This is a genomic window from Lysinibacillus fusiformis (assembly GCF_002845985.1).
GTDB lineage: Bacteria > Bacillota > Bacilli > Bacillales_A > Planococcaceae > Lysinibacillus > Lysinibacillus fusiformis_D.
Genome location: NZ_PDFK01000002.1, coordinates 1 through 461,373 on the forward strand (window position 1 = coordinate 1; position 461,373 = coordinate 461,373).

Here is a 461,373-nt window from a genome sequence, read left to right on the forward strand (position 1 = left end):
CATGCAGAATCGTATTGCCATCCCATACAAAATGGGTAGCCTTTCCTTCCGAACACTTCTCTATCCGTCTACCTAGTGCGTCATACTTGAACGTAATCTCTGTCTTATCTGGCTTCATGACCTTCGCCATCATGCCATTGCCATAGAACTCGTACTTCCATGTATCTCCGTTATGTTCGACTTTCTCTACGAGATTTCCTTCTTCATCATAAGAGAATTGGGCATCTTTCGTTTCTAGTAATCTACTACCAGCGCCATAGACACGATCTTTTTTGTCTTTTGTTTCATATAAATTGCCGACATCATCGACGCTACGGTATAAGAAATCAAATTGACGACTATCTTGATTGGCCCACACGAGGTTACTAAATTCGTCGTAACCATAAGTCACTTTTACACCCGTTAGCTCGTTGACCATACTTCGTAATTGATGATTGACGTCCCAATTGTAGGCGCGTCTTCGCGCATCGCGGTTTTGACTACTTACGCGATGGTGTGTTGGTCTACCTGTGATATCATATTGCCATTTACTAATGACATCCCCTGGCAGGATACGCTCAATCTCTTGCCCAAGTTCATTGTACTGCATCGAGGCTGTCCATTGAGCTTGCTCGGAGCTTTGTCTATGTCATTACGCGCAAAAATTTGAGAATGAATTCTGTACTTGCGATATTACTTCTTCATATTAAAAAAATTATCAAAATAGAAAATAAATGCACTTTAATAATTCCATATACAATAAATAAACATATGTAAAGAAAAAGCTTAAGACAATTTCTTTACATATGTTGCGACAACTTAATTAAGGCAGTAATAAGAAAAGACTGTATTACAACTGTTTTGGTTTATGATAATAGCACTAAATATTATTAGTAATACCCTACATTTCAACGAACTCAGGTCTTTGTGTACTCCCCTCTTTAACAAATATTACTCCTTTTATCTTTTCTTCTTTACATGCTTTTATAAATAAACCATCAACAATGATTTTTCCTGTATGCCCTTTCATCCTTACAATATGATACCCTTCTAAAGAATTGGGAATATATTTTACTGTCAGTAGTTTGATTGGTCCATCTGGTAAGGATTTTAATAATAGTCTATATTCCGATTTCTTCATATCTAAACAAGGTACTAGATTTACTACATTCATGACGAAAAACAATTCATTGATTTCACCAGTGTTTGTAGACGTTATTATTTCAGGAATGAACTGACAATCTGATCCTCAGTGCTCAACTAGCTTCTTAGAGAAGATTAAAGTAGCTCTTCTAAAGAGTATGAAGATGCCATTAGTTCAATATAACTGTCATATCCTTTAACAATATAATGTTTCAAATTCAACCTATTTCTGGGGTCGTACTTCTTTATATTTTTCTGTAAATACTCTGAATCTACCACTTCATAAAATCCCGAATCTGGATGATGAAACCTTTCTTCATCATTCTCCAAATGATTTCCAATGGACACTTCCTCTGAAATACAAAAACCATTATAGTTGGATTCATCGAAATTTAACGTTACACATTTAACTTCCGCTACAATTGAAAAAATAATTGCTATGCTAACACATTTATTGTCTATGCTCTTTAATGGGATAGCACCAACTTCAATTCTTACGCCACCTGATTCTGTATACACTAACTCTAAATCAGTAGTAGATATTTTGAAATTAAAATTTACTGGCTTTAAAATGAACATCTTAATTCCTCCCAATTTTTAGCTTAGACAATTTGTAACATTCTTAACAAGACCAGAACCATCTTTATTCTTTGTAATAGATATTGTTTTTGATGGTGGTCTATTTTTTATATCAGCAACTAGATGACTAGGAACTTTATCATATGGAACAAAAATTGCGTGTTCTGGAAATTTGCCTCCTTCAGCTAATGCAGCTAATCCTCTATTATTTAATGTTACTACTTTACTTGTTGCAGGATCGATTGTGTATGAAATTAAAAAATCATTAGGATTGATGCTACCCAGACTAATATCTTTAGCAACCTCAAGTATTGGCCTACCAACAATCGAGTCATTAGCTTGGGATCCAATTGTACTAAAATTAGGTGCTATTCTATTTTGACCAAAATGTATGTCTCTTGGAAATGGGGTTATTTCACCAAATTCAAAAGGGTCAAAACTACTTAAACCTAGCGGATCAACCGTAATATTGGGATTTCCAACATACCCATACAATGTTGGATTATTTCCTGCCAGCCCAATCGGATCAACTTGCGTATAATTCCCTTGTTCTGGGTCATAGTATCGGAATCGGTTATAATACAATCCAATCGCTACATCTTCATACTGCCCTTGATAACGGAATGGAATAAAGTCTTTCTCACCTGTAAATTCCTTCACTCGTCCATAAACATCAAGCTCAGCCGACCAAACCTTATTTCCTTGCTCATCATAGGCTTCAACAGGCGTTCCAAGATAATCACTTATAATACTGTAATGACCTTCACTCGTAATCTTTGCAGAAGGGACAAAACCATCATTGAACACCCATGTCACTAGATTATCAGCTATAGCAGTATCAGCCTGTGAAGATTTCAGATTTTCTAAAGTATCCGCAACATTCTGGGTGGAATACTCATGCAGAATCGTATTGCCATCCCATACAAAATGGGTAGCCTTTCCTTCCGAACACTTCTCTATCCGTCTACCTAGTGCGTCATACTTGAACGTAATCTCTGTCTTATCTGGCCTCATGACCTTCGCCATCATGCCATTGCCATAGAACTCGTACTTCCATGTATCTCCGTTATGTTCGACTTTCTCTACGAGATTTCCTTCTTCATCATAAGAGAATCTGGCATCTTTCGTTTCTAGTAATCTACTACCAGCGCCATAGACACGGTCTTTTTTCTCTTTTGTTTCATATAAATTGCCGACATCATCGACACTACGATATAAGGAATCAAATTGGCGACTGACAATAGACATCATGTTTTTTCTCTGATAACTTAAATGACCTTTAATATTATGAGAATTTGTAAAATTAACCAAACAGAAAGAGTAGCAAAAAATCCCTCAAATAGGGATTCTTGCCACTCTTTATTTTTCCTGATACATAATCACTCTTCAAATTTGAAACCTCGATTTTAAATGAAACTATAGTTAATAATAGGATTTACATTCTCTATCCTTTCTTCACTTCTTTCAAGAATATACATTGGAATTAATTCATTTCCGAGTTCACCTGACCAAGTACATAAAGAAAGATCAATTTTTTCACCAGTACCCTCCAAACGAATGATTGGCCATTTTTTTTCAAGACATGCAGGCCATGTAAGTAATTCGTCACCAGGAATTACAGATAACTCCTTTATCTCATTTTTTATTTTGTAGGTTCCTCTAACTATGCATTCATCAAGTAGAATTGAATTATTCATTGCTTGAATATAATAATGCCAAGGCTTAATCCCCCAAGTAATAATTAATATTCCCTCTTCAAAACATTTATCAACTAAATTGGTTGTAGTAAATAACTCAACAAGATTTAATGGCTCATCGCCAACTTCAGTTCTTATTAATTCACTAAAAAGTTTTAAATCCACCATAAAAAACCCCAGACTTCCCAAACTTCCATAAACTGAAGAATCAAAAACTTTATTGTTCTTTTTAATATCAGTTGTGTTTTTGAATATTAGCACATAGACAGTGACTGTTTCAATTTTTTGTTCATAATCCGTTAGAAACGGTGGAGATTCCGAGGATAAAAATTCAGGCTTATGAACTCCATGTCTAAAAACTTGAATTTTAATATTGTATTCCCCATATAATTCTATACAATCCTTTCGATAAGAAATTTTTTTAAGTAATACATTATCTCTAAGAGCTTGTTGAATAGTCTCATTTTTATTTTTTTTTATTAATTCCAAATTATTTTCATGTGTATAACAAATAAAATCTTGTTCAAAGAAAGATACATCTTTATATATTTTTTCTGTTATTTTTTTACCTAATATAGCAGAATCCAACAATAGCTGATCTTCATTTTTCACTTCTTCAACAATTAGTTTAAATCTACAAATATCGTATTCGCTTATAGTTTCATTAATAGGGATTTCTAGTGCTAAATTTTTAGTTTTCAAATGTGCATCTTTTATATGGCTAGTACAATAACCTTCTTCAAACCATAAAGCTGTATTTTTCATTAATTTCACCCCTGACAATTTATTGGATATCCTTTTTGAGACGCCCATTCCTTTGTTTCTTCCCAAGCTAGTGCAGGTGTGACATCCGCCTTTAATAACTTCCCTTTTGTGCCATCTGAATTAATAACATGCAAATCTCCTTTAAATTTCTGAATTTCTGAATTATTATAGTGATTTTGCAGACTATCTATCCATTCTTGATTTGTTAAACCTGACTTTTTAAATTGATTTTCTGTAAGTACAGGTTTTGTTCCTGCACCAAGCTCATTATAGCCATGCATCGCAGAATGATTAAGTCCTTCACCTTCTAACCATTGCTCTGATGAGAAATATAAAGCAGGCACACCTGTTTGAGAATTAAATGGTTGGATGCCTAATTTAGTGGCAAGTGTATGTGGAACCATGTGATGTCCTTGATTTACAGGGTTCGATAAAGGCATTAACCCAAAAACATCTATCTGTCTATTCGTGTCACTAACATACCCATACAATGTTGGATTATTTCCTGCCAGTCCAATCGGATCAGATTGGGTATATATCCCCTCACTTGCCGAGTAATAACGGAATCGATTATAGTAGAGTCCTGTTTCTTCATCTTCATACTGTCCTTGATAACGGAATGGAATAAAATCTTTTTCCCCAATGAACTTCTTAACTCGTCCATAAATATCAAGCTCACAAGTCCAAATTTTCTTTCCTTGTGTATCATATGCTTCAACAGGGGTACCAAGGTAATCTCTGATAATACTAAAAACACCTTCTCTTGTGATTTTAGCTATTGGATTAAATGATTTATTATCGTATACCCATGTTATCAAGGATTCATGTATATTTGATAAGTCTTCTGAACAATTGTTCCACTCATGCAGAGTCGTATTCCCATCCCATACAAAATGAGTAACCTTATCTTCAGAACGCTTCTCTATCCGCCTACCTAGCGAATCATACTTGAACGTAACTTCTACCTTATCTGGCTTCATGACCTTCGCCATCATTCCATTGCCATAGTACTCATACTTCCACGTATCCCCATTCTTTTCGACTTTCTCTACGAGATTTCCTTCTTCGTCATAGGAGAATTTGGCATCTTTTGTTTCTAATAATCTACTGCCTGCGCCATAGATACGATCTTTTTTGTCTTTTGTTTCATACAAATTCCCGACATCGTCCACGCTACGGTATAAGAAATCAAATTGACCGCCTTGATTAGACCATACGAGGTTACTAAATTCGTCGTAACCATACGTCACTTTTATACCCGTTAGCTCATTGACCATGCTGCGTAATTGGTGATTCACATCCCAATTATACACGCGTCTTCGCGTATCGCGGTTTTGACTACTTACGCGATGGTGTGTCGGTCTACCAGTTATATCATATTGCCATTTACTAATAACATCCCCTGGTAGGATTCTTTCAATCTCTTGACCAAGTTCATTGTACTGCATCGAGGCTGTCCACTGGGCTTGCTCGGAGCGAGAGGCAGTCATTTGTAAGATATTGCCCAGCTCATTACGCGTGACATCGATTTTGGCACCGAGGCTACTTGTTATTTGGGAGCGATTGCCTAATTCGTCATAGCTACTGGCAATCCAATGGTCATTTTGCCACTCTTTGATGACTTGCCCAGATGGGTCTCGCTCTAGCTTGACGGTTACATGCTCGTTTTCCGTTTCTAGTAGCGAACCGTTTTTGTCATAGGCAAACGTTTCCCAGGTGCCATCGTAGTAATCTGATCGAATGACATTCCCTAGATTGTCGTGCTGATACGCTGTCCAGCGATTTCCTGGACGTTGAATGCGCTGAACCAATCCTGCCAGACTACGCTCATACATTTTTTCCATGTCATCAAAGCCAATTTCCTTGATGATATGGCCTTTTGTATCACGTTCAAACGTATACGCTTCGCCTTTTTCATTGATCACAGCGGTTAATTGCTCCTCTGTATCATAGGTGAATTGGACTTTCTTGCCACCTTGTTTTCGAGACGTTAGGCTACCTAGAATCGTGTAATCGAAGGCAACTTGCGTATGGTTATCCTTCGCAAAAATAATATCGTCATAGGCATTATACTTTAATTGAACGTCGTTACCATCGGAAAGGTTGGCTCGTACAAGGCGATTTAAGTGGTCATAACGGAACTTCTCTGTGGCCCCTAGAGGATTGGTCGTGCTAATGCAGTTACCTCGACGATCATATGTCCAGGTTGAACTTGTCCCGTCTGGCAATGTCACTTGGCTCAAGTTCAGATCAGCATCATAAGCTAAGCTTACCATATGACCTTGCGCATTTGTCACTGTTTCAATCAAACGATGCTCATTATAGGAAAATTCCGTCTTTGTACCATCCTCTAAAATAGTTGTCTGTAATGTACTGTCCTCATTATAGATCCATTGACGACTTCCACCCTCTGCATTCACTGCCTGAATCAATCGATCCTTGTCATCATGCTGCGAGGATAATGTACTGCCATCTGCAAAAGTCACCTTTATCGGGTTTGCCCATTCATCATAGCTGAATGTTGTTGTGCGGCCATCTTCATCCACTTCTTGCAGTAATTCAAAGTCCTCATTATAGTCATAGCTGATCTCACTGCCATCTGGATGAACAATTTTTGTACAGAGATTATCTTCATTAAAATAATAATAACTTTTATGGCCTAAGCTATTTGTAATTTCGTTATAGCCCTCGTGGTATGTAAGCTCACCTGCAAGAACATTGCCATCTCCCCATGTTTTGACTACTCGTGCCCCTGTCGTTGGACCATCATAGCGCCAGAAGAAGCTATTTTTATTGCGATCTATTTTTTGCACCATAAGATGATTCACATATTGTATATGCGTACTTTGCCCTAATGCATCTTGGACTTCGATTAAATCTTGGCCATCGTTGTAAACATAGCGAACTAAAACTTCACGACTCATCTGGTTACGTAGGGCGACTTCTGTCATTCTGCCCGCTTCATTGGTCATAACGTCTAATACTCGCCCTACACTATCCGTTACTTGAGATAAGAAGCCTTTCAGGTTATATGCAAATTGAATATGATGCTCTTGCTCATTTCTTACTTCTTTTAATCGGTATGTTGTCTCTGTTGTTTGTTCAAATACATAAGTCAGCCGTGTGTCATGCTCAAATAAATGATATTCCTCACCTGTATTTTTCAGGGTCATTTTATCTTTTTTATTAAAATATGACAAATTTATTGGTAAAATTGGAAATCCTACTGCGCGACCATCTGTCACAACAATCCCAATCAGGTCTTCTTCCTCAAATATCTCTAAGGCTAAATCATATATAAAGTGCATACCATGACCTGACAAGCCAACACGACTACTATCACTGTACCAAGCACGTTCCCATGATAGTGGGATAGGTCCAGGTAGTTCAAAATCGACACCTTCATAAATCATACGCCCTGTGATTAAATCAACAGGTTCAAAGCCCTTTTTACAGAATTTATCACTTAATCCTTTTGTACAATTAAACTTCTTTAATACCCCATGATTAAATTTCGTCAGCTCTGTTTTGGCCATAGCCTTCATACCGTCTACTGCCTTCGAAACAGCAAGTACTTCATCCATCGAGGCGATAACTTTATCCGCGGCTGTCTTCACACCTTTAGAGCCTTTGTTGGCTAATGCCGAAACTGTATCTAGCGTTTGTGATACTTTTGTATAGGCCGCTTTCATCCCTTTTACTGCTTTTGAGGCATCCACTGCCTTATCCGCAGCCTTGGCGGTTTTACTTGCTGCCTCTGCCACTTTTGCGGCTTTATTGACCTTGTAAGCAGTTTTCGCTGCATCGCCCACTATTGGAACTGCGCCCACTAAGTTCATGGCTGCTCCCATATAGTCTCCTCTTGCCAAGCTAATACCTGCATTCGCAATATCTGCAATGGTCCCGATACCCGGAATAAATCCAGCGACATCTAACGCTAAACTAACATTATCAAGCAGCTTACTAAAGAAGCCTTTTTTCTCTTTCTTCTGCTCTGCTTTTTGTGGGAAAATGACGTCCACTTTTGTTGTAGCTTCGATTGCTTCTTCATTTAGCTTCGGTGGTTGGCTTTGCTTCTCCGTACCCTCTTGATCAATAAGTGTACTAATTAACTGCGTGTCAGCTGCAAGGATTACATGACTTTGCTCCTTCGCTGAAATAGCAATCCATTCCTCCGCCTCTACAGATAGCTCTTTCATTCCACTTATTTCAAGTGTTTCATCTGCCGCTAGCATGATGGTACTGTTACTTTGAAATGTTACACCTTCTCCATCATCCATCTTAAGGTCCAAAACGCCATCTACTGCACTAAAGGTAATATCTCCAACACCTAATGTCATATCTTTTCCCGCGTTGGTCGCTAATGATTTCACGGTCGTGTCTGCCATTTTCTTCGTTTGTTTTTGTCCACCCTCAGGTGTGGCTGGATTAACGCGTACCGAGCTAATCACAATGGCATCTTCTTCCACAGCACTTGGAAAATGTAATTGGGCACGTGCACCTTTTTGCGGCATTAAATACATCACACCGTTAGCATCTGCTGAATAAGCAAACCAGTGCGCTTTTTCTTTATCCTGTTTTTTATCGATATCTAAATGAATTTTAACGGTGTTTTGCGTGACATCAATAATCTTTCCTGTAAAAGCTGCCCCAATCAAATCTAAATTGCGTACCAATCGTTGGCGAATACTTTTCTCTGGTTGTGCAGTATATTGAAACTTTAATACACCATCATCAAGATGGACTTCTCGAACCGTTATAATATAGGGCCTTCCCTTTAATTGCACCGAAGTGCCTAGCTCAAAGGCCTCTGTGCTTTCAAACTCACAAAATGTATAATCAGCTTCGCTTACATCCGAACCATCATTTTCTGTAATCAACCGATACGTATCGACATCCATACGTAATATGGAAGGAAGATGATCAATCGTTATGCTTTTCCTGCTTTGAGGTGTACCAAACCAGAATCGTGGACCCTTCCCTTTTAGATCAGGAAAAACAACCGCATGTAGATTGGAGGCCATTCTTTTAATAAATGCCCAATCCGTTTCCAAATATTGAATCGCAATATGACCAATGGTTTGACTATTAGAGGCATGGTCAATGTAATCTCCATGAGGATAGACTCCCACAATGTTATCCATTAACTCCACATATGTCATATTTGCATCTTGAAAAGAACGTGAGCGCTTCTCAATATCCAGATTTGCTGTAAATGACACTGCCTCTACTGTGACCGTGTGCACACCTTGAGATGCCTGTAACTCTGCATTTTCAATTCTTCCTGAGAACAATATGCTCTTATCTCGTCCAAATTTCACAACAATCTCATCTGTATGACTAACTCGCTGAATATACTTTTGCGCTTGCTCTTCAGCAATCATTCCGGTAAAGGACAACCTCGCATGATCATTACCTTTATGTTTTATTGTTAGTTTGTCTAAATGAATAAGTGGATACGGCCATTCGACTACAAGATCCTCATACGTACTAATCATGTGGACTTCTTTTTCTCCTAGCGCTTTCATTGCTTACCTCCTTTCAATCAATCTATTCTTTAAAAACCTTGTTTCGGTATTTCTAAGTCCTCTTGCCCATCATGAACAATATCGATTTTGCCTCCGCCTGCAGAGCATTGCGTATGACAACGATTAAGTAACGCTTGCTTCCCCTCGATATTGACATTTTCCATCCCTTCCATCCAGTCGATGGAGCATACAGGTGTACATGGTTTTTTCAACTTTAAGCAAACACCAAAGGTTGGGATGTTATCAGGGTTTCGATCCCCAACATTCATTACAGCTTTCTCTTTAATATAAACACCATGATCTTGCGGCAAATTTAAATAATTGAGGTGGCTACCATGCTCACAGGCAATGATTGCGCCATGTACTACATAACTAAATTGCTCTTGTTCCGAACCTTCTGTCTCCAAATTTTCTACAACTTGAGCCATTAAATATCCTTCCCTTCCTATCATTTGTAATAAATTTCCGCTTTAACAGTACATAGCAACAAATGATTTATTAAAATTACTTACTTTCCAATCTTACTCGCTGCAACTGAATCCCAAGAAAGGGGCGTCGCAATATACTTTCTGCTACATCTAAATTGATGACGGTGAAAGCTTCCTTTTGGCCTGCGACTTCAAAAATACAATCCAGTTCCACTTTCTTGGGGTCTATCACTAGCTCTTTTATTCCTCCGTCAGGATAATAAGCGGTTTCATGAGAAATACAGTCCTTTTTCACTATATCCATAAGCCAATACACGCGCTGTGTCCCTTTCTTGACATCCGTAAAGACAATAGCTGTAAAACCTAAGTTATCCTCGTATTTCATTAACAGCGCTTTTAAATCATCAGACACGATTCTTCGAGGCTTGTCTAAATAATCTAGATATACCGCATTCTCTTTTTCTACCACTTCCCCGAATACAGAAGAACAGACAAAGTTTTCATCGAGGTCCGTTTTCAAAGGGATGATTGGATTGAGAATGCTTAGATCTTGCCGAAGAATAAAATATTCCATCTTTTCCTCCTGTATCTATCAGTGCTAATAAATCCAATGAACATCTTTCATCTGTTCTGCGCTAAATTGATACTTCTCTTGATCACGTTTAAAGAAGGTAGCCCCCTTTAAATTAGCACCTGTAAAATTGGCACCTTCAATCTGCGCAAAGTCAAATCTCGCATTTTCCAAATTGGCATTACTGAAATCAGTACCGAGGTAGCATGCCACTTCCCCTCCGGAAAGCCTTAGCGTTTTTCCTTGAGCATAACTAAAATTAGCGCCTACCAAATTGGCATTTCGAAAATCAGTATCTTGAATAGCTGCATAGGAAAAGTCAACATTCTCTAAACCACAATCTACAAAGCTAGTACCAACACAAATACTTTGCTTCAATGAAGACCCTGCTAAATCACAACTGTTAAAAATTGCGTAGGAAAAATCCATCTGGTTAAAATTTTTCTGTTGTAATGGTAGGTTTGAGAAGTTTTCGAATGTATACGATTTGTCCATCTCTTTTTGCTCTAACCATGAGAGAAGGTTTTTATCCACCCGTTCTCGTTCGTCAATGATAGCAACATCCTCACTAACCCCTTTGTACTCACCAACACGAAATCGCAAGCACTCTGCTCGTTGAAAATGGAGTTCAGGTACGCTTTCCTTTTGATAACGAAAAAGATAGCGAACCAATTGAATGATATACTGATGAAATAGAACTACTATCTTTTGAATAATCCCTCTAACATCAGCTGCTTGAATCATGAGATACGGTTTTCTTTCTTTCTCAAGTATCTTTTGTAAATCAACCATTGCCTCACTAAGCCATGTTGCTTCATAATGTGCTGTACATTCGACCCAATCGAAGTACCATGCTTCACCATATGCCTCTAGCAAATACGTACACTTGTTTTCTAGTAATGAGGTTCGCAGCAAAGAGAGATGAATAAAGGCAATTGGTGCTAACTTTCCCTGTCTTTGCTGATCTCTAATATTCGCAAACAGCTGTTCAAGTGAGTAAATGATTGGCTGTAGCAAAATTTCCTTGTTTTGGCGAAACTGTCGATCAACTTTCTCTTGCAATCGGCTGACATGAACTGAAACGCATTCATCCATAAAATGCTGTAATGCTTCTTCTCGTTTCATACATTCACATCCTCACTAATTTGCTCGCACTTCTGTTCCTTTAATTTCCATTTTATCTTCCATCTTGATTGAATTTTCTTTACAGGTCATCTCAATTTTCTCGTTCGCATTAATCATTATTTGTTTGGCATTAATGACCACTTTATCTGTAGCTTTTAAGTTAATATTCTTATCACTTATTATCGAAATACCATTATCATCCATCAGTGAAATCATCAATCCTCCACCCGATATGACGATCCGATCAGGTGCAAGTAGAATTTGTTTTCCATGCTTTGTTCTGAGTGTTTTTACATCTGGATCAGCCATACGTCCTGGATCTTGGCGACTATCCTCTGGTGGTGTGGCACTTGACCCGCCACCCCCATCTTGACTAGTTGGATTAGTTGCTGCTAACATCGTATTTGATTGTGGAGGCGCTTTTGAAACAGAGCTAATCGCAATCCCTTCATCCTCATGATTGCTTGGAAAATAGATTCTTACATTATCAGATAGCTCCGGCATAAAATACCATCCTGTGTTATCTTCTGATGCATAAATTGTTGAATATGGAAACCAATAGGCCGTATCCTTTTCTTGCCCCTCATCGAAATCGACATGAATACGAATTTTGTCCCCGGCAACATCAATTACCTTTCCTTGAATGGAAGCACCAATAATAGCTTGATTATAGGTAGTGTGGACACTGAAACCGTTCCGAGGTGTTAACGTATAAATATGCTTGAACAGGCCATCTTTTAAAGTTGAAAAAATTTTATAAACATACAATTTTTTAGATTGGAAAGTAACTTCATTGCCTATTTTGAAGGATTGCAGCGATTCTACTTCATAATACATGTAGTCACTATCAGTAATACTTTCGAGATGATTTTTACTTGAGATAAGAAAATTGCCAATAGCCTTTTTAACCCGATAATTAATGGCCTCCATTTTCTTTGTGCTTCCAGCTTGAAATGGAATACCAAAATAAAATTTTGCAGATGAATGAACTGTATCTGGCACTAGACCTGTATGAAAACGCGAGGCCATTCGTTTAAGAAACTCCCAATCTGTCTCTATATATTGCATTGTAAAACGACCAATACTAGCTCCCTTTGTGACATGATCTATGAAATCTGCACCTTTTTGATCGGCAATACACACATCGATTAATTCACTGTATGGCATACTAGCATTTTGATAGGTTTGATTTTTTTTCTTAACATCTAGTAAATACGTATGTGAAACTGCTTTAACTTCCAAATAGTAAGTGCCCATCACCGATTTCACTTGTACATCTAACGCTAACCCATTAAAAATAGGCTTCGATTGGCCATTACTATCTATTTGCAATACCTCTATAGATGTTTCTGCATCTGTCATATATACATAGGAATCTTCGAGTTCATCTGGAATTACACCCGTTAAATGCAATGTAGCATGATCGTTCATTTGTTGCGTAATTTCGATTTGATGGACGCGAATGTTATAGGGCATCACGATCATATCTTTATATGTTAAGGCTGTTTCTTTTTTTATCCGATCCATCAAACAACACCCTCTCCATCTAATTTATTTTGGATTGAGATAGTTTCCATCATCCCATAAGCAATAGGTTTCCAAATATTCATCTCTTTCTTCAAACAATTTATAGAGCCCATCGTCACATTTTCGCCTACTATAAACAAAAACATTAAATTATAAATCTTGTTATCTAGTGCAGGTGTTATGAAATCAAAGTAACCAATTTGGACATCGTTCACTTCATTAAAGCCGATATCCAACATTTTTGTTGTTGGCTGCATTTTTTGAAGTATCTCCATCATAGTCTGTGTGAAATCTTCTAATTCCTCTGCTTTTATTTGTTGTTCCATGATTTTCAGCGTGACATTAATAGATGTACTTTCACTTGTATAGATGTAATCGGGTCTTCGGCTGGACGGATATTTAATATCCATTAAATCAGATTCCATTACTTCAAAAGCGGCTGGAATACGCATTTGGATTTGACCATCATAAAAGTCCATTTTCGTAAATTCGATTGTTTCATCTTCGATTATTAGCTGACCATCTTTAATCGCTTGAACAAGGTCCGTATGTAACAATTGTTTTTCTATGTTTTCCAATCGTTTCTTCTGCCTTGCTTGTTTCGTCATCTCAATGACTTCTTCATCCATGAAATTCATCTTTTACCACTCCTTTTCGTTCAACTCCTGTTTATGCCTAAACGTTGTTCAACTGGATTTTAGTTAATCGACTATCATACGCTTTGGTCGGTCTGGACTATGTCCTCCTCGACGACCACCACTCTTTGATTCAGATAATATACGGTATAAATATTTATGAATTTGACTATTGGAAAACGCTTGAAATTCTAACTCTAATCGATTGCAAATATACATTTCAATGACATCTCGCTGTACCCGCTCCTGATTCAAACACTCAAAAGCAAAGGTAATATCATATACATTGGTTGGGCGATTTTTTAATAATTCCTTTGCGTAAAACTGTAAAACTTTAGGGTGGTATGTGCTCTCTTGTATACCTGCATACTGACAGTGCAGATAATTCACTGTATTGTATTCCGTGGCAAAATCTAAAAAATTATTTGGCTCGGATCGCAGCCTTGCTCCAGCCTTTAATTTAAAGCGGGCTATTTCTAATTCGTTTAGGGCAAGATTCAGAGACTCATCGAGAAAAATAGTGGCTGTAAAATCCGTGAAGTCTAATTTATTCACCGCTTCAGCAAATTTTATTTTTATAATGGTTTCTTGCCCTGTTGCCTCATATGGAAGTTCATAGCTATTATGCAGTAGATAAAGCCTATTATTATGTTTAACGATCCCTTTTGTAATATGGATAATAGTATCTGCAATCGTAATATTGGCACCTGCTATAATGCCATTTGAATAATCCTGGAAATATAAATCTAAAAATTCCCTTGGATAATCGCGCAAGTTTTCCAGCATTTCTCTTTTTAAAATTCTGCCTTTTTGAAAATGTGGATATTGATTGGTAAACATCTGTCACTCACCTCTTTTATTTTTTGGCAGATGCCTACTTACTTTAATCCATCAAAGAAATCTAGCTCTGATAAATCTGTTTCAAAGGCAAAGAATTCCTTGCTCCCGATCATTAGCTGCTCCTCTTTCCTAGCCACTGGCACGACATGGAAGCCCCAATGATCCTCTCCTGCAAAGACAAAGAATTTAACCTCCCCATTGACGATTGAATCTGTTTCATCCTGTGGAATTTTATCAAAATAATTCGATGCAATACGCTCATATAGCACAGGGACAAAATCCTCTTGACGATTAATATAAGTATACTTATGTGCTGCTTGAGGATCGCTTCCAGTTAGGAAAAATTCAACCTCTGTGACGCCCCATGGACGGGAGATAGTTCCATGAATTTGATTCAGTCTCTCCAGACTACTAATCAGAAGCTTTTCCTGACGATTATGAGTAAATGCACTAACCGTATACGGTACAATAGGTGCAGCATTTGTTACTTCCGTTTCGATCATGCCAATCTTTTTCGCATTTAAGTAGCGTAATGCGCCTCTTAAACAAGCGAGCTTTAATTCTGGCACTTTTCCAACGTTTTCAGCCTTTTGTCTAAATTCAATGCTACGACCTGGTACAAATTCCTTTAAAGCCTCTCGAAAAGCGTCAATTCTACAGGATTGTCCTGTCAGCTTAATAATGGAATATTCCCCAAGCATGCCACTTTCATAAAAACCTTCTAAAAACTCTCGTACAATATCATAAATATCCGCCTTGATTAGGTGGTTAATTTCTTTAATATTGAAATAAACGTTTGGATAGTCATAAACATCTTTAAATTGGTGGTTTTCTAATAGAGATAAACACCAGCGATCTACCGTTGTGATATTCAAATCACTATCTTGCTGTATATCGCTTTCTGAGTAAAAGCGACTCCTAAGAATGCCGGTTTTTCGGAAAAATTCTTTCTTCATTTCCTCGGCCATTTCCCATAAGAAATAATGATTATTACGAACCCTTAAATACTCATCACGTGTATGATTTTCATATTCTTTAAAACGTGTTGGGATAATAGACTCAGCATCCTCAAATGCCTTTTCAAATTGCTTGTACACCGCCTCGACCCCATAATCATCCACATACTGATAAATATCCTTCCCTGGAATATCAATTAACGCATCGATGTCATAGGCATTTTTCCCACGACTATAATAATTCGCAAAGACAATTTTCATAAATTGAAAAATTCGATACGTAATATTATTACCACCAAAATTGGTATCCCCATTTTCATAGGTTGTATGAATATCAATTTTGTAGGAAATATGTCCGTCCTCTATTCGAAACTTACAGGATGAGAGGTCTGTTGTTCCCCCTCCACAATCGATTACTAGAGCCTTGTATTCCTTGCCATCCATAAAGCTCTGATTCTCTATTTGATTGGCTATCGTATTATAGAGCACTGCCATTCCTTCATCGAGAGCATGCTCAATTTCAATTTGATATTCAGGTAAAATAGCGTGAAACATATCTAAAAATTGAGTTTTCAGCTTAACAGGGCTTGAAATATGCAAATGTTGAAAGCGACATTTAAATTGATGCTCAGCCATTTGAATGATATAGAGTAAAAATTCTCTTAGGATTTGACTGCGTGGGATAACCGCTGTATTCCCATTCGCATCCATTATTTCCTCCAATTTTGCATAATTACTAACCCAACGTTTGATGCCCTGAAATTTAGTGGCTAATGATGTATAGCTATTTTTTTTCATAACCTTCAAGGCTTCATAGCCGAAATGATAGTTTATGTGATCAGCGTTTGAGCAATCTGCAACCGCAACCACTGTAGGCACAACTTCAATCCATTCATTTTGGTGTAGTGGGTCTGGGAATTGTACAAAATTGATGCTATTGAGTGTAATTCTCTTATTTAAAAGATCATGGCTACAAGGTGATGAGACATAATCGCTATCCAAAAATACACCAGCTGTTGTATTGGTTGTGCCAAAATCAATGGCAAGAATGGCATTGGTTGTCTCTAACTGTTTCATCTCTAAATCTGGTATTGGCACTTTGTAGTAATGTAGATTTGTTGGTGGGAGTGGCGTCTCCTGATAATATGTTTTATAGATATACTCTGAGTCTTGCTTTCGCAAAAAAATAAAGCTATAGTTCTTATTCTTTGTCTCGCGTATTCCTAGCGCTTGATCTGCCACTAAGTAATAGCAATTCGCTTTTTCATCGTCTTTTACGATATTTAGAATGCCACATAACTCAAAATGCTCATTTACTAGTAGCACATTGGATTCTACAAGAAAGCCACCTGTTTCAATGAGGTATTGATCTGGCTTATCTATTTTCATGCCTTTATAGAGATTCATTTTGGCAGGTATTTTAATATCACCATTATCTGAAAGTGGTGTTTTTAAATACTTCTGCAGTGCCTCCTCGACTCTTTCAAAGCCCCCATCTTGATTTTCTTTAATCAATAGATGTTCTTCCGCTCCACGGTATCTTAAAATCTTCTCGATTAGTTCGTCCCTAGTTAGCGTATTAATTAACCCTGTTATGAGCTTTTCTTTATAACAAATATTTCTAAGCTGAAAAGTGGTCATCTCCATCAACTCTACACGTGTATAGGTCATATATTTCTTTTCTGTATAACGCTTATTCGCATAAAGCTTATATGAATATTTAGTCGTCAATTTATACCCCTCCCCACTTTTTAATAAAGAGCTATCCGATCTAGCTTCATCGTCTCTTCTACGTCAATAATGCCAAAATGGTATTGCCAGTAAACCTCCATCTGAAAGCCAATAGGTAAAAAGATTTCTTGGATTAGCTGAACTTTATTGATATTTTCTATTGTCTTTTTTTGATGAATGTAAAGCAGTAATTCATCATTTTCCTCTGATTTCACATAAATAAAACAATTTCTAAATATATTTTTCAGCGTGTCCTTTATCAGATATAATGCTTCTCCTGTTTGATAGAGTCTGAGCATATTAAGCGCAATAATTTCTTGCTCTTTCTTTGAAAAAGATTTGATTTTATCGCGAACCAGTTTTCCAAATACATTTGCTTCAATGTCTCTCAGCATAAAGCGAATATAATATTCCTTTTTATTCAAGCCTTGCATTCGATCAATTTCAGCTAAAAAATGCAATGTAATATCTAATAAAGCGTCTCTAAATGCTTCATCAGTCGTATGATCAGGATGAAAGAGATCTTTAAAAATATCGAAGTACCGATAATAGGGGTTTACTTCCACATGTTGCTCTATTGCCTGTGAATTTAATAGTTGTGGACTAAGCTCCATATAAGGTGAATAGATTTTGGCAAGATGAAAGTAAATATCCTTTGTTAAAAAGCCCTCTTCTTCAGCTTGTATAAGTAAATCCCAAATATAGTTCATAACCATTTACCTACACATTTATATTCAGTGAAATGCCTTTGGACTTCAGCAAGGAGAAAGCTTAAGACATCATTCGTCATAAAATCTCGCTCTTGTTTTGATAGGAATTGTAATAGCATCGTCTTTTTATGACTGGCATCTTCTGTTGCGTCTTTTAAAAATGGATGCACGAAGTGACGATTATCTAAAAGCCCTTCCAAAATATCTATTCTCAAAAGTTCAAGATTGTCTGCTGCCTGAAAGGAGTTTATCAGTCTAATTATTTCTCCTTTTGTTGAAACATTGACATTATATTTACTAGAAAGCTTGTGCATAAAGTGTTCATTTCGCCGATTAGAGACTAGTTCATAAGTCAATTTACCTACTTGTTCTTTTTCTACTTTAGCAACTTTAAGTAGCTGCCATACTCCTGATTGATCCTGAGGTGAAACAATGGTTAATTCGCTATCTGAACGTTTTATATATCTAATATTGTCTTCTTCCGCATCAATGAGATAACCATGTTGAGTACCTGTTTTTCGTAACGATAAGACATGCTCATAATTTATTCGATCGATGGCCGGAAATGGAAAACCGCTATTCTTAACCTCGTGACGCTGAACATTCCAAAGCGGAACCATATTCAATCGTTTTTGCTGCTCATATTCCTCTAAATCAATCGTAACCTCGAAAATTTCTACATCCTCATTTAATGGTGGACAGCCTATCAGTATGACATCAATGAACTTACTCACAAAAGGATGATTGATTGTTTTCCAAGGTAGGCCATTTCTTTGGAAGATTGAATAAAGGTCTTTAATTTTTTGCAAATAGCGATTATTTTTGGTAAGACTCAGCTTTATTTCGACCAATCCCTGCGATGTAGCAAGATGACCATTGAAAATTCGTTGCTGTGCAAGTAAATGCTGTATTTCGATAGAATCACACTCTAAAAATAATGTCATGAGTATTGCAGGTTCATTATTTTTAATGGATTCAAGAAGCTTCTCCATGTCTATTTTTGTCTCTTCCAAATCTGTTGGACATATCGGAAACAAACAATCATGAATGGGGTCGACATCTTCTCGGGCACTAAGCGTTGTGTAAATGTCATATCTATTCTCGTAATCATCGATTTCATTAAAAATACGTTCTTCAAGCTTTTTGTTCATATCTTCTTGATAATCAATTAGATTTACAAAAACGCCACTTACAATATCCTTTAGTAATTGACGTTGCTCTAGATTTTCTATTTTTCGTAAACGTTCAAACATGAGCTCTTTTAACAATTTACTTTCCTTCTTTCATGACTCAGGATTTGAATGCTAACTGGCATCAGTTACTTCATCTACTGGAGGTTCTGCTTCATTAGGAAGTGCATTATCTGCTGGTTGAACCTGTGGAACAGGGTTTAATTTATCATTTGCATTCATAATCTTTCTCTCTAGTCCAAGAACTTTTGCCAGTAATTCTGTTTCTTGATAAATCTCCTGCGCAAGCGTATAGGACTCTATCGCTTGAACGTATTCCTGACGGGCATAGCTCTGATCCCCACTTTTTTCTAACCCTTCTGCCTTTAATTCTTTTTGAACCTTCTTCAATTCATTTATTTTTTCTTGTGTATCTTCAATTTTTGTTTTAATTTGTGTCTCTCCAGTAAATGAAATGGCGAGTGCTTTTTTTCTAGCTTTCTCATAAATGGCTAAAGCCCCATTGTAGTCCTCTGCCTCAAAACGAAAATCTGCATCTTTTATAGCATCAACAATCTCCACAACGGAATCCATGTTGGCAATTCTTTGCTCTACTTCTTCCTTACCAAATCCATTAATGAGTTTGCCCTCTTTTTTAGCTTTTTCATAATGTTCTAATGCCTCTGTAAATTTTCCAGTTTCCGCTGATTTATCACCATTGATAATTAGTTGTGTCACTCTTAATTTTCTAGCTAGTAAATTTCTATGTATAGGATCTTTTAATTTTTTTGCTGCATTTCTTCCCTCACTATATGCAAGTAACGCTTCATCATAATTTCCGTCTTGAAAGTAAACATTTCCACTCTTTTCATGGTCCTTCATCTCGACTGTTAACTCTGCTAATTTTTTTGCTTGTTTTACTTGATAAAAAATCGTGCCGCCACCTACAACCAAGGCTAAAACTAATGCAGCAGCAATCATTTTTATATACTTCATCTTGTTTTTGTTTGTTTCTTGATACACTTTGTTCACAAATATGGCAGCAACCGTATAATTTTCTACAACTTTTCTTTGCCTACTCAACAATATTTCTTCCAACAAATCTGTATATTGTTCAGAATCTTTGACACCTTCCAAAGCGTCAGCCATCTCAATCTCACTGACATCTCCCCAAAAGCCAGCTGTACAAAGTAATAGGACATCACCATCAGTAAGCTTCATTTTTTTAGACACAAAGGGTTGAAATTTGTTTGGTTTACCTAGATAATTCAACAAATTCCCTCTTTCTTCATGCTGGCTAATATCTAATGAACGGTTCTGACTGTTTACTATTTCCTGTGCTAAACTTTGGTCTGTACTTTTGTAGGTTAATGTACCGTTTCGGAAGTGATACAGTCGCGAATTCCCCGCTACTCCAACAATCATTTTTGAGTAGTCGGAAACAACTATGACAATACTAGCCTTTAATCTTACTCGTAAGCTTTGCGCTTGTAGTATATTTTGTGCATGTCTAAGGTATTTATTGATAGCTCTCCTTGACATAGCTGGCTTTTCCATAAACTTCTCCAAAATAGCCTTTACGGCAAGCTCTGCACTACTAATTTCCTGATCTGCATCCAAGCCCTTGACAGCTACCCAACAAGCTACATCGTCGAGTTCTGTATAGGCAAAATAGTCTTTATTTTGCAGAAAGGACCCTGCTTCAGATAAAAAGCCCGTTTTAAAGTCGCAATTTTCCTTTCTCATACGTCTCCTCCTTCTCTATTCCCTATTCATCGTCACCAAGTTTTTTCTAAAATCACGATGGTAGCATTATCTTGATTTTTTAAGCGTTTTTGTTCAACGGCTTTTATCATGCTTTGTGCTAAATCATAGGGTGGAGCTTGTTGAGAGAGAATTTTTTCCATTTCAACCTCCGTTAAAGCATCATAGATTCCATCACTAAAAAGACATACCTTGTCCCCTCTATTTAGCTGAATCGGATTATTTCCTGTATCCAAATTTTTAAAGCCTGCATATCCTAAATAATTGATTAATCTCTTTTTTAGAGGATTTTCCTGAACCTCAAGTTGCGAAATTTCACCTGAAATATATCTTTCGGTTAAAACTGACTCAAAAATATGTTTTTGGTTAATCTTTAGAAATTCACCATTTCTAAAGATCGTGAGAACACTATCCCCTACTGCCCCCCAATGAAGATAGCCTTCACTATCAATAACGGCTGTGACTAATGTTGTTCCTCCATTGGAGCCATTTAAGTTTTCCACAATCATATGATTGCTTGCTATAGCAGCTTCCTTAAAAAAGTTTTGTAGATTATTTAAGCTACTAAGCTTTTTAAATTCTTCTATGAAGGTTGTCACTGCAATCGTGCTAGCCATCCGCCCATTGGCTAAGCCGCTAATTCCATCTGCAAGCACCGCGATTGTGCCATATGTCGTTTCGGCAGTTGAGAAATAATCATCCTGCTCATCACGTCTTCCGATTGTTTGACCATTTCCAATATAAATTTTCCCTTTATCCATTTTTTGAGCAAGTATACTTCTTATTAGCAGTAACAAGATAAGGACAATGATAAAGATTAAGGTAATTATGTACGGCAATAACTTTTGGTCCATATGTCATCATTCCTCACTTTGATTGTTTTCCCATTCAAAGTGAACACCACAAAGTGGAATAAATAAAAATATACTTCTCCCTAGCTGTATCACATCATAGGCTGCTAATTCCGTTGGTGTATAAACGGCCTCATTATTTAGATAGGCTAATCCTGATGCATCTCCTGGCAGTAAGTAAAAATTACGTTTTTTAGGATCATACACAATGACTGCATGATTTCGCTTAGAGATGGAATTGTCCCCTGCAATGCGGATATGCATATCTTCTGCTCTACCTATAAAATTCTTTTCAGATAAGATACGATAATCTCTACCCATTTGCGGCCCTTCAATACAAACTAACCATCCTGTTACAGGATCTATCCCATCCATTTCTCCTAAGTAAGGCAATGTTTTATCATCTGCTTCAATGACAGGTGAGGAAGGACTATTTTGTCTTTGCTCCTGTTCCACCATCACGTTACAGTAAGGACAAATATTGCGATGTCTCCTTGAACTAAACATATGACCATTTGTACATCTAATCAAACTCATTTCGATATCCCCCATCTTTGTTACGAATTTTTTTCTCTATTTAACCAAAATTCGCGTATTCGCTATGTATATTGTGTCTCCATTACCTAATGGGTAAGGAATCTCATGTTTTAATCTATTTTTTACGCGCTTATTAGCTTTTTTTAAGCCAACACCATTAACCGAATCTATATCCTCTAAATACCAAATTCCAGCTACACAATTTAGTACAGCATGCTCATAATTCACAAGAGATTCATACTCTGTTCCACTTAAATCAATATCCGCCTTGTGTTCAGCTGAACTTTTTCCAATAAGCAATGAAATTTGATCGCCAAGTTCCCATTCATCTATTTCTACTCCACGTTCATTAAGAAGAACAAGCTTTGAAATGTCCTTCTTAGCCATCACTTGAGTGATTGCCTTTGCTTCGTATTTAAGCGATACATATATAATGGCGAGTATGACTATTACCGTCCCAATAACGAATTTCAAAAGGACATCCTGATTCATCACAAAAACATATAAAATGAAAAAGAAGGCGATTGTGACAATAATGATATCGATAATTTTTATAAACATTTTTTTTCGTGTATTTCCACTGTAAGCATCAGCTGAAAATGGCTCATACATATAATCACACTCCTCTCTTTTTGCCATAGCTTATTTATTAAAAAAACGTTCAAATAAATCCGTTGTATCCAATGGATTTTTCTTCGTTTTTTTATGAAGCGTTGAGGACATCTCCTTTGTTTTAGGATTGAAGCCAAAGAAATGTTCAAAGTTTTTTTCAATATTATTCATATTAAAATCTGGCTTTTTCTCTGTAGACTGATGTCCGTTTGAATGCTTTTCATTTTGTTGTTCATTTTGCCAGCTGGTACCTTTGCCATCGAGACGGGCATCGTAAGTCTCTTTCAGCGCTGGATCTTTAAGCACCTTATATGCCTCTTGAACCTCTAAAAAAATTTTCTCTGACTCTTGATTTCCACCACTCACATCAGGGTGATGCTTTTTGGAAAGCTTTCGATAAGCTAATTTTATTTGCTCTTGTGTTGCATTTCGGTCTATACCCAATGTTTCATAATGCGTTTTCATGTTTTCAACCCCAATTTAGGATTATTAAAAATAATCTAAGGAACTATAAAAGTTCCTTAGATATAGTAGTGTTTTATCGTGCTGCAATCTTAGACAGCGTAGCCGCCTTCGATTTTTGCCAATTCTGTTTTGTCTTTCTTTTGCTTAATAAATAAGAAGAACTCACCAATACCTTCAGTGTCACCATATCTTTCTGTATAGTCCACAACGAAAGCATTTGGGAAATGAATTTTTCTTACTACTTGATCAGCTGAGATCACTTCAAGTGTCACTTTGCGGTAGCAATCAGCTTTTTCAGCTGGTACTAATGACCATAATCCTAATTTCATCGTATCATCAGAATTATCACCATCAGTGGCAGTTAAAATTTTACCTTTTACTTTTAAAGTTGCCCCAACATCTGTAGAGCGCGCGTTAGAATCATTCGGTGTATCTGTCTCGTATTCGACAGTCATGATGCTTTCTAACCCTAATTCAATTGCTTCTGATCCTTCTACTTTTAATACAAAACCCATTTTTAGTACCTCCTAAATTTTGTTGAATCGTAACTTCTGACTGTTCTAATGAAATAAATTTAAGTACAGCTATTCATTTCACAGTGCCATGTTTCATACCGACACGATGAAATATGTAATATTTTTCATTTTAGCAATTAGTCGTTCGATTCATATTTATGTTAAAAGATTTATGAATGATAAATCTTAAACACCCTACTTAAATAATTGAAAATGGTGATAAATAAATTGTTAGGCTTTAACAGCACTTGTCCCTTTAGTAATCGTGACCTCAAGATTTTTAACATTACCGTTAAATACAAGATCGATCTGACATAAGCTTGTTTTCTCATCAATGATATAGCCAATATCATCTCCGTCATGAATGATAGAGTTTACATGACCTTTATCATTCAGCCACTTACTTTTTTGACTACTTGGATTATTACTAAAGAAGCGAACGATATTCTCGTGCTTAAAGTCACCAGATTGGAATCGAAGTATTCTTTCAATATACGTACTAACTTGCGTTTTATAGATTGAATCGAATCCATCTTCTTCCATTGCTAGACTTCTTGCTTTATAAACAGTAATACGTCTAATATCTTTATCCTGTAGTTGGGCATTTTCGGAAGAGAATACAAAACCGAAGCTTCTGCTGTTAATAGCGTCTTTAATATTATTCGTAAAACCTGAAATTTCCTTCGCCATCGTAGTTACAGCTCTAAGTGAGTTGTCTCCGGCTTCAATATCAAATCGAACTCCAGGGTAATTACGTTTTACATTTTTAAATGATTCCTTTAAATACTCTGGGCATTGGTAGGCGGAAACGATACCTGCTGCTACATAGCTAGCACCTACATAAACGCCTTCTATCCAAAGCTTTAAAATATCTTCCTTTTCTTTCGATAGACGAGCTCCATTTTCGGTAGTATGCATTCTCGTATCAATAACTACGCCTGATTTATCTTTTGGAATAATCGTAAAGTTTGGTAGGCATGGTATCGCGAACTCACTAAATTCTTTTCTGACAAGAACTGAGCATTTATCGATCAGGCGATCAATCCCAGCAGTTGCGATGCCGTTGAAGGTAGTTTCTTCTTCAGCCATAAAGTTAAAGAAAATTTGAACCTTGTAATCTTTTACCGTATCTAAGAGGATTGATAAAGATTCCATTGTGTTACCCTCTTGCTTTGTAACCTTTTCATTCCCTTTGAATCTTGATCGGCTAACTTTCATTTTTCCAGAAGATTCTAATTCTAGAGCAGGTACAATGCCATACCATACAGTATCTGTAAAATCATTTTTAGCGTTAACCGTATTTAAATACGTGCGTAATCTTGGTAGATTATTACTTTTCACAAGCATATCGAGCTTCGTGTTTGTCACTAATAATGACGGCTGCATACCTTTATTTTTCGTAGCATATTGATCGAAGTACATTTTGACACCTAATAGCTTTTCGACTAAAGGCTTGACCGTTTTTACAAATTCATCCTTTGCATCCTTATAGAACTCCAGGTATGTATTGTAATTTTGAACTTCTGTTTCAACATCAAATTCGGCTTTTACAGCTGGTAGAGGTGAGAACGTTCTCACAACTAAATCTTTTACATAGGAAGACGGCGATTCTGTAATAGCCTCATAGTCTTCTTCGAAAACTGTACTCAAGCCGTAATTACTATTTTCTTCAATGACCATCAGTTCTGAACTATTCGTTTGAGGTGCCTCAATAATTTTCAATTCACCATTATCACCAATAGTAAGCGTACCTATTTGTAATTTTTCGGACTCATCCTCATCTTGACTAGCACCTAATAATAATCTTGTTTTAATATCTTCAATTGCTAAAGGCAGCATCGCCATTACATTGTTGTAGTTTCTACTAGCTACTTCAAACATAAGATTTAGCTTGTCACCAGTATCTAATTTTTTCGGATCTCCCTCATCCAGCTTGTCATACTCACTGTATAGGTAATGAATTTCCTTACGAACTTGGCGAATATCATCCATGACTTTTTTAGGAGAAATCATGTCTAGTAAATTTTCAAATTTAAAATCTACATTCGTGATGCCCTGACTTCTTTTTGTATCAATGAGCGTAAATAGCATCTTTAAAAAATCGTTATTTTGGTCGATTGCTATTTCAGATATACAATCATCTTGAATTCCTTCAGGCTTTTTCAAGGTATACATAACCTTTTGATTTGCCGCGTTATAAAATGAATACACAGTAGGTGAAAACTTATCTAAAAATTCGTCGAAGCTTTTTACAAGAAGATGTTGACTAATTTCTTTGATCTTTTCATCACTTAGACTGTCGATTCCTTTTACATCGCCAACAAGCGTAATTAAATCCAATTTCTCTGGGTTTATTTCTTCAAAGAGCATTGTTCTGTTCGTTTGACTAATAATCTCCATTCATTTGGCTGTATATTACTACAGCCATCCCTCCTTTAGATAACGAATTTCGAGTAAGCATAAACATTAGTGCGTAAAAAATACAGAATTAGAATTGTATAACTACTTGAATCGAGCATCTTAAAAGAACATTTAGACACTTAAATTAAGTCGATATATACATTTAAGATAAAATTTTACAATAAAAACAATAATGTACTGAACTATGTACGAGAAGCTCTAATTCAACTTTATGCATTTTTTATACAAAACTCACTAATGGTTTTATGTATCACAAAAGTAACTATACAATACCTAAAATCAATGTCAATATTTTCTATAGAATATATTGTAAGCAAAAACATTTTAAGGACAGTTTATTAAAAATATTACATGGTAATAATTATGATATTTTTTAGGGAAATAGTGGATAAATCCTATTTTTTTATAAAAAAAACAACTAAAGGTCCGATTGCTATTAGGCCCTAAGTTGTTCTTTTGAATATCATACTTTTAAGACTAAAATGAGTAAAAAGTATTAAAAATATAGTAATTTTGGTCTTTTAGAATTAATTTATTTAAAATAGTTCTTTATACATTTGAATTTTCTTTCCAAAATAATCATGTATTTAATAAAAGAAAGGGAAGAACATCTTTTTTTATGCTGCACTTGCAAGCCCCATAAAATAGTCAATGCCATAGGAATGCTCACTTTTCTATTATATTTTCTCACATTTGCAAGTTTATCCTCGATTACTCTTTGTGAAACATCTAGTGGGACTTCGTTTGTTAATGCGAAGTATAAAGTTGCCATCAAACTATAAATATCTGTATAAATGCCTTGCTCTCCTTTAACGGAATACTGCTCAATAGGTGAGTATCCCGGTGTAGTAAATATTGGATATTTTTCCACCGTTTTATAATAAATTGCTGAACCGAAATCTAATAAGCAAGGTTTCCCTTGCGTATCAATTATAATATTATTCGGCTTTATATCCCGATGAATAATGCCTTTACTATGTAAATACGAGATGGCATCAATTAAGGGAAGGAATACTTCTTCATATAGATGATGCCTTTCATGAATAGCATATTTATGTATATATTGGTCCAGTAATATCCCTTCATAATAATCTGTAATCATATATATAGAACCGTTTTCAGTAAAATGATGTCTATACTTAACAATATTTTGATGGTTCAATTGTTGGATCATCAATGCTTCACTTAGAAATCTTTCCTTTAATTCCTGAAATTTTTCCTTTGTTGAGGGTACACGATTGATTACTGATTTGTTATCCAAATCTCGTAACGCTATTTCCATTGGGAAAAATTCCTTAATGATTAGTTGCTCTCCAGTATTTATATGTTCAGACATATACACAAAGGATAATTTACTAGTGGCAAGAACTTGCGTTATTTTATATGTATTATGTAATAGACTGTTTATTGGTAAGCTCAATTCAAATATTGCTGCCTGCATTTTAATCTCCCTTCAAAAATCAAATATACAAATTAATGTAATTATATCAATTACTATATTTTTATGTATAGTTTGTACTAGCCTAAAGTGCGTAAACAAAAAACCGTTCAATATGAAGTGAACGGTTTTTTGTGGATTATGCTTTTTGATAGCGCAGCACTGGTGTACGAGCAGCGCGTGTTTCATCAAGACGAGATACGACAGTTGTATGTGGTGCTTCTTGCACGATAGATGGATTTTCTTCTGCTTCTTTCGCAATTTGAATCATCACATCACAGAATGCATCTAATGTTTCTTTTGATTCTGTTTCTGTTGGCTCGATCATTAATGCCTCTTCCACGTTTAATGGGAAGTAGGTTGTTGGTGGATGGTAGCCAAAGTCTAACAGACGTTTTGCAATATCTAATGTGCGAACGCCCAATTTCTTTTGACGACGACCTGATAAGACAAATTCATGTTTGCAGTGACGGTTATATGGTAAATCAAAGAACGGCTCTAAACGACGCATCATATAGTTTGCGTTTAATACAGCGTATTCTGTAACAGCTTTTAAGCCATCTGGACCCATTGTACGAATGTACGTATAAGCACGAACATTGATACCAAAGTTACCAAAGTAAGGTTTTACACGTCCAATTGATTGTGGACGATCGTAGTCGAAGTGGTATGTGCCTTCTTCTGTTCTCACTAGTACTGGTTTTGGTAGGAATGGAATTAAATCTGCTTTTACGCCTACTGGACCAGAACCTGGACCACCGCCACCATGTGGGCCTGTAAATGTTTTATGCAAGTTTAAATGCACGCAGTCAAAGCCCATATCGCCAGGACGTGCTTTACTCATAACGGCATTTAAGTTCGCGCCATCATAGTAAACTTTCCCGCCTACAGAGTGAATAAGCTCCGCCATTTCAATAATGTTTTCTTCAAATAGACCGAGTGTATTCGGGTTTGTTAGCATTAATGCAGCTGTATCAGCACCAACGACTTTACGAAGGTCTTCGATATCAACTAAGCCATTTTCATCGGATTTCACAGTGATTGTTTCAAAGCCTGCTACTGTTGCTGAGGCTGGATTTGTACCGTGAGCTGAGTCAGGAACAATAACTTTGTTACGGTGACCTTCACCATTTGCCTCATGGAATGCGCGAATCATCATTAATGCTGTCCATTCACCATGGGCACCTGCTGCTGGTTGTAATGTTACTTCATCCATTCCTGTAATTTCTACTAAAGAAGTTTGTAAATCATAGAGAAGCTCCATCGCACCTTGTACTGTCGATTCATCCTGTAATGGGTGAACATTCGCGAAGCCTGAAAGACGTGCAACTGCTTCATTAATTTTTGGATTATATTTCATCGTACAAGAGCCGAGTGGATAGAAGCCAGAGTCTACCCCATGGTTTCTACGAGAAAGTGCTGTGTAATGACGCATAATATCAAGCTCAGACACTTCAGGTAACTCTGCAGCTTCCGTACGAACTAAGCTTGCAGGCAGTAAATCTGCTAGGTCTACTTCAGGTACATCAAGTGCTTCTAAGCTATAGCCAACGCGACCTTCTTTTGAAATTTCAAAAATGAGTGATTGATTTTCGTTATGCATTAAGAGCCCCCATTTCTGCAACAAGTGCATCAATTTCTTCTTTTGTGCGTAATTCAGTTACTGCAATAAGCACATGATTTTTCAGAGAGTCATAATTTTGCCCTAGAGGATATCCACCGATTATACCCTTTTCGATTAAGCCTTTATTGATTTCCTTCACACATTTATTCGTTTTCACAACGATCTCGTTAAAGTGCGCACCTTGGAATGCTACTGTAAAGCCAGCTGCTTCAAAGGCATTTTTTGCATAACGTGTTTTGGCAATATTTTGCGTAGCCATTTCACGAATACCTTGTTTACCTAAAGCTGTCATCGCTACAGATGCAGCAAGTGCTAAAAGTGCTTGGTTCGAACAAATATTAGATGTTGCTTTATCACGACGGATATGTTGTTCACGTGCTTGTAATGTTAATACATAACCACGGCGCCCTTCACCATCCACTGTTTCACCAACAAGACGACCTGGCACTTTACGCATTAATTTCGTTGTCACTGCAAAGAAACCACAGTGTGGCCCACCAAATGCTTCAGAGATACCGAATACTTGCGCATCCCCTACACAAATATCAGCACCTAGCTTACCAGGAGGCGTTAAAATGCCTAATGAAAGTGGGTTAGAAGAAACAACAAATAAGCTTTTCGCTTCATGTGCAATATCACTAATAACTTGAATATCCTCCACTTGACCGAAGAAGTTTGGATATTGAGCAATAACAGCTGCTGTGTTGTCATCGATTAACTCTTTTAATGCTTCGACATCTGTCACACCATCTTTTTGTGGGATTGTCACGATTTCAATGGATTGACCATAGGCATATGTAGCAACAACATCGCGATATTCTGGGTGCACTGCTTCAGACACTAATATTTTCTTACGACGCGTATGACCTGCTGCTAGCATACCTGCTTCTGCTAATGCTGTACCACCGTCATACATAGAAGAGTTTGCAAGATCCATGCCAGTTAGCTCGGCAATCATCGTTTGGAATTCAAAGATTGCTTGTAGCTCACCTTGTGAAATCTCTGGTTGATAAGGTGTGTACGCTGTATAGAACTCTGAACGAGAAATGACATGGTCCACGATTACTGGTTTATAGTGATTGTAAACACCTGCACCTAAAAACGATACATTAGCATTTGTGTCCTTATTTTTTGCAGAGAGTGCTGTTAATTCTTTTAATAAAGCAGATTCTGATTTTGCTTCCTTAATATCATAAAGGCCTTTAAAACGGACTTTCTCAGGAATATCCCCGAATAATTCATCAACTGAGGATACACCGATTACGTCTAACATTTCTTTTTGATCTTGCTCCGTCATTGGTAAATAACGATGTTTCATAAATGTAGGTCCCTCTTTTCAACTATTATTTTGAACGCTTGTAAAACGGTGTTTCTACTGTTACTACCTTTAAGTGTTTCCCACGAATTTCGATTTCTAGCTCAGTTCCGATTGTTGTGAATTGACTGTCAATTAAAGCGTGACCAACATTACGTTTAGATGAAGGAAGCTGTGTACCCGTTGTCACTTCACCGATTTCCTTACCGTCCTTGAACACTTTGTAGCCATGACGTGGAATGCCTTTATCAATCATTTCAATGCCTACCAATTTGCGTGTAAGACCATTTTCCTTCTGCGCTACTAATGCTTCATGACCAATGAAGTCTTCTTTATTTAATTTCACAGCAAAGCCAATCCCAGCCTCAAGTGGAGAAATTGTTGCCGATAGCTCTTGACCGTATAATGGTAGCCCTGCTTCAAAACGTAGTGTATCGCGGCATCCTAAACCTGCCGGTACTACGCCTTTATCATGACCAGCATCTAAAATTTTACCCCATAGTGCTTTAATATCTTCTGGAGCACCGTAAAGTTCAAAGCCATCTTCTCCTGTATAGCCACTACGAGAAACTAATACTTGATGACCCGCAACTTCAACGCCCTCTTGGAAGCGGAAAAATTTAATGGCACGAACATCAGTCGAAGTAAGGGATTGAAGAACTTCCTCTGCTAATGGTCCTTGAAGAGCAATTTGTGCATAAGCATCGGACTGGTTATCAATCGTCACATCATATTGATGTTGATTTTCCATCATCCAATCATAGTCTTTTTCAATATTGGCTGCATTGACACATAATAAATAGTGATTATCAGCTAATTTATACGTTAATAAATCGTCAACAACGCCTCCATCTTCATAACACATGGCTGTGTATTGCGCTTGGCCATTAACAATTTTAGATACATCATTTGATAAAAGATTTTGTAAAAAACCTAATGCATCGGGACCTGTTACTAAAATTTCTCCCATATGTGATACATCAAATAAGCCTGCACGATGACGCACTGCATCATGTTCTTCTTTAATGGAAGTAAATTGAACAGGTAGTTCCCAGCCACCGAAGTCTACTGTTTTTGCACCGTATTTCGCGTATTCTTCAAATAGAGGTGTACGTTTTAATTCATTCGTCATTCTTTTTTGCCCCCTTATTGTTCGTTACATTTTTACTGGTAGTAGTTCGTCTGCTTTTGTATTAATACAGTCAGTGCGTATCGTTTCCAATCTTTAAAGCACCTGTGGACATAAAAAAAGACAGACGAACCCCTTTTCGGGATTCTCTGTCCTTGCACCTGAAAGTTACACCAGACTGGCTCGCAAGCTTTCACACTGCCAATCAGCCGGCTTTCCCCTTTGGTGGCTGTTATTGTTATACTACAGCTCTCTCCAGAGTTGCGTCTTGTACGAGTCCTTTTACCTGAGAGATTCATAGCCATTTACTACTTGCTCCTTCGGTGGCGTCTACACGCGCTCTCCCCGCACAATCATCCGCCCAAGATAGTTCTTGGTACTATTTAGTAGTCAATGAACATTTAGTTACTTATTTGTCTATATCCTAACATTAAATGCATTGAAAAGGCAATCATTTTTTAAAAGATAATAAAACACGAACATAATTTATCAATAACACAATCATCGTTCGTTTTTTAATCTTTTCACTTGAAATACTAAATACTCTAGAATATGACGGATAGTTCTACCTTCTGTCAATACTTGGATATGTCCTACCTCACGGTAAAACTTCCTTCTGTAATGATACAGGCTTTCTAGCTCTTCCTTTGTAGAGCTCTGTACAATGGGTCTGTTTGGATCATGCTGTATTCGTTTATAAATATCTTCAAAAGACGCATCTAAAAAAAACACTAATCCACTACGTCTCATAATTTTTCGATTCTCAGCATTAATGGCAACGCCACCACCTGTAGAAATAATACAAGCCTCATCTCTGAAATTTTTCAAAAATTCTGTTTCTATTTCTCGAAAATGGGCCTCTCCGTATTTTTCAAAAATCTGTGGAATTGTCATTCCCTGCTGGCGCACAATCTCACGATCCATATCATAATATGGCATCTTTAATAAATAACTTAAACGTCTTCCTAACGCACTTTTCCCACTGCCCATAAAGCCAACTAAATATATTTTTCGCAATTCGGATCACCTTCTTATAACTACGATTCTACACTGTCTGACAAAATTTGTCCTAATAAATTTATCGTAGTTTGAACATTTAATTTTTCTAGCCCATCATATGTTCGAAACTGCATTTCATAAGACATACAATACGCAAGAACAAAAGTAGTTACAAAAAATAATAATGCAATTGCGATCAAAAAAATAGCCCCTCTGTCATTTTTCAATAATTGGCACATAGAAGCTTCGCTCCTTTTGAATACCGCTAGTCATTTCAACAGCTACCGTCAGCATGTTTTCTGTATAATTAAATTGGCATTTATTAATTCCGATTAGCATGGGAACATGTCCACCATTTATTTGCTCACGAATAATATTAGGATAGCAATCAATATGATGGATTGTATTTGCAGTTTGAAAGCTCACTCTTTTTCGATCTTCCCGAATAGCAAACGCAGAGACATTCTGTAGAGAATGATTTACATCATAAACAAATAGCTCCCACTTTGTTTGTTCATCTGTTAGCATGGTTGATTTCATTTCAGCAAACCACAGCATAATAAGAACAACAAGTTGAGATACAAGCACAAAAACAACCAATTGAAATATGGCTTCTATTAATGTATAGCCTTTGTCATTCACGGACTTCACCTGTATCTTGTATACATTTTTGGCGCAGTTCACGCATGTTTTGAAAACGGACACAAATTTGTTGTCCATCAAATTCCCAATGATACTCTACTTGTTCAATGGTCCTAGAGCCTTCTGTTTGCTGTACTGCCTGATATTGCTTTAAACCTTCATAGGCAGTTTCAGCTGCGATGAGTTCTAGTTTTTTATTTGTAAGATTCGTCTTCATCGTATAGGTAAGCGGTATTAACGACATACACAATATTGTTAAAATCCCCATAGCTAAAATGGTTTCTACAAAAGAATAGCCTGACTCATTCAACTCTAGCTCTCCCTCGTCCTAATGTAATAACGACCTTTTTCTTTCCTTGAGGGGTTTTAAAGGCAATGGTTCCAGCTGACATAACATTTCCTTTAGTATTATAACTAAGTGTATGAATAGAACTTTCTGCGTTCAAAAACTCCACTCCTTTTGGAAAAGGACGTTCATATAAAATGGTATAAAAATCTTTTTGAATAACATAACGATTACTGGGACTTATTATTTTCATTGCTATATATTGCCGTTCATTCATGCTATAGGTTTGAATATACTGAATATCTAGTTGCATTTGCGTAAAAAATCGTTCCAATTCCTTTGCTTCTGCTATTTTGAATGAAAATTTACTAACAATCGCTGTTAAACTCATAACAAGAAACAAAACAATCAGTATTTCAAGAATTGTAAAACCACCATTTTTATTATGTTCATCAGCTATTTGACCCTGTTTCCAAATCTGCATTGGCTAGTCGTACCTCTCCCTCATTCGTGATGACTATTTCGGCTTTATTTGGGCAAGTCGTTTCATGTTCTTTTAAATAGCCTTTCATCACTAGATCATCTAATGTTGGATAGGTCATAAAATCTACTCGATAGGCCTCGACCTGCCCTTGTACCATAGATATATAAGCCTTACAGCCCTTCTCATCAATGGTAGCAAAATGCTTCGTAACATTTGGAATCGTAATTAAAATAAGGATTGAAATGATTAATAAAACAATTAGCATCTCGATTAAAGTGAACCCTGCTTGTTCGTTGATACGTTTCATCTTTTCCCTCCTAAACTAATTCAATCATGTGATAGATGGGTAATAATAAACTGACATAGGCAGCTACTATACAGACTGCTATGAGGATAAAGAAGGTTGGTTGTACAAATGCTAATACTTTTTGCAGAAGTTGTTCCTGTTTTTCCAGTAATAATTCGCTATACAACACTAATTCTTTTCCTAAATAGCCGCTTTGCTCACCGTGCTCTACAAAAACAGGAAAATCCTTTTGAAAAACAGCTAGTCTCATTACGGCAAGTGTTAGTGACTCTCCAAAAATAACCCTTTCTTTTATGCGCTGCGAAAGAATTTGCAGAAAAGGTTGAAGTTGTTGCTCTTCTAAAAGTTGGAGGCTGGCTTGTAATGAAAATCCACTTTGCAGTAAGCTTCCTAAATAAGCAGCAAACTGTCTTGTTAATATCAGTCGCATATAGCGTTGAATAAAAGGAATCTTGAATAGGATGGTGAGTTGATGTGCAGTAGGCTGTCGATTGAGATAGAGACGAACAATAAATAAACTGCCTGTTGCGATGAAAATGGTGAGGATGACTACATCAGGAACATGTAATAACGTAGTGGACAACGTAATACTTGTTTCTGTTTCTGCGGTTCGGCCGGCTACCAGTCTTTCGATGTTTGGTAAAAAGATGGTACGAAACACCAAAAATAATAACAGCAAAAATACGATCAGCGTGACAGGATAGATCAGCAGCTTTATGAGCTTTTTCTTGGTCATTTCACTTACCTTTATTTGCTTAGCTACACCTTGTAAAGCTTCTATCATATGACCATTATTTTCTGCTACCTTGATGGCCATTAAATAATGCTTGCTCAGCTGTAAAGTTTCAAGTATCCCTGCAACCCCTTCCCCTTGCTTCAGTTTTTCATCAATTTGCTGCTGCATATCTTCATGCGCCTTTATATGATGAGGCAATAGCATTGAAATGGCCTGAGGAAATAAATATCCTTCTTGCATTAACACACATAATCGATTAAAAAATTGTGCCTGCTCCCTTACTCGCCATTTTGTCGCCCTACTATAATAAAGCAAAACATTATGGATATATGTTTGTAGGTGCATAAAAGCTCTCCACTAATTCTTTTTGTCCCATTAATGTTAATTCATAAGGGAGTTCATAGTTGACCTTTTCTTTAATCGCAGAAATGGCTCTTGTTAAATGAACATCCTGTAAAATTTCATATACCGCACGGCGTTCATCTTGTACTGCTGAAGTCTGAACAAGTATTTGTGCCACAATACCGATAATCGTTTGATGAAGCTCCTCTATCGACACATCTAAGTCCATTAAACGATACAGGCAACGAATGGTATCTTTTGCATGAATGGTTGAGACAACTAAGTGTCCTGTTAAGGCAGCTTGGATAGCAATTTTTGCTGTCTCTTTATCTCGAATTTCACCAATCATGATAACATCAGGAGAGTGACGTAAAATGGCTTTTAGTCCCATAGCATATGTAACGCCCGCTCGCTCGTTCACTTGAATTTGAAGTAAATTTGCTTGGCTATTTTCTACAGGATCTTCTAAAGAAATCACATGCCGATTTAATTCTGTGGAACAATAGTGGATTAAGGAATAGAGTGATGTAGATTTGCCAGAGCCTGTTGCGCCTGTAAAAAACAGAAGACCTTGACGATGTTGCACAAGCTCCATTAAATTGTGTGCTGCACTTTTGGAATAGCTTAATGACGTTAGTGGGAATGTATGATTTTGGAGAAGTAAACGGATAATCAGGCTTTCTTTTAAAAAGACGGAAGGCAGTGTGGATACTCGAAAGGCGTATGGATTATGTTCCATTGCTTTTTGAAAGGAGCCGCTTTGAGGTTTTCGTCGTTCACTGATATCTAATGCCGCAAGAAATTTATAGTAGGAAATCATTCTTTCTGCAAGTTCATTTGGGAGCTCACCAGCTTGGAGTAGCTTATCATATTTTCGAAAATAAACCTGATATCTTTTATTACCTGGAACGAGTAATAAATCGGATGCACCAAAATGATAGGCCTTTAGTAAAAGTTGCTCACATTTTTGTTCGACAACTGTTTCAAAATTCTGCATATATGCACCTCACTTCTAGTTCATTCGAATATGACCGCTCTATTCGTTATTTCCTAGTATAAAGATGAAAATGCCACGAGAAAAGCCCTTTTCTGAAAATAAAAATTTGTTGTACATTTTCCTGTCAATCATGTTTTTTGCTATAAAAATGTGGATAAAGTGCAGTTTCCCACTAAAAAAGAAGATAAATGCATGAAAAAATTAATATTTATGCCGAAATGAACTGTACCTTTTTCAATAATACAATATAATAGAATGAACATGATTATTTTCCTAACACTTGGTAGGCGAACATAATTTTTTAAAAAAATTTAAAGAGGTGAAGCGCATGATCCATCCATTGAAAATTACTAGTACATTAGCCGATGAAACAAGGTACTCTATTTATGAGTACATATTGCAAGAGAAAAAAACAGTCACAGTACAACATATTGCTGATCAATTCGGCATCCATCCAAACGTTGCTCGGCTTCATTTAACAAAGCTTTCAGAAATCAATATTATTTCTGCGGACTATGTCAAAACAGGCAAAGGTGGTAGACCTGGACGTGTTTATAAAGCTTCAGAGAAAGGCGTATCTCTAACATTTCCAAGACGCGATGAAGATCGTTTATTAAAATGGACGATCCAATTAATTGAAGACATTGGACCATCTGCCTTAACGAAGTGCCAAGAAATTAGCTACCAAGACGGATACCAGCAAATGAAAAATTATATCAGCGCTGAATTAACATTAAATAATTCTCTATCCTTCGATGAAAAGCTTCAGCTGTTAACGGACAATGCCGCTTTAATTGGCTATATTCCACAAATTCAACAAACCGAACATGGCAAAAAAGTGACCTTCTCCATCTTCAATTGTCCTTTCCAGGAGCAACTTACTTCGCATTCTGATATTGTTTGTTCATTACATGAATCCTATTTAAAAGGTCAATTAGATGCATTGTTTACGAACAATGAATTTGTGCAAATTGAAAGTATGATACATAATTGCGATTTATGTAAATATGAAATAAACGTGACAGAAATCGAAAGCTAGATTAAAAATCCATTTGTTTGTCACAAAGACGGAGAAGTTCCAGTTTACAGACACCTTTCATATCATTTATAATGAGTAAGAGATTATTGTGTCGTGGGCAAAAGGAGGGGAAATCTTCATGGATAATATGTATAAAGTTATGGCATTCTGGACAGGTATTTTTGCCGTTATGTTCTACCTTGGTGGTATGAACGAGGTATCGCTATTATTCTTAGGTAATACAGGTTTATTCTTATTATTAGGCTTCTTAAACCTTTCAGAACGTATGTACATGTACATTTTCGGAGCATATTTAACTGTATTCTTCGCTGGCTTCACGTACTATACAACATTCATTCACGTACCTGGTGGCGGTCATTAATACAAAAAAAATCGCGTATCTCACAACTGCTGAGATACGCTTTTTTATGCGCTTTGGTTATTCCTTTTTAAAATCCATTTAAGAAAGGATTTGTCTCCATTTCTGCGCCTACTGTTGTATAATTTCCGTGTCCAGGATAAATAATAGTATCCTCGGGTAATGTCAACAATTTGTGATGAATGGATGCTAATAATACTTTTGTTGAGCCACCTACTAAATCTGTACGTCCCACACCTTGTTCAAATAACGTATCTCCAACAATGGCAAAACCGTCATTATCAAAAACATAAGAAATACTACCAGGTGAATGTCCAGGCGTAAAAACAGCTTGGAAAGCAAAATTACTGATCTCAAATAGCTGTTCTTCTTTAATAATTGTGTCTTGCGCTGGTGCTGCTACCCTATAATCTGGTAATGCAGCATATTTACTAGAGCCATTCTTCGTTGGATCTCCTAGCCAGCTAACTTCCTTTTCATGAATCCATACAGGAATATCAAACACTTCGCGTACAGCATCTACAGCCCCTATATGATCAAAATGGGCATGTGTTAAAAAGATAGCAAGTGGTTTTAAGCCATTGCTACGAATTGTTTTAATAAGACGCTCTGCTTCCTCACCTGGATCAAATATAATACATTCTTTTTCTTTATTCGATACGATATAGCAATTCGTTTGAACAGGTCCAAGAGAATAACTTCGTACGTTCATCATAGTGATCACCTCAACTTTCTATTATACAGGCTTTGCCACAATTTGACGATAAATGTTCATAGTTTACGCTATTTTAGTTCTCGACAAAAACAAACAGAACGTTTACAATTAAGGAGGAATATTGTTTGCGACATTCATTTTCTGATGTCGAAAGGAGTGTCTATTTTTAATGAACTTATTAATGGTTATTTTTGGTCTAGTAGCGATTTTAGCTGTAGTTGGTACATTCCAAGCAATTAAAGAAAAGAACCTATTAAGCGTTGTTTTCAACTTATTAAGTGCCGCTGTATTTGGATGGTTCGTCATCATGACGATTGTTCACAGTGGGTATCCACCACAATTACACTAAAATTCAGACAAAAAGGAGCAGTCTCCCTAGAGATTGCTCTTTTTTTGTATTTATTATTTATTTAATTTAAGAAATCGTTTCTTACCAATTTGAATGACATCATCATTCATTAGTACAAGTGATAAATCATCCATCACTATTTTTTCTCCATTCAAGGATACTCCATTTTGCTTGATTAACCGCAGAAATTCACTCTTACTATGAATATAATCCATTGCCACTAGTTGTGGGATAATATCCACTATTCTTTCCTTATCAATTTCTAGGAGCAGTATAGGAATATTTTTTGGTATTTCCTTTCTTTGAAATGCAGCTTGGAAATAGGATTTAGCTTCCTCCATTGCTGTAGTCCCATGGTATAATGCCGTTATAATTTCTGCTAACTGTAATTTTACATCACGGGGATTCTCTCCCATTTGCAGTCTATCTTGAATGGTTTGCACTTGTAGTGGATGCTCATCTGTTGCTAGTTCAAAATATTTGATGAGTAAGGCATCTGGTACTTCCATTACCTTTTTAAACATGACCTCTGGCGCTTCACTGACACCAATATAATTGCCAAGGCTCTTACTCATTTTTTCAATGCCATCTAAACCTTCGAGTAATGGCATAAAAATGGCAATTTGTTTTTCTAACCGCCGTTGCTTTTGTAAGGTGCGGCCCATTAAAATATTGAATGTTTGATCTGTTCCCCCTAATTCAATATCGGCCTGTAGCTCTACCGAATCATATGCTTGCATAAGCGGGTAGAAAAATTCGTGGATGCCAATTGGTATTTGCTGACGGTACCGTTTTTGAAAGTCCTCACGTTCTAACAGTCGAGCAACGGATGTCGTGGCTGCCAGCTGAATGACTTCTTCAAATGACAGCTTTGCTAACCATTCACTATTGAAACGAATAGTTGTCTTGTTCATATCTATCACTTTAAAAATTTGCTCACAGTATGTTTTAGCGTTTTGCTTGACCATGTCATCACTTAACGCGACACGGCCTTTTGCTTTACCCGTTGGATCACCAATACGCCCTGTAAAATCACCGATAACAATGACCGCCTGATGCCCTAAATCCTGCATTTGCTTTATTTTCCGTAGAACGACTGCATGCCCTAAATGAATATCCGGCGCGGACGGATCAAGCCCTAACTTAATGATTAAAGGCTTCTGCTCCTTATAGGATCGCTCTAATTTTTCGAGTAATTCCTGCTCATCAACGATTTGATGAGCCCCCTTCTTAATTATCGCTAATTGCTCTTTTGGTGTTAAAAACATATGAAACATCTCCTTGTAATATTAAATATTAATATTGCAAGCTCTATAAGAGTTCACTAATCAACTACGCCTCAGCGTAAGAGGACGGCCAAATCAAGATAAACACTTGGGCTGTAAAGGCATAAAAAAAGCCCTTAGGACTAATCCTAAGGACGTTCATGAACGTGTTACCACCTTTTTTCGAGAGCTATTCACACAGCCCTCCTCAATAAGTACAGCCATAGCGATACTTTTGCAATGATTACGGATGCAACCCCGTCGTAGCCTACTAAAATTTCGGTACGCAGCTCCAAGATGTATTCACTTTAATATCCCTTGCGCCTCTCAGCAACCGGCTACTCTCTGTCAGTTCGATTAAAGCTACTCGTTCTTTTCCATGCCTTTCACTCTTATACTCCGAAATGCAAAAACAAATCTTCGTTATGCAGATATTTAAATTTATTATAATTGCTTATAGTAATTTGTCAATCAAAAAAGAAAAGAGAGACCTCAACTTGAGATCTCTCTTTTGTTATTTGACGGAATCCTGTTTTAAATTACCTGTCTTTTCATCATAGAAACGTAGCAGGTCTCCATTTATGATAGCATCGGAATTTTCCAGCTCCATTGTCGCACGATCAGCATATGACTGGCATGGCTCACCATCTATTTCTTCACCAGTTGCTTTGTCATAGCAAGCTTCTCCAGCATAAACATATTTATCTGTTATAAAGCGTCCATCACGGAAGACAACAAAATCCTCATGCTCTGGAGAGAATAAATCTGCACCCATTTGCATGTCTTTTGACGTTTCAACGCCAAGAAGATGTAAGATTGTTGGACGTAAATCCATTTGCCCTGAAATCTCTTTCATTTCTTTACCATCGTCAGATCCTGGGATATGGATGAATAAAGGCACTTCTTGAAGCAATGCATTGTCCATTGGTGTAATTTGTTCTTTTCCTAAATATTGTGCCATCGCTTTATTATGGTTTTCAGAAATACCATAATGGTCTCCATACATTACGATAATAGAGTTATCATAAACACCTTGATCTTTTAACTCTTGGAAGAAGTCTTTTAAAGCTTCATCCATATAACGTACTGTTTGGAAGTAACGATTTAATGTACCTGAATTTGAATCATATTCAGGAATCATAATATCTTCAGGATCCAAAGTGAATGGATAGTGGTTCGTTAACGTAATTAATCTTGAATAGAATGGCTGTGGCATGTCTTTCATTAAAGCAGCAGATTGCTCTAAGAATGGTGTATCTTTCATACCCCAGTTGACAGCTTGCCCTTCTTCAACCGTATATGAATCTATATCGTAGAATTTATTAATTTTTAACGATTGATACATGATATCACGGTTCCAGAATGATTTATTATTCGGGTGCATGACATTTGTAAAGTAGCCATTTTCTCCAAGGCGTTCAGCCATTGAATTATACGTATTTCCACCATGCGTGAAGAATACAGCGCCACGACCTAATCCAAACAATGAGTTTTCAACAATAAACTCTGAGTCAGATGTTTTTCCTAAGCCTGTTTGGTGATAGAAGTTACTGAAATAATACGTATCTTTATCTTTTGTTAAAGAGTTTAAGAATGGCGTAATTTCATGACCATTCATATCATTATTGATGACAAAGTTTTGTAAAGACTCCATCGACACAACAATTAAGTTGCGACCTTTATATTTCCCAAACATCTCTGGGTTAACGGCAGCCTGATTAGAACGCACATAGTTGTTTACTTCAACTAATTCACTGCCATCCGCTAATGCACGTTGAGCAGATGATTTAGTTTGAATATAAATATCATACAAATGGTAATTGTACGTACCAATATTTTTCACTAATAATTCGCGGTCAAAACTACGTGTTAATAATTGTGGACGCTCTGTTTCAGCTAATCCTAAGTTTAAAAATGAAATTGCGACTGCTAATACAAAAAATGCACGTCGGAATTCAATATTCACTTTAAATGCTTCTTTCATTTTCGGTAAAAATTTATTCGCTAAGATTAAAATAGCGACATCAACGAAATATAATACATCCCATGGCTCAACAATGGCTGCTACTGATGTTCCTAAGTCACTGAAATTACTTGTTTGGAATAATACTGGTAGCGTAATAAAGTCATTGTAGAATCGATAGAACGCTACATTTCCGTATAAAACAATGGATAAAATAACGCTGACCGTAATCAGATAACGATTTCTAGCTTTTGCTGATTTAAAGAATAGTGATAAACCATACGTAAATAGCAAGAAGCTTAATGGATTAATAAACAAAATAAATTGTTGCATTGCATTTTCAATTTTCATCTCAAAGCTTGTGTGGTAAACAATGACCGTTTTGATCCATGTTGCTATAATTGCTAGTATCATAAATGAATGTTTAGGCCACTTTATTGATTTCATTCCTAACATCCTCCCTACTTCCTTACAAAAAAATAATAATTTTTTACATTTTGTTACGGAAACAAAATATATCTTAATCCTTTTTTAACAGATAATCAACACATATCTTTTGGAAATTTTTTTCTCCGCGCTCTTTTTATGCACCAGACATCTATATATACGTTTTGGAATGTAAAAAGTTTCTTAAAAACATAAAAACAGCGGAAATCCACTGTTTTTAAGAATATTACATACTTGTTACATTATTTTCACAATACTCCATTACATTATATTTTAAACATTACTTTTTATTTTCTTCCATACGAAGTTTTGTTGTTTCTTGTCGAATGAGTAACAATGCCATTTGATAGTCTTTTATGTCTAGTACATTTGCTTTATAGAGCTCACGTATTTCATCCTCCATTAACATCAAATCGCCAATGGGATCACGTGTATAAATAAAAGTACCATATGTTTTCAAAAGTTCATAAATATCTAACATTTTATCCATTTTCGCTCGCTCCTCGTTGTGCTAGACAATCAATACGATCTGTCGGTGTCATAATGATGTCTACTGGGCAATCATGCTCCTCGGCTGGGACACAATCAATGATTTGCTCATCAAAGAGCAGCGACATCAGCTTCCCTTTTTTATAGTTTAATACATAGCGGTCATAATAACCACCGCCATAGCCGATTCGATAGCCATTACGGTCAAAAACAACGCCAGGCACAAGGATGACATCCATGTCATTTGCGTCAACTAACTCACATCTTGCTGGAATAGGCTCACGCAAATGCATATATACAGTTTCAAGCTGGGCAAATGAATCAATAATGTAAAATGACATTGCTCTTGTTTTTGGATGACATTTCGGAACAGCGACCTTTTTACCAAGTCGCCATAATTCTTCAATTAAAAGAATGGTGTCGACTTCTGGCTTATTTGAAATGGTCATGCCAATTATATTTGCTTCTATTATATATGATTCCTGTAGCACCTTTTTTACGATAGCTAATGATTGATATTGATAAGCTTCATCAGTCATTGTCGCAAGAGCTTGTCGCATCTTATTTCGTAATGTTGTTTTATCCATCCAGGCTACCTCCTATATCATCATACTTCGTATCCTTATACCCGAAATGATTTCATAAAATGTAGAAAGCCAAAACCACTTGTGGTTTTGGCTTAATGAGCGATTACTTAGTTTCACGGTGAAGAGTGTATTTCTTCTCGCGAGAGCAATATTTTTTAAGTTCAAGACGCTCTGGATTGTTACGCTTGTTCTTTTTAGAAATGTAGTTACGTTCGCCGCAATCTGTGCAAGCTAAAGTAATGTTTACGCGCATCATTAACCCTCCCACTCTATATCAAGAATTAAAATTTGAGCATGATTTATACGACTAACCTATTATAACATAAACTGAAAAAAAATCTACCTTCATTTCATATTAAGTTTGCATATGGTAAAATATCTTATAATTACATACTACATTGAGGTGAAACTATTGGATTTATCCATCTTACTAATGAGTATCGGCATAATTTTAATCATCCTATCGTTCTTTTTCAAAAATAGCTCGAAAAAAATCGAAAAAGATGTCGAAGAATTATCCATCTCGATCTTCCAAGAAACAAATAATTTAAAGCGTCGCCTAAAAATTGTCGAGGAAGAACTTTTATTAGAGCCTGAATTCCAAGTGAAATCAACATCAGCTCCGAGTCAAAAAGGACAAAACCCTAAAGTTCAACAAGTCATGCAAGCTGTTCAACAGGCTGCACAAGCGTCAAAAATTGCACAAACGACAACCCAAGTCAAACCGATTCATCAAATTATTGTTAGTCAGGTGCTCGAATTAAATAAACAAGGTCTTTCTGTAGCTGATATCAGTATTCGTTCTAATTTAACAGAAGAGCAAGTTCGTCAAGTCATTGCAAATGGAGGTCGATAAGTGATGAACAAGTCCGCCATCCGCGCATTTGGCATTGCCATTTTTCTTGTCGGAGCTTTGCTAGCACTCTCCAGTCGCTTTGATGTAAATATTGGTCTCCCTACTAAAGAAGCTGGCAATCTGCAACAGGTAGAACAACTGCAAGATAAGCTAAACAAGGCCAACCAAGAAATTGCCTCGTTAAAGGGACAATTAAAGCCAGTACATACAACAGAAGAAACGTCTACGACAGATTCTGATGAACAAGCCGTTGAAGAAACAAACGGTGATGTGACAAAGATGACATTGCAATTATACAGTGGAATCACACCCTATATTGTGGCACAAAAGCTTGAAGACGGCGGCATTATTACCAATAGTGTTGAAATGGAGTTACTACTCGCTAACGCAAAATATGCCCGCAGCTTACAAATCGGCTCCTATGAAGTCAATTCTTCCATGTCTTTAGAAGAAATTGCTAAGTTAATTACAGGCAAAAAGCAGTAACCTAAAAAGCTGTCGTCACATTAGACGACAGCTTTTTTGCGGCCATTACGCTATACTATCGAGGAAGGCTTGCATCATGATATTGCCTTCTTTTGTGCCGATTGATTCTGGGTGAAACTGCAGACCATAAAGAGGATAATTCTTATGTTGAATGGCCATAATCTCCCCATCATCACCGGCTGTTGCAATTATGTTAAAATCCTTATGCAATGTCCTTGCTTCAATAATTAAAGAATGATAACGCATTACTTCAATATCACCCTTTATTCGCTTAAATAAACCTGTTTGCTCGTATTGTAATGGTGACAGCTTTCCATGCATAATATTTTGGGCCTGCACAATATTGGAGCCAAAAGCCTGCCCAATCGATTGATGGCCAAGGCATATACCTAAAATGGGGAAATTTTGATACAGTTCCTTGATGACAGCTACCGTGATACCTGCTTCAGCAGGTGTTCCTGGTCCAGGAGATAAAATGATGGCTTCAGGCGACATTTCTTGAATTTCTTCTATTGTAATAGCATCATTTCGCACGACTTTAACGTTTTTTCCCAGCACGCTGATTTGTTGAAATAGGTTATAAGTAAAGGAATCATAATTATCGATTAATAAAATCATTTTTTGACCTCCAATAGCGCACGGGCTTTATTGAGCGTTTCCTCGTATTCCGACAATGGGATGGAGTCATAAACAATTCCCGCCCCTGCCTGTACATGGGCTTTTTGATCCTTAATGAGCATTGTCCGAATAGCGAGTGCTAAGTCCATATCACCTGTTGTTGAAATATAGCCCACCGCTCCCGCGTACACGCCCCGCTTCACTGGTTCCAATTCATTAATCAGTTGCATGGCTCGAATTTTAGGTGCTCCTGACACAGTCCCAGCTGGTAGACAAGCACGCAGTACATCCAGAACATGGAGGTCGTCTCGTAATTCTGCCATTACCTCTGACACCATATGCATCACATATTTATACCGTTCAATATTCATGTATTTCATTAGCTTTACAGAACCGACTTTGGCAATGCGTCCAAGATCATTGCGACCTAAATCTACTAACATACGATGCTCCGCTATTTCCTTTTCATCTGCTAATAGAGCATTTGCAATTGCTTCATCCTGTTCTGTTGTCGCGCCACGCGGCTTTGTACCAGCTATTGGATTGGTTGTCACCTGACGATTTTTTACCTTTACCAGACTTTCCGGAGATGTTCCTAAAATAACATAGGATCCAAAATCCATATAGAACATATAGGGTGACGGATTCGATGTGCGTAATTGACGATAAAGTGAGAATGGTGAACCTGTGAACGGTGCTGAAAAGCGTTGTGATAATACGATTTGAAAAATATCTCCTCTTAAAATATGCTGCTTAGCACGTTCCACCAAAGAAACAAATCGCTCCTTTGTCATCATTGGTGTAAAATGTAGTTCATCTACCTTCAATGCCTCAAAGGTCGTACCTGCACAAAGCTGTTGCTCTATTGTCGCAATAGCAGCCTCCATCTCCTCTATTGAACGCCCCTCCTGAAATAGATCAATCGAGGCTAGTGTGATTTCCTGTGTTACATGATCAAAAACAATAAAGGTATCATAGAAAAAAACATGCACATCAGGCATGGCTAAATCATCCTGTAAATAGTTTCCGATTTTTTCTGTATAAAAAGCTGTTTCATAGCCAAAGAAACCTATGATCCCACCAAAAAAGGCGAATGGATAGTGCTCCTCATGAAATGGCATAACTTGCTTTAATTGATCGAGCACATTCCCACTAATTGTGTCCTTTTCCATTCCTCTTGAAAAGATGAATTCTTCCTTGTTCCCTTTCAATTCAGCCACTGGATTGATGGCGATAAAGGAATATCGCCCACTTTCCTCATGCTTGGCTGATGATTCGAACAACATTTTATGCTGCCCGCTCAGTGATTGATACACAGAGATAGGGGTCATCATATCCCCCTGTAATACTTTCATGGCATACTTTCTAAGCTCAACTGTCATACTCTTCTCTCCTTCTCTAAGCTCTTCTCTGCTCTTCTACACCTATCTATCGCCTCCTCCTCAGCGTATGTGTGTTCAGATTTTTTCAAGTTACTAACATAGCATCTCTTCAAAATCTGTGACATCCGATGGAGGGGCTTTCTCTTGCTTCAGCGGGTGTTTGAATCTGCTAAAAAAGTAAAACAAGCATCTATCTCCCCTACACAAGAGGAAAATTTCTGCACCTCACGCTTCACTTTCAGACAAAAACATGACTGAATCAAGATAAAAAAAGGCCTTTCCATCACAAAAGGACGGAAAAGCCGTGGTGCCACCTTCATTGGTCTCCAATTTAGAAGACCCTCTTGAAGCCTTATAACGTAGGCATACGCTAATCCCTACTGTCGTTCAGGATTAGAGCTCCGAAGTCCATTCACCATTCATTTGTACTAGTTTCCACCAACCACTAGCTCTCTATGACAAATTTAAATAGCTACTACTCTTCATCAACGCTGATTTGTAAGTTATATTGTAATGCAAACTATCTCACAATTCAATTTATTTTTTATTTCGTAGACTGTCATCCTCGTAAGGGGTAGCTAACGTAATGGATAACTCCTCCATTATTTGACGAATAGCAAATAAAATATCCTGACGCACTTCTAGCATAACAGCTGTATCATTTGTAGCAATAAAGAAACGAACAAGTACACGATATGAATCATGATGAAATTCATCAATAAAAACATGGATCATCTCTTTCTCCGTTTTGGCATGCAAATAAATTTCCTTATGAATGGCTGTTAAAGCACTACGTAAATGGTCCTCCTCATTTTCGGCTGCTACATAGATAAATTGCTCACATTTCCGTTTTTCTCGTTTTGATAAATTATAAATAGGGCGGTTGACTAAATAGGAATTCGGCACATAGACAAGCCCCTTATCCCCTGTTTGAATTAAGGTACTTCGCAGATTGATATCTTCAATTGTGCCTTCAATTTTTTGATCTTCCGTTGCGATCCAATCTCCTATTTGGAATGGATTATCCAACGCGACAGACATACCACCAAATACATGTGCTAAAGTATCACGAATCCCAAAGGCAATCGCCACACCAGTTAAACCGATCCCTGTTAAAAAGCCATTGAGGTTAAAATCCCAAAACGAAGCAATCGTGAACATAGCAAAAATCATAATGATTACTTTACCGATTCGTAGAAAAAACGGTAATAAGACATTCTGATCCTCTTCACTCGTTAATTCGAATGGTTGTTTCGTATAAAAATTTAATACATCATAAATCCCTTTAAACGCAAAAAACACCAGAATTGACAATACAAAATTTTTCGTTGATTTATGTGTAAATAAAGGAACTTCTATTAAATAAGATAAACTCAGGACAATGACTGTCGTCATAAATGCATAGCCAATTGCTTTACTGAATTGGGCAAGTACATTCGCCTGGAATTTCCGCTGGCGATTTCTTAAAAAAGTCACTACACAATGAATGATTTTTTTTATGATGAAACGTTGAATAAGCCAACCAACTAAACAAATAATGGCGGCAATCAAGACATCCATCCAAGTTGGGACTGTAAATTTAGGTAATAACCAAAGTAATGAATCCATGTATTTCTCCTTTAAAAAACCTATGTATCTCCACCAAAAAGGAGCAAACCTTCAGAAACGGTTAGCCCCTATTTTTTTATTGTATAGCATCATCCGCAAAAAAAGCCTTATTGGCAAACCAAAACTGCTGTTTATTAAAATTATGTTCGTGCATGGCGATCACTGAAAATTCAGCATGGTATTTCCGCTTCATTTCCTCTAGCATCGTTCTTGCTTGTTTAGTTACGAGATGCTGTCCATCAATAGGCGCTCCTTCTGTAAAAATAATGACATCCGCTTCAGCATCGAGTTGATTTTCCTGTAGTAATGCTTTAACAAACTGTAAAACAGGCAATATTGCGGCTTCTCCTTGTGCCTTATATTCGATAAAACTCTTAAAATCAGCTAAATTTAAATGACCATTTTCAAAGCGATAGTGAACATGAATTTGACGATCATATGGAACAATATATAAATCGCGACCTTCACGATGAGCATTCATAAATAACGGTAAAATCATACTTTTACAAAGATCAGAGTAAGCAGCCATCCCCGTCGTTTGTTCTAAACAAATAATCATAGGCCCAGGTTCCTGTTGATATTCATGAAATGGCACATAAAAAATATTACCACTTTTTGTTGTCTGTTGCTTGAGCTTTTGACGTCTCAGCTCTGACCATTTTCGTTCATAATATAGGTATTGCTCATGGCCGTTTGCTAAGCGTTCAGCTTTTTCAATAGCAGGGATATTTTCTCGAATTTCATGCATAATATCTGCCAATTCTAGTGCAAATGCTGCCATATTTCGTAATGGCTCGCTCTTGAAAAAATAGTCGATAAAATAATGTTGTTCTCCTTCACTTAACTCCTCTAAATGTAAGTTTTTATAGAGAAAACGTAAATAGTCTAGTTGTTCGTTTGACATCTGCTGGTCAAATTGCTCAATGAATGTTTCGATTGCATCTTTCACGTAGCAGCACCTCCTAAGCATCACATTTTTCGGATAATGTCTATAGTATAGCCAAAAAAAATTTTTGACAATACAATAGTGCTCGTTATAAAGACGCTAGGGAAAAAGACAATGTTGCTGCTACATAAAATTTTTTTATCCAAATGAAAAGAAGAGCTAAAAGTAGCTCTTCCTCATTAATTATTTAATTCATAATGCTTGCCTTTGACTAAGTAAAATAGATGTTCTGCAATATTTGTCGCATGATCGGCAGAGCGTTCTAGATATCGGCAAATAAATGTGAGATGGGTTATCTGCGAAATATGTGCAGGATTTTCTACACCCGCGCGAAGTAAAAGTGTAATTGTTGCCCCGTATAAATCGTCTACATAATCATCTAATTCTGCGATTTCTTTGGCACGTACCGTATCTTCCTCTGTAAAGGCCTTCATGATACTCTCTAGCATTTCGACTGTTTTATTACACATCGTTTGTAGATTGGTTATCGGAAACACTATTGGTTCTTTGCCAATTCGAATCGCTTCCTTAGCAATATTAACCGCATAGTCGCCCACTCTTTCCATATCTGCTGCTGCTTTTACAAGGACCATAAGGCGACGCAAATCTGTTGCCACTGGTTGTTGCTTAGCAATCATTAAAATCACATGGTCATTAATTTCCTCTTCAAGACGATTAATGACTAAATCATCTTCTAAAATTTTCAAGGCTTTTTCTAAGTCCTGCTCTACTAATGCTTCAAAAGCCGTTTGTAGCGCTAGAATACTGCTGTTGGCAAGGGCAATAAATTGACCCTGTACCTCTTGTAACTCTTGTTCAAAACGCTCACGAACTACCATCTATTGCTCCTCCTTAGCCGAAACGTCCTGAAATATAATCTTCTGTGCGTTGATCCGCTGGTGTTTGGAAAATAATATCTGTTTTATCGTATTCAACAACCTCTCCACTTAGGAAGAATGCTGTGCGATCAGAAATACGAGCCGCTTGCTGCATATTATGTGTCACGATGATGATGGAATAATCTTTTTTCAGCTCTTGCACAAGCTCTTCCACCTTCAACGTAGAAATTGGGTCCAAAGCAGATGTTGGCTCATCCATTAAGATGACATCTGGTTCAATCGCTAAGCAACGTGCAATACAAATACGCTGTTGCTGACCACCCGATAACCCATAGGCATTTTGATTTAAACGATCTTTTACCTCATCCCAAATCGCTGCCCCTCTTAGTGACTTCTCCACAATCTCATCCAAAATCTTTTTATTTTTAATCCCATGGATTCTTGGTCCATAGGCAATATTATCATAAATAGATTTTGGGAATGGGTTCGGCTTTTGGAACACCATCCCTACACGTGTCCTTAATTCCTCTACTGTATAGCTTTTATCTAAAATATTTCGCTCACGATAGACGATTTCACCTGATGTTCGAACGCTTGGTACAAGTTCTACCATTCTATTTAATGTTTTTAGATACGTAGATTTACCACAGCCAGATGGCCCAATAATAGCCGTTACTTCATTTTCATAAATACTTAAATTAATATCTTTTAAACCATGGTGATCACCATACCATAAATTTAAGTTTCGTGTATCGTAGACAATATTCTTCGCTCTATCATCTGAAGACTTAGTTGCCATTTGATTCAACTTGACAATCGTTTTTTCCTCTTTTAAATCTAGCACCATAAGGTCACCTCATTAATAACGTTTTTGGAATTTATTTCGTATAAAGATAGCAATAGAGTTCATTAATAGCAGAACCGTCATAAGCACTAAAATACCTGCGGCCGCCACATACTGAAAGGCTTCTTGTGGTCGCTTTGCCCAATCATAAATTTGCATCGGTAATGCAGTGAATTGACTTAATAAACTATTCGGTAAAAACTGTAGAATAACTGGAATCCCGATGACAACAAGTGGAGCTGTTTCTCCAATGGCACGAGACATGGCTAAAATACTTCCTGTTAAAATACCCGGAATGGCAGCTGGTAGCACCACGCGTAAAATGGTTTGCCATTTCGTTGCACCCATACCATATGATGCTTCTCGTTGTTCATTTGGTACGGCACGAATAGCCTCCTGTGCGGCTACAATGATAACAGGCAGTATTAATAAACTCATCGTAAACCCTGCGGCTAAAATACTTTTGCCTAGCCCCATCATACGGACAAAAATTGTTAACCCAAGTAATCCAAAAACGATGGAAGGTACACCTGCTAGATTCGATATGTTCATTCGAATAAAGTCGTTAATTCTATTTTTCTTAGCATACTCCTCTAAATAAATCGCAGTACCTACACCTAAAATAATAGATACTGGCGCAACAACTGCCATTAACCACAGTGACCCAATTAAGGCAGCTTTAATCCCTGCCTTATCTGCAAATCGTGATGCAAAATTAGTTAAGAAATCGATATTTAAATAACCAATTCCCTGTGACACTATGCGATATAACAAAATAGCTAAAGTCACAAGCGCAAACATAGTTGCTAAGAAAAATAAGGTTTTCCAAACTTTATTAAATGTAATACGCTTGGTCAATCGTTTCATGACGACCGTGTCATCCATATAGCGCATGCTAGTAAACCTCCCTGAAGCGTTTCGAAATATAGTGAGCAAGTAAATTCATGATTAGTGTAAAGATAAATAATGTAAATCCTACTGAATAGATAGAGTAGTAGATTGTTGTACCATAACCTGCATCACCTGTTGAAACTTGTACAATGTACGCCGTCATTGTTTGAATGGAATCCGTTACATTTAAATCAAATTTCGGTGTAGATCCTCCAGCAAGTGAAACAATCATTGTTTCTCCAATTGCCCGGGAAATAGCTAACACGATTGAAGCAATAATTCCCGATAGTGCAGCTGGTAATACTACTTTAATAGCTACCTCGAATTTCGTCGCACCTAGAGCTAAAGCTCCTTCACGCATACTATTTGGTACGGATGACATCGCATCCTCTGATAGAGATGTAATCATAGGTAAAATCATGATACCTACAACAATCCCAGGACTTAATGCATTAAATAATTTGAGTCCAGGTACAATTTCTTGTAAAACAGGTGTGACAAACGTTAATGCAAAGAAACCATAGACGATTGTTGGTACACCGGCTAATACCTCTAAAATCGGTTTCACTGTACGTCTTGTTTTCTCACTTGCATATTCACTTAAATAGATAGCTGAAGCAATTCCAAATGGTACGGCTACTACAACTGCAATAAGTGTCACTTTTAATGTACCTGCGATTAATGGCAAAATTCCAAATAACGGTTCATTTCCTGAAAACGGTAACCACTTTGTCCCAAATAGGAAATCCGTAATCGACACACGTTTAAAGAACTCAAACGTTTCAAAAATAAGGGTGAAAACAATGCCAAACGTTGTTAAAATCGAAATAATAGCGGCAGAAAATAATAGAGCTGGCATTGCTTTTTCCACTATTTTCTTTGTTTTTTGATTGCGAGAATTTGCAATTAATTGCTGCACAGATGATGTCTTATTTTCCTTTTGAGAAACCATTGGGAGCTCCTTTCAAATAAGTGAGGGAAAGAGCATACATCTCTTTCCCTCTATGCATGTCTACTTATTTTAAGCCTTCTAAAGTTTTTAAGCCTTCAGTATATTTTTCTTCTGGTAAACGAACATAGCCAACTGCCTCAGCCATATCGCCTGCATTTTCAAGTGTAAATTGAATGAAGTCATATGCTGCTTCATTATCTTTCATAGCACTATTTTTCACGTAAGTGAATAGTGGGCGTGAAAGTGGTGTATATTCGCCACCCTCTATTGTTTCATTTGTTGGTTCAACACCATTTACTTTGACAATGTTTAATTTATCTTTATTTTCAAGATAGTAAGCATAGCCGAAGAAACCGATTGCGTTTTTGTCACCAGCTACACCTTGCACTAGCATATTATCATCCTCTGATAATGTTGCTGAGCTTACTAGATCCGCACCATCTAAAATGACTTCATCGAAGTAATCGTATGTGCCTGAATCAGTACCTGGTGAATAGTAAACGATTTTTTCATCTGGCCATGATGGATCAATATCAGACCATTTTTTCTCTTTTCCATCTTCAACCCAAATTTTTTGTAATTGTTCTACTGTTAAATCCTTCGCCCAATCATTTTCTGGGTTCACCACTACAGATAAACCGTCATATGCTAAAGCTAGCTCTGTAAAATCAATACCCGCTTCTTCTAATTTCGATTTCTCTTCATCTTTTATATTACGAGATGCATTTGAAAAGTCTGTTTCACCTGCGATGAATTTTTCAAAACCACCACCAGTACCAGAAACCCCCACTGATACTTTGACATCTGGTTGTGCGCCTGCATACTCTTCAACAACTGCCTCAATGATTGGTGCTACTGTTGATGAGCCATCTCCAGCTACAGATCCTTGTAGCTTTTCATCAGCAGCTTCTTGTCCTGAACTAGCTGGTGCGTTCGTTTCTGCATTGTTTCCATTTTGTGCAGAATCGCTACCACATGCACCTAGCATTAATGCAGAACCCATTACTGCTGTCATCGTTAAGTACTTCCACTTTTTCATCTCATTTGCCTCCGTCGTGAACTGTTTTATAGTTATTTGTCTTACAATCTTTACTATAATGACTGATTGTTGAAGTCGTATAAACGGTTCGTAAAAGAGATGTAAATGAATGTAATGCTTTGTAAACGATTGTAAAGACGCATTTACAATCGTCACGGTAAAATGGCGTCCTGAGAGTAGATGATTCGACACCTAACGAAAAGAGACCACCCCCTCATTCATTTCACTATCTTAAGGCGCGAGGGTCTTCTTCTACTTGCTTCCTATAGGAAAGATGCTATAATAAGCACTTGTGTCAGGAAATATTTTATGTTGATGCAGTGTTGAAGGCCCCCTCCTTAATCGCGGGAGATCAATACTTGTTTTGCTTTTTAGCAGGTGTTCAAACGTCCACTGCATCGAAATAAAGTTTCCGGCGATTGTTACAAATGGCAGGCACGAAAAAATCTAGACGTATTGTTTTCTGAGCAAAAACGAAGAATCAGCGACAATCACGTTGAGGCTAATGGATGAGGAGAGTTTGACCTTTGTCATGAAACATGCAAAAGTACAAAATGCCGATTATTTTAAAACCTATCTATTACTAGTAATGGAACATCGGGAATATTCACTTCAGGAGGCGATCGATTTTATGATAGCTTCTTATTTCTATCACAATATAGAGCTTTATGGGGTAAAGCCAAGAGAGCAGTTTGAATTGGCTATTCAGCAATTATCTGTGTAAAGCTTGCTTACTTTAATAGAAAAAACCGCTAGGCATTCTCATGCCTAGCGGTTTCATAGTGTTGAAAAACAAAACCATCCATAGAATTTATGTGAAAGGTGAAAAAGGATTTCCGTTGCAGGCTACTTGCTTTCCTGTGGGCGAGCGCCGAGCCGCTTCCTCCGTGCAGGGGCTCGCCTGTCTCGCTATTCCCACGGGAGTCAAGTAGCCTTCCACTCCAATCCATAAAATAAAAATGTTCACTTTTTAGCAAAAAAGTGAAGGTATTCACTACTCTTTTATGGAGGGGTGTTGTCACACATCACTTTAAATAATGGGCTATTTTGTTCAGGAAAAGACACTTTTGCAGAATGGTTGATTGGAGTGGAGCCAGCGTCACTCCTAGGGGATTTAGTGAGCTGCACCCAAAATATTGGACTTAAAAATGTACTATAGGGGGTGCAGGTAGTGATTTCTGATGAACAAAAATTAGCCGCAGTTCTAGCTTACTTTGAAGAAAAAGAAAGTACGTATCAGATTGCCAATCGATTACAGAGGGATCGACAGTACATTCGATTATGGATTGAATTATATCGCTATCATGGCATCGAAGGAATTATTCGTCCTCAAGGGTTCACGAATTACGAAGATTCTTTTAAAATAAAAGTAATTCAACACCTGATAGAGACGGGCGATTCGCTCCTTCAGACTGCTGCGAAGTTTAATATTCCTTCCCGTGAAACCGTTCGGAGATGGAAAAAACAATGGATGTCAACGGCTGGTGAGGTGCTCTATCAAGTAGAAAAGGAGCGCCAATCAATGCCAAAAAAACAACCACCTTCGTCCGATTTAAATGGAAAAACAACGGATGAGTTAAAAGCCGAAATTGAGTATTTACGGATGGAAAATGCCTATTTAAAAAAGTTGAAAGCCTTAGTTCAAGAAAAGGATGCCTTCAAATCCAAGAAAAAGTAAGAGCTGTCTATGAGCTAAGGTTGGATTTTCCTCTTCAAGCTCTATTAAAAGTCGCGAAACTTAAGAAAAGTACGTATTATTATCATCTCCAAAAATGGGTAAAACCAGATAAATATCAGGCGATCAAAGAACGAATTCAGACGCTTTTTCATTACCATAAGGGGCGTTATGGCTATCGTCGTATTTGTTTAGCCCTCCGAAATGAAGGGTTTTTCATCAACCATAAAACGGTCCAACGATTGATGCAAGAATTGGGCTTAAAAGGGACGGTACGCCCTAAAAAATACCGTTCGTATAAAGGGACAGTCGGCTATGTCGCAGAGAATGTCATCCAACGTGATTTTGAAGCCACTGCACCCAATCAGAAATGGGTAACCGATGTAACGGAGTTTAAAATAAACGGTCAAAAAATCTATATATCCGCTGTATTAGATTTATTCAATCGAGAAATCGTTGGGTATGAGGTATCAAAATCACCTAATTTTGAGTTAGTTCAACAGTCTTTTAAGAAGGCGTTTACGTATACAAAGTTATCGAAAAAGAGTGGCTTAATCGTCCATTCTGATCAAGGATGGTTATATCAAATACCACGTTTTAAAGCGTTATTGGCAACACATGAAATCAAGCAAAGTATGTCACGGAAAGGAAATTGTTTAGATAATGCCGTGATAGAAAGCTTTTTTGGCATTATGAAATCAGAATTTCTATACGCAACAACGTTTAAGAACTACGAAGCATTCAAAAAAGCGTTAGTAGACTATATCCACTACTACAATCATGAACGGATAAAAATAAAACTCAACGGAAAAAGTCCAGTTGAGTTTCGAAGAGTTTCTTAAAAGTTCAAATTTTTGGGGTCAGTTCATAGCGTCACAGAGGAGACCCTGGAGCGAACGCAGTGAGTGAAGCGGCTCATCAGACGCCCCCTGGAAAGGACGCTGGCGGAACGGAAATCAACCCCTCGCCTTACAAAATTGCTTATTATGCCGTTGACATTACCTTTTTTCAACAACATGAAACCGCTAGGCATTCTCATGCCTAGCGGTTTTCTTATTGTTGCTCATCCTCACCAATTTTCTCTTGTGTAACGGCAGGTAAAATTGGTTGTTTTACATTGCTATCTGTCACTTTTTCAGCTTGATATTTTGCTTTTAATTCAAAATACTTGTCTAAAGCACGTCTAGCAATGACATTATTTTGATAGTAGTGTGGAGCTAAGTTTGTATTAACCCATGGGATAACAACTGCATAGGCAATTTCAGGGTTTTCATATGGTGCAAAACCGACATGTGTTAAGTTAATCGTGTTTGTACCATAGTACTCTCGTAATGGACCATAATAAACTACCTCTGCTGTCCCTGTTTTCCCAGCAGCTGTATATGGAATATCCGCAAATTGAGCTCGTGCTGTACCGTGTTTACCAGTGTATACACGACGCAATCCTTGCTTTACATAATCGATCTCTTCTTTGGAATTATCAATTTGATTCAAAATAGTTGGTCCTACTTCTGTTACTAACTGGCCTAATTGTTTACCATCTTGAGATGGATCACGAACCTCTTTCACGACATGTGGCTGAATACGATAGCCACCATTGGCAACTGTTGAAATATATTGTGCTAATTGCAGAGGTGTATAAGTGTCATACTGACCAATGGCCAAGTCAAGCGTTTTCCCTCCCATCGTTGCACCTGATGGACCACGCACCCCACTAAATTCATTTGGTAAATCAATGCCTGTTTTCACACCTAAACCAAATTGTGCATAATTATTACGCATTCTGGGGAACGTATCGTCCTTTAAGCGTAATGGCATACCATAGCTATAAGGTGTTCCATTAAGCAGCAACGCAATCTTAAACATATAGGAGTTGGAAGAACGTTCTAAAGCCATTAAATCATCCATTGGAATATATCCACTACGGTTAAAAATAGACGTTTTAGGGTCTGTACCAGCTAATACAATAGGCTCATCTCCCATAGAAGTACCCATCGATATAACACCTTGATTGTATCCAGTAAGAACAGTTGCTGCCTTTACAGATGAACCTGCCTCATAAGCTGTTGTAAATGATCCATATGCATAGTCAATGACTTCATTTTTCCCTGTCTCAGGATTTTTTTCTATTTTCTTACCAGTCATGGATAGGACATCCCCTGTATTCGGGTCCATCATGATTAAGAAGGCGCGATCTAATAAATACGAGCCTGGGAGTGCTTTTAGGTTAAGCAGCTCTTCTTCCAAAATTTTCTCTGTTTCCGCCTGTAGCTCACTATCCATTGACAGGATTAAGTCTTTACCTGGTTCACCTTCATAGGTTGTCACCGTATCGACGACCTGCCCTTTTTTATTGGTAATATTTTTGACAACTGTTTTTTGACCTTGTAGTAACTCTTCATATTGAGCTTCGATATAACTTTCCCCTACTCGATCATTTCGTGAATAATCACGGGCTAAATAATAATTCAGCTTCTCTTTTGGTATCCCTTTTGTTGGGACCGTTGTACGACCAAGAATCGATAGAGAAGATAATTTTACGCGTTTCCAATCTGTCGTTGTGTTAACTCCTGGCAGTTCCGTTAAACGCTCGGAGACACGTGCAAATTCTTCTGCCGAGACATTTTCACTTTTTATAATTTGAGGTGATAAATTATAACCAGATGTCATCTCTCTAAAGATTGCTAATACTTCTAAATCTTTCTCTGACAATTGCAAAAGTTCTTCATTCGTAATGCGTTCACGTACTAGTTTATCAATCTCTGCATTGATTTGACTTGTCGTAATATTTTCTTTCGCTCGAATTTCAGCTTCTTCTGCCTTTGTCACTTTTTCATAAGCCGCATCATGATTTTTGATAATCCAAAAATCTTGTTTATCACGCAATGTGACGCGTTTTGTTGGTTGTTCAATTAATTGCGCCAGCTTTTCAGCTATATTTAGCATTTCATCTGTTGTAGTCGTTTGCATTTTCGTATAGGTAATGGCATTTTCAGGGTGATTATCGACTAAAATACGCCCGTAACGATCATACATGCGGCCCCTTGGCACACTTGTATTAACAGGAACTTCCTCTTTACTCTCTAAAAGTCGTACATACTCTTCCCCTTTGACGATTTGCATATAACCCAGTCTAAAAATTAACATTGAAAATACGATAAATATTGCAAAGAAAAGGATATTCATACGAAATGTTAAATTAGAATGATGTTTTGCTTTAACACTCGCCGCGCGATTTTTTCCGGGTGCTTTGCGCATATGTATTCCCCTCCTCATCTTCTGATCATTTCAATACACGATACTTAGTATACCATTCGAAGGTATGACAGAAAAGCACGCACTTACGAAATCTTATGTAAAACATCATTTATTTGACGGCACTTTCTGAGGAAAGGTTGCTTTTTTTTATACTTTCCCTCACGCTTACTTTTCTATCCAATAAAAAAGGCTATGCCTTGGTGATTACTCACCTTTGGCATAGCCGAAGATTCATCATTATTTTGCAGCTTGGAATTTAGCTTCTACTACGTCCCAGTTTACTACATTCCAGAAAGAACCGATGTAATCTGGACGACGGTTTTGGTAGTTTAAGTAATATGCATGTTCCCAAACATCTAAGCCTAGAATTGGAGTTTTACCTTCCATTACTGGAGAGTCTTGGTTAGGAGTAGACGTAACAGCCACTGAGTCACCATCAACGATTAACCAAGCCCAACCAGAACCGAAGCGAGTTGTAGCAGCTTTAGCAAATTCTTCTTTGAAAGCATCGAAAGAACCGAATTTAGCATCGATTGCTTTTGCTACTTCGCCAACTGGTGTATTTGAACCGCCTGGAGCGATAACTTCCCAGAATAATGTATGGTTAGCATGTCCGCCACCGTTGTTGCGTACAGCAGTTTGTTTGTCAGCTGGAAGAGCGTCAAGGTTTGCGATTAAGTCGTTAATGTTCTTTTCTGCAAATTCAGTACCTTCTACTGCTGCGTTTAAGTTTGTTACATAAGTATTGTGGTGTTTAGAATGGTGAATTTCCATTGTTTTTGCATCGATATGTGGTTCTAATGCATCATAAGCGTAAGTTAATTGTGGTAATTCGTAAGCCATTGTTAAGTTCCTCCCTAAAATAAGAAATAAATAGTACATCCTTAGATTATCAAAATTGGTCAAACCATTCAATGAAAAATACTTCAAATTGAAGATTTCAGCCTTTTGACTGAAATATCAATACGTTTACTATCTTACCCTTTCATCATAAACACTAAACCTTAAAAGTGAAGCATTAAATCGCGATAAAAAATACAATAATCATCACGATTTGAATGACAGCCTTTGCAATGGTAGATGTTAAAAAGCCTATTAGAGAGCCCACACCACTTTTCACAGCCTCATTAAAGGTACGTTTCTCAACAATAAGTTCTGCAATCACCGCGCCTAAAAATGGACCAATTAATATCCCTGCAACGGGAATAACAAATGGACCAATTAATAAACCGATAGTACTTCCCCACATTCCTGCGTTAGAACCACCAAACTTTTTAATGCCGAACGCATTTGCCACTGTATCGGCACCAAATAATAGCACTACAAATAGGATTTCAATCACCCAGAACCACCAGCTCAGCTCTGCGAATGAGAAAAATACACCATAAAGCAAAAATCCGCCAACTAAAAATAGTACACCCGGAATAATCGGATACACTAAACCAATAAACGAAATAATAAAGCAGGCAATCACTAAGATCCAGCCAATAACTTCCATAAAGTTTCTCTCCTTTTACCGTGCATTGCCTTTCATACGGAATAACAAAGTGAAAAGTTTCATCTCGCTAATGACGAATGCCTAAAATCGAGTCGGCAATGTTTACTGCATGGTCTCCTATACGTTCTAGATTGCTTACAATATCCATATAAACAATTCCCGCTGCTCCACTGCATTCATTAGTGTTCAAGCGAGCGATATGTTTTTGACGGAGTTTATCTTCCATATCATCTATTAAGCTTTCTAGCTCCGTTACCTCCTGAGCTAAACTTAAGCTCGCCGTATCTAAAGCTTCAATGCTTTTCCGTACTGCTTCAATGGCTAAACTAAACATACCAATTAAATCTTGTCGTGCTGATTTACTTAAACTCACTTCATGATGATCTTTGTATTGTAGAAGCTCTAATATATTTTCAAAATGGTCTCCAATCCGTTCAAAATCTCGCACATTTGTTAATAAGGTATGGTGTCTTACTGAGTCTGCTCGAGATAGCGGCTGCTTAGACACCATGACTAAATAATCCGTAATTTCATTGTCGAGATGATTGAGGCCGACCTCTAATTGCAAAACCGTTGGAATATGTTCTGCTTCCCCCGTTTTCATATATAAAAACGTTTCTTCCAGCCCTCGCAATGCATGTTCACCCATTCGTAACACTTCCTCTTTCGCTTGACCAAGGGCAATGGCAGGAGAGGAATCAATAAAGGATGGGTCCAGATGCTTAGTTGTCACATTGATATGACCGTCATTTCCTGGCAGCAACTTCGTAACTAATGTTGCAAGTCCAGCGATAAATGGAAGTTGAATCATCATATTAAATACGTTGAATGAACCATGTGCAAGAGCAATTTGCATGCGAGGCTCTAAATGAAATAACTCACTTACCCACTGGACAAACTGTATAAATGGTGTAAAGAATAGCATGAAAATGATCGTGCCGATGACATTAAAAAGGACATGTGCGGCAGCTGCACGCTTTGCATAAATAGAAGCACCAAGGGAAGCTAATACCGCTGTAATGGTCGTGCCAATATTTTCACCAAACAAAATAGGTAATGCACTATTTAAACCAATTAAATGTTCAGCATATAACCCTTGCAGCACACCAACCGTCGCAGTAGAACTTTGCACCAATAATGTGAATACGGTTCCTAAAAATATGCCTAAAATCGGTTGATTACTTAAATGAAGCGTTAATGATGCAAAGTCTGCCAATTGATGTAGTGCCTGCATACTTGCACTCATTAGCTCTAGCCCTAAAAATAAACCACCAAAGCCAAAAAGAATCTGGCCAATATGTTGATACGTTGCTTTTTTCAAGAAAAACAAACAACCTGCACCGATTGCCAACAAAGGGTAAAAATAGATACCAATATTAATGCCAATAATAAATGCTGTAATGGTTGTACCGATATTTGCCCCCATGATGACGCCAATGGCTTGACGCAATGTTAAAAAACCAGCACTCACTAAACCTACAGTTATGACTGTTGTTGCAGAACTTGACTGAATACAAATCGTTACAAATATACCCACTAAGACACCCATAATCGGGTTTGTAGTAAAGCGATTTAACCATTCACGTAATCGATCATCCGCTGATTTCTGAAGTCCATCACCCATAAATTTAATGGAAAATAAAAATACCCCTAACCCACCTAAAAATTGAAAGAGTATGCTTTGCCAATCTATTGTCAATTGTTTTCGCTCCAATTCCTACATCTCTACTACTCTATTTGTAATCATTAAATGATTACCAACAAAAAGTAAAGAAATCCTTTAACTTCTTTACATAATGTTAACATTTTATCATCTAGTTCCTCTTCATTTATACTTCTTTCATATCCTGTCCTCTTTGAACATGTTAAAATATCGATTGGAGGAGATATAGTATGAAACACTCACAGCTTTTTATCGATAGTCTCATTCATCCTAAAAAACTAGCAGCCTATCGTTTATTACCTATTGGAAAGGTTATTCAATATACTTTTCTACTCATTACCATTGTGTCCGTATTTTCTTTAGGTCGCTTTGCAGCAGGTATGTCTGTTGATACATTTGATATGGATAGTTTAACTGGTTTAACGGAATATATAGAAGGCATTAAATGGCTCTTATATCCATTCACCTTCCTCATGCTTTTTGTTGTGACAACCATGCTCATATTTGCACAAATTGCTCTCTATGCTTTAGCTGGTTTATTTATCTTAAAGGCAATGAAGCGTCGAGGTGAATATCGTCACATCTGGCGAACAGCTACCTTTGCCATCACTTGGGCAACTTTGCTATCAATGCTAGCAGACTATTTACCAATTAACAGTACCATTATCACTGTATTCTCTTTATTGTTAACCATTACTCTATTAATTGTGGCCTTTACAAAATATCCAAAACAACCAATTACAAAATAATGTGCATGAATCCCCTCTCTTCTCAATATAGTGTAGAAAAGGAGGGGATTTTTTGCGCGCATTCATCTTAACAGCCATCATCATTGTGATCGCCTTTGTCGTCAAAGTAGATTTAACCGAAGGATCTATCCCACTGGCAGCTTTATCTACCAAAAATACAGAAAATAGTCTTTGTGAAAAACAGCGTGAGCCAAATTATATTACAGTACAAACGATTGAAGGTGACACTATCCATAGTTTATTTGCCCTACATCCTGCAAAAGTTCCTATGACCTTTCCAGAGCGCTTACAACTTTTTTACAACTTAAACCCACACTTACAATTACAAGCTCTCATTCCAGGTGAAAATATCAAGCTTCCACTGTCGTTTGAGCTTGAAAACAAATGTGGAAAATGAAAAGTTAGCGTTTCTTCCTTGTCCTTATTTTCCTACACTGCTAAAATAAATGACAGTGACGGCTGAAAATAGTGGCCCGAAAAGGAGAGAAAGTTAATGAGTGAAATTTGTCACCGTTCAAATACGCGTCCCGTACGTGTCGGTAACTTAACAATTGGTGGTAGTAATGAATTATTCATTCAAAGTATGTGTACAACCAAAACACATGATGTAGAAGCAACAGTTGCGGAAATTCTTCGTCTTGAGGAAGCGGGCTGTCAGGTTGTTCGTGTTGCTGTACCAGATGAGCGTGCAGCGGATGCGATTGCCGAAATTAAAAAACGTATTCATATTCCATTAGTAGCTGATATTCATTTTGACTATAGATTAGCATTAAAAGCCATTGAAAATGGTATTGATAAAGTACGTATTAACCCAGGTAATATTGGCCGTAAAGAAAAAGTGGAAGCTGTTGTTAATGCTGCCAAAGCGAAAGGTATCCCCATTCGTATTGGTGTTAATGCCGGCTCATTAGAGCGTCATATTTTAGAAAAATACGGCTATCCTACAGCTGATGGTATGGTTGAATCAGCTCTACACCATATTAAAATTTTGGAAGACTTGGACTTCCACGATATTATCGTGTCAATGAAGGCATCTGATGTTAATCTTGCTATTGAAGCTTATGAAAAGGCGGCGAAAGCCTTTAATTACCCGCTTCATTTAGGGATTACAGAATCAGGGACACTGTTTGCTGGTACAGTAAAATCAGCAGCTGGTCTTGGAGCCATCCTTTCAAAAGGCATTGGGAACACATTGCGTATCTCCCTTTCAGCTGACCCTGTAGAAGAAATAAAAGTAGCAAGAGAATTATTAAAATCATTTGGTCTAGCCTCTAATATGGCCACACTTATTTCTTGTCCTACATGTGGGCGCATTGAAATTGATTTAATTTCGATCGCAAATGAAGTGGAAGAATATATTTCAAAATTAAAGGTTCCTTTAAAAGTAGCTGTGTTGGGCTGTGCCGTAAACGGTCCAGGTGAAGCACGAGAAGCGGATATCGGAATTGCTGGTGCTCGTGGTGAAGGCTTACTTTTCATGAAGGGAAAAACAGTTCGTAAAGTACCTGAAGAAACGATGGTGGAAGAACTGAAAAAAGAAATTGATAAATTAGCAGCAGAAATGGAAGAAAAGCAAGCAGCAGAAGCAGCACAAAAAGCGAATGCTTAAGGAGGTGCTAGCATGAAAAAGCCTCGTTTTGGTATTGATATCGATGGGACTGTGACATGTCCAAGTACACTCATTCCACATATTAATAAGCAATACAATGTAAATATTACACTTGATGATGTTTGTGAATATGATTTTTTATCCGCCTTTCCACACCCTGTTGACCGCAGTGCATTTAATACATGGTTTAAGGAAAATGAGCCTTATATGTATGAAGTCTCTGAAGTGGCAAAAGATGCAAAAAATATTCTAACCGCTTGGAAAAATAATTTCGAGCTGTATTATATTTCTGCACGAGGTGAAAATGTAGCAAACATCACTGTCAATTGGTTTAAAACGCAAGCTATACCATACGATCATATCGAACTTCTAGGTAGCCACGATAAACTAGCTGCCGCGAAAAAGCATCATGTAGAAGCTTTCTTTGAGGATAAGCACGATAATGCGGTAATGCTGGCGGAGGAACTAAAAATCCCTGTTGTGTTATTTGACACACCATATAACCGCCTCACTGTTCCTGATAATGTTATACGAGTATATAATTGGCAGGAAGCCAATCAGTTTATTACAGATTATTTCAAATAAAGCAGAGTCGTGTTCAAACTTGGACACGACTCTTTTGTTTAACTTGTCTACTAAATCGAGTGTTACCGTTTTTTCAATTTTTCAGAGCATGCTCAAAAAATTCGGACATCATTATCAAGGCGGCATTGATGATTGCTATACCTCAAGAATTCCTCGTAGCCAACGATCCACAAAGTTTTCAAAGGTAATACCATAATTATCATAAACAGCATGATAGACAAAATAAGTTCCTAATCGATCAAGCATTTCATCATTAATTTTCATCCAAACCGCTCCCTTTCTCTCATCATTTTACTAAATCTTCAGACTTATATACTTTCCAAATGCCGAACAATCAAGTGGAGATCGCATCGTTGCAAAACCGTCACAAACTGCCGCCTTCATGCCCTTTCTTCGTATTTTTCTTTTCGTTAAGATAGTAATAACAACTTACTAGACTGGAGGGACTACTTGTGAAATGGATGACGAAGGTAGCTTGTATAACATGCATCTGTGCTTTACTAACAGGCTGTGGTGATCGATTAGCAGAAATTAGAGATGCTGCTTCAGGCATCAATTCAGCGGCCAATTCCGCAGCTAGTGCAGTTAGTCGAGATGTCCATGCCATGCGCGCTATAGACATTAACTATCAAGATACATCTTTTACAGTTAATGACCTATTTAAAACTATTTTACGTGACATCCGCTGGGATTATGACCTTGAAAAAAATGAGCTACATGTGAGAGGCACTTGGCAGCCCCCACTATTTTCTGACCAGCCCTGGGATGGAGATATGAAAGAAAAGCTAGCGGAAGCGGGCTTTGTCACGGTAACGTGTAAATTCATTGATGATAAAATCGATAGTAAGCACACAAACGTCATACTTACATATAATGAGGAAATTCTCTTACAAGAAAATGGTGAAGAAGCACTCCATCACCTATACGATACCTATTTACTTCCCTAATCTTAGTAACGTTTCTACCAGTTAACAATGGCAGAAACGTTATTTTTTTATTAAAAAAATCTTACAATTTTGAAATATTGACGCCTATCATTTGAATATATTTAGACCATCACGTTATAATCAAAGTATCACGTGATGGTTTGGAGGTGTTTGCATTGGGACAGAGAAATTAAAAATTGGCGAACTTGCAGAAAAAACAGGCATTACTAAACGAACAATCGATTATTATACCAATATTGGTTTGTTGGATGCAGAACGTTCTGCAACAAATTATCGCTTCTATGATCCAATAATGATTGAACGACTTCAATTTATTGAACAACGCAAACAACAGGGGCTCTCACTCGTAGCAATCCAACATGAATTGAACATCACACCCTATGAAGAAATCGATGTACAAATGCTTCGTTTAAAAATGCAAGATTTAGAGCATGATGTAGCTTCATTGCTAGAGCAAATGAACAAACAAGATGATAAAAAAATTGAAACCATTAAGAAAAACGTTTCACCCGAAAGTATTGCATTAATGCAATCCTTACTATTACTTATTCATAATTAGGAGGTGACGTTCTGTTTTTACAGAACGACTATTTGGAGACCATTATAAACCTATCGATTTTTACCATTTTATTAGCTTTAACAGGCTTTTTCGTAGCAACAGAATTTGCCATTGTCAAGGTGCGCTCCTCAAGACTCGATCAGCTGGTTGCAGAGGGCAATAAAAAAGCAATTGCTGCTAAGCATGTTGTCCATCATTTAGATGAATACTTATCTGCCTGCCAATTAGGTATTACAGTAACCGCACTTGGTATCGGGATGGTTGGTGAAAAAACCTTTGAATTTATGCTTCACCCACTTTTTGAAATGGTCGGCATTTCTGATAAATATATGACGATCTTTACAATTGGTACAGCCTTCGCTATCGCAACGTTTTTACATGTAGTAGTTGGCGAACTAGCTCCAAAAACGGCAGCTATTCAAAAGGCTGAAGCTATTACACTTCTTTTCGCAAAGCCAATTATGTTTTTCTACAAAATCATGTACCCATTTATTTGGTTTTTGAACGGTTCTGCACGTGTTTTAATTGGACTATTCGGCATGAAGCCCGCTAGTGAACATGAGCTTTCTCATACAGAGGAAGAATTGCGATTATTAATGTCTGAAAGCTTTAAAAGTGGTGAAATCAATAAATCTGAGCTTAAATATGTGAACAATGTCTTTGAATTTGATGAACGTATTGCTCGTGAAATTATGGTTCCCCGAACAGAAATAGTTGGTATTGAACAAAATGAATCGTTTACCCATATCATTCATACCATTGCCGAGGAAAAATATACGCGCTACCCTGTATACGATGGTGACCGCGATAATATTCTAGGCTTTATCAATGCCAAGGAGCTATTTACGCATGGGTTACTTGAACAACTTACAGACGACACATTAGTTTTAGAGGATTTCATTAATCCTGTCATTCGTGTTATTGAAACAATTCCTATTCAGGAATTACTTGTACGCATGCAAAAAGAACGAATCCATATGGCCATTTTAATGGACGAATATGGTGGTACATCTGGACTAGTAACTGTTGAAGACATTTTAGAAGAAATTGTTGGTGAAATTCGGGATGAATTTGACGGTGATGAAATTGCTGATATTCGAAAAATCACAGATCATCACTATATTTTAAATGCCAAAATGCTTGTGGAAGATGTTGAAAATCTATTAAACATTACGCTGGATGCAGAGGAAGTAGAAACATTAGGTGGTTGGTTCTTAACAGTGAATAATGGCATTAAAGCTTCAAGAAATATTGAATTAGACACCTATCTCTTTAGCATCTATGAGCAACAAGGGCATCAAATTCATTATATTGAGGTTCGACCTCTACGAAAAAGTGCACCAGTTATCACAGAAGTACAATCAACATAACAGAATGAAACTGGTATTTATTATTCCATTATTAGCCATTCCACTATATAATGGATAACGTAATAAGATTCTAGTTTCAGGGGGCAATACACATGACATTGTTTAAGCTATATCATTCAGATGGTATTCACATTATTACCGACGTAAAAAAACACAAAACAAATATTGAATTAAAAACGGTTACAGGAGAAATTTTATATATTATCGTTGTAACAGACGAAAATTACACAGTCTATGACGATCGTTTTGCAGGAGCTTCTAAGCAATTAAATTCTGTGGAAGCCTTCGATATTGATGGTAGTTTCCGCAGTTTAGATTTCGATAATATGCGTGCCTTATTTAAGGAGGCTTTTACAAACCTATTACATGAGATTGCCTTATGTGTCAAAAATAAAGAAGAACTGGTGGATATTGATACGCTCCGCCATAAAGTAAGTGCACAGATTAAAGGCATCCATTTCCGTGTAATCTCTGATACGAAAAAATATGAGATTTAATCATCCAACAGACTGTTCCATTATGGGCAGTCTGTTTCATTTTTAATTCCACTATCGAAAGAAAAACACGTATCTTTACTTTCATGTATAATGGAACATAACAATCTGAAAAAAGGGGTGTTAGGATGAATCGTGAACAATTAATCACACTCATTTCAGAAAAACTGAAATTAATCCGTACAGAAAAAGCTTTTACACAGGATCAAATGAGTGATTTATTAGGACTATCTAAGAAAACACTTGTACAAATTGAAAAAGGCCGTATCCTAGCTGGTTGGACAACTACTGTTGCCATTTGCACTTTGTGTCGTGACAGCTCGATTTTACAGCATGAGCTTGGCGGTGATCCATTGGAGGTAGTAGATTTAATCGCGAATAATGGAACATTGCAGCCAAAGGAAAAAACAATGGGTGGATACATATGGTGGAAAAATATTCATGAGCACGATGGTTATAAACTACAGCAAAACGTTATCAGTCAGCATTTCCGCATTTTAGACAATAATAACTTTCGCCTTATTTCAACATTTGATGAACAGATCGTTAAACAAGCTTGGGACGAATTAATGATTTAATCTAATAGGTTAACAGTATAAGTATTCTAACCTGCTTCTGCTGTTAACCTTCAGCCCCTCCCCTCTCGCAAAACCCCCACCCCTGACAAATGAATAAGGAAATAAAATCTCCTTTCATATGATAAAGAAAAATAGTAGGAAGTGAATTATTTCTTCGACCATTCTATGTAAAAGCTGGAAAAGTCGAAATTTGTAGAAGAATTCTCTATACTGAATAGTAATGCTTTACTATTAGAAAGGATGCTCGAAAATGAATCGAATACTAGCAATTAGTGATATACATGGAGAATTAGGGCTGTTAGAAGAATTACTTTTAAAAGCAAACTACGATCCACCGAATGACCAACTTTTTTTACTTGGTGATTACGTAGACAGAGGTCCCGCTTCTAGTGGTGTATTAAATTTGGTTAATGAATTACAAGCAAAGGGTGCACGTGTTTTGCTAGGTAACCACGAGGCAATCATGCTCAATGCCTGTCGTTCTGGCCTTGCTAAGCCATGGAACCATTGGGTCGGACTATGTGGTGGAGAGGCCACACTGGCAAGCTATGGCTACCAGTTGGAAGATTTTGAGGAAGCTATTGAAAACAATACATTGCCTAGCTTTATTCAAACATTACCGAAGCTTGAAGAACATTTACAACTAATTGAAACATTTGAAATATATATTGAGTTAGAGGATGCTATTTTTGTCCACGGGGGCGTTGTTCCTGGTGTCGCTATCGCAGACACTGACCCCATGCGTTTACTGTGGATTCGTGAGGAATTTCATGCAGGTTATAATGGGGATAAAACGGTGATCTTTGGACATACCCCTACGTATAATCTTCACCAAAATCCAACGGACTATCGTGTCTATTTCGGAGAAAATAACATCATAGGCATTGATGGTGGCGCAGTTTTTGGCGGACAGCTACATGCATTAGAGTGGCCAAGTCGCCAAATTATTTCAGTAGCTAATAAAAAACCAACAAGTAACGAATAACTTGTTGGTTTTTATTTTGAAGATTGTTTTTTCAAGCGAGCTCTATAAATCTGGACGCCATGACGTCTAGTCATCATTGATTGAATCAATATAACTTAAAGATAACCCCTACTAATGAGTATACAATGACAGTTGAAAATAGTATTGTCATATGGAAAAGTGAAAAGACAAACATTTTAGTAGCCCATTTCACTTGATCCGTATTACTATGATAGCCGTAAATACTCATCACTAACCAAGCAACACTTAAAATCAATGCCACAAGCATAATTCCAACACTTAACGAGCCAAATAAAAAGCTTGATAGAATCAATAAAACTAAATAAAAATTGGTTTGATAATACGTACGGCGCATTCCTTTGACAACGGGCAGCATAGGTACGCTGGCTGCTTCATAGTCTACACGTTTGCGGATCGCAATGGCATAAAAATGGGGCATTTGCCAAATCACCATGACAAAAAATAAACCAAGTATCGCAGGATGTGTAATATCTGTTGATACCGCAGACCAACCAATTAATGGCGGCACTGCCCCACTAATACTACCAATTTCCGTATTATAAATCGTACGACGTTTTGTCCACATTGTATAAGGGACTACATATAAAAACACACCTAATAGACCAAACGCAGCTGCTAATGGTGAAGCCAGTGCCAACACAGCTACCCCGATGATCAACATCGCAACGGCTAAAGATAGCGTCGTTTTTGCTGACATTTCCCCTGTTACAGTTGGTCGGCTTTGTGTACGAGGCATAATCGCATCAATATCACGATCATAGACATTATTAAATGCCCCTGCTGCTCCAATTACAAGGGCAGAACCGATTGTTGAAAAAATAATTTCTGGTATATTGTCCATTAACGTCATTTTATTTTTGTACATGCCTAGCGTTAAACCAGCCCACATCGGTATTAAATTGGATTTGATAATGCCAGTTTTGACCGTTTGCGCTAAAATAGCAGAGCGTGATGACTTCCCTCGTGATTTTTCGGAGGATTGCGGTTTATGCTCCGTTTTCAGATTTTGTTCCATTCATCTTAATTCCTTTTCTCCATAATTTCTACCCGCTTCCATCGATAGAAAGCGACAAAATTTGCATCTAGCACATCAAATTATTATTTTACCCCTTTTAGATTGGTTCTGTCTCTATGTTCACATAAAGTACATGTTTTCATCTAACCAACCACGCTCATTCACAACATCTTCTATGATACCACCGACTGACATGAATTTGAACCTTCTTGCCTCGATTCTTCTAATCACTATTGGAGAAAAATAATTTGATAAGTGATCTTTTTTCCATAGCAAAAAAAACCGAGACATTTATTTGCCTCGGTTGTCATTTTATTGAAGATCTTCTTGTAATTGCTGTGCTAAAAATGCTACAAGGTCACGAAGATTATCAGGTGTGACACCATGTCCATCTGGATATTGCTTAAAGGTTACCTTTGCACCAAATTGTTCAAAAATCTCCTTACTCTCCATGCCCCATTGAGAAGGAATGACATAATCATAATCACCATGAGAAATAAAAGCATGTAAATGCTCTACTGAGCGAATGGCATATTCCTCCGTTACAAATTTAGGGGTATAGCCACTTAAAGCAACGATTCCTGTCACTAAATTCCCCATGACAAAGGCAAGTGATTGTGCTAATACGGCGCCTTGGCTAAAGCCTAAGACGAATACTTTATGAGGATCGATTTGATATTCATCGATCGCTTCTAATATAAAACGTTGAAGCGCCATTAATACTTTATCAAAAATTGCGCGATCTGGTTGTCCCACCTCTTGAATCGTGAAAAAAGCATAGCCAGGATTCTGTGTAATCGGCCCTCGTAAGCTAAATATATGACATTGCTCTTGAAAATCTTGCACTAATTGTGGTAAGTCCTCTTCATGACTACCCATACCATGCAATAAAAAAATAGCAGGATATTTTTTCGTAGAATCCATTTCAGTTGGTTGTGTATGTTTAAAAGTAAATGGTGTATTCATTCAATTAAATTCCTTTCACGTAAAACTTCGTAACAAAGTTAGCATAATTTTGTTTTATTAATCAAACCATCTGTATGATAAGCAATATACCCATTTACAATACGAATTGTTTCTTCTGGGTCTGCATCAAAAAGTACTTTTGATTGCTCTGGCGTTGATACAAAAACAGTTAATAAATCCATCCGCATTGAATGACCGGCTGAGCTATATGCATAGTCATAAATGATGGCTTCCTCTGTCATGTTTTCCGTCTCATACTGCTTATGGAATAATTCCTTCGCTGCCTCCATTTGCTCTGCTACTTGCTGACGAATTCGCATCTGGTGCATTAATAACTCTTCCTCCAGCGCTGCAGGCTTTAGCCAATTTTTTGCATGAAGCATTTTTAAAAATTGTTGCTCCCAAGCCTGTTCATTCTCAGTAAAAAAGAGCATATTGACCATCAGCATATCCCAAAAGTCCTTAGTGGATGCGGCTGATTGTCGCTGCACGGCAATGGTTTCTTTAAAATGCTCTTCCACCTTCGTTATATTCATATTGCGAACTAAATGATTACATACGTTTTCAATAAATTTATTTGCCACTTCTTGTGCCATAAAAAAATCCGTCCTTTATATCTACAAATCATTTTCTTTCTTATCATACCATGATTGTGGAATATGGCAACGAACCTCTCTCAGCCGAAAAAAGATGCCTCCATTTACAGTTGGAGACATCCTACATAAATTAAGAGAACACATAGCTATCCATAGTATCCATTGTATTTTGAATGGCATCTTTCAATGATCGTTGCTGTTCTCCGCAAGAGGCTAGTGCATCCTCCAAAGCGAGTGCGGCATTCGCCATAAATGGAGCCATTTGTAAATCCTTCGCCAATTGAATAAGGACTAGTGCTTTATTCCATTTCCAACGAGGATTTATAGGATCTAGTTGAATCGCTTGCTCTAAATAACCAAGTGCATCAAAAGGCATCCAACCAAAGCGATGCATTGTCTGCCCCGTAATCCCCCAGTAGACAGCCTTATTTGGGTTTTCCTTTACTGCTTGTTGAAAGCAGTGAACACTCTCATTGTAGTGGTGAGCAAATAAAAACAGCTCCCCTTGTGTAAAAAAGGATTGAGCCCTATCGGATGGTGTGCCTGTTTTCGCAGCTTCCTCTAATTGCTGAATACGCTTGGCAAATGCCTCTTCCTCTTCTATTGCACGTATTTCCACCACCAAATCCGATTCAGGGTAGCTTTCATCAGCTCTTTCTGCATGCTGTACTTCCCCATGTGCTGTAGGCTTTGGGTAGCGATCAAGATCATATTGTTCGAATAAAGCCATGTATTTTTGTGCCCGTGCTTTTTCTTCTTCGCTTGTCACCTGCTTCGCCAATTCATAGCATTTCATCAGTTCACCGTTATAAAAATAATCATCCATTGACATTGTCGATTCCTCCAGTGTACAACTTTTCAGTATTTTTAGTATACACTACAAAAACCAAAAGAGACTGTATCAAAAGTTATTTTGATACAGTCTCTTAATGTGGAAAAGAAAACCATCCATAATAGCATTTTTGTGAAAGGTAAAAAAGGATTTCTGTTGTAGGCTACTTGCTTTCCTGTGGGCGAGCGCCGAGCCGCTTCCTCTGCTACCGCTCCGTTTAGAGGCTCGCCTGTCTCGCTATCCCACGGGACTCAAGTAGCCTTCCACCCCATAAAATAAAAATGTTAACTTTTTAGCAAAGGTTCAAGTGAAGGCATTCACTACTCTTTTATGGAGGGGTGTTGTCACACATCACTTCTCCACATTGAAAATAAGAGGCTATCCTCTCTTATAATATAAATAATGGTCTATTTTGTTCAGGAAAAGACACTTTTGCAGAAAGGTTGATTGGAGTGGAGCCAGCGTCACTCCTAGGGAATTTAGCGTCATAGAGGAGACCCTGGAGCGAACGCAGTGAGTGAAGCGGCTCATCGGACGGCCCCCCTGGAAAGGACGCTGGCGGAACGGAAATCAACCTCTTACCTTGTTAAAAAGTCTTGTTCTGCTATTAACATCATCTTTTTCAACAACATGAGACTGTATCAAAAGTTATTTTGATACAGTCTCTACTTCTCTATTTCTTTAACACGACGGTATTTAAAAAAGTACGTAAATCCTCTTCTTTAAGAGCTCCTACAAAGCGATTTACTTCTTTACCACCTTCGAAATGAATAAATGTCGGTGTTGCTTCAATATTATACTTATTCCATAAATCTTCATATTCATAGACATTCAATTGTGCAACATCAACACCTAGCTCATCGGCAACTGGCATTAATACTGGTGTAAATGCTTGGCAGTGAACACAAATTGGACTGAAGAAGTAAGCATTAACCGCTTCACCAGCTTCAATTTTAGCTTCTAGTTCATCTGGTAACATAATGTTTTGATAGTTTTTATCGTCTAATTGATCGATTGTTTCTTGTTTTAGCTTTTTATCGCCGTAAGGGTTGTTTGCGCTTTCTAATTTACTCTTGTTTGAGACATTGGTAAGCACAATAATTGCTGCAAATAATACAACAATCACTGAGCCAATAATTAATAATTTTTTCACTAAAATAGTGACCTCCTTTTTTACACTAAAAGCCTAATTTTAGTGTATTCGCGTTTGATTATAAAGTGTTTTGAAAACCTAGTAAACTAATTTGCCTTTAAATGAAGATATTTCACATTTATAACATAATTTTAAGTATATTTGGGAACATACATAATGAGAGATCATGCAAATTTTGAAATGTGGGGTGATTTAGATGAAAAACTCGTTCCAGCATGTTTTTCAAATTTATACAAAGGATATCCGAAATATTGTTACCAATTGGGTCGTAGCTGTCATTATAGGTGGACTTATTTTCCTGCCTTCTCTTTACGCATGGTTGAATATTTATGCTTCCATGGACCCGTACGCCCACACAGCTAATATGAAGATCGCAATAGTCAATGAAGATAAGGGAACTACTGTTAGAGATGATGCCATCAATGTTGGAAAAGAGGTCATAGAGAATTTACGTACTAATAATAGCTTTACATGGGAGCTAGAGACGGAGAAACAAGCGCTGGCACAATTAAAAAATGGCGAATACTTTGCTGCCATTGTCATCCCCCATGATTTTTCCGAAAAGCTAACTTCCATTCTAACCGATCAACCAACGAAAGCTCATATCGATTATTATGTAAATGAAAAAAAGAATCCTATTGCCCCTAAAATTACAAGTAAAGGTGCAAGTGTCCTTACACAGCAAGTTTCGAATGAATTTGTGTCGACTGTCAATGGCACTCTTTTTTCCATTTTTAATACAATTGGCGTTGAAATGGAGCGTGACATTCCTGATTTTCGCAAATTTGAAAACTATGTCTTTACAATCGAACAGCATTTACCTGATATCAATTCATTTTTGACTCAAGCCTCTACGCAAGGGCAGGATGCAAATCAATTACTGAATCAAGCACTTACACAAATACCTCAAGTAGAACAACTTACAACAGATGGTTTAACGACCATTCAGAAGGGTTTACATTTAGTGAATGAAGCGGATGTTCTGTTTAATGAGCTGTCACCTGTTATCAAACAAGATGTAGCCACTGTCCAAACTATCGCACAACACTTTTCAGATATCATAAATAAGCTCAATAATATCGACTTAGATCCATCCTCCTTTGCTCAAACGAAGGAAGCATTGCAACAGCAATTGACAACCGCCAAAGATAACATCACTAATAGTATTCAAACGCTTGAAGCTTTGCAAAAATTAATTCAAGCTGATGCCTTAACACGACAGCAATTAGAGAAGTCTTTGACAACTATTATCAATTCTTTACAGGAAAATAATGCCGAAGAGAATCAGTCACTCATTGAACAGCTTACAACGATCCGTGAAGCCTTACAGCATCAACCAAGCTTCATTGATTCCACGACAAACGCTCTTAGCGCATTACAACAGTTACATGCTTTACATGACGATGTACTAAATAAACTGGCACAAGTAAAGCCAATTGATAAGGAAGTCATCAAGCAGGATATTGTCGCTATTCAAAACATGGCACAAAACGCAACGACTAATTTGCAGAAATTTTTATCCTATTATAATGATAGTCTAGAGCCACAAATTCGATCCACCTTAGCTAGTGCTAAACAAACATTAACAAATGCTTCGGCTATGCTGACGGATGTAAAGCAATTCATTCCACAAGCAACAGCTAAATTGTCACAGGCTAAAAATACACTAGGAACGGCTAATAATGCTATTCAAAAAATACAAACAGAATTTCCGACTTTAAGCTCAAAAATTAAGGAATTAGCGACTAAACTGCGGACACTAGAAGAGGAAGCCGATATTGCAGAGATTGTGCAATTACTGAAAAATGACGTCAATGCTGAACGCGATTTCTTTGAGGAACCTATTAAACTGCAGGAGCATCGCTTATTCCCTATTGCAAATTATGGAACAGCTATGACACCGTTTTACACTGTGCTATCTATTTGGGTAGGTTGTTTACTGTTAATTTCATTATTATCTGTGAATCTTCATGGCAATTCATCTTACAGTATTCGTGATATATACTTTGGTCGACTTTTAACATTTGGAACTTTTTCTTTTATCCAAACATTGATTATTACCATCGGCGATACATTTTTAGTAGACGGCTCTATTCAAGCACCCGTTTACTTTATCTTATTTGGTCTTTTCATTAGTCTCGTATTTATAACCGTTGTGTATACACTCGTATCCGTCTTTGGAAATGTAGGGAAAGCATTAGCTATCGTGATGCTTGTGCTACAAATTGCAGGGTCTGGTGGGACATATCCTGTCGAATTATTACCAAGGTTTTTCCAAATAATCAATCCATTTTTACCTTTTACGTATGCTATAGAATTGATGCGTGAAGCTGTAGGAGGGATAATTTGGTCCACAGTTTGGGTGGATCTCCTCTTCTTAGCAGGTTTCTGGTTCATTTTTATCCTGTTCGGCTTTTTCTTAAAGAAATTATTGAGCGAGAAAATGGAACATTTCATGAACAAAACACGTGGATTAGATATATTTCATTGATTTTCAAATAGACTGCCTGTAAATGTTTACGGAAACGATGTTATAATGGAAGTATTGTAAACATGTAGGAGGCGCTATTTTTGAAGAAAACGATTTCTATTTTTGTTGTATTGGCGTTATTATTATTAAGTGCATGTGGTAAAGATAAAAACAGTGTTGAATCGAACCATGAAGCTAATGACGCTTCACATGAAGGACATACACAAGCTTCAGGTGATATACAGGAAGAAACCGCTTCGGCTGATGTCCTTCCATCCTTTTTAGACGATAAACAGGAAAATATTCGTTTAGTCTATCAGCTTGCAGGACAATCGACAGAGGTTCTAGAATGGATGCCATGCTATTGCGGTTGTGGCGAATCAGTAGGCCATAAAAGTAATTTAAACTGCTTTATTCAGGACAAACGAGAAGACGGATCCATCGTCTGGGATGATCATGGAACACGTTGTTTAGTATGCTTGGAGATTGCTGTACAGTCCGCACAAATGCATAAAGAAGGAAAAAGCCTAAAAGAAATTCGTCAGGTCATTGATGATACTTATAAAGAAGGCTATGCAAAGCCAACACCAACTGATATGCCTGCATAAAAAAGCAAAGTCGCGTGCGACTTTGCTTTTATTTTTTCAATTGATTTTTCTTCCTTTTGCGAAGAATGATATATAGAATTACTGCGATGACAATAATCAGCCCCACAAATTCCGCAATTAAGACATAGGAGATCTCACCTTTTTTATCTACGTTTATAACGCCGTTATTAGCATGCTGATTCACTGCCACTACAAATTGTCCTTCTTTTGTTTCAATCGCAGCAGCTATCTGTGAATCCGTCTCTTTTAAATGGCTATAAAAGTCTCCCGTTATGGGAGTATCTCCAAATGAATGAATCCATAGTAAAGGCTCATTAACCTGCCAGAAATTTTTTGTTATAAATGCATATTGACCAATAGCCTCAGGTAAAAATCCTTGTTTGATGAACTGCTCAGTTGTATGCGGAATCGTGGTAGCATGTTGTGACAGCCATGTCAGATGCTCCATATCTCCCGTAAAAATAACTGCATGCTTTTGTAACTTTTCCTTTGTGACATTTTTGTCCTTCATCAGTGTGATTTGCGCCATTTTTCCATTCATCATTAATGCTTTATAAAGCGACACCATTTTTGTATCATCCATATTTTCGTTACTAGGGATGACCATTAACGTATTTTCATGAAAGGCATTGGGGAAATCACGTAATGTAAAGGTTGGCTCTGCTGTATCTTTTACAATGGACAATGTGCTGTCACTATCAATATACAGCCAGTATCGCTCATTAGTTGTTTCACACGGATCTTCAAGTTGGAAGCCCGTTACCTCAAATTGAAGATCTGTCATTGATTGCTTGTTAAGCACGTTGGTTTGGATCGGTATGATCGCCTCGTACATATCTGATGTTGTTTGTTCTAATTTTCGTAAATCTACAGCATGTGGCACATTATTAATATAAGCAATCAATTCTAATTTTCGATCCTCGTCCTCTTTACTGCTCGGTATAGTAGCAGATTTTTTTAAGATCAATCGCATCGTCGCTTCTTTATTTGCCTCTAGTTGCGGCAAGGAAACATAATAATGAGGTGTCATTGTGACTTGACTAGATAAAAGTCGGTCCTCAAAGCCAAATTGCTGGAATGGAATCGTTGTGTCGGATGTCTGTTCCACTGTCGGTACATCTTTAATCGCTACTGTATTACCGATTAATTGCTCGAATAGTCTTGCTTCGGTTAAAAATGATAGTCGATCCTGTATCGCTTGAGCATTCGAAGAGGTTACCACTAAAAGTTGAACTTTTCGATTAGAGTCTGTATTCAAAAGTTCCTGCATTGTCAGTGTCATTGCATCATCCGTAACACTTATGTTGTTTACTATTTTTTTCAATAGGCTTGTACTAAATTCGGTTTTCGCCCCGACGATAATGATTGGACCTGACGCTTTACTAACAGCATCTTCTCGTTTAATCTGTACATCTATATCACCATGTTCGGATAAAAAAGCAGCAAGCTGATAGCCACTGTTTAATGTGGCTTCAGAGGCCTGCTTCGGTAAAACAACCGTCGTGACATAGCCCTCATAACCTAAAAATGCAGCAGGATAACTTGTTAAGGACCCTGCCTGACTTTCCTCGCTGAATGCTGAAATAGATGATAATATTTCGATGCGTAACCAATTCCCTGCATTGCCTGGAGCGACGCAAATTCCTTCTTTCAGAATGCCATAAAAACTAGCTGTTATTTTATGTGAGCCTTGTAACAGTGCTTCTTTTGGAAGATTGACCGTAACAGTTTGTTTTAATAAATCGGCTCTCAATGGCACTGTTTTAAGTGCTACATCATCCACTTTCACCGTGAAGGAGGACGGTGCTATCAGTAGTTCTGAATGCTGAATTTGAAATGTCACTTGTTGATTATTTGAGGGAACATCCTCAGTTAAATTGTAGTAAAAATCTCTGGACGAAGAAGGCCCCTGTAATTCGATTGGCTGTGCTAATAACGGCTTTTTCTGCTGTTGATTGCCCTCTATTGCAATTATGTTGTCATCCACGGTAATGGTTGCCGCAACTGCATCGTTAGCAAAACATAAAAAACCAATACAAAATAACAATGAATAGAAGAATTTGGTTCTCATTATTCTGCTCCTTTATCTGATTGCTTGGAAAAACGCTCTGTTTTATACCATTGAACTTCCTGCCCTGTAAACATGCGTTTTATTTCTAATAGTAATGACCAAACGACTAGCACGATCCACATTTGCGAATAGGTAAAATACATAAGTATGACATAGAAGAAATTTTTTCGATTCATTTCTGTTTTTTCAATACTTAAAGTAATCATAACTTCGCCTAGGAAAAGTAAAAAGGCTAATACCCATAAAACAAGGGCAATATCGCCAACGGTCAAACCAATATCATAAAATAAATTAATGATAAACAAAGTATTGGATAGTATAACGCCAAAGAAAAATAAGAAATACGTAAAGAAGAAGTAAAATAAATCAAACATAATACTTTTTCTTTTTAAGGTAAAAAATTGACTCAAGAACTTTAGCACTACATATTGATTGCCCCTTGCCCACCTTGTGCGTTGCTTCCACCATACTTTTAATGTTTCTGGCTCTTGCTCCCATGTAATTGCCTTTGGGAAAAAGCGGATGTGGTAGCCTAAATTATAAACACGAATGGTCAGCTCTGTATCTTCTGCTAATGCTTTTACATCCCAACCACCTAATTGCTCTAAAACAGTGCGCCGGATAGCAAAATTAGTGCCAGGTATGGTAGCCACCTTAAACCATTTCCAACGCCCTCCCTGAGCCATCCATTGGAAACATATCGTTTCAATATTAATAAAGCGTGTCAACCACGTTTCCGCTGCGTTGATAACACGAAACTTCCCTACCGTAGCAGCTGCTTTCGGATCATTTATTAATCCCATCACTAAATACCAAACTGCCATCCGTTCAGGAGTATTATCAGCATCATAGACCACTACGATATCGCCTGTTGAATCAGCAAGTGCCGAATTTAACGCAGAGGATTTCCCTTTCCCCTTGTTCGGCTCTACTGTTTCAATCACACGAATAAATGGAAATTTCTTAGCGTATTGCTCTGCAATCGCACCTGTTTCATCAGAGGAATTATCATTAATGACAATCACCTCTAGTTGATCTTTAGGATAATATAAACGAGACATGGCCCTTAGTGTCTGGTCGATCACGAGCGCTTCATTGTGAGCAGGGATAAAGATACTAACAGAAGGAACTTTGTCCATTTTTTTAGCCCATTCATCAATCGGTTTTTCAAATGTACGAAAGTGTAAATAACCACCCTCCATTAAAAACATATGATAAAGTAACATGATCCAAATGAGGAAAAGTGAAATAAAAAATAATGTATTAGCCATTTGTTTTCCTCTCCTCAAATAATCTCTTACGTAATGTGATACGTAAACGTAAGGTACTTATAAAAAATAATGTAACAAATAGGGAAACAATGAAAACGAGCGCCCATAATATTAACTCAAATGGTCGTTCATCAAATGAAATTTTTAATCGTTCTAAGTTCGAAAACGATAAGTGAATAGTTTGTTTACCCTTTTCATCCTGCACAATCGAAACGTTCTCTGATGTTACTTGCTGTTTCGTATGACGGAAATCGAAAAATTCGATTTGTGGATGTTCCCTTAAATAAGCTACAAGATCCTCTACATAGGAAGCATTTAAATAGGCTGGATATTGAATACCAATGATGGAGCTAGGCACTTTTAATAATCGATCTATTTCCTGTTGGACAGGATATAGAGGAAGATTGTCCGTACTGTCAATAGACCCAACCGTCATCGGGTAAATGATGCGATTGTCAATTTTCGATAGATATAATTGTTGATTTCCTTGTTGTATACTCCCTTTAAATAAGGGGCTATCACCATTGATGACTGTAGGATAAATTTTACGAAGTACTAAATAATCAAGACTTCTTTCAGTTGGAATAGTAGTGGATGATGAAAGAATAAATGGATAATTTTCCTTTTGCAATTGTTGCAAATAACTTAATAATTTTTTATTGTCGTGCAAGTGATAGGATTTTTTTTCATGCTCATCCATGAAAATGGGTGTGACTTCAAGAGCAATGGGTATTTTTTTTTCAGAAAATCCCATCACTACCTCTTTTAACTTTTGCACATCTGTTTTCATATTAATATCTGTTAACACAATATAGCCAGGATGTATCTGTGGCTTGGGTAATTGTAAAAGCTCGCCTATAATAGCAGGCCATTGATAGGACCATGTATCTTTATTGATGAATTCTCCAATAAATGACCATTTGTCCTTGCTGATGATAAAAGGATAGGATTGGTTTACTGATAAAGCCCTCTGGATTATTTTTGAATCATCGGTTGGTAGTAAACTGTTCCACCGCACAGGGCTGTGTAAACTTTCTTCTCCTATCGCTCTAAGTTCCACTACTGGACCTTCCTGCCATTTGGAAAAGGGTGCAAATTGAAGCGCATTGTCACCTATCAACAGTACGAACCCTTTGAATTGATTCAGTGCAGACAGTGCTTGTGGAGGAAGTTTTGTTGGGTAGGCGTTCATTACAACGACGCGTTTGTATGGTTGCAGCTTTTGTTTGTTGATATCTTCTATCGAAACAACATCTACTGATGTGTAACTCTGCAATATGGCTTGCAATGCGATTACATCCTCATTTGGCTGTTGGTTACTTGTGACATAGATCAAAGCTACGTCCTTATCAGAATCGGCTGCAAAGACCAACTCTTGGTTGATGAAAGTATAAAAACAAAGCATGCCAATGGCGAACCATAAACGATAGTTAGAGCGCACTTGTTTTCATCTCTCTTTCCAGTTCTTCTAGTAATTCATCAAATGTTGATTCCTTCAGTGGATGATAGGTAAAAAAGCTTGTTTTATAACGGAGCGTCACCCATTTTTCATTTAACAATTGGTGATTTTTTAAAGCCTGGTCCAATTTGTCATAAATAACTTCCATATGCTCATCCGTCGTATCAATTAGCAGTAAGCCGATATGGTCTTCACGAAATCGAAATTTTTTATCTGTCTGCCTAACAGTTTGTTGAATCCTTTGAGAGAGCTGTTGCCATAAATGTTGGACTTCTTTCGCTCCATAAAGTTGTTGGAACTTGCGATAATTTTCAATCTTCAACACCATAAAAACAAAGGTATGCTTATGTCGATCCGCTCGTCGCATTTCCTCATTGACACTAATATACATACGTGTCTCATTATCAAATCCAGTTTCAACATCAATCGCTACATATTTTCTAACATCTTCTTGCAACTTTTTTAAATAGTTTTCCTGTTCTTTCATTAATTCATGCATCTTACCAGCACAAAGAATGAGCAGCAGCAATATGATGCCATATATGAAAAATATCTGCATAGAGAAGGTAGAATTTAAAAATGTCATGGATCCAGATATTCCTGTATAGAGAAGTGTTGATCCTGTAATAAAAATAAAGACAAGGCTACTGATAAGCCCAAATACCGTCCCTCTCCAAAGGGTGAGAACAAGTAAGAGCATTAAAAACATGTATAGTAATAAGCCTTCAACATCCTGTCGCAATAAAAAATAAGCAGGTATTTGCAAGAGTAAAATAAGAATGGTCCCATATACCAAAATTGCTCTATTTTTAGTCATTGTTGTACGCATTTTCTACCTCCCTTTCTGCTAATAGTGGTAGTAAATTATCAAAACTATGCGTTGACTGCGTTTTTTTATCAACATAGCCTGTTGTAGGGTCTTTCAAAGCTGACATTTTTTCGATGAACTGTTGTGCTAATTGCTTCTCGTTTAAGGCAATCATATAACGAGCTGCCATTGCATAAACGGCTGGTGATTCATAGCTAACTGTTGATTCGTTTGTTTGTGCATTGTATCGACCATACAATTTATCGTCTCTTTTTAGAAGGTTTAACAGCCAGTTTTTAAATGCGGCTGTATCTCCATTCATTGAAGCCAGATGATAAGCCGTATACAACTGATCAATCATGTGTAGTTCCTCGTCAAACACATAGCTTTTAGAAGGAATATCATAATATTTTGGAAAGAACCCTGCCTCAGTAAGTGGCGCATTTTGCAAAATTGCTAACTGATGCTGAACTTGTTGTTGTGATAACACATCATATTTTTCCATTTCTTTGAAAGCAGAAGGCATAATATAGCTAATTGTTAGTGTCTGGGCTTTATCATGAGTATAAACATCCACATAATCGACAAATAGATTTTGATTCATCCCATATTGAACTAACTGATCTCCCATGTTTTTACCCAATTGTATGTAAGACGAATCATGCCATTTTTCACCTGCTTCCAGTAAAACACGAATGATTCGTAAATCATCAATCAGGGCGTTTACCGTAGCTTTTTTTGAGCCCTCTATTCTCCAGACAATCATATCATTTGTTAAAAAATAGGATTTCATGACATTCACCTGGTCATTGAAACGAGCTTGATCGTCTTTTTCTAATAGGTACGCAAGCCATAACCCTACTGATTCTGATAAAAATAAATCCTTTTGGTTTGTTAAATCTGTGCTTAACAACCCTTTATCATTTAGTAAATCTTGAATAACAAACTGTTCCGTTGGTGAAAGAGGTTCTTTTTGAACAGTCATTTCTTTGGCCGTACAACTAATCAAAAAAAGAACAACACTACCTATAAACAGCAACCATTTATTATTTTTACGCATTGTCATCATCCTCATTAATCGTTATTTCCCTATAATGAAATCCCGCCTTTTTATTATAGTATACAATAATTAGAATGGCGAAGCTTTTATAAGAGTAGTGTCCTACGCGTATCTGTTTCCATAAAAAAAAGATGTCCGAAAAAGGTCTATAGACCCATCGAACACCTACCATATTTATATAAAATCATTATATTTTTGTACATTATTATTAAAAGCAAAAATTATTATTACAAAGATTGCATGTTCCAGACCAATTGTTTCAATTTTAGTTTCCTTTTACTTCACTAACTGTAAAATTGTTTTAAAATGTTCATGGTCTGCACGTTGTAACAGCTCGTATAAAATCATCTCTGTGCTCGTTGGATAAATACCAAGTGCATTCATCTTAGTTAGCCCGATTTCTTTATTTGCCTTTGTTCGAGAAGACACAGCATCTACCACGACTTCCACTTCAAATCCTTGTTCCTTCAATTGTCTCGCCGTTTGGTACACACATATATGTGTTTCGATACCCGTGACAATAAATTGTGAACGTCCGCTTTCCTTCATCGCCTCCACAAATGCCTCTTCCTGGCAAGCACTAAAAGCCATTTTAGCAATGGGTTGCCCTTGTAAATGCTGGGCTATATCCAGTGCTGTTCCACCTAAGCGACTTGGATTTTGTTCGAGCCATAAAATAGGTACTTCAAGTGCTTGCATGGCTTGTACCAACTTTGCTACATTGTCAATCATCGCTTCACTGTCATCCACAATTGTCGCTAACTTTCCTTGTACGTCCACAACCACTAAACAAGCTTTCTCTACTGTAAACATTTTGAACACCTCTTTTTCCTATTCTCTCTTATGATTATACAAAATCTTGCTTTACCTGTCGTAAAGTAAGAAGTCCCTTTCTTCAAAAATAGAGAGTACTGCAATCGATTTTGCTTGTTTTGGTGCTTTTTATACATTTTATCTATAATAGTAGAATAATTCACATAACTTTAAACACGAACATTGAATGAATTAAATCACAACAATATGTATAAATCACGAAATATATAACTTATTTATTTGACCAAAACTTCTTTTCATTCGTATTTAACCTTCAAAACAGACTTAAATGTGACCATTTTGTTGCGAGTCTGTCGCTATTCTGCTCAAATATTAAGAATTTTATTTTTTCTCTTGAAAATTGGGGTATAATCCAGTAAAGTTCTGTTATTAACCAAACAAGGAGTGTACCACTTTGACACAACGTGCATACAATTTCAACGCAGGTCCATCTGCACTACCACAAGAAGTATTAGAAAAAGCTCAAGAGCAATTAGTAAACTTCCGTGATTCAGGTATGTCCATTATGGAAATGAGTCACCGTAGTGCTATTTTCGACGAAGTACATAACGAAGCCATTGCTTTATTAAAAAAACTTTATGCCATTCCAGAAAACTATGAGGTGCTATTTTTACAAGGTGGCGCAAGTCTTCAATTTACTATGATCCCTATGAACTTCTTAACAACTGAGCAAAAAGCTAGCTATGTATTATCAGGCTCATGGTCTGAAAAAGCTTTTAAGGAAGCGAAATTGTTTGGTACACCTGTTGAAGCTGCAAGCACAAAAGAAAACCAATACCGCAATATTCCTGCTTTAGCAGACATTCAATTCAATGAAGATGATGCCTATGTACACATCACATCGAATAATACGATCTACGGTACACAATGGAGTAATTACCCTGACACAGGAAATGTTCCATTAATTGCCGATATGTCTAGTGATATTCTGTCAAAACCAGTGGATATTGAAAAATTCGGAATCATCTATGCAGGCGCTCAAAAAAACCTTGGTCCATCAGGGGTAACGGTCGTCATTATTCGCAAAGATCTGCTTGAGAAAGCCAATAAAAATATCCCAACAATGCTGAAATACACTACACACGCTGATAGTAATTCACTATATAATACGCCACCGACATTTGGTATCTATATGCTAGGAGAGGTGTTAAAGTGGGTAGAAGCTAAAGGTGGCGTAGCTGCAATTGAAAAACACAATGAATTAAAGGCCAAAGTGATTTATGATGCCATTGACAATAGTAATGGCTTCTACAAAGGTCATGCGGCTTCAGATAGCCGTTCTTTAATGAACATTACATTCCGTGTTGCAGATGAGGAGCTTGAAAAGCAATTCCTTGCAGAGGCGAAGGCAGCAGGCTTTGTAGGGCTAAACGGGCATCGATCTGTAGGTGGCTGTCGTGCTTCCACTTACAATGCAGTGCCTCTTGAGGCTTGTGAGGCTTTACGAGATTTCATGGTAGCGTTCCAACAAAAACATCAATAGACTTATACTAAACGACGACGAATTACGTTTCTGTAATGACTCGTCGTTTTTTGTTTAAAAAAATCATGCAAATCTATCCCCCTACAAATCATTTGAATTAGATATTTATAGCAATTTTTCAGCTTAGGGCTTTACACAATGCAAAAGATTTTGAGAAAAATATAGATTTTTAAGCTGCCTATCGGACATATCGCCAGCCTCTAGTTATGCACCAAACATAGATTATTAGTGTAAGGGTTACCCTTACGAAACTAGAGGAAGGGAGGTCTAGACGATGGAAGATAAACGATATACGACACAGATGAACTGGCAAGGCTGTAAATGTCCTAAAAAGGTTGAAAAATGCTGTCAACGTAAAGTTGAGAAATGTCCTTGTCAAAAAGAGGAAAAATGTACACCAAGAATGAGCAGCAACTGTAGAAGTTGTATTTGTCAACAATTAAGAAAATTAGAGCTTGCTACTACACTAGATATCTTCTTATCTGGAGGTATTAGCTTCTTAGGTGTGACTTTCATTTCTTTCGATCCACGAACTTGCTGTGCATACTTCCTTGAGCCAGGTGCAGCACCTGCTTCTCCTTTAATTGTAGATTGTAATAAAATTGTTGCGATCCGTAGAGTAGCAGTAGCTTAATAAGTTAAGAGGGTAGCCCTATATAGGTACTACCCTCTTTCTACATAGAAAAAACGCTGTCGTCTTTTAATTTGACAGCGTTTCATGCTTACAATCTGGACATTTGCCATATATTTCGAACTTATGATTTTCAATTTCATAGTCAGGCAATTTTTCTCCTAGCATTTCCATTGGGCAAAGATTCAGCTCTTTGACGTTGCCACAGTCCATACAGATGAAATGATGGTGATGATGGGCAGATTCACAGTGCATACGGAAGTTACGTTCTCCTGATAGCTCCGTTTCTTCTAAAATCCCCAGCTTCACAAAAGTAGCAAGGTTGCGATAAATAGTATCAAAACTCATTCCTGGAAAATCTTTTTTTAAAACGTCCAATAAATCGCGGGCCGTCAGATATTTATCTGTTGCAGCAAACATATCTAATAGTAACTCCCGTTTATCTGTTTTTTTATAGCCATTTTCTTTTAATATTTCCCACGCTCTTGAAACATTCATTGCGCTACCTCCCCCTGCTTTGCAGCCATTTTAAACGCTACTTTCTTTCCTAGGATTACCAGTAACAAAATCAAAATCGAAGTGACAACAATCGTACCACCCGGCGCTAAATCCATATAAAAGGCACTAATTAGACCAATTAAGACAGCCGTTTCTCCAAAGAGGATAGCATAGATGATCGTTTGCTTAAAGCCTTTTGCCAAGCGCATTGCAGCTGCAACAGGTAACGTCATTAATGATGACACAAGTAAAATCCCTACTATGCGCATACTTGCTGCAATGACAAGTGCTGTCACAATCATAAATAAAAGATGAACCCAACGTGCCGGCAGTCCACTAGCTTTTGCATATTCCTCATCGAAAGATAAAACAAATAATTCTTTAAAAAATAAAAACAAAAAGACAATGACAACAGCTGCAATTCCGATTACAACCCATAAGTCTTGGCGTGACACTGCAGATACCGAGCCAAATAAATAGCTCATTAAATCTGTGCTAAAGCCACTAGCCAGCGAGATGAAGATGGCACTTATGCCGATACCACCTGACATAATGATGGGAATGGCCAACTCCTCATAGTGTTTATACAAACGTCTTAGACGCTCAATTAAAATAGAGCCACTAACAGAGGCTAGTATTCCTAGATAAATAGGATTGAGCATGGCTAAGGCTGTTACAGACTGGCTGATATATAAGCTCCCCGCAATTCCTGCAAGTGTTACATGTGACAAAGCGTCCGCAATTAAGGATAACCTTCGTACAACAATAAACACACCTAATAATGGAGCAAGAATGCCAATTAATAATCCAGAGAAAAAGGCATTTTGTAAAAATTCATAGTTTAAAATTGCTTCAATCATGGTGCCTACTCCTTCTAATGAATCTTTCTCACGGAATGACCATACCAAGCGTCTAGCGCATCCTGGGAGATATTATCAAAGTCATTTTTATAGCCGTGGAAGTGAATGGTTTGATTTAAACATGCCACATGGCTAATGCGATTCGATACCGTATCGACATCGTGTGTGACAAGAATCATGGTAATTCCTTGTTCCCGATTCAATTTCGCCAGCATATCATAAAATGACTGCACATTCTCATGATCAATGCCGACAGTTGGCTCATCTAAAATGAGTAGTTTTGGATCACTAACTAAAGCTCTTGCAATAAAGACGCGTTGTTGTTGTCCACCAGATAGCTCGCCAATGTTACGATGCATAAAAGCATCCATGCCAACTGCTTTTAAAGCTGCTTGAACTTTCCCTTTAGCATCTCGCCCTGGTCTTTTAAAGAGCCCTATTTTTTTCGTTAATCCACTTTTCACGACCTCTTGCACAGTTGCTGGGAATCCGGAATTAAAGGCATTAGATTTTTGAGAAACATAGCCAATCCATTCACGATGCTTGAAGGTTGCACTTGGTTCACCAAATAATTTTATTTCTCCAGACAAAGGCTTTAATAAACCTAAAATGATTTTTAATAGCGTTGATTTCCCAGAACCATTCGGACCGAGAAGTGCTAAAAAATCACCCTCTTCTACACGAAAAGAGATGTTTTTTAAAACGTGTGTATAGTCATATTGAAATGACACATTTTCAATATCAATAAGTGTTGTTTTCATGCATGATCGCTTCTTTCTAATTCAAAATCATTACGATTTACAAATTGTAAGTATAAAGGAAAGTGCAGTTTTTGTAAAGAAAAGAAGACAGATGCTTTTTCGAATGGGCTGATTGCGCGTGTGTACATGATGTCATGAAAATAAAACGCGATAAAGGAGGATTGACTTTGAGTATTCAATTTTTACAGCAATTGTCACAAAGCACAGATAAGGAAATTGTCGCGATTGCTCGTGAAGAAGGCTTTAACATTACGACTTCGGAAGTCAAAAAACTTCGACCTTATTTGGAGCAATTCTCATTTTCTTGGCTTTTTTTAGGCATTCCAAAGGACATTCTAGTAGAAGTTGAGGCGGTTTTAGGAAGAAAGCGCTCTCGTCAACTCATCGCATTGTTTACAAAGTAAAAAGAAGCCCGAAATCAGTGTACTATACTGATTTCGGGCTTCTTTATCTTGCTCCATATCGGGTATTAGCCTTTTAACGCTTCAATATGCTCAGGCTTAAATGTACCACTTCGTAGCATTTCAATTTCAACTTTATACGGAGCTACCTTAGATTTTCCATCACTATTTAGCGGCACAAATGGTGTTTCTAAAATTTTAGGAACATTCATCAATTGCGGATGGTGCACCACATAGTTTAGGGCATCAAAGCCAATATGACCAAAGCCAATATTTTCGTGACGGTCTTTACCAGCACCTCGCACATTTTTTGAATCATTAATATGCAAGACTTTAATGCGATCCACACCGATAATTTTATCAAATTCGTTTAATACACCATCAAAATCTTCCACAATATTATAGCCAGCATCATGTGTATGACAAGTATCAAAGCAGACAGAAAGACGTTCGTTATGAGTGACGCCATCTATAATTTTCGCAAGCTCTTCAAAGGAGCGTCCACATTCTGTCCCTTTCCCTGCCATTGTTTCTAAAGCAATTTGAACGGGATAGTCTTGTGTTAATACCTCATTTAAGCCTTCAATAATTTTCGCAATCCCAGCGTCAGCACCAGCACCGACGTGAGCACCAGGATGCAAAACAATTTGCGTTGCTTCCAGTGCCGCTGTACGTTCAATTTCAGATTGTAGAAAATCAACCCCAAGGCGGAATGTTTCTGGTTTTTCTGTGTTGCCGATATTAATAATATAAGGTGCATGCACAACAATATTCGTCATGCCGTGCTCTTTCATATGCAGGAGACCATTCATAATGTTTAAATCCGCAATGGCTTTACGACGCGTATTTTGCGGAGCTCCTGTATAAATCATAAATGTATTAGCACCGTAAGATAGTGCCTCTTTACTAGAGCCAAGCAGCATTTCTTTCCCACTCATCGAAACATGTGAGCCAAGTAACATGTAAAAGCCCCCTTATTTTTTACCTCGTGCTTTTAAGCGACGTTCACGTTTTTTTATTTTTTCCATTTCCCATTTCATATTACGTTTATAGCCAGGTTTAACTTTTTTAGGCTTACGCACTAACGCTTTCGCTTTCACATCGATTTCATTCTCTTGCTTCACGCGATTTTTACGTGCGTGACGTTCTTTTAACTCAGACCATTCGCCATCTTTTACGTCTTTTTGCACAAATGGAATGCCCATTTTTTCGACACGAACTACTGCATCCTCATCAGACGGTTCAAATAAAGTAATGGCTGTTCCTTTATTGCCTGCACGTGCTGTACGTCCAACTCGGTGAATGAAGAATTCCAAGTCCTCTGGAATTTCATAGTTAATAACATGAGAAATTCCTTGAATATCAATACCACGTGCCGCTAAATCAGTAGCAACAATGTATTGATAGTCGAGTTCACGAATTTGCTTCATCATCTTTTTACGATCACGTGGACTTAAATCACCATGAATTTGGCCACAACGGATGCCATGCTCATTTAAATAACCAGCAACATGCTCTGCCGTTTTACGTGTGTTAGTAAAAATAACGGCTAAAAACGGATTGATACCTTCAATGACTTCTAATAAACGTTTGTTACGAGATTTTGAGCGCACTGGCACAAGTACAAAATCGATACCTTCTGCCACTGGTCGTTTATCATTCATATGGATGTGCACTGGAGCTTCCATATATTTCTTTAAAAATGGCTGAAGTTTTTCTGGAATCGTTGCAGAAAAAACATACATTTCAAGCTTTTCTGGCATCTGTGAAGCAAATCCATCAATCTCTTCTATGAAGCCCATATCGAAAGCTAAATCTGCTTCATCGACAACTAACATTGGTGCCGTATGCACAAATAACGCTTGTGCTGAAACAAGATCACGAATACGTCCAGGTGTTCCAACAACAATTTGAGGTTGTGTTTTTAATTTATCAATGGAGCGTTGTTTGTCCGTACCCCCAATAAATAGTTTCGCTTGAATAGCAGTTCCTTCTATTAATTGATTTAAAGCATCAAAAATTTGCTGTGCCAGCTCTCGTGTAGGGGAAGTAATAACGGCCTGTACTTCCTGTTTTTCTGCATCAATACGTTGAACAATTGGAATTAAAAAACTATGTGTTTTCCCTGTTCCCGTATGTGCCTGTCCAATGGCACTCTTCCCTTTTAATAAAAGTGGAATAATTTCTTTTTGAATTGGTGTCGGTTCTGTAAAGCCAAGTTTTGCAATGGCGTCCTGCAAAAATGGCTGAAAATTATAATCAGTATATTTTGACATCATTCGTTCCTCCTAACATCTTTTTCATTGTACCATGATTCGAACTTTAAGGTATATTTACGTCCTATTTCTTACAAGCATAAACATAATTTTAGTGTTTTATAATCACCGTAACAAAGCCCTTATCAAAGGTACTTGAAATACGCAGAATATGCAATCAAAAAAGCGCTGTAACAATGTTCGAAAACGCTAGTAATATGTAATTTTTATGTCAATTTATAGTGAACTAATGATTAGCATATTTCCCACATGTTATGATGGTGCTGTAAGATATTATAGGAGGTTGATAGATTATGAAAGCAGCAAGATGGTATAAAGCAAAAGACATCCGTGTAGAAAACATTGAAGAACCAGTCATCACACCTGGAAAAGTAAAGATTAAAGTACATTGGACAGGCATTTGTGGTAGTGATTTACATGAATACGCAGCTGGGCCAATCTTTATTCCAGTGGAGCAACCTCACTATGTAAGTAAAGATATCGCACCAATTGTTATGGGACATGAATTCTCAGGAGAAGTCGTAGAAATTGGCGATGGTGTAACATCCGTTAAAGTGGGAGATCCTGTCGTTGTTGAACCGATCCTTGCATGTGGTGAATGTGCAGCGTGTAAAAAAGGGAAATACAATATTTGTAAACACCTAGGTTTCCACGGTTTATCAGGCGGTGGCGGAGGATTCTCTGAATATACAATGGTAGATGAAAAAATGGTTCACAAAATGCCAGAAGGTCTTTCTTATGAACAAGGGGCACTTGTAGAGCCAGCAGCAGTTGCCTTACATGCAGTACGTCAAAGTAAATTGAAAGCTGGCGACAAAGCGGCTGTATTTGGAACAGGTCCAATCGGGCTTCTTGTGATCGAAGCATTACGTGCAGCAGGCGCAGCAGAAATATATGCTGTAGAGCTTTCAGCAGAGCGTGCCGCAAAAGCTTTAGAACTTGGTGCAACAGCCGTAATTAACCCTAAAGACGAAGATGCAGTAGCTCGTCTACATGAATTAACAAACGGCGGCGTAGACGTTGCCTTTGAAGTAACAGGTGTTCCAGTGGTATTACAACAAGCCATTGATTCCACAACTTTTGAAGGCGAAACAATCATCGTATCTATTTGGGAGTCTACTGCATCTATTCAACCAAACAATCTTGTTCTATCAGAGCGTTCAGTCAAAGGAATTATCGCGTACCGTGATATTTTCCCAGCAGTAATGGAGCTCATGACACAAGGTTACTTCCCTGCGGACAAGCTTGTCACAAAACGCATTGCACTTGATGAAGTGGTGACAGAGGGTTTCGAGGCATTAATGAAAGAGCGAAATCATATTAAAATCCTTGTAAATTCACAAGCTTAATATAGAGAGACAGGTAGAGAGGCTTCCTCTACCTGTTTTTTAATCTTTAACTTTATCCATTTTCCCCTTAATTTCCAGATTCGCCATAAGGAAGTTCACCTTATTTTCTCCAAATACTCCTAATGTACGTTTTTGTATATTTGCCTCTATAATTTTATTAATTTCTTCCTTTGAAAGCCCACTTGCTTGGGCAATTCGGTCCACTTGTATTTGTGCCGCCTTCACACTAATATGTGGGTCTAATCCTGAACCTGAGGCAGTCATTAAATCAGAAGGTATATCTTGTCGTTGTACGGATGGATTTGCAAGTAAAAACTTCTCGATATCTGCCTCTATCCGTTTCTTCAATTCTGGATTCGTTGATGCATAGTTAAATGTACCTGAGCTAACACCACTGTAGCTCACTTCGCCATTGTCATCTGGTAGCATATCCTCTTTCGTATAAATATTATAGTTAACAGATGAAACACGCCCCCAGAAATATTCTGGAGCAGTAAAATTTTGACCGATTAATTCAGAACCAACCGCTTGACCGTCCATTTCGATTAAACTGCCATTTGCTTGTTGATGAAACACCCCTTGGGCTAAAGCTGTCACGGCAAACGGGTATATTAAACCACATATAATGAACATGGCGATTGTTATAAGTAATGCCTGCTTAGAACTATCAAAAATTTTTCGCATATAGCTTCCTCCCTATAATCCAACTATACGAAATAATGGTCCTACTAGTAGATCAATGATTTTAATGCCAATAAACGGTGCTATTATTCCGCCAACACCGTACACAAGCAAATTTTTATTCAATAATTTCGCGGCACTCATTGGCTTATACTTAACGCCTCTCATGGCGATTGGAATAAGCAATGGAATAATGATCGCATTAAAAATTAAGGCAGAAATAATGGCACTAGTAGGTGAATTGAGATTCATAATATTTAATGCTTTCATCTCAGGTACAGCAACCATTAGCATAGCTGGAATAATAGCAAAATATTTTGCGATATCGTTTGCAATACTAAATGTAGTTAAAGCACCGCGAGTCATTAGCAACTGCTTGCCAATTTCGACAACTTCAATAATTTTAGTTGGATTTGAATCTAAATCAACCATATTCGCAGCTTCCTTTGCTGCATTGGTTCCTGAATTCATGGCAAGCCCTACATTCGCCTGTGCCAGTGCTGGCGCATCATTCGTACCATCACCCGTCATCGCTACAACTTTACCTTGTGCCTGCTCGTCTTTAATCACTTGGATTTTATCTTCTGGCTTACTTTCTGCAATAAAGCTATCTACGCCCGCTTCCTTTGCGATTGCTGCTGCAGTAAGTGGATTATCACCCGTACACATAATCGTTTTAATGCCCATTGCACGAAGTTGTTCAAAGCGTTCCTTCAGTCCAGCCTTGACGACATCCTTTAAATAAATGACCCCTAAAATTTTATCGTTTAACGCTACTAACAGTGGTGTCCCACCAACAGAAGACACTTGTTGAACCAATTGATCCAAATTGCTAGGAATGCTATGACCTGCTTTCATACATTCTTTTTTTATCGTATCAGTGGCTCCCTTTCGAACTTTAGTGCCATCTAGTGTATCTAAACCACTCATTCGTGTCTGTGCGGTAAATGGAATATGCTCACTTGACTTAATCATGTTTTCTTCACTGTCCGTATTTACCCCTAATTGGGTGGCCAATGATAAAATAGATTTCCCCTCTGGTGTATCGTCTGTTAGAGAACTTAGCCATGCAGCTCGAATTAAATCCTTAGTTTCCACCCCTTTTACTGGTAAAAACTCAGCTGCCATGCGATTTCCATACGTGATCGTTCCTGTTTTATCTAGGATTAATGTATCTACATCTCCACATGCCTCTACCGCTCTACCAGACATCGCAATAACATTAAATTGTGTTACTCTATCCATTCCTGCAATTCCGATCGCCGACAATAATCCACCAATTGTTGTCGGAATTAGACAAACTGTCAGGGCAATTAATGTAGCGATAGAAATCGGCACATTTAAATAAGTTGTCATTGGGTAGAGTGACACCACAACTAATAGAAAAATAATCGTTAAACTTACAAGAAGTGTGTTAAGTGCTATTTCATTTGGTGTTTTCTTGCGACTAGCTCCTTCAATAAGCGTTATCATTTTATCTAGAAATGATTCACCAGACATGGAAGTAATTTCGATTATCAACCAATCACTTGTCACCGTCGTCCCGCCCGTAACTGACGAAAAATCTCCGCCCCGTTCTTTCACTACAGGAGCAGATTCACCTGTAATTGCGGATTCATCTACAGTAGCAATTCCGTCAATGACCTCCCCGTCATTGGGAATGATCTCTCCAGCTTGAACTAACGCCATATCGCCTTTTTTTAATTCATGTGCCAGTTTAAAAATTTCAGAACCATCATTTAGCAAAACACGTGCCTGTGTCACTGTCTTTGTTTTTTTTAATGTTTGGACCTGTGCTTTCCCTCTTCCTTCTGCAATCGACTCTGCAAAATTGGCAAATAGAATCGTAACAAATAGAATAATAGCTACAATACCATTATATAATCGTGCATGTTCTCCACTCTCATTACCAAACAAATTTGGAAAAAGAACTAATAGTAACACGAACAAAAATCCTACCTCCACAACAAACATAACAGGATTCTTCAGCATATATATGAGGCTAAATTTCTTAAAAGCATCTATTAATGCTCTTTTTAGTATGACGCCAGTCATAAAACTTTTTCTTGCTGTTTCCATATGTGTCTCTCCTCATTAAGAATAAAGTTGTAAGTGCTCTGTAATTGGACCAAGTGCTAAAGCTGGTAAAAATGTCAGCGCACCAATCATCAAAACGACAGCCACAAGTAAAAAAGTAAAAGTTGTCGTATCCGTTTTTAATGTCCCTACTGAATCGCTATGCCTTACTTTATTAGCAAGTAAAGAAGCGATAGCTAATTGAATAATTATAGTTACATAACGACCAAAGAACATAGCAAAACCTGTTGTTATATTCCAAAAGGTTGAATTATCCGCTAAACCTTCGAAGCCAGAGCCATTGTTGGCAGAGGCAGAGGCAAATTCATATAGAACTTGTGATAATCCATGTGCCCCTGGATTCGTTATTCCAGCTATTCCAGATGGTGTTGCAACCGCAAGTGCTGAAAAGAGCAAAATAATAGCAGGATGAATTAGAATACAAAGAGCAATTAATTTCATTTCTTTTTCTTCGATTTTTTTACCTAAAAATTGTGGAGATCGACCAATCATTAGACAGGCAATGAAAATGGTCAGCAGGACATACATCATCATGTTCATCAGGCCAACTCCTTTGCCTCCGAACACAACATTGAGCATCATATTAAACATAGGTACTAGACCACCAAGTGGCGTTAAAGTATCATGCATATTGTTAATAGACCCTGTAGTAAATGCAGTCGTTACAGTCGTAAATAATGCCGATTGTGCTACCCCAAAGCGTATTTCTTTTCCTTCCATACTCCCAAGCTCCTGTGTAATGCCGAGTTCACTAATGAATGGATTACCAGCCTTCTCTGCAATGTACACAGTCACTAATCCTACGAGGAACAATATACTCATTGCCGTAAAAATAGCTAACCCCTGTTTTCCAAAAATAGTTTTCTCTTTTCTGTAGGCAACCATCAGACTAAAAGCGACGACACATGCCCCTGGTAATAACATCATAGATAACATCTCTACTATATTTGAAAGAACGGTCGGATTTTCAAAAGGTGTGGTTGAATTGGCTCCGTTAAAACCACCACCATTTGTCCCTATATGTTTAATAGATTCAAGAGAAGCAATAGGTCCAAGTGCAATATCTTGCAATTTACCCTCTATTGTTTGTACTGTTTGATTGCCATTGAAGGTTTGGGGTGATCCTTGAGATACTAAAATAAGAGCCACAACAATGGAAAAAGGCATTAAAATACGAGTAATAACACGAACAAAATCGACAAAAAAATTCCCTATCGTATCTGTTTTAGCTACTAATCTACGACAGAAAGCCATACAAGCGGCATAACCTGTAGCTGCTGATGTAAACATCATAAAAGTAATGACTAGCATCTGTGATAGATAGCTGAGTCCAGATTCACCACTATAGTGTTGAAGATTTGTATTCGTTATAAAAGAAATAATTGTGTTAAACGAAAGAGTAGCTTCCATGTTGTCAATATTATTTGGATTTAAAAATAGTAATGCTTGAATGCGTAGTATTATATATCCCACAAACACCATCATGGCATTTGAAATAATTAATGAAAGTACATATTCTTTGCCCGTCATATCAAGTCGTTTAATGCCGCAAACTTTATAAATTGCTGCGTCGACTTTATCTAATAGAGGATCAAGCCAAGTTTTTTGTTGTAATGTTACTCGATATAAATAATGACCCGTTAAAATAACGAGCGGTAGATAGATAATGAGTACGATGGCTATTTGCCACATAGTGTGTCCCCCCAGCCTTTAATAATTTTCTGGATAAAGTAATGCATGCCCTAAATAACCAAATAGAAATACTAGTACTACTCCCATAAAAATCCACAAATTGACTTCCTCCTCGTTACTCTTCTACTAGTTTGTAGCACCATACTGTTAACGCCAAAACACAAGCAAAGCTTATGATTAGTAAGCCCAGCATAAAAAAATCCATCAATCGTAACACCTCTTCTCCTTAAGGATGCTCTCATCATACTGACTTTCAAATTAATGTAGTGTTAGGAAATCCTTTTTTCTATTAAGAAAGGATAAAGAAGCAAAATCTTTACACTTTCTTAATGGAAGTTAACGCTATAATACAAATGAGGTGAAAGAGGATGGAAGATAAACGCCCAACTCCAGAGATGTTTCTTGCGAGGCTTCAACAGGAGGAACAAACTAAAGGGAAATTAAAAATCTTTCTCGGCTATGCTGCAGGGGTAGGTAAAACTTATGCCATGTTAGATGCGGCACATCAGGCACAAAAACTCGGTAAAGATGTAGTGGTTGGCTATGTGGAGCCGCATCCTCGTCCAGAAACGTTAGCATTACTAGAAGGACTTGAGCAAATTCCTACAAAGATAATAGCCTACAAGGGAAAAATATTTCAGGAATTGGATATAGATGCCGTATTGCAGCGCCAACCAGAAATTGTCCTGATCGATGAATTGGCCCATTCTAACGTGCCAACGATGCGGCACAAGAAGCGTTTTGGAGATGTTGAAGAACTACTTGCTAAAGGGATACATGTTTTTACAACTGTAAATATTCAGCATATTGAAAGTCTTCATGATTTAGTAGAAGAAATCACTGAGATTAAAGTGCGAGAACGTATTCCTGATTATTTAATTGATCAAGCTGCACAAATAAAAGTGGTCGATATTGAACCAGACGAATTAATTCAACGTCTGCAAGATGGAAAGGTATATGTCAAGCAACAGGCAGAGAAAGCTTTACATTCTTTTTTCCGCAGACAAAATTTAGTATCACTACGGGAAATCGCATTACGACGAACAGCCGATACAATCAACTATCAACAATTAAACAGTAACGAATCTGTCAGAAATTATGTACAAATTGAAGAACACTTACTTGTAGGAATCAGTAGTTCTCCTACAAATGCAAAAGTGATTCGAACTACTGCAAGGCTTGCACAAGCCTTACATGGCAAATTTACCGCTCTCTATGTTCAAAACATGCAGGCACATGAAAGAAATCACGCCGATTCAGAACGCTTACAACAGCACATCAAACTTGTTGAACAGCTTGGCGGTCATGTTGTCATTGTTCAAGAAGATGACGTAGCCGCAGCCCTTGCCAACTATGCTCAAGTTAGTGGTGTCACTAAACTTGTCATCGGTCGAACAAGTATGAGAAAAAAATGGTGGCAGCCAAACACCAAAATTAGTGATCGCCTTAACGAATATGTGCCGAATTTATCTATACACATAGTGCCAGATCAAGAAAATGAACAATTCTACTTTCCTAGTATCAAAAATAAACTGGCATTTGAATGGCTTGATCTATTTAAAATGTTTATCGTATTTAGCGTAATATCCATAGTCGGCTTATATTTGTATTCCATTGATATTAGTGAGCCTAATATTATAACCATTTATATTCTAGGTGTTCTCATTCTTGCTATTTGGTCATCAGGATGGATAATGAGCATTATTAGCTCTATCGTTGCTGTTTTACTTTTTAATTATTTGTTTACAGAGCCACGGTTTTCATTTGATGCGTATCATCGTGACTATCCTATGACTTTTTTTATCATGTTTCTCTCTGGTGTAATTACAAGTAGTTTAACGAAAAAGATCAAGGCGCAAACTACTATAGCCATACGGAAATCTTATCGAATGGAAGTACTCCTTGAAACGAATCGGAGACTGCAACACGCAAAGTCTATCGAAGAAATTATTACGGAAGGTATGACTCAAATTGTCAAATTAGTAGAAAAACCTGTGCAATTTTTTGAAATAGACAATCAGGTAATTGGGAAATCTACTTTTTTCCGAACGGAGAAAATATCTGCAATAGAAAATCAAAAAATAGCTACACTTTTCAATAATCCAAACGAGCATGGCGTCGTGAGCTGGGTGACGAATAATAAGCATGTAGCTGGTGTATCAACAGATATATTTCCTGAAGTGAGTGCTTACTATATACCTGTTATTTCTAATAGTCATGTTAAGGGGGTTATTGGTATTGCACTGTCTAAATTATTGCCTCTACCTGCATTTGAACGCAATATTTTGCACGCCATCATTAATGATTTTTCATTCGCAATGGATAAATGGTATTTACAGAAGCTCAATGAAGAAGTAGCGCGAGAGGCTGAAATGGAGCAGATGCGAGCTAACCTGTTACGGGCCATATCCCATGACCTTCGAACACCGCTTACTGCTATTTCTGGAAATGCGGATATCTTACTGAATAATGCATCATTAATACCTGATAGTGAAAAAAACAAATTATATGAGGATATTTTTAATAATTCAAAATGGCTTGTCCAAATGGTAGAAAACTTACTAGCTGTTTCTAAGCTAGAGGATGGACAATTTGCTTTAGAAATGCAAATGGAATTAGTAGAAGATATTATTCAAGAGGCTCTTTCCCATGTTGTTCACCAAAACAATTCTCATAAAATATCCTATCAAATAGAACCAGAATTTTTATTGAGCCTAATGGATGCTAGATTGATTATACAGGTTTTCGTCAATATCATTGATAATGCATTGACTTACACCCCTCCAGGCAGTGACATTACTATCTCGGTGAAGGAATGTGATGGTTTAGTAAATTTCAGCATTTCGGATAATGGGCCAGGAATTGATGATTCCTTAAAAGGTAGCTTATTTGAGCCGTTTACGACTGGCAAGGTCCAACGCAGTGATAGTAGACGAGGACTGGGGCTAGGCTTAGCACTGTGTCAAACAATTTTAAAGTTACATGGTAGTCACATAACTGTTTCAGATAATAAACCGCAAGGAACAATTTTTAACTTTTCACTGAAAAAGGAGTAAAGAAATTTGATGAATAAACGAATTCTAGTAGTAGAAGATGATGTGGCCATTGCCAATTTAATTAAAATGACATTATCTACCCAGCATTATGAATTCGACATTGCTCAAGATGGGAACAGTGCACTTCAAAAAGCTATTACCATGAAACCAGATGTTTATATTTTAGATTTAGGACTACCGGACATGGATGGTGTAGAGCTTATTACAAAAATTAGAAGTTGGACTCAAACGCCCATTATTGTCGTCAGTGCGCGTGGGGAAGAATATGATAAAATTAACGCTTTGGATGCAGGTGCAGATGATTATGTCACGAAGCCCTTTAGTGTGGAAGAATTATTAGCAAGAATTCGTGTAGCATTGCGCAGAGCAGCCTATGAACATCCACCTGAACAGGAAAGTTCAACATTTACCAATGGTTATCTTCAAATCAATTATGTCAATCAAACAGTATTAGTGAATGGAAAAGAAATACATGTCACACCTATTGAATATAAACTTTTAGTTGTTTTATCCAAGCATGTTGGAAAGGTTCTAACCCATAATTTTATTTTAAAAGAAATCTGGCATAATGCCCTTCAATCAGATATTCCAAGTTTACGAGTTTTTATGGCAACACTTCGAAAAAAAATAGAAGCCGACCCAGCACAGCCTAAACTTATACAGACACATGTGCGAGTCGGCTATCGAATGCTTCGCTATCATGAAGATGAATAAAATAAGAAGATCGAAGCAGAAGGTTTATTTGCACTTCTGCTCTTTCATTGATGAATTCGCCTTAGAAATTATCGCACCCCACCATTAGCCTTTGCATATCATAGCTATAGTCAGGTATGTCATCAATGAAAAACAAGTAGAAAGGAGATCATTATGGTATTTCGACAACCTTATCCATACCCTATGTATCCGGGTGGCATGAGAATGCCCATGCCCATGCCAACACCTTCACAGATGTCGCCACAGTCCTTTTTTCCGCCTGGAGGCTTCCCTGTTCCACCACGAATTCCAGGCGGCTTTCCAATGGCTAATGGAATAGGTTCCTTTGGAGGGCAAATGCCGATGCCACCTGTGCAAGAAGCTTCGAAAGTCGGTTCGTTTTTACAGCAAGCCAACAGTTTATTCAATACGGCTAAAACCTATACCCCTTATATCCAACAAGCCATGCCGATGGTGAAAAATATTCCATCTCTTTTAAAATTGTACAAAGGATTCCAAGGACTTCCTTCCGCTGGAGCTGGCGCTGAAGCAGCAGGTAGTGATAGTAAGGCCGCTACTGGAAGTAGACGATCATCTAGGCAAAGTGCATCATTTACGCCAGCTGAACCACTTCCATCCAAACCACGTATTTTCCAACCACCTATGTAAATGAACGTTTCTTTGTATTCACCGTCCCTGTCCGTTATAATGTAGATAGGTAAGCTTGAAAGGAGTCACAACCATGCAAGTATTGAAAATTAATCCACGTGGCTATTGCTACGGTGTTGTCGATGCGATGGTGATCGCACGTAATGCCGCACTTGATAAAACATTACCAAGACCTATCTACATCTTAGGGATGATTGTGCATAATAAACATGTCACAGACGCGTTTGAAGAGGATGGTATCATCACGTTAGATGGTGAAAACCGCCAAGAAATTATTGAGCAAGTTGAAACAGGTACGGTCATTTTCACAGCACACGGTGTTTCACCAGAAATTCGTGAAATTGCGAAGCGAAAAGGCTTAGTGTCCATTGATGCTACATGTCCTGATGTAACAGTTACTCACGATTTAATTCGCGAAAAATCTGCAGAAGGCTATGATATTATTTACATTGGTAAAAAAGGACATCCCGAGCCAGAGGGTGCCATTGGCGTTGCTCCGGATCATGTCCACTTAGTGCAGTCCTCTATTGATATTGATGCGTTACAATTAACGAACGATAAATTACTTGTCACAAATCAAACGACAATGAGTCAATGGGATGTCGCCCATCTAATGGATAGTTTAAAAGAAAAGTTCCCACATATAGAGGTACACAAAGAGATTTGTTTAGCTACACAGGTTCGTCAAGAAGCTGTTGCTCAGCAAGCAGGAGAAGCGGATTTACTAATTGTTGTAGGTGATCCTAAATCAAATAACTCCAACCGTTTAACACAAGTCTCTGTAGAAATTGCAGGAACACCATCCTATCGAATTGCTGACGTTTCAGAGCTAAAAGTAGAATGGTTAAAAGGCATTAACATTGTAGCTGTCACAGCAGGTGCTTCTACGCCAACACCGATTGTAAAAGAGGTTATTTCCTTCCTTGATCAATTTGATGAAAATGACCCTTCTACACACGAGATTAAGCGTACGGTAACATTAAATAAAATCCTGCCGAAAATTAAAACACCAACACCTGTTGATAAAATTTTGCCTTATTAATTAACAGCTAAAAAATCCTGGTTGCCATGATGACAATCAGGATTTTCTCTATTTACTAAAATAATAGTTGATAGGGCGACCAATGCCTCCATAATGGACATCCATTGTAATTTCCTCTTGCTTCTCTAAATAATCCAAATATCTTCTGGCCGTTACACGGGCAATTCCTATTCCACTTGCTACCTCTTCAGCCGATGCACCATCTACCGATTGTAAAAAGTGCACCACCTTTTCGAGTGTTGTACGATTAAAACCTTTTGGAAGATTTTTCTCTGATTGTAGTGTATGTGATAGCTCTATGTTATTTTTTTCATCACGATAATGAAATAACTGATCCAATTCTCCCTGTGTAAGCTCTCGTTCTATTTGTGTTTGCTTCTTAAAGCGTAAATAATTGTCAAGTGTCCCTTTGACTCGTTCAAATGAAAATGGCTTCATAATATAATCAAAGACACCTAGATGCAGTACCTGTTTCACCGTCTCCATATCATTCGCAGCCGTTACAGTGATGACATCCACTGGTAAATCCAGCTCGCGTATTTTGCGTAAACTCGTAATACCATCTTGCTCGGGCATAAAAATATCCATAAAGACTAAATCAGGCTGATGATGACGAATTTGTGTAATGCCCTCTAAGCCATTAGATGCCTGTCCAATCACTTGAAAATGTTCTACCTTTTCAATAAATTGACGATTTACCTCTCGCACCATTGGATCATCCTCAATTAATAATACTTTGATTTGTGCCACTGTCTGCCCTCCATCCAATTATGAATAATAAAAGGTGATTAAAAAACTTGTCCCTTTGTTGGGTTCACTGATGACTTCAATATCACCCTGTCCTTTTTCAACGATTTCTTTTATTAGGAACAACCCTATTCCACGGTAGTTTTTCTCTTTTGTAGAATAACCATTGTCAAATATGTGCTGTTTGACCTCTTCCGTCATGCCAACACCGTTATCCGTTACTAAAATCGCAAGGACATCCTCATCTTCATCTACTGAAACATGAATCACTTTCTCCTCAACCTGTACATCTTTTAATGCATCAAATGCATTCTCGATTAAATTACCAAATAGAATAACGAAATCATGATGATCCAAATTAGGTGGGAAGGATGTTAATCGACTTTCACGATCAATCTCTAGTCGAATTCCTTGTTCTTTAGCATAAGAAATTTTACTAAGCAATAGCCCAGAAATATTTTCATTTTTTATACGTTCATTTAAAAAATTCGTGATTTCATCATGTTCTTCCTTCACTTGCGTTATATAAGTGAGTGCCTGTTCATGATGACCGAGCTGTAAAAGACCTGCTATCGTATGCAGTTTATTTTTATGCTCATGCGTTTGTACGCGCAGAGCTTGGACAAAAGCTCGAACGCCCGTTAGTTCTTCTGCAAGCTTTTTCACTTCCGTACGGTCTTTAAACATGGCTACTGCCCCGACGGTTTCCCCATTAACCTGTATCGGAATTCGGTTACTCATAATACTGTGATTATTAATATATAGCTCACGATTAAATAATGGCTGATCTAGCTCTAAAATTTCTGGAAGTCGTGTATCAGGCAGGACATGAAAGATTTTCTGACCAATTAGTACAGAGGGTTTTTCATGAACACCTAATATATCACAAGCTTTTTCATTAAAAATTGTGATGGTCAAATCATTGTCGATGGCAATGATGCCTTCATGCATGGCATTAAATGTTTCTGTACGCTCCACATACATTTTGGCAATTTCATGAGGCTCTAATCCAAACATTTGCTTCTTCATATGAAGCCCTAAAGTTCGTGCACCCCATACACTAAAGATTAAAGATAATAGAACAGTAATCATCAGCTCTGTTTCCATTGATTGTAGTAATTCCACTACTGTAAGTACACTGAACCCCACTACCGTAACACCGATTTGTTGACCTTCTTGATTCATAATCGGTACAAATGCACGCACCATATCACCATGCTCTCCACGAGCGATCGACGTATAATAATGCTCAGAAAACGCAGCGTTTAAATCACCCGATTGCGATATTCGACCAAGTTCCTGGCTATTGGGGTGAGAATATTTTCGACGTTCCATATCAAGAACAACAATATACTTTGCTCCATTGATATCACGAATTTCTTCTACTACAGGGTTAATATGTTGAATGGCCTCGAGGTGATTTTCGCTAGCAATATACGTTTTTATTTCAGGAAGCTGTGAGACGGTTTTGGCCACTAGTAGTGCTTGATCACTTAGTTTTGTTTTCTGTTCATTCATTACAAACCCTAATAAGAAAGTACCACCAATACTAAAGGAAAGCATCAGAATAAAAAACGTCAGTGACATGATTTTTCTCTGCATCGATAACTTTTGAAATTTCAAGATGACCGCCTCCCTCCTACTATATTTTAGCGTACTCCATATGTTAGAATAACAAAAACATCAGAAAATACGAATAAATTGGGTGTATTCAATGAAAAAATTTATTATAGGAACGATGATTACTGTCTTTGCTTTAATCGTTACCATTAGTATTCAGCAAGGATTACTCTTTGCCAAGCCACTTCCCTATGATGATGAGCAAAATGGGTTAGACACACAAATAACGATTCATTTGAGTCATGTAGTTGCTGAGAATACGCCTAAAGGACAAGCGGCCAATAAATTTGCTGAGCTAGTAGAAGAAAAAACAAATGGGAAAGTTAAAGTACATGTCTACTCAAATTCTTCTTTATTCAATGATGAAAATGAGTTCCAGGCTTTACAAAAGGGAGACGTAGAAATGATTATTCCTACTTTTTCGAAGATGACCGCTTATGTTCCTAATTGGCAGGTATTGGATTTACCTTATTTATTTAAGACAGATGATGAAGTCAAGGAGGTTCTGACGGGTTCTATAGGTGAACAATTAGTCAACGAACTAGAGCCGTTTCATATTAAGGGACTTGGCTTTTGGTACAATGGCTTTAAGCATTTAACCTCTTCTGATCATCCTATCCATACATTTAAGGATTTACAGGGCTTACGTGTGCGAACGATGCCTAGTAAAACATTGGAAAAGCAATTTGAAGTGGTCAAAGCAACGCCTATGCCCATTTCCTTTAGCGAGGTTTTTACAGATTTAGAGAAGCATGCGATTGACGCGCAGGAAAATACAGCATCGAATATTTACTCAAAAGGTTTTTACAAAGTACAGAAACATATGACCATCACCCAGCATGGTATTTTGGGCTATGCTGTGTTAATGAACGAAACCTTTTGGAATTCCTTGCCTGTAAAAATTCAACACCAATTGTTGGATGCCATGAAAGAAACAACAGATTGGCAATTTGAACAGGCTGCACTGATGAATGAAAAAGATATGCAGAAGCTTAAACAGCAAGATGACTTTGATGTTTATACAATGAGTCCACTAGAAAGACAGCGCTTTAAAGAGCAGCTTGCGCCTGTCTACGATTTTTATAAAGCCCATATTCAAAATGATCGCATCTTAACAGAGATTGAAAAAATCGTTGCGCCTTAATACTTTTGTTCATTAATGAAAGATCCTTACTAACCGTAAGGATTTTTTCTTTTGTATTATAATAGATTAGATAATCTCAAATCTACTATAAAACAGCCTGAAACCCCTGTTATTACTAGCTTTATCTCTCCCCTCCCTAAAAAATGAACAAAATGAACAATACAAACATTACGGTCATAAACACTATTGTCGGAAAATTTCAGCTATGATAACCACATGAAAGCGTTCACACAATATTCATAGATGTTGTAGGGGGAGAACTATTATGCGGATAAATTTTAAAAACTTAACAGTACAAGTGTTGATTGCCATTGTACTAGGGATCATTGTCGGGGCAACATTCCCTGAGTTCGGGGCAAAGCTAAAAATATTAGCGGACATCTTTATTAAACTAATTAAAATGTTAATAGCACCGATTATTTTCTTAACAGTCGTCATCGGTATTGGTAGTATGGGGGATGTCAAAAAGGTTGGGAAAATTGGTGGGAAGGCTTTAATTTATTTTGAAATTGTCTCAACATTTGCACTTGCGATTGGCTTAATTGTTGTCAATATTGTTCAACCAGGAAAAGGCTTTAATACAGATGCTGCCAGCGGTGCTGATGTTTCACAATATACAGATGCGGCGGCTGCAGAACATGGCTTAGGTGCTTTTATCATGCAAATTATCCCTGAAAATGTGGTAGGTGCATTAGCGAATGGTGAATTATTACCTGTCTTATTCTCAGCTGTTTTATTTGGACTAGCTGCAGCAGCGATTGGAGAACCAGCAAAACCTGTTATTAAATTTTTTGAACAAGTAGCAGATATTTTCTTTAAAATTGTTAACATGGTAATGAAAATTTCTCCTATTGGTGCGTTCGGTGCCATGAGTTATACAATCGGAAACTTCGGACTTAAATCACTTGGAAATTTAGGATTTTTAATGTTATCCGTCTATACTACAATGTTTATTTTTATTGTTGTGATTATCGGATTAATTACACGCTACTTCGGCTTTAGTATTTTTAAATTTATTAAATACATTAAAGATGAAATTTTTATCGTTATTGGGACATCTTCATCTGAATCTGCACTACCTTCCATGATGCGTAAACTTGAAAACTATGGTTGTTCTAAGCAAGTAGTAGGGCTCGTTATCCCAACTGGTTACTCGTTTAATTTAGATGGCACTTCCATTTATTTATCAATGGCTGCTATCTTTATTGCACAGGCATATGGGGTGGATTTAGATGTTTGGCATCAAATTACGTTACTAGCCATCTTAATGCTTACCTCTAAAGGAGCAGCTGGTGTAACAGGCTCTGGCTTTATTACACTTGCCGCAACATTGGCAGCCTTTCCTATGATTCCAGTAGAAGGAATTGCCCTATTAATTGGCGTAGATCGCTTTATGTCAGAGGCACGTGCAGTGACAAATCTAATTGGAAACGGCGTGGCAACAGTGGTCGTGTCAAAAATGGAAAAAGAATTTGATACGGAGCAAGAAAAACGTGCTCTTGCAGGACATACTTCAATGCCATAACAACAAAAAGGCTACTGAAAGCGAAATATTCGCCATTTCAGCAGCCTCTTTGTTTGGAAATAAAGTGATTATGTTACATTGCTCGGCTTGTTCTTTAGTAAGTAAATTTTCTTGAAACCTCCTCGACTGCTTACTCGTATAGATAATGACTGGAGGTTTCTTTATGGCAACATTTACACTTACCTATCCAAAAGCTTTTAAAAGCTTTACGGATATCCCAATCGTGAATGAACACAACGAAACAATATGTATGCTTCAAAAAGTAGATCGTTCCTCTACTGGTAAAATACTGAATGCCGTCCTGCTAGTAGCGGCTCAGCAAACATTACCGTATCGTTATGAAACGCGAACTACGTCAGGAGCACCACTTTTTCAAGTACAATCTACCCTATTAGCAAAAGGGGTCAGCCATCAAATTAGGATGCCTGATGGTAGCTCGATACCGATTCAGCGAAAAACAGTCCAATTATTAGAATCCTCTTATGCATTCAAAATGGACGATTTACATTTTCGATTTGAAAAGGATTTTACCTCTACAGCTTATTTATATTGCAATGATGAAAAGATTGCCAGTGCAAATCCTATTGAAAACGAACTAGTACGAACAGGCATACTATTTAAGCTTTTCCAAACAGACGATATGCACTTCGTTGCACTCCTAGCAACCCTTTATCAAGCACTCTTTGCATTCACTACATAGCCATGACAAAGGCATCGAGCGTTATTTCTCGATGCCTTTGTCATGACTTAAGATAGCTAATTTAGTTTTTCCCGCTGTGTATTTAATATGTTAATGACATAGGACTGATTTGGTGATGCATTTGTTTGTAAAATCTTTTTAATGGCTTGTTCCATCCTCATAGCTAACTGTAAATCTTCATGAGTGGCACTCTTTATCGTTGTTTGAATCGTAATGGTTGTTCGATTTTCAATGACTAAATATTCGTATACATCAAAAGTCTCTAAGCCTTTGATTAAATCTTCCATCAACAGGTTAATATCAGCCCCCAGCATTTTGTTGTCATCAAGCAATGAAGTAAACTCCCATCTTTCAAAAACAATCGAATAGTCCTTTAATGCGGAGGTTTTAATCACATTTTTTGCAATGGATTCCATATCTTTTTTGACGGACTGGAAATAGTCTTCTTCGCCTACAACCTGGATCACCAATTCCTTTTCTGCAGTCGTTTTGACATCAATGCCAACATACTTTTCAAGAAGCTTATCCTTCAATCTAGATAGGCTCAACTCTTCATTCGTAATAAGCGGTTGTCCCTCTTTTGTTGTTTCTGATTTATTATCTATTTTTATTTTATCAAACAGGATCAATAGAGATATGATGACGACTAACAATCCTATAACAAGCCCAAACCGTTTGACCATTGAATCCCTCCTGTTACGAAGGTATGACCCCATTCAAAACAATATTCACTGTTTTCATGGTCCTGTTCTATCAAATTTATCTCATCGAATAGCTTGTCATTGGATTGCTTATTTTTACCCACATATTCCGGGACACGAAATAAATTTGCTTGTTTTTGTCCATTCTGTGTTACGCTTTTCAAAAAGGAGTACACTAAAGGGGTAGTAATTCTATCATTTTGGAGGGTTTTATATGGGGACAAAAGCAGCGGAAATTAAAAATATGCTAACATTGAATCTACTTATACAAATTTTAGAGGAACGTGGCATTATGACTGATAAAGAATTAAAGGAACGCCTCACAAATACAGTAAAACTATCTTCTATGGAGAATGATTTAAAAGAAAAAGTCATTGAAGAAATCAAACATTAATGGTAGCTGTCTCAACCAAAGGGCCACTTTCATGTTGATCGTATTACTGAAAGTGGCCGTTCTATTAATTTGAAACTCATAGGAAAAATCTCTACTCCTGTTACGATTTCCATTGTAAAGTTGCATTTTATTTTAATATGGAACTACCTTCAAAAATGATCCTCCAGTATCCTTTGATTAATCCCTAATCCGATAGATTATTTCCTGTAAATTGATCAGGGGCCACTTGTTTCTTTACTTTCATTGCGATTAAATAAACAACGATCGAAACAAATAAAGATAGTACTGCAGGTAAACCCATTGGATTTACATATTGGAAATAGTACCCAATCATAACAGCTGTAACGACAGCAATCGTAGCCATCCAATTCCATCCTTTTATTTCAACCCATTGTCTTTTACGGATTAAAAAGAAGTCAGCAAACATAACACCTGCTATTGCTGGATAGAGCAAAGCCGTTAAATACAGGAAGTCTGTAAAGTAATCTAGAATGCCCATTAACGCAATGATTATGGCAATTATGGTACCAATAAATGTGAGTAATGCACGTCCCTTACCTGATGTCACATTTAAAACATTAGCTAACGCTAATCCCATACTGTAATTGTTAACCAATTGAGATGTCCAAGTAGCTAACCATAAGATGAGAAAGCCCCAAACTGGAAAACCTAAATTCATCATAACATTCACGATATCAGGATCTCCCACACCCACAGACATGATGGCTCCTACAATAAATAGAGGGAATCCAATTAAAACTATCCCACTTGGAATAATAAAATTGTCTTTCCAAGTCGGCTTTGCGTAACGAGTGTAGTCAGAAGCAATTACCCATTGTGACACATTGACACCAATTACAAGGCTAATAGCTGCCATTATGGTCATCGATGGTTCAGGACTCCAAGATGCAATTGTCTGCCAGCCCGTATTTTTTAATGCTAAATAAATACCACCAACAATTAACAATAAACCCGATGGGACAGCTAAATAATCTGTCCACTTCATTGAACCATAGCCAATAATTGAAGGTGCAGCAAAAAGAAGACCTGCCACTGTCGTGACTATTGCCCAAGCTAACCAGTCATGTTTATAGTCAATCCCAAACATAGCAGCAATAGCATTTCCAGCAACAGCCGTTTGTAATGCCCACCAGCCAAGTGAAACAATAAATATTGTCAATCCAACTATTAACTTAGCTTGAACCGTTCCAAAGCTTGTTTTGGCAATAACTGAAGAAGGTAGCCCTGTTTTTGCACCGATATATCCTTGTAATGCATTACCAAGCCATTGAAAAACAAATAAAGCAATGATCAATATTAAAAAAATCTTACCTAATCCGAAACTAGCTGATAAACTTGCTCCTACCATTAAAACAGGAATGGTAAATTCAAGCCCACCAAATATCATTGTTGGTGTAATCCAATGTTGACGATCATTCTCTGGTATTGGCGTTAATGCAGGATCTTTCCCAAGCATAGATGTTTTTTCTGTGTTGACTTCATTTTTCATTTTACTTAACCCCCTTACTGTTTGTGTTTATTCGTAGCTTGTTTTCTATTATTTCTCTTTATCTTATATCCAATAGCGCATAGACAAGTTCAACCACTTCATCACTATCATTTTTACACCAATGAGGTTCTCCAGCAGGAATATAGGAAGCTTCTCCTTGTGAAATTCGGTAATTTTCTCCACCGGATTCTCCAGTTAAAGTACCTTTTACAATAAAGGAGTACTCATTTTCTAAATGAGAAGTTGTCCCTTCTAATGGTAACCGCTCCCCTGGTTTTATTTGGACAAAGCCAAACTTTATTTGGCTATCGTTGTATTTGTCTTGAAATAGGTTCTGTTGAACAATATCTTTCTGTGATACTTCTTTAATAATCATAGTTATTCTCCCTTTACTACTCGATTTCTTTCTGGCATTTCTTTAAAGCTGTAGTCTGACTCATCTACAAGAACATGAAAAATAGCTTCTGCTTCTTTTCTTGAAAAATAGCCATTTTTCACATCATGTGCTACCTGTTCCGCTGGACGTTTAAGTGGATTGCCATAGCCTCCACCCGTGCCAGTCATTAATTGAACCACATCATTTTTATCTAGTTTATATCTTGGATAGACCCCGAATGGTCCATCTACCTGGCCATTCGCTTTTTTTACATAAAATTCATTCGGCGAACCTTCATGTCCATTGTCAATCCCCCATGGTAAAAACTTATTCCTACCAAAGGTCACTGTTACTGCTTGATTGTCCGTCATGGCTCTATAGGATCTGATTACTCCTTTGCCACCAATGTATTCTCCAGCCCCTGCTCCATTTCTATCTTCTCTTAAACAATATTCATCAATTAACACACCATAGCGAGTTTCCGCTACCTCAATTGGCACATTATATGTCTCACCATCCGAAAAACAGAATTGACCAGAGGCTCCATCAGCATCGTTTCCGCCACCCCATCCACCTACTGATGGTTCAACAATTAAAAATGGCTCTCCTGTATCATGATGTGTACCACTTAACGTTACAGCACAAACGGATAAAAACTGACCAGCAGTTAATCGACTCGGTATATGTGGTGCCAAGGCTTTCCATACTAAATCTAAGCTGCCAAGCAAGGTTTCAAAATAATTGGACACAGGTACTGGTCTTTCCGCAGACATAATTGATTGAGGATCAACAATTATTTTTAGTGGTCTAAACACACCATCATTTACATCCTGCGCTGGATTTGTAATAGCTAAGAAGATTGCACGTACAGCTGATGCTAAACCTGTATAGGAACAATTCATTGGTCCAGGTACTTGAGGAGAACTTCCCCTAAAATCACAAATAAATTCATCATCTGATATTGTCACTTTCACTTTTATTGGAAATGGTCCGTTACCAATCCCATCTGTATCAATAAAATCTTCTGCGTAAAATTCTCCTTTAGGTAATCTAGCAAGCTCCTGCTTGGCCATCGCTTCGCCATGATCTAAATGATATTCAATTGCTGCCAATATGGTAGCTAATGTGTATTTATCACACAATTCCCTTACTCGTTTTTCTCCTGTTCGAAGAGCTGCAACTTGTGCAAACATATCTCCTAAAGATAGATCTGGGAATCGCACATTTGAACGTATTATTTCAACAAGTGCTTCATTCAATTTACCTTCGTCATAAAGTTTGATACATGAAAACTGTAGTCCCTCTTGAAATATGTCAACAGAATCGTTAGTAAATGAACCCGGATCCTTCCCTCCAACTTCAGTCCAATGAGCTTTATTAGCTGAAAAGGCAATTAATTGACCTTTATAAAAAATTGGCATTACGAGTCCAACATCTGAAAGGTGTGAACCGCCGCCTTGATAAGGATCATTAATTATAATGATATCTCCTTCTTTTAATTTATCTCCTGGATATTTTTTTAACGTTTCTTTTACCATAAAAGTGAGCATGCCGATAAAACCTGTCACACCATTACCCTGAGTTAATAAATTACCTGCTGAATCTGTTAAGCCACTCGCATAATCTAATACTTCATAAATAATGGGACTCATTGAAGTTCGTGCTAAAGCTACAAACATTTCATCTCCAGCAGATAGCAGTGCATCCTTCACAATTTCTAAAGTAAATGGATCAATTTGCGGATTGATTGCAGTCATTACGCTTCCTCCTTTTCAATAACAATATTTCCATAAGCATCTATATAGAGTGATTGCTTATGATAGATTACGGTAGCTGCAGCTCTTTCTTCCACAATAGCAGGACCACTTATCTTCATTTCAATAGGTAATAGCTCACGATCATATATATTTGTTCTCACCCAGCCATCATTTTCAAAATAAACATTGCGTTGTTCTATTAATGCGTCTTGTAAGCTAGTATGGCGCTCAATCGTTTTTAATTTAGGTTTACCAACCTTCCCAAAGGCCGTCACATGAATATTAACGATTTCTGTCTCTGCTTCTGGTAGTTTAAATGTAAAATTCTTTTCATGTAATAAATTAAAATCTGCAATCGCTTTATCTAACACTCGTTGATTCCATTCACCGCCCTCTACAGGTACCTTCACAGTATGCTCCTGGCCTAGATAACGCATATCTGCATAGCGTTGGAAAAATACATTATCTTTGTCCATACCTTCTTCTTGGAAATGTTGGAATGCCTGACGCTCAATATTTGCCCATATTGAGTTCATTTTTGTTAAATCAAGATTATTCATTCGTTTAATGTATGTTTGAATATAATCATGACGTAAATCTGTCATGAGCATCCCCCATGCGGAAAACACCGGTGATGCGATTGGAATAATAACCTTTTTAACACCTAATTCCAATGCTAACGCAGGTGCATGCATCGAACCTCCCCCACCAAATGCAATCAAGGTAAAGTCTTGAGGGTTATGACCTTTACGAATAGAAATCAACTTTAGAGCATTTAACATATTGGAATTGGCGATACGAATAATTCCAAGTGCCGCTTCTTCAGCAGACATATGAAAATGTTTCCCAATTTTTTCTTCAATTGCATTTTTCACATTGTTCAAATTCACCTCGTAATCAAAGTTCTTCGGTGATAATCTACCAGTTAATAAATTTGCATCCGTTGTGGTCGGCTCTGTTCCACCTTGACCATACGCAACTGGGCCTGGTCGAGCACCCGCTGACTGCGGCCCTACTTTTAATGAACCTGCACCATCAATCCATGCAATGGAACCACCACCGTTACCAATCTCAACAATATCAACAACTGGTGTTTTAATTGGATAACCTGCGCGTCGAGTATCTTTTTCGATATAGTAATCTGTAGAAACTTTTACTTCGCCATTTTCAATCAATGAACATTTTGCTGTTGTTCCACCAATGTCGAAAGCAATAATATTTTTTTCTCCTAGTAATTCACCGAGTACCGCTGCACCTAAAATACCAGCAACTGGGCCTGATTCTACCATATTAATTGGTAAACGCTTCGCATTATCAAATTTAGTGGTACCACCATTTGACTGCATAATATAACTTTGCTCTATATCAATAGTATCTTGTAATTTTTGCTCAAGTCGATCAATATAAGTTGTTGCAGTTGGTTGTACATAAGCATTTAAAACCGCTGTATTAGTGCGTTCATATTCACGCCACTCTTGTGTAATTTCACTGGAAGCGGTTACCTGAACTTCTGGCCACAATTCCTTTATTTTTTCTACAGCTGCTTTTTCATGCTCGTTATTAACATAGGAGTGTAAAAAAGAGATTGCAATGGCCTCAACCTGTTCCTTCTTGAAATATTCAACTATTTCTTCTAGTTCATTCATTTCCAGAGCTGCTAATACTTGTCCCTTATAATTAAGTCTTTCAGTTACTTCTCTGCGTAAATATCGTTCTACAAATGGCTGTGGTTTTTGATACTTAACATTAAATAAATCAGGTCGATTTCCACGAGCAATTTCCAACACATCCCTAAACCCCTTAGTTGTAATTAGACCCGTCTTTGCTCCTTTACGCTCAGTTAAAGCATTGATAATAACCGTTGTGCCATGGATAAACATTTCTAAATGCTGTTGATCCACTCCACTTTTCTTAATAACATCAATGACTCCTTGTTCAAAATTTGGAGGAGTTGTATTACTTTTTTCATAGCCGAAGTTTCCATGTTCATCAACATACACTAAATCTGTAAATGTACCCCCAATATCTGTTGCGACTCTCATTCCATCCACCCAACCTTCCTTTTTTTTAGAAAATCACTGGCGTTAACACACTTAAAACAATACTTTCTTCATTCAAAGGATTTTCCCATGAATGTGGAACTTCAGAAGGATAATGAATTGTTTCACCTTCTCTAAGAAAATATTCTTGCCCATCAACCTTAAATAGGACAGCACCCTTTAATACGTAATAAAACTCTTCCCCTGGATGACTCGATTCTTGATTTTTGTCCATTTGACCCGGGGCCAGCTTCACAAGCAACGGTTCAAGATTTCTTCCACTAAAATGTCCATTAAGTCGCGTATATTCTATCGAAGATGCTTCTAATTTAAATGGTTTGCGATCAGTTTCTTTTACGACATACGTATTATTTGAATCGGACTCAAAAAAGTAGGTGATCGGAACTCCAAATGCATCAGCTATTTTTTTTAGAGATGTAATAGCCAGTGAAGATGACCCCCTTTCTATTTGTGAAAGAAAACTAATCGATAAGTTTGTTTTTTCACTTAAATTCTTTAATGTCATGCCTTGATCAATCCTTGTTTTTTTTATGGTTTGATGAATATCTTCCAAATTGCCACCTCTTTTTTGATTACACTGTATTTTTTGAAGTATAACTATAATTTTTTTAATAGTATCATATTATTTTCTGAATTGAAAGAATATTTTTAAATATTAGTATTTTATTAAAAATAAAAAAACTCCATTCACCGTACTAGTGAATGAAGAAGAGTAATTTTATCAACACATTTAAATAAAAAAACAATATGCACATAGGGAGTGCATATTGCCATGAAATTATGATCGAATTGTTTTTAAAGCGGTTGCCCACGGTACGAGCTGATCTAACATTTGATGAACAGAATCTGCTTGCACCTCTTTTGGTTTAAAGACAGAGCCATTTTCAAAATCAGTAAATAAAGATAGTGCTGGATGCACACGGACATCGGCAACTAGTAATTCTCCAAGAATACCTCGTAAATGCTCAGCTGCACGAGCACCTCCAACAGAACCATAAGAAACGATTCCAGCAGCTTTATTATTCCATTCCACTCGTAAATAATCTAATGCATTTTTTAATGCACCTGTAATGGAGTGATTGTACTCAGCAACAATAAAGACAAAGCCGTCGCATGCTCCGACTTTTTCTGACCAGGCCGCTACTCCTGAAGCATCTCCGCCCGGCTCCCCTAAAAGCGGTAATTTAAAATCAGCGATATCAATTATTTCATATTCCGCATCACGACGTTTTTCTGCCACTTCCTTTACCCATGTGCCAACCTGTGGGCTTACACGACTCTCTCGCGTACTTCCTAAAATAATGCCGATTTTTAACATATGACGCCTCCTCTTTTTCATCCGTTCTTGTGACTCCATCATCGTTCATTGTACGCGATCGCCACTCGTAACCATTTTGGTCAGGAACATACCCCTTTATTCATCACTAATTTGTCAGCCTAGAATAATCAGAATTAAATTAACATAATTTTTTATTTTCTGTCACTTATTTAAACTAGAGGGACGATTATTTCATTTTAATAGGTTGCTCCAATGCCTCCAATTCCTCCTCAATAGAGGCATATTGTCTTTCCACTACATATTTGGCATCGGATAGAGCGGCATTATAAATATGAGGAGCAATATGTTCCTTGATAAAATCGAATACACGCTCTGCTTCAAATTCACTAATATCTTCATCACGCTGATTATAGAAAAACCGTTGAATATCAGCCAGTATCATTTCTTGCTGATCTTTTGATAATCGAATAAACAAGTCAAATCTCCCCATTCCTATTCTTTGATTTCTCCTCCATCTTATCACTACCTATAGATTCTTTGCCTATTAAAAAGGCTGAATACTAGTTCTACTAGCATTCAGCCCATAGTGTTGAAAAGCAAAACCATCCATAGAATTTATGTGAAAGGTGAAAAAGGATTTCCGTTGCAGGCTACTTGCTTTCCTGTGGGCGAGCGCCGAGCCGCTCCGTTTAGAGGCTCGCCTGTCTCGCTATCCCACAGGAGCCAAGTGGCCTTCCACTCCATAAATTTAGCAAAGGTTCAAGTGAAGGTATTCACTCCTCTTTTATGGAGGGGTGTTGTCACACATCACTTCTCCACATTGAAAATAAGAAGCTATCTTTTGCAGAATGGTTGATTGGAGTGGAGCCAGCGTCACTCCTAGGGGATTTAGCGTCACAGAGGAGACGCTGGAGCGAACGCAGTGAGTGAAGCGGCTCATCGGACGTCCCCTGGAAAGGACGCTGGCGGAATGGAAATCAACCCCTCGCCTTTCAAAATTGCTTATTCTGCCGTTGACATTACCTTTTTTCAACAACATAGGCTGAATACTAGTTCCACTAGCATTCAGCCACCATCTTATTGTTTACATTCAAATGAATAGCTAGTGGATAAAAAGTTTTTTTCCTTTGATACAATCGCTTGTCCACCATCATTTTCACATTGCTGTGTCATCGCATCTATTTTCTTGTCATTGATCGTATTTGTCATCACCGTCATACCAATGCCAAAAACAGCAATGAATAAACCAATTATAATCCATAACTTACCCGTCTTATTGCCTCCAGGTCTATCATTCGCCACATTTGTTCCCCTCGCTTATACAAATAAAAATGGTTCTGTATTGATGGTTGATTGTACAAATTCAACATGGTATTTTTTATCCTCACATAGTTCAGCCATTTTTTTGGCTACCCCTGCAATCATCACCTTTTCTACATGATGACCCGGATCTACAATTTGCAAATCAATGGCTTGTGCGTCCTGTGCTGTATGGAAGTACATATCACCCGTTAAGAAAACATCTGCTCCAGCGCGTTTTGCCGCATAAATATATTTATTGCCGTCTCCACCAACAAGCGCCACTCTGTTAATCTTCGATTGTAAATCACCAACCACACGAACTGCTGGAACTTCTAACTGCTGCTTTACAAATTCTGCAAATTGTTGTAGCGTCATTTCTTGTGGCAAGTATCCTACTCGCCCCAACCCCATAACATTAGTTTGCTGCTCAAGACGTATCACATCATAAGCGGGTTCCTCATAAGGATGACTAGTAAGCATCGCCTTTAATACGCGGTTTTTGATGGATTCAGGAAATACGACCTCGATCTTTACCTCTTCCTCCACATGTAATTCATCAATAGTGCCAACGAATGGATTTGCTCCTGCTAATGCACGGAATCGTCCTTCTCCAGTCGTCGTATAACTGCATGCTTCATAGTCACCAATACGACCTGCCCCAGCCTTTGCTAGAGCCTCACGTAATACTTCTGCATTGGCAGTAGGTATAAAGACAGCTAGCTTGAACAGATTTTCAGCATACGTTTCTTCTAATATGGAACAATTTTTTAGCTGTAGGGCATCTGCTAGTAGATCATTGACCCCACCTTCAGCTACATCTAAATTAGTATGGGCCGCATAAACAGCGATATCGTGTTTAATCAGCTTTTCATATAGGCGTCCCGCTGGTTGATCTGTGCGGATATTCGACAGACGTCTAAAGATTGGTGGATGGTGCGCGATAATCAGCTCACAGCCCTTTTCTATTGCCTCGTTTGCAACAGCATCATTAACATCTAACGTCACCAATACTCTATGGACAGGTTTATTGAGTGTCCCTATAGCTAACCCAATTGGATCATTGTCCATGCAAGCAAGTTTCTTGGGCGACCATGCTTCGAACACTTGAATGATTTCTTGACCATTCACGGTTTTCATCTTACAAAACTCCTTCCACTAAATGTATCAGAGCCATTAACTCTGCACGCTTTTCTTCAATTTCAGGTGTTTGTTCTGCCTCTTCAATGGATTGTAGCACTCGTTGCCAGTTGTCTTTTTCGCGTAACCATTTTTTCATAAATGCTGGTGATTTGCGCTGGCTTAGTTTAGGACCAAATAAAATCTCTGCTGTAGATAGCTTCATTTGTCCTCTTTGCAATACAAGGATTTCATAGATTTTATCATCTTCCTCTAAGATCTCTTCATCCAGAATCGCCCACTGATGTGCTAACGCCCACTCACGAATGACCTTAGCATGAATATTGGGCTGTAAAATAAGACGTGTGACACCTTGAAGCTTTTCAGGATACTTATCTAGGATGGAAACAATCAAAGGTCCACCCATCCCAGCAATTGTGACTGTGTCCACATGGTCAGTCATTTCAATCGCTGCTAATCCATCTGCAAGACGTACGGTAATCTTCTCCGTTAAGCCTTCCTTTTGTACTTGTCCTACAGCTGATTCATAGGGTCCTTTTACAACCTCTCCTGCGATGGCACGAGAAGCAGTTCCCTGATGAATCAAATAGCATGGTAGATAGGCATGGTCACTACCGATATCTGCCATAATAGCTCCTGTGGGAACAAATTTTGCTACTGTTTCTAATCGTTTTGAAAGTTTTTGTGCGTTCATTTTATACCGCCTATCTTCAATAGAGTCCATTAATAGTATGGATGATGTCGTGAAAAAAAACAAATGGAGTTGCCCCACATTTTTTGTGGACAACCCCATTTTTATTATGTAGCTGAAGATAAAAGTAGCTGTACTATGTCAGTACAGCTACTTGTCAGTCATACTATTCTAAAGTAGAAATGTATTCAGCGATTGCTTTTGCTTCCTCTTCAGTTTTCATGTTCGGTTGCATTGGAGTACCTTCGATACCCTTTGTTAAAACTTCAACGATATGGGCTTCATCTAAGCCATGTAGGTTTGGACCCATACTACCACTTAAATCATTACCGTGACAACCGATACAAGATTGTACTAGTGCTGCACCATCATCGTTTGCATCTGTAGTTTCAGTAGTTTCGCCACCGCCCTCATGTTCAGCAGCAATTTCTTTCTTGTTATCTGCACCTTGTAAAGACATGAAGAAAATAAGACCAATACCAAATGCCAGAATTAAGATGTAAGGAACGACTGGATTGTTTTTCATAAGTTTCCCCTCCTCATTTTAAGTCTACTTCTATTATAATATAGAATCAGTCAACATCTAATATTGTACTTCATTAACAAAGAAACGAAAAGCCCTATTCGCTAAGTTTTCCTTTGTTTGTAACAAATTCGACATTTCTGTATCTATTGGATAAAATATGTCTTGCCAACCCCAAAATTTGGTCATATTTATCCTTTTCCATACCATTGTTTTCATTACGATTCTGTTGTTATCATACCCTTTGCACACGTACATATACCAAAAAATTAAAAAATCTGTATGTCTTGTATCAACATACAGATTCTCATGTAATAATAATTTCAATATAATATTTGCTGTATCAAGATAGATTTATGATATAATATCCAATCAGTGCTACTAACCCTAAAACACCTGAGACTGTGAAATATAGCAGTTTCATTTTAATACCCGACCAAAGCCAAATTATACAATTCGCTGCAATCAAACAAAACAAAACCGTATTATTTCCACTAAAATATGTAGTGCAAATACGAATAGACATACTAAATAGCAGAATGGCTGCCAGTACATGAAAAATAGGCGCCAGTAGATGTTTTTTTTGTGCCATTTGCCATGCAGCAATAAATAAGATGCATGCCCCTAATCCCACAACCACAGTTAATATCAAAGTCAAAGATTGCATTGTAAAATAGAGTGTCAAAACAGCCATGATGGCGATACATAGACCCACTACTAATAGGACCATTTTTCTTTTTTCTGATGGCAAAATCGCTTGTTTAGGATGTTGCACTGGCTCTAACTCCTCTATATCAGCCCCTTCTGTATAAAGAGCTGCTAAAAAGTCACAATAGTGCTCTGGTAAAAGTTTATTTTGCTTCCAAAATAAAATTTCATTAAGGATTATTTTCTTTCGAGGATTTGTCATAATGATAGCTCCAAACATTGCTTAATAATGGTTGTATTACAATTTTATCTCACAATTTTGGAAAACACATCTGTATAAAGTCGCAAATCTTTCATTTCCTTCATTCTAATTATCTATTATTGTCGAAAATAAGAAAGTCGAGTAGCGGGCTTATTACCTTTTCAGTATATAAAAAAGGAGCTATCCCAACTAATTCACACTAGTCGGATAGCTCCATCTATTTAAATTTATTCTAAGAAATCTTTTAAACGTTTACTGCGAGAAGGATGACGTAATTTTCTTAATGCTTTCGCCTCGATTTGACGAATACGCTCACGAGTTACGCCAAAGACTTTTCCTACCTCTTCTAATGTACGTGTGCGACCATCATCTAATCCAAAACGTAAACGAAGTACGTTTTCTTCACGGTCTGTTAACGTATCTAGTACATCTTCTAATTGCTCTTTTAACAGTTCATAGGCTGCATGGTCAGATGGAGATTGTGCTTCAGAATCCTCAATAAAGTCTCCTAAATGTGAATCATCTTCTTCTCCAATTGGTGTTTCAAGAGATACTGGTTCTTGTGCAATTTTTAAAATTTCACGAACTTTTTCAGGTGTTAAATCCATTTCCTCTCCAATTTCTTCTGGAGAAGGCTCACGACCCAAATCTTGTAAAAGTTGACGTTGTACACGTATTAATTTATTAATGGTTTCGACCATATGAACAGGAATACGAATCGTACGAGCTTGGTCAGCAATCGCGCGTGTAATTGCCTGACGAATCCACCATGTAGCGTAAGTAGAGAATTTAAATCCTTTACGGTAATCGAATTTTTCAACAGCCTTAATCAGACCCATATTCCCTTCTTGGATTAAATCAAGGAATAGCATACCACGACCAACATAACGTTTTGCAATCGATACAACTAAACGTAAGTTCGCCTCTGCTAAACGTTTACGTGCTTCCTCGTCTCCTTGCTCAATACGCTCTGCAAGTGCAATTTCCTGCTCAGCAGATAGTAAATCTACTCGGCCAATTTCTTTTAAATACATACGTACAGGGTCATTTATTTTAACACCTGGTGGTACACTCAAATCGTTTAAGTCGAAAGTTTCTTCATTTGCTTCTTCTTTCATTAGACTTTCTTCTTCAAATTCTTCTTTTCCAATGATTTGAATGTCTTTATGCTTTTCAAGATCCTCAGCAAAATGGAAAATTTCTTCATTTTCCAATTCATAAGGTGTTAGTTTCTCTGAAATTTCTTTCATCGAAATTTCACCTTCTGTTTTCGCTTTTTCTTGTAGGAATTTTTTTGCATCATCTAATGTAATTTCTACTTCTATCTCTTTTGAACGTTCTGACTTGTCCGCCATAAACCTTCCTCCTTCTAAACAACCGAATCGGGTTAAATCGCCGATAACGATTTTCTTAAATGAATAATCTGTTGGGCGATTTCAAGTGCACGTGCATACTCATGCATCTTCTCCGCTTCCTTTGACTCATGCATCTTTTGATAAATTTCTTGCTCAATTCTATATTTTTGAAGCTGACGGATGGAGTCCATTACCTCTGCCTCTGCTTGATCAGGATCTCGCTCAACTAAAGCTGCTTCCATGACAATTTTTCGTAATTCAGCGTCATCCAAAATTTCCACAAAGCGTTGATAATCAGGATGACCATATTCCTCATAAAACCCTACTAAGCGAACAAAAACAGCCATATAAGCATCTCGTACAAATGGCTCCTTTTGCTCACTACGTAATACCCTGTCCACTACATCTATATTATGAAGCATATGAGCCAGTAATAAACGTTCGGCACGTTCGGCTGCGTCCATAGGCTTTTGCTGCTGCGTGACTGGCATTGAAGGCATCTGTGTAGGCATTTCTGATTTTGCAGAACGTACCTGATTAGCCTCCAACTTTCGGAATTGAGCATAAATGGCTTCTTCCGATATATTGGTTTCATTTGATAACTGTCGTATATACAAATCTCGTTCAACTGGTGAGGATCTCCCTACTAGTTGTTCAAGGACTTCTTGAATATACTGAAGCGTATCATTTTCAAATTGAAAGTTCTTATTGCGTCTAGCATGCATCATCATAAAAGCAATATACGCATGAGGATTTTCCAAAATTTGTTCCTTAAATGCTTGTCCACCTAAAGAGTGAATGTATTCATCAGGATCTAATTTTTCTGGCAATACAGCAATATCGACTTTCATGCGCTCCGTATGCAGTAATTGCGCCGCTCGTTTCGCTGCATCAAATCCAGCATTATCACCATCATAGCAAATCGTAATTTGCTCTACTAAGCGTTTTAGCTTTGTGATATGCTGATTTGTTAGCGAAGTTCCCATTGTCGCAACCACATTCATGACACCTACAGAGTTGGCCGCTAAAACATCCATAAAACCTTCCATCAATACTACTTGACGATTTTTTCTGATAGAAGTTCGTGCTTTATCTAGGTTATAAAGCACTTCACTTTTTTGAAATATTGGTGATTCTGGACTATTTAAATATTTCGCTTCTTCACCAGTTGATGTAAGTATTCGACCTGAGAAGGCAATAATTTTACCATTCTCATCTCGAATCGGAAACATAATACGTCCTCTAAAGCGATCAAAGTAGCGTTCTTCTCCCTCTCGCTTAATGATGAGGCCACTTTCCGCAATTTCTTGTAAGTTATAACCTTTTCTTTCAAGCAATATTGTTAATGCTTCAAAGCTTGGGAGAGACCAACCAATGTTATTAGATTCTATAAGTTCCCTTGTAAATCCTCTTTCTAGCAAATAATTTAAAGGTTCTTCGCCATCCTCTGTATTCAACAGTAGATGATGAAAAAAATCTGCTGCAAAAGCGTGTGCTTCTTTCATCCTTTCTTCTGCTTTAGATATCTTTTTTGTTCCCTCTGGAAAGCTTGGCTCAACATCTAAGTGTATGCCAGCACGTTCCCCAAGTTTCACAACGGCATCAGGAAAAGAAATGCCTTCTATATCCATTACAAAAGTAATAGCATTCCCCCCTGCACCACAACCAAAGCAATGAAAGATTTGCTTGTCTGTTGATACAGAAAAAGACGGTGTTTGCTCTCCATGAAATGGACAGAGGCCAAACCAATTTCGCCCACGCTTGGTCAGCTGCATGTATTCACTAATCACATCAACGATATCCGATTGTGTACGAATCTGTTCAATTACTTCTTCTGGAATCTTCCCTGCCAAATCCATCACCATCTTTAATATTTGCGTTCTAGAAACACAATTCGCTATTCGTTTTAAAATTCCTTTATTTCTCGACAAAAAATTAGGATTTTTCTCTTATAAATATTTTTACCACAATTTTATTATTATAAAACAAAAATTAGTTTTTATCTATACTATTTTCAAAATACACTCAAAAAAACCGCCTCTACTAACCGAGGTGGTTTAAATTTCCATCTTATTTACGAGTAAAAATATGTTCAATGATTGTATTTGCAGTCTCTTCGACAGCTTTATTAGTCACATCAATAACTTGACAACCTATTTTACTGACAATTTTTTCAAAATGTTGTATCTCATCTAAAATCCGTTCATGTTGTGCATAGATAGCATCATCATTTAATCCGAGTGACATTAATCTTTCTCTTCTGATAAAGTTTAACTTTTCAGGTGAAATGATTAAGCCAAAGCATTTTTTCGGATCTATTTGTAAAAGCTCTTCCGGTGGCTCTACCTCTGGTACTAAAGGAACATTTGCCACCTTATATTTTTTATGGGCTAAATACTGTGAAAGTGGTGTTTTGGATGTTCTTGATACGCCTACGAGTACGATATCAGCCTGTAATAACCCACGTGGATCTCTGCCATCATCATATTTTACCGCAAATTCAATGGCTTCAATTTTTTTAAAATAATCATCATCCAACATATGAACAATCCCTGGCGTTTCTAATGGGTTTTCTTCCATAAAGGTTGCCATAGTTTGTAAGGCTGGTCCTAAAATATCTACTGCCTGAATTTTTTCTTGCTCACATAAATCATGTAATAATTTACGCATTTCTTGACGAACTAATGTATAGACGATAAATGCTCGTTGTTGGGCTGCAAGGAAAACAATTTTACGGATTAGCTCCTCGGACTGAATGTGAGGAAACCGACGAATCACAGTATTTTCTAAACCCGGTCGGAACTGGCTAATAACCGCTTTGGCAACTTGATCACCAGTTTCGCCGACAGAATCAGATACAACAAATACGCGTAGTTTTTTCATGCAGCTCTCCTTCTAATTTAGACCTTTTGTGCAAGAGATAAGAAAGCTCGTGTAATCGTTGTTTTTGTAAGACGACCTACTATGGTTAAACCACCCTCCTGTGGTTCAACTACTGGTAGCGAATCAACTTCTCGTTCAATAAGCTTGTTCGCTGCAACAACTAATGAATCTGATCTTTCACAGTACGAAATATTTGGCATACGTGTCATAATAATATGTACTGGAATTTTATTTAAATCCTGCGTACCAATACTTGTACGTAGTAAATCTTTGCGAGATAGTACGCCTGTCAAAAACTCATTCTTATCTACGACAAAGAGTGTACCAACATCTTCTGAAAACATAAAGCAAATTGCATCATAAACCGTCATTGTTTCCGGGACCACGACAGGACCTGAATGAAAGTCTTTCACTTTTAAATTGTGAATACTATCCAATAAATTAATGGATGTTTTTTTACCTGAATAAAAATAACCAACTCTTGGTCTCGCATCTAAAAATCCTGCCATCGTTAGAATCGCTAAATCTGGTCTTAAAGTTGCTCGTGTCAGATTGAGACGTTCCGCAATATGTTCCCCGGTAATAGGGCCATTTTCTTTCACAATCTGTAAAATGTCTTCCTGACGTTTATTGAGTTCGATTGGACTCACCGCCTCAAATCTAATAGTGTTATACTTATGCTCAATTATTATATACTATTTTAATAATTATTGCGAATTAAAGAACTGCATGCTACAATATTGACACATACGCTTGCTCTATCTGTATTTTCGAGCAAAATTGCGTTATACAGGCGATGATGGGAAAAAAGTATCTGTTCCATTCAATAGCGAGTAGAAGATGGTGAAAGTCTACACAGCAACAGAGAAAAGGCACTCCTTGAGCTAACTTTTTGAAAAGAGGTTTTAAACATTCGTTTAAAACAATCAGGGTGGAACCGCGGGTCTTAGCACTCGTCCCTGGGCATGCATTGTGCCCGGAGACGGGTGCTATTTTCATTTAGTTACTACTAGATGAAATAACTTTAGCGTTTTACCGCTAAAAGAACAATAAGAAAAACTTAGAAGGAGGCTATTTTTATGGCTAACAAATCAATGGAAACCATCGTATCATTAGCAAAACATCGAGGCTTTGTCTTCCCTGGTTCTGAAATCTATGGTGGTTTAGCAAACACTTGGGATTACGGTCCACTAGGTGTCGAATTAAAAAACAATATAAAAAAAGCATGGTGGCAAAAATTCGTTCAAGAATCAGAACACAATGTAGGTATTGATGCTGCGATCTTAATGAACCCAAAAGCATGGGTTGCTTCTGGTCATGTTGGTAACTTCAACGACCCAATGATCGACTGTAAATCATGTAAGGCTCGTCATCGCGCAGATAAAATTATCGAGGATGCTGCATTAGCAAAAGGCGATGAAATCATTGTGGATGGTATGACATTCGATCAAATGAAAGAAACAATGATTAAATATGACGTAGTATGTCCGGATTGCGGAAAAGCGGATTTTACAGATATTCGTCAATTCAACCTAATGTTTAAAACGTTCCAAGGTGTGACGGAATCTTCTACAAACGAAATTTATTTACGTCCCGAAACGGCACAAGGTATTTTCGTGAACTTCAAAAACGTTCAACGTTCTATGCGTAAACGTACACCATTTGGTATCGCACAAATCGGTAAATCTTTCCGTAACGAAATTACACCTGGTAACTTCACATTCCGTACACGTGAATTCGAGCAAATGGAGCTAGAATTCTTCTGCAAACCTGGCGAAGATCTCCAATGGCACGCCTATTGGAAAGAATTCTGTAAAAATTGGTTACTAAACTTAGGCATGAAAGAAGAATCTATGCGTCTTCGTGACCATGAAGATGATGAGCTATCTCACTACTCAAATGCTACAACAGATATCGAATTCAAATTCCCATTCGGTTGGGGAGAGCTTTGGGGCGTAGCTGATCGTACAGATTATGACTTAAAACAACATATGGAACACTCAGGTGAAGATTTCACTTATATCGATCCTGTATCAAACGAACGTTATGTTCCTTATTGTATTGAGCCATCTTTAGGGGCTGACCGTGTCACATTAGCATTCCTATGTGATGCCTATGATGAAGAAGAGCTAGAAGGTGACGATAAACGTACAGTTTTACGTTTCCACCCTGCACTAGCACCATTTAAAGCTGCTGTTCTACCGCTTTCTAAAAAATTATCTGATGAAGCGGCAGATGTTTGGGCAGAGCTCCGCAAAGCGTTCCCTGTTGATTTTGATGAATCACAATCAATCGGTAAACGTTACCGCCGTCAGGATGAAATTGGTACACCATTCTGTATCACATACGATTTTGACTCAAAAGAGGATGGCCAAGTAACAGTACGTCATCGCGATTCTATGACGCAAGTTCGTATGCCAATTGCAGAAGTAAAAGCATATATCGAAAAACATCTTCAATTCTAATCGTTTTGCTGAACAAAAGAGGGAGTAGCCAGTCTGGCAACTCCCTCTTTTTATGCTTTATATGTGGAAAATAAGCGCTCTTGCATTTTTTCCTCGAATGAAAACTTTTTCATGCTCATCCCTACTAAGCTCACTAGTATCTCTTCAATATCAGCTAATGAATAATAAAGAAAGGCACCTTCTCGCATTGGACGAACTCGTTTGTCAACAGTTTGTTCCTCTTCAATAAAATAGGCGACATTGACATCACAATGCCCCATCAATTGTGTAATACGTTGATCATCACCTGGATTGATAAAGAAAGGTACTATTTTATCGATATACAAAATACTTTGCACAAGTTTAATGAAGAAATTTTCACGTAAGGAAGACTCCACCACTAAAATGGTCGTTTGTTCATGCTGATAATCCATATATAATACATTTAATTGCTCTTCTAATAGCTTTTTTAAGATACTAATAGAATTTCTATATTTCGTCATATCTGTTTGTATTTCTCGTGTTAGCAAACGTAGTATACGAAACGCTGGTAAGAAAATTTTTAAGACAATTTCTTTAGGATGTAAATGATCAATTAATTTACTAAAATGAATTCTCAGATTATTCTCATCGCAGCGGATTAATTGCTCCACAAATAAGTTAAAAATCTCTTCGAAGCTATTCGCCCTGTAGTCAATCATCTTCGTAATTTTCACACTATAGTTTAAAGGCAAGTTCATAGATTTTTGCTCATCTAGCAACCTCACCTTTGGTAATGTCGGAAATAAATCATAAACTAGCTCTACTTGTGCACTACGATTATCCGATAGCATAACAACCGAGTTGACTGGGTAAATGCCTAAACATTCAACAAACTTATGCATAAAGTTCTCATTATATAAATGACGATCCCTGTATAAAACAGCTAATGCATCTGTAGCACCGTAGCCAACATGGTAGACTCTTTTCGATGTCATGGCTGAATACACATCAATAATTTGTAATAATTGCACACCATCAGTCATTTCATCTGCACAAAGTTGATTTGGATAACCCTTCCCTGCAAAGCGTTCATGATGATCTCTCGCTAAATAGGCAATGTCTTCCTCCTGATATTCTATTAGTAAGTCATAACCTTTTGTTGTATGCGTTTTGACGATTTCAAACTCATCTTCAGAGAGTTTGCGCTTTAAATTTAATATTTCCTGCGGTATAAAGACCTTCCCAATATCGTGGAACAAATAACCTCTTGCTAATATTTCGATATCCGTTAAACCTAGATATCTAGCAAAGATTGTCCCTAACACAAATACATCAAATGAGTGGACAAATGAATATTCATCCCATTCCTTTAAGCGCATAAGTAGCTCATAGCGATGTTTTTTTTCTAAAATTTTTTCAAAAACACCTCGTACATAAGCCGTATCTTGCATGCTTTTCAGTATTTGTCCATATCGTAATTCATGCACAACATTCTCCAACGTTGTCATAAAAAGCTGACTTACCGTTTCTTTATATTCATCTACTGGTTCAGTTTTTTCAATTAATGGAGCAAATAAATCTTCATATTCTCTTGTTCGTTGAATACTTAAATCATGAACAACTCGAACTGAATCAGATGGTAAATAGACTGACAATTCATCTACTTTTCGAAGTTTAAGTAAGGCAATAATTCGCTCCGTTAAAACTAAATCTTTTTTTGCTAATAGACGATAGTCTGAGAAAATATCTTCAGCTAATATATCATTCGCTTCAACTTCCTGAATATTTAAGGTTACTTTTCGTAGCATATTTTCTGCCACATACGCAATGTACTAAGCACTATGTGACTCCCTCCTTCTTCCATAGGACTGCGTTATTCTGATAACGTATCAATGACTCCTCGCTTTCGCACAGATGAATATGTCCTGATTTTTCCAAGCGTGCTTGAAAAGCTTCTTTTTTAAAACCGTGACATCTAGCGGAGGCTTTATCTTGATTCAACCAGTGTTTAAACACCCGTTAAAAAAAGCAAAACAAGCATTTATTTTTCCCTATAGAGAGGGAGGCTTTTGTACCTAATGTTGTGCTTTTGATACAAAAAAACATTTGCTGAATCAAGATAAAATACGTTTTGCTGATAGAGGCTTCCATTTCATAGGCATGTCTAAATTGATCTAGCGTACATTTGTGTCGATGGGGATGAAACGACTAAATTATATTTTTAAAATATAAATACGATTATCTATATTTATTACAATATCATAGGTTAAAATACCTTTTCAACTAGTATATGGGACTCAAGTGATCGGTTTCTACTATTAATATATTGAAAACTAAAGAAAAACACAAAACCTTTTACCTATTATTTTTCATTTATCATCGAAATAAAAATTAATAAAAAGTCAAATAGACCCTTTACTCAAATTTCACAATCATAACTTTATTATATAAAACTAATTTTCTATAATCATTTTAATTTGTAAAAATTGAAATTTTATTCATTTACAATCCGCCTCTCATTCCCTTAAAGTATAACCAACGATGCTACTATTGACCTATCCAACTCTCTCCATATAGATGTATAGTTCAAGAGGCAAATCAAGTTTTTTCGTTGCTGTTAAACATTTAATTACCAGTAATGTCATGCTCAAGGATGATATTTCCTCTATTCGCAGTTCCAACTTTTTGGTATAAATAAGGTATTATAGTTAGTATTAGCTGTTAAATAATGAATAATTAACATGCTAAAGACATCCCCCTTTTTAACATTCAATCGTCCGGAAGTTTGAACTGATACATAGGAAGGTCTGAACGAAACATTCATACTATAAAATTTTATATTGTACTATTTGGAGGAATTCAATTGAAGTCTCAACGTTTATTTCAACTAGCCATGGCATCTGCCTTAGTAACAAGTGCGATTGTTATCGCACCACCAGCACATGCAGCATTTTTTCCTGATGTTAATCCATCCACTGAAGAAGGAAAAGCTATCATTCAGTTAGCAGAGCGTGGCATTATTTCTGGCTATATGGACGGAACGTTTAAACCTGCAAACCCCATTACACGCACACAAGCTGCGAAAATTTTAGCAGGTATTTTAAAGTTAGATACAGTTCATGTAAAAAATCCTCAATTTAAGGACATTAAACCTGGCGATGAAAATTACGGAGCGATTGCCGCATTAGCCAATGCAGGAATAATTAATGGGGCAAATGGTTACTTCTACCCAAATCAAAATATTACACGCGAACAAATGTCAAAAATGATTGCTAAGGGCTTTGGATTAACGAGTCCAAGTAATACACAATTGCCATTTACAGATGTCAAAAAAGGAACTGAATTCGAGCCTCATATTAAAGCTTTATTTGCCAATGGCATTACAAAAGGAACGTCAGCCACTACATACGGTCCAAAGAGTCCTGTGAAGCGTTCCCAATTGGCTGCTTTCGTTGTACGTGCTGAAAAAATGTTAAGCAATGCAACCGTTTATGCAAGTCAATTTAAACAGGACTATATCTTTGCTTCTTATGGTGGTCTTGAGCCAGCAGAGGATATTTTCACATGGACTGAAGAGGAAGATATGACAGAGTCTATCACGATTACCCCTATAAAAGAAGGTACGGGCAAATTAGTGATTACTGGATTTACTGATGATTCAGAGGACTTTACAACTATTTTTTATTTAGTTCATGTGAAAAATGTCAATGGAAAGCTGAAGGTAACGCTTGAGGAAGTAAAGGAAGAGGATTATACAGAAAATTCACCACTTGATTTAGCAGAAAGTAATTTACCATTCGTGCCAACTGAGGTAACAGTTCAAAATATGAACGGGCAGGCACTTGCATCGAATTTATACAGCTTTAATCAGGATGATCAAACATTAACTATCTCGAAAAATGGACAGTTCATTGTTACATTTTCAGATGGGACACAGCAACAAAAGATGGCGGCTGATGTGTATGCCTATGACTTTGTTCGCGGTATTGATTTGTACCATTTAACTGACGAATTAACACTATCAACGCCAGTATTACCTTTCGAGCCAGCTAGTGTAGCTCTTGAAGTTTTTGACTTTGAGCCAGCGCCTGTAAAAGCAACTATTCTTAATGGACAACTACATGTTACACCAAAAACAGAAGGTATTGCCATTCTTCATCTAACAGGTAAAAACGAGGAAACAGTCTATCTCTATGTGGAAAGTAAAAAAATTGCTGGACAATGGGCTTTTCTATATGAATTTGATATCTGAAATAATTTTTTAATAGCACAAAATGCCAGAAGAACATTATGAGTCTTCTGGCATTTCATTTTTAGATCGTATTTGCAATTCAGGCGTTCGCTCTAGTTGCTCAATAAATTTTTTCGTCTTAAAGCGGATACCTGTTTGTTCTTCATAGATGGTTGTAATAATTTTTTTGATGAAATATTTTGTTTCTTTTTTTAGCTCTATTTTTCCGATTTGATCGATTGGAACAGTATAAAACATACGTATAAGCTTCAGTTGTGTTGGTGTTAAACGAATGATATAGGGGTCATACTGATAACAGCGATGACATAAAAACCCTCCTTGTGCAAAGGAAAAAGCAAATTCCCCATCGACAGCACCACACGCAGCACAGGCATGTAAAATAGGTTGCACACCTGTATAGGGTAACATTTTCCACTCAACAAATAGTGTGATAGCTTCGGGATCATAGCCTTCCTCAATTGCTTGTAATGCGTGTAATAATACATCAAAAGCAAATGGCTCTGGTTTCCCTTCTTCCACGACACGTTCCACCAGTTCCATGATATAGCTAGCATAGGCAGTGGCCATAATATCTTCACGAATATGACGCATCGAGTTCAAATGCTCTCCTTGTTGTAATGTCCCCATACCAGTATGATGTTGCACCATAAACATGCCATAGGTAAAGGGTTGTGTGACGGACGCCAATCGACTAGAAGGCTTTTTTGCCCCCCTAGCCATTGTAGCCACTTTGCCAGCTTCTCGTGTTAGCAGAGTGACAATTTTATTGGATTCCCCATAAGCACGTACCTTTAATACAATGCCTTCCCATTTATGAAGCATAGTTCTCCTCCTTTCCTAAAAGAGCTATCCAAGAAAAGAGAGCTATCCAAAATGCTTTGGACAGCTCAAAGTAATACCTCTCAATTACACTCAGATTTTACTGAGCAGACGATTTGAAAAAAGACCTCCAGGAGGCAATCTATAACATCTGCTGAAGTCTATATTTTTAATTCAGCAGGCGTTTGAACATCTGCTAAGAAATTCACCCGATAAACACTGCTGGATTAGGATCACAACAGCTTAATATTCATCATCACGGAATCCAAAATCGCGTAAATGTGTAGATTTATTACGCCAATCTTTTTGTACCTTAACCCATAGCTCTAAATAGACTTTTGAGCCTAACAGCATTTCAATATCCTTTCGTGCACGTGTCCCTACTTCTTTCAGCAAGGCTCCACGTTTCCCAATGACAATGCCTTTTTGAGAATCGCGCTCCACAATAATCGTCGCGGCCACATGAATTTTGTCAGCATTTTCTTCATCACGGCGAATTTTATCAATCACCACTGCAATCGAGTGGGGAATTTCTTCACGTGTTAAATGTAAAACTTTTTCGCGTATCAGCTCTGAGATGATAAATCGCTCAGGATGATCCGTCACTTGATCTGCTGGGTAATATTGTGGTCCTTCTGGTAAATATTTTGCTAACGTCGCTAATAAATTTTCTACATTATTCCCTTGTAGTGCTGAAATCGGTACAATTTCTGCAAAATTATAGCGCTCTTTATAGTTCTCAATAATCCCTATTAATTCGTCTGGATGAATGGCATCAATTTTATTGATGACCAAAAAGACAGGCGTCGGATTCCCCGCCAACAATTCTAAAATGAATTCATCGCCTTTACCAAGTTTTTGCTCAGCATTGACCATAAACATAATAACATCCACTTCACGCAATGTATTTTTAGAAACTTTCAGCATGAAATCGCCTAGTTTATGTTTTGGTTTGTGAATACCTGGTGTATCAATAAAAACCATTTGGCTATCATCTGTTGTCAGTACACCTTGTACTTTATTTCGTGTTGTTTGTGGCTTATCACTCATGATCGCAATTTTTTGGCCAATGACACGATTTAAAAATGTCGATTTTCCTACATTTGGACGACCAATAATGGAGATAAAGCCTGACTTGTAGCCATTGTTAGTTTCCTGCATTCTCTAAATCCTCCGTCGTAAATGCAAACGGTAGTAATTCGCCTACCGACGTTACCGTCACATCACCTTTTAAGTTCGTTAAATAAACAGGCATAGTTGGCGCACAAAACTCCATCATTACCTGACGACATGCTCCACACGGTGCGCATGGCCCGTCCGTATCAGCAACAATGGCAATGGCTTCGAATTCATAAATGCCCTCTGATACAGCTTTAAAGAACGCTGTACGCTCCGCACAATTCGTCATACTATAGCCTGCATTTTCAATATTGCAGCCGTGAATGACCTCTCCCTCTTTTGTTAAAAGAGCTGCACCTACTTTAAATTTCGAGTATGGAACATAGGCTTTTTCACGTGCTTTTTTTGATTCCTCTAATAATCCTTGCATATCCACTGTCATCTATACAAATTCTCCCTCACATTATGGTTTATTTTCATTAAGAAGACACTCATTTCCATTAAAACCATTTTGGCAGAAAGATGAGTAATCCGATTATAGCACTGAATAGCGCAAATACAAGCACTGCACCTGCCGCAATATCTTTCGCCTGCTTAGCAAGTGGATGTATCTCTGGGGAAGCTAAATCAACCGCCCGTTCGATAGCTGTATTGATCATTTCCAGCGCAAACATTAGTGCTATTAATAGTAGCACAATATACCATTCCATACGAGATAAACCTGTCCAATAACCAGCCATTATAACAATGATTGCACTAATTATATGTGATTTTAAATTTTGTTCTTTACTTGCTGTGATAATGCCTTCCAATGCATAGCCAAAAGATCGCAAGTATTTGCGCAAATCCATTTAGTCTCGCCCTAAGCCGAAAGTTTGTAAAATTTCATCTTGCTTTGTAAACATTTTTTTCTCTTCTTCTGGCTCCATATGGTCATAACCAAGCAAATGTAAAAAGCCATGTACAGCTAAAAAACCTAATTCTCGTTCAAAGGAATGATTGTATTCCTCAGCCTGCTCTTTGGCACGGTCTGTAGAAATGATAATATCACCTAGTACACGTGGCATTCCTTCAAAAGTTACCTCGATTTCCCCTTCCCCTAGCTCCTCTAACGCAAAGGAAATGACATCTGTAGGCTGATCCTTGCCACGATACTCACGGTTAATATCTTGAATCGTCTCATTCGTTACAAACGTCACTGAAACCTCAGTTTCTGGCTCAATATTTTCAATACTCGCTGCATGCTGTAAAAGCTTTTCAACAAGCTCTGTATGTGGTGTAGCCACTTCATTTGTTTCATCTGTAAAATCAATTGTTAAAATCATAGATCCTCCTACTTATCTGCCTTTGGATATTCAATACGTGAGTGGAAAATACCATTCAACGTTTCACAAAGAACTCTCTCTATACATTTTAACTCTTTTATCGAAATATCGCATTCATCAAACTGATTATCCTGTACACGATCATCAATGATCGCTCGTACTAGCTTATGAATTTTTTCAGCATTCGGCTCTTTCATTGAACGAACTGCTGCCTCAACACTGTCAGCAACACTAATAACCGCTGCTTCCTTAGTTTGTGGTTTTGGACCTGGATAACGGAGCTTTGCCTCATCAATGCTTTTTCCTTGTTCCTTCGCTTTAAACAAGAAGAACTTTAATAAACTTGTACCATGATGTTGTAAAGCGATATCGATAATTTCTTGCGGCATTTTATAGCGTTTTAACATGTCGGCTCCATCTGTTGTATGGGCGATAATAATTTCTGCACTTGTCTCAGGCGGTAAAGAATCATGCGGATTAATACCTGACATTTGATTTTCAATGAAAAAGGCAGGACGCTTTGTTTTACCTATATCATGATAATAACAACCAACACGCGCTAGTAAACCATCTGCACCAATTTCTTCACAGGCAGCTTCTGCTAAATTCGCTACCATTACACTATGATGATATGTCCCTGGTGCTTCCATTAGTAATTTTTTTAATAAAGGATGATTAGGATTGGATAGCTCAATTAAACGCAGCGACGATAATAAGCTAAATGCTGACTCAAAGAATGGTAAAAGTCCCATTGTTAATGCCCCTGAAAGCAAGGCAGATAACATAGCTGCAATCAAGTAAAACACTAATTCTGGCAAGCCGTAGGATGATTGTGTCATGAGTAAATAAAAGGCGATAAATGCCATGTTGACAAGGGAAATCACACCAACTGCATGTAAAATATGTGAGCGTTTTTCCACACTGCGCAAAAAGAACAGGCTTGCAAGCCCTCCAAAAATAATATACAACGTAATTTCCATTTGCATAACAGATGAATAGCCTTCTTGAAAAATAACACCTGCTGAGGCTGCGGTCATAACGGTAATGAGCACAGCTGCTCGTTCATCCGCTAATAATCGTACAAGCATTGTAGCTAATGCCGTCGGGAACAGAAAGGCAATCGTTACATCAAAGCCACCAGACACTAAGCTAATAAATTTCATGAGCAGGATTGACAACGTATAAACAATCACTGTCACTAATAAGGCATTGCGTTTTTTTCGTTCGTCAGCATCCCAACGCTCAAATAAAATATACATAAACATCATTTGCAGTAGCGTTAAAATAATAAGTCCAGCAATTGGCTTCAAGGATGCTTTATTACTTACCATACCCAATAGCTCTAATTGTCGGTAAGCCTCATTATCAATAATTTGACCTTCCTGCACAATGATTTGTCCTTGTAAGATTCGTGTCGGCTCGACGCTTTCCTTCGCCTGCTCTTTGCGAATTTTCGTTTGGTCTTCGTTAATTGTTTCATTTTCAATAATACTTGTACGCCCTATTAACACGACTGTATTGAATATTTTATCAGGATACCCTCGTTGCCCTCGAATCTTTGTCTCAAAATCATTTTGAGCAACAAAGACATTTTCAGGTCGGATAGACTTTTGTAAATAGTCCTCTACAAATTTGGATAATTGCGTACTAGTTCTGTTTAAATCTTCATCACTTTGCACTAACAGACCTTCCAACTGTGAATCTGTAAAGATTAATGGCATCTGGTCTTCATCTATTGATTCGAATTTTTTGCGAAGCTGTGCAACTTGATCGGCAATAGGTATAGGTTCCTTACTGTTTGCAACATCCTTTTTCACTTCTAGTACATAATCAAACAATGATGTTACAATCGCTGCTCTTTGCTTGGCGACATCCTCCGAAAATTGATAGACTGAATCCACTGCATTGGCGGCTTTTTCCCGCTCTAGCTGCGTCTTATAAGTGTCTTCAATCGTTTTGGTAGATCGTACGGTTTCAGGCGCAAGCTGTAGTGGTTTGAAATCATATGTAACTCCCTTAACATTGCCATACATAAACGCAAACTGTAGGCCGCCTGTTAAAATGAGAATGATGATAATAAAGTAGCGAAAACCGATAAGCTCTGTAAATTTTCGAAGTTGTTTCTCCATTTGGCACCTCCTCTATCTACCTACTATCATACCAATTCAACATACATTTTTCTCGAAAAATGTATAAGAAAGCAAAAAACAGCTATACAATTTTGCATAGCCGTCACATTTTTTCCCATATTTTGATTAATTTCGTAGTTTAGCTATTTGCTTTGTAATGATGATTTTAAAACACTATCACATCTGGCGCTTCGCTTGCCGGGCAGACTTTTTAAACCTTGTTGCCCCTGGCGCTTCGCTTGCCGGGCAGATTTTTTAAACCTCGTTGCCCCTGGCGCTTCGCTTGCCGGGCAGATTTTTTAAACCTCGTTGCCCCTGGCGCTTCGCTTGCCGGGCAGACTTTTTAAACCTTGTTGCCCCTGGCGCTTCGCTTGCCGGGCAGATTTTTTAAACCTCGTTGCCCCTGACGCTTCGCTTACGGGGCAGACTTTTTAAACCTCGTTGCCCCTGACGCTTCGCTTACGGGGCAGACTTTTTAAACCTCGTTGCCCCTGACGCTTCGCTTACGGGGCAGACTTTAGAATTGCTTCGCAATTCTAAAGTTGCTGTTCTTCGTAGGCTTGGATGATTTTGGCTACGATTGGGTGGCGTACGACATCGCCTTGTTCTAATACTTGGAAATGTATGGATTTTACATATTTTAATGTACGCTCTGCTACAATCAAGCCAGATTCCGTATTTTTAGGTAGGTCAATTTGCGTTTTATCACCTGTAATGACCATTTTAGAACCGAAGCCTAGACGTGTTAAAAACATTTTCATTTGCTGATGTGTTGTATTTTGAGCCTCATCCAAAATAACAAAGGCATCATCTAATGTACGACCACGCATATAAGCTAATGGCGCGATTTCTATTGTTCCGCGTTCAATCAGTCTTTGTGTTTGTTCAGCCCCGTAAATGTCGTTTAAAGCGTCGTAGAGAGGTCTAAGATAAGGATCTACCTTTTCCTTTAAATCTCCTGGCAGAAATCCTAGAGACTCTCCTGCTTCAACAGCAGGGCGAGTTAAAATAATTCGCTTTACATGCCCATTTTTAAGTGCCTGTGTTGCCATGACTACCGCTAAATACGTTTTCCCAGTACCGGCTGGACCAATACCAAAAACAACGTCTTTATGACGGATTGCTTGTATGTATTCTCGTTGACCAATTGTTTTTGCACGGATTGGCTTGCCTTTCGTCGTGCGTGCTATTTCTTCATCATAAAGTTCTGCAAAATATTCAATCGTGCCTTTTTGTATCATTTCAATCGCTGTTGTAACATCCCGTTGATCAATATTAATTCCTTTGCGAATGACCTTCAATAGTGCATGCAGAAGTAAGGTTGCCTGCTCCTTAGCATTTTCTTCACCAGCCAGCTGAATTTGCTCACCGCGCGTAATGATATGAACATTTAGTGCTTCTTCGACTAATTTCATATTTGCATCTGAAATACCGAGTAGCATAACCGCTTCGTTTGGATTATCCACCTGTAATACAGTTAACTGTTCTGACATAATCATTCTCCTTGTAGGCCTTGTATTGGACTTGCAATGTTTTCATTGACTAAAAATAGAACTTTCCCTTCAACTGTACCATTCCCCCACTTTGCCTGTAAAAGGTTTTCTTTCTTGATCATTGTTTTTGCAGGTAACGAACGTAACACTTTTTCATGCAGTAGAGGGATTAGCAATGACTCTATTTTCGATTCATCAAGCTCCACTTGCATCGTATTTGTCTGTTGTTCCTCTACAATCGAAACATAGGGGTCTAACCAATTCGGTAAATCCTTCTTTTGTACATAATCTACTTTTTCTTTGTGTATCCCCTTTAGCAATACTCGCCACTGCTTTTGCTGCACAGTTTCCATTGTAATCGTTGTTGGGATTTTGAACGAGCATTCAAGCCAATAGTCTGCAAATACCTCTCCCTTAGCCCCAACATAAACTTGATCTGTACCACTTTCAATAACACCACTCACAAGGACGTCTCCCTCATAGGCTGTATCATTTATTGAAATCTTCCGTTCACCATTTTGTATATTAAAATGAGTAATGACACCACTTTTCGTTGCGACTAAATGCGAAGCTAATTTGTCATTCGATTGCTCTGTTTGCTTCGGTGATTCCTGAGGTCTCAGTATTACTCGTCCGCCATGTTTATCAATATGCACCCATGATAGCTCTCGATGTTGCTCTAACAGCTTTTGACGTATGATGGTATTGGAAGGTAAACTTTTTTTAGAGAGCGGTGTTTCTAGTTGAAAGGTCTCTTGAAAGGTTTTGCCTAGCCGCTGCTCCAGTTCGGGTGTCGCTGCCTCAATGTCCACTCGCCAAATGACTTGTGCGCAGATAATAGGAATGACAATCATCAAGGTTAAGCCAAGCAAAGTCCAAAGCTGTGCTCGGAAAACTTGCAGCTCATCTGCATAAAAAACAGCCATTTTCAAACGAAACTGTCTTCGAGCACGGCGAATTTTTGGTAAGTAATGCATAGTTGTTTCAAAGGAAACTTCTTGCTCACGAAAGACTACACGCTTTAACGGAACATGCTGGGCGTGCAATGCTTGAATAAAAGGATGAACATTTTCATGGCGCTTTATACGTATAATGATAGGCCGATTATTCCACATTTTAGCTCACATCCATATTCTTTGCCTTTTTCATCTGAAGCTCCTGTAGATTATCAACAGAGAGATGAAGCATTTCTTCTTTTAGAGCATTAATCTTCACGGAATCTGCATTGACAGTAATATGATAATCTGCATAAACAAACGAACAGGTCGTAGCATCTGCATGGATAAACCGATAAGGTCCAATAATTTTTAATGATTCGTATTCTAACAATTCGAGTAGTGGCGTTAATTGAAATAATTTTTTCATAAAAAATGCCTCCTTCTTCGGCAATATATGCATCGAAAAAGGAGGACATGCTAGTTATTTTCTTTTTGCTTTAGGTGGTCCTAATATTTCAGCCATTACGATCGCTTGCATGAGATCGTTTTTCGATTGAGGTAATTGAAAAGTCGATGGCGCACCGACTGTTTGCACCTCTTTTTTCCCAGCAGCTAGACGTCCTCTACTTTCTCGAATAGAAGTACGACTAGGAACATCCGTTGGCATAACTGGCGGGGCCATATAGCTTGGTATTTCCTGCTTCACCTGTTCTTCGACCAACTTTTTAGGCTCTTCGGCTTTCTCATTTTCAGGAATCCAATCACCAATAAACTCTCGTGCAAAATCTTCAAAACTTTGCGCTCTCCCTGCACGATGCGGCGTTGTTTCCGCCATAACTGGAGGCTCTGCCGCTGTATCTTTATTAAAAGGAGGCATCTGTTTCTGAGGCTTTTTATTTTTTGATTTTCCGAAAATAGAGCTGGCTATGGCAATTAAGGCAAGAATTATTAATTGTTCCATATGTTAGTTCCGCTCCTTTCCGTTTTTAAGCATTTGGATCATTCGTGTCTGGCTTATCAGTGCTTACTTTTGAAATCGAGTCGCGCATCGCCGTATCCGCTTGAATGTTACGATAATTCATGTAATCCATAATGCCAAGATTACCAGAACGTAATGCTTCAGCCATAGCCTGTGGTACTTCTGCTTCAGCCTCTACTACTTTCGCCTTCATTTCTTGAACACGGGCAATCATTTCCTGCTCATTCGCTACAGCCATTGCACGGCGTTCTTCAGCTTTTGCCTGAGCAATGTTTTTATCCGCCTGTGCTTGTTCAATCTGTAATTCTGCACCGATGTTTTTACCGATATCTACGTCGGCAATATCAATGGATAAGATTTCAAAGGCTGTTCCTGAGTCCAAACCTTTTGATAATACTGTTTGTGAAATCATATCAGGATTTTCTAATACTTCTGTATGGTGCACAGCCGAACCGATTGTCGAAACAATCCCTTCACCAACACGGGCAATAACTGTTTCTTCACCAGCACCACCGACTAAACGCTCGATATTTGCACGCACTGTAATACGTGCCTTTGCTTTAACTTCAATCCCGTTCATTGCTACACCTGAAATAAATGGTGTTTCAATAACTTTTGGATTAACAGACATTTGAACCGCTTCTAATACATCTCGACCAGCTAAATCAATCGCTGCACAACGTTCAAAAGATAGTTCAATATTGGCACGGTGAGCTGCAATTAATGCATTGACAACACGGTCAACATTACCACCTGCTAAATAGTGACTCTCTAACTGATTAATCGTAACAGGTAAACCTGCTTTATGTGCTTTAATCAACGGATTGACAATTCGAGAAGGGATAACTCGACGTAAACGCATCCCAATTAATGTGAAAATACTAACACGAACGCCTGCTGCTAATGCAGAAATCCACAGTGCTACCGGTACAAAGGTAAAGAATACCGCAAGAACAATGAATAAAATAACCAGTCCAGCAATTGGACCAATTAAAGCTAAATCAAAACCCATTTTCTATTCCTCCATCTCTTTATCTGTTTGTCTCACAACAATACGTGAGCCTTCAACTTTAATAATTTCTACATGTTGATTGGCATCGATATAGCCACCTTCTGATACAATATCAATGCGTTCACTACCAAGTACCATTGTACCTGATGGACGTAGTGGTGTAAGCGTTTTCCCAATTTTTCCTAACAGTTCTGTGCGATTGACATTGGACACATACCCTTCTTCTGTCGTAGTTGCATCCATTAACACGAGCCTGTTTAAGACATGCATTTTTTTTCCGAAAAATTTCATCAGAATCACCATTCCTATCATCGCTATCACAAGCGCAATGAGAATTGCTACTATCATTTGCATCATATTTGCACCTGCCAGTATCAGACTTAGTAATATGAGCACGCCACCTAAAATTCCCACAATTCCTCCGGGGACAAAAAACTCTGCAATTACAAGTGCTAAACCAACTATAAATAACAATAATGTTTCATAACCAGCGAAGCCTGCAACCATATGTCCAAAGAAAAATAAACCAAGAGCTGATAGCCCCATTATACCTGGAACGCCAAATCCTGGCGAATATAGCTCCATCACCAGCCCTAAACTTGCGATAGACAATAAAATGGGTACAATGATTGGATTTGTAATAAAACGAGCCAATTTTTCAGAAAATGTTGGTTCGATGGGAATAATATCACTACCCTTAAGGTTTGTTTTCGCTAAAAGCTCCTGAAAATTTTTAACCGTTCCTTCAGAATAGCGAACCTCCAATGCCTCCGAAGCAGATAAGGTTAACAAATTCTTTCCGCCAGCACGGTATTCTGGTAGTTCATAGTTGGTATCTGCCATTGCTAATGCATACTTAGGATCGCGACCTGATGTTTCTGCCGCTGCCTGCATTTGAGCAAGCCAGGCACTATTAGCTTTTAAATCTGCTGCATTACCTGCTGAATCAATGACCGCTGCTGCACCGATTGTTCCATTCGGCACCATGTAAATCTCATCCGCATGTAAGGCTAAAAAAGCACCAGCTGAATGCGCATCCTTATTAATATAAGCAATTGTACGTATCTCCGTTGCATCCATAAGCATGGCGATATCACTTGCAGCATTCACAAATCCGCCAGGCGTATGTATATCTAAGATAATCGCCTCTGCATAGTTTTCTTCAGCCTCTTTAAAAGCTCGTTCTAAAAATGCATGAAGCCCTCGCTCTACTTCATTATGAATTGGAACATGGTAGACCTTACTACTTGCAAAAGCTGACGTTAATGGAAACGCTAACAAAAAAGTCATCCATATTACTAGTAAATAGCTGAGGATTCTCCGTCTTCGCATCTTTTTCCCTCCCTTCTAACATGCTTCTCCCTTGTATATACGGTCAATCATGCGAAAAGTTTCACAAATCTTAAAATTTTTTAAGTTTATTTAAGATTCATTTCCTTTGAATGATTGACACTTAGTATGCTACAAAAAAAGCCGAATGAATCAATAAGATATCATTCGGCTTTTTCATATGTACGTAAGCGTGAGCAATGTAAAATACCTGAAATCAATCCTCCATGTGATTAATTTCAGGTATAATTTTGTCTGCTCAGTGAATCATACAATTGCGTGTTATGAACGTAGGGATTTTTAATGGGAAATTAAATTACCACTTACGTTTACGTGCAGCTTCTGATTTCTTTTTACGTTTTACGCTAGGTTTTTCGTAGAACTCGCGCTTTCTAACTTCTTGAATTGTACCACTTTTTGATACAGTACGTTTGAAGCGGCGAAGAGCATCTTCAAGCGATTCGTTTTTGCGAACGACAGTTTTTGACATCTCTCTTTCCCTCCCTCCGAACACACGTCAATACACAATTAGGCAAATTACCTTCTGTTGTGTACTAAAAAATTATATCGTATTGTCTAATAATGGTCAATAGAAAGTGTGCGAAATTATCAAGTGAATTTTTGGTTTTATTTTTGTTAACTTATTCAAATTGTATTTAGCTAGCAATATATCCAATATTTATTCTTCCTTCTAGTAAAACATGATTTATTGACAAACAAAAAGGCTGTTTCAAGTCCCCCTTGATCCAGCCAGCCACTTTTTAGAAAACTTTCTTCTGATCTCTATCATCTTTTAAAATTTCAACAGCCTCTCTAAAACGCTGGGAATGGACAATTTCCCGTTCACGTAAAAACTTTAAGCTATCATTTAAATCTGTGTCATCTGATAAATCAATAATCCATTGATAGGTGGCACGCGCCTTTTCCTCAGCAGCTATATCCTCATACAAATCTGCAATAGGATCACCCTTAGCCTGAATATAGGATGCTGTAAATGGTACCCCTGAAGCATTCTGATAAAATAAAGCACGATCATGATTTACATAATGGTCGCCTAGACCAGCCTCCTTGAGCATTTCAGGTGTCGCATCTTTTGTTAGCTTATAGATCATCGTGGCAATCATTTCTAAATGTGAAAATTCCTCCGTTGCTATATCAGTTAAGAGCCCTACCACTTTGTCTGGTATGGTATAGCGCTGATTCATATAGCGAAGGGCTGCTGCCAGTTCCCCATCTGCTCCTCCATATTGCTCAATTAAAAACTTAGCAAGCATTGGATTGCATGTACTAACTTTTACCGGATACTGGAGCTTTTTTTCGTAATACCACAAAAATTATTCCTCCTAGTTCTTTTGATTAGACCTGCCATGGCCACGGCGTATCAATCCAATTAAACGGGTAATTCGAATAGCTTCTTCCAAAATTCATGAGCGGTCCATATTTCTGTTCGAAATCAACTTTAAGCTTCATGCTTTTCTCTGTATTTTCATTAAATTGCTGGATGGCATCATAATCGTGTGGATGGGTGTCTAAATAGAGGTTTAATTCCACAATGACGAAATCAATTGCCTGTATTTCTTCTAATTGCTTATAAAATTCAGGCGGCATCTTTTTAGTCATGCTTCACCCCTCCTTTTTAGGGGAAATGGATACGGGCTAAATAACTGTGGCCAAAGTGTTCCTGCCATTAGAGCTTCTCGTGGGGTTGGGAATTGTGGTAGTCCAGGTGGTTGAAAACCCATATATAATTGTGGTGGTGTAGCAAAGTATTTTACTTCGATAGGCTTACAAGGATCAAAAGGGCTAATATACGGTCTCCAAGCCTTATACTGTGTAAACATGGCATCCTCCTTTCTGTCTTCACATTCATCAGTGGAGTATATGTGCGGAAAAAAATATTATGTTTATTCAACACAAAGAAGCCATAAGCTCATGCAAATCTGTGCAAGAGCTTATGGCTTTAAAATTAGTAATTGGAATCAGCAATTAAGCCATTCATAATGGCAACACCAGAGCTTGCTCCAATACGTGTAGCACCAGCTTCTACCATTTTTTTCATATCCTCTAGGCTACGAACGCCACCTGAAGCTTTTACGCCCAATTCAGGACCTACTGTTTTACGCATAAGAGCAATATCTTCTGCTGTTGCACCACCAGTTGAAAAACCTGTTGATGTTTTCACATAGTCAGCACCTGCTGCCACAGCTAGCTCACATGCCTTCACTTTTTCTTCATCTGTTAATAAACATGCTTCAATAATCACTTTCACAAGTGCGCTGCCTTTAGCCGCTTCTACAACTGCTGCAATATCAGCTTGTACATGCTCATAGTTTTTATCTTTTAACGCACCGATATTAATGACCATATCTACTTCTTTTGCACCGTTAGCAATCGCATCTTTTGCTTCAAATGCTTTCACTGCTGGTGTGTTGGCACCGAGTGGGAAGCCAATAACCGTACAAACTAAAACATCTGACCCTTGCAATAATTCGCTACTACGCTTCACCCATGTTGGATTGACACATACTGAAGCAAAGTTAAATTGCTTAGCTTCTGCACATAATTTTTCAATTTGTTCCTTTGTTGCCTCAGCCTTTAATAATGTATGATCAATCATACGCGCAAAATTTTGTTCCATTGTTAAACGCTCCTTCATTAAGCAAGATGTACGTACCTCTTCGAATCATACCATTTTTTCTCGTTGCCGTCTAATTTCTTTCTTAGCCAATTATTCATTAAATGCTATGTCATTGTTTTTTGAAACTCTACTAAATGAAAATCCGCAGTGAATGGCTTTTCTGACCCTTCCTTATGCCAGTCGTGATAAACGCTCAGTAAGCTTAGAAATGACTGATATATCCTCTTCTATTTCTTCTCTCGTCACATTCATTTCTACTCTCTCAGTTTGATTTTCTTCATTATAACAAGAAAAGTGGAATATTCATCCAATAAAAAAGGATTGCCTCAAAAGCAGGCAACCCTTTGCATATTAATTAACTGTTTCTAAAACACGTACAAATTGTCCTTGTGAGTGTGGATAGCCTGCTTGTGTAATTTTTACTTTTACAAGCTGTCCAATCAGACTTTCTGGACCTTCAAATACGATTTTCAAGTAATTATCAGTATAACCTGTTAGAAGACCTTGCTCTTCACTGCCATCATGCACAAATTCTTCAGGAATCACTTCTAATACTTGATCTTCAAAACGAGATGCATATTCTTTTGCCAGTTGGTCATTTAAAGAGATCAGACGGTGTACACGCTCATTTTTAATGTCTTCATCAATTTGATCCTCCATGCGGGCAGCTGGTGTACCTGTACGTGGAGAGAATGGGAAGACGTGTAGTTCAGAGAATTTATGATCACGAATAAAGTTGAACGTTTCCATAAACTCTTCCTCTGTCTCACCTGGGAAACCAACAATAACATCAGATGTTACAGCTAAATCTGGTAAAGCTTCATGTAATTTCGTTAAACGTTCCCCGAAAAATTCCATTGTATATTTACGACGCATACGTTTTAACACCGTATCAGAACCCGATTGGATTGGAATGTGTAAATGATTAACGACAATCTTCGACTCACGAAGGACTTCGATGACTTCATCAGTCAATTGACTAGCTTCAATGGACGAAATACGAAGACGCTTTAAGCCTTTTACATTAGCCTCTAAATCACGTAGTAACTGAGCAAGATTATAATCTTTTAAGTCTTGTCCATAGCCACCCGTATGAATACCCGTTAAAACAATTTCAAGATAGCCAGCCTCAACTAATTGCTGGGCTTGATGTAATACTTCTTGGGGATCACGAGAACGCATTAAGCCACGTGCCCATGGGATAATACAAAATGTACAGAAGTTGTTACAGCCTTCTTGTATTTTTAAGGAAGCACGTGTACGGTCTGTAAATGCTGGTACATCTAATTCCTCATAAACGCGATTTTTCATAATATTACGTACGGCATTAATCGGTTGTCGTTCTGAACGATATTGATCGATATAGCCTAATAATTTCGTACGATCCTGTGTTCCTACAACAATATCTACGCCAGGAATCGCCATAATTTCAGCTGGGGATGTCTGTGCATAGCATCCCGTTACACAAATAACAGCATCAGGATTTTGTCGAACTGCGCGACGAATCACCTGACGAGATTTCTTATCTCCAGTATTGGTAACTGTACATGTATTAATGACATAAACGTCTGCTTGATGATCAAACTCTGTACGATCATAGCCATCTTCTTTGAACAGTTGCCAGATTGCTTCTGTTTCGTAATGATTTACTTTACAGCCAAGTGTGTGAAAAGCCACTTTTGACAAGGCTGAACACCTCTTTCATTCAAATTCATAGGATATGGCAGACAGTGCATATAATGGCGCTGTTTCTGCTCGTAAAATTCTTGGTCCTAATGACATAGTTTGAGCGCCTGCATGTAACAGCGCTTCTGACTCTTGACGAGAAATGCCCCCCTCTGGACCAAAGATTATAAGCATTGATTTCGACTTCTTATCATACACGTTTTTTAGCTTCTCCGCAAACCTTGTGCGCTTTTCAGCCTTTGCATCCTCTTCATCTGCAATAAAAACGGCATCGAATTGATCTATTTGTTGTAGGAGCTGTTTAAAGGTAATTGGTTCAAAAACCTCTGGGATATGTGTGCGATGGGCTTGTTCTGCGGCCTCTTTAGCAATTTTTTGTAATCTTTCTTGCTTTTTTGCCCCTTTTTTCTTGTCCCACTTCACAATGGAACGTTCAGCTTCAAATGGCCGTAACGCAAACATCCCAAGCTCCGTCGCTTTTTGTGTAATTAGCTCTAGCTTATCGCCCTTTGGCAAGCCACAAGCTACTGTTACATAAATAGGTAGCTCTGGTGAAGGTATTGTTTGACCAGTCGTTTCAATCACGACCTCATCCCCTTCAAACCCTTCGATTGTACATATATGAGCGGTGTTTTGTGCAACAACAACGATTTTGTCGCCCTGCTTCATCCGCATTACTCGCTCAATATGGCGTGCATCTTCTCCGCTAATACGTGCATTTTCTATGGCTGTTTCAATAAAATAACGTTGCATGCTACACAGTCCTTTCTAGCAAGACAGGAAAACGCCAAATCACAAGCACACGGCTTACGATTTGGCGCTTCTTCAGTCAGGTTATAGCGGTCGACGAGCAATAATAGCTACCCAATCTTCCATTAATAATACTTCTTCAATCACAAAGCCTGAAGCTTCTAGTGCTGCTTTGACATCATCACGTTTTGCCCCGATAATGCCTGAAGTGACATATAATCCACCTGGTTTCACAATTGTAAATGCGTCGTCAGTGAAGGACATAATGATTTCGGCCAAAATATTAGCCACCACCACGTCTGCTGGTTCTTTGACAGTATCTAATAAGTTACCATGGAATACCTCTACCTTATCTTCTACTTTATTCAACGCCACATTTTCTTGTGCCGAACGTACAGCTACCTCGTCTAAATCGAGAGCATGCACACTTTTAGCACCAAGTAATGCTGCACCAATAGATAATACACCGGATCCTGTACCGATATCGACAACTGTATCCTCTTCTTTAATGACCTTTTCAAGTCCTTGTAAACACATCACCGTCGTTGGATGTGTACCTGTACCAAAAGCCATACCAGGATCTAATTCAATAATCAGTTCATCTGTTGAAACAGGTGTATAATCCTCCCATGTTGGTACGATTGTAAAGCGTTCAGAAATTTTGACAGGATGGTAGTATTGCTTCCAGGCAGTTGCCCAATCTTCCTCATTGACTTCAACAATGGAGACAACATTTTCACCGATATCAATGTTAAAGTTCGTCAAGTTTGTGATGGCTGCTTTAATTTCTTCGACCGTTTCATTTAAAAAACTAGACTCTGATAAATAAGCTTTGACAATGACGCCATCTTTCGGAAAATCATCTTCATTTAGCGCATAAATTTCACCATATTGATCTTCACGTGGCTTCGCAAATTCTGCAGAATCTTCGATGACAACACCACTTGCACCTGCTTCATGCAAAATATTCGAAATTGCTTCTACCGCTTCATTTTTTGTATGAATGGATAATTCAGACCACTTCACGTAGCTCTTCAGCTCCCTCTAATTATTCACCTTGGAATTTTTTCTTAATTTTATCGAATAGTGAACTACCTTGTTCTTCAGGGATATCGCCACTAATTTCAGCAAATTCTCGTAGTAATTGCTTTTGCTTTTCTGTTAATTTCTCAGGTGTCATGACTTTGACCGTTACATACTGATTCCCCATACCATAGCCATGAACATTTTTAACGCCTTTATCTTTAAGACGGAATTGGGCACCTGACTGTGTGCCAGCTGGGATACGTAATTTGACTTTACCATGCACTGTAGGCACTTCAATTTCATCTCCAAGTGCGGCTTGAGGGAATGTCAACTTCAACTCGAAGTAAATATCGTCCCCATCACGTTCAAATTCTTTATGCCCTTGAACACGGAACATAATATATAAATCCCCTGCAGGACCACCGTTAATACCTGGTTCACCTTGACCCGATACACGAATTTGTTGTCCATCATCCACACCTGCTGGAATCGTCACTTTAATTTTCTTGCGTTTTTGAACTTTTCCTTCTCCACGACAAGTTGAACATTTTTCTTTAATGATTTTACCTGTACCATGGCAAGTCGTACATGCACGACGGTTCATCATGCGACCAAACGGTGTATCCACTGCTTGGTTGATTTGTCCAGCCCCATTACATGTCGAACATGTTTCTGGCTGTGTGCCTGGCTTCGCTCCTGAGCCATGACATGTTTCACACGTTTCATCTTTCGGAATTTCTATTTCTGTTTCTTTCCCAAAAATAGCTTCCTCAAATTTAATATTCATGCGATATTGTAGATCATCGCCTTTACGTGGCGCATTTGGGTCTTGACGGCGACCACTACCACCGAAGAAAGAGCTGAAAATATCCTCGAAGCCGCCAAAGCCGCCGCCTCCAAAGCCACCACCAAAGCCCGCATTCGGGTCTTCATGACCAAATTGGTCGTAGCGTGCTTTTTTCTGGTCGTCGCTTAATACTTCATATGCTTCAGCGATTTCTTTGAATTTTTCATCTGCACCCGGCTCTTTATTAAGATCAGGGTGATATTGTTTTGATAATTTACGGTATGCTTTTTTAATTTCATCTTTAGAAGCTGATTTTGTTAAACCAAGCACCTCGTAATAATCGCGTTTCTCCATGATTCACACTCCGCTCTGTTTGCATAAAATCTATTGTAACATGCAGTTGTTAAAACTGCCTTATTTTTTCGATTAATCATCCCATAAAATTGAGGTTTTCACTTCCTAGCAGCTAACGTATGCAACTATTCCATAAATGGTGTCATTTACGTGAAGCGATCACAACATCATGACAAAAGCCAAAGCCGCAAGCGGTCTTTGGCTTTTTCACTTAACTGTGTTACTTCCTATTTATCATCTTTTACTTCTTCGAAATCAGCGTCTACAACACCGTCATCTTTTTTACCAGCGCCAGTGTCTGCACCTGCGTCGCCACCTTGAGCCGCTTGAGCTGCCGCTGCCGCTTGCTCATAAACTTTCATCACTAGTGGCTGTAATACGCCTTCTAATTTTTCTTTTGCTGCTTTAATGCCTTCTAATTCACCAGCTTCAAGCGCTTTTTTCAATTCATCACGAGCGTCTTCAACAGATTTTTTCTCATCTTCTGTAATTTGCTCGCCTAAGTCAGCAATTGTTTTATCCACTTGGAATACTAATTGGTCTGCTTCGTTGCGAAGATCTGCTTCTTCTTTACGTTTAGCATCCGCTTCAGCATTAGACTCTGCGTCTTTTACCATGCGTTCAATTTCTTCCTCTGATAAACCAGAATCAGATTGAATCACAATTGTTTGCTCTTTGTTTGTACCAAGGTCTTTCGCTTTGACAGATACGATACCGTTTTTATCAATATCGAATGTTACTTCGATTTGAGGTACACCACGTGGTGCTGGTGGAATATCTGCTAATTGGAAGCGACCTAATGTTTTATTGTCAGCTGCCATTGAACGCTCACCTTGTAGAACATGAATATCTACTGCTGGTTGGTTATCAGCTGCTGTAGAGAATACTTGTGATTTAGAAGTAGGAATTGTTGTGTTACGGTCGATTAATTTTGTGAACACGCCACCCATTGTTTCAATACCAAGTGAAAGTGGTGTTACGTCAAGTAATACTACGTCTTTTACATCACCTGTTAATACGCCACCTTGTACAGCAGCACCCATAGCTACTACTTCGTCAGGGTTTACACCACGGTGAGGCTCTTTACCAGTTTCTTTACGTACCGCTTCTTGTACTGCTGGAATACGCGTAGAACCACCAACTAAAATAACTTGGTCGATTTCAGAAGTTGAAAGACCTGCATCAGATAATGCTTGACGTACTGGTCCAACTGTACGATTTACTAATGGTAATGTAATTTCGTCAAATTTTGCACGAGTTAAAGAAATTTCTAAGTGTAAAGGACCTGCTTCACCAGCTGTAATGAATGGTAAAGAGATTTGTGTTGATGTTACACCAGATAAATCTTTTTTCGCTTTTTCAGCGGCATCTTTTAAACGTTGCATCGCCATTTTATCTTTTGATAAATCAATACCGTTTTCTTTTTTGAATTCAGCTACTAGATATTCAATAACCGCGTCATCGAAATCATCCCCACCCAGTTTGTTATCACCAGCTGTAGCTAATACTTCAAAGACACCGTCACCTAACTCAAGGATAGATACATCAAACGTACCGCCACCAAGGTCAAATACTAATACTTTTTGGTCTTGGTCTTGTTTGTCTAAACCATAAGCAAGTGCAGCGGCAGTTGGTTCGTTGATGATACGCTCTACTTCTAGACCTGCGATTTTACCAGCATCTTTTGTAGCTTGGCGTTGTGCATCATTAAAGTAAGCAGGAACTGTAATAACTGCTTTTGTTACTTTTTCCCCTAAGTAATCTTCTGCATAACCTTTTAAGTATTGAAGAATCATAGCCGATACTTCTTGTGGTGTGTAATCTTTATCTTCTACTGTTACTTTATCAGCTGTACCCATTTTTGATTTAATAGACATAATTGTATTAGGGTTTGTTACAGATTGACGTTTCGCTACTTCACCAACTTGACGTTCACCATTTTTAAATGCAACAACAGATGGTGTCGTACGGTTACCTTCTGGATTTGGAATTACTTTTGGTTCTCCACCTTCAAGTACAGAAACGCAAGAGTTTGTTGTTCCTAAGTCAATACCAATAATTTTGCTCATTAAAATTTCCTCCTATTATGTCAACGCAAGGGATGCGTTTTCTAACTAATTTTAATTGACTAAATAGTACAAGGACTATTCGTTCACAGATACCATTGTTGGGCGTAAAACACGATCCTTTAAGATATACCCTTTTTGGAGCTCGCGTAAGACAACACCCGTCTCTTTTTCACTATCTTGTTCTTGCATAACAGCTTGGTGAATAGTTGGATCAAATTGCTCACCTTCAGCTTTAATGACTTGTAGACCTTCTTTTTCTGTCGCTTCAATTAAAGAGCGGTACACCATTTCAATCCCTTTAATGATGGATGCAGTTTCTTCAGAAGTTGTCTCTACTTGTAGAGCACGCTCAAAATTATCAAGAACTGGCAATAAGTCAGATAGTAGGTTTTGCGCACGGTACTTCTCAGCAGCCTCACTGTCTAACTGATGACGACGACGCATATTATCGAAGTCAGCACGTAGACGTAGGTGACGATTTTCCTCGTCATCTAGCTTTGCTTGTAGCTCAGCCAGCTTCGCCTCATACTGTTCTTCAATAGATAATTCTACTTCTTCTTGAACTTCTGATTGTGTTACTTCCTCTGCTGTCGTTTCAGCTTGTACATCTTCTTGTACTAAATCTTTGTTTTCCGTTGTTTCCGTCACTTGAATCCTCCTCATTATCATTCACTACGATTTTTCATAAAGGCTTGTGTTAAATCCAAGCGCATTATGTCTAATAAAGCCACGACACGCTTATAATCCATACGTGTTGGGCCAATGATAGCAATGGCTCCCTGTTGGTCATCACCAATGGAATAGGTAGTGGTAATGACACTGCAATTTTCCATTTCTAATTGTTTATTTTCTGAGCCTATCCGAATATGAATACCTGATTCGTTCGGATGGAAAAGGGACTGCACTTGGCTAGTCGTCTCCATCAAGTCCAAAATCATGCGAACTTTATTTAAATCATGGAATTCTGGTTGGTTGAACATATTCGTTTTCCCACCATAGAAAATTTTACTTTCTGAATTATGCATTGTTGCTGTTACGAGCGCGCGAATAAAATCATCCGCTGATCTAATATGTTGCTGTAACACGGCTAGCACTTCAGCTTCAAGGCTTTTATGGAGATCTTCTAAGGATACACCAATCAGGCGATCATTTAAGATATTGACCATTTTCTCTAAATCAGAAGCGGTAAAATCTGGCGGTAAGTTGAACATGCGATTTTCAACATGCCCATTATTCGTTACGATAATTGCTACTGCTGTATCGCTAGAAAGAGGGACAATTGAAAATCGTTTGACACGATGCCTTTGAACATCAGGTCCTAAAAGTATGGAAGTATACGATGTCAGCTCCGATAGAATGTTGGCTGACTTTCGGATAATATGCTCTACTTCTACTAGTCGATCATTAAAAATTGATTGGATTTGTTGAATGTCCTTCGAATTAATGCCTTGAGGACTCAACAAATGATCTACATAAAATCTGTAACCCTTTTCTGAAGGCACTCGACCAGAGGAAGTATGTGTTTTCTCTAAGAAGCCTAATTCCTCTAAATCCGCCATTTCATTTCGAATAGTGGCTGGACTAAATGTAATCCCTTGTTTTTTGGAGATTTGGCGAGAACCTACCGGCTGTGCAGACACAATAAAGTCGTCTACAATGACTTGCAATATCTGTAACTGCCGATTTGTTAGCATGATTATCACCTCTGTTAGCACTCGACTAAGAGGAGTGCTAATACTATTATTAAGTTATCAAATCCCACATTTTATGTCAACGATATCGCTCAATCTTCTAGCAAAAATTGTTGAAAAACTTCATTGCCCACAAAACGTCCTTTTCTAGTTAGACGAACACCCACCTTATCTTGTTCTAAAAGATCTTTTGAAACTAAATCTTTTATAACAGTCTCATAATGAGCAGCCATTGGTGTTTTAAATTTTTCTTCATATATAGTGTGCATAACCCCCGCTGTTTTTCGCAGCCCTAAAAACATTTGTTCTTCTCTTTTTTCCGCTGGAGATACTTCATGTTCATGAACAATAGGTAGCTCATTTACAAAAACAGCATCCATATATTTTCTTAATGGACCATGATTGGAGTAACGTATGCCCTTTAAATAACCATGGGCACCCGCCCCAAACCCTGCATATTCATCATTATCCCAATAAATCTTGTTATGCTCTGAATGGAAGCCTGGTTTTGCAAAATTACTAATTTCGTATTGTTGAAGTCCATGTAAAGCCATTTGCTGCATCAACACATCATACATATCTGCTTCGAGATCTTCCGTTGGTAAATACAACTTGCCTTTTGTGTATTGATTATAAAAAATCGTTTTTGGCTCTACAATAAGAGAGTAGGCAGAGAAATGGGGTAAATCAAGGGCAAAAGCTTTGTCTAATGAGTCCTTCCATTGAGCCATCGTTTGCCCAGGTAAACCATACATTAAATCAATGCTAATGTTTTGAAAGCCAATTTTTCTAGCCAAAGCGATTGTTTCATAAACATGGTCATTACTATGAGTGCGTCCAATCTTCTGTAACAGCCCTTGGTCAAAAGATTGCACACCCATGCTTAGACGATTGACACCACCATCAAACAACACTCGCAATTTTGCCGCAGACAATTCATCCGGATTAGCCTCTGATGTAAATTCTGTCACACTCTCCATCGGAATATACGTATGAATATACGTTAGTAGTTTGTCCAATTGCTCCGGTGATAAAGCAGTTGGTGTCCCACCTCCAAGAAAAATCGTTTCGATATTACGAAAATTGTCCGGATATTTTTGTGTGGCAAGAGCCATCTCTTTACCAAGTGCTTCTATATATTCATCCACTGGTTGGTTTTTAAAGTAAAATTTATTGAAATCACAATAATTACAAATTTGATGACAGAAAGGAATATGAATGTAAACACCTCGTGCCATAGCAATCCCTTCTTTCTCGTTAAGTCTTTTCCATTTCTACATTATAACGAATCAATAGAAGGAACGCTATGAAACCATCTAGCGAGTTTTCCATACATATCTGCAAGGTTAGCTTCTTTTTCATTTAGTTCTAGAAAAAACTGCACTCCGATTGTTAGCACGTTGGTGCTGCACCCCAAAAGTTAGAGTAAAAAACTTTTGGGGTGTTTTTTTATGGCAAAATATAGCGATGAATTTAAGTTAAAGGTTGTGAAAGAGTATTTAACAGGAAAAATAGGTCTTAAACGATTAGCTAAAAAATATTCCATTCCATCTAATACAGCAATTAGAACATGGGTAGCTGCCTACAAAGCATATGGGAATAATGGTATTAAACGAAAAAGAAGTAAGGAAGTCTATTCTGTTCAATTTAAAGTAGAAGTATTACACTTTATGAAACAAACAGGTGCTTCCTATCAAGAGACAGCGATTCAATTTAAGATGAACAATCCACGTTTAATCGCTAAATGGAACCAAAAATTTCTGGAAGAAGGGATAGAGGGCCTGCAAGAAAAAGCAAAGGGGCGCCCATCTATGTCGAAAAAATCAAAACCAACTAAACAAGAAAAAGAAATGTCACGTGAGGAGCAGTTAGAACGTGAAAATGAACTGCTTCGTCTAGAGGTGGCATACTTAAAAAAGTTGAAGGCTTTTCGAGAGAACCCGGAAGCATTCCTCGGAAAGCACAAGCAGTCATTGCCTTTGAACTCAAAGAAGAAGGATTCCGATTAAAAGACATTTTAATGCATGTAGATATTCCAGAAGCTACGTATCATTATCACATCAAGCAACTGCATCAGGAAGATCCAGATAAGGGATGGCAAACGTTGATTTTAGAGACGTTTAAGAAACATGAAGGACGATATGGCTATCGTCGTATACATACGGAGTTAAAAGCGCAAGGCTACATCATTAATCACAAAAAAGTACAGCGCATTATGCAGGAATTAGATTTGAAATGTGAGAAATTCGTCCGCAAGTCGCGCTATAAATCGTATAAAGGTACGGTTGGAAAAGTGGCGAAAAATCGTTTAAATCGCCGTTTCTATACGCATTACGCCGTACAAAAAGTGGTGACAGACGTAACTGAATTCAAATGTACAGATGATGAAAAACTATATCTGAGCCCAATTATGGACTTATATAACGGAGAGGTTATTGGGTTCAGTATGTCTAAACGGCCTACAATGGATTTTGTGCTGGACTCATTGAAACAAGCCCTTCCAGTCATTCGAGAACGTGCAGAATATCGAACAACAATCCATTCAGATCAAGGCTGGCACTATCAACATAATAAATGGGTGAAAACATTAAAGCAGAACAAGATTTTCCAAAGCATGTCTCGCAAAGCAACGTGTGCAGACAATGCAGCAATGGAAAACTTCTTTGGCTTACTCAAACAAGAAATGTATTACGGGGAAGAATTAGTCTCATATGACGTGTTAAAAAAGAAAATTGAAAAATATATCCACTACTATAACAACGAACGTATTAAACAAAAATTGGCCGGCATGAGTCCGGTAAAATACCGAACTCATGCCAGCCAATTAGCTGCATAAATAAAAACTCTAACTTTAAGGGGTCACTACCTTTCTAACAAATCGGAAGTGCAGTTTTTCATATATAACAAATGACTACAACTTTATTCTTTTTTTATTTTGATGCCGTCAGCAACTTTACTGCCATCCTTCTTGACAGGAATTAATGTATATTTTTTTTCTGTTAAATAAAGTGCATCTACGCGACTTCCCCACTTTGTCCCCTCTTTATTTAATGGATAGGGTGTAGCAAAGTTCCATGATTGTCCTGCCTTTGATTGGATTTTAAAATAAACTGCATCATTGACAATGCTTTGATCGGCATGAAAATAAATCGTTGTTGAGATGGGTGTGGAGACAACTTTATCAATCGTTATTTCCTGTTGATTGACATGATTGACTTTTTTATTAATCACAAAGATTTTTCGATCTTCTTGTAATTGTTCCTGAGAAGCCTCTACCTGAAATTCCCAAGGTTTATCAATCGGTGTTTCTACATTCCAATCTTTATAACGAATAGCTAATGCTAAATCTTCGTCTGACGGAAAATCATCCATTTTGATACTATTGTATATGGTATATACATTTTTAGACTGGACAATGGATTGACCTCCATTACGAACCATATAATCTTTCCCATTGACGAGTATTTGAGGGAAGAAAAATATTTGGTGTTTTGGTGTAAATGCTTTCACAGGCTCAAAGGTAGCATTCAGTAAAATTTGATTGTCATCAATAATCACTTCATTTAACGTTAAACGCCCTAAGCTATTGCTTGCTGTCTTCCCTACCTCTGTTTTATAGGCTTCGAAATCCACATCTCGATTGCACCACAAATACAGCAATGATCCACTAACGACCATCAATAAAAAGATAACAACTATTCCTCGTTTTTTTCTGCGTCCTCGATTTTCCTTATCCAAATCCACTACTCGCAGTATATCATTGGACAACCGTACACCTCATTTTTATAAATATCGTTATAATTCATTGTAGTTTGTAACAAAGCATTATATAACCTTGTTTAAAAGCAAGACAGGACGAATCCATTATGTATAAAAGGAATTTTTACATTCCTTTATGCTGATGACGAACTTTATTGGCTATTTGCATTAAATAGTCCACAAAGAGATCATCTCTTACTAACCACACCTGATAATTTCGCTTTAAAAACCACTCCGCTTCATGAAAGCTAGCAAAGTTTTGCGCTAATGGCGTGTTATTCTTTTCAATCCCCCAGTCAATATCGTCGCTTGAAAAAAGAATAAACACATCCTCTTGCTGATTTTTATAAAATGTTCCAAATGAAGAAGCCTTTAAATTATAACGATTCCTTTTCGCATCCTCTGGAATAGGCTCTATGTGGAAGGTTGCCAATACAAACTGTTTGTAGGCTTCCATCGTTAAAGAGCAGCCCGCAGCCTTTTGATGTCCGCCTCCACCATAAACAGCGGCAATAGCTGACACATCTATATGGTCATGAACCGTTCGAAAGGATATTCTTTTACTGCCCATATTGATCATCGCAATATAATCAAGATGCATGTTTTCCTTACCTAATTCATTACCAAGCTCAGAATGATAGGATTCCGCATAAACAACGCCAGCATAAAAGTCGCCCAAATTGGTTTGCACAAGTTCTCGTTTCTTCCGCCGAATATAACGCTCTATTTTTTCTTCTTCCATACTTAAAATTTTCTTTTCAAATTCATCAAAATCAAAGCGATCACTTATTTTTAAACGATCCAGCATTTTCTCTTCAAATTCTTCAATGGATACTAGAAAAAACAGTGCATTTAATCGTTGCGCTTGAAAATTGCCGTTCTTTTCCCATTCCCATGTATCATATTGTCTTACTAACTCTACGAATTCTGAAATGGCGGCTGTTTTTTCTAATAAACCATGGGTCACCAAGTACTGATACAATAAAGAAGTAGCGGACGTTAAATAGCCATGCTCATCTTCAATTAAAACCTTTCCCCATTCATACTGATTGAAATGCAGCGCTGTTTTATGATGGTCCAGCAATTGTACATTCCCAGTTGCCTGATAATAGTCCTGAATCCTTTTTTCATTTTCTTCGTTTGGAGAAAGATCTGTAATAAACAAAAATGTTTTCTGTTGATCATTCTCCAAAAAGAATTCTATTTCACGGTCAAGTGCCGTAATAGAATTGTAGCGTATCCTTACCTTATCGTTAAAAGCAAGCTTTGCTAAAATCCCACACCCTACTCCATCTAAATCATTATGTGATAATAATTTATACATCTCTTCACCTCCCATGTAGTATGGTTATTTTTTTGTGATTCAAACAGAAAGTGGTAGCTAAAAATTGCAGTACGGACAAAGCGTCATTGAAATTGGATTCAAGTTAACATACATTTAAAACATGATATCGATTTGGACAAAGAGAGGAGTCTGTTCATGAAACGGAAACTAATTACTATTGGCATAGTTCTTCTACTAATGTGTGCTTTCGCATTTTCAGCTTATAAACTAATGAACGCTCGTAACTATCAATTGTTTGGCAATATTACTTCTCATGTTGACACACAGGAAAAGGTGGCTGCCCTGACATTCGATGATGGACCAACTGACAAGACAGACGCTATTTTAGCGTTACTAGAAGACTACCAAGTAAAAGCAACGTTTTTTCTAATTGGACAGGATATTGAGAAGCATCCAGAAGAAGCAAAGAAAATTGCAGTAGCAGGCCATCAAATTGGCAACCATACGTATTCGCATAAGCGTATGGTATTGAAAAGCCCTTCCTTTATTAAAAATGAAATAGAAAAAACAGATGCACTCATTGCTAGCATTGGCTATCAACAAACACCTTTCGTCAGACCACCCTATGGTAAAAAACTAATCGGCTTTCCCCATTATTTACATAAACATCAACGTGAGACCATTACATGGAACTTAGAGCCCGATACGTTCTTTACAAAGGCAGAGGAAAAAATAAATTATGTGAAAGAAAATATTCAACCAGGTTCTATTATTTTAATGCACCCTATGTACGACCATACAGACAATGAATTACAGGCAATAGAAGGCATTCTTCAAACGCTTATTGATGAAGGCTATACATTTGTTACGATAGAAGAACTTTTACAATATCAAAAATAATCACCCCTGTTGCCAAGAATCTGCATCACCTTTCATGCAGATTTTTTTAGTTAGAAAGGATTAGATTCCCTCTCTTTTTCTATGACCTAAACATTATCTAATTTATAATTTCTAATCTTCCTCTCAATCTCCATATCCAATAGCATGTTCAGCTTATAAACCCCATGGCATAAAGGAAAACAACTTATTTAGAATTTATAAATTGAAGTTGGATTTTTCAGAAATGTTAATAAATATTTTTTCAGTAAAATATAATCACCATCTCTGCTAAAATATGCTATTATACCTTTAGTATAATGTCCTATTTTTATTATATTAAAAATAGAGGAAATATGAACTATAAAAGGATGATGATTATGCAAAATATCCAACAATTATTCCAGAGCGAAGATGGAAATATCCAACAAAGAGAGAATTTTTTATCCCTATTAGAGAAAATTGTTTCCTCATTAGATGAATTAAAAAATCCACATAAGACAACACTTGGTCCAATGAAAGAGCGTTCTGCTAATTTCTATCAAGAGCTGATGCAAGAACATCAAGTGCCAACTACAGGGGTTGGGCTCGATCAAGTTGTAAAAGAAATGACACAATTAATGCAAGGACATCCTTATCATACACGTAACTTTGTAACCAATGTTTTACCAATGGCAAGCATCCCAGGTGTATTAGGTCAATTTACAAATGCCCTACTAAATGGCAACAACTTATGGGATGTTTATGGTCCTGCTGCCGCTGAGTGTGAGGTCAAAGTAGTGGCTATGATGTCTAAATTAGTTGGCTATGATTATACGAAGAGCTTTGGTTATACAACATGGGGTGGACAAGGTGCCGTTTTCAGTGGACTTCGCCTTGCCATCGCCAAACAATTTCCACATGCCAAAGAAGATGGTGTTCCGAATAACTTATATTGCTTTGCTTCAGAAAACGCACATTATAGCCTTTTAAAATCTGTTGAGGCCGTGGGCATTGGCAGTAAACATTTAGTACGTGTAAAAGCTGGCAAAGACCACTCAATGGATGTGGAAGACCTACGTATTCGTATGACAGAAGTAATCGAAAATGGCGGTATCCCTGTCTATGTAGTGGCTACTACAGGAGCGACTGATCAATTTGGTATTGATGATATACAAGCTATTAAAGAGGTTACTACAACGCTTGAGAAGAAGTACAATTTACAGCCAGTACATATTCATGCTGATTCGGCTTTAGGTGGTTTTTATGCCTTCTTCAATGATTATGATTTCGAAAAAAACCCTCTACAATTTGAAGGCGATGTCGTACAAGGCTTACGACATATCCATGACCGCATGCAACATCTAGCTATGGCAGATAGCCTTTGCTTTGACTTCCAAAAGCTTGGACAAACACCTTATTTAACTAGCTTATTCTTAATTAAAGAAGGTAACAGTTTACAGCTATTAGATATTGAGGACTTCGATACACCTTATGTGGGCAATCGTGGTTATGGTTCATACCATACTGGTTATACATTAGAGTGCTCTCGTATGGGTAGCTCCATTGCTATTTTTGCTGCTCTCCAAGCATTCGGTAAGGAAGGTTATCAGCAACTATTAGCCAACTATGTACGTGTGAATTTAGCGTTCCGCACACAATTAGCTGAGAAAACACCAATGCTACAGGTCGTTAATGACACAAATATTGGTCCAGTTACAGCCTTTCGCTTGTATCCTGATGGCTTTAATTGGCAGGCTGAGCAAGCTGGTCATTATACACAGGATCAAATTGAACACATTAATGGTATCAATGCATCATTCTTTGAAATTATAGGTGAAGGTCGTGATGATGTATTCTTTGGTGATACAACACGAGTTTGTACGGTTAGCACGAGTGATACAACACAGCATGTTCCCGTTGCAGCGGCAAAATTCTTCTCTATTTCACCATACACAGAGACAGATCATATCCCAAACATGATTCATTTCTTACAGCAAAAGCTAACAGTATTGGAGGCGTCTCACATTGCGTATCGTCACTAAATTTAAAAGTTCTTTACTCTATAAATATATAGCCAGTTTCACCATTCCAATAGCCATTATTTCATTGCTATTTAGTGTTGTATTATTCGCGGTTTCTTACCGTATTATCGACAATTTTGTCATTAAACAATTCGAAACTACTTTAGAGATCACATCGAATACGATTTTTGAAGATCTTGAGAAAAATGATGTAAAAGCGGCGGATAACGGTAGCTCTGACAATTATAAAAAACTATTAGATCAATTAAACGCTACGGTTAAAAAGTTTGATATAGAAAACGCCTATGTGCTTTCAAAAGCCAATGGTAAGGAGCATATCGTGGCATTAAGTAATACTGACAATCATCAGCAAGACTATGAATTTAGTGATGAAATGCGAAAAGCCGTCGACACGCAAACCATTCAAACAAGTGATATATACAAAGATGAATATGGTATCCATAAATCTATTTTCATCCCATTTAAAGATACTGATATTATTTTTGGTTTAGATATGGATGCTTCCTTCATTTCTAAGCTACAAACAGAAACACTTTGGATTTGTATTATTCTAACCGTTGTTTTTGTGATTTTTGGTATTATCGTTGCTTACTTTATTAGTGTAGGTATTACGAAACCAATTAAAAAAATGACCCGCTATGTCGGTCAGGTTGCACAGGGAGATTTAGCCGTCGAGCCTCTCCAAATAAAAGGTTCCAATGAAATTGCCCAGCTATCATCAGGCATTGAAAATATGACGGAAGATTTACGTACATTAATTCAGCAAATAGCTCAAAATGCTGAACAAGTGGCGGCCATGTCAGAGGAATTAACTGCAAGCTCCGAGCAAACAAGTGCTTCCATACAGCAAATTACATCTTCTATGCAAGAGGTTGCAGTGGGCTCAGAAAAACAAACCTCTTCGATTGAAGAAGTGGAAAGCCATATTACAACCATCTCTAGCAAAATGACAGAGGTTGTCACAAGCGTAACTGGTGTGACAGAAAAGGCATTCCAGGCATCTGCGATCTCAGAAAAAGGCAATACAACGATTCAAGATGCTACAGAAAAAATGGCCGTAACATCCCAAGCCATTCAAGAATCAGCAACTGTCGTTGAACGTTTAAGCACATACACGAATGAAATCGGGGATATTGTAGCATTGATTACCCAAATTACGGATCAAACCAACTTACTTGCGTTAAATGCTTCCATTGAAGCAGCGCGTGCAGGTGAGCATGGCAAAGGCTTTGCAGTAGTAGCTGAGGAAGTACGTAAGCTGGCCGATCAATCTTTAGATGCTACAAACAGTATTCGAACACGTATCGAAACCATTAAGGAAGAATCGGCTCAAGCCGTAAAATCGATGGCTATTAGCAGCAGTAATCTTGCGGAAAGCTCCACAACATTTAATGCATCAGGAGAAGCATTTGCTGACATCTATAGCCACGTCACATCACTTACGCAGGAAATGGACCATGTCAATAACATAATGTCCAATATCAATGAAGGCGTGAGCAGCATCGCGATCTCTGTTGAACAAGTGGGCGTAGTAGCTGTGCAAGCCTCAGGCAATATTCAAAACGTTGCTGCTGCTTCTGAGGAGCAATCTGCAAGTATCGAGGAAATCACAGCTTCTTCGAATAACTTAGCAGAAATGGCTCAACAGCTTCGCAATATCACTCAAAAATTTAAGTTATAAAATTAAGAATCCGCTATGCTCCTTTTCGGCATAGCGGATTTTTCTCTGCATAAAAAATCTCCTACCAAAATGGTAGAAGATTAGGCAATAATATTTTTCACAACTTTTGAGATAACTGCACCTTCCGCTTGGCCTGTAAGCAATGGCTTCGCAATTTTCATGGCTTCTCCCATGTTCATTCCTTTACCAACACCTGCCGCTACTAATTTCTCAGCAATCGCTTCTTCGGATAATTGCTTCGGTAAGAAAGATTTCAAAAGTGTCAATTTGGCTTCCTCTTTTTCAATCAAATCTGCTCGTCCAGCCGTCTGTGCGCCTTCTAACGCTTGATTCGTTTGTTTGACCTCTCGATGAATAATGGCTATCTCTTCTTCAGCGGTTAATGCTGCTCCCTTTTCTTTTTCAGCAGAATCTAAAGCTGATTTCAAAAGAGATAATACACCCTTTGCTAAAGTATCTTTCTCTCTCATTGCCGTTTTTAATTGTTCAAATACTTCTGTTTTTAACAATGATCTCACTCCTTCAAGCCATCTATATTAGAAAACATTATACCATAAAATACCTCAGAGCATGACAGTCAGTGCCTCAGTCAAGCAAATAAGCATCTGCTAATTTTACTTGATAATGCAACATCCCTTTTAACTCACCTCGATAAGAAAAGACCCCTTGCTGAATTAATTGACGCAGGCGATATTCAATCCATTCCGCTTCTCTATACTGTTCCATATGCCCTAGCACTTCCCCAATGAGTCTAGCCGCCATTAGATATGGAGCTTCTTCTTGGTCTTCATGTAATCGTTTAGCACAGGCAATGATCCAGTCATCATCTACATTTTCATTGTGATGACTCCAAAGTTCATTGTATTCCCAGGTATGTATACAGTAGTCATCCATTAACATCTTTAATCCTTCTTTAGATAAAGTCTGCTGTACTGATTTTTTTAATGGGCGTCCCTGGTATTGCTCATAAATATGAAGTACATTCTCTACACTGACCTCTCCAGAGGATCTTGGATAATTGTCCTCTGCTAACTGGGGGAATATATGCAACTCATGGAATAATTGAAAAGTATCTAATACATAGATATCATTTGGTTTCTTTTCTAGCATCGCTAAGACAAGTCGAAGCCCTATTTGTTCATGGGCATTTTGACAAGTCCATATGATTATATCTTGATGTGGCGGAATAGATTTTATTTTCTCTACGGCTTCCTTCACCTCGCGCTCAAAAATGGCCAATCCATCGTCTTCTATAAAATAGCGCTCTTGTAGCCATTGAAAACGAGCTTCAATCCCTTCACATAGATGTAAATCTTTCAAAGGACCAACAGAAAAATTACCAGGCATAACGATGATTTCTTCCGTTTTCACGTAGTTACTATTGCGAAATGCAGCCTTCAAACTCCCTCCAGGTGAATGACCAAACACAATATGAACCGTTTCGATCGTTGAAACATCCTGCTCCTCATTTTGCTGCAATAAAAACTGTACCATATCGTCCTTCGACTGTTCATTCATTAAAGTCAAAAAGAGCATAGACTTCGCATCAGCCTCACTCATTCGCTTTATCGCCTTTTTTAATTTGTTGACATGTTCCATTATCTAAACTCCTTTGCACAATGGCCTGTATCTTAAATTCCCTTTCCATAAAAACAGTTAATTCCATCATACCGCAATTTCCGATTACCTTAAATTACTAATTTAGTTTTTTATGGAAAGAAAGGATAAAGAATTGCTCTATTTATGTAAAGGTTCTATTCTTTTAAGCGAGGGAGACTTCTTTAGGTAGATTATTTACTTGTTGGAGCGAGGTCATCCTCTTTATGAGCGGATTAACGATTTTCTCATTGTTGGAGCGCATTCCCCCTCAATAGAAAGAAAAAAACTACTACCATCAATAAGAGCTTACAATAAGTTCTTTAACACTGAAGGTAGTAGGGTTCTTAATCAAAATTCGTTAAAAAAATCTTTCCTTTATTAGTAGCTTCAACGGCAGCTATTGCCTGGTGTATGTTCACTAGTGGGAAATGGTCCTGTACCTGCATCATTTTTAACGAATCCGTATGTACCATATTGACGAGCTGTTGCATAGTTTGCTGCCATTTTTCGATTGGTGTTTGGCGTTGCCAGTGGCGCAAATGAAACATCATCGCTTGTACCTTTGCTTCCCTTACAATGTTTGTCCAATTTACCTGTATTCCCGATAAAAGACCGATGGCTAAAAATTTCCCACCAGGCTTCACACAGTATGCAAGTTGATTGCCCGCCTCCCCACCAATCGAATCAATCGCTGCATCAGCACCTCTGCCATTTGTTAAAGCCATTATCGTTTCATGAAGTGGCATCTTAGAAGTATCTATGACAAAGCGGGCCCCAAGCCGCTGTAATTCGTCTGTATGCTGATGACTTCGTGTGACAGCAATAAGCTGAAAACCTAGTAATTTGGCAAATTGAGCATAGATATGTCCAATAGCAGAGCCACATGCATTCACTACTAGTACATCATTTGATTGTAATTTGAGAACTTCTGTACAGGTGACGAAGGCTGTTATCGGATTAATATACATTTGTGCTGCAGTAAAATGATCCATCGTAGAAGGAATAGCTACAGCAAAGTCCGCCTGAGTCTTCACCATTTCCTGCCACGTGCCCTCTCCTCGTAGTGGCAAGACTCGCTGACCAATGAGCTTTGAAGAGATAAGTGGTCCAACATCTTCAACGATTCCAACGCCCTCATAACCCGGAACAGTTGGTAAAGTGATTCGGTGGGCATATTTTCCCCAAATCGGTATTAAATCCGAAGGGTTGATGGGTCTTGCTAGCATACGCACAAGAATTTCTTGACCTTGTGGAGGTGTAATCGTTTTATTTTCAATCCTTAACACCTCATGTGGATTTCCAAATTCATATAGTTTAAGGCATTTTGCTTTCAACGATTCTTGCTCCTTTTTCTGATTAATTCTAGCTCTGTATAATCGTTCTGATACTCGCTCCACTTAGGTATGCCCATCTTATCTTTTTTGACTGATGGTCAATTGACCTTTTTCATCTACAAATAATTGTAACATATCGTTTATTTCGATACAGATTGGACTGATTACTGCTTTCTTATCAGAGAAATACCAAAGTCGTTCACTTGGTCCTAATAGAATATTGGCTCCATCTTCGTAGTTACCTAAAAAATGAAGAGCATCTGGTTGGATTTTCTGATCATTAATAGGTTTAATAGCATATTCATTTAATTTTCTAGCGGCTGCTAGAATGTCGTCGGTCGTTACATTGATTTCACCAATCTGTAGCACTTGCTCCATAGAAAAATAGGCTGTATCCTGTTCTGGATTTACTTCCTGCCTCGCAATAAATTCTAGTATATTGCCTTCAGGATCGTAAAAATAACAAGAGTAAGCTTTTAAAAAATCAAAATACACTTCATCCTGCCCCTCTGAAGTAAGCAAGCCAACACGTTCTTTGGCCCAAATTTTTGCCTGATAAAATAAATTTCTTGGAATATTTAATGCAATATGATATTGCTTTTGAATCGTAGTGGGCACTTTTTCAAAAGTCATCTTACTTTCACCAACTGCTATTGTAAAATAGTCACCTGTACTTTCTAATAAGGCAAAGCCTAGCTGGTCGCTATAAAATTTCTGCATCTTTTGTAAATCGTGAACAAATAGTTGAACCTTCGTAATTTTCATCTTCAAGCACCCCTTTGCTACTCCCCACTATACAAGCAAATATATGATATGGCGTCATGCAAAAGAATGAAGTTCCCTTCGGTCCATTTTAAGTAATTCGTTATCCCTATTATTTACAAAAATCATGTAATGGTTCATTCGATAAATTCAGCTAAGCTAATTTTCTTTTTTTGATAGTTTGCACGAATATGCTGGAGCTCGTCTTCTAACCTTAAAGCACCCGCTTCAACTCCTCTATAAATTAATAGTGGAGGCTGTTCTAACATCTCTCTTGCTCGCGAATAATCACAAGAGAATATTTTCTTAAGTAACAATAATGTCTTTAGCTTATTTTCCCCATCTCCTGTTATAGTCAGTTCATAGTAAGTAGTAGAGTTGTCTTCAGGCAACATCTCCTCTAAACCAGGCGGAATTAGCACACTCTCAAGAAACATGATTAGATTGTCATAGGCCATTGTGAAATCCCAACAGCCTGTCCCATGAAGAGCAGAAAAAATTGCCGTATCCCCTCTTGATAAATCCAAACAATATGGATCTCCTTTATCTGTTGCGATGACCAAATAATTGTGCGGCCAATCCAGAATCACCTCTTCTGTCACTGGATTATAATGATAGCCTTCCTGCCCACGCATTAAATCTCTTGCTCCATAGATTTGTAGATTTATATAATCACCCGTATTCCATGTAACCCTTTCAACGACATAACGCCTTAAAAAATAGACATATTCCGTTGGTAATGACCACTGACTGTCTACAAATTGGCTAATATCCTCCTCGATTTGATTGTGAAAAAACATAGGGTAAGCTGAATCCCTCTCTTGAATACCTTGGATAAAACTGCGCATTTGCTCTAATACTGCATCTAGTTTCTCCTGCAACTCTTTCAACTGCATTCCCTCCTTTAGTTACCTAGTGTCTTTCTTTATATTTTAACATATTCCATCATTAACCAATTAAGGTGAACATGTTATAATCATTAAAATAGACTGGTAGTATGCATAACGTGCACAACAATAACGGATGGGGGCTATCTATCATGTCACAATATGCGAACGAACAGACAGTACAATAAACCAAGGTGGCACAAGGAGAACAATGTCTCAAAAAATTAGCTCATCTGGTGAATATCCAAACCTCTATTTGCTATAGAGAGTTGCTTTGGCATACTGAAAAATATGATGCCTCCTATTATTGGCTACAGCTTGCACTTGATCGATTAACCGCAGTACAGGCAGATATAGATGTTGACGTGCAAAGAGCTCATACCTTATTAAGCAAAAAATCACCAAATACGAAGGAGCGTAAGAAAATTTGAAATTACTCATAAGACGTCCCGAACAATCGGACATACAGACATTACATCAATTCTTTTTCCACGTCATTCAAGATACTTATGCAAAAGAAGGGATTGCCGAGCTAGTGGACGATCAACAGCGTGAATGGGCAATGAAAAAGCAGTATGTCGCAATGGACATAGAGAGCCAAGGCAAAAAAAGATTTTTCTGGGTAGCTGTGGACGAAGCAACAAATGACATAATAGGAACGATCGAATATGGGGAAGCCAACGAGATCATTCAACAAACGATTAAAGAAGATCTTTCCCATTGTCCAGAAATCGGTACCGTATTTGTTCATCCGGACTATCAAAATCGTGGTATTGGCACCAGGCTATTACAGAAAATGCTAACGACGTTGGAAAAACAAAAGGTGCATAGCTTTTGTTTAGATAGTGGATATAAACAGGCACAAGTCATCTGGCAGAAAAAATTTGGACAGCCTGACTATATACTTGAGCACTTTTGGGGAACGAATAGCCATCATATGATTTGGCAACGAGTACTACCATTGCGAGAAAAGAAGTAAAAGATGTCTTATCAAATCACACAAGAACGACATAAGAAGAACAAAGCTTATGTCAATAACATGCTTTATGAATACAATGTAAAACACTTTCCAAAAGATTTACAAGGTCGATATCAGGAAATTAATTTATTTCTAACTGATAGCAATTGTCACGTTTATGGTGGCATACTGGGTGAAATTTGCTGGAATTGGTTAGAAATACACACGCTAATGGTAGACAAAAAGCTTCGTGGGTTAGGGTATGGATCAAAGTTGTAGCAAACAATTGAACAAATTGCCTTCAACCATGAATGTGATTTCATTAAAGTTGACACGCTTAGCTTTCAAGCGTTAACATTTTATGAAAATCATCATTATGAAATTTACGGGACTCTCGACCATGTTGGCAGAGATTTTAAACATGATTATTTAAAAAAGACGCTACAATCTGATCTTTAAAGGGGAGATATTATGAAGGTCCATCAACGATTTTTTTGGATTAGTATTTTACTACCTGTATCTCTCTATTTTTCGTGACCTATCAACAGACAACTTTTGGAGGACCGATTCCATGGGTACGTTATATCGGAGAAGAAGAAGTCTCAGCCCTTTCCTATTTCAACCCCGCCGTCCTAGTGAAAAGCCATTATCATATGTTTCATTTTTTATGAATGTCTGTATAATCTATCTCACTTTAGCTTTAAGTAAAAACTTTCTGCAATCCGTTAAAGAATAAATCGTTTGTAGTGCCCATACTTATTATGTTTGGAGGGAAATGAAATGTTAAAATTCATTGATGATTTAGCCGGTGCGGTTTTCGATGTTTTTATGTTATTTTGTTATTTCTTTGCAGGCGTAATAATTGTAGGAGTCCCTATTTTTTTATTGGCTAAGTTCTTCCTATTGTTTCATTAAATTGCATACAAAGAGTATTACAATAAAAGGGATCTCTATTTCAATAGCGATTCCTTTTATTGTTTATGGCGCTTCAGCTTTCTCAGCAGACGCTTTCTCAGCAGACAATAAAAATGGTCAGGATTTTTTTAAAATGTAGAAAATCTATTTATCTTTTACTAAAATTTTCCCAAAATGTACATGACAGCTACAAAATATAAAAATCGCCAAGAAGCAAACTACTTAGGTGCAGTTTAACTAGAGAAAAAAACAGGGAATGCTACAAAAAAATAGCATTCCCTGTTTTTGAATAGTTGTGTCTTACTTCGAATCATCCATCTTCAGCACAGCCATGAATGCCTCTTGAGGGACTTCGACGGAGCCTACTTGTTTCATACGTTTTTTACCTTCTTTTTGTTTATCAAGAAGTTTGCGCTTACGAGAAATATCCCCACCGTAACATTTCGCTAAAACGTTTTTACGGATGGCTTTAATTGTTGAACGTGCCACAATTTTTTGACCAACTGCTGCTTGAATTGGTACTTCAAATTGTTGGCGTGGAATTAATTCTTTTAATTTTTCTACGATGATTTTGCCTCGATCATAGGCAAAGTCACGGTGTACGATAAAGCTTAGTGCATCGACCTGCTCACCATTTAGTAAAATATCCATTTTCACTAATTTCGATGGCTGGTAACCGATAAGTTCATAGTCGAAGGATGCATAGCCCTTCGTATTTGATTTTAAATAGTCAAAGAAATCATAGACAATTTCGGATAAAGGCATTTCATAAATAATGCTTACACGGGATGTATCAATATAATCCATCGTCATGAAATTACCACGCTTCAATTGACAAAGCTCCATAACCGCTCCCACATAATCATTTGGCACCATAATGGTTGCCTTTACATAAGGTTCCTCAACACGCTCGATTTTTTGTGGGTCTGGCATAAAGGATGGGTTATCTACTTTAATATCAGTGCCATCTGTCATATGAACATTGTAAATTACAGAAGGTGCTGTTGTAATTAAATCAATATTAAATTCACGCTCAATACGCTCCTGAATAATTTCCATATGGAGTAATCCTAAGAAACCGCAGCGGAAACCAAAGCCAAGTGCTTGAGATGTCTCTGGCTCATATTGTAGAGCAGAGTCATTTAGCTCTAGTTTTTCTAACGCTTCACGTAAATCATTGTATTTCGCTGTATCAATTGGGTATAAACCACAATAAACCATTGGGTTCAAGCGACGATAACCTGCTAATGGCTCGGCTGCTGGACGATTTGCATAGGTTACAGTATCACCTACGCGTGTGTCACCTACGTTTTTAATAGATGCTGTTAAATAACCTACATCACCAACTGTTAATTCAGCCTGTGGCACAACCTTTGGTGTATGTACCCCAACTTCAATAACCTCGAATTCCGCACCTGTTGCCATCATACGGATTTTGTCGCCAGGCTTGACAGTCCCGTTGATTACACGAATTGAAATGATAACACCTTTATAGGCATCATACACAGAGTCAAAAATTAAAGCTTGTAGTGGAGCATCAGGATCACCCGTTGGTGCTGGTACCTTCTCCACGATTTGCTCTAAAATATCCTCAATACCAATACCTGCTTTCGCAGAAGCTAATACCGCTTCAGATGCATCCAGCCCGATGACATCCTCTACTTCTTGACGCACACGCTCAGGATCAGCTGCAGGTAAGTCAATTTTATTAATAACAGGTAAAATTTCTAAATCATTATCAAGTGCTAAGTAAACATTTGCTAGTGTTTGCGCTTCAATACCTTGTGCGGCGTCCACAACTAAAATGGCACCCTCACAAGCAGCTAAACTACGGGATACTTCATATGTGAAATCGACGTGTCCTGGTGTGTCGATTAAATGGAATGTATACACTTCGCCGTCTTTTGCTTCGTACTTTAATTGAACTGCATTTAATTTAATCGTTATCCCTCGCTCACGCTCTAAATCCATTGAGTCGAGGAGCTGTGCTTTCATTTCACGGGAAGTTAAAGATTTTGTTTGCTCTAAAATACGGTCAGCAAGCGTTGATTTCCCATGGTCAATATGTGCAATAATAGAGAAATTTCGTATATTCTCTTGTCGTTTTAAACGTGCATCTCGGTTCATCTTTTCCACTCCTAATTAAACTATAATGAATTATACTATGAACATAACGCAAAGTACAACAGCAACTAGACTAGAAAGCCTATAATATCAATACTTTCAGTGTTTAATGCTGTTTTTAGATTTTACAGTATTAAGTATATAAATGCAGAGAAATTAAGGGCGCATTTGTCCAAATTCAACTTTAGCCCATATATTTGCACAGAAAAAGTCAGTCAACAGACAAAGCTGTGTAGACTGACTTTTTTCATTAATTTTTCTTGTTTAAGGATTGTTGAATCAGGTTTGTTAAAACTTCTACCCCTTTTTTCTCTAAATGAACGCCATCTGGGGCGAAGTATTCTGGATGATTGAGTGCTGCAGCATGCCAGTCAATGAGTGTAATATGTTCATGCTCCTGGGCTTTTTGCTGTAATGCTTCATTCACTTTTGCCTCCCATGAACGGGGCACACGTGTATTCACTAAATAAATATCAGCATTTGAAAAAGCGGCAAGGAGTGTGTCCATTTGGTCATTTGTAAAATAACCATTTGTCCCCAATTGAAGAATGACTGCATGATTGGGTTGATTAAAACTTGCATAATTTGGTGCTAGTTTGACAGCTTGTGAAACTTGACGACCTATTTTTCCATCGATTGTAATAGTTGGGTAAATAGTATGTAAGCTCGGGCCAATATCAATCATAAGTGAATCACCAATCGCTACTATTCCACGATAAAACTCATCCCGTTCAGGCACTTTATTTACATCATTTTCTTCTTGCTTTGGTGTTTCTATCTGCTGAACATCCTCCACTTTCTCTTCCTTGGAAGGTTCGTTAGTTGGTAGCTCTGATTGCTGGTCATGCTCGTTTAAATTAGTTGTAGGTTCATCACCATTAATTTTGATGTTTGTTGGATATGAACTCGAAGTGCTTTGCTGACCTTCCCCTACTACTCCTGTCATTCCTGTGAAAAACATAAGAAGGAAAAGTGGAGCCATTACCGTTGAAATTTTTCGTGAGAATGAAAGACTCCCCCATTTATTTTTGTTAAAGACAAAGTATTTCCCATAATAGGCTCGGAATCCTTCTTTACGGATAGGCATTTCAATGAAGCGATAGGATAGCTCTGCTATCATAACAATAAGTATGATTTGAAGTGCAACCCGCCAATAAGATGGGTTGCCAATTTCATGAATAGGTGTACCTAGTACCATGACAGGATAATGCCATAGATATATGCCGTAGGATCGAGAGCCAATCCAACAAAGCGGCCTCCATGCTAGTAGTTTTCCTAAAATGCTGACGGGGTGACAGATACATGCAATCAAAACTGCTGCATTTAAGCAAAATAAGAACATGCCACCTCTATAAAGGAAGGGTTGATATTCATCTACATAAACAATACTAACTAGAAAAATCATAAGCGTAATGAAACTCAAACTATTTAGTTTCTTCACATGGTTTGTTGATAATTTTTGTGCAGATAGCCTTTTCATTGGCCAAACAAGAGCTAGCCAACAGCCAATTAATAGTTCAAAACAGCGTGTGTCCGTTCCATAATAGATACGGCTTGGATCTGCACCTGGCTCATAAAGAATCGCCATTACTAGAGCCGAACAAACCGCTCCGATAAAGACAACTTTAGCCAGTTTACTTTGTTTTTGAAAAATATAAAGGCCAATCATTAAGAGCAAGGGCCAAATCAGATAAAATTGTTCTTCAATAGCTAGCGACCATAAATTTTTTAAAGGTGACGGGGAGCCAAAACTATCAAAATAAGAAAGTTTATGAAAAATGAACCACCAATTACTTGAATAAAAAATAGAGGACAACGCATCTCCACGTAATGTATGAAGAAGTTCTTTATGAAAGAGCGTTGCCCAGACAAATGATATAACAATCATCACGTAGGCCGCTGGTAGTAACCGCCTAAATCGTCCAATCCAAAATTTCTTTAGACTGACTGTTAATTGATTGCCCTTTACAGGCAAAATGGTAGAGGTGATTAAATAGCCTGATAATACAAAAAAGATATCTACTCCTAAAAAGCCACCTCTAGCCCAATTGAAGTTAAAATGATAAGCAATAACTGCTAATACGGCTAATGCTCGAATCCCGTCTAGTCCAGGAATATAACGATGATTTAATGACTTGCCTGACATACTATTCCTTCCTTCAATAATCTATCAATTTCCTTTTGCATAATGGCCTTATAGCTACTATATCAAGATAAAACCTGTTATCCCTTAATAGCACCTGTGATTTGAACATCATCTCCTCTTTATACTTTTTCATTTGTGCACTTATATGTTTGACGTTTGAAATACGATAAAAGTTTTAGAGAAAAATGAAACGTGATCACTCTTTGTCTTTTTAAAATTCATATGTATGTTTGCTATTGTCTTAAAAGGCATTCCCAAAAATGGTAGATGCTTCAAAAGCACATTTTGCCTTACTTGCATATGCCTTCATTAACGTTTTATCATGAAAATCGAAAGCCAACTTGAAAATTATAAGACAAGAATGAAGCAATGGAAAGACAAATAATTAGATTTTGTTCTGGAAATTTTTATGCTAGAATAGCAAAAAAGTGAGCCTGTAACAGACTCACTTTTTTCATCCTTGTTCTATTGTTTTGAATCATTTACAAATGCTTTTGATATGGCCTTGCCAATTACAGCAATCGTACGATTAACCTCTTCCTCCGTATTGCCAATTCCACCAATCTCAACAATCATCATTTGCTTTGCCAAATCCTGATTATATCGCCCATCAACACCATCACCACTTTTGGAAATAACACCTTTTGATATTTTTGGAACGATGGCATTTAATGTGGAGGATAAACTTTCTGCATACGCTGTATTCCAGCGGTAATTTGCATGCTCTGCACCAACCACAATAGCAATTTTTGCATAGTTTTCCCCATTATATGAGATCGTTGTAAGATCATGTTTTAATGAGTCACGATGTAAATCTAGTATTAAATCATAATTATTTGTTTCTAAATGCTTACTTAAATAAGGTCTCATGACATTATAGGATTCATGATATCCCTTACCCTCAGCTTGTAATTTCTTCATAATATCTACATCGAGGATATTTGTCTTCAAGCCATTTACATTAAAATGATTCACAATCTTATCCTTTAGACTCATAATATTGACTGTTTCATGAGAAGTCGCTACCTTACCACTCACAGCTTTCACCATTGGTTCGTATGCTTCATGTGAATGAGTAAATAACACTAACACTTTAAATGGGTCCGGGTCTAGGGCTTGATCTGGTTCAGGCTCTTTCGTTTGTTCCAGTACACTTTGTTCAGCTAAATTGGTAGCGGCAAACACGACTTGCTTATCTTCTGATTGTTTAATCGGAGTCGATGCTTGCTTGTTGAACGGAAGTTGCCCAGCAATGACAGGTAATACGAAAAAGAACAATAATATACCAAATGACCATTGTAGTTTTTTTAGCAAAGTCACACCCTCCTCCCCATATCGTATGGAGAGGGGGTGTCATTTAGAACGAAAATAATTTTCTTGTTTTACGCATAAATCTGAGTGTTTTAGAAGGTCTATCAAGAACATTTTTTTAGCCTTTATTATAAATCACTTGCCCAGTTCATTAGCATGGAAGCCACTAGTTTTGCATAGCGATCAATCCAATAGTCTGCTTCCTTTGGTGTAACCATCAATTGTGTATGTGAGCCAGCGAAGGTTTCTTCAAACAGCTGCTGACGTTCCTCCTTCGTCCATGTCGCCCATTCTCCAAAAATAGGTTGTACTAACGTCATATCAAGCTCTTTATTGATATCGGGTTGCCAAGAGGACAATGAGAGCTTCGATGATGGTTTACTGCGCTCAGCTACACGAGCAGCTATCGAGCGAAGCATCGTTTCTACCGCATCAGCAATTAATACAGGTGCATCTACTACTGTTGGGATACCAATTGCCGTTACAGGAATCCCTAGCATCTCATAGGAAATTTCTTGCCGTTGATTGCCTACACCTGAGCCAGGATGGATGCCCGTATCTGTTAATTGAATTGTTTTACAAAGACGATTACTCGCCCTTGTAGCAAGCGCATCAACCACAATAATTAATTTTGGTTGTAGACGCTCAGCAATCGCAGCCACAAACTCCCCTGTTTCATAGCCCGTTTGCCCTGTAACACCTGGCGCATACATGACAAACTTTTCATCTATCACATCTAAGCTATGCAGATGATCAATTAAATAAGGACCTATGGCATCAGGTGTAATGGTACGATTGCCCAAACCAACAATTAAAATTTTATCATCTTCTTGCCAAGAAAGTGATTCATGCATGTTTTTAAAATTCACAAGTAATTCTTGCTCAAGCTGTGCAAAGCCATCTTGGTCTTCTAATGTCAGTGTTGGGACAGAAAGTGTAATATACTGCCCTTCTTTTTTGCCAATTTGCTTTTCACCCTCAGCATCTACAAGGACATCTGTAATTTTCACTCGACCAGCATTCCGATCTTCTATTTGAACGCCACTCGATTGTTCTAGCTTTTCTTTTTGTTCTTTGGTCTGATGGACAACTACCTCTTCAGATTCATCGATTAAATCTGTTCGTTGCCAATTAAAATTTTGCATACAGTTCACCTCAAGCTGTAGTTTGTTCAAACTGTCAAGTAAATATTCTTTGCATTTATCTATTGCAATTTGGTCAAGCGTTTGTTAAAATGATTTTTGTTGTATTAACACAAGAAATCAATGAGAAGATATCATCTCGTACCTAATTTAGGAGGTGAAATATATGCCAAACATTAAATCTGCGATTAAACGCGTAAAAGTTAACGAAAAAGCAAACATTGCTAATTCTCAAGCTAAATCTGCAATGCGTACTACAGTGAAAAAAGCTGAAAACGCTGTTGTTGCAAACGCTGAAAACAAACAAGAACTTTTACAAGCAGCTTTCAAATCATTAGATAAAGCAGCTTCAAAAGGACTTATCCACAAAAACGCGGCGGCTCGTAAAAAGTCTCGCCTTGCTAAAAAAGCGTAATTGTTTAAAGGATCAGATACTCTATTAGGAGTAGCTGATCTTTTTCATTTTGATAGATAACACAAAAGCTGCCCTTTATTGGACAGCTTTTTATGTTACAGTTGACGTAATAGAAATAATTCTAAATGTCTCTCTCGATTACCACCAGTCGATTTCAGCTGTAAATCAACCTCAGCTAGTTGATATAATGCTCTCAATAAACTTTCTTCTGATGGGCGATGATGCTGCTCAGTCATGAGTTTGACACGATACGGGTGAATTTTTAAATTTTTGGCGATTTGTTGTGGATGATATCCTTTCTTCAACAAATAAAAAACATTGGACATGGTACGAACATTGGATGCAAGCAAGCCAACTAACATAATAGGCTCTTGTTTTTGTCGTAATAAATCATGATAAATGGACAAAGCGCTGACCGAATCATTAGCCAAATAAGCATTGAGCATTTTAAATGCATCTTGCTCCAATGTTTTTGCTACTAGATCCTCCACTAACGAAGCTGTAATTTCTCCACCCTCACCTAAATAGAGGGTAAGCTTGTCAATTTCCATCTGCAATTGCAGCATGTTGGCGCCCACCATCGTTACAAGCAGCTCAATAGCCTCTTGTGTGATGCTGTTGCCCTGTGCCTTGACAACGCCTTGAATCCATACGGCTAAATCCTGCTCTTTTGGGGTTTCGGCTTGTACAAGTAATGCATGCTCTTTGAGCATTTTGGTCACTTTTTTACGTTCATCTAATTTTTCATAAGGGGCAATAAAAACCGTTACGGAGAAATCAGATGGATTCGATAACCACGTTTCCAAACGTTTTACATCATGATCGATTTTTTCTTTCCCTTTCTCAGTTGCTTTTAAAAACGAAGCGTTTTTAGCAATAATAAGCTTACGTTCTGAGAAAAAAGGAATCGTATCTGCTTCATCCATAACCACATCTACTGGCACCTCTTCTAAATCAAATGCGGTCATTTCCAGCTCTTCTTCTGACCCCATCGCTTCTTTTAAACGTTTAATGGTTTCATCTATAAAATAGCTTTCTTCACCAACAAGTAAATAAACCGGTGCCAGCTCACCTTTTTTTATTGTATTCCAAACCTTTGAAATCATAATTTTCCCTCCATCTAGCAATACTATTAGTATACATGATTTCATGGTCCTTTGTGACTTTGACCGAATTGTGTCTATTCCTTGCCAGACTGGGAATTCTCCTTTTCGATATAGCTTTTATGACCATGTTGTCTTATAATAAATAACAGAATTGGAGGGATAACAATGAATCCATTTGAAGGAAAGAACATACAATGTCGACGTAACGATGCCATCGATTCTGGTGTTGGCTTCGGTGTATCATTTGGCGTTTTCACAATTATGTTTATTATTGCAACTATAGTAGAATTCGTATCACAGTAATTGGACTTATGCAGGAAAAAGGCCTTGGTCATTGGACAAGGCCTTTTTCATTTACTGCAGCAGACCAACCATTAGCACGAATACGTATTTCAATGGTTCCATCCACCCCTGTTGTCAAAGTCGCTAAATTGCGACTGACAAAACGTTGTACTACTTCTTCATGTGGATGACCATAGCGATTATGGAGACCTGCACTGAAAACCGTTAATTCGGGCTGGAGCAGCTCAACAAAGGCTTCTGAACTAGATGTCTTACTGCCATGATGTCCCGCTTTCAGCAATGTTAGATTGGCTAATAGATGCCCATAACGCTTGATTAGCTGTTGTTCACCATATTGTTCCAAGTCACCTGTAAATAACGCTGTAAAGTCGTTCTGTTGCATGTACAATACGAGGGAATCATCGTTCCCTTCATAAAGGGTGTCATCAGGCGATAAATAATAAAAATTTGTCCCACCACTATGCCATGCTGTCCCCATCATCTTTTCTTTAACAGGTACATTGTGCTTATTTGCTTCTAGCAATAATTCTTGCATTAAAGGCTGCTGTAAAGAACTTGGTGTCACGTGTATTTCCTTCATCTTAATTTCTTGTAAAACCTCTTCGGCACCTTCTATATGATCTGCATCCGCATGGGTGGCGATAAAAATATCGATGGTGCGTATTCCTTTAGCTTTTAAAAATGGCACTACAACTTGCTTCCCTACCTCATAAGGACTATCTGCTTTTTTCCACTGCTCCTGTTCAAAGCGTAGTATCCCACCCGCATCAATGACATAGACAGCTTTTCTAAAAGGCAATTCAATAACGATACTATCTCCCTGTCCTACATTTAAAAATGTGATCTGTGTTTCGTTAGACAGCATGGGTGACAGATGAATCCAAATGGCGGGAATAACAAGTGCGACAATAGCCTTCCTGAACCGTCTTGTTTCTAAGTAATATAAGCTTGCTAAAACACTTAGCAGCGCTACACAGCTAAGCCAGATCATTGGCTTACCCGGTGACCATAATTGAAATGGTAGCTCCTGCATCACCATAATCATACGGGTCAGCCCATTACGTAGCGGTTCGTAGCCAGCAAATAGCATATTGGCAAGCGGTAAGGAAATATAGGATAACATAAACACTACAATATTAAATGGTAATATAACAAAGGAAAACAATGGAACAAACAGAATATTGACAAAAAACGAGGACATAGATAATTCATAAAAATGATGAAGTAATAGAGGATAAACGAGCAGCTGGCAGACAAATGTGACGAAAAAAGAACGACTGAGCCAATTCTCCGTCTGTTTGAAAATGATACCTGAATAAACCAAACTAGCGGCAGCTAAATAGGACAGTTGAAAGCCAATTTGAAAAATGACACCTGGTTCAAGCATAACGAAGCCTATAAAGCTAATGGCTAGTGCATCATCTATTGAAAGAGTCCACTTCAAAAAGCGCAGTAACATCATTAGTTCAACTACAGAGACTGCACGCCAAACAGAAGGTGCACCTCCTGCAATGACCCCATAAACGGGTAAAAGGATCAGTAGTGCAGCCGTAGCCATTTCTTTGCGTATGCCTATTCGAAGTAAGCCTTCAAAGAATAACCAAGACACGAGTGCGACATGTAGGCCAGAAATCGCAAACAAATGGGTGATACCAAGCTTTTGATAGGCACGCTGCAGTTCACCCTCCATTTGATCTTGTGCCCCTATCAGAAGTGCTTGTGCCTCTGCTACAAGGGCTTTTGGAAAGGTTCTTTCTATATGTTTTTTCATACTGTGTCTTATTTCAGCCAAAAAGGTGAAGATGGAAGACTGCTTTTCGACATAACGCCAGCTAGCGATTTCCACAATGCCTGTTGCTCCCTTGCTTGTTAAATAGTCAGTCATTGAAAATGCATAAGCATGCGCAGATGGAGACGGTGCTACAAGCTCACCCCTGGCAAGATATGTTTTGCCTGCTAATGAAGTATTTTCATACAAACTTTTTTCTTGCTCTGATGAAAAGGTATATATCACATAAAGCTTTTGACGATTTGTAGTTGTAGCAAAACCACGGAGTTTTTGGCCGTTTATTTTATAATCGTTTGACCAGGTTATAGGGAAGGTTTTTGGTAAGGGGGAAGGTTCCGTCAGTTGATAGGTAGAAAGAAAAAAATAAGCGAATAAAGCACTTATCATTACAAACGTCACAAGAAAACATGACTCACCTTTTAAGATGAGCCACAGGGCTAAAAGCAATAAAAAAGTGAGTAGCCATGCTGACGAGTGTGCTGCAATAGCCGCTATAAGTACAGCAAGAGCTACAAAGATCCATTTATGCTTTAAAGCTCGATGCCAAATAATGCACTCACCTTCTGTTCATATGGGAGCAACTTTTCGGCTGGCACGCCACTCTCGCGAAGCTCATGAAGCATTTCTGTGTACAAGGCTAGTTTTTCATCTCGTAAAAAATCGATTTTACGGTCATCAAAGGGTACATGGACAACTTCCACGCCCGCTTTTGCAAATAATTCCTGGGCATAGGGATTATTTTTATAATCTGTTGCGTAATAGACACGTTCAATGCCCGCTTGAATAATGGATTTTGTACATGGTAGACATGGGAAATGTGTTACATACAAATCAGCACCTTTTGTCGGTGTTCCATATTTAGCACATTGCAGCAAGGCATTCATTTCAGCATGCACCGTACGCACACAATGGTTGTCAACTACATAGCATCCTTGTTCAATACAATGTTCGTCTCCTATAATGGAACCGTTATAACCGCCTGCAATGATGCGTTTTTCACGCACAACAGTTGCTCCTACTGCTAGTCTTGTACATGTACTACGTAATGCGAGTAAATGGCTCTGTGCCATAAAAAATTGATCCCAAGTAATTCGCTCCATATGATTACCTCCAAAAATTGGCTTACAAATTATATTTCTCTTGCTTTTCTACTATAGTGTATCCCTTATAGAAAAGAGGCGTCAATATTACATCCTGTAAAACGTTTACTTTACAGTAATCGCATCTTTTAGCTTCTCAAATGTTTTATCACCAATACCACTTACATTTTTTAAGTCTTCGATCGCTTGAAAGTGTCCGTGTTCCTCTCGATACGTAAGAATACTTTGCGCTTTCGAGGGGCCGATTCCTGGTAAGGTTGCTAGAATTGCTATATCGGCTTGATTAATATTAATCTTCTGCTCTTTAGGAGCACTTTCAGTAGGTATTGTTAAAAGAGTTGTAGCTCCATCTTCTAGCTGTTCACCCTTTGTGGGAATATAAATCACCATTTCATCCTGCACTTTTTGCGCATGATTCATGCGCTGTGTGTCAGCTTGCTCTGTATAGCCACCTGCAAGCTCGACAGCATCTTTTATGCGTTGGTCTTGCTGAAGCTCATAAACGCCTGGATACATCACAGCACCCTTTATATCAACAAATATCTGCTGAATCACCGCTTCTTCAGCAGTTTCACTATGATTTTTTTCTTCAAACGATTGGATTGTCTCGATGAGCTCTTCTTGGGGAGGTGAAGAGTCAAAACTCGAAAAATAGAAGTAACAAAGTCCACTGACTACCAGTATGCTGGGGAATAACATACTTTTTTTATACTTTTGCCATAAAGATTGGAGCATAGCACCCATCCTTTCCTTGCAAAAGGTCATCATATGGAGTTATCTACATCATACACTATGACTTGTTGATTGAAAATAATAATAAATATCAGGAGATTCTATTGACCTGCTTAAGAGAGCTATTCTTCGCTTTCGCCTTGCTATCCACCGATTTAAGCTTGCTATCCTTCGCTTTCGCTTTTCTATCCACTGATTTAAGCACGCTATCCTTCACTTTAGCCTTTCTATCCACCAAAAGAGCCACACTGCCCATTGGGGGACAGTGTGGCTCCGTTTTCTTTATTTCACCGCACGAATAAAAATGCGTTCGCTTTCATATTCAGGTGCTTCATCCGTAAAATCAGCTGTGATTTCCACATCATGAAAACCAATGGCGCGCAGCCAAGCCATATACTGCTCTATTGAGAAAGTACGTTGTAAATGCTCTTCATCAAAACGTTCATATAACTCACTTGCGATATCTCGCACATAAAAGGTCATTTGATGTGTAACAGAATGCTCGAAATCAGCTGGCGCTGTATGCCATACATAACTAATGTCCCCATCATCATACGTAAACGGTCCGTCTAAAAAAATCTCATTCATCTTAAATAATGAATGAACATCAAAAAACAGCTGTCCTCCATCACGTAAAGCATGATAAATACGTTCTAATGTTGTATAGACGGCTTGCTCCTCTACAACATAATTAAGGGAGTCAATGGTAATCGTCACAACATCTAACGCCTCAAAGCCATCTAATTCGTCCATCGACATACAATATAACGGAGCTTGGTAGCCTGCATCAGCAAAGCGTTTTGCTGCGATGGACAGCATCTCTTCTGATAAGTCGACTCCGCTGACCTTATAACCAGCATGGGCGAATAACAAGCTAAGCACACCTGTACCACAACCAATATCTAAAAGTGTGGGGTATTGGCTGCATGGTGCATGCTGTACAACCCAATCTACATAAAGATTGTAAGGAATATCCGTTTGTAGCTCATCATAGACATGGGCAAAGCGTTCGTAACTACTCACTTAGCTTAGGCCTCTGGCATGTCTAGCTGCGGTGCATCGCCCCATAGACGTTCTAAATTATAATAAGCACGCTCATCCTTATGGAATACGTGCGCCACTACATCTCCAAGGTCAACAAGTACCCAACGAGCTGCATCGAAACCTTCGACACGACGAATTTCATAGCCTTGTTGTTCTGCTATATCCTGTAACTCACGCGCGATTGCTTGCACTTGGCGGTCAGAGTTACCATGGGCGATGATAAAATAATCTGCTAAAAGGGAAATTCCTTGCATATTTAAAACGACAATATCCTCACCATGTTTGTCGTCAATTGCTTTGTACGCTGCTTGTAATAAAGTTGAAGTCATCCTTCACTATCCTCTCTGTTCATCGTATCGTTATAACATTCTATTGATAAAGGATAAATTGGTTGCTTTGTGTCTATTAAAAATGCCAAAGTATGGCGTACACATGCACTCATCGCCTTATCCAAATTTTTTTGCGCCTTCTTTCGCAGACGCTCCACACCATCAAATCGACGGTTTGGCTCAATCATATCTGCGACAAAAATGATTTTTTCTAAACGACTCATCCCAACGCGTCCTGTTGTATGGAAACGAATCGCATTTAACAACTCATCGTCTGTGATGCCAAACTCACTTTGCGCTATATAGGCACCGACTGGGCCGTGGAGTAATTCACTGCCCCAGCCAATTAATTGTGGATCTAAATTTTCATCACGAACGATATTCTCCATCCATTCAATGTCTTCATATTTAGCAATATCATGGAGGATTGCTGCTATTTCAGCTTTTTTAACATCCTCGCCATATTTTTGTGCTAAATCGATGGCTGTTTCCATTACACCGATTGTATGAATATAACGTTTTTCAGGCATTCTTGGCTTAATCGCCGCTAAATACTGTTCGCGTTCCATAAAGACCTTCCTCTCGTATGAACGTCTCTACCGCTTCTGGTAATAAAAATGTTACCGTTCCCCCAGTCGCAAGGCGTTCACGAATCAGTGTGGACGATAAATCGATTTGAGGCACTTCCACCATACTTATAGGGTACTCTGTTGTCGCCGCTGTTCCTGGACGCTTTACTCCGACAAACCGCACGATTTTTACTAAATCATCAATACAATGCCATGTATGTAGCGAATCAATCATATCGCCACCGATGATAAAGTAAAATTTCACATCCGGTTCTCTTCTACACAAGGCAGAAAGTGTCTCATAGGAATAGGATACGCCACCCTTCTCAACCTCATACGACTCTACTGAAAAATAAGGAAATGGACGAATTGCACGCTTCACCATTTCGAGTCGTTCGACATTACTAGCATCAAATTGTGCCTGCTTATGTGGTGGTATAGCATTTGGCATAAAACGGATTTCATCAAGCTCTAGCGCATGAAAAACCTCATTAGCCATCATGAGATGCCCTATATGTGGTGGGTTAAATGTGCCACCTAGTAAACCGACCTTTTTCATCGTCTCACCTTATTTCGTTGCTTTTGGTAATACAATCTTTTTATGATTGCGTGACTCTTTATATAAAACAACTGTCAGACCGATTAATTGGACAAGCTCCGCACGAGCACCTGTTGCCAGTGATTCAGCAACTTCATGTTTGTCCTCTTCACAGTTATCTAAAATACGCACTTTAATCAGTTCACGTACTTCTAGTGCCTCACGAATTTGCTTTGTCATTTCGTCATTAACTCCACCTTTTCCTACTTGGAAAATAGGTGTTAAATGATGTGCCTCTGCACGTAAAAAACGTTTCTGTTTACCTGTTAACATAAAAATTAGTTTCCTCCTAATTGCGCCTTAAGCTGCGCAATCATTGAATTTGTGTTTGGATAGTTTCCTAACCAGTGTTCAAAAGCAATGGCTCCTTGATGGACAAACATCCCTAAGCCTGTGACAATCGTTGCTCCTTTTTCTTCAGCCGCTTGTAAAAAAGGCGTCATTAATGGATTATACACAATATCCGCAACAATTGCTCCTTTCGCAAGTCGATCTAATGAAAATGGCATAGAAAAATTGCCCGTAGCAAGGCCAGCCGATGTCATTTGCACAATAATGCCGAAATCAGCTAATGTTTCTTCTGCTTCTTGTAATGACATCGCACGACCCATATCCATTTCATCAATTATCGCTTGGGCATTTGCCACCGTACGATTGGCGATAGTTAAATGGTGATAGCCTTGTTGCTGCATAGCAAAGGCAATACCGCGAGCAGCGCCACCAGCACCAACAAGTAATACAGGCTTGTCCTTTCGAGATACACCAACGGCTTCTTCTAGTGAGCGAACAAAGCCAATCCCATCTGTATTATAGCCCTTCAGCTTTCCCTCTTTTGTTCGTACGACTGTATTCACTGCGCCCATTTTTTGCGCCAGCTCATCTAGCTCATCTAAATATGGAATGATTGCTGTCTTATGAGGAATTGTCACGTTCCAGCCACTCGCCCCTAATGTTTTCAAACCAGCAACTGCTGATTCTAATTGATCAGAAGGTACATGCAAAGGAATATATGTCGCATCTATTGACATGTCCTCAAACCAAGCATTGTGCATGGCCGGTGATTTTGAATGTTCAATTGGATCACCCATAACTGCAAACCATTTCTTCATTTTCTAGTCCCTCTCTCTACTACATCCTTCTGTTTAGATTAATGAAGGACGAATTGAAACTTGTACACCTTTTGGCGCGTAGGCTGCTACGACTACATTAGCATGCTGTACTGTAATCCAGCCCAGGCCAGAAAATACAACGTCTGTTTTCGCTTCTTTGATGGAAAACTCATGACGTACTAATGGTGGAAGTTGGTCGATAAAATCTGCAGTTGGAGGTGCCAGAAGCTCGCCTTTATGTTCTGCATATAATGTATCGGCCTTCTCAAGCTTTGTACGGTGAATCGGTAGATCGTTTGCCACATGGATTGTAAAGGCTGAACGCTCTCCCTGGATAAAGTCAAATCTCGCCAATGCCCCAATAAATAGGGACTGTCCAGGATTTTGCTGGTAGACTTTCGGTTTAATTTCCTTTTTCGGCATAATATATTTTAATTCACTTGAATCAATATGATGAGCCATTTGATGATGATTAATAATACCAGGCGTATCATATAATGCACTACCATCATCCAGTGGAATGTCAATCATGTCTAAAGTAGTACCAGGGAAGTGTGACGTTGTAATGACTTCCCCTTCTCCTGTAGCCTGTTTAATAATACGGTTAATGAATGTAGATTTCCCAACATTTGTACAACCTACAACATAGACATTTTGTCCGTTACGGTACTCGTCGATGGCCTCCATTGCTTCCGCCATTCCCTTGCCTTTATGGGCACTGACTAATAGAACATCGATAGGCTGAAGTCCTAGTGCCTTTGCCTCGCGTTTAAGCCAATTGATTACTTTTTTCGGTTTCACTGATTTTGGTAATAAATCTGCTTTGTTGGCAATCAAAAGAACAGGATTCTTCCCTACAAAACGGTGAAGCCCAGGTAGCCAGCTCCCATTGAAGTCAAATATATCAACAATTTTTACGATTAAGCCCTGCTGTGTTCCAAGGCCGTTTAAAATACGTAAAAAGTCGTCATCTGTTAATGACACGGGTTGAATTTCATTGTAATTTTTCAAACGGAAGCAGCGCTGGCAAATGACCACATCCTTTTCTAATGATGATGGGGGTGCATATCCAACTGCTGTTTTATCTTCTGTTTGAATTGTTGTACCACAGCCAATACAATTTGGCATTTCAATCATTCTTGTTCCTCCCAAGTTATTATTCCTTTACGTTTCAAATCATTAAATACTCGACGCTCAATGAAACGATTCAATTTTGTTACAAGCCCATCTGATTGTGCAACAGGCTTTACTAACACTGTATGCAAGCCTAAACGATTTGCGCCCATCACATCAGTCAGGAGTTGATCTCCAACCATGACTACTTCATTTGGGCGTAAACCTAGTTGAATCAGTGCATTATAAAAAGCATTACGAAGTGGTTTTTTTGCCTTGTGAATATACGGGATACCTAATGGCTCAGCAAAATGCTTCACACGCGCTTCATTGTTATTCGATGCAATAATAACTCGAATACCTGATTCTTTCATAATACGTAACCAAATAATTAGCTCTTCTGTTGCGTCTGGGCGATCCCATTCAACAAGCGTATTATCTAAATCCGTAATGATGCCTCTAATTCCTAATTCTTGTAACTTTTCCGGCGTAATTTCAAAAATATTCGTCACAAATTCGTTCGGTAATAAAAAATTATACAAAATAGCGACCCCTAATCTTAACGTATTATTCGACCATTATAGCATATTTGCAAAAGCTTCACCCATTCGAATTGGGCTTCCCTGTACAACATTATCCGTAAATTCAATCGCATCCTTTTCAAACAGCATAACCACTGTGGAACCAAATGAAAAATATCCAACTTCCTGACCTTTACGCCATTTCGTTGTTGTATTCGTAAGCACAATGGAATTAACAAAAGTCGCACCAACTTTAATAAAGGCTACATGCTGTTGATTGGCTGCTTTCAGCTCTGTCACTAAACGATAATTATGAGAAATTGGTTTTTTACCGTATGTAAGACCTAGCTGATTCACGGGATAAGATTTCTGACCAAGTGTATATTGTCGTACTACTTCCCCATCTATCGGACTATGGATACGATGATAATCAGCAGGACTTAAATAAAATACGATAAAATGACCATCTGCATATTGTGCGGCTCTCTCTGTATTACCTAGTAAATCTTGTAATGCATAGGGCTTACCCTTAACTAGAAATGTCATATCCCATTCAATGCGACCAAAAGATTCCACCTTGGCATCTACTGGGCTAACATAAATCATTGGATTTTTTTCAATAGGTCGAGCTTCTTCTAGAAGTTCTCTTGTGAAAAAATCATGTAAACTTGAAAATTGTTGTTGTTTTTTTGAAACTTCTTCAATGTTAATATCGTATAACTTCATGTAGCTTGGAATTATACGTTTACTCCACTTCGCTTTTGCAATTGCCTGCAAAAGATGGGAAGATTGCTTACCATTCGTTAGTTCTATCAAGCGTTGATATAGTTTTTCTTTCATACAGTAAAACCCCTATCCATTAATTTAGACTGTCAATTTTTTCGCATTCGAAGTATAATGGTACAATATCTTAAGTGCAAAGGAGTGATCCCCCTTGTTTTTTTATCACAAGTTGGTGGATACCACGGTTAAGAAAATGAAATCGCACGCAGCTAACTTCATCACAATTAGTAATATGTCCTTTGGAGGCGCGGCTATTATGGCCACTTTACATGAATATTATAGCTATAGTGTCTTGTTTATCTTTATTGCAGCCCTTCTTGATCGCTACGATGGTAAGGTAGCGAGAGCACTCGGACAAGTGTCTGAGTTAGGTAAACAATTAGATTCTATGAGTGATATTATATCATTTGGTGTGGCACCTGCATTATTAATGTATGAAGTTGTTCTAGTTGATTTTGGTTTTGCCGGCATGATGATGGCCGTATTATTTATCGTCTGTGGCGCGATGCGTTTAGCTCGCTTCAACATTAGTGAAGCGAATGGTTATTTCACAGGTTTACCAATTACAGCTGCAGGTACGTTCTTAACTTTAACGTATTTCGCAGCCAATGCGTTCCATCCGGCATTTTATCTTTTCCTTTTTCCCATCTTAGCTTTACTCATGATTAGTACATTTACGTTAAAAAAAGTGTAACAGCACATTTGCTGTTGCACTTTTTTCATTTCCCACAGCTTTTAAACATATACTGTCGAAAAATGGGGAAAGGATGAAATCATTCAATGAGCGGAATTTTTACATCAATGTTGCAGTTATGGCTTGAAATCCCTGCGTTGCTTGGCTACTTAAAGGGGCAAACATTCCATAAACCCTTTTCAAAAGAAGAGGAAGCTGCTTGTATTGAACGATTTTTAGGTGGCGATGAGCAAGCGCGTCTTGACTTAATTGAACGCAATATGAGGCTTGTCGCGCACGTCGTAAAAAAATTCCATCCAAAACATGAACAACTAGATGATTATATTTCCATCGGAACAATCGGTCTAATGAAAGCTGTCGAGAGCTATACCCCTGACAAAAAAACTAGACTTGCCACATATGCAGCCCGTTGTATTGAAAATGAAATTTTAATGCATCTGCGCACACAAAAAAAAGTACAGAAAGACGTATCACTATTTGAGCCTATTGGGACTGATAAAGATGGTAATGCACTGCAAATTCGTGATCTACTTCAGTGTGACGAAGAAAGTGCCACAGAAAAACTAGAGCATAAAGAACATGTGGCACAGTTATATCACTATTTGCATATGCTTGATGAACGTGAGCTCGAAATTGTGACACTACGCTATGGTTTAAATCAACAGGATGCCCTTACACAAAAGGAAATTGCTGCTCGTTTAAATATTTCACGCAGCTATGTATCTCGCATTGAAAAGCGAGCACTTATTAAACTCTATCAACTATACAAACGAGACCAAAAGTCTATTGAATAATATATTGTAAAATGGACAGTAGAAAAATTCAATGCATCATTGGCGGAAGTTGTGCCTATTTCATGGCATATAAAAAGCTCCCCTGCGATATGACTATGTCGCAAAGGAGCTTTCCCGTCTTACTAATGCGCTGACTCCGATAGTTCTGCTGAAATCAACGTGCCTATTAAAGTTGTAATAATGACTACACCCGCTGTTAAAAATAACATCATGAATGCCTCCCATTCTATTATGAAGAGATGTATTACTGTCAGTGTAGCATTTGTCCATTGCTTTAACTGTGATTTTTCTCACAGAATGACAGGCACATTTTGACCATTTTGTGTAGTTTATAGAGAGGCAATTGCTTTTAAAACGACTTGTGTCGAATGCTTTGCAGCAACTGGTAAAAACTCATCGAAGCTAATATTCGATTCTTTCCCAGCAATATCCGATAAAGCACGAATGACAACAAAAGGTGTAGCAAATTGATAACATACTTGAGCAACCGCAGCCGCTTCCATTTCTACTGCCTTCATTTGAGGGAAATGACGACGAACCGCTTCTACACGTTCAGGATCATTCATAAAAGCATCTCCAGAGCAAATTAAACCGATGCCATATTGATGCTCTCCAACCGCCTTGACGGCCTCCTCAGCGACTTTCATCAATTTCTCATCTGATTTATAAGCTGCTGGCATCCCAGCCATCTGTCCGATTTCATAGCCGAAAATTGTGACATCTACATCATGGTGGCGAACTTCATCAGAAATGACGATAGCGCCTACCTCAAGTGCCTCGTCATATCCACCTGCAGAGCCTGTATTCATAACAACATCTGGCTTAAACTCATGTAAAAGGATTGTCGTAGACATAGCAGCATTCACCTTACCAATACCACTTTTTAATAACACGACTTCCTTGCCTTCATAAGTCCCTGTTGTATACTCACTGCCTGCAATCATTGTACTTTGTGCATCGTTTAATGCTGCTCTTAGAAGCTCTACTTCCTCTTCCATTGCGCCAATTACTGCTATTTTCATGTATTGTTACTTCCCTTCTTTATCAACTCTATTAAAAATAATCAAAAGAGTGATTTTCGTCAATAGGCGCCTTCTAATGTGTTAAGTTGCTCTAACTTCACGGGCTTCCATCCTTCATTTTCAACCCATTCCATACTGACACGGTACATCTGAGATTTATCATTCGTTGAAACTGTCGCAACGGATGAATTAGGACCACCATTATTTTGCATACGCCAAATAATCATATTGCTTTGTTCGATGCCTGTCACAGTCGAAACAGTGGCTACCTTCTCAGCCCAGTCTACAGACTTGTCATCATATGAAGACACATGCTGACCTGTTTGAGTTGTAGGTGTTGGCTGCCAATTTTTATTCGTGATAACCTTGTCAACAATTGGATTATCCGAAGTCGACTCTTCTGGCGTACCTTGCTCTTCCTGAGATGTATCAGGCTCCGATTCTTCCTCGGAAGTTTTGTCTTCTTCAACAGCGAGATCTTTATCCTGTTCTTTCGCAGGTTCTTTATCTACTTCTTTTTCGTTATCACCGCTCTTTTCCTCTTGAGCTGGTTCATCTTTCACTGCTTGATCTGCATCATCTTGCCATTTAAACACATAGGTTGCTGTAATAATAATAAGTACAACCACAACACCTATTAAAACATTCAATAGTTTATCTAGCTTTTTATTACGAGATGGCTGCAAATGACGACTACTTCGAGTTTGTCGTTCACTCATAATGTCTCCCCCTCTCTAGCAAATATTCTATCAAGTTCGACAGCTCTTGCAAAATAATTATACTCACTATTTTATTGCCAAAGAATGTTAAAAGCAGTCAGCCTAAGGCTAACTGCTTGTACACTTACATATTATTTAATGGAAATAATTTTCACTTTCATTTCGCCGCCAGGTGTTTGTACGGCAACTTCTTCACCTTCAGCACGACCAAGTAAACCCTTTGCAATTGGCGATTCATTTGAAATGCGGAATTCCATTGGATCTGCCTCAGCAGAACCAACAATTGTATACGATTCTTCATCTGATGACGGTTTACCATTAATGATTTCTACAAATGTAACCGTTTTCCCAAGTGATACAACACTGTTATCTGTCTCATCCTCAGAAATAATCACTGCATTACGAATCATTGATTTTAATGTAGAAATACGACCTTCTAAGAAGGCTTGCTCTTCTTTTGCTGAATCATACTCAGCATTTTCAGATAGATCTCCAAAATCACGTGCTATTTTAATACGTTCAACGATTTCTTTACGTGTTTCTGTTTCTAATTTTACTAATTCTTCTTCTAATTTACGTTTTCCCTCAGCTGTCATAGGGTACTGTTTTTCATTTGCCAAAGTCCTTCACTCCTTGTTTCTTCAATATAAAAACATAAAACTCGACTAAATGCATGGAAGATGCATTTAATCGAATTTTATTATTTTTAAACTTTTTCAAATTACGCTTTGACCTAATAGTATGCATGCTTTTTTTAAATATGCATGAAAATATTGTCAATACCACTCTATCTTATTACAATACGTTGTCGGTTTCAAGAATAGTTTTAATTTTCGTTACCATTAAATCAATTGCCACCTCATTATCCCCACCTTCTGGAATAATGATATCAGCATAACGTTTCGTTGGTTCAATAAATAAATTATGCATAGGTCGAACCGCTGCTAAATACTGCTCAATAACCGAATCAGTTGTACGACCACGCTCTTTAATATCACGCATGATACGACGAATAATTCGTAAATCTGAGTCTGTGTCTACGAATAATTTAATATCCATTAAATCACGTAAATCAGCATCTTCTAGCACTAGAATACCTTCTAGGATAATAACATCTACTGGTTCAACATGGATCACTTCTTCTGCTCTCGTATGCTGCACATAGTCATAAACAGGTTTTTCAATTGGTTGACGCACTAACAATTTTTTTATGTGCTCAATTAATAAATCATTATCAAAAGCCAACGGATGATCGTAGTTTGTACCTAAGCGTTCTTCAAATGTTAAATGACTTTGATCTTTATAATAAAAATCTTGTTCAATCACCACAACGGAATGCTCACGGAAAACTTCATAAATGGCGCGCGTCACACTCGTTTTTCCAGAGCATGAGCCACCAGCGATTCCGATGACAACTGGTCGCTTTGCTGCCATTAGTTATTCTCCTTTCGCATCATATTATGCGGTTTTAATGGTGTGTCACATTTAAATTTCACAATTTGTAATGGATGACGAGCAGCATCTAGGCTATTGCCATCCTCGTCCCAAATTTCGCCCATTGTTAAACGGAAATTTTCAATTTCAGGACCAAAGAATTCTACTTCATCACCAGGTTTAAAATAATTTCGTTGTTGCATCGTCACTATTTTTGTTTCTGGATCATGATCTAAAATAAGACCCGCAAATTCATACGTTGTTTTACGACCATGCACTCCAAACATTTGCTCCTCGAAGCCAGGTGCATCATGGAAGAATGCTTCAGCCGTATCACGGTTGGCGCATTTATCCAATTCTTCGAGCCACTCGCGTTTAATTTTAAAGTTTTCCGGATCTGCACAGTAAGCATCAATCACTTTACGGTACACTGAAACAACTGTCGCAACATAATGAATGGATTTCATACGACCTTCAACTTTTAACGAATCAATCCCAAGCTCAATCATATGAGGGATTGCTTCGATTAATTTTAAATCTTTTGGACTCATCGCAAAAGATGCATGATTGTCATCGAACAGTGCTTTTTCTTCACCATCTTCTAATTCATATAAATCATAGTCCCAACGGCATGATTGACAGCAACCACCGCGGTTAGAGTCACGAGCAGTCATATGATTGGACAGAACACAACGACCAGAGTAGGCGATACACATTGCACCATGAACGAAAGCCTCGATTTCAATATCAACCTTTTCCTTCATCAGCTTCATTTCTTCTCCGCCTACTTCACGTGCTAAAACGACACGATGTAAGCCTTCTTCTTTCCAGTACTGAACAGCCTTCCAATTGGACAGTGATTGCTGTGTAGAAAGATGAATTTCAAGCTTAGGTGCTGCTGTACGACATGTTTCAATAATCAGTGGGTCTGCAACGATAATTCCTGTTACGCCTGCTGATTCAATATCCTTTAAGTAACGCTCTAAGCCATCCATATTTTCATTGTGAGCAAAAATATTTGTCGTGACATAAATTTTTGCCCCATATTGTTTGGCAAATTCGACACCTTCACGCATCTCTTCAATCGAGAAGTTGTCTGCATTGGAACGTAGTCCAAATTCTCGTCCACCAATAAATACCGCATCTGCTCCATAATGAACAGCTACTTTTAATTTCTCTAAGCTACCTGCTGGGGCAAGTAGCTCTGGTTTTTTAGTAATGACACGTTTACCGTCGACAATCTCACGGATTTTGTCATTTTGTTCTAACGCTAATGCCATGGTATTGCCCCTCCTAGTAAACTGTTTCCTTGAAGATAAAGCCTGTATCTAATGGTCTAATGGCTGGTTGAATATCTTCAATTCGTGCTAATAAATCATCTTTTATCTCTTCATACGCGTCTTCTGATTCATCAAAATACGTATCGATGGCTTTGCGATAGATTTCTGTAACCGTTACTACATAGTCTGGTGTTTGTAGAACACCCTCGATTTTCAGGGCATCAATGCCACCTTCGAATAATTCACCAAGCTCATCAATTATACACATATCATTTGGACTGAAAATATGTGTCCCATTGACATCTTCATAAATAGGATATTTATTATTTCGCTCATCGTCATGTAGGAACATATTACGATTTTCTTGACGGTTTTCAATGGCCATCACCTTATCTTGATATAAGAAATAATGACCAAGTAATGGGCGTTTCGATTGGAACATACATGTCATGCCATGTACTTGTACCTCAATCTCCACCTCAGTATTTTCTTTAATTTCTAATACTTCATCAAGAGAAAGTTCACGTGCTAATACGGCACGCTTTGCACCACGTTTCCCCCAGTAATTTGCTGTAAACCAGTTTGTAGCAGTCGTTTCTGGATTCCAATGTAATGGAATTGTCACGGCTTGCTCGCGGCGAATAATAAGTACCGCTGGATCACCATAAATTAAACGATCCACTCCGATACGTTGCATTTCTTTTAAATAGTCTGCCAGTGCCTCCAGTTTCTCATTATGAAAAAGTGCATTGACCGCAACATAAACCTTTTTACCTGCTGCGTGAATTAGCTTCGTCGCTTCTTCCACCTCTTCAACAGAGAACTCTCCAGCTAGACGTAGACCAAATTGTTGCTCACCAATAACAAAAGCATCTGCTCCAGCTTCTAAAAGTGCTTTTATATGTTCTACTGATTGTGGTGTCACAAGCAATTCTGGTTTTTTCATAGTAGTCACCTCTTCAAACATAGTAATAAACCGTCACCGACTGGCAAAAAAGCACTTGTATAATCTGGGTGCTGCATAATCCAATCTGTGAAGTTTTTTAAATTGCGAATCATTGTCCGCTTACGACGTGGCACATCCTTCAGCTCTAAATCAGACAGGCCATGCATGTACATATTATCGATATACAAAACCCCACCTGAATTCACTAAAGGGGCGTATTTTTCAAAAAAGCGTTGATACTGTCCCTTTGCGGCATCGATAAAGACCGCATCGAAAGTCGTATCAATAGCCTCGTCGTTCACCTCTAATGCGTCACCCTCAATGACCGTAATTCGATCTGATACAGTAGAACGTCGAATATAGGCTTTCGCCCTTGTTACACGCTCTTGATCACGTTCAATTGTAACAATTTGGGCATTGGGCAATGCCTCTGCCATTCGAATAGCAGAATAGCCAATTGCTGTGCCTATCTCTAAAATTTTTGACGGATTTTGAATACGTAACAGTTGATTTAATGCGTCAATACCTGCTAATTGCATAATCGGTACATGATTCTCCTCCGCGTATGCTTCCATCTCTAAAAGCAATTCATTACGTGGCTGTATAAATGATTGTATATATGCATCTGATAATTCCATTGTTTCACCCTCATTTAAAAGGCAACGAGCGTTTGCCGTTGTCTGTACTTCATCATTTATCAACAAAAAGAAAAAGACCAAACGTGATGTCTTGGTACTTTGCCATACAAAAATGAGCAATTGTTTAGATATGCTCCAACAATTGCTACCACGCATATTTGTCCCGCATAAATGAACGGATTGATCAAAAATCACACTTTATAATAGCATGAAAATAGAAGGAAAGCTATTTTTCTTTCCTTCTATCCATCTGTTTGCTATATACTTTTTGCTCTTCCTAAACGCTTATTCTTCTTTTTGTAAATATTTTGCTATTTTCTGTAAATGCTCATCATATGTTTTTGAGAAGTGATTAACACCCTCTTTATCTGCTAAGAAATAGAAATAGTCGGTTTGACTTGGATTTAATGTTGCCTCAATAGAAGTTTTACCAGCACCAGCGATTGGTCCAGGTGGTAAGCCTTTATTTTTATAAGTGTTATAAGCATTATCCACTTCTAAATCTTCAAAAAGCACACGATCTTTATGATCACCAAGTGCATATAACACGGTCGGGTCTGTCTGTAATGGCATGCCTTCATTTATTCTATTATAGAAGACACTTGCGATTGTCTCTCGATCTGTTTGAGCTGTCGCTTCTTCTTCTAATAATGAGGCAAATGTTAACAGCTGATGCACCGACATTTGTTTTTCTGCTAAAACATCACTATAGTTCTTCACCACATTATTCATCGCCGCTATCATCTCTTCTACAATTCCCTGTAATGATGGTTTTTCTTCATAGTAAGAGTAAGTGGCTGGGTAAAGATAGCCCTCTAAATCATAGCGAATATTATCCGCTAACACAGCCTCCGTGACAAGTTCAGGATAATTGGCCATCATTTGCTGAACAAATGTATCACTCGTCACAAGATCCATAAATTCCTGTTTTGTGTATGGTGTTTTCTTTTCAATCACATTCCCAATTTGTTCAAGTGTTAAGCCCTCCGGAACTGTCATTGTAAAGACAGGCTTACGGTAGACTTTCCCTGTTTTCAAGCTTTCGATCAGTTCATCGAATGTCATCGCCTGTGTTAGATCATAATTTCCTGCTTGGAATTGAGATTCATTTTTAAATTTTGCATAGTATTTAAAAACACGTGCATCTTTAATGACGTCTTTTTTCTCTAGCAGCGTGGAAATGGATGATAAACTAGAACCAATAGGTACTTCCACAGCAATGATCTTCGTCGCATTAGGATCGAGTGGCTTTAATGCACCCTTGACATAGTTGTACCCAAGGATACCAACAACACCGATTATAAGCACGAAAACAATCGCAATAATTGCAACGATTTTTCTCACGATTTTTACCTCAGATTTTCTTTCCTGCATTTTTGAAAACATTTCTTGTTTTTTAGAACCGTTATCCACGGGTTTCCCCCCTATCACTAATCAATATCATACTAGAAATCAACTTTCACGACAAACAGAAATCGACAATTCAGGAGAAATTGTATATGTAAAAAAAATCTGCCAGCTATTTTTACTGGCAGATCCTCTCTCTATAAAATCTTGCACGGTTCAAAATCTTCATTATATAAACTATAATTGAAAAGTTACTTGCTTCTTATCCGCAAGTAACTCCATAGCAAGTTGAGCTATCACCACATCATCTGCTGGTGGATTAAAGCGACTACATTGAACATCTCTAAATAGACGCTGGATTTTGTTTTCTTTAGATAAACTTCGTCCCCCTACAACTTGCATGGCTTTTGTTACTATATCGATGGCGTAATTACAAATTACATACTTTGCGATACTAACAGACTCTGATAGTTGCTCCTTAAGAGCTGGATTTTGTTCTACCTGTGTTGCAATACTATACAATGTTCTTCGTGCAGTTTGATAAAGTACTTCTATTTCACCAATCCTTTGTTGGACATGACTAGCATGAGCGATTGTATTTTCTAAGCTATGTGAATACGTATTTTTGGCAAAATCAATTGCATAATCTCTTGCTGCTCCTGCCACTCCTAAATAAACGGCTGGAATCTCTAACGAATAGACTCGACCATCAGCTAAAAAACGATTAACTCCATTTGGATGATGTCTGTAAAGCAACGCTGCCTCTGGTACAAACGTATCATGAAAAATAATATCATGACTACCTGTTGCCCTCATGCCCATTGCATCCCATGTTTCAACAATTTCCACCTGTTCGTTTTTCGTTATTAGAAATTCCGCTGTTAGGTTTTCTTCTTCCAGATAAGCAATAATAGTGAATTGTTTTAAAATCGGCGCTAATGAAGCAAATGCTTTTTCACCAGTAATGCAATATCCCCCTGGCACCTTTTTAGCAATTGTACCAGGTAAACTCCCCCGAGAAATATTCCCCTTTCCACGTTCACTGCTAATAATATTCAAAAGTGAGCCTTCCTCAACTGCTTTTCGGCATAATTCTGCAAAGATAGGTTCTGGCCATGTTTTTGCCTCACGAACATTCAAAAACGTCAATAAATGCCAGCCAACAGACAAGGCAGTGGAAGCATCGCCTCTAGCTAATTGTTCCTGCACTAATAACATCTCGTATAAAGAAATTTCTTCTCCTCCATATTTTTGAGGCACTGTTAGTCGAAAATAGCCTGCATCTTCTAAAATTTTAAAATGCTCAAACGGAAATTTTCCACTCTCATCATATTGGTTAGCTGTCTTCTCAATTTGTTGCGCTAAATTCTGAGCATATTGAACAAGCCTTTGCTCTCGTTCATTTCGAATAAAAATATCCATCATTCCTGATTCACCTTACTTTTAGCAAAACGATTCAGCGGCTTTTTCAGGCCTAAATGTTCTCTTAATGTTGTGCCCCTATAATCTTTACGATAAATACCTCGCTCCTGCAAAATCGGTACAACCTTGTCAACAAAATCTTCTAAATCACGTGGTAATAACGGAAACTGTAGCATAAAGCCATCTGCTGCTTGCTCTATTATCCAACGCTCCATCTCATCCGCTATTTGTGTTGGTGTTCCGACAAAAGCATCGCGCTTTGCAGGTCCAAAAAGGCGTGCATACAAATCACCAACTTTTAAATTTTCCTTCTTAATAATCTCTAAGTGTTCATAGAAGTGACTTTGAATACTATTAACTTCTGGGAATTCCACTTCAATAGCAGGTGTATCGAGGGAATACTTTGAAAAGTCAACATTCCCCATGTACCCCGAAACAAATTTTAAGCTTTCGTATGGATCAATCAATGACTGTAATTCATTAAATTTACGAATTGCCTCCTCCTCTGTATCACCTACTATTGGGGAAATTCCTTGTAAAACAAGGAGCTCCTCCTCCTTACGTCCAAAGGGAGGAAGCTGTGCCTTTAATTGCCGATAGTGTTCTTTCGATTTTTCAATATCATCCCAATGGACAAATACAACTTCCGCTGTACGTGCAGCTAATTGTTGGCCTGGTTTAGATGCACCAGCCTGCACAATAACAGGCTGCCCCTGTACAGAACGAGCAATATTTAATGGACCTTTGACAGATAAATAGTTGCCCTTAAATGATGTTTCATGCACTTTAAGACGATCATAAAATAGATTATTATCTCGATCATAGAGAAAAGCATCGTCTTCCCATGAATCCCATAGTGATTGAACAACATCGATAAATTCCTCTGCACGTTCATAGCGATGATCATGCTCCCAATGCTTATCACGGCTAAAATTTAATGCCGTTTCTCCTGTGGCATCTGCTGTGGTTACTAAGTTCCAAGCAACTCTCCCATTGCTTATATGATCGATGGACATTAACTGTCTTGCCAGCACATATGGCTCACTGTATGTGGTTGAAGCTGTTGCACCCAGTCCAATTTTAGTTGTTGCCGACGCTAAAGCCGTAATTTGAATTAATGGATCAAAGCGATTTAAAATATGTGGATGTGACTCATGATTAATGGCTAAACTGTCGGCAACAAAAGCTATATCAAACTTTCCTCTTTCCGCAATCTGAGCTACTTTTTGTAATGCTTGAATATCGATGCTTGCATTTGCTTGGGCAGATGGGTGCCTCCATGCAGCAACATGCATACCTGCTCCTATTAAATACAAGGCTAGCTTTATTTCTTTTTTACTAGTCATTGTTATCACCCTTCCTAATATGAATAGAAATCTTTCCATGTTGCTAATTCATCCAGTGGTAGCTCCACTGGAATATAGTTACCATTTGACACTTCTTTAATAAACTTCCCCGTTTCATCTCGCTGATAAATTTCCACGATTTTCTTCAATATGTCATTATTTTTGTCTTCTGCCTTTGCCACGATAACATTAATAAATGGCTTAGCTGTTTCACTTTCGTGAATGATGGCATCCTTCAATAAAAGACCAGCTTCTACAGCAACTCCATTATTAATAATGGCAAAATCAGCATCCTCCATCACACGTGGCGTTGTTGCACCATCAACAGGCAAAATGATTAAGTTTTTGGGATTATCCTTAATACGGTCTTCTCCACCGTTACCATCAAAATCATCCGTTACTGTTAGTAGTCCATGCTCCTGAAGCAGTAGCAAAGCTCTACCCCAGTTGGAAGGATCATTTGGTACAGCAATTTTTGCGCCTTCTTTTATATCATCTAGCGATTTATATTTGTTTGAATATAAGCCAATTGGTGCCATTATTGTTGTGCCAATTGCCTGTAAATCCGAGTTATTGTTCGTATTAAATAAATTTAAATATGCAACATGTTGAAAAGCATTAATATCTACTTCTCCCTCTGCCAATGCTTGATTTGGGTCATATTGAGCAGAGAATGTTACTAATTCCAAGTTAATACCTTCCTCACTAGCCTGTTCTTTTATATACGCCCATGTTTTCAATTCCGAGCTACGGATACCCACTTTCACACTATCTTTTTCATCCGCTTCTGCACATGCCATTAGTAACAATAGTAATGTAAAAAATCCTATTAAATATTTCAGTTTTTTCATGCTCACATTCTCCCTAAGACACCCTACGTATTTTTCGTTCAAGACTGTTGCCAATGCTTTGAATAATTTGCACAAGTACAACTAAAATGACCACTGTAACCAAAATCGTTGTATTATCAAAGCGTTGATATCCGTAAGTAATGGCAACATCACCTAAACCACCACCTCCAACAGCTCCAGCCATGGCCGTCGCACCAACAAGCCCAATCGTTGCAGTTGTGACACTTAAGATTAACGATGGGAAGGCTTCAGGTAACAAAAACTTTCGAATAATCTGAAATGGAGAGGCTCCCATTGCTTTAGCTGCTTCAATGATGCCTTCATCCACCTCTAATAATGAATTTTCTATTAATCTTGAAATATATGGTCCAATATGCAAGATTAGCGGCACAATGGCAGCAGTCGTACCAATGGCAGTGCCAACGAGTAATCTTGTGAATGGAATAATTGCAACAAGTAAAATAATGAATGGAATGGAGCGCAATGTATTGACGATCGGATTGACAACCGAGAAGATTAATTTATTTTCAAGAATATGTCCTTTTCTCGTCACAACTAAGATTACCCCTAAAATAAAGCCTAAAATAGCGCCAAAAAATAAGGAAATGCTAACCATGTACAACGTATCTAGAACCGCGTCGATAATGATTTGTGTACTTACTTTCACGTGCAACAACCTCCTCTATTTGAATATTTTTAGCCTGAATAAAAAGAAATGCTTTTTGTATATCTTTTTCAGAACCAACGAGCTCCACGATTAAATGGCCGAATGGAATTCCTTGTAATTCTGTGATATTGCCGAATAAAACATTGACATCTACAGCAAACTTTTTCGCCACCTGTGAGACAATCGGCTGCCCAACGTCTACTCCTATGAATTTTAAATTGTAAATTTTTTTAGAAGCATCTATACTTTTTAGCTGCTCATAAACAGAAGGTGGAACTTCATCACGAACAACCGATTGGACAAAATTTTTAGTTGTCTCTTCTCTTGGTGAGGAGAAAATTTCAAGTACATTGCCTGTTTCAATAATTCTTCCATTTTCCATGACAGCGACACGATTACAAATATCCCGAATAACCTCCATTTCATGAGTAATCATTAAAATTGTAATACCGTACTCGATATTGACCTTCTTCAGTAAGGCTAAAATCGATTTGGTCGTTTGTGGGTCGAGAGCCGAAGTTGCTTCATCGCATAAAAGGATAGTTGGTTTTGTCACTAATGCTCTTGCAATGCCGACTCTTTGTTTTTGCCCGCCTGATAGCTCATCAATATAGCGATCCGTTTTGTCTGCTAAACCAACAAATGCTAAAACCTCTTTTACTTGACCTTCCAAATTTGATTTTTTTACTCCACTTATGATTAAAGGCATTGCTACATTTTCAAATACTGTTTTAGAATGCAGGAGATTAAAGTGTTGAAAAATCATGCCGATATTTTTCTTCTCCTCTCGAAGCTGCCTTTTAGTGAGCGTGGTTAATTCTTTGCCATTCACAAGTACTTGCCCAGATGTTGGCTCCTCCAGTAAATTTACTGTCCGAATCAGTGTGCTCTTACCAGCACCACTAAAACCGATAACACCAAAAATATCCCCCCTCTGAATTGTTAAATTGATTTTATTTAGAGCCGTTACAGTCGAAGTACCGACCTGGAATTCTTTTGTTGTCTCAATAAACTCAATCATGCACGTCTACCTCCTTAGCATTTATGTGATTGCACAGCTTTAAAATGCTGGGACAACAGCACCTTTATATTGATCTTCAAAGAACGAACGTGCCTTTTCACTTGTTAACCACTTAACAATTGTTTGTATAGCTGGATCATCCTTTTTTTCATTTGTCGAGGCTATTATATTGACATAAGGTGATTCTGAATCTTCTATAATCAGTGCATCCTTCACAGGATTATAGCCCCCTTCTAATGCGTAATTTGTATTGATAGCAGCTGCTTCTACATCATCTAATGAACGAACAAGTAGTGGAGAATCAACACCTATAAATTGAATACTCTTCTCATTTTTCGCAATATCTTCGACTGTATAATCACCTTTCTTCGTTTTATCTAATTCAATCAAACCATTATTTTGAAACAGTAATAATGCTCTTGAGAAATTGACAACATCATTAGGTACAGCAACCTTTGCATTTTGTGGCAAATCACTAATTTTTTTTATTTTTTTTGAGTACACACCAAATGGCTCAATATGAATTCCTTTTACACTGACTAAATCTAAATGACTTTCTTTATTCGACTGTTCTAAAAAAGGGACATGTTGAAAATAGTTAAAATCCAACTCACCATCTGCCGTTTGTTGGTTCGCTTGCACAGCATCTTTTATAATGGTAATGTCTAGTTTCACTCCATCTTTTTCAATATCTTTTGCTAAATACTCCAATACTTCCGCATGAGGAACATTGGCTGCCCCTACTTTTAATGTTACAATCTCCTCTTTAGTAGCCTCTTCTTTGTTTGTGCAACCAGCCAACAAGCCTATTACCAATGCACCGATAAGCCATTTCCAACCTAGTCTCATCACATTACCTCCTTAATTAATAAATTTACTTGGTTTAATTTAAAACAAATCTTATCTATTTACTAAGAATTGGTCAATGCTCCTTTTGTTTCATTTATTAAAAAATTCAGAAAACTAAAAGTTGAAATGCATATTTTTTCTCGAAAATCCATTAAATTTAATCGAAAATGCAAAAATCCCATTTACAGATAGAATATTTTTAGACCCTTGATAGAAAATTTCTATTAATAAAACAAAAACCTCTGAGTGGCTAACAACCACTCAGAGGTTTCATAGTATTGAAAAACAAAACAATTCACAGCATTTTTGCGAAAGGTAAAAAAGGATTTCCGTTGCAGGCTACTTGCTTTCCTGTGGGCGAGCGCCGAGCCGCTTCCTCTGCTACCGCTCCGTTTAGAGGCTCGCCTGTCTCGCTATCCCACGGGACTCAAGTAGCCTTCCACTCCAACCCACAAAAATATTGCCTTTTTTAGCAAAGGTCTTCACTACTCTTTATGGAGGGGTGTTGTCACACATCACTTCTCCACATTGAAAGTAAGAGGCTATCCTCTCTTATAATATAAATAATGGGCTATTTTGTTCAGGAAAAGACACTTTTGCAGAATGGCTGATTGGAGTGGAGCCAGCGTCACTCCTAGGGGATTTAGCGTCACAGAGGAGACCCTGGAGCGAACGCAGTAAGTGAAGTGGCTCATCGGACACCCCCTGGAAAGGACGCTGGTGGAACGGAAATCAACCCCTCGCCTTGCTAAAGGTTCTTTTTCTGCTATTGACATCACCTTTTTTCAACAACATAAAAAAAACTGTGAGTGGCTAACAACCACTCACAGTTTTTACAATTCGTTTAATACATCCTCAACAAAGGCCCATTCTTCATCCGTTTCAATTGGTAATAATTCTTCTATAGAACCGTCATTTCCAGACAAATATTGAGCTGCAAAAATATCACGTTCTTCCATAGGTTCATCCGTCGCTGGAACATATAAAACATACGATTTACCAAATTGCTCAGATGAAAAAGTATGAATAACCTCACAAATTTGATCTGTTCCATCTTCATTGGTCACAGTAATAAGCTGGGGCTCTGCATCGAATTCATCAAGAAGTGTCAACACTACCTCATTAATCATTTCCCATTCGGCATCCGTTTCAACTGGCTGTAAATTGGCCATTTCACCCGTATTGTCATCATAATCAAAGGTCATCGCTGAAATATCCCCCGGGATTTCTTGCCCCTTGTCATCTACAAGTGAAAATAGCACATAAGACTTGTCCTCTGCATCAAATGTAAAGACCACACGGCATTTTTGCTCTTTGCCACCTTCGACTATTATCGTAAATTCTTGTGTTTCTTCATTCATTTGGGTTCCTCCTTTATACCTTTGCTGTCATTTATTAAGTGGATTTTATTTACCCCCACGCTATTATTGTTGAGTATTTTATTAGCGGGCTCTTGAGTAGTTCCAGTCATTTGATGAGTGCTGTCACCCTACTTTTGAGCGGTTTCTCTCACTTTACGAACGATTTACAACACTCTTGAGCGAAACCCACATGTATCTCCACAATTCAACTACTAGACAGAGGCTCAATAAAAAAGGAACAAGGAATGCAAGCTGCGATCCTTGTTCCAAGCTTTGAGTTAGAAGATTATTCTTCGTTTTCATCCTCTAAAGCATTTAAAACGTCCTCTACCATATCCCACTCTGCTTCAGTTTCGATTGGCGTTAATTCACCATCTTCACCATTTTCAGATGGTACAAATGAAGATACGAAGATTTCAACTGAGCCATCTTCATCTTCTTCTGCGCCTACCATTGAGTAAAACACATATGATTTGCCAAACTCTGGAGATTCATGAACGTGAATCACTTCACAAAGCTGTTCGTTTCCGTTTTCGTCAATCACTGTAATGTGTTGAACATGTAGTTCTTCTTCATGGTTATGCTCGTGTGTCATGCCTAAGTCACCTCATCAATTAATTTTTGCTATCTAAGTAGCCTTGTAAAATCATCACAGCCGCCATTTTATCAATGACCTGCTTGCGCTTTTTGCGACTCACGTCCGCTTCGATTAGCATACGTTCTGCAGCCATCGTCGTTAAACGTTCATCCCATAACTTAACCGGTAGTGAAAATGTTTCTTCCAACAACTTTTTATAGTCCTCAGATGCTTCTCCACGCGGTCCTACCGTATTATTCATGTTTTTCGGATATCCTACAACAAATTCTGTTATAGCATATTCCTTTACTAGCTCGGCGATGCGGTCAATGCCGAACTCTCCGTTAGCCTCATCAATTTTTACGGTTTCAATACCTTGGGCAGTCCACCCGAGTGCATCACTAACAGCAACCCCAACAGTTTTCGACCCAACGTCTAATCCCATAATTCTCATTTCTAGTCCTCGTTATTCTTTTTAATATAAAATTTAACAAGCTCCTCTAGAATTTCGTCACGCTCAAGCTTGCGAATTAAATTACGAGCATCCTGATGGCGAGGAATATACGCCGGATCACCAGAAAGTAAGTAACCAACAATCTGATTGATAGGGTTATATCCCTTTTCCTCTAATGAAGAATGTACTTTCAACATTACTTGCTTGACTTCCTGTTCCATTGATTCTTCTGGAAAATTAAATTTCATCGTTTGATCAAATGAACTCATGACCAGCACCTCGCTTTCAGAAATAAGGAGATGTGCAGACAAGCTCATCTCCAATTTCTCTTTATTATAACATGTTTTGGCGTATTATCAATTATACCTCGGCATAATTACGTTCGGAATCAGCCAGAGGCTTTCACTTCTTTTCGTTGAAAGAAGTTAAATGGATTTAATATAATCATACACAGAAACTAATGCTTCTTCAAGTTTTGAGGCATCCTTTGCACCTGCCATCGCCATATCTGGGCGACCGCCACCTTTACCGCCACAAGCTTCTGCAACCATTTTCACAATATTCCCTGCATGGTAATTGCCACCAACTAATTCTTTGGAAACCCCAGCGCATAACATAACTTTTTCGCCATCAACCGCTCCAAGAACAATAACTGCTTTTGGCATTTTCACTTTTAAGTCGTCCATCATTTGACGCAGTTGATTATTATCTTTCGCCTCTACTTTTGTCGATAGAACTGTCACATCACCAATTGTTTGTGCTGCATCAACGATAGCTCCTGCCTGTGCATTTGCGATTTTTTGGGATAAGGCTTCATTTTCTCGTTGTAACTCTTTATAGTCAGCCTGCAATGCCTGCACTTTTGTCACGACATCTTTAGGGTTTGCTTTTAATAATGCTGCTGCCTCATTTAATAAAGCTTCTTCCTCTTTTACTGCTTCATAGGCAACCTTACCTGTCACAGCTTCAATACGGCGAGTACCTGCACCAATACCACCTTCTGAAACAATTTTGAAGAAGCCAATTTCAGAAGAACGTTTGACATGGATACCACCACATAGCTCAATCGAATAATCTCCTATTGATACGACACGAACTACATCGCCATATTTTTCACCGAACAATGCCATTGCACCCATCGCTTTCGCTTCGTCAATGCCTTTTTCTTCAATAACGACCTCTATATCATCCCACACTTTCTCATTTACAATACGCTCGATTTGCTGTAATTCTTCTTTTGTAACTTGACCAAAATGAGAGAAGTCAAAACGTAATCGGTCAGGACCTACATATGAACCAGCTTGATTAACATGATCGCCTAGCACATCTTTTAATGCACGTTGCATAATATGTGTCGCTGTATGGTTTTTAATAATTAAATTACGGTCATCACGATTGACCACTGCTTGCACTGCATCTTCTACATGCATTTCACCAGATTCAACTACTACTGTATGAAGCGGTTGACCATTCGGTGCTTTTTGAACATCTTTTACGATAGCCGTAAAACGATCATTTGAAATAGTACCGCTATCAGCAATTTGACCACCCATTTCTGCATAGAATGGTGTCTTCGCTAAAATAACGAATGCTTCTTGTCCTTCAGAAGCAACTTTTGCTACTTGACCATTGACGATCATTGCAGCGATTTCAGTAGAAACCGTTAACGTATCATAGCCAACAAATTCACTTGCAACTGTTAAGTTTGCTAATACTTCATTTTGTACTTGCATAGAATCAACATCTTGACGAGCTGCACGAGCACGTTCACGCTGTTCTTCCATCGCTGCCTCGAAGCCCTCATGATCAACCTTCATGCCCACTTCTTCTGCATATTCCTCTGTTAATTCGATTGGGAAGCCATACGTATCGTATAAACGGAAGGCATCTGCACCAGGAATATAATCGTGGCCAGCTGTTTTTTGCGATTCCACTACTGCATTAAAGATTGCTAAACCACCGTCCAATGTTTCATGGAAACGAATTTCTTCATTTTTAATGACACGTTGAATAAATTCACATTTCTCCGTTACTTCTGGATAGAAGTCTTCCATGATTTTCCCTACAGTTGGTACCAGTTCAAACATAAATGGCTTCTCAATGCCAATTTGTTTAGCATAACGAACAGCACGGCGTAATAAACGACGCAATACATAACCACGTCCTTCGTTTGAAGGAAGAGCACCATCGCCAATGGCAAAAGCTACTGTACGAATATGGTCTGCAATAACTTTAAACGGTGTATTAATATCCTCTTCTGAGCCGAAAATTTCATTTAAATCTACTTCGCTAGGACGCTTATATTTACGGTTGGCAAATTCCTCGATTTTTTCAATGATTGGCATGAATAAATCTGTATCGAAGTTTGTTGGTACATTTTGAACAACAGATACAATACGCTCTAAGCCCATACCTGTATCAATATTTTGCTTTGGTAGGGGTGTGTATGTACCATCAGGATTATGGTTGAATTGCGAGAACACAAGGTTCCAAATTTCGAGATAACGTTCGTTCTCCCCACCTGGATACATTTCAGGATCATTTTCATCTGAGCCATATTCTACACCACGATCATAAAAAATCTCTGAGTTAGGACCAGATGGACCTTCTCCAATATCCCAGAAGTTTCCTTCTAAACGGATTAAACGCTCTTCAGGAATACCGATTTCTTGATGCCAAACATCATATGCTTCCTGATCTTCAGGGTGAATTGTGATAGATAATAACGCTGGATCAAAGCCCATCCATTTTTTATCCGTTAAAAACTCCCAAGCATAATGGATTGCTTCTTTTTTGAAGTAGTCACCAATGGAGAAGTTTCCTAACATTTCAAAGAATGTATGGTGACGAGCTGTTTTCCCAACGTTCTCAATATCATTGGTACGAATCGATTTTTGTGCATTCGTAATACGTGGATTGTCAGGAATAACACGACCATCAAAATATGGTTTAAGAGTGGCAACACCTGAGTTAATCCATAGTAGTGATGGGTCATTTATTGGCACAAGTGGCGCTGATGGCTCATGATGATGTCCCTTTTCTTTAAAAAATTCCAAATACATACGGCGAATATCTACTGCTTTCATTGGATAAATTCCTCCTATTTTATATTGTAAAATCACGATAAGAATCCTGCGATCTACATGAATTACACTTTGGAGAGTACTATCGAAGAAAATAAAAAAAGCCCTCATCCCCAAAAAAGGGACGAGGACTTGTCATTTGTCTCGCGGTACCACCCTAGTTGTAAGTAAAAAATGCTTACTTACCTCTTTAGCACTTGTAACGTCAGTGAACGGCAGGGATTAGCTGCACTCTGGAGTAGCTTTCGGCATTTGCTGTCGTGAGGATTTTTCCAGCCTAGAAATCCCTTTCTTGTACACGCACAAATACGTACTTTTTCCATCATCGTTTTTACTTTTTCTAACGAAATTATAAAAAAAATCTATTGTGCTGTCAATTAGTACTACTATGACTAATGCTATCTAAGCAATCATTTTTTTAAAATATACCCACATACCCCAAGTAAAGAGCACTAGAAAAGCACTGATTGCAATCGTTGCAATAGGTGAATCCTGATAAGGTAACGGCACATTCATACCAAAAAAGCTAGTGATCACAGATAATGGTAACATTATTGTAGAAATAACTGTTAGTAAATTCAGCTTTTCAATGGATTTACCACTATTAATTGAAAAATATGTGTCGAGTGTACTGTTAACTAAATCGCGGTATGTCTCTGTAGAGTCAACAATACGTTCTAGATGGTCATTTAAATCTTTATAGAATGGGATATTTTCTTCCTGTATCTCAAATTTCCACTGACCATTGATTGTTGAAAAAATTCTTCTTTGCGGCATGATGGCCTGGCGAATTAAAATAATGGCCCGCTTTAGTGCAAGAAATTCCTCAGTCACTACTTTAGGTTGATACTCATAAATTTCTTCTTCTAGTTCATCTATGCGAGTTCGAATTCGCTCTAATACTGGAAAATATTCATCTGTAATGCCATCTATAATGGTATGCAATAAAAAATCAGTACCCTTTTCCATATATTCGGAACGATTAACACAAACATTTTCCATGTGACCTAGCCATTGCAATTTCCGTTTGTGTACAGTGACAACATAGTTTGGACCCATAAAAATATTGAGCTCAACGGTTGTAATTTCATTATTACTTTTTTCATTATAAATGGGTGCATGGAAAACAAAAAATTTATAATCGCCATAATTGTCCATTTTCGGACGGGAGCCTTCATGTAAGCAATCTTCAACTGCTAATGGATGAAAGCCAAATACATCTGCTATATTATTCAATTCATTATAACTATACGCATATAAATCTACCCATAATAAATCTTCATTATGAATAGGTAGTTGTAAATCCTTCATGTTGAAATCATGTTGGACTGTCTTGTTGCTGCTATTAAAATAGTGGATTTTAATCATTGCACTTCACCTCATGTTTTGTTATTGAGGGAAACAAAAGGTCATCCTTTATCGCCTTTTGTCTGCGTTGGTGATCCGAAATGGATGCCTTTTATTTGTTTCCGTTTGCCTAGAATGATACTTATTCGGTTCAGGACTACTATCCATTTCTCATCACCTTCCTTTCATAACAAAAACACGCCTTCTACGAATGAAGGCGTGTTGAATACACATATCAAAAAAGAGCAATAAAAAATCGTTGCATGCGTGTTACCTTCAAACGTTGAGTTTTAGCACTATGCGGCATAGGAATATGTCCAGCTACGTTAAAAAACACCTTATTTCGATGATTTCTGTTGACCCATTGGCGTCTCTCGACATTTTTGGGTAGTAGCGTATCTCCAGCATAGGAGCCTCACCTAACGAAGGGATGTTATTCTTTTATTCCTATAAATCATAGCGGATTGAATTCAAACTGTCAAACTGTAAATCATTCATTTTTTAAAAAGTCTTCTACTCTTTGCACGAATTGGTCCCGTTTATACGATTGATAGAGCAGGCTAGATAAACGCACTGGATCACCAAAGAAAAAGCGTTCATACAGTGTTTGCCTTGTGCCAAAACTACTCATTGTTAAATCCCAAGCTAAACGAAATTTTTTCACTCGCTCTTCGCCTTTATCTTGGAATGATTGCAAATAGTGATCAAGATCTCCTTCATCTGCTGCAAATGCTTTGGCACTTGGTATGGACATTAAGCCGCTTGCCCCAAGTTGTTGGATGATTTCCGTAAAAGTCGGATATACTCTCGGGAAAATTTGAATGGCTACTTGCAAAGTTGAGAGGTCTGGTCGAAGAAAGCCGAACATATCTCGCTGTGCATCTATTTCTGATTTTACGAGCATTGCCTTCATCGTTTCTAGTGTCACAATTACATCCACTACTTTTTGTTGTACATGTTGATAATCACCGATATTAATGGTGTCCACAATCGACTGCACAACACCTAATACAAATTCAGTCTTCGCAATTTGCCGAGAAAGTACTTGATGTAAACTGTATGCTTGGAAGCCACTAACATTCATAAATTGATTGGCAACATCTACATTTTCGTAATAAAAAACCCGTTCCCAAGGGACAACTACATCATCAAAAACAACAATCGCATCCATTTCTTCAAAACGAGAGCTTAATGGATAATCAAATGAGGAATCTCCACCTACAAAAGATTGGCGACATAAAAACTTTAAGCCCTTCGTATTACTCGGTATCGAAAAGCCGAAACCTTTTCCTTCATCATAACCATTTGTTGATAAAACGAGCAGTTCATCCGTTATGCCGCCTTGTGTTGCTAGTAATCTCGCCCCTTTAATGATTAAACCTTCACTCGTCTTGTCAATAATTTTGGCAGCAATCGTCACTTCTTCATCCTCATAGTAATAGCGCTTACGGTTTACCTGTGGTTCGATAAAGGTATGGGTCATAGTAATATCATTCTCACGAGCATACTCATAAAACTTCAGTAAATGCTCTGGAAAACAATTTGGCTTATCTTTTAAAAAGTCTGACGCTGAAGCTAAGGCCATTAAGGTCGTATTCATATAATCTGGGCTTCTCCCCATAAAACCATGGGAAGATAATGCCCATTCCCTTGCCGCATGGCGCCTTTTCACAAGATCTTCTGGCGTCATTACTTGAAGAAAAGACATGCCAACTCTCTGCTTGCTAGTTGGCGATTCATAGGTCATTTTTTCAAGAAGAGCCCCTTGATGTTGTAAGTCAAAAAGTTTTGCTTGACTCTGCATAATCCCCTTAAATGCAGGATGTTCTGACACCTTTCCTGTCACGACTTCCCCATCAATCGAAATATACGTTTTTAAAGCATCTATACGTTCAATATACTGTTGCCCTGTCATTATTGGCATGCTGTCACCCCTATACATTCCCTATGTTTTTGTACTCACCTAGTATATGAAATGTCCAAATATTAGGTGACGATGGGCTAAATAGAAAAGCCCGACTAGACAGTCTAATCGGGCATATACAGCAAATAGTAATTATTTTAGTCATTTAAAAAATCATAAGGGGAGATATCATTCATCCCAATCATTGGATGAATATATGGTGCTGTTTCTACTGTTAGCTTTTGTGCTATGGAGACGGGATTGTTCAACTCCTGCTCCTCTATTGACATAGCCTCCACTTCCACAATTTCTTCATTGATATCCATCGGATTAAGTCTTGCACGTAAAGAAGTGAAACGCTGTAGGTCATCTGTACGCTGTAAGCCATCTGCAAGTACATCGGGTTCACCACATAAAATCAAAAAGTTTTTAGCACGAGTAATCCCTGTGTATAAGAGATTACGCCGCAGCATTTTTGAATATCCTCTGACAACTGGCATAATAACTGTTTGAAACTCAGAGCCTTGAGATTTATGAATAGAGCAGCAATAGGCTAGTGTCAATTGGTTCAAATCACTGCGTTGATAAGTTACCTCGATACCATCAAAGGATACGATCAGTAAGTCCTGTTTTTCGATCGTTTCTTTTGCTTTAATAATACTGATGACCTCGCCCATATCTCCGTTAAAAACATTGCTCTCAGGTTGATTGACCAACTGAAGTACTTTATCTTTTATGCGATAAGTCACATCACCAAAGACCAGCTCTTTTCTTGTTCCCGTATCATTTGGATTAATGAGCTCTTGAATCATTTTATTTAAATTATCAATACCAGCCGTACCTTTATACATGGGTGCTAGCACCTGAATATTGCGAATTTCCTGTCCTTTGGCTACTGCACTTTTGACAACCTGCGTGACAACATTGGCAACTTGATCGGCTGAAGCCTTTATAAACGAACGATCAGATGTTTTAGCTGTTAAATCATTTGGAATCGTTCCCTTTTTAATTTGATGGGCAAGCTCAATAATTGTAGAGCCCTCTGCTTGTCGATAAACATCTGTTAGTTCAACAGTTGGCAGTTGCTTTGATGCTAATAAATCCTTTAACACCTGTCCTGGCCCTACTGGTGGAAGCTGGTCCTGGTCCCCTACAAAAACAACCTGGACATCTTCATGTAAAGCTTTTAATAACTGATGGGCAAGCCATGTATCCACCATAGACATTTCATCCACAATGATGAGCTTTCCTGTTACCTCACGCTCTGTTTCTTCCTCTTTTTCTTGCCCTGTAAAGCCAAGTAGACGATGAATGGTCATTGCAGGAAGCTCAGTTGATTCAGCTAACCGCTTGGCAGCACGTCCAGTTGGTGCACAAAGGATGATAGGAAATGGTTCTTCTTTTTGAGCATATTCTTTTGGATTTAATGATAAACCATGTAGCTTTGCATAAACTTCAACCACTCCACGTACAACCGTTGTTTTCCCAGTACCCGGTCCACCTGTCAAAATCATGACGGCTGAATTTAAAGCCTGTTCAATAGCATTTGCTTGTGTCTCAGCGTAGGTGACATTGAGTAGCTCCTCTGTTTCTCCAATGGCTTTTCTAATTTCGTCCTTACTAAAATGCTCAGCCTTATTATTTCGCTCAATGAGCGATACGATTTTAGAGGCAATCCCTACTTCAGAAAAATAAAGGGATGGTAAATATAATCTAGTTTCTTCACCACAAATTTTACCTTCTTCACGTAGCTCAATACAGGCTTTAGAAATGTCCTCAAACGGGATCTCCTGCCGCTGACTTTGTTGAAGCATATCCTTTACAAGCGGTAGGACATGCTCCGCATCTAAATAGACGTGTCCATCTGATAAAGCAGCTGTATTTAACACATGAAATATCGCTGCTTTGACACGATCAGGATGTTTACCAGTAATTCCTAGTTTAGCCCCTAATTCGTCAGCCCGAAAGAAACCAACGCCTTCAACATCTTCGATCAAGCGATATGGATTTTCAGTTAGTAATTCTATGGCTTCAGTTCGATAGGTTTGATAGATTTTCATACCGAGCTGTGGACCAAAGCCCCACTCATTCAGTTGAATCATCACACGTTCTAGGCCTAGATTTTGTTCGATGGTGCGATGAATAACTTCTTTTTTTTCAGTGGATAAGCGTGGAACGGCGTCAAGTGCACTAGGATCTTCTAAAATAACACGAAGAGCATTAGCCCCTAGTTTTTCTACAATCGTTTCAGCCGTTTTTTTCCCAATTCCTACAAATAAGTCACTAGATAAATAATGAATAATCCCTTGCTCAGTTGCAGGAACCTCTTTCGTAAATGTCTCGATTTGAAATTGAGCACCATATTTAGGATGCTGTTTTAAGATACCCGTAAAACGATATTGTTCATCCATTTGTAATGGTGGAAAATAACCAACAACGATAATTTCTTTATCTTCATATTGTAAGTTCGTCTCTTGTATTTTCACACGTACAATCGAATACATATTTTGTGCATTATGAAAGATAGAGACGATTGGACGTCCGAGTATAAAAAATTTATTGAGTTCAAATAAATCTAGATGATCGGTCATGTTCGGTCCGTCCTTTCTTATTGTCTTCAATCTTTTTATTTTACCATAGCCTCATCAAAATATCGTAGATAAAAATGTATTCTCTACTTTATTTTTACATTATTGCGACAAATGACAATTCTCTGCCTTTATCTCTTATTCCATGCTATGATAAATAAGAATTAGTCGCACGGAAGGATTGTGAAGTTAGTGGAATTTAGACCTTGCATCGATTTACATGATGGCAAAGTAAAACAAATTGTAGGAAGTACTTTGGGTTATGCAAATCAAGCTGTCGTAGAAAATTTTATTTCTACACATGACGCTAGCTACTATGCAAAAATGTTTGCAAAAGATCGCTTAACAGGTGGACATGTTATCATGCTTGGTTCTGGGAATGAAGAAGCCGCCTTAGCCGCTTTAGCAGCCTATCCTCAGGGCTTACAAATTGGTGGCGGCATCACGGCTGATAATGCACAAAAATATATTGAAGCAGGCGCTTCGCATATTATCGTGACATCCTATATTTTTCATGATGGACAGCTAGACCTAGCACGTTTAAAGTGTTTAAACCAACTGATAGGTAAAGAACGTCTAGTCATTGATCTTAGCTGCAAGATGCGTGATGGAAAGTGGTTTGTCATGACAGATAAATGGACTACATATAGTCACTTCGAAGTCAATGCAGCATCTATTGCCTATCTAGAAGATTTTTGTGATGAACTTTTAATTCATGCCGTCGATGTTGAAGGAAAAAAGGGGGGAATGCAGGAAAGCCTAGTAAGGGATTTGGCTGCCTGGACTTCTATTCCTACTACCTATGCAGGTGGTGTTCGTTCGCTGGAGGATTTAGAAAAATTTAATCAATTAGCCAACGGAAAATTGCATGTAACCATTGGCAGTGCCCTCTCTATTTTTGGTGGGGAGTTACCTTATACAGATGTAGTAAACTATTGTGAAAGAGGTGGGATCTTGTGAAGCTAATTTATAAAGATTATGTTTTTCCATTTCAAGAAACAAATTTAGAGAGAATCATAGATGGTAAATATTTTAAAGTAAATAAAAAAGATCATTCTCTTGCGATTCACGTGCAACTGGACAACGAACAAATGTTACTAGAGTTTTCAAAATCATTAAAGGCAACTTGTGGCTTGTTACGCGATCAAGAAACAGAACCGTATATCGGAACATATATTGATTTACAGGTTTTTGTCGATGAGTTTAATAAGCGCTATAACTTAAATGCTGAAATTATTACTTAAACCGAAGGGGCACTAGCTCCTTTTTTTCATTTTCTCACCTCCGTCTCCTCTATTCCTTTCAACAATTTCTGAAACCTTTTGTTTGTCATATGAGTTATATATTGTATAGCATTACGTATAAGGGGGTCACATGACTAAACTCCATATTAAACATATACTACCTTATTTTTTTATGCTTCCCGCACTTCTTATAGGAACGATCGCTATGATCTTCTACGGTGTAGACATAAGTATTTAGATACAAAATATATTCATCTGGATGTTAGGCGTTTGTTTTTGCTATGTCATTTTAAATAAAACACCCCTAATAGAACTACATAAGAACCCTCTTTTGGTCACATCTATTTTAACTATTTTACTTATTCTGCCCTTTTGGTTTAATGGCTTAGAGGGTGTCCACCGATGGGTAACTTTGGGTCCATTCAATTTTTATATGGCCAGTATTATTTTACCTATGCTCATTGTTTATTTGTGGAGGCTATCAAAAAGTAATTATTTACCATATGTTATAGGATTCATGATTCTCATAGGTGGTATTTTACTATTGCAACCAGATGCAGGGCAAATTACTGCTTTTGCTTGTGCCTCCACCATTATTTTATGGCGAGCTATAGAAAACCCTAAATGGCAGTATATTACGCTAATCATACTAACCCTATATGTCTTTACACCCTGGATTTACATCGATCATTTAGCTCCTGTACCATATGTAGAGCAAATAATATTTTTAGTAGCAGATATGGGAAGTATGTTACTTATTTTAGGAGTTGGAGCCCTTCTATTATTAGTCTATCCATTCTTTATCACATGGAAAAAAGATATATTAGGACTCTATTTCTTGATGACAATTCTTGTCACTTTCTTTGGCCATTTTCCAATGCCTATTATGGGCTATGGAATTTCACCCATTATTGGCTATCTCATTGGGATGACAGCCACACAGAAAATAAAAATGGCACAAACCAACTAGAAAGGATTTACAAACTATGAAAACTGGACTAGAGGTAAACTCTTTAAAAACATTCCAAACTGAATTAACACGTTTCTTTTTAGCCTACAAATTTGCTCTACAGGAAGTAGAAACGAAAATAAATATATTGCAAGAAGAATTTAAGTTGATTCATGAATACAATCCAATTGAGCATATTTCCACTCGTGTAAAATCACCGAAAAGTATTTTAGCGAAGATGATGAAAAAAGAGCTTCCCCCATCCATGGAGGCTGTTCGTGAAAATATTCGTGATATAGCAGGCGCTCGCATCACCTGCTCTTTCGTGGAAGATATTTACAAGGTTAGTGCCATGTTACAGGCACAGCATGACATTGAGGTTGTTGAAGTGAAGGATTATATTGCTTATCCAAAAGAAAATGGCTACCAAAGCTTACATCTCATTATTAAAATTCCTATCTTTATGTCAGACCATATGGAAAAGGTTTACACCGAGATCCAAATTCGTACAATAGCAATGGATTTTTGGGCAAGCTTGGAGCACAAAATTTATTATAAGTATAACAAAGATGTACCCGAGCATATTCGTATTGAATTAAAAGAAGCCGCACTACAAGCAGCTGAATTAGATCGAAAAATGGAGCGTTTGAATAAAGAGATCAATATTTTAAAAGAAAATGAAGCAGAGCCATCATTACTAGACAGTACCCCTATTTCACATTTAGCGAAATACTTAACAGAACTACCTAACAATCAATGACACTCCGTTGTCATTATGACCAAAACTAAATGAACATAAAAATCCACCTAGCTTTCGGTGAGAAAAGTAAAAGACCCAATTGTCCAATGTTCTTTTTCACAGAGAGTGAGGTGGATTTTTACAGTTTTAAAGCTTTGTAATGATTATGCCTGCTCCTTGGATTTCGTCGCTACAAAGAAGGAGAAAATCAGGGCACAAATGGCAAAAACAAAGGTAGCGACATAAACATAGCTTACGCCATTCGCAATAGTTTCTTTTAAAAAGCTTACTTCTTCTAGACTAAAGCCACCTCTTGCAAATTCACCATTTAATTGAATTTCACCTTTTCCTAATGAAGCCATTTTTTCACTCGTTGCTAAGTTAAAAATCATCCCAAATAGTGCTGCCCCAATCGCTTGACTAAATGTATTTGTAAAGGAGTTTAAACCAATTGAGATGCCAAGCTGCTTCGGATTTGCCACCTTTTGAATGGAAATCATCAACATTGGCATGATAAAGCCCATTCCTAGCCCAACTAATGATGAAGCGAAATAAGCGCTGAAATCGCTAGAACCTGAAGATAGTCTTGCCAGTAATAGAGTACCCGTAACCAGTAAAATTGTCCCCATTTGAATAATTCTTTTATTCGTTAAACGCCCGATTAAATAACCTGCCATAATGGAGTTTACCGTCCAGAAAATAGACATCGGTGTTAATAATAAGCCTGCTTGTGTTGCATTTTTACCAAGAACACTTTGGGCAAATATCGGAATATAAACCGTTACACCAATCACAATAGACATCCCGCTTAATGTTAAGGCATTTATGACCATTAGTCGCCCATTTTTAAACAGTGCTAACGGAATAATTGGCTCTTCAGCTCGTAATTCCACCCAAATAAAAATACTAAGGAAGACAACCGCAATTAGATACATTAGCAATGATTGACCTGATAACCAAGCCTGCGTTTTACTGTTTTCGATAATCACAAATAACAACGCCACCATGCCAATTGTAAATAGTACAGCACCTAGGTAGTCAATTTTACGCTTCACCGCTTCTATTTGCTCTTTATAATGTTTCGCAATTAAATAAATAGATGCTAAACCAAATGGTACATTAATGAAAAAAATAAAGTGCCATGACACTTGGTCTACAATAAAACCTCCAAATAATGGACCAACTACGCCAGACACGCCCCATACCATACTTAAATAGCTTTGTCCTTTGGCACGCGCTTTTTCAGTCTTATACAACTCCCCAACCATTGTTAATGTGATGGGTAAAATTGAACCTGCACCAATACCTTGGATTGCACGAAAGACAATTAATTGCTCCATCGATTGGGCTAAACCACATAACATCGAGCCTACTAAAAAAATAATAATCCCTGTAATAATCATCCGCTTGCGTCCAAATAAATCAGCTAGCTTGCCAAAAATAATCGCAGCAATAGCAGAAGCTAGTAAATAAGCGGAATAAATCCAGCTAATTAAGTCTACGCCTAATAAATCAGCTGTAATACTTGGAATAGCCGTACTTACAATTGTTCCTTCAATTGCGGCAAGTGCTGTTACAAGTAATAGTGCAATAAATACTTTATTCATCCTGTCACCTTTTCCTTTCCTGCATAACAAACATTACCAAGTTTGAACGAAAAATAAAAGAGGAAGGAATTCATTTGCTGAAAAATAATAAATGAGATTTATAGATTGCTTTGCATTTTGATAGAAAAAAGCAGCAAGTTCATCAATTGACACTTGCTGCTAATCATCTATCAGTTAAATCGTTGGGCAATCATATCATATATATATCGTGCTTGGTCATATTCAGGTTGTAATGTAAAGGCTTGTTTCAAATGATACATTGCATCTTCCGTTTGTTCTGTGGAAACGGCATAGAGCACGCCTAAATTATAATGTGCATCTGCATTATTCCAATCCTGCTCGATTAAGAGATCCAGTTCCCTCTTCCCTTCCTCAAACATTTCTAGCGCACATAGCACAATCGCATAGGTTAAACGAATTTGTGTATCTTCTGGCGCAATTTCTACGGCACGTTGTAAATAGGGCAATGCCAGTTTTGAGTTCTCCATACGCTCAAAGCATTTCCCCATCATATAATAAACATCTGCCCCTTCAATCTGATGTTTAAGTGCTTGTTCATACAGTTTTGCAGCTTCCGCATAGCGTTCCGCATTATAATATAAATTGGCTAAACCGTAATAAGCTGTCGCTGCAGTTTCATCTACAGTAATCGCCTTTTGGAAGAAACGTTCTGCACGTTCTGTATCCTCTAACACAGCTAACAAATTGCCGAAATTCACATAACCAATGGCATTTTCGGGCTCTGCTTCAATTGCTTTTGTAAACAGTTGGGCAGCATCCTCATAACGTCTTTCTTGAAATGCTTGAATGCCCTGTTCATTATAATTCATTTGTTCTTCACCTCTATGTAGCGAAAGACTGCTTCTAGAAAGCCAAGAGGCAGTAAGAGCAGTCTTAACACAAGTTATCCAACATATGTTAGTTTTTCATTACTTTTAAAGACTTCGTCAATCGTACCGCCACCCATACATTCATCACCATTGTACAGCACTACGGCTTGTCCTGGTGTAATCGCACGTACAGGCTCTGCAAATGTAATGTGTGCACGACCATCTGGTAAAATTTCAACTTCTACTGGTGTATCTGTTTGACGATAGCGGAATTTCGCTGTGCAAGAAAATTTCCCAGGCAATTTTTTTGTCGAAGTATAGTTCATTTTCACAGCAGTCAATGATGTAGAGTATGAAAACTCATTGTCAAAGCCTTGTCCAACAAGTAACACATTACGCTCTAAATCTTTCCCTAGCACAAACCAAGGCTCACCGTCTCCACCAATACCAAGACCATGTCGTTGCCCAAGTGTATAGTACATTAAACCATCATGTTGTCCCATCACAACGCCATCCATTGTTTCCATTTTGCCAGGTTGAGCTGGTAAATATTGACTCAAAAACTCCTTGAAGTTACGTTCTCCGATAAAACAAATTCCTGTTGAATCCTTTTTCTTGGCAGTGGCAAGTCCAGCTTCCTCTGCAATTTTACGCACTTCTTTCTTCTCAATATCGCCAATTGGGAACATCACATGGGCTAATTGCTCCTGTGATAGTTGATTTAAAAAGTATGTTTGATCTTTGTTATCATCAACGCCACGTAACATTTTCACTTCACCATCAACACTTCGATCAATACGTGCATAGTGTCCTGTCGCTAAGTAATCGGCGCCTAGGTTCATGGCATGCTCCAAAAATGCTTTAAATTTAATTTCTTTATTGCACATCACGTCAGGGTTTGGTGTACGCCCTGCTTTATATTCTTCTAAAAAGTATGTGAAAACTTTATCCCAATATTGTTTCTCGAAATTGACAGCATAGTATGGGATACCGATTTGATTGCACACTTTAATCACATCATCATAATCTTCAGTCGCTGTACAAACACCGTTTTCATCCGTATCATCCCAGTTTTTCATGAAGATCCCGATTACTTCATACCCTTGTTGTTTTAACAAGTATGCAGCCACCGATGAATCTACCCCACCTGACATGCCGACGACAACGCGAATTTGTGAGGGGTCACGTGTTTCTTTCATTGTGGTCACCTTTTCTTTTATCTAATTACAGTTGATGCTTCAAAAGTTATAGAAACATAACGTCGTATTGCGCAAATTATTTGTTAGCTAGTTTTTTCACAATTTGAGCTGTTTTTTCCGCTGCATCGCGTATATCGTTTTCCGTTAAATCTTGCCCAAAGCTAAATCGGATGGAGTTTCGTAATTCCTCTGCTCCTTGCCCGAACATCGCTACTAACACATGCGATGGATCAATCGAACCAGCGGTACATGCTGAACCACTTGATACACAAATACCTGCCATATCAAGATTCACTAGAAACGATTCTACTTCCATCCCTTTAAAGCTAATATTTAGTACATGAGGCAATGAATGCTTTTCTTCACCATTCACATGGAACGCTAGCTTTTCCTGTGTAAAAACTTCGAGCATAATTTGCTTAAAGTGATTGTATAGTGAACGCTTTTCTTCACGCAACTTATTTGCAACTTGCACAGCAGTCGCAAAACCAATAATGGCTGGAATATTTTCAGTACCTGCGCGACGTTTTTTCTCTTGTGCGCCCCCAAGAGCAAAGCTCGCTAACGGTGTTCCTGTCTTTTGGTAAAGGAATCCAACACCTTTAGGACCATTGATTTTATGTGCAGATACACTCAATAAATCCACCTGTAATTGGTTTACATCTATTTTCTCCAAGCCGTAAGCTTGAACTGCATCTGTATGGAATGTGGCATGATGCTCACGCAATAGCTCACCAATTTCAGCAATAGGCTGAATTGTACCTACTTCATTATTACCATACATAATCGTCACTAAAATAGTATCTTCGCGAAGGGCTTCTTGAACATCTTCAACCGCTACACGTCCCAATTGATCTACTGGTAAATAGGTCACCTCAAAGCCATCGCGTTCAAGTTTTTCACAAGTATGTAACACCGCATGATGCTCTACTTGTGTTGTAATGATGTGTTTCCCTTCGTTCGCACGGGCATAGACAGTGCCTAAAATGGCTGTATTATCAGCTTCCGTGCCGCCGCTTGTGAAAATAATTTCCCCTGCTTGGGCACCGATGGATTTCGCTAATAACTCACGTGCATTGTCTAAATATTTTCGTGCTTCTCGACCTGCGCCATGAATACTTGATGCGTTGCCAAAAACCTGCTGCATAGCAGTCGTCATCGCTTCTATTACTTGGCCATTCATCGGAGATGTAGCCGCATGATCGAGATAAATATATGAATTCATGTTGAAAACTCCTTTTTGATCAATTACGCCTCGACGTAATTGCCGCTGACACTTCACTTTCGCGCAGATAAACAATACGTCCATTCTTTTCAAACTAATGAGTAACAGTTAGCCTACTCTCGTCACATTCTGTGACAACGGTAACTGACCTGCATCATGCAGACCTCTCTTCAAAATCTGTGACTTTCGCCAGAGACTTTATCTTGATTCAGTGATCGTTTGAACACTCACTGAAAAAATCAGCACCGCATTCAGCTCACCCTTCATAAGTGGAGTCCTCTCCTGAATCAAGATCAGAAGCGCAAAAACCCACATCACTCATCGTAAAAATAGCCATTGCGATAAGACTATTTCACAAAATGAATGAGATTGATGCGGGCGTAGCACTTTAGCTCGAACATTTTAAATATAGAACATGTAACCTTCCGCTACATTTTCTTCTGTATATTGTGCTAGGTCTTCAATTGTCGTTGTATCTAACACATTTTTTACTGCATCGCGAATACGTAGCCATAACTCTCGTTGTGGCGCTTCCTCATTTTCAATACCCTCTACTGGTTGAATAGGCCCTTCTAGCACACTAATAACATGGGCTGCTGAAATTTCGCTAGGTGGATTCGCTAGCATATAACCACCATAAGCACCACGTACACTTTTTACTAAGCCTGAATTACGAAGCGGAGACACTAATTGCTCTAAATATGCTTCAGAAAGCTCCTTTTCCGCAGCAATTTTACGCAATGGAATCGGCCCTTCACCATAATGCTTTGCTAATTCAATCATAATCGTAAGCCCGTAACGGCCCTTTGTTGAAATTTTCATTTTATCACCCTCAATTAGTCTAGTCAAAATACTACAAACAGTATATCATAATCTCCTCTTGATGAACTCGGAAATACACCTAGAAGGATGTGATATACTAATAAATGCGATTAAAAATCGTTCAAAAATAACAATCAGCGCTTTATTTTAGCGTATAAACATGGTCGAAGCAAAAAATGACAACGACTGAAAGGGGGAACTAAATTGCATAATGAACCACTCGCTTTTCGAATGCGTCCTTTAACCCTTGATGAAATAGTTGGGCATCAGGATTTCATTGGTCCTAATACAGCCCTGTATAAAATGATTCAAAACGAACATGTACCTTCCATGTTGCTATACGGAGAACCTGGAATCGGTAAAACTTCTATTGCCAATGCCATTGCAGGAAGCTCCAAGCTCCCTTTCTTTGCACTCAATGCAACGCGAGCTGGCAAAAAAGATGTGGAAGATATCGTACAAGAAGCCAGAATCTCTGGAAAAGTACTTCTTTTTTTGGATGAAATTCATCGTTTCAATAAATTACAGCAAGATACTTTGTTACCACATGTTGAAAATGGCTCAATTGTATTAATTGGGGCCACAACAGAAAATCCTTACCATGACGTCAATCCAGCTATTCGTTCACGCTGTGGAGAAATTTACCAGCTAAAACGGCTGACAAAGGAAAATTTAATTGAGTTGATTGAAAAAGCACTAGCAGATGAAAAACGAGGGTTAGGTAAATATCATTTTGTATTAACACCCACTCAAATTGAGCAAATTGCAGGAGCCGCAAACGGGGATGCACGGAAGGCATTAACACTACTAGAATCCATTTATTATGCGAGTGATGAGGTTGATGGGCAGACGCTTGCAGCTGATCATGTTATCGAACATCTCATTAGCCGAATCGGTGTTTATGGCGATAAAAAAGGTTCACATTTTTATAATTTACTTTCCGCCTTGCAAAAATCTGTACGTGGCAGTGATACCAATGCTGCTTTATATTATTTAGCGCATTTATTGGAAACAGGCGATTTAGTGGCCGTCAGCAGGCGCCTGCTTGTGATGGCTTATGAAGATATTGGTCTTGCCAATCCCGATGTTGGTCCTCATATGCTGGCTGCCATCCAAGCAGCCGAACGACTAGGGTTACCTGAGGCACGTATTCCACTCGCAAGCGCCGTCATAGAAATGTGCCTTGCCTCTAAATCCAATTCTGCCATAGCTGCAATAGACGCTGCCATTACAGCAATTCATGAAGGCAAAACGGGTGATATTCCTCATCATTTACGAGATGCTCATTACGAGGGAGCGAAAGATTTAGGACATGTTGGCTATCAATATCCACATAACACACCCATTGGCACTTTTGGTGGTTGGGTAGACCAGCAATATTTACCGGATGAACTTGTAGGAACAGAATTTTATAAACCTGTTATTGCTGGAGAAGAAAAACGAATGGCAGGCATCTATGAAAAGCTCAAATCGTTCCATCAATAACAGCACAAAAGCAAAGTCACGATTTCCAGTACTGATAGTGACTTTGCTTTTTTACAAAATAACAGGATGGGCTGCTTTGATGATCATCCTGTAAAGCTCTGGTTATTTGCTGTGTATCGCTCTTTATAAAACAAATTTAATGGTTCTGCTACATGTCGAAGTAATGACAAAAGGGATTCTTCCCCATCCTCTTCATTGACCTTACTATGCAAAAAAACAATCAAATTATACGATTGATACAACACACTCGCGAATTCTTGATTGTTTTCTCTCACTTCAAAGCGAATTGCTTTTACAGCAATAGCTTGTGCAATTTTTTGTTCTCTTGTTTCATAGGATGGCTCTCTATTTAATTCATCATCCGTCACTCTGTATAACCGCTTTAATGCACCATATACCTCTTGGTTTCCACTAAACCGATCCTTTAACCACTGCAAGACAAATTGTATAAGAATAACTGCATATATAAGGGAAAGACATGCATCACCACGCGACTTTTTTGCTAAGCGCTGGAAAGATTCTGCTTGTGTCACTAATTCAAAAAGAATTAAACGAATTGGGTACAGCATGGCATGACCACTATTAATGTATAACTTTTCTCGATCCCTATACATTGCCAACCAAATATCTTTGACCAATGAAATAGATTTTCTTGTAGAGAGCGCTAATTGACACTGTATAAGTTCCTTCTCAATCGTTGGTTGGATAAGTCGTTGAAATAAATGCTCATCTTCCTCACTAACTAGTAAAAGCGGTTTTTCCAAATTCGCCAAATCTAATTCTATACCGTTTACAATCATTGCCTAGCCCCCTTTCAATAAGTTCTTACAGTGTTGAATAAAATGATCATAGGAGAACCCATTTTTTAACTATAATTCGACAAAAAATCATAATTCCCTTTAAGTAAAATGGTCTTTTTTTACTTTCCAAATAACAAAAAAGAACCCACGAAACAAAACGAAGCAAGTAAATCCACTTTTTTCTAGTATAGAAAAACGAGAATTACTTACAAAAGTTACGTAGATTCTTGTCGTATAGGCTATTTTCTGAAAATAGCTAGTCTAATAATGTCTAGGCTGTCAGTTCTTCATCAACAAATGCTTTGAACTGTTCCAGACACTGCTTCACATCACCCTTTTGTGCAAGCACTTCATTGCGTATCGTTGTCATTTTTTCTTCATCCTCTAGCACTTCCGTTAAGAGAGCAAAGATATCTGTTAATAATAATTCATTCTCTTCCTGTTCAATTCCCGGTAAGGAATAAGCTGCTATTGTTAATAAACGCTCCACTTTTTCAGGTGTTTTTTGCAAGGCATTCGAAGAATAATAGGTCGATGCAGCTAAAAAGTAACATAATTTTGCACAACAATCGATAAACAAATGCCAATACGTATTTGCGCTTGGTAATTCCCCTGATCGATGATCAACATACTCTTTATAATAAGTTGTTACTTGACTATATAAAGGATTCAACCCTCTCATAGCTTTCGGATAATTATTAGATGTATCCAAATAGTCAAATACAATGGCATTCATTTTCTCTTGAAGTTTGACAATATCTAAATGATCACGAATTACTTGAATTTCCATTTTCCCACTCTCCCATATGTCATTTGCTGTTTTAACTTCCTGGCTATTTACTAAGTAGCTCGGAGCATCCCAAACAAACTGATCGATTATCTAATGGATGATTTAAATTATATCAATAAACTATATGGAGTAGTGAGGACATGAAAAAAATAAGACAATTTCGTGAATTAATAGCATTTTATGTACATAAGACGAACTATTTTGGTAAAATTATACCCTTTGTACATAATCATCAAATAACCAGGGTTCCTTTGCCCGGTCAACAATTTCAATAATGCTCCCCTGCATATATTTTTTAATGCGCTTTTGAGGTATATAAAAATAAGCATTGTTCATAATTAACCATTCACTTAATGTTACATTATTATCTGCTTGATGACTCGTTAAGATTTTCTTATGCCGCAGAACATCCGCCATTTTATAAAAACCATCGGACAATTCATAGGCAGATACATCAAAATTAAAAATGGGGCTGACTACTTGTCCAACATCAAAAATATGTATAGTTTGCTTCTCTTCATCAATCGCTATCTCTACAGTGCTAATTTCATCGAAAAGATTTAAACCTCTATATTCCATTTGATAAATTTTTTCCATCTGTATGCGCCTCCTTTTTTCAACGGTCTAATTGTAACATAGAAAAAGTAGCTACTTCTCAAAACAATGAGGCAGCTACTTCTACGAAAATAATCCATTATGCTGTTTTTTTAAAATAATTCTCTGACATTATCCTTGTACGCGCGTAATTTTCACATCTTTTAAGATGGTATTGACTACCCAGCTCGCCGCAATTAAACCTGCTACGGACGGTACAAAGGCATTGGATGAAGGTGGCATTTTTGCCTTACGAATTGCCGCATCAGGCTTACCAACATGCTCTACGACATCAGGACGTACAACAATTGGACTTTCATCAGAAAAAACAACTGTTACACCCTTATGAATACCCTCTTTACGAAGCTTTGTACGAATTATTTTTGCTAATGGATCTGTATGTGTTTTTGATATATCCGCAATTTGGAAACGAGTAGGATCCATTTTATTTGCTGCACCCATACTTGAAATAATAGGGATATTACGTTTCAAGCATTCCTTCATTAGATGAATTTTGTACATCACTGTATCGCTTGCATCAATGACATAATCAATGCCTTGTGCGAAAAACTTTTCATAGGTTTCTTCCGTGTAAAACATGTGCATATCAATGACTTCACATGCTGGGTTAATATCTGCAATGCGCTCTTTCATGACAGCTGATTTAGATTTGCCTACAGTTGATAGATATGCCACTAGTTGTCTGTTGACATTTGTAATATCGACATTATCCTTATCAACTAAAATAATGCGACCGATTCCACTTCTTGCGCATGCCTCAGCTGCAAATGAACCAACACCACCTACACCAAGTATGGCAACCGTTGTATTTTTTAATTTTTCGAGACCCTCTGTTCCTATAGCGAGCTCGTTACGTGAAAATTGATGTAACATCCTGACACTCTCCATCTGTGTATTTTATTAGTAAACCTAGTTATATACTAAGATAAAATCAAAATCTATCTTACATTTTATCATGTTATTGTTCAAGAGAAAAATATAAAGAAAAAAATGAAGATTGCCTACTGAAAACCATCCAAATAAAAGTAATTAAACAAGGATTTTAAAATAAAGTTGGAATGCTTCCTTGGCATTATTGTCTAAAGGGAAACGGTTGATTCCACTCCAAGCTGATACTTTCCACATGCGGTGTCGAGCTACTTTCCCCGCAGGAGTCACCGTCCTTCGCTACATTCAACATCTATATAAAGTAACTCCATCCATATATGTTGATGAAAAGTAAACTTTTGAAGTGAAAAACGATGCTGACGAAGAATAAAATCAACGAATGTAAACAATTAGAAATGTTTACGATTGATCAATTGGTACGACAAGATCATTAAGTGCGAAAATTAGAGGCCACTATTAATTTTTCGTTTATTTATCCATTAGTAGAGAACCCCTATTCTGATTATGGATTGGTTTATCAAATATTGAACAAAGAAAGAAAAATGACAAAAGCCATCGAGAGTGAACTTCTCGATGGCTACAAGTCTGTGAGATTGATGACTCAATCCCTTTCTCACCTTTTTTCATTTTGTAAAGCCGAATGATGCCCATGGTTGAATATGTGCTAATAAAAATTGTTCTTCCTCAACAACGCTAGCGATAACATTGCTCGACCCGGCATTTGGGATTTCTTTTAGAACAATTTGTAGCTCCCCCTTATAACGAACATCCAAATTATTATCAATCGTGATATCGCCTCTTTTTAATGGTCGTGTATCATGCACAGGAAAATCTCCGTTTTTATATTTAACCCGAGATTGTGTACTACGAATGACATACTCAGAGACATCCCCTCTATTAAAATGGGGCTCTTTAAAAAGAATCGTTTCCTCTAAAACACTCGTGTCTGCTGACGGGACAACCTTTATTTCAAGCTTATTGCGATTTAATTGACCTAACGCACGTATTTCCTCCTCTGAGGCATACATATTGCCAATAATACAATCATCAATGAGCCCTGTATGCCATAAATCTTTCGCTTGTACAGTGATAGGAAGATGACGATGCTCCTCTAATGTAGGTAACCCGTACTCCGTTTGCTCCCAAGGCCCAAATTGACCATGCTGCGAGGAGATCATCGCGGCAGTTCTCAAGTTGTGTGCTTTAAAGTGTTGGGATGTTTGTAAAAAGTGCTGACGAGATAGCCCAGTAAAGCGTCTTGGATAAAAATTATGACACCCGATAATGTTCTCTTTATTGGGCTGGTAAGAAACAATATTGTCTACATATTTCGTCCCGTTACTAATGTTTAATTCTATTTTTAGATTACTTGCGTCAAGTGACATCAACGCTTCTTCCTGACCAGAAAATCCCATATCTAAACGTAAGGCTGCCAAATAATAATGTTCCTTCAAATAGCCAATATCTTTAAAGGTTAAGCCTAAATCATCAAAAACAGCTGGTGCGATATCAGCCGATATGTCAAAACCAAGCTGCTGCGCAAAGGCATTAATTTGCTGTAATTTCTGACGCTCCCCCTCCTGTTTTAATGACATCAAACAGGTAAAGATCCGATCAAAGCCATTGTCATGAGCAAGTTGAACATAGCGCTTCATTTCGTCTAGTGTACTATGCTGTGGATATAGCGAAATTCCTAATCTTCTCACTTCAAACCCTCCGTTAATTGACGCTTATACTTCTACTTTTTCCCCTTGGGATTCCACAACAGATTGTTCGCTCTGTGCTGCTAAAGCAGCCTTTTGTTCATTCTGTCTTGACAAGCGATTAGCCATGGATAAAAATGGTAAATAGATACAAATAGCTACAACAATTAAGACAATACTCAGTACAGCTCCACGCCAAGATTGCGTGACTAGGAAACCATTAATAATTGGAGGCGTCGTCCATGGAACAGCAATCGTTGCTGCTGGCACCCAACCCCATTTTGTTACAAAGAAAGCAATTGTCACATTGACCATTGGTGTCAAAATAAATGGTACAAATAAAATTGGATTTAAGACAATTGGTAAACCAAATAGTAATGGTTCATTAATATTAAATAATCCGGGAGCAGCGGATAATTTACCAACCGTATTATATTGTTTGTTTTTACGAGCAATAATGAATATTGCGATAATTAAAGCGATCGTTGTACCTGAGCCACCCATATTAATAAAAGCGTCAAAGAACGGTTTGTTAATAATGTAAGGTGCGACTTTTCCAGCAGAAATGGCTGCAACGTTAGCATCAATTGCTTGTAGATTAATCGATTGCATAAACGGCTCGATAATATTTGCCCCATGAATACCAAATGTCCATAAAAATGTTGGAATGAAGGCTAAAATAAGTCCAGCTACCCATGTATTTGTTAAGCCCATAAATGGCTCTTGAATCGATGAATAAAACGTTCCAATAATATCAGGTATATCAAACCCAGCAGAAATGATCGTACGAACTAATGCTAATAAACCAATTGTTATAATTGCTGGAAGTAATGCTGCAAATGACTTTGACACAGCGGATGGCACACCTGCAGGCATTTTAATTAAAAGCTTTGGATTGCCAGATAAACGAGAAAATAGTTCTGCGGAAATTAAAGCGGTAATGAGGGCAACAAATATTCCTCCTGTACCTGTCGTTAAACCCGTTAATCCCCCTTCACCAAACGTACCAAATGTCATATAACTGGCAAGCCCTATTACCCCACCAGATAATGCATCCTTGTCATAGCTTTTTGTCAGATGATAGGCAACACAAAAGGCTAATAATAGAGAGATAATTCCAAATGTCGCTCCCCAAATATTCCCCCCAAACTGTGTCCATGTCTCATGCTTCCAAATGGCATCGAGTGCATTTTGATATAATTTAATGGGCAAATTGTTAATAAGTACAGCTAATGATCCAACAATTGTCAACGGCATGATCGTAATAAAGCCGTCACGAATAGCAACTAAATGACGCTGATTCCCAACCCTAGCAGCAACCGGTACAAATTTTTCTTCTAAAAAACGGAACATCCACATACACTCCCTTTGCTTTTTATTGTGACATCAAAATTTGATGTTACTCCCCTTTGATTCGTTCATATAACTCAATCATTTCTTGCGCTAAATCGCGAAAAGTAATAGCATTCATTAAATGATCTTGCGCATGAATTAATAACATGGAAACCTCTACTTTTTCTCCCCTTGCTTCTTGAGACAGTAACCCCGTTTGAGCATGATGTGCTTCAATTAAAGACTCATTTGCTAATTTAATTTTTTCTTTTGCTTCCTCAACTTGCCCCTTTTTTGCTAGCTGAAGAGCTTCCATACACTCACTTTTCGTATTGCCACTATGCACAATAAGACCCATAATGGACTCCATTAATGCTGCTTCTCCCATTCCCTTTAACCCCTTTTTCATCCAATTAAGTGTAGTGCTTGCTTCAGGACATTTTCACCATTCATCATGCCATAATCTGCCATATTGATGACATCGATTGGAAAGCCCCTATCCTTGAATTTTGTTTCAAATGACCCCTTTAAATAGCGAACCTGAGGACCTAATAACAGCACATCCGCTTTTTTCGTCGCTAATACTTTTTCCACCTCACCTTCAGCAATGGCATAAATATCAGCTTCAATATTTTGCTCTTGAGCAGCTTTTTGCATCTTAGATACTAATAAACTAGTACTCATGCCCGCTACACACACTAACATAATATTTTTCATTCGAAACACTCCTTTTTATGTTTTTTTGATTGTGTAATCGCTTACTTATTTTGAGAATAGCACCTATTGGTATATACCACAATACACTTTTTACATTAATTTTATATCCGTGTAATTATTTACAAAATTGGGCTACTGTTTTTTATAGCAACATAAACGATTCTACTCAACTGGTATAGTCCAGAAAAAAATCCAAAAAAATTTAAAATTTTCAAACCATTTAGTGCTTAAAAATACTCATAAAATGCTGGCTTTTCAGTAGGCAATGCCCTTTGCCATCGTTGTAGAGTCTTTTCCACTGTCGATTGATTAGCATAGACAACAGCCTCTTTGACGGAAAGATAACCAACCATCATTGCAGAAAAAAGATTAATTGGTAGTGTTAACATATGCTTGTCAGAGACCGAATTTGTCTCAATTATGGACACTTGACCATTTTTATTTATTTGATAGACATGCTCATTCCAATGACAAAATGAATCGTCAATACGTATCGTCAATGTTTCTGTGATATCTCCCCATGGATATTGCTGCATAAAAGCTGCAACGTCTACGACTCTAACCATCACATCCTGTATGACTTCCCTTTTGAATTGCGGCTCTTTGAAATAAAAACCAAAGGGATAATGATTGCTAGTAACACCTGTAATTTGATCGACACTTGCTGCATGTGACGTAATATAACGCCATATGGCTTGCTCCGCTAAATAATTAGCTACAATAAAGTCTTGAATGACAAACGTCCCCTGCTGAATGGTATAACGAATATAGCCCTCTATTTTATCTGCTTGAAAATAGGCTGCAAAATGGCTGTCAGGGCTCCTTCTCTCAATTCTTTTCCACCAGGCATCATCTCTTACCATACCTCCATTTTGCAATATTGCCATTATATTATGAAAATCCTTTATTTCCTTGAACAGCTCAGGCTCAACCCATTCAAAGCTCATCCGTTTGACGATATCCAGTTGTTTCCCAAACGACGGAAATTGTGCTTGTGGGATCGTGTAATGAAGCTTCTCAAAAAATAATTCCCAACCAAAATGTCGATAGAAGGACACAGAAAAAGGCGCTAAAACTGAAATGGTTTGCCCATTATCACGCATTTTTTGTAGGGCTTCTATCATGAGCCTTTTAATAATCCCTTGTTGTCGGTACTCAGGATATGTTGCAACAAAGCCGATTCCGCCCATTTTATAAGGAACACCATGAACCGTCATGTTGAGTGGCAATATTAAAAGTTGACCGACAATCTTTTTATGATCATAAGCTCCTAATGTCGTACTCTGCTCTATCCAATAATGAAAGTCCTCTCGTCGAGCCCCTGTGTATTTATTCGGAAAACAATAATCTCTTAATTGATGAATCTGCCTATAATCATTAGGCGAGACGATGTGGATATCCATATAATCACCCCTATTTTAATTCTAAAAATTCAGTTATTTATAAAAGATTCTTCTGCAGTGAGATGAAAACAATCACTGCAAGAATCTTTTGTCCTCTTAACATTCTTCTCCTATTTCTTTTGACACCATGATTTCTGTTACGGTTTGAAATAATTTTTCAATATCTGGACCAGCCGCTGAAATTTCTACTATACTACCAGGTGTTACACCCAATGACATAACGCCCATAATAGACTTTAGATTAACAGATTTTCCCTTGTACGTTAATTGAATATCACTTTCGAATGGAGTTACTGCAGTTACTAGTAGTGCAGCAGGTCTGGCATGAATGCCCTCAGGTGAAGTAATTTTATACATTTTTTTCATTTACGATGTCTCCCCTTTTTCATGTAAAATCTATACGATGTTGATAGTTGGCCATCATTGTTTCATTATGCGACCAATCCGAGTCAACATTATTGCTGACAAAAATAGGTAACTCCTTTGTCGTCTTTGCTATTATTTCGATGACTTCGCTGAACAAGGCGTTTAATAATAAGGAACCAATGACAGTAGAAGCTGGCGCATACTGCATTTCATGTAGATGCAAAACACCATCTCCAATAGGGATATGTGTATTGATCACAAAATCTACCACGTCTTCAAGCCTGTGCCCACTGTGATGACGTGCAACCTGCTCTCTATAGAGGAGCGATTGTAGAGATAACACGTATACCCCTGACTCCTTTGCCAACAAAGCAGCATCTATAGGGACCGCATTTCTCCCTGAAGTTGAAATGACAATGCAAACGTCATTTTCACGAAAATCAAACTGTTCCTTATGTTGTTCAATAATAGTGGGATCCTTCTCATTGATTGAGGAAGCTAGTGCTCCAGCATGTAATGCCAAAGGTTCTAGAAAAATCGGACGAACAGGTACTAAACCACCAGCTCGATAAAAAGCCTCCTGCGCTAATAGCTGAGAATGGCCGCAGCCAAATAATTGGATGATTCCACCTCTTTGAAGACGTTGAACAATGATTTGTGCTGCTTCCTTTAAATGAACAGTCTCCTGCTCCTTCACAATCTGGATGAGCTTTTCGATTTCAGAAAAATATGCATGCATATAATCACCTTTTAATTTCACTTATAAATTTATAGCGATCAGCTCGATACGTACTGCGTACAAGCTCAAATGGTTTACCGTCCGATAAATAACTCGTACGTTTGATAATTAAAACAGGTGCTGTTTGATTTATCTGTAGAAATTTACTATCTTCTTTTGAGACAATGGCTGCCTCCATTTGCTGTACGGCATTCCCAATCTTTTGATGGAACTTTGCTTCGATTAAAGCATAAAGCGAGCCCATTATTTGCTTTTCATCCAACTCTGGATAGATTTTGACTGGGATATACGTTCTTTCAATCGCCATTGGCTGAGAATCGGCATTTCTAATTCGCACCACAAAGAATACTTCTTCTCCAGGCTCAATCATTAAATCTCTTGCAATATCCACTGGTGGTATGATTTTTTCAAATCGTAACACCTTACTGCTTGGTTCCATTCCTCTAGCGCGCATATCTTCCGTAAAACTTGTTAAGCCCTTTAATGGCTGCTCCAATTTGGGATTAGCAACATAGGTACCTCTCCCTTTTTCTCGATATAACAGACCGCTGTTTACGAGATTGGTAATGGATTGACGCACAGTCATTCTACTAACATCAAATTGTGCAGAAAGTTCACGTTCTGAAGGTATCGTCTCACCAATTCTGTATTCTTCTAAATAAATTCTTTGTTTAATAATCTCTTCTATTTGTATATAAATAGGTATATGAGAATTTTTCTCTAACAAATCTTGCACCTTCCTTATCGCCTCTTTTATGATTTCTCAAATACAACTTTACCTCGACAAATCGTTTTTTGCACATTTAATTGTTGATCTAGCAAGACAAAATCTGCATCAAAGCCTTCTTCAATTCGACCTTTCATGGGAAGCTGCAATTGTTCAGCGGCATTCGTAGAAGACATGGCGACTATTTCTTGTAAGGAACAATTCGTAATGGCCTTCATATTTTTAACCGCCTGTTCCATTGTTAACACACTGCCAGCTAATGCTCCGTTCGCTAAATGGGCTCCTTTTTCACTTACATACACCGTTTGCCCACCTAAATCATATTCACCATACTGCAAGCCTTTCGCTCGCATGGCGTCCGTAATAAGAATGATCCCCTTGGCACCTTTTGTCCGATAGGCTAGCTTGACTGCTTGAGGATGACTATGCACACAATCAACAATTAATTCCACTTTGATGTTATCTTCTAATAATACCCCACCAACGACACCTGGATCACGATGATGAAATGGTCGCATTTGATTATATAAATGAGTGGCTTGACTTATACCTAATGATACTGCTTGATGGACTTCCTCTATTGTAGCATCTGAGTGACCAATAGACGGAATCACATTAAAGTTCTTTAATGCTTCAAGAAATGTGAATCCACCTTCTATTTCTGGTGCGACGGTAATTTGTTTGATACGATAACAGCTCATTTTTTGCCAATTAGCAAATTGTTCAATCGTAGGACTAATCATGTATTCTTCTGGCTGTGCACCTGCACGTATTTTCGAAACAAATGGACCTTCAACATGAATGCCCAGTAAAACGGCTTCTCCTTCTTGCTGTTCAAATTGCGCCACATTGACTAAAGCGCTTTCAATTTTGGCTATAGTTTGTGTCATAGTTGTAGCAAGGAAACCTGTAACGCCTTCTTGCACTAAGGACTGTGCTATTTCATGCAAAGCTAATGGACTAGCATCCATCGTATCATGCCCAGCTGATCCATGAATGTGCATATCAATATAGCCAGGGAGCAGTAGCCAATCATGATTTTGCCCATCAATACGTTGCACTGCCTTTCTTGACAAACACTGCCCTATTTGAATGATCTTACCATCTTCTATATAGACGTCACCCTTAAACGGCTGATCATCAGGATTAATAATCCTAACATTTGAGATTAATAATGTGTCCTTCAAACTTATCACCTCCAACCTTTTTATGAACGCTCTCCAAAAGGTATAGTTGTCTATACCAATTATATGCTCGTTCATCTAAAATAAAAAGTTATTTTTTCATATTTTCAAAATTTTTCTATAAATCTTTCTTTTAAAAATTGGCAACAAAAAAGGAGCTACTCTCAAGCTCCTTTTTAATCCTATGTATAGGACGAATCCCAATTGTGCCGTAATGCCAAGAAACATTCGTTTTGAACCCGCAATTTGCAGGGGGGTGCCCGCTTTGCAGCTTTAAACGTCCCGCTCCGCTAGGGGCATGTTTGCGACTACAAAATGAAGGCTCCCGATTCGATAGTGTTCGGTCAAAACTGTGAAGTAGATTTAGCAGTTAGACAAACACATCAGGATTCGTATTACAGTTATCATAACACCACTTTTCTGATAATTCAAACGATTTTCTCTCATAATCTATATTTTCCTGAAAAAACACAAAAAAATACCTAGATTCTCAACAATATTTGCTAGGAAATCCAGGTATTTTGTTTTATTCATTATTTTTTAAATGGTTTGATGGCTAAGCTTAATTCACTTAGTTGCTCTGGTGATACTTCGCTCGGTGCTTCTGTCATTAAGCAGCTAGCACTTGCTGTTTTCGGGAATGCGATAGTATCACGTAAATTCGTACGTCCTGCTAGTAGCATCACAAAGCGATCAAGACCAAAGGCAAGACCTGCATGTGGTGGCACGCCATACTCAAATGCTTCTAATAAGAAGCCAAATTGCGCTTGTGCTTCTTCTTCTGTAAAGCCAAGTAATTCAAACATTTTTTCCTGTAGGTCACGTTCATAGATACGTAATGATCCACCACCAAGCTCGTAACCGTTTAATACGATATCATAGGCTTGTGCACGAACTGCTGAAGGATCTGTATCCATTAACGCTATATCTTCATCGAACGGACGTGTGAATGGATGATGTGCTGCATAGTAACGTCCATCTTCCTCAGAGAATTCAAATAATGGCCAGTCAGTAATCCAAAGGAAAGCAAATTGTGATTCGTCAATCAAGTTTAAATCTTGTCCTAATTTCGAACGTAATGCCCCTAAAGAAGCTGCAACAACAGGTGCCTTATCCGCCACGAATACAAGAATATCGCCAACTTCTGCTCCCATACGTTCGATTAAAGCTGCTGCTAACGCTTCGTCAAAGAATTTCGCGATTGGGCCATTTAAGCCTTCTTCTGTAACCTTTAACCAAGCAAGACCTTTTGCTCCGTAAATACTAACGAATTTTGTTAATTCATCCATGTCTTTACGAGAATATTTGTCCGCTGCTCCTTTAATATTGATACTTTTCACTTGTTTTCCTTGTGCAACAGTATCTGCAAATACTTTGAAATTACAGCCTTCAAAAATATCATTTAATGCTACTAGCTCTAATCCAAAACGTACGTCTGGTTTATCTGAACCATAACGATCCATTGCTTCTTGATACTTCATACGCTGGAAAGGTGCAGGGATATCGATTCCTTTTACTTCTTTCATAACAGCTTGAATTAAGCGTTCATTCATTTCTAATACTTCTTCTTGTGTTAAGAAGCTAGTTTCAATGTCCACCTGTGTAAACTCTGGTTGACGGTCAGCACGTAAGTCTTCATCACGGAAGCAACGGGCAATTTGGAAATACTTTTCAAAGCCTGCAACCATTAATAATTGTTTAAACAATTGTGGTGATTGTGGTAATGCATAAAATTCACCCTCATGGACACGGGATGGTACTAAATAATCACGGGCACCCTCTGGCGTTGATTTTGTTAAAATCGGTGTTTCTACTTCTAAGAAGCCTTCATTTTGTAAGAAGTTACGGATTGTACGTGTAACATCAGAACGCATTTTGAATGTATCGAACATGACTGGACGACGTAAGTCCAAATAGCGATATTTTAAACGTAGGTCTTCTGATACATCTGTGCGATCTTCAATTTGGAATGGTGTTGTTTTGGCCGTATTAATTACGATTAAACTTGTTGCTTCTACTTCAATTTTACCGTTTGGTACATTCGGATTAATTTGATCCTCTGTACGAAGGATAACTGTTCCTTCCACTTCAATCACATATTCACTACGTACTTTATCCGCTAGTGCATGTGCTTCAGCCACGTCTGGACTAAATACGACCTGTGTAATTCCCGTACGGTCACGTAAATCAATGAAAATCAAACCACCAAGGTCACGACGACGCTGCACCCAACCTTTTAATACGACTTTTTCGCCTTGTAACGCCTCTGATAGCTCGTTACTAGCATGTGTTCTTGTAGCCATTGTTAAATTCCTCCAAAATATCTTCAATTTATGTAGCATCTACTAGCAATGCCCTGTATCTACTTTAAGATTGTTGTGATAAATAATTCACTAGCTCTGAGAATGCCACTTTGTGCTGTTCACCAGATTCCATATGTTTCACGGCAGCTGCTTGCTCTTCAAGCTCTGTTTCGCCAAGAACGATTGTGTATTTTGCACCTAGACGATCCGCTGATTTCATTTGGGCTTTCATTTTACGATCTAAATAATCCATTTCTGTCGCAAGACCCTTTGCACGGAAAGTACTAGTTAGCTCTACAGCCTTTTGCTTGGCTTCAGCGTCCATTGCGATAATATAAACATCTAGTCCTGAAGCGGTATCTAATTCAACGCCCTCTGCTTCAAGTGCTAATAATAAACGCTCAATACTTAATGCAAAACCAATACCTGGTACATCTGGACCGCCAATTTCTTGCACTAGCCCATTGTAGCGTCCGCCTCCACATAATGTTGTAATCGCACCAAAGCCAGCTGCAGTAGACATAATTTCAAATGTTGTGTGATTGTAATAATCAAGCCCACGTACAAGATTTGGATCCACCTCATAAGAAATGCCCAATGTATCTAAATACGATTTCACCTGACTGAAATAAGCAGCTGACTCCTCTGTTAAGAAATCAGTTAACGCTGGAGCCGTTTGCATTAATGGGTGTTCACGATCCACCTTACAATCTAAAATTCGTAAAGGATTTTTTTGCAAACGATTTTGACAGTCAGAGCAAAACTCTTGAATATGTGGCTCAAAATGCTGTAATAAGGCTGTACGGTGAGTATTACGCGTTTCTTTATCACCCAGTGAATTAATCACTAGTTTTAAATCCTTTAAGCCAGCTGATTCATAAACATCCATCGCAAGAGCAATGACTTCCGCATCAATTGCAGGATCTGCTGAACCAATGGCCTCTACTCCAAACTGTACAAATTGACGATAACGCCCAGCCTGTTGACGCTCATAGCGGAACATTGGTCCTAAGTAAGAAAGCTTAACGGGCTGATCTGGAGCACCAAACATTTTATGTTCTACGTAGGCACGTACGACACCAGCCGTATTTTCAGGACGTAATGTTAGTGAACGTCCCCCGCGATCCTCAAATGTATACATTTCCTTTTGCACAACATCCGTTGTTTCACCAACACCACGCGCAAACAAATCCGTTTGCTCGAAAATCGGTGTGCGAATTTCGTTATAACGATAAACACGACAAATATCACGAATAATCGCTTCAACCTTTTGCCATTTTTCAGATTGACCTGGCAAAATATCTTGTGTCCCTCGTGGCACTTTAAAACTCATGTAAATCCCTCCTATATCGATTGCTTATGATAGAGCAGCTGTCATTCTACTTGGGGCGGAGGCATGCTTCGATTGAGCAGTTTTCATTCAGGTTGGAGTTTGGTTACACCTTCAAAGAGCGGTCTTCACTTTGATTAGAGCAGGTTCGCAATTTTGATGAGCAGACTCACCACCTAAAACCGAACCCATCCCTTTTCTCAAAAGAATCTCGCAGTTTTTTCGAACAACAAAAAAGCCCCCGTCACCTTGCCATAGCAAGGGACGAGAGCTGTATAAGCTTCCGCGGTTCCACCCTAGTTGACACAATTAATTACATGTGTCCTCCTCGTAATCGGATAACGGCCGATTCCGTTTTTTCCTACTAAGCACTGCTTTTCAGAAAAAAGCCTCTCAAGTGTTATTCGCGTGATACATTTTTGTAGGAAAGATTGCAGCCTAAGTCTTTCCCTCTCTGTTCCAATAGAGGTATACGCTACTTGCTTGGTCATAAGCGATTAATCATTTTTCGATTACCCTTTATGTTAGTCACTAGCCATGCCAATGTCAACTGTTTTTGTATTTTTCATAGGGCTATAATGAAAATAACAAATTCCGTTACCATTTTACCACGAATTTTATGACAAAAGCATGGTAAAATAGCACAAGGAATAGGAGGAATCTGATGAGGACAAAAATTTTACATAGTATAATCATATTCGTACTAATGGTAACGATTGCGATGCCAAATAAGAACTTTGTTCAAAGAGCTTCCGCTGACACCAGTGATCTAAAAGTCGCTGGAACGATTCTTCATTTGCGTGAGGGTCCTGGATTATCATATCCCATTATTACGACATTAGAAGAAGGTGATCCTTTAACCTCTATCGGTCGTGAAGGTGATTGGATTCAAGTAAAAGCAGGTAACTATGAGGGCTGGGTTGCTTCATGGCTGACGGCTCCTACAAGTGCTAAACAGGCCATCGATAAATCCGTCATCTCACAAGTTGACCGTTTAAATATACGAACAGATCCAGATATTTCTTCAGCTGTTCTTGGTCAACTTTCTACAGGCAACCAAGCCAACCTCATTGAAGAAAATGCTGAATGGGCAAAAATTGATTGGAATGGACTTACGGGATGGGTTTCAAAGGATTATGTCACGATTAATGATAATCCTAAAAAAGAAAAGGAACCTAAAGATGATGCCGTAGAAGTAACGACAACTACAACACCTGTTAACAAGGACACAACCTTTACTATTTTAGTAGACGTCCTCAATGTTCGTAAAAAACCAGACTTGAATGCTAAAAAAATCGGCACTGCGAAAAAAGGTCAAGCCTTTAAAGTAATTGCACATGAACATAATTGGGTACAAATTCAGTACAATGATAAAAAAACAGGCTGGGTTTATAGCTTTTATGGTACTTTCTCCAATAAAGTTAAAAGTACATCCAAAACTTCCTCTTCCAAAGAGTTGGAATCCGTTACCATAATCTATAATGGGACAAACTTACGAACAGATGCCTCAACAGCAGCTGAAGTGGTTGAACGGGTAGATGCTGGCTTAAATTATCCAATTGTCGGCGTAAAAAATGATTTTTATGAAATTCAATTAGATGAAGATCAAACAGCATTTGTTGCAAACTGGGTTGTAACAACAAGTTCTAATAAAACGATGATTCCTCAAAAGGAAAAAGAAGAGCCTCGTAAAAAAGGGACGTTAAGTGGGTTAACAATAGTTGTTGATGCTGGCCATGGGGGAAATGATCATGGCACAACGGGTCAACGTGGTACAGAGGAAAAAGGCATTACGCTGAAAACAGCTACTATGCTTGCATCCAAGCTAAGTGCGGCTGGCGCCAATGTAGTCATGACGAGGGAATCCGATGAATATGTGGCATTGCGTAAGCGTGTATCAATTGCCCATCAATATGAAGCAGATGCCTTTATTAGTCTCCATTATGATGCAACAGACGATAGTTCTATTAACGGCTTCACCTCCTATTATATGAATAGTAATCAAAAAGGGCTTGCTGAAGCGATTCATGATGGACTATCAAGTAAATTAGAGTTAAGAGATCGTGGCACACAACAAGGTAACTATTTAGTACTACGAGAAAATCGTCAAAAAGCAGTCCTTATTGAGTTAGGCTTCTTAAGTAATTCAAGTGAAGAGCGTGTCATCACCACAGCGAAGTTCCGTGAACAGGCGACTCTCGGTATTTATCAAGGAATTCTCAACTACTTTAATGAGCAAGAGGAATAATGAAAAAAGATCATGTCAAAGGCAGAAAAAGCAACTTTGCAAGGGGAGGGGGAGATTTCCGTTCCGCCAGCGTCCTTTCCAGGGGGCGTCCGATGAGCCGCTTCACTCACTTACGCTCGCTCCAGGGTCTCATCTGTGACGCTAAATCCCCTAGGAGTGACGCTGGCTCCACTCCAATCAACCATTCTGCAAAGAGTCTTTACTTTTTTTCATAGTAATATAGCGATTAAATAGCCCATTATTTGTATTCTTAGAGGGAATAAGCTCTTATTATTAATGTAGAGAAGTGATGCGTGACAACACCTCTCCATAAAGAGCAGTGAAGACCTTCACTTTATTTGAAAACCTTCACTAAAAAGGTAACACTTTTGTAGGTTGGAATGGAGTCAAGTAGCCTGCAACGGAAATCCATTTCTACCTTCCAATTGACTGTTTTGTTTTTCAACACTAAGAAAAAAGCTGCGGATGCTATCCACAGCTTTTTTCACGTATTAAGAAACCCCTATTGCTACCGCAGCAATTAACGCTAGGCATGCAATCACTGCCCAGCCAAGAATCATCTTCCAAATGAATTTGATCCACTTTTCATAGGGAATGCCTGCAACCGCTAAATAGGCCATTAAGGCAGATGAAGTAGGAATAATAGAGTTCGTTAAGGAATCACCATATTGGAAGGCTAATACAGCCACTTGTCGTTCTAACCCTAATAAATCGGTAATTGGTATCATAATCGGCATTGTTGCGGCTGCCTGTCCACTACCAGATGAAATAAATAAATTTAACAGTGCTTGAATAAATAACATACCGATTGCACTGATAGCATGTGGTAAATGCCCAATTGTTTCCGATGCCGCATAAACGATAGTATCGATAATTTTCCCTTGCTCTAAAACAACCGTAATCGCACGGGCAAAACCTACAATTAAAGCACCGAATGTTACAGCCTTCGCTCCTTCAATGAAGGAATCAAAAATAGTTGCAGGTTTCAACCCACCAATTAGCCCTGCAATTAACCCCATAATTAAAAAGGAGGCGGTTAACTGTGTTAAGAACCAGCCCCAATTAAATACACCATAAATATTAAAGCCAATTCCACAAGCCATCACAATAAATACAAATTTATGCTTTCCTGTTAATGTGGGAATGTCAATAACGGATACATTAGATTTAGCTTTTTGCTCGATGTCATAAATAACACTTGCCTGTGGATTCTTTTTCACCTTAAAGGCATAGCGAGATACATAGAAAATAGCAAAACCTAACACAAAGACATAGACAACTGCACGGAAGCCGATCCCAGAGAATAACGGTACATCTGCTAATGATTGTGCAACACCCACCGTAAAGGGATTAAGCATCCCTCCAAAAAATCCACTGGCCGCTCCAAGTGTGATCATGGCAGTCCCTGTCACAGCATCGAAGCCCATCGCACGCGCAATTGCTACACCAATCGGTACGAAAATAATTGTTTCTTCGGCCATCCCCATTGTAAAACCACCAACAGAGAATAAAATCATTGATAATGGGATAAGTAATTTTTCTCTTCCCTCTAAAGCTTTTACCCCTTTATAAACACCAGCTTCAATGGCACCCGTGGAACGAATAATCCCAAAAACACCACTGACTAAGAAAATGTAGAAAATAATTTGAGCCCCTTTTTCAAGACCCATTGGAATAGCTGTAAACATTTCGAAAAATGAAACTGGATCACTCTCAATATGATGATAGCTTCCATCTACAACGAGCATTCGCCCTTCCTTATCCTCTATTCGTTCAAACTCACCTGCTGGAATAATATAGCTTGCAATACCCGCTAAAAAAATAATAGCAAAAATAATGGTATATGTATGAGGTACTTTCAGCCAACTTCTTTTCTTTACACCTTGTTCATTTTCCATGACATCACCCTCCTTTTAATCAATTTAGACATTTGCATTATATTGTCGCTATATGTCGTTAATTGAAAATAAATATACATGAGTTCAAATTTATTGTAAAGTATTAATTTTCTATTATTTCAGAAATTCTATTTATTTGTTGCCATAGCAAGCTTTCTCAGACACCCCTGCTGATAAGGATGCTTATCCTCTGCTACATAAAATATTCATACTCGATTAATTGGATAATTATGCGTTCAGCAGAGCGCCGTAATTTGAGTATTGTGACCAAGGTTAACAACTTCTATAGCTACATTTCACGAATGAGAAGAGTAACTGTACGTAAATTGACAAATTTTAATAGATTTGAAGATTTTATTATAATAGCTAATTATTTTTAATAGAAAACAATCCTCTAAAGTAAGATATTTACCCAATTAAGGTCTATATACTCATTAATTTTGCAACAAAAGTTATTTGCACAACAAAACTATTATCCTATAAAAACAGACTTTGAATAATTTTTAATATATTGCTATCATACTAGTTGCTATCCAATTCCAACAAAAGGAGACTAGTTATATGAATACTAAATTCGCAAAAAAGTTAAGTAAAAAGGGAATAAGCGCTGCCATATTAGCAGCAGGAATCATGGGTATTTCAATGGCACCTAATGCATATGCCCATGGATTTGTTGAAAAACCAGCTAGCCGAGCTGCTTTATGTAGTCAAAATTATGGAGCACTTAATTTAATGTGCGGAAACATAATGTATGAGCCACAGAGTTTAGAGGCACCTAAGGGATTTCCACAAAGTGGGCCGGCTGATGGAAAAATCGCATCTGCTGGAGGTCTATTTGGTGGCATACTCGATCAACAAACCGCTGATCGTTGGTTTAAAAACACGATTACAGGAGGTTCAAATACCTTTACATGGAAGTATACAGCGCCACATTTAACAAGCAAATGGCACTATTATATTACTAAAAAGGGATGGAATCCAAATAAACCATTAAACCGTGCTGACCTTGAACTAATTGCAACTGTAGAACATAATGGTTCTGCTGCATCGAATAATTTAACTCATACAATTAACGTGCCAACTGATCGTAGTGGTTACCACATTATTCTAGCTGTTTGGGATGTAGCTGATACTTCAAATGCATTCTATAATGTAATCGACGTTAATTTAGTGAATAATGGAAATGTAGATATAGAAGCTCCAACTCAGCCAAATGGATTACATACTACGAAAGTTACTTCAAACAGTGCCGAGCTAAAATGGAGTCCTTCTACAGACAATGTGAGTGTAAAAGAATATCAGATATTACGTGATAATAAAGTAGTTGGAGTGGTACCAGGAACAACATTCACAGATAAAAATTTAAAACCGACTACCAAGTATACATATACGGTAAAGGCAGTGGATGCAGCTGGGAATGTTTCTAATGAAAGTGAATCGATAGTTGTAGAGACAATGCATACAGCTCCAGATACAGAAGCACCAACGCAACCGACTGCACTTCACACAATGGGCGTAACATCTTCAAGTGCAGACTTAATGTGGAGTGCATCAGAGGATAATGTAGCAGTTGACCATTATGTTATATATCAAGGAACACAAGCAGATCAAATGTCTGTTGTTGGAACATCAAAAACTACATCATTTATGGACATGAATCTCCAATCCAATACAACATATATGTATGCAGTAACTGCAGTGGATGCGGCTGGAAATGAATCAATTAAAAGTTCCATTTTAACTGTGACTACAAAAGATCTAGGGGCTTCTTATGAGCAATGGAGTCCATTTAAGGCGTACACAAAAGGAGATAAGGTTGAGTACCAAGGAAAGATTTATGTAGCCGTTCAAAGCTATCAAGGATACGGAGATCCAAATTGGATAAACGCATTGTCTTTATGGAAAGAAATTGAGTAAAGTCCTAGTATGAGATTGCAGTGATTGAAAAGATCCTTTTAAATCAACAATAGTTTTATTTCTATAGATAATAGCTATAAATTCATGTTAGAAGTTAAATAAATTCATACAAAGGCCATCGAGAAGTTGATCTCGATGGCTTTTGTCATTTTTCTTCCTCTTTAATTTCCAACATTTAGTAAAACATTAACGTATCCAACCCCTGCACGGAGTGGAAGCGGTTAGGCGCTCGCCCACAGGAAAGCAAGTAGCCCATGCATGTGTATATACTAATTATATCGCTTGCATTATTGATTCTGCTTCCACAAGTTACAATTAACAAAAGTAAAAAAGACACATTATAAGGAATTGAAAACCTTTTTTACCCATTCAAGAAACTCTCTCATATAGTGTTCCTGCTTAAAGCCATGATTCTGACCTTCTACTACAATTTCAGTAATATCCGCATCTGCTACTCGTGCAGATTGAATATATTCTTGTGGCCCTTTTACCCCAACAGCTAAATCATTCGTCCCATAAGCAATAAACTGAGGTATATTTGCTGTGCTAAAATGTTTAGATAGATCTGTCTGATTCAAAAGCTCTTCACGCACTTCTGGACTTTTTACATCTTCATCTTTAAAAGAAGCAAAGAGCATAGGCACATTATAGCGATAGGTCAATGCTGGATAAATCATAGCTGCAGAGACAACTTTATCATCGACTGCATCGATGTCATCAAGCTGATAACTATTAGGAAATAGATTTTTCCCCTGAATGAGATTAATAAAGCTACCGGTTTGAAAACCACCCGCGCTAAAACCGATCAATCCAATTTTATCTGGATGAATACCATAATCATTTGCATGATAACGTAGATAACGGACAGCCCGCTGAACATCCAATTGGGGAATAGGCCATTCATATGGGTTAGAACGATAGTGTAGAACGAATGCATTGATACCTGCCTTATTTAATGATTCAGCTACTTCTTTTCCTTCAGCAGTTCCACCATCCATTTCCTTAAAGCCATAGCCACCTCCTGGAATAATAATGATGGCACTGTCACTGTTTGACCTCGTATAAGGAATCAGATATGGTTCATCTTCATAGGTAGATTTTTCATAGCCTCCTACAATTTCATGGACATATGTAAAGGTATCAATTGCAGCTTCATTGTCTTTATATTCTTCTCCCACAATACTAGTAGAAAATTTGAATGTCGCTAAGAGTCTGTTAGGATTACCCTTAATATTCATATCGTCTAGCTTACTTCCAGAATGATTTCCTGCAACTTCTTCTCCCCAAATTTCAACCTTGTGCTCAATATCCGCAACTGGCTTGCCTGGTTTATTCCCAAATGGATTAATTTCAAGAATAGCGTATCCACTTCCTATAAACAAAGCGAAAATAGCTAGAATTATTCCCACTATCTTGGCTATTTTCTTCATTATGTTCATAATATATAACCTCCTTTAAACCTATTCATGACAGTATTAAATAGTATATTAGCAGCCATTACTACTTGTTTCTTAGTTGAGTATAATTCTAGTCGCTTTATGACCGATTTCACAAGAGACATACCAAAAGTGTCTTTCTCCATGAACGATCCCTGCTTCTGCCCTCAAACCAATATAAACTCCATATTCTAATAATTAAATTTGCTCATTATACCTTAAAATATAAAAAAGAACCTTCTATCATCTTTTATGATTCGAAGGTTCGTACTTCATCAATTTTTTGTAGTTTCCAATGTAACCCATACAATTTCCTCCATTCGAATGAAGAAAGGGGTACGATTCATCTCAAGGATCATATGGTCAGGTAGTATGGATAATAAAATACCTTTTTGCATCGTTTTTTCTGTTTGCACCACTACTGCCTGGCCAATCATCATGTTAAGTGTTTCGTATAAATATGGATTAGATCTACTCCCTATCTGCGTCAAGTTCAAGACACTCCTTCCTATAAAACTAACCATACTCATTAGTATATGAAGGATTTATAGGAAATGTTCCATTATTTTGATTCTAGAAGTATTGTTACTGGACCATCGTTGATTAGTGCAACATCCATCATTGCACCAAAAATACCTGTTTCCACATGTAAGCCGAGCTCACGCAATGCTTGATTAAAAGCTTCCCACAGCGGTTCGGCAACTTCTGGTCTAGCTGCACTGATGAAACTAGGACGATTTCCCTTTTTTGCATCCCCATACAATGTAAATTGTGAGACGGATAAAATTGCGCCTCCATGCTCTTGGATCGAATGATTCATTTTTCCTTCCGCATCTTCCCAAAGGCGTAAATTAGCTACTTTTTTCGCTAAATAAGCGACATCCTCATGTGTATCCTCATGTGTAATACCTACTAGAAGAACATAGCCATTATCAATCGCTCCTGTGACAGTTCCGTCAACCGTTACAGAAGCAGCTTTACTGCGCTGTAATACTACTTTCATGCATTAAAACCCCAATTCTATGTTGTTGCCAATCATTAATTGATGACACGCTGCACCGAATAAATATCAGGTGTTTGTTTAATCCGCTCAACAACCTTATGCAAATGTGAAATGTTTGAAATGGAAATCGTTAAATGAATTGTTGCCATTTTATCACGATCAGCACGACCACTGACTGCTAAAATATTTGTTTTTGTTTCACTAACAATTTGCATAATTTCATTTAAAATACCAGGTCGATCAAAGGCTGACACTTCGATATCCACTGGATATTCTTTTTTCTCAGGGATGATTCCATGCTCCCATTCCACTTCAATTAAACGTTCTTGCTCATCCTCAATTTGAATATTTGGACAGTCTGCACGGTGTACAGAAACACCTCTACCTTTTGTAATAAAGCCTACAATCTCATCACCAGGTACAGGCGTACAACAACGAGAAAGTCGAATAAGCATATTATCAATGCCCTTGACGATGACACCCGATTCCGTTCGTTTTTGCGGAATTGGATTTTTCATTTTTTGTTCGATTTTCTCTAAAGCTTCTTCCTGCTCACGCTCTTTACGACGTTTTTCCGCTAAACGATTAACCACTTGCTGTGCAGTAATGCCATTCACCCCTACTGCTGCATACAAGTCCTCCTCATTCGTATAGTTGAATTTATCACATACACGTTTGAGGTTTTCTGATGACATCGTTTCCTTTAAATCGAAATCCTGAGCACGAATTTCCTTTTCAATCATTTCTTTCCCTTTGATGATATTCTCTTCACGTAAATGTCGTTTAAAGAATTGCTTAATCTTATTTTTCGCCTGTGAGGATTGTGCTATTTTTAGCCAATCGCGGCTCGGACCAAAGGATTGCTTAGATGTTAAAATTTCAATGATATCGCCGGTTTTCAGTGGTGTATCAAGTGGCACCATTTTCCCATTGACTTTTGCCCCAATCGTACGATTTCCGACCTCTGAATGGACACGATAGGCAAAATCGATGGGCACAGAACCCGCCGGCAATTCAATGACATCGCCTTCAGGTGTAAATACGTAGACCATATCAGAAAATAAATCGAATTTTAAGGATTCCATAAATTCTTCTGCATTAGAAGATTCATTTTGAAATTCTAAAATCTCACGGAACCATGTTAATTTTTGATCGACATTTTGCTTTTGATGATCAACATTTTTGCCCTCTTTATACGCCCAGTGTGCCGCAATCCCGTACTCTGCAATTTTGTGCATTTCCTTCGTACGAATCTGAACCTCTAATGGATCACCATAGGGTCCAATAACGGTCGTGTGTAAGGACTGATACAGGTTTTGTTTTGGCATGGCAATATAGTCTTTAAAGCGCCCTGGCATCGGTTTCCAGAGTGTATGCACAATCCCTAAAACCGCATAGCAATCTTTAATACTATCGACAAGTACACGTATGGCTAATAAATCATAAATTTCATTAAATTGTTTCTTTTGGAGCACCATTTTTCGATAAATACTGTAAATATGCTTTGGACGACCATAGATATCTGCTTCAATTTCAACCTCATTAAGCTGTGACTTCATCTCAGCCATGACATTCTCTAAATAAGCCTCACGCTCATCACGCTTTTTCTTCATCAAACTGACAATACGATAATATTGTTGTGGGTTTAAATAGCGAAGTGCTGTATCTTCAAGCTCCCATTTTACAGTCGAGATTCCCAGACGATGTGCAAGTGGTGCAAAAATTTCTAGCGTCTCTTTCGATATACGTCGCTGCTTTTCAGCAGGTAAATGCTTTAACGTACGCATATTATGGAGACGGTCTGCTAGCTTAATTAAGATGACACGAATATCCTGTGCCATAGCTACAAACATTTTTCGATGATTCTCTGCTTGCTGCGCCTCTTTTGATAAATATTTAATTTTCCCTAGCTTTGTCACACCATCAACAAGCACGGCTACTTCTTCGCCAAATTCCCGTACCAAATCATCCCGCGTAAAATCCGTATCTTCGACAACATCATGTAAAAAACCTGCCGCTACTGTTTCCGGGTCCATTTGTAATTCAGCTAGAATACCTGCCACTTGTACTGGGTGAATGATATAAGGTTCACCAGAGCTACGGAATTGCTCAATATGGGCATCCCTTGCTAATTCATATGCTTTTTTCACGAATGTGACATTTTCATCATTCATGTAGGATTTGACTAACTCAAAAACGTCCTCAGGAGTCAAAATTTGCTCTTTCGCCATAACATGTCCACCTTGCTCGTCAAATTTTTCAGATTAGATATAAACTTAATTGTATAAAATTTTGTAGCCTATTGTAAAGAGACTGTGTCATTTAGTTTAGTTAATCTCGTGAACAGTTCGAAAAATGGAAAAAATATTCTTCTTTTTAATGAAAAAGACCCTTTGCGACAGGATGTCACAAAGGGTTCTTGTTTCGACAAATGATTAGTGTAATTGATTGTAGGCAACAGCAATTTTTGCGCCAACGACTGCATTGTTTTTCACTAATGCAATGTTCGCATCAAGACTTTTACCTTCTGTTAATTCTTTTACTTTACCAAGTAAGAATGGTGTAACGTTTTTACCTTGAATACCATTCTCTTCAGCTTCAGCTAAAGCTTTTTCAATAATGTTTGTAATAAATGTATGATCTAATGCTTCAGCTTCTGGAATTGGGTTGGCAATGACAGCGCCACCTTTTAACCCTAATTGCCATTTCGCAGATAGCATTGCTGCAATCTCCTCTGGTGTATCAAGCTGGAAGTTGACATCGAAACCACTTTGACGTGTGTAGAATGCTGGTAATTCATCTGTACCATAACCAACTACTGGTACCCCTTTTGTTTCAAGGTATTCTAATGTAAGACCAATATCTAGAATAGATTTTGCACCCGCGCAAATAACAGCCACATTAGTTTGTGCTAATTCTTCTAAGTCAGCAGAGACATCCATTGTTGTTTCAGCACCACGGTGTACACCACCAATACCACCTGTTACAAAGATTTCAATGTCTGCAAGTTCAGCACAGATCATTGTAGCTGCAACTGTTGTCGCACCTAATTTTTTTGTTGCAAGTAAGTAGCCTAAGTCACGACGTGAAGCTTTTGCAACGCCTTGTGAATTTCCAAACATCTCTAGCTCTTCATCTGATAAACCGATTTTGATTTTGCCATCTATTAAGGCAATGGTTGCAGGTACTGCACCATTATCGCGAATAATTTGCTCAACTTCACGCGCAGTTTTCACATTTTGTGGATATGGCATACCGTGTGAAATGATTGTAGATTCTAATGCCACGATTGGTAGACCTTTTGCTTGTCCTGCTTTTACTTCTTCTGATAATACGATGAATTCTTTCATGTTGTTATTCCTCCATTTCATTTTTTAACAAATCTACTGATAATTCAGGTCTTACTGTATAAGGAGATGCCAATGTATTTTTAGCATTTGTTAACCCTGCATCAATACATGTCTCAAAAGATTGACCTGTCAACCAACTGTGTATCACAGCGCTGACAAACGCATCTCCTGCTCCTGTAACATCTTCAATTTTGTTGATCACTTTCGCAGCGAAATGACGAGGTGTGATCGTCGTAGATGCTGCATAAACACCCTTGCTACCAGCTGTGATAATGACATGTTCAGCACCTAGTTGTAAGAGCTGTTGTAATGCTTTTTCATAATGGGTAGCGCTTTCAATTTTATGTCCAACAATTGTTTCTGCTTCATCCGTGTTACAAATAAACCAAGTTACACCTTGTAATGTTTCAGGTAGTCGATTCATTTTTGGCGAAGATACTGGCACAATGACTAATGGAATGGCACGAGCAATGGCTACTTGCTGGATATACGCCACTGTTTCTTTCGGGCAATTTAAATCCAAAATAAAGCAACCAGCATTCACTAGCATTGTTTCATGCTTTTTCAACAAACTCGGTAACAGCAGGTCATAAACCTCCATATTGGCTACAGCTAATGCTAGCTCACCTTGTTCATCCATAATAGCTGTATAGGAACCCGTAGAAGCCTCAGCTAGCTGCTCCACATAACGTAGATTCATAAAGGATTCCGAAGCTTCTTGGATCACTTGCCAATCAGCATCTTTACCAGCCGTTGTTAATAACGTCACTTGATGGTTTAATCTGCCTAAGTTTTCAGCAATATTTCGACCAACTCCACCTACACTAAAAGAAGAGCTGGCAGGGTTAGATGTTCCAAATTGAACATTGCCCTTCACATGGAATTTTCGGTCTAAATTAGCTCCCCCGATGCAAATAATTTCATTTTCCTCGGGTAAAATATAAGCACGACCTACAATTTTTCCTTGCTTTGTTAAACTAGACACTAAATTAGCAAGCACGGGACGGGACAGATTCATTGTATCTGCCATCTCTTGCTGAGACATAAACGGGTTTTGGCGAATTAAAGCAAGCACCGCCTGTTCTCTTTCATTCATAGCATCACCTTTTATTATATTTGTTTATATTGTAAACTTTTGTTTGTTAAATGTCAAACTAATATTGATAAAAAAAGTTGAACCTCTTTCTGTCGAGGTTCAACTTTTTTAGTCGACTGTTTATCCTTGCTGAGGCGTTTGTTTTTTTACAATGATAACGAATAAGCTTGCCAATGCACAGAATAGGCCAGCAAGGAAAAAAGCCCATGTGTAGGAATTGAAAAATTTATAAATCAACCCACCCCCATACGCAGCAACTGCCGCTCCTGCCTGATGTGAGGCGAATATCCATCCGTAAATAATGCTGCTTTTTTGCATCCCAAAAATTTGTCGTGTAATGCTGATAGTTGGTGGTACTGTGGCAATCCAATCGAGTCCATAAAAGATGCTGAAAATCGTCAATAAAACAAAGGAGCCTTGAGCGAGTGCATAAGGGAGTAGCAAGAGAGAAGCTCCCCTTAACAAGTAATACCAAAATAATAGCCAACGATTATCAAAGCGATCCGATAGCCAGCCAGAGGCAGTCGTGCCTAATAAGTTAAACACCCCCATAAAAGAAAGAAGAGATGCAGCGGTTACTAGCGGAACGCCAAAGCTAATACAATATGACACAAAGTGAGTTCCGATTAATCCACTTGTCGAAAGACCACAAATGAAAAAGCTGCCTGCTAAGAGCCAAAATGCTTTGACTTTAACTGCCTCTGCTAAACCAAGAAATGCCATACTAATTGGATTCTTCTTGGGCTGTACTTGCGGCTCTCCTATAATCTCATCATGACCGTAAGGGGTTAGACCAATATCTTGCGGCTTGTTTTTAATAAACATAGCAATCATGACGAACATCATGGTACTCAGGAGTAGGATCAATCCCATTGCCCATCGCCAAGAATAATGTTCAATAATAATGGCTAGCACTGGCAGTAAAATTAATTGACCTGTGGCTGTACTAGCCGTTAAAATCCCAACTGCCAGCCCTCTGCGTTTAACAAACCAATGATTCGCTACATAGGGACTGAGCACCGTTAAAAAAAGGCTCGCACCAAGCCCAATGATACCTCCCCAAATAATGATTAACTGCCAGGATTGGCTCATCCAAAAGGTTAAGGTCATTCCTACTATTAAAGTAGACATGGCACTAAGCATCATTTTCTTTAAGCCAATGACTTCAAGCAGCGCCGCCATAAATGGTCCAGATATGCCATATAAAAATAAACTTACAGCAAATGCTAAAGCAATCGTTGAGCGATCCCATTGAAATTCTTTTTCGAGGGGATCCAGGAAAACACCAGACGATGACATTGTAATCCCTGCTACAATAATCGAGAAAAATGTGACAATCAAAATCAACCAGCTATAATGAACTCGCTTCATCCTAACACCTTCTTTTCTTGTGAGATGCATAACAAAACATGTATATACATGTTTTGCGATCTCTTCATTCCATTTATATGTATATACATGTATAATGATAATAATCGTTCCTATAGCTGTCAAGCAGTCTTTTCTAGCTCTTAGGTGTATACTTACAATTAGTAGAATCCCCTCAAAGGAGTACTGACGATGAAGAATCAACTTAAAACAATCGATTATACACAAATCTGTGTTTGTGCAAACCTTAGAAAAAAAACAAGGGTTGTCACACAATTATATGATAAGCTGCTACAGCCCACTGGTTTAAAGGTTACACAATATTCCATGCTGGCCCATATCGATCTTCAGCAAACTGTCTCAATTAGCCGTTTAGGTGAAATTTTACAACTTGATCAAACGACTGTGACCCGTAATATTAATCTATTAAAGCAACATGGCTATGTTGAATTAAAGCGAGACACAAGCGATGCGCGCACTAAAAAGATTACGCTCACTGAAAAAGGATTAGAAAAGCTGCATGAAGCCGCACCCATTTGGCAAACGATTCAAGATAGAATCATCGAAGATATAGGGGTTGAAAAATATGCAGATTTCTATGATACCTTGCGCACAATGCAGAAGATCATCCAAACATATGATGAAGATTAAAAAGTACCTACTTTATTGAGCGCTTCAAACTGCAAACAACAGCCATCGAAAAGTTCACCTCGATGGCTGTTGTCATTTTTTCTTCTAATTACTTACCAAATATAGAGTGGCATGATCAATATTTGGGCATCCATAAGCTTAGTAAGTCGTTTCTACTAAAGGGTAAATAGCAGCCTCTAATTTTCGCTCGAATGGTATAAATTGATCAACCGTTACCATTTCTAATTGTTCACGTTTATTGATTTAATTATCCGTCTTCAGCTTTCATCAGCTTAAAAGTTTACGGTTAATCAACACAGTAATAGGGAAGAAGTTGGATGGAGCAGGGAAAGCAACTCGGCCCGTATCGGCTTTACTTTATTTCATTGTAAAAGAAAAAGACTGTAGGCAAACTCGTAATTTCTTGAGTTTGTCTACAATCTGAAGTGCCCACTATGGTAGACGCTTTCTCTTAATATTGAATAAGTGTTTTAATATTTAGATCTCCAAGCTTTGCACGACCATTTAATTCTAAAAGTTCGATTAGGAAGGCACAGCCTACTACCTGACCACCTAATTCTTCTACTAAACGAACAGTTGCTTCAACTGTCCCACCCGTTGCTAGTAAATCATCACAGATTAAAACCTTTTGACCAGGCTTAATCGCATCATGATGCATTGTTAACGTATCTTGACCATATTCAAGACCATAGTCTGCACTAATAACCTCACGTGGTAATTTACCTGGTTTACGAACAGGTGCAAAGCCAATTTCAAGTGCATAGGCAACTGGGCAACCGATGATAAAACCACGAGCCTCAGGGCCAACTACAATTTCAGCTCCCACTTCTTTTGCATATTCTACAATTTGGTCTGTTGCATATTTGTATGCTGGTCCATTATCCATAATTGTCGTAATATCTCTGAAGCTAATGCCCTCTTTCGGCCAGTTTTCAACTGTTGTAACATATTGCTTTAAATCCATGTTATTGCTCCTCCTACGAAACGCTGTACGTCCGTTTATGTTAATCGTTCATCAAACCATTGTTTTAATTCTATATAAGGAGCATAGACAAGCTTTTGCTCCATTTCAATCTGTTCTGAACGTTGTTTGTAAGACGGTGCCTCTGTTAGTGCTTGTTTTGGGGCATTCACGTTGACAGTCGTCAGTCCACTCTCCATTTTAACAAAACCAAGCTCAAAAAACACCTGTGTCATAAATTTTAATACATCCAATGGCCAACCTGTATGCTTTGCTAAATCTGCTATATGCATATCAAGCGGAAAGGCTGGTCGATTTTTCAAAAATTTATAATACCAAGAAAATTGCTCACGAGTAGGTAAACCACTAAAGTATTGCGAATCAGGCATATAAAAATGCGCATAAATACGTGAAGGTGTCGTCTTCTGTAACACCTCTTCTAGTCTTTGAACTTGTTGTGGCAAATCTAAGAGCACAATATAATCACTTTGTTCCACATTGGATAGTGCTGGGTCAACTACTGTAATAGGAGCACCAATCAATGATTGATAATACGCCATCGTTGCTGGATGAAAGGCAATAAACTGTGCCTCATCCTTCGGTACCGTATTAAGCCAACGCGCAGTTTGACGGATACCACGAATATCAAATAGCTGCCATTCCGTTGTTTGGACATCCTCGATCATAAATTGGGCTTTTTTACGTCCCTGCCATTCATTAATTTGTAAATCGCCTATAAAGGATACTTTAATGCCATACGTTAATTCATCATGTAAATGCCCTTTATTAAAGCCGACACTATCTAATTTATCATAGCCATTTGTTAATTCCATTTTAATATGATTCTCAGCTGCTCCAATTTTACGCATAGATGAGATTTCAACATCCTCAAGTACGTAAACAGGCTTTGGAAAATCTGTTCCAAATGGTCCTAGTGCTGAAATTTCTTCAATAGCATCTGCTGAAACTTCATCGATGCTTAACGGAATATCAATATGGACGATTGGTGTTAATTGCTCCTCTGTTAAACATTCTCTTGCCTGTGCATCCAAGCGTGTACGTAGTTCATCCACATGCTCTAACGATAAGGTCATGCCTGCGGCCATAGGATGTCCACCAAAATGCGGTAAAATATCTCGGTTTTTAGCTAGTTCATTATATAGATGGAAGCCTTCAATGCTTCGAGCGGAACCCTTTGCTGTGCCCTTTTCAGGATCAAGTGAAAGGACAATGGTTGGACGATAGTACTGCTCAACAAGTCGTGAGGCAACTATTCCAACAACGCCTGCATTCCAGCCTTCCCCCGCCACAACAAGAACTAAGGAATTGCCGATTTTTTCATCCGATTCAATAAGTGCAATGGCCTCATCTGTAATGCTTTTCACAATATCTTTGCGCTCTGTATTGCAGGCATTAAGCTGCTTTGCCAATGCGCTTGCTTTAGCACTATCATCTGCCATTAATAACTCGACTCCTGGAGCTGCTTCTCCGAGTCGACCAACAGCATTTAATCGAGGGCCAAAATAAAAGCCAATTGTCTCTTCCGTAATTTTTGCCTGCTCTGTACTGGCTATATCACACATTGCTTGTACCCATGGACTAAGGGAACGACGCATTTCCTGTATACCTCGCTTCACGAGATAGCGATTTTCATCCACTAAAGGAACTAAATCGGCTACAGTTCCAATCGCCACCAATTCCATTAAATGAATTGGTAGTTCACCATATAAAGCATGTGCTAACTTAAAGGCTACACCTACTCCAGCTAGCTCTCCAAACGGATAATGACCTTCTGGTAATCGAGGATGAAGAATAATATCTGCTGGCGGTAGTTCCTCACCTGGCTCATGGTGATCTGTCACAATGACATCCATGCCAAGCTCTTTAGCCACTCGAACAGGTTCGATACCAGATATCCCGTTATCTACTGTTATGATTAACTGTACACCCTCTTCATATGCTTCACGAAATAATGCCTCATGTGGACCATAACCATGGATAAAACGATTGGGGATTTTAAAGGATACATCCGCTCCAAGATCTAGTAAAACATTTAGCATAACAGTCGTGCTTGTGACACCATCGGCATCATAATCGCCATAGACTAAAATCTTCTGCCCATTTTCTAATGCTTGCTCAATTCGTGCTACTGCTTCAGCCATACCGTACATAAGAAATGGGTCATGGACATTTGCTTCAGTCATATTTAATAAGCTTTCTGCTTCAGCCGTAGTTTCACAGCCTCGTGCTGCTAAAATTTTTGCAGCAATCGCGGAAAGTTGTAAGTCATTTTGTAATGCTTGTACAAGTGTGGCATCTGGACGCTCCACCTGCCATCTTTTTTTCGATAGAATCATCTTCTCACTTCCTTACGAAAGCTATTATACCGAAATTCTATTGGATACGCACTATCCGTTAGATTGATAGTTTTATCCATCAATGTGAAAATTTCTATCCGCCCCTTTTACTGATTAATCCATCAGTTTAAACTTACTATCCATCTAGCAGCAAAAAAGCCTACTCTATAGAGTAGACTTCTCGAATACACCTTTTGAAGCGGCCACTAATGCTGCTACGGTGGTCATATCTTCTTCATGCAATGCTGTTACAATAGCACTACCAACAATAACTCCATCTCCCAATGACCCCATCCTTTTCACTTGCTCAGGTGTTGAAATACCAAAGCCTGCAAGCACAGGGATTGAACTTGCTTGACGTAGACTTGCAAAATGCTGCTCTAAGTTTGCAGCAAAACGGGACCTTGCCCCTGTAATTCCATTCACAGTCACAGCATAAACGAAGCCCTGACTAGCTGCTGCAATACGAGCAATACGCTCAGGAGGGCTTGTTAAAGAGACGAGTTGAACAACATCAATCGTATATGGGTTTAATGCCTCCCGTAATAGAGCACTTTCTTCTAATGGAACATCTGGTACGATTATTCCCTTAACGCCCCCAGCTACACAGGCTTTTGCAAAAGCCTCTAAGCCATACGCTAACACTGGATTGAAATAAGTCATGACAACTAGAGGTACCGTGATTTCATCTCTAAATGAAGTGAGCGTTTGCAATACCTTCGTTAATGTTACGCCAGCTGCGAGTGCACGTTCTCCTGCCCGCTCAATTGTTGGCCCATCTGCAACAGGGTCTGTAAAGGGGATACCTACTTCAATAGCTGTCACACCTAGCTGCTGTAGTGTTAGGATGGTTGGCTTGATCGTTTCTAGCCCTCCATCACCTGCCATGATATACGGAATAAAGGCTTTGTTTCCTGCTACCTTTGCTTGTTCAATTGCTTGTTGTAACGTCGTCATTTGCCATCTCCTCCTAGTACCGCCCTAACCGTGTGTACATCCTTATCTCCGCGACCAGACAAGCACACTACAATGATCTGGTCTTTCGGCATGGTTTTAGCAAGTTTTGCTGTGTAAGCAATAGCATGGGAACTTTCAAGCGCAGGAAGTATCCCCTCTGTTCGACTTAACAATTGTAAGCCTTCTAGTGCCTCAGCATCTGTGATGGCGTCAAACTGCGCTCGACCGATATCATGTAAATAACAATGTTCTGGCCCTTTTCCCGGATAATCTAACCCCGCGGAAATCGAATGTGCTTCTTGGACAAAGCCATTTTCATCCTGTAATAAATACATGTAGGCACCATGCAATACACCTAATTGTCCACCTGCAATTGCCGCAGCGTGTTTCCCTGTTTCAAGACCACTCCCTGCCGCCTCTACACCATATAAAGCGACTGATGCATCATCTACGAACGGATGAAACATACCAATTGCATTACTGCCGCCACCAATACAAGCCACAACAGCATCAGGTAAACGACCTTCCTTTTGCAAAATTTGCTTTCTCGTTTCTACCCCAATGACACGCTGAAAGTCTCGAACGATTTTAGGAAATGGGTGAGGTCCTAAGGCAGAGCCTAAAATATAATGCGTATCCTCAACATTTGTCACCCAATAGCGTAGTGCTGCATTCACAGCATCCTTTAAAGTTTTAGAACCACTTTCCACCGATTGAACCTTTGTGCCAAGCAACTCCATGCGAAAAACATTTAACTGCTGACGTTTCATATCTTCCGCACCCATAAAAACAACACATTCTAGATTTAATAAGGCACAAGCAGTAGCCGTTGCCACACCATGCTGTCCTGCACCTGTTTCAGCAACAATTTTCTTTTTGCCCATGCGTTTGGCAAGAAGCGCCTGCCCAATCGCATTGTTAATTTTATGTGCACCTGTATGATTTAAATCTTCACGCTTTAAATAAATCTTAGCTCCTCCAAGTGCGTTCGTTAAATTTTCTGCGTAATAGAGTGGGGTTTCTCGCCCTACATACTCCTGTAAATAATAGGATAGCTCCTCTGTAAACATTGAATCCTTCATCGCTTCTTCATAAGCTGTTTCTAATTCTAGTAAAGCTGTCATTAATGTTTCTGGCACATAACGTCCACCAAATTGTCCGTAACGACCTTCCTTAGTCGGTACATTAAATGCGATTGAATTTCCCATTATTCGCTCCCCCTCTTTACTGCCTGCAAAAATGCCTGTATTTTTATAGAATCTTTGACTCCGTCTGTTTCCACGCCACTTGATACATCCACCATTACAGGAGCTACACTTAAAATGGCCGCTTCAATATTGTCCACATTGAGACCACCCGCTAATAATAATTTCTCTCGTGGAATACCTACTTCCTCAAGTAACGTCCAATCAAAAGTATGACCGCTACCACCTTTAAAATCTGTTCCAGGCGCATCAAATAAATAATAATCCACCTGATAATGAACAGCTGCTTGAACATCCTCTCTTCCTCGTATCGACAATGCCTTAATGGCTGGGTAGCCTTGCTCCTGAATAAATGCTGGCGTTTCCTCTCCATGATATTGCACATAGTCTAAAGGCACGCGCTCTACCGCTTCCTTTAATTCAGCTGGTGTGGGATTGACAAAGACACCTATTTTCAAAACACCTCGTGGCACCTCCTTCGCTAACTGTTGGGCTTGCTCAACAGTTACACGACGTTTACTTGGTGCAAAAACAAAACCAATGGCATCTGCGCCAGCATGAATGGCTGTTTTGACATGTACTTGTTCTTGTAATCCACAAATTTTGACTTTTGTCATATAGAAGCTGCCTCCTTTAGTACCTGTAAACGTTGTAGTGCTTGCCCCGCGTCTTCACTGCGCATCAATGCCTCCCCTACAAGAACGCCACTAGCTCCCATTGTGGCAACTTGATTGGCATCTTCCTGTGACCAAATACCACTTTCACTAATTAATACACGTTGCTCACTGAATGGGAAAACTTCGGCAATTTCTTTTGTCCGTTGTAGACTAACCTCAAAGGTACGTAAATCCCGATTATTGACACCAATCAACTTTGCATCTACTGCAAGAGCACGTTCAAGCTCCTCTGTATCGTGTACTTCCACTAAAACTTCTAGGCCTAAGCCCGTTGCATAACTATATAAGTCGCGTAAAGCGTCATCCGTTAAGGCCGCCACAATTAATAAAATAATAGAGGCACCTGCTGCCTTCGCAAATCGAATCTGCACCCGATCTATCATAAAATCCTTACAAAGAAGAGGCGTGTCAACAACATGAGCAACTGCCGCTAAATCTTCAAAGGAGCCTTTAAAAAACGCCTTATCTGTTAAAACAGAAATAGCTGCTGCTCCTGCCTGTGCATAGACCTGTGCTTGAGCAACTGGATCTGCCGCACCAGCGATGACCCCCCTGGAGGGCGAAGCACGTTTCATTTCAGCAACGACCTGTAATGTTGTAGCTTGACGTAATGTTTTGACTAATGAGGGTCGTGACTTTTCTGTAAAATTTGCTAAAGGATCTGGCTGCTCTAATAAAGCACCTATCTCAATTTTCTTTTGCTGCAGAATTTTATAGAGTATATTCATTGCCCTACCTCCACTTCTTTCATTTGTTCACTGTAAGTAATAACTGCTTCCAATTTTTTCAATGCTCTCCCACTAAAAATACTTTCCTTCGCCATCGCGACACCTTCTTTAATGGTTTCTGCTTGACCATAACCGAATAAGCCAATACCCGTATTTAATAACACCGTATCTAAGTACGCACTGTGCTCTCCAGCCAATATTTTTTTCATAATGACCGCATTGTCATCTGCATTGCCACCACGGATAGCTTCTAAAGGTGCTGCTTGAAGACCAACATCTTCAGCCGACAAGGAGAAGGGAATTAAATCTCCTCTATCTACTAGGACCAATGTATTTTGTCCTGCTAAGGAAGCCTCATCAAGCCCCTTAGGACCTGAAACAACAATGGCTCGCTCCCGCCCTAGCATCTGTAGGACTGAGGCATATTCCATGACAAAATCAGGACGATTAATACCTGTGAATTGCGTAAATAATGGTACTGGATTGGTTAAAGGACCGACTAGATTAAAAATCGTTGGTTTTCCTAATGAACGACGAACTTCGCCAATTCGCTTTAATTTTGGATGAACATTCGGTGCATAGATAAAAGCGATTCCTTCTTTCTCTAGCAATCCAATCGTTTGAGGTATGGAAATAGCTGTATGAATACCCAATGCCTCCAACACATCTGAGCTACCCGAGGATGAAGATATTTTACGATTCCCATGCTTTGCCATTTTGACACCTGCTCCAGCTAGTACAAAAGCAGAGGCTGTACTAATGTTGAAGGTATGAAGACCATCTCCACCCGTACCACAATTATCCATATAGTCGTCTTCTTTTACAGCTACATCACGTGCAAAAGAACGCATAATGGTTGCTAATGCTGCTACCTCGTGTGCTGTTTCCCCTTTCACAGCTAAAGCCGTTAAAAAACTGGCGATTTCCTCTTTAGGTGTCTCATCCTGAAATAACCATTGCGCGACCTTCAGCATTTCCTCATACATCAGATGTTCACCTTGCACTACTTTCCGTTGTAATTGTTCCATCAGTTTCGCCCTCCATCGTTAACCAATAACTGTAAAAAACCTTTCTCTTCCTCTTGCACTTGCTGTAACACGTTAGGGATATTCGTATATTTAGTCATTGTTATTGTGGATTGCATATACATCGTTTTATGTTCAACTACAATGGATTGCGCTGTTAAAGCAAAATCCAAATGGCCATTGAATCCAATAAAGCCAAGAGCATCACCAAAAATACCTGCCATGTGTGACCCATTTTCTAAGTAACGTATCACCTGCTTCTTAGAAATCTCTGTAACTGAAAATGGTGGGATTGTTACTGCCAGTACATCCAAAGCGTGCAACATAGGTAAAAGCCGACCTTCTACTCTCGACGTCAAGTGCAGTGCCTGTTTTGACCTTTCAATACGCATGGCCTCAATGACCTGAACAGAGTCTCGAAAACAAACAGACTGTAATTTTTGCTGAATGGCACTAACGAGTATTGCATGTGAATTTCGAATGTCCGTTTGTTCATATAATGTGCGCTCATTTTTTAGGTCTTCACTTTTAGTCTCCCCACGTGGATAGGTGCCCTCCGTTGGTGTGGCTATCACTCGCTCCCCCTTCACTCGTATAAGGCTGTCAGGAGAAGTGCCTAATATAACGTGATCCTCAAACTCTACATAATACATATAGGGTGCAGGTTTTTTTTTGCGTAGCTGTCTGTATAAGGAAAACGCATCACCTTGAAAATTTGCTACATAACGCTTAGGCAGTACTACCCTTGTTATGTCATCATTTAACTTGGTTTGCATCGCCTGTAACTCTGCTGCAAAGGATTCATCCGTTGCCTTTTCTATTGCGTGATAATGATAAGTTGCTTCGTCATAAGCATCACCATTTAATAATTGTTGGGCCAGCACTTCCAAATCAGGTTGCTGTTTTTCCGCATCAATATTTGTATGAATCAGTGTCACTTCATCTGTTAAATGATCGAACACAATGATCGTTTCATACACATGGAAGTGCGCATCAGGAAGCCCTATTTTCTCGTCAGCGAACATTGTCGTTCCACCATGACCTATATATCCGACAGCACCTCCTGAAAACGGAAATTGTGTCGTATTAGAGATACGTGGCATAAGTCGTTTAAGGAGGACAAAAAGCTCCCCTTTATGCACATATGTTTTTCCCGTTTTATAGGATATCTCCTGAATTTCTTGTCCCACACCTTTATAGGTTTTTCGTGGATTCGCACCAATAAATGAAAATCTGCCTGCTCCCTCATGCTGTGCAGAGCTCTCCAGCAAAAATTTATATTTCCCCTGTAAACGTCTGAAAATTAAAATAGGTGTTAAAGAATCGCCATTGATAGTTTTCATTTTTGTTCTTGAACTCGTTGTTTGCATAGCTTATAAGCTCCTTTTCAAAAATTCCTTTTGCTAATGTCTAGACGAATGCTGAAGCAAAATAAAAAAAGCCCTCTGCAAAAAGGATTATTCCTAATTGCAGAGGACGATCATGACCGCGTTGCCACCTCATATTAGAGCATATGCTCTCACTTTTGTGCTTTCTATGATGACCAGCTTCATTTTAGCCATACATTCAAAGCACCCCTATAACGTGGGGAATCACGTTCGCTTTTAAAAGCGACTCTCATAAGTCCATTCACATAAGCTGTAAATCAGTTCACACCACCCACTGACTCTCTAAATTACATACCTATGCTACTACTCTTATTCAACAATTTCTCAGCTATTCTCATCTAAACTCAGCTCATCTGTTCTTAGGCTGACCTCGCTCCCGAAGCCTTCTACCTTGACCGAACAAAAAGTTAGCCTTAATTCTATGCCAAACCAATTTAATTGTCAATTAATTCTGAAGAAAAAGATTGAAATTTATGTTTTCGTAAGAACTTTTTATGTAGGTATATTATCCTTCAAAAAGACCTTAAAAGGGAAAAGGATTCCTTACTATTGAATATTTTCTGAGTATTGACCATGTAAATATATCAAGTTATAGTAATTTCAGAACAATAATTTTTTCCATATAATATATAGAAAGTAGGAACGTATATGTCCGTTCGCAAAAAATTAAATTTAGGCTTCATTTCTTTAACCTGTTTACTACTCATTTCAAGCATCTTATCATTTCTTCAATTCAAAACAACACAAAATGATTTAGAGGAAGTATTGAAGCATCGTATTGTTCAAATTCAATTAACGGAGAATATACAGCAACAACTTGCGTCTCAAGGTTTATTTTTACGCTCCTATGTTTTAAATAATAAGGATGAAGCAGCTCGGGATAATTTAGAGCGTTATCACAAACTTTTACCTGAAACAGTTCAAGAACTTTCTGGTCTTGTTCGCTCTGATTATACAAAAGATATTATGCAACAAGTCACTGCATTACAAAACGAGTTACTAGCCTCTTCAGCGAAAGCCTTGCAGACGTTTAATAGTGGCAATACGGATTTAGCTCTCACTTACATAAATAACGATGTCACAAAATACAATAAGGAAATCTTCAAGCTAACAACTGATTTATTAGCTTATCATGATGAGCAGCTTCAAAAGGTCGATCAAGAAGTAAATCATACCGTTTCACGTGCTCTTATTATTTCCATTAGTCTACTAATTGCTAGTATTATTATTGGTATATATTTTATGTATTTTGTTAAAAACTCCATTGTTCAGCCATTACGGAAGGTCACTGAAGCAGCAGACACATTAGCACAAGGAGATTTAACAATCGCTGAGCTTGACCATCAGACAAAAGATGAAATTGGCATACTTGCGGGTGCAGTCAATACATTAAAACAAAGTCTAGCTGGTCTGATGACGAACATTCAAGACAGTGCATCCCATTTATCAGCTGTCTCTGAAGAGCTTACTGCGAGCACAGAGGAAGTAACGGTAACATCCGATGATATTGCACAAAGAATTCAAGAAAACGCAACATCGCTCACTTCTTCCGCTCGTACCTCGCAGCAAAGTGCTCTGGCAATGGATGAAACAGCAGCAGGTGTTCAACGCATTGCTGAGGCGACACATAGTCTTCACCACAATGCAGAGAGTATGCTCCAACTAGCCCATACAGGAGGAGCAACGATTTCAACAGCGGAAGAACAAATGAATATCATTTCTGTGGCTACCTCTGAAATTGCCACATTGACTCAAAAGCTAAGTAAGCAATCGGAAGAAATTGGACAAATTACAACTGTCATTACAGCCATTTCAGAACAAACAAATTTACTTGCTCTCAATGCGGCCATTGAAGCAGCAAGAGCTGGAGAACATGGTAAAGGCTTTGCCGTTGTAGCTGATGAAGTACGTAAACTAGCAGAGGAATCCAATCAATCTGCTAATCAAATTGTTGCCATTACGAGGGAAATCCTAACAGATACGCGCAATGTGGCTAATGCAGTGGACCATGGCTTAGCTTCTGTACAGGACGGCGTGTCTAAAATTCACGAGGCAGGAGATGCTTTCTACTCTATTACCTCAGCGGTCACAGCCTTTACAGAGCAAATTGAAGAAATATCTGCCACATCCGAAGAAATTTCAGCAAGTGCCGAGCAGGTTGCCGCCTCTGTCACCGAAACAGCCAATGTTTCAAATCAATCAGCTAGCAATTCTCAACTGATTGCAGAGTCTGTTGACGAACAAGTGGCGACAATGCAGCAAGTGAATGCGGTTGCTGAGGAATTAAGTCAGAATGCGCAACAGCTCCAAGAAGTCCTTCAGCAATTTAAATTATAAATACACTCGGCAATCTCGCCTACAAAAAAGCAGGGAATAGAAAACGAATCGTTTTCTATTCCCTGCTTACTAAATTATACTGTAGGTTCGTCAGTTCCCCATTGTTTTTTCTCTTTCTTGAGTAGCTTTCCATCTGATTTTTTCATTTCACGAATTTTTAATGAATACCAGATTTGAGCGGCGATACAGATAGAAGAATACATACCTGTAATTAAACCAATCAATAAAGCGATAGAGAAGTTTTGAATAGATGGTGCACCAAAAATTAATAGGGATACAACAACGATAATAACAGTTAACACTGTATTAACAGAACGTCCCATCGTTTGGCGTAGCGATTTATTCACAATATTTGCCAATATTTCACGGTCATTAATGGTATCATATCGATCTAAGTTTTCACGCATACGGTCAAAGGTAACGATTGTATCATTAATAGAATAACCAACAATTGTTAAAACAGCCGCAATAAACGTAATATCTACCTCTAAACGCATGAAACTAAACACAGCAACAATTAAGAATACATCATGCAGAAGCGAAACAATTGCCCCGACCCCCATGCGCCATTCAAAGCGAATCGCCACATAAATGATAATACCTAGTGCTGCAAGAGATAATGCCTTAATGGCATTTTTCACAAGTTCCTTACCAACAGTAGGAGATACTGTACTTACAGTAGGTTTATGACCATATTCCTCAGTTGTTTCTTTTTGGAATTTTAAAATATCTGCTTGAGATAAATCGGTTTTATAACGTACAACCGCTGAGGTACTCTTTTCTCCTGAAAGAACTACATCTTCCGAAGGGAAGCCGATACTATCAACATATTTTTCCACTGCTTCTTTTGTTAATGTTTGATCTGCTTCAATTTGAATACGTGTACCACTTGAGAAATCAATACCAAGGTTTAGACGGAAAATACCAAGAACAACTAAACCAGCCACTAAAATAGCTAATGAGAATGTATAGAATTTCTTACGATTGTGTACAAAGTCAAAGCGATCAAATTTCGTTGATAAATCTAATGCACCAATATTTTCATCCAGACTATGTTGTTTTGATTTCGCAATACCATACCAGGCTGGATTATTGAAATAGCCACTGTTCACAAGTAAACCTAATAGTACACGTGAGCCCCACACTGCTGTTAAGAAGCTCAATAAAATACTAATGATTAATGTTGTAGCGAATCCTTTAACAGAGCTTGTCCCAAAGTAGAATAGTACACCTGCTGCTAATAATGTAGTTAGCTGTGCATCAACAATGGCTGATAAAGATTGTTTAGAGCCTAGTAGGAAGGCTTGCTTCGCTGAGTAGCCGACACGTAATTCTTCTCGAATACGTTCTGCTGCTAAAATATTGGCATCTACTGCCATTCCTATACCAAGCACAATGGCTGCTATACCAGGAAGCGTTAAGACTGCATTAATCCAATCAAATACAACCAGTACTAGGAATGTAAATACACCAAGTGTGATGATCGAAATAAAGCCTGGTAAACGATAGTAGAATAGCATAAATAAGAAAATGATTACTACGCCAACAATACCAGCGAAAATAGTGCTTTTCAGTGCTTCATCACCAAATTGAGCACCCACAGAAGTTGAATAAATTTCATCAAGTTTAACAGGTAATGCCCCTGCATTTAAAATACCTGATAGATTTTTTGTTTCTTCAACAGAGAAATTACCACTTATCATTACATCTGTTGTATTTAATGTTTGAGAAACTGTTGCTGCAGATGCATAGCGAGGCTTCGCTTTCTGTGATTCCGCTTTATAAGAATCAACACCCTCTTCGAAGTCTAACCATACAACCAATAAATTTTGTCCTGCGGGTTTCGCAGCAATCTTACTTGTTACATCAGCAAATTTTTTCGCATCTTTTAATTTTAGCGAAACAATTGGGCGATTTTGTTGGTCAAAGGAAGCACTTGCTCCATTTTCTTTTAGATCATCTCCATCTAATAATAAATTATCATCAACATCACGGAATGTTAAATTCGCAGAAGTAGACAATAACTTACGTGCAGATTCTTGATCTTCAACACCTGCTAATTGCACACGGATTCGGTTTTCTCCCTCAACTTGAATGCTAGGTTCACTTACCCCAATAGCATTTACACGGTTGCCAAGAGCTGTTGCCGTAGCAGTGACAATTTCAGGTGTAATTTTTTGACCATCTTTTAATTCATTTACCTCGTAAAGTACTTCAAACCCGCCCTGTAAGTCAAGACCAAGCTTGATGTCCTTTAAGACGCCGTTTACAGTCGTACTAATTCCTGCTGCGAAAAGCACTAGAATTAATAGGAATGCAACTATACGACTTTTTAGTTTCATCAATAAATCCTCCTCGAATTGGTGTAAGGGCTGTCCTTACACGCCAAACAAGTAACTAGCAATACCTTTTGAAACGTTTAATCCTCCTTTTCCTTTAGAATCGTGTTACCTGTGCCTCAAAAAGGTTGCTCTACTTATTCAATCGTTCATAACGCGCAAGTTTATCTTTGTATTATTAGGTACTAGCCTTCCAAATGCAAGTAAAAGAGCATTCAAGACTTATGTAAGTAAAAACTTATTCAAAATAAAAACAGCGCAACACACTTATTATGAAACAGGTTGCGCTTGGTGTCAATTCAACACATTTAGGATTCTTTGAAATATTGTAAAATTTGACACATCCTTGATTACGTTCTAACTGGACCAAGCAGTAATTGTAATTCTTCCATACCTACTTCTTCAAACCAATTATTACTTTGTAAAAACTCTACTTGATTAAATGAGACAATATCAGATGGTGATACCGCAAAAATGGTCGCAATCACCTCATGTAAACGTAGCTGTTCGATTTTCTTTTTACGCCATTTTTTTTCAATACAGTAGCGCCAAAGTTCTTCCGCCGTAATGGCATCATATTGATAATGTTTGAACTCTGCCATCTTACTATCAATTGCCGGACGGATTTTTTCAAATAGTTGCTCATATTGCATACTCATTTTGAATCATCTCCAATCAAAGTCGTAACGTAAGACATGTTTGCATACAAATAGTGTAAATGAATTTTTGCGGCTTGAGAAGGGACGGATGGCATGAGTTCTTTTGTAAGAGGTACATTATTTTTAATGTTCGTGATTTTTTTATCTAAACTTTTTGGCTTCTTTTATAGAATGCAATTTATGCGTATTGCTGGTGAAGAGGCTGTCGGCATTTATATGACCGTCTATCCAGCATTTATTTTCTTTATCTCACTCATTCAACTTGGACTACCTATCGCTGTAGCTAAAATCGTGGCAGAATTACTAGCAAAAAATAAGCGCGAAAACATCTTTGGTGTCATGCGTACGGCCATTCTTTGGTCATTCATAGGTATGATCATTTTTATGCCACTCGTTGCACTCACAATACCATATATTTCGACGACGCTCTTACATAATGAACAGACAACATTTACGCTATGGATTGCACTCTTTGCTGTACCTGTGTCCGTTGGATCTGGGTTATTACGTGCTTATTTACAGGGTGTAGCTAAAATTACCCCAACTGCTTGGGCTCAAATGATTGAGCAAATTGTCCGAATTAGCTTCATTACGTTAATGCTGCCTTATGTGGCTAATTACAATAATGCAGCTGTTACTGCTGCTGCTGCAATGGGTATTACACTTCTTGCTGAGGTTGTAGCATTCCTCTATTTATGGCTACATTATATCGTTTCGAAAAAGAGACTATTGACGCGTAAAACTAAAATCGAAGGCTACCCTGCATCACCTATGCTACGTATTGCCCTTCCCTCTGCGGGCAGTAAGCTGTTTGGTTCTTTCACTTGGTTTTTAGAACCGATTATCTTTTTAAAAGCTTTGACAGTTGCAGGTTTAACCGCTTCTGCTGCTACTATTTTATATGGTGTCATCTCTGGTGTTTTAGTACCCTTACTATTGTTTCCAGCTTTTGTATCAACAGCCTTATCCATTGTACTAATTCCAGCTGTGAGTGATGCCGTCGCTCGACAGCACATCCCGCTGTTACAAGAGCGAATTTCGGTCTCCCTAAGATTATCTTCCTTAGTAGGCTGCTTTGCTGCTACGTATTTCTTTGTACATGGTGATGAATTAGCTATGAAGCTCTTCCATCTAGAAGAAAATCGAGGGTACGTTAAAATTTTAGCACCAATTTTTTATTTTTATTATATTCAAAGCCCACTCCATTCTATCTTACAAGCGATTGGTGAAGCTAAAGCTGCTATGATGAACTCCATCTATGGTGGACTCGGTAAATTATTTGTGATGTTTGTACTAGCCTCTCAACCTGGCATTCAGGAAAAAGGAGCCGTCGTAGCTATTGGCTTTGGTGTTTTACTGACGTCCTTCCTGCATATCGCAACTGTTAGACAAAGAAAAAACCTACGTGCTGGCTTCAGAATGTTTGTCGTACCTTATAGTTGCTTTATTGCCGTTTGTGTCGCACAGTATTTTCTTATTCCAATCTTATCACTACCATTTATTTTGAGCAGTGGTGTTACATTATTTTTACTGTTTACTTTTTTATTATTTACCAATCAGTTACGAATCACTGATTTCCGCTACATCAAAAAATTAGCGAAGAAGGTTTAAGATTCTTTTAATTGGATGTGGAGCTTATGGTCTTCCCAAATACAAAAAAATACCGTTTCACTGTTTGTTATATTGTTTTTAGCTAGCTCACCCATTAACCAATCCACATCTTTATGCATGGTCAATAAATGTCTTTCTTGAATATCGCCATCGATAATAAGTGGATACACGAAAGCTTTTTCATCTTTTTTATAGATGGAAAGATTGCCTGATGGCTCTAAATAGGCAAATGCCACATCTGTCACTGATGCAACGCCATTTTCTCGTAATTGCTGACATAAATCATCTAAATTATAGCGGTGTTTTCGCATCTCACTCTCTAAAATAACACCATCTTTTACTAATAAAGCTGGGTCACCATCCACTAAATCTCGTATTTTTTTGAACTTTAACGATAAGTAAGCACTTAAAATTTGAATAAAGAGCAAAATAATGATAGGTAGTATGGCATTAAAGAGAGGATTTTTAAAGTCATCTAGCGCAAAAGCAGCAACTTCTGCAATCAATACAAATACAACCAAATCTATGACTGATAATTCTCCTACTTCTCGTTTACCCATTAAACGGAAAACAATGATAATAAACACATATAAAAAACAAGTTCGAAAAATAATATGGTAATATTCTTCCATAAAAACACCCCCATACTATCAAAGTGACCTTACTTATTGTTTTTTATACAATTTTCAAGGAATAGTCTCCACTTGTTCGTACACAATAACAAAGAACAAAATGCTTAACGACTATAAAAACAAACAAGGTGAGAACATGACAAGGAAAATAATTGTTTTCGTTGTTGTTTATATGCTGCTGTTGCTAATAAGCTCCTCCCCTATTTACGGATACCAAGAGCCGGAAATACCGGTTCTTATGTATCATCATTTAGAGGAACATATAAATAATACTACAGTTATTTCACCCGAAAATTTTGAAAATCAAATGAGGGCGCTGAAAGGTGCAGGATATCATACCATTTCTGTTCAGCAATTATATGATTACTTAAATGGGCAAACGCCATTACCTCCAAAGCCTATATTAATTACGTTTGATGATGGGTATTTAAGCAATTATGAAAAAGCATACCCTGTTTTAAAAAAATACGATATGCATGCAGAAATCTTTGTGATTGCAAGCCGAATCCTAGAAAATGATGAAAAAATTCAACAGCCAAAAGAAATTCCAAAGATGAGCTGGGAGCAGTTAAAGGAAATGAAGGATTATATGACAGTTCAGAGTCACACATGGGATTTGCATTATAAATTACCTTCAGAAAACGGTAGGCTAAATGGTGCGGTATATGGACCAGGTTTTGTAGACGGACAACTTGAAAGTTATCATGCATACGAAGAAAGAGTTAGAAATGATTTTATTCGCTCACGAAAAATAATAAAAGAAAAACTTGGCTATGAGCCCATTGCTATTAGCTATCCTTACGGCATTCATTCACCATCCACCATAAAATTAGCAAAAGAAGCTGGTTTTAAGATGGCCTTTGTTATTCAAAATAAACATGTGAAAAGGGGCGATTCTCTGTTTACGTTAAGCAGAATAACTGTAAACGGCAAAGATTCTGGTGAAGTATTGATCCATAAAATAAAAACAGCTAACTAGCCATGAGTTCGCTTCATGTGTAAAAAAAGACTTACAACATAGCTAATGCCCTATTGTAAGCCTTTTCTCTTTTGTTACTGATTGTCATTAACAATTCGCCCAATTGCTTGACGGTCAAATTTCACTCGTACATTGTCAGCGATTTTTAACGTCACTGCTGTGTCCTCAATCGCATCTACGACACCATGTAGACCACCGATTGTAATGACTTTATCTCCACGTTGCAAACTACTTTGCATATTTTGTGTTTCCTGCTGTCTTTTTTTAGCTGGACGGATTAAGATAAACCACATTGCAACGAACATTAATAATATTGGCGCTAATCCTAATAATTGATCCATAATATATCTTGCCCCCTTTCCAAATCTCACTTTTTTAGTATAGACTATTCCACCAATAAAAAGCGATGGACAAGCCAAAAAATTTTCTCAATTACTAATATTTTTTCTATGATTGACATTATTTTGCTAGAAATATTCACTTTTTACAAAGATTTGAATGCTTTTACAAAACGATTGCCATAGTATAAGGACATTAGGCACTGCCTAATGTCCTTTCATAGTGTTGAAAAACAAAACCATCCATAGAATTTATATGAAAGGTGAAAAAGGATTTCCGTTGCAGGCTACTTGCTTTCCTGTGGGCGAGCGCCGAGCTATCCCACGGGAGTCAAGTAGCCTTCCACTCCAATCCATAAAAATGTTTCTGTTTAGCAAAGATCTTCAAATAAAGTGAAGGTATTCATTACTCTTTATGGAGGGTGTTGTCACTCATCACTTCTCCACATTGAAAATAAGAGGCTATCCTTTCTCTAATCATACAAATACGGCTCGTATGAAAGATAAGGAAAAGACATTTTTGCAGAATGGTTGATTGGAGTGGAGCCAGTGTCACTCCTAGGGGATTTAGCGTCATAGAGGAGACCCTGGAGCGAACGCAGTGAGTGAAGCGGCTCATCTGACGCCCCCTGGAAAGGACGCTGGTGGAACGGAAATCAACCCCTTGCCTTACAAAATTGCTTATTATGCCGTTGACATTACCTTTTTTATTTCGATTCAGTAACATAAAATGAAAGGCGTAATGGCTTAAAAGTTCTTAGCATTTGGCCCATTGAAGCCATATTTTTCAAAGAATTCTTCTCGGAAATCACCAAGGCGGTCTTGACGAATGGCTTCACGCACTTGTTCCATCAGCTTCAATAGGAAATGTAGATTATGATAAGACGTTAAACGAATACCAAACGTTTCTTCCGTACGGATAAGGTGTCGAACATAAGCACGAGAATAGTTTTTACATGTATAGCAATCACAATTCGGATCAATTGGACCAAAATCACGTGCATACTTAGCATTTTTCACCACTAGACGGCCTTCAGATGTCATTAGTGTACCATTACGCGCAATACGTGTTGGCAGCACACAGTCAAACATATCAATCCCACGAATTGCTCCATCAATTAAAGAATCTGGTGAGCCAACCCCCATTAAATAACGTGGTTTATTTTCAGGCATCATTGGCGTCGTAAATTCTAACACTCGGTTCATCACATCTTTCGGTTCACCAACAGATAATCCACCAATTGCGTAGCCTGGGAAATCTAATTCCACTAATGCTTCTGCTGAACGACGGCGTAAATCCTCATACTCTCCGCCTTGGATGATCCCAAACAAACCTTGCTCCTCTGGACGCTTATGCGCTTCTTTACAGCGTTTTGCCCAACGTGTTGTACGATCAACTGATTGCAGCATATAATCATGTGTCGCAGGAAATGGTGGACATTCATCGAACGCCATCATAATGTCAGACCCTAAATCATTTTGAATTTCCATTGCTTTTTCAGGGCTTAAAAATAGCTTATCTCCATTAAGGTGATTACGGAAATGAACGCCTTCCTCCTCAATTTTACGGAATTGACTTAGGGAGAACACTTGGAAACCACCTGAATCCGTTAAAATAGGACGATCCCAGTTCATAAATTTATGGAGTCCGCCTGCTTCCTTGACAATATCATTGCCTGGACGAAGCCATAAATGGTACGTATTGGACAAAATGATCCCAGCATTCATTTCTTTTAATTCCTCTGGCGACATCGTTTTAACAGTTGCTTGTGTGCCCACTGGCATGAATGCTGGTGTTTCAAAGGAGCCATGTGGTGTATGGACGATGCCAAGACGTGCTCCTGTTTGTTTACAAGTATGAAGTAATTCATATCGAATTGCTGGTTGTGTCATAAACTAAAAATCCTCTCTTATCTGAAGTAAAAACAGTACTTCGATTATATCCACTATTATTTTTTCGGACGTATAAACATCGCATCTCCAAAACTAAAGAAGCGATATTTTTCCTCCACTGCTTGCTGATAGGCACTTAAAATAGTTTCTCGAGTAGCTAGCGTACTAACAAGCATGACAAGTGTTGATTTCGGTAAATGGAAGTTTGTAATTAACCCATCCACCACCGTAAAGTTGTAGCCTGGATAAATGAAAATAGACGTCCAACCTTGTTCTGCTCGCACTTCCCCCTCATATTTAGAGCCAATTGTCTCCAATGTACGTGTAGAGGTTGTCCCAACAGCTATGACCTTGCCGCCGTTTTGCTTAACACGATTAATCGTATCTGCCGCTTGTTCGGTCACACTATAGAATTCAGCGTGCATTTCATGGTTTTCAATCGAATCCACACTAACAGGACGGAAAGTGCCGAGACCCACATGTAGCGTGATAAAGACCACTTCTACACCTTTCGCTTTTACCTGCTCTAATAATTGCTCCGTGAAATGCAGTCCCGCTGTTGGTGCTGCAGCTGAGCCACGTTCTTTGGCATAAACCGTTTGGTAACGATCCTTGTCCTCAAGTTTTTCACGAATATATGGAGGCAACGGCATTTCACCAAGTTGCTCTAATATTTCATAAAAGATGCCATCATAATGAAAGTCAAATGTACGTCCGCCATGTTCAAGCTCTCCTGTACAAGTAGCTGTTAATAAACCTTCACCAAATGTGATAACAGTTCCTACTTTTACACGCTTAGCTGGTTTTACAAGTGTTTCCCACTCATCTGTACCAGCTAATTGCTTTAATAACAATACTTCTATATGTGCACCTGTTTCCTCTTTCACACCCATTAAGCGAGCAGGTAAGACTCTTGTATCATTTAATACGAGACAATCTCCAGCATGTAGCTCATCTAAAACGTGAGCAAAATGGTGGTGCTCTACTTTAGTAGCGCCAGGTGTAACAACCATTAAGCGGCTCGCAGTACGATCAATTAATGGCGTTTGAGCAATAAGCTCCTCTGGTAATTCAAAATCAAAATCTTCTACACGCATGAAAAAACTTCCTTCTTTATGTTTGTTGTGGATACTCATATCCAAAATGTTCGTAGGCTAAATGTGTGGCAACTCTTCCCCGTGGTGTACGTTGAATAAGGCCAATTTGCATCAAATAAGGTTCATATACATCCTCTATCGTAACCCGTTCCTCACCAATCGATGCCGCAAGCGTATCTAAGCCCACTGGACCGCCTTGGAAGCGCTCAATCATGTTCGTTACAAGTTTATGGTCGATATGATCAAGCCCTCTAGGATCAACTTGTAACAGCTCTAGCGCTTGCTGTGCAAGACCCTCCGTTATCATACCATCTCCAAGCACTTGTGCATAATCTCGTACTCGTTTTAATAGACGATTCGCAATTCGAGGTGTTCCGCGTGAGCGTCTCGCCATTTCCATTGCCGCTACTTGCTCAATTTTCACCTCAAATAAATGAGCACTTCGCACCACAATTTCAGCAAGTGAACGATCATCATAATATTCTAAGCGTAGTAACACACCAAAGCGATCCCTTAAAGGGGCTGATAAGGCGCCAGCTCTTGTTGTAGCACCTACAAGGGTAAAGGGAGGTAAATCAAGGCGTACAGAACGTGCTTCTGGACCTTTCCCCACCACAATATCTAAACAGAAGTCCTCCATTGCTGGATATAGCACTTCTTCAATGGCACGGGAGAGTCGATGAATTTCATCTATAAATAAAACGTCCCCAGGCTCAAGTGAACTTAAAATAGCTGCTAAATCCCCTGGGCGCTCAATTGCAGGGCCACTCGTCATGCGTACATTGACATTCATCTCATTCGCAATAACAGCAGCTAATGTCGTTTTACCAAGTCCCGGAGGTCCATATAACAGCACATGGTCTAAACTTTCTTGGCGAAGCTTTGCCGCTTCAATGAATATTTGTAAGTTTTCCTTCACTTTATGTTGCCCAATATACTGCGTTAATTTTTGAGGGCGTAAAGATAATTCAAACTGCTCATCATAGCTACCTGCCTCACTTGCCATCATACGTTCAGACATGCACCTTCCCTCCTTTCCTTATTTTATTTTTAGCAATAGTTGCAATGCTTGTTTCATAAAGGCATCTGTCGTTTCCAGCTTGTCGTTGTCCTCAAGCTGTGGACGAATTTTTTCGAGCTCTTTTTCAGAATAACCAAGTGCCATTAACGCCAGTATAGCTTCTTCTAGCTCATGCTTATAAGGATTCACACCAAACAATGGTAGCTCATGTTCTGCACTAGGAAGCTCCAATGTATCTAATAACGAACCTAGCTTGCCCTTCAAATCAAGAATCATTTGACGTGCCGTTTTTTTCCCAACCCCAGGGAACTTCACTAAAAACGCTTCGTCCTCCCGCTCAATGGCACTAATAACCTGTTGCGGATTCCCAGTAGCTAAAATCGCTAGAGCCCCCTTTGGCCCTATGCCAGATACTAATATTAGCTTTCGAAATAGCTCACGTTGATCTAGATTAGGGAAACCATATAAAACTTGTGCATCCTCTCGTACATGCAAATGAACATATATCTGTTGCTCTAGGGCTGATGTGCGGAATGCAAACGGATTGGGCGTATGAAGTTGCCAGCCAATACCTTGTTGTTCTAATACTATAAACTCAGGTGTAATACGAGTTACTTGTCCTTTTAAATAATCATACATCTATAATCCCTCACAATCATCGTCTTCGATTATAGCATATAGCGAACGAATGCTCGACAAAAAGTAGTGGCAAAAGTGCTGTTGCCAAACAAAAATGACCGCCAAATGACGGTCATTTTTTAACAAATCTATCAATATCGTACCACAGTTTTGGCCAATAGGTGAGGGCTCGTTTTGTGAATGGCACTAAATAATCTAAAAATACTAGCTGTTGCTCTAGTGGTAAATCCACTGCAAAAAGCCATTCTCGTAATAGCTCATTCGGATATTTCAAACGATGGAGCTTTCTTTTATCCAGTCGTTTCAGCTCAGGTAATTCGGCAAAAATTTTCCCAAGATCATAATCAACAGCAGGTAATACACGATGCAACCATAAAATATATTCATCATCTGCTTCGCCAAGATGTGCTAAATCAAAATCAATTAAACGTAATTGTCCATCAGAGCACCATAAAAAATTATGATGAACCACATCCCCATGTAATAGTGTGATTTCTTTTTCAGGCGCATCCTCTAATGCAATCAGTTGTAAAGATTTATCACTATAATGCACAATTTGATCAATTTCTTCTTTTGTTAAAAAAGCTCGAAACTCATTTCTTCTACTTTTAAAACGCATATGACGCATTTGCCATTTTAAAAGCTGCGAGTAGGTATGCAAGCCTGGCACTCGCTGCCAAGCTATTTTTTTATGTGTATCATGTAAAGCTATTAATAATTTAAGAGATTCTTCGCGATCTTTTTTATATGCAAAGTTAGCACCATGGCTTCCTTCTTGCCATACTTGCACAATTAACTGCTCATCATCACTCTGGACCAATGGTAAGATCAGAGAAGGCTCCATGCGTCCTAACTGGCGATGAATTGCTCTCACCTTCTCTGCAATTTCCACTTGCTTCGCTCGTTTGACAAAATAATGATTCGATTCATACTTATATTTCCAAATGTTTGACTTTAACTCTTCTACAATATACGCTTTTTCACCATCGATAAGGCGTCATCCCGCCTGGGAAATAGTGCGGTGACATCCATTGTCCCCCTGCTGGTGGGCACGGCGGTGGACAATGTGTCGGACATGGTGGTGGCGGACAATGACAAGGATCCATTTGCCATGTAGGCATCATCATTGGTTGTTGATGACAGCCACAGGATTGACCCATGTTCATATCAGGCATCATCATTGGCTGTGTACCACAGCCACAAGATTGACCCATATTCATATCCATTTGTGGCTTCATTTGCTGATCCTGTGTATGGAAGAATGGTGATGTAGACTCTAAAAAGTCTTCCATCCCACCTACTTTATGATCTGGCATGTCACAAGACATTGGCTGTTGTGGCATCGTATAATGCTCGACCTGAGGTTGCATTGGCATCATCGGCCACCACATTTGATGATAGATCGGTTGATGACAACTTGAGCAATGTGGGACAGCAGGCATTTGTGGCATGATATGCATCGGTGGCTGTGGCGCTGGTTGTGGCATTGGCTTCGGTTGAGCTACAGGTGGTGGTGTAGGTGCTGGCGGTGGTGGTGGCTGTATTTGTACAGGTGGTATTGTAACATTTTGCTCCATTTGTGGCATCACCAATTGTTGGTGCCAATTCATTTCCACAGGCTGCGGTACCCACATCGGTTGTTGTGGCATTTGCATAGGCATTGGCATCGGTATTGGAATCGGAATCATTTGTGGTTCTGGCATTGGCATAGGAGCTGGTGGTGGCGGTACAATAGGCGGCGGTGGTGGCATCGGTCGCTGTACCTCTTTTTTAGGACTTTCCTTCGGTGCCTCCTTATGCACTTGTGTTTCCTTTTTCGGCATTTCTTTATGTGATTCTCTATGCGGCTCTTTGTTTATTTTTTCAGGCAATATAATTTCCATACCTGGAACAATATAATCTGGGTTGGCAAGATGGACATTGAGCCGCTTCAAATCTTCAAACGAAATGCCGTACTCTTTCGCAATCTTCCACAAGGTGTCTCCCTTTTGAACAATATGAATACGCAATTTTTTCCTCCCTTCCTCTCTACGTATCATATGTTCAATGTTTCATTTGGATACAAAAATTTCAGCAAGTTAGAAATGCTTCATGGTACACTAAAACATAAGGAATGCTGATTCCTTTATTATGAGCAGAGGTGAACTCTTATGAAAAAAATGTTAGGCGAAGAACGCCGACTGCAACTTTTAGCGCAATTAAAAAACAGTAAAGCACCTATAACTGGGACAGACTTGGCTAAGTTCGCCAATGTTTCTAGACAAGTTATCGTCAATGATATGACTCTATTAAAGGCAAGAAATGAGCCCATTATTGCCACAAGCCAGGGCTATCTTTATATGCATCAGGAACAATTACAGCAAACCGTTGAACGTACGTTCCCTTGCTTGCATACCTCAGAGCAAACAGAGGATGAATTAATGATCATTGTCGATTGTGGTGGTACTGTCAAAAATGTTATTGTAGAACATCCAATATATGGTGAACTTACTGCCTCCATTATGGTATCAAATCGCCATGAAGTGAAACAGTTTATCGAACGTGTCAATGCCACACAGGCCAATTATTTATCCGCCCTTACTGGTGGCATTCATCTGCATGTCATCTCTGCACCCTCTGTTGAAGTTTTAACTTTAATTGAACAAGCCCTACAAAAAAAGGGCTACTTAGTGTCAGATCAATAAATAGCAAAAGCACCGTATGATATCCTTTTTCATACGGTGCTTTCTGTTTTGATTGCAAATGTTATGCTTCTGATTGGACGCTTGAGCGACAGTATTTCTTTTCTCTTCGCGAGTATTTTGATCCTGAGCGAAAGTATTTTTCCACTCTCTGCGGATATTATAAACCCGTGCGCTACTAGGAAAGAAATCGTTGCCGTTGAGAAGGTGTGGGCAATAAGCATTCACTTTTTTGACCAAATAAACGATAGCGTTGTTTAGCAAATAATCGATACAGCGCATTACGGATAATGGGGGGAACAAGAATCAAGGCATAGAAGCAAGGCCACAGTCCATCCAATTTCCTGCATATGTTTAATGCTGCGGTAGATTCCAGCGAGACGTTCCCTTGTTCAATCAGAATCACACTATCTATATTCTTTGGTATATTGTACTGATTGAGCAATGCTTGGCCGATATCACTTTGAAGTGACGCAAATTGAAAATAGCCAGCTTCATCGTGTTTGATAATAAATTGAACAGTGCTATCACAAAAATTACAGATACCATCAAATAAAATGATGCCTGCCATTACCATTCCTCCCTACAGCTATTCTGCCTCGTCTGATGTAACATAAGTGAAGTAAGTACCCAAAGATTTTACCTTACAGCCTAGTGCAGCTAATTCTTCCATGGCGCCACGCATCATCGGTTCTTTTTCATCTGCTAATACATCAATCATAAAGAAATAATCACCTAAGCCCGTTTTAAGTGGACGTGATTCAATTTTACTTAAATTCAGTTGACGCCATGCAAAAACAGAAAGCACCTGATGCAATGCCCCTGAACGATCCGTTGGCAATGTAATCATAAACGTTGTCTTAGCTTGCCCTTCAGATAGCTCTTGCGGCAATCGTTTATTTTGCTTGGACAGTACAAAGAAACGTGTATGGTTAAAATGGAAATCATGGATATTCGATTCAACTATGTCAAGACCATATTTTTCGGCTGCTGCTGCATTGCCTACTGCGGCTATACATTCTTGTGGATTTTCTGATACATATTTCGCTGCTGCCGCTGTGGAAGTTGTTTGATGTAATGGCACATGACTGAAACGATAAAATAAGTATTTATGACATTGAGCTAGTGCATGTGGGTGGGAATAAACACCTGCGATAGACTGCCAATGATCCTTTTGCGCTTTATTCACCATTAAATGCTGCTGGATTTTTAGCAATAATTCACCTGTCACATAGAGTGTTGCCTCATGGAATAAATAATCTAATGTTAATGTTACAGAGCCCTCTAAGGCATTTTCTAGCGGAACGACGGCTAAATCCACCTTTCCCTCCGCGACAGCCTCTATACATTCTGGAATCGTCGCACACGGTACAAGCCACTCATTTGGAAAAGTAGCCTTTGTTGCTAAATATGTAAATGATGCTTCTGGTCCTAAATAGGCGATTCTATTTTCCCATTGTTGCTTTGTCATTGCAAATACCTCCTTTATGGCACAATAAGGAGCAGTCCCGCGAGATTACTCACTGTTGGGACAGCTCCTTATTTGAGCTTGTTATCGCATTCTGACCTAGCAGTCTTATTAAACACGATAATTCATTTTTGTCAAAAATTAAAGGATTGAACACTGTACTGTTATTATAATGCTCCAGAACTAATTACTTCTGCTGATTCTACAAAATCTAAGCGCTTTAATTGCTGAATGAGGTCATCAAGATCACAGGTCATGCTTGTTACATCTAATGATAAAGTAACATTGGCACGTCCCTGAATCGGAATCGTTTGATGAATTGTCAATACATTACAATGTGTAATTGTCACAGTTTCTAAAAGCTTAGCAAGTGTTCCTTTTCTATCTTGAAGCTGTAAAAAGACTGTTAAAATGCGTTCCTGCACAATTGAATGAAAAGGAAAAACCGCATCACGATATTTGTAAAACGCACTTCGCGATAAATCCACCTGCTTTACCGCATCCCAAATGGAAGATACTGAACCACTTGATAGTAAGTGTTTCGCTTCCAAAGTTTTTTGCATTGCATCCGTTAAAACATCCTCACGAACTAAATAATATCGCTGATTCGCAACATTCTTCATACGCTTCCCCCTAAAACTCATGTCTTAATCGACAAATTCAAATTCAAACTCTTGTAGGCGTACTGTATCGCCATCTTGTGCTCCACGTTGACGCAGAGCCTCATCCACACCCATTGCACGCAATTGACGAGCAAAACGACGAATACCATCTTCACGGCTAAAGTCCGTCATTTTAAATAAACGCTCAATGGCATAACCATTAATAATAAATGTACCATCATCGTCACGAGTGATTTCGAAATCTTCACCTTTTGCCTCATGCTTGTACATGACAGTTGCGTCTGATTGCTCCTCTACATCTTCATATAGTGGGAATTCAGGCGTTACTTCCAGTAGATCCGCAATGGCAAACAACAGCTCTTTTAACCCTTGACGTGAAACAGCAGAAATTGGGAAAATTTGAACATCTTCTCCTACCTTTTGGCGGAATGCTGCTAAGTTTTCTTCTGCATCTGGCATATCCATTTTATTGGCTACAATTATTTGTGGGCGCTCTGTTAAACGAAGATTATATTGTTTTAGCTCTTCATTGATTGTTAAATAATCTTCATATGGATCGCGACCTTCCATTCCTGACATATCAATAACATGGACAATAACGCGTGTACGTTCAATATGTCGTAAAAATTGATGGCCTAATCCTACCCCTTCATGTGCCCCTTCAATAAGCCCAGGTAAATCTGCCATCGCAAAGCTTCGGTGATCTTCCGTTTCAATCATGCCTAAGTTCGGTACAATTGTCGTAAAATGATATGCACCAATTTTTGGCTTAGCAGCAGAAACCACTGATAAAAGCGTTGATTTACCAACACTTGGGAAACCAACTAATCCTACATCTGCTAAAACTTTTAACTCTAATATAACATTTAATTCTTGTCCTGGCTCACCTTTTTCAGAAAGTTCTGGCGCTGGGTTGGCAGGAGTGGCAAAACGAGAATTTCCTCGTCCACCTCGGCCAGCTTTCGCAATAATGGCTCTTTGCCCATGCTCCACTAAGTCGGCAATAACTGCATTTGTTTCTTCATTCATAACCACTGTGCCTGGTGGAACTTTAACGATTAAATCCTCTGCATTTTTACCATGCATGCCTTTACTCATCCCATGTTCACCACGAGGCGCTTTAAAATGACGTTTATAGCGGAAATCCATTAACGTTCGTAAGCCTTCTTCTACTTCAAATACGACGTTACCGCCATGTCCACCATCTCCACCAGCTGGACCACCATTTGGTACATATTTTTCTCGACGGAAGGCAACCATACCATCTCCACCGTCGCCACCTTTAACAAAAATCTTTACGTGATCGACAAACATTTAGTTCACTCCCTATTTGCACTCAAGACATATTGCCAGCGCGTAGTTGTCTGCTCAATTGTTTGAATGTCGAATTGTTTCAAACCTTTTTCGGTGAATGCATCAGCACTCCATAACCCATTTAGCGTGAATGTCACGGCAAATGTATGATCGTCAACACGTACATCAAGCGTTAGGATCTGCTCTGTAAATGGATCTAATGTATCATAAACATGCATAACTGTTTTGTTTAAATAGTCTACAACTTCCCGATCAATATTGTTGGTCACTGGCTTTTTTATCTCACCGCTTAGCTTCCATGCTAGTGATGGATAACGCCATCCTGCTGTTTGTAGCCACTCCATTGTTTGTGGTAATTGTAGTCGATTGAGGATAGAAAACACGCGTAATTGTTCTGAATAATGTTGAATAAGTTTCTTTGATTCATCAATTCTACCTAAATCTAAATTCATGCGAATCAGTTGCAGTTGATTCACATAATCATGATTTGCAAAACGTAATACTTCACTAATGGTTAGTGATTGATTGTTCATCCCATTCACTCCAATAAAGTTATCCTTACTAGTATAACAAGTTTTGCTCTATTTTTCCCTTAATTCTTTAATCAATTATGCCTCAGCTTAATTGAGACCAGAATCGGCATTGTTGAAATTTAGCCAAAAAAAGGACTGCAATAAATGCAGTCCTCCGCTTTATGTTATCTTATAAAAGATTAAGCTTCTTGTGTAGTTGGATATACAGATACTTGTTTGCGATCGCGACCTAAGCGTTCGAATTTAACAACGCCGTCAACTTTAGCAAATAGTGTATCGTCACCACCACGACCTACGTTTGTACCTGGGTAAATTTTTGTACCGCGTTGACGGTAAAGAATTGAACCACCAGTTACGAATTGGCCATCAGCACGTTTAGCACCAAGTCGTTTAGACTCAGAATCACGTCCGTTTTTAGTAGAACCTACCCCTTTTTTCGATGCGAAAAGTTGAAGATCTAATGCTAATAATAATTTCATCGAGTTCCACCTCCTACTTGGTTGTAGTTGATTTGGATGTATTGTCCGTAATTTTGCACCATAGAATACACTTGGGCAGTCATTACTTGAACAATTAACTGTAGTTTTGCATCTACTTCAGGCTCTAAATCTGATGGTAAATCTACCTTAAGATAGCCTCCACCTTCAGCAGCTTGTTCGACTTCTGGTTGAATTTGTAATAATGCATAAATAGCATTTACTGTACCAATGGCAATAGTAGATGCTCCTGCACACACTAAATCTTTACCAGATTCATCGTACCCAGCATGTCCTGAAAATTCAAATGCTGACACATGTCTATTTTCATTGTGATGAATCGTAACTTGTATCATTCGCTACACCTCACAATTAAGCGTTGATTGCTTCAACAACTAATTTTGTGTAAGGTTGACGGTGACCTTGTTTACGACGGTAGTTCTTTTTAGCTTTCAATTTGAAAACAACGATTTTTTTCGCACGGCCTTCTTTAACAACTTTAGCTGTTACTGTAGCGCCTTCTACGAATGGAGCGCCAACTTTAACGTTTTCGCCACCTACGAATAATACTTTATCAAAAGTAACAACCTCATCAGCTTCTACGCCTAATTTCTCAACATAGATTTCTTGACCAGCTTCTACTTTGATTTGTTTACCACCAGTTTCAATAATTGCGTACATTTTACTGCACCTCCTCTTAGACTCAGACTCGCCTGTTTTAAAAGGTGATCTTATTAGATACTTAAACCTTTCCAGAGCGGTTGTAGTAGCACGGGTGCTACAAACAATAACATTAAAATATTACCATACGTTTTTTTTTAAGTCAATCTATTCATAACATATTTTTCAAAAGCAACTCTATATTTTCGATAGCGCCATTCTTTCAATGCTTGCAGCCAAATGAATAAATTAATGATGGCTAAAAAAATAGACTGTGGCAAGAACTTGAAAGTGACTAGTAATAGTGTAGTGGCAATGATGAAAGACAACCAATAATACATTTCCACCACTTGAGCTCTTGGATAACTTAAAAATAGCCAGGCTAATACTAGCCTGCCACCATCTAACGGTATGATGGGCACAATATTTACAGCTAGTAACACTAATTGTACAGTTATTAGCTTAGTGGCGAGCAGATCAGGCATAAAAAAAGCGAGGCCAATCCCAATAATGGTAGCGATTGGTCCTCCTAATGCAATCCATAGGAGTGACGAAGCTTGCACAACCGCTGGATTTTCAAATTGAATTTCTCCCCCATATGGTGTAATAACGCATGATTTCACCTTCACTCCGCACAATACTGCTGCTACTAAATGACCTGCCTCGTGCCACAGCAAAGAAAATAAAATGATGGCGTAATAAGCTAATTGTCCACTAAAAATCATGACAAATACCAGAGGGATACATAGAAGATGTAATTTAATCCTCATTGGTCTCCGTCGATTCAAGCCATTGTACAATTTGCTCTAAATCATAATGAGTATCTCCCTTTTCAATGGACATATATAATTGACCAGCTTCTTTCATACCAATTAAATCATTAGCTTGAATCGATGTATAAGGGAGCTGCGCTAAACTATCTAACATACCATAAGATACCGTTGTCCCGTCCTCATAGCTGATTGTCATAGTCTTGCCCGTATACTTTGTATGACCAGTAAAAACCACCAACCCATTCTGCCCAGCATAGATCGGTAAACCAACATCATACTGCAATAAATAACCTTCTTTAAAAACTTGGGCATTAGCAAATGTTAGAAGATCGGCCTGCCCTACATCACTTGATACCATGATGGTCTCTTTTTCTTTTTCGAACCAACTTTGTCCGAGCTCACTTAAATAGGTTAAATCTGCAGAGGTTGTTACAAGCTTTCGAACGGGTGTATCTACTACGCCTTGATCTTCTAAACGAATTACAAGCATGATTGCTGCCACAAGTAGTATCGTGACGAACCATTTCCATTTTTTAAACAAGCTCTCATCCTTTTTTCCACACTATATGAGATTGCATGTCCAAACATGCACAAGAAAAAACCTTCTCGTACATTTGTACGAAAAGGTTGTCATTTATTTTGAAAATAGAGCCTTAAGTTTTGAAAACATACCTCTTTGCTCATTTTGAATAGCCATCAATGGCACGGACTCACCAAGAATACGACGGGCAATATTGCGATAGCCCAATGATGCTTTATTTGATGGGTCCATGACGATTGGTTCACCTTTATTGGAAGATGAGATGACACCCTCACTATCGACAATAATGCCTAATAGATCAATAGAAAGATGTGTAGTAATTTCATTGACATCCAATGTATCACCGCTCTTCATCATATGCTGTCGAATACGATTAATGATGAGTTTAGGTGCTGTAATCTCTTCTTGTTCAAGTAAACCAATGATACGATCTGCATCACGAACAGCGGAGATTTCAGGTGTTGTCACAACAATCGCATGATCTGCACCAGCGACAGCATTACGATAGCCTTGTTCAATACCGGCAGGGCAATCGATTAATACATAATCATAATCCCTTTTCAATTCCTCTACTAAGCTCTTCATTTGCTCAGGGGTAACAGCGTTTTTATCCGTTGTTTGAGCAGCAGGTAATAAAAATAGTTTCTCATCTACGCGCTTATCCTTAATTAATGCTTGATGGATTTTACAGCGTCCTTCCACCACATCAACTAGGTCATAAATAATACGATTTTCGAGACCTAAAATGACATCTAAATTGCGTAGGCCGATATCTGTATCAACTAAACATATTTTTTTACCCTGTAGAGCCAATGCAGTCCCAAGGTTAGCCGTTGTCGTTGTTTTACCGACACCGCCCTTACCTGAAGTTATGACGATTGCTTCTCCCACACTAGCTTCCTCCCTTAGACACATTTAACAATGGTCGTATATTTTTTAAGGCATGAATTTGATCGTACGTAATGCGTCCATCATAGCCAAGAAATGCACAAGTCATTTCTGCCTGATTGATCGCGTTTACATGTTCATCTGACATTGCCTGAACTTGATCAGCAATCATGATATGTGTGGCTTCAAATCGAGATGCTGCAATGATTGCTTCTTTATTGCCATGCACACCCGCATGTGCAATTCCTTTTAGTCTACCTAGGACATATACATTACCGCCAGCCTCTACTCGACCGTTTGGATTTACATTGCCTACAATGATAATGTCCCCTGATGAACGCAGAACTTGTCCTGATCTGACCACACCAATATATGTATCTTGTTGACCTTCAATCATTTTCTGGTTGCTTTCTTGGACAGTCAGTACTTCACTTTGCACCTTAGATACAATAAGTTGCTCCGTTTCTTCTACAATTTTTATCAGCTCATTCATTTGTTCATCAGTACAGTATCGATAGCCTAAGTATAATTGTACATCTACTTTACCATCGATACCGCCTTCTAACACTTTCTTCTTCAATTCTTCTACTAACTCGCTATACGAACATTGATCGTCTAGACGTAGTACAAAACCGTCCTTCGTTCCCTTCATATTAACTAACTGTTTTTTCATGAATGCCTCACCTCACGTTGTTCTTTATTAAGAAACTTCACGTGCTCTCTGTAAGACACGCGCATTAATTAGATATTTGAAGGCCCAACCAAGAATCATTAAAAATAAAGCATTAGCAATAATTGTTGGTAGTAGTCGTGAACGTAAGAAATCCGCTAAAGGTATTGCTGTAAAATCAATTAGGAAGAAAAATTGATATAGTATGAATTCTAAAATGGCTACTAGTACAACTGAAATTGTCGTTGTCACAACTAAGTGCTGATGGATAACTTTCACGATAGAGCCTGCTAAAAAACATATAAGTGGATAAAGCACTGAATATAATCCAATAATATCAATGTAAAACACATCATACAAGACACCAAAAAAAACTCCATACATTACCGCACGTTTACGGCTGTAATAGATGGATATAAAAATTAAATATAAGATTAAAAAACGTGGTACCAGAAAATAGACTTCCCCTTTAATTTCAATCGGGGAAAGCATAGCAAATTCTGGCTCTAATAAGAATAGTAAAACCGCTACAGAGGGGATGAGAAATCGAACCATCATTCCGCCTCCTCTTCACTCGCCTCTTGCGGATTCGATAAATCTTCATTTGTTGTATTGCCGTCTGAGCCATCAATAACTGTTGATGTACGTTTAGCAATGACAACATGTTCTAAAATTGAAAAATCAGCAGATGGTTTGACATAAGCCATTTTTGTTAAGCCATGATCATCTGTACTAACTTCTGTAATTTCTCCGATTGGGACACCTTTTGGGAAAATACCACCAAGCCCTGAAGAAACTACTTGCTCGCCTTCTTTCACCGTTAAGCTAGAATCGATTCGCTTCATAATGAGTTTATTACGTTCTTCATCAAAGCCCTCGATTAAACCGTATGCTTCTTTTTCTCCTAATACCATCGCAGAAACACGATAGTTTGGATTATTTGTATATAAAAGCTCTACCTCAGATGTGAAAGGTGTTACTAGTATAATTTTCCCTACTAAACCTTTCGCCGTCATAACTGCCATATTTTTTTGGACACCATGAGAAGACCCTTTATCTAAAATGATTTTCTCTTCCCACTGGTCTGGATTTCTAGCAATCACTGTTGCATGAATTGGATTAAATGCCTTCAAGCTCTCGGTTTTATCCAATAGCTCTCGTAGCTTGTTATTCTCTGATTTTAAATCCGTAGCTTCAGCTTGTACAACTGCAAAATCTTCTAAGCGTGCTTTTAAACGTTTATTTTCTTCGTACGTGTTTAAGAGGGAGTCAATACTATTAAAAATACCATTAATATAATTCGCCGGCTTCGCAACAATCGATTGTGCGACGCCGACAGTATCTTTAATAATTTGCTCTGGTAAAGTTGCATTCGTCCGATCACGTAATGAGAAGCTAATCAATGCCACAAGAAAAACCATACCTACGAGCAGCAAAATTACTTTCTTATTGAAGAAAAAGTGTGGCATTGCCTCAACCTCCTTACCCTTTTACTTGTTGTTGACGAATTAAGTCGATATGATCTAATGCTTTACCTGTGCCAATTGCTACACAGTCTAACGGATCTTCTGCGATAAAGACTGGCATGTTTGTTTCTTGGCTAATAACTTTGTCTAAGTTTGTTAATAGCGCACCACCACCAGTTAATACAATACCACGTTCCATTACGTCAGCAGATAATTCAGGAGGAGTTTGTTCTAATGTTTTGCGAACGCCGTCAATAATAGAGGCAACCGCTTCACGCAATGATTCAGAAATTTCCTGTGAAGAAATTTCGATTGTTTTTGGTAAACCAGTTAATAGGTCACGTCCTCGAATATCCATTTTATCCTCTGGACCTTCTGCCAATGCCGTACCAATTTCCATTTTCACAGCTTCTGCAGTACGTTCACCAATTGTTAAATTATATGTTTTACGAATATACGAAATGATGGATTGATCCATCGCATCCCCACCAACACGTACGGATTCACTCGTTACAATACCACCTAAAGAAATAACGGCAACTTCTGTTGTACCACCACCGATATCAACAACCATTGAGCCAGTAGGATCCCATACAGGAAGATTTGAACCGATTGCTGCTGCAAATGGCTCTTCAATTGTGAACGCCTCTTTTGCACCCGCTTGTCGTGCTGCATCAATAACCGCACGTTGCTCCACTGATGTAATGCCATAAGGCACACAAATCATCACATTCGGTTTTTTCCAGTTGCCTCCAGAGTTTTTACATGCCTCTTTTAAGTAATATTCGATCATTGCTGTTGTAATATCGAAGTCAGCAATAACGCCATCTTTCATTGGACGAATTGCTACGATTGAGCCAGGTGTACGACCAATCATATTTTTCGCATCATTACCAACGGCAACGATATCTCCTGTTTTTGTATTTTTTGCTACAACTGAAGGTTCACGTAAAACGATCCCCTTTCCTTTAATAAACACTAATGTATTCGCTGTGCCGAGGTCAATCCCGACATCTTTGCTTCCTAGTCCAAACAAATTGTGTACTCCCTTTCTATATAAGCCATACTTTCGTTGACATCCATTATCTTTGACGACAATGTGCAGGAACTTTAATTGTGTAAAAAACACAATTGACTCCTCTCAAAGCCTATCACACCTGTCAAAGCTTTTATCTTCATCAGTTGGTGATTGACACCTCGAAAAAATTACACACTCATTCACCTCACCACCAATTTCGATGGGAGTCCTTCCTGAATAAAGATAAAATTCATACCGTTCATTATAACGGAAAAGCGCAAGAATTTGTAGTGTCACATACTACATCTCACAGAAAAGATACTATTTTAATTCCCTCTTAAACTAAAAATAGTACGTATAGATTAGCATATAATTTTTATTCTCATAAGACAACGTGTATCAGGCTACCAATTTCTGTGAAGATAATAGCGTTTCTATGAATACATTAACGATTTGTAAAGAAAAAGGTTCGCCAATAAACCACAAAAAAATACAAAAATTTTATAGCTGCCTAACGAAGACGTTTAACTTTCTGTATAAAAAGCATTTGCTGGCTCAACATAAAAAACTCTGCATGCTTCATGCAGAGTTAAAAATACCCTTTTTCTTTCATGCTAATAAATTGATGATCACCAATGATCACATGATCAATTAATTCAATACCGATAATATAACCGGCTTCAACAATTCGCTTCGTTACCTCAATATCCTCCGTACTAGGTGTTGGCACACCACTTGGATGGAAATGAGTATGTTCAGAACAAGTAAGTTCTTTAACATTAATTCAAGTTAGTTACAGCTAACGTCTATTCATTAATAAGCATATCCTAAATACTTAAATTGAATATTGCATCCTGTAATCATAAATATAGATATTACTACTAAACTAATCGGATAACCTTTTACTTTCATTCCACTCACCTCTTTAATATAGATGTGAATTTTCTAGCAAAGGTTACATCTTCAACTTTATTATTTTTAAAGGACTTTAATGTTACTAAGCACTTATAACTCGGGCAACATAATTTACTCACCACGGGTAATATGTCTACTATTTAAATTGCACTGTTAATCCTAACTTCTTTCTACTGAGCCGATAACTATTATTCTTACTAGTATATTTAACTAAAGAAAGAACACCTTCTAACTGATATGATATAATCAAGCTGCTTTTTAAGCTGTAAAACTTATTACAACTAACAACTTTATGAGGTCTTTGTTTACAAAATACCCCAAATCCCTACCTTAACATCAAACTACTAAGTAGGATTCCTCGCACTTTAGGCGTATCAATCAAAAAAGGCGCTAACTTTATGGTTTATGCAAATTAATATCCTCCTGAAGAAATTTTATTGTATTAGATTCATTAATTTAAAAATTGCTTATTGCCCAATTAAGTGCTTCAATAAATGGTTTCTTATTTTCATCCATTGAATTTGTAGGTACTAAACTTTCAAATTCTAGGTTGTCCATACTATTCTCACCTCTCTTGTATTTTGCAAAGAAAAAATACATAGTTTTGCAATTGCAATTACACAAAGTTGCAACTTGACATGGAGCCTCTGAGTGCATGAGTAATAAGCCAAGAAGCCAGCTATACTAAGGGCTGGCTTTGCCTACACGAGGCTATCATTCCCTCCACTCCATGTAAAGTTGCAACGTTAAGTCAGGTAGCAATACTCTGCACTTTTATTTTGCAATACACATCTCTGTTATAATAAATGATTTCGGCCGAAAAAAATTTACCTATTATATAAAGACTTTTTAAATATATTACCTACTCCAAGAGAGTTATAATAATAAATGTGTTTCATATAAATGGAATTTATGAAAATTTAGGTTAGGAGTGAATTTAATGGATACTTTGCAAGCAAGTAATACTATCAAAAGAATATTGGAAGATAACAATACCCAATGTACTTTAGTAGACGGTAGTTGGGGGATAGGTAAAACACATCTTATAAAAACTCTTTTTGAACAAGAAGTGAACTATGAATTAATATACGTTTCTGCATTTGGTAAGAATTCAGTCAAGGAAATTGAAAAAACACTTCTTATTAATTTAATTCCTGGATTTAAGGATGTTACAGATTTTGGCGGATTTACAAAACTATTTGGAAACCTTGCTAAAGATATTGTTGGTAAATTTACAGGCGTTAATATCGAAAATTATATAAATTCATTTTCGATAGAAGACATTAAAAATAATAAGAACGACGGTAAGAGGAAAATAATATGTCTTGATGATTTAGAAAGAAAATCTGATTCCATTAATATGAAAGAATTACTTGGTCTTATTGAGAGAGCGTCAACAAATTTCGATATTATACTTATTGCTAATACAGATGAATTAGCAAAAGAGGACTTAGTTATATTCAATTTATATAGAGAGAAAGTAATTGATAATATTTTAAAAATCAATAATTTAAATAGAGATATACTAAAGTTGATTTTAGTTGATGATGTTGAACTTAATAATATTGAAATAATTGATATATATTTTGTAAATATAATATCATTTGGATTATCCTCATCATATAAAGCTTATTTAGCTGAAAATATAAATAATTTAAGGATCTTCAAGAAATATATCGAGTTAATATTACGTGCGAAAGTACATGTTGGAGTAGGAAATATAGATAAGGCTCTTTTAAAAATATGTAAAGCAGTTGTGTATGATTATTATTTCCCAAAAGAATCCAAGGAAAACAAAAAATTGAATTTTGATGACTTTAATATTTATAACGATTTGAAGAAACTTTTTTTATTCGAAAAGCTCCCAAGTAATTCCTTCAAATTGTATAAGAGCCAATTTTCACAAATCAGATCAGATATTACATATCTTTATAACTTGTATTATTTAAATGATAAAGAGTTACAAATTCTTATAAACCAAATTGATAAAAATATTAAGAATGAAGATTTGGAGTATTTTATTGATCAGGCTAGCATAATCTCCCTTGCAAGTGCATTAGAAGAGAATAGTATGCTAGATGAAGAAAAATATAAAGAACTTTTAAGAATTGGTATTAAAATTTATGAACCTAGAGAGAATTTAAAATATGAACCATTTATTCATAGCGTATGGAACGATATTGATGCATACGGTAATGAAATTGAATGTCATTCAGAAATTAAATTGTTCATCGAAAAATTAAATAGTGCTTGTAACGAAAAATATAATAACTTTATGAATGAAAGAATCAACAATTGTATAAAAAAGAAAGAGTATGATAGGTTATTAGAGATATTGAAAGATAATGAAATTACCGATTTTTCACAATTTGAAATTATATTTGATTACTATTTTGATGAATTAGTAAATCAATATTCTAAAAAAATTGACGAAAAAATAAAAAGGCTTACTCGTTTAACTAAAAGTGAAATTATACTCAACTTTTTTGAGGAACGTATCAAAAAGGAGAACTCACTTACTAATAAAAAGAAATATCAATATTTTAATGAATACCTTGATTTTAAATTGAATATGGATAATCAAGCAGAGAGTCAAATAGAATATCAGATGAATTATCCAGAGGATTGATAATATACAATAGTAGAAAGTTTAATGTTTATGGCTATACTTAAATTCAGTCACATTTGTACACCATTTTTCATTTGGTTTTTCAGCTTCAACTTCCTAATTAATGTTTCCGTTTTCAATGAATAACGGATTTTAATTAACAAATCTTCATTAAGCAATAAATACACTCCCAGTCAACATGAGAGGAAAAGCGTTCGTATATTGCGAAATAAAATCAACTCCCAATTAAAAACATCTCTCCTCTTTGTAATCCATTGAGGGAGATGTTTTTAAAACTTCGAACTATTTATGATACAGTTCACCAAACAAAATCAAAATAAGGTTTATTTGCCTTAGATGTAAATACATACTGTATGTTTATTTTTAATAGAGTTATCACTATCTTGCTTTAGCATGTATAAAAGTATGCACCAGATTTACACTTTGTATTTATCATAAAATCCTTATCATTTAATGCTTTTTGTATCAGATCTTTTTTATAAGGTAAATGAATTGTAGGAACTTCTGCCATTGAATCTCTAAAACTAGGTAATTTATCCCACAAACCCTTAATCTCATCTTTAATGATATTTGTTTTACAATCTATAATATCACCCTTATCCTTATATTCAGGATAAATAACAATTACTGGCAAGCCCTTTGTACCTATTCCATAGTTTATTTCTTCACGCAATGCTTTACTATTTTTTGTCACCGAACTTAAAAATAAAATAATATTTTTTGATTGGCTTAGTCTATCATGTAAACGTGGTTTCAAAGTTTTTTCCCAGTCACTTCCGTCTCTCACGTTATAGTTTTTATTATGTGAGTCATTAAAGGGAAAATTACTATCTGCAGCTTTCCATGCTCTTAACAAGTTATAAGACGAAAAATCCTTTGTGGCAGATGCTCCTAGGTTACTCTCACTAAAAGGTTCACTTACATAAAATGCTGTATAATTACCATTTCTATATGCCATTTTTTTCGAACTCCTTTAATTTATAAAAATTTATTTTTTTATGATGGTTTCCATGAAGAAGAATAGTAACTTTAGAAGGTTCTCTAAATTTAACCTTACTAATTTTAAAAGTCCAAAGCATTATTTCTAGTAACTGATGAGGATCGGCAGTAAAATCCTTATGTCTCGTTATACCAGAACCCAGCAATGGAACAACAACTTCTTGTTGAGCATAGAGACCATTTACTTCATTCCAAAAATTTATCAAGCAATTTGCATATTCATGTAGCATTAAATTAGCTTGATTCTCATCATCAAATTTTGAAAATGCTACAAGAAAGAAATCCATATCTTTATATATAGAACCTAAACGATAACGATTTTTCTTTCCTCCTAAAGGACGTGTTACGTTTTTTTCAACAATTCTAAGCTGCATTCGTGAATCTTGTATGATTTTTTTATCTAATCCTGATATATTTTCTGGATAAAATTTGTTTAAATACTGTCCGTTTAAAGATGTTCTAGATATTATTTGGTCATCTACTTTAGTATCGAAAAATTCATTAAAGGCGATTACCTTATAGACATTTCGAGGAAATGTGAAAATATCACCTTTTTTTATTTCAATTTCGGAACCATCAATATTTAATTTTATTTTCTTTAACAAAAGACTTTTAAAAAGTTTATACAGTATATATATAAAACTTATACTCGCTAGTCCAATTAAAATGCGTTCCTTACAACTTTTATCAAATTCAATAAAAGTAAGTAAAGTAGTAGCTAACCCGAATAATGCACCAGGAAACACCATAGAACTAACCCAAAAATCCTTATCCTTAACTATTTCTTTGAATTTCCACATAATATTCTCCTGCAATAGTCTTTTGAAATGAAGAAGTAGAATATCTTAATATTTCTTTGCGTTCACTTCATCTTCAAAGCATGTATTAAATTATATCCCTCAAGATTATCCAATTCAAGACTATTTTTACATTAAATACTTCGCTTACAATAAACTTTAACGCATGAGCTGCAAGCATTTTATCAGCAAGTAAAAATTATTGAGAAAATAAGGGGTGGAATAATGAAAGATAATAATACTCTGAAAGCTTATCATATTAGAAGTAAAAAAGGGGAGCCATTAAAACTAGATACAAAAAAATACACATGGCATATTCCTAAACATCTACGCTCGTTAAATATTCAACCAGGTGACATTGTTGGTGTTAGAAGAACTCAAGCACCCATTTTGGTGGTGGAAGTTTTCCGAGAAGATATAGAAGATACTGGGAAAAATTACAAATCCGTTTCAGTGATCTTTGAAAGAGCGCCTAAGAAAGATTAGGGCTGTTAGGTTAAAAAAGAGTAGTGAATGCCACTCTTTTTTATATTAACTTAAATTTTAAATATTAGGATTATAACTATGTTAATTATAATAATCCAACAGCTAACTCCTAAATAAAAAAACTTTAAACACAGATAATTAGCAAATTTAGATTGACAACCCCATGCACCCAAACCCTTATCACATATCAAACAACCATTTGATATACAATAAAATTAAGCACAAATAGAACCATCAATCCTTATTCCAGAGGATGAAATTTATATTACAGGCGATTCATCGGCTGTTAAACATGTAATTGAAAATTTAAATTCCAATGCGATTAAACTTTTGAGTGGCAATGTTACCATACAACTTTTGAAACATTCATCATCGGATAAACTTAACATATTAAATCCCGCCAAAGAATAAACCGCACCGTTAGTACAATAAAAAAAAGTGCTACATATACAAGAATAATTATTAAATTATTATTGAAAGACAACAAAAATCACCTAGATTGCTACTCAGGTCGGCTTGTAGTTCTATAGTGATTACTTAACTGCTTTTTATAGAATTATAATTGCTTTATGTCTTATAATGGAACAAATACATATTATAAGGAGTGTGAGTTGTGGTAGAAAAGGTTGCAGAATCTAAACAAAAGGAATTAAGTGTAACAGGAACTGAGGCAAAGAAATTAAAAGTAGGATTAATAATGCCAATTTCACATACAGAAGGTTTTCCTATAGGACATTGGGGAGATGTTAGAAAAATAATTGAAGAAGCACTAAAAGAAATCACAGAGTATGAGGTAGAAGTAAGTATGGTTAGTGAATCTGAGGATGTCACTCTGATTCAAAAAACAATTATTCAACGCATTTACGAGGATGATATTGTTATTGTTGACGTGAGTTCTAAAAATCCAAATGTAATGTTTGAATTAGGTGTTAGATTGGCTTTTGATAGACCGTTTATTTTGCTAAAAGATGATTTAACTGATTATATTTTTGATATCTCATCAATACATCATATTAACTATCGTAGAGATTTAAGATACAAAGATATTGTAGATGTTAAGAACCAAATTAAATCTAAATTACTTGCAACATATAAAAAATCTTTAGAAGAAGAAAGTATGTACTTAAAGGATTTTGGAACTTTCAAAGTGGCTAATTTACAAAGTACCGAATTGCCAATTAAAGATTATATGGAAAAAATGTTTAGTGAAATTAAGAGGGATATTAATAGAGTTAGACACAATATAATTAGCATTAATGAAGATGATGAAGTATCTAAACACAGAAAAGATACTTTTGCAATTGATGGGTTGGCAAATCGGATAATACGTGGCTATATTAAGGAAAATGATGTTGGAGATGGGTCGGAATTGTTTAATGAATCACATCCAATCTATCAAAAGATTAAAAGCAGTAATATCGTTAAAAACTCAACTGTTAATGATGAAATGATAAACAGGATAATACATATGACCTTAGACGATTTGGGTTTTTTGAATTTTTAGGATTATGAGAGTGTCTTAGTGACCTCTTTTTTTGTTAATAGTTATGTCTAATTTGTTTTAGAGCAGGTCGAAACCGTGAGGTCTAAAAATTACCAACTTTGAGTTAGCTTCAACAGCCGTAGCAACTTTTAACGAATCTATAAGTAGTTTAATCGTTATTGTAAGTAAAGAAAAAAGAGTGATGAGGAAGCATAATAAAAGGACTTGCATATATAAAAATCATTTATATACACAAGTCCTGTTCTTATTAAACTAAAGCACATGTTACTTTAATTACATTCCTCCAAAAGATCTGATTTAAAAAAAGCATGTTGAAACTAATATGTGTACCCTTTTAAAACGAACATCTAATAAATTCACATGCTATTTTGTGTTATTTATTTTAATTTTGAACTCCTAAAGAGAGCCTGTAAGTAGCACACGCAACAATTCTACTTTTTTATAAACCCCTTATGAATTATGATTTTTATTTATATCCGATTGAACAATAGCTTCTAATAAATCTTCACCAATTCTTGCGTATCTAGCACTTTGAGTTAGGGATAAACCAAAACTTTCATGTAAATATTGAGAACCAAACTTTGAAGCACAATATTGAAATGCAGCTATACGTAATCGTTTAGGCGAATATCCAGTTACTTGTTTTACCTTTTTACAAATTGAAACATTTGAAATTGAAGTATCTTTTAGTGATTTAAAAGCTGGGAATAATTTATTTGATTTTTTTCTCCCCAACATTTCTTTGCGACTAATTAATACCTTTTTTAATAACCTTAAATCGCTATCACTCAGGTATGCCGGAGGCCTCCCATTTATATAAATACATTTTTCATCTAGCAATAGATTTTCTAACTCTAAAACTTTAATTTCACTACTCTTAAGGCCATGGAAGTACACTAGAGAAGATAAAAATCTTTCAACGACTAAATCTTCCTCTCCAAACTCAATTGCTTTAAAAATGGCTTTATGTTGCTGCAGAGTCAATGGTTCAATTTCCACCATGCTATCTCTAGCTACAAATTGTTCTATAGGAACTACAAAAATAAATCCATGCTTCTTCATAAAAGTAAAAAAATTAAATAACGTTCTTTTTCTTATTTGACTACTCAAAAAATCCATATCTAGAAGGTATTTATTAATCATATCCTCTGTAATTTCTGCCCAACTTGAAACAGTATAATTTTTCATTAACCAATAATAAAATGCTCTTACTTCATCAATAAATATATCAACTGTTGCCCATGTCTTTGTAGAAGACGCATTTTTCCGTCTAGAATTCTCTATTTTTTGAGATTCAAACTCAATCATTTTCAATATTGGTTGTTGAAATGAATTTTCTAACTGTCTAATTTTATGTACGGTTTTTGACTTTGCATCTATTGGGCTTTGTTTTAATAAACCTTCACTTTCCAGAAAGACTAAAAAAATTTCTTTAGAACTATTATCAGACGAAAACTCCTTTTTAAAATCTAACAACCAATCATCTGAAAGAAGAATGTTAATATATTTGCGCCCATGGATCAATTCGTATTCATGCGTCTGCTCTTGCTCTTTAAATATAAACGGATGCATCTGTAGCCCATCTGGAATGTACCCTTGTAAAAAGACAAAGAACTTTTCCGTATTGCCCAAAATCGCTGCGCATGTTTGTACTGTTCGATTCAAACTATACAAATAATGAATAAAATTAACGTACAAACCTTTTACTGACTCATTGCTAAGCATCGTATTTAAGTATTCGAACGTGGTTCTATGATGAATCGTTCTGTATGCAATACATTCATAACAGAAATTATGTTGAGCTTTTTCCCTTAAGTTTACTCCACAGTCATGACATCTATTTTCTGAAAAAAAATACTGTGTTACCTGTTCTGTCAACCTTCGTTCAGGTCGAATATCAACAGGATAAAATGAATCTTCGTATGATTCTTCATCAAAAATAATTAAACTCTTCGAGTATAAAAACACTTTAATCGTGTAAATAGTCGATGGAGATTTAATTGCACTTTTTGATAAATAATCATCAACTAATTTTGATTCTAGGAGGGGTATATCTCCTTCATAACCTTGTAAAATTTTCAAAAAATCTATAACCATTCGATTTAATTGAGCATATTTCCATGGACTCTTTTCTATAAATGAAATAAAGTCGATTAATATATCTGATGTAAATTCACTTTTAGTCTTCGATAATCTATAAGCCGAGTCTGTTAAATATTTATTCAGTCTTCGTTTACCTTGACACTCATTGCATTCTCCATATTTTGCTACGGTCTTTTTAGATACCTTTTGATTACATTTTGGACAGCTCGTATACATTTATATCTCCTTTAAATCGGTGGCAATTTACGTTCAAATCCGTTTGCAACTTTTTTTGTTTGAACTTCTTTTTCATTATTTATATCTTTAGATATAATTACCGTAGGTTTATGAACAAGTAAGTCATTTGGTTTACAATTAAGTGCCGAACACAACGCATCAAGTGTCGTCATTTTCACCTGTTTTGGTGGTTCATTTATTAATGCTGCAATTGAAGGTGCAGACAGTTTGTAACCCGTTATTTCTTCCATTCTTCTAGCGAGTTCTGCTCCTGACCATATATCATTTTCAGCCATTATTTTCCTTAATCTCCATTCAAAAGCCAACTTTATTCACCTTCTTCCCAATCAGCTAATTGTTTTCTCCAATTTTCTTGACTTACTCTTATACGTCTTTCGATATAATTACTACTAGGTTCAAGGTATCCTGCAGTCGTAGACACATTAGCATGACCTAATAATTTACTCATAGTTAGTATATCTACACCCAATTCTACTTGAGATGTAGCGAATGCATGCCTCAATTGATGAGCAGAAAACAATTCTTCTTCTGGAACCCCTATATTTCTCTGTCTTCGCTTTAAATTTGCTCTCATGGTATTACGTGAAACCCTCTGTCCGTTTTCAGATAGAAATACAGCAACCTTGTTCATATTTTCTTTCTTAAAATCGGGAAGTATTTCATCCAAGTACCATTTTAATAAAACATCTACATCATTAAGCATTGGAACCCAACGAGTTTTATAACCTGTACCTCTACTTCCTTTTCCAAATCTGACATGAATTTTACCACTTTCTCCTAAGTCAAATCTCAAATCATTTATATCTATTTTAGTCAATTCAAATATTCTCAATCCCGACAACATTAATACTTTAAAAAACACATAGTCCCTAGCAGCAGTATAATATTTTCTACCATACTTCATCTCTTCCTTCATACCTTCAAAAAATGTATCAACAATATCTTTTCTTGGTGGTACAACTCTAATATCATTATCATCTCTTCGATGAAAAAATTTATTAAAATCATCTAACACGTCTGGAACTGTAACACCTAAAACATTGTAGATTTCAAGAGACTTTCTGTTTCTTAAAAAATTATAAAATGTAGAAATATTAGATTGATATTTTCTTCTTGTACTATGTGCTAAACCCCTCCCCACTAATGAAAGATAAAAATTTTCAACATCATCAGATGTAATCTCCCAAAAGAATTTACTTGATAATGATAAAAACTCATTAATATTTCTTAAGTTTAATGCAACAGTCTCAATGGTGAACCCTTTTACTTTTTGCTGTCTCTCCCATTCTCCTAAAATTTTTGCTTGATAATTATGTAATTCCTTTGTATCTACCAATATATTATTTGATTCTACAGTATTATCAATTAATTTAAAGCGATCCATACGACACCTCACAATTTTAGGTAACACCTAATTTTTTTAGGTGTTACCATATTATCATTAAGTGAATTTAAAGTCTAACATAAACATAATCCGATGATTATGAGCACAAATAATGGAAGCGGCAGACCGTTTAACAGCTTCTCGAAAGTAGGGTGAGAATCCAGCGCCTTCATATATTTCTATATTAGGTTTCCAAGAACTCCCCTCCAAACCGTACGTACTCCTCTCAGAGTATACGGCTTTCCATTTACTTTAATCTAACTTACCATTATGTAAATCGTGATGACACGATGTACATAACGCCATTGTCTTTCTTCTTCGGGCAATCATTTTTTGTTCCCACATTTTCTTGCCTTTTAAATCTTTTAGTTTATGGATGTGATGCATTTCAAGTGGTACTCCCACTGTACTGCACCATTCACATTTTTCGACAAGTAATCGGTCAATCATACTCGTTCGCCCTGTATAAATTAATGTATTTTCAACTATATCAACTGTTGGCTGTTTAATCGTATCGTTCTTTTCCATTCATTGCTCTGTAAAATAAGCAATTTTTAGACCCTCTTTGGTTTCATATCGAACACCCATTTTCCTATTAATCTTATATTTAGTGATAATTTTGCTGACAGTACTTTTATATTTATTCGTATACGTTTTAATCATGCTGTATTTCATCGTTTGACGGAAAGACTGTAAAACATGTACATTACTCGCTAGACGATAGTAATTGTAGTAACCCTCTATTTCCGCATTGTACGTACGTAAAATTTCAAGATCATCATTATGCACCAAATACGGGCGATGAATGGGTTTCCAACCATTGTTTGCTCCTATTTTTAACGCATTTAACTGTAGAAGTTTTTGGATATATTTTTCATGTGGAACGAAAAGCTTTGCTTGATAGTTGAACTTACGCTTTTTTGTTCCATTTGGCATTTTCATTCTATGCCAATCTCTCATAACACGAATATCATACCCAAGAAAACGCGCATTTTTCTTACTGTGAGTAATTAAGGTCTTTTCATCGCTTAACTCTAACTTTAGTTGTTTTTTTAAGAACATTTTCAAGTCTTGCTTAGTTTGTTCGGCTTCCTTTTTACTACCGATGACACCTAGTATAAAATCATCTGCGTACCGCACATATTTTAAACGTCGGTAATTTGGGTCAAAAAGGTCTTTACTATCATGGCTTTGTAATTCTTTATAAAGCGCTTTTAATTCTTTTAACCGTTCTTTCTTTTGTTCTTCACTTAATTTAGACCAATCACGTTTATTGTTACTTTTTCTCTTCGCAATTTTTGATGCTAAGTTATGATAAGTAAGATTGTGTGTACGTTTATCACCTTTATTATAGCTTTCTATATATTGCTCCACATATTTGTCGAGTTCATTTAAATAAATGTTCGATAACAGAGGACTAATAATCCCGCCTTGTGGTGCACCACTATAAGTTTTGTGAAATACCCAATCTTCCACATAGCCTGCTCGCAAAAACTTCCAGATTAAATTGATGAATTTTTCATCTTGAATCTGTTTTCTTAAAATATTTATTAATACATGGTGGTCTATATTATCGAAGAAGCCTTTAATATCCCCCTCAATAAACCATCTTGTCCCCGTAAAAGTATTGCGGATTTCTTTCAATGCTGTATGACAGCTAAGATTTGGTCTAAATCCATGAGAGTGTATGGAAAAATGCGGTTCATAAATACTTTCAAGTAATCGCCGAACAACTTCTTGGACTAATTTATCCTCGAAGGTAGGAATGCCAAGCGGTCTTGTTTTCCCGTTCTTTTTTGGGATATACGTCCGTCGTGCTGGATTTGGTTGATACGTTTGCGTTTTTAATTTTTCAATGAGCTTTTCAATACGTTTTATACTCATACCATCAATCGTATCTTCATTGATCCCTCTTGTATTACTGCCCTTGTTTGTATACAATTTTGCGTAAGCTTCAAAATAGAACTCTTTATTGTATAAGTTACGATATAGCCGTTCAAATACATAATCCTTATCTTTTGCTTTGGCAGTTAGACGATTTAATACTACTTTTGGAATTCTCATAGAGCCTCCGCTCCTTCCCAATTTTGTATTAACGTTGTAAACTGCTCCCCTTCGCCATGTACTAGGCTTTCCCTAGCTCGGACTACTACGAGAGCTCCGTTACCATATCAGATATTCAGTGTCTATACACATAGCCCAAAGGCATTCTGACTTAGGTAATCCCCATTTAGATTTATAAAGACTTGTCGCATGTATAATGTCGGATATGACGTTCGCTCGTTACTTTTATACGAAAGTTGGGTGAAATGGTATCACATCATTGACCTCGAAATCTTTAAGGACAATGCACATTTCAAATAGCGTAAATCATGACCTCCCGCTAAAGGTCCCCGTAGTCCCCCTTGAGCTGTCATTCAAGCAGTTTAGCCTTTATCCTTATTTATACAATTCATCTCGCCATTCAGTCGTACTTCGGTCATTAAGTAACTTATGGCTTTTCCAACATGCTACACTCCCTGTCCGGTTTCCCTTTCAGATAAGTTGGCTGATGATAGGGTGAAGCTTGTGATATGTCCCTACTGCTATGCGAAAGCAGATTCCTTATAAACCCTTATGGGCGCACAATTTCCCTGGGATGAACGATCGAGGCGTTTAAACTACCTATAAAAATGGTCTGTTTATGAATAATTTGATTCTTGATATTCAGAAAAAGAACAACAAAATGCTCTTGGTTAAGCGACGTCATATCAGGCATTAAGTAGGCTGCTGCATCTTGCGGAGAACGTATCGTAAATTTCTCAATATTTTGTTTTTGAGCCAATCGTCTACCAAGTTCAATGGCTGCGAGTAATTGAATGGCTTTCACCTCACCGATTCCTTTAATAGCCACCATTTCTTCGATGGTTGCATGCTTCAAATGATGTAAACGTTCAAACACATTTAATACTCTATTTGCAAGAGCAAGTACAGATTCTTCCTTCGTCCCTGTTCTCAATAAAATGGCGAGCAGCTCTTGATTGGATAGACTTTCAGCCCCTTGCCGTAACAGCCGTTCACGAGGACGATCCTCCATATGGACATCACGTATCATCAAACTTGGTAAAACCTCTTCCAGCAAAAATACTCACTCCTTCGCAAATTGGATAATTTGTCGTGCTACCAATTGCGAAAACAAAGCTGCAAGTGGTAGACCTACAACATTGTTATAATCTCCTTCAATTCGTTTAACTAATAGTGTGCCTACTGTCTGAATACCATAACCACCAGCTTTATCAAATGGATCTCCAGAATCTACATAGGCTTCAATTAACTCTTGAGATAAATGATGAAAAATAACTGTAGTTTCCTCTACAAAAATCGTTTCTTTTCCATTTGGTTCGATAATTGCTACCGCTGTCATAACAACATGCTTGTTGTCTGACAATCGCTGTAAATGTGAAATAGCTTCCTCACGTGTTTTTGGTTTATGTAGTAGCTCATCCTTGTAAACCACGATTGTATCTGCACCAATAATCGTGGCATTAGGTGCTTTTCTGGCTACATCACGCGTCTTTAATAGAGCCACTCCCTTTACATAATCCTGCATAGTATTGGCTTGTACACTTGTTTCCTCCACTTCACTAGTCATTACTTCAAACGGAAGTGCTAACATGCCCAGTAATTCCTTTCTCCTTGGTGACGCAGAAGCAAGGACAAGCTTATAATTTGTTTTCAACATGATCTGACCATTCCTCCTTATCCTTATGATAACGAAGAATAGACGATTTGAAAATTTTCAAAAAATCAAGATAATGATACTTTCGCGATCTTTTATGCTTAAAACTTCACCTGAAGACATGTATTTTTAGATTGATAATGCGCAAAAACATGCAGTCGAATAATGTTAACATCGTTGGAAATAGTAGAGGCAGCCGCTCCAATTGATTGCCAATCCTCTGGTAATGTAGAGTCCTTTCCATTTTCTTTAAAATTTAATTTTGTAGCTTTTTTGTCTGCTAAGGCTGTTGGCAGTTCTGCAAGTGTTGGTTCCTTACAGCTTGCGCCACTGACAGTAAATGCTTTTTTAAAGGTTGCGGGTTCCTGTAAAAATTCTAGCTGACTTTCTTCTGTTACCATGCTTGTCCATACATAGAATTTTCCATCAACCTGAACAATCGCACTCTCTTTTAATGCTGGGTATTCCGCAACAAAAGAACTGGCACTCTCATAATTCGAATACACACCTGCTTGACTGGCAAAAAACATAGGGGCATTAGATGTATTGGTTGTCTCACCGGCAGTTGGAATCGTCTCTGTTTTTGATTGATTATTTGCTACTTCACTACCATTTATCTTTAACGGTAACTGTGTACTGGCCTGTAACACGCCTAAAAAAATCGCCACACCTAATAAACCAACAAATCCACCAATAATCATTGCTCGAAATATTTGTTTTTTTATCACATGACTTACAATTTTCATGCATCTATCACCTCACCCTTCCACCGATCTATCCAACTAGTAGCGTTGCAAAAATTCGATGACTCAATATGATATAAGTATATGTAGATTACGAAGTGTAAATGCGAGTTAATTGTGATTTGCTACAGAACTGTTGAAAGGAAAACATGGTCTCTAGCTATAAAAAAACTAGGACTCCCTCTCAAGAGTCCTAGTCGGTTTATTCTTTTAATCTATTACGTACCGCTGTTAGTAAATACAATGAGCCAGATACGATTGTTCTTTGCTGACTTAGTGACTGCGCCTGTAAAAAAGGTACATAATCCACAAGGACAGCTTTGGATGCTGCATTGGAAAGGGTTAGCATTTGTTGCGCAGTCATCGCTCGCGGATTGTCAAAATCAACAAAATAAAAATTATCGCTGACCTGCTCAAAAAGGCGGAGAATCTGCTGTACGTCTTTATCTGCTAATATACCGATAACAAATGTTATGCGCTCATTTGGAAACTCACATTGAATCGTTTCCACTAATTTTTCCGCACTTGCTGGATTATGAGCACCATCTAAAATAACACAGGGCATTATTTCTTCAAAACGTCCTAAAATAGTAGCCCTTTGCACTGCCTGACGTATAGCTACTTCACTCGTAGATACATCTAATACAGATGCCACTTCAAAAAATGCTGTAATGGCAAGTGCCATATTATTCGCTTGATGTGTTCCCTTCATAGACCGAGTTAGTTTTGCTATTTGAAACTGTTGCACTACATTGGTATAGCATTCTCCATCAGCTGTTGATTTGACAGTAAAATGTTGACCTAATGCTAGAACATTGGCATTTTTCCGAGCGGCTTCATCATCAACAATACGCTTAGCTTCATCTGGTAAATCACCTATAATGACAGGGCGAGATCGTTTAATAATGCCTGCTTTGTGACGGGCAATATGGGAAAGCGTATCTCCTAAAAATTTTGTATGTTCTAACGCGATGCTTGGGATAATGGAGACAATCGGTGTTACCACATTCGTGCTATCCAGTAACCCACCCATACCTGCTTCAATAAGCGCGATATCCACGTGCTCATTCACAAAATGTAAAAATGCAGCTACAGTTAGTAATTCAAAATCCGTTAGTTTTTCACTAAGCTCTGCCTGTTGCATTTGTTGAAAAACTCGATCCATTTCAGCTTCCGTTATAGGGTGACCAGCTATTTGAATTTGATCATGGACATCCACTATACATGGAGACATAAATTTGCCTACGCGTAAGCCATGTTCTTGAGCAATTGCCTCCAGAAACGTTAACGTAGATCCTTTACCATTTGTGCCTGCTAAGTGGACAACACGCAATGTTTGCTCGGGGTTTCCTACTAAGGACAAGGCCTCTTCAATCGCCTCAAGACCAGGTTTAATCACATCATCGCTTTTGACATGCCATTTTTCTTTATAATGATCAAGTTTTGGAATCATTGTCCTTCCTCCTCTAGCCATTGTCGAACTTCCGCTATAAAGTATAAAGAACCTGTAATGACCACAATATCCTCTTCATGGCGTTCATGTAGTACAGTTTGAACAATTTCTAGCCATTCTTCGTGATGTGTTTTATGTGCATGTGTCGATAACATCGCTAAGCTCTCGGCAGGCATTGCATTGGGCAGGTTTATTTGCGTAAAAGCAATTGAAATCGCCACAGCATCCATTAGCTCTATACTGTTGGCATGATCCTTATCAGCCAATGCTGCATAAATGAATCGATATTGGTTGTTAGGATAGACATCCTTGAGTGTTTGGATTAGGGCAGCTGTACCTTCTGAATTATGAGCGCCATCTAGCACAATATGATTCGGCCATTGCTCGAAACGGCCAGCCCACTGTGCGCGTTGTAGTCCTTGACGAATTGTATCATCAGCAAAGGAAAGGTATCCGTCTTCACGTAATAAAAGTAGAGCCGTAATAGCAAGACTTGCATTATTAATTTGATGGGGACCAGCCATTTTTAAAGGTACATCCATCATCACGACCTGTTCTTTTTTATATGTAAATTGCTGATAATCTGTGCCTTGCTCACTATTTGTCACCGTAAAATCTTGTCCTAAAACGAAGCATGGTGCGTGTCGTTCCTCTGCCGTGGCTTTAATAACAGCTAATGCCTCCTCATTCCTAACTCCTACTACAACTGGTACGCCTCTTTTGATGATGCCTGCTTTTTCACTGGCAACCTTTGCGAATGTATCACCTAAAAATGCAGTATGCTCTAGCGAAATCGTTGTAATAATCGCTAAAAGCGGCGTGACGACATTGGTCGCATCTAAACGTCCTCCAAGCCCTGTTTCAATAATCGCTATATCTACTCCTTGATGGGCAAAATATTGAAACATAATCAGTGTGACTACCTCAAAAAAGCTGGGAAAATCGCCATTGTATTGTTCTTCTATAATTTTGGCTAGTTGATTGAAATAGGCTAAAAATTGCTCATCCGAGATTTGCTTGCCGTTAATAGTCATCCGTTCATTGACTCTCTCCAAATGCGGGGACGTAAATGCTCCTACTTTGTAACCCGCATGTTGTAGCATTTCTCTTAAGGCATTCACCGTAGAGCCTTTGCCATTTGAACCTGCCACATGAATTACACGTAGTTGATTATGCGGATGACCTAAATGGGCAAGTACTTCTCGCATGAGGACAAGTGGTGCACGTTTATGATCAACTGCTTTTAATGTAAAGATAAATTTTGTACATTCGTTCATTGTGTTAAACAAAAGAAACACTCCCTCTTACTGCAATACCTTTATTTTAGTACAAGTAATGTTTAATAACATCGTTAAATAGCAAAACACTCGAAAAAACACGCTGCTAGCGACTGCGTGTTAGTTTTATTTTTTCAATTAATGTACTTGGTGAGCATCTAATAGAACCCCCATATTGTCAATAGCGGGAGAATATTTGGACGTTGTACTCATTCAAAGGGGTTTTTAACATTTAAATATCGAAATTCGAGCAATACTCATTTATTTTTTGAATCGTTAATAAATCTGTACGTGATAACTGGATACAATTCTGTTGAGGTTTATTTGCTAATAGAGCACACGTCCACTGGCATTAAATAAACGATAATACTTTGCTTCTAATAATTTCAAAAGATTCGTTTCTATCAGTACCCTTGCACTTACAAAATCTAATTCATCACATGCTTTATTGACTTTCGTAATAATTGTGGCAATGTGTCCTGTCAACCTCAACACCTCCACTTTTCATACAATAGGCTCTACAAAAAGGGGGCTAGCCATCCCAATTCACCAAAACATTCAGGTTTTTTATCCTACTGAACGAATGATAACACTAATCTATTAGACTTATTATTTCGAATAACACTATATTTTAACCTAATTACACACATACCTTTTGCTCCATATAAAAAAGAAGCAATGGATGACTTTACAGCCATCCATTGCTTCCTCATTACATATTTTTTAATTCTTCTAAACGTTTTAACACAACAGCATGCTTGCTTTCATAATCTGCTAATTTTTCACGCTCTGCATTGACTAACGCTTCAGGTGCTTTCGATACGAACTTCTCATTTGATAACTTACCAGTAACAAGCTTTACTTCTTTTGCCCATTTCTCTAACTCTTTTTCAAGGCGAGCAATTTCTTCCTCTAAGTTAATAAGACCAACAAGTGGTAGGAACACTTGCGCTCCTGTGACAACAGCCGTCATTGATTGACCTGGTGCCTCTAAACCTTCACCAATTGTGAGGGTATCAGGATTACAGAATTTTTCTAAATAGCCTTGATTCGCTTCAAGAACAGCTACTGTTGCTGCATCTTTCGCTGAAATAAATAGCGGTACTTTTTTGCTCATCGGTGTATTCACTTCCGCACGAATATTACGTACTGAACGTATAATATCCATTAGGAGCTTCATATTATCTGCTTCATCAGCAAAATGAAGATCCGCACGTACTGTTGGCCATGCAGCCACTGTAATCGATTCACCTTCATGTGGTAAGTGCTGCCAAATTTCTTCTGTAATGAATGGCATAAATGGATGTAATAAACGCATTGTTTGATCCAGTACGTAAGCTAAAATAGAACGAGTAGTCTTTTTAGCTACTTCATCCTCACCATAAAGTGGTAATTTCGCCATTTCAATATACCAAGAACAGAAATCATCCCAAATGAAATTGTATAATTCACGACCAACTTCTCCAAATTCATAACGTTCTGCAAGAGAAGTTACACGTTCAATCGTTTCATTTAAGCGTGTTAAGATCCATTTGTCAGCAACGGATTTTTCACCTGTTAAGTCGATTTCATCATAGGTCATACCGTCCATATTCATAAGTGCGAAACGTGATGCATTCCAAATCTTATTGGCAAAATTCCATACTGCCTCTACTTTTTCAGTTGTATAGCGTAAATCTTGACCAGGTGATGAACCAGTCGCTAGGAAATAGCGTAAAGAGTCTGCACCGTATTGCTCAATAACATCCATTGGATCTACACCATTACCAAGTGACTTACTCATTTTACGACCTTCGCCATCACGTACTAAACCGTGAATTAACACATCTTTGAATGGGCGTTGACCTGTAAATTCAAGGCCTTGGAAAATCATGCGAGATACCCAGAAGAAAATAATATCATATCCCGTTACTAATGTGCTGGTTGGGTAATAACGTTTATATTCTTCATTTGCCTCATCTGGCCAGCCCATTGTAGAAAACGGCCAGAGCGCAGAAGAGAACCAAGTATCGAGTACATCTTCATCTTGCGTCCAATTTTCGGAATCAGTTGGGGCTTCTTTTCCTACGTAAACTTCGCCTGTTTCATTATGATACCAAGCTGGGATTTGATGGCCCCACCATAATTGACGAGAAATACACCAATCACGGATATTCTCCATCCAACGAGAATATGTGTTTTCAAAACGAGCTGGGACAAAGTTTACTTTCCCTTCTTCATCTTTTTGAAGCTCGAGGGAAGTGTCAGCAAGTGGTTGCATTTTAACGAACCATTGTGCTGAAAGGTATGGCTCAACAACAGCACCAGAACGTTCAGAGTGACCTACTGAATGCATATGCTCTTCAATACGAATCAGCACGCCTGCTTCTTGTAAATCAGCAACAATTTGCTTACGGCATTCAAAACGATCCATCCCTTTATATTTGCCAGCAAGATCATTCATTGTACCGTCTTCATTCATCACAAGAATGCGCTCTAGGTTGTGACGATTTCCAACTTCAAAGTCGTTCGGATCATGGGCTGGTGTCATTTTTACAACTCCAGTACCAAATTCCTTATCAACATAGTCATCAGCTACAATCGGAATTTCACGACCTACAATCGGTAAAATAACTGTTTTACCAATTAAATGCTGATAGCGCTCATCGTTCGGGTGAACAGCTACCCCAGAGTCACCGAGCATTGTTTCAGGACGTGTTGTAGCAACTTCTACATATCCTGAGCCATCCGCTAAAGGATATTTCATATGATAGAATGCACCTTGCACATCCTGATAAATTACCTCAATATCAGATAATGCTGTTTTCGCTGCTGGATCCCAGTTGATAATACGTTCGCCACGGTAAATTAAACCTTTTTCATATAACTCAACAAAAACTGTTTTAACTGCATCTGAAAGACCTTTATCTAGTGTGAAACGTTCACGTGTGTAGTCTAAACCAAGGCCAAGCTTTGCCCATTGATCACGAATATGTCCAGCATATTCTTCTTTCCATTCCCATGTTTTTTCAAGGAATTTTTCACGGCCTAAATCATAACGTGTAATATTATCCTCACGCAGTTTTGCTTCTACTTTTGCTTGTGTTGCGATCCCTGCATGGTCCATACCTGGTAACCAAAGGGCATCATAGCCTTGCATGCGTTTCATACGAGTAAGGATATCTTGTAATGTTGTATCCCAAGCATGCCCAAGATGTAATTTACCTGTTACGTTCGGTGGTGGAATAACGATGGAATAAGGCTTTTTCCCACTTTCAGGCTGTGCCTCGAAAAATTTCCCTTGTAACCACCATTCATAGCGACCGGCTTCAATGGACTGTGGGTCATATTTAGTTGGCATTGAAATGTTTTCTGTCATCTTGACTCCTCCTATTGTTTGAAGACTATTGGTAAAGAAATGCTGTTCATTTTTTTACCCAATAAAAAAACTCCTCTCGTCTAAAAGGACGAAGGAGTTTTAATTCGCGGTACCACCTTTAATTCCAGCAGCGGTTAAGATCAATGCTAAATGACACATTTTCTCAGCCTTCCCTACTGGCTCTTAATTCGGTAACGGTGTTTAACCGGCTTTAACTACTGTTAGTTCACTAAAGCTGCTCAAGGGCTACCTTCAATTAAGTACAAATAGAAACTTCTCAGCTACCGTTTCCTCTCTGAAAATGTAGACATAATTTACTCTTCCCTATCATAGCATCTGTATTTGATTTTCCTTATTGTACCGCAGAATCGTGTCATTTTTCAAGTGATTTAGTCATCTTTTAGTAAGAGTAAAGTAAATAGAAAAGGAAGTGACAATTCAATGCGTCGACGCAAGTATAACCCTTGGCTTTTACCTCCTTGGCTACGACAAGTTCGTTTTTATTGTAGAACCATTATTGTGCCAATTTGTGCTTTTCAGTTTATCCGTGTCATTATTGTGCCAACATCAGGCGATTTAGTCTTCTTATTGCTCCTACTACTTCTCTGCTATTTACTTTTGAAAGACATCATTTGAAACACGGACTTTAAGCGGTGTATACTCTTCTGTTAGGTCCCAAATCATGGAAGGCACTTCATGCCAAGTGCTGGATTCACGTACAACAATATGGCTTGAGGATTCTCTCATTACTATCTTTTGGTCAACTGTTGTAGAGGTCTCTTGGCGTGAAGCTGCTGCTACTGCGGTAGGTTGTTTCACTTGAACACTTTCCTCGATCACAGCCATTTTTTCTTCTTGATCGAAAGCATGAGCCATTAGGTGTGGATTGTCTAAAGTATCATTTTCAACAACGGGTTCATATTCGTTAAAAATACTTGTAACTGTCCACTCAAGCTGACACATCTGATTCGACAGACTAGGGCGAATATCTTTGACCATTAAATCTTTGACATCCGATTCTTTTGGTAAATCCACATGTAAAGGGACAGCATACTCAAAATAACCAGTATCTCCTTGGACATCAAGGGCATCAATTGTAATTAAATTATCATCACCTGTAAATGCTTGCATATCTTGAAAATCAAAACGAACATGTGCCGTAATATGGTAGATGCCCATTAATCGAAGTGAATCCTCTAACTGCATGGCTTGCCACTGTGGTTTAATTTGTACAGCAGCTAATTCTGTTGGGCAACCATATCCAGGAAAACAAAATGTTTCTCGCATATTCCAAGTTTTTTGTTCGATAATAATCCCTCCCTTTGCATCATATGACGATTTAAAGGATAGTATGCTAGTGTGTTTCAAGTTGAACATAATTATAAATAGATACTACTAGAAAAATGGCATGCTAGAATATTACTTCTAGCATGCCATTTTCATGGATGTTCTTATCATTTAAACATTGACTAATTTAATTTTATTAGCTACACGATCTGTTAGCATTTGTGTTGCCTTTGGTACAATCGGTTTAAAAATCGGATTTAACACAGGGCCAGCTAAGCCGCCAGCAACGACTTCTAAAAAACCTGTCATTTTTGTGTTTTCAGCATCAATGCTTTCTGCAAGGAAATAGCCATTTCCAGTGAAATTATCAGAAAGACCCTTTAATTCGAATGTAACTTTTGATGGTGCTACCCATTCTAAAATTGTAATTTCTACTTGTACCGTTTTTTTCAAAACGCCAACATTGCCTTTAAAAGTCCATGTTGAATGTTTGTCATCAATCATTTCGTGTGTATTATAACCTGGGACAAGCTTTGCCCATTTTTCCATATCACTGACGAATTCCCATACATTATCAATTCCTACGGGTACTTCGACCATGTGTGTGCCAGTTGCCATATTAATTCACTACTTTCTATTATGAATAGCTATATTATAAACGATATCGCCCACAATTTGGCCATGCTGAAAGATATAATTTTAACAAAAACAGGTCCTTCATCCAGTATAGAAGTTCTTATTTGCTAGTTAATATATGCTATACTTTCTCTTTTGCTCATTCATTGCTCAAGTACTAGAATGACTTCCATCATAGAAAACCATTAATCGTAAGCGCTTGCGGTTTTCTGTCTCTGTCGCTTCACTTTAAGCTGAATTAAGCTAAAAAAGGCACGCTAGATTTGTTTCTAGCATGCCCTAAACTTTGTTATCTTGCTAATTGTGCAAATACTTTATGGAAGGCATCCACTGTTTTAGCCATATGTTCTTCCGTATGTGCTGTGGAAATAAATAATCCCTCAAACTGAGAAGGTGGTAGGAAAATCCCTTCCTCTGCCATCAGGCGGAAGTATTCAGCGAATAATTGTAAATCAGATGATTTAGCAGAAGCAAAATCAATAACATCTTCATTCGTAAAGAAGAAACCAATCATAGAACCAGCACGATTAACTGTGTGCGGAATATTGTATTTTGTTGCGGCTTCACGGAAACCTGCTTCCAGCAGATCACCTAATTTTTTAAAGTAATCATACGTACTATGGTCTAAGCGTGATAACGTTTCGTAGCCGGCTGTCATCGCTAATGGATTCCCAGATAGTGTACCTGCTTGATAAATAGGGCCAGCTGGTGCTACTTGCTCCATAATCTCTTTTTTCCCAGCAAACGCTCCTACTGGCAGACCACCACCGATTACTTTTCCTAAAGTAGTTATATCAGGCGTGACATCAAAATAGCCTTGTGCACAGCCATAATCTACACGGAAACCTGTCATAACCTCATCAAAGATTAATATTGCACCGTGCTCCGTTGTAAGGGCACGTAGACCTTCTAAGAAACCTGGCTGTGGTGGTACAACCCCCATATTCCCTGCAACTGGCTCCACAATGACTGCTGCTAGCTCTGCACCAAATTTCTCGAACACCGTTTTTGCCCCTTCTAAATCGTTGTAGGCAACTGTTAACGTATTTCGAGCGATATCTGCCGGTACACCAGGGCTGTCAGGTAAGCCTAATGTGGCTACACCAGAGCCAGCCTTAATCAATAAGGAATCACCATGACCATGATAAGAGCCTTCAAATTTTAAAATCTTATCACGTCCAGTAACACCACGAGCTACACGTAAGGCAGACATAGTAGCCTCTGTTCCTGAAGAAACAAAGCGAATCATTTCCATACCTGGCAGACGATCTAAAACTAATTGAGCTAAACGATTTTCTGTATAGCTTGGCGCACCAAAGGAAGAGCCTTTTGCTGCTGTGTCAGCAATTGCTTTCACTACCTCTGGATGAGTATGGCCTAAAATCAGTGGCCCCCAAGATAATACATAATCAATATATTCGTTGCCATCAATATCTTTAATAATAGCACCGTGGCCAGATTCCATGAAAATCGGATCCATATTTACTGATTTGAATGCACGTACTGGGCTACTAACGCCACCCGGCATTAATTGAACAGCTTCAGCATAAGCTTGCTTTGATTTTTCGTAAGAACGTGTCATTTATTTCTCCTCCAACCAACGTGCAGCATCTTTTGCATGATACGTAATGATTAAATCAGAGCCTGCACGTTTCATACCTAATAATGTTTCAAGCACAACTTTTTTCTCTTCAATCCAACCATTCATAGCAGCCGCTTTAATCATTGCATATTCACCTGAAACATTATACGCAACAAGCGGTAATGGATAGTTATTTTTCATATCTCGAATAATATCTAAATAGCTAAGGGCAGGTTTTACAATTAAGAAATCTGCGCCTTCTTCGATATCTGACTCTGCCTCACGGAAAGCCTCTAAACGGTTCGATGGATCCATTTGGTAGGACTTACGATCACCAAATTGCGGTGCACCATCTGCAGCGTCACGGAACGGACCATAGTAGCTAGATGCATATTTGACTGCATACGACATGATTGGAATATGCTCAAATCCTGCTTCATCTAGACCAGCACGGATTGCTGTAACAAAGCCATCCATCATATTAGATGGAGCAATAATATCTGCACCAGCTTTTGCTTGTGACACAGCTGTACGGGCTAACACATCTAATGAAGGGTCATTTAAAATCTGATCGCCTTCAATTAAGCCACAATGTCCATGGTCTGTAAATTCACATAAGCATGTATCGGCAATGACTAATAGCTCAGGATGACGTGCTTTAATAAGTCGTGTCGCTTCTTGAACAATGCCATGATCATGGAACGCACCTGTTCCAACAGCATCTTTTTCAGCTGGTAAACCAAATAAAATAACCGCAGGAATTCCTAATGCTACAACCTCATCAATTTCAGCTTCTAGTTTATCCAATGAAAATTGAAAAACGCCAGGCATTGAATGTACTTCATTTTTAATATTTTCGCCTTCAATTACAAAAATAGGATAGATCAGGTCCTCTTTATGTAAGTATGTTTCTTTTACCATTGATCTCATCGTTGCATTAGCACGCAAACGACGATGTCTTTGAAATTGTAGTTTTGTCATGATTTGTCCCCTACTTTCATAATTTCTTCGATAACTGCTTGCATGGTATATACACTTGGCATAATCTCCACAGTAGCACCGTATTGTTCAAGAGCCGCTTCCGTAATATGACCAATGGCTGCAATACGAGTTGCTCGCCAGCCAACATGTGATGCTACATCCCTTGCATACACATCAACAGCTGATGGACTAGCAAAAATGACCGTGACATCTTGATGTTGCTCGATGCATTTGAGAATAACTGAGGTTTGATCATGTCGTTCCCTCGTTTCATAAACAGTCCACTCTTTTACTTCAAAGGGCAGTCCATTCTTCAGCGTACTTTTCGCCTTCTCTCCACGAATAAACAAACATCTCGGAAGATTACCTGCTACACTCGGAAATTCTTGGACGAAAATATCAGCACTAAATACAGAAGGCATAAAGCTCACTTGAAATCCTAGCTTTTCTAATGCTGTCGTTGTTTTTGTTCCAATGGAAGCAATTTTCCCTTGGAAGTGATCGGCATTCAAATGATGCCGCAGCATTTTACGAGCAAAAGCATCGACAGCATTTTGACTCGTAAAAATAAGCCAATCAAATTGATTCGCACAATTCAATCGTTCAGTATCATGATTGTCTAATCGTTCGCATGTTTCAATTAATGGGGCAATGATGGCATGGCCACCTAAAGCTGTTATATTGTCGACAATGGTTGTTGTCTTAGATGTCCCCGTTAAAAGGATCGTTTTACCTTTTAGGGGTAAATTACTTGGCATCTTGCTCTGCCTTTACACGTTGAATTAGTTCGAAAGCGCCCTGTTCTGTTAAAATAGCAGCCAGCTCTTCCCCAATTTTTTGTGCGTCTGTTCCTACTACTGTTTCCTTATACAAAACAGAAGCATCTGGAGCTGCGACAAGGCCAGTTAATGTCATTACGCCCCCATTTGAAGTGGCATACCCAGCGATTGGTACCTGACAGCCACCATCCATTGCTGCCAAAAAGGCACGTTCCGCATGTGCCTCTTGCCAAGTGAATGGATCCGTTAATTTTCCTAACTCAGCTAATAGCTCCGTATCATCTCCACGACATTCAATACCAAGAGAGCCTTGCGCTACTGCTGGCAGACAATGTTCTACAGGTAAAAACTCTGTGACTACATCATCACTCCAGCCAAGACGTTTCAAACCAGCGGCTGCTAGAATAATTGCATCATATTCCTCTGTCTCCAACTTAGCTAAACGTGTATCAACATTTCCTCGAATCCATTTAATCTCGATATCTGGGCGTACTGTTAATAGCTGTGCACTGCGACGTAATGAACTTGTCCCAACTACCGCTCCCGCAGGAAGTTCTGCAAATTTAACATGACCTTTCGAAATAAAGGCATCACGTGCATCTTCACGTGGAGGAATGCAACCAATCACTAACCCTTCTGGCAACACAGCAGGCATATCTTTCATAGAATGGACAGCAAAATCAATTTCTTTATCGTAGAGGGCTTGCTCAATTTCTTTCACAAACAATCCTTTTCCCCCTACTTTTGAAAGCTGCACATCTAAAATTTGATCCCCTTTTGTTACGATCTCTTTTACTTCAAATTCGAATGGGGCACCAGCCGCTTTTAATTCATTAATGAACCAATTTGTTTGAGTTAGCGCTAGCTTACTTCTCCTAGAACCTACAATAATTTTTCTCAACAGTCTCCAACCTTTCTTCTAATACCATAAATGGAATCGCGATAAACTACTTCCTAGGAAGAAGTTCACAACAACTAATAGATAGGCATAAATATGTACCCATGCATAAGTTGTTCCTGTCAGCTTGCTTTTGCGATTCACATATAGGATAAAGCAATACAAAATTAAAATAATGAAGGACCCTATGATTTTCGAATCGAAAATCGAAAGACTCTCTAATGTTAATAGTGCCCATTCAAACCCTAATATTAAACTTATAAATAACATCGGAATCCCAATAAAAAATGAAATATTCATCCAGCTACTCGTTTGCTGTAGGGATGGTAATCTTGTCCATAAATGTGTCCACTTTTTCTTTTTCAGTAAACGATATAGAACGAGATACAAAATGGCAAACACGAATGTTAAAGTGAACGCTGCATATGACAGTATCGCAAATGATATATGAATAAAAAGCATTTCCGAAATTAATGTCTCTCCGACGGCTCCTGTAGGGCGTTTAGGCATAAATGTAAAGATACTAGCGAATAAAAATCCTAGTATATTAATAATAAACACCGGTAAGTCCACCTTCGCAATACAGTGAAGGATAATCGATAACGTCACAAGTAACCAGGAATAAAATAAAATTCCCTCGGACAAGGATAGAATCGGAAAACGCTTTGTTTCCACAAATGTTAAAATAATAATGGCACTTTGAATCACCCATACAAATGAAACAAGCCAAAAAGCAATGCGTCTTGCTCGTACTTGCTTATAAAAATAATCAGTAAAGTAAAAAACTAGACTGATCGCATACAAGACGATCATCACTTCATATAGTCTCGTCATGGTCAAATCAGCCAATAGACATCCCTTCTTTGTAGTAAAATGGTCAAGCTAGTATCTCTCAGAAAACAAAAAAAACGTTTTCGTATCCTTAGTTTACCATACAGATACGAAAACGCCTCTTGTAATATCAGTAGAGAATCCAATTGCGCGAAGTACTTACGTACAACCATTTTGGCTACGCGTACACATTGGATATTTTAGAAAGAGTACTTTGGCTCAGCAGAAGTTTGAGATGCCTTTGAGCGTTCTTTACGCTCAAGATCTTGCTTTGTCATCTCCTGAACTTCAACTTCAACAGCCTCTTCTATACCAAAAATTTGTTGGAATAAACGTAACTGTTCATTTGCTTTTGGTTCATTTGCCAATTCTTTAGCTTGTAAAATTGGCTCTTTTAACAATTGATTGATAATAGATTTTGTATGTTTGCTTAAAATTTTACGTTCACGATCCGTTAAATCTGGCATTTTATTTTCGATACTAATCATCGTCTCTTCTTGAATACGATTAGCTTTTTTACGTAACGCTGAGATGACTGGTACTACACCAAGCGTTGCTACCCAATCTTTAAATTGGTCAACTTCTTTGCCAATCATATCTGTAATATCAGCAGCAGCACGTTCACGCTCTGCTAAATTCGCTTCAACAATACCTTGTAAATCATCAATATCATATAAGAAAACATTTGGTAAGTCGCCTACTCGTGGATCAATGTCACGAGGAACAGCAATATCAACCATAAACAAAGGTTTTCCTTTACGTAAACGTTCCACAAATTGCATCAGCTCATAATCAATAACAAAATCTGTTGCACCTGTTGAAGTGATTAAAATATCCGCCTCTAAGAGAGAACATTGCAATTCCTTCATTGACTTGGCTTCTCCGTGGAATTTAGCTGCTAAAGTTTCTGCTTTTTCAAATGTACGGTTGATGACAGTAACTTTTCCTACACCACTACCGTAAAGATTCTCAATAGCAAGTTCCCCCATTTTTCCTGCACCTAAAATAGCTACATGCTTACGTTGTAAAGAGCCAAAAATTTTCTTAGCTAATTCAACGGCTGCATAGGAAACAGATACTGCATTCTCACCAATCGCTGTTTCATTATGTGCACGTTTTGCAAATGTTACCGCTTGTTTAAATAGCTGATTATAAACCGTACCTGTTGTACCAATCTCTTGTCCACTTAAAAAGCTTTTTTTTACTTGCCCTAAAATTTGCGTTTCACCAAGAACCATTGAATCAATTCCAGCTGTCACTTTAAATAAATGTTCGATTGCCTCATCTTCTTCACGAATCGTTAAATACGAAGAAAATGTCTCCACAGGCAAATCAAACCATTTGGCTAAAAATTGTTTCACAAAATGACGTCCAGTATGCAATTGATCCACAACAGCATATATTTCTGTACGGTTACAAGTCGAAACAATAACGTTTTCTAAAATACTTTTTTGCTTTTGCAGCGCTTCCATTGCTTGTGGTAGTTCACTCTCAATGAATGATAACTTCTCACGTATTTCAACAGGCGCTGATTTATAATTCAAGCCTACTACGATGGTATGCATGAATAACACCTCACACGTTCTAATTCACAAATCTCATTATAGCACAGTTCGACAATAGTTCATCACTAATTTGTGAACATGTCATGAAGAACTGCAATTCGTCATCCACATTAGAATTATTATAAACTAAGTGTAACAAATTATACGTCTTGTTTCAAATTAAAAAACTGCCCCACTGTTTGGGGGCAGTTTGCTTATTAATTTGTAATTGTAACTGTTTGTAACGCGATTATATTGCCATCTTTATCATATGCCACAAACTGGATTTCATTATTGACTTTAAAGTCCTGCATCGTTTGTACAGTTTTCGTTAACATATAAACATGATCACTACGCTTTTGTAATTCAAATTGGACATCTCCACTAATCGAATTGTAGCGTACATTCATCTTATCAACGTTTTGACAATTACCATCAACTCGAGCGCTCATTGTAAGATAGCCTTTTCGTAGCGAAACGCTTGTTTCTTCAAATAAATCTTCCGGGTTGATACAGCTTGAAGCAGGTGTTTTACATAAAATAGTATCAATTAACTTCTGGAACACTTGATGCAATTTTAGATTATCAATCGCATGGAAATATGCTCCGCCAGTTTCTGTAGACAATTGCATTAATGTGGCATCATTTACTTGTGATTTTTTGCCCATACTTACAGTGTACACTTTAACGCCTTGCTTTTTCGCCTCATTAATAACCTTCGTCATTTTGGTTTTACTTGTTTTACCGTCAGATACTACGACAATCGCTTTGGCTGTTTTTGTATCATTTGAGAATTTTGTTAGTGCGATATCAATACCAGCAAAAATATCTGTCGCACCCTTCTCTTTGGATGCTTTGTAAAGATCTTTCTTCAGCACAGCATCTGTCGTCCCTTCACCAAGAACCGTTGCTTTTGTATTCGTTTCGATGACGATATTATTTTTTGCTTTCAATTGATTGATCAGCTCAATCATTTTTTTGCCACGATAATTCGTTGGATCAACTGCCTTCATAGAAGAAGAATAGTCGACTACATAGGCAATCTCTGTTGCTAACGAACATGAATTTTTACTAAAGTATGGATTAGTAAAAATATCTTTCGTTACTGTTTTATCTTTTAAACCCCTTAAAATTGTTGCATAGCGAGGATCTATTGGATTAACGAGTGTTGCCTCCACTTTTGATTTTCCATAAATAACTGAGTCAAAGTAGGCTACGGCCGTACCTGGGCTACCTGTATTATTTAATGGATCTGAAGTATTCGTAATGAATGAAGCTGTTTTTTCCACGCCATCATACTTAATTTTAACGGTTCCTTGATAATCCGTCACAGGCTCTCCACCAGGGCGAACTAAAGTCACCATAACTTTTGTATATCGATCTTTCCCAGATGGTCTTGAGGCTGCATCGGCACTTTCTTTCAATGCATCTACACGTTTTTTGTAGGCCTCTACTTGCCCAAGTAATTTCCCGCCTTGATATTTTAATAACACCGTACGGTCATAGTTACTTAAGTTAGTGAAGATAGCATAAATTTTCATCACACTATCATAGTGCTCTAATGTTAGATTTTTTTCATCTGGCATTTCTTTCATAAGTTGAATAATGGCGCCGACCGGATTAATATTTTCAACCTGTGATGCAATATCATCATCAATCCCTTGAACGCGATAAATTGGACGACCGTCTTCCGAAATCATATACATGATTTCAGTTTTAGCAGGTGTAGTCACAGAGTCGAGAAGACGACCTTTTATTAGTTCTTCAAATAAGAAAACGGAAATATCATAGTTTTCAAATTGTAATATTGCATGTTCATACCCTAATGCTGGATATCTAGGGTCAGATCCACCATAACGCAAATAGACATTTTGTACATTCCCCAAAGCATCTGTTACATTTGTTTGCTGCCCAATACTAAATAGCTTTTTATCCCCATCATAAGCAAAAGGAATTGGATCATACACATCAATTAAGTTTTGTGTGAAGAACTCTGGCAATTTTTCATAAGGGATATATGGAGGTGTCACATTGCCATTATCATCATCTGAATTTGCAGGATCATATACTTGATAATCAATACGTAATTCTGGCTGTGGTGCGTAACGAACTTCTGCATTTAGCTTCTCCCCAACAAGACATTTCATAGCTGGATCTGTATTATTCACTAGCTCAAAAGAGATAGTATCACGTACTGATTTAGTTAACGATGGTGCGATAACGATAGCTGATACAGTCGAGCCGTCAGATTGGACAGTTTTAACTGCTTCTCCAGATGTATCAACGATTGTGCCGTAAGATGACGTAACTTTGAACGTATACGATTTATCATCCGCAATCGGGTCACCATTACAAGCCTTTAGCGATACGGTCACAAGTGTAGAATCTACATCGTTCGCAATTAAATCTGGCTTTTCCACCACAATGCTTTGCAATGCATTATTAACATTGCTAGGACCAGTAAAATCATTGGAATTATCCTTTGGTACTTCAAAATCAGAACTGTTGGAGCCCATGAAACCAGGCGGTAAAGTGATACTGTCATTATCACGACCTGCTGCACTACGTTTTAATCCTTGTACAGCAAAATTGCCATTTTGAACAGCTCTATATAAAAAGGTTGCAACATCACCACGTGTTAGTTTAGTAGAAGGATTAAAACTAGCAAATGTTTTTTTGCCTGAACTACTTGTAGATAGTTCATTTGAATATAAATATTGTACAGCCTGTGGTTCATCTAAATCTAAGCCTTTAAAGGCAGCATAAATTCGAGCAAATTGGCCACGTGTAACGGCTTTTGTTCGATTAGCATTCACATTTGTACCATTAAACGGTAAATAAAAATCACTATAGAAATTATAAGCAACACTATCAATATATGATAATGCATAGTTACGATCCAGCTTAGCAAACATCAAGATAAGCTCTCGTTCCGTTACTTGTTCATTTGGTAAAAAGTTATTGGCATTGTTCAAAGACATTAGGTCATTGTCAACTGCCCAAGAAATAGCCTTATAATTATTGCTATTTGTAGGAACATCTTTAATTGTTGGAGCTGCTTGCGTGACGACAGGCGTTGCTGTCATCAGTATTAGCATGAAGCAAAGCGTAGTGAGCAGTGCTTTTTTTGCATAGGTCATTTTTGTTCAGTCCTTTCCTTAGTTAAAGAACAATATGTCATCACGATAGTTTTGCTTTAAGTCATCTTCTAAATATTTCAAGAAACGCTCTAGAACAACTGATGCCTCTGCACGAGTCAGTGGTTTATTTGGGTTAAAGCGACCGCCAGAGTCTCCAATCATAAGACCAATTTCATTTGCAATATAGATGCCATCTCTTGCATAGTTTGGAATCTGGTTTTCATCTTTAAATTTCGTTATATAGCCAGGATTTGGTGCTCTATTTTCAAGGCCTAAGGCACGAACAAAAATAGTGGCAGCCTGTGCTCTTGTTATGGCACTATCTGGCTTAAAGTAATCAGCAGATACACCCTTAATTATCCCTTTGTTTAAGGCTGACTCTATATAACCATAATCTTTAACTGAACGCTTTAAATCTCTAAACACGCTTGTAGTTGCAGTCTTTTTCGATTTCTTTTCTTCAAACACACGTAAATCTACTGCTTTACCAATTGCTGTTGTAAAGTCTATGCGTTTCATCGGTGTGTTTGGAGAGAAGAAATTACTTGAATCTGAATAAATTCCTAGAGAATATAGCTTTTCAATGGCTTCTTTTGCGTAGTGATTAGTTAAATCACGGAATTTAGGAATAATAAGGCGCTCGATCGTTGGCATGTATTCTGTATCTAAATCAAGCGTACCTTTTTGTCCAGAAGATAAATCATAAGTGTATTCAGAAATAACATCCTTTTCACTTAAAACTGCATAGCCACCCTCAAAACTTCCTAAACTACCAAGGTTTTCTTCATAATTTAAAACACGTGATTTACTTGTAGACAAACGATTTTTCACATGGCTTGTCTTGCCATTACTATAGGAATAAACTGACTCTGTAATTTGTGTTTCTGTTGCTCCCCAAAAATTTTCATAGCCAGCATGTCGACTATCTGTTTCAATCGTTACTGTGTTTTGAACTGCGTTTTTTCCTTTTCCTGTTTCAAATGCATACGTTTTTCGCGAGATTACATTTCCTGAGTAATAATCAGAGGCTGCACGATTATCCGTAACCGTTCCTTGAGAAAATTGATAATCGACTAATGTATAAGTAATAGATCCAATCGTAATTTTCTCCGTATACTTTTTAACCTCACCATTGGATGTTTTTTGGCCGAGTACCGCATAATCTACTACATCAGATTCGTAGGCAATATTTCTTGTCAATGTAGCCCCATTGCTTGCCGTTAGCTTCATGCTATACGTTTCTGTTAACTTACCTTTGGATTCCTTTTGTGCAATTTTAAGATCTTTACTTGTTCCCTTAAAAATAACTGGTGTCCCTGACAGGAACACGGCTTCCTCATATGTATACTCGTTTTTTACAGCACCTGTTGTTTCTAATGAAGCAGCCGATGCATTGAACGGGATAGTAGTTCCAATTACAAAAATAACAAGAACTACCAACGTTATTTTGGATAAATATTTTTGCATTTGCTTTTCCTCTCTTTCACTGTGCATGAAGTGCATAATGAAGCTTGGTCTCATGACTAACAAAAAATCTGCTCGTCTATCGAATGTATTCAAGCCTATGCGAAGTACCTTCCTCTTTTCAGATCATGTATACATCGCCTTTTTGCAAATACTATTCGCATTAGACTCACAGATTCTTTCTTTGTCTTTTATGCTAATCTACTAAAATAAAATGAGCTTTCACAAATCGATCGGATAAGACAACTAAACGATCGGATGGTTGTAAGTCAGAAGCTTGAATGACTTTTCCCGCTTTAATCAACGTCGCTTGGTCAATATTCACATTAACCATTTCACCCGCTTCATACCAACGACCATTTTGCCATTGGCTCACACTCTTGACATTTAGCACAGCAGGGTACGTAGATTTTACTGATTGTAGCTTCCCTGTCAGCATTAATGGAGCAACAGGTTTAGCATTATTTAAAATATGAAGTGCTTGTACATGCCCTTCCTTCACATAGAAGTAACCATAATCACCTTCAGATAAGTAAAGTTCAATATCCGGCATAACACTATACGTTTTATTGCCATCATCCACTAAAGCTTTTGTGGAATTACTTACTGACAGTACTGTACGTTCGGTTTTCTTGAAAACATTCGATTCAATTTTCATCGCATCGTCAATCTCAATTAAATAACCATCTGCTTGAGCTAAGCGTCCATAATATAATTCATGACCAGCTAAGTTAGGTGATATAAAGCTATCACTTGTCACTTGTACCACCTGTGCATAATGATCACGAGCAGCACCGTCTGTAATGACAAAAGCAGTACCATACGCCATCAGCCCAGTAGGTTCAATTAAACGCCCATTCCGAATTAAAATGGTACCATTATGGAAGTACATTGAGCCCGCTGTTTTTAGTTTCAACAGTTTATAATCTGTATCTACAGAAAGCATTGGCTCATAATACGTTCGCTCATTATTTTTCAATACTACAATCTTCTCAATGACTTCTTTCCCAAATTGTTTAACTGTCGCATAGTATGCTTCACTACCTATATAATTTTTCAGTTGACCTTTCTCTACTTTCGTATTGCCAACATATATTGGCACCTTGGATGTAAAAGACATTGTCGAAAGGTCATTTGTTGTTTGTGAGCCAAATTGCCAATTCACAAAGGCATGTTGGTTTTTCACGGTTAATTTATTAGCATTTGGATTGACTGCTTGTATTTCGCCTTTGTATAAGTTTTCCACTAGAGTACCTGTTTCACTAATGGCTACTTTCGTCACCACAGAGGTATTTTTATTTTTAAAACTTAATTTAACTCGATCTCCAACATATAACGCACTAATATCTGTTGCTGAAGAGCCTTTTTGATAATTGGTTTCTTTGTTTATATAGTAGGTTGTTTCTGCACCAACATCTGGTTTTACCATAATAAATAATCCATTTGGATCAATACTCGTTACGACACCAGCCGACGTTTTAACGCTACCTCCAGTTGATGTTCCATTCGTTTCTATTGGTGTATTAGATGTACCACGAAGCTCTACAACACTTCTTAAGGATATTTCAGCTTCCACTGCCATGCCCATTTTAAAGCCCTCAATAGTCGTAGACGTATTATTAATTGATAAACGAGTGTTCTTATTAATATTGAATGTGACTGTTCGTCCACGATCATTTTGCAATGTCACTTTGCTAAGCTGCTTTTCTATCGTACCATCTGGCTTTGTATATTCTGAATACGTTACATCGACAAAGGTCCCCGTCACCAATTGGGCTGCTTTTGCAGGTTGGCTAAAGGAAAAACCAATAACCATCAGTAACATCAGCATTAGTATGTATGAATACTTTCTCAAAAATCCTGCCTCCTTACTAAATATTAGTAATAGTATATCGTATTATTGGTAGTTTTTCTTATTCGAAAAGTTACATTTTAGAAGTTTCAAACATTCTTAAAAGTAAAGGTAGCTTTCAATTTCAAGCTACCTTGCCTGCATTACACTTGAATATCTATTGTATGTCCGGCTGTTGGATGTGGAGCATCTAACATTTCAACTAATTGTTCTGTGTTTTGTTGCTGCATATCCATAGCCTGTTTCGTAACAGCTAAAGATACATTTTGCATAAGTGTCGCTTGATTCATTGCCATTGATAAAGCTGCGATATCCATCTAGTCCACCTCCTATCTCATTTATCGGACAAATTGTTTAATCATCAAGCGTTTTCCCCAATTTTCTACTTATCTTACTGGTAAAAAGACAAAAAACATCTACTGTCCTAACGACTAGACACAATAGATGTTTTTACATTACATTTTATTTTCAATTGTTTCCCAAACTTCTTCAAAGCCAAGACCCGTTTCCGAAGAAAAGACAATAAGTGGATCACTTTTCTCCAGTTCCAATGTCTCTTTGACAATTTTTTTATGTTTATCCCATTTACCTTTTGGAATTTTATCTGCCTTCGTTGCAATAACAATACAAGGAATATTGTAGTGCTTTAAAAAATCATACATCATGCGATCATCTGCTGTTGGTGGGTGACGCAAATCTATAATTTGTACAACCGCTTTTAATTCCTGGCGCCCTGTAAAGTAACGCTCGATCATTTTCCCCCAAGCTTCGCGTTCAGACTTAGAAACCTTTGCATATCCATAACCCGGAACATCCACAAAAAATAATTGTTCTTCGATTTTATAAAAGTTAAGGGTTTGTGTTTTACCAGGCTTCGAAGAAATCCGCGCTAAAGCTTTACGTCCAATCATTCGATTAATGAAGGAAGATTTCCCTACATTCGAACGACCAGCTAATGCAAATTCTGGCAGTCCATCTTCTGGATATTGGTCTGGCCTTACCGCACTAATGACCATTTCGACATTATGGACTTTCATTTTTCTAAAAACCTCCGTCCAGTGCATAGGCTAATACTTCATCAGCCGACGACACTAGTTTAAATGTTAGTTGCTCACGCACACTGTCAGGAATATCTTCTATGTCACGTTCATTATCTTTTGGACAAATAATCGTTGTTAAGCCTGCACGGTGAGCACTTAATGTTTTTTCTTTTAGACCGCCAATTGGCAATACACGACCGCGTAACGTAATTTCACCAGTCATACCTACCTCACGGCGAATCGGACGATGTAGAATCGCTGAGACAATAGCTGTTGCCATTGTAATACCAGCGGATGGTCCATCTTTTGGTACAGCCCCTTCTGGCACATGGATATGAATATCATGATTATCAAAATATTCTGCATCCACATTAAGTTGTTCCATTTTCGTACGAACATAGGATAATGCTGTCTGAGCAGATTCCTTCATGACTTCACCAAGTTTACCAGTTAGCTGTAACTTCCCTTTACCTGGTGTTAAGGATACTTCAATTTGAAGTGTATCTCCACCGACTGTTGTATAAGCAAGCCCTGTAGCGACTCCCACTTGATTTTCCTTTTCAGCCTGTCCATAACGGAAGCGATGTTTACCAAGTAATTCTTGTACAGACTTTGAGCTAACTGTTACTCGTTTTTTCTCACCAGATACAATTACTTTGGCAATTTTACGACAAAGTGTAGCAATTTGCCGTTCTAAACCACGAACCCCTGCCTCACGTGTATAATAACGTATAATGTCGAGGACTGCTTCATCTTTCATTACCACTTGTGTTTTTTTCAAGCCATGTTCTTTAAGTTGCTTTGGTATTAAGTGGTTTTTCGTTATTTGGGCTTTTTCAATTTCTGTATAACCCGCAATAGAAATCACTTCCATACGATCTAACAATGGTCCTGGAATACTGCTTAAATCATTGGCTGTTGCAATAAATAATACATTCGATAAATCATACGGTTCCTCAATATAATGATCACTAAATGTATTGTTTTGCGCAGGATCTAAAACCTCTAGCATTGCCGCTGCTGGGTCACCTCTAAAATCATTCGACATTTTATCAATTTCATCCAATAAAAATACCGGATTAATGGTACCCGCTTTTTTCATTCCTTGAATGATACGTCCTGGCATTGCGCCTACATACGTTCGTCGATGTCCACGAATTTCAGATTCATCACGCACGCCACCTAATGAAATACGAATAAACTTACGATCTAAGCTCTCCGCAATAGAGCGAGCTAACGATGTTTTCCCCACACCTGGTGGTCCTGCCAAGCATAAAATAGGTCCTCTAAGCGAATTTTTCAGCTGACGCACAGCTAAATACTCCAAAACTCGTTCTTTGACTTTTTCTAATCCATCATGATCTCGATTTAAAATATTCTCAGCATGGGCAATATTCATGCGATCTTCTGTTGAATTTGTCCATGGTAATGAGATGAGCCAATCGATGTAATTGCGAATAACGCCGCTTTCTGCACTGGCACTTGGTATTTTTTCATATCGATCTAATTCTTTCAGTGCCGCCTCTTTTGTTGACTCTGGCATACCCGCTTCGTCAATACGCTTACGCAATTCCGCTACTTCTCCAGTCTTCCCTTCGCGGTCTCCCAGCTCTGTTTGAATAGCTTTCATTTGCTCTCGCAAATAATATTCCTTCTGCGTACGCTCCATTGATTGCTTTACTTTGGAATTAATTTTCTTTTCTAAATCTAACACTTCTTGTTCATCGTGCAAACGAATAATTAAGTGATCTAATCGTTTTTTAACATTCAGCATTTCCAATACTTCTTGCTTATCCGCAATCTTAAATGGTAAATGAGAAGCAATGATATCTGCTAAACGGCCAGGCTCTTCAATATCTGTTACAGTGTTGATGGTTTCAGTCGTAATCTTATTGGAGGATTTTGCATATTTTTCAAAATACGTCATTAAGGTACGCATCAATGCCTGCGTTTCGACATCTTTATCTATTGACTCCTCTTTTACGTCAACATCCACAACAGTATACTTCTCTAACGCACGGTAGTTATTCCAGGTAGCACGCGATACCCCTTCTACTAGTATACGCAATGTGCCATTTGGTAATTTTAGCATTTGTTTAACAAAAGCCATCGTACCAACTGCATACAAATCTTGCTCTTCTGGCTGTTCATCGTGCATTTCTTTTTGTGTCACCAATAAAATCATTTGGTCCTCTAACATCGCCTGCTCTAGCGCCGCTACAGAACGATTTCTACCCACATCAATATGTAACACCATCGATGGGTATACTAAAAGTCCACGTAAAGGCAATAATGGTACATTTGTTGTTTTTTGTATTGTCACCATGCGGGCATTCACCTCCGTCAAAATTTTCATGTTCACATCCCGCGCTACTAGTATGTGTTTAAAAAGTTGATTCACACTAGTTATTGAAGCGAGCCAAAAATTTCTTCAAGTTACAGCTGGCTTTATGTAGGAATGAATAAAAAGCTGACTGTCGATATGTGCGAATATTGCACAATCGAAGTCAGCTAATTACTCTCTATCTCACAACGGTAGACAGCCACATCTATTCGTTATGCTGAAGTTTTAGTGTCGCTACCTTCATCGAGTTCAGTGCCATCTTCAAGAAGCAATTTCGGTTTTTCTTTATCCGTAATTGTTTTTGCTGTAATGATACATTTTTTTACGTCTTCACGGGAAGGCAATTCGTACATTACATCAAGCATTGTTGACTCAATAATTGAACGAAGACCACGCGCACCTGTTTTACGCTCAATCGCTTCCTTCGCAATTGCCACAAGAGCCCCTTCATCAAATTCAAGCTCAACACCATCTATTTCAAGCATTTTTTGATACTGCTTAGCTAGTGCATTTTTTGGCTCCGTTAAAATTTGTACAAGTGCAGCTTCATTTAATTGCTCTAGACTCGCAAGTACAGGTAATCGACCAATGAACTCTGGTATTAGACCAAATTTCAGTAGATCCTCAGGAATCAGCTTGGACATGATAGAACCTTCATCAACTTCTACTTTATTCGGATCTGAACCGAACCCAATTACTTTTTCCCCTTGTCGGCGTTTAATGATAGTTTCAATACCATCAAATGCACCACCAACAATGAAAAGAATATTGGTTGTATCAATTTGTAAAAACTCTTGATGAGGGTGTTTTCGTCCTCCTTGTGGTGGAACACTTGCAACTGTTCCTTCTAAAATTTTAAGGAGTGCCTGCTGAACACCTTCGCCAGAAACATCTCGTGTAATCGATGGGTTTTCTGACTTTCGTGCAACTTTATCGATTTCATCAATATAGATAATCCCTTTTTCAGCGCGCTCGATATCATAATCTGCTGATTGGATTAACTTTAATAAAATATTTTCTACGTCCTCACCGACATAACCTGCTTCAGTTAGTGAGGTAGCATCCGCAATTGCGAATGGAACATTTAATATACGTGCTAACGTTTGAGCTAATAAAGTTTTACCGCTACCAGTTGGGCCGATTAACACAATGTTCGATTTTGCTAATTCAACATCATCAATTTTACTGTTCGTATTGATGCGTTTATAGTGATTGTAAACTGCGACTGCCAATGCTTTTTTAGCACGCTCTTGTCCAATTACATACTCATCTAGAATCGTTAAGATCTCTTTCGGTTTTGGGATATCTTGGAATTCGATTTCCTCTTCTACACCTAGTTCCTCTACAACGATTTCGGAACAAAGCTCGATACATTCATCACAAATATAAACACCTGGACCTGCAACTAATTTACGTACTTGTTCCTGTGGTTTTCCACAGAATGAGCATTTTAAATTGCCTTTTTCATCATTAAATTTGAACAATATGTTTCACCCCTATTCAAGCAACAATCTTACAAGATTATTGAACCTTTATCAAATAAATTGTCTGCATCATTTACTGCTCGGCGTTCCTGCCTACATAGATTATAACGCATCGTCATGTACTTTACTTCATTTGTCTCCTGAAGCACTGTAGAAACCTGTTACCTTTGCCACCTTACGCGCTATAAAGTTACGGCTCTTCACTCCAGTTATACAAAAGAATAACTGATCTCTATTTATAAATCTACTACATGCATGGACCGAGGGCTTTTTTCATTCAAAAAAATAAGTCATGTTAATAAGATCTATCTGAATGAAGTTAAATTTAGCATCGTATCAATTTCGCCTTGACGCAAGGTCATCTAAATTTTAAATTGTGCTAGCACCTTTAATTTCTCGAAACCTGTCAATGGCTCTATCTTCATTCAGTGATTGGACACACACTACAAAGTCTATATAGAATACAACACTCCCCTAAAAAGAAGAGGTCTTTTGTACTGATCTATACTTTCAGTACAAACATCTGCTGAATGAAAATAAAAACTAAAACAATACTATGTATAAGTGAAGTAAAAAGAGAACTAAACTTTAAGGGGACTGATTTTAAGAGTTTATGTGATAAAACAAGGCACGGATTAATGCCGTACCTTGTTTTTTTTAACTATCTAATTACACAAAAACCTATTCAGTAATTTTAGCGTTTTCTACTAAAAATTCTACTGTTTTTTGGATTTTGATGTCGTTTTCAAGTACTGCTGTTCCACCTAAAGCACCTGTGATTTGATCTTTTGTCATGTTGAATTGAGCAGCCATTTTTTCTAATTCTGCTTCAATATCAGCTTCAGTTGCCTCAATTTTTTCAGCTTCAGCAATCGCTTCAAGTGTTAATGATACACGTACACGGCTTTCTGCTTCTTCTTTCATTTGGCCACGTAGATCTTCTTCTGATTGACCAGAGAATTGATAGTAAAGATCTAAGTTCATACCTTGCGTTTGTAAGCGTTGACCGAACTCTTGTAACATACGATCAGTTTCAGAGTTGATCATACCTGCTGGTACTTCAAATTCAGCATTTTCAGCAGCTTTTTCTACTAGCTCATCACGAAGAGCTGCATCTGATTCTGCTACTTTTTGCTCTGCAGTTTGTTCTTTGATTTTAGCGCGTAAAGCTTCTACACCTTCCACTTCTGGATCAATTTCTTTTGCAAATTCATCATTTAACTCTGGAAGAACTTTTGTTTTAACTTCTTTCACAGTTACTTTGAACGTAGCTTCTTTACCAGCTAATTCAGCTGCATGGTATTCTTCTGGGAATGTCACAACAACATCTTTAGATTCGCCAGCTTTTACACCTACTAATTGCTCTTCAAACCCAGGAATGAATGAACCTGAACCGATTTCTAGTGGATAGTCTTCACCTTTACCACCTTCAAAAGCTTCTCCACCTACGAAACCTTCGAAGTCGATTACAGCTGTATCACCATCTACGATTGCTTCGTCTTCTTTAATTTCTAGCTCAGCTTTACGAGCTAGTTGTTCTTGAATTTGAGCATCCACTTCTTCATCTGTTACTTCTACTGGAAGTTTAGATACTTCTAGACCCTTGTAGTCACCAAGCTTTGGTTCTGGTTTCACTGTTACTTGTGCAGTGAAAGTGAAGTCTTGGCCATGTACAAAGTTTTCTGTACCAGAGATTTCTGGGTAATCAACTGGCATAATTCCAGCATCATCAATTGCTTTTGCATAAGAATCAGGAACGATGATTTCTAATGCATCTTGGTATAGAGATTCGATACCAAAACGTTGTTCAAACATTTTACGAGGCATTTTACCTTTACGGAAACCTGGTACGTTAATTTGTTTTACAACTTTTTTGAACGCTTGGTCCATTGCTGCATCTACTTCTACAGCAGGTACTTCGATTGTAAGAGTACCGATATTACCTTCTTGTTTTTCCCATTTTGCTGACATGTATAAATACCTCCAAATAAATAATCAAGTTTAGATGTTAGACAATTCATTCGTAACTACGATTTTGACAACCATTTTAGTATAACATAGATGAGTATAGTTTCAACTTATTTCATACCTAATGTAGTTCTGTTAGCTTTTCTAACATTTGTAAAAAGTCGATGAGTTCATAGTCCATTTCCTGCACATTACCTAGCATCGCTGAGACAAAATCAATATAACTATAGGCAACATCATCGGCTTCGAATGGATGCCATTCAAACGGATACGTTACAATAGCATGTTTCGCCATTAAATATTGTACCATTTCTAATGTCGTTGGGTCTTGTTCTAGCTTCTTTTCTATTATGTTTTTTATCTCGCCATACTGTGGTAGCTGGTTAGGTAATACTAACTGAGCAGGATTAACGTTTTTGGTTTGCTTAAATTTGGCTATGGTAACGTCAATGGCTACTTCTTGTTCCACTAATAAAATTAATGCCAAGCTCTGGACAAAAGGATGAATCGTTGAACATTCAATAATCGCTTTTAGTGCCGTTTTTAATTGTCTTGCATTTGTATCCATCAGACGATGTAAACGAATGGATTGTTCATTTGGAGTAAGGGCACAAAATTTCTCCAGCTCATATTCCTGTTCCTCTATTAAAAGCTGAGCATTTTCTCTTTTTTCTAGATTTTTAGACACTTCTCTATTTAAACTCTTCAATCGTTCAAATTTCTCCACTTGATCATGAGGTAATACATTTTCTTCAAGAAGCGTCGTAATTAATGTCTCAACCTGATGGTATTCTTTCAACTGCATACATATTGTAATGTACAATTCCATCACTTCCACATAAAGTGTCGTTCCCATCGTAAATAACTGTTCACAAACACCTTTTGCTTTGTCATAATCTTTTAATTCGTATAAAGCAAAGGCATATGCACTGAGTGCAAATTCATCTCCCACTTCATAGACAAATGCCTTTTCAAAACTGGCTACCGCTTTTTCATATTGATAATTCTCAGCAAACATATGCCCTTCACGTAGTAACGTTTGGACAGTGCCAGGAAAAACAACAATATTGTCATGTTTAAGAACATGACGCTTTCGTTTTGTCATTTTTCTCACCTCTTTATTTCTATTTTTCATTTCGGTTATTTACTAAAAAATCCACAAGTTTCTTATTTTTAACAAAAAAATCATTGCTTTACATTCATATTTTGTAATAAATTGTATTATAATTAGAATAATCTAAAATTTATTACAAATTGCGGACGCTCTTTATTAATGTCTGCTACTTCAAGAAAATCAAGTTCTTAATAAGGAGTGGAATCCATGCAATTACTAGATACAATCACAGAATTTGATCATTGTATCTCATCTGCATTTGAGGCATTATCAATTAAAGTCATTTCATTTTCTACAGCGGACGGACCTTTTCAAGATAAGCCGATAGAATTTGAATTTTTAACACGCACCAAAATTGACGTCTATACGCAAGAAGCCTGCACCTATATTTTACGTATTCAAGGGTGTATTCCTGGTTCTATTGCACTTGGTCATCAAAATGAATCACTTGCCATTATTCCTCAAAAAGTAAACATTGAATGTAATTACAAGCTGTTACATGTTGATAAAAAAGATATGCAGCAAATTTTACAACATCCTGAGCCAAATCATCATTACAGTGAATGGCTTATTGATGCGATCAAAAATACCCACATTCTTGTCGAGTTAAAAACAAATCAGCACACCCTTATTGAATGGCCCATCGGCATAAAAGCGGCAATCATCGTCTAACTAGACTAAGACATACTTAAATAGGTATGTCTTTTTTTATTGTTCACATTTAAGCTTTACCATTTTGTAGCGTTTCTATCATAACAACTTTCTATAGTTTCTGGAAATAATATTGTAAAAGTTATATTGGTAATTAGCCACGTATCCTTTCTTCATATAATGAAGGTTTCAAATCGCTCCATTCGAAATAAAAAAGGCTATAATATATAGTACAAAAATGATGATGGGGGCTTTCTCAAATATGAACATTAAAGAAACATTACAGTCTTTTTCTACAATGACACTTTCTGAACGACAGGCATTTATGCTACAGCATAGTGATTGGTTATTACAAGAAATGTTAGCTCATATCGGCTCAGTTGATGCAGAATTACGCGACCACCTAATTTATCGGACTTTCATCGAATTACTAAGTGACAATTTATTAACTCCCCAACAACTACACTATTTATTTGAAACAGCAATTAGCGAGGATTTCTTATATTTACATATTGGTGAAAAAGCTACAGATAGCGTCTTTACTCGTTCATTTTCTGCTTTACTTGTAGCAGGGCTTCTTGCAAAGGATGCTGAATTATTAGTTTTAAACGATGATGACTTACACATTTTCTTTCAAAAAATCGGACGCTATCTATTATTGGAGCAAGATATAAGAGGTTATGTACAGGATAAAGGATGGGCACATAGCATTGCACACGGGGCTGACTTAGCTGCAACGACCATTAAACATCCAAAATTCGATTTACAATACGCACCATCAATCTTACACGCATTAAAGCTTGTAACTTGGAAGGACAATGTCTATATCAATGATGAAGAGGAGCGCTTAATCAACATAGTTGACGCACTATTACAACAAAATTATTCCGAAGAAGCACTAATAGAGTTTGTAGAGCAGGCTTTTGATAGATTTGAAATGCATTTAATGACACAAGGTTATAATAATTCCTTCTTTAGTGGGCGCACCTGTACCTTAAACTTTATGAAAACATTGTATTTTTCGTTGAAAATGAATAATAAAGCACATCAACTGCAAAACACGATTTATGGGCAAGTTTCTAAATGGCTAAAGCTCGGGGATTGACAGTCAACTTCAAAAATGCTGATTTACTACATTTCCTTCTCCATAACTTAAAAATTTTCTAAAACACCAGCAAACTAGGACAAGTCTTAGTTTGCTTTTTTACTTTTCAGACAGAATAAACAAAGTAAAAAATTGGATATTAAAGAAAAGCAATAATTATATTAACATAATTAATAACCTCCTCCAATTATTCCCTTATTGCAAATTCCTTACATTGAAAATTCATCCTATAGTTTCCACACAACGCTATTGCGTGTACTCCTTTTTTTAAAAAAAGGCAAACAAAAAGTGTTGTAATGACTTATTAGGCGTTGATTTTATTACAAAACAGCGTCCAAAATGTGAAATGCTATTTTTCACAAAAAATTTTATTTACTTAGGTAAACATGAGGAATCCAGTATTTTCAACGTTTACACAGTGTTTATTAATAAAAACCTATAAATACCAATACTAAAATAACGATTTTCGTTCAAAAAATGTTCAAATTCGGTGTCGTCTTACTATCATTTTCATAACAAAATTATGTTTTTTCTTAAAAACAGGGCGTATAATCCAATGTGCAAACAACGACAAAATGTGACAATCGTAGTCAGGCAAGTACGTCTTTAGAAACGATTGCACATCGCTTTGATTTTGCTAACGCTTGCATCACATCAATCAACACTAGATTTTATGTTTCATATTGAACCATGCCATTGTAAATTCTTACGTTGTTGATTGATACCCCAAGATAAAAGAGGTGACCTCAGTATCTACTATTTGTAAATGTGAGACTGACAAAAAACACATGAATTTTATGAATAGCCGTTCTTATAGAAAGGAGTCAAACATGAAGAAAAAATTAAGTTTAATGTTTGTAGCATTGAGTGCGCTTGCTCTTCTTGCTGGTTGTGAACCATTAACAGTGTTCAACCCAAAAGGACCTAATGCCGAAACATTATCAAACACAATTATCTTATCCATTATTACAATGGCCTTTATATTACTAGTCGTGTATGTGCTTTTAGCCTTTATGCTAACAAAATATCGCGCATCAAAAGCATCTGCAGATTATGAGCCTCCTCATGAAGAGGGCAGCCATCTTCTTGAAATTACATGGACAGTAATTCCAATTATTATCGTAGCTTTCTTAGCTGTTGTTACAGTAAGAACAACATCTACAGTAGAAGCTCAACCCGCGGGTTATGACGATAAGGAGCCTTTAGTTATTTATGCATCATCATCAAACTGGAAATGGCACTTCAGTTATCCTGAAGAAGGTGTTGAAACAGTTAACTATGTAAACATTCCAGTGGATCGTCCAATCGAGTTTAAGCTTTATTCATTTGGTCCAATTACAAGTTTCTGGATTCCTCAATTAGCAGGTCAAAAATATGCCATGAGTGATATGTTAACAACGATTCACTTGGCTGCAGATGAAGTTGGTTCATTTATGGGACGTAACTCTAACTTTAATGGTCGTGGCTTTGCAGAAATGGAATTTGAAGCACAAACTATGACACAAAAAGATTTCGATCAATGGGTTGCTGATGTCAAAGCAAAAGAAGCACCATTAACTGAAGAAAAATTTGATGAGCTATTAGAGGCAGAGCATGTTGGTCGCCAAAGCTTCTCATCTACACACTTAGACTTCAGACCAGCTCCAATGGAACATGGTAAACACATGAATATGGATGACATGGATCATGAGGATATGTCTGAAGAACATTCAGGACATCACTAATTTTTTATTCGAACGAATATTTACATTCATTTTTAATTTTGAAAGGAGCGCATCCAATGAGTATGGAAGAATTATTCCATCCAATGCAAGAACCGATGATTTTAGCGGCAGCTATTAGTATCGTAGTTGGTGCAGTGGTTATCGTAGCAGGCCTTACTTATTTCAAAAAATGGGGCTATTTCTATAAAAACTGGCTATCAACTGTTGACCATAAAAAAATCGGGATTATGTATATCGCAGTAGCCTTATTAATGCTATTCCGCGGTGGTATCGATGCACTGTTAATGCGTGCACAAACAGCCGTTCCAGATAACGGACTTCTTGATGCACAACATTATAATGAGATTTTCACAACACACGGTTTATTAATGATTCTATTTATGGCGATGCCATTTGTTATCGGGTTAATGAACATTGTGATTCCACTACAAATCGGAGCACGTGACGTTGCTTTCCCACGTCTGAATGCTGTCAGCTTCTGGCTATTTGCAGCAGGTGCTGGTTTATTAAACTTATCATTCATTATCGGTGGTTCACCAGACGCTGGTTGGACAGCCTACTTCCCTCTTGCCAGTACGGAATTTAGTCCGACTGTAGGGAATAACTATTATTCTTTAGCACTTCAATTATCAGGTATTGGTACTTTAATGACAGGTGTTAACTTTATCACGACGATCATTAAAATGCGTGCCCCTGGTATGACATTAATGAAAATGCCAATGTTTTCTTGGTCTATTTTAATTACAAACATTATTATCGTATTCGCGTTCCCAGTATTAACTGTAGCGCTTGCACTTATGATGTTGGACCGTCAATTCGGCACAAAATTCTTTGCGATGCAAGACGGTGGTATGGATATGCTTTGGGCCAACCTATTCTGGGTTTGGGGACATCCTGAGGTTTATATCGTTATCCTACCTGCTTTCGGTATTTTCTCTGAAATCATTGCAACGTTTGCACGTAAAAACTTATACGGTTACAAATCAATGGTTATGAGTATGGTTGTCATTTCCTTACTATCATTCGTAGTTTGGGCTCACCATTTCTATACAATGGGTCACGGTGTAATGGTAAACAGTGTATTCTCTATTACAACAATGGCAATCGCAGTTCCTACTGGAGTTAAAATATTTAACTGGTTACTCACTATGAGGCACGGGAAAATTCAATTTACAACCCCGATGCTTTACGCACTTGGCTTTATTCCTATCTTCACAATTGGTGGGGTTACAGGAGTTATGCTTGCGATGGCAAGTGCCGACTACCAATATCATAATACGATGTTCTTAGTTGCCCACTTCCACTATGTATTAATTCCAGGTACAGTATTTGGTGTGCTTGCAGGTTACCACTACTGGTGGCCAAAAATGTTCGGTTTCCGTTTAAATGAAAAATTAGGGAAAGCTGGTTTCTGGTTCATTGCCATCAGCTTCAACGTAACGTTCTTCCCATTATTCATTTTAGGATTAGATGGATATGCTCGTCGTATGTACACTTATTCTGAGTCTACTGGTTATGGTCCATTGAACATGTTATCGTTCGTCGGTGCGCTAGGACTTGCAGTCGGCTTTGCATTAATTGTTTATAACATTTACTACAGCTGGAAACATATGCCTCGCAATGAAAAGGCAGATGTTTGGGATGGTCGTACACTTGAGTGGGCTACACATTCTCCAGTACCAGAATATAACTTTGCCGTAGTGCCTACTGTTACTCGCTTAGATGAGTTTTGGTTCGCGAAAAAAGAAGGTCGCGATATTACTGCAGGTCCAATCGAAAAAATTCACATGCCAAATAATACAGGCACACCATTCTGGATGAGTGGATTCTTCTTCCTTGCAGCATTCTTCGCTGTATTCAATCTATGGATTCCAGCCATCATCAGTATGCTTGGTGTATTTGGCTTCATGATCCATCGTTCATTCGAAAAAGATCATGGTCGTTACATTTCAGTTGAGGAAGTAATGGCAACTGAAAAAAGCTTGAGAGGTGATAAATAATATGAAAATCGATTCTTCACTTCCATTAGAATATAGTACAGAGGAAAACCGTCTAAAAATCTTTGGTTTCTGGATTTTCCTCGGCGCCGAAATCGTGTTATTTGCCACATTATTTACAGTATATTTCACACTTCATACACGTACAGGTAGTGGACCAAATGGTGCCGAAATTTTCGAATTAACTCCAGTTCTATGGGAAACATTCTTATTATTAACAAGTAGTTTCACAATTGGTCTTGGTGTTCATGCAATGCGTATCGGCCGTAAAAAAGCGATGATGACATTCTTTATCATCACTCTTTTACTAGGTCTTGGCTTCTTAGCTATTGAGATTGATGAATTTGTCACTTATGTACACGAAGGTGCGACGATTCAAACAAGCGCATTCTTATCGTCCTTAATGACTTTACTTGGAACGCACGGTGCCCACGTAACATTTGGTTTCTTCTGGGGCGTAGCTATTTTAATCCAAGTGGCTAAACGTGGTTTAAATCCACAAACAGCGAACAAAGCGTTTATCTTCTCATTGTACTGGCATTTCCTAGACGTTGTTTGGATTTTCATCTTCAGCTTCGTCTACTTGAAAGGACTGATTAGCTGATGAAGGAATTATTCCCAAAACAACATGTGATGGGCTTCGGCTTCTCACTATTACTAACAATTGTAGCTTTAGCTGTTGTTAAATTCGATATGTCTCTTAATATGGCATTTGGAATTTTACTAGTAACTGCCCTTGCACAAGCAACTGTACAATTAGTATTATTCATGCACATCGGTGAATCTGAAGATAAGAAAACGTTGTATACAACGATTTTATATTCAGTATTCGTAGGTGTAGTAACAATCATTGGTACATTATTCGCCATGATCTGGGGTTATAATTAATCCATTACATTAGGGCATTATCGTGATCAGCGGACACTTAAATCTCTGCAGAACAAAGATAATCAAAAAAGCTGTCCCAAGCAATTGTCATTGAACAATTGCTTGGTGACAGCTTTTTCTTTTTTAATTATGCTTCTGTACCTTTATTAATTTTCACATGTTTATCACGTGCAGTTGTGAAAAGAATGTTATTTTTTTAATAAAAGCTTAGTCTTTTTAAAAAAATAACGAAACTTTTCCTTTTTTAGGGCGTATAGTAGTAGATAGTGTTTTTTACCAAGAATAGGAGATGAAAGTAATGAAGAAAATTTTTAAAGTATTAGCAGTTGGGACACTAGCATTGACACTTGCAGCTTGTAACTCGAGTGCTACCCCTACGAAAGACACAACTAAAACAAGCAAACTCACTTTAGAACAAGTGTATGACAAAGCAGTGGACCGCCAGGCTGACATTAAAAGTGCAAGTGCCAATATGGACATGACACAGGTAACAAAGGTTGGATCTGGTAAAGAGGCTATGGAATTTTCTATCGACTCTAAAATGGACATGGACATCATTGTTGACCCACTTGCAATGCATTTGTCAGGTTCAATGTCGATGCCCGATATGATGAGTGAAGGCGAAGAAACAACGGACATGCCAATAGAAATATACATGAAGAAAGACACTGGTCTTTTCATGAAAGATATGACAACTGATAGCTGGATCAAGCTACCTGATGAGAATTTTGATGAGATTTTAGATCAAACGGCTGCTTCTGCAGATGCGAAAGAACAGCTAGAACATCTAAAAAAATTCATTGGTGATTTTAAATTTGAACAAACAGACGATGAGTATGTCCTTACTTTAGAAGCAAAAGGCGATAAATTTAAAGAGCTAATTGATTCTGAGATCACTAAATCTATCGAGGATATGGGATTAGAAGAAAATCCAATGGATCAATTAACAATTGAAAAAATCAACTATGTATTACACATCGATAAAGAGACTTTCGATACAAAAAAAATGGATATGAATTTTGATTTAAAAATGGCCGTAGAAGGTGACGAATTAATCATGAATACAAAATCAGTCGTTACTTACACTGATTTCAACCACCTAAAAACAATTGATATTCCTCAAAGCATTATTGATAACGCTCAAACAATCGAATAATGAAAAACCTGCTTGTCTACTAGCACAAGCAGGTCTTTTTTATTCAAAAAATTAACGGACAATTAGCACATCACAGAGAGCATAGCGCACTACTTTCTCTGCAACAGATCCTAACATCATTTTCTCCATACGATTTAACCCTGTTGCACCACAGACAATTAAGTCCACATTCGGTAATTGTGTTAAAATACCTTTTGGTGAGCCTGCTTCTACTACAGATTCCACCGTTTTGACTCCTGTCTGCAATGCCTCTTTTTCCAGCTGTTCCATTTTTACAACGTTTTCTTTCTTTAATTCCTCCGCATATTTCAAATCATATGCAGATACCGCTCCAAATGATTTTGTATCAATGACGTTCACTAACTGCAAAATAGCATTGTGTTGCATGGCTAAGTGACTTGCTCGATCCAATGCTTTTAATGATTGTTCCGAGAAATCAATTGCCACTGCGATTTTAAGATAATTAGCCAATGTTAGTCCTCCCCATTCCTTATACCCTGCTATGTCTTCACAAATAGTATATCACAATGGTATCCGATATAGTTTATCGTCCTGTGACTGTGGGCTTCCTCGACCATCTGTATTATTGCTAATAAAATAAAGAAATGCGTCATCCACAAAGACATCACGAATTCTTCCAAATTCCGACAATCGTTCAGTATGTTTGTTTTCTTTCACAGCAAACGCTAAAACTGCGGTACCTCTTAAAGCTGCAACATATAATTGATCATCCACAATGTCAATGCCAGATGGTGCCCATGTTTTAGAAGTACCCGATGTAAAGAGAGGTGTGATCATACCTTGCTGTCTCTCTGTTCCTTCCATAATGGGCCAACCATAATTCTTCCCCTTCTTGATTATATTAATTTCATCGTTTGCGGCATTGCCATGCTCACTGGCATACATCGTACCATCTGTTGCCCAGGTCAAGCCCTGCGGATTTCGATGTCCATAGCTGTATACATAGGACTGTGGAAAAGGATTATCATTCGGTATGGAGCCATCCAAATTGATGCGCAAAATTTTCCCCTCTAGAGCATCTAAATTTTGTGCTAAGGAAGGTTGCTTCGCATCGCCTACTGTTGCATACAGTTTACCATCAGGCCCTATTTTTAAACGACCACCATGATGATATGTACCACTCTTTATCCGATCTATGATAAGATCCGTTTCTAGCCACTTATTATCGTTCAAGGTTAATGTAACAATTCTATTAAACTGCTCGCTTCCCTCAACATACGTATAATAAGCAAAGGCAATCTGTTTGTCTGAAAAATTAGGCGCTAATACAAACCCCAATAAACCAGCTTCCGGCGCTGTTGAAAGCTCCTTATTGAGGATGACCTGTTGCCTATCAACTGCTCCTCCTTCCGCGATTTTTACAATACTACCTGGCCTTTCTGCTACATAAAAAACAGTACCATTTTTTTGAATCGACCATGGTGTTTGCAATTGATTTGCTAGTATTTCTACTGTTGAATTCATTGAAGGAGCCATGCGCGTCTCCTCTTTTTCTAAGCCTCCGTTATTCTTATCCTTAGGTGGCACGCAAGCAACACATAAAACCATTACTAGCAGTAATAATGGCATGATACGTTTCATTGTTGTTCACCCTTTCATTTTTAATGCGTTAAGAAAATAGAAAAAGACGCCCCTAGACGTCTCTTAGTGTTGAAAAACAAAACGATCTATAGAAATTTTGTGAAAGGTAAAAATAGATGTCCGTTGCAGGCTACTTGCTTTCCTGTGGGCGAGCGCCGAGCTGCTTCCTCCGCTACCGCTCCGTGCAGGGGCTCGCCTGTCTCGCTATCCCACGGGAGTCAAGTAGCCTTCCACTCCAATCCATAAAGATATTTCTTTTTAACAAAGGTTTTCAAATAAAGTGAAGGTGTTCCCTACTCTTTATGAAGAGGTGTTGCCACGCATCACTTCTCCACATTGAAAATAAGGAGCTTTCCTTTCTCTCATCAGACAAATAAGGAGCGATTTTGATCGTGACGGCTCGTATGAAAGAGAAGGAAAAGGCACTTTTGCCAAATGGTTGATTGGAGTGGAGCCAGCGTCACTCCTAGGGGATTTAGCGTCACAGCTGAGACCCTGGAGCGAGCGTAAGTGAGTGAAGCGGCTCATCGGACGCCCCCTGGAAAGGACGCTGGCGGAACGGAAACCAACCCCTCGCTAAAAGTTCTTTTTCTGCTATTGACATGATCTTATTTCAACAACATGAGACGTCCCCTAGACGTCTCTTTTATTACCTTTTATACCTTCAAAAGTGATTATTTCACCAAATGCTTTTGTTTTCGCTAACACATCAAGATACGCTTCTTTTCGATGGATGAGTCTTTCTTGTTGCAATTTCTGATGGGTATGTTGAAAATCATCTATAGCTATTTTGTCCATAAACTCACCTCTTCTAGTAGTGTACGTTAACACTATTATAATGTTGGAAAATTCTTACGACAATTCTATTTCTATTTTTGATTACAAGTTCCCAATAATAAAAAGGATAAAAGGCATATAATTTTAGCCATTAGCTATTCAAATTTATCTAGCTAATGCATAAAAAAAGGTAGCACTTTTTCTTCAACAGCTTGTTCGCCTGCTTGAATCCATCTACTTTTATCGTGAATATACCCGTCTTTATCAAGCGGAGTTTGGAATTGACTAACACCAGTTGCATCAAGTAAAGACCCCTCATCATAATCTAGACCTATATTCTCAACATGCTTAATGACAAATGGTTTTTGAAAACGAATTTGGGCATCCTCATTATCGAGTTCCCCTGATGTTACGATAAAGGGAACACGCAAATAAATAGTTTCCCCTGCCTCTTTCCATAATACCGAATCGAAGCTTCCTTTATAATACTCCCAATTCCCACCAATCGTAAAACCTCGATTGGCAATTTTATCACGTAAATAGCCGAAAGCAATCTCTTTTCCAACAATTTTTGAATCAAATTGTAGCAATTTGTATTCTCCTCCTTTCACTCGATAAAAGTCTAACCTAAAAGGTGGCATTACAAACTAGTTATGATGTAATTATGATTGCCAAAAAAGTCTCGAAACTTTTTTAAATCAAAGTTTCGAGACTTTTGTAAGTTATTTATAAAGGCACTGAAATCTTTCGATGCAAAACATATTTAGCAGCTTCTACATACTCTGTGGCAGCCCTTTGACTGACTGCGGCTGTTGGAACAATACTTTCAAAGCCATGATAGCAACCTGGGTATAAGTGGAATTCGACATCTACTCCAGCCTGACATAGCTTTGTCACATATTGTAAAGTCTCGTCACGGAATGGATCTAATTGACCAACACATGTATACGTAAACGGTAATCCTGATAAATCATCTGCTCTAGCTGCTGCGGCATATGGTGACACATTGTCGCTGCCGTTCTCTCCACTCAAATACATTTCCCAGCCTTTTTGATTGAGCGAGTGGTTCCAGATCATATGTCCCGTAATTTCTAATGAAGATGGTGTGTTATTCCGATCATCTATCATTGGATATAGAGGCATTTGGAAACTAAGCTTTGGATAATGACGATCTCGAGTAAGTAATGCGAGTGCAGCTGTGAGACCTCCTCCAGCACTTGCTCCAGCAATCCCTAAACGACTGAGATCAATCCCTAATTCGTCCGCATGATCTGCTACCCATTTTAACGCAGCATAACAATCTTCAAGTGGTGCTGGATAAGGATATTCAGGAGCAAGTCGATAGTCTACAGATACAACCACACACTTCGCTTCATTAACAAAGCGCTGACAAAGCAAATCATCTCCTTCTGGAGCACCTAAGACATAGCCGCCGCCATGAATCCATAGCAGCCCTGGGGAAATTTCTTTCTGCTCCTTTGACTTATAAATACGAATGCGAAGAGAATCGTTGTCATTAGGCCCTTGAATCACTTTATTTTCAACTGTTATCTGTTCATCTATCGGAGCTGGCACAGCAACGGCTGCCATTCCTTCTCTTGTTGCCTGTACATTATCTAAATCTAATGGGGGGAAAATGGCTAACGTTTCTCTTAGTTCTGAATCAATACGATGTTCCATTAAAATTCTTCCTTTCTTATTTAAAATATTTTTTACGATGTTAAACCGCCATCAATTGGTACGACAGCGCCATTCACATAAGAGGCTTCCTCCGAAATTAAGAAAGCGATTACATTTGCGATTTCAGAAGCATTTGCTAATCTTCTTAGGGGGCCGTTTTCCTTTGGATTGGACGTTAAGCCCTTTGTCATATTAGTCATTACACCACCTGGACAAATAGCATTTACTCGTATACCGCTAGGACCATATTCAATGGCAGCAGTTCTAGTTAACCCAATAACACCGTGCTTACTAGCCGCATAGCCGCCTAAATAGGATTGTCCTTGTATGCCTGCTGCTGAAGAAGTATTCACGATGACACCTGACCGTTGTTGCTCCATCTCTTTTAACACATATTTTAAGCCTAAAAAAGTTCCTTTCAGATTGACCGAAATGACGTTATCAAATGTCTCTTCCTCTAAATCTGCTAGTAAAGATGGCGGGCTTAACACACCTGCATTATTGATGAACGCATCAATTCTACCAAATGCTTCTTTTGCAGCCTCCACATATTTCTTCACGTCTTGGCTTTTCGAAACATCTGCGTGGACAAAGATAGCCTGTTGTTGATGTTCCTTCACAGCGTGTAGTGTGTCTTGACCACTTTTCTCATCAAAATCTACTAATACTAATGCCTTGTCCTGTGTGGCTAGTAATTTTGCTGTTTCTCTCCCTATACCATTTCCTGCACCTGTAATAATGACTACTTGTTGTCCCATATTGATATATGCTCCTCTCTTGCAAACTATGATATTGATTTTAATCTCATTAATTTAAAGCCTTCATAATTATTTTGAGCCACCTCATGACAATGCTTTGTATAATAATCAAATCCACCCAGATAAATTAAAAAACTGCGGGGTTTACCTTCAATATTAGCTCCCGTATACCAGGAATCACCTTTGACGTAAAGTGTTGTGTTAGCAATCTCTCGACAATGCTTGCTCCAAGCCTCCTCGGCTTCTTTATTTGGTTCCACAAGGTCAATGTCATGCTCACGCAAGTAATCGATACATTGTGCAATCCATTCTACATGCTGCTCAATAGCGATTGGCATATTCACGAGGACAGATGGACTTTCTGGACCAGTAATCATAAATAAATTAGGAAAACCTGCTGTTGTTAGTCCGAGATATGTTTGAACAGAAGCACCATCCTCCCATTTTTCCTTTAATGTCTCACCGCTCCTTCCCCTTATATCAATTTTAAATAATGGTCCTGTCATGCCATCATAGCCTGTTGCAAAAATGATACTATCTAAATCGTAATGTTCATCCGTCGTTTGAATGCCTGTTTCTGTTATTTTTTTGATAGGTGATTCTTTTACATCCACCAGTACAACATTCTCCCTGTTGTAGGCTTCAAAATAGTCGCTATCTAAAACCTGTCTTTTCGTACCATACATATACTTCGGACATAATTTTTCTGCTACCACAGGGTCTTTCACAATTTGTCGTATTTTAGAGCGAATAAATTCTGCTGCTTTTTCATTGGATTGTTCATTTGTTAACAAATCATCATAAGTGGATGCGAAGGCAAAACCACCTTGTGCCCAAGCTTCCTCAAAAACCGCCATCCTTTTATCATCACTATCCTCCATTGCAGATTGCTGATTTTGTGCAAAAGGTGTACCTGATACAGAATTTCTCATTGACTGCTTTAAAGCTTCGAAATTTTGCTTGGTTTCTTTGATAAAGTTCTCATCATATGGATGATTACGAGCTGGAATCGTATATTGTGGTGTCCGTTGAAATACAGTAAGCTGCTCTGCTTCTTTCGCAATTACAGGTATGGCTTGAATACCACTGGAGCCTGTCCCGATAATTCCTACTCGTTTCCCTGTAAAATCAACCTTTTCATGTGGCCAATGCCCCGTGTGATACCAATTTCCGCTAAACTGTTGCAGTCCTTGAATGTTAGGAACATTGGCAGCAGACAGACAGCCTATTCCTGTAATAAAATACTTTGCTAAAATGTGCTGTCCGTCATTTAGATAAACAATCCATTTATGACGTTCCTCATTAAAATGTGCTGCAGTGACCCTTGTATTAAATTGGATATCCGTTCGCAATTGAAAGCGATCTGCCACGTAATTTAAATAACGTAATATTTCCGCTTGTTCTGGAAATCTAGATGTCCAAGTCCATTCTTCATACAACTCTTTTGAAAATGTATAGTTATAATAGATGCTTTCTATATCACATCTAGCGCCCGGATAACGATTCCAATACCAAACACCGCCCACACCATCTCCAGCCTCGCATACAATGGTAGAAAAACCTTTACTCCTCAGCTGATGTAACATATACAAGCCTGCAAAGCCAGCGCCTAAAACAACTGCATCCACCTCTTTAATTGTTTGGCTACTCATCCACTACACCCCTCACTCCAATAAATTATTAAATACAAATACAAGAAAATACTGGATTTCCTTAGATTAAATACTACAACTTACAGAAAATATTGAAAATTCCTTATTTTAAGCGTAGTATATACTTAAAAAAGGGGATAGGTCATGTCCAATCTTTATACCATTCAAAAACGTTTCGACACGGTACAAAGTTATGCCAATCATGAAGAGCTGTTGATACATATTTTGCAGGTATATTTAGATTCTTTTCCTATCAAAGATGCCTACTTATTAAGGTATTCTCCAATAGGCTTTGTAGCTGAAGGAATCATTTTTTTGAATGAATCTGGAGGTAGTCATATCGGTGAAATTCGAGAGGAGATTCGTAGCTTCCCTATTATTTATGCTGCTATTGAGGATAAGAAGGCTAAATTTTGTACAGGGATGGATTATTTAAAAAATATAAGTATTAAATATTCTATTCCCTCACAAAATAATTCATTTTTAATCATTCCCATCTTCATTGGCCAATATGTTTTCGGCTATATTTGTAGTACACAATTGGAAGAGGAAATAGCTATAAATGAAAAGCTATTGGATGACATGACAGCTTTTGGAAATGTTATTGGTCAGCTTATCATGCAAGCTAGAAATAGCAAAAAGGAAGGCCTTCTTAGCAAACGTGAGCTGGAGGTGATGAGACAGGTAGCACAGGGGGGAAGTACGAAGGAAATTGCAGATTTTATGGATTTAAGTGAATTAACTATTACCCAATATGTCAAATCCGCTATCAAAAAATTACATGCCAGAAATCGCTCTCATGCCATTAGCATTCTTTATCAAGAGGGAATTATTCTATAAAAATTCAGGGGGAGCATGCTACTCCCCTCGATTACTACACCACAATGCTCTGCATCCATCGCATAGTGCAACAATATTCTTAAAAATGCTCAAATGTCTTCGCTTTAACAACTTTATTACCCCCAGTAGGCCTTCATTAAATCTATTGACCACGCTGGCTGTTGAACATCCTTTTTAGGTAAAAACTCTTTCATCACAGGCTTTATATCTAGTATAGGTGTGCCATTAATGGCATCTAGCCCTTGGACGATTAATGCTCTAGGTTTGACCTCTAATAACTCAACGATTGTACTTCCTAATTTATTGGGTCTATTCTTACCCCTTTGCGCGAAAATGCCGACCTCGGGATAATTTTGATTATTTCTAGGATGTCTCGCCTCATATTGGATCTGATCGTCTGTAACTTTATCAAAATAAAAAATAATTTCTAGATGAGAAAATTCTTCTATTCCTATTATGGATGCTTCCTGGATTTGGTCAGCAAGTTCAATGGTTGATATAATCTCTCCCCAATGATCATCGTGGATCATTTGCCGATTGTTATGAACTGTAGCGATTGATTGAATGGTATATTGCATGCCTATTATCCTCCCTCTTTTTGAATTGCCAATATACGTTCCTTTATTCCAGTATATACAAATGAACAAAAAAAAGATGATTAACGATGTTAATCACCTGACGTCCCATAGTCCTTAATGGTTACATTCACTTCACATGTAATCGGAACCTCACTAAACGTTTGATCCCAATCTTTTTTTATTTTTTGCCATACCTTTGGATAATCTATTCTTACTTTATTGCCAAATCCAGAAACATCCGTTTGAAATTCATGTTGTGTTTTTTCTAAAACCTTCTTCACTAATCGTTCAATCTCTTTTTCAAATACTTTCTCCGCTTTTTTCAGAAATCGATTGTCAAATGCCTTATCTGATAGGACCCAATGTTCAGAGATTCTACCTTCTGTTTGAATTTTTAAGGTAAAAGAGATTTGATCATCTTTTATTTGTGGAATAATTTTACTTTTAGCTGAAATAATTTCATAGATAATGGGCGCCCCTGACTCCTCATCAAAGCCTTTGACTAAACCACCTTTCCCTTTGCCTGTTATCCATGCAATTCCTTCCAAGTCACTTTCATTTAAAAATCCACGCAACTTTTTAGTTTTACCTTCAATGACAGCAGCTCCTGCAAACCTTACTTCCCCATCTTCCGCTAACACATTTTGCAATAAAAAGCTCGAGTCTGAATAGAGCTTTCCTTCTAGCTTAGCAACGGTCATCGGTGGTAAAATCTTAGTCGTCCTTTCATGCCCCTCCATCATTTCTACTAATTGAAAGGCTGGAATTTTCGTTGGTTCATTCGTTTCAAGTGCCTGACTTGCCCGATTTTGAGCAATAAGGAGCTGGCCGCTAGGTCGTATTTCTAATTCTCTTAGAAAAAAATCTAGTGTTTGTTGCAGGTTGACGGTACTAGCTAATTCTTCTCCAATGATAATCACTTTGGAATGTTCAGCAAAGGAACGTTTGTCAACTTTTAGAAGCATATTTCGTAAAGTTGGCAACACCGCATCACCCGTTTCAGTCACATTTTTATATGCTCTTTCTGGTAATGCGCCCTCCTTCGTTCCAGAAACCGTTGTCTCTGACGTAATGAATTGATTGGTAATCGTTAGCAGCTCCCTATTTGCATATCTAGCATCTTGTTGCTCCTCAGAAGATACATCACCCGTTTCTAAATCCAATGATGTACCTACAATGAGACCTAAATCCTCAATCTCTTTACTACTCCAGCATCCAGTAAGAAGGAAGGATACAGTTATTACTAGAAGATATCGGATATATCGATGTTTCCGCTTCATGCTTTATTATTTCCTTTCCATTTTGATATAAGGAGTAAGATAATAGGTACGGCACCAAATAAAATCAATGCAGCATGACCAATCTTATCTCCAAATGTAAAAAGATCATTAATATTTTTTGGCGTCATCGCAATAATATAAATAATAGGTAATAATCCGTATAAGAAAGGTTTCATACTTTTCTTAAAAAGTTGAGCTAATCCTAAAGCAGCCGCATAATAGGTAATCGAGAAGGTAGCAAATATTTGCATAATCCAGATGACCAGTAAAAACGACTCAAAGCGTTCAAAAATTAATCCAGGAATTTCAAAACTTCGCATCAATTCAATCGTAGGCCATGTCCTTGTCATCACTCCTTCAATGGATAGAGCTCCAATAACCATAACAACTGTAATAACATAAAAAAGTAAAGGTATCGTTATGCCCACTAGCACAACCTTTACAGCTTTTGATTTATCTGATGGATACATAAATGCTACTATGAGCAGCATAATTTCAGGACCTAAAAATGCCAGTGTCGCTGTTTTGATCCCCTTTAACATGGGGACAACCCCCAGACCTAATACTGGTCTAAGATTATCGATCTCAAAGATTCCTAAGCTTAAAAAGGCCACGAGCAAAAAAATCACAAAGGTTATAGGGAAAATGATTTCAAACAAACGAGCAATTGTATTGATGCCACCACTAATCAAATAAATCCCTACCCACAAAAAGGGCAAAATGATAGCCCACGTAGGGGTTCCTTCTAATAAGAAGAGAGAGGTTACTTCAGCCATTATGCGAACCTCAAAGGCAGAAATAGTAAAAAAATAGACAATTACACATACGCTTATGAATGAGCCCAACCATTTTCCTATGATGTCTTGATTGTATTGATAAAATGTTTTATCAGGATATTGTTGGCTTAGCTTGACAATAATCACACCTGCAATCATGGCAACAACTCCACCTAAAAAAACACTAATCCACACATCCGGCGTTTTTACTTTTTCTACAGATGCACGAGGTAAGGTAAGAATCCCAGTGGCAAGAATATAGTTAATAATAATAACAACTGCTTGTGACGTCGTTATTTTATCTTTCAAACTGCTGTTCATAGCTGTTTTTCTCCTTCCCTCTTATTCCCCTTTGCGGACAGAATCTTTTGGCTTTAACAATCTTGGACGATGTTTCATTATCCTGAACGGCATACGAACCATAAAGTCTTTCCAGTCACCTGCTCGATACGGAACAGTAGGACTAAGATATGGTACACCGAAGCTCTTTAGTTTCACTAAATGACTGCAAAGGAATAAGAAAAATAGGATGATGCCATATAGTCCAAATAAAGCAGCCGAAAACATCGAGACAAATCGCAGCATTCGTAGCGTGATGCCAGCATTATATTGGGGAATAGCAAAAGAAGAAATAGCCGTTAACGCAACAACAATAACCATAATCGGACTAACAATTCCTGCCTGTACTGCTGCTTCACCAATAACTAGCCCTCCAACAATCCCCATTGTCGGCCCAATCGGCTTCGGCAAACGAAGTCCTGCTTCTCGTAATATTTCAATGGCAACCTCCATAATGAGAGCTTCGATTAATGCTGGGAAGGGTACCCCTTGCCTTGTCCCCATCATAGACAACGCTAATTTAGTGGGGATTAACCCCTGATGAAACGACACAAAAGCAATATACAGGGATGGTCCAAATAAAGTGATACCCGCAGCAAAATAACGAAGCAAACGGATAAGAGAGCTAGGCAACCAACGTTCATAATAATCTTCTGGTGATTGCAATAACATATTAAAAGCGACTGGCACAATTAATGCAAAGGGAGTTCCATCCAATAGAATTGCAACTCGTCCTTCCAGTAAAGCTGCGACAACACGATCAGGACGCTCGGTACTCTGTACTTGCGTAAACGGACTAAGATAATTGTCCTCAATCAATTGCTCAATATAACCCGATTCAGCTACATCATCCAAACTGATCGATTCAATCCGTTTCCTTACCTCTTTGACGAGATCAGGTTCCACAATTTCATCTATATAGGCTAAGACTAACTGTTTTTTTATTCGCTCCCCCACTTCCATTTCAATAATAGATAAATGTTGGTTTTCACCATGTTGCCTCAATAAAGAAGTATTGACACTTAATTTTTCCGTGAAGCCCACCCTTGGTCCACGTACCAATGCCTCAGAAACAGGCTCCTCAAGATTTCGAGTCTTTCCATGTGCGGTACCAATGATAAATACACTCGGTATACCATCAACAATTAAGACAGTAGATCCAGTTAATACTTTTCCCACAGAATTCATGACATTCGATTCATCTATAAGATCACTCACTGGTAGAATTTCATTTGCAATTAATTGCTGTAATTCATAACCTCTTATCAACGTGGAATTTTCTGAAAGTCCATTCATTAATGATTTTAAAATATGCTTGTCTATCAACTCTTTATCGCATAATCCTTTAAGAAAAACGATGGCTGCACGGTTACCAGTATTCCCAATGTGAAATTCTCTGAAATGGATATCCCAATTATGACCAAGCTCTTTCCTCATTTGTAAAAGATCTTCACTGTAATCACCTGTAAATTGCTCTAACGTTTTTTGAATAGGTTTATGCACCGTCTCACTTTGATCACTATATTCTTTTATATCAATCTTGCCGTTGCCCTTTTTGACAATTAAAAAACCATGAAACAATTTGAAAATCAAATATGGAATGAAAAATGCTAAAAAGCCCTGAAAAAAAACTTGCCAATGCGGCACGTAGGAAATCATCTTTTCCCACATATTAATCACCCTCTTTAGTACAATCGTACAGAGTATCCCTACATGTTTTTAGCATTATCTAAGCAACGGCATTTTAAACTTCTAATCCTCAACATTCTTCTCAAAACTAGACATCTGATCTTTGATAGCCATAAAAAAAGCCAGCCTCAAATAATTTGAGAACTGGTATTAATAAATGGATGCGGTATTGGATGAGTTGACTTATCTTTGCTAAGTTTTCTTCAAAACCTATTCTACTTATTTCTAAATCCAATTTTCTTTAACATGGCTCTTGCGTTATTAGTAGGATTTCCCATTCCCCTCTCATGCCTTATTTTCACCGTCAATGTAAATCTATTAAATAGGATATGGTATACTAGCTACTATGAAAAATTAGAAGGTGAAATTTATGCTAGAAGTCAGTGAAAGTAAATTAGCACAATATAGTCTGCATTTTTTGAGCGAGACGCTTATTTTAGGAGAAGAAGCCTTGTCTCAACCTGAAGTCATGCTAGAAGCAGCCTTTACACAGCTTGCATTTAGTAAAATAGATATGGAGCAGCAATATGAATTCTTCCATGAAACCAGTATTGAGCTCAATGAAGTTTTTACGTATTCCAAGACTATTTTTGAACAGAACAGTAACTTTCTAGAACAGTCACAAAATATGGCTAGGCACTTACATAGTGTCTCACAACATCCAAACATTAAAAGCGGTGAACTGTTTATTGGTTTGTTCGAAAATTGTTTACTATTGAATGAGGCTAAGAAGGTTATTGCCATTGTCAAAATTGATGAAAAAGAAATATTTTTAGATGTTAAAAATGACCACAATCAAATGATTATCAACGGCGTTGATGGTATTAACGTCAAGAAAATAAATAATATGGCTATCATTGTTGATATGGGACCAGATCAAGCACCTGCTGTGTTTATGAAAACGAAACGTAAAGAAGATATTGTTTATTGGCAAGAACGATTTTTAAAAATTAAAGCAGCAGATGAACATTATCATAAAACGGATTTAGCATTAGCTGAATGTAAAAAATACATCTTAAAGGAAGAAAATTATACAAACACGGAGAAGCTGGGACTTCTGAATAAAACACTAGATTATTTTAGAAATGAAGAGGAGTTTCAAGTAAACCATTATATCGACACCGTATTTGAGCAAGCAGATGCTAGCCAAAAAGATATCATCATCAACTCAGTCAAACCCTATGAAACAGTCATTTCGGACAGTGCTTTAGAAAAGGCTGAGAAGAAGTATAAACGTAAAATCAAACTGGATGCCAACATTGAAATACAAGTAAATATTCAACATATCGATCAAATAGATGAGCTGATTGAAGTTGGCTATGATGAGGCAACGAATCGTAAATTCTATAAAATCTATTTCCAGGATGAACAGTAGAAAAGGCATTCACTTTTTATGAAAGCTGATTTAACATAAACAGATAAAAAATAATGATTCCCATTTCAGACTACCCGCTTTCCTGTGGATTGGCGTTAAGCTACTTCCTTCGCTATCTCTACGTGCAGGGTCTCAAAAAGGCTCGCTTACCCACTGGAATCGGTAGACTTTCACTATAGTCAGTAGTAGTGGAACATTTTAAACATTAGAATTCAATTGATGTTCATCAGAAAGTGCTCCTAAAGCTAACAATTAGGAGCACAAAGCTAAAACCATCATACTCTGCACTAATGCCTTCGTTACTCGTGCAATTCCAAGGACGTACTCGGTCGTAACGGAAAACGCTCCTCTCCTTGCAGAATAGTAACGTTCAGTTCTCTTTCTCCCTATAGAAAACACTTTCGTCATGTCCTTGTACATATACTCCTTCCTTCAATCTAAATAAGACCCAATCTTTTGTGTAAGTTGTACTGTAAATAATGGCTATTTTTCAAAGCAATCGGGTACTAAAAAAGAGAGGGCATGTCTTGAACTCCGCTCTTTTGATTTCTTTAAAAATTTTTAAAAAAGATAAAACCTTTTCAATTGGTAAAACGTCTAATTATTGGTAACACAAGTTAACCTAAAGGAGAATTGATAAACATGAAAAAACCTGTTAAAAAAACATGGCTATTGGCTTCAGCACTAACACTAGGAATGGCTGTATTAACACCGCTGCAAGCTGGTGCAACATCTGCGGAAACAACAAATAATGTCATAATGCAAATAGAACAAAAAATACAAGGTACCGTTAAATATTTTGGTGGTGATGGCCTTACCATCAAAGGTACAGATGGCAAAAATTATTATATTGGGTTACACAAATTCTCTGATCAGCAAATCGAGCAATTGAAGCTAGTGGAAGGACAGGAAATTTCAGTTGAAGGTAGCATTATAGAGGATTACTCGGACTTCTATACCTTTGATGTGTACAAAAAATCACTACCTAAGGGCGTAACGAAAGAAGAGTTAATCCAATTAGAAAAACTCTTTCATGACATGAAAAAAGCAGGAAAAGAAGAGAATTATGAGGAAATGGAACGTCTCTATCAAGCGATGGATAACATCACAAGACCCTATGAATTAGCAAACTGGCAACCTGAGCCGTTTGAAGAATTTATCAATGAAGCAGCATTTACTGAAAAGAACATTGTTATTAAAGCTCAAGATAAAGAGCAGTTGAAAACTCTTTATACAGAATGGGTAAAATTCACAAAAGAAGATAAAACGGAAATGGCACAAGAAAAAATAGATAAAATTTACACGATCCTTGAGCCGTATCACCAAGAGCTGTATCCGCCACTAACGTTTGAGCAATACATGGCGGACATGGAAGTAGATTTGACAAAAGAGGAACTCGCAGAGTTAAAATCTATCTATGATGAAGCTCAAAAAGCAGATAAAGATAAAAACGAAGAGTTATCAATGAAGCTTTGGGATCAATTCTACGAAAAGTTGAACTCACATTTTAAATATGAACAAATTTCCTTTGAAGAATATATGGCTGATATTGAATTCGAAATTAGTCAATCGGATTACACAAAATTAAAACAACACTATGAAAAAGCTGTTACCCTTGAGAAAGATGGGGAAGAAGAAAAAGCTGGTGAGCAATGGGAAGCCTTCTATAAAATTTTAGATCCTTATTATGAGGCCAATAAAGATATTCTCATCTCTGCATCTAAACTCATAATTAATGGGCAAGATTTACTTCCAGAGCAAACTAAATAAATTTTATTGGGGCTCTCCTATTGATATAGGAGTAGCCCTTTTTGAGTTTTCTGATGTGACAAAATTGTCATGTTATCCCTCGAATAGTCATGCTAATCGATGGTTTGACCATATTTTGGTTGTTATAGTAATCCATGTTGTAACAAATATATTTCATTCTAAGGAGAAAACAACATGACACGATTAATGAAAAAATCGATGATGATTGCTGTAATATTGATCTTTTATATTTTGATACCCAAATTAGTACAGGCTGCATCAAATGATACAATTAGGAAAATTGATCAATTTATTGAGGAACAGCAAACCATTAGCGAAATCCCAGGCCTTTCGGTAATCATTGTTGATAAAGGGAAAACGGTATATCAAAAGGGCTTTGGTTTTGCAGATATGAAAACAAAAACGCCTGTCACTTCTCATACCCTTTTTGAGCTAGGCTCCACCTCTAAAGCATTTACGGCGCTTGCTATTCTGCAATTAGAAAATCAAGGTTTGTTAAAACGCTCTGATAATGTTCAAAAATATATCCCTTGGTTATCATTAGCCTATAAAGGGGAGGAACAGGTCATGACAATTCAGCAGTTATTGTCACATACAAGCGGAATTCCCTCTAATTCAATTACTCGTATTCCAGAAAGCACGGCTGATAACGCCCTTGAGCTAACGGTCAAAACATTACTGGATCATCCATTAAATCGCAAACCAGGTAGCTCCTTTGAATATGCAACGATTAATTATGATGTCTTAGGACTAATTATTGAGCATGTTTCGAAACAGCCATTTGATCAATATATCCAGCAAAATATTTTACAACCTATTAACATGGATCAATCTTTTGTAGGGGTTCATCAAGTACAATCTAGTAATATGGCTTCTGGTTATAAAATTGGCCTTATGAGAGAGCAGGCATATATACCACCTGTCTACAGTGGGAATATCCCTGCTGGCTATATCATCAGTAACGCCAATGATATAGCGAGATGGTTGAAATTACAGTTAGGAAACAGCGAAATCTATTCACTCAGTAACAATCTCATTCAAGAATCCCATATTCCCGATCAAACAGTGGAGCCTTTTGATACGAATACTTTTTATGCAAACGGTTGGGCAGTTGTTGAAAAGGACAATAAACCATATATTTACCATGCTGGTGAAAATCCAACCTTTACTTCATATTTCATCATGCAACCAGATGAACAAATAGGCGTAGCTATTTTAGCCAATATGAATACAAGTTTTACAACAGCGATTGGACAAGGGGTCATGGATTTATGGGAAGGCAAAACGATTCAAAATCAACATGTTAGTAGCTATCAAAAGCTAGATAAAATTGTAACAATTATAAGTGCTATCGTCATCGCAATTAGTATTTTCTTCTGTTACCTATTATTTAAAAATATTCAAAGCCTCTATAACAAGCAACGTGGTTTGGCAAAATTAAATTACAAAAGAATATTCCTTTTATCTGTACATTTTGTACTCGCTACTACACTACTGGCCGCGATATTTTTTACGCCCACTATTTTACTCGGTGGCCTAAATTGGACATTTATCAAAGTTTGGGCTCCCACTTCTATTACGATATTGTTGTATAGCACCATTGTGGCAAGTTTCCTCTATTTTTCACTAGGGTTTACACTCATTGCTACAAAAAAGAAAATCTAGATAACGCCTACATTTTCGATGAAGAAAAGAAGGATAGTTCGTCACAATCAATGGATATATTTCACACATTTAAATGATAGATAAGAATTTTATCCATCTATTTTCATTGTAGGTTGAAAATTAAATGGTAGGTCCAAACAGGAAAGGTCACCTCTATACTTTTTAAGATTCTATTCGTAATGCTGAGGAGATGACAGAAGACTTTCACCTGCGCAAATTAAAAAGGCAAAAAGAATGGGTAGTCTTATGAATTGAACGATGAATGGTAAGTTGGTTCGCCCATATTGCAATAACACCAAATAATAATAAAAGCGGCGTTTTTGAAACTTGACATTTATTTTTTTATAAAAGCATCACCGCTTCATTTAAGCTAAAACACTAGCTACAATTCTGGATTGGGTCAATATAGAATAATCAATTAGACGAATACCCCTCTCCTTTCAATATCCCCACATACAATAAATTGAAGAAAGGAGAGGTCACAATGGGATACTTTGGAAACACAGGCGGTTTTAATTGTTGTTACGGAGGCTATAGTCAAGGCTTTGGTCAAGACTATGGCGGAGGTTATTGCATGGACTACGGTAAAAATAATAGTTCCACATTCGTTTTAATTGTTGTTCTATTTATTCTTTTAATTATTGTAGGCGCAACTTTCGTGCAAAAAGAATATTAATATGAATCATCTTTCACTGTAAGAAAACGAATATAAGCTAGTGCCTTCATTATTGGCAACTATCGATCATGTCGTTACAGCACCATAACAAAAGGGTCACCTCCAGCTGGTGACCCTTTTCTTATGGTGAGAACATCTTGTTGATGTCATTATAAAACTTGCCTCGTCAAATTTTGTTAGTCCACGTAAAAAGCCAGTTCTTTTCCCAGCTTTTCATCGGACTAGGCGTCTTTTTTAAGGAAATGCTATTGTTCTCACTTCAATTTTCGTCAGTTCAATATAACCAATAAGCTAGACATAATTGAATAAAATGATAGAAATTCCAGATGCACAATTCGAGGAAAGTTTTATATTGAAAGATGGCAGAGAAAAATAGAACAGATGGCAAATAAAGTCGCCTGTTTTTCATTTTTCGCTTTTCATCATAAATAAATCTTGCTATCATTTCTTTATTTCCAGCAGGTAAAGTCGTAAAATCGGGGAAAATCTATAGTTTATTGAAGAAATCCAGTAAAAAGGATGAGGTAAATGCATTAGCAGGATTAGGGAAAGTTCAAAAGTTTAATAGCAGAGGAATCTTAATGGATGGAAATTCTAAGACTGGATGGCAACATATTGATAAAAGACATGTGTCAGGAACTGCTGCTACAAAAGGGACAACACTTTTTCCAAAACACCTTGGTGAGGCGAAAATTAAAAATTTAATTATGGAGTCTCTAGAAAAAGGACAATTAGCAAGTGTTAATCCAAAAGATGGTACTATGGTATATAAATATAAACCTAATAAATATGGTATTGATGAAATGACAACAGTTGTGACAGATAATTATGTTATAAAAACTTCTTACCCAACCAGTGGGAAATCAGTCATCACTAAAAAATAATTAGAGGAGAGCACTACATGCGAATAAAATTTAATGTCGATGAAGATATATTCGTTTTAAAAAACGAGGATCTTGGTTATGATTACTATTTCGATAGTTATTTAGAAGTATTAGTTAGTGATGGAGATGTCGAAGAATTACTCTTTTCTACAACTATGCACAGTACTATTGTAATTGAATTAAATGAGTTATTAATACGACTTCATCAAACAAATGAAGTACAAAAATTAGACCCATTTGGAAACGCTAATATTATTAGCTTTGAAAAGAAAGGTCATAATCTCATTATTACGAACTACAGTCAATTATCTGGTAATAATGAATGGGTACATACTTTCGATTTATTCGATTTTACAAGTGCTTATATTAATGAATTAAAGAGATATTTAAATTCTTTGATGGCGGTAGATAGTAATGTAATAAAATATAAAAGTTTTGTATATCTTAAAGAAGGGTTAGACTCATTACAAGCAATTAATTAATAATAATGGAGTAATTCCCTTCCAAAAACAGAGAATCATATGAACTAACCCCATAAAAGTCAGATACTAATTTAAACTTTTATGGGGGTTTTTTTATTCAAGTAGTCTAGCGATACTGCATCTATGATTGAAATTGCGAAAAATAATCTTAAACCTTCTAGCTTTCCTTTAATCAGTTCATTTTTTGTCAAACCAAGCTTTATCGACTGCTTGCTGTAATCTAGTAAGGAGCGAGAATGGAAAGGGTATACTTATCTATTCTCAACTGAGTTTGGTAAAGCTTATCTTCGTTACTCCTTCAGTAGTGATGGGATTATATTATAAAAAAATCCAGATTCATGTTATCGATTAACGACACACTTTTGCTAATTTATATAAATAGTTATTTAATCAAGAAGCAAGAATGTAAAAACTATTTGATAATTAAAGTTATCTTATAAACATATTGTAAGGCTTTATATACTTGTTCCATCCGTAAAGATTATGGATTTAATTTTATAGTTAAAAGTCATATTCTCAAATGGTAAATTATAAAAGCGCATATCTACATCATTGAATTGATTTAAATCAACAGCAGTATTAAAGTTTGTAGAACCATTTGCAGGAATAACATCCCATTCATATTTCATTGCTGACTTGTATACTAACTCGCCGAACATATCATAAAAATATGTTTCTGCTAAAAATCCTTTAATGTCTTTATCTGTGTGATTTATATATTTCATAATAAAATTTAATTCATATCCATAGACATTATTATCAGTACTAGGATCTCTAGGAATAACATCTTCTAAAACTACTGTCAAAGATGTATTTAAATGATTGTCTTCATCAGTCTCTTCATTAGTGGAAGCTTTCTCGATAGCTAAATTATCTTGATTTGTTGTTACTGCTTTTTCCTCTTGATGTAAAGTCTCTACTTTTTCTTGTTCATTCTCACCTGATTTATCAACACGCTCTTCTTTCTGATTACATGCTGATAGAATTAAAATATACAATAAACATAGTAATAATAACTTTATTTTACTCTTTTCCATAATAATTCCTCCATATATGTATTAATCTATATGGTATCATAATTAGGAAATTCCACTCAATACAAAATAATCATTTTAAGTGTTAATAGTATAAATCAAATTAAAAAAATGTCCTTGCAATAAAGCTAAATAACTAGGAAAAGAAAATATGACATCTACATTGCATTTATAAATATAGCTAAGCTACTTTCCCAAAGAATGAACTTATTTTAAACAAGTAAATTTTTCACTATACCTTAGCAAACTTTTTTAATATGTTATTAATCTTAACAAAGCATATTCGTCTACACATATTGTTTTCTCATGAACGTAGCAAACGATATTTAAAATGACTACTATGTTATTTGAAGAAGATTTATTACCATCTAGATGGCTTCACGCTAAATGTTTTTTATCCTCCTTGTCGAAGAGTTGTGTGCCGAACAATTCTATACTATTAGATACTTTTGAGGTAACTGTAGCTACCTTGAAGCTTGATTGCTTCCTATTTTTAGGAGATATAAAGATAAGTTGAACAGCCTTGTATTACTCTCATGTCTGGCTCAAACGATCGTCGATTTGGATTACTGTTCGAATAGTTGCTGTCTCTTTTTAACATAGTAAAAAGCACCCAAATAGGAGTGCTTAATACAATAAATAGCTATCTAATTATTTGTTCATACGTTTTCCCTTTTACAGTAATTATCGCTTTAAGCGGCTTCCCATCCTGCTCTACTTGTTCTGGAACGGAAGCTAAAAAATGTAGTGTACCATTTTTCAGAGGTTCAATTGATGTAATATTTGTAAACGTGAAATCTGATCCACCTCGATTTTCTATTGTTGAGAAAGTCTTGTATTCGTATTTTCCATCATAAATAATTTTTACATCTACAAATTCATTAGATGTTTGACCTGTTGTTAGTAAACTTTTTACTGAAATAATTGTATCTAAGTATACTTCCCCCTCCTCTTCGTTTTTGTAATATGTATACACAGAACTTGGATTTGGTGGTGAAATTTGTTTACCAAAAATATTGTTGTTAATTGTGATTTCTGCATAATTATCAACTACTAATACATTACCTTTAGTAATCGTCAGAACTTCCTCTACCTCTGGTTCATTTTCTTCATTATTTTCAGATGCCTTAACTTCTTCCTCTGCATTTTTCTCAACAGACTCTTTTGTTTTGTTATCTGAACTGCTGTTTTTATCACTTTGACCACAAGCTACCAATAAAATAGACACCAATAATAATAATCCTAGCTTTTTCATGACAACTCCTCCTGTATATTAGGTGCTCTTCAAGTTACTTATCGTTATTTTCATTTAATTCATCTGGATAAACCATAGTATCAAATACTTCTCCATTTGATTCATCTTTAATATATACTGTGACTTTATAATGTTCAACGTCTGCACCGTTAAATAATTGGTAGTACATGCCTGCTAAAGCAAGCCCAAAGGATGCCAGTGCATCGAAACTACCTTCAAACTTTTCCTTATTTACTGTGAGTGTAAACTCAGAAAAAGATTTGTTATAAGCCACATCATTTATAGAAGCAAAATCTTCACTTGTTTTAAGTTCTTCTACACTTTTTACTATTCTTTCTTTTAATTCCTTCATCATTTTTTTGTGCTCGGATTTAGACATTTTATAAGTTAAAGATCCATCATCATTCTTAATAACTTCCTTAATTCCACTATTTTTTGCCTCCGAAATAATAGAATCTATGTCTTGTCCCTTGTAAAGTGTAGCGGGTATGGTAACTTCAACATTTAAAAGTCCTTTATCCACTTTTAATGTTTCTTCTGATGCTTTTTCAGCACCTTCTTTTTTCTTACCACTCTCATCACCTTGGCTACAAGCTACTAACAAAATACCTAGTAGCAAAATAAGTGGTAAAATAAGCAATTTTTTCATTTATTCAAACTCCCTTCTCCACAAATATACATGGATAATCGAGGTAATTCTATGATTATTTTCATATTTCTACATTTTTTACTCCTATCAATAAAAAAACACCCTCATGCGAGAGTGTCTGATATCAAAGCTATTTTTACTTTTTCTATCCATTACTATGTTTTCATTTTCCTCTATCTAAAACCTATTTTTATAGCTTTTTATCAATCGGTATATTAAAAACTTATTAAATCTTTCCATCTATTTATATTTATTTGGTCCCTACCTCTAACCCTTCAATGATGAAGAGAGACCCCGTCTAATTAGGTTTGCAGAGATAGGCTCTCTTCCCATCTCTCTAGCCCAAATTGATAACTGTCCTATATGATGGATTTCATGTGCAATCGTATGGCGAATGACTTCACCCCATATATGTGTCTCAATCCTTCCATCTGCTAATGTATTATGGAGTAAACGCTCTTCCATACTGTCGTCCCATTGGTTTACAAAGTTTTTTACTTCTAAATGAAATTCAGCTTCCAATTTACGAACCTTTTCCAAGCTATTATATTCCTCAAAACTCTCCTGAAAATCAGTTTTACCTTGTAAAAGTCGTATCCAACTCCATTCGACATCAATTATATGGAAAAGTGTATGTAATATACTTCCCATTCCACCAGGTCGGTTTTGCAAAAGCTCTTCTTCACTCAACTCGTCACACCAACGAAACCAGTCTTCTCTTACCATCCAATTATATTTAAAAAGTAATTGCAAAAAAGTTCCTCCTTAATTAAAAATGATTGAGTCATCTCAACAAGTTACTACTTCTTCATATAGAGTTAGGATTCCTTCTCTTTAATTCCTTCAAATGTGAGAAATTCGTACGCAAATCACGCTATAAATTATATAAAGGCACTGTTTGGGAACGTTTAAACCGTCGTTTCAGTACCGTATACCCTTCAAAAAGTCGTAACAGACATATCAGTGTACAGGAGACGAAAAAGTCCAATACTGGATTTATATAATGGTGAGATTATCGCTTTTAGCATGTCAAAATGCCCGACACTCGATTTTGTGATGGGTTAGTGCTCCTAATCATTCATGAACGTGTAAAATACCGTACGACCATTCACTCAGATCAAGCGTGGCATTATCAACATAATTCGTGGGGGCAAACATTAAAACAAAACAAGATTTTCCAAAGCATATCTCGTAAAACAACTTGTGCAGACAATGCCGCAATGGAGAACTTCTTTGATTTACTCAAACAAGAAATATATGACGGGGAAGAATGAATCTCCTATGAAGCGTTAAAAAAGAAAATAGAGAAGTTTATCGATTACTACAATAATGAACGAATTAAAACAAAAACTGGCTGGCTTGAGCCCAGTAAATTACCGAACTCATGCCAGCCAATTAGCTGCATAACTAAAACTTTAACATTAAAAGGTCACTACCTTTGGATGTGACTTATAATGATTAATCAAATTCTACAGTGTCTTGCACTACTGATACCTTATAAACATTTTTAGTATTAATTAATACTGTTTTATAATTTTCTGTTTCAGTAAATGAATACCAGGACTTCTCATTGAATCCATTAGTAATTTCTTCTGCAAAAGTTTCTTGTCCAATATTAGTCTTGATTTTATATTCTTCTTCACGACTTTCTTCAAAGTAAAACTTTACAGTATATTCATAATCCATTAACCAACACCCCCCATCTATCCATATCATGGGACAAATAGGATGGAAGTAATCAACGCTTTTGATCAATTCACACTGTTTTTTTGCGAACTTTCCTAGTATTAAGAAATTCATTTTCTTACTTATTTATTTTTATAAGTTAACAAAATAAAAACCACACTCTTTTTTGAATGTGGCTTTAGTATTTATTCATTAAAAAAAATCACCTTTGAAAAAAGGTTTTATTCCAACTTCTCTAAATAAATATTTTATTGGATGGCAATCATTGACCAAATTTCTGTTGGGAATTAAAATTTCCTCCCTGAGTTCTTTAAATATTTCTGGATTAATTTCCGGAAACCATTCTTCATAACTCAAATGTTTATCTTTCTCTATCAGAAGTAAATAAACAACAATTATTTCAAACATATAAGGAAATTCTCGTTTAATATTTTGATAGTTATCTAACAATGAAGTTATATAGTCCTCAAAATTAAAAAATTTTGCTCCTTTTTCATTGTTATATTGTAAACGTTCCTTTTCAGGTTTAAAGACAAAAGTCGATTGATTATACCAGTTACCTAACATGCATGTAAAAAGTAGTAATGCATATTTTTTAGTTTCTTGATCCTCATCATTAAAATATTTAAAATATTCATCGTAAATATAACTCTTGGCAGTGGTAAAATACCCAATTTCAATCCCAGAAATAGTTTGTTTCACATTTTGTATAATTTTATTATTTCCCATCCCATAGTCACTTTCTTTAAAAATTTCCATAATATAGATTGTAACATAAATTTAAAATACAGGGAACATTGATACTATAATCCAATCATACTTTGAATATGACCCTGACCATGAACTCCCTTTTTGAATTGCAACCCTAACTCTTTGTCCTTCTTTAAACGAAACAAATTCTTTTGTATAACGATCTTTAACTGTAGGATCTTTTATCAATTCGTCTGTTCCATTTTAATTTCTTTGTTCACCATGTTTACATTTTGTTTACCTAATTTATTTTTTATATGTTATTCTATGCGATTCTTAAAAATATTAATATAAACAAAAAAAGCGCTCAAAACCTATTGTTCATAAGGTTTCAAGCGCTTTTCAATTTGGTTAAAAATTAACCTTTGATTTGTTATTGACGTCCCAGGAGGGATTCGAACCCCCGACCGACGGCTTAGAAGGCCGTTGCTCTATCCAGCTGAGCTACTGAGACATGGTGTCATTTCTATGTATTTCATAGGAAGGACAATACTTATTATATGTACTTTATGGCATAATGTCAACATTAATTTTACTATGTAGGCAAGGTTTGCCTCATATTGTTCATCATATGTTGCCACAGCTTCGATTATACCATGTCTTACTCCTCTCAAGAAGACGAATATGAAAATATTTGCTACACTATTGGCGATAAAAAATTGGGAGGTATGTAGATGTTTAAGGATTCGGTCGTTGTTGTTACAGGTGGCGCACAAGGGATTGGCAAAGGGATAGTGCTTGCATATGCACGGCATGGCGCAAAGGTGGTAATTGCTGATTTAAATGACGGTTTAGGTCAACAATTAGAACAGGATATGCTTGCACAAGGCTACGCTGTTTTATTTGTTCAAACAGATGTAACGAAGGAACAGGATATCGTTCAGTTAATGCAACGAGCTGTTGAGCAATATGGGACTATTCATATTTTAATTAATAATGCTGGGCAGTTTCAGCATATCTCTCCTTATGATGTGACGTTTGAGGAGTGGAATCATCTACTACACACAAATTTAACGAGTGCCTTTTTCTGTGCCAGAGAGGCTGCGAAGGTGATGAGGCACAATGTGAAAGGTGGTTCGATTGTTTCGTTAGCATCTACACGGGCTGAGATGTCAGAACCTAATACGGAAGCCTACGCGGCTACAAAAGGTGGTATTGTGGCGTTAACACATGCTTTAGCGCGGTCTTTAGGTCCTGATCAAATCACGGTGAATTGTATTTCGCCTGGCTGGATTGAAACAGGCGATTATGAGGCACTTCGACCAGTCGATCATGTACAGCATTTATCAGGAAGGGTTGGTGTGCCTGAAGATATCGCACAGGCTTGTCTCTATTTAACAAACCCCGTAAATAATTTTGTGACAGGCATTAATCTTACGGTCGATGGCGGCATGACAAAGAAAATGATGTATGAAGAGTAGTTTTGTCATTTGCTCTTCCTTACTTGTTCTTCATACCCAGAGTTTCCTTAGAGTATGCTACTGTAGGAGAAAGAACAAGAAGGAGTGAAGCCTTGTACCCCTATTCAAATGGGTTTTCATTAAGCCAGCTGTATCAAGCCCCCTCTACTCAATATACGGCACCGATTCGTCACTTTTTACATTCACATGATTACCGGCGCTGTATCAGTAAAGCCGAAGCTGATTTTATGGCGATGAATCGCTTACTTTGGATGGAGCATGTCAATTGGACGCGAATGACGATTATTAGCATTGTCTTCAATTTACCTGATCTTCCTTTTGTGCAGCAGCGTCTGTTACGAAATGCGACTGATTTAGGAAATTGTCTACGTCCCTTTTACGGCGACTCTATAGCAGATCGATATACAGCATTAATTAAAGAACATCTGCTGCTGGCTGCTCAATTAGTGACAGCTGCTTCTAAAGGAGATGCTACCACAGCGGAAGCAAAAGAGAAGGAATGGTATCGCAATGCAGATGATATTGCGCTATTTTTGCATACGATTAATCCTTACTTAAGTAGAGAGGCTGTCCAAAAAATGTTTTATACGCATTTAGCTTTAACGAAAAATGAAGCCGTGACGATGATCCAGAAAGATTATCAAGCTGATATAGACGTTTTTGATGAAATTGAAGCAGAAGCTCTAGCCATGTCAGATATGATTGCTGGCGCCATTGTGATGCAATTTTGTTATCTTTTTTAATGTAAAAATCCCATTTATTTGCGTTCAACTACTGGTGGAAAAACTTTCGCTACTTTGTTTTTAGCAAAATGAGCAATAGGCTGCGTTCCCTGAAAATTCCCCTTCATAAAAGAAGCTAATGTATTACTGTGAATCGTTGCGCTTGCCCGCTGTATTTCCCATGGTGAGTGGTGGATATCAATTCGAAAAAGGGTATCCTTCCACTTGGCCCATGAATGATAACGTTCTACAATCCATTGGTCAAAATTAGTATTCGTGTGATCTTCTATTGTATAAGTAACCCTTAATCTTTCGTCACAGGCTTTGTAATGGCTTGTATATGAAAAGTGATTTTCTCTTTGTTTTGCTAAGATTTTGGAGAAGCGGTATGGTAAACTACCTAATGCCGTGATTTTTGACACGAAATAATTCGTGACATCTAAATGAAAAAAATAGATGCCTTTCATGCCGTTATACTCTACATATGTTCGGACATTCAATTGTAAATAGATATTCATTCCAGGAATGGTTGGTAGAAATCGTAGTCGATGTCGATGAACTTTAAAAAGGACAGCACTTAGCCAAGCATTTTGTTCAAAGAGATCAAGTTTTAGTTCCTCAGGTAGATGTTTTTCTAACTCTTTGGGGTCTATGGGCCAGTGTAAAAATAGAACATCTTGCCATGTCTGTGTCATCATCCACATAGAAAAACTCCTTTCTAACTACTAGCTTTTCCTAGAAAGGAGTTATTCAAACAACTGGACTATTGATCTTGCTCAGCATATTCTATTTCAACATACCGATAATATAAATTTCGTAATTCAGATTCTTTAAATAAGCCTAAATGGTTTTTAAATTGAGGATGAACCATTATCCCATGAGCTCGTAACTCTTTGACAAACCAACCTTTTGAAAATTTATGCACCGACCCCATTCTCCTTTATCTTTATTCATACATAGAGTATGCGATCGGATTCTGTAGAGTGCCTATATACAATAAAAAACGAGAGAATGAATGTCTCTCGTTTTTACTCATGTGCCACAAAAAGTACGATATGGTTGATTAGACGGTTCAGGTAATGCAGCATATTCTTGTTGCTCTTTCGTATGGGCATAAGGCTGAGCAAGGACTTTTAATAAATTATTCATAACACGATAGTCGTCTCGTTCTACAGCTGCTTCTAAAGCTTCTTCTACCCTGTGATTGCGAGGAATAACAGCAGGATTATGTTGACGCATTAATTGTTGTGACATTTCTTTCGTTTGCTGCTGTCTCGCTAATCGCTCCGTCCATTTTTGATGCCATTCTTGAAACGCTGATGCATTCATTAATGGGGTATCTTCCATTTGCTCAAAGGTTAAAGCGATAAACGTATTCGTATAATCTGCTTCGTATTGTTGCATAAGCTGTAGAAGCCCTTCAATAAGCTGGACATCTTCTTGCTCTTCATTAAAAATACCTAGCTTTGCGCGCATCCCCTTTAACCAATTTTCAACGTAGAAGTGAGGATATTGTTGTAGCGTGTCTTGTGCCAATTGAATAGCTTCTTCTTGATCATCGTGAATGAAAGGGAGTAACGTCTCAGCTAAGCGTGTTAAATTCCAGCCACCAATGTTGGGCTGATTTCCATAAGCATAACGACCTTGCCGATCAATAGAGCTAAATACAGTCGCGGGATCATAGGTGTCCATGAAAGCGCAAGGACCATAATCAATGGTTTCACCGCTAATGGTCATATTATCTGTGTTCATGACTCCATGAATAAAGCCCACTAACTGCCACTGTGCTATTAAGGATGCCTGCTTCTTCATGACTTCCTTTAGCAAATAAAGATATCGATTTTGAGTGCCAGTATCAGCTGAGAAATGACGTTCTAATGCATAGTCAGCCAAGCGTTGGAGCTCTTCATCTGTTCCCCATTGTGCGGCATATTGAAAGGTCCCTACTCGCAAATGACTGCTGGCAACTCGCGTGACAATTGCTCCTGGTAATTCAGTTTCTCGCATAATCATTTCACCTGTAGCCACTACTGCAAGACTACGTGATGTGGGAATCCCTAACGCAAACATCGCCTCACTCATGATGTACTCCCTTAGCATTGGCCCTAACGCAGCTCGTCCATCTCCACCACGAGAATAAGGTGTTCTACCAGAACCTTTTAGTGCGATATCATACCGTTCCTGTTGAGGTGTTATATGTTCTCCATATAAAAGTGCTCTACCATCACCCAACATATTAAAATGACCAAATTGATGCCCTGCATAGGCTTGTGCAATTGGTTCGCCACCTTCTGGGATTTTATTGCCAGCTAAGATAGCGACTCCTTCTTCCCTCTGTAAAGCTTGAGCATCTAATCCAAGTGACACTGCAACAGCTTCATTTAACAAAACTAGCTTTGGTGAACGAACAGGATTTAACGAAATATCGGAATACATAATACTTGGTAGTCGAACATAACTATTATCAAAATGCCAGCCAATTGTCTTTTCCATGTTTTCTCCTTTATTGCCTTTTGATTTATTTTTGCAATTTCAACATTAATCATTCCTAGTCAAATTTACCACTAGAAAGCCTACATAAAAATCCACATAACTTTAATGTTATGCGGATTTTTATTTTATGTTAATTTCGTTGAAAAATATGAGTCGCAATACTTTGATGATCATCTGTCAAGCAAGCGACTTTAAAAGAGGTTGCAGTGATTTCCACAACCGCAAAGCTTTTCTCTTTACGACCACGTGGTTTTAATAAGCTTCCAGGATTTAAAAATAAAATATCATCAATCATTTCGGCACCAAGGATATGAGAGTGACCAAAGCATACGATTTGTGCGTCCACCTCTTTGGCCCGATAGGTTAATGATAAGATGGAATTTTTCACATTGAATAAATGGCCATGCGTCACAAAAATTTTAACATCATTGACTGTGAAAATTTCCTCTTCGGGGAAAGCTGTTTCACGATCACAGTTTCCTCTTACTTTTTTCACGCCTTTTAATGCCTCATGTGAGAAAGGAAGTTCACTATCTCCACAATGAATGACAACATCTATTTCAGGATAAAAACCTTTAACCTTTTCGATGACATGGCTATCACCATGTGTATCGCTCATAACAAGTATTTTCATGGATATCACCTCTTATTTTATAAGATTCGGTAATTGTTCCTTTAACTTGCGAATGGCATTGCCACGGTGAGAAATAGAGCCTTTTTCCTCTGGTGAAAGCTCAGCCATCATACGATTTAAGCTTGGTACGAAAAAGATTGGATCATAGCCAAATCCATTCGTTCCACGTTTTTCATGTGCAATAACCCCTTCACATGTGCCGAATACCGTTGTCGTTACAAAATCAGGTCCTGCAATTGCAATGCAGCAGCAAAAACGGGCAGTACGTTTGTCATCTTCGACACCATGTAAATTAGCTAACAATTTTACCATGTTTGCTTCGTCGTCATGATCGCCAGCATAGCGGGCAGAATACACGCCTGGCTCACCATTTAATGCATCCACTGCTAAGCCACTATCATCTGCAATCACAATTGTGCCAAGTTCCTTCGCCAACGCTTCTGCTTTTAAGATTGCATTTTCTTCAAATGTTGTACCAGTTTCTTCTATTTCCATTTCTGGTGCTACTTCAAACATTGTCACTACTTCATAACCTAGTGGACCAAATAATGCTTCAAAATCTTTTGCTTTTCCTTTATTTTTTGTGGCGATGACTACTTGTTTCATAATTATTGATTCCCTCCGACTTTGTTGGCCAGTTCACCAAGCGTTGTTTTTTGAAGATTTACTAATTGCTGAATGCCTTTTTCACCCAATGCTAACAATTCATTCAGTTCTTCACGAGAAAAGGTAGCTTCCTCACCTGTACCCTGTATTTCAACAAATCGCCCTGTGCCTGTCATCACAATATTCATATCAACAGCAGCAGCCACATCTTCTACATAATTTAAATCAAGAATGGCACCTTGTTCTTCTACAATGCCAACACTTGTTGCCGCTAAAAAGTCTGTTACTGGGAACTTCTCAAATGGCTTTTCTTCAGCAAACTTAGCAATTGCCTGTGTCATTGCAACAAATGCTCCTGTAATAGATGCTGTACGAGTGCCACCATCAGCTTGAATAACATCACAGTCAATCCATACAGTGCGTTCTCCAAGGGCTTCTAAATCGACAACAGCACGTAATGCACGCCCAATTAAGCGTTGAATTTCCATCGTACGGCCATTGACTTTTCCTCGTGAGGATTCACGTGGTGTACGTTGAGCGGTTGCACGAGGAAGCATTGAGTACTCGGCTGTGATCCATCCTTTCCCTTGGCCACGTAAAAAGCCAGGTACTTTGTCTTCAATTGTTGCTGTGCAAATTACTTTTGTATTACCTACTTGAATTAATACGGAGCCTTCTGGGTGTAATAGATACTCTGTATCCATTTTTACAGGTCGTAGCCCGTCTTCATTTCTTCCATCAAATCTTGTCATATCATTCGTTCCTCCTAAAAACTTTCGCGCCCTCATCTTATCACAATTTGTGCCATCAAAAAAGTACTCGGACGTTTATGTACATAGCTAAAAAAACGGCAAAAATCAGCCTAGCCTGTTGCTAAGCTGATTTTTTATTTTAATGTCATACGTTTTATGTCAAGAGTACCTTGCTCCAGCCAATTCTCAGCGATTGAACGGAAAATTGGAACAGAACCAGATGCAAAAAATTTATGGGCAGGCACCGCATCAGCATTTGCTAAAGTGCCGTTATACGCTAACATTTCTTGAACATCTTTTGCTGTTTCCTCCGCAGAAGATAACACATTCACATCTCCTCCGACAACAGCTTCAATTTGTTTTTGTAAAATAGGGTAATGTGTACACCCTAAAATAACCGTATCAAATTGTCGATTTTTCAACGGCTTTAAGCCTTCAGCTATTAACTTATTTGCAAAGTCACCTTTGTATTCGCCACTTTCTACAAGTGGTACGAATGTTGGACATGCTAGTGGGATAATATGTGTTGACGTATTAAGTGATAATAAGGCTTCTTCATACGCCCCACTTTTAATTGTTCCTTCTGTTGCAAGCACAACGACTTCATGTCGCTTCGTCTTTTTTACAGCTGCACGTGCGCCAGCATTAATAACGCCTAGTACCGGAAAAGGCATATTTCTTTGTAAACTTTCGAGTGCTACTGCAGTCGCTGTATTACAAGCAATAACGAGCATCTTAATATTCATTTTTTCGAGTGCTTTTGCCATTTGCCAAGTGAAATTCCGTACTTCCTGACGACTTCTTGGACCATACGGACATCTTGCTGTATCGCCAATATAATAGATCGTTTCGTTTGGCAATCGCTTCATGATTTCTTTTGCTACGGTTAAACCGCCTACTCCTGAGTCAATAACGCCTATCGGGGCATTCATACTTTCCGCCTCAATCCTGTTTCATGTGTACATGTAGTTTTTCTAAATAGCTTGATAATTGCGCGACTTCTTGTTCATTAAAACCAACAAGCATCTCCTGCAAGTATTGCTGCCTTTTTTCAATAACTTCTTGAATAATACGTTCGCCCTTTTCGAGAAGATGAACGACAACAACACGGCGATCATTTTCATCACGCACACGCTTGACTAATTCATTTTTCTCCATTCGATCCACTAAATCTGTTGTTGTGCTAAAGGCTAAATATAAACGGTTTGATAATTCGCCAATTGTAATATCACCAAGCTCTTCTAACCACTGTAATGCAACAAATTGTGGCGGCGTTATCGCATAGTCGGAAACAATTTCTCTTCCCTTTTGCTTCACGATGGCCGCTATATAGCGTAATTCCTTTTCAACCGTTGCAACGGTTTCAGGTGAGTGCTTTGTTACTTCATCCGACATATAACTATTTCACTCCTAAAAATACGTTGAATAGTTCTATTTTGTCGTTTTTTTCACGAAATAGCAAGTGTCCATTAGTCTAATTTAAATTCTTCCAAGCGTAACAGCTCAATTAACGCCTGAGATCGATTCGTTACACCTAGCTTTTGAATTGTATTGGAAATGTGATTCCGCACTGTTTTTTCACTAATACCAAGCTGCTCTGCAATATCTCTCGTTGTTTTTTCAGCTAATAAAAGCGCAAATATTTCACGTTCTCGGTTTGTTAAAAGAGAACGATGATGAGAGCCATTCATTCAGTTACACCCTCCTCCCCCGCACGTATTGTAACTTATGTTAAGGGGCTGGAAGCGGTGACGGCTATTTGCATGATTATTCCATGTTTCCTTAAAAATTTCGAAAATTACATCGATACATTCATAAATTTTATGTAAAATGCAATTCCTACTTTTTCAATAAACTTTCATATAATTACACTATAAACTAATGAGGAAGAATCGCCAATTGAATGAATTTCGTCCTATCTTCCTCAGAAATCGGCACACTCTTGCCTGTTCGAGGATCCATTTGCACAATTGTTCCACGACCAGTGAAGCAAATTTCATTCTTTTGATTTTTAGCAAGATAATGAATGTCCAGTGATGAATTTCCAACTTTCGCGATCTTTGTGTAAATTCGGAGAACATCATCAAAGAAGACCTGCTTCACATAATCACATTGTAAATCGGCCACTATCGGTATAGCCTCCACATCCTCATTAACTGCTGAAGGCATTAAAATACCTAAATGATGGAAATAATCAATTCTTGCTTGCTCAAAATATGTAAAGCTAACGGTATTGTTCATATGACCAAACATGTCTGTCTCTGAAAAACGTACACGTACCTCACTATAAAAGGAAAAATCCTTTTCCCACTCTTGAAAATCTTCAATATAGTTTGCTTTCATGTTACACCATCCCCTGTTATGTATTTGCCTGTTTTAATTATAATGACGGCAAATGAAATGAATACATATTCATTATAAAAGAAAATACTATATTATCATAGAAAAAACCGCAATTTACGCCTTTTATCACAAATATTCCTTCTGTTTATATCATATGCAACTTCAAATAAAAAAACTCCCTCACACAAAGTGTAAGAGAGTTTGGGCATTTAGCTTGTCCGTATATTAATCTACGTAGTGATCAGAACCGAAGAAGTTACGGAACATTTGCACTGTAGTTGCACGGTTTAGTGAAGCGATAGATGTTGTTAAAGGAATACCTTTTGGACATGCAGCTACACAGTTTTGAGAGTTACCACAGTTCGCAAGGCCACCATCACCCATAATAGCATTTAAACGTTCATCTTTAACCATTGCACCAGTTGGGTGAGTGTTGAAAAGACGTACTTGTGATAATGGAGCTGGTCCGATGAATGAAGCTTTTTCAGACACGTTTGGACATGCTTCCATACATACACCACAAGTCATACATTTAGATAATTCATAAGCCCATTGACGTTTACCTTCTGGCATACGTGGACCTTCACCTAAATCATAAGTACCATCAATTGGTACCCAAGCTTTCACTTTTTTAAGTGCATTGAACATACGTTCACGGTCAACTTGTAGGTCACGAATAACAGGGAATGTCTTCATTGGCTCAAGCTTAATTGGCTCAGTCAATTGATCAACAAGTGTTGAACATGATTGACGTGGACGGCCATTGATGACCATTGAACATGCACCACAAACTTCTTCTAAACAGTTCATATCCCATGATACTGGCGATGTATTTACACCATCCTCAGTAACAGGATTTTTTTGAATTTCCATTAAAATTGAGATTACGTTCATACCATGACGGTAAGGCACTTGGAATTTTTGCCAGTAGCTATTGCCGCCTTGTGTATCTTGACGTAAGATTTCCACTTTGACCATTCTTCCAGTATTAGCTGCGATTTGCATAACTTTTAGTCTCCTTTCGCAGAGTAGTCGCGTTTACGTGGTGGGATTAAAGAAACGTCGACTTCTTGGTACGTGATGATTGGATTACCAGTAGTTGGGTCAAACTTCGCCATTGTTGTTTTTAAGAACTGCTCGTCATCACGGTTAGGGAAATCAGGTTTATAGTGTGCACCACGAGATTCATTACGTAATAGTGCACCTTTTGTCATTACTTTTGCAAGCACTAACATATTTTTAAGTTGACGCGTAAAGTGCGCGCCTTGATTACTCCATTTTTGCGTATCGTTAATGTTGATGTTATTCCAACGCTCAGTAAGCTCATCAAGTTTTTTCAATGTATCTTCAAGCTGATCATTGTAACGTACTACAGTCATTGTAGCAGTCATCATTTCACCAAGCTCTTTATGCAGTAAGTAAGCGTTTTCTGTGCCTTCCATTTTCATGATAGCATCCCATTTCGCTTGCTCCTCTTTGACACGAGCATCGTAAATCTCTTGTGGAAGATCTTCTGCATGCTTTTTAAGGTGTTTTACATAATCTACTGCGTTTGGTCCTGCAACCATACCACCGTAGATAGCAGATAATAATGAGTTCGCACCAAGACGGTTTGCACCATGTTGAGAGTAATCACATTCACCTGCTGCAAATAGACCAGGAATTTCAGTCATTTGGTTGTAATCAACCCATAATCCACCCATTGAATAGTGAACTGCTGGGAAAATTTTCATTGGTAATTTACGTGGATCATCCCCTACGAATTTTTCGTAGATTTCGATGATACCACCAAGTTTAACGTCCAATTCATGTGGATCTTTATGAGAAAGATCTAGGTATACCATGTTCTCGCCATTAATACCAAGTTTTTGGTTTACACAGACATCAAAAATTTCACGTGTTGCAATATCACGTGGTACTAAGTTACCATAAGCTGGGTATTTTTCTTCTAAGAAGTACCAAGGTTTACCGTCTTTATAAGTCCAAATACGACCACCTTCACCACGAGCTGATTCTGACATTAGACGGTTTTTGTCATCTCCAGGAATCGCTGTTGGGTGAATTTGAATGAATTCACCATTCGCATATGAAGCACCTTGTTGATAAACGATAGAAGCAGCAGAACCTGTGTTAATAACAGAGTTTGTTGTTTTACCGAAGATAATACCAGGGCCACCAGTCGCCATAATAACAGCGTCTGCACGGAATGATTTAATTTCTTCTGTACGCATATCTTGCGCTACGATACCACGGCAAACGCCGTCATCATCGATGATAACACCAAGGAATTCCCAGTGTTCATATTTATTTACTAAACCAGCTACTTCATGAGAACGAACTTGCTCATCTAGCGCATATAGTAATTGTTGACCAGTTGTTGCACCAGAGAAAGCTGTACGGTGCATTAAAGTACCACCAAAACGACGGAAATCTAAAAGTCCTTCTGGTGTACGGTTGAACATAACACCCATACGGTCCATTAAGTGGATAATGCCAGGTGCTGCGTCACACATACCTTTTACTGGTGGTTGGTTCGCTAAGAAGTCCCCACCATATACTGTATCATCAAAGTGAATCCATGGAGAATCCCCTTCACCTTTTGTATTTACCGCACCATTAATTCCGCCTTGCGCACAAACAGAGTGTGAGCGTTTTACAGGAACTAATGAGAATAAATCAACTTCAGTACCAACTTCAGCTGCTTTAATCGTTGCCATCAGACCGGCAAGACCACCGCCGACAACAATTATTTTGCTTTTCGCCATGATTATTTCTCACTCCTCTTAAAAAATTGCAATGATTGCTGTTACTCTATCGTAGCTTCTATTGAATTATACGAAAGCTAAAATAGCAGCCACACCAACTACACTTAGAATTACGAAAATAATGTTTGTTACGTAAGTAGCAATCTTTTGAGACTGAGGAGATTGTGTAATACCCCAGCTTACTAGGAATGCCCATAAACCGTTAGATAAGTGGAAAGTTGCTGATATAATACCAACAATGTAGAATCCAAGCATGAATGGATTAGCAACGATATTCGCCATCATGTCGTAATCAACGTGTGTGCCAAGTGCTTTTTGAATACGAGTTTGGAAAATATGCCATGCAATGAAAATCACTAGGAATACACCAGTGAAACGTTGTAAAGAGAACATCCAGTTACGGTATGTGCTGAAACGTCCTGTGTTTGGTGTAGCAGTGAATGCAATGTAGACACCATAGAATGCGTGGAACATTAATGGAATATAGATGACAATCCATTCAACTAGGATAAGGAATGGAATCTTTTCCATTACTGCGGTAGCATCGTTGTAACTTTCTGCCCCGCCTGTTGCTGTAAAGTTAATGAACAGGTGCATCGTTAAAAACAGACCTACTGGAATGATACCAAGTAGAGAATGTAAGCGACGCCATAAAAACTCTCGATCTTTCGACAAGACTGTTACCCCCCTTAGTACTTAAAATAGCACAACAAAAGAAGTCATCATTTTGTAAATGATACTTCATTGACTGTGTATTTCATCATGGTACAATATTATGACATGTTTATTGTACTCTCAAGAGCTACGAGCGTCAAGGCAACTCGGAGTTTTTCATAGAGCTTATTAAAGAACTAATCTAGTACATGATGCGTTGTTTTTTCTCGAAAAATCTATCATTACTTTATTACTGTTGAATTTTAAGAAAATTCTAAGAAAGAAGGATAACAATGTTAAACACTCCATCTCCTACAATTTCATCATTTGGTTATGAGCTCATTCGCGATCATATTCTATCTTCTATCCTTGGTAAACATGAGAATGATGTCCTTTATTGGGCAGGTAAAGAGCTTGCTCGCAAGTTCCCATGCAAAAGTCAAGACGAACTTATCGCATTTTTCGCAGATGCCTGCTGGGGTACACTAGAGCTCATGAAGGAATCAAAGGATGGTCGCATTTTCCAATTGACAAATGACCCTGAAATATTGCAAATCAAACAACGAAGCTTTAGACTGGAAGCAGGATTTATAGCAGAGCAAATTCAATTAGCTAAAGGCTACCTTACAGAATGCTATGATGAAAAGCGAGAAAAGCAGCACTATGTCATGTTTACAGTCAAATGGGATGTCAAGGAACGTATTATGAATACCATCCCTACTGAATGATGAAAAGGATTGTCTCCCTATTCAACGGGATGACAATCCTTCTTTTTTCTTCCTTTAATTTCGGACTATTACATAAAATACTGTTTCTTCTATTATTATATATAAAGTGCTTGCTCTAAATTGAATTCATCATGCAAGGCATTTGCTGCACGAATCATATCATCCTGTGGTACAACAACAGACACTTTTATTTCAGACGTACTAACCATTTTTATAGGAATATCTTCACGACGTAATCGATCAAACATGCGAGCAGCCACACCTGGATTAGAGGCCATACCTGAGCCAATGATAGAAACCTTCGCCAACCCTATTTCAAAGTCAGCAAAACTAAAGCCAAGTGACAATTTACTATCTTCTAGAACACGCAATGTTTCCGCAAATTCTTCTTTTAAAATGGAAAAAGACACAGTTGGTTTTAAGCCATCAATGATTGCCTGTACAATAATATCTACATTAATGCGGTTTTCTGCAAGGATTGTAAACATATCTGCCAATGCACCATCGGCATACGCATCATACCCCACTGTTAAACGGATAATATCTGACTCAAAGGCTACACCACGGACGACTAAATTTTTCTCCATTTCCACTTCCTCCTTCAATAAAGTACCTACTGACTCTACTAAGCTAGAGCGTATAATAACGGGCATTTGAAATTTTTTTGCTAACTCCACTGCACGAGGATGAATAACATGTGATCCTAAATTAGATAACTCCAGCATTTCATCATAGGAGATTTCCTGCAGCTTTTGAGCTTTGCTGACATAGCGTGGATCTGCTGTATAAACACCGTCAACATTTGTGTACATATCAGTTCGCTCTGCTTCCAATGCTACCGCGAGTGCTATAGCTGTTGTTTCAGCTCCGCCTTTGCCAAGTGTAGTAATATTTTGTTCCTCATCAATACCCTGTTCTCCAGCAATCACTACAATTTGTCCCTGTACAAGATGTTCTTCAATACGACTGTCATCGATATAGTCGATACGTGCATGACGATACTTACAATCTGTATGTATACCTGCTTGCCATCCAGTTAAGGACACTGCCTCATAGCCCGCTTCCTGTAATGCGATGGCAAATAAAGCGCTGGATAATTGAGAGCCCGTAGACACGACTGCAGCTAATTCTCGTTTGGGCACTTCGTCCGTTAGTTGATGTACCATCGTTTGCACATCTTTCGTTGTGTGTCCCATTGCTGCAACGACCACGACTACATCGAAGCCTCTGTCCTTTTCAGCAATCGCCTTCCTTGCTGCCTCTTGGATTTGTTCAGTAGAAGCTAGTGCAGCCCCTCCAAACTTCATCACTATTTTAGCCATTTCTTGCGTTCTCCTTTCCAGTCATATATTTCACCTGCTTCTAGAAAACTAAAAGGCAGCCTCCACATAACGTGAAAGCTGCCTATAACATGTACAATGATCGTAACTTGTGCATGTGTGATAGCTCTCCGAAACTTTTAGAATCGACAATCTTACATTTCTTAAATGTAAAACCAGTACAACAAAGGAAACAACAATGCTATACTTCGGCAAGCTCCCCTTTCACACACGATCTCTGGACTTGTTCATCCTCCATTGTGTTACTCTTGAATCTTGCACCTCTATCATCACCATAAAGTGAATGTATTCAATTGGTTTAACGCTGGCGTCAACATGCTAGCCACACCAGTTCGCTATTCATCACATTGACGAACAATGTTATTTACAACCTTAGCACATGTCTATTCCTTTGACAATGACTCTTGCTGAAAATAGCTATAAATTTGGCTCGCTAAATTAGCAGGTATTCCTGCCTCCTGCAAAGCTAGCTCGCTCGCCTCTCGAATTTTCTTAACTGAACCAAAATGTTTGAGCAACTGCTGCTTGCGTTTTGGCCCCACACCTTCAATATGGTCTAACACCGATTGAATGGCATGCTTCTCATGCTGTTGGCGCAAGAAGGTAATAGCAAAGCGGTGAACTTCGTCCTGAATTCGTTGTAATAAATAAAAGCCATCACTAGTACGCTTTAAGGCAATTACTTCTGGTGGATCACCAAACAATAGCTGCGACGTATTATGCTTATCATCTTTTGCTAAACCTGCAATCGGTATAACAAGTCCAAGCTCATCTTCTAGTACTTCACGGGCGACTTCCATTTGCCCCTTGCCACCATCAATTAAGACCAAATCTGGCAATGGCAAGCCTTCCTTTAAGACACGCGAATATCGCCGACGTATAACCTCTTGCATCGCACCGTAATCATCATGCTTTGCAGCCGTACGCGTTTTGTATTTACGATATTCCTTTTTCGCAGGCTTTCCATCAATGAAGACAACCATAGCCGATACAGCATCCGTGCCATGCATATGACTATTGTCAAATGCCTCAATTCGTAATGGCGTTGAAATACCTATTGCTTCACCAAGTGCCTCACAAGCACCAATTGTCCGTTCTTCCTGCCGTTCAATTAGCTGGAATTTAGCTGCCACAGCAATCTCAGCATTTTTAGTTGCTAATTCAACCAATTCCCTCTTTTGACCTCTTTTTGGTGTAAGAACTTTAAGCTCTAATAACTCCGTTAAGATGGCTGCATCAATTGCTTGTGGAATAAAAATTTCTTTCGGCTTAATATGCTCTGGTTTTTCATAAAAGCGGCCAACAAATGTTAAAAACTCTTCCTCAGCATCTTGATAAATTGGGAAAACCGAGACATCACGCTCAATCAGCTTTCCTTGGCGAACAAAGAAAACTTGCACACACATCCAGCCTTTTTCGACGGCATAGCCAAATACATCGCGGTTCGTTGTATCACTTGATACTATTTTTTGTTTCTGCATGACCGTATCAATATGTGCAATCTGATCGCGAAACTCCTTCGCTCGCTCAAATTCTAAGTTTTCAGCAGCTGCAAGCATTTTAACTTCAAGCTCTTTTTTGACTGCCTCGACACCACCATTTAGAAACTTCGTCATATCCTCAATCATCTCTTGATAAACCTGACCATTAATTTCTTTTACACAAGGTGCTAAACATTGCCCCATATGATAATACAAGCAAACTTTGGAAGGCAATTGGACACATTTGCGCAATGGATACAATCGATCCAACAGCTTTTTCGTTTCACTTGCCGCATAAGCATTGGGGTAAGGACCAAAATATTTAGCCTTATCCTTTTTTACCTTACGTGTCGTAATAAGACGTGGATGTTTTTCATTCGTAATTTTTAAATATGGATATGTCTTATCATCTGTTAGCATGACATTGTATTTTGGATCATGTAATTTAATGAGATTCAGCTCTAAAATAAGTGCTTCAATATTAGATGATGTCACGATATACTCAAAATCTTCTATTTCACCGACAAGCCTTTGTGTTTTGCCTTCATGTGTTCCCGTAAAATAAGAACGTACACGGTTTTTCAGTATTTTCGCTTTGCCCACATAAATGATTGTCCCTTGACGATCCTTCATCAAATAGCAGCCAGGCTGATCCGGTAAAATATCTAGTTTACGCTTGATTAAATCGTTCATTACCTACCTGCCCCCCCTACGTAAAAATCCCTCTCAATTGAATATGATAGATATTACCTTTATTATATAACGAAAAAAAGCCGAACACATCTATTGATGGTCCGGCTTTTGTGAACTTCATTAATTACGCATGTTTTGCGATAAATGCTTCTAAAGCTTCTTTCGGTTGGAAGCCTACAGTTTTGTCAACTAATTCTCCATCTTTAAATAATAGTAAAGACGGAATTGACATAATTTGATACTGAGCTGCAGTACCTTGGTTATTGTCTACATCAACTTTTACAATTTTAGCCGCACTTCCTGCAGCGTCCATTTCTTCAAGAACTGGCCCAATCATTTTACAAGGTCCGCACCAAGCAGCCCAAAAGTCTACAAGTACTAACCCTTCTTTAATATCGTCCTGGAACGTAGCATCTGTTGCATGTACAATTGCCATTTGAAATCCTCCTTAAACTTACTATGATTGTAGTATAGCATGGATAAATTCACTTGAGCGAACAATCTGCCTGCAATGTATTTTTTATGAAAAACTGTGTCGAAAAAAACTATAAAGACCATTAATTGGCTTGATAACGACCTTTCCATACATAGGTGAATGTTATAAAAAGATAAATGCCTAACGTAATGCTTGTCACGATAATAGATGTTGTAAAAATAATCCCAATTAAAATCGCACTTAACGCCATAATGGCAATCCATGTTGTATACGGGAACCATTTTACTTCATAGGCACTTGTATGTTCTGCTTGTTTTTTACGGGATTTCAAATGGGCAATCGCAATAATTAACCAAATAAATAACACGGTATAGCCAAGTGATCCCATTAGAAAATCAAAAGTCTTGCTGCCAACATATAAAGATAGAATAACTCCTAAATACATCGCTAATGTACACATTAAAATAGCATATACTGGCACTTTTCTTTTAGATAAGTGGGCAAATATTTTAGGAACCCGTCCGTCTACAGCTTGTGTATATAGTACACGGGATGAGCCATAAAGCCCTGAATTCATGGAAGAAATAATGGCAAGTATCACAACAGCATTCATAATGTGATCTGCGCCTGGAATGCCAATCATTTTGAACACCATTACAAAAGGACTTTCAGGAACTCCGTTTACTTCATTCCATGGAATCAAGCTTACGATAATAAAGAAAGGCAGTAAATAGAATGTAACAATACGTACTAATGTACTACGAACCGCTTTTGGCACTACTTTCTCAGGATTTTTCGTTTCTGCTAATGTAATCCCAATGATTTCTGTACCACCATAAGAATAAATAACAACTAACATAGCAGCAATTAATCCCATAGATCCGTTAGGGAAAAAACCACCGTGCTCAGTTAAGTTAGAAAAACCAACGGCGCTATGGTTTCCAAACGTAGCAAGTAATAAAATAAGTCCTGCTATAATAAAGACAATAATAACGGTAATTTTGATCAATGCTAGCCAGTATTCTGTTTCCGCAAATATTTTCACCGATAATAAATTAATGGCTGTCACTAACACAGAAACAGACAGGGCAAGTATCCAAATTGGATATTCTGGCAACCAATATTGAATAAAAATAGCGGCGACGACAGATTCTGCTGCAATATTTAAAACCCACATTTTCCAATAGATCCAATCTAGGAAATAAGCAGGGTATTTTCCCAACACTGATTGAACTAAATCTCTGAACGTTCTTGCGTCTTTATTTCGAACAGCCATTTCTGCTAGACCTTGCATGACAAATAATAAAATAATGCCCCCTATTAAATAGGCAATCAGCACTGAAGGTCCTGCCATATCAATGGCTGCACTACTTCCTTTAAATAGACCTGCTCCGATGGCTCCACCTAACGCCATCATGGTGATATGACGCGAGGTCATAGTTCTTGTTAATTGTTGCTTGTTCTTTTCCACTTTCTTACCTCCTAAAAATCAAAAAAGCATATCATCTACTCCTTCATCATCAAATGAAAGAAGAGACGATATGCTATCAGCAAACCGCGGTACCACTCTAATTGGTTCTTGAGAACCCAGCTTAAAAACCCTGTAACGAAGGTTAATCGTCAAACAAATAGAATAATCCGACAATTCTATTTATGTTACCACTCCTAGGCAAGTTCAAAGTCTTATTGGTCTGCGTTGCACCATCCCGCAGCTCTCTTCACCGAATAATGAGCTTTTACTACTCCTAATCTTTGCGTTTCTAATCATTATTATTGTATCAATCACTATACTGGGTAACGTTAATTATGTCAATATTTTATTTTGCGATAATTTTCAAATAGTACTTCATCACAAAAAAAGCAGGAAGGATTAGCCCTTCCCGCTTGTGCATTACGCGTTTACTTTTAACGCTTTAAATTCTTCTATTAGAAGTGGGATCACATCGAATAAATCTCCAACGATACCATAATCCGCTACTTTGAAAATATTAGCTTCTGGATCTTTATTAATAGCAACAATTACTTTTGAATTTGACATTCCTGCTAAATGTTGAATCGCTCCCGAAATACCAGCCGCAATATAAAGATCTGGTGTGACTACCTTACCAGTTTGACCGATTTGTAGTGAATAGTCACAGTACTCAGCGTCACATGCACCACGTGATGCTCCAACTGCACCGCCTAGTAAATCTGCTAGCGCTTTTAATGGTTCGAAACCTTCTTCAGATTTCACCCCACGACCACCAGCAACGACTACTTTCGCTTCTGATAAATCAACACCTTCTGAAGATTTACGAACAACCTCTTTAATAATTGTGCGAAGGTTTGTAATATCAACAGTGATTGCAGACACATCGCCATTTTTACCTTCTGCTTTTTCTAAAGGTGTAATGTTATTTGGACGAATAGAAGCTAAAACAACGCCTTCTTTCACTTTCACTTTTTCAAAAGCTTTACCAGAGTAAATTGGTCGGATGAAGACAACATCATCGCCTGCACCCTCAATAGCAGTAACATCAGATACTAGACCTGCTTGTAATTTACTTGCGATTTTTGGTGATAAATCTTTTCCATTTGCTGTATGTCCAAAGACAATGCCAGCAGGTTTTTCTTGCTCGATAACAGCTAATAGTGCTTGACTATAGCCATCAGATGTATATTGTTTTAAATGTGGGTGTTCCACTGTTACTACGCGGTCAGCACCATATTCAAATAATGGTCCTGTTAAACTTGCTACAGCATCTCCTAAAAGTACCCCAACAACTTCGCCACCATCAGCTATTTGTTTTGCAGCTGCAATTGCTTCGAAAGAAACATTACGTAAGCTTCCTTCACGAACTTCACTTAATACTAATACTTTTTTTGACATAGCATATTCCCTCCGTTACCCTTTAAGATTCGATTAACATCAAATAATTAAACAACTTTTGCTTCTGTGTGAAGTAGATTTACTAGCTCTTTTACTTGTACAGAAAGGTCGCCTTCTAGAATGCGGCCTGCTGCTTTTTGAGCTGGCAAGAAGATATCTACTGTTTCAATCTTCACTTCTACATCATCTTCATCGATATCTAAATCATCTAACTCAAGCTCTGCAAGCGGTTTCTTTTTCGCTTTCATAATACCTGGTAGAGATGGGTAACGTGGCTCATTTAAACCTTGTTGAGCTGTTACTAGTAATGGTAAAGAAGTTTCAATTACCTCTGAATCTCCTTCGATATCGCGAACAATTTTCGCAGATGTTCCATCAATTTCAAGCTTTGTAATCGTTGTTACATAATTTATATCTAATAAGTCTGCAACACGTGGACCTACTTGACCTGAACCACCATCGATCGCAACATTTCCTGTTAAAATTAAATCAGCCTCTTTATCTTTTAAGTATTCCGCTAATAGATAAGCTGCTGCATTTTGGTCTAACTCATCTAAATCGTCTTCCGTATTAATTAGCACTGCTTCGTCTGCTCCCATGGCAAGTGCTGTACGTAATTGCTTCTCTGCATCCTCGCCACCAATTGTCACTACTGTTACTTTACCACCAGCAGCATCGCGAACTTGGATTGCTTCTTCAATGGCATATTCATCATAAGGGTTGATAATGAATTCTGCGCCGTCCTCTTGGATTTTACCACCCGACACTACGATTTTTTCTTCTGTATCAAACGTACGTTTAATTAATGCAAAAATATTCATATATCCATACCTCCTGGAACGTTTTATAATTCTAAGTAAACTTATAAATATTATATATTTTCAGTTTCGATAACGCCGATAACATCTTAAAACTGTTATCGACATTTGGGAAATTATTTGCCAGTAAACACAGGCTCACGCTTTTCAATGAATGCTTGAATTCCTTCTTTGGCATCTTCTGATACGAATACTGTCCCAAAGGATGTTGCCTCTGCTTCAATGCCCTCATAAAATGATGCATGCTTTGCATATTGCAATGTTTGAATAGCTGCTTTTAAAGCAATTGGGCTTTTCTTTGCAATATTTTTCGCAATTTTCAGCGTTTCATCTAGCAGTGCTTCGTCTGAGAATGTACGATTCGCTAAGCCCCACTGCACGGCTTCTGCACCAGTAATTGGCTCACTTGTAAACATCATTTCAGCAGCCTTTGCTACACCTACATAACGTGGTAAGCGCTGTGTACCGCCAAAGCCAGGTATAAGACCTAATTGTAGTTCAGGTAAACCAAGTTTTGCCGATTCAGTGACAAATCGCATATGACAGCTCATGGCTAATTCAAGCCCACCGCCTAATGCCGCACCATGAATAGCTGCAATAACAGGCTTCGAGAATGATTCAACTCGCTCAAATACTTGCTGCCCGTTGCTAGCTAGCTTCGTAAATTCTTCTCCAGATTCTACCCCAGTAAATTCTTTAATATCTGCCCCTGCAGAGAAGAAACGGCCTTCGCCATGAAGTACAAGGACTCTTACTGCATCATCGTGTTCAACAGCATCTAAGACAGCGTTAACTTCTGCAATAATACCGCGAGATAATGCATTTGCTGGTGGACGTGCAATTGTAATAATCGCTACCCCATCTTCTACTTTCCAACTTAGAAATTCCATTTCTCCACATCCTTTTAAGCTTTAATGCCGTTCAGGATTAATGCCTGAACCTTTGGAACTTGTTCCATCAAATCATATCGATAGTCATTCATAACCCACGACGTAATCGTTTCATCAATTGTTCCAAAAACCATTTGTCGTGCCAAGCGTACATCCATCGTCTGATTAAACTCCCCTGAAAGCATACCTTCGACTAAAATTTGATCGAGTAAATGTAAATACTCACGTAGTACACCATTAATTTTTAATCGTAAGTCTTTGTTTGACTGGCGAAGCTCTAATTGTGTGACGGTTGCTAGGTATCGATCTGTCGCAAGAACATTAAAATGATTGGCAATCATTCGTGAAAGTTTGTCACGAGACGTACTTCCATTTTCTATTATATCTTGTAATGACTCTACAAAAACAGCCATTTTTTCATTAAAGACAGAAATTAATATATCTTCTTTATTTTTAAAATATAAATAGATTGTTCCATCGGCCACCCCTGCCTGTTTGGCGATTTTCGATACTTGCGCTTGGTGATACCCATTTTCCGCAATAACGATGACAGCTGCATCAATAATTTGCTTATATTTCGGCTTATCTCGTTTCACTTTTATATCACCACCTAAAAAACATGCGCACGTCTACAATATCAATATGACGTGTGAACCTAAAAAAATATGAAAATATGAATGGTCATTCATTCATATTTTCATATTATATTTTACAGCATTACTTGTCAATACTTTCACACGTATTTATTTCGCTTCTTTATTCGCCAATTTTGTTTTTTCTTCGTCTACCAAAGAGCGGCGTAAAATTTTTCCTACGGCTGTTTTTGGTAGTTCCTCTCTAAATTCATAATAACGAGGAACTTTAAATGCCGCTAGATGCTGACGGCAATATTTATTTAATTCGTCCTCCGAGATCGAATATCCTTCTTTTAAAACAATATAAGCTTTTACTGTTTCTCCACGATACGGGTCAGGTATGCCTGCAACAACACACTCTTGAATTTCTTCGCGTTCGTATAACACTTCTTCCACTTCACGAGGATAAATATTAAAGCCACCCGCTATGATCAAATCTTTTTTACGATCCACTACATAGAAGAAACCCTGCTCATCCATATAACCAAGATCACCTGTTAAAAACCAGCCATCGACAAATGTCGCTGCTGTATCCTCAGGTCGGTTCCAGTAGCCCTTCATCACTTGTGGACCTTTGACAGCGATTTCACCCACTTCGCCAACTGGAAGCTCTTCCGTATCCCCTGTACGTAAAATAACAGCTTCTGTATTAGGCCAAGGTAAACCGATTGAACCAATCACTCGCTTACCCCAAATTGGCGTAGCATGTGTTACAGGTGATGTTTCTGTTAATCCGTATCCCTCTACAAGCTTCCCACCAGTAACCGCTTCAAATTTCTCCTGAACTTCAATTGGCAATGAAGCAGAGCCACTTAAGCACGCCTTAATAGATGATAAATTATAATTCGCAATGTCTGGATGATTTAGAAGACCAATGTATAAGGTTGGTGCACCGGGGAAAAGTGTTGGTTTTTGTTTATCAATCGTTTTTAATGCCGTTTCAGCATCAAATTTCGGTAAGAGCACCATCTTATTTTGAGTGAATACTGATAATAGCATAACCGTTGTCATACCATAGACGTGGAAGAATGGAAGAATGCCCATAATGGTCTCTTCACCATGCACACATTTATACATCCAGGCATCACACATTGTCGTATTGGCAATTAAATTTTTATGGGTTAACATAACCCCTTTTGGGAACCCCGTTGTTCCACCAGTATATTGTAGGAGTGCTAGGTCTTCTTCAAAATCAAATGAGATATGATCAATTACCTTAATCGGTGCAGAGCGCATGATTTCTGAAAATAAATGATTTTGCCCGCTATGTTCAACCTTGACACTAAAGCCATACTGCTTTTTTTGAATAAATGGATAGACTAAATTTTTTGGGAATGGTAAATAATCTTTAATGGCTGTCACGATAACATTTTCAAGTGCTGTCTCTTTCATAATTTTCATCACTCTTGGATATAAAATATCCATGACAAGAATAACCTTTGCACCTGAATCAGCCATTTGGTATTGAAGCTCACGTTCAGTATAAAGTGGATTTGTTTGTACGACAACAGCACCTGCATACATAGCGCCGTAGTAAGCGATTACACTTTGTGGCGAGTTAGGTAGCATAATGGCTACTCGATCTCCCTTTTCCACACCTAATGCTTGTAAATAGTTTGCGAACCTTAAAGCTGACTCATATAGCTCGGTGTACGTCAAATCCTTCCCCATAAAATGAATCGCAACTTTGGATGGATTCTTTTTATAGGCGCGTGTCAAAAACTCTTGCACTGGAATTTCCTCAAACGTTAAAGACGGTGGTACTTCTTCAGGATAATTTGCTAGCCATGGTTTTGCTGTCATACGTCCTCTCCCCTTTGTCCCAAACTTTGTCAATTCTTATATTTATTATAATGAAAAAGAAATGCAGTTTCAAACAGAAAATAGAAAATAAATGCATTTTCGATTAATTATTATGCAATTCACAACATTAATATGACAGATGGTTAGTCTGTTTTATTTGCATACACCTTATGAATCCTCATTCATTCTCAAATCTTTCAAATAGAAAATTATGAGGATATTCCTATACTATAAAAATAATTATTTATTCAGGTTATGGAGAAAAATGAATAGCTGTTAGCAGAAATTGAAGTAAATACAAAAAACGCACCCTCATAAGAGAATGCGTTTTTTACTTAAACAGTCATCATATAGTAGACGCCCACTGCCAAAAATGCGATACAGACAATGATTAGTACTTTTGCTAATTTTTCCATGTCATGACACTCCTATGCAATACTTGCCCCAATTACAAACGATAGACCGACTGAAATGGTAAAGGAAATGAAACCAACTGAGCGATTATCATTGGCAATCTCTTGATCTACATTAAAACGAGGTGTCATAAATTCAAATAAGAAATACGCTACAATCAATAGTGTAAAGCCAAAAAGACCCCAGCCAATCATTTCACTTAATGTGCTATGGCGTGCAATGGAAAAACGAAAGATATTGCAAATCCCTAGTATTTTTCCACCTGTTGCAAGGGCCACAGCAACATTACCATTTTTAATTTCTTCCCAATTCTTATATTTCGTAACGACTTCGAACAATGCCATCGAGACGACTAAACATAATACAACAACACTAAAATATCCTGCCGTTTCGATAATTGGATATCGCCAAAAGCCAGAATTCAGCATTTTTCTCCGTCCCCTTTATAGCTTATTTCAATTCAACAACTGTGACGCCTAAGCCCCCCTCGCCGGCTTCACCAAAACGGAAGGATTTCACGCGCTTATGCTTCTTTAAATAGCTTTGAATACCTTGACGTAAAGCCCCTGTACCAACCCCATGAATAATAGACACACGCCCATAATTAGCGAGTAACGCATCATCAATATATTTCTCTGTTCTTAAAATAGCGTCCTCATAGCGTTCACCACGCAAATCTAATTCTAATTTTACATGGCTATTGCGATTTTTCACACCAGCTGTTCGTAATACCGTCTCTTTTTCAGGCTTAATATACTCTAAATCACTATCAGCGATTTTCATTTTTAAAATCCCCATTTGGACAACCCATTCGGTATTTGACACTTTTTCTAACAAAGTACCTCGTTGACCATAGCTTAACACCTTTACCTCGTCCCCGACAACTAAGTTTTGCGCACGTGCTTTTACTTGCGCTGCTTTTTTCAGTACTTTATTGTCTTCAAGTGGTGTTGCTTCTTCCAGACGTTTACGTGCTTCAATCAATTCGTGCTCCTTGACAACTTGATCAGCATTTTTGCGCATTTCTCGAAGCTCTGCAATAATCGCTTCCGCTTCTCTTTTCGCTTCATCAACAATTTTACGAGCTTTTTCCTTTGCTTTCTTATCAAGTGCCTCTTTACGCTCTTCATAGGCTTGTAATTTATCTTGAAGCTCTTTACGTAAAGTTTCCGATTCTACTAGCAATGCATGGGAACGTTCTGCATCATCTTCTGATTGGCGACGTGTTTCCTCCAATGAGGCAATCATCGATTCAACCTCATGTCGATCTGTCCCTGTAAAGCCTTTCGCACGATCGATAATGGATTCAGGCAGTCCAAGACGACTGGATATTTCGAATGCATTAGAGCGCCCAGGTACACCAATAAGTAGACGGTAGGTTGGACTCAAAGTTTCAATATCAAACTCTACACTAGCATTGGCAACACCTGGTCGATTATAGCCATACGCTTTTAGCTCAGGATAATGAGTTGTAGCCATTACACGTGCACCGCGTCCATGTACTTCGTCTAAAATGGAGATAGCTAAGGCTGCTCCTTCCTGAGGATCAGTACCTGCTCCTAATTCATCGAAAAGAACAAGTGATTCATGATCAAATTTTTGTAGAATATCTACAATATTGACCATATGAGACGAGAACGTAGAAAGTGACTGCTCAATTGATTGCTCATCACCAATATCAGCAAACAATTGCTCAAATACAGCAAGTTCTGAGCCATCTAATGCTGGCACTGGTAATCCTGCCTGCGCCATTAATGTACACAGACCTACCGTTTTCAATGTTACCGTTTTACCACCTGTATTAGGACCCGTAATGACAATAGCTGTAATTTCTTTGCCCAATTCAATATCATTCGGAATAGCTATCTCTATTGGTAGAAGTGGATGACGTGCACGAACTAGTCGAATATAGCCATCCTTATTCATTTTAGGCATTGTACATTTATTGGCTTGTCCATATTTGCCTTTAGCTAAAATAACATCAATATCCCCTAAAACTTTCACTAAATTAAATAAATCTGATGCTACTTCTTGCACCATTGCACTTAATGCCAGTAAAATACGCTCAATTTCCGCCTGCTCCTTCATTTTTAAGCGATGAATTTCATTATTCGCTTGTACAACAGAGTCTGGCTCGATAAATAAGGTTTGACCAGAAGAGGATTGGTCATGGACAATCCCGCCATAATGGTGACGATATTCTTGTTTAACAGGAATAACAAAGCGATCATTACGAATTGTCACAAGTGTATCAGAAAGCATTTTCGCTGCATTACTTCCACGAATTAAACTTTCCAGCTTAGAACGGACTTTCCCTTCTTCAGCTCGTAAAGATTGGCGTATAGAACGCAACGTTTGACTAGCCGAGTCTAAAACAGCTCCATTGTCATCAATACAGTTGTTGATTTCATGTTGCAAACCTGTTAAAACAGGTATCGCTTCCTTTTTCGCGATGAAATGTGGAATTTCAATCACTTCATCAGCCTCTAAATCCTCAATGAAATTACGTAAAATTCTACTCGCTCGAATTGTGCTCGATATTTCCATTAATTCTATTGCTGCTAGCATGCCTCCTATTTGGGCACGTCTTGCAGATGGTCGTACATCAAATATTCCTCCCATTGGAACATTGCCTTTAACACGTAAAATGGATAATCCCTCATCCATCTCCTCTAATAATTGTACTACTTTATCAAAATCTGTTTGTGGTACAAGCTCCTCAATGGCAGATTTCCCAATAGAGCAAGTACAATATGAGGCCACTTGTTGCCGAACTTTATCGTATTCTAGTGTTTTCAATGCGCGTTCTGCTATCACTGAGAACACCTCCTCAACCTATTTATTTCGTCGTATGAACGCCTCAAATTGTTCAAGCGTCCATGTATTCACTATCATATCTTTCGGTAGCCATGCTCTATTGGCATAGCGAACACCGATATCCATAAAACGTAAATGCGCTATATCATGAGCATCTGTATTAATGGCTACAGGTACACCTGCAGCTAAAGCCATTTCCAAATGTTCCACACATAAATCTAAACGATACGGATTTGCATTTAACTCTAAAATTTTACCATATTCCTTCGCCCACGCAATCAGCTGTTTCATATCAGGATTATAGCCATCACGATCCTCAATAATTCGACCAGTTGGATGGGCAATCATATGAACATAAGGATTTTGCATGGCCGTTAGTAAACGTGCCATAATTTTATCTTGTGATTGTGTAAAGCTCGAATGAATAGAAGCGATAACAAAGTCTAACTCTTTTAACACTTGATCGTCGAAATCAAGGGAGCCGTCTGGCAAAATATCCATCTCTGTCCCTTTAAACAAATGGAAATCTGGATGTGTTGCATTAAATGCCTCAATTTCCACACGCTGTTTTTCTAAACGCTCCGGTGTTAAACCATTTGCTACTTTTAGAAATTGTGAATGATCTGTAATAACGCTATATTGATAGCCACGCGCTCGTAATGCCTCGCCCATTTCTGCAACAGAGTATGCACCATCAGACCAGGTCGTATGCATATGTAAATCTGCCTGAATATCCTCTAATCGCACTAACTGTTGAATCGTCTTTGTATTATCAAATTCCACAGTTCCTGTACGTAAGCTTGGTGGAATCCAAGGTAGGTCAAAATGAGCGAAAAATGCCGCTTCATCTGAAAACGTTATAACGGTACCATCTTCCTGTTCAACGCCATATTCACTAATTTTTTCACCACGCGCTTTGGCAAGTTGGCGCATACGCACATTGTGGTCTTTTGACCCTGTAAAATGATGCAAGGCAGTTGCATATTCATTGTCCTTCACTAAACGGAAATCAACACCAACTGGCTCCTCTAAGTCTAAAATCACTGAAATTTTAGTATCTCCCGCTGCCACTACTTCTTGGATGGCTAATCCATTTAATAACTTTTCACGTACAGCCTCAACTGCTTGTGTCACCACAATAAAATCAATATCTTTACTTGTTTCTAGCGCCCGACGGAAGCTTCCAGCAACTGAAAAACGTTCCACTTCCTTCATACTACCTAGAAGCGCCTCTATTTGTAAAACCACAGGCTCAAGCTGCCAAATTGGTAAACGTTCTGAGCGATTCGCCAAATTAGCGAGTTCCTTTAAAATTTTTTCCTCTGTTTTTACAGCAAAGCCTGCTAATTCACGAACTTTCCCTGCTTCACAAGCTGCCTTTAAGCTTTCTGCTGAGTCAATGCCTAGCTCTTGGTGAAGCTTCGCAATCTTTTTACCTCCCAAGCCTGGCAATTTTAACAATGGCAATAATCCTTTAGGGACAATGTCTTCTAGTTCTTTTAACAAACTCGATTCACCTGTTACCATCAAATCCTCAATGACAGCAGCCGTTCCTTTACCAATCCCTTTAAGTTTTGTTACATCGTCCATTTCACTTAATGAACGCTCGTCCCCCTCCAGTGCTGCAGCTGCTTTCCGAAAAGCAGATACCTTGAATGGGTTTTCTCCTTGTAGTTCCATATATAAAGCAATTTTTTCGAGTGTGCGAATAATTGTTTTTTTATTCATTGGTAATTCCCCCTATCGTAAAAACACTTCTCTCAAAACAGAGAGAAGTGCACAGTTTACTATTGCATATAAATATACCACCAGTTTTGGAACATCTTCGTAATAATCGGTGTATGCTCCAACATAAGCCCACTTAACAATGACTTCGACATTAAATTTTGAATGACATCAATCGGCAATAAAGCGCACACGTATAGCAAAATAAACATAATTAAATAGTTTTCAATCATGCCAAGTAATGCGCCAAGCCAACGATTCACTGTATTGAGCACAGGTAAATACGCAATAAAATCAAATATCGATGCCACGATTTGCAATGTTATTTTAACAGCAAAGAAAATTACCGCAAAGGCAATCACACGATAGAAGGTGCGATCTAAATCGAGACTATCAATGACGACACCAAGGCTACCTGTATCAGTGACACCTGGATAAGGCACCCAAAATACAAATTTTTGTGCTAATGGCTTATAATAAATATACGCAACAATTAGGGCTACGACAAAGCTGACAATGTGCATCATTTGTACAATGAAACCTCGTTTTGCACCGACACCAATTCCAGCTAGCAGTACCACTAATATGATTAAATCTAACATTCTCTTCAACCCTTTAGTTTTTTCAATTCTTCTTCTAGTTGCTCCATTCGTTCTTTTAATAGTAAATAATCATGTACTGTATTTACTGCCGTCAGAACAGCAAGTTTTGTGCTATCAAGTGAGGGATTATGTACGCTCATCTCGCGCATCCGGTCATCAACAATCGAAGCAACAAGTCGCATATGGCCAATGGATTCTGAGCCGACCATTTTATATGTATGACCATATATTTCCACAGAAATTTTATTTTTTTCTTGTTTTTCCATAGTCGCACCCTCCTATAAATTCGATGCACACACGATCTTTTCAGCTTGTGAGCACCATCACACAAAAAAGCTATTTATTATCATACCATGAAAGGTATAAAATTGTGAACAATGAGGACAGAAAGGAACGATTAAATGTCAAATATTGTGCTTTCCATTTCAACAAATATTCAAAAAGAGGTGATGGCTTACTACGCAACCTATTTTATCGAGCGTAAGGCTCCTGGTGTCATATTTGCTGCAAAGCTACCAGATACCGCCATTACTATGTATAAATCAGGAAAATTAATGTTTCAAGGAGGTGGTGCTGAACGCGAGGCGGCACGTTGGGGAACTATTGAAAAAACAACTAGCCAGACATTCTCATCTATCGGGGCAAAGGGTGATGTACTACCTGAAAATTTCGCAGCAATGTCTGTCTTAGGCTCAGATGAAACTGGCACAGGTGATTATTTCGGCCCTATCACAGTGGCTGCGGTATATATACCTACCTCCAAAATCGAACTTATTAATGAGCTTGGCGTAAAAGATTCGAAAATGCTAACGGATGATTACATGCGAAAAATTGCACCGGATTTACGAGCAGCTTGTGTCCATAGTGTCCTCGTATTACACAACGAGAAATATAACAGCCTACAGGCAAAAGGCTATTCCCAAGGAAAAATGAAAGCCATGATGCACAACAAGGCTCTAAAAAATACGCTGACGAAAATGGCACCTGAAAAACCCGAATTCATTTTAATCGACCAGTTTGCCGAACGCGGTGTCTATTACAATTATTTAAAAAACGAACATGAACTTGTACAAGAAAATGTCTATTTTTCTACCAAAGCAGAGCAATTACATGTCGCTGTCGCTACAGCATCTATTTTAGCGCGTGCTGCATTTTTAAAGGAAATGGATCGATTGAGTGCAATCGCAGGACTTACCTTAATGAAGGGGGCTTCTAGCAAGGTAGATATGCAAGCAGCTCGCATTTGGCGTAGCCATGGCGAGGAATTTCTACGCTCCATAACAAAATGGCATTTTGCCAACACCGAAAAAGCACGAAAGAAGATTTAAAAAGCATTCCATGTTCTTTTAAGTAGCAGGGGGAGTCTTATGGGTAGTTCCCATATCTAGGTTCTTTTGAAAAATAGTAATCTTGCTAGATTCCAATTGTACGAGAACGCTTTTAATTCGATTGAGAGCGACTTGGACTACTTTGAGCAACTACCTTCTCGGAGTGAACGCTTTGAGCCTCTTTGAGAGTGCCTTTCTGCTTGCGCTGATCCTCCCCCTTAGCTAAATTCCCCAAGTAAAAAAAGACTGCCTCAAAAAGACAGTCTTTTTTCAAATAGATTAGCGTACTTCTGTACCTGCAATCGTAGCAATAGCTTTTAACACTTTATTGTGTGCGGCTACTACTTCTTCGTCCGTTAAAGTACGTTCTGGATCGAAGTATGTGAGAGAAAATGCAACGGATTTTTTACCTAGCTCCATTTTTTCCCCTTCATAAACGTCGAATATGCGAACGTCTTTTAATAATTTCACGCCAGCTGCGCTGATAGCTTCGACAACTTCACCTGCTGTTGTTGCACGGTCCATAATGAGCGCGATATCACGAGACATGACTGGGAAACGAGGCACTGATGTATATGCAAGTGGGGCTTCTTGTGCATTTGCATTTAATAGGGCAACTAAATTCATTTCCATAACATATGTGTCTTTGACTCCCCATGCTTTTTGCTCTGCAGGATGGAGTCCACCAATAATACCGACTTGCTCGCCATCTAATAAGATGCTAGCCGTACGTCCTGGATGTAATCCATCCACTTGTGCTTTCACAAATGTCATGCGATTTTCTAAGCCAAGTTTACCGATTACACCTTCGATAATACCTTTTAGCACAAAGAAATCTACTGTTTTTTTCTCACCTTGCCAAGCATGATCTAGCCATTTACCTGTTAGTACCGCTGCTACATGCTCTTCTTCGTAAGGTTGCCCTTCATCTGATTGACCAAGGAACACAGAACCAATTTCATATAAAGCAACACCCTCAGCCTGGCGAGCCACATTATACGCAGCCGCTTCGATTAAGTGTGGAATAAGGCTTTGACGTAATGTAGAGCGCTCCTCACTCATTGGCATTAACAATTTAGTTACTGGCTCTGCTTTTAAGGCAAAACGTTGTGACAATGCATCAGATGTTAATGAATATGTTACAGCTTGGTAGAGGCCAGCCCCTTCCAAATAATGACGAACAACACGGCGATTAGCTTGGTATGGTGTTAGATTGCCTACTTGTGTTGCCCCCTCTGGCAATGTCATAGGGATTTCATCATAACCGTAAAGACGAGCAATTTCCTCTACAATATCCTCTTCGATTTTAATATCTTGGCGGCGTGTTGGTGCATCAATCATTAGTAAACCATTTGCTGCCTCTACACCAAATTTTAGACGCTCTAAAATCGAAAGCATATCTTCCAATGCAATCTTCATCCCTAAACGCTCATTAATAAAATCTGGAGAAACGACTACTCGCGCTGCTGTTTTATCTAACTCATCTACTAGACATGTACCCTCTAATACTTCACCGCCAGCTAATTCAGCAAGCAATGCGGCAGCACGTTCAGCGGCTGGTAAGACACGATTTGGGTCTACCCCTTTTTCAAAACGAGCCGATGCATCTGAACGTAGACCAAGGTGACGAGATGTTTGGCGTACTGTTAAACCATCAAAATAAGCTGATTCAATGACAACAGTCGTTGTTGCGTCTGTTACCTCTGAATTGGCACCACCCATTACGCCAGCAATCGCCACTGGTTCTTTTCCATTCGTAATGACTAAATCAGAAGCTTTTAAAGTTCGTTCTTGGTCATCCAGTGTTGTGATTTTCTCACCTTCTTTTGCTTTACGAACGACGATTTCACCTGTTGCTAGGCTATCATAGTCGAAAGCATGCAATGGTTGACCATATTCCATTAACACATAGTTGGTTACATCCACGACATTATTGTGAGGGCGTACACCCGCTGCCATTAAACGATTTTGTAACCACATTGGTGACTCACCAATTTTTACGTTTTTCACCACTTTTGCGACATACATCGGATTTGCTTGTAAATCTTCCACACGTAGCTTTAATAAATCCTGTGCTTTTTCATTAGCCGTTTTATATGCAATCTCTGGATACTTAATTTCCTCAGTAAGGATGGCACCTACTTCATAGGCTACACCAAGCATAGAAAGAGCATCTGAGCGATTTGGTGTTAAGCCTAGCTCTAGCACTGTATCACGTAAGCCTAAAATAGCCAGTGCATCAGAGCCAACTTCTGCATCTGACGGTAATACGTAGATTCCTTCTGAATATGCTTTAGGAACAAGCTTGCCTTCGATTCCAAGTTCTTGCAATGAGCAAATCATACCGTTTGATTCATGACCACGAAGTTTTGCTTTTTTTATTTTAATGCCACCTGGTAAATGTGCACCGGGACGAGCAACAATGACTTTTTGACCAGCATCTACATTTGGTGCACCACAAATAATTTGTTGTGGCTCTGCTTCTCCAACATCAACTTGACAAATATTTAACTTATCAGCTTCTGGATGTTTCTCTTTAGACACTACATAGCCAACCACTACTTTATCCATAGCGTTTGCACGATCAATAACTGCATCTACTTCGATACCAGAGCGTGTAATTTTTTCAGCTAATAGCTCAGGCGCTAAGTCCTGTGTATTGACATAATCTTTTAACCATTCTAATGATACTAACATGTTTTATCCCCCTTACGCTTCTGTTCGCTCGAATTGTGATAAGAAACGAGTGTCACTTGTATAGAAATGACGAATATCGTCAACACCATATTTCAACATCGCAATACGTTCTGCACCAATACCGAAAGCGAAGCCAGAAACTTTCTTCGGATCATAGCCAGCCATTTCTAATACATTTGGATGCACCATACCTGCGCCTAGAATCTCAATCCAACCTGTGCTCTTACATACATTACAACCAGCGCCACCACATTTGAAACAAGAAATATCCATTTCTACTGATGGCTCTGTGAATGGGAAGAAGCTCGGACGAAGTCGAATTTCGCGGTCTGCACCAAACATTTTTTTCGCTAAAGTATCTAATGTTCCTTTTAGATCACTCATACGAATATTCTCGCCAATGACTAAACCTTCAATTTGCATAAATTGATGGGAATGTGTTGCATCATCATTATCGCGACGGAATACTTTACCTGGACAAATGATGCGAATAGATTCACCCTTTTTTGCTTCCATCGTACGAGCCTGTACTGGCGAAGTATGCGTACGTAGCAATATTTCCTCGGAAATATAGAACGAATCTTGCATATCACGTGCTGGGTGTCCTTTTGGTAAATTTAATGCTTCAAAGTTATAGTAGTCCTTTTCTACTTCAGGACCTTCAGCAATTTCATAGCCCATTCCGATAAATAAATCTTCAATTTCTTCAATGACGCGTGTTAACGGATGGCGATTTCCTACTTTCACTTCACGACCTGGTAAAGTGACATCAATCGACTCACTTGCTAATTTTTCAGCAATCGCTGCTTCCTCTAGAACAACCACCTTTGTTTCTAGTACTGCTGTTACATTTTCACGAACATTATTCACTAAAGCCCCCATTTTCGGACGTTCTTCAGCTGATAATTTCCCCATCCCTTTTAGTAAATCTGTGATAGGTCCTTTTTTCCCTAGATATGCAACACGCACTTCATTCAATTCTTTTAAATTTGCTGCTGCTTCAATTTTAGCAAGAGCTTCTTGCTCTAATTGTTTTAATTGCTCTTCCATGTTAAAACCTCCTTAGAAAATAAATGCCTGCATTTTAGGCATAAAAAAAACTCGCCCCTAAAAAGGGACGAGGACATATTCGCGGTACCACCCTAGTTATTGCAAGCCAAAAACTTACAATCACTTCATTGACATAACGACTTGATGAAGCCGGCACACCTTTACAGCATCACGCTGGTCCCGGTAGCTGCTCACGGGCTGAATTCAAAATTGCATTGGTACGGCGTCGGCTCTCAATCTCCGGCCTTACGCTCCCTGTCGTCCATTCACAATCTTTACTACTTCCCGATCAAAGCATTTATTATTTAAACATACATTTTAGAATAAATTATACAATAACGAATAGTAGCAAATCAAGAGACAACTACCTGAATCCCACAAGGATCTGTCAATTATTTCACAAAGCCATATAAAACAATACCTGTTGCAACTGCTACGTTTAATGATTCAGCTTGTCCAAAAAGTGGAATAATCATATTTTGATCTGTCATCGCTAATAGCTGTGGCTGGATGCCACTTCCTTCATTCCCCATAATAATAGCAAATGCACCCGAATGCTGAATGTCACTATATGGCACTGCCTCCTCATCCAAAGCAGTACCAAAGACAGGTACACCTTGATTTTGTAGCAAGTCTACCCATTCTGCTAAGTCTCCGCGTACTACTGGGATATGGAAATGGGAGCCTTGAGCTGCGCGTAATGTTTTAGGATTGTAGGCATCTGCACAGCCTTTTCCTAAAATCACGGCATCTAATCCTGCTGCATCGGCAGTGCGTATCATTGTTCCAATATTACCAGGATCTTGGACTGCATCAATTAATAGCACTTTACGCCAAGTGGCCTTCACTTCATCCTCTAAAATTGGCTGTTTACATACAGCAAACACGCCTTGAGAAGTTTCTGTTTCTGCGAATTCCTTTGTTACTGCTGCTGTTACTTCTACAATAGCAACATCATCAATCGGCCATAACATTGGCAAATCAATACCTTCACGTACAATAATTTGTAATACTTGCTCTTTATTTTTTAAAGCTTCCTCCACAAGATGAAAACCCTCTATTAGAAATTCACCTGATCGTTCACGCTCTTTTCTTGTTGTCGCTAACTTTTTCCAATATTTCACTAACGCATTTTGCGTAGATTCAATTCTCTTCATATGCTACCTCTTACCGCCTTTTTCCTATATATTGACCACTATTATACCTTAGCAAATGGCAAATTTCATAGTTATGTGAGAAAACTATTATTTTCTACAGTCGTTCAGTAAAGAACAATATAGACATGCTATAATTAGACACAGCATACTAAGTCAAGGCAGCTGAATATAAATGAAAAAAACGATACATGTCGTTGGTGTCATTATAGAAAATGAGCAGCAAGAAATTTTCTGTGCTTTAAGAAATCCACATATGGTACTAGCAAATTACTGGGAGTTTCCTGGTGTGAAGATAGAACACGGCGAAACACCTGCGCAGGCGCTTTATCGTGAAATTTTTGAGGAATTTGACTGTATGATTCAAGTAGGTGATCGAGTCGCAGTAACCCTTCATGAATACGACACATTTTTCGTTCACTTAGAAACATATAAGGCAACGATTGTGAAAGGCGTACCCAAAATACTAGAACATGCTGAAGCAAAATGGGTTCCTCGCAAGCAATTGCTCGAACTTCCATTCGCTCCAGCAGATCTACCTTCTATCCAAAAATTATTAGCCGAAAAATAAAGACATTCATTTCATCTCATGATAATGAGTAACTCGGTTGCATCCATACGCTTTCAATACATACAGTGCTTCATCTGCTTTTTTTATGAAAGGCATGTCTGTATTCCCAGCTGTTATTGTAGCAATCCCTCTACTGAGCGTAATACGTCCTGTCGGCCAATTATCCTGCTTAACAGTTTGTCTTAATTGTTCTCCAATTGCTTTTGCCACAGCTATTTCGTTCACTGGTAAGATGCTGATAAATTCCTCATCGCCGTAACGAGCAACATTGTCTTTTACACGCACTCGATGCTGCAGTAGCTGTGCTAATTGAACAGGACATCATCTCCCACTTAATGACCCTCTATATCATGAACGTTTTTAAAATGATCGATATTTAAAATACATAAGGAGAAGGGCTCTGCCGTCCCCGTGCCCCTCACCTTTTTCAACAACAAGCACCTTTCTCCCCATGAAACTTATCAAAGAATTTGAAGTTTCAACCAATTTACTAGACTCACATGAAAATACTCATTTTCACCTTTGAAACATATGATGCACTAATAACATCATGTAGGAGGTATTCTATGCTTATTCATGTAGTGAGTGCTGGCGAAACATTATGGCAAATAGCCAATCATTATGCTGTACCTGTTCAATCGATCAGTCTATTAAATGCATTAGCTACACCCGATCAATTAGCTATCGGGCAATCACTAGTTATTCCTTCTCCTTATACCATTTATACTGTTCAAAGTGGGGACACGTTATGGTCAATTGCACAACGTTTTAGTGTTCCTTTACAGTCCATCATTTCAGAAAATCATCTAACAAATCCTGATATGTTAACACCAGGAACGAAATTAATAATTCCCCCCATCATCCATATCGTGCAGCCAGGAGAAACATTATGGCAAATAGCTCAGCGCTACGGTACGACCGTTCAAGTCATTGTGGTGGAAAATCAAATAAACAATCCTAATATGCTATATGTAGGAACTAATTTAATCATCCCAAGAGAATTACCGATGATTGAAGTCAATGCTTATTCCTATCAGCCGTTTGAAGAAGCGATTGATTCAATTAATGCCGTTGGTCATCTTTTAACGTACTTTAGTCCCTTTGCTTATAAAATGAAAGAAGACGGTACATTACAGCCCATCAGCGATGAAAGTATGATAGCAGCTGCAAAGGCTAAAAACATCATCCCTATGTTAACGCTCGCTAATTTTACTGCTACAGAGGAAGGCTCTAATTTAGCACATGTCGTCTTGTCCGATGCTGACCTACGAAAAAAAGTCATGAATAATGTTTTACAAGTGATGCAAGATAAAGGCTACCAAGTATTGAATATCGATTTTGAAAATGTTTTGCCAGCAGATCGTGAAAATTTCAATGCTTTTATACAATTAGCCGCTGATATGCTTCATCCAAAGGGCTATTTAGTGTCAACTGCCCTTGCACCAAAAACAAGTGCTACGCAAACTGGCACATTGTATGAAGCACATGATTACGAAGCACATGGGAGAATTGCAGATTTTGTAGTATTAATGACGTATGAATGGGGATATCGACTTGGCCCTCCACAAGCCATTTCCCCTATTAATGAAATGCGAAGAGTTGTGGAATATGCCTTAACTGAAATTCCAGCCGATAAGATTCTATTGGGCTTTGAGCTGTATGCGCGTGATTGGCTCTTACCTCATGTCAAAGGACAGGAAGCAGAAACGTTTAGTCCGCAGGAGGCGCTTAATAGAGCCATCAAGTACGGAGCAACAATACAATTTGACCCGACTGCACAATCTCCTTTTTATCAGTATGTCGATGAGCAAGGAAGGCATCATGAGGTATGGTTTGAAGATGCAAGAAGTGCACAGGCGAAATTTGATATGGTCAAACACTATAACCTTCGAGGTATTAGTTATTGGGCATTAGGTTTCCCGTTCCCTCAAAATTGGGTTTTATTAAGCAATCATTTTTCCATTAAAAAACCGTAGTGCTCGTTATTGTTCTCAAAAAATAAAGAGCTATGCAACTTTTTCCCATGTGAAGTAACGACTTACTACCTGTGATGTCGGGATAAAAAATGCTGTTTGAAGCCATATTAACCTATATCAACAGGAAAGGAGCAACTCACATGGGAAGAGACAATAAACAAGGTCAAAGCAATAATAAAGCTTCATTACCTCAAACACCAAAAAACCAAAAAATCGCACCAAATAAGGTGAGTGAAGAATTTTCTCAAGAGTTTATGGAGCTCATTAATTCAGTCACACAAAACAAAAATAAACAAAAAAAATAAGGGGGGCTTCCGTTGAATTTTCAACGTGCACAAGAAATTGTTGCCTCACCGTCAGAATATGAAGTGAGCTATAATGGCGTTTCCGTCTGGATCGACCAACTCCACAATGATGAGAAAACAGCGACTGTTCACCTTCGCCGCTCTTTAGAGGAGCGATCTGAAGTAGCTATTTCCGAATTAAAGGAAGAATATCTCGTTCATTAAACAGATAGAACCTGCTTATTTGCATAGTCAATAAGCAGGTTCTTTTTTTATTTAAATAATATAATCCTCAATATATTGAAGCTGTGTTAACACTTCATCTATATGGTGGTGTAACTCCGTATAAGTTTCTGAAATTTGCTGAGGTGAGATTGGCTTACTAAATAGATAGCCTTGAATATAATCACAACCGCCATCCATCAGAAATGATAGTTGTTCCACTTCTTCAATACCTTCTGCAACAACCTTTAAACGCAAATGTTTAGCCATCGAAATAATCATGGAAACAAGTGCTTCATCGTTTGGATTATGCGGCACATTTCTTACAAAAGTACGGTCGATTTTTAAACAATCAATGGGAAAATCCTTTAAATAGGATAAAGATGAATAGCCTGTTCCAAAATCATCTACAGCAATTTGAATGCCTAATGCCTTTAATTCATGTAATAGCTGTGTCATTTGATCAATATTCATCGTCATACTTTCCGTAATTTCTAATTGTAGATATTTAGGCGTCAATTTTGTGCGTTGTAAAATTTCTTCCACCATTTCTACTAAATCCTGCTGAAATAATTGCCCAAGTGACAAATTCACTGCCACCTTCATCGGGGGTAACCCTTGTTTTTCCCATGTTTTCGCTTGCATACAAGCTGTTTCTAATATCCATTTACCTAATGGGATAATAAGCCCACACTCTTCGGCAATGGGAATAAATACATCTGGTGGTACAAAGCCACGCGTCGGATGCCGCCAGCGGGCCAATGCTTCGACGGATTCAATTGTGCCCGTCTTTAAATTTACCTGTGGCTGATAATCTAAATAAAACTCATTATTGGCTAATGCATTATGTAAGTCTTGCTCTAACAAAATTCGATCTGCAATGTCTTTTGACATATAAGGCTTATAAAAAAGAAATCTTTGGGGTATTTGTCTAGCCTCTCTCATTGCTAATTGGGCATGCATCAATAGCTCTTCGCCCGTCCATTTATCCTCATAGAGGGCAATGCCCATATTCAAGTTGCCATTTAATGAAAATAATTGTACCTGCAAAGGGTCTTTCATGGCACTTTTGAGATTTAAGCAAAATTGTAATAATTCTTCAACCGTCTTTACATGATTAATATAAATAACAAATTGACCCTCTCGCAGCTTCGTTGCAAAATAATGAGGAGGTACAATCGCTTGAATGCGCTCTGCGACAAGCTTCATCATTTTATTAGAATTACTTATCCCGATAGAGGAGCGAATGGCTGCAAAACGGTCAATTTCTATGGCAATGATGGCCTTCTGCACTTGATTATCATGTAAATTTTCCTTTAACGTCTTTAGTAATAAATGCTCATTTGGCAGTAGTGTTATATCATCGTGATAGGCCTGAAATCGCAGCTCTTCTTGAGATTGTTCAAGATCCTTTTTAATTTTTAATAATTGTTGAAACGGCTTTTCCACAGATGTATAATAAATCGCCTTTAAGAAAAAGTAAAAGGCTAAAAATTGATAAATTAATGCCGAGAAATCCCATATCGCATTTTGATCTTGACTAAAAATAAAAAAGACATCACTTACAATAAGCGAGATGGCTGCACTGATTAACCACATCGATCGCTTCGGCATTTTTTTTAGATACCTACTTACTATCACAATGGTTATAATTTGAAGAATTATAGCAAAAAGGTGTACCATATTATCAATATACACTAGCAATTGTTCTGACAATATGTTGGATACCATATACACTAGAGAAATACTGACTATAACGAATAGCAAAGAACTACCATATGTAAACAACCGATAGTTCATTGATAATTGTTGTCTTTTGAATAAAATAATCAGTAGAAATCCAATGGATAGATACACACGCATTAATATATGTATTGACTCGTCCATATAGCCCCATTCAGTAGATTGACTAAAGAACAAGCTAACTAATTCAAGTAATGCAATTATAAAAAAAATGTTCCCTATGTATAAAGTTTGATTGGATAATAAGTGTGAAAATACTAAATAAGATTGGATCGCAATAGCCATTGTAAAAACAATGATTAAAACTTGGATCACCAATTTTAAATTTTGATAAATGTCACCCTGGAATACACCATACATTTGATTGCTAAAGCTTAATAATGGTATGACAAGTAATAACGGCAATATTATGTACCAAACCTCTTTTTTCTCTATTTGATTAAACCATTTCTCCACTACAAACCCTCCATACAACTATCTAAACATTGACTAGGAAATTCTAACTAACTATATTAAATAATACACTTAGAATTGTATATTTCTTTGACTTCTTACAAATCATAACACTTTTATCTGAATTTGTATGCATTCATATCAAGTATGCTAATATTCATTTTATTTCAATATTAGCATACTTTTGATATTTTAGTACTTCATTCCACTTCAAAAACTTGGTTACTTAGCCTCTGGAAGATTCTAGCCCGTCTTTTTTTACTAGCAGCGACAGATAAACCTAGTACTTTGGCTATTTCTTGATCATTGTAGCCTTCTACATAATAAAGGAGTAGTATTTTTCTTTCTATCTGCTTTAACTGGGTCAAAATACTTTCAAGGTCAATAGAATTTTTTTGATTCTCCCCTCCTTTGAACTCACTACGAACATAATCGAGTGTTTCATCATCAACGACTGTTATTCGCTCTTTATAGCTTTTTTCCTTTGATAATTCATTTAAAATCTCTCCTTTGATCGATGAATATATATAAGCGGAAAATTGTCCTTTTGCTGGATCTGCTTTTAGCCATGCCCTCCATACAGCAATGGAAGCAATATGACGATAATAATCAAACTCCTTATAGATATGAAGTTGCTTAAGAATAACGGTAATCATTGGTTGCACACATTCTAATATTTCTTCAAAGGATTGTGTTGGTGAAAGCTTTTGCTCGTTCTGAATAGACATTTTACTCTTCCTGTCGACTATGCACAGTCCAATATTCCTAGGTGATACTATCTTAGTCCCTGGCGTTTATTGAAAGCGAGTACACATTTTCATCATTTCATCGTTGAGAATGACTAAAACCCCTGTCCTATTTATACATAATCTCAGCAATTTATTGTAAAAATCATATATTTTTCTTTGGCATTTCATACATATTTAAACGATGATTGGACAAATTACTACTAAGGAGGCGAAATAGATGAATTTTCAAATAAGAGATGCCATTACTGCAAATGTTCATGGTCAATCTGCAGCAGAATTTAAAGATATTGTGGAAGATGCCATTAACCGTGGAGAAGAACATTTACTGCCAGGGCTTGGGGTGTTTTTCGAAAATTGGTGGAAGCAATCAAGTCCATCTGAACAAGATGAATTCGTTCAAAAACTAGAAAAAATATTTGCAAACTGATTTTTAATGCACAGTGCATTCCATTTCCAATAAATGCGTGATAAAGTTTTATTTATCAGAAAATTTGGAGGGATTGGAATGACTGTTGCAGTAGAATTACTTGTCAATCAACTCAAACAGGTGTTATTAGAAGAACAAGTGTCAACAAACGAAACGGTACGACAGCTACATGGGAAGGATGAATCTCATCATGCGGTGAGCCTACCTGATATCGTTGTTTTTCCACGCTCCACAGCAGATGTCAGTGCCGTTTTAAAAATTGCACATGCACAACGTGTACCAGTTGTACCATTTGGTGTTGGCTCCAGCCTAGAAGGAAATGCAATTCCTATTGCACATGGTATTTCCATCGACTTCTCTGAAATGAATGCTATTTTAGAAGTTCGACCTGATGACCTTCTTGTAAAAGTACAGCCTGGGGTCACACGTTCTCAATTAAATAAGGAATTAAAAAAGCACGGTCTACAATTCACAGTAGATCCAGGTGCAGATGCAACATTAGGTGGCATGGCAGCAACGAATGCTAGTGGTACAACCGCAGTACGTTACGGTGTTATGCGGGATCAAGTTCGTGATTTAGAGGTTGTACTTGCAGACGGCTCCGTCATCCATACTGGTAATTTAGCTGCGAAGTCCTCTTCTGGTTATCATCTCAACGGTCTATTTGTAGGCTCAGAAGGGACACTTGGCTGCTTTACAGAGTTAATATTGAAAGTCTACGGTATACCTGAATTTGTAACAGCAGGACGCGCATTTTTTGATACAGTAGGCGATGCTGTCTGTGCCGTCACTGCTTTATTACAGGTAGGCATTTCAATCGGCCGAGTGGAATTAGTTGATGAAGCCTCTATGAAACAAGCCAATATCTATAACGATACTTCCTATAGCGAAAAACCAACATTATTTTTAGAATTTCACGGAAATGAAGCAGGTATGCATGCAGATATAGCATTTGCTACAGAAATTTTTGAGGACTTCGGCTGTCTATCCGTTGAATTTGAACAAGATAATGCGGCACGTAACAAGCTTTGGGAAGCACGTCATTCCTTAGCCTATGCGTATATTCATGCTTACCCTGGGAAAAAGCTTATGTCAACAGATGTCTGTGTACCAATCTCCATGCTTGCAGAAACCATTTTGTATGCGCGTGAGCAGCTCGATCATATTGGTCTTGCAGGCGGGATTGTCGGACATGTGGGCGATGGAAATTTCCATGCACTACTAATGTTAAATCCTAATGACATAGAGGAGCAGGCAAAAGCAGATCGCTTCAATGAACAGATTGTTCAATATGCTTTACTTCGGGGTGGTACATGTACAGGTGAACATGGTGTTGGCATTGGCAAAATGAAATATCAAGCTACTGAGCACGGTACCTCTTTAGCTGTCATGAAAAGTATAAAAGCAGCACTCGATCCATATAACATTATGAATCCAGGAAAAATTTTCACCCTATAACTAACGATAAACCCGCTGAATGACTATGTCATCAGCGGGTTTATGTTTATAAATCATAGCGGAAGCTCTTGACTAAAATGTCGCCCTTATAAAATTCCTTTGACTCGTCTCGTACAAAGCCTAGAGATAAATAAAGATTAATAGCAGCCTGCATGATATCACCTGAATGTAAATAAAGAGCCTTATCCTGTCTCTTTCTGGCAAAGGCAAAACTTTCGTGTAATAATTTCTTAGCGACCCCTTGCCCTCTCCCTTTCGGATGTACGCCTAACAAGCGTACGATCGTAGATTGAATATTCAGCTCTGGCAAGCCATATGCTTTTTCCGCATCAGTAAATATTTGTAGCCCTCCTACTATCTCCTCACCACGCTTTGCTACAAGAATTGTTTCTGCGTTCGGATTGCCGACTGAAGCACGGATATCACTTAAATATGACTGCCAATGTTCAGGGTCCTGATAGTCTTTTTCGTATTGCTCATAGCTCTCGACTAAAACCTCAAGATAGCGTTCATAATCTTCCTCTTGTAAATGTTCAATCACAATGTCAGCTACTGTCATGCTAGTTTCCCCTTTCTATGATGAAAAGCCACCCTTACGATAGGCGGTTACTCTTTTTTCAATGCGATGTGAGATCCATTCTGCCACAATTGATATTCCCCAATAAATGATTCCCACAGCAATAAATGACTCTAAAAACTTTAAATTCACAGAAGCAACGATATTCGCAGCACCAGTCAACTCTTTAATAGATAGAAAAAATGCTAAGGATGTGGCATGTAAAAAGCCAATAAAGACGTTTGTCAAATTCGGAATAGACTGCCCAAATGCTTGCGGTAAAATATAACGTCGCATCGCTTGAGTAAATGTTAAACCAATCGCATAGGCTGCTTCTAATTGTCCTTTCGGTACACTTAATATTCCTGAGCGAATAATTTCAGAAGCATAAGCTCCCGCACTAAGTGTTAAGGCGAGTATGACAAAAAATAATATAGGAATGGTGCTTGATTGTATCTTTAACTGTAAAGTACTTGCCATCATATCCACTAGCATTGGCAAGCCAAAATAAACGAGCATGATATGCATAATAATGGGCGTGCCTCTAAAAAAAGAGACATAAAAATTAAGTATAGGCGCAATAAATTTTATTTGTTTAATGCGAACAAAAGCGACGATTATCCCTATAACAATACCTAATAATACAGGTGTAATGGTCATGAATAAGGTTAAAGGTATTACTTTACTAATTTCTCGTAAGGCTTCTACTATAAAAGCCAGATCAATGGTCATACTATATTCCCCCTATTGTGAAGCCAATTCCTTTGGCATATAACGATTAAAATAGCGTTCATTGAACTTAAATAGTTTTTCCAGCACGATCACGATAATATAGTAAACAATAGACAATGCTACATAGATTTCAAACGCTCGTGTCGTTGAAGCAATCAAGGTTTCTCCACGTCCAACCATATCCATTACGCCAATAGAGAACGCTAGTGATGTATCTTTTAATGAACTAATCATCGTGTTTGCTATATTTGGAAAAGCAACACGAATTGCCTGTGGGAAAACAATGCGCATAAAAGCCTGTGTTCCATTTAAGCCTACTGAATAGGCAGCCTCCATTTGTCCTCGGTCAACGGTTAAAATAGCAGCACGAAATATTTCGGCAAAGGCTGCCGCATTGCTTAGTGTGTAGGTAATAATGACAAAATACATCGCATCCATGCGAGTAACATCAATATGAATCAATTTTAGCAATGCAGGTATGCCGTAAAATACTAAGAACAACTGCACTAAAATAGGGGTTCCACGAATAAAGGATATATAGACCGTGATGATCTGCTTCAATACGGGTATGTGAAGTAGCTTCGGTATGGCTAGCACAATCCCTAGTACCATACCAAAAAGTATGGAGAATAGTAGTATTTCAAATGTTACTGGTAAATATTGAAGCAATGTTGGAATGATCTTCGCAATGAGCATGACATCAAAGTTATTTTCCATACTTCCGCCTTCCTTTCCTGTCATTAGAAGTCTACTGTGTAATCATCACCTAACCATTTTTTACTAAGTTCACTTACCACTCCCTCTTTCTTTAATTCAACGATAGCTTCATCTAAGCGCTCCTGTAATGTCACTTCATTTTTATTGAGTAAAAAGTATACTTTTGAATTTAATAATGCGTCACCTACAACCTTTTGTTGTGCTTCATTGCTCTCGTTATAGTATCTGACTGCGAACGGTGTTGTAATAATGGCATCAATACGACCAGTAGCCAGTTGATTATTGACATCTACTGAACCAGAAGAATAGACGATATTCGCTCCTAAATTATGCTCTTTATTATATTTTTCAATAAAAACAGCGGAGTTACTCGTTGGTGAAACACTGATATTCTTCCCTTTCAAATCCTCAACGGATTGAATTTCTTTATTTTTCTCATTCACTGTCACCTTTAATGGGAAGACATTATACGGCTCTTTATTGAATAAAAACTTCTCCTGTCGTTCACTATTGACTTCCATTTGATGGGCAATAAAATCAATTTTCCCTGTCTCTAAACTTAGTAATAAATTGGAAAATTCCATTGTTTTAAACTCAAATTCATATTCTGGTAGCTTCTCATCAATTGCTCGAACAAGCTCCACGTCATAGCCCGTTAAATTGCCTTTATCATCTAAAAAGCAGATGTTTGGAAACTGTGTCCCCGTACCTACAATGATTTTTTGAACATCTTTCCCACCCTGTGCTGTATTTTGGGCACTCGCATCTCCATCTGATTTTTCTGAGCTTACGCAGGCTGTTAATAGTGCCGCTAGTACAAATAGTAGATAAAACGATATTTTTTTCATAAAATCCCTCATTCCTTCTGTTATGCATGTGAGGGTAAGCTCACAGCAAGTGCCTTCTGCAGGTGTTCTAAACCTATTTCTGTTACAGCTTGATAGATACCCGTTTCACTTGATCCAATTTCTACAACAGGTACATATCGAACACCATATTTTATTTCAAGGATGTCGCGGAACGTATCATTCGACGTGACATCCACCGTTTTGTATGCTATTCGTTGTTCCTGTAAATACGCTTTTATATCCTCGCAATAACTACAACCTTGTTTCGACCAAACAATTATCTCTACATTTTTTGTCATGATGATGACCTCCTTAGCTGACTGCCACTTTTTGCTGTAGCTGTAAATTAACTGGACTTAATAGTTCGAATGAGCGTTTACGTTCAAACTCCTTCAATACAGGAGTATGCAAAATGAATTCATCTACCTGATATTGAACATGAAAATCATCTAATATTGCTTTAATATCCTTAGGCGATCCATAGACAATATCTGCCTCATATTGTTTGACTGTATACGCCTCTCCAGACTCTTGACCAAATTTTTCAGCTAGCTCTATGGATTGTAATGTCAGTGTTCTACCACTCGCTAAATGCACCTTCGTAATTTTTTGATCCCCAATCAATTCCTTTGCTTCCTTTTTGGTTGGAGCTGCAATGGCTGCGATTGATATGGCGAAGTGGCCACTGGCATTATACTCACGATAGATACGTGCTGCTTGCGCTAATACATCATTGTCACTATTAATAAATCGAGCAAAGACAAATGCAATGCCGAGTTTTCCTGCAAGAGCAGCACTTTCTGGGCTAGCACCGAGTAAAAATAATGTTGGCTTTATCTTCGGAATCGGCGTTGCTTGTATACCATATAATTCGTGCTCTTTTGGTATTGATTGCTCAATTAATTGCTGTAAAAATGTTAGTCTATCTTCAAAATCGTCCCCTTGATTGAGCGTGCCATATTGTAATGCCTTTGTGGAAAGAGGTAAACCACCTGGTGCTTTTCCAATACCTAAATCCACTCGTCCTGGCTCCAACGCTGCCAGTACATGGAAGTTTTCTGCCACCTTGTATGGGCTGTAATGTTGTAGCATCACACCACCTGACCCGATATGAATGGACTTTGTCTTTGCCAATAAATAGGAAACTAATACTTCTGGCGAGGAACCTGCTAATGTTTCTGTATGATGGTGCTCCGACACCCAAAAACGTGAGTAACCTAACTGCTCCGCTTTTTGTGCAAGTGCCACTGTTTTTTGCAAAGTTTGTTCGTTTGTTGCACCCTCGATAATCGGACTTTGATCTAATATGCCTAATGTATAGCTCATCCAATGCCTCCTAATTTCTTTTATTCTAATAAATTTACTAGGTTTTTAGACAGACTGTGTGACATAGCGACTTTCTTTGAATGGTAATCCCAAATTCCCGCGCAGTGTTTCTGCCTCATAGTCTTTACGATAAAGTCCTCTTGCTTGTAAAATAGGCACGACCTTATCCACAAAATCTTCAAGAGCACCAGGCACTGTCACACCAATGATGAAGCCATCTGCCGCTTCCTTTTCAAACCATTTCTGTACAAGATCCGCTACCTGCTCAGCTGTCCCAAAAAAGGCTGTTTTAGGTGTAGCTTCACGTAAAGCAACCTGACGTAATGTAAGACCCTCTTGTTTAGCATATCGTTTAATATAATCAGTTGTACTTCTAAAGCTATTGGCTCCAATGTCACCTAGTTCAGGAAACGGAGCATTCACATCATACTGAGTAAAATCATGATGGTCGAAATAACGCCCAAGATAAGCAAGTGCACGGTCTATGGAAACTAGTTCAACGATTTCTTGATATTTTGCCTCTGCTTCCTCCACTGTATCGCCAATAATAGGTGAAATTCCTGGGAAGATTTTTACTTCATCTGGATTACGCCCAAATGCTGCCACCTCTGTTTTTACTCTTCTGTAAAATGTTTGCGCCTCTTCAATTGATGCACCATGTGTAAAAATAGCATCTGCATCCTTGGCAGCCAATCGAATGCCTGCATCTGATGACCCAGCTTGGAAAATAACAGGCTGACCTTGTTTTGACCGTCCAATATTGAGTGGACCTTGAACTGAAAAATAGGTCCCTTTATGATGTAAAATGTGTAATTTTTCTGGATCAAAAAATTGATCATTGTCAACGTCAGCAATAAATGCATCATCATCCCAAGAATCCCATAAGCCTTTGACAACCTCTAAATATTCTTCCGCAATTTGATAACGCTCTGCATGGTTAGGATGTTGGTCGATTGTTTTATTGTAGTTCAAAGCAGTACTTTCTAATGGAGTAGTTACTACATTCCAGCCTGCACGCCCCGCACTAATATGATCTAATGAAGCAAATTGTCTTGCCACTGTAAATGGTTCGCTATAGGAAGTTGAAACGGTTCCAACTAAGCCAATATTCTTCGTCGCTACAGCCAATGCTGATAAAATTGTAATCGGCTCAAAGCGGTTTAAAAAATGAGGGATGGATTTTTCATTAATAAATAAACCATCTGCAATAAATGCTACATCAAATTTCCCTTGCTCTGCCTTCTGAGCCTGCTGAATATAAAAAGGCAAGCTTACACTTTGATTACTCGCTACCTTTGGATGACGCCAACTAGAAATATTGCCCCCCACTCCATGAATGATGGCCCCAAATCGAATTTTATCCTGTCTAGCCATGTCAATTCCTCCTCAATCCTTATTATTTACTAAACTTAGTGGTTAAGTATGTTTTTGTTTAAAAATTTTTTATTTATGCTAATTCATAAATAAATTTGGATTGAGAATGATATTACAGTTCCTTTAGACAATATGCAATAGGCTACGTAATAGAAAAAATTTTAAGTTCTGAAAAAATATTTAATCAATGCCTTTCTTGCATGCTTTCAAATTGCTTAGCGGTCTCACAGATTGTCTGCCAAAAGGCTGTCGTCAACACCTCTTTATCTTTATAGGTTAAAAATATGTGTTGATTCATATCCAATAAATGCTTGACGTCTATCTCTACAAATTCACCGCTTTCGAGCTCCTTTTTGACGCAAAGATGTGGTAAAAAGCTAATATAGTTCTTTGTCCGAATAAATTCCTTAGCAACTTCTAAATGATCCGTACGTACTTCAATATTGGCTGTCACGCCCTCTATCTCAAACATTTTATGCACATAATTCCAATCAAACGCTCCACATTCAAAAAACACCATTTTCTGTTGGGCTAACTCCTTTGCTTGCATGCGTTCACGTTGTTGTAATAAATGATCACGATGTTTCACAAGTTTCACCGCATTGTTTAATAATAGCTCATTACTGATGCCATCTCGATGCACATATTGAATAAGACCTAGATGAATTTGATGGCTTTGTAACTTTTCTAAAATCATCGTAGTTGAACCTGTAATTAGTTGAAATCGCAAATAAGGAAATTGTTCTTTCCATTTCGGCAATGCATAGGCTAAGAAATACTGTGCTGTCACCCCATTTGCCCCAATACATACTTCATCTGTTTCCTGTGTTTCCTCTAATTGCTTCTTTCCTTGCTGAAACGTTTGGACAATTTGTGTAGCAAACGGTATAAAGTCTTTTCCTTTCTCCGATACGCTCACACTTCGCCCATCTCGGTAAAACAATTCAACACCAAGCTCCCGCTCTAACGATTTGATTCGTGCTGTCACAGTCGGCTGTGAGAGAAACAACGCATTGGCTGCCTTATGGGTACTTTTGTAATGGACAACATATAAAAATGCCTCGATATGGTCTATATTCACGAGAAGTTCACCCCTTCATACTTATTTATCCTATTATATAAATAATTCTTTATATTCTCTATAATTTATTGGAAAACTATGTTTTTAATTTTTATCAAAAGAAAAAGTAACCTAGCGTCTCCTAGGTTACTTTCATAGTGTTGAAAAACAAAACCATCCATAGAATTTATGTGAAAGGTGAAAAAGGATTTCCGTTGCAGGCTACTTGCTTTCCTGTGGGCGAGCGGCGAGCCGCTTCCTCCGTGCAGGGGCTCGCCCGTCTCGCTATTCCCACGGGAGTCAAGTAGCCTTCCACTCCAATCCATAAAATAAAATGTTAACTTTTTAGCAAAAAAGTGAAGGTATTCACTACTCTTTTATGGAGGGGTGTTGGCACACATCACTTCTCCACATTGAAAGTAAGAGGCTATCCTTTCTTAATAATATAAATAATGGGCTATTTTGTTCAGGAAAAGACACTTTTGCAGAATGGTTGATTGGAGTGGAGCCAGCGTCACTCCTAGGGGATTTAGCGTCACAGAGGAGACCCTGGAGCGAACGCAGTGAGTGAAGCGGCTCATCGGACGCCCCCTGGAAAGGACGCTGGCGGAACGGACATCAACCTCTCACCTTGCAAAGTTGGTTTTTCTGCTATTGATATCACCTTTTTTCAACAACATGAAAGTAACCTAGCGTCTCCTGGGTTACTTTACTATGTAGCGATGTTGCCATCCATCTTGACAACAAACATCGCGCGTGGTTTACAGCCCTCTGTCTGCGCTACCACTGTTATGTTATTCACTTGAACATCCTCTGCTGCGCAAGTAAACTCTTTTTATCGTACTTCTCAACTCGAGAAGCATATGTCCAAATTTAAGCAAGAATCGATGCCAGTACGGCTTTTTGTGCATGTAGTCTATTTTCGGCTTGTTCAAAGATATAAGAATTAGGTCCATCAATAACTGATGTTGCCACCTCTTCCTCACGATGTGCTGGTAAGCAATGCAAGAACATATAATTTGGTTTTGCGTAGGCAACTAGCTCATCATTAATTTGATAACCAGCAAAGTCTTGTAAACGTTTAGCCGCTTCTTCCTCTTGACCCATGGATGTCCAAACATCTGCATAAACCACATCTGCATTTAACACAGCTTCAACAGGATCATTTGTGATCGTAATCGTACTGCCATTTGCCGATGCAATCGCCTGTGCTTTGGCGATTACTTGCGCATCACACTCATACCCAGCTGGTGTTGCCACAGCGACATTCATGCCGACATGTGCAGAAGCTACGACTAGTGAGTGCGCTACATTATTGCCATCGCCTACATAGGCAATTTTAAGCCCTTTTAAAAAGCCTTTATTTTCTGCAATCGTTTCTAAATCCGCTAATGCCTGACAAGGATGATAAATATCCGTTAGTCCATTGATGACTGGAATAGCTGCATGCTCTGCAAGCTCCTTGACCATCGCGTGAGAATTTGCACGAATCATAATCCCATCTAAATAACCAGATAATACATGTGCTGTATCATAAATCGATTCACCACGACCAATTTGCAAATCGCGCGCATGCATAAACATACTTTTCCCACCTAATTGATTCATGCCAACTTCAAATGAAATACGTGTACGAGTTGAATGTTTTTCAAAAATCATGCCAAGTGTTTTACCTTCTAATAATCTTGGACATTTTCCCTCTTTTGTAATCATTTTTAGCTGTGTTGCTAGTTCAATCAGTTCTTGAACCTCTTGACTTGTATAGTCTAGCAATGTTAGAAGATCTTTTCCTTTTAAACTAGATACTAACTTCAACTGTACTTCTTCGAGTAATTTCATCGCCTTCGCTCCTTACATCGTTGCTGTTGAAATTAGTATATCATGCATAAATATAAAATCAACTGAATTTTTATAATTTATTTCAATTAGTAAGCACGAGACTTTAAATGTGACAAAAATTCGCCATATAGAATATTTATGCATACATTAAGATTCATCTATACTAATCTTTTAAAGCACAAAAAGGATACCTCCGTTTTAAGGTATCCTTTATATATTCTTTGCGTAACTAATAACTCATATGACAGGTGTTTTCCTGACAACTCTGTTCTAACTCCTTATAATAATCCTGTTTATTTTCATATGGGAAAAAGTGACTTCCGGAAAACTCTTTCAAATGAAAGGTATTAGTCGTGACAACTTGCCAATTTTTCACATTACATGCTGGTGCATCAGGATCATTCGTTCCACAATGTGCAAGAATCGGACCATGGAATAATTCATCTTGATAATCAAACGACTCATTCAAGCGATAATCATTTTTTACAATAGGTAAAATATATTGCAGCACTTCTTCATTTTCTAACAATTCATTCGGTGTACCACCTACTCTTTTTAACTCTTGAATGAGCTCACTATCGTCCATCGTTGTTTGATAGTCATCAGGAAAATCATCCTGTGGGGCATGGCGGCCAGCTACTATTAATAAATTCACCTTTTTCTTATATTTTTCTTCTAACAAACAGGCTGTCTTAAATGCAAGAATAGCTCCCATGCTATGACCATAAAAATAAATTCGTGTTTGGCTTGTCACTTGATGAATAGCCTCTGCAATTTGTGGTATGACATCATGATAATTTGTCATGTACTGTTCTTTTATTCTTGTTGACTTTCCAGGTAGCTCGATCGGAAAGACAGCTAAGTTCCTCTCCCATGTTTTCCAATTTTTAAAAACGGCTGCACTGCCACCAGCATGATGAAAGCAAAAAAGCTTACAAGGATGACCATAATCTAACGCTTTCACAAAAGGAAACCATTTTTTCACATTCATCATATCCATTCTTTTTCTCCCTTAATATCCCTCATTCTTAACGGCTCTCGTTCCTGTATACAGACTTTTTGGGACGGCCCCATTTTCTTCCCAATATTATTCCATAATTTACAAGCTGTTAAATAATATTGTGTTGTTTGATTGAAGTAAGAACGACTCCAAATTTCTTCTGAAAATGTTATAAGAGAGCGTTCAACACTTTTTGGCCATATCTTTATATATAAATCTTCAAAGCTCGTATTTTGTGCAGGAAAGACAATCTCTTCAACCGGATAGCTTAAGAATTTATTGTCTCTTTTCTTATTAAATATAGTTGACTCGTTTAATGATGAGCTCATACATGGCATCCAGTGTACTGATCCATGCGGGTCTGGTAGATACAATGTTCCTCTGTTCGTTCCTAAAATCACTCTATGCAACAAATAAATATTACTTTCTGGATTAGCTAAATCCATTTGATTGAAAATGCGTAACGTCACTGGAATATCCCGGATTTGTCCAGATAGCGTATAAAAGGGATCATGCTCTGTATGATTATTAATTGGTTCAAGTGTACAAGTTTGTAAGCCCCCAAGTGCTTGTCCGATAATATCAAGCATTGGAAATAATACTTGGATACTACACGCCGCCTCTAAATAAATAATGTCGCTGGCTTCTCTTAATGTTTGCGCTGTTTGTAAAAAGGCATATACGGCATCAACATTTGGATAAAAACTATTCAAGTGATACTTACAATTACCAGCTTTCGCACTTTTAATTAGCTTTAAATAATCATCTTCATGCACTGGATGCTCCTGAATAACATGTATACCTTTTTCTAAAAACGCTTGTGCAATGCTTGTCCCTGCTCCACCCACGATAGTCGATTTAACAACAACACAGGCAACATCCACCTGCTCATTTGTTATTTCATCCACATCGGTGTAAAGCGGTACATTAAATGTATTAGCAAGCTCTTCCGACTGTTTACTACCTTTAGATAAAATACCTACAAGCCTATAATGAGATGGTAAGTTTAAAATTGCCTGCACATAATACGCTCCAAATTTCGTACCACAAACCACTACCCTTAACGGTCTCATAATATCCCTTCTTCCAACAAGCTTACATGATTTTCTGAATGTGAAGTGATGCTAAAATCTTCTATCGCACCCTGCACACGCAATTCTCGCATCACAATAGTAGGGTTTAATACGTCATATGCCCAATAAACACCATTTTCGTGCACCATTCCTTCTATAATTGCTTCTACAGATAATGCACAAATAATGCCACTAATCATAAAGCTATTTTGACTAAGTAATTGAGCTTTTCGTCGTATTGGCTGTTGCTGATACTTTCCAATCATTTCAATGATAACGGTGTACCATGTTTGCCGCACAGGGAATACAGTGAGTCTTTCCATCAATTCATCTATAATTTGATGTAAATGTTCTGATGTATTTTTCATCGCCAATCGTATACATGCTTGTTGTAATAATGAAAAAACAGCTTTATTTGGATACATATTATGCCAATGTGCTTCAGTTATCTGTAGCTTTTTTGCGAGGCGGATTGTTTCATTTGTTATATACCTTTGAGTATAGATTTCTTTTTCCTCACCATAAATGGTGACATTTATTTTTTCTGGCTGTACAGTATCTCGTACTATTTCTTTATTCTTATAAAAGGCATTCGCTGTGCCAAATCCATAAATGGAGCTAAGCATTAAATCAGCAGCTGCTCCTTTACTATATGTTTCTTCACCACCTGCATAGCCGATTACTTTCTCTATTTGATCGAACCCTTCTTGAGCTAATAAACGAGGAAGAATCCCAGATAAACCGGGAAAACTTCCTGCTGAAAGAATCATGATATTCGTTAGCTCCTGCTGCATAAATTTTATTTCCAACAAATCGGCACCAAATGCATCAACATAATGGGCTCCCACTTTTTTTGTAGCCTGTGCTACTCTATCAATAATGCTATACGATGGGCCTGCACAATTTAATACAATTGTACATCCTGTACAAAATGTCTCTAGCGCCTCTTGGTCATATATATCTACTTGCCTATAATCTATATATTCATGTGAGTGAGCATGTTCTTTATTGCCACTTCTACTACCACAGCGTAGTGGATATTTATCCTTTAAAAATCGTACAGCTGCTTGTCCAACGGATCCACTGTAGCCAATAATTCCTATTTTAAATTGATGGTTCATGACTAACTCCTTTAAGCAGTAAATGAGCAGTCTCTTTCACATATGGCTCTTGTAAACAGGTAATGTGATTGCCATTTATAGGTATAATATTCAAGTGACCAAATGTAATCTCTTTCCAAAATTCTTCATTTCTTGTACCCATGACTGGTAAAAAGGATGACGTTTTATCGATACAGCTAAATGCAGCTACATCTCCCATGAAAGGCTCTGTTCCATACGATACAACACCTTTAAAGCTTTGACAGAAAATTTGATATAGCGTTTCCATTCGCTGTTTTTGATAGGCAGAAATATCACCCTGCAAAGCTGGAACAGTCGTATATAAATCTACCAATCTTTGTTCAGGTGACTTACTAGCAAGCTTTTGGTAACAGTGTGCAACTGGTGTGAACTCTCCCGTTAGTTCACATAAATCTTCAATCGTAATCATGTTCGTTTCTTTTTTGATTAAATCTTGTAATGCTTTTTTGAGTAATTCATCGTCAACAGCATGACCGCTTTTTTCAAGATCTGCACCTATTAATAAACCAAATGTTCTTTCCATTAATAAATCATTTCGAAGCTTGGCATCACACGGCGTAGTATCTATAGTTATGACTGGTTCAACTTGAACACCCTCTGCAAGTAACACCTTTGCTGTTTCAATAACGATAAGTCCACCCATGCAGTATCCTATCAGTTCATAGCTTGCAGCATTTAGCTCTAACAATTGTTTGGCATATTTTTGCCCTAAACTTTGAATGAGTGATTCAGATGGATAGGCTAAATAATCTGCTTCATCGCCAAAAATAAACCCTGCTATCGTATCTTTGCGATTAGATTCTTCTATTAAATAAGGGAGCAATTGATTGTATGGTGTAAGTGTCCCTGTTCCATCATGAAATAGAACTTTCATGTTACCGCCCATTTCACCTTCAGCTAAAATAACGAAAGACGGTTTCTTATCTGAAGTAGTTTCATCCTGCACTGTTTGATGATTTTCCACTGAGTGACTTATCTTTTCTGCAATCTCTGCAATGGTTGGCGTTTGTAAAATCTCTACCATTAATTGATCCCACTCCCAATGCTTCACCTCTGGTAGTGTATCTCTCATGGCGGCCACAATTTGTGCCACTAGTAATGAATCACCACCTGCTTGATAGAAGTTTTCATTACGCCAAATACTTTCTCGATTTAATGCCTTTGCCCAGATAGCTGCAATTCTTTTCTCTAAATCGCTTTGTGGGGATTCTCCAGATTGTGCAATAAATGGATTAGATGCTTCTAAGCGACTTTGTAACGCACCACGATCCACTTTACCATTTTCAGATAACGGTAATTCACGGAGTACTTCAATATGCGCTGGGAGCATATATGCTGGTAATTGTTCTTCTAAATATTGTTGAATCTCACTCGCATAAATTCGCTTGCGTTCACCTCTAAACTGACCAACAAATACTGCCTGATTGGCTGCTGATAATGGATCATTTGGGGTAGGATATACACCCGCTATCTCCATTTGTGCTGCTGCAAATAACTCATGCCACTGTTCACGATTAAAAAATACTTGATCATTGTCTTTACGAAAATCTTCAAAATCATTTAGACCCGCATGAAATTCCATCGATGTAAGGAGGGAATAGTTTTCCCCTGTTGTATCCGCCACGATCAATGCCCCACCTTCCACTGTCATTTCCTTAAAAGCCTGTAGCACTTGAGGTGCTTTTTTAGCATTGTGTAAAACATTATTACATAAAATCAGGTCAAAGGAAGATGCTTGAATTCCTTGAGACCAATAAGATTGATTGATATCATACAAACCATATGTAACCCACTTATAAGGTTCAAATGATTTACGTGCTTCATTTAAAAAGAATTGTGATAAATCTGTAAAAACATATTCTACATTTTTTTGATCTAATGACGGTATTAACTCTAAACTTACACCACCTACGCCTGCTCCTACTTCTAAAATTCGAAATGATTTATTTGGATAACTCGCTCTAAATTCATCTATAATCGTATGAACAGCTTGAATCGTCACTTGATTTAATGAACGACTAATCAGATTGTCTTTATATGCTGCTAAGGCAATCTCAAAGCTTCCTTTTGGGAAAAATAAATCTAACGAATCTATTTCGCCCCGAAGTAAACCTAGAAGATGCTTACTTGAATCCTCAAAGTAATCCACAAGCTTTTTACCATATTGCATTTTTTCCTCAATTTCTCTCCATTGTAGCCAAGACATTGCTGAAGCATTATGCGGTAAATCTGTATGAATTAGATAATAGTTTGTCGTAACTGGATTTTGCTGAATAAGATTCTCTTTACATAACACATTCAGCCATCGTCTGAGTAGCTGATGATAATAGGGATGAACTTTCACAATTTGCTGAATCTCACTAAAAGAAAATTCTCGATCATCTATAAATATATCTAAGTCCTGGAATGTTTTCATAATATCTAGGACGGCTGTCCAATTGGAAATTGTAGACCATTGTGCAAATAGCTCGCGATCTACAGCATGAGTTGCTCGATCTCCAGCAGTCTTCACTATAGCTGCTAACTTGTCTGAAGGAACGAAGGTTGTGACTTCATTTGTATTTTTTCTTGCTTGCGCGAATGCTGAAATACTAAATTCTTTTGCTGCCGAATCCTTATTTGCAATTACGGCAGCATGCTCTATCTGCTGCATCCGTTGTAGAGAGCTTTCAACTTCGCTTAGTTCAATGCGGTGCCCATGAATTTTTACTTGCGTATCTTCTCTTCCCAAAAATTCAATCACACCATCTGGTCGGTATCTGCCTAAATCGCCAGTGGCATATAACCGTTCTTCTGTGTAAGGATGGATTATAAATTTCGCTGTAGTATTTTTTTCATCGTGTAGATAGCCAGTGGCAAGCCCCTCTCCTCCAATATATAAATCACCAATTGTCCAGTCAGGGCATTCTTCTAGCTCCTTATTCAACACATAAAAATTTTGATTGGCCAATGGCTTACCATAAGGAATGCTATTTTTATAAGCCGTATTCATATCTATTGGATAATAAATAGACCAGATGGCTGCTTCTGTAGCTCCACCAAGACTGATAAATTGCGCTTCTTCAAAATAATGTGCCATTTGTTTAGGTAATGTAACAGGTATCCAATCACCAGATAAAAATACTAGACGCAATACGTTATGAAGAGTTGTTGTCGTATCCTGCATATAAGCGGAAAGAAGTTGCATTTGAGCTGGTACTGAATTCCAAATAGTGACCTGCTGAGATGTTATAAGTTCCAGCCAATGTTTTGGATCTTTATGACGTTTATGCTCTGGTAATATAATGCTACCACCAACACTTAATAAGCCGAAAATATCGTATACGGATAAATCAAATGCTAAATTAGCAATGGCTAAAACTCGATCATGCTCTGTTACATGGAAACGCTGATTTATATCCATTATTGTATTTAGCGCCGCTTTATGACTGACAATAACGCCTTTTGCTTTACCTGTACTGCCTGATGTATGAATAATGTAAGCTGGCTGCTCAACGTCTACACGTACAGGAACTAATTGTGCTTCTGATACAACGTTTAATTGCTCGACACTAATAAAAGAAAGAGCATCTTGTTCGTATAATTTACTAGAATGACTATGACTTAAAATAAATGTGATTTGCGATTCATTGATAATATCTTTCTTCCGTGCAATCGGTTGCTCTCTCTCTAAAGGTACATACACGCAACCCGCTGTTAATGTTCCTAATACAGCAGCAATTTGCCAAATCCCTTTCGGTAAATCAATGGCTACAAAATCCCCTTGCTGTACACCTTCCTTCAGCAATGCCTGTTGAATAGCAAATACATAGCGACCGAGCTCCTCATATGTAAAATATTTGCCATCTGCATAAACAGCCCTATTTTTAGGATATTGTGTAATGGCATCTAGCACTTTGTCATACAGTAATCCTTTAGGTAAATTAACTGTTGTATTCTTTATTTCATTTCTAACCTTTTGCATTGCTTCTGGTAAGCCTATCACATCGCGATCAGTCCACGCTCCCTCGTTATTTGCCAGGTTTGTTAGGTGATCCACAAAAAACTGAAAAGCAGTATCCATTAAACCATTTGGAAAAATGCCCTCTCGTACATCCCAATTTATCAATACCCCATTTGGTTGTTCAGATACTTGACAATCAATCCACACTTGAGGGGTCTGACTAATTTTATAGGCTAACTTCAACTTAGGCTCATTATCAGACATATGGCTATTTACCTCAGCACCTAATGTGCTTGTATAAACAACAGGAATAATAACATCTCGATTGCGCTGTCGCTTTAATTCACGCAATACCTCAATTCCTGAGAAATCCCGATACTCTAAATCTGTCCAGAGCTGCTGTTGAATTTCAGCCGCATGCTCATAAAAAGCTCTATCTCTTTTTGCATATATTTCTAATAGATTAATCGTTGTAAAGTCTCCAACTATATCATGAATTTGAGCATGAATAGTAGGACGGTTAAGCATCGTAATATTCAAGCAAAAATGCGATTGTTTTGACCATACACCGATAATTTCAGCAAAAGCCGTCAATATAATACTAGATGGTGTTAGTCGATGTTCTTTTGCCTTCTGACTTAAACTTTGCCACTCGTGTTTCGGTAATAAAAAATTAAATTGTTCAAAACGAATGGTATGACTATCCGTTTTGTCACTTACAACTGGTAACTCTGGCGCTTCTGGAAAAGTCTCTAAACGGCTAGTCCAATAATTTTTAGCTATGTCATAGGCTGCCGATCGATTATGTTTTTGTTCATATTGTTGGGTCATGACATCTCTAAATTGAATGTCTAAAGCTGGTAATGGCGTATTTTCTGTATAATAAAAGTGTTCTAATTCAGCTATTAATACATTGATACTGACAAAATCCGCAATTAACATATCAATGGATAGATGAACAGTACTTTGATTTTTTTGCTGTGTCAGGACGAGGTCGTACAATGGCCACTTATCAGGAGCATACTGTTTAACAGATAGCTCATTTCTTACTTGTAATAATCGTTGATTCGCAGCTTCAGGTGCTTCCTCTGTTAAATCAATAACCTGTAAAGCTGGAAGCTCTACATTTTCTAGTACTTGCTGATAGCCCTCCTGATGCACTATCGCACGAAGCATATCATGACGCTTTATGACATGATGCCATGCCTTTTCAAGCTGTATAGGATCAAAAATAGTACCAACTAGTTCAGCATATACTTTACAGCCTACTCCACCGTAATGATAATTGCCGCTTCTTCCTACTAAATAGGCTGATTGAATATCTGTAAGTGGAAAGGAATCATAACGTCTTTCTGCGTCATGGGTGATTGGCTGGTGTTCTTTTTGTAAAAAGTCAAGAAGCTGCTCTTTATGCTGTCGTAACCGCTCTTTCCGTTCATGTGTAAGTACACCAGTTGGAGCCTTAAAATGTAATTTCCCATCTTCTACCCAAAGATTTACGCCCAATTCGCGATACTCTGCTACTAATTTTTTCATATTATAATATGCCCTCCTGATATTCGAAGTCCTTTTTGACAACTTCTATTAGATAGTCATCTTCTTTTAATGGATAAAGTGCTTTGATCTTTAAGCCGCTTTGATGGAATAACGCTTCAAACTGCGATTGTGTTCTTTCCTTGCCTCCGCACATCGTCCAAATATTTAAATCTGTCATATATAAATGCGAGGCATTTCCTTCAATGACCTCTGGTAATATTTTTTCAATAATAGTTAGTGCAGAATTTTCGCTCATACTTTCGGCAATATTACGTAAAATTGTAATTGCTGCTTCATCCTCCCAATCATGGAGAATTCTCGATAGAATATAGAGATCACCTGACCGTGGCACTGCATGAAAAAAATCTCCTGCCTGAAACGTACATCGACTATCGAAACCGTAAAGTGCCAGCTTCTCCTCCGCCTTTTGTTGAACATGTTGTAAATCGATTACAACCCCTTGAGCATTGCGATAATATTCCAAAAATTTCACAATTATCTCTCCAGATCCACCACCAATATCAATAATTGTCTTGATACAGTGCCAATCCTTTTTTGCTGCGAAATAGGTGTCTAATTGAAGCTGTTCACTTGTTTTACTCATCATATTATGAAACACTTCAAATTTTTCGTTTTGCTGTATTTGTGCTTGAAAATAAGGCTGTTTCTCTACTAATTGATATGGGATTTTGTTCATTTTTATTGCCTCACATAGTTTTGACCAATAAGGCATTGCTTGTCTCCCTGTAAATAGCAGAAAATCCTTTAAAGAATCCTTTGCTTGTCCTGCCAACCGTTCCCCTAAAGGAAGTAAATTAAAATAATTTTTTTCTTCTTTCACATACTTTAAAGCCACTAATGGTCTCATAAAACGAAAGAGTATGTCTTCATCAATTGCTAATTCCTCTGCCAATAACGATACATGTCTTCGTTCTTGATATAAGGCATCAAATATTCCTAATTCACAAGCTGTATAGAGCAAATAAGATGTAGAAAAGCCTTGAATCGTTGAACGTATCATATTTCCTTGTATATCCATAGTTTTTCTCCTTAATGGTTACTGCTATTATCTGCCATCAATTTATACCATTTACAAACAGTGTTTTCTGCGATATTAATAAGGGCATATAACCCTCCACCCAATAAAGCTAGTCCTATCACACCTGCATACATAGCTAGATAATCTCTACTATCCATTCGATTTAAAATGTAATATCCTAATCCGCTAAAAGATGCAAAAGTTTCTGCTATAAATAGAATGGCTAATGCTGTTCCTAATGAAGCCCTTAAAGAAGTCATTACACTCGGTAAGCAATAGGGTAATGTCAAATGAGACAATGTTTGTAGTTTTGTAGCATTTAATGACCGGATAACTTGCTTCTGATCATAAGGAATTCCCTTCGCTGCATCACGGATGACTACGACTAATTGAAAATAAAGAACAAAGGCAATTAAAATGATTTTTGGGGCATCGCCTAATCCAAATAACACAAGAATAATTGGTAAAAAAACAACCTTCGGGATAGGGTAGAGCACATATAATAAAGGACTTAATATGAGGTCTATTTTGTTATTCCATCCCATAAGTAATCCTGTAGGAATCGCTAATAAAAGAGCGCAGCCAATACCAATAGCTACTCGATAACTACTAATGACAAAATGTGGTGTTAAATCACCGTTTGTTACTACTGTTAAAAATGATAGTCCTGCTTTAAAGGGAGAAGGTAAAAAAGGTTTATTTAATGCAATGCTAGACAGATGCCATAATAAAATAATCAGGATGGCAGCAATCACTATACTATATGTCTTCTTCACAGGGCTCTCCCTTTAATAATTGTTTAATCCGCTGTTGCTGACGATACATGCAAGCAGGATGATGACGCCCCTCTATTTGATAATCATTCTCAATAATTCCTGCAATTGTTTTTCCATTCGTGTGAAATACAACAATTCGATCGCTCATCATCAGCGCTTCATCAATATTATGTGTCACGAATAGTAAGGTTAAATTTCTTTCATGACGTATTGTTTGTAATGTCTGCATGAATTGCTCCTTCGTTAAAATATCTAACGCAGAAAACGGCTCGTCCATTAACAAGACTTTTGGTTTTTGAATTAAAGCCCTACCGATGGCAACCCGCTGCTGCTGCCCCCCAGATAGTTGGAAAGGGTAGCGGTTCTGCAAATCGTGAATATTCAATTGCGATAAAATTAATTGTGTGTCCCTGTCCCTTTCCTGCTTAGAGCGTTTAGCAAGCTTTAAAGGGAGAGCTATGTTAGCTTTCACGCTTTTCCATGGAAACAGGCCATAATTTTGAAAAATAATCGCTATCTCCTGCTGTGGTCCTTTCAGTTCTTTACCATCAAAATAAATGGTTCCTTTAGTCGGTTTCTCCAAGCCAGCTACAATATTTAAAAATGAGGATTTTCCGCTACCTGAGACACCAACAATAGCTACACATTCACCTAAAGATATATGAAGGCTAATATTTTGCAGAGCGTTCACCATACCTGAGGCTGATTTGTATGCTAAGTCAACATGCTGAATTTGATACATGGCCTATCCTCCTTTTACTGTTCTTCTAAGGATGTCTCTACTAGCTCTTCATATGAAAAGGCTTGCTCTAATAATCCTTTAGAAACTAACCAATCCGAAAGACGCTCCATATTTTCTTGTGCTGGTACACGATTAGGCGTAAAGGCTGGAACTGTATATTGTTCTTTTAAAATTTCTGGTACATTCGCCACTTGTAAGGCAAGCTCAAAGTATTTTTCTGGCTGCCGATTTACCTGTTTAATGGCTTCATTGTAGGCTTCCAGAAATTTTTTAACCTCAGCTCTATTTTTTGTTATATTTTTTTGTGTCATCACGATGACTGATTGGGAAAAGTTCTCGCCAAGCTTTGTATCATCAATGACAATATTTGCACCTTGGGCAACTGCATAGCTTGCCAATGGCTCTGGTAGTATAGCTACCTGCGCTTCTTTTCCAGCTAATACGGCATCTACACGTAATGAAAGATTCGGCAAATGAATTTTTGTTATTTGGGAGGATTCTAGTTTTAAATGGCGCTCATATTGCTCCATTAGATAATCTATCATTGTATTTTCAGCGATCATTACAGATTGTCCTTCTAGCTGTTTCGGTTCAACAATAGCGCTTTGCGGAGAAGAAACGACTAAAAATCTTCCCTCCTTCTCCGTCGCACCTAATGCTAATGCAATGGTTTTAACATCCAAGCCTCCTTTTTTTATTAAATTTTGGACTATCATATCAGTCATCATGCCGTCGAGCTCACCAGCCTCCATCGCCTTGGATTGGTCAGAAGCACTGCCAAACTCTATAAGCTCAACATCGACACCATATTTTTGAAAAAGTTGATCCTTCTCAGCTACATATAAAGGCAGACTATCATCGATTCGTAACACACCTATTTTTAATGAAGAATGCTTAGCTATTTTTGTTTCTTCACTACAGCCACTTATGCAAGCCATCATGATAATCATGAAACATATTCGGGCAAGGAGATGCTGTCTCATAGAGCTCCTTCCTCCATAGTGACACTTTGCTCTTCAACATATGCTGCTAGTTGTTCAAGGCGTGTATGCGTGAATAGTGTTTGAATAGAAAGCTCTATAGTGAATTGCTCTTTTATTTTTCCGATCATTTGAATGGCCATTAAAGAATTACCTCCACATGTGAAAAAGTCATCATCAAGTCCAGGCTGTTCGTAGGATAATATTTCTTCCCATATTGCTGCTACGTCTTTTTGCATCTCTGTATAAGGTGCTCTATACTTCTTTGACAGCTCTTGCTCATTCAATGGTAACTGTTGTAAAAACTTACGGTTTACTTTCCCATTTTCTGATAGAGGCATTTTATCAATAGATTTATAGATTGTAGGCAACATATAATGAGGCAATTTTTGAGCAAGTAATTGTTTAAATTGTTCATTATTTAGTCCATCTTGTTCATCTTCTAATACTACATATGCCACTAGTATTGATGTTCCATTACGTTCATGAACAATGGTTGCTGCTTCCTTCACACAAGGCAATTTAGCTAAGTGATAATCTATTTCGCCTATTTCAACCCGATAGCCATTTAATTTGATTTGTGCATCTGCTCTTCCTAAAAATTCAATATTGCCATCAGGCAAATATCGCCCTAAGTCGCCTGTAGCATATAGACGCTCTTTTGTCATTGGATGAATTAAAAATTGCTCATTTGTACGCTCTTCATTTTTCCAATAGCCTTTTGCAAGCCCTACTCCTCCGATATATAAATTTCCTGGTACATTCACAGGGCAGGCCGCCATTTGGTCATTTAAAATATAATAATATTGGTTGGCTAAAGGTTTCCCATATGGAATACTCTTCCAATTCCCATCTACTGTTTGTATATCGAAAATATTCGACCATATAGACGCCTCTGTTGCACCACCTAATCCTAAAATTTGTGTCTTTGGCGCAATTTCCCAAATTTCACTTGGCAAGCTTATTGGAATCCAGTCTCCACTCAGTAGTACCGCTCTTAATGTTGGATATGTGAAAAACTCTATATTTTTAGTATATTGTGCCAGCATTTGCATAAAGGCAGGTACTGTATTCCAAATGGAAATGTGCTGCGTTTGCAATAATTCATTCCAATGAACGGGATCTTTTATGCGCTCAGCTCGTGGTACTACTATGGCTCCTCCAACAGCAAGTAAACCGAAAATATCATAGACCGATAAATCAAACGTCAAGTTAGATAACGCAAGAATGCGATCCTCTGCACAAACGCCAAGTCGATCATTAATATCTACTATCGTATTCACTGCACCTCGATGATCAATCATGACCCCCTTCGGCTTTCCAGTAGAACCAGAAGTATAAATGACATACGCTAAATCAGAAGACAATAATTCAGGACTAGTAATAAAACATTCTTGATGTGCCCATTCAGGATCAATGACTGTCACATGATAATCATTTAAAAAAGGTAGCTGTTTAAGCACATGTGCTTGCGTCACAATGGATTGAACTTCTCCTTCCTGTAAAAGAAATTTCATCCGTTCAATCGGTGTTGTACAATCTATCGGCAAATATGCCTTCCCTGCCTTCATAATGCCTAAAACAGCAACTATCTGTTCCCATCCTTTTTCCATAACAACAGCAACTAATCTTCCTTTAGTACGATCCATTGCGAGTATTGCTTGCGCAGTATGGTTCGTTAAATGACTTAGCTGTTCGTACGTCATATTTTTTTCTTCCGAAATCACTGCCAGATTAGTAGGATTTGCTGCTATTTGTTTTTCAACAAGACTGATTAATGTCTCGTCGGAGATAGCTGTGTCTGGTCCTTTCAATTTCCCTTCTTGCTCTTGACATGGGAAACATACAAGACTCCTAATTGGCTGTTGCCATAAGTCTTCTTTCCTAGCAAGCTCCTTTAAAATACGGGTGTATGCTTCAAACATGTCGCGAATTAGATACTGCGGGAAAAGCTCCTCTATGGCATCCCAGCTTAACCATAATTCACCCTTTTGCTCTGAAACTTGATGATCTAGCCAAACTTGAGGTGTCTGAGATAATCCATATACAATATCCCCTAAATAGCTAGTTTTTGTTGTAGATCCATTATTTTTTTCAAGCCCTAAGCCACTCGTGAAGACAAAGGGCATCATAATCCCCATTTGTCGATACCATTTTTTTGCTAGTGCTCGTTCGACATAAACACCACTTACATAAGGATGTTCTAAATCCTGCAATAATTGCTTTTGAACAGTTCTTGCACGCTCTAAAAAAGATTCTCCTTTTGACATATCAATAGATAACAGATTAAGAGATGTAAAATCACCTATGAGCTGGTCAACATCTGGTTCGAACAACACACGATGGAAACGAGTAAGATTAATCGTAAATTTCGGTTGGCTACTCCATCTCGCTAACGTTTCAGCATAAGCAGCTATTAACAACGAGGCTGGTGACAAGTTCATTTTGGCAGCCAATTGCTTTAATACTAGCCATTCTTCTGTCGATAGCTTTTCCTCGTATCTTGTAAATTTACAGTTAGATAAATCTTCTTTATAATCAAGCAGTGGTAAATCAGGTGCTGGATACATATTGTCAATTCGCTGATGCCAATATTGAATATCCCGCTTATACATTTCGGTCTCTCGAATTTTTTGATAAGCCAGTATATAATCTCTAAATGTCGTTTGAAGTGTTTGTAGTTTTGCTGAAGAATCATCATATAGCCGCTTCCACTCTTTAAATAAATAGAACATACTAAAGCCATCAAAAATGATATTGTCAAAACTAATATGGATTCTTGTTTTTTGTTCATTAATGGCCGACATACGAATATCAAATAATGGCCACTCACTCGGAATAAAAGTTTGATGTTCCATCTCACTGCGCACTAACGTGAGCTGTTCTTTACGTTGTTCTGCTGAAAGATTCGTAAGATTATAGGAAGCAATGGAATAATACGCTACAAATTCTTGGACTTGTTGCTGTTGTCCATCATTTAAAATAATGGCTCTCATCATATCATGATGTTGGATAAGACGATTCCATGTTTGCTCCACCCTTGCATGATCGAGGGAAGAACAATCCATTTCAAAATAGCAATGAGTAGATACATCCCCGTACGCATAAATGCCGCTACGGCCTAACCAATAGGCTTGCTGAACGTCTGTTAATGGGAACGGCTTAAAACGATCCTGCTCATTAGGCTCTATACTTGGTAACTTTTTCTCCGAGTCCTCATTTGACTTTTGGTGCACTAGTTCCTCTAATAACAAGGCCATTTGTTGAAACACTGGTTGATTAAAGATGGCTTCTAAACTCATTTTGACAGCAAATTGCTCTTTTATTTTTGCACTAAGCTGAGTAGCTAATAATGAATCTCCACCAAGCTCAAAATAATGATCGTCTATGCTAATGGCTTCTTGCCCTAATACTTCTTTCCATATTTGTGCTAATCTCAATTCGATTGAGGTTGTTGGTGCAATAAAATCCTTTTTAGCTAGATCAGCTTGCTCTTGTTGAGGGATTGGTAATGCTGCTCGATCTACTTTTCCATTAGCAGTAATAGGCAACTGCTCTAATTGAATAATGACTTGTGGAATCATATAGTTTGGTAATCGTTGTTCTAAGTAACGGTGAAGTGGTTCTAATTGGAAATCTAATGTTGATTGTCGTTCAACTTGCGCTACAAATAAATACTGTGTAAACGCGGTATCAATAGACTGCGTCGTCATATTGGTGAAGCCCTCGTCTGTCAATACTGAAAGCCAATCATTTTCTGATAATAAGGGAAGGCATGTCTTTGCCCTTTCATCCTCATAATGTGTAAAGCCATCCTCTAAAAATGCTGTACTGACTAATTGCAGAGGATTATTTTCCGTCATTTCTAATTGAATGAATAAACCGCCATGCTTTAATAGCTTTTTTAAATGTTTAAGTGAATTTCTAATATGGGCTGCTCTATGTAAAGAGTGAGAAGCCACAATCACATCATAGTCATCATCTACAAAGCCTTGAGAAATCGGGCACTTATTTATATCAAGCATTTTGTAATGGATATTCGGCTGTGACCCTACAATTTGTTGAGCACGATTTAAAAAATAGTTGGATTCATCTGTAGCCGTATAATGTAGCTCATCTGTCGAAAATGCTTCCATTACTATTTGAAGTGTGTTGATATGACGCGTCCCAATCTCTAATATTTTGAGTGGTGCTTGACGTTCTATTCGATGATTTAATACCGTTTGAATCAAGTTTATGAATACTTCTTGCTGTTTGTTTCCATCAGATAGGTTATCTGTCAATTGCTCTAAAGTGTGTACATTATGAGGAAGCAATAATTCTAAAGGCTCTATTTCACCAGTTAAAAGTGCATAGCTTTTTTCAAAAAAGGTAGAAATAAATTCATTTATATATGTTGTTTGTTTTTTATTTAAACGATGAAACGATTCTTCATTTTGGACGATTAAGCATTGTTTATTATGAATAATCGGCCCATCACATGAAACGATATTGTTTTTTTCTAAAAATCTAAACCATTGATCGATTAAGCTTTGATATCGACTGTTGATCTTTTCTCGCTCTATGATCGTTATCCTATTGTAGCTTGCATCTTTTTCTATTGGAAAACCACATCTGACAAGTATTTTACAAATCGTTTCCGTAGTGAGGTGGGTACAATAATTTTTAAATAATCGATAACGATATTCATTCTCATTTACATTTTTTAAAAAATACCCTGACGCTTTTAATTGATCTATGTTAGACCAATCAATCATGGGTTTATTGTTCTTTATAGATTGTACCTGCTCTTTTTCTGAACAACTTACAATATAAGCAGCTAAATATTGGCTTTCCTCTCCTCTGACAGTGACAACGGCATCCTCCACTTTCTCATAGCTTCGCATAACACTTTCGATTTCACCTAATTCAATACGATGACCCCGTACCTTTACCTGGGAATCATTTCTTCCTAAAAATTCAATAAGCCCATTATGCCAAAATCGCCCATTATCCCCTGTCTTATACCAGCGAATACCTTTTTCTTCTATAAAACGCTCAGCAGTTAATTGTGGTTCTCCTACATACCCTTTGGCTATACCAGCGCCGCCTATCCACAATTCTCCTGCTTTCCAATTCGGACAATCTTCTCCATTTACATCAATCACTCTATAAAACTGATTTCTCAATGGTCTTCCATAAGGGATAGATCGCCAACTTGCTGGTAACGGGTGATCAACATTATAGTAATTGGACCAGATTGCCGCTTCTGTCGCACCACCCATCGCTACTAATAAACCTCTCGGTGCTACTTTTAACAATCGGTCAGGAATATCTAAGTTAATCCAATCACCTGACAGCATGACGATACGTAAATCTAAACAAATTAATTTTGCACTTTCTGCCTCTATTAAAAACATTTTCAATAAAGCGGGTACAGAATTCCATAGTGTAACATGATAATGACGAACCAACTTTAACCAAATATCAGCGTTTCGAGCCGTATCGTCTGAAAGAAGAACAATGCTGCCACCAACACTCAAAAGACCAAATATATCGTATATAGACAAATCAAAATCTAATGAGGATACTGCTAAAATACGATCTTCCATGCTTATGTTATATTTTTGATTGATATCTGCAATTGTATTCCAAGCTGCTTTATGACTAATTTCCACACCTTTTGGTTCTCCCGTTGAGCCTGATGTAAAAATAATATAAGCTGAGCTGTTTACATCCACTTTAGGCAATGTCACATGACCAAATTGTTGTGTTTGTTCTATTTTAATAACTTGTACTTGATCAATATTTTTATATTTTGCCTCATAGGGAGCAGCTGTTAAGATAAAGCTTACATTAGCCTTTTCCATAATTTTTTTATAGCGTTCACTTGGCTGTGTCACATGTACTGGAACAAAGCATCCCCCAATAGCCAAAACCCCTAAAATTGCTTGAATTTGCTCTAATCCTCTCGGCAATGAAATCGCTACTCGATCACCTTTTTTAAAGCCGTTATGTAACAATGTGGCAGCCACCTGTTCCGCCTGTAAGGTTAGTTGTTTATAAGTTATTTCATGATGGTCTATCCCATCTATTAGCGCTATAGCATATGGTTGTTGCTTTGCTATTTCAAAGAAAGACGTATGCAAGCACTGTGCAGAATCTGTTACTATGAAATCTTCTATTACTTGACGTCTTGCTATTTGTGCTTTCGTTTCGATAGCTGGATGTTGGAGCCAATGCTGTTCGTCTTCAATTAACCAATGAATGGTTTTGATAAACAGATCAAACATGTCATCCAATAAACCTGATGGAAATATGTCATCTAAACCATCCCAAATACATAATAAACCACCATCCATATCAAACATTTGAAAGTCTAACCAAACTTGAGGTGTTTGAGAAATCATGTAATGAATCTTGCCAAATGCATCTTTAAATTCTTCATTAATAAGTGGTACACCTAAATTACATGAAAAAACGATTGGAGCAAAGACTTTTTCATCTGGGTGATACTTAGCTAAATCTCGTTGAATTTTGACCCCTGAATAAGCCGTATAGTTCATATCTTGATGAAATTGCTGTTGTAAACTTTTTGTAAAGGCTAAAAAAGACTGTTGTGTTTCACTATCAACCTCCAATAATAACAAGGTAGTAAAATCAGCTACAACATGCTCTAGCTCTTCAGACAAAGTATCTCGATTGAACAATGGTATATTCATAAGAAAACGGGATTCACTGCTCCACTTATTTAATGTGTAAGCATAAGCTGCTAACAATACCATCGCAGAAGTAACGTTATAACGAGAGGCAATCAATTGCAGCTTGCTCCAAGCAGTATCTTCTAAAAAGTACTCTCTTCTTGTAAATTTAGGTTCGTGTTGTATCAACGCAGCATTGTTTGACAACGGTAGTTTAGGACCTAATGGTAAAGTGGCTAACCTGTTTTTCCAATAGGCTTCGGCATAACGTTCTTCATCAGCATTTGCTAATTTTTTATCATAAAGATATTTCGCAAAGTTCCAATTTTCAGGTGCTTTTGGTTTTTGTTGTCTAGTATAAGCGGCCGCTAAATCATGTAAAATGATTTGGAAACTTTGCACATCAGCTACAAGTAAGTCGATATCGAAATGAAGTCGCGTTTTACCATCAGGCAATAGAGATAGCTGTAATCGAGCTACTTCCCCTTGATCAATTGCCAATAGCCGATGTGAAGTATTCGCACGAATAGCTTCTAATTGTTGATTAACCTCGTCTTGTGAACATGTTGTTAAATCGTGAACAGCAATAGCTGTAAAAGGGGATTCTGTTAAAACTTGCTGTTGGCCATCCTCCGTATACTTAACACGGAGCATAGGATGATGCTGGACAATGATGGCCCATGCCGATTCAAGCCGCTCTATATCAATATGTTGACCGTTAATTTCCATATAACCATGACAGCCATTTCCGCCTAAATATTGACCGCTTTGTCGCCCAACCCAATAGGCATACTGTACATCTGTTAATGGAAATGGCTCATACATATTAGGTATTGTTTTATCTTGATTTTCTAATATGGAGTTATCACTATTTATTGAATGGACAGCCTCTCTATTTAATAATTCGTACCAAGCGCTCAAATAAGGTTCCGATATTAATTCTTTGAAAGTAATGGTAATGCCAGCTTTTTTTAGTTTGCTGACTAATTTCATGACTTGTAAGGAGTTTAAGCCTAACTCCAATAAATTTTGATCCGCGCGTATTTCTTTCTTTATACCGAGGAGTTGATTGACTTCTAATGCTAGATTTCGGATGATGTCTAAATCACTTTCTAATTTCAATGCATAGACGCCTCACTTTCCATAGCCATCTGTTTTAATTTTTTTTTATCCACTTTCCCTACATTTATAAACGGTAATCGCTCAACATATATGATTCGATCTGGAAGTTTATATGGAGCAACACCTATATGAAATAAATAACTACATATCTCATCTCGTTCCATTCTTTGTCCATCGGTCACTATAAATGCACAAATGCTTTCTCCTAGATCCTTATCTGGTAAACCAACAACAGCAGCATCTTTTATCATTGGCTGTGTACGTAAAAAACTTTCAATTTCAGATGGTATAACATTTTCACCTGCACGATTAATTTGCTCCCTTACTCGACCGACAATTTGTATATTTCCATCTGATGTAATACGAGCCTTATCACCAGTACGTAAAAAGTAATCCTTGGTAAAAATTTCTGCATTTAAAGCAGATGCTTGATAGTATCCGCCAAATGTATACGGACCTTTTGCCACCAATTCTCCAAGCTGACCCTGAGGAACTTCTCTTCCTAGCTCATCTATAATCTTTATTTCATCACCTATCGAAATTGCTTGCCCTTGACAGCTTGTAACAATTTCCACAGGATCATTTAATGCTGTAAAACAAGTAATCCCTTCGCCGAGTCCGTATCCTTGTTGTATTTTACAGTGAAATGTATTCATAAATTGAACAGCCATTTCCTGCTCTATGTGAGCAGCGCCAATTAAGACCACCTCTAAGCTCGACATATTCAAATCTTCATACCATTCAAATGCTTCTAACCAAAGGCTAGCAATTGTTGGTACAATGGCGGTATGTGTCACCTGTTCTTTTTCGATTTCATGAAATGCTTCATCAAAGCTAGAGGTTTGACATAATACCACTTTTCCACCTGTAAAAAGAGTACCTAATATACCTGGTGAGCATAACGGATAATCATGTGAAATCGATAGTACAGCCATGTATGCCGTTTCAGGAGTCATTCCACATTTTTCAGCAGAGGCGAATGCATTATAGGCATAAGCTTCATGTATTTTCGGAATTATTTTGGGAATGCCTGTTGTGCCACCAGACAATAAGTATAATGCAGTATCTCTATAGTGAGGTGAAGCGCTAATTGCTAATGAATAGTTCCTTTCTTTCAGCTGATCTACTGTTACATGTGTATAGGATGCTGGCCACTGTATGGTGGATTCCCCAACCGTCACAATATATCGAATACTTTTATGCTGAGGAATTACCTGTGCGGCCATACATTCATACTGGAAACCTAGATAACTACTGCAACATATATAAGCTATTGGCTGAACCATTTTGGCAACTGTATCGATTTCTACTTCTCTATGGGATGGCAACATCAAAACAGGCTGCACACCTATTTTTAACAGACTAAATAAAACAGTAATAAATTCAATTGTATTTGGTAACTGCATTAAAACCCGATCACCCTGCTGCCAACCTAAAGATAAAAAGCCTGTCGATAATTGCTCAATTTCTTGAAGCAGCTCTTCATAAGTTAAGCGTCGATTCCCTTCCACTACTGCCAGATGATGCGGAAATCGTTGAGCAATGATGTCAAGCTCTTCCATTAATGTTTTCTTTCTTAAAAAGCCCAATTCTTCATATCGTTCTACTTCTTGTAAATACCAATCCATTTGCTGAGACATCCTTTTCGCCTCCATTCTCTCTGTTAACATCTATTTGTTAGACGATACTTAATTGATGTTCTTTTTTCCACATAGCTGCATATTTGCCCTCCTCAGCGATAAGACTTTGATGTGACCCTTCTTCAACGATTTGTCCTCCATCCACAACTAATATATTGTCTGCATTTTTAATAATGGAAAGTGTATGGGCAATCATCACCACTGTTTTTTTCTTTTTCAAAAGATTTTTAATCGCTTCTTTTACAGCTAACTCATTTTCGATATCTAACGAAGCGGTCGCTTCATCTAATAAAAGTATAGGACTGTCCTTTAAAATGGCACGTGCAATGGATATACGCTGCCTTTCACCACCAGATAAATTATTACCATTTTCCCCAATGATTGTGTCATAGCCATACTCCAACTTCTCAATAAAATCATGGCAGTTGGCCTCTTTTGCAGCATTAATAATTTCTTGTTTTGTTGCTTCTGGCTTTGTATAGCGAATATTATTTAATATCGTGTCATTAAACAAAAAAGTATCTTGATCAACCATTGAAATTTTTCGCATTACTTTTTCAGTAGCGATCGATTGAATCGTTTGCTGACCAATTAAAATATCACCACGATTAGGCTCATAATATTTTGTGATTAAATTTAAAATAGTTGATTTTCCCGAACCCGATGGCCCGACAATTGCTACAAACTGGGAAGACCCAATTTCAAAATTAATATCACGCAATACAGGTTCTTCTTGGCTATAGGCGAAATTCACATTGTGAAAAGCTATACTATATTGTTCAGGTTCAAAAAAGGCATCACTTGATGGCTCTTCCTCTGCATCTAATACAGCTTCAATTTGACGTTTGGCAATCATAAAATTTTTATAAGAGGTAAGGTCAATAAAAAGTGTGCCAAACAATTTACATGTAAATAAAGGGCTGATGCTAATTAGAAAGAAGGAAGAAGCCTCTAGATTTCCTGCCAACCATTGATGACCTGCTAAATAAAGAACAATCGGTAAACTGAACCAACAGAGAATACTAAATATCGTACCAATTGGAATTACTTTGATCTCATATACATAACTAATATCACTATAGGCTTTCATAGAATCAGTTGTTGCTTTATTTTTAACACCACCTAAACCAAATGATCGTAGCGTTTGAATACCATTAATATACTCCACTACATCACTTGTATTTTTTGTCATAATATTTTTCTTCTCGTTCCCGTATTTTTTTACCATTAAAAAGGACAAGTAAAGTGATGGTAATAATAATAAGCCTGAACATAAAAGAACTATTCCAGCAGATATCGAATGCGTTGCAACGAAGCCAATTAACAGTAAGCTAAACGAAGTATTTTTTATAATATCACCAATTTTATGAGTCAAAATATTTTCATAATTATTAACACTTGTTGTCGTTGCATTAATGTACTCGCCAATTTGTGCCTTCGTAAAGGAGGAAAGTGGTATTTTTTTCATTTTATCGCCCAGCGACAAGCGAAGAATTCTACTTACTTGCGCACCACCAATTTGCCCTCTCGTATAACCAAATGCATAGACAATTAAGCGAATAACAAAAACAGCACCTAATAATAATATAGTTTGAGTTAACATGCTCATCGTTAATTGCTCTGTAATTAAGGCTTTAATCGTGTAGTATAAAACGATAAAATTAAAACCAGCTAGCATCCCTTCGATGACATTGAAAACAACAGAAAGATAAAAAGAAATATTTTTTCTAAATGCATGTTTTTTGTCCATACTAGATTCTCCTTCATCCATTAATTACGCCTTGGCGTAATTGTACCCGTCGCTACGTAGGTAATTTTCTTCCAAATATGTGACATCTGCTGAACCAAGATAAATATCTTACAATTCATACGTAATTTCTCTAGCTTTGCTATAATCCTGCCAAACTTTTTTATATGAAGGGCACTCTTCTAGCATATCTTGATGTGTTCCACACGCTTGAATTGTTTCATTTTCGACAATGGCCACTCGATCACAATGCTTAATCATTCCAAGACGATGTGCAATGATAATAACCGTTTTACCTACACAAAGCTCAGCAATGGCCTGATCAATTTCGGCTTGATTTTCTGGGTCGGCTGCGGATGTGGCTTCATCCAATATTAGTATAGGCGCATTTTTTAAAATGGCACGTGCAATCGCAATACGCTGCTTTTCACCACCAGAAAATCTAATGCCAAAGCTCCCTACCTTCGTATCATAACCATCTGGTAATGAAATGATAAAATCATCAATTTGGGCCTTTTTTGCTGCTTCTCTTACTTCATCAAGTGTGGCGCTAGAGCCCATAACAATATTTTCGAAAACGGTCCCACTCGTTAAAAATGTCTTTTGGAATACTATCGTTATATTTTTTAATAATTCCTCATACTCAATAGCCTTCACGTTTTGATGACCGATTAACACTTCCCCTTGTTGAACGTCATTAAAGCGTGAAATCAACTGGACAATTGTACTTTTCCCTGAACCTGAAGCACCGACAATAGCTATTTTTTCATTTTCAGCAATCGTTAGATTCACATTTTTTAAATGTTCTTTCTGCCCATCATAAGAGTAGTTAACATTTTTCAATTCAATAGTATAATTCTTTGGAAATGCTTGCCCTTGTTCAAAAACAGGTGTTTCTAAAAAAGTTACACATTTCTTTACAGCATTTAATACTTGTGCAAAGTTCATGCCTAATTCTTGTAGAGGGCGTAGTTCTGTTAAATACAATGAACCTACAAATGCAAAAAGAATAAAGACACTTCCTGTTAAGCTACCATTTAAGAACCACATGCCACCTATGGGCACCATTAGCAATAAACCGCACTCTATAATAATGATATAGCTCGCATATGGTGGGCCCATTTTCAAAGATATTTCTTTCCATGTCTTAAATTCATCATCTACAGCTTTAGCAAACTTTTGAAAAGATGAACTGCTCATGTTAAATGCCTTAATTAAACGCATGCCTTGAATATATTCGATAATGATTGCATTTAAATTAGCTATAGAACGTGCTGCACGATCCATCATTTGATTCGTACCACGAAACATGATGGCCATAACTGCTACTGCAATGATTAATGGAATAAACGAAATAAGCGCTAACGGTACATTTACCGTACATAAATAGATAAAGACAGCTATTGGACCACTCATATAAAAGACGAGCTCTGGTAAATGATGGGCTAAAAATAATTCTAATTTTTCGATTTCTTCATTTAATAATGTTTTAATTTCCCCTGTATTTCGTTCATTTAAAGAGCCTAATGGTACTTGTGCCATATGCTCTGTTACTTGACAACGCACTTTAAATAACGTTCGATAGGCTCCTTTATGCGAAAGAGTACCAGAAATAGCAAAGAGCCCAAATCGAACAATAATCGATGTAATCAAAAGTAATAAATTTTGAATTAATAAGGCTTCCGTTAAGGTATTGTGATAGACTTGCTCAATAATTTGATAAATAACGAAATAAGATACAATTGTAGAAAGACCACTAATTAAAGAACATAAAACCGATAAATATAAATATTTTTTATCTTTTCCTGCCCAAGAAAGAAGCATGAAGATCGGATTTTTATTTTGTAGTGCTTTTTCCATTGTTATTCAGCCCCTTCCTACACAATCATCTGTGTAATTTCACATTGTACTTTACTCAGCAGCCGCTAACCTTGCTGTAGAGTGAAAGCATCAATTGTATACTGCTGATTTTCTTTATTCAGTATATAATCGTCTTGCTTCTTTCCATCTTCAAAACGAAGAATACGATGACAGCAGGTCGCTATAAATTCCAGGTCATGTGTTATAACAAAAACAATTTTATTAGCCTCCGCTAAACTTTTTAAAATACTTGCCACCTTTTGCATACTGTCATAATCTAGTCCACTTGTCGGTTCATCAAATACTAAAATTTCCTTTTCACTTATTAAACTAGCCGCTACTGCAAGCCTTTGTTTTTGTCCACCTGATAATGTATTAGGGTGTCGTTCTGTCAACTCTAATAAATCCATCTCCTCCAATACTTGTTGTACTAAATTTGAATCAGGATTTTTCACCCCAAAGACACATTCCTTTTCGACTGTTTCAGCAAATAACTGATAATTAACATCTTGCATCACCAGATAGGAGAGCTGTGCTTGTTTTTTCGAAGTTAGTTTTTGTTTATTAAAATAAATATTTCCAGATGTTATTTTATGTAGACCACATAGCGATCTAGCAAAGGTCGTTTTCCCTGCCCCATTATGTCCTGTGATGGCAATAATTTCGCCGCTTTTTGCTGCAAAGTGTATATTTTCCAGTATATTTCTCTTTTTATGTGAAATCGTAACATCCTTCACAATAAGTTCATGGACTTTATGTTTAGCAGGCTGCTGTCGATGTTGAAACTGTACATTGCTTAAATAAAGCGTGCGTAGCCCCAATTGTTCCAGCTGTTGATTCGAAAGCTGTAAAAATTCCTTTTGTGTATAAGTTGATACAATTTGTCCCTTATTTAACACAATGGCAGTATCAATTAAATCTCTTAAATAATAAAGTCGATGTTCAGATATAATAATCGTCTTACCTTGCATTTTTAGTAAGGCAATCATCTCCTTTAATTCTTCAATAGCAGCCGCATCTAAATTAGACGAAGGCTCATCTAGCACAAAAACATCTGGTGCAACAGCATAGACACTCGCAAAGGCAATCTTCTGCTTCTCACCACCTGATAAATGAAAAATATTACGACGACGAAGCTTTTCTAAACGAAGTTCCAATGTAATCTCTTGCATTCTTTCTTCCATCATTTCTTTTGGATATGCCATGTTTTCCATTCCAAATACAATCTCACTATCTGTATCAACGTTAAAAAACTGTGATCGTGGATTTTGAAAAACTGTCCCTACCTGTTCACTTAATTCATACATCTTTCTATTTTCTACAGGTAGATTATTTAACATCACTTGCCCTTTAAGTTGGCCGAAATAAAAATAAGGAATTAAACCGTTAATTGCTCTGATAATCGTTGTTTTCCCACAGCCACTTTTACCACATAATAAAATGCACTGTCCTCTTTTCACATGAAAATTTATATTTTCGATACCTTCACTTTTCTCATCTGTATAATGGAATGAATATTGCTCGATTTTCAACATATGAACAGCCCTCCAAATACAAAAAACGTCAATACAAAAACGACAATACTATCGCTTAGTTGAAAATGTACATGTTGAAAGCAAGAGCGCTCTTTCGGGTTTTCAATTCCCCTCGCTATACTTGCAGCAGATAATTCATCAGCAATTTTGGATGCTGCCATCATTAAAGGAACATATATGCATTCAACCGTTTGCATAGGTTTTGTTAGAAAGCCTATGATGGAGGGAGAAATGCCCCTTAATTTCATCGCATCCTTTATATAGCGCCAATCTTCCCCAATCATAGGAAAATAGCGTAACATGACGGCTAATGGAATAATTACTTTTTTTGAAAGTCGTAGTTTTCCTAAGGCCGTCATAAATTCATTGATTTTGGTAGTCCCAACTAGTAACCCTCCCATGACAACACATGGAAAAATTTTTCTAATAAACATAGCAAACGAGACAAACATTAGCTCCCATGTACCAGATAAAAATCTTTCACTTATAAAGTGAATACCTAGAATAAATCCATATCCTAGCATCATTTTTATTGAAAATGACAACATACCCATCAATAGACAAAGACTAAATATGATGACCATTAATAGCAGTTCGTATTGAAAAGAAGGTGACAAAAACACCGCAACATTCACTAACAGTAGCAGGTATATTTTTGTTCTTGGATCAAGCTTGACGGTGGAAACTTGCATATGCACATTGCTCTGCTCATACATATAAATCTTCTCCCTTAATCTTAAAGTTTCACCACTCTAGCTATGCCAGTACCCCAGATTTCTCAAACTGTTTTTTCAATAATTTTTTCCCTAAAAAACCACTAATGAGTGCGCAGAGCATTGTACCAATAATCATTGCTGGTAGCATCCAGTTTTGGGCCGTTGTTAGCATCGTATCCATATAAGCTTGTTCTGTTCCTTGACCTACTAAATACTCCTTATATGCTTGTTGATTGAACCATAGCATTATGTAAGACCCCATAGGATGAAGTGAAAAAACAATATAACTCATCATATTAATCGTATTATTTTTATACTTGCCGATTGATGCAATGAATTCGCCTAGCAAAGCTAGTACTATACATGCTAATGACCATAACCAGTACATTCCTGTTACGAACGTAATAATCGCTATCAATATCCCCAAAATTAGTATTGGGCCAAATTTCGGTACTTTCGCTAGCATTAATAAATAAATAGGGCCCGTTAATAGGGCTGCACCCGCTGGCATTAAAAAAGTCAATACAGGGTTGGGTGCGAAAAAGGCTGACCCAATCATCATAAATATAAAGAAAAGCGCTGAGAAAATACCGACTGTTATTAAATCTTTCATCGTAAGCGTTTTTTGTTGCATCGTTTGTGTATACATATTTACATCACAATCCCTTTCTATTGTAATTTTTACTATAATTAGCACCTTTAATTGATAACGATTATCATTATCTATTATAATGAATAACAGTACATAAAAATATGCCCACACTGTGTTTACGTCTAATCAAGGAAAAGGAATGTCTAATTGAGGGAAGGGGAAAGCAAATGACTTTACAACATTTTGAACCTCTATTATTAAAAAATGGATTTTCACAAGATGATCAGAAGAGTAAATATAACGCCATAGGAACTACTTTCACAATTGATCCAGCTTTAGGTAACGGGTATTATTGGATATATCATGCCAAAGATATGTTTTCTATTCTTATTCATGATTTTTATTTTTTTGAGGATCATCGATTAGAATTAACGATGCCTGAGCTACTAACAATCACATACTACGAATCTATTTCAGGCGAGGAGCTTCATCCTTATCAACCATTAAAGTCTGGCTATATAAGAAGCTATTGGAGCAAAGGTGAAAAATATAGTGCTATTATTCATAAAAATATTCCAGTACAATCAATTGGCATTGAGTTTACTGCTACATTTTGTGATCAATTTTTAGCATATAAATATGGTGAAAAATATGTGAATCCACGACAAGCGTTAACAACATTAAAAGCGACATCTACTTTTTCAGAGATGGTTATTCTCCTTCGACAAATAGCTGTTTATCGAGGTTCCGACCTAACTTCTGCCCTTTTTTATGAAGGAAAAGTATATGAAGCATTGGCTCTCATTATGGAACGAGCCCTTTCTGATAAAACATGTCATTGCTCACAAATTTCTAAAGAAGATATTCACCATATTGAGCATGTAGCCGCTCATATCGAAAATTACTATACGCTTCAACTAACATTAGATCATTTAACGAAAATTTCATGTATGGGTGCTACAAAATTAAAAAAGCTATTTAAAGAAGTGTATCATTGTACAATTACTGAATATATCCAAAAGCAACGAGTCCATCAGGCTGAGAAACTACTAGCTCATACAGAGCTTCCTATTAATGAGATTGCTCGGAAAGTAGGCTATCAAAGTGCCGGAAGGTTTTCAGAACTATTTAAACGTTATCTAGACCTCACACCTAAAGAATATAGACAGCAATTATCGAAAGGCTAAACGAATAGGAGGGTATAATTATTATAAAACTGGCTTTACTTTCAATTACAGATGTACACTTTGACATGTACCATTCGAAACTTACAGCTTTTATTTCCAATGAGAAAAAAAATAGACTTCAAAAATTTCACTATAAAGAAGACTACAAGCGAGGGCTATTAGGGGATATATTAGCTAGATATTTAATTTCAACAAATTTTAATATAGCCCCCTGTACTATTGAATTTGCTAATAATTCGTATGGCAAACCTTTTATTAAAAATTTACCAAATGCCTTTTTCAATGTTTCTCATTCAGGAAATTATGTTTTTTGTGGTGTCAGTAATACAGAAATTGGCGTTGACATTGAAAAGCATCATTTATTGGATCTCAATCTTGCCCAGCATATATTCTCCTCTGAGGAATATAAGGATCTCATCACGTTATCGGACAAGGATCAATTAGATTATTTTTTTAAGCTTTGGACATTAAAGGAAGCCTACATCAAATACTTAGGCATTGGCTTATCAACGCCACTTCAATCTTTTTCTTTTAAAATAATGGATGGCACTATTCATTTCCATGGTAACCATTGTGACATTCTTTCTTTTTTATCCACCCATCTCGAAGGACAATATTCGCTTGCTTGCTGCTCTACTGAAGCTATTGAAGCAAATGCTATTGAATTATTATCTTTACAGACTATCATCACCTCTTTCAACAATAAGATGGTTTATGAATCTTGAATGCAATCCGTGGGGGCTTTCATCTCCCACGGATTAATTGCTTTCACCAATCGGACTTGTACAGGTTCTAACCAACGCAAAAAACCTCCTAACAATAATTTGTTAGGAGGTAAAACGCTATTATCGAAATTGAATATCATTTTTCACATCATTATGATGAATTTTGATGTTAATTAATACTACCTGTTGGGTATAATGTCGTTCCTCCAATGGAGACTTTGATTTCATTAGACATTGGAACATTATATTCATCAATAACCGTTCTCCACCATTCCCAGGCAAGACCTGTACACTCTCTTGCATAAATTCTTATATTTTTTGAATTAGCAGGAAGTGGTATTACTGTAGAGAAATGAGCTGTTTTGTCCTTCCAATTTCCATCCCAAGTTTTATGGGTTAATACTTCATTTCCATTTTCATCATAGGAAAATTCGTCCCAGGCTACTTCAAATTGAGCAACATATGCACCATAATGATCAAGGATGATCTTTCCTTTAGAATATTCTGTAGATGTCGTCTCAATATAATCTGTATTATTATGAACAGCAGCAATTGAATGATCCTTTAAGAAAACACTTGTATACGAAATTGGATATGCTGGATTTTTAAGACTAAATTCTGCATTATCTTTAATTATTCCTCGAATATCATTAAAGTCCTTTGAGACAATTTGATTATGCTTTTGTGAATCTCCTCCTAATACTACAGCCGTAAAGGAGCTTTCTTCAAAAATATCCTTGTACTGTGCACTAGTTTCTACATTCGTATTGACATTCTTCAGTAAGGCTTTAAAAGCAGCTTGTACATCCTTGCTCTTAGAGCTTGTTTCTAATTTCACATAAATTGTTCTACCATAAGCTACATTTGATACCATAACGGGAGGAGCATCATTACTTACCCCTTTACGCGTTAATTCTTCAAAATGGACACTATCATCAAAAAGGTCTGATGGATTGTTAGGTAGTTCAGCACTTACGGTATAAAATATTTGTTTGTATGCTGCAACCATCACTTTTTTCTCGCCGTTCGCAATCGCATTAAAGTCAATCCCTAGTGAATTGTCAAGAACTTGAGCGTTGACATTCAGAGCACTCGCTATTTGAGATTTGCTATAAACCATAGATTCAGAATATTGTAGTCTTGCAGGTAAAGTATGTGTTGTGGAATATTTCTCACTCCAAGTAGATACTAACTCATCTACTGCACCAGACACATTACCATATGTTGGATTATCCACCGTTATAGTATTTTCCCTTTTCATGCCAGGTAAATCAATGCTAATATTTAGGGGTTTTCTTTTAGCTACCAATAAACTAGGTTGATTGTCTACAAAAGCTCGGTTTGCAAGTTGTAATGCTCCTGGATATGTACGATTCGCCATAGAATCAATAATTGAAATATCCACCGGTGAAGTTGTAAGTGATTTTTTATTACGTTCAACCACTATAAATTTATTATTTGAGTTAATACCTTCTTTTGGAACAAAGCTATCAACCTTGTCACCATTCACTGCTAATACTTCCTTGTTATTGTAGTTCAAGTTTGCTATACCTGTATCAATGTCAGATATGCTTTTTTCACTAGATGTATTCATATCAAGTGTTTCAGCAAAAGAAATACTAGGATAATTTATGATACATAAACTAAGAGATAAACATAATAAAAACTTGATTACTTTTTGAATTCCCAAATAAATCCACTCCTTTTATAGGAAATTATACCATACAAAATTAATTTTCAAAAATAGTATTTTGGTTTCATTTTCAACTTGCTATCTAGTATGTACTAATGACTATTGTGTAATATTTGCTATGATATCCTAACTATTCCCTCTTAAGTAAGCTATATTGGTTTAAGCAACGAAAAAAGCCTCCTAACATTGTCGTTAGAAGGCAAAACTATGGGAATTCTATTTAGTTCTTATCATTCAATCAATCAAATGTAATTTTATTGACTGCATCACGGTCTAATTTTTTAATAACTTCTACCATTAATTTAACAGCGTTATCATAATCATCACGATGTAGGATACCTGCATGTGAATGGATGTAGCGTGTCGCAATACCGATGGATAGTGCTGGTACGCCATTTGCTGTTACGTGGATGGAGCCAGCGTCTGTCCCACCGCCAGCCATCGCTTCAAATTGATATGGAATATTGTGCTCATCTGCTACATCTAATACGAATTCACGTAAGCCACGATGTGATACCATAGATGCATCATACACAACGATTTGTGGGCCAGCACCCATCTTACTAGTTGATTCTTTAGCTGTAACACCTGGCGTGTCTCCTGCTACACCTACATCTACTGCAAATCCAATATCTGGTTGGATTTTATGTGTTGCTGTTTTAGCACCGCGAAGCCCCACTTCTTCTTGTACATTCCCTACTGAATAAAGAATGTTAGGATGCTTTTCATTTTGTAACGCTTTCATAACATCAATCGCAATAGCACAACCGATACGGTTATCCCAAGCTTTTGCTAATAGATACTTATCATTTTTCATAACATTAAATTCAAAGTATGGTGTTACCATATCGCCAGGACGCACGCCCCACTCAAGTACTTCATCTTTAGAAGCAGCACCAATATCAATAAACATATCTTTAATGTCTACTACTTTATTACGTACATCTGCAGGTAAAATATGAGGTGGTTTTGAACCAATAACCCCAATCACTTCATCACCCTTGCGAGTAGTAATCGTTACACGCTGTGCAAGCATTACTTGACTCCACCAGCCACCTACAGTTTGGAATTTGATAAAGCCTTTGTCATCGATTTGCGTTACCATGAAACCTACTTCATCTAAATGTCCTGCTACGACAATTTTAGGACCGTTTTCATCGCCTACTTTTTTAGCAATTACACTACCTAAGTTATCTGTTTCTACAGTGTCTGCATATGGTGCAATGTATTTTTTCATGACCTCACGAGGTGCACGCTCATTACCTGCAATACCATTCGCATCTGTTAAATCTTTAAACATTTGTAATGTTGAATCTAGTTGTGTCATCCTTTTGCCTCCTACTTCTCGTATCTACTTTATTATACTTCGTTTACCGAAATATTCCTAGCTTAATCGTCTGAAAATTAGTGTATTTCTTACTTTAATATCCTGAACGCTGACGCTGGTAATTTTCTTGGTTTTTCTCAATATAAGCGCCAACCACGTCCTCAAATGTAAAACTGAGGTTATACGCGAGTACCCCGTAGCATTGCCAAATGGCTAAGTAGCGCTCCTTGGTAGGTTGCTGAATAAATGTTAAAATAGCACTTTGTGTCTCTAAAAAAATGGCTGTTAAATCTCGATTTTCTTCTACCACAGGCCACTTTTCAATCGATGTATAGCCCTTTAATAAGCCAAGCGATAAGATAAAGTGAATAGAATCCACATATTCTTCTAAAATAACCTCACGTGCTGAAGGCCCCTTTGTGCTCCAAAACTTAAAGCAGCGCGTTTCATTCGCAAGCTCTGCTAACTCTACCATTAAGGCTAAGCCCTTTTCCTGAAACACATCTTGCTGAATATTTTGTGTTTGCTCGATAAAATCATCCAGCTCTTGTTGCATTGTAAACAATTGTTGTAAATTCATTTTTATCTCCTAAATTTCTAAAAAAATATTTTAAATAAAATGAAACTATTTGACCTCTCTAATCGTATAGGAAAGAATAACCTTTCTTCAAGGGGGAAAATTTAAAAATGTTGCCGTTACTAATTCGACTTGCTGTGATAGCGCTTATTATCTATGTATTTTATAAAGCGATTCGTTATATAACCGATCCTAAACGCAAACTTGATGAAGCCTATGAAAAAGGCCAATATTATTTTTACGATGACGTTAAAAATGTGCGAAAGAATTTCTTCATTTCCTATAAGGGTGCTCTTTTTGAAGGTGAAAAATACCTAGGCACGACAGAGGATGCTTTCGAGGTTGTGACTATTTTTGTCGGTGCGCGTGACGCTGCGACGCTGCAAGGCCTCTCCAAAAGCGACTTTGAATATTTACAGCAGGAAATTTTATTGAACTATCCAAACGCAAAAATTAATTGGAAGCAGCCCATTGAACAGCTTATGCGGAACACATCCCCATCATGAGGATGTGTTTTTAATTCATGTCAATTATGACCACAATTGTACAATGATAAAAATTTGAATGGCTGCTAATAGTGGAAAACCAAATGCAAAACGATTGTGGCGTGTTTTATGGCGGAATAAATACATACCTAGCACGCCACCTCCTGCCCCTCCTGCTATGGCAAGCGTAAACAACGTGCGCTCCGCAATACGCCATTCATGTTTTTTAGCACGTGATTTATCCATACCCATTAAAATGAGCAGCACAATCGATACAATGCTCATATACGCTAATAATGCTTGTCCCATTTCTTACTCCTTTATCTAGAAAACGTTATACTACTAATCTAACACAAAAAAGACTGATGGAAAAATCCATCAGTCTTTTTTAACACCTGTCGCTTATGCTTTCGGTGCAGAAAATTCCTATTTTGCACCTGCCGCTGCGCTTTCGGTGCAGAAATAATAGTTGACTACGTCAACTATTATTTAGCTACTGCTTTTTTAGCAGCGTCTGCTAGTTGAGTGAATGCTGCAGCATCTGTTACAGCAAGGTCAGCTAACATTTTACGGTTAACTTCGATACCAGCAACTTTTAAACCGTGCATTAAACGGCTGTAAGAAAGACCGTTCATACGAGCAGCTGCATTGATACGAGTGATCCATAATTTACGGAAATCACGTTTTTTCTGACGACGGTCACGGTATGCATATTGACCTGACTTCATTACCGCTTGGTTAGCAACTTTATATAATGTATGTTTTGAACCATAGTAACCTTTAGCTAATTTTAATACTTTTTTACGACGTTTGCGCGTCACTGTTCCGCCTTTTACGCGTGGCATATGAATTACCTCCTGCTTTTCATTTAAAAATGAATGTTAGTATTTTTGTAGTCAATTATTTCATGTAAACAAGTAAAGATTTGATGCGTTTGAAGTCACCAGATGAAACGATGTTTGCTTTACGTAAGTGACGTTTTTGTTTCGTAGATTTGTTTGCGAATAAGTGGCTTCCATAAGCACGGTCATATTTTAATTTACCTGAACCCGTTTTTTTGAAACGTTTCGCAGCTCCACGGTGAGTTTTCATTTTTGGCATGTCGAATTCCTCCTAAACTGTTCGTCTAATATTATTTCTCGTTCTTTGGTTGAAGAACTAAGAACATGCTTCGGCCTTCCATCTTCGGTTTTTGTTCTACCGTTGATACTTCAGCACAAGCTTCAGCAAAACGATCTAACACACGTTGACCAATGTCCTTATGTGTAATCGCACGACCTTTGAAACGTAAGCTACATTTTACTTTATCGCCTTTTTCAAGGAATTTAATCGCATTACGTAACTTCGTTTGGAAATCATGCTCATCGATTGATGGGCTCAAACGAACCTCTTTCATGACGATGACCTTTTGATTTTTACGAATTTCACGGTCTTTCTTTTGCTGTTCAAACTTAAATTTACCATAGTCCATGATACGAGCGACTGGCGGCTTGGCTTGAGGGGCCACAAGGACAAGATCCAAGTTTACACGAGTGGCGATTTCTAGCGCTTCATTACGTGTCTTTACACCAAGCTGGTCACCATTGTGATCGATTAATCGAAGTTCACGTGCGCGAATGCCTTCGTTTACATACATGTCTTTGCTAATAGTAATCCACCTCCAAGTAGTTGTCGCGAATACATGGTTTGGGCAAAGTCTTGCCCGGTTGAACGGTACATCCTCTTGTCATGTCCATAAAAAAAGGACGGACATTTTTGAAGATGTCCGCCCGCTATATGTGCATGCGCAAGTCTACGCAAAACAATTCAACGTGTCATACCTGTTCACAGCCTTTAAAGCGTTGTATCAGGTGAGAAGCGGGCAGCCTCTACTTCAACCACAAACTTTGTATTCATTAACCTTAACTATATTAGCATGTATATGATAAGCTGTCAAATGTTTATTTTCTTATCACTACTAGCTTAGCCTAAATGCAAATGTTCTATACAAAAACAAGATTCATTTTACACAGAAACCCTCACTTTGGCAAGCGTACTTTATTATGAAAGCTTATTTTGTAATTTCGGCTTTTATAGTTGCTAGGAAATCCTCAAAGCTAATTGTTTCTGAATCTTTTGAGCCATAGCGTCGAACATTTACGCCATTCGCCTCTACTTCCTTGTCACCAATTACTAGCATATACGGAATCTTTTTCATTTGTGCTTCACGGATTTTATAGCCTAATTTCTCTTCACGATCATCCATTTCCACACGTAAGCCAGCTGCTGTTAATTGCTCTTCAATTTGTTTTGCATAGTCGAAGTGGGCTTCATTCGATACTGGAATAACTTCTACTTGTACTGGTGCTAACCAAGTTGGGAATGCCCCTTTGTATTCTTCAATTAAGAAGGCAACGAAACGTTCCATTGTTGATACAACTCCACGGTGAATAACAACTGGACGATGTGGTTTTCCATCTTCCCCAACATACGTTAAGTCAAATCGCTCTGGTAATAAGAAGTCTAATTGAACTGTAGATAAAGTTTCTTCTTTACCAATCGCTGTTTTTACTTGAACGTCAAGTTTAGGACCATAGAATGCCGCTTCACCTTCTGCTTCGAAGTAATCTAAGCCAAGCTCATCCATTGCTTCTTTTAACATGCTTTGTGCTCTTTCCCACATTGCATCATCATCGAAGTATTTTTCAGTATCTGCTGGGTCGCGATAAGATAAACGGAATGAGTAATCATTTAAATCGAAATCTTTATAAACCTCTAAAATTAACTGTACTACTTTTTGGAACTCCGCTTTAATTTGATCTGGACGAACAAAAATATGTGCATCGTTTAAAGTCATTCCTCGTACACGTTGTAAACCTGAAACCGCTCCTGACATTTCATAACGGTGCATTGTACCAAGCTCTGCAATACGTAATGGTAGGTTACGATAAGAATGCATGCTGTTTTTGTATACCATCATATGGTGAGGACAGTTCATCGGACGCATAATTAATGTCTCGTTATCCATCTCCATTGGTGGGAAAATAGAATCTTGGTAATGATCCCAGTGACCCGAAGTTTGATAAAGCTCTTTCGAACCTAATACAGGTGTATAAACATGTTTATAACCTAGTGATAATTCTTTATCGACAATATAACGTTCAATAACACGACGAATTGTTGCACCATTTGGTAACCAAAGTGGTAAACCTTGACCTACTTTTTGAGAAGTTGTAAATAGTTCTAACTCTTTCCCGATTTTACGGTGATCACGTTCTTTTGCTTCTTCTAGCATTTGTAGGTGATGTTTTAATTCTTCTTTTTTGAAGAACGCTGTACCATAAATACGTTGTAGCATTTTGTTATCAGAGTTCCCTCTCCAATATGCACCTGCTAATGATAACAGCTTGAATTCACGTAGTTTCCCAGTTGATGGTACGTGAATACCACGGCAAAGATCGAAAAACTCGCCTTGATAATAAATAGATACTTGCTCATCTGCTGGAATGGCCTCAAGTAATTCTAATTTGTATTCATCGCCAATCTCCTCATAGATTGCTTGTGCTTCGGCACGGCTTACATTTTTACGTTCTACCTCTAGGTTTTCAGCAATAATTTTTTTCATTTCTTTTTCAATTGTTGGCAAATCTTCAGCAGTAATTGGTGTTGGTGAGTCAATATCATAGTAGAAACCACCTTCAATGACTGGGCCAATACCAAGCTTCACATCTGGGAATAGACGTTTAATAGCTTGTGCTGTTAAATGGGCAGTAGAGTGACGTAAAATTTCAAGTGCTTCCACATCATCTTGTGTAATAATCGCAATTGTTGCATCCTCTTCAATTGGTGCTTTTAAATCTACTAACACACCATTGATTTTACCGGCATAAGCTTTTTTACGTAAGCCAGGGCTAATAGATAATGCTACATCATCAGTTGATGTACCTTTTGCAAATTCCTTTACAGCGCCATCTGGGAAAGTTAATTTAATCATTTCTGACATATTCTTTGCACTCCTTCATTTTGTTGAATACATAATGCTTGATGATTAGCTTGAGTCATTGTTTGTGTGACTTCGGCTTGAATTGAGCGGGGTCCTACTCGGTTAGAGTGGAGACATTACTTTCATGAGCTACTTCTTTCCTTTTATGAGCGGAGCCACCATTTCACACAACGATTTCAATGAAATCTGAGACAAATAAAAAAGCCCCGTCCCTACGAAAGGGACGAAGCGTATGCTCGTGGTTCCACCCTTCTTCCTTCCGACTTATCCAAAGTCAGACGAAGCTCAAGGCTAGCTAACGGGCTAGGGACCGGCGAAAGATTATCCCTTTCGCTGCTCAGTAGGTAGTAAATGATGTGCTCACACTAGGAAGTTTTCAGCCAATGACTTCCCTCTCTATAAGCCGATACACAAAATTCATGTCCTCATCAATGCATATTGATATTAAGTATATGAGTCAGTATACGCTCGATTGTCGAAAAATGCAACTATCAATGCCATGTTACATTCTACGATTATTACCTCGCATTTCAATGGGCTCAGTCAAGGCTTTTATTCGTTCCATAATACGTCCTGCCTTTACAACCTCGATATCACCTTTTTGTGACTGTGCTAAATGATGCTCTAATTCATCGTAATTAAAATTAGATGTAATAAACGTTGGCAATTGCTCTGCCATACGATAATGGAAAATAGTTCCTAATATTTCATCTCGTGTCCAAGCCGTCATCGTTTCTGCGCCTAAATCATCTAGCATTAAAACAGGAGCTTTTTTTATATAATCAATTTTCTCGTTCAAGGTATTGTCGCCAATGGCGTTTTTCATTTCTCGTAAAAACTCTGGAACAAAAACCACAACAGAGCGAATTTTAGTGGACGCTAATTCATTAGCTAGTGCTCCAAGTACAAAAGATTTCCCTACACCAAATTTACCGTATAAGTAAAAACCTTTTGAAGGTAATTGACCTGTTTCTTTTGTCATTTTTACAAATTGAGCTGCCTTTTGTGCAATTGTCACACGTGATTCATCATCAATACTTAAATCTTGAATAGTTGCTTGAAGCACGTCTTTTGGCATGTGCATACTGGCAATCATATTCGCAACATCTCGACGTTCTTCTTCTCTGATTTTTTGCTCACAGCGTACATAGTCCATTTCAATAGAATTCCGTACTACCCTTAATGTAGGAAGGAAGCCTTTTAAATAGTTTGTACAATGTTCCGTATTGTCACAGCCACAGCACTCAGTAGATTGACTAATAAACTCATGAAGCTTAGGTAAATTTCGCTCTATATTGTCATAGTTTAATTCATCTGCATGCTGAGCTAAGAATTCCTGCACACGTGGATGTTCTAAAATTTCACGTCGCATTGCTTCATAGCGTTCTTGAAACGAGGGTACATTAATTGCTCGTTTTAATGGTCCATTTATAGGTTCGATAGTTGTTCACCTTCTTTACTATTCACTTTTTCCTAGCATCTCTAATATTTTCTGTCGCTCTTTTTCAAAATCTATTGTGCTAGAAGTAGATTCCTCTTGTTTTTCATTCCGTTTATAGAACCATTCAGGCACTTTTTCTTCACGTTGCTGTCCTGAACGTCTTTTGTTTTGCTGATTCGTTTTACTTGTAGTCTGTGGCTTATTTTTCCAAGCCGTATATTTATCATGCTCTTGACGTGCAAGCTCCATAGCTTCCTTGGCTGTTTGAACATTTTTACGTACCCAGTGATCCGCAATCGTTTCCACATATTTTTTTGGCAGCTTCATATCTGTCGTTAGCATAACGTATTCTAACAAAGCATTGACCACTCCAATAGGCATACCATGCTGAACGATTAAATTTTCCGCTAGCTGGACAGAAGTTTGCAAAGGCTCTTTTCCATTATTAATATCACGTAACACTTGTACAGGTGCTGTCGTTTCTAAATAGTGTTGGAGCTCTTGATCCTTCGTTTTTTGCCCTGCTTCTGCTGCTGGTAATGGTTCAGTTACCCGTGCTAATTTTGGCGGCTCCTTTGACACGGTTAATTTATAAAAATCGGCAGCAGCCTTACGTAAACGTTCCTGGGAAATTCCTAAATCATCATCCAAAGCAAGAATCACAACTTTTTGCATATCAAGGGCCGTTAAATGATATAAAAACGCCAGTTTTGCTATCGCTTCACGTACTTCTAATGTCAGCAAATTGGAAGGTACCAATTGCTCTGACAAACCTGCTTGTAATAGCTCAAAATCAAATTGCTCCAAATAAAAAGGATATACTTTCGGTTGTTTATCCTTATGACTCGTATCTACTTGTATATCTGCTGGAATATTAGCGTGAACAGGCTTAAAGACATCAATAAAGGCACGGGACACATCCTTAAGCTCCGTATCCTTTATTGGTGACATAAAGCGCTGACGTAAATTTCGATAGGCCTGTTCGCCAATTTTGCTAAACAAAAACATCGACAGCAACGGGTCTTTCATAAAGCTATCTGCATCTAGTGGGCGCTGTAGCTCATATAAAAAACTACGCTCACCAGCATTTTCCTTTTTCCATGTACGCAGCAAACCAATTGCCTCTAGTGCAATACGAGCTTCAAACACTTTACCAATGGGCAATCCAAGCACATTCATTAAATAATAATGTGTCATTTGTTGTTTTGGCATTTGCTCTGCTTCCGCCCATAATGTTAAATAAAGGCTGATTGGCTCTGAACCCGTTAATGGTTGATAAAATAATGTAACTAATTGACGCTCCTGTGTAGAAAATGCATGAGGTAGACGAATGTCGAAAGGATCGCCAGGCTGCAATTCCTTATATAAATGAATCAACGTCATTCATCCTCTCTGTTTGCTATAATTTCTTCTCCGTCTGACGTTGAATAATGTCCTTTATTTCCTCAATAAAGACATTGATATCTTTAAACTGACGGTAAACCGATGCAAAACGCACATAAGCGACCT

428 protein-coding genes, 1 tRNA gene, 1 other RNA gene, 5 pseudogenes, 3 riboswitches and 8 other annotated features (1 of these 446 only partly in view) are annotated in these 461,373 nt (G+C 37.8%); of the genes and pseudogenes, 93 read left to right on the forward strand and 342 right to left on the reverse strand.

The genetic code is table 11. The annotated features are described in order from the left end of the window. From CRI88_RS06055 to comGA, 33 genes are all read right to left on the reverse strand, one after another. Positions 1-589, reverse strand: a 589-nt coding sequence (locus CRI88_RS06055) for an RHS repeat domain-containing protein (protein WP_374703115.1), incomplete at its 3' end; no start/stop codon positions are given. A 291-nt stretch (positions 590-880) separates the two neighbouring features. Further along, positions 881-1,210, reverse strand: a complete 330-nt coding sequence (locus CRI88_RS06060; RefSeq protein WP_369802753.1) for an imm11 family protein — start codon at positions 1,208-1,210, stop codon at positions 881-883. 47 nt (positions 1,211-1,257) lie between these two features. Continuing rightward, positions 1,258-1,701: a hypothetical protein gene (locus CRI88_RS06065; RefSeq protein WP_058844145.1), complete on the reverse strand. Its 444-nt coding sequence runs from the start codon at positions 1,699-1,701 to the stop codon at positions 1,258-1,260. 18 nt (positions 1,702-1,719) lie between these two features. After that, positions 1,720-2,952: an RHS repeat domain-containing protein gene (locus CRI88_RS23130; RefSeq protein WP_058844144.1), complete on the reverse strand. Its 1,233-nt coding sequence runs from the start codon at positions 2,950-2,952 to the stop codon at positions 1,720-1,722. Between the two features lie 155 nt (positions 2,953-3,107). After that, on the reverse strand, positions 3,108-4,163 hold the full coding sequence (locus CRI88_RS06075) for a hypothetical protein (RefSeq protein ID WP_058844143.1): 1,056 nt from the start codon (positions 4,161-4,163) through the stop codon (positions 3,108-3,110). Between the two features lie 5 nt (positions 4,164-4,168). Beyond that, on the reverse strand, positions 4,169-9,691 hold the full coding sequence (locus tag CRI88_RS06080) for a DUF6531 domain-containing protein (protein ID WP_058844142.1): 5,523 nt from the start codon (positions 9,689-9,691) through the stop codon (positions 4,169-4,171). A gap of 29 nt (positions 9,692-9,720) precedes the next feature. Continuing rightward, positions 9,721-10,119 (reverse strand): DUF4280 domain-containing protein, encoded by a 399-nt coding sequence (locus tag CRI88_RS06085; RefSeq protein WP_051891603.1) that lies wholly within the window; start codon positions 10,117-10,119, stop codon positions 9,721-9,723. A 76-nt stretch (positions 10,120-10,195) separates the two neighbouring features. Beyond that, positions 10,196-10,693: a hypothetical protein gene (locus CRI88_RS06090; protein ID WP_051891604.1), complete on the reverse strand. Its 498-nt coding sequence runs from the start codon at positions 10,691-10,693 to the stop codon at positions 10,196-10,198. A gap of 24 nt (positions 10,694-10,717) precedes the next feature. Further along, entirely contained in the window at positions 10,718-11,815 is a 1,098-nt protein-coding gene (locus CRI88_RS06095) for a pentapeptide repeat-containing protein (protein WP_058844141.1), read from the reverse strand. A 15-nt stretch (positions 11,816-11,830) separates the two neighbouring features. Then, positions 11,831-13,342, reverse strand: coding sequence for a phage baseplate assembly protein V (locus CRI88_RS06100; RefSeq protein ID WP_058844140.1), 1,512 nt, complete (start codon positions 13,340-13,342; stop codon positions 11,831-11,833). Continuing rightward, on the reverse strand, positions 13,342-13,980 hold the full coding sequence (locus CRI88_RS06105) for a hypothetical protein (RefSeq protein ID WP_058844139.1): 639 nt from the start codon (positions 13,978-13,980) through the stop codon (positions 13,342-13,344). Before CRI88_RS06105 ends, CRI88_RS06100 begins: the two co-directional genes overlap by 1 nt. A 63-nt stretch (positions 13,981-14,043) precedes the next feature. Continuing rightward, positions 14,044-14,817, reverse strand: coding sequence for a hypothetical protein (locus CRI88_RS06110; protein ID WP_058844138.1), 774 nt, complete (start codon positions 14,815-14,817; stop codon positions 14,044-14,046). A gap of 38 nt (positions 14,818-14,855) precedes the next feature. Further along, entirely contained in the window at positions 14,856-17,444 is a 2,589-nt protein-coding gene (locus CRI88_RS06115; protein ID WP_101966585.1) for an acetate and sugar kinases/Hsc70/actin family protein, read from the reverse strand. Positions 17,445-17,524: 80 nt separating this feature from the next. After that, positions 17,525-18,220, reverse strand: coding sequence for a hypothetical protein (locus CRI88_RS06120; RefSeq protein WP_058844137.1), 696 nt, complete (start codon positions 18,218-18,220; stop codon positions 17,525-17,527). Continuing rightward, positions 18,211-19,482, reverse strand: coding sequence for a normocyte-binding protein (locus CRI88_RS06125; protein ID WP_231745036.1), 1,272 nt, complete (start codon positions 19,480-19,482; stop codon positions 18,211-18,213). Before CRI88_RS06125 ends, CRI88_RS06120 begins: the two co-directional genes overlap by 10 nt. A gap of 36 nt (positions 19,483-19,518) precedes the next feature. Continuing rightward, on the reverse strand, positions 19,519-21,129 hold the full coding sequence (locus tag CRI88_RS06130) for a PP2C family protein-serine/threonine phosphatase (RefSeq protein ID WP_231745035.1): 1,611 nt from the start codon (positions 21,127-21,129) through the stop codon (positions 19,519-19,521). 32 nt (positions 21,130-21,161) lie between these two features. After that, positions 21,162-22,001 (reverse strand): PP2C family protein-serine/threonine phosphatase, encoded by an 840-nt coding sequence (locus CRI88_RS06135; RefSeq protein ID WP_036120181.1) that lies wholly within the window; start codon positions 21,999-22,001, stop codon positions 21,162-21,164. A gap of 6 nt (positions 22,002-22,007) precedes the next feature. Further along, the gene (locus CRI88_RS06140) at positions 22,008-22,535 is read right to left on the reverse strand and encodes an FHA domain-containing protein (protein WP_036120184.1); all 528 of its coding nucleotides are present in this window, start codon (positions 22,533-22,535) and stop codon (positions 22,008-22,010) included. Between the two features lie 36 nt (positions 22,536-22,571). Continuing rightward, positions 22,572-23,147, reverse strand: a complete 576-nt coding sequence (locus CRI88_RS06145; protein ID WP_058844136.1) for an FHA domain-containing protein — start codon at positions 23,145-23,147, stop codon at positions 22,572-22,574. Positions 23,148-23,177: 30 nt separating this feature from the next. Then, a complete protein-coding gene (locus CRI88_RS06150) occupies positions 23,178-23,612 on the reverse strand; it encodes a J domain-containing protein (RefSeq protein WP_036120190.1) in 435 nt (144 codons plus the stop codon). Between the two features lie 89 nt (positions 23,613-23,701). Beyond that, the gene (locus tag CRI88_RS06155; RefSeq protein WP_036120193.1) at positions 23,702-24,127 is read right to left on the reverse strand and encodes a hypothetical protein; all 426 of its coding nucleotides are present in this window, start codon (positions 24,125-24,127) and stop codon (positions 23,702-23,704) included. Positions 24,128-24,358: 231 nt separating this feature from the next. Next, the gene (locus CRI88_RS06160) at positions 24,359-26,527 is read right to left on the reverse strand and encodes a hypothetical protein (RefSeq protein WP_036120196.1); all 2,169 of its coding nucleotides are present in this window, start codon (positions 26,525-26,527) and stop codon (positions 24,359-24,361) included. A 553-nt stretch (positions 26,528-27,080) separates the two neighbouring features. After that, positions 27,081-27,989, reverse strand: coding sequence for a serine/threonine protein kinase (locus tag CRI88_RS06165; RefSeq protein WP_058844135.1), 909 nt, complete (start codon positions 27,987-27,989; stop codon positions 27,081-27,083). 136 nt (positions 27,990-28,125) lie between these two features. After that, positions 28,126-29,589, reverse strand: coding sequence for an aminomethyl-transferring glycine dehydrogenase subunit GcvPB (gene gcvPB / locus CRI88_RS06170; protein ID WP_036120199.1), 1,464 nt, complete (start codon positions 29,587-29,589; stop codon positions 28,126-28,128). Beyond that, complete coding sequence (gcvPA, locus tag CRI88_RS06175) at positions 29,582-30,928, reverse strand: aminomethyl-transferring glycine dehydrogenase subunit GcvPA (protein ID WP_036120201.1); 1,347 nt, start codon at positions 30,926-30,928, stop codon at positions 29,582-29,584. Before gcvPA ends, gcvPB begins: the two co-directional genes overlap by 8 nt. Positions 30,929-30,953: 25 nt before the next feature. After that, positions 30,954-32,057 carry a glycine cleavage system aminomethyltransferase GcvT gene (gene gcvT, locus CRI88_RS06180; protein WP_036120204.1) on the reverse strand — a complete coding sequence of 368 codons (1,104 nt, stop codon included), beginning with the start codon at positions 32,055-32,057 and terminating at the stop codon, positions 30,954-30,956. 261 nt (positions 32,058-32,318) lie between these two features. Next, positions 32,319-32,411, reverse strand: a riboswitch (glycine riboswitch). 144 nt (positions 32,412-32,555) lie between these two features. After that, positions 32,556-33,071: a shikimate kinase gene (locus CRI88_RS06185; protein WP_036120210.1), complete on the reverse strand. Its 516-nt coding sequence runs from the start codon at positions 33,069-33,071 to the stop codon at positions 32,556-32,558. Positions 33,072-33,269: 198 nt separating this feature from the next. After that, positions 33,270-33,695 (reverse strand): competence type IV pilus minor pilin ComGF, encoded by a 426-nt coding sequence (gene comGF, locus CRI88_RS06195; RefSeq protein ID WP_058844133.1) that lies wholly within the window; start codon positions 33,693-33,695, stop codon positions 33,270-33,272. Continuing rightward, entirely contained in the window at positions 33,688-34,005 is a 318-nt protein-coding gene (locus CRI88_RS06200) for a type II secretion system protein (protein WP_036120217.1), read from the reverse strand. Before CRI88_RS06200 ends, comGF begins: the two co-directional genes overlap by 8 nt. Then, complete coding sequence (gene comGD / locus CRI88_RS06205; RefSeq protein ID WP_051891606.1) at positions 33,998-34,465, reverse strand: competence type IV pilus minor pilin ComGD; 468 nt, start codon at positions 34,463-34,465, stop codon at positions 33,998-34,000. The genes CRI88_RS06200 and comGD overlap by 8 nt, the downstream gene beginning before the upstream one ends. Beyond that, entirely contained in the window at positions 34,434-34,772 is a 339-nt protein-coding gene (gene comGC, locus CRI88_RS06210; RefSeq protein WP_036120220.1) for a competence type IV pilus major pilin ComGC, read from the reverse strand. The genes comGD and comGC overlap by 32 nt, the downstream gene beginning before the upstream one ends. Before the next feature lie 10 nt (positions 34,773-34,782). Continuing rightward, positions 34,783-35,853, reverse strand: coding sequence for a competence type IV pilus assembly protein ComGB (gene comGB / locus CRI88_RS06215; RefSeq protein WP_036120223.1), 1,071 nt, complete (start codon positions 35,851-35,853; stop codon positions 34,783-34,785). Then, entirely contained in the window at positions 35,828-36,847 is a 1,020-nt protein-coding gene (comGA, locus tag CRI88_RS06220) for a competence type IV pilus ATPase ComGA (RefSeq protein ID WP_036120226.1), read from the reverse strand. Before comGA ends, comGB begins: the two co-directional genes overlap by 26 nt. Positions 36,848-37,175: 328 nt before the next feature. Between comGA and CRI88_RS06225 the strand changes: the two genes are divergently transcribed. Both CRI88_RS06225 and CRI88_RS06230 read left to right on the forward strand, forming a co-directional pair. Further along, positions 37,176-37,886, forward strand: coding sequence for a helix-turn-helix transcriptional regulator (locus tag CRI88_RS06225; protein ID WP_036120229.1), 711 nt, complete (start codon positions 37,176-37,178; stop codon positions 37,884-37,886). 118 nt (positions 37,887-38,004) lie between these two features. After that, the gene (locus CRI88_RS06230; RefSeq protein WP_004231035.1) at positions 38,005-38,247 is read left to right on the forward strand and encodes a DUF2626 family protein; all 243 of its coding nucleotides are present in this window, start codon (positions 38,005-38,007) and stop codon (positions 38,245-38,247) included. A 67-nt stretch (positions 38,248-38,314) separates the two neighbouring features. On the opposite strand, the gene CRI88_RS06235 is transcribed toward CRI88_RS06230, so the two are convergent. Next, positions 38,315-38,959 (reverse strand): MBL fold metallo-hydrolase, encoded by a 645-nt coding sequence (locus CRI88_RS06235; RefSeq protein WP_058844132.1) that lies wholly within the window; start codon positions 38,957-38,959, stop codon positions 38,315-38,317. A gap of 169 nt (positions 38,960-39,128) precedes the next feature. On the opposite strand from CRI88_RS06235, the gene CRI88_RS06240 reads away from it, so the two are divergent. After that, positions 39,129-39,308 carry a DUF2759 domain-containing protein gene (locus CRI88_RS06240; protein WP_036120238.1) on the forward strand — a complete coding sequence of 60 codons (180 nt, stop codon included), beginning with the start codon at positions 39,129-39,131 and terminating at the stop codon, positions 39,306-39,308. A gap of 53 nt (positions 39,309-39,361) precedes the next feature. On the opposite strand, the gene tyrS is transcribed toward CRI88_RS06240, so the two are convergent. The 5 genes from tyrS to rpmG form a co-directional block, all read right to left on the reverse strand. After that, positions 39,362-40,576 carry a tyrosine--tRNA ligase gene (gene tyrS / locus CRI88_RS06245; RefSeq protein WP_058844131.1) on the reverse strand — a complete coding sequence of 405 codons (1,215 nt, stop codon included), beginning with the start codon at positions 40,574-40,576 and terminating at the stop codon, positions 39,362-39,364. A 145-nt stretch (positions 40,577-40,721) separates the two neighbouring features. Then, positions 40,722-40,962 (reverse strand) — a binding site (T-box leader). A gap of 125 nt (positions 40,963-41,087) precedes the next feature. Further along, a complete protein-coding gene (locus CRI88_RS06250) occupies positions 41,088-42,983 on the reverse strand; it encodes an LTA synthase family protein (protein ID WP_058844154.1) in 1,896 nt (631 codons plus the stop codon). Between the two features lie 280 nt (positions 42,984-43,263). Continuing rightward, positions 43,264-43,473 carry a YqgQ family protein gene (locus CRI88_RS06255; RefSeq protein ID WP_036120247.1) on the reverse strand — a complete coding sequence of 70 codons (210 nt, stop codon included), beginning with the start codon at positions 43,471-43,473 and terminating at the stop codon, positions 43,264-43,266. Continuing rightward, positions 43,466-44,059, reverse strand: coding sequence for a 5-formyltetrahydrofolate cyclo-ligase (locus tag CRI88_RS06260; protein WP_058844130.1), 594 nt, complete (start codon positions 44,057-44,059; stop codon positions 43,466-43,468). Before CRI88_RS06260 ends, CRI88_RS06255 begins: the two co-directional genes overlap by 8 nt. 103 nt (positions 44,060-44,162) lie before the next feature. Further along, on the reverse strand, positions 44,163-44,312 hold the full coding sequence (gene rpmG / locus CRI88_RS06265) for a 50S ribosomal protein L33 (protein WP_008408521.1): 150 nt from the start codon (positions 44,310-44,312) through the stop codon (positions 44,163-44,165). Between the two features lie 180 nt (positions 44,313-44,492). On the opposite strand from rpmG, the gene CRI88_RS06270 reads away from it, so the two are divergent. Continuing rightward, positions 44,493-44,915, forward strand: coding sequence for a hypothetical protein (locus tag CRI88_RS06270; RefSeq protein ID WP_308302774.1), 423 nt, complete (start codon positions 44,493-44,495; stop codon positions 44,913-44,915). Positions 44,916-44,918: 3 nt separating this feature from the next. Beyond that, positions 44,919-45,401 carry a hypothetical protein gene (locus tag CRI88_RS06275; protein ID WP_036120279.1) on the forward strand — a complete coding sequence of 161 codons (483 nt, stop codon included), beginning with the start codon at positions 44,919-44,921 and terminating at the stop codon, positions 45,399-45,401. Positions 45,402-45,446: 45 nt separating this feature from the next. On the opposite strand, the gene CRI88_RS06280 is transcribed toward CRI88_RS06275, so the two are convergent. The 9 genes from CRI88_RS06280 to CRI88_RS06320 form a co-directional block, all read right to left on the reverse strand. Further along, positions 45,447-46,019 carry an anthranilate synthase component II gene (locus CRI88_RS06280; protein WP_036120254.1) on the reverse strand — a complete coding sequence of 191 codons (573 nt, stop codon included), beginning with the start codon at positions 46,017-46,019 and terminating at the stop codon, positions 45,447-45,449. Beyond that, the gene (gene trpE / locus CRI88_RS06285; RefSeq protein WP_036120257.1) at positions 46,016-47,401 is read right to left on the reverse strand and encodes an anthranilate synthase component I; all 1,386 of its coding nucleotides are present in this window, start codon (positions 47,399-47,401) and stop codon (positions 46,016-46,018) included. The genes CRI88_RS06280 and trpE overlap by 4 nt, the downstream gene beginning before the upstream one ends. Before the next feature lie 286 nt (positions 47,402-47,687). After that, positions 47,688-47,899: a binding site (T-box leader), on the reverse strand. A 39-nt stretch (positions 47,900-47,938) separates the two neighbouring features. Continuing rightward, positions 47,939-49,009 carry a mechanosensitive ion channel family protein gene (locus CRI88_RS06290; protein ID WP_036120260.1) on the reverse strand — a complete coding sequence of 357 codons (1,071 nt, stop codon included), beginning with the start codon at positions 49,007-49,009 and terminating at the stop codon, positions 47,939-47,941. A 76-nt stretch (positions 49,010-49,085) separates the two neighbouring features. Further along, entirely contained in the window at positions 49,086-49,958 is an 873-nt protein-coding gene (locus CRI88_RS06295) for a vWA domain-containing protein (protein ID WP_058844129.1), read from the reverse strand. Between the two features lie 176 nt (positions 49,959-50,134). Continuing rightward, a complete protein-coding gene (phoU, locus tag CRI88_RS06300; RefSeq protein ID WP_036120292.1) occupies positions 50,135-50,794 on the reverse strand; it encodes a phosphate signaling complex protein PhoU in 660 nt (219 codons plus the stop codon). A 13-nt stretch (positions 50,795-50,807) separates the two neighbouring features. Continuing rightward, on the reverse strand, positions 50,808-51,593 hold the full coding sequence (gene pstB, locus CRI88_RS06305; protein ID WP_231745038.1) for a phosphate ABC transporter ATP-binding protein PstB: 786 nt from the start codon (positions 51,591-51,593) through the stop codon (positions 50,808-50,810). Positions 51,594-51,653: 60 nt separating this feature from the next. Beyond that, complete coding sequence (gene pstA, locus CRI88_RS06310; protein ID WP_036120300.1) at positions 51,654-52,532, reverse strand: phosphate ABC transporter permease PstA; 879 nt, start codon at positions 52,530-52,532, stop codon at positions 51,654-51,656. A gap of 1 nt (position 52,533) precedes the next feature. Next, entirely contained in the window at positions 52,534-53,481 is a 948-nt protein-coding gene (pstC, locus tag CRI88_RS06315; RefSeq protein WP_036120302.1) for a phosphate ABC transporter permease subunit PstC, read from the reverse strand. A gap of 64 nt (positions 53,482-53,545) precedes the next feature. After that, positions 53,546-54,520, reverse strand: coding sequence for a PstS family phosphate ABC transporter substrate-binding protein (locus CRI88_RS06320; RefSeq protein WP_036120305.1), 975 nt, complete (start codon positions 54,518-54,520; stop codon positions 53,546-53,548). 532 nt (positions 54,521-55,052) lie between these two features. Here CRI88_RS06320 and CRI88_RS06325 point away from each other — a divergent pair. The 3 genes from CRI88_RS06325 (at position 55,053) to CRI88_RS06335 (ending at position 57,037) form a co-directional block, all read left to right on the forward strand. Continuing rightward, a complete protein-coding gene (locus tag CRI88_RS06325; RefSeq protein ID WP_058844127.1) occupies positions 55,053-55,244 on the forward strand; it encodes a hypothetical protein in 192 nt (63 codons plus the stop codon). A gap of 447 nt (positions 55,245-55,691) precedes the next feature. Beyond that, complete coding sequence (locus CRI88_RS06330; protein ID WP_180957783.1) at positions 55,692-56,198, forward strand: helix-turn-helix domain-containing protein; 507 nt, start codon at positions 55,692-55,694, stop codon at positions 56,196-56,198. Continuing rightward, positions 56,183-57,037, forward strand: a complete 855-nt coding sequence (locus CRI88_RS06335) for an IS3 family transposase (protein WP_145991300.1) — start codon at positions 56,183-56,185, stop codon at positions 57,035-57,037. Before CRI88_RS06330 ends, CRI88_RS06335 begins: the two co-directional genes overlap by 16 nt. A gap of 211 nt (positions 57,038-57,248) precedes the next feature. On the opposite strand, the gene CRI88_RS06340 is transcribed toward CRI88_RS06335, so the two are convergent. The 4 genes from CRI88_RS06340 to CRI88_RS06355 all read right to left on the reverse strand — a co-directional run bounded on the left by CRI88_RS06340 (position 57,249) and on the right by CRI88_RS06355 (position 62,650). Then, entirely contained in the window at positions 57,249-59,453 is a 2,205-nt protein-coding gene (locus CRI88_RS06340; RefSeq protein ID WP_058844799.1) for a peptidoglycan D,D-transpeptidase FtsI family protein, read from the reverse strand. 237 nt (positions 59,454-59,690) lie between these two features. After that, the gene (locus CRI88_RS06345; protein WP_036120319.1) at positions 59,691-60,296 is read right to left on the reverse strand and encodes a superoxide dismutase; all 606 of its coding nucleotides are present in this window, start codon (positions 60,294-60,296) and stop codon (positions 59,691-59,693) included. Between the two features lie 175 nt (positions 60,297-60,471). Continuing rightward, positions 60,472-60,951 carry a DUF456 domain-containing protein gene (locus CRI88_RS06350; RefSeq protein WP_058844800.1) on the reverse strand — a complete coding sequence of 160 codons (480 nt, stop codon included), beginning with the start codon at positions 60,949-60,951 and terminating at the stop codon, positions 60,472-60,474. A 67-nt stretch (positions 60,952-61,018) separates the two neighbouring features. Further along, complete coding sequence (locus CRI88_RS06355) at positions 61,019-62,650, reverse strand: Na/Pi cotransporter family protein (protein ID WP_036120325.1); 1,632 nt, start codon at positions 62,648-62,650, stop codon at positions 61,019-61,021. A gap of 194 nt (positions 62,651-62,844) precedes the next feature. On the opposite strand from CRI88_RS06355, the gene CRI88_RS06360 reads away from it, so the two are divergent. From CRI88_RS06360 to CRI88_RS06375, 4 genes are all read left to right on the forward strand, one after another. Further along, the gene (locus tag CRI88_RS06360; protein WP_036120327.1) at positions 62,845-63,363 is read left to right on the forward strand and encodes a DUF1189 family protein; all 519 of its coding nucleotides are present in this window, start codon (positions 62,845-62,847) and stop codon (positions 63,361-63,363) included. Between the two features lie 52 nt (positions 63,364-63,415). Then, positions 63,416-63,760 (forward strand): hypothetical protein, encoded by a 345-nt coding sequence (locus tag CRI88_RS06365; protein ID WP_036120330.1) that lies wholly within the window; start codon positions 63,416-63,418, stop codon positions 63,758-63,760. Positions 63,761-63,865: 105 nt separating this feature from the next. Continuing rightward, entirely contained in the window at positions 63,866-64,972 is a 1,107-nt protein-coding gene (ispG, locus tag CRI88_RS06370) for a flavodoxin-dependent (E)-4-hydroxy-3-methylbut-2-enyl-diphosphate synthase (RefSeq protein ID WP_170829863.1), read from the forward strand. Between the two features lie 12 nt (positions 64,973-64,984). Then, positions 64,985-65,557, forward strand: coding sequence for a 5' nucleotidase, NT5C type (locus CRI88_RS06375; protein ID WP_036120338.1), 573 nt, complete (start codon positions 64,985-64,987; stop codon positions 65,555-65,557). Between the two features lie 135 nt (positions 65,558-65,692). Here the strand turns inward: CRI88_RS06375 and CRI88_RS22745 are convergent, their stop codons facing one another. Continuing rightward, positions 65,693-65,821, reverse strand: a complete 129-nt coding sequence (locus CRI88_RS22745; protein WP_255358828.1) for a hypothetical protein — start codon at positions 65,819-65,821, stop codon at positions 65,693-65,695. A 197-nt stretch (positions 65,822-66,018) separates the two neighbouring features. Between CRI88_RS22745 and CRI88_RS06380 the strand changes: the two genes are divergently transcribed. From CRI88_RS06380 to CRI88_RS06405, 6 genes are all read left to right on the forward strand, one after another. Continuing rightward, positions 66,019-66,504 carry a hypothetical protein gene (locus CRI88_RS06380; RefSeq protein ID WP_230593778.1) on the forward strand — a complete coding sequence of 162 codons (486 nt, stop codon included), beginning with the start codon at positions 66,019-66,021 and terminating at the stop codon, positions 66,502-66,504. A 217-nt stretch (positions 66,505-66,721) separates the two neighbouring features. Continuing rightward, positions 66,722-67,063: a MerR family transcriptional regulator gene (locus tag CRI88_RS06385; protein ID WP_036120344.1), complete on the forward strand. Its 342-nt coding sequence runs from the start codon at positions 66,722-66,724 to the stop codon at positions 67,061-67,063. Positions 67,064-67,095: 32 nt separating this feature from the next. After that, the gene (locus CRI88_RS06390) at positions 67,096-68,433 is read left to right on the forward strand and encodes a hemolysin family protein (RefSeq protein ID WP_036120348.1); all 1,338 of its coding nucleotides are present in this window, start codon (positions 67,096-67,098) and stop codon (positions 68,431-68,433) included. Between the two features lie 92 nt (positions 68,434-68,525). Continuing rightward, positions 68,526-68,930 carry a hypothetical protein gene (locus CRI88_RS06395; RefSeq protein WP_036120352.1) on the forward strand — a complete coding sequence of 135 codons (405 nt, stop codon included), beginning with the start codon at positions 68,526-68,528 and terminating at the stop codon, positions 68,928-68,930. A gap of 125 nt (positions 68,931-69,055) precedes the next feature. Beyond that, positions 69,056-69,505 (forward strand): helix-turn-helix transcriptional regulator, encoded by a 450-nt coding sequence (locus CRI88_RS06400; RefSeq protein WP_036120355.1) that lies wholly within the window; start codon positions 69,056-69,058, stop codon positions 69,503-69,505. A gap of 250 nt (positions 69,506-69,755) precedes the next feature. Beyond that, on the forward strand, positions 69,756-70,490 hold the full coding sequence (locus CRI88_RS06405) for a metallophosphoesterase (protein ID WP_036120358.1): 735 nt from the start codon (positions 69,756-69,758) through the stop codon (positions 70,488-70,490). 85 nt (positions 70,491-70,575) lie between these two features. Here CRI88_RS06405 and cyoE read toward each other — a convergent pair whose 3' ends face one another. From cyoE to CRI88_RS06430, 5 genes are all read right to left on the reverse strand, one after another. Next, entirely contained in the window at positions 70,576-71,526 is a 951-nt protein-coding gene (gene cyoE, locus CRI88_RS06410; protein ID WP_036120361.1) for a heme o synthase, read from the reverse strand. Between the two features lie 312 nt (positions 71,527-71,838). Continuing rightward, complete coding sequence (locus CRI88_RS06415; protein WP_058844801.1) at positions 71,839-72,492, reverse strand: alpha/beta hydrolase; 654 nt, start codon at positions 72,490-72,492, stop codon at positions 71,839-71,841. 38 nt (positions 72,493-72,530) lie between these two features. Further along, entirely contained in the window at positions 72,531-73,088 is a 558-nt protein-coding gene (locus CRI88_RS06420) for a hypothetical protein (RefSeq protein WP_058844802.1), read from the reverse strand. A gap of 130 nt (positions 73,089-73,218) precedes the next feature. Beyond that, entirely contained in the window at positions 73,219-73,920 is a 702-nt protein-coding gene (locus tag CRI88_RS06425; RefSeq protein WP_058844803.1) for a tetratricopeptide repeat protein, read from the reverse strand. A 673-nt stretch (positions 73,921-74,593) separates the two neighbouring features. Beyond that, complete coding sequence (locus CRI88_RS06430) at positions 74,594-75,073, reverse strand: thioredoxin family protein (protein WP_036120381.1); 480 nt, start codon at positions 75,071-75,073, stop codon at positions 74,594-74,596. Positions 75,074-75,269: 196 nt separating this feature from the next. Here CRI88_RS06430 and CRI88_RS06435 point away from each other — a divergent pair, with 196 nt between their 5' ends. Together CRI88_RS06435 and CRI88_RS06440 are read left to right on the forward strand one after the other, a co-directional pair. Beyond that, positions 75,270-77,564, forward strand: a complete 2,295-nt coding sequence (locus CRI88_RS06435) for a YhgE/Pip domain-containing protein (RefSeq protein WP_058844125.1) — start codon at positions 75,270-75,272, stop codon at positions 77,562-77,564. A gap of 80 nt (positions 77,565-77,644) precedes the next feature. Continuing rightward, positions 77,645-78,151, forward strand: a complete 507-nt coding sequence (locus CRI88_RS06440) for a PCYCGC motif-containing (lipo)protein (protein ID WP_036120389.1) — start codon at positions 77,645-77,647, stop codon at positions 78,149-78,151. A gap of 28 nt (positions 78,152-78,179) precedes the next feature. Here the strand turns inward: CRI88_RS06440 and CRI88_RS06445 are convergent, their stop codons facing one another. The 6 genes from CRI88_RS06445 to CRI88_RS06470 form a co-directional block, all read right to left on the reverse strand. Beyond that, on the reverse strand, positions 78,180-80,222 hold the full coding sequence (locus CRI88_RS06445) for a cellulose biosynthesis cyclic di-GMP-binding regulatory protein BcsB (RefSeq protein ID WP_058844124.1): 2,043 nt from the start codon (positions 80,220-80,222) through the stop codon (positions 78,180-78,182). Further along, positions 80,222-81,493: a glycosyltransferase family 2 protein gene (locus tag CRI88_RS06450; RefSeq protein WP_058844123.1), complete on the reverse strand. Its 1,272-nt coding sequence runs from the start codon at positions 81,491-81,493 to the stop codon at positions 80,222-80,224. Before CRI88_RS06450 ends, CRI88_RS06445 begins: the two co-directional genes overlap by 1 nt. Beyond that, a complete protein-coding gene (locus CRI88_RS06455) occupies positions 81,486-82,934 on the reverse strand; it encodes a DUF2334 domain-containing protein (protein ID WP_231745033.1) in 1,449 nt (482 codons plus the stop codon). Before CRI88_RS06455 ends, CRI88_RS06450 begins: the two co-directional genes overlap by 8 nt. Then, positions 82,924-83,781: a diguanylate cyclase domain-containing protein gene (locus tag CRI88_RS06460; protein ID WP_058844122.1), complete on the reverse strand. Its 858-nt coding sequence runs from the start codon at positions 83,779-83,781 to the stop codon at positions 82,924-82,926. Before CRI88_RS06460 ends, CRI88_RS06455 begins: the two co-directional genes overlap by 11 nt. After that, positions 83,762-84,829 (reverse strand): glycosyl hydrolase family 8, encoded by a 1,068-nt coding sequence (locus CRI88_RS06465; protein ID WP_254777871.1) that lies wholly within the window; start codon positions 84,827-84,829, stop codon positions 83,762-83,764. Before CRI88_RS06465 ends, CRI88_RS06460 begins: the two co-directional genes overlap by 20 nt. 267 nt (positions 84,830-85,096) lie before the next feature. Continuing rightward, positions 85,097-85,633 (reverse strand): hydrolase, encoded by a 537-nt coding sequence (locus CRI88_RS06470; RefSeq protein WP_036120402.1) that lies wholly within the window; start codon positions 85,631-85,633, stop codon positions 85,097-85,099. Positions 85,634-86,048: 415 nt separating this feature from the next. Between CRI88_RS06470 and serC the strand changes: the two genes are divergently transcribed. Together serC and CRI88_RS06480 are read left to right on the forward strand one after the other, a co-directional pair. Beyond that, on the forward strand, positions 86,049-87,137 hold the full coding sequence (gene serC / locus CRI88_RS06475; protein WP_036120405.1) for a 3-phosphoserine/phosphohydroxythreonine transaminase: 1,089 nt from the start codon (positions 86,049-86,051) through the stop codon (positions 87,135-87,137). Between the two features lie 274 nt (positions 87,138-87,411). Next, positions 87,412-87,771, forward strand: coding sequence for a hypothetical protein (locus CRI88_RS06480; protein ID WP_036120408.1), 360 nt, complete (start codon positions 87,412-87,414; stop codon positions 87,769-87,771). A 66-nt stretch (positions 87,772-87,837) separates the two neighbouring features. On the opposite strand, the gene CRI88_RS06485 is transcribed toward CRI88_RS06480, so the two are convergent. The 3 genes from CRI88_RS06485 to CRI88_RS06495 are packed head-to-tail and all read right to left on the reverse strand — an operon-like array spanning position 87,838 to position 89,887. Beyond that, complete coding sequence (locus CRI88_RS06485) at positions 87,838-88,266, reverse strand: Fur family transcriptional regulator (protein ID WP_036120410.1); 429 nt, start codon at positions 88,264-88,266, stop codon at positions 87,838-87,840. Beyond that, positions 88,263-89,126: a metal ABC transporter permease gene (locus tag CRI88_RS06490; protein ID WP_036120412.1), complete on the reverse strand. Its 864-nt coding sequence runs from the start codon at positions 89,124-89,126 to the stop codon at positions 88,263-88,265. Before CRI88_RS06490 ends, CRI88_RS06485 begins: the two co-directional genes overlap by 4 nt. 14 nt (positions 89,127-89,140) lie before the next feature. Next, complete coding sequence (locus CRI88_RS06495; RefSeq protein WP_036120413.1) at positions 89,141-89,887, reverse strand: metal ABC transporter ATP-binding protein; 747 nt, start codon at positions 89,885-89,887, stop codon at positions 89,141-89,143. A gap of 167 nt (positions 89,888-90,054) precedes the next feature. Between CRI88_RS06495 and CRI88_RS06500 the strand changes: the two genes are divergently transcribed. Further along, positions 90,055-90,291, forward strand: a complete 237-nt coding sequence (locus CRI88_RS06500; RefSeq protein ID WP_036120418.1) for an endonuclease IV — start codon at positions 90,055-90,057, stop codon at positions 90,289-90,291. Between the two features lie 65 nt (positions 90,292-90,356). Here CRI88_RS06500 and CRI88_RS06505 read toward each other — a convergent pair whose 3' ends face one another. Both CRI88_RS06505 and CRI88_RS06510 read right to left on the reverse strand, forming a co-directional pair. Beyond that, a complete protein-coding gene (locus CRI88_RS06505) occupies positions 90,357-91,250 on the reverse strand; it encodes a deoxyribonuclease IV (RefSeq protein WP_036120421.1) in 894 nt (297 codons plus the stop codon). Between the two features lie 12 nt (positions 91,251-91,262). Next, complete coding sequence (locus CRI88_RS06510) at positions 91,263-92,564, reverse strand: DEAD/DEAH box helicase (protein ID WP_036120423.1); 1,302 nt, start codon at positions 92,562-92,564, stop codon at positions 91,263-91,265. A 293-nt stretch (positions 92,565-92,857) separates the two neighbouring features. On the opposite strand from CRI88_RS06510, the gene CRI88_RS06515 reads away from it, so the two are divergent. After that, the gene (locus CRI88_RS06515; protein ID WP_036120426.1) at positions 92,858-93,913 is read left to right on the forward strand and encodes a 2,3-butanediol dehydrogenase; all 1,056 of its coding nucleotides are present in this window, start codon (positions 92,858-92,860) and stop codon (positions 93,911-93,913) included. Positions 93,914-93,952: 39 nt separating this feature from the next. Here the strand turns inward: CRI88_RS06515 and kdpC are convergent, their stop codons facing one another. Genes kdpC through kdpA form a run of 3 tightly spaced genes read right to left on the reverse strand, consistent with a single transcriptional unit; the run spans position 93,953 to position 98,383 of the window. Next, complete coding sequence (gene kdpC, locus CRI88_RS06520) at positions 93,953-94,597, reverse strand: K(+)-transporting ATPase subunit C (protein WP_058844120.1); 645 nt, start codon at positions 94,595-94,597, stop codon at positions 93,953-93,955. A gap of 12 nt (positions 94,598-94,609) precedes the next feature. Then, positions 94,610-96,673, reverse strand: a complete 2,064-nt coding sequence (gene kdpB / locus CRI88_RS06525) for a potassium-transporting ATPase subunit KdpB (protein ID WP_058844119.1) — start codon at positions 96,671-96,673, stop codon at positions 94,610-94,612. A 15-nt stretch (positions 96,674-96,688) separates the two neighbouring features. Further along, a complete protein-coding gene (kdpA, locus tag CRI88_RS06530) occupies positions 96,689-98,383 on the reverse strand; it encodes a potassium-transporting ATPase subunit KdpA (RefSeq protein WP_058844118.1) in 1,695 nt (564 codons plus the stop codon). 368 nt (positions 98,384-98,751) lie between these two features. Here kdpA and CRI88_RS06535 point away from each other — a divergent pair, with 368 nt between their 5' ends. The 4 genes from CRI88_RS06535 (at position 98,752) to CRI88_RS06550 (ending at position 103,843) form a co-directional block, all read left to right on the forward strand. Then, on the forward strand, positions 98,752-101,439 hold the full coding sequence (locus CRI88_RS06535) for a sensor histidine kinase (protein WP_101966493.1): 2,688 nt from the start codon (positions 98,752-98,754) through the stop codon (positions 101,437-101,439). A 9-nt stretch (positions 101,440-101,448) separates the two neighbouring features. Then, complete coding sequence (locus CRI88_RS06540; RefSeq protein WP_036120442.1) at positions 101,449-102,153, forward strand: response regulator; 705 nt, start codon at positions 101,449-101,451, stop codon at positions 102,151-102,153. Between the two features lie 153 nt (positions 102,154-102,306). Next, positions 102,307-102,801, forward strand: coding sequence for a VrrA/YqfQ family protein (gene vrrA / locus CRI88_RS06545; protein ID WP_036120445.1), 495 nt, complete (start codon positions 102,307-102,309; stop codon positions 102,799-102,801). Between the two features lie 73 nt (positions 102,802-102,874). Beyond that, positions 102,875-103,843, forward strand: a complete 969-nt coding sequence (locus CRI88_RS06550; RefSeq protein WP_036120448.1) for a 4-hydroxy-3-methylbut-2-enyl diphosphate reductase — start codon at positions 102,875-102,877, stop codon at positions 103,841-103,843. Between the two features lie 48 nt (positions 103,844-103,891). Here the strand turns inward: CRI88_RS06550 and CRI88_RS06555 are convergent, their stop codons facing one another. Continuing rightward, positions 103,892-104,593 (reverse strand): response regulator, encoded by a 702-nt coding sequence (locus CRI88_RS06555; protein ID WP_036120451.1) that lies wholly within the window; start codon positions 104,591-104,593, stop codon positions 103,892-103,894. An 18-nt stretch (positions 104,594-104,611) separates the two neighbouring features. Further along, positions 104,612-106,192 carry an ATP-binding protein gene (locus CRI88_RS06560; protein ID WP_036120476.1) on the reverse strand — a complete coding sequence of 527 codons (1,581 nt, stop codon included), beginning with the start codon at positions 106,190-106,192 and terminating at the stop codon, positions 104,612-104,614. Positions 106,193-106,304: 112 nt separating this feature from the next. Between CRI88_RS06560 and CRI88_RS06565 the strand changes: the two genes are divergently transcribed. From CRI88_RS06565 to CRI88_RS06575, 3 genes are all read left to right on the forward strand, one after another. Continuing rightward, positions 106,305-107,354, forward strand: a complete 1,050-nt coding sequence (locus tag CRI88_RS06565; protein ID WP_036120455.1) for a TRAP transporter substrate-binding protein — start codon at positions 106,305-106,307, stop codon at positions 107,352-107,354. Between the two features lie 265 nt (positions 107,355-107,619). Further along, positions 107,620-108,879, forward strand: a complete 1,260-nt coding sequence (locus tag CRI88_RS06570; protein WP_036120458.1) for a dicarboxylate/amino acid:cation symporter — start codon at positions 107,620-107,622, stop codon at positions 108,877-108,879. A 163-nt stretch (positions 108,880-109,042) separates the two neighbouring features. Then, complete coding sequence (locus CRI88_RS06575) at positions 109,043-109,579, forward strand: tubby C-terminal domain-like protein (RefSeq protein ID WP_036120461.1); 537 nt, start codon at positions 109,043-109,045, stop codon at positions 109,577-109,579. A gap of 56 nt (positions 109,580-109,635) precedes the next feature. Here the strand turns inward: CRI88_RS06575 and CRI88_RS06580 are convergent, their stop codons facing one another. Then, positions 109,636-110,262: a hypothetical protein gene (locus tag CRI88_RS06580; protein ID WP_058844115.1), complete on the reverse strand. Its 627-nt coding sequence runs from the start codon at positions 110,260-110,262 to the stop codon at positions 109,636-109,638. A 232-nt stretch (positions 110,263-110,494) separates the two neighbouring features. Here CRI88_RS06580 and CRI88_RS06585 point away from each other — a divergent pair, with 232 nt between their 5' ends. Further along, complete coding sequence (locus CRI88_RS06585; protein WP_036120467.1) at positions 110,495-110,674, forward strand: hypothetical protein; 180 nt, start codon at positions 110,495-110,497, stop codon at positions 110,672-110,674. A 184-nt stretch (positions 110,675-110,858) separates the two neighbouring features. Here CRI88_RS06585 and CRI88_RS06590 read toward each other — a convergent pair whose 3' ends face one another. The 16 genes from CRI88_RS06590 to CRI88_RS06675 all read right to left on the reverse strand — a co-directional run bounded on the left by CRI88_RS06590 (position 110,859) and on the right by CRI88_RS06675 (position 127,107). Further along, positions 110,859-112,184, reverse strand: coding sequence for a purine-cytosine permease family protein (locus CRI88_RS06590; protein WP_058844114.1), 1,326 nt, complete (start codon positions 112,182-112,184; stop codon positions 110,859-110,861). Between the two features lie 58 nt (positions 112,185-112,242). Then, complete coding sequence (locus CRI88_RS06595) at positions 112,243-112,560, reverse strand: cupin domain-containing protein (protein WP_036125397.1); 318 nt, start codon at positions 112,558-112,560, stop codon at positions 112,243-112,245. 2 nt (positions 112,561-112,562) lie between these two features. Further along, the gene (locus CRI88_RS06600) at positions 112,563-114,317 is read right to left on the reverse strand and encodes a hydantoinase B/oxoprolinase family protein (protein ID WP_058844113.1); all 1,755 of its coding nucleotides are present in this window, start codon (positions 114,315-114,317) and stop codon (positions 112,563-112,565) included. Beyond that, a complete protein-coding gene (locus tag CRI88_RS06605) occupies positions 114,317-116,359 on the reverse strand; it encodes a hydantoinase/oxoprolinase family protein (RefSeq protein ID WP_036125405.1) in 2,043 nt (680 codons plus the stop codon). The genes CRI88_RS06600 and CRI88_RS06605 overlap by 1 nt, the downstream gene beginning before the upstream one ends. 25 nt (positions 116,360-116,384) lie before the next feature. Beyond that, positions 116,385-116,930, reverse strand: coding sequence for a helix-turn-helix domain-containing protein (locus CRI88_RS06610; RefSeq protein ID WP_036125407.1), 546 nt, complete (start codon positions 116,928-116,930; stop codon positions 116,385-116,387). Positions 116,931-117,155: 225 nt separating this feature from the next. Beyond that, positions 117,156-117,695: an NADPH-dependent FMN reductase gene (locus CRI88_RS06615; RefSeq protein WP_058844112.1), complete on the reverse strand. Its 540-nt coding sequence runs from the start codon at positions 117,693-117,695 to the stop codon at positions 117,156-117,158. A gap of 187 nt (positions 117,696-117,882) precedes the next feature. Then, positions 117,883-118,131: a DUF2164 domain-containing protein gene (locus tag CRI88_RS06620; protein WP_036125412.1), complete on the reverse strand. Its 249-nt coding sequence runs from the start codon at positions 118,129-118,131 to the stop codon at positions 117,883-117,885. A 602-nt stretch (positions 118,132-118,733) separates the two neighbouring features. Further along, on the reverse strand, positions 118,734-118,958 hold the full coding sequence (locus CRI88_RS06635; RefSeq protein WP_036120485.1) for a hypothetical protein: 225 nt from the start codon (positions 118,956-118,958) through the stop codon (positions 118,734-118,736). 15 nt (positions 118,959-118,973) lie between these two features. Beyond that, positions 118,974-120,095 (reverse strand): Nif3-like dinuclear metal center hexameric protein, encoded by a 1,122-nt coding sequence (locus tag CRI88_RS06640; protein WP_058844763.1) that lies wholly within the window; start codon positions 120,093-120,095, stop codon positions 118,974-118,976. A 1-nt stretch (position 120,096) separates the two neighbouring features. After that, on the reverse strand, positions 120,097-120,789 hold the full coding sequence (locus CRI88_RS06645; RefSeq protein ID WP_058844762.1) for a tRNA (adenine(22)-N(1))-methyltransferase: 693 nt from the start codon (positions 120,787-120,789) through the stop codon (positions 120,097-120,099). A 163-nt stretch (positions 120,790-120,952) separates the two neighbouring features. Then, positions 120,953-121,312, reverse strand: coding sequence for a cytochrome c550 (cccA, locus tag CRI88_RS06650; RefSeq protein ID WP_036120495.1), 360 nt, complete (start codon positions 121,310-121,312; stop codon positions 120,953-120,955). A 340-nt stretch (positions 121,313-121,652) separates the two neighbouring features. After that, a complete protein-coding gene (locus tag CRI88_RS06655) occupies positions 121,653-122,219 on the reverse strand; it encodes a hypothetical protein (protein ID WP_036120498.1) in 567 nt (188 codons plus the stop codon). A gap of 227 nt (positions 122,220-122,446) precedes the next feature. Further along, a complete protein-coding gene (gene rpoD / locus CRI88_RS06660) occupies positions 122,447-123,574 on the reverse strand; it encodes an RNA polymerase sigma factor RpoD (RefSeq protein ID WP_004227165.1) in 1,128 nt (375 codons plus the stop codon). A 32-nt stretch (positions 123,575-123,606) separates the two neighbouring features. Continuing rightward, the gene (dnaG, locus tag CRI88_RS06665; RefSeq protein WP_080717049.1) at positions 123,607-125,439 is read right to left on the reverse strand and encodes a DNA primase; all 1,833 of its coding nucleotides are present in this window, start codon (positions 125,437-125,439) and stop codon (positions 123,607-123,609) included. A 205-nt stretch (positions 125,440-125,644) separates the two neighbouring features. Then, positions 125,645-126,457 (reverse strand): pyruvate, water dikinase regulatory protein, encoded by an 813-nt coding sequence (locus CRI88_RS06670; protein WP_058844761.1) that lies wholly within the window; start codon positions 126,455-126,457, stop codon positions 125,645-125,647. Between the two features lie 17 nt (positions 126,458-126,474). Further along, positions 126,475-127,107 carry a transcriptional regulator CcpN gene (locus CRI88_RS06675; RefSeq protein ID WP_058844760.1) on the reverse strand — a complete coding sequence of 211 codons (633 nt, stop codon included), beginning with the start codon at positions 127,105-127,107 and terminating at the stop codon, positions 126,475-126,477. 429 nt (positions 127,108-127,536) lie between these two features. Here CRI88_RS06675 and CRI88_RS06680 point away from each other — a divergent pair, with 429 nt between their 5' ends. Next, on the forward strand, positions 127,537-128,922 hold the full coding sequence (locus CRI88_RS06680) for a glycine--tRNA ligase (protein WP_036120515.1): 1,386 nt from the start codon (positions 127,537-127,539) through the stop codon (positions 128,920-128,922). 50 nt (positions 128,923-128,972) lie between these two features. Here the strand turns inward: CRI88_RS06680 and CRI88_RS06685 are convergent, their stop codons facing one another. Beyond that, entirely contained in the window at positions 128,973-130,703 is a 1,731-nt protein-coding gene (locus CRI88_RS06685; protein WP_257982876.1) for an HD-GYP domain-containing protein, read from the reverse strand. A gap of 1,043 nt (positions 130,704-131,746) precedes the next feature. On the opposite strand from CRI88_RS06685, the gene CRI88_RS06690 reads away from it, so the two are divergent. After that, positions 131,747-133,135 (forward strand): S-layer homology domain-containing protein, encoded by a 1,389-nt coding sequence (locus CRI88_RS06690; protein WP_058844759.1) that lies wholly within the window; start codon positions 131,747-131,749, stop codon positions 133,133-133,135. Between the two features lie 36 nt (positions 133,136-133,171). On the opposite strand, the gene recO is transcribed toward CRI88_RS06690, so the two are convergent. The 25 genes from recO to hemW form a co-directional block, all read right to left on the reverse strand. Next, positions 133,172-133,957, reverse strand: coding sequence for a DNA repair protein RecO (gene recO / locus CRI88_RS06695; protein ID WP_036120522.1), 786 nt, complete (start codon positions 133,955-133,957; stop codon positions 133,172-133,174). 240 nt (positions 133,958-134,197) lie between these two features. Next, on the reverse strand, positions 134,198-135,115 hold the full coding sequence (era, locus tag CRI88_RS06700; protein ID WP_036120526.1) for a GTPase Era: 918 nt from the start codon (positions 135,113-135,115) through the stop codon (positions 134,198-134,200). Next, on the reverse strand, positions 135,102-135,515 hold the full coding sequence (locus CRI88_RS06705; RefSeq protein WP_080717050.1) for a cytidine deaminase: 414 nt from the start codon (positions 135,513-135,515) through the stop codon (positions 135,102-135,104). The genes era and CRI88_RS06705 overlap by 14 nt, the downstream gene beginning before the upstream one ends. A gap of 58 nt (positions 135,516-135,573) precedes the next feature. Further along, positions 135,574-135,924, reverse strand: coding sequence for a diacylglycerol kinase family protein (locus tag CRI88_RS06710; protein WP_036120529.1), 351 nt, complete (start codon positions 135,922-135,924; stop codon positions 135,574-135,576). After that, positions 135,925-136,398 carry an rRNA maturation RNase YbeY gene (gene ybeY, locus CRI88_RS06715; protein ID WP_036120532.1) on the reverse strand — a complete coding sequence of 158 codons (474 nt, stop codon included), beginning with the start codon at positions 136,396-136,398 and terminating at the stop codon, positions 135,925-135,927. Positions 136,399-136,406: 8 nt separating this feature from the next. Continuing rightward, the gene (locus tag CRI88_RS06720) at positions 136,407-138,527 is read right to left on the reverse strand and encodes an HD family phosphohydrolase (protein WP_058844758.1); all 2,121 of its coding nucleotides are present in this window, start codon (positions 138,525-138,527) and stop codon (positions 136,407-136,409) included. Positions 138,528-139,063: 536 nt separating this feature from the next. Continuing rightward, complete coding sequence (locus CRI88_RS06725) at positions 139,064-140,020, reverse strand: PhoH family protein (RefSeq protein ID WP_036121651.1); 957 nt, start codon at positions 140,018-140,020, stop codon at positions 139,064-139,066. A gap of 2 nt (positions 140,021-140,022) precedes the next feature. Further along, a complete protein-coding gene (locus CRI88_RS06730) occupies positions 140,023-141,135 on the reverse strand; it encodes a sporulation protein YqfD (RefSeq protein WP_036121654.1) in 1,113 nt (370 codons plus the stop codon). Position 141,136: 1 nt separating this feature from the next. Continuing rightward, a complete protein-coding gene (locus CRI88_RS06735) occupies positions 141,137-141,385 on the reverse strand; it encodes a hypothetical protein (protein ID WP_036121657.1) in 249 nt (82 codons plus the stop codon). 54 nt (positions 141,386-141,439) lie between these two features. Further along, a complete protein-coding gene (locus CRI88_RS06740) occupies positions 141,440-141,919 on the reverse strand; it encodes a hypothetical protein (RefSeq protein ID WP_058844757.1) in 480 nt (159 codons plus the stop codon). Positions 141,920-141,944: 25 nt separating this feature from the next. After that, positions 141,945-142,949 (reverse strand): flotillin-like protein FloA, encoded by a 1,005-nt coding sequence (gene floA, locus CRI88_RS06745; protein WP_036121665.1) that lies wholly within the window; start codon positions 142,947-142,949, stop codon positions 141,945-141,947. 3 nt (positions 142,950-142,952) lie between these two features. Then, positions 142,953-144,281, reverse strand: a complete 1,329-nt coding sequence (locus CRI88_RS06750; RefSeq protein ID WP_058844756.1) for an NfeD family protein — start codon at positions 144,279-144,281, stop codon at positions 142,953-142,955. Between the two features lie 313 nt (positions 144,282-144,594). After that, complete coding sequence (gene rpsU, locus CRI88_RS06755; protein WP_004227078.1) at positions 144,595-144,768, reverse strand: 30S ribosomal protein S21; 174 nt, start codon at positions 144,766-144,768, stop codon at positions 144,595-144,597. A gap of 271 nt (positions 144,769-145,039) precedes the next feature. After that, the gene (locus CRI88_RS06760) at positions 145,040-145,609 is read right to left on the reverse strand and encodes a manganese catalase family protein (RefSeq protein WP_036121670.1); all 570 of its coding nucleotides are present in this window, start codon (positions 145,607-145,609) and stop codon (positions 145,040-145,042) included. A gap of 25 nt (positions 145,610-145,634) precedes the next feature. Next, a complete protein-coding gene (locus tag CRI88_RS06765; RefSeq protein WP_058844755.1) occupies positions 145,635-145,898 on the reverse strand; it encodes a spore coat protein CotJB in 264 nt (87 codons plus the stop codon). Beyond that, complete coding sequence (locus CRI88_RS06770) at positions 145,895-146,119, reverse strand: spore coat associated protein CotJA (RefSeq protein WP_101966494.1); 225 nt, start codon at positions 146,117-146,119, stop codon at positions 145,895-145,897. The genes CRI88_RS06765 and CRI88_RS06770 overlap by 4 nt, the downstream gene beginning before the upstream one ends. A 125-nt stretch (positions 146,120-146,244) precedes the next feature. Beyond that, positions 146,245-146,916, reverse strand: coding sequence for a deoxyribose-phosphate aldolase (deoC, locus tag CRI88_RS06775; RefSeq protein ID WP_036121676.1), 672 nt, complete (start codon positions 146,914-146,916; stop codon positions 146,245-146,247). A gap of 351 nt (positions 146,917-147,267) precedes the next feature. Further along, the gene (gene mtaB / locus CRI88_RS06780; protein ID WP_036121680.1) at positions 147,268-148,602 is read right to left on the reverse strand and encodes a tRNA (N(6)-L-threonylcarbamoyladenosine(37)-C(2))-methylthiotransferase MtaB; all 1,335 of its coding nucleotides are present in this window, start codon (positions 148,600-148,602) and stop codon (positions 147,268-147,270) included. Between the two features lie 15 nt (positions 148,603-148,617). Continuing rightward, positions 148,618-149,355, reverse strand: coding sequence for a 16S rRNA (uracil(1498)-N(3))-methyltransferase (locus tag CRI88_RS06785; protein ID WP_058844754.1), 738 nt, complete (start codon positions 149,353-149,355; stop codon positions 148,618-148,620). A gap of 81 nt (positions 149,356-149,436) precedes the next feature. Then, entirely contained in the window at positions 149,437-150,378 is a 942-nt protein-coding gene (gene prmA / locus CRI88_RS06790; RefSeq protein WP_036121686.1) for a 50S ribosomal protein L11 methyltransferase, read from the reverse strand. A 22-nt stretch (positions 150,379-150,400) separates the two neighbouring features. Next, the gene (gene dnaJ, locus CRI88_RS06795; protein ID WP_036121690.1) at positions 150,401-151,519 is read right to left on the reverse strand and encodes a molecular chaperone DnaJ; all 1,119 of its coding nucleotides are present in this window, start codon (positions 151,517-151,519) and stop codon (positions 150,401-150,403) included. A 227-nt stretch (positions 151,520-151,746) separates the two neighbouring features. Next, positions 151,747-153,588 (reverse strand): molecular chaperone DnaK, encoded by a 1,842-nt coding sequence (gene dnaK / locus CRI88_RS06800; protein WP_036121693.1) that lies wholly within the window; start codon positions 153,586-153,588, stop codon positions 151,747-151,749. A gap of 75 nt (positions 153,589-153,663) precedes the next feature. Next, entirely contained in the window at positions 153,664-154,236 is a 573-nt protein-coding gene (grpE, locus tag CRI88_RS06805) for a nucleotide exchange factor GrpE (protein ID WP_058844753.1), read from the reverse strand. Between the two features lie 17 nt (positions 154,237-154,253). Next, a complete protein-coding gene (gene hrcA / locus CRI88_RS06810) occupies positions 154,254-155,282 on the reverse strand; it encodes a heat-inducible transcriptional repressor HrcA (RefSeq protein ID WP_058844752.1) in 1,029 nt (342 codons plus the stop codon). A gap of 89 nt (positions 155,283-155,371) precedes the next feature. Further along, positions 155,372-156,517, reverse strand: a complete 1,146-nt coding sequence (gene hemW / locus CRI88_RS06815) for a radical SAM family heme chaperone HemW (protein WP_058844751.1) — start codon at positions 156,515-156,517, stop codon at positions 155,372-155,374. A gap of 213 nt (positions 156,518-156,730) precedes the next feature. Between hemW and CRI88_RS06820 the strand changes: the two genes are divergently transcribed. Together CRI88_RS06820 and CRI88_RS06825 are read left to right on the forward strand one after the other, a co-directional pair. Further along, the gene (locus CRI88_RS06820; protein ID WP_058845281.1) at positions 156,731-157,288 is read left to right on the forward strand and encodes a helix-turn-helix domain-containing protein; all 558 of its coding nucleotides are present in this window, start codon (positions 156,731-156,733) and stop codon (positions 157,286-157,288) included. Beyond that, a complete protein-coding gene (locus CRI88_RS06825) occupies positions 157,228-158,115 on the forward strand; it encodes an IS3 family transposase (protein WP_231745159.1) in 888 nt (295 codons plus the stop codon). The genes CRI88_RS06820 and CRI88_RS06825 overlap by 61 nt, the downstream gene beginning before the upstream one ends. Before the next feature lie 83 nt (positions 158,116-158,198). On the opposite strand, the gene CRI88_RS06830 is transcribed toward CRI88_RS06825, so the two are convergent. Continuing rightward, positions 158,199-159,047, reverse strand: coding sequence for a DUF4179 domain-containing protein (locus tag CRI88_RS06830; RefSeq protein WP_058844229.1), 849 nt, complete (start codon positions 159,045-159,047; stop codon positions 158,199-158,201). 115 nt (positions 159,048-159,162) lie between these two features. Continuing rightward, positions 159,163-160,362, reverse strand: a complete 1,200-nt coding sequence (locus CRI88_RS06835; protein WP_058844228.1) for a DHH family phosphoesterase — start codon at positions 160,360-160,362, stop codon at positions 159,163-159,165. A gap of 156 nt (positions 160,363-160,518) precedes the next feature. Here CRI88_RS06835 and CRI88_RS06840 point away from each other — a divergent pair, with 156 nt between their 5' ends. The 3 genes from CRI88_RS06840 to CRI88_RS06850 all read left to right on the forward strand — a co-directional run bounded on the left by CRI88_RS06840 (position 160,519) and on the right by CRI88_RS06850 (position 164,904). Next, complete coding sequence (locus CRI88_RS06840; protein WP_036121717.1) at positions 160,519-161,223, forward strand: polysaccharide deacetylase family protein; 705 nt, start codon at positions 160,519-160,521, stop codon at positions 161,221-161,223. A gap of 356 nt (positions 161,224-161,579) precedes the next feature. Beyond that, entirely contained in the window at positions 161,580-163,223 is a 1,644-nt protein-coding gene (locus CRI88_RS06845) for a pyridoxal phosphate-dependent decarboxylase family protein (RefSeq protein WP_058844227.1), read from the forward strand. Then, on the forward strand, positions 163,207-164,904 hold the full coding sequence (locus CRI88_RS06850) for a methyl-accepting chemotaxis protein (protein ID WP_036121723.1): 1,698 nt from the start codon (positions 163,207-163,209) through the stop codon (positions 164,902-164,904). The genes CRI88_RS06845 and CRI88_RS06850 overlap by 17 nt, the downstream gene beginning before the upstream one ends. 80 nt (positions 164,905-164,984) lie before the next feature. On the opposite strand, the gene CRI88_RS06855 is transcribed toward CRI88_RS06850, so the two are convergent. The 5 genes from CRI88_RS06855 to CRI88_RS06875 form a co-directional block, all read right to left on the reverse strand. Continuing rightward, the gene (locus CRI88_RS06855; protein ID WP_058844226.1) at positions 164,985-165,413 is read right to left on the reverse strand and encodes a GatB/YqeY domain-containing protein; all 429 of its coding nucleotides are present in this window, start codon (positions 165,411-165,413) and stop codon (positions 164,985-164,987) included. 76 nt (positions 165,414-165,489) lie between these two features. Further along, a complete protein-coding gene (locus tag CRI88_RS06860) occupies positions 165,490-166,503 on the reverse strand; it encodes a DUF1835 domain-containing protein (RefSeq protein WP_036121731.1) in 1,014 nt (337 codons plus the stop codon). A 344-nt stretch (positions 166,504-166,847) separates the two neighbouring features. Next, complete coding sequence (locus tag CRI88_RS06865; RefSeq protein WP_058844225.1) at positions 166,848-167,837, reverse strand: zinc-dependent alcohol dehydrogenase family protein; 990 nt, start codon at positions 167,835-167,837, stop codon at positions 166,848-166,850. A gap of 78 nt (positions 167,838-167,915) precedes the next feature. Next, positions 167,916-168,602 (reverse strand): VOC family protein, encoded by a 687-nt coding sequence (locus CRI88_RS06870; RefSeq protein ID WP_036121737.1) that lies wholly within the window; start codon positions 168,600-168,602, stop codon positions 167,916-167,918. A 134-nt stretch (positions 168,603-168,736) separates the two neighbouring features. After that, on the reverse strand, positions 168,737-169,489 hold the full coding sequence (locus CRI88_RS06875) for an SMI1/KNR4 family protein (RefSeq protein ID WP_058844224.1): 753 nt from the start codon (positions 169,487-169,489) through the stop codon (positions 168,737-168,739). 191 nt (positions 169,490-169,680) lie between these two features. Between CRI88_RS06875 and CRI88_RS06880 the strand changes: the two genes are divergently transcribed. The 4 genes and pseudogenes from CRI88_RS06880 to CRI88_RS22750 all read left to right on the forward strand — a co-directional run bounded on the left by CRI88_RS06880 (position 169,681) and on the right by CRI88_RS22750 (position 171,359). Continuing rightward, positions 169,681-169,917, forward strand: a complete 237-nt coding sequence (locus CRI88_RS06880) for a hypothetical protein (RefSeq protein WP_180957784.1) — start codon at positions 169,681-169,683, stop codon at positions 169,915-169,917. After that, on the forward strand, positions 169,914-170,465 hold the full coding sequence (locus CRI88_RS06885; RefSeq protein ID WP_036121742.1) for a GNAT family N-acetyltransferase: 552 nt from the start codon (positions 169,914-169,916) through the stop codon (positions 170,463-170,465). The genes CRI88_RS06880 and CRI88_RS06885 overlap by 4 nt, the downstream gene beginning before the upstream one ends. A 3-nt stretch (positions 170,466-170,468) precedes the next feature. Continuing rightward, positions 170,469-170,903, forward strand: a pseudogene (locus CRI88_RS06890) (GNAT family N-acetyltransferase). A 321-nt stretch (positions 170,904-171,224) separates the two neighbouring features. Beyond that, positions 171,225-171,359, forward strand: a complete 135-nt coding sequence (locus CRI88_RS22750; RefSeq protein ID WP_004226973.1) for a hypothetical protein — start codon at positions 171,225-171,227, stop codon at positions 171,357-171,359. 300 nt (positions 171,360-171,659) lie between these two features. Here the strand turns inward: CRI88_RS22750 and lepA are convergent, their stop codons facing one another. From lepA to gpr, 4 genes are all read right to left on the reverse strand, one after another. Then, a complete protein-coding gene (gene lepA, locus CRI88_RS06895) occupies positions 171,660-173,486 on the reverse strand; it encodes a translation elongation factor 4 (RefSeq protein WP_058844222.1) in 1,827 nt (608 codons plus the stop codon). Between the two features lie 247 nt (positions 173,487-173,733). Then, on the reverse strand, positions 173,734-175,629 hold the full coding sequence (locus tag CRI88_RS06900; protein ID WP_058844221.1) for an acyltransferase family protein: 1,896 nt from the start codon (positions 175,627-175,629) through the stop codon (positions 173,734-173,736). A gap of 465 nt (positions 175,630-176,094) precedes the next feature. After that, the gene (gene spoIIP / locus CRI88_RS06905; RefSeq protein WP_230593800.1) at positions 176,095-176,949 is read right to left on the reverse strand and encodes a stage II sporulation protein P; all 855 of its coding nucleotides are present in this window, start codon (positions 176,947-176,949) and stop codon (positions 176,095-176,097) included. A gap of 119 nt (positions 176,950-177,068) precedes the next feature. Further along, positions 177,069-178,085 carry a GPR endopeptidase gene (gene gpr / locus CRI88_RS06910; RefSeq protein ID WP_036121869.1) on the reverse strand — a complete coding sequence of 339 codons (1,017 nt, stop codon included), beginning with the start codon at positions 178,083-178,085 and terminating at the stop codon, positions 177,069-177,071. Between the two features lie 163 nt (positions 178,086-178,248). On the opposite strand from gpr, the gene rpsT reads away from it, so the two are divergent. After that, the gene (gene rpsT, locus CRI88_RS06915) at positions 178,249-178,497 is read left to right on the forward strand and encodes a 30S ribosomal protein S20 (protein WP_036121871.1); all 249 of its coding nucleotides are present in this window, start codon (positions 178,249-178,251) and stop codon (positions 178,495-178,497) included. Between the two features lie 95 nt (positions 178,498-178,592). Here the strand turns inward: rpsT and holA are convergent, their stop codons facing one another. After that, positions 178,593-179,603 (reverse strand): DNA polymerase III subunit delta, encoded by a 1,011-nt coding sequence (gene holA / locus CRI88_RS06920; protein WP_058844220.1) that lies wholly within the window; start codon positions 179,601-179,603, stop codon positions 178,593-178,595. A gap of 165 nt (positions 179,604-179,768) precedes the next feature. Between holA and CRI88_RS06925 the strand changes: the two genes are divergently transcribed. Then, positions 179,769-179,906 carry a YqzM family protein gene (locus tag CRI88_RS06925; RefSeq protein ID WP_036121877.1) on the forward strand — a complete coding sequence of 46 codons (138 nt, stop codon included), beginning with the start codon at positions 179,769-179,771 and terminating at the stop codon, positions 179,904-179,906. A 28-nt stretch (positions 179,907-179,934) separates the two neighbouring features. On the opposite strand, the gene CRI88_RS06930 is transcribed toward CRI88_RS06925, so the two are convergent. The 12 genes from CRI88_RS06930 to CRI88_RS06985 all read right to left on the reverse strand — a co-directional run bounded on the left by CRI88_RS06930 (position 179,935) and on the right by CRI88_RS06985 (position 189,650). Beyond that, on the reverse strand, positions 179,935-182,094 hold the full coding sequence (locus CRI88_RS06930; RefSeq protein ID WP_249646112.1) for a DNA internalization-related competence protein ComEC/Rec2: 2,160 nt from the start codon (positions 182,092-182,094) through the stop codon (positions 179,935-179,937). Between the two features lie 131 nt (positions 182,095-182,225). Beyond that, the gene (locus CRI88_RS06935; protein ID WP_036121883.1) at positions 182,226-182,795 is read right to left on the reverse strand and encodes a ComE operon protein 2; all 570 of its coding nucleotides are present in this window, start codon (positions 182,793-182,795) and stop codon (positions 182,226-182,228) included. A 105-nt stretch (positions 182,796-182,900) separates the two neighbouring features. Then, positions 182,901-183,530 (reverse strand): helix-hairpin-helix domain-containing protein, encoded by a 630-nt coding sequence (locus CRI88_RS06940; protein WP_058844218.1) that lies wholly within the window; start codon positions 183,528-183,530, stop codon positions 182,901-182,903. A gap of 279 nt (positions 183,531-183,809) precedes the next feature. Further along, positions 183,810-184,550, reverse strand: coding sequence for a class I SAM-dependent DNA methyltransferase (locus CRI88_RS06945; RefSeq protein WP_036121889.1), 741 nt, complete (start codon positions 184,548-184,550; stop codon positions 183,810-183,812). Positions 184,551-184,555: 5 nt separating this feature from the next. Next, positions 184,556-184,900 (reverse strand): ribosome silencing factor, encoded by a 345-nt coding sequence (gene rsfS / locus CRI88_RS06950; protein ID WP_036121893.1) that lies wholly within the window; start codon positions 184,898-184,900, stop codon positions 184,556-184,558. Then, positions 184,897-185,469 carry a bis(5'-nucleosyl)-tetraphosphatase (symmetrical) YqeK gene (gene yqeK, locus CRI88_RS06955; RefSeq protein WP_036121894.1) on the reverse strand — a complete coding sequence of 191 codons (573 nt, stop codon included), beginning with the start codon at positions 185,467-185,469 and terminating at the stop codon, positions 184,897-184,899. The genes rsfS and yqeK overlap by 4 nt, the downstream gene beginning before the upstream one ends. Further along, entirely contained in the window at positions 185,438-186,028 is a 591-nt protein-coding gene (locus CRI88_RS06960; protein ID WP_058844217.1) for a nicotinate-nucleotide adenylyltransferase, read from the reverse strand. Before CRI88_RS06960 ends, yqeK begins: the two co-directional genes overlap by 32 nt. Positions 186,029-186,037: 9 nt before the next feature. Beyond that, the gene (gene yhbY / locus CRI88_RS06965; protein ID WP_036121900.1) at positions 186,038-186,340 is read right to left on the reverse strand and encodes a ribosome assembly RNA-binding protein YhbY; all 303 of its coding nucleotides are present in this window, start codon (positions 186,338-186,340) and stop codon (positions 186,038-186,040) included. Positions 186,341-186,345: 5 nt separating this feature from the next. Continuing rightward, entirely contained in the window at positions 186,346-187,176 is an 831-nt protein-coding gene (aroE, locus tag CRI88_RS06970) for a shikimate dehydrogenase (RefSeq protein WP_036121902.1), read from the reverse strand. Positions 187,177-187,209: 33 nt separating this feature from the next. Next, positions 187,210-188,313 (reverse strand): ribosome biogenesis GTPase YqeH, encoded by a 1,104-nt coding sequence (gene yqeH / locus CRI88_RS06975; protein WP_036121905.1) that lies wholly within the window; start codon positions 188,311-188,313, stop codon positions 187,210-187,212. Beyond that, a complete protein-coding gene (locus CRI88_RS06980) occupies positions 188,310-188,831 on the reverse strand; it encodes a YqeG family HAD IIIA-type phosphatase (protein ID WP_058844216.1) in 522 nt (173 codons plus the stop codon). Before CRI88_RS06980 ends, yqeH begins: the two co-directional genes overlap by 4 nt. Positions 188,832-188,867: 36 nt before the next feature. Then, a complete protein-coding gene (locus CRI88_RS06985) occupies positions 188,868-189,650 on the reverse strand; it encodes a phosphatidylserine decarboxylase (RefSeq protein WP_058844215.1) in 783 nt (260 codons plus the stop codon). A gap of 136 nt (positions 189,651-189,786) precedes the next feature. Here CRI88_RS06985 and pssA point away from each other — a divergent pair, with 136 nt between their 5' ends. Both pssA and sigK read left to right on the forward strand, forming a co-directional pair. Next, positions 189,787-190,287 (forward strand): CDP-diacylglycerol--serine O-phosphatidyltransferase, encoded by a 501-nt coding sequence (gene pssA, locus CRI88_RS06990; protein WP_051891644.1) that lies wholly within the window; start codon positions 189,787-189,789, stop codon positions 190,285-190,287. A gap of 86 nt (positions 190,288-190,373) precedes the next feature. Continuing rightward, on the forward strand, positions 190,374-191,081 hold the full coding sequence (sigK, locus tag CRI88_RS06995; protein WP_036121917.1) for an RNA polymerase sporulation sigma factor SigK: 708 nt from the start codon (positions 190,374-190,376) through the stop codon (positions 191,079-191,081). A 329-nt stretch (positions 191,082-191,410) separates the two neighbouring features. Here sigK and mtnN read toward each other — a convergent pair whose 3' ends face one another. The 22 genes from mtnN to recD2 all read right to left on the reverse strand — a co-directional run bounded on the left by mtnN (position 191,411) and on the right by recD2 (position 215,939). Then, positions 191,411-192,103: a 5'-methylthioadenosine/S-adenosylhomocysteine nucleosidase gene (gene mtnN / locus CRI88_RS07005; protein ID WP_036121923.1), complete on the reverse strand. Its 693-nt coding sequence runs from the start codon at positions 192,101-192,103 to the stop codon at positions 191,411-191,413. A gap of 59 nt (positions 192,104-192,162) precedes the next feature. After that, positions 192,163-192,822, reverse strand: coding sequence for a YrrS family protein (locus CRI88_RS07010; RefSeq protein WP_036121926.1), 660 nt, complete (start codon positions 192,820-192,822; stop codon positions 192,163-192,165). Positions 192,823-192,953: 131 nt separating this feature from the next. Then, the gene (gene greA, locus CRI88_RS07015; RefSeq protein WP_036121930.1) at positions 192,954-193,442 is read right to left on the reverse strand and encodes a transcription elongation factor GreA; all 489 of its coding nucleotides are present in this window, start codon (positions 193,440-193,442) and stop codon (positions 192,954-192,956) included. A gap of 175 nt (positions 193,443-193,617) precedes the next feature. Beyond that, the gene (gene udk, locus CRI88_RS07020) at positions 193,618-194,256 is read right to left on the reverse strand and encodes a uridine kinase (protein ID WP_036121933.1); all 639 of its coding nucleotides are present in this window, start codon (positions 194,254-194,256) and stop codon (positions 193,618-193,620) included. Beyond that, positions 194,256-195,536, reverse strand: coding sequence for a peptidase U32 family protein (locus CRI88_RS07025; RefSeq protein ID WP_058844213.1), 1,281 nt, complete (start codon positions 195,534-195,536; stop codon positions 194,256-194,258). Before CRI88_RS07025 ends, udk begins: the two co-directional genes overlap by 1 nt. 13 nt (positions 195,537-195,549) lie before the next feature. Then, positions 195,550-196,482: a peptidase U32 family protein gene (locus tag CRI88_RS07030; protein WP_058844212.1), complete on the reverse strand. Its 933-nt coding sequence runs from the start codon at positions 196,480-196,482 to the stop codon at positions 195,550-195,552. 5 nt (positions 196,483-196,487) lie between these two features. Continuing rightward, on the reverse strand, positions 196,488-197,120 hold the full coding sequence (locus CRI88_RS07035; protein ID WP_089933455.1) for an O-methyltransferase: 633 nt from the start codon (positions 197,118-197,120) through the stop codon (positions 196,488-196,490). Between the two features lie 285 nt (positions 197,121-197,405). Continuing rightward, on the reverse strand, positions 197,406-198,533 hold the full coding sequence (gene mltG / locus CRI88_RS07040; RefSeq protein WP_101966495.1) for an endolytic transglycosylase MltG: 1,128 nt from the start codon (positions 198,531-198,533) through the stop codon (positions 197,406-197,408). 171 nt (positions 198,534-198,704) lie between these two features. Continuing rightward, positions 198,705-199,892: an acyl-CoA dehydrogenase family protein gene (locus tag CRI88_RS07045; protein ID WP_036121950.1), complete on the reverse strand. Its 1,188-nt coding sequence runs from the start codon at positions 199,890-199,892 to the stop codon at positions 198,705-198,707. Continuing rightward, positions 199,889-201,235 (reverse strand): LLM class flavin-dependent oxidoreductase, encoded by a 1,347-nt coding sequence (locus tag CRI88_RS07050; RefSeq protein WP_101966496.1) that lies wholly within the window; start codon positions 201,233-201,235, stop codon positions 199,889-199,891. Before CRI88_RS07050 ends, CRI88_RS07045 begins: the two co-directional genes overlap by 4 nt. 14 nt (positions 201,236-201,249) lie before the next feature. Then, on the reverse strand, positions 201,250-202,086 hold the full coding sequence (locus CRI88_RS07055; RefSeq protein WP_058844209.1) for a MetQ/NlpA family ABC transporter substrate-binding protein: 837 nt from the start codon (positions 202,084-202,086) through the stop codon (positions 201,250-201,252). A 13-nt stretch (positions 202,087-202,099) separates the two neighbouring features. Continuing rightward, positions 202,100-202,702: a methionine ABC transporter permease gene (locus tag CRI88_RS07060; protein WP_230593802.1), complete on the reverse strand. Its 603-nt coding sequence runs from the start codon at positions 202,700-202,702 to the stop codon at positions 202,100-202,102. Beyond that, a complete protein-coding gene (locus tag CRI88_RS07065; RefSeq protein ID WP_101966497.1) occupies positions 202,695-203,774 on the reverse strand; it encodes a methionine ABC transporter ATP-binding protein in 1,080 nt (359 codons plus the stop codon). Before CRI88_RS07065 ends, CRI88_RS07060 begins: the two co-directional genes overlap by 8 nt. Positions 203,775-203,813: 39 nt before the next feature. Then, positions 203,814-204,623: a MetQ/NlpA family ABC transporter substrate-binding protein gene (locus CRI88_RS07070; RefSeq protein ID WP_036121966.1), complete on the reverse strand. Its 810-nt coding sequence runs from the start codon at positions 204,621-204,623 to the stop codon at positions 203,814-203,816. 833 nt (positions 204,624-205,456) lie between these two features. Further along, positions 205,457-205,984, reverse strand: a complete 528-nt coding sequence (locus tag CRI88_RS07075; protein WP_036124330.1) for a DUF1292 domain-containing protein — start codon at positions 205,982-205,984, stop codon at positions 205,457-205,459. 286 nt (positions 205,985-206,270) lie between these two features. Then, positions 206,271-206,579 carry a DUF1292 domain-containing protein gene (locus CRI88_RS07080; protein WP_036124332.1) on the reverse strand — a complete coding sequence of 103 codons (309 nt, stop codon included), beginning with the start codon at positions 206,577-206,579 and terminating at the stop codon, positions 206,271-206,273. A 19-nt stretch (positions 206,580-206,598) separates the two neighbouring features. Beyond that, positions 206,599-207,015: a Holliday junction resolvase RuvX gene (gene ruvX / locus CRI88_RS07085; RefSeq protein WP_036124334.1), complete on the reverse strand. Its 417-nt coding sequence runs from the start codon at positions 207,013-207,015 to the stop codon at positions 206,599-206,601. 2 nt (positions 207,016-207,017) lie between these two features. Next, on the reverse strand, positions 207,018-207,284 hold the full coding sequence (locus tag CRI88_RS07090) for an IreB family regulatory phosphoprotein (protein ID WP_004226839.1): 267 nt from the start codon (positions 207,282-207,284) through the stop codon (positions 207,018-207,020). A gap of 156 nt (positions 207,285-207,440) precedes the next feature. Beyond that, positions 207,441-210,101 (reverse strand): alanine--tRNA ligase, encoded by a 2,661-nt coding sequence (alaS, locus tag CRI88_RS07095; protein ID WP_089933437.1) that lies wholly within the window; start codon positions 210,099-210,101, stop codon positions 207,441-207,443. Between the two features lie 114 nt (positions 210,102-210,215). Beyond that, positions 210,216-210,433: a binding site (T-box leader), on the reverse strand. A gap of 67 nt (positions 210,434-210,500) precedes the next feature. After that, on the reverse strand, positions 210,501-211,466 hold the full coding sequence (locus CRI88_RS07100; protein ID WP_036124338.1) for a magnesium transporter CorA family protein: 966 nt from the start codon (positions 211,464-211,466) through the stop codon (positions 210,501-210,503). Positions 211,467-211,713: 247 nt separating this feature from the next. After that, positions 211,714-211,879: riboswitch (M-box (ykoK) riboswitch) on the reverse strand. 56 nt (positions 211,880-211,935) lie between these two features. Beyond that, on the reverse strand, positions 211,936-213,369 hold the full coding sequence (hpaB, locus tag CRI88_RS07105) for a 4-hydroxyphenylacetate 3-monooxygenase, oxygenase component (RefSeq protein ID WP_036124339.1): 1,434 nt from the start codon (positions 213,367-213,369) through the stop codon (positions 211,936-211,938). A gap of 137 nt (positions 213,370-213,506) precedes the next feature. Further along, complete coding sequence (gene recD2, locus CRI88_RS07110; protein WP_058844063.1) at positions 213,507-215,939, reverse strand: SF1B family DNA helicase RecD2; 2,433 nt, start codon at positions 215,937-215,939, stop codon at positions 213,507-213,509. A 189-nt stretch (positions 215,940-216,128) separates the two neighbouring features. Between recD2 and hisA the strand changes: the two genes are divergently transcribed. The 4 genes from hisA to CRI88_RS07130 all read left to right on the forward strand — a co-directional run bounded on the left by hisA (position 216,129) and on the right by CRI88_RS07130 (position 218,889). Then, the gene (hisA, locus tag CRI88_RS07115; RefSeq protein WP_101966498.1) at positions 216,129-216,896 is read left to right on the forward strand and encodes a phosphoribosylformimino-5-aminoimidazole carboxamide ribotide isomerase; all 768 of its coding nucleotides are present in this window, start codon (positions 216,129-216,131) and stop codon (positions 216,894-216,896) included. After that, positions 216,893-217,180 carry a hypothetical protein gene (locus CRI88_RS07120; RefSeq protein ID WP_036124345.1) on the forward strand — a complete coding sequence of 96 codons (288 nt, stop codon included), beginning with the start codon at positions 216,893-216,895 and terminating at the stop codon, positions 217,178-217,180. Before hisA ends, CRI88_RS07120 begins: the two co-directional genes overlap by 4 nt. Before the next feature lie 433 nt (positions 217,181-217,613). After that, a complete protein-coding gene (locus CRI88_RS07125) occupies positions 217,614-218,150 on the forward strand; it encodes a hypothetical protein (protein WP_180957785.1) in 537 nt (178 codons plus the stop codon). A 16-nt stretch (positions 218,151-218,166) separates the two neighbouring features. After that, positions 218,167-218,889: a GTP pyrophosphokinase gene (locus tag CRI88_RS07130; RefSeq protein WP_036124348.1), complete on the forward strand. Its 723-nt coding sequence runs from the start codon at positions 218,167-218,169 to the stop codon at positions 218,887-218,889. 143 nt (positions 218,890-219,032) lie between these two features. On the opposite strand, the gene CRI88_RS07135 is transcribed toward CRI88_RS07130, so the two are convergent. From CRI88_RS07135 to cymR, 5 genes are all read right to left on the reverse strand, one after another. Then, positions 219,033-220,475, reverse strand: a complete 1,443-nt coding sequence (locus tag CRI88_RS07135) for an MDR family MFS transporter (protein WP_101966500.1) — start codon at positions 220,473-220,475, stop codon at positions 219,033-219,035. A gap of 170 nt (positions 220,476-220,645) precedes the next feature. Then, the gene (locus tag CRI88_RS07140; protein WP_101966501.1) at positions 220,646-221,305 is read right to left on the reverse strand and encodes a tetratricopeptide repeat protein; all 660 of its coding nucleotides are present in this window, start codon (positions 221,303-221,305) and stop codon (positions 220,646-220,648) included. A gap of 74 nt (positions 221,306-221,379) precedes the next feature. Further along, positions 221,380-222,504, reverse strand: coding sequence for a tRNA 2-thiouridine(34) synthase MnmA (gene mnmA / locus CRI88_RS07145; RefSeq protein WP_058844058.1), 1,125 nt, complete (start codon positions 222,502-222,504; stop codon positions 221,380-221,382). A gap of 76 nt (positions 222,505-222,580) precedes the next feature. After that, on the reverse strand, positions 222,581-223,729 hold the full coding sequence (locus tag CRI88_RS07150) for a cysteine desulfurase family protein (protein WP_101966502.1): 1,149 nt from the start codon (positions 223,727-223,729) through the stop codon (positions 222,581-222,583). Between the two features lie 402 nt (positions 223,730-224,131). Further along, positions 224,132-224,551, reverse strand: a complete 420-nt coding sequence (gene cymR, locus CRI88_RS07155; RefSeq protein ID WP_008181126.1) for a cysteine metabolism transcriptional regulator CymR — start codon at positions 224,549-224,551, stop codon at positions 224,132-224,134. A gap of 204 nt (positions 224,552-224,755) precedes the next feature. On the opposite strand from cymR, the gene CRI88_RS07160 reads away from it, so the two are divergent. Further along, positions 224,756-226,036, forward strand: a complete 1,281-nt coding sequence (locus CRI88_RS07160; RefSeq protein WP_058844057.1) for a replication-associated recombination protein A — start codon at positions 224,756-224,758, stop codon at positions 226,034-226,036. A gap of 83 nt (positions 226,037-226,119) precedes the next feature. Here CRI88_RS07160 and CRI88_RS07165 read toward each other — a convergent pair whose 3' ends face one another. The 4 genes from CRI88_RS07165 to CRI88_RS07180 form a co-directional block, all read right to left on the reverse strand. Further along, the gene (locus CRI88_RS07165) at positions 226,120-226,836 is read right to left on the reverse strand and encodes a hypothetical protein (RefSeq protein ID WP_101966503.1); all 717 of its coding nucleotides are present in this window, start codon (positions 226,834-226,836) and stop codon (positions 226,120-226,122) included. Positions 226,837-227,107: 271 nt separating this feature from the next. Next, on the reverse strand, positions 227,108-227,626 hold the full coding sequence (locus tag CRI88_RS07170; protein ID WP_036124364.1) for a hypothetical protein: 519 nt from the start codon (positions 227,624-227,626) through the stop codon (positions 227,108-227,110). 210 nt (positions 227,627-227,836) lie between these two features. Beyond that, complete coding sequence (locus tag CRI88_RS07175) at positions 227,837-228,223, reverse strand: hypothetical protein (RefSeq protein WP_101966504.1); 387 nt, start codon at positions 228,221-228,223, stop codon at positions 227,837-227,839. Between the two features lie 129 nt (positions 228,224-228,352). Next, positions 228,353-229,114, reverse strand: coding sequence for a tRNA threonylcarbamoyladenosine dehydratase (locus CRI88_RS07180; RefSeq protein WP_101966505.1), 762 nt, complete (start codon positions 229,112-229,114; stop codon positions 228,353-228,355). Between the two features lie 368 nt (positions 229,115-229,482). Between CRI88_RS07180 and CRI88_RS07185 the strand changes: the two are divergent. Further along, positions 229,483-229,638, forward strand: a pseudogene (locus CRI88_RS07185) (IS5/IS1182 family transposase); the annotation flags it as partial. 114 nt (positions 229,639-229,752) lie between these two features. Here the strand turns inward: CRI88_RS07185 and CRI88_RS07190 are convergent. The 12 genes from CRI88_RS07190 to hisS form a co-directional block, all read right to left on the reverse strand. After that, complete coding sequence (locus tag CRI88_RS07190) at positions 229,753-230,835, reverse strand: DUF871 domain-containing protein (protein WP_101966506.1); 1,083 nt, start codon at positions 230,833-230,835, stop codon at positions 229,753-229,755. 24 nt (positions 230,836-230,859) lie between these two features. Next, the gene (locus CRI88_RS07195) at positions 230,860-232,185 is read right to left on the reverse strand and encodes a PTS sugar transporter subunit IIC (RefSeq protein WP_036124372.1); all 1,326 of its coding nucleotides are present in this window, start codon (positions 232,183-232,185) and stop codon (positions 230,860-230,862) included. A gap of 46 nt (positions 232,186-232,231) precedes the next feature. Continuing rightward, positions 232,232-232,552 (reverse strand): PTS lactose/cellobiose transporter subunit IIA, encoded by a 321-nt coding sequence (locus CRI88_RS07200; RefSeq protein ID WP_036124376.1) that lies wholly within the window; start codon positions 232,550-232,552, stop codon positions 232,232-232,234. 17 nt (positions 232,553-232,569) lie between these two features. Further along, entirely contained in the window at positions 232,570-232,881 is a 312-nt protein-coding gene (locus tag CRI88_RS07205; RefSeq protein WP_036124378.1) for a PTS sugar transporter subunit IIB, read from the reverse strand. A 227-nt stretch (positions 232,882-233,108) separates the two neighbouring features. After that, entirely contained in the window at positions 233,109-234,284 is a 1,176-nt protein-coding gene (locus tag CRI88_RS07210) for a GNAT family N-acetyltransferase (RefSeq protein WP_101966507.1), read from the reverse strand. Between the two features lie 96 nt (positions 234,285-234,380). Next, complete coding sequence (locus tag CRI88_RS07215; RefSeq protein ID WP_036124382.1) at positions 234,381-234,650, reverse strand: HPr family phosphocarrier protein; 270 nt, start codon at positions 234,648-234,650, stop codon at positions 234,381-234,383. A gap of 19 nt (positions 234,651-234,669) precedes the next feature. Further along, positions 234,670-235,389: a sugar isomerase domain-containing protein gene (locus CRI88_RS07220; protein ID WP_101966508.1), complete on the reverse strand. Its 720-nt coding sequence runs from the start codon at positions 235,387-235,389 to the stop codon at positions 234,670-234,672. 4 nt (positions 235,390-235,393) lie between these two features. Further along, the gene (locus CRI88_RS07225; RefSeq protein ID WP_036124397.1) at positions 235,394-236,116 is read right to left on the reverse strand and encodes a GntR family transcriptional regulator; all 723 of its coding nucleotides are present in this window, start codon (positions 236,114-236,116) and stop codon (positions 235,394-235,396) included. Between the two features lie 26 nt (positions 236,117-236,142). Then, positions 236,143-237,303, reverse strand: a complete 1,161-nt coding sequence (gene nagA, locus CRI88_RS07230) for an N-acetylglucosamine-6-phosphate deacetylase (RefSeq protein ID WP_257982877.1) — start codon at positions 237,301-237,303, stop codon at positions 236,143-236,145. Positions 237,304-237,493: 190 nt separating this feature from the next. Beyond that, positions 237,494-237,693, reverse strand: a non-coding RNA gene (gene ssrS, locus CRI88_RS07235) — 6S RNA. Positions 237,694-237,833: 140 nt separating this feature from the next. After that, complete coding sequence (aspS, locus tag CRI88_RS07240; RefSeq protein WP_101966510.1) at positions 237,834-239,603, reverse strand: aspartate--tRNA ligase; 1,770 nt, start codon at positions 239,601-239,603, stop codon at positions 237,834-237,836. Between the two features lie 64 nt (positions 239,604-239,667). Further along, positions 239,668-240,936, reverse strand: a complete 1,269-nt coding sequence (hisS, locus tag CRI88_RS07245; protein WP_058844051.1) for a histidine--tRNA ligase — start codon at positions 240,934-240,936, stop codon at positions 239,668-239,670. Between the two features lie 254 nt (positions 240,937-241,190). Further along, positions 241,191-241,433 (reverse strand) — a binding site (T-box leader). Between the two features lie 164 nt (positions 241,434-241,597). On the opposite strand from hisS, the gene CRI88_RS07255 reads away from it, so the two are divergent. Further along, on the forward strand, positions 241,598-243,181 hold the full coding sequence (locus CRI88_RS07255) for an N-acetylmuramoyl-L-alanine amidase family protein (RefSeq protein WP_101966511.1): 1,584 nt from the start codon (positions 241,598-241,600) through the stop codon (positions 243,179-243,181). A 491-nt stretch (positions 243,182-243,672) separates the two neighbouring features. Here the strand turns inward: CRI88_RS07255 and CRI88_RS07265 are convergent, their stop codons facing one another. Further along, the gene (locus CRI88_RS07265; RefSeq protein WP_058845150.1) at positions 243,673-245,079 is read right to left on the reverse strand and encodes a YfcC family protein; all 1,407 of its coding nucleotides are present in this window, start codon (positions 245,077-245,079) and stop codon (positions 243,673-243,675) included. A 561-nt stretch (positions 245,080-245,640) separates the two neighbouring features. Here CRI88_RS07265 and CRI88_RS07270 point away from each other — a divergent pair. Beyond that, positions 245,641-246,996, forward strand: coding sequence for a lytic polysaccharide monooxygenase (locus tag CRI88_RS07270; RefSeq protein WP_101966512.1), 1,356 nt, complete (start codon positions 245,641-245,643; stop codon positions 246,994-246,996). 338 nt (positions 246,997-247,334) lie between these two features. Here the strand turns inward: CRI88_RS07270 and CRI88_RS07275 are convergent, their stop codons facing one another. The 7 genes from CRI88_RS07275 to CRI88_RS07305 form a co-directional block, all read right to left on the reverse strand. Then, on the reverse strand, positions 247,335-248,435 hold the full coding sequence (locus tag CRI88_RS07275) for an alpha/beta hydrolase (RefSeq protein ID WP_101966513.1): 1,101 nt from the start codon (positions 248,433-248,435) through the stop codon (positions 247,335-247,337). Between the two features lie 272 nt (positions 248,436-248,707). Then, positions 248,708-248,923, reverse strand: a complete 216-nt coding sequence (locus CRI88_RS07280) for a DUF2642 domain-containing protein (RefSeq protein ID WP_036124402.1) — start codon at positions 248,921-248,923, stop codon at positions 248,708-248,710. 71 nt (positions 248,924-248,994) lie between these two features. Beyond that, complete coding sequence (gene dtd, locus CRI88_RS07285) at positions 248,995-249,435, reverse strand: D-aminoacyl-tRNA deacylase (RefSeq protein ID WP_101966514.1); 441 nt, start codon at positions 249,433-249,435, stop codon at positions 248,995-248,997. Positions 249,436-249,470: 35 nt separating this feature from the next. Next, on the reverse strand, positions 249,471-251,666 hold the full coding sequence (locus CRI88_RS07290) for a RelA/SpoT family protein (RefSeq protein WP_036124404.1): 2,196 nt from the start codon (positions 251,664-251,666) through the stop codon (positions 249,471-249,473). Positions 251,667-251,870: 204 nt separating this feature from the next. After that, entirely contained in the window at positions 251,871-252,785 is a 915-nt protein-coding gene (locus CRI88_RS07295) for a pseudouridine-5'-phosphate glycosidase (protein WP_058845311.1), read from the reverse strand. Between the two features lie 4 nt (positions 252,786-252,789). Continuing rightward, complete coding sequence (locus tag CRI88_RS07300; protein ID WP_058845310.1) at positions 252,790-253,881, reverse strand: carbohydrate kinase; 1,092 nt, start codon at positions 253,879-253,881, stop codon at positions 252,790-252,792. Positions 253,882-254,001: 120 nt separating this feature from the next. Then, positions 254,002-255,252 (reverse strand): MFS transporter, encoded by a 1,251-nt coding sequence (locus tag CRI88_RS07305; RefSeq protein ID WP_101966515.1) that lies wholly within the window; start codon positions 255,250-255,252, stop codon positions 254,002-254,004. Between the two features lie 189 nt (positions 255,253-255,441). On the opposite strand from CRI88_RS07305, the gene CRI88_RS07310 reads away from it, so the two are divergent. After that, entirely contained in the window at positions 255,442-255,900 is a 459-nt protein-coding gene (locus tag CRI88_RS07310; RefSeq protein WP_101966516.1) for a MarR family winged helix-turn-helix transcriptional regulator, read from the forward strand. Between the two features lie 451 nt (positions 255,901-256,351). On the opposite strand, the gene CRI88_RS07315 is transcribed toward CRI88_RS07310, so the two are convergent. From CRI88_RS07315 to CRI88_RS07350, 8 genes are all read right to left on the reverse strand, one after another. Continuing rightward, positions 256,352-256,864, reverse strand: a complete 513-nt coding sequence (locus CRI88_RS07315; protein WP_036124410.1) for an adenine phosphoribosyltransferase — start codon at positions 256,862-256,864, stop codon at positions 256,352-256,354. Positions 256,865-256,899: 35 nt separating this feature from the next. Beyond that, positions 256,900-259,218: a single-stranded-DNA-specific exonuclease RecJ gene (recJ, locus tag CRI88_RS07320; protein ID WP_101966517.1), complete on the reverse strand. Its 2,319-nt coding sequence runs from the start codon at positions 259,216-259,218 to the stop codon at positions 256,900-256,902. Between the two features lie 165 nt (positions 259,219-259,383). Then, positions 259,384-260,175, reverse strand: a complete 792-nt coding sequence (gene trpA / locus CRI88_RS07325; protein WP_058845306.1) for a tryptophan synthase subunit alpha — start codon at positions 260,173-260,175, stop codon at positions 259,384-259,386. Continuing rightward, positions 260,172-261,383: a tryptophan synthase subunit beta gene (gene trpB / locus CRI88_RS07330; RefSeq protein WP_058845305.1), complete on the reverse strand. Its 1,212-nt coding sequence runs from the start codon at positions 261,381-261,383 to the stop codon at positions 260,172-260,174. Before trpB ends, trpA begins: the two co-directional genes overlap by 4 nt. Further along, positions 261,383-261,997, reverse strand: a complete 615-nt coding sequence (locus tag CRI88_RS07335; protein ID WP_058845304.1) for a phosphoribosylanthranilate isomerase — start codon at positions 261,995-261,997, stop codon at positions 261,383-261,385. Before CRI88_RS07335 ends, trpB begins: the two co-directional genes overlap by 1 nt. Beyond that, positions 261,994-262,785: an indole-3-glycerol phosphate synthase TrpC gene (trpC, locus tag CRI88_RS07340; RefSeq protein WP_058845303.1), complete on the reverse strand. Its 792-nt coding sequence runs from the start codon at positions 262,783-262,785 to the stop codon at positions 261,994-261,996. The genes CRI88_RS07335 and trpC overlap by 4 nt, the downstream gene beginning before the upstream one ends. Continuing rightward, on the reverse strand, positions 262,782-263,813 hold the full coding sequence (gene trpD / locus CRI88_RS07345) for an anthranilate phosphoribosyltransferase (protein WP_058845302.1): 1,032 nt from the start codon (positions 263,811-263,813) through the stop codon (positions 262,782-262,784). Before trpD ends, trpC begins: the two co-directional genes overlap by 4 nt. Next, complete coding sequence (locus CRI88_RS07350; RefSeq protein WP_058845301.1) at positions 263,813-265,180, reverse strand: chorismate-binding protein; 1,368 nt, start codon at positions 265,178-265,180, stop codon at positions 263,813-263,815. The genes trpD and CRI88_RS07350 overlap by 1 nt, the downstream gene beginning before the upstream one ends. A gap of 99 nt (positions 265,181-265,279) precedes the next feature. Further along, positions 265,280-265,524, reverse strand: a binding site (T-box leader). A 322-nt stretch (positions 265,525-265,846) separates the two neighbouring features. Here CRI88_RS07350 and CRI88_RS07355 point away from each other — a divergent pair. Next, entirely contained in the window at positions 265,847-267,535 is a 1,689-nt protein-coding gene (locus tag CRI88_RS07355) for a methyl-accepting chemotaxis protein (RefSeq protein ID WP_101966518.1), read from the forward strand. 74 nt (positions 267,536-267,609) lie between these two features. Here CRI88_RS07355 and secDF read toward each other — a convergent pair whose 3' ends face one another. Next, positions 267,610-269,877: a protein translocase subunit SecDF gene (gene secDF, locus CRI88_RS07360; protein WP_101966519.1), complete on the reverse strand. Its 2,268-nt coding sequence runs from the start codon at positions 269,875-269,877 to the stop codon at positions 267,610-267,612. Between the two features lie 347 nt (positions 269,878-270,224). Next, positions 270,225-270,533, reverse strand: a complete 309-nt coding sequence (locus CRI88_RS07365; RefSeq protein WP_036124425.1) for a post-transcriptional regulator — start codon at positions 270,531-270,533, stop codon at positions 270,225-270,227. Between the two features lie 93 nt (positions 270,534-270,626). On the opposite strand from CRI88_RS07365, the gene CRI88_RS07370 reads away from it, so the two are divergent. Then, positions 270,627-272,144, forward strand: a complete 1,518-nt coding sequence (locus tag CRI88_RS07370) for a putative polysaccharide biosynthesis protein (protein WP_036124428.1) — start codon at positions 270,627-270,629, stop codon at positions 272,142-272,144. On the opposite strand, the gene CRI88_RS07375 is transcribed toward CRI88_RS07370, so the two are convergent. Next, positions 272,141-272,776 carry a DUF421 domain-containing protein gene (locus CRI88_RS07375; protein ID WP_036124431.1) on the reverse strand — a complete coding sequence of 212 codons (636 nt, stop codon included), beginning with the start codon at positions 272,774-272,776 and terminating at the stop codon, positions 272,141-272,143. The two genes, CRI88_RS07370 and CRI88_RS07375, sit on opposite strands and share 4 nt — an antisense overlap. A gap of 100 nt (positions 272,777-272,876) precedes the next feature. Between CRI88_RS07375 and CRI88_RS07380 the strand changes: the two genes are divergently transcribed. Further along, complete coding sequence (locus CRI88_RS07380; protein WP_257982878.1) at positions 272,877-273,755, forward strand: polysaccharide deacetylase family protein; 879 nt, start codon at positions 272,877-272,879, stop codon at positions 273,753-273,755. A 74-nt stretch (positions 273,756-273,829) separates the two neighbouring features. Here CRI88_RS07380 and yajC read toward each other — a convergent pair whose 3' ends face one another. After that, positions 273,830-274,096: a preprotein translocase subunit YajC gene (gene yajC / locus CRI88_RS07385; protein ID WP_036124438.1), complete on the reverse strand. Its 267-nt coding sequence runs from the start codon at positions 274,094-274,096 to the stop codon at positions 273,830-273,832. Between the two features lie 598 nt (positions 274,097-274,694). Here yajC and CRI88_RS22755 point away from each other — a divergent pair. Continuing rightward, positions 274,695-274,817, forward strand: coding sequence for a hypothetical protein (locus CRI88_RS22755; protein ID WP_257982879.1), 123 nt, complete (start codon positions 274,695-274,697; stop codon positions 274,815-274,817). 23 nt (positions 274,818-274,840) lie between these two features. Here CRI88_RS22755 and tgt read toward each other — a convergent pair whose 3' ends face one another. The 6 genes from tgt to CRI88_RS23135 form a co-directional block, all read right to left on the reverse strand. Next, the gene (gene tgt / locus CRI88_RS07390; protein ID WP_036124159.1) at positions 274,841-275,986 is read right to left on the reverse strand and encodes a tRNA guanosine(34) transglycosylase Tgt; all 1,146 of its coding nucleotides are present in this window, start codon (positions 275,984-275,986) and stop codon (positions 274,841-274,843) included. A gap of 56 nt (positions 275,987-276,042) precedes the next feature. After that, positions 276,043-277,083: a tRNA preQ1(34) S-adenosylmethionine ribosyltransferase-isomerase QueA gene (gene queA, locus CRI88_RS07395; RefSeq protein WP_036124157.1), complete on the reverse strand. Its 1,041-nt coding sequence runs from the start codon at positions 277,081-277,083 to the stop codon at positions 276,043-276,045. A gap of 16 nt (positions 277,084-277,099) precedes the next feature. After that, a complete protein-coding gene (gene ruvB / locus CRI88_RS07400; RefSeq protein WP_036124152.1) occupies positions 277,100-278,104 on the reverse strand; it encodes a Holliday junction branch migration DNA helicase RuvB in 1,005 nt (334 codons plus the stop codon). 18 nt (positions 278,105-278,122) lie between these two features. Next, a complete protein-coding gene (gene ruvA / locus CRI88_RS07405; protein WP_058843999.1) occupies positions 278,123-278,743 on the reverse strand; it encodes a Holliday junction branch migration protein RuvA in 621 nt (206 codons plus the stop codon). Between the two features lie 112 nt (positions 278,744-278,855). Continuing rightward, the gene (locus CRI88_RS07410) at positions 278,856-279,734 is read right to left on the reverse strand and encodes a phosphotransferase (protein ID WP_308221982.1); all 879 of its coding nucleotides are present in this window, start codon (positions 279,732-279,734) and stop codon (positions 278,856-278,858) included. Next, positions 279,724-280,752, reverse strand: a complete 1,029-nt coding sequence (locus CRI88_RS23135) for a LysM peptidoglycan-binding domain-containing protein (RefSeq protein ID WP_101966521.1) — start codon at positions 280,750-280,752, stop codon at positions 279,724-279,726. The genes CRI88_RS07410 and CRI88_RS23135 overlap by 11 nt, the downstream gene beginning before the upstream one ends. A 141-nt stretch (positions 280,753-280,893) precedes the next feature. Here CRI88_RS23135 and CRI88_RS07420 point away from each other — a divergent pair, with 141 nt between their 5' ends. Then, positions 280,894-281,427: a transcription repressor NadR gene (locus tag CRI88_RS07420; RefSeq protein ID WP_036124139.1), complete on the forward strand. Its 534-nt coding sequence runs from the start codon at positions 280,894-280,896 to the stop codon at positions 281,425-281,427. A 175-nt stretch (positions 281,428-281,602) separates the two neighbouring features. On the opposite strand, the gene CRI88_RS07425 is transcribed toward CRI88_RS07420, so the two are convergent. From CRI88_RS07425 to CRI88_RS07500, 16 genes and pseudogenes are all read right to left on the reverse strand, one after another. After that, a complete protein-coding gene (locus CRI88_RS07425) occupies positions 281,603-281,995 on the reverse strand; it encodes a thiol-disulfide oxidoreductase DCC family protein (RefSeq protein ID WP_036124137.1) in 393 nt (130 codons plus the stop codon). A gap of 18 nt (positions 281,996-282,013) precedes the next feature. Further along, entirely contained in the window at positions 282,014-282,895 is an 882-nt protein-coding gene (gene pheA, locus CRI88_RS07430; protein WP_036124134.1) for a prephenate dehydratase, read from the reverse strand. 164 nt (positions 282,896-283,059) lie between these two features. Next, positions 283,060-283,515 (reverse strand): ACT domain-containing protein, encoded by a 456-nt coding sequence (locus CRI88_RS07435; protein WP_004226679.1) that lies wholly within the window; start codon positions 283,513-283,515, stop codon positions 283,060-283,062. Between the two features lie 24 nt (positions 283,516-283,539). Beyond that, the gene (gene obgE, locus CRI88_RS07440) at positions 283,540-284,829 is read right to left on the reverse strand and encodes a GTPase ObgE (RefSeq protein WP_036124130.1); all 1,290 of its coding nucleotides are present in this window, start codon (positions 284,827-284,829) and stop codon (positions 283,540-283,542) included. A 5-nt stretch (positions 284,830-284,834) separates the two neighbouring features. Then, entirely contained in the window at positions 284,835-285,362 is a 528-nt protein-coding gene (locus tag CRI88_RS07445; protein WP_101966522.1) for a Spo0B domain-containing protein, read from the reverse strand. Between the two features lie 179 nt (positions 285,363-285,541). Continuing rightward, entirely contained in the window at positions 285,542-285,841 is a 300-nt protein-coding gene (rpmA, locus tag CRI88_RS07450; protein ID WP_016991892.1) for a 50S ribosomal protein L27, read from the reverse strand. Next, the gene (locus CRI88_RS07455) at positions 285,838-286,194 is read right to left on the reverse strand and encodes a ribosomal-processing cysteine protease Prp (RefSeq protein WP_036124121.1); all 357 of its coding nucleotides are present in this window, start codon (positions 286,192-286,194) and stop codon (positions 285,838-285,840) included. Before CRI88_RS07455 ends, rpmA begins: the two co-directional genes overlap by 4 nt. Positions 286,195-286,210: 16 nt before the next feature. Then, positions 286,211-286,519, reverse strand: coding sequence for a 50S ribosomal protein L21 (gene rplU, locus CRI88_RS07460; protein WP_036124117.1), 309 nt, complete (start codon positions 286,517-286,519; stop codon positions 286,211-286,213). A 14-nt stretch (positions 286,520-286,533) separates the two neighbouring features. Further along, positions 286,534-286,611 (reverse strand) — a sequence feature (ribosomal protein L21 leader region). 45 nt (positions 286,612-286,656) lie between these two features. Continuing rightward, positions 286,657-287,268: a zinc metalloprotease gene (locus CRI88_RS07465; RefSeq protein ID WP_036124114.1), complete on the reverse strand. Its 612-nt coding sequence runs from the start codon at positions 287,266-287,268 to the stop codon at positions 286,657-286,659. After that, a complete protein-coding gene (locus tag CRI88_RS07470) occupies positions 287,258-287,812 on the reverse strand; it encodes a peptidoglycan DD-metalloendopeptidase family protein (protein WP_036124111.1) in 555 nt (184 codons plus the stop codon). Before CRI88_RS07470 ends, CRI88_RS07465 begins: the two co-directional genes overlap by 11 nt. A 93-nt stretch (positions 287,813-287,905) precedes the next feature. After that, a complete protein-coding gene (minD, locus tag CRI88_RS07475; RefSeq protein WP_036124107.1) occupies positions 287,906-288,703 on the reverse strand; it encodes a septum site-determining protein MinD in 798 nt (265 codons plus the stop codon). Between the two features lies 1 nt (position 288,704). Beyond that, positions 288,705-289,373, reverse strand: coding sequence for a septum site-determining protein MinC (gene minC / locus CRI88_RS07480; protein WP_036124102.1), 669 nt, complete (start codon positions 289,371-289,373; stop codon positions 288,705-288,707). A gap of 27 nt (positions 289,374-289,400) precedes the next feature. Next, on the reverse strand, positions 289,401-289,925 hold the full coding sequence (gene mreD, locus CRI88_RS07485) for a rod shape-determining protein MreD (protein ID WP_080717089.1): 525 nt from the start codon (positions 289,923-289,925) through the stop codon (positions 289,401-289,403). Continuing rightward, complete coding sequence (gene mreC / locus CRI88_RS07490; RefSeq protein ID WP_036124096.1) at positions 289,925-290,839, reverse strand: rod shape-determining protein MreC; 915 nt, start codon at positions 290,837-290,839, stop codon at positions 289,925-289,927. Before mreC ends, mreD begins: the two co-directional genes overlap by 1 nt. Positions 290,840-290,852: 13 nt before the next feature. After that, positions 290,853-291,872 (reverse strand): rod shape-determining protein, encoded by a 1,020-nt coding sequence (locus CRI88_RS07495; protein ID WP_036124163.1) that lies wholly within the window; start codon positions 291,870-291,872, stop codon positions 290,853-290,855. Positions 291,873-292,443: 571 nt separating this feature from the next. Further along, a pseudogene (locus tag CRI88_RS07500) lies at positions 292,444-292,602 on the reverse strand (JAB domain-containing protein); the annotation flags it as partial. A 1,107-nt stretch (positions 292,603-293,709) separates the two neighbouring features. Between CRI88_RS07500 and CRI88_RS07505 the strand changes: the two are divergent. Next, positions 293,710-295,398 carry a P-loop NTPase family protein gene (locus tag CRI88_RS07505; protein WP_101966523.1) on the forward strand — a complete coding sequence of 563 codons (1,689 nt, stop codon included), beginning with the start codon at positions 293,710-293,712 and terminating at the stop codon, positions 295,396-295,398. Between the two features lie 388 nt (positions 295,399-295,786). On the opposite strand, the gene CRI88_RS07510 is transcribed toward CRI88_RS07505, so the two are convergent. Both CRI88_RS07510 and CRI88_RS07515 read right to left on the reverse strand, forming a co-directional pair. Beyond that, entirely contained in the window at positions 295,787-296,356 is a 570-nt protein-coding gene (locus CRI88_RS07510; RefSeq protein ID WP_101966524.1) for a TIR domain-containing protein, read from the reverse strand. After that, positions 296,346-297,197 carry a macro domain-containing protein gene (locus CRI88_RS07515; RefSeq protein ID WP_101966525.1) on the reverse strand — a complete coding sequence of 284 codons (852 nt, stop codon included), beginning with the start codon at positions 297,195-297,197 and terminating at the stop codon, positions 296,346-296,348. The genes CRI88_RS07510 and CRI88_RS07515 overlap by 11 nt, the downstream gene beginning before the upstream one ends. Before the next feature lie 222 nt (positions 297,198-297,419). Here CRI88_RS07515 and CRI88_RS07520 point away from each other — a divergent pair, with 222 nt between their 5' ends. Next, positions 297,420-297,680, forward strand: coding sequence for a DUF5839 family protein (locus CRI88_RS07520; RefSeq protein ID WP_101966526.1), 261 nt, complete (start codon positions 297,420-297,422; stop codon positions 297,678-297,680). A 613-nt stretch (positions 297,681-298,293) separates the two neighbouring features. Then, positions 298,294-299,184 carry a hypothetical protein gene (locus CRI88_RS07530; RefSeq protein ID WP_101966527.1) on the forward strand — a complete coding sequence of 297 codons (891 nt, stop codon included), beginning with the start codon at positions 298,294-298,296 and terminating at the stop codon, positions 299,182-299,184. Positions 299,185-299,634: 450 nt separating this feature from the next. On the opposite strand, the gene CRI88_RS07535 is transcribed toward CRI88_RS07530, so the two are convergent. From CRI88_RS07535 to CRI88_RS07675, 28 genes and pseudogenes are all read right to left on the reverse strand, one after another. Continuing rightward, positions 299,635-301,503, reverse strand: coding sequence for a hypothetical protein (locus CRI88_RS07535; RefSeq protein WP_101966528.1), 1,869 nt, complete (start codon positions 301,501-301,503; stop codon positions 299,635-299,637). 11 nt (positions 301,504-301,514) lie between these two features. Continuing rightward, complete coding sequence (locus CRI88_RS07540; protein ID WP_257982880.1) at positions 301,515-301,829, reverse strand: helix-turn-helix domain-containing protein; 315 nt, start codon at positions 301,827-301,829, stop codon at positions 301,515-301,517. A 2-nt stretch (positions 301,830-301,831) separates the two neighbouring features. Continuing rightward, complete coding sequence (locus tag CRI88_RS07545) at positions 301,832-302,908, reverse strand: tyrosine-type recombinase/integrase (protein ID WP_101966529.1); 1,077 nt, start codon at positions 302,906-302,908, stop codon at positions 301,832-301,834. Positions 302,909-303,160: 252 nt separating this feature from the next. After that, a pseudogene (locus CRI88_RS07550) lies at positions 303,161-304,972 on the reverse strand (reverse transcriptase domain-containing protein). 556 nt (positions 304,973-305,528) lie between these two features. Beyond that, a pseudogene (gene radC, locus CRI88_RS07555) lies at positions 305,529-306,002 on the reverse strand (RadC family protein); the annotation flags it as partial. Between the two features lie 33 nt (positions 306,003-306,035). Beyond that, positions 306,036-306,629, reverse strand: a complete 594-nt coding sequence (locus tag CRI88_RS07560; RefSeq protein ID WP_036124089.1) for a Maf family protein — start codon at positions 306,627-306,629, stop codon at positions 306,036-306,038. A gap of 98 nt (positions 306,630-306,727) precedes the next feature. After that, positions 306,728-307,372 carry a hypothetical protein gene (locus tag CRI88_RS07565; protein ID WP_058844888.1) on the reverse strand — a complete coding sequence of 215 codons (645 nt, stop codon included), beginning with the start codon at positions 307,370-307,372 and terminating at the stop codon, positions 306,728-306,730. Between the two features lie 199 nt (positions 307,373-307,571). Continuing rightward, a complete protein-coding gene (locus CRI88_RS07570) occupies positions 307,572-308,822 on the reverse strand; it encodes a bifunctional folylpolyglutamate synthase/dihydrofolate synthase (RefSeq protein ID WP_101966530.1) in 1,251 nt (416 codons plus the stop codon). After that, a complete protein-coding gene (locus CRI88_RS07575; protein ID WP_180957786.1) occupies positions 308,819-310,099 on the reverse strand; it encodes a bifunctional folylpolyglutamate synthase/dihydrofolate synthase in 1,281 nt (426 codons plus the stop codon). The genes CRI88_RS07570 and CRI88_RS07575 overlap by 4 nt, the downstream gene beginning before the upstream one ends. Before the next feature lie 327 nt (positions 310,100-310,426). After that, a complete protein-coding gene (locus CRI88_RS22765) occupies positions 310,427-310,585 on the reverse strand; it encodes a hypothetical protein (RefSeq protein WP_230593861.1) in 159 nt (52 codons plus the stop codon). Between the two features lie 226 nt (positions 310,586-310,811). Then, positions 310,812-313,457: a valine--tRNA ligase gene (locus CRI88_RS07585; protein WP_036124012.1), complete on the reverse strand. Its 2,646-nt coding sequence runs from the start codon at positions 313,455-313,457 to the stop codon at positions 310,812-310,814. Between the two features lie 81 nt (positions 313,458-313,538). Further along, positions 313,539-313,797: a binding site (T-box leader), on the reverse strand. A gap of 272 nt (positions 313,798-314,069) precedes the next feature. Beyond that, positions 314,070-314,744, reverse strand: coding sequence for a valyl-tRNA synthetase (locus CRI88_RS07595; RefSeq protein ID WP_170829907.1), 675 nt, complete (start codon positions 314,742-314,744; stop codon positions 314,070-314,072). Between the two features lie 171 nt (positions 314,745-314,915). Continuing rightward, a complete protein-coding gene (locus CRI88_RS07600; RefSeq protein WP_036124000.1) occupies positions 314,916-315,362 on the reverse strand; it encodes an SRPBCC family protein in 447 nt (148 codons plus the stop codon). 307 nt (positions 315,363-315,669) lie between these two features. Continuing rightward, the gene (hemL, locus tag CRI88_RS07605; RefSeq protein WP_089934695.1) at positions 315,670-316,962 is read right to left on the reverse strand and encodes a glutamate-1-semialdehyde 2,1-aminomutase; all 1,293 of its coding nucleotides are present in this window, start codon (positions 316,960-316,962) and stop codon (positions 315,670-315,672) included. Then, a complete protein-coding gene (hemB, locus tag CRI88_RS07610; protein WP_036123992.1) occupies positions 316,963-317,943 on the reverse strand; it encodes a porphobilinogen synthase in 981 nt (326 codons plus the stop codon). Next, positions 317,940-318,701, reverse strand: coding sequence for a uroporphyrinogen-III synthase (locus CRI88_RS07615; protein WP_089934694.1), 762 nt, complete (start codon positions 318,699-318,701; stop codon positions 317,940-317,942). The genes hemB and CRI88_RS07615 overlap by 4 nt, the downstream gene beginning before the upstream one ends. Further along, positions 318,691-319,623, reverse strand: coding sequence for a hydroxymethylbilane synthase (gene hemC, locus CRI88_RS07620; RefSeq protein ID WP_089934692.1), 933 nt, complete (start codon positions 319,621-319,623; stop codon positions 318,691-318,693). Before hemC ends, CRI88_RS07615 begins: the two co-directional genes overlap by 11 nt. Before the next feature lie 18 nt (positions 319,624-319,641). Then, positions 319,642-320,454, reverse strand: coding sequence for a cytochrome C assembly family protein (locus CRI88_RS07625; protein ID WP_231745107.1), 813 nt, complete (start codon positions 320,452-320,454; stop codon positions 319,642-319,644). Positions 320,455-320,651: 197 nt separating this feature from the next. Next, positions 320,652-322,016: a glutamyl-tRNA reductase gene (hemA, locus tag CRI88_RS07630; protein WP_036123975.1), complete on the reverse strand. Its 1,365-nt coding sequence runs from the start codon at positions 322,014-322,016 to the stop codon at positions 320,652-320,654. 197 nt (positions 322,017-322,213) lie between these two features. Beyond that, positions 322,214-325,135: a VWA domain-containing protein gene (locus CRI88_RS07635; RefSeq protein WP_101966532.1), complete on the reverse strand. Its 2,922-nt coding sequence runs from the start codon at positions 325,133-325,135 to the stop codon at positions 322,214-322,216. An 18-nt stretch (positions 325,136-325,153) separates the two neighbouring features. Next, positions 325,154-326,602 (reverse strand): S-layer homology domain-containing protein, encoded by a 1,449-nt coding sequence (locus CRI88_RS07640; protein WP_101966533.1) that lies wholly within the window; start codon positions 326,600-326,602, stop codon positions 325,154-325,156. A gap of 193 nt (positions 326,603-326,795) precedes the next feature. Beyond that, entirely contained in the window at positions 326,796-328,454 is a 1,659-nt protein-coding gene (locus CRI88_RS07645; RefSeq protein ID WP_036123966.1) for a hypothetical protein, read from the reverse strand. A gap of 140 nt (positions 328,455-328,594) precedes the next feature. Further along, positions 328,595-328,768: a YjfB family protein gene (locus CRI88_RS07650; RefSeq protein ID WP_082673761.1), complete on the reverse strand. Its 174-nt coding sequence runs from the start codon at positions 328,766-328,768 to the stop codon at positions 328,595-328,597. Positions 328,769-328,906: 138 nt separating this feature from the next. After that, positions 328,907-329,488: a ribosome biogenesis GTP-binding protein YihA/YsxC gene (gene yihA / locus CRI88_RS07655; RefSeq protein WP_036123963.1), complete on the reverse strand. Its 582-nt coding sequence runs from the start codon at positions 329,486-329,488 to the stop codon at positions 328,907-328,909. Between the two features lie 4 nt (positions 329,489-329,492). After that, entirely contained in the window at positions 329,493-331,817 is a 2,325-nt protein-coding gene (lon, locus tag CRI88_RS07660) for an endopeptidase La (protein ID WP_058844880.1), read from the reverse strand. A gap of 230 nt (positions 331,818-332,047) precedes the next feature. After that, positions 332,048-333,319 (reverse strand): ATP-dependent protease ATP-binding subunit ClpX, encoded by a 1,272-nt coding sequence (clpX, locus tag CRI88_RS07665; protein ID WP_036123956.1) that lies wholly within the window; start codon positions 333,317-333,319, stop codon positions 332,048-332,050. 681 nt (positions 333,320-334,000) lie between these two features. Continuing rightward, positions 334,001-335,290, reverse strand: a complete 1,290-nt coding sequence (gene tig, locus CRI88_RS07670; protein WP_036123952.1) for a trigger factor — start codon at positions 335,288-335,290, stop codon at positions 334,001-334,003. Between the two features lie 118 nt (positions 335,291-335,408). After that, positions 335,409-336,392: a DUF3196 family protein gene (locus CRI88_RS07675; RefSeq protein WP_089934688.1), complete on the reverse strand. Its 984-nt coding sequence runs from the start codon at positions 336,390-336,392 to the stop codon at positions 335,409-335,411. 216 nt (positions 336,393-336,608) lie between these two features. Between CRI88_RS07675 and CRI88_RS07680 the strand changes: the two genes are divergently transcribed. The 7 genes from CRI88_RS07680 to CRI88_RS07710 all read left to right on the forward strand — a co-directional run bounded on the left by CRI88_RS07680 (position 336,609) and on the right by CRI88_RS07710 (position 343,922). Further along, on the forward strand, positions 336,609-337,073 hold the full coding sequence (locus tag CRI88_RS07680) for a hypothetical protein (protein ID WP_036123947.1): 465 nt from the start codon (positions 336,609-336,611) through the stop codon (positions 337,071-337,073). 241 nt (positions 337,074-337,314) lie between these two features. Continuing rightward, positions 337,315-338,157 (forward strand): DUF2785 domain-containing protein, encoded by an 843-nt coding sequence (locus tag CRI88_RS07685; protein ID WP_089934686.1) that lies wholly within the window; start codon positions 337,315-337,317, stop codon positions 338,155-338,157. An 830-nt stretch (positions 338,158-338,987) separates the two neighbouring features. Beyond that, positions 338,988-339,881, forward strand: coding sequence for a cytochrome aa3 quinol oxidase subunit II (qoxA, locus tag CRI88_RS07690; protein ID WP_089934685.1), 894 nt, complete (start codon positions 338,988-338,990; stop codon positions 339,879-339,881). A gap of 56 nt (positions 339,882-339,937) precedes the next feature. Next, on the forward strand, positions 339,938-341,881 hold the full coding sequence (gene qoxB / locus CRI88_RS07695; RefSeq protein ID WP_089934683.1) for a cytochrome aa3 quinol oxidase subunit I: 1,944 nt from the start codon (positions 339,938-339,940) through the stop codon (positions 341,879-341,881). Between the two features lies 1 nt (position 341,882). Then, complete coding sequence (gene qoxC / locus CRI88_RS07700) at positions 341,883-342,482, forward strand: cytochrome aa3 quinol oxidase subunit III (RefSeq protein WP_004226587.1); 600 nt, start codon at positions 341,883-341,885, stop codon at positions 342,480-342,482. Beyond that, complete coding sequence (gene qoxD / locus CRI88_RS07705) at positions 342,482-342,766, forward strand: cytochrome aa3 quinol oxidase subunit IV (protein ID WP_004226585.1); 285 nt, start codon at positions 342,482-342,484, stop codon at positions 342,764-342,766. The genes qoxC and qoxD overlap by 1 nt, the downstream gene beginning before the upstream one ends. Before the next feature lie 298 nt (positions 342,767-343,064). Beyond that, positions 343,065-343,922 (forward strand): DUF6612 family protein, encoded by an 858-nt coding sequence (locus tag CRI88_RS07710; RefSeq protein WP_089934681.1) that lies wholly within the window; start codon positions 343,065-343,067, stop codon positions 343,920-343,922. A gap of 51 nt (positions 343,923-343,973) precedes the next feature. On the opposite strand, the gene CRI88_RS07715 is transcribed toward CRI88_RS07710, so the two are convergent. From CRI88_RS07715 to CRI88_RS07750, 7 genes are all read right to left on the reverse strand, one after another. After that, positions 343,974-344,393: a universal stress protein gene (locus CRI88_RS07715; RefSeq protein WP_036123932.1), complete on the reverse strand. Its 420-nt coding sequence runs from the start codon at positions 344,391-344,393 to the stop codon at positions 343,974-343,976. 51 nt (positions 344,394-344,444) lie between these two features. Beyond that, complete coding sequence (locus CRI88_RS07720) at positions 344,445-345,524, reverse strand: PQQ-dependent sugar dehydrogenase (protein WP_089934679.1); 1,080 nt, start codon at positions 345,522-345,524, stop codon at positions 344,445-344,447. A gap of 633 nt (positions 345,525-346,157) precedes the next feature. Beyond that, positions 346,158-346,322, reverse strand: coding sequence for a hypothetical protein (locus CRI88_RS22430; RefSeq protein WP_170829905.1), 165 nt, complete (start codon positions 346,320-346,322; stop codon positions 346,158-346,160). A 152-nt stretch (positions 346,323-346,474) separates the two neighbouring features. After that, positions 346,475-346,891, reverse strand: a complete 417-nt coding sequence (locus tag CRI88_RS07735) for a YugN family protein (RefSeq protein WP_089934675.1) — start codon at positions 346,889-346,891, stop codon at positions 346,475-346,477. 136 nt (positions 346,892-347,027) lie between these two features. Next, positions 347,028-347,981, reverse strand: a complete 954-nt coding sequence (locus CRI88_RS07740) for an alpha/beta hydrolase (RefSeq protein ID WP_089934673.1) — start codon at positions 347,979-347,981, stop codon at positions 347,028-347,030. Positions 347,982-348,013: 32 nt separating this feature from the next. Continuing rightward, a complete protein-coding gene (locus tag CRI88_RS07745; RefSeq protein ID WP_170829904.1) occupies positions 348,014-348,739 on the reverse strand; it encodes an SDR family NAD(P)-dependent oxidoreductase in 726 nt (241 codons plus the stop codon). Positions 348,740-348,765: 26 nt separating this feature from the next. Next, on the reverse strand, positions 348,766-350,391 hold the full coding sequence (locus CRI88_RS07750) for a flavin-containing monooxygenase (RefSeq protein WP_089934669.1): 1,626 nt from the start codon (positions 350,389-350,391) through the stop codon (positions 348,766-348,768). Positions 350,392-350,535: 144 nt separating this feature from the next. On the opposite strand from CRI88_RS07750, the gene CRI88_RS07755 reads away from it, so the two are divergent. After that, the gene (locus CRI88_RS07755) at positions 350,536-351,231 is read left to right on the forward strand and encodes a response regulator transcription factor (protein ID WP_058844352.1); all 696 of its coding nucleotides are present in this window, start codon (positions 350,536-350,538) and stop codon (positions 351,229-351,231) included. 116 nt (positions 351,232-351,347) lie between these two features. Here CRI88_RS07755 and CRI88_RS07760 read toward each other — a convergent pair whose 3' ends face one another. The 4 genes from CRI88_RS07760 to CRI88_RS07775 all read right to left on the reverse strand — a co-directional run bounded on the left by CRI88_RS07760 (position 351,348) and on the right by CRI88_RS07775 (position 355,875). After that, positions 351,348-351,809 (reverse strand): SAM-dependent methyltransferase, encoded by a 462-nt coding sequence (locus tag CRI88_RS07760; RefSeq protein WP_089934667.1) that lies wholly within the window; start codon positions 351,807-351,809, stop codon positions 351,348-351,350. A gap of 89 nt (positions 351,810-351,898) precedes the next feature. Then, positions 351,899-353,089: a Ger(x)C family spore germination protein gene (locus CRI88_RS07765; protein WP_089934665.1), complete on the reverse strand. Its 1,191-nt coding sequence runs from the start codon at positions 353,087-353,089 to the stop codon at positions 351,899-351,901. Beyond that, positions 353,086-354,186: a spore germination protein gene (locus CRI88_RS07770; RefSeq protein ID WP_089934663.1), complete on the reverse strand. Its 1,101-nt coding sequence runs from the start codon at positions 354,184-354,186 to the stop codon at positions 353,086-353,088. Before CRI88_RS07770 ends, CRI88_RS07765 begins: the two co-directional genes overlap by 4 nt. A gap of 21 nt (positions 354,187-354,207) precedes the next feature. Next, entirely contained in the window at positions 354,208-355,875 is a 1,668-nt protein-coding gene (locus CRI88_RS07775; protein ID WP_089934659.1) for a spore germination protein, read from the reverse strand. Positions 355,876-356,263: 388 nt separating this feature from the next. On the opposite strand from CRI88_RS07775, the gene CRI88_RS07780 reads away from it, so the two are divergent. The 6 genes from CRI88_RS07780 (at position 356,264) to CRI88_RS07805 (ending at position 362,745) form a co-directional block, all read left to right on the forward strand. Further along, a complete protein-coding gene (locus CRI88_RS07780) occupies positions 356,264-357,268 on the forward strand; it encodes a nucleoid-associated protein (protein WP_101966534.1) in 1,005 nt (334 codons plus the stop codon). Positions 357,269-357,910: 642 nt separating this feature from the next. Continuing rightward, on the forward strand, positions 357,911-359,038 hold the full coding sequence (locus CRI88_RS07785) for a hypothetical protein (RefSeq protein WP_101966535.1): 1,128 nt from the start codon (positions 357,911-357,913) through the stop codon (positions 359,036-359,038). Positions 359,039-359,212: 174 nt separating this feature from the next. Beyond that, the gene (locus tag CRI88_RS07790; RefSeq protein WP_058844350.1) at positions 359,213-360,703 is read left to right on the forward strand and encodes a serine hydrolase domain-containing protein; all 1,491 of its coding nucleotides are present in this window, start codon (positions 359,213-359,215) and stop codon (positions 360,701-360,703) included. A 484-nt stretch (positions 360,704-361,187) separates the two neighbouring features. Then, positions 361,188-361,379 carry a YjcZ family sporulation protein gene (locus CRI88_RS23195; RefSeq protein ID WP_036124248.1) on the forward strand — a complete coding sequence of 64 codons (192 nt, stop codon included), beginning with the start codon at positions 361,188-361,190 and terminating at the stop codon, positions 361,377-361,379. A 497-nt stretch (positions 361,380-361,876) separates the two neighbouring features. After that, the gene (locus CRI88_RS07800; protein WP_058844349.1) at positions 361,877-362,263 is read left to right on the forward strand and encodes a hypothetical protein; all 387 of its coding nucleotides are present in this window, start codon (positions 361,877-361,879) and stop codon (positions 362,261-362,263) included. 17 nt (positions 362,264-362,280) lie between these two features. Further along, the gene (locus CRI88_RS07805) at positions 362,281-362,745 is read left to right on the forward strand and encodes a hypothetical protein (protein ID WP_036124246.1); all 465 of its coding nucleotides are present in this window, start codon (positions 362,281-362,283) and stop codon (positions 362,743-362,745) included. A gap of 455 nt (positions 362,746-363,200) precedes the next feature. Here CRI88_RS07805 and CRI88_RS07810 read toward each other — a convergent pair whose 3' ends face one another. From CRI88_RS07810 to CRI88_RS07825, 4 genes are all read right to left on the reverse strand, one after another. Beyond that, entirely contained in the window at positions 363,201-363,782 is a 582-nt protein-coding gene (locus CRI88_RS07810) for a hypothetical protein (protein WP_058844348.1), read from the reverse strand. Between the two features lie 640 nt (positions 363,783-364,422). Next, positions 364,423-365,034 (reverse strand): hypothetical protein, encoded by a 612-nt coding sequence (locus CRI88_RS07815; protein WP_058844347.1) that lies wholly within the window; start codon positions 365,032-365,034, stop codon positions 364,423-364,425. Positions 365,035-365,068: 34 nt separating this feature from the next. Beyond that, positions 365,069-365,683: a hypothetical protein gene (locus CRI88_RS07820; protein ID WP_058844346.1), complete on the reverse strand. Its 615-nt coding sequence runs from the start codon at positions 365,681-365,683 to the stop codon at positions 365,069-365,071. Positions 365,684-365,950: 267 nt separating this feature from the next. After that, positions 365,951-366,436 (reverse strand): DinB family protein, encoded by a 486-nt coding sequence (locus tag CRI88_RS07825; protein ID WP_058844345.1) that lies wholly within the window; start codon positions 366,434-366,436, stop codon positions 365,951-365,953. Positions 366,437-366,717: 281 nt separating this feature from the next. Here CRI88_RS07825 and CRI88_RS07830 point away from each other — a divergent pair, with 281 nt between their 5' ends. Both CRI88_RS07830 and CRI88_RS23200 read left to right on the forward strand, forming a co-directional pair. Further along, on the forward strand, positions 366,718-366,957 hold the full coding sequence (locus CRI88_RS07830) for an IS3 family transposase (RefSeq protein ID WP_058844344.1): 240 nt from the start codon (positions 366,718-366,720) through the stop codon (positions 366,955-366,957). Next, entirely contained in the window at positions 366,958-367,131 is a 174-nt protein-coding gene (locus CRI88_RS23200; RefSeq protein WP_139149539.1) for an IS3 family transposase, read from the forward strand. 10 nt (positions 367,132-367,141) lie between these two features. Here CRI88_RS23200 and CRI88_RS07835 read toward each other — a convergent pair whose 3' ends face one another. The 3 genes from CRI88_RS07835 to CRI88_RS07845 form a co-directional block, all read right to left on the reverse strand. Further along, on the reverse strand, positions 367,142-367,369 hold the full coding sequence (locus CRI88_RS07835) for a hypothetical protein (RefSeq protein WP_036125924.1): 228 nt from the start codon (positions 367,367-367,369) through the stop codon (positions 367,142-367,144). A gap of 192 nt (positions 367,370-367,561) precedes the next feature. Then, positions 367,562-368,128 carry a hypothetical protein gene (locus tag CRI88_RS07840; protein WP_058844343.1) on the reverse strand — a complete coding sequence of 189 codons (567 nt, stop codon included), beginning with the start codon at positions 368,126-368,128 and terminating at the stop codon, positions 367,562-367,564. Positions 368,129-368,499: 371 nt separating this feature from the next. Beyond that, positions 368,500-368,573 (reverse strand) — tRNA-Arg (locus tag CRI88_RS07845). A 220-nt stretch (positions 368,574-368,793) separates the two neighbouring features. Here CRI88_RS07845 and CRI88_RS07850 point away from each other — a divergent pair. Both CRI88_RS07850 and CRI88_RS07855 read left to right on the forward strand, forming a co-directional pair. Further along, positions 368,794-369,540 (forward strand): SDR family NAD(P)-dependent oxidoreductase, encoded by a 747-nt coding sequence (locus tag CRI88_RS07850; RefSeq protein ID WP_058844342.1) that lies wholly within the window; start codon positions 368,794-368,796, stop codon positions 369,538-369,540. A gap of 128 nt (positions 369,541-369,668) precedes the next feature. After that, positions 369,669-370,283, forward strand: coding sequence for a hypothetical protein (locus CRI88_RS07855; RefSeq protein ID WP_058844357.1), 615 nt, complete (start codon positions 369,669-369,671; stop codon positions 370,281-370,283). A 14-nt stretch (positions 370,284-370,297) separates the two neighbouring features. Here the strand turns inward: CRI88_RS07855 and CRI88_RS07860 are convergent, their stop codons facing one another. From CRI88_RS07860 to CRI88_RS07920, 13 genes are all read right to left on the reverse strand, one after another. Continuing rightward, positions 370,298-370,966, reverse strand: coding sequence for a YqjF family protein (locus tag CRI88_RS07860; RefSeq protein WP_058844341.1), 669 nt, complete (start codon positions 370,964-370,966; stop codon positions 370,298-370,300). Between the two features lie 59 nt (positions 370,967-371,025). Next, positions 371,026-371,196 carry a DUF2639 domain-containing protein gene (locus CRI88_RS07865; RefSeq protein ID WP_170829897.1) on the reverse strand — a complete coding sequence of 57 codons (171 nt, stop codon included), beginning with the start codon at positions 371,194-371,196 and terminating at the stop codon, positions 371,026-371,028. 98 nt (positions 371,197-371,294) lie between these two features. After that, entirely contained in the window at positions 371,295-372,755 is a 1,461-nt protein-coding gene (locus tag CRI88_RS07870) for a protein adenylyltransferase SelO (protein WP_058844340.1), read from the reverse strand. Between the two features lie 130 nt (positions 372,756-372,885). After that, positions 372,886-373,389 (reverse strand): metallophosphoesterase, encoded by a 504-nt coding sequence (locus CRI88_RS07875; protein WP_036128211.1) that lies wholly within the window; start codon positions 373,387-373,389, stop codon positions 372,886-372,888. 12 nt (positions 373,390-373,401) lie between these two features. Next, on the reverse strand, positions 373,402-373,995 hold the full coding sequence (locus tag CRI88_RS07880; RefSeq protein ID WP_036128214.1) for an XTP/dITP diphosphatase: 594 nt from the start codon (positions 373,993-373,995) through the stop codon (positions 373,402-373,404). Positions 373,996-373,997: 2 nt separating this feature from the next. After that, positions 373,998-374,747, reverse strand: coding sequence for a ribonuclease PH (rph, locus tag CRI88_RS07885; protein WP_036128216.1), 750 nt, complete (start codon positions 374,745-374,747; stop codon positions 373,998-374,000). Between the two features lie 134 nt (positions 374,748-374,881). Continuing rightward, positions 374,882-375,679, reverse strand: coding sequence for a glutamate racemase (racE, locus tag CRI88_RS07890; protein WP_036128218.1), 798 nt, complete (start codon positions 375,677-375,679; stop codon positions 374,882-374,884). 10 nt (positions 375,680-375,689) lie between these two features. Beyond that, positions 375,690-376,142: a MarR family winged helix-turn-helix transcriptional regulator gene (locus tag CRI88_RS07895; protein ID WP_016991542.1), complete on the reverse strand. Its 453-nt coding sequence runs from the start codon at positions 376,140-376,142 to the stop codon at positions 375,690-375,692. A gap of 74 nt (positions 376,143-376,216) precedes the next feature. Then, positions 376,217-376,438 carry a helix-turn-helix domain-containing protein gene (locus tag CRI88_RS07900; RefSeq protein ID WP_004226437.1) on the reverse strand — a complete coding sequence of 74 codons (222 nt, stop codon included), beginning with the start codon at positions 376,436-376,438 and terminating at the stop codon, positions 376,217-376,219. 187 nt (positions 376,439-376,625) lie between these two features. After that, positions 376,626-377,090: an acyl-CoA thioesterase gene (locus CRI88_RS07905; RefSeq protein ID WP_036128221.1), complete on the reverse strand. Its 465-nt coding sequence runs from the start codon at positions 377,088-377,090 to the stop codon at positions 376,626-376,628. Positions 377,091-377,315: 225 nt separating this feature from the next. Beyond that, entirely contained in the window at positions 377,316-378,095 is a 780-nt protein-coding gene (sdhB, locus tag CRI88_RS07910) for a succinate dehydrogenase iron-sulfur subunit (RefSeq protein ID WP_058844339.1), read from the reverse strand. 5 nt (positions 378,096-378,100) lie between these two features. Then, positions 378,101-379,855 (reverse strand): succinate dehydrogenase flavoprotein subunit, encoded by a 1,755-nt coding sequence (gene sdhA / locus CRI88_RS07915; protein ID WP_036128225.1) that lies wholly within the window; start codon positions 379,853-379,855, stop codon positions 378,101-378,103. Between the two features lie 66 nt (positions 379,856-379,921). Then, positions 379,922-380,530 (reverse strand): succinate dehydrogenase cytochrome b558 subunit, encoded by a 609-nt coding sequence (locus CRI88_RS07920; protein ID WP_036128227.1) that lies wholly within the window; start codon positions 380,528-380,530, stop codon positions 379,922-379,924. Between the two features lie 272 nt (positions 380,531-380,802). Here CRI88_RS07920 and CRI88_RS07925 point away from each other — a divergent pair, with 272 nt between their 5' ends. Continuing rightward, positions 380,803-381,237 carry a YslB family protein gene (locus CRI88_RS07925; protein ID WP_036128229.1) on the forward strand — a complete coding sequence of 145 codons (435 nt, stop codon included), beginning with the start codon at positions 380,803-380,805 and terminating at the stop codon, positions 381,235-381,237. A 95-nt stretch (positions 381,238-381,332) separates the two neighbouring features. On the opposite strand, the gene CRI88_RS07930 is transcribed toward CRI88_RS07925, so the two are convergent. The 14 genes from CRI88_RS07930 to zapA form a co-directional block, all read right to left on the reverse strand. Next, complete coding sequence (locus CRI88_RS07930; protein ID WP_058844338.1) at positions 381,333-382,559, reverse strand: aspartate kinase; 1,227 nt, start codon at positions 382,557-382,559, stop codon at positions 381,333-381,335. A 113-nt stretch (positions 382,560-382,672) separates the two neighbouring features. Then, positions 382,673-382,851: riboswitch (Lysine riboswitch) on the reverse strand. A gap of 109 nt (positions 382,852-382,960) precedes the next feature. Continuing rightward, on the reverse strand, positions 382,961-384,751 hold the full coding sequence (gene uvrC, locus CRI88_RS07935; protein WP_036128233.1) for an excinuclease ABC subunit UvrC: 1,791 nt from the start codon (positions 384,749-384,751) through the stop codon (positions 382,961-382,963). Positions 384,752-384,875: 124 nt separating this feature from the next. Then, positions 384,876-385,187, reverse strand: coding sequence for a thioredoxin (gene trxA, locus CRI88_RS07940; RefSeq protein WP_004226420.1), 312 nt, complete (start codon positions 385,185-385,187; stop codon positions 384,876-384,878). A 121-nt stretch (positions 385,188-385,308) separates the two neighbouring features. Beyond that, positions 385,309-386,625, reverse strand: coding sequence for an amino acid permease (locus tag CRI88_RS07945; RefSeq protein ID WP_283778264.1), 1,317 nt, complete (start codon positions 386,623-386,625; stop codon positions 385,309-385,311). Positions 386,626-386,716: 91 nt separating this feature from the next. After that, positions 386,717-386,949 (reverse strand) — a binding site (T-box leader). A gap of 129 nt (positions 386,950-387,078) precedes the next feature. Further along, positions 387,079-388,056, reverse strand: coding sequence for an electron transfer flavoprotein subunit alpha/FixB family protein (locus tag CRI88_RS07950; protein WP_101966536.1), 978 nt, complete (start codon positions 388,054-388,056; stop codon positions 387,079-387,081). Positions 388,057-388,103: 47 nt separating this feature from the next. Further along, positions 388,104-388,877 (reverse strand): electron transfer flavoprotein subunit beta/FixA family protein, encoded by a 774-nt coding sequence (locus tag CRI88_RS07955; RefSeq protein ID WP_036128240.1) that lies wholly within the window; start codon positions 388,875-388,877, stop codon positions 388,104-388,106. A gap of 113 nt (positions 388,878-388,990) precedes the next feature. Then, positions 388,991-389,764, reverse strand: coding sequence for an enoyl-CoA hydratase (locus tag CRI88_RS07960; protein ID WP_036128241.1), 774 nt, complete (start codon positions 389,762-389,764; stop codon positions 388,991-388,993). 14 nt (positions 389,765-389,778) lie between these two features. Then, positions 389,779-390,360, reverse strand: a complete 582-nt coding sequence (locus CRI88_RS07965; protein ID WP_036128243.1) for a TetR/AcrR family transcriptional regulator — start codon at positions 390,358-390,360, stop codon at positions 389,779-389,781. A gap of 147 nt (positions 390,361-390,507) precedes the next feature. Then, a complete protein-coding gene (locus CRI88_RS07970; RefSeq protein WP_101966537.1) occupies positions 390,508-392,202 on the reverse strand; it encodes an AMP-binding protein in 1,695 nt (564 codons plus the stop codon). Between the two features lie 428 nt (positions 392,203-392,630). Beyond that, on the reverse strand, positions 392,631-393,044 hold the full coding sequence (locus CRI88_RS07975; RefSeq protein ID WP_036128246.1) for a DUF350 domain-containing protein: 414 nt from the start codon (positions 393,042-393,044) through the stop codon (positions 392,631-392,633). A gap of 22 nt (positions 393,045-393,066) precedes the next feature. Next, a complete protein-coding gene (locus CRI88_RS07980; RefSeq protein WP_101966538.1) occupies positions 393,067-395,433 on the reverse strand; it encodes an endonuclease MutS2 in 2,367 nt (788 codons plus the stop codon). Positions 395,434-395,451: 18 nt separating this feature from the next. Next, positions 395,452-397,161 carry a DNA polymerase/3'-5' exonuclease PolX gene (gene polX / locus CRI88_RS07985; protein ID WP_058844334.1) on the reverse strand — a complete coding sequence of 570 codons (1,710 nt, stop codon included), beginning with the start codon at positions 397,159-397,161 and terminating at the stop codon, positions 395,452-395,454. Between the two features lie 59 nt (positions 397,162-397,220). Continuing rightward, on the reverse strand, positions 397,221-397,760 hold the full coding sequence (locus CRI88_RS07990; RefSeq protein WP_036128251.1) for a CvpA family protein: 540 nt from the start codon (positions 397,758-397,760) through the stop codon (positions 397,221-397,223). 5 nt (positions 397,761-397,765) lie between these two features. Then, positions 397,766-398,026, reverse strand: a complete 261-nt coding sequence (gene zapA / locus CRI88_RS07995; RefSeq protein WP_036128254.1) for a cell division protein ZapA — start codon at positions 398,024-398,026, stop codon at positions 397,766-397,768. A 135-nt stretch (positions 398,027-398,161) separates the two neighbouring features. On the opposite strand from zapA, the gene rnhC reads away from it, so the two are divergent. Continuing rightward, complete coding sequence (rnhC, locus tag CRI88_RS08000) at positions 398,162-399,088, forward strand: ribonuclease HIII (RefSeq protein WP_101966539.1); 927 nt, start codon at positions 398,162-398,164, stop codon at positions 399,086-399,088. 279 nt (positions 399,089-399,367) lie between these two features. Here rnhC and pheT read toward each other — a convergent pair whose 3' ends face one another. The 3 genes from pheT to CRI88_RS08015 form a co-directional block, all read right to left on the reverse strand. After that, the gene (gene pheT, locus CRI88_RS08005; protein ID WP_089934415.1) at positions 399,368-401,785 is read right to left on the reverse strand and encodes a phenylalanine--tRNA ligase subunit beta; all 2,418 of its coding nucleotides are present in this window, start codon (positions 401,783-401,785) and stop codon (positions 399,368-399,370) included. A gap of 12 nt (positions 401,786-401,797) precedes the next feature. Then, entirely contained in the window at positions 401,798-402,835 is a 1,038-nt protein-coding gene (gene pheS / locus CRI88_RS08010) for a phenylalanine--tRNA ligase subunit alpha (RefSeq protein ID WP_036128260.1), read from the reverse strand. Between the two features lie 392 nt (positions 402,836-403,227). After that, positions 403,228-403,992: a TrmH family RNA methyltransferase gene (locus tag CRI88_RS08015; RefSeq protein WP_058844332.1), complete on the reverse strand. Its 765-nt coding sequence runs from the start codon at positions 403,990-403,992 to the stop codon at positions 403,228-403,230. Positions 403,993-404,164: 172 nt separating this feature from the next. Between CRI88_RS08015 and CRI88_RS08020 the strand changes: the two genes are divergently transcribed. Next, complete coding sequence (locus CRI88_RS08020; protein ID WP_058844331.1) at positions 404,165-404,560, forward strand: (deoxy)nucleoside triphosphate pyrophosphohydrolase; 396 nt, start codon at positions 404,165-404,167, stop codon at positions 404,558-404,560. A gap of 6 nt (positions 404,561-404,566) precedes the next feature. On the opposite strand, the gene CRI88_RS22775 is transcribed toward CRI88_RS08020, so the two are convergent. Then, the gene (locus tag CRI88_RS22775; RefSeq protein WP_244504880.1) at positions 404,567-404,845 is read right to left on the reverse strand and encodes a diguanylate cyclase; all 279 of its coding nucleotides are present in this window, start codon (positions 404,843-404,845) and stop codon (positions 404,567-404,569) included. A gap of 281 nt (positions 404,846-405,126) precedes the next feature. Between CRI88_RS22775 and CRI88_RS08030 the strand changes: the two genes are divergently transcribed. From CRI88_RS08030 to CRI88_RS08035, 3 genes are all read left to right on the forward strand, one after another. Continuing rightward, positions 405,127-406,536 (forward strand): glycoside hydrolase family 18 protein, encoded by a 1,410-nt coding sequence (locus CRI88_RS08030; RefSeq protein ID WP_089934416.1) that lies wholly within the window; start codon positions 405,127-405,129, stop codon positions 406,534-406,536. 140 nt (positions 406,537-406,676) lie between these two features. Continuing rightward, the gene (locus CRI88_RS22315; RefSeq protein ID WP_139149533.1) at positions 406,677-406,841 is read left to right on the forward strand and encodes a YfhD family protein; all 165 of its coding nucleotides are present in this window, start codon (positions 406,677-406,679) and stop codon (positions 406,839-406,841) included. A gap of 12 nt (positions 406,842-406,853) precedes the next feature. Beyond that, on the forward strand, positions 406,854-407,045 hold the full coding sequence (locus CRI88_RS08035; protein ID WP_036128267.1) for an H-type small acid-soluble spore protein: 192 nt from the start codon (positions 406,854-406,856) through the stop codon (positions 407,043-407,045). Between the two features lie 51 nt (positions 407,046-407,096). Here the strand turns inward: CRI88_RS08035 and CRI88_RS08040 are convergent, their stop codons facing one another. Both CRI88_RS08040 and CRI88_RS08045 read right to left on the reverse strand, forming a co-directional pair. Then, complete coding sequence (locus tag CRI88_RS08040) at positions 407,097-409,241, reverse strand: bifunctional diguanylate cyclase/phosphodiesterase (protein ID WP_244504879.1); 2,145 nt, start codon at positions 409,239-409,241, stop codon at positions 407,097-407,099. 197 nt (positions 409,242-409,438) lie between these two features. Beyond that, complete coding sequence (locus CRI88_RS08045; protein WP_036128268.1) at positions 409,439-409,966, reverse strand: RNA polymerase sigma factor; 528 nt, start codon at positions 409,964-409,966, stop codon at positions 409,439-409,441. Positions 409,967-410,204: 238 nt separating this feature from the next. Here CRI88_RS08045 and sspI point away from each other — a divergent pair, with 238 nt between their 5' ends. Then, complete coding sequence (gene sspI / locus CRI88_RS08050) at positions 410,205-410,414, forward strand: small acid-soluble spore protein SspI (RefSeq protein WP_036128269.1); 210 nt, start codon at positions 410,205-410,207, stop codon at positions 410,412-410,414. Between the two features lie 78 nt (positions 410,415-410,492). After that, on the forward strand, positions 410,493-411,872 hold the full coding sequence (locus tag CRI88_RS08055; protein WP_089934418.1) for an FAD-binding oxidoreductase: 1,380 nt from the start codon (positions 410,493-410,495) through the stop codon (positions 411,870-411,872). Positions 411,873-411,918: 46 nt separating this feature from the next. Here the strand turns inward: CRI88_RS08055 and CRI88_RS08060 are convergent, their stop codons facing one another. The 24 genes from CRI88_RS08060 to CRI88_RS08180 form a co-directional block, all read right to left on the reverse strand. Then, entirely contained in the window at positions 411,919-412,431 is a 513-nt protein-coding gene (locus CRI88_RS08060; RefSeq protein ID WP_036128271.1) for a GNAT family N-acetyltransferase, read from the reverse strand. Positions 412,432-412,446: 15 nt separating this feature from the next. Then, entirely contained in the window at positions 412,447-413,160 is a 714-nt protein-coding gene (locus CRI88_RS08065) for an amino acid ABC transporter permease (RefSeq protein ID WP_036128272.1), read from the reverse strand. A 12-nt stretch (positions 413,161-413,172) separates the two neighbouring features. Beyond that, the gene (locus CRI88_RS08070) at positions 413,173-413,877 is read right to left on the reverse strand and encodes an amino acid ABC transporter permease (RefSeq protein WP_036128280.1); all 705 of its coding nucleotides are present in this window, start codon (positions 413,875-413,877) and stop codon (positions 413,173-413,175) included. A 23-nt stretch (positions 413,878-413,900) separates the two neighbouring features. Continuing rightward, positions 413,901-414,725 carry a transporter substrate-binding domain-containing protein gene (locus CRI88_RS08075; RefSeq protein WP_089934420.1) on the reverse strand — a complete coding sequence of 275 codons (825 nt, stop codon included), beginning with the start codon at positions 414,723-414,725 and terminating at the stop codon, positions 413,901-413,903. 20 nt (positions 414,726-414,745) lie between these two features. Continuing rightward, the gene (locus tag CRI88_RS08080; RefSeq protein ID WP_036128274.1) at positions 414,746-415,024 is read right to left on the reverse strand and encodes a glutaredoxin family protein; all 279 of its coding nucleotides are present in this window, start codon (positions 415,022-415,024) and stop codon (positions 414,746-414,748) included. A gap of 13 nt (positions 415,025-415,037) precedes the next feature. Next, complete coding sequence (locus CRI88_RS08085; RefSeq protein WP_089934422.1) at positions 415,038-416,051, reverse strand: LLM class flavin-dependent oxidoreductase; 1,014 nt, start codon at positions 416,049-416,051, stop codon at positions 415,038-415,040. Positions 416,052-416,096: 45 nt separating this feature from the next. Next, positions 416,097-417,425: an LLM class flavin-dependent oxidoreductase gene (locus tag CRI88_RS08090; protein ID WP_036128276.1), complete on the reverse strand. Its 1,329-nt coding sequence runs from the start codon at positions 417,423-417,425 to the stop codon at positions 416,097-416,099. 184 nt (positions 417,426-417,609) lie between these two features. Beyond that, a complete protein-coding gene (locus tag CRI88_RS08095) occupies positions 417,610-418,506 on the reverse strand; it encodes a LysR family transcriptional regulator (protein WP_036128277.1) in 897 nt (298 codons plus the stop codon). Between the two features lie 852 nt (positions 418,507-419,358). Further along, positions 419,359-420,324: an ornithine carbamoyltransferase gene (gene argF / locus CRI88_RS08105; protein ID WP_036121573.1), complete on the reverse strand. Its 966-nt coding sequence runs from the start codon at positions 420,322-420,324 to the stop codon at positions 419,359-419,361. Between the two features lie 229 nt (positions 420,325-420,553). Beyond that, complete coding sequence (locus tag CRI88_RS08110; protein ID WP_058843368.1) at positions 420,554-421,324, reverse strand: thioesterase II family protein; 771 nt, start codon at positions 421,322-421,324, stop codon at positions 420,554-420,556. Then, complete coding sequence (locus CRI88_RS08115; protein WP_058843369.1) at positions 421,315-422,397, reverse strand: Gfo/Idh/MocA family oxidoreductase; 1,083 nt, start codon at positions 422,395-422,397, stop codon at positions 421,315-421,317. Before CRI88_RS08115 ends, CRI88_RS08110 begins: the two co-directional genes overlap by 10 nt. Further along, positions 422,394-423,518, reverse strand: coding sequence for a saccharopine dehydrogenase NADP-binding domain-containing protein (locus CRI88_RS08120; RefSeq protein ID WP_058843370.1), 1,125 nt, complete (start codon positions 423,516-423,518; stop codon positions 422,394-422,396). The genes CRI88_RS08115 and CRI88_RS08120 overlap by 4 nt, the downstream gene beginning before the upstream one ends. Beyond that, the gene (locus tag CRI88_RS08125) at positions 423,502-429,018 is read right to left on the reverse strand and encodes a non-ribosomal peptide synthetase (RefSeq protein WP_058843371.1); all 5,517 of its coding nucleotides are present in this window, start codon (positions 429,016-429,018) and stop codon (positions 423,502-423,504) included. Before CRI88_RS08125 ends, CRI88_RS08120 begins: the two co-directional genes overlap by 17 nt. Position 429,019: 1 nt before the next feature. Beyond that, entirely contained in the window at positions 429,020-430,057 is a 1,038-nt protein-coding gene (locus CRI88_RS08130) for a methyltransferase (RefSeq protein WP_058843372.1), read from the reverse strand. An 11-nt stretch (positions 430,058-430,068) separates the two neighbouring features. Further along, positions 430,069-430,833: an ABC transporter permease gene (locus CRI88_RS08135; protein WP_036121591.1), complete on the reverse strand. Its 765-nt coding sequence runs from the start codon at positions 430,831-430,833 to the stop codon at positions 430,069-430,071. Beyond that, positions 430,817-431,575, reverse strand: a complete 759-nt coding sequence (locus tag CRI88_RS08140) for an ABC transporter ATP-binding protein (protein WP_036121594.1) — start codon at positions 431,573-431,575, stop codon at positions 430,817-430,819. The genes CRI88_RS08135 and CRI88_RS08140 overlap by 17 nt, the downstream gene beginning before the upstream one ends. A gap of 14 nt (positions 431,576-431,589) precedes the next feature. Then, positions 431,590-432,558, reverse strand: coding sequence for an ABC transporter substrate-binding protein (locus CRI88_RS08145; protein WP_036121596.1), 969 nt, complete (start codon positions 432,556-432,558; stop codon positions 431,590-431,592). Next, entirely contained in the window at positions 432,555-440,357 is a 7,803-nt protein-coding gene (locus CRI88_RS08150) for a non-ribosomal peptide synthetase (RefSeq protein ID WP_058843373.1), read from the reverse strand. Before CRI88_RS08150 ends, CRI88_RS08145 begins: the two co-directional genes overlap by 4 nt. After that, entirely contained in the window at positions 440,354-441,997 is a 1,644-nt protein-coding gene (locus CRI88_RS08155) for a (2,3-dihydroxybenzoyl)adenylate synthase (protein ID WP_058843374.1), read from the reverse strand. Before CRI88_RS08155 ends, CRI88_RS08150 begins: the two co-directional genes overlap by 4 nt. Before the next feature lie 37 nt (positions 441,998-442,034). Further along, positions 442,035-443,747 carry an ABC transporter ATP-binding protein gene (locus CRI88_RS08160; protein WP_058843375.1) on the reverse strand — a complete coding sequence of 571 codons (1,713 nt, stop codon included), beginning with the start codon at positions 443,745-443,747 and terminating at the stop codon, positions 442,035-442,037. A gap of 108 nt (positions 443,748-443,855) precedes the next feature. After that, a complete protein-coding gene (locus tag CRI88_RS08165) occupies positions 443,856-445,604 on the reverse strand; it encodes an ABC transporter ATP-binding protein (RefSeq protein ID WP_058843376.1) in 1,749 nt (582 codons plus the stop codon). Between the two features lie 65 nt (positions 445,605-445,669). Continuing rightward, entirely contained in the window at positions 445,670-447,139 is a 1,470-nt protein-coding gene (locus CRI88_RS08170; protein ID WP_058843377.1) for an ABC transporter ATP-binding protein, read from the reverse strand. After that, complete coding sequence (locus tag CRI88_RS08175) at positions 447,133-447,855, reverse strand: energy-coupling factor transporter transmembrane component T (RefSeq protein WP_051891635.1); 723 nt, start codon at positions 447,853-447,855, stop codon at positions 447,133-447,135. The genes CRI88_RS08170 and CRI88_RS08175 overlap by 7 nt, the downstream gene beginning before the upstream one ends. Positions 447,856-447,895: 40 nt before the next feature. After that, the gene (locus CRI88_RS08180) at positions 447,896-448,489 is read right to left on the reverse strand and encodes an MptD family putative ECF transporter S component (RefSeq protein WP_036121640.1); all 594 of its coding nucleotides are present in this window, start codon (positions 448,487-448,489) and stop codon (positions 447,896-447,898) included. A 185-nt stretch (positions 448,490-448,674) separates the two neighbouring features. Between CRI88_RS08180 and CRI88_RS08185 the strand changes: the two genes are divergently transcribed. Together CRI88_RS08185 and CRI88_RS08190 are read left to right on the forward strand one after the other, a co-directional pair. Then, positions 448,675-449,634 (forward strand): helix-turn-helix transcriptional regulator, encoded by a 960-nt coding sequence (locus CRI88_RS08185; RefSeq protein ID WP_058843378.1) that lies wholly within the window; start codon positions 448,675-448,677, stop codon positions 449,632-449,634. Positions 449,635-449,699: 65 nt separating this feature from the next. After that, a complete protein-coding gene (locus CRI88_RS08190) occupies positions 449,700-450,359 on the forward strand; it encodes a 4'-phosphopantetheinyl transferase family protein (protein WP_051891636.1) in 660 nt (219 codons plus the stop codon). Between the two features lie 169 nt (positions 450,360-450,528). Here the strand turns inward: CRI88_RS08190 and CRI88_RS08195 are convergent, their stop codons facing one another. From CRI88_RS08195 to CRI88_RS08205, 3 genes are all read right to left on the reverse strand, one after another. Then, on the reverse strand, positions 450,529-452,049 hold the full coding sequence (locus tag CRI88_RS08195) for a thiol-activated cytolysin family protein (RefSeq protein WP_369802719.1): 1,521 nt from the start codon (positions 452,047-452,049) through the stop codon (positions 450,529-450,531). Between the two features lie 241 nt (positions 452,050-452,290). After that, on the reverse strand, positions 452,291-453,379 hold the full coding sequence (locus CRI88_RS08200) for a M42 family metallopeptidase (protein ID WP_036121625.1): 1,089 nt from the start codon (positions 453,377-453,379) through the stop codon (positions 452,291-452,293). A 94-nt stretch (positions 453,380-453,473) separates the two neighbouring features. Further along, positions 453,474-453,959 (reverse strand): dUTP diphosphatase, encoded by a 486-nt coding sequence (locus tag CRI88_RS08205; protein ID WP_036121628.1) that lies wholly within the window; start codon positions 453,957-453,959, stop codon positions 453,474-453,476. A 107-nt stretch (positions 453,960-454,066) separates the two neighbouring features. On the opposite strand from CRI88_RS08205, the gene CRI88_RS08210 reads away from it, so the two are divergent. Continuing rightward, positions 454,067-454,462, forward strand: coding sequence for a hypothetical protein (locus CRI88_RS08210; protein WP_036121631.1), 396 nt, complete (start codon positions 454,067-454,069; stop codon positions 454,460-454,462). 24 nt (positions 454,463-454,486) lie between these two features. Here the strand turns inward: CRI88_RS08210 and CRI88_RS08215 are convergent, their stop codons facing one another. From CRI88_RS08215 to nrdR, 8 genes are all read right to left on the reverse strand, one after another. Further along, positions 454,487-454,750, reverse strand: coding sequence for a DUF1294 domain-containing protein (locus CRI88_RS08215; RefSeq protein WP_058843380.1), 264 nt, complete (start codon positions 454,748-454,750; stop codon positions 454,487-454,489). 176 nt (positions 454,751-454,926) lie between these two features. After that, positions 454,927-455,286, reverse strand: coding sequence for a 50S ribosomal protein L20 (rplT, locus tag CRI88_RS08220; RefSeq protein WP_004226314.1), 360 nt, complete (start codon positions 455,284-455,286; stop codon positions 454,927-454,929). 55 nt (positions 455,287-455,341) lie between these two features. Then, entirely contained in the window at positions 455,342-455,542 is a 201-nt protein-coding gene (rpmI, locus tag CRI88_RS08225; protein ID WP_004226312.1) for a 50S ribosomal protein L35, read from the reverse strand. A gap of 31 nt (positions 455,543-455,573) precedes the next feature. Next, positions 455,574-456,077: a translation initiation factor IF-3 gene (gene infC / locus CRI88_RS08230; RefSeq protein ID WP_025114499.1), complete on the reverse strand. Its 504-nt coding sequence runs from the start codon at positions 456,075-456,077 to the stop codon at positions 455,574-455,576. A gap of 414 nt (positions 456,078-456,491) precedes the next feature. Then, complete coding sequence (gene thrS, locus CRI88_RS08235; RefSeq protein ID WP_036118963.1) at positions 456,492-458,423, reverse strand: threonine--tRNA ligase; 1,932 nt, start codon at positions 458,421-458,423, stop codon at positions 456,492-456,494. Between the two features lie 502 nt (positions 458,424-458,925). Next, positions 458,926-459,855 (reverse strand): primosomal protein DnaI, encoded by a 930-nt coding sequence (gene dnaI / locus CRI88_RS08240; RefSeq protein WP_255358782.1) that lies wholly within the window; start codon positions 459,853-459,855, stop codon positions 458,926-458,928. A gap of 27 nt (positions 459,856-459,882) precedes the next feature. Further along, positions 459,883-461,247: a replication initiation and membrane attachment family protein gene (locus CRI88_RS08245; RefSeq protein ID WP_036118960.1), complete on the reverse strand. Its 1,365-nt coding sequence runs from the start codon at positions 461,245-461,247 to the stop codon at positions 459,883-459,885. 16 nt (positions 461,248-461,263) lie between these two features. Continuing rightward, a protein-coding gene (gene nrdR, locus CRI88_RS08250; RefSeq protein WP_036118958.1) for a transcriptional regulator NrdR crosses the window boundary here: on the reverse strand, positions 461,264-461,373 show its final stretch. Its footprint extends 361 nt past the window's final position; the window shows 110 of its 471 coding nt (coding positions 362-471); its start codon lies off the right edge, out of view; its stop codon occupies positions 461,264-461,266.

Excerpts from the sequence above, each read along its gene's own strand:
- CRI88_RS06065 (WP_058844145.1), bottom strand. The coding sequence starts at position 1,701 with ATGTTCATTTTAAAGCCAGTAAATTTTAATTTCAAAATATCTACTACT.
- CRI88_RS23130 (WP_058844144.1), bottom strand. The coding sequence starts at position 2,952 with ATGATGTCTATTGTCAGTCGCCAATTTGATTCCTTATATCGTAGTGTC.
- CRI88_RS06075 (WP_058844143.1), bottom strand. The coding sequence starts at position 4,163 with ATGAAAAATACAGCTTTATGGTTTGAAGAAGGTTATTGTACTAGCCAT.
- CRI88_RS06080 (WP_058844142.1), bottom strand. The coding sequence starts at position 9,691 with ATGAAAGCGCTAGGAGAAAAAGAAGTCCACATGATTAGTACGTATGAG.
- CRI88_RS06085 (WP_051891603.1), bottom strand. The coding sequence starts at position 10,119 with ATGGCTCAAGTTGTAGAAAATTTGGAGACAGAAGGTTCGGAACAAGAG.
- CRI88_RS06090 (WP_051891604.1), bottom strand. The coding sequence starts at position 10,693 with ATGGAATATTTTATTCTTCGGCAAGATCTAAGCATTCTCAATCCAATC.
- CRI88_RS06095 (WP_058844141.1), bottom strand. The coding sequence starts at position 11,815 with ATGAAACGAGAAGAAGCATTACAGCATTTTATGGATGAATGCGTTTCA.
- CRI88_RS06100 (WP_058844140.1), bottom strand. The coding sequence starts at position 13,342 with ATGGATCGGATAAAAAAAGAAACAGCCTTAACATATAAAGATATGATC.
- CRI88_RS06105 (WP_058844139.1), bottom strand. The coding sequence starts at position 13,980 with ATGAATTTCATGGATGAAGAAGTCATTGAGATGACGAAACAAGCAAGG.
- CRI88_RS06110 (WP_058844138.1), bottom strand. The coding sequence starts at position 14,817 with ATGTTTACCAATCAATATCCACATTTTCAAAAAGGCAGAATTTTAAAA.
- CRI88_RS06115 (WP_101966585.1), bottom strand. The coding sequence starts at position 17,444 with ATGACCTATACACGTGTAGAGTTGATGGAGATGACCACTTTTCAGCTT.
- CRI88_RS06120 (WP_058844137.1), bottom strand. The coding sequence starts at position 18,220 with ATGGTTATGAACTATATTTGGGATTTACTTATACAAGCTGAAGAAGAG.
- CRI88_RS06130 (WP_231745035.1), bottom strand. The coding sequence starts at position 21,129 with ATGAGAAAGGAAAATTGCGACTTTAAAACGGGCTTTTTATCTGAAGCA.
- CRI88_RS06135 (WP_036120181.1), bottom strand. The coding sequence starts at position 22,001 with ATGGACCAAAAGTTATTGCCGTACATAATTACCTTAATCTTTATCATT.
- CRI88_RS06140 (WP_036120184.1), bottom strand. The coding sequence starts at position 22,535 with ATGAGTTTGATTAGATGTACAAATGGTCATATGTTTAGTTCAAGGAGA.
- CRI88_RS06145 (WP_058844136.1), bottom strand. The coding sequence starts at position 23,147 with ATGTATGAGCCATTTTCAGCTGATGCTTACAGTGGAAATACACGAAAA.
- CRI88_RS06150 (WP_036120190.1), bottom strand. The coding sequence starts at position 23,612 with ATGAAAACGCATTATGAAACATTGGGTATAGACCGAAATGCAACACAA.
- CRI88_RS06155 (WP_036120193.1), bottom strand. The coding sequence starts at position 24,127 with ATGGGTTTTGTATTAAAAGTAGAAGGATCAGAAGCAATTGAATTAGGG.
- CRI88_RS06160 (WP_036120196.1), bottom strand. The coding sequence starts at position 26,527 with ATGGAGATTATTAGTCAAACGAACAGAACAATGCTCTTTGAAGAAATA.
- CRI88_RS06165 (WP_058844135.1), bottom strand. The coding sequence starts at position 27,989 with ATGCAGGCAGCAATATTTGAATTGAGCTTACCAATAAACAGTCTATTA.
- gcvPB (WP_036120199.1), bottom strand. The coding sequence starts at position 29,589 with ATGCATAACGAAAATCAATCACTCATTTTTGAAATTTCAAAAGAAGGT.
- gcvPA (WP_036120201.1), bottom strand. The coding sequence starts at position 30,928 with ATGAAACATCGTTATTTACCAATGACGGAGCAAGATCAAAAAGAAATG.
- gcvT (WP_036120204.1), bottom strand. The coding sequence starts at position 32,057 with ATGACGAATGAATTAAAACGTACACCTCTATTTGAAGAATACGCGAAA.
- comGD (WP_051891606.1), bottom strand. The coding sequence starts at position 34,465 with ATGCAGATTTGGAAACAGGGTCAAATAGCTGATGAACATAATAAAAAT.
- comGC (WP_036120220.1), bottom strand. The coding sequence starts at position 34,772 with ATGAAACGTATCAACGAACAAGCAGGGTTCACTTTAATCGAGATGCTA.
- comGB (WP_036120223.1), bottom strand. The coding sequence starts at position 35,853 with ATGCACCTACAAACATATATCCATAATGTTTTGCTTTATTATAGTAGG.
- comGA (WP_036120226.1), bottom strand. The coding sequence starts at position 36,847 with ATGCAGAATTTTGAAACAGTTGTCGAACAAAAATGTGAGCAACTTTTA.
- CRI88_RS06225 (WP_036120229.1), top strand. The coding sequence starts at position 37,176 with ATGATCCATCCATTGAAAATTACTAGTACATTAGCCGATGAAACAAGG.
- CRI88_RS06230 (WP_004231035.1), top strand. The coding sequence starts at position 38,005 with ATGGATAATATGTATAAAGTTATGGCATTCTGGACAGGTATTTTTGCC.
- CRI88_RS06235 (WP_058844132.1), bottom strand. The coding sequence starts at position 38,959 with ATGATGAACGTACGAAGTTATTCTCTTGGACCTGTTCAAACGAATTGC.
- CRI88_RS06240 (WP_036120238.1), top strand. The coding sequence starts at position 39,129 with ATGAACTTATTAATGGTTATTTTTGGTCTAGTAGCGATTTTAGCTGTA.
- tyrS (WP_058844131.1), bottom strand. The coding sequence starts at position 40,576 with ATGTTTTTAACACCAAAAGAGCAATTAGCGATAATTAAGAAGGGGGCT.
- CRI88_RS06250 (WP_058844154.1), bottom strand. The coding sequence starts at position 42,983 with ATGAAATCAATAAAGTGGCCTAAACATTCATTTATGATACTAGCAATT.
- CRI88_RS06255 (WP_036120247.1), bottom strand. The coding sequence starts at position 43,473 with ATGGATAAAATGTTAGATATTTATGAACTTTTGAAAACATATGGTACT.
- CRI88_RS06260 (WP_058844130.1), bottom strand. The coding sequence starts at position 44,059 with ATGGATAAAACAACATTACGAAATAAGATGCGACAAGCTCTTGCGACA.
- rpmG (WP_008408521.1), bottom strand. The coding sequence starts at position 44,312 with ATGCGCGTAAACATTACTTTAGCTTGCACAGATTGCGGCGAACGTAAC.
- CRI88_RS06270 (WP_308302774.1), top strand. The coding sequence starts at position 44,493 with ATGAGTATCGGCATAATTTTAATCATCCTATCGTTCTTTTTCAAAAAT.
- CRI88_RS06275 (WP_036120279.1), top strand. The coding sequence starts at position 44,919 with ATGAACAAGTCCGCCATCCGCGCATTTGGCATTGCCATTTTTCTTGTC.
- CRI88_RS06280 (WP_036120254.1), bottom strand. The coding sequence starts at position 46,019 with ATGATTTTATTAATCGATAATTATGATTCCTTTACTTATAACCTATTT.
- trpE (WP_036120257.1), bottom strand. The coding sequence starts at position 47,401 with ATGACAGTTGAGCTTAGAAAGTATGCCATGAAAGTATTACAGGGGGAT.
- CRI88_RS06290 (WP_036120260.1), bottom strand. The coding sequence starts at position 49,009 with ATGGATTCATTACTTTGGTTATTACCTAAATTTACAGTCCCAACTTGG.
- phoU (WP_036120292.1), bottom strand. The coding sequence starts at position 50,794 with ATGGTAGTTCGTGAGCGTTTTGAACAAGAGTTACAAGAGGTACAGGGT.
- pstB (WP_231745038.1), bottom strand. The coding sequence starts at position 51,593 with ATGGCAACTAAGTCTTCAGATGATAGAGCGAAGAATATTGTCTACGAT.
- pstA (WP_036120300.1), bottom strand. The coding sequence starts at position 52,532 with ATGCGCTATATGGATGACACGGTCGTCATGAAACGATTGACCAAGCGT.
- pstC (WP_036120302.1), bottom strand. The coding sequence starts at position 53,481 with ATGGTTTCTCAAAAGGAAAATAAGACATCATCTGTGCAGCAATTAATT.
- CRI88_RS06320 (WP_036120305.1), bottom strand. The coding sequence starts at position 54,520 with ATGAAAAAGTGGAAGTACTTAACGATGACAGCAGTAATGGGTTCTGCA.
- CRI88_RS06325 (WP_058844127.1), top strand. The coding sequence starts at position 55,053 with ATGAAACATGCAAAAGTACAAAATGCCGATTATTTTAAAACCTATCTA.
- CRI88_RS06340 (WP_058844799.1), bottom strand. The coding sequence starts at position 59,453 with ATGCGCAAAGCACCCGGAAAAAATCGCGCGGCGAGTGTTAAAGCAAAA.
- CRI88_RS06345 (WP_036120319.1), bottom strand. The coding sequence starts at position 60,296 with ATGGCTTACGAATTACCACAATTAACTTACGCTTATGATGCATTAGAA.
- CRI88_RS06350 (WP_058844800.1), bottom strand. The coding sequence starts at position 60,951 with ATGGAAGTTATTGGCTGGATCTTAGTGATTGCCTGCTTTATTATTTCG.
- CRI88_RS06360 (WP_036120327.1), top strand. The coding sequence starts at position 62,845 with ATGAAACACTCACAGCTTTTTATCGATAGTCTCATTCATCCTAAAAAA.
- CRI88_RS06375 (WP_036120338.1), top strand. The coding sequence starts at position 64,985 with ATGAAAAAGCCTCGTTTTGGTATTGATATCGATGGGACTGTGACATGT.
- CRI88_RS22745 (WP_255358828.1), bottom strand. The coding sequence starts at position 65,821 with ATGAAAATTAATGATGAAATGCTTGATCGATTAGGAACTTATTTTGTC.
- CRI88_RS06380 (WP_230593778.1), top strand. The coding sequence starts at position 66,019 with ATGACGAAGGTAGCTTGTATAACATGCATCTGTGCTTTACTAACAGGC.
- CRI88_RS06395 (WP_036120352.1), top strand. The coding sequence starts at position 68,526 with ATGACATTGTTTAAGCTATATCATTCAGATGGTATTCACATTATTACC.
- CRI88_RS06400 (WP_036120355.1), top strand. The coding sequence starts at position 69,056 with ATGAATCGTGAACAATTAATCACACTCATTTCAGAAAAACTGAAATTA.
- CRI88_RS06405 (WP_036120358.1), top strand. The coding sequence starts at position 69,756 with ATGAATCGAATACTAGCAATTAGTGATATACATGGAGAATTAGGGCTG.
- cyoE (WP_036120361.1), bottom strand. The coding sequence starts at position 71,526 with ATGGAACAAAATCTGAAAACGGAGCATAAACCGCAATCCTCCGAAAAA.
- CRI88_RS06415 (WP_058844801.1), bottom strand. The coding sequence starts at position 72,492 with ATGAATACACCATTTACTTTTAAACATACACAACCAACTGAAATGGAT.
- CRI88_RS06420 (WP_058844802.1), bottom strand. The coding sequence starts at position 73,088 with ATGGCACAAGAAGTGGCAAATAAATTTATTGAAAACGTATGTAATCAT.
- CRI88_RS06425 (WP_058844803.1), bottom strand. The coding sequence starts at position 73,920 with ATGTCAATGGATGATTATTTTTATAACGGTGAACTGATGAAATGCTAT.
- CRI88_RS06435 (WP_058844125.1), top strand. The coding sequence starts at position 75,270 with ATGAAAAACTCGTTCCAGCATGTTTTTCAAATTTATACAAAGGATATC.
- CRI88_RS06445 (WP_058844124.1), bottom strand. The coding sequence starts at position 80,222 with ATGAGAACCAAATTCTTCTATTCATTGTTATTTTGTATTGGTTTTTTA.
- CRI88_RS06450 (WP_058844123.1), bottom strand. The coding sequence starts at position 81,493 with ATGGCTAATACATTATTTTTTATTTCACTTTTCCTCATTTGGATCATG.
- CRI88_RS06460 (WP_058844122.1), bottom strand. The coding sequence starts at position 83,781 with ATGCGTACAACAATGACTAAAAATAGAGCAATTTTGGTATATGGGACC.
- CRI88_RS06465 (WP_254777871.1), bottom strand. The coding sequence starts at position 84,829 with ATGATGACAATGCGTAAAAATAATAAATGGTTGCTGTTTATAGGTAGT.
- CRI88_RS06470 (WP_036120402.1), bottom strand. The coding sequence starts at position 85,633 with ATGTTTACAGTAGAGAAAGCTTGTTTAGTGGTTGTGGACGTACAAGGA.
- CRI88_RS06480 (WP_036120408.1), top strand. The coding sequence starts at position 87,412 with ATGGAAGATAAACGATATACGACACAGATGAACTGGCAAGGCTGTAAA.
- CRI88_RS06485 (WP_036120410.1), bottom strand. The coding sequence starts at position 88,266 with ATGAATGTTTCAAGAGCGTGGGAAATATTAAAAGAAAATGGCTATAAA.
- CRI88_RS06490 (WP_036120412.1), bottom strand. The coding sequence starts at position 89,126 with ATGATTGAAGCAATTTTAAACTATGAATTTTTACAAAATGCCTTTTTC.
- CRI88_RS06495 (WP_036120413.1), bottom strand. The coding sequence starts at position 89,887 with ATGAAAACAACACTTATTGATATTGAAAATGTGTCATTTCAATATGAC.
- CRI88_RS06505 (WP_036120421.1), bottom strand. The coding sequence starts at position 91,250 with ATGTTACTTGGCTCACATGTTTCGATGAGTGGGAAAGAAATGCTGCTT.
- CRI88_RS06510 (WP_036120423.1), bottom strand. The coding sequence starts at position 92,564 with ATGTCAAAATATACTGATTATAATTTTCAGCCATTTTTGCAGGACGCC.
- CRI88_RS06515 (WP_036120426.1), top strand. The coding sequence starts at position 92,858 with ATGAAAGCAGCAAGATGGTATAAAGCAAAAGACATCCGTGTAGAAAAC.
- kdpC (WP_058844120.1), bottom strand. The coding sequence starts at position 94,597 with ATGCGAAAAATTTTTGATAGTTCTAAGCAGGCATTACTTATAACAATC.
- kdpB (WP_058844119.1), bottom strand. The coding sequence starts at position 96,673 with ATGGAAACAGCAAGAAAAAGTTTTATGACTGGCGTCATACTAAAAAGA.
- kdpA (WP_058844118.1), bottom strand. The coding sequence starts at position 98,383 with ATGTGGCAAATAGCCATCGTACTCATTATCTATCTACCGCTCGTTATT.
- CRI88_RS06535 (WP_101966493.1), top strand. The coding sequence starts at position 98,752 with ATGGAAGATAAACGCCCAACTCCAGAGATGTTTCTTGCGAGGCTTCAA.
- CRI88_RS06540 (WP_036120442.1), top strand. The coding sequence starts at position 101,449 with ATGAATAAACGAATTCTAGTAGTAGAAGATGATGTGGCCATTGCCAAT.
- vrrA (WP_036120445.1), top strand. The coding sequence starts at position 102,307 with ATGGTATTTCGACAACCTTATCCATACCCTATGTATCCGGGTGGCATG.
- CRI88_RS06550 (WP_036120448.1), top strand. The coding sequence starts at position 102,875 with ATGCAAGTATTGAAAATTAATCCACGTGGCTATTGCTACGGTGTTGTC.
- CRI88_RS06560 (WP_036120476.1), bottom strand. The coding sequence starts at position 106,192 with ATGCAGAGAAAAATCATGTCACTGACGTTTTTTATTCTGATGCTTTCC.
- CRI88_RS06565 (WP_036120455.1), top strand. The coding sequence starts at position 106,305 with ATGAAAAAATTTATTATAGGAACGATGATTACTGTCTTTGCTTTAATC.
- CRI88_RS06570 (WP_036120458.1), top strand. The coding sequence starts at position 107,620 with ATGCGGATAAATTTTAAAAACTTAACAGTACAAGTGTTGATTGCCATT.
- CRI88_RS06575 (WP_036120461.1), top strand. The coding sequence starts at position 109,043 with ATGGCAACATTTACACTTACCTATCCAAAAGCTTTTAAAAGCTTTACG.
- CRI88_RS06580 (WP_058844115.1), bottom strand. The coding sequence starts at position 110,262 with ATGGTCAAACGGTTTGGGCTTGTTATAGGATTGTTAGTCGTCATCATA.
- CRI88_RS06585 (WP_036120467.1), top strand. The coding sequence starts at position 110,495 with ATGGGGACAAAAGCAGCGGAAATTAAAAATATGCTAACATTGAATCTA.
- CRI88_RS06590 (WP_058844114.1), bottom strand. The coding sequence starts at position 112,184 with ATGAAAAATGAAGTCAACACAGAAAAAACATCTATGCTTGGGAAAGAT.
- CRI88_RS06595 (WP_036125397.1), bottom strand. The coding sequence starts at position 112,560 with ATGATTATTAAAGAAGTATCACAGAAAGATATTGTTCAACAGAACCTA.
- CRI88_RS06600 (WP_058844113.1), bottom strand. The coding sequence starts at position 114,317 with ATGACTGCAATCAATCCGCAAATTGATCCATTTACTTTAGAAATTGTG.
- CRI88_RS06605 (WP_036125405.1), bottom strand. The coding sequence starts at position 116,359 with ATGAGAGTCGCAACAGATATTGGGGGTACATTTACAGATTTAGTGTAT.
- CRI88_RS06615 (WP_058844112.1), bottom strand. The coding sequence starts at position 117,695 with ATGTTAAAAATCGGCATTATTTTAGGAAGTACGCGAGAGAGTCGTGTA.
- CRI88_RS06640 (WP_058844763.1), bottom strand. The coding sequence starts at position 120,095 with ATGAAAACCGTGAATGGTCAAGAAATCATTCAAGTGTTCGAAGCATGG.
- CRI88_RS06645 (WP_058844762.1), bottom strand. The coding sequence starts at position 120,789 with ATGAACGCACAAAAACTTTCAAAACGATTAGAAACAGTAGCAAAATTT.
- cccA (WP_036120495.1), bottom strand. The coding sequence starts at position 121,312 with ATGAAAAACAATCCAGTCGTTCCTTACATCTTAATTCTGGCATTTGGT.
- CRI88_RS06655 (WP_036120498.1), bottom strand. The coding sequence starts at position 122,219 with ATGACAAATCCTCGAAAGAAAATAATCCTTAATGAAATTTTATTTTGG.
- rpoD (WP_004227165.1), bottom strand. The coding sequence starts at position 123,574 with ATGGCGGACAAGTCAGAACGTTCAAAAGAGATAGAAGTAGAAATTACA.
- dnaG (WP_080717049.1), bottom strand. The coding sequence starts at position 125,439 with ATGGTGATGGATTTGGCAGGGAAGATTCCAGAAGAAGTAATTGAACAG.
- CRI88_RS06670 (WP_058844761.1), bottom strand. The coding sequence starts at position 126,457 with ATGAAAAAACTACGCGTATTTGTTGTATCTGATTCTGTCGGCGAAACT.
- CRI88_RS06680 (WP_036120515.1), top strand. The coding sequence starts at position 127,537 with ATGGCTAACAAATCAATGGAAACCATCGTATCATTAGCAAAACATCGA.
- recO (WP_036120522.1), bottom strand. The coding sequence starts at position 133,957 with ATGCTTCATAAATGGGAAGGCATTGTATTAAAGGTACGTGCTTATGGG.
- era (WP_036120526.1), bottom strand. The coding sequence starts at position 135,115 with ATGCAGGAAACTAACAATGGCTACAAGTCAGGCTTTATCTCCATTATT.
- CRI88_RS06705 (WP_080717050.1), bottom strand. The coding sequence starts at position 135,515 with ATGACAGTGGATATGCAAGGATTATTAGAGGAATCAAAAAAAGCACGT.
- CRI88_RS06710 (WP_036120529.1), bottom strand. The coding sequence starts at position 135,924 with ATGGATTTGCGCAAATACTTGCGATCTTTTGGCTATGCATTGGAAGGC.
- ybeY (WP_036120532.1), bottom strand. The coding sequence starts at position 136,398 with ATGATTTTAACAATTGATTTTACAGATGAAACAAATGAAGTGGCTACA.
- CRI88_RS06720 (WP_058844758.1), bottom strand. The coding sequence starts at position 138,527 with ATGGAGAAACAACTTCGAAAATTTACAGAGCTTATCGGTTTTCGCTAC.
- CRI88_RS06725 (WP_036121651.1), bottom strand. The coding sequence starts at position 140,020 with ATGTCAGAACAGTTAACTGTATTACAGGTGGATAATCCAAACGAAGCG.
- CRI88_RS06730 (WP_036121654.1), bottom strand. The coding sequence starts at position 141,135 with ATGTGGAATAATCGGCCTATCATTATACGTATAAAGCGCCATGAAAAT.
- CRI88_RS06735 (WP_036121657.1), bottom strand. The coding sequence starts at position 141,385 with ATGAAAAAATTATTTCAATTAACGCCACTACTCGAATTGTTAGAATAC.
- CRI88_RS06740 (WP_058844757.1), bottom strand. The coding sequence starts at position 141,919 with ATGGAACAATTAATAATTCTTGCCTTAATTGCCATAGCCAGCTCTATT.
- floA (WP_036121665.1), bottom strand. The coding sequence starts at position 142,949 with ATGGGTTTTGATTTAGCTTTAATTGGTCCAATTGCTGGACTGGTTATT.
- CRI88_RS06750 (WP_058844756.1), bottom strand. The coding sequence starts at position 144,281 with ATGCGAAGACGGAGAATCCTCAGCTATTTACTAGTAATATGGATGACT.
- rpsU (WP_004227078.1), bottom strand. The coding sequence starts at position 144,768 with ATGTCAAAAACTGTCGTTCGCAAAAACGAATCGCTTGAAGATGCTCTT.
- CRI88_RS06765 (WP_058844755.1), bottom strand. The coding sequence starts at position 145,898 with ATGACTAAAAAGATGCCGCCTGAATTTTATAAGCAATTAGAAGAAATA.
- CRI88_RS06770 (WP_101966494.1), bottom strand. The coding sequence starts at position 146,119 with ATGTTTACACAGTATAAGGCTTGGAGACCGTATATTAGCCCTTTTGAT.
- deoC (WP_036121676.1), bottom strand. The coding sequence starts at position 146,916 with ATGGAACAAAATTTTGCGCGTATGATTGATCATACATTATTAAAGGCT.
- CRI88_RS06785 (WP_058844754.1), bottom strand. The coding sequence starts at position 149,355 with ATGCAACGTTATTTTATTGAAACAGCCATAGAAAATGCACGTATTAGC.
- dnaJ (WP_036121690.1), bottom strand. The coding sequence starts at position 151,519 with ATGGAGAAACGCGATTATTACGAGGTGCTTGGTTTAACAAAATCAGCT.
- dnaK (WP_036121693.1), bottom strand. The coding sequence starts at position 153,588 with ATGAGCAAAATTATTGGTATTGACTTAGGAACAACAAACTCTTGCGTT.
- hrcA (WP_058844752.1), bottom strand. The coding sequence starts at position 155,282 with ATGCTAACAAATCGGCAGTTACAGATATTGCAAGTCATTGTAGACGAC.
- hemW (WP_058844751.1), bottom strand. The coding sequence starts at position 156,517 with ATGGCACGAGGTGTTTACATTCATATTCCTTTCTGTCATCAAATTTGT.
- CRI88_RS06820 (WP_058845281.1), top strand. The coding sequence starts at position 156,731 with ATGGCAAAATATAGCGATGAATTTAAGTTAAAGGTTGTGAAAGAGTAT.
- CRI88_RS06835 (WP_058844228.1), bottom strand. The coding sequence starts at position 160,362 with ATGTATAAATTATTATCACATAATGATTTAGATGGAGTAGGGTGTGGG.
- CRI88_RS06840 (WP_036121717.1), top strand. The coding sequence starts at position 160,519 with ATGAAACGGAAACTAATTACTATTGGCATAGTTCTTCTACTAATGTGT.
- CRI88_RS06845 (WP_058844227.1), top strand. The coding sequence starts at position 161,580 with ATGCAAAATATCCAACAATTATTCCAGAGCGAAGATGGAAATATCCAA.
- CRI88_RS06860 (WP_036121731.1), bottom strand. The coding sequence starts at position 166,503 with ATGGAACATGTCAACAAATTAAAAAAGGCGATAAAGCGAATGAGTGAG.
- CRI88_RS06870 (WP_036121737.1), bottom strand. The coding sequence starts at position 168,602 with ATGAAAATTACGAAGGTTCAACTATTTGTTCACGATTTACAAAAGATG.
- CRI88_RS22750 (WP_004226973.1), top strand. The coding sequence starts at position 171,225 with ATGTTAAAATTCATTGATGATTTAGCCGGTGCGGTTTTCGATGTTTTT.
- lepA (WP_058844222.1), bottom strand. The coding sequence starts at position 173,486 with ATGAACCGAGATGCACGTTTAAAACGACAAGAGAATATACGAAATTTC.
- CRI88_RS06900 (WP_058844221.1), bottom strand. The coding sequence starts at position 175,629 with ATGTCAGGCAAGTCATTAAATCATCGTTATATTCCTGGACTAGACGGG.
- gpr (WP_036121869.1), bottom strand. The coding sequence starts at position 178,085 with ATGCAAAATTTTAATTGGCAACGAACAGATTTAATCGATGAATCTGAA.
- rpsT (WP_036121871.1), top strand. The coding sequence starts at position 178,249 with ATGCCAAACATTAAATCTGCGATTAAACGCGTAAAAGTTAACGAAAAA.
- holA (WP_058844220.1), bottom strand. The coding sequence starts at position 179,603 with ATGATTTCAAAGGTTTGGAATACAATAAAAAAAGGTGAGCTGGCACCG.
- CRI88_RS06925 (WP_036121877.1), top strand. The coding sequence starts at position 179,769 with ATGAATCCATTTGAAGGAAAGAACATACAATGTCGACGTAACGATGCC.
- CRI88_RS06935 (WP_036121883.1), bottom strand. The coding sequence starts at position 182,795 with ATGGAGCGAATTACTTGGGATCAATTTTTTATGGCACAGAGCCATTTA.
- CRI88_RS06940 (WP_058844218.1), bottom strand. The coding sequence starts at position 183,530 with ATGCTCCAATCTTTATGGCAAAAGTATAAAAAAAGTATGTTATTCCCC.
- rsfS (WP_036121893.1), bottom strand. The coding sequence starts at position 184,900 with ATGACTTCAACTTTATTACAAGCAGCGTACAAAGCAATTGACGACAAA.
- yqeK (WP_036121894.1), bottom strand. The coding sequence starts at position 185,469 with ATGGAACGCGAACAGTATTTAGCGGCGATTAAGCCAAGAATGCCTGAA.
- CRI88_RS06960 (WP_058844217.1), bottom strand. The coding sequence starts at position 186,028 with ATGAAAAAGGTCGGTTTACTAGGTGGCACATTTAACCCACCACATATA.
- yhbY (WP_036121900.1), bottom strand. The coding sequence starts at position 186,340 with ATGTTAACAGGTAAACAGAAACGTTTTTTACGTGCAGAGGCACATCAT.
- aroE (WP_036121902.1), bottom strand. The coding sequence starts at position 187,176 with ATGAAGAAATGGTTTGCAGTTATGGGTGATCCAATTGAACATTCAAAA.
- yqeH (WP_036121905.1), bottom strand. The coding sequence starts at position 188,313 with ATGATTGAAATGCCAAATTGTATTGGCTGTGGTACAACAATTCAAACA.
- CRI88_RS06985 (WP_058844215.1), bottom strand. The coding sequence starts at position 189,650 with ATGAAAGAAAAACTATATCAACGCTTGATAGAACTAACGAATGGTAAG.
- pssA (WP_051891644.1), top strand. The coding sequence starts at position 189,787 with ATGAAATCGCACGCAGCTAACTTCATCACAATTAGTAATATGTCCTTT.
- sigK (WP_036121917.1), top strand. The coding sequence starts at position 190,374 with ATGAGCGGAATTTTTACATCAATGTTGCAGTTATGGCTTGAAATCCCT.
- mtnN (WP_036121923.1), bottom strand. The coding sequence starts at position 192,103 with ATGAAAATAGCAGTAATTGGCGCAATGGAAGAGGAAGTAGAGCTTCTA.
- CRI88_RS07010 (WP_036121926.1), bottom strand. The coding sequence starts at position 192,822 with ATGAGTGAACGACAAACTCGAAGTAGTCGTCATTTGCAGCCATCTCGT.
- udk (WP_036121933.1), bottom strand. The coding sequence starts at position 194,256 with ATGGCAGCAAAGCGACCAGTTGTCATCGGAATCGCTGGTGGCTCATGC.
- CRI88_RS07025 (WP_058844213.1), bottom strand. The coding sequence starts at position 195,536 with ATGGCATTAGCGTTAGAACAAAATGACAAAATCCGTGAGATTGTCGAC.
- CRI88_RS07030 (WP_058844212.1), bottom strand. The coding sequence starts at position 196,482 with ATGAAAAAACCAGAATTGCTTGTGACACCACAATCAGTAGAACATATA.
- CRI88_RS07035 (WP_089933455.1), bottom strand. The coding sequence starts at position 197,120 with ATGGAATTATCAGATGCATATATACAATCATTTATACAGCCACGTAAT.
- CRI88_RS07045 (WP_036121950.1), bottom strand. The coding sequence starts at position 199,892 with ATGATGGATATTTTTATTCGAAATGAACGAGAGCAAAGGCTTGTTCAA.
- CRI88_RS07050 (WP_101966496.1), bottom strand. The coding sequence starts at position 201,235 with ATGACTAGTAAAAAAGAAATAAAGCTAGCCTTGTATTTAATAGGAGCA.
- CRI88_RS07055 (WP_058844209.1), bottom strand. The coding sequence starts at position 202,086 with ATGAAAAAACTGAAATATTTAATAGGATTTTTTACATTACTATTGTTA.
- CRI88_RS07060 (WP_230593802.1), bottom strand. The coding sequence starts at position 202,702 with ATGGTTAGCATTTCCTTATTTTTTGGCGCTATTTTAGGCTTTATTTTA.
- CRI88_RS07065 (WP_101966497.1), bottom strand. The coding sequence starts at position 203,774 with ATGATTGAGTTTATTGAGACAACAAAAGAATTCCAGGTCGGTACTTCG.
- CRI88_RS07070 (WP_036121966.1), bottom strand. The coding sequence starts at position 204,623 with ATGAGACTAGGTTGGAAATGGCTTATCGGTGCATTGGTAATAGGCTTG.
- CRI88_RS07075 (WP_036124330.1), bottom strand. The coding sequence starts at position 205,984 with ATGAATGAAGAAACACAAGAATTTACGATAATAGTCGAAGGTGGCAAA.
- CRI88_RS07080 (WP_036124332.1), bottom strand. The coding sequence starts at position 206,579 with ATGACACACGAGCATAACCATGAAGAAGAACTACATGTTCAACACATT.
- ruvX (WP_036124334.1), bottom strand. The coding sequence starts at position 207,015 with ATGAGAATTATGGGATTAGACGTTGGGTCGAAAACTGTTGGGGTTGCT.
- CRI88_RS07090 (WP_004226839.1), bottom strand. The coding sequence starts at position 207,284 with ATGAGTTCATTTGATCAAACGATGAAATTTAATTTTCCAGAAGAATCA.
- alaS (WP_089933437.1), bottom strand. The coding sequence starts at position 210,101 with ATGAAAGCAGTAGATATTCGCCGTATGTATTTGGAATTTTTTAAAGAA.
- CRI88_RS07100 (WP_036124338.1), bottom strand. The coding sequence starts at position 211,466 with ATGATTAAAATCCACTATTTTAATAGCAGCAACAAGACAGTCCAACAT.
- hpaB (WP_036124339.1), bottom strand. The coding sequence starts at position 213,369 with ATGCCAATAATGACAGGGCAACAGTATATTGAACGTATAGATGCTTTA.
- recD2 (WP_058844063.1), bottom strand. The coding sequence starts at position 215,939 with ATGACCGATCATCTAGATTTATTTGAACTCAATAAATTTTTTATACTC.
- CRI88_RS07125 (WP_180957785.1), top strand. The coding sequence starts at position 217,614 with ATGGCCAGTATTATTTTACCTATGCTCATTGTTTATTTGTGGAGGCTA.
- CRI88_RS07130 (WP_036124348.1), top strand. The coding sequence starts at position 218,167 with ATGAAAACTGGACTAGAGGTAAACTCTTTAAAAACATTCCAAACTGAA.
- CRI88_RS07135 (WP_101966500.1), bottom strand. The coding sequence starts at position 220,475 with ATGAATAAAGTATTTATTGCACTATTACTTGTAACAGCACTTGCCGCA.
- CRI88_RS07140 (WP_101966501.1), bottom strand. The coding sequence starts at position 221,305 with ATGAATTATAATGAACAGGGCATTCAAGCATTTCAAGAAAGACGTTAT.
- mnmA (WP_058844058.1), bottom strand. The coding sequence starts at position 222,504 with ATGAAAGAAACACGTGACCCCTCACAAATTCGCGTTGTCGTCGGCATG.
- CRI88_RS07150 (WP_101966502.1), bottom strand. The coding sequence starts at position 223,729 with ATGAATTCATATATTTATCTCGATCATGCGGCTACATCTCCGATGAAT.
- cymR (WP_008181126.1), bottom strand. The coding sequence starts at position 224,551 with ATGAAAATTTCAACAAAGGGCCGTTACGGGCTTACGATTATGATTGAA.
- CRI88_RS07165 (WP_101966503.1), bottom strand. The coding sequence starts at position 226,836 with ATGATTGTAAACGGTATAGAATTAGATTTGGCGAATTTGGAAAAACCG.
- CRI88_RS07170 (WP_036124364.1), bottom strand. The coding sequence starts at position 227,626 with ATGGAAATTCAAGTAATTCGTGATCATTTAGATATTGTCAAACTTCAA.
- CRI88_RS07175 (WP_101966504.1), bottom strand. The coding sequence starts at position 228,223 with ATGGAAAAAATTTATCAAATGGAATATAGAGGTTTAAATCTTTTCGAT.
- CRI88_RS07180 (WP_101966505.1), bottom strand. The coding sequence starts at position 229,114 with ATGTTACATCAATTTTCACGTAACGAGCTCGCTATAGGAACAGAGGGT.
- CRI88_RS07195 (WP_036124372.1), bottom strand. The coding sequence starts at position 232,185 with ATGTTCCGTTTTTTAGAAGAAAAATTTGTACCGGTTGCTGCTAGGGTT.
- CRI88_RS07200 (WP_036124376.1), bottom strand. The coding sequence starts at position 232,552 with ATGGGAGAAGCAGCATTAATGGAGTCCATTATGGGTCTTATTGTGCAT.
- CRI88_RS07205 (WP_036124378.1), bottom strand. The coding sequence starts at position 232,881 with ATGAAAAATATTATGTTAGTGTGTGTAGCGGGCATGAGTACTAGTTTA.
- CRI88_RS07210 (WP_101966507.1), bottom strand. The coding sequence starts at position 234,284 with ATGGATATCCACATCGTCTCGCCTAATGATTATAGGCAGATTCATCAA.
- CRI88_RS07215 (WP_036124382.1), bottom strand. The coding sequence starts at position 234,650 with ATGAAAAAAATGTATAAAATTACTTCACCTGAGGGCATTCATGCCAGA.
- CRI88_RS07220 (WP_101966508.1), bottom strand. The coding sequence starts at position 235,389 with ATGCATGCATATTTTTCTGAAATCGAAAAGCTCATCCAGATTGTGAAG.
- aspS (WP_101966510.1), bottom strand. The coding sequence starts at position 239,603 with ATGGCTACAAGAACACATGCTAGTAACGAGCTATCAGAGGCGTTACAA.
- hisS (WP_058844051.1), bottom strand. The coding sequence starts at position 240,936 with ATGAGTTTTAAAGTGCCACGAGGGACACAAGATATTTTGCCAGGTCAA.
- CRI88_RS07255 (WP_101966511.1), top strand. The coding sequence starts at position 241,598 with ATGAGGACAAAAATTTTACATAGTATAATCATATTCGTACTAATGGTA.
- CRI88_RS07265 (WP_058845150.1), bottom strand. The coding sequence starts at position 245,079 with ATGGAAAATGAACAAGGTGTAAAGAAAAGAAGTTGGCTGAAAGTACCT.
- CRI88_RS07270 (WP_101966512.1), top strand. The coding sequence starts at position 245,641 with ATGAATACTAAATTCGCAAAAAAGTTAAGTAAAAAGGGAATAAGCGCT.
- CRI88_RS07275 (WP_101966513.1), bottom strand. The coding sequence starts at position 248,435 with ATGAACATAATGAAGAAAATAGCCAAGATAGTGGGAATAATTCTAGCT.
- dtd (WP_101966514.1), bottom strand. The coding sequence starts at position 249,435 with ATGAAAGTAGTATTACAGCGCAGTAAAGCTGCTTCTGTAACGGTTGAC.
- CRI88_RS07290 (WP_036124404.1), bottom strand. The coding sequence starts at position 251,666 with ATGGCGAAAGAGCAAATTTTGACTCCTGAGGACGTTTTTGAGTTAGTC.
- CRI88_RS07295 (WP_058845311.1), bottom strand. The coding sequence starts at position 252,785 with ATGAAAGAATTCATCGTATTATCAGAAGAAGTAAAAGCAGGACAAGCA.
- CRI88_RS07300 (WP_058845310.1), bottom strand. The coding sequence starts at position 253,881 with ATGAATGAAAGAGAACAGGCGGTGCTTGCTTTAATTCGCCAAAACCCG.
- CRI88_RS07305 (WP_101966515.1), bottom strand. The coding sequence starts at position 255,252 with ATGAAGCGAGTTCATTATAGCTGGTTGATTTTGATTGTCACATTTTTC.
- CRI88_RS07310 (WP_101966516.1), top strand. The coding sequence starts at position 255,442 with ATGAAGAATCAACTTAAAACAATCGATTATACACAAATCTGTGTTTGT.
- CRI88_RS07315 (WP_036124410.1), bottom strand. The coding sequence starts at position 256,864 with ATGGATTTAAAGCAATATGTTACAACAGTTGAAAACTGGCCGAAAGAG.
- recJ (WP_101966517.1), bottom strand. The coding sequence starts at position 259,218 with ATGATTCTATCGAAAAAAAGATGGCAGGTGGAGCGTCCAGATGCCACA.
- trpA (WP_058845306.1), bottom strand. The coding sequence starts at position 260,175 with ATGACGACGTTACAACAAGCAATTGAACAAGCAAAGGTAGCAGGAAAC.
- trpB (WP_058845305.1), bottom strand. The coding sequence starts at position 261,383 with ATGGGAAATTCAATCGCATTTAATGTACCGACTAAGGAAGGTCGTTAC.
- CRI88_RS07335 (WP_058845304.1), bottom strand. The coding sequence starts at position 261,997 with ATGACAAAAGTCAAAATTTGTGGATTACAAGAACAAGTACATGTCAAA.
- trpC (WP_058845303.1), bottom strand. The coding sequence starts at position 262,785 with ATGAATATACTCTATAAAATTCTGCAGCAAAAGAAAATTGAGATAGGT.
- trpD (WP_058845302.1), bottom strand. The coding sequence starts at position 263,813 with ATGGAACAATTACAACGGAAAGTAGTGCAAGGTGAACATCTGATGTAT.
- CRI88_RS07350 (WP_058845301.1), bottom strand. The coding sequence starts at position 265,180 with ATGCAAACAACGAGTTCAAGAACAAAAATGAAAACTATCAATGGCGAT.
- CRI88_RS07355 (WP_101966518.1), top strand. The coding sequence starts at position 265,847 with ATGTCCGTTCGCAAAAAATTAAATTTAGGCTTCATTTCTTTAACCTGT.
- secDF (WP_101966519.1), bottom strand. The coding sequence starts at position 269,877 with ATGAAACTAAAAAGTCGTATAGTTGCATTCCTATTAATTCTAGTGCTT.
- CRI88_RS07365 (WP_036124425.1), bottom strand. The coding sequence starts at position 270,533 with ATGAGTATGCAATATGAGCAACTATTTGAAAAAATCCGTCCGGCAATT.
- CRI88_RS07370 (WP_036124428.1), top strand. The coding sequence starts at position 270,627 with ATGAGTTCTTTTGTAAGAGGTACATTATTTTTAATGTTCGTGATTTTT.
- CRI88_RS07375 (WP_036124431.1), bottom strand. The coding sequence starts at position 272,776 with ATGGAAGAATATTACCATATTATTTTTCGAACTTGTTTTTTATATGTG.
- CRI88_RS07380 (WP_257982878.1), top strand. The coding sequence starts at position 272,877 with ATGCTTAACGACTATAAAAACAAACAAGGTGAGAACATGACAAGGAAA.
- yajC (WP_036124438.1), bottom strand. The coding sequence starts at position 274,096 with ATGGATCAATTATTAGGATTAGCGCCAATATTATTAATGTTCGTTGCA.
- tgt (WP_036124159.1), bottom strand. The coding sequence starts at position 275,986 with ATGACACAACCAGCAATTCGATATGAATTACTTCATACTTGTAAACAA.
- queA (WP_036124157.1), bottom strand. The coding sequence starts at position 277,083 with ATGCGTGTAGAAGATTTTGATTTTGAATTACCAGAGGAGCTTATTGCT.
- ruvB (WP_036124152.1), bottom strand. The coding sequence starts at position 278,104 with ATGTCTGAACGTATGATGGCAAGTGAGGCAGGTAGCTATGATGAGCAG.
- ruvA (WP_058843999.1), bottom strand. The coding sequence starts at position 278,743 with ATGTATGATTATTTAAAAGGACAAGTAACTCGTATTACACCTGAGTTT.
- CRI88_RS07420 (WP_036124139.1), top strand. The coding sequence starts at position 280,894 with ATGAAAAAAATGTTAGGCGAAGAACGCCGACTGCAACTTTTAGCGCAA.
- CRI88_RS07425 (WP_036124137.1), bottom strand. The coding sequence starts at position 281,995 with ATGGCAGGCATCATTTTATTTGATGGTATCTGTAATTTTTGTGATAGC.
- pheA (WP_036124134.1), bottom strand. The coding sequence starts at position 282,895 with ATGACAAAGCAACAATGGGAAAATAGAATCGCCTATTTAGGACCAGAA.
- CRI88_RS07435 (WP_004226679.1), bottom strand. The coding sequence starts at position 283,515 with ATGAAGAATGTTGCGAATCAGCGATATTATTTAGTTCGTGAGGATGTT.
- obgE (WP_036124130.1), bottom strand. The coding sequence starts at position 284,829 with ATGTTTGTCGATCACGTAAAGATTTTTGTTAAAGGTGGCGACGGTGGA.
- CRI88_RS07445 (WP_101966522.1), bottom strand. The coding sequence starts at position 285,362 with ATGAACAATCAATCACTAACCATTAGTGAAGTATTACGTTTTGCAAAT.
- rpmA (WP_016991892.1), bottom strand. The coding sequence starts at position 285,841 with ATGAAATTATTATTAGCATTAGATCTTCAACTTTTCGCATCGAAAAAA.
- CRI88_RS07455 (WP_036124121.1), bottom strand. The coding sequence starts at position 286,194 with ATGATACAAGTTACGATTCATCACAATGAAAATAGACATGTGTCAGCA.
- rplU (WP_036124117.1), bottom strand. The coding sequence starts at position 286,519 with ATGTACGCAATTATTGAAACTGGTGGTAAACAAATCAAAGTAGAAGCT.
- CRI88_RS07465 (WP_036124114.1), bottom strand. The coding sequence starts at position 287,268 with ATGAGGATTAAATTACATCTTCTATGTATCCCTCTGGTATTTGTCATG.
- minC (WP_036124102.1), bottom strand. The coding sequence starts at position 289,373 with ATGAAAAAACAGTTAGTTAATATGAAGGGAACGAAGGACGGTTTTGTA.
- mreD (WP_080717089.1), bottom strand. The coding sequence starts at position 289,925 with ATGGTTCGATTTCTCATCCCCTCTGTAGCGGTTTTACTATTCTTATTA.
- mreC (WP_036124096.1), bottom strand. The coding sequence starts at position 290,839 with ATGCCACACTTTTTCTTCAATAAGAAAGTAATTTTGCTGCTCGTAGGT.
- CRI88_RS07505 (WP_101966523.1), top strand. The coding sequence starts at position 293,710 with ATGGATACTTTGCAAGCAAGTAATACTATCAAAAGAATATTGGAAGAT.
- CRI88_RS07510 (WP_101966524.1), bottom strand. The coding sequence starts at position 296,356 with ATGGCATATAGAAATGGTAATTATACAGCATTTTATGTAAGTGAACCT.
- CRI88_RS07515 (WP_101966525.1), bottom strand. The coding sequence starts at position 297,197 with ATGTGGAAATTCAAAGAAATAGTTAAGGATAAGGATTTTTGGGTTAGT.
- CRI88_RS07520 (WP_101966526.1), top strand. The coding sequence starts at position 297,420 with ATGAAAGATAATAATACTCTGAAAGCTTATCATATTAGAAGTAAAAAA.
- CRI88_RS07535 (WP_101966528.1), bottom strand. The coding sequence starts at position 301,503 with ATGTATACGAGCTGTCCAAAATGTAATCAAAAGGTATCTAAAAAGACC.
- CRI88_RS07545 (WP_101966529.1), bottom strand. The coding sequence starts at position 302,908 with ATGGATCGCTTTAAATTAATTGATAATACTGTAGAATCAAATAATATA.
- CRI88_RS07560 (WP_036124089.1), bottom strand. The coding sequence starts at position 306,629 with ATGTTGAAAACAAATTATAAGCTTGTCCTTGCTTCTGCGTCACCAAGG.
- CRI88_RS07565 (WP_058844888.1), bottom strand. The coding sequence starts at position 307,372 with ATGAAAATTGTAAGTCATGTGATAAAAAAACAAATATTTCGAGCAATG.
- CRI88_RS07570 (WP_101966530.1), bottom strand. The coding sequence starts at position 308,822 with ATGATTCCAAAACTTGATCATTATAAAGAAAAATGGCATGTCAAAAGC.
- CRI88_RS07575 (WP_180957786.1), bottom strand. The coding sequence starts at position 310,099 with ATGAACGAATGTACAAAATTTATCTTTACATTAAAAGCAGTTGATCAT.
- CRI88_RS07585 (WP_036124012.1), bottom strand. The coding sequence starts at position 313,457 with ATGACAGAAAACATTTCAATGCCAACTAAATATGACCCACAGTCCATT.
- CRI88_RS07595 (WP_170829907.1), bottom strand. The coding sequence starts at position 314,744 with ATGCGAGAAACATTTTGTTTTCCTGGATATGGTTGCCCAACAGAATTA.
- CRI88_RS07600 (WP_036124000.1), bottom strand. The coding sequence starts at position 315,362 with ATGGCAACTGGCACACACATGGTCGAAGTACCCGTAGGAATTGATAAT.
- hemL (WP_089934695.1), bottom strand. The coding sequence starts at position 316,962 with ATGACACGTTCTTACGAAAAATCAAAGCAAGCTTATGCTGAAGCTGTT.
- hemB (WP_036123992.1), bottom strand. The coding sequence starts at position 317,943 with ATGACAAAACTACAATTTCAAAGACATCGTCGTTTGCGTGCTAATGCA.
- CRI88_RS07615 (WP_089934694.1), bottom strand. The coding sequence starts at position 318,701 with ATGCCAAGTAATTTACCCCTAAAAGGTAAAACGATCCTTTTAACGGGG.
- CRI88_RS07625 (WP_231745107.1), bottom strand. The coding sequence starts at position 320,454 with ATGACGAGACTATATGAAGTGATGATCGTCTTGTATGCGATCAGTCTA.
- hemA (WP_036123975.1), bottom strand. The coding sequence starts at position 322,016 with ATGCATACCATCGTAGTAGGCTTGAATTATAAATCAGCGCCTGTTGAA.
- CRI88_RS07635 (WP_101966532.1), bottom strand. The coding sequence starts at position 325,135 with ATGACCTATGCAAAAAAAGCACTGCTCACTACGCTTTGCTTCATGCTA.
- CRI88_RS07640 (WP_101966533.1), bottom strand. The coding sequence starts at position 326,602 with ATGCAAAAATATTTATCCAAAATAACGTTGGTAGTTCTTGTTATTTTT.
- CRI88_RS07650 (WP_082673761.1), bottom strand. The coding sequence starts at position 328,768 with ATGGATATCGCAGCTTTATCAATGGCAATGAATCAAGCGACACTTATG.
- yihA (WP_036123963.1), bottom strand. The coding sequence starts at position 329,488 with ATGAAAGTCCATAATGTCGAAATGGTCATTAGTGCGGTAAGGCCAGAC.
- lon (WP_058844880.1), bottom strand. The coding sequence starts at position 331,817 with ATGGTGACAATACAAAAAACAACAAATGTACCATTATTGCCTTTACGT.
- tig (WP_036123952.1), bottom strand. The coding sequence starts at position 335,290 with ATGTCAGCAAAATGGGAAAAACAAGAAGGTAATATCGGTACTCTTACA.
- CRI88_RS07675 (WP_089934688.1), bottom strand. The coding sequence starts at position 336,392 with ATGACAAAACGAAAGCGTCATGTTCTTAAACATGACAATATTGTTGTT.
- CRI88_RS07680 (WP_036123947.1), top strand. The coding sequence starts at position 336,609 with ATGCAATTACTAGATACAATCACAGAATTTGATCATTGTATCTCATCT.
- CRI88_RS07685 (WP_089934686.1), top strand. The coding sequence starts at position 337,315 with ATGAACATTAAAGAAACATTACAGTCTTTTTCTACAATGACACTTTCT.
- qoxA (WP_089934685.1), top strand. The coding sequence starts at position 338,988 with ATGAAGAAAAAATTAAGTTTAATGTTTGTAGCATTGAGTGCGCTTGCT.
- qoxB (WP_089934683.1), top strand. The coding sequence starts at position 339,938 with ATGAGTATGGAAGAATTATTCCATCCAATGCAAGAACCGATGATTTTA.
- qoxC (WP_004226587.1), top strand. The coding sequence starts at position 341,883 with ATGAAAATCGATTCTTCACTTCCATTAGAATATAGTACAGAGGAAAAC.
- qoxD (WP_004226585.1), top strand. The coding sequence starts at position 342,482 with ATGAAGGAATTATTCCCAAAACAACATGTGATGGGCTTCGGCTTCTCA.
- CRI88_RS07710 (WP_089934681.1), top strand. The coding sequence starts at position 343,065 with ATGAAGAAAATTTTTAAAGTATTAGCAGTTGGGACACTAGCATTGACA.
- CRI88_RS07720 (WP_089934679.1), bottom strand. The coding sequence starts at position 345,524 with ATGAAACGTATCATGCCATTATTACTGCTAGTAATGGTTTTATGTGTT.
- CRI88_RS22430 (WP_170829905.1), bottom strand. The coding sequence starts at position 346,322 with ATGGACAAAATAGCTATAGATGATTTTCAACATACCCATCAGAAATTG.
- CRI88_RS07740 (WP_089934673.1), bottom strand. The coding sequence starts at position 347,981 with ATGGAACATCGTATTGATTCAGAACTAAGAGAAACGTTAGCCATTTTC.
- CRI88_RS07745 (WP_170829904.1), bottom strand. The coding sequence starts at position 348,739 with ATGGGACAACAAGTAGTCATTATTACAGGTGCAGGAAATGGTATAGGG.
- CRI88_RS07750 (WP_089934669.1), bottom strand. The coding sequence starts at position 350,391 with ATGAGTAGCCAAACAATTAAAGAGGTGGATGCAGTTGTTTTAGGCGCT.
- CRI88_RS07755 (WP_058844352.1), top strand. The coding sequence starts at position 350,536 with ATGTCCAATCTTTATACCATTCAAAAACGTTTCGACACGGTACAAAGT.
- CRI88_RS07760 (WP_089934667.1), bottom strand. The coding sequence starts at position 351,809 with ATGCAATATACCATTCAATCAATCGCTACAGTTCATAACAATCGGCAA.
- CRI88_RS07765 (WP_089934665.1), bottom strand. The coding sequence starts at position 353,089 with ATGAAGCGGAAACATCGATATATCCGATATCTTCTAGTAATAACTGTA.
- CRI88_RS07770 (WP_089934663.1), bottom strand. The coding sequence starts at position 354,186 with ATGAACAGCAGTTTGAAAGATAAAATAACGACGTCACAAGCAGTTGTT.
- CRI88_RS07775 (WP_089934659.1), bottom strand. The coding sequence starts at position 355,875 with ATGTGGGAAAAGATGATTTCCTACGTGCCGCATTGGCAAGTTTTTTTT.
- CRI88_RS07780 (WP_101966534.1), top strand. The coding sequence starts at position 356,264 with ATGCTAGAAGTCAGTGAAAGTAAATTAGCACAATATAGTCTGCATTTT.
- CRI88_RS07785 (WP_101966535.1), top strand. The coding sequence starts at position 357,911 with ATGAAAAAACCTGTTAAAAAAACATGGCTATTGGCTTCAGCACTAACA.
- CRI88_RS07790 (WP_058844350.1), top strand. The coding sequence starts at position 359,213 with ATGACACGATTAATGAAAAAATCGATGATGATTGCTGTAATATTGATC.
- CRI88_RS23195 (WP_036124248.1), top strand. The coding sequence starts at position 361,188 with ATGGGATACTTTGGAAACACAGGCGGTTTTAATTGTTGTTACGGAGGC.
- CRI88_RS07805 (WP_036124246.1), top strand. The coding sequence starts at position 362,281 with ATGCGAATAAAATTTAATGTCGATGAAGATATATTCGTTTTAAAAAAC.
- CRI88_RS07810 (WP_058844348.1), bottom strand. The coding sequence starts at position 363,782 with ATGGAAAAGAGTAAAATAAAGTTATTATTACTATGTTTATTGTATATT.
- CRI88_RS07815 (WP_058844347.1), bottom strand. The coding sequence starts at position 365,034 with ATGAAAAAGCTAGGATTATTATTATTGGTGTCTATTTTATTGGTAGCT.
- CRI88_RS07820 (WP_058844346.1), bottom strand. The coding sequence starts at position 365,683 with ATGAAAAAATTGCTTATTTTACCACTTATTTTGCTACTAGGTATTTTG.
- CRI88_RS07830 (WP_058844344.1), top strand. The coding sequence starts at position 366,718 with ATGCCCGACACTCGATTTTGTGATGGGTTAGTGCTCCTAATCATTCAT.
- CRI88_RS07835 (WP_036125924.1), bottom strand. The coding sequence starts at position 367,369 with ATGGATTATGAATATACTGTAAAGTTTTACTTTGAAGAAAGTCGTGAA.
- CRI88_RS07840 (WP_058844343.1), bottom strand. The coding sequence starts at position 368,128 with ATGGAAATTTTTAAAGAAAGTGACTATGGGATGGGAAATAATAAAATT.
- CRI88_RS07850 (WP_058844342.1), top strand. The coding sequence starts at position 368,794 with ATGTTTAAGGATTCGGTCGTTGTTGTTACAGGTGGCGCACAAGGGATT.
- CRI88_RS07860 (WP_058844341.1), bottom strand. The coding sequence starts at position 370,966 with ATGTGGATGATGACACAGACATGGCAAGATGTTCTATTTTTACACTGG.
- CRI88_RS07865 (WP_170829897.1), bottom strand. The coding sequence starts at position 371,196 with ATGGGGTCGGTGCATAAATTTTCAAAAGGTTGGTTTGTCAAAGAGTTA.
- CRI88_RS07870 (WP_058844340.1), bottom strand. The coding sequence starts at position 372,755 with ATGGAAAAGACAATTGGCTGGCATTTTGATAATAGTTATGTTCGACTA.
- CRI88_RS07875 (WP_036128211.1), bottom strand. The coding sequence starts at position 373,389 with ATGAAAATACTTGTTATGAGCGATACACATGGTGATAGCCATGTCATC.
- CRI88_RS07880 (WP_036128214.1), bottom strand. The coding sequence starts at position 373,995 with ATGAAACAAGTAGTCATCGCCACAAAAAATAAAGGAAAAGCAAAAGAT.
- rph (WP_036128216.1), bottom strand. The coding sequence starts at position 374,747 with ATGACAAGATTTGATGGAAGAAATGAAGACGGGCTACGACCTGTAAAA.
- racE (WP_036128218.1), bottom strand. The coding sequence starts at position 375,679 with ATGAATGCCCCGATAGGCGTTATTGACTCAGGAGTAGGCGGTTTAACC.
- CRI88_RS07895 (WP_016991542.1), bottom strand. The coding sequence starts at position 376,142 with ATGTCGGATGAAGTAACAAAGCACTCACCTGAAACCGTTGCAACGGTT.
- CRI88_RS07900 (WP_004226437.1), bottom strand. The coding sequence starts at position 376,438 with ATGAATGGCTCTCATCATCGTTCTCTTTTAACAAACCGAGAACGTGAA.
- CRI88_RS07905 (WP_036128221.1), bottom strand. The coding sequence starts at position 377,090 with ATGAAAGCAAACTATATTGAAGATTTTCAAGAGTGGGAAAAGGATTTT.
- sdhB (WP_058844339.1), bottom strand. The coding sequence starts at position 378,095 with ATGCAAATCGCAGCTAATACTGGAAGAATGGTCAAAGTGGAAATCTTA.
- sdhA (WP_036128225.1), bottom strand. The coding sequence starts at position 379,855 with ATGGCGAAAAGCAAAATAATTGTTGTCGGCGGTGGTCTTGCCGGTCTG.
- CRI88_RS07925 (WP_036128229.1), top strand. The coding sequence starts at position 380,803 with ATGTTAAACACTCCATCTCCTACAATTTCATCATTTGGTTATGAGCTC.
- CRI88_RS07930 (WP_058844338.1), bottom strand. The coding sequence starts at position 382,559 with ATGGCTAAAATAGTGATGAAGTTTGGAGGGGCTGCACTAGCTTCTACT.
- uvrC (WP_036128233.1), bottom strand. The coding sequence starts at position 384,751 with ATGAACGATTTAATCAAGCGTAAACTAGATATTTTACCGGATCAGCCT.
- trxA (WP_004226420.1), bottom strand. The coding sequence starts at position 385,187 with ATGGCAATTGTACATGCAACAGATGCTACGTTCCAGGACGATATTAAA.
- CRI88_RS07945 (WP_283778264.1), bottom strand. The coding sequence starts at position 386,625 with ATGACCTCGCGTCATATCACCATGATGGCGTTAGGTGGAGCCATCGGA.
- CRI88_RS07950 (WP_101966536.1), bottom strand. The coding sequence starts at position 388,056 with ATGTCAAAAAAAGTATTAGTATTAAGTGAAGTTCGTGAAGGAAGCTTA.
- CRI88_RS07955 (WP_036128240.1), bottom strand. The coding sequence starts at position 388,877 with ATGAATATTTTTGCATTAATTAAACGTACGTTTGATACAGAAGAAAAA.
- CRI88_RS07960 (WP_036128241.1), bottom strand. The coding sequence starts at position 389,764 with ATGGAATTTCTAAGTTGGAAAGTAGAAGATGGGGTAGCGATTATTACA.
- CRI88_RS07970 (WP_101966537.1), bottom strand. The coding sequence starts at position 392,202 with ATGACAGCAAAACCATGGCTAGCAAATTATCCTGAAGAAGTACCACCG.
- CRI88_RS07975 (WP_036128246.1), bottom strand. The coding sequence starts at position 393,044 with ATGCTGAATTCTGGCTTTTGGCGATATCCAATTATCGAAACGGCAGGA.
- polX (WP_058844334.1), bottom strand. The coding sequence starts at position 397,161 with ATGAATAAAAAAACAATTATTCGCACACTCGAAAAAATTGCTTTATAT.
- CRI88_RS07990 (WP_036128251.1), bottom strand. The coding sequence starts at position 397,760 with ATGTTAGATTTAATCATATTAGTGGTACTGCTAGCTGGAATTGGTGTC.
- zapA (WP_036128254.1), bottom strand. The coding sequence starts at position 398,026 with ATGGAAAAACAAGAAAAAAATAAAATTTCTGTGGAAATATATGGTCAT.
- rnhC (WP_101966539.1), top strand. The coding sequence starts at position 398,162 with ATGTCAAATATTGTGCTTTCCATTTCAACAAATATTCAAAAAGAGGTG.
- pheT (WP_089934415.1), bottom strand. The coding sequence starts at position 401,785 with ATGTTAGTATCATTAGAATGGTTAAAAGATTATGTCAATACACAGGAC.
- pheS (WP_036128260.1), bottom strand. The coding sequence starts at position 402,835 with ATGGAAGAGCAATTAAAACAATTAGAGCAAGAAGCTCTTGCTAAAATT.
- CRI88_RS08015 (WP_058844332.1), bottom strand. The coding sequence starts at position 403,992 with ATGAAGAGAATTGAATCTACGCAAAATGCGTTAGTGAAATATTGGAAA.
- CRI88_RS08020 (WP_058844331.1), top strand. The coding sequence starts at position 404,165 with ATGAAAAAAACGATACATGTCGTTGGTGTCATTATAGAAAATGAGCAG.
- CRI88_RS08030 (WP_089934416.1), top strand. The coding sequence starts at position 405,127 with ATGCTTATTCATGTAGTGAGTGCTGGCGAAACATTATGGCAAATAGCC.
- CRI88_RS22315 (WP_139149533.1), top strand. The coding sequence starts at position 406,677 with ATGGGAAGAGACAATAAACAAGGTCAAAGCAATAATAAAGCTTCATTA.
- CRI88_RS08045 (WP_036128268.1), bottom strand. The coding sequence starts at position 409,966 with ATGTCTATTCAGAACGAGCAAAAGCTTTCACCAACACAATCCTTTGAA.
- sspI (WP_036128269.1), top strand. The coding sequence starts at position 410,205 with ATGAATTTTCAAATAAGAGATGCCATTACTGCAAATGTTCATGGTCAA.
- CRI88_RS08055 (WP_089934418.1), top strand. The coding sequence starts at position 410,493 with ATGACTGTTGCAGTAGAATTACTTGTCAATCAACTCAAACAGGTGTTA.
- CRI88_RS08060 (WP_036128271.1), bottom strand. The coding sequence starts at position 412,431 with ATGACAGTAGCTGACATTGTGATTGAACATTTACAAGAGGAAGATTAT.
- CRI88_RS08065 (WP_036128272.1), bottom strand. The coding sequence starts at position 413,160 with ATGACCATTGATCTGGCTTTTATAGTAGAAGCCTTACGAGAAATTAGT.
- CRI88_RS08070 (WP_036128280.1), bottom strand. The coding sequence starts at position 413,877 with ATGGAAAATAACTTTGATGTCATGCTCATTGCGAAGATCATTCCAACA.
- CRI88_RS08075 (WP_089934420.1), bottom strand. The coding sequence starts at position 414,725 with ATGAAAAAAATATCGTTTTATCTACTATTTGTACTAGCGGCACTATTA.
- CRI88_RS08080 (WP_036128274.1), bottom strand. The coding sequence starts at position 415,024 with ATGACAAAAAATGTAGAGATAATTGTTTGGTCGAAACAAGGTTGTAGT.
- CRI88_RS08085 (WP_089934422.1), bottom strand. The coding sequence starts at position 416,051 with ATGAGCTATACATTAGGCATATTAGATCAAAGTCCGATTATCGAGGGT.
- CRI88_RS08090 (WP_036128276.1), bottom strand. The coding sequence starts at position 417,425 with ATGGCTAGACAGGATAAAATTCGATTTGGGGCCATCATTCATGGAGTG.
- argF (WP_036121573.1), bottom strand. The coding sequence starts at position 420,324 with ATGAAATTACTCGAAGAAGTACAGTTGAAGTTAGTATCTAGTTTAAAA.
- CRI88_RS08110 (WP_058843368.1), bottom strand. The coding sequence starts at position 421,324 with ATGGATATGATGAATGTGAAAAAATGGTTTCCTTTTGTGAAAGCGTTA.
- CRI88_RS08115 (WP_058843369.1), bottom strand. The coding sequence starts at position 422,397 with ATGAGACCGTTAAGGGTAGTGGTTTGTGGTACGAAATTTGGAGCGTAT.
- CRI88_RS08120 (WP_058843370.1), bottom strand. The coding sequence starts at position 423,518 with ATGAACCATCAATTTAAAATAGGAATTATTGGCTACAGTGGATCCGTT.
- CRI88_RS08125 (WP_058843371.1), bottom strand. The coding sequence starts at position 429,018 with ATGAAAAAATTAGTAGCAGAGTATCGCGAATTGGGCGTAAATCTTTGG.
- CRI88_RS08130 (WP_058843372.1), bottom strand. The coding sequence starts at position 430,057 with ATGGATATACAAGGAAATATGATACGTTCAACGATTCAAGGCTTTTCT.
- CRI88_RS08140 (WP_036121594.1), bottom strand. The coding sequence starts at position 431,575 with ATGTATCAAATTCAGCATGTTGACTTAGCATACAAATCAGCCTCAGGT.
- CRI88_RS08145 (WP_036121596.1), bottom strand. The coding sequence starts at position 432,558 with ATGAGACAGCATCTCCTTGCCCGAATATGTTTCATGATTATCATGATG.
- CRI88_RS08155 (WP_058843374.1), bottom strand. The coding sequence starts at position 441,997 with ATGTCTCAGCAAATGGATTGGTATTTACAAGAAGTAGAACGATATGAA.
- CRI88_RS08160 (WP_058843375.1), bottom strand. The coding sequence starts at position 443,747 with ATGGACAAAAAACATGCATTTAGAAAAAATATTTCTTTTTATCTTTCT.
- CRI88_RS08165 (WP_058843376.1), bottom strand. The coding sequence starts at position 445,604 with ATGGAAAAAGCACTACAAAATAAAAATCCGATCTTCATGCTTCTTTCT.
- CRI88_RS08170 (WP_058843377.1), bottom strand. The coding sequence starts at position 447,139 with ATGTTGAAAATCGAGCAATATTCATTCCATTATACAGATGAGAAAAGT.
- CRI88_RS08175 (WP_051891635.1), bottom strand. The coding sequence starts at position 447,855 with ATGTATGAGCAGAGCAATGTGCATATGCAAGTTTCCACCGTCAAGCTT.
- CRI88_RS08180 (WP_036121640.1), bottom strand. The coding sequence starts at position 448,489 with ATGCAACAAAAAACGCTTACGATGAAAGATTTAATAACAGTCGGTATT.
- CRI88_RS08185 (WP_058843378.1), top strand. The coding sequence starts at position 448,675 with ATGACTTTACAACATTTTGAACCTCTATTATTAAAAAATGGATTTTCA.
- CRI88_RS08190 (WP_051891636.1), top strand. The coding sequence starts at position 449,700 with ATGTACCATTCGAAACTTACAGCTTTTATTTCCAATGAGAAAAAAAAT.
- CRI88_RS08200 (WP_036121625.1), bottom strand. The coding sequence starts at position 453,379 with ATGACACAACTAGATTCAACATTACAAATGTTTAAAGATTTAACAGAT.
- CRI88_RS08205 (WP_036121628.1), bottom strand. The coding sequence starts at position 453,959 with ATGAATTTACAACAATTGTTTACAATGCAACAAGAGCTGGATGATTTT.
- CRI88_RS08210 (WP_036121631.1), top strand. The coding sequence starts at position 454,067 with ATGTTGCCGTTACTAATTCGACTTGCTGTGATAGCGCTTATTATCTAT.
- CRI88_RS08215 (WP_058843380.1), bottom strand. The coding sequence starts at position 454,750 with ATGGGACAAGCATTATTAGCGTATATGAGCATTGTATCGATTGTGCTG.
- rplT (WP_004226314.1), bottom strand. The coding sequence starts at position 455,286 with ATGCCACGCGTAAAAGGCGGAACAGTGACGCGCAAACGTCGTAAAAAA.
- rpmI (WP_004226312.1), bottom strand. The coding sequence starts at position 455,542 with ATGCCAAAAATGAAAACTCACCGTGGAGCTGCGAAACGTTTCAAAAAA.
- infC (WP_025114499.1), bottom strand. The coding sequence starts at position 456,077 with ATGTATGTAAACGAAGGCATTCGCGCACGTGAACTTCGATTAATCGAT.
- thrS (WP_036118963.1), bottom strand. The coding sequence starts at position 458,423 with ATGTCAGAAATGATTAAATTAACTTTCCCAGATGGCGCTGTAAAGGAA.
- CRI88_RS08245 (WP_036118960.1), bottom strand. The coding sequence starts at position 461,247 with ATGACGTTGATTCATTTATATAAGGAATTGCAGCCTGGCGATCCTTTC.